This is a genomic window from Sphingobacterium phlebotomi, from assembly GCF_008180195.1.
Taxonomy (GTDB): domain Bacteria; phylum Bacteroidota; class Bacteroidia; order Sphingobacteriales; family Sphingobacteriaceae; genus Sphingobacterium; species Sphingobacterium phlebotomi.
The window spans coordinates 173,015-537,527 of sequence record NZ_VTAV01000002.1 but is presented as its reverse complement, the minus strand read 5'-3'; the positions used below and the strand labels follow the sequence as shown (position 1 = coordinate 537,527).

General features: G+C 41.9%; 319 protein-coding genes and 2 tRNA genes (1 of these 321 only partly in view). 145 read left to right on the top strand and 176 right to left on the bottom strand.

Features of this window, described 5'->3' with window-relative positions:
• Nucleotides 1-165 precede the first annotated feature (165 nt).
• A complete protein-coding gene (locus FXV77_RS06350) occupies nucleotides 166-1,245 on the bottom strand; it encodes a beta-ketoacyl synthase N-terminal-like domain-containing protein (protein WP_222867721.1) in 1,080 nt (359 codons plus the stop codon).
• Nucleotides 1,246-1,274: 29 nt separating this feature from the next.
• A complete protein-coding gene (locus FXV77_RS06345; protein WP_148918351.1) occupies nucleotides 1,275-1,721 on the bottom strand; it encodes an acyl-CoA thioesterase in 447 nt (148 codons plus the stop codon).
• A 94-nt stretch (nucleotides 1,722-1,815) separates the two neighbouring features.
• Here FXV77_RS06345 and FXV77_RS06340 point away from each other — a divergent pair, with 94 nt between their 5' ends.
• Both FXV77_RS06340 and dcd read left to right on the top strand, forming a co-directional pair.
• The gene (locus FXV77_RS06340) at nucleotides 1,816-2,778 is read left to right on the top strand and encodes an isopenicillin N synthase family dioxygenase (RefSeq protein ID WP_148918350.1); all 963 of its coding nucleotides are present in this window, start codon (nucleotides 1,816-1,818) and stop codon (nucleotides 2,776-2,778) included.
• A gap of 12 nt (nucleotides 2,779-2,790) precedes the next feature.
• Nucleotides 2,791-3,327 carry a dCTP deaminase gene (gene dcd, locus FXV77_RS06335; protein ID WP_148918349.1) on the top strand — a complete coding sequence of 179 codons (537 nt, stop codon included), beginning with the start codon at nucleotides 2,791-2,793 and terminating at the stop codon, nucleotides 3,325-3,327.
• A 26-nt stretch (nucleotides 3,328-3,353) separates the two neighbouring features.
• Here dcd and prfB read toward each other — a convergent pair.
• A protein-coding gene (prfB, locus tag FXV77_RS06330) for a peptide chain release factor 2 (protein ID WP_148918348.1) occupies nucleotides 3,354-4,431 on the bottom strand; the annotation gives its coding sequence in 2 pieces (ribosomal slippage) (nucleotides 3,354-4,370 and nucleotides 4,372-4,431; 1,077 coding nt in all).
• A 95-nt stretch (nucleotides 4,432-4,526) separates the two neighbouring features.
• On the opposite strand from prfB, the gene pgi reads away from it, so the two are divergent.
• Nucleotides 4,527-6,173 (top strand): glucose-6-phosphate isomerase, encoded by a 1,647-nt coding sequence (gene pgi, locus FXV77_RS06325; RefSeq protein ID WP_148918347.1) that lies wholly within the window; start codon nucleotides 4,527-4,529, stop codon nucleotides 6,171-6,173.
• Nucleotides 6,174-6,207: 34 nt separating this feature from the next.
• Here the strand turns inward: pgi and FXV77_RS06320 are convergent, their stop codons facing one another.
• The 4 genes from FXV77_RS06320 to FXV77_RS06305 are packed head-to-tail and all read right to left on the bottom strand — an operon-like array spanning nucleotide 6,208 to nucleotide 9,262.
• Nucleotides 6,208-7,347 carry a redoxin domain-containing protein gene (locus tag FXV77_RS06320; RefSeq protein WP_148918346.1) on the bottom strand — a complete coding sequence of 380 codons (1,140 nt, stop codon included), beginning with the start codon at nucleotides 7,345-7,347 and terminating at the stop codon, nucleotides 6,208-6,210.
• A 52-nt stretch (nucleotides 7,348-7,399) separates the two neighbouring features.
• Nucleotides 7,400-8,200, bottom strand: a complete 801-nt coding sequence (locus FXV77_RS06315; protein WP_148918345.1) for a TPM domain-containing protein — start codon at nucleotides 8,198-8,200, stop codon at nucleotides 7,400-7,402.
• Nucleotides 8,201-8,207: 7 nt separating this feature from the next.
• Nucleotides 8,208-8,642: a TPM domain-containing protein gene (locus FXV77_RS06310; protein ID WP_148918344.1), complete on the bottom strand. Its 435-nt coding sequence runs from the start codon at nucleotides 8,640-8,642 to the stop codon at nucleotides 8,208-8,210.
• A gap of 41 nt (nucleotides 8,643-8,683) precedes the next feature.
• A complete protein-coding gene (locus tag FXV77_RS06305; protein WP_148918343.1) occupies nucleotides 8,684-9,262 on the bottom strand; it encodes a LemA family protein in 579 nt (192 codons plus the stop codon).
• Between the two features lie 492 nt (nucleotides 9,263-9,754).
• Between FXV77_RS06305 and FXV77_RS06300 the strand changes: the two genes are divergently transcribed.
• Both FXV77_RS06300 and FXV77_RS06295 read left to right on the top strand, forming a co-directional pair.
• Nucleotides 9,755-11,299: an NAD(P)/FAD-dependent oxidoreductase gene (locus FXV77_RS06300; RefSeq protein ID WP_148918342.1), complete on the top strand. Its 1,545-nt coding sequence runs from the start codon at nucleotides 9,755-9,757 to the stop codon at nucleotides 11,297-11,299.
• A gap of 57 nt (nucleotides 11,300-11,356) precedes the next feature.
• Nucleotides 11,357-11,429 (top strand) — tRNA-Gly (locus FXV77_RS06295).
• A gap of 63 nt (nucleotides 11,430-11,492) precedes the next feature.
• Here FXV77_RS06295 and FXV77_RS06290 read toward each other — a convergent pair.
• Complete coding sequence (locus FXV77_RS06290) at nucleotides 11,493-12,176, bottom strand: energy transducer TonB (RefSeq protein WP_148918341.1); 684 nt, start codon at nucleotides 12,174-12,176, stop codon at nucleotides 11,493-11,495.
• Between the two features lie 174 nt (nucleotides 12,177-12,350).
• On the opposite strand from FXV77_RS06290, the gene FXV77_RS06285 reads away from it, so the two are divergent.
• The gene (locus tag FXV77_RS06285) at nucleotides 12,351-13,166 is read left to right on the top strand and encodes a hypothetical protein (protein ID WP_148918340.1); all 816 of its coding nucleotides are present in this window, start codon (nucleotides 12,351-12,353) and stop codon (nucleotides 13,164-13,166) included.
• A gap of 72 nt (nucleotides 13,167-13,238) precedes the next feature.
• Here the strand turns inward: FXV77_RS06285 and sufD are convergent, their stop codons facing one another.
• From sufD to sufB, 3 genes are read right to left on the bottom strand one after another with little or no spacing between them, the layout of a single operon-like run.
• Nucleotides 13,239-14,543 carry a Fe-S cluster assembly protein SufD gene (gene sufD / locus FXV77_RS06280; RefSeq protein ID WP_246162305.1) on the bottom strand — a complete coding sequence of 435 codons (1,305 nt, stop codon included), beginning with the start codon at nucleotides 14,541-14,543 and terminating at the stop codon, nucleotides 13,239-13,241.
• Nucleotides 14,544-14,591: 48 nt separating this feature from the next.
• Nucleotides 14,592-15,350, bottom strand: a complete 759-nt coding sequence (gene sufC / locus FXV77_RS06275; RefSeq protein ID WP_148918338.1) for a Fe-S cluster assembly ATPase SufC — start codon at nucleotides 15,348-15,350, stop codon at nucleotides 14,592-14,594.
• 28 nt (nucleotides 15,351-15,378) lie between these two features.
• Nucleotides 15,379-16,830: a Fe-S cluster assembly protein SufB gene (gene sufB / locus FXV77_RS06270; protein WP_148918337.1), complete on the bottom strand. Its 1,452-nt coding sequence runs from the start codon at nucleotides 16,828-16,830 to the stop codon at nucleotides 15,379-15,381.
• Nucleotides 16,831-17,161: 331 nt separating this feature from the next.
• Between sufB and FXV77_RS06265 the strand changes: the two genes are divergently transcribed.
• Together FXV77_RS06265 and FXV77_RS06260 are read left to right on the top strand one after the other, a co-directional pair.
• The gene (locus FXV77_RS06265; RefSeq protein WP_105715438.1) at nucleotides 17,162-17,632 is read left to right on the top strand and encodes an Lrp/AsnC family transcriptional regulator; all 471 of its coding nucleotides are present in this window, start codon (nucleotides 17,162-17,164) and stop codon (nucleotides 17,630-17,632) included.
• Nucleotides 17,633-17,651: 19 nt separating this feature from the next.
• Nucleotides 17,652-18,728: a DUF6695 family protein gene (locus FXV77_RS06260; protein WP_148918336.1), complete on the top strand. Its 1,077-nt coding sequence runs from the start codon at nucleotides 17,652-17,654 to the stop codon at nucleotides 18,726-18,728.
• On the opposite strand, the gene ung is transcribed toward FXV77_RS06260, so the two are convergent.
• Nucleotides 18,725-19,396: a uracil-DNA glycosylase gene (gene ung / locus FXV77_RS06255; RefSeq protein WP_148918335.1), complete on the bottom strand. Its 672-nt coding sequence runs from the start codon at nucleotides 19,394-19,396 to the stop codon at nucleotides 18,725-18,727. The two genes, FXV77_RS06260 and ung, sit on opposite strands and share 4 nt — an antisense overlap.
• A 103-nt stretch (nucleotides 19,397-19,499) precedes the next feature.
• Here ung and FXV77_RS06250 point away from each other — a divergent pair, with 103 nt between their 5' ends.
• Nucleotides 19,500-20,039: a tetratricopeptide repeat protein gene (locus FXV77_RS06250; RefSeq protein ID WP_148918334.1), complete on the top strand. Its 540-nt coding sequence runs from the start codon at nucleotides 19,500-19,502 to the stop codon at nucleotides 20,037-20,039.
• Between the two features lie 30 nt (nucleotides 20,040-20,069).
• On the opposite strand, the gene FXV77_RS06245 is transcribed toward FXV77_RS06250, so the two are convergent.
• A complete protein-coding gene (locus tag FXV77_RS06245) occupies nucleotides 20,070-20,537 on the bottom strand; it encodes a hypothetical protein (protein WP_246162303.1) in 468 nt (155 codons plus the stop codon).
• Nucleotides 20,534-21,007, bottom strand: a complete 474-nt coding sequence (locus FXV77_RS06240; protein ID WP_148918333.1) for a DUF4293 domain-containing protein — start codon at nucleotides 21,005-21,007, stop codon at nucleotides 20,534-20,536. The genes FXV77_RS06245 and FXV77_RS06240 overlap by 4 nt, the downstream gene beginning before the upstream one ends.
• 404 nt (nucleotides 21,008-21,411) lie before the next feature.
• Here FXV77_RS06240 and truA point away from each other — a divergent pair, with 404 nt between their 5' ends.
• Complete coding sequence (gene truA / locus FXV77_RS06235; protein WP_148918332.1) at nucleotides 21,412-22,179, top strand: tRNA pseudouridine(38-40) synthase TruA; 768 nt, start codon at nucleotides 21,412-21,414, stop codon at nucleotides 22,177-22,179.
• On the top strand, nucleotides 22,176-23,942 hold the full coding sequence (locus FXV77_RS06230; RefSeq protein ID WP_148918331.1) for an ABC transporter ATP-binding protein: 1,767 nt from the start codon (nucleotides 22,176-22,178) through the stop codon (nucleotides 23,940-23,942). The genes truA and FXV77_RS06230 overlap by 4 nt, the downstream gene beginning before the upstream one ends.
• On the opposite strand, the gene FXV77_RS06225 is transcribed toward FXV77_RS06230, so the two are convergent.
• The gene (locus tag FXV77_RS06225) at nucleotides 23,943-24,515 is read right to left on the bottom strand and encodes an outer membrane beta-barrel protein (RefSeq protein ID WP_148918330.1); all 573 of its coding nucleotides are present in this window, start codon (nucleotides 24,513-24,515) and stop codon (nucleotides 23,943-23,945) included. It lies immediately after the preceding gene.
• Nucleotides 24,508-25,233: a hypothetical protein gene (locus tag FXV77_RS06220; protein WP_148918329.1), complete on the bottom strand. Its 726-nt coding sequence runs from the start codon at nucleotides 25,231-25,233 to the stop codon at nucleotides 24,508-24,510. Before FXV77_RS06220 ends, FXV77_RS06225 begins: the two co-directional genes overlap by 8 nt.
• A 220-nt stretch (nucleotides 25,234-25,453) precedes the next feature.
• Here FXV77_RS06220 and FXV77_RS06215 point away from each other — a divergent pair, with 220 nt between their 5' ends.
• Complete coding sequence (locus FXV77_RS06215; protein ID WP_148918328.1) at nucleotides 25,454-26,170, top strand: hypothetical protein; 717 nt, start codon at nucleotides 25,454-25,456, stop codon at nucleotides 26,168-26,170.
• 53 nt (nucleotides 26,171-26,223) lie between these two features.
• On the opposite strand, the gene FXV77_RS06210 is transcribed toward FXV77_RS06215, so the two are convergent.
• The 9 genes from FXV77_RS06210 to FXV77_RS06170 form a co-directional block, all read right to left on the bottom strand.
• Entirely contained in the window at nucleotides 26,224-28,341 is a 2,118-nt protein-coding gene (locus FXV77_RS06210) for a M3 family metallopeptidase (RefSeq protein ID WP_148918327.1), read from the bottom strand.
• A 40-nt stretch (nucleotides 28,342-28,381) separates the two neighbouring features.
• On the bottom strand, nucleotides 28,382-30,682 hold the full coding sequence (locus FXV77_RS06205) for an alpha-L-rhamnosidase-related protein (RefSeq protein WP_148918326.1): 2,301 nt from the start codon (nucleotides 30,680-30,682) through the stop codon (nucleotides 28,382-28,384).
• A gap of 81 nt (nucleotides 30,683-30,763) precedes the next feature.
• Nucleotides 30,764-31,876: a hypothetical protein gene (locus FXV77_RS06200; protein ID WP_148918325.1), complete on the bottom strand. Its 1,113-nt coding sequence runs from the start codon at nucleotides 31,874-31,876 to the stop codon at nucleotides 30,764-30,766.
• A gap of 17 nt (nucleotides 31,877-31,893) precedes the next feature.
• Complete coding sequence (locus FXV77_RS06195) at nucleotides 31,894-33,252, bottom strand: FAD-dependent oxidoreductase (RefSeq protein ID WP_187444027.1); 1,359 nt, start codon at nucleotides 33,250-33,252, stop codon at nucleotides 31,894-31,896.
• A gap of 31 nt (nucleotides 33,253-33,283) precedes the next feature.
• The gene (locus tag FXV77_RS06190) at nucleotides 33,284-34,708 is read right to left on the bottom strand and encodes a RagB/SusD family nutrient uptake outer membrane protein (protein ID WP_148918323.1); all 1,425 of its coding nucleotides are present in this window, start codon (nucleotides 34,706-34,708) and stop codon (nucleotides 33,284-33,286) included.
• Between the two features lie 43 nt (nucleotides 34,709-34,751).
• Nucleotides 34,752-37,979: a TonB-dependent receptor gene (locus FXV77_RS06185; RefSeq protein WP_148918322.1), complete on the bottom strand. Its 3,228-nt coding sequence runs from the start codon at nucleotides 37,977-37,979 to the stop codon at nucleotides 34,752-34,754.
• Nucleotides 37,980-38,168: 189 nt separating this feature from the next.
• Entirely contained in the window at nucleotides 38,169-39,365 is a 1,197-nt protein-coding gene (locus FXV77_RS06180) for a FecR family protein (RefSeq protein ID WP_148918321.1), read from the bottom strand.
• Nucleotides 39,366-39,420: 55 nt separating this feature from the next.
• Entirely contained in the window at nucleotides 39,421-40,005 is a 585-nt protein-coding gene (locus FXV77_RS06175; RefSeq protein WP_148918320.1) for an RNA polymerase sigma factor, read from the bottom strand.
• Nucleotides 40,006-40,153: 148 nt separating this feature from the next.
• Nucleotides 40,154-42,445 carry an alpha-L-rhamnosidase-related protein gene (locus tag FXV77_RS06170; RefSeq protein WP_148918319.1) on the bottom strand — a complete coding sequence of 764 codons (2,292 nt, stop codon included), beginning with the start codon at nucleotides 42,443-42,445 and terminating at the stop codon, nucleotides 40,154-40,156.
• Nucleotides 42,446-42,564: 119 nt separating this feature from the next.
• On the opposite strand from FXV77_RS06170, the gene uvrA reads away from it, so the two are divergent.
• From uvrA to FXV77_RS06155, 3 genes are all read left to right on the top strand, one after another.
• Nucleotides 42,565-45,390 (top strand): excinuclease ABC subunit UvrA, encoded by a 2,826-nt coding sequence (gene uvrA / locus FXV77_RS06165; RefSeq protein ID WP_148918318.1) that lies wholly within the window; start codon nucleotides 42,565-42,567, stop codon nucleotides 45,388-45,390.
• 87 nt (nucleotides 45,391-45,477) lie between these two features.
• Complete coding sequence (pafA, locus tag FXV77_RS06160; protein ID WP_148918317.1) at nucleotides 45,478-47,115, top strand: alkaline phosphatase PafA; 1,638 nt, start codon at nucleotides 45,478-45,480, stop codon at nucleotides 47,113-47,115.
• A 66-nt stretch (nucleotides 47,116-47,181) separates the two neighbouring features.
• A complete protein-coding gene (locus FXV77_RS06155) occupies nucleotides 47,182-47,640 on the top strand; it encodes an RrF2 family transcriptional regulator (RefSeq protein ID WP_148918316.1) in 459 nt (152 codons plus the stop codon).
• 10 nt (nucleotides 47,641-47,650) lie between these two features.
• Here FXV77_RS06155 and FXV77_RS06150 read toward each other — a convergent pair whose 3' ends face one another.
• From FXV77_RS06150 to FXV77_RS06125, 6 genes are all read right to left on the bottom strand, one after another.
• Complete coding sequence (locus tag FXV77_RS06150; protein WP_317132137.1) at nucleotides 47,651-48,961, bottom strand: UDP-N-acetylmuramoyl-tripeptide--D-alanyl-D-alanine ligase; 1,311 nt, start codon at nucleotides 48,959-48,961, stop codon at nucleotides 47,651-47,653.
• Complete coding sequence (locus FXV77_RS06145) at nucleotides 48,958-51,300, bottom strand: glycoside hydrolase family 95 protein (protein WP_246162300.1); 2,343 nt, start codon at nucleotides 51,298-51,300, stop codon at nucleotides 48,958-48,960. The genes FXV77_RS06150 and FXV77_RS06145 overlap by 4 nt, the downstream gene beginning before the upstream one ends.
• A gap of 6 nt (nucleotides 51,301-51,306) precedes the next feature.
• A complete protein-coding gene (locus tag FXV77_RS06140; protein ID WP_246162298.1) occupies nucleotides 51,307-52,176 on the bottom strand; it encodes an SMP-30/gluconolactonase/LRE family protein in 870 nt (289 codons plus the stop codon).
• A 61-nt stretch (nucleotides 52,177-52,237) separates the two neighbouring features.
• Nucleotides 52,238-54,646, bottom strand: coding sequence for an outer membrane beta-barrel protein (locus FXV77_RS06135; RefSeq protein ID WP_148918315.1), 2,409 nt, complete (start codon nucleotides 54,644-54,646; stop codon nucleotides 52,238-52,240).
• 3 nt (nucleotides 54,647-54,649) lie between these two features.
• Entirely contained in the window at nucleotides 54,650-56,380 is a 1,731-nt protein-coding gene (locus FXV77_RS06130) for a PspC domain-containing protein (protein WP_148918314.1), read from the bottom strand.
• A 30-nt stretch (nucleotides 56,381-56,410) separates the two neighbouring features.
• The gene (locus FXV77_RS06125; RefSeq protein WP_148918313.1) at nucleotides 56,411-56,746 is read right to left on the bottom strand and encodes a PadR family transcriptional regulator; all 336 of its coding nucleotides are present in this window, start codon (nucleotides 56,744-56,746) and stop codon (nucleotides 56,411-56,413) included.
• A 212-nt stretch (nucleotides 56,747-56,958) separates the two neighbouring features.
• On the opposite strand from FXV77_RS06125, the gene FXV77_RS06120 reads away from it, so the two are divergent.
• The gene (locus FXV77_RS06120) at nucleotides 56,959-57,342 is read left to right on the top strand and encodes a VanZ family protein (protein WP_246162296.1); all 384 of its coding nucleotides are present in this window, start codon (nucleotides 56,959-56,961) and stop codon (nucleotides 57,340-57,342) included.
• A gap of 7 nt (nucleotides 57,343-57,349) precedes the next feature.
• Here FXV77_RS06120 and FXV77_RS06115 read toward each other — a convergent pair whose 3' ends face one another.
• From FXV77_RS06115 to miaE, 4 genes are all read right to left on the bottom strand, one after another.
• The gene (locus FXV77_RS06115; protein ID WP_187444026.1) at nucleotides 57,350-58,042 is read right to left on the bottom strand and encodes a ComF family protein; all 693 of its coding nucleotides are present in this window, start codon (nucleotides 58,040-58,042) and stop codon (nucleotides 57,350-57,352) included.
• A gap of 37 nt (nucleotides 58,043-58,079) precedes the next feature.
• Nucleotides 58,080-59,150, bottom strand: a complete 1,071-nt coding sequence (gene rlmN, locus FXV77_RS06110; RefSeq protein WP_148918311.1) for a 23S rRNA (adenine(2503)-C(2))-methyltransferase RlmN — start codon at nucleotides 59,148-59,150, stop codon at nucleotides 58,080-58,082.
• Between the two features lie 19 nt (nucleotides 59,151-59,169).
• The gene (locus FXV77_RS06105; protein WP_317132136.1) at nucleotides 59,170-60,204 is read right to left on the bottom strand and encodes an LLM class flavin-dependent oxidoreductase; all 1,035 of its coding nucleotides are present in this window, start codon (nucleotides 60,202-60,204) and stop codon (nucleotides 59,170-59,172) included.
• Nucleotides 60,205-60,274: 70 nt separating this feature from the next.
• Entirely contained in the window at nucleotides 60,275-60,856 is a 582-nt protein-coding gene (miaE, locus tag FXV77_RS06100; protein WP_148918310.1) for a tRNA-(ms[2]io[6]A)-hydroxylase, read from the bottom strand.
• A gap of 209 nt (nucleotides 60,857-61,065) precedes the next feature.
• On the opposite strand from miaE, the gene FXV77_RS06095 reads away from it, so the two are divergent.
• Nucleotides 61,066-61,245, top strand: coding sequence for a LytTR family DNA-binding domain-containing protein (locus FXV77_RS06095; protein WP_148918309.1), 180 nt, complete (start codon nucleotides 61,066-61,068; stop codon nucleotides 61,243-61,245).
• On the opposite strand, the gene FXV77_RS06090 is transcribed toward FXV77_RS06095, so the two are convergent.
• From FXV77_RS06090 to FXV77_RS06080, 3 genes are all read right to left on the bottom strand, one after another.
• Nucleotides 61,235-61,744, bottom strand: coding sequence for a lipocalin-like domain-containing protein (locus FXV77_RS06090; protein ID WP_187444025.1), 510 nt, complete (start codon nucleotides 61,742-61,744; stop codon nucleotides 61,235-61,237). The two genes, FXV77_RS06095 and FXV77_RS06090, sit on opposite strands and share 11 nt — an antisense overlap.
• A 223-nt stretch (nucleotides 61,745-61,967) precedes the next feature.
• The gene (locus FXV77_RS06085) at nucleotides 61,968-62,618 is read right to left on the bottom strand and encodes a hypothetical protein (RefSeq protein ID WP_148918307.1); all 651 of its coding nucleotides are present in this window, start codon (nucleotides 62,616-62,618) and stop codon (nucleotides 61,968-61,970) included.
• Between the two features lie 14 nt (nucleotides 62,619-62,632).
• Complete coding sequence (locus tag FXV77_RS06080; protein ID WP_148918306.1) at nucleotides 62,633-62,977, bottom strand: LytR/AlgR family response regulator transcription factor; 345 nt, start codon at nucleotides 62,975-62,977, stop codon at nucleotides 62,633-62,635.
• A 223-nt stretch (nucleotides 62,978-63,200) separates the two neighbouring features.
• Here FXV77_RS06080 and FXV77_RS06075 point away from each other — a divergent pair, with 223 nt between their 5' ends.
• Nucleotides 63,201-65,144, top strand: a complete 1,944-nt coding sequence (locus tag FXV77_RS06075) for a tetratricopeptide repeat-containing sensor histidine kinase (protein WP_148918305.1) — start codon at nucleotides 63,201-63,203, stop codon at nucleotides 65,142-65,144.
• Nucleotides 65,145-65,361: 217 nt separating this feature from the next.
• Nucleotides 65,362-65,991: a response regulator gene (locus FXV77_RS06070; RefSeq protein WP_148918304.1), complete on the top strand. Its 630-nt coding sequence runs from the start codon at nucleotides 65,362-65,364 to the stop codon at nucleotides 65,989-65,991.
• On the opposite strand, the gene FXV77_RS06065 is transcribed toward FXV77_RS06070, so the two are convergent.
• Nucleotides 65,988-66,584, bottom strand: a complete 597-nt coding sequence (locus FXV77_RS06065; protein ID WP_148918303.1) for a Crp/Fnr family transcriptional regulator — start codon at nucleotides 66,582-66,584, stop codon at nucleotides 65,988-65,990. The two genes, FXV77_RS06070 and FXV77_RS06065, sit on opposite strands and share 4 nt — an antisense overlap.
• A 138-nt stretch (nucleotides 66,585-66,722) precedes the next feature.
• Here FXV77_RS06065 and FXV77_RS06060 point away from each other — a divergent pair, with 138 nt between their 5' ends.
• Nucleotides 66,723-67,445, top strand: a complete 723-nt coding sequence (locus tag FXV77_RS06060; RefSeq protein ID WP_148918302.1) for a LytR/AlgR family response regulator transcription factor — start codon at nucleotides 66,723-66,725, stop codon at nucleotides 67,443-67,445.
• A gap of 31 nt (nucleotides 67,446-67,476) precedes the next feature.
• Here the strand turns inward: FXV77_RS06060 and FXV77_RS06055 are convergent, their stop codons facing one another.
• Both FXV77_RS06055 and FXV77_RS06050 read right to left on the bottom strand, forming a co-directional pair.
• A complete protein-coding gene (locus FXV77_RS06055; RefSeq protein WP_148918301.1) occupies nucleotides 67,477-68,274 on the bottom strand; it encodes a hypothetical protein in 798 nt (265 codons plus the stop codon).
• 2 nt (nucleotides 68,275-68,276) lie between these two features.
• Nucleotides 68,277-68,975: a carboxypeptidase-like regulatory domain-containing protein gene (locus FXV77_RS06050; RefSeq protein WP_148918300.1), complete on the bottom strand. Its 699-nt coding sequence runs from the start codon at nucleotides 68,973-68,975 to the stop codon at nucleotides 68,277-68,279.
• Between the two features lie 192 nt (nucleotides 68,976-69,167).
• Between FXV77_RS06050 and FXV77_RS06045 the strand changes: the two genes are divergently transcribed.
• Genes FXV77_RS06045 through FXV77_RS06035 form a run of 3 tightly spaced genes read left to right on the top strand, consistent with a single transcriptional unit; the run spans nucleotide 69,168 to nucleotide 74,311 of the window.
• On the top strand, nucleotides 69,168-69,686 hold the full coding sequence (locus FXV77_RS06045) for a porin family protein (RefSeq protein WP_148918299.1): 519 nt from the start codon (nucleotides 69,168-69,170) through the stop codon (nucleotides 69,684-69,686).
• 18 nt (nucleotides 69,687-69,704) lie between these two features.
• Nucleotides 69,705-72,845, top strand: a complete 3,141-nt coding sequence (locus FXV77_RS06040; protein WP_148918298.1) for a SusC/RagA family TonB-linked outer membrane protein — start codon at nucleotides 69,705-69,707, stop codon at nucleotides 72,843-72,845.
• Between the two features lie 11 nt (nucleotides 72,846-72,856).
• Nucleotides 72,857-74,311, top strand: coding sequence for a SusD/RagB family nutrient-binding outer membrane lipoprotein (locus tag FXV77_RS06035; protein WP_148918297.1), 1,455 nt, complete (start codon nucleotides 72,857-72,859; stop codon nucleotides 74,309-74,311).
• Nucleotides 74,312-74,413: 102 nt separating this feature from the next.
• On the opposite strand, the gene FXV77_RS06030 is transcribed toward FXV77_RS06035, so the two are convergent.
• The 5 genes from FXV77_RS06030 to FXV77_RS06010 form a co-directional block, all read right to left on the bottom strand.
• Nucleotides 74,414-75,052, bottom strand: a complete 639-nt coding sequence (locus FXV77_RS06030; protein WP_148918296.1) for a gluconate 2-dehydrogenase subunit 3 family protein — start codon at nucleotides 75,050-75,052, stop codon at nucleotides 74,414-74,416.
• 11 nt (nucleotides 75,053-75,063) lie between these two features.
• The gene (locus tag FXV77_RS06025; protein WP_148918295.1) at nucleotides 75,064-76,800 is read right to left on the bottom strand and encodes a GMC oxidoreductase; all 1,737 of its coding nucleotides are present in this window, start codon (nucleotides 76,798-76,800) and stop codon (nucleotides 75,064-75,066) included.
• Between the two features lie 128 nt (nucleotides 76,801-76,928).
• A complete protein-coding gene (locus FXV77_RS06020) occupies nucleotides 76,929-78,158 on the bottom strand; it encodes a glycosyltransferase (RefSeq protein ID WP_246162294.1) in 1,230 nt (409 codons plus the stop codon).
• A 37-nt stretch (nucleotides 78,159-78,195) separates the two neighbouring features.
• On the bottom strand, nucleotides 78,196-79,443 hold the full coding sequence (locus FXV77_RS06015) for a hypothetical protein (RefSeq protein ID WP_148918294.1): 1,248 nt from the start codon (nucleotides 79,441-79,443) through the stop codon (nucleotides 78,196-78,198).
• Complete coding sequence (locus FXV77_RS06010) at nucleotides 79,421-81,853, bottom strand: DUF2339 domain-containing protein (RefSeq protein WP_148918293.1); 2,433 nt, start codon at nucleotides 81,851-81,853, stop codon at nucleotides 79,421-79,423. Before FXV77_RS06010 ends, FXV77_RS06015 begins: the two co-directional genes overlap by 23 nt.
• Before the next feature lie 223 nt (nucleotides 81,854-82,076).
• Between FXV77_RS06010 and FXV77_RS06005 the strand changes: the two genes are divergently transcribed.
• The gene (locus FXV77_RS06005; protein WP_148918292.1) at nucleotides 82,077-83,117 is read left to right on the top strand and encodes a linear amide C-N hydrolase; all 1,041 of its coding nucleotides are present in this window, start codon (nucleotides 82,077-82,079) and stop codon (nucleotides 83,115-83,117) included.
• Between the two features lie 73 nt (nucleotides 83,118-83,190).
• On the opposite strand, the gene FXV77_RS06000 is transcribed toward FXV77_RS06005, so the two are convergent.
• From FXV77_RS06000 to FXV77_RS05910, 19 genes are all read right to left on the bottom strand, one after another.
• Entirely contained in the window at nucleotides 83,191-84,483 is a 1,293-nt protein-coding gene (locus tag FXV77_RS06000; protein ID WP_148918291.1) for an acetylxylan esterase, read from the bottom strand.
• Between the two features lie 79 nt (nucleotides 84,484-84,562).
• Complete coding sequence (locus FXV77_RS05995) at nucleotides 84,563-86,500, bottom strand: fibrobacter succinogenes major paralogous domain-containing protein (RefSeq protein ID WP_222867719.1); 1,938 nt, start codon at nucleotides 86,498-86,500, stop codon at nucleotides 84,563-84,565.
• Nucleotides 86,501-86,520: 20 nt separating this feature from the next.
• A complete protein-coding gene (locus tag FXV77_RS05990) occupies nucleotides 86,521-87,975 on the bottom strand; it encodes a RagB/SusD family nutrient uptake outer membrane protein (protein ID WP_148918289.1) in 1,455 nt (484 codons plus the stop codon).
• A 22-nt stretch (nucleotides 87,976-87,997) separates the two neighbouring features.
• Complete coding sequence (locus tag FXV77_RS05985; RefSeq protein ID WP_187444024.1) at nucleotides 87,998-91,402, bottom strand: TonB-dependent receptor; 3,405 nt, start codon at nucleotides 91,400-91,402, stop codon at nucleotides 87,998-88,000.
• Nucleotides 91,403-91,599: 197 nt separating this feature from the next.
• Nucleotides 91,600-92,757: a FecR family protein gene (locus FXV77_RS05980; protein ID WP_148918287.1), complete on the bottom strand. Its 1,158-nt coding sequence runs from the start codon at nucleotides 92,755-92,757 to the stop codon at nucleotides 91,600-91,602.
• Between the two features lie 67 nt (nucleotides 92,758-92,824).
• Nucleotides 92,825-93,418 carry an RNA polymerase sigma factor gene (locus FXV77_RS05975; protein ID WP_148918286.1) on the bottom strand — a complete coding sequence of 198 codons (594 nt, stop codon included), beginning with the start codon at nucleotides 93,416-93,418 and terminating at the stop codon, nucleotides 92,825-92,827.
• 122 nt (nucleotides 93,419-93,540) lie between these two features.
• Entirely contained in the window at nucleotides 93,541-94,824 is a 1,284-nt protein-coding gene (locus tag FXV77_RS05970) for a DUF3748 domain-containing protein (protein ID WP_222867718.1), read from the bottom strand.
• A gap of 304 nt (nucleotides 94,825-95,128) precedes the next feature.
• Nucleotides 95,129-96,535 carry a sialate O-acetylesterase gene (locus FXV77_RS05965; RefSeq protein WP_246162292.1) on the bottom strand — a complete coding sequence of 469 codons (1,407 nt, stop codon included), beginning with the start codon at nucleotides 96,533-96,535 and terminating at the stop codon, nucleotides 95,129-95,131.
• 13 nt (nucleotides 96,536-96,548) lie between these two features.
• Complete coding sequence (locus FXV77_RS05960) at nucleotides 96,549-98,597, bottom strand: SUMF1/EgtB/PvdO family nonheme iron enzyme (RefSeq protein ID WP_148918284.1); 2,049 nt, start codon at nucleotides 98,595-98,597, stop codon at nucleotides 96,549-96,551.
• Entirely contained in the window at nucleotides 98,590-100,230 is a 1,641-nt protein-coding gene (locus FXV77_RS05955) for a sialidase family protein (RefSeq protein WP_148918283.1), read from the bottom strand. Before FXV77_RS05955 ends, FXV77_RS05960 begins: the two co-directional genes overlap by 8 nt.
• A gap of 11 nt (nucleotides 100,231-100,241) precedes the next feature.
• On the bottom strand, nucleotides 100,242-100,868 hold the full coding sequence (locus tag FXV77_RS05950) for a hypothetical protein (protein WP_148918282.1): 627 nt from the start codon (nucleotides 100,866-100,868) through the stop codon (nucleotides 100,242-100,244).
• A gap of 79 nt (nucleotides 100,869-100,947) precedes the next feature.
• Nucleotides 100,948-102,267 (bottom strand): DUF5689 domain-containing protein, encoded by a 1,320-nt coding sequence (locus FXV77_RS05945; RefSeq protein WP_148918281.1) that lies wholly within the window; start codon nucleotides 102,265-102,267, stop codon nucleotides 100,948-100,950.
• A 31-nt stretch (nucleotides 102,268-102,298) separates the two neighbouring features.
• Nucleotides 102,299-103,768, bottom strand: a complete 1,470-nt coding sequence (locus tag FXV77_RS05940; RefSeq protein WP_148918280.1) for a SusD/RagB family nutrient-binding outer membrane lipoprotein — start codon at nucleotides 103,766-103,768, stop codon at nucleotides 102,299-102,301.
• 18 nt (nucleotides 103,769-103,786) lie between these two features.
• Complete coding sequence (locus FXV77_RS05935) at nucleotides 103,787-107,323, bottom strand: SusC/RagA family TonB-linked outer membrane protein (RefSeq protein WP_246162290.1); 3,537 nt, start codon at nucleotides 107,321-107,323, stop codon at nucleotides 103,787-103,789.
• Nucleotides 107,324-107,468: 145 nt separating this feature from the next.
• Nucleotides 107,469-108,677, bottom strand: a complete 1,209-nt coding sequence (locus FXV77_RS05930) for a FecR family protein (protein ID WP_148918279.1) — start codon at nucleotides 108,675-108,677, stop codon at nucleotides 107,469-107,471.
• 108 nt (nucleotides 108,678-108,785) lie between these two features.
• Nucleotides 108,786-109,394 (bottom strand): RNA polymerase sigma factor, encoded by a 609-nt coding sequence (locus FXV77_RS05925; protein WP_148918278.1) that lies wholly within the window; start codon nucleotides 109,392-109,394, stop codon nucleotides 108,786-108,788.
• A 402-nt stretch (nucleotides 109,395-109,796) separates the two neighbouring features.
• Nucleotides 109,797-111,269 (bottom strand): RagB/SusD family nutrient uptake outer membrane protein, encoded by a 1,473-nt coding sequence (locus FXV77_RS05920; protein WP_148918277.1) that lies wholly within the window; start codon nucleotides 111,267-111,269, stop codon nucleotides 109,797-109,799.
• A gap of 2 nt (nucleotides 111,270-111,271) precedes the next feature.
• Nucleotides 111,272-114,595, bottom strand: a complete 3,324-nt coding sequence (locus FXV77_RS05915) for a SusC/RagA family TonB-linked outer membrane protein (RefSeq protein ID WP_222867717.1) — start codon at nucleotides 114,593-114,595, stop codon at nucleotides 111,272-111,274.
• 192 nt (nucleotides 114,596-114,787) lie between these two features.
• Nucleotides 114,788-115,972, bottom strand: a complete 1,185-nt coding sequence (locus FXV77_RS05910) for a FecR family protein (RefSeq protein WP_148918276.1) — start codon at nucleotides 115,970-115,972, stop codon at nucleotides 114,788-114,790.
• Between the two features lie 319 nt (nucleotides 115,973-116,291).
• Between FXV77_RS05910 and FXV77_RS05905 the strand changes: the two genes are divergently transcribed.
• Nucleotides 116,292-116,483, top strand: coding sequence for a hypothetical protein (locus tag FXV77_RS05905; protein ID WP_148918275.1), 192 nt, complete (start codon nucleotides 116,292-116,294; stop codon nucleotides 116,481-116,483).
• A gap of 193 nt (nucleotides 116,484-116,676) precedes the next feature.
• On the opposite strand, the gene FXV77_RS05900 is transcribed toward FXV77_RS05905, so the two are convergent.
• From FXV77_RS05900 to FXV77_RS05830, 15 genes are all read right to left on the bottom strand, one after another.
• Complete coding sequence (locus FXV77_RS05900; RefSeq protein ID WP_148918274.1) at nucleotides 116,677-117,240, bottom strand: RNA polymerase sigma-70 factor; 564 nt, start codon at nucleotides 117,238-117,240, stop codon at nucleotides 116,677-116,679.
• Nucleotides 117,241-117,337: 97 nt separating this feature from the next.
• A complete protein-coding gene (locus tag FXV77_RS05895) occupies nucleotides 117,338-119,284 on the bottom strand; it encodes an FG-GAP repeat domain-containing protein (RefSeq protein ID WP_148918273.1) in 1,947 nt (648 codons plus the stop codon).
• 12 nt (nucleotides 119,285-119,296) lie between these two features.
• Nucleotides 119,297-120,709, bottom strand: a complete 1,413-nt coding sequence (locus FXV77_RS05890; RefSeq protein ID WP_246162288.1) for a sialate O-acetylesterase — start codon at nucleotides 120,707-120,709, stop codon at nucleotides 119,297-119,299.
• A 9-nt stretch (nucleotides 120,710-120,718) separates the two neighbouring features.
• Complete coding sequence (locus FXV77_RS05885; protein WP_148918272.1) at nucleotides 120,719-122,485, bottom strand: sialidase family protein; 1,767 nt, start codon at nucleotides 122,483-122,485, stop codon at nucleotides 120,719-120,721.
• Nucleotides 122,486-122,497: 12 nt separating this feature from the next.
• Complete coding sequence (locus tag FXV77_RS05880) at nucleotides 122,498-124,297, bottom strand: sialidase family protein (RefSeq protein ID WP_148918271.1); 1,800 nt, start codon at nucleotides 124,295-124,297, stop codon at nucleotides 122,498-122,500.
• Nucleotides 124,298-124,312: 15 nt separating this feature from the next.
• Nucleotides 124,313-125,299, bottom strand: a complete 987-nt coding sequence (locus tag FXV77_RS05875; protein WP_148918270.1) for a DUF5017 domain-containing protein — start codon at nucleotides 125,297-125,299, stop codon at nucleotides 124,313-124,315.
• A 12-nt stretch (nucleotides 125,300-125,311) separates the two neighbouring features.
• Nucleotides 125,312-126,241, bottom strand: coding sequence for a DUF5017 domain-containing protein (locus FXV77_RS05870; protein ID WP_187444023.1), 930 nt, complete (start codon nucleotides 126,239-126,241; stop codon nucleotides 125,312-125,314).
• 2 nt (nucleotides 126,242-126,243) lie between these two features.
• A complete protein-coding gene (locus tag FXV77_RS05865) occupies nucleotides 126,244-127,845 on the bottom strand; it encodes a RagB/SusD family nutrient uptake outer membrane protein (protein WP_148918268.1) in 1,602 nt (533 codons plus the stop codon).
• 11 nt (nucleotides 127,846-127,856) lie between these two features.
• Entirely contained in the window at nucleotides 127,857-130,988 is a 3,132-nt protein-coding gene (locus FXV77_RS05860; protein ID WP_148918267.1) for a SusC/RagA family TonB-linked outer membrane protein, read from the bottom strand.
• A 3-nt stretch (nucleotides 130,989-130,991) separates the two neighbouring features.
• Nucleotides 130,992-131,636, bottom strand: coding sequence for a hypothetical protein (locus tag FXV77_RS05855; protein WP_148918266.1), 645 nt, complete (start codon nucleotides 131,634-131,636; stop codon nucleotides 130,992-130,994).
• 125 nt (nucleotides 131,637-131,761) lie between these two features.
• Nucleotides 131,762-132,943, bottom strand: a complete 1,182-nt coding sequence (locus tag FXV77_RS05850; protein WP_246162287.1) for a sialidase family protein — start codon at nucleotides 132,941-132,943, stop codon at nucleotides 131,762-131,764.
• 30 nt (nucleotides 132,944-132,973) lie between these two features.
• Nucleotides 132,974-133,906: a dihydrodipicolinate synthase family protein gene (locus FXV77_RS05845; protein WP_148918265.1), complete on the bottom strand. Its 933-nt coding sequence runs from the start codon at nucleotides 133,904-133,906 to the stop codon at nucleotides 132,974-132,976.
• 36 nt (nucleotides 133,907-133,942) lie between these two features.
• Nucleotides 133,943-135,493 carry a sodium:solute symporter gene (locus tag FXV77_RS05840; RefSeq protein ID WP_148918264.1) on the bottom strand — a complete coding sequence of 517 codons (1,551 nt, stop codon included), beginning with the start codon at nucleotides 135,491-135,493 and terminating at the stop codon, nucleotides 133,943-133,945.
• Complete coding sequence (locus FXV77_RS05835; protein ID WP_148918263.1) at nucleotides 135,490-137,136, bottom strand: ribulokinase; 1,647 nt, start codon at nucleotides 137,134-137,136, stop codon at nucleotides 135,490-135,492. The genes FXV77_RS05840 and FXV77_RS05835 overlap by 4 nt, the downstream gene beginning before the upstream one ends.
• A 12-nt stretch (nucleotides 137,137-137,148) precedes the next feature.
• On the bottom strand, nucleotides 137,149-138,756 hold the full coding sequence (locus FXV77_RS05830; protein ID WP_187444022.1) for a fucose isomerase: 1,608 nt from the start codon (nucleotides 138,754-138,756) through the stop codon (nucleotides 137,149-137,151).
• A 145-nt stretch (nucleotides 138,757-138,901) separates the two neighbouring features.
• Here FXV77_RS05830 and FXV77_RS05825 point away from each other — a divergent pair, with 145 nt between their 5' ends.
• Nucleotides 138,902-139,756 carry an AraC family transcriptional regulator gene (locus FXV77_RS05825; RefSeq protein WP_148918262.1) on the top strand — a complete coding sequence of 285 codons (855 nt, stop codon included), beginning with the start codon at nucleotides 138,902-138,904 and terminating at the stop codon, nucleotides 139,754-139,756.
• An 11-nt stretch (nucleotides 139,757-139,767) separates the two neighbouring features.
• Here FXV77_RS05825 and FXV77_RS05820 read toward each other — a convergent pair whose 3' ends face one another.
• Nucleotides 139,768-141,582, bottom strand: a complete 1,815-nt coding sequence (locus FXV77_RS05820) for a hypothetical protein (protein ID WP_148918261.1) — start codon at nucleotides 141,580-141,582, stop codon at nucleotides 139,768-139,770.
• Nucleotides 141,583-141,853: 271 nt separating this feature from the next.
• On the opposite strand from FXV77_RS05820, the gene FXV77_RS05815 reads away from it, so the two are divergent.
• The 5 genes from FXV77_RS05815 (at nucleotide 141,854) to FXV77_RS05795 (ending at nucleotide 146,160) form a co-directional block, all read left to right on the top strand.
• Complete coding sequence (locus tag FXV77_RS05815) at nucleotides 141,854-142,180, top strand: DUF4870 domain-containing protein (RefSeq protein WP_148918260.1); 327 nt, start codon at nucleotides 141,854-141,856, stop codon at nucleotides 142,178-142,180.
• Nucleotides 142,181-142,192: 12 nt separating this feature from the next.
• Nucleotides 142,193-142,741 (top strand): hypothetical protein, encoded by a 549-nt coding sequence (locus FXV77_RS05810; RefSeq protein WP_148918259.1) that lies wholly within the window; start codon nucleotides 142,193-142,195, stop codon nucleotides 142,739-142,741.
• 66 nt (nucleotides 142,742-142,807) lie between these two features.
• Nucleotides 142,808-143,494 carry a hypothetical protein gene (locus tag FXV77_RS05805; RefSeq protein WP_148918258.1) on the top strand — a complete coding sequence of 229 codons (687 nt, stop codon included), beginning with the start codon at nucleotides 142,808-142,810 and terminating at the stop codon, nucleotides 143,492-143,494.
• Nucleotides 143,495-143,541: 47 nt separating this feature from the next.
• Nucleotides 143,542-144,096 (top strand): hypothetical protein, encoded by a 555-nt coding sequence (locus FXV77_RS05800; protein ID WP_148918257.1) that lies wholly within the window; start codon nucleotides 143,542-143,544, stop codon nucleotides 144,094-144,096.
• A gap of 102 nt (nucleotides 144,097-144,198) precedes the next feature.
• Nucleotides 144,199-146,160, top strand: a complete 1,962-nt coding sequence (locus FXV77_RS05795; RefSeq protein ID WP_148918256.1) for a DUF1963 domain-containing protein — start codon at nucleotides 144,199-144,201, stop codon at nucleotides 146,158-146,160.
• Between the two features lie 35 nt (nucleotides 146,161-146,195).
• Here the strand turns inward: FXV77_RS05795 and FXV77_RS05790 are convergent, their stop codons facing one another.
• Both FXV77_RS05790 and FXV77_RS05785 read right to left on the bottom strand, forming a co-directional pair.
• Nucleotides 146,196-147,140 carry an aldo/keto reductase gene (locus FXV77_RS05790; protein ID WP_148918255.1) on the bottom strand — a complete coding sequence of 315 codons (945 nt, stop codon included), beginning with the start codon at nucleotides 147,138-147,140 and terminating at the stop codon, nucleotides 146,196-146,198.
• Between the two features lie 33 nt (nucleotides 147,141-147,173).
• Nucleotides 147,174-147,536 carry a MauE/DoxX family redox-associated membrane protein gene (locus tag FXV77_RS05785; RefSeq protein ID WP_222867716.1) on the bottom strand — a complete coding sequence of 121 codons (363 nt, stop codon included), beginning with the start codon at nucleotides 147,534-147,536 and terminating at the stop codon, nucleotides 147,174-147,176.
• A 123-nt stretch (nucleotides 147,537-147,659) separates the two neighbouring features.
• Here FXV77_RS05785 and FXV77_RS05780 point away from each other — a divergent pair, with 123 nt between their 5' ends.
• Entirely contained in the window at nucleotides 147,660-148,169 is a 510-nt protein-coding gene (locus FXV77_RS05780; RefSeq protein ID WP_148918253.1) for a GNAT family N-acetyltransferase, read from the top strand.
• A gap of 11 nt (nucleotides 148,170-148,180) precedes the next feature.
• Here FXV77_RS05780 and FXV77_RS05775 read toward each other — a convergent pair whose 3' ends face one another.
• From FXV77_RS05775 to FXV77_RS05760, 4 genes are all read right to left on the bottom strand, one after another.
• Nucleotides 148,181-149,212 carry a threonine aldolase family protein gene (locus tag FXV77_RS05775; RefSeq protein WP_148918252.1) on the bottom strand — a complete coding sequence of 344 codons (1,032 nt, stop codon included), beginning with the start codon at nucleotides 149,210-149,212 and terminating at the stop codon, nucleotides 148,181-148,183.
• Nucleotides 149,213-149,644: 432 nt separating this feature from the next.
• Nucleotides 149,645-150,526, bottom strand: a complete 882-nt coding sequence (ygiD, locus tag FXV77_RS05770; protein ID WP_148918251.1) for a 4,5-DOPA-extradiol-dioxygenase — start codon at nucleotides 150,524-150,526, stop codon at nucleotides 149,645-149,647.
• A gap of 41 nt (nucleotides 150,527-150,567) precedes the next feature.
• Entirely contained in the window at nucleotides 150,568-151,101 is a 534-nt protein-coding gene (locus FXV77_RS05765; RefSeq protein WP_148918250.1) for a YceI family protein, read from the bottom strand.
• Between the two features lie 105 nt (nucleotides 151,102-151,206).
• Nucleotides 151,207-152,037, bottom strand: a complete 831-nt coding sequence (locus FXV77_RS05760) for a helix-turn-helix domain-containing protein (RefSeq protein ID WP_148918249.1) — start codon at nucleotides 152,035-152,037, stop codon at nucleotides 151,207-151,209.
• Between the two features lie 605 nt (nucleotides 152,038-152,642).
• Here FXV77_RS05760 and FXV77_RS05755 point away from each other — a divergent pair.
• From FXV77_RS05755 to arsB, 4 genes are all read left to right on the top strand, one after another.
• Complete coding sequence (locus tag FXV77_RS05755; RefSeq protein ID WP_148918248.1) at nucleotides 152,643-152,972, top strand: ArsR/SmtB family transcription factor; 330 nt, start codon at nucleotides 152,643-152,645, stop codon at nucleotides 152,970-152,972.
• A gap of 72 nt (nucleotides 152,973-153,044) precedes the next feature.
• A complete protein-coding gene (locus FXV77_RS05750) occupies nucleotides 153,045-153,509 on the top strand; it encodes a DUF6428 family protein (protein WP_148918247.1) in 465 nt (154 codons plus the stop codon).
• 12 nt (nucleotides 153,510-153,521) lie between these two features.
• A complete protein-coding gene (locus FXV77_RS05745; protein WP_148918246.1) occupies nucleotides 153,522-154,136 on the top strand; it encodes an arsenate-mycothiol transferase ArsC in 615 nt (204 codons plus the stop codon).
• Nucleotides 154,137-154,139: 3 nt separating this feature from the next.
• On the top strand, nucleotides 154,140-155,186 hold the full coding sequence (gene arsB, locus FXV77_RS05740; protein ID WP_148918245.1) for an ACR3 family arsenite efflux transporter: 1,047 nt from the start codon (nucleotides 154,140-154,142) through the stop codon (nucleotides 155,184-155,186).
• A 168-nt stretch (nucleotides 155,187-155,354) separates the two neighbouring features.
• Here the strand turns inward: arsB and FXV77_RS22020 are convergent, their stop codons facing one another.
• Nucleotides 155,355-155,516: a hypothetical protein gene (locus FXV77_RS22020; RefSeq protein WP_187444021.1), complete on the bottom strand. Its 162-nt coding sequence runs from the start codon at nucleotides 155,514-155,516 to the stop codon at nucleotides 155,355-155,357.
• Between the two features lie 198 nt (nucleotides 155,517-155,714).
• On the opposite strand from FXV77_RS22020, the gene nhaA reads away from it, so the two are divergent.
• The 4 genes from nhaA to FXV77_RS05720 are packed head-to-tail and all read left to right on the top strand — an operon-like array spanning nucleotide 155,715 to nucleotide 158,734.
• Entirely contained in the window at nucleotides 155,715-156,893 is a 1,179-nt protein-coding gene (nhaA, locus tag FXV77_RS05735; RefSeq protein WP_148918244.1) for a Na+/H+ antiporter NhaA, read from the top strand.
• Nucleotide 156,894: 1 nt separating this feature from the next.
• Nucleotides 156,895-158,187 (top strand): dicarboxylate/amino acid:cation symporter, encoded by a 1,293-nt coding sequence (locus FXV77_RS05730; protein ID WP_148918243.1) that lies wholly within the window; start codon nucleotides 156,895-156,897, stop codon nucleotides 158,185-158,187.
• A 2-nt stretch (nucleotides 158,188-158,189) separates the two neighbouring features.
• Nucleotides 158,190-158,441 (top strand): hypothetical protein, encoded by a 252-nt coding sequence (locus FXV77_RS05725; RefSeq protein ID WP_148918242.1) that lies wholly within the window; start codon nucleotides 158,190-158,192, stop codon nucleotides 158,439-158,441.
• Nucleotides 158,438-158,734: a hypothetical protein gene (locus FXV77_RS05720; RefSeq protein ID WP_148918241.1), complete on the top strand. Its 297-nt coding sequence runs from the start codon at nucleotides 158,438-158,440 to the stop codon at nucleotides 158,732-158,734. The genes FXV77_RS05725 and FXV77_RS05720 overlap by 4 nt, the downstream gene beginning before the upstream one ends.
• Nucleotides 158,735-158,780: 46 nt before the next feature.
• Here FXV77_RS05720 and FXV77_RS05715 read toward each other — a convergent pair whose 3' ends face one another.
• The gene (locus tag FXV77_RS05715) at nucleotides 158,781-159,626 is read right to left on the bottom strand and encodes a universal stress protein (protein WP_148918240.1); all 846 of its coding nucleotides are present in this window, start codon (nucleotides 159,624-159,626) and stop codon (nucleotides 158,781-158,783) included.
• 131 nt (nucleotides 159,627-159,757) lie between these two features.
• Nucleotides 159,758-161,191, bottom strand: a complete 1,434-nt coding sequence (locus FXV77_RS05710; protein WP_148918239.1) for an alanine/glycine:cation symporter family protein — start codon at nucleotides 161,189-161,191, stop codon at nucleotides 159,758-159,760.
• A 382-nt stretch (nucleotides 161,192-161,573) separates the two neighbouring features.
• Between FXV77_RS05710 and putP the strand changes: the two genes are divergently transcribed.
• The 3 genes from putP (at nucleotide 161,574) to FXV77_RS05695 (ending at nucleotide 165,247) form a co-directional block, all read left to right on the top strand.
• Nucleotides 161,574-163,079, top strand: a complete 1,506-nt coding sequence (gene putP, locus FXV77_RS05705; protein ID WP_148918238.1) for a sodium/proline symporter PutP — start codon at nucleotides 161,574-161,576, stop codon at nucleotides 163,077-163,079.
• A gap of 99 nt (nucleotides 163,080-163,178) precedes the next feature.
• The gene (locus FXV77_RS05700) at nucleotides 163,179-164,561 is read left to right on the top strand and encodes a TrkH family potassium uptake protein (protein ID WP_222867715.1); all 1,383 of its coding nucleotides are present in this window, start codon (nucleotides 163,179-163,181) and stop codon (nucleotides 164,559-164,561) included.
• 8 nt (nucleotides 164,562-164,569) lie between these two features.
• A complete protein-coding gene (locus tag FXV77_RS05695) occupies nucleotides 164,570-165,247 on the top strand; it encodes a potassium channel family protein (protein WP_148918236.1) in 678 nt (225 codons plus the stop codon).
• A 61-nt stretch (nucleotides 165,248-165,308) separates the two neighbouring features.
• Here the strand turns inward: FXV77_RS05695 and FXV77_RS05690 are convergent, their stop codons facing one another.
• The 4 genes from FXV77_RS05690 to FXV77_RS22670 all read right to left on the bottom strand — a co-directional run bounded on the left by FXV77_RS05690 (nucleotide 165,309) and on the right by FXV77_RS22670 (nucleotide 169,372).
• Nucleotides 165,309-166,229: a DUF389 domain-containing protein gene (locus FXV77_RS05690; RefSeq protein ID WP_262713618.1), complete on the bottom strand. Its 921-nt coding sequence runs from the start codon at nucleotides 166,227-166,229 to the stop codon at nucleotides 165,309-165,311.
• Between the two features lie 21 nt (nucleotides 166,230-166,250).
• On the bottom strand, nucleotides 166,251-168,266 hold the full coding sequence (locus FXV77_RS05685) for a BCCT family transporter (protein WP_148918234.1): 2,016 nt from the start codon (nucleotides 168,264-168,266) through the stop codon (nucleotides 166,251-166,253).
• 247 nt (nucleotides 168,267-168,513) lie between these two features.
• Nucleotides 168,514-168,855 (bottom strand): four-helix bundle copper-binding protein, encoded by a 342-nt coding sequence (locus FXV77_RS05680; RefSeq protein WP_148918233.1) that lies wholly within the window; start codon nucleotides 168,853-168,855, stop codon nucleotides 168,514-168,516.
• 400 nt (nucleotides 168,856-169,255) lie between these two features.
• Nucleotides 169,256-169,372 (bottom strand): Mov34/MPN/PAD-1 family protein, encoded by a 117-nt coding sequence (locus FXV77_RS22670; protein ID WP_394344136.1) that lies wholly within the window; start codon nucleotides 169,370-169,372, stop codon nucleotides 169,256-169,258.
• Between the two features lie 48 nt (nucleotides 169,373-169,420).
• Here FXV77_RS22670 and FXV77_RS22665 point away from each other — a divergent pair, with 48 nt between their 5' ends.
• Together FXV77_RS22665 and FXV77_RS22015 are read left to right on the top strand one after the other, a co-directional pair.
• On the top strand, nucleotides 169,421-169,612 hold the full coding sequence (locus FXV77_RS22665; protein ID WP_222867713.1) for a hypothetical protein: 192 nt from the start codon (nucleotides 169,421-169,423) through the stop codon (nucleotides 169,610-169,612).
• An 88-nt stretch (nucleotides 169,613-169,700) separates the two neighbouring features.
• On the top strand, nucleotides 169,701-169,853 hold the full coding sequence (locus FXV77_RS22015; protein ID WP_187444020.1) for a hypothetical protein: 153 nt from the start codon (nucleotides 169,701-169,703) through the stop codon (nucleotides 169,851-169,853).
• Between the two features lie 318 nt (nucleotides 169,854-170,171).
• Here FXV77_RS22015 and FXV77_RS05670 read toward each other — a convergent pair whose 3' ends face one another.
• Nucleotides 170,172-170,444: a type II toxin-antitoxin system YafQ family toxin gene (locus tag FXV77_RS05670; RefSeq protein WP_148918232.1), complete on the bottom strand. Its 273-nt coding sequence runs from the start codon at nucleotides 170,442-170,444 to the stop codon at nucleotides 170,172-170,174.
• Nucleotides 170,444-170,638 carry a hypothetical protein gene (locus FXV77_RS05665; protein ID WP_028297204.1) on the bottom strand — a complete coding sequence of 65 codons (195 nt, stop codon included), beginning with the start codon at nucleotides 170,636-170,638 and terminating at the stop codon, nucleotides 170,444-170,446. Before FXV77_RS05665 ends, FXV77_RS05670 begins: the two co-directional genes overlap by 1 nt.
• Before the next feature lie 110 nt (nucleotides 170,639-170,748).
• On the opposite strand from FXV77_RS05665, the gene FXV77_RS05660 reads away from it, so the two are divergent.
• Entirely contained in the window at nucleotides 170,749-171,108 is a 360-nt protein-coding gene (locus tag FXV77_RS05660; RefSeq protein ID WP_246162280.1) for a hypothetical protein, read from the top strand.
• Nucleotides 171,109-171,155: 47 nt separating this feature from the next.
• Here the strand turns inward: FXV77_RS05660 and FXV77_RS05655 are convergent, their stop codons facing one another.
• On the bottom strand, nucleotides 171,156-171,515 hold the full coding sequence (locus FXV77_RS05655) for a winged helix-turn-helix transcriptional regulator (protein WP_052195972.1): 360 nt from the start codon (nucleotides 171,513-171,515) through the stop codon (nucleotides 171,156-171,158).
• A 111-nt stretch (nucleotides 171,516-171,626) separates the two neighbouring features.
• Between FXV77_RS05655 and FXV77_RS05650 the strand changes: the two genes are divergently transcribed.
• The 7 genes from FXV77_RS05650 (at nucleotide 171,627) to FXV77_RS05620 (ending at nucleotide 177,171) form a co-directional block, all read left to right on the top strand.
• Nucleotides 171,627-171,986, top strand: coding sequence for a DoxX family protein (locus FXV77_RS05650; RefSeq protein ID WP_148918231.1), 360 nt, complete (start codon nucleotides 171,627-171,629; stop codon nucleotides 171,984-171,986).
• Between the two features lie 83 nt (nucleotides 171,987-172,069).
• Nucleotides 172,070-172,678, top strand: coding sequence for an FMN-dependent NADH-azoreductase (locus FXV77_RS05645; RefSeq protein WP_148918230.1), 609 nt, complete (start codon nucleotides 172,070-172,072; stop codon nucleotides 172,676-172,678).
• Nucleotides 172,679-172,705: 27 nt separating this feature from the next.
• Entirely contained in the window at nucleotides 172,706-173,341 is a 636-nt protein-coding gene (locus tag FXV77_RS05640) for a TetR/AcrR family transcriptional regulator (RefSeq protein ID WP_148918229.1), read from the top strand.
• Nucleotides 173,342-173,363: 22 nt separating this feature from the next.
• Nucleotides 173,364-174,443, top strand: coding sequence for a Gfo/Idh/MocA family protein (locus FXV77_RS05635; RefSeq protein ID WP_148918228.1), 1,080 nt, complete (start codon nucleotides 173,364-173,366; stop codon nucleotides 174,441-174,443).
• Nucleotides 174,444-174,498: 55 nt separating this feature from the next.
• The gene (locus tag FXV77_RS05630) at nucleotides 174,499-175,494 is read left to right on the top strand and encodes a YhdH/YhfP family quinone oxidoreductase (protein ID WP_148918227.1); all 996 of its coding nucleotides are present in this window, start codon (nucleotides 174,499-174,501) and stop codon (nucleotides 175,492-175,494) included.
• A gap of 91 nt (nucleotides 175,495-175,585) precedes the next feature.
• Complete coding sequence (locus tag FXV77_RS05625) at nucleotides 175,586-176,491, top strand: 3-hydroxyacyl-CoA dehydrogenase (protein ID WP_148918226.1); 906 nt, start codon at nucleotides 175,586-175,588, stop codon at nucleotides 176,489-176,491.
• Between the two features lie 47 nt (nucleotides 176,492-176,538).
• Nucleotides 176,539-177,171: an NAD(P)H-dependent oxidoreductase gene (locus FXV77_RS05620; protein ID WP_148918225.1), complete on the top strand. Its 633-nt coding sequence runs from the start codon at nucleotides 176,539-176,541 to the stop codon at nucleotides 177,169-177,171.
• A 232-nt stretch (nucleotides 177,172-177,403) separates the two neighbouring features.
• Here the strand turns inward: FXV77_RS05620 and FXV77_RS05615 are convergent, their stop codons facing one another.
• From FXV77_RS05615 to FXV77_RS05580, 8 genes are all read right to left on the bottom strand, one after another.
• Nucleotides 177,404-178,453 carry a hypothetical protein gene (locus FXV77_RS05615; RefSeq protein WP_148918224.1) on the bottom strand — a complete coding sequence of 350 codons (1,050 nt, stop codon included), beginning with the start codon at nucleotides 178,451-178,453 and terminating at the stop codon, nucleotides 177,404-177,406.
• A 16-nt stretch (nucleotides 178,454-178,469) separates the two neighbouring features.
• The gene (locus FXV77_RS05610) at nucleotides 178,470-179,828 is read right to left on the bottom strand and encodes a phage integrase SAM-like domain-containing protein (protein ID WP_148918223.1); all 1,359 of its coding nucleotides are present in this window, start codon (nucleotides 179,826-179,828) and stop codon (nucleotides 178,470-178,472) included.
• A gap of 458 nt (nucleotides 179,829-180,286) precedes the next feature.
• Entirely contained in the window at nucleotides 180,287-180,964 is a 678-nt protein-coding gene (locus FXV77_RS05605; protein WP_148918222.1) for a TlpA family protein disulfide reductase, read from the bottom strand.
• A 46-nt stretch (nucleotides 180,965-181,010) separates the two neighbouring features.
• The gene (locus FXV77_RS05600; RefSeq protein WP_148918221.1) at nucleotides 181,011-182,357 is read right to left on the bottom strand and encodes a RagB/SusD family nutrient uptake outer membrane protein; all 1,347 of its coding nucleotides are present in this window, start codon (nucleotides 182,355-182,357) and stop codon (nucleotides 181,011-181,013) included.
• A gap of 1 nt (nucleotide 182,358) precedes the next feature.
• Nucleotides 182,359-185,889, bottom strand: coding sequence for a SusC/RagA family TonB-linked outer membrane protein (locus FXV77_RS05595; RefSeq protein WP_187444019.1), 3,531 nt, complete (start codon nucleotides 185,887-185,889; stop codon nucleotides 182,359-182,361).
• 288 nt (nucleotides 185,890-186,177) lie between these two features.
• Nucleotides 186,178-187,353 (bottom strand): FecR family protein, encoded by a 1,176-nt coding sequence (locus FXV77_RS05590; RefSeq protein ID WP_148918219.1) that lies wholly within the window; start codon nucleotides 187,351-187,353, stop codon nucleotides 186,178-186,180.
• Between the two features lie 136 nt (nucleotides 187,354-187,489).
• Complete coding sequence (locus FXV77_RS05585) at nucleotides 187,490-188,098, bottom strand: RNA polymerase sigma factor (protein WP_148918218.1); 609 nt, start codon at nucleotides 188,096-188,098, stop codon at nucleotides 187,490-187,492.
• Nucleotides 188,099-188,313: 215 nt separating this feature from the next.
• The gene (locus FXV77_RS05580; protein ID WP_148918217.1) at nucleotides 188,314-189,678 is read right to left on the bottom strand and encodes an IS110 family RNA-guided transposase; all 1,365 of its coding nucleotides are present in this window, start codon (nucleotides 189,676-189,678) and stop codon (nucleotides 188,314-188,316) included.
• Nucleotides 189,679-189,874: 196 nt separating this feature from the next.
• Here FXV77_RS05580 and FXV77_RS05575 point away from each other — a divergent pair, with 196 nt between their 5' ends.
• The gene (locus tag FXV77_RS05575; RefSeq protein WP_148918216.1) at nucleotides 189,875-190,069 is read left to right on the top strand and encodes a hypothetical protein; all 195 of its coding nucleotides are present in this window, start codon (nucleotides 189,875-189,877) and stop codon (nucleotides 190,067-190,069) included.
• A 155-nt stretch (nucleotides 190,070-190,224) separates the two neighbouring features.
• On the opposite strand, the gene FXV77_RS05570 is transcribed toward FXV77_RS05575, so the two are convergent.
• Together FXV77_RS05570 and FXV77_RS05565 are read right to left on the bottom strand one after the other, a co-directional pair.
• Nucleotides 190,225-190,995, bottom strand: a complete 771-nt coding sequence (locus FXV77_RS05570; protein ID WP_148918215.1) for a hypothetical protein — start codon at nucleotides 190,993-190,995, stop codon at nucleotides 190,225-190,227.
• A 97-nt stretch (nucleotides 190,996-191,092) separates the two neighbouring features.
• Nucleotides 191,093-192,088 (bottom strand): hypothetical protein, encoded by a 996-nt coding sequence (locus tag FXV77_RS05565; RefSeq protein WP_187444018.1) that lies wholly within the window; start codon nucleotides 192,086-192,088, stop codon nucleotides 191,093-191,095.
• Between the two features lie 619 nt (nucleotides 192,089-192,707).
• Here FXV77_RS05565 and FXV77_RS05560 point away from each other — a divergent pair.
• From FXV77_RS05560 to FXV77_RS05550, 3 genes are all read left to right on the top strand, one after another.
• Complete coding sequence (locus tag FXV77_RS05560; RefSeq protein ID WP_148918213.1) at nucleotides 192,708-193,694, top strand: hypothetical protein; 987 nt, start codon at nucleotides 192,708-192,710, stop codon at nucleotides 193,692-193,694.
• A 63-nt stretch (nucleotides 193,695-193,757) separates the two neighbouring features.
• On the top strand, nucleotides 193,758-194,588 hold the full coding sequence (locus FXV77_RS05555; RefSeq protein ID WP_148918212.1) for a DUF4249 family protein: 831 nt from the start codon (nucleotides 193,758-193,760) through the stop codon (nucleotides 194,586-194,588).
• Nucleotides 194,588-196,936 (top strand): TonB-dependent receptor plug domain-containing protein, encoded by a 2,349-nt coding sequence (locus FXV77_RS05550; protein ID WP_148918211.1) that lies wholly within the window; start codon nucleotides 194,588-194,590, stop codon nucleotides 196,934-196,936. Before FXV77_RS05555 ends, FXV77_RS05550 begins: the two co-directional genes overlap by 1 nt.
• Before the next feature lie 30 nt (nucleotides 196,937-196,966).
• Here the strand turns inward: FXV77_RS05550 and FXV77_RS05545 are convergent, their stop codons facing one another.
• Both FXV77_RS05545 and FXV77_RS05540 read right to left on the bottom strand, forming a co-directional pair.
• Nucleotides 196,967-197,332 carry a PEGA domain-containing protein gene (locus FXV77_RS05545; protein ID WP_148918210.1) on the bottom strand — a complete coding sequence of 122 codons (366 nt, stop codon included), beginning with the start codon at nucleotides 197,330-197,332 and terminating at the stop codon, nucleotides 196,967-196,969.
• A 43-nt stretch (nucleotides 197,333-197,375) separates the two neighbouring features.
• Nucleotides 197,376-198,146, bottom strand: coding sequence for a TetR/AcrR family transcriptional regulator (locus tag FXV77_RS05540; RefSeq protein WP_148918209.1), 771 nt, complete (start codon nucleotides 198,144-198,146; stop codon nucleotides 197,376-197,378).
• A 387-nt stretch (nucleotides 198,147-198,533) separates the two neighbouring features.
• On the opposite strand from FXV77_RS05540, the gene FXV77_RS05535 reads away from it, so the two are divergent.
• The 17 genes from FXV77_RS05535 to FXV77_RS05460 all read left to right on the top strand — a co-directional run bounded on the left by FXV77_RS05535 (nucleotide 198,534) and on the right by FXV77_RS05460 (nucleotide 213,862).
• Nucleotides 198,534-199,520 carry a DNA cytosine methyltransferase gene (locus FXV77_RS05535; protein ID WP_148918208.1) on the top strand — a complete coding sequence of 329 codons (987 nt, stop codon included), beginning with the start codon at nucleotides 198,534-198,536 and terminating at the stop codon, nucleotides 199,518-199,520.
• Nucleotides 199,504-200,106 carry a hypothetical protein gene (locus FXV77_RS05530; RefSeq protein ID WP_148918207.1) on the top strand — a complete coding sequence of 201 codons (603 nt, stop codon included), beginning with the start codon at nucleotides 199,504-199,506 and terminating at the stop codon, nucleotides 200,104-200,106. The genes FXV77_RS05535 and FXV77_RS05530 overlap by 17 nt, the downstream gene beginning before the upstream one ends.
• Entirely contained in the window at nucleotides 200,090-200,569 is a 480-nt protein-coding gene (locus tag FXV77_RS05525) for a hypothetical protein (RefSeq protein WP_148918206.1), read from the top strand. The genes FXV77_RS05530 and FXV77_RS05525 overlap by 17 nt, the downstream gene beginning before the upstream one ends.
• A gap of 120 nt (nucleotides 200,570-200,689) precedes the next feature.
• Complete coding sequence (locus tag FXV77_RS05520) at nucleotides 200,690-201,298, top strand: hypothetical protein (RefSeq protein ID WP_148918205.1); 609 nt, start codon at nucleotides 200,690-200,692, stop codon at nucleotides 201,296-201,298.
• Nucleotides 201,299-201,364: 66 nt separating this feature from the next.
• Complete coding sequence (locus FXV77_RS05515; protein ID WP_148918204.1) at nucleotides 201,365-201,967, top strand: hypothetical protein; 603 nt, start codon at nucleotides 201,365-201,367, stop codon at nucleotides 201,965-201,967.
• Between the two features lie 269 nt (nucleotides 201,968-202,236).
• Complete coding sequence (locus FXV77_RS05510; RefSeq protein WP_148918203.1) at nucleotides 202,237-202,821, top strand: hypothetical protein; 585 nt, start codon at nucleotides 202,237-202,239, stop codon at nucleotides 202,819-202,821.
• Between the two features lie 6 nt (nucleotides 202,822-202,827).
• Nucleotides 202,828-204,417: a hypothetical protein gene (locus FXV77_RS05505; RefSeq protein ID WP_148918202.1), complete on the top strand. Its 1,590-nt coding sequence runs from the start codon at nucleotides 202,828-202,830 to the stop codon at nucleotides 204,415-204,417.
• Between the two features lie 6 nt (nucleotides 204,418-204,423).
• Entirely contained in the window at nucleotides 204,424-206,013 is a 1,590-nt protein-coding gene (locus tag FXV77_RS05500) for a hypothetical protein (protein WP_148918201.1), read from the top strand.
• Between the two features lie 127 nt (nucleotides 206,014-206,140).
• Nucleotides 206,141-207,718: a hypothetical protein gene (locus FXV77_RS05495; protein WP_148918200.1), complete on the top strand. Its 1,578-nt coding sequence runs from the start codon at nucleotides 206,141-206,143 to the stop codon at nucleotides 207,716-207,718.
• 19 nt (nucleotides 207,719-207,737) lie between these two features.
• A complete protein-coding gene (locus tag FXV77_RS05490; protein ID WP_148918199.1) occupies nucleotides 207,738-208,748 on the top strand; it encodes a hypothetical protein in 1,011 nt (336 codons plus the stop codon).
• Between the two features lie 83 nt (nucleotides 208,749-208,831).
• Nucleotides 208,832-209,323 (top strand): plasmid mobilization protein, encoded by a 492-nt coding sequence (locus FXV77_RS05485; RefSeq protein ID WP_148918198.1) that lies wholly within the window; start codon nucleotides 208,832-208,834, stop codon nucleotides 209,321-209,323.
• Entirely contained in the window at nucleotides 209,308-210,534 is a 1,227-nt protein-coding gene (locus FXV77_RS05480) for a relaxase/mobilization nuclease domain-containing protein (protein ID WP_148918197.1), read from the top strand. The genes FXV77_RS05485 and FXV77_RS05480 overlap by 16 nt, the downstream gene beginning before the upstream one ends.
• A 33-nt stretch (nucleotides 210,535-210,567) precedes the next feature.
• The gene (locus FXV77_RS22615) at nucleotides 210,568-211,203 is read left to right on the top strand and encodes a YWFCY domain-containing protein (RefSeq protein ID WP_317132135.1); all 636 of its coding nucleotides are present in this window, start codon (nucleotides 210,568-210,570) and stop codon (nucleotides 211,201-211,203) included.
• Between the two features lie 230 nt (nucleotides 211,204-211,433).
• The gene (locus FXV77_RS22610) at nucleotides 211,434-212,591 is read left to right on the top strand and encodes a type IV secretory system conjugative DNA transfer family protein (protein WP_317132134.1); all 1,158 of its coding nucleotides are present in this window, start codon (nucleotides 211,434-211,436) and stop codon (nucleotides 212,589-212,591) included.
• 31 nt (nucleotides 212,592-212,622) lie between these two features.
• Nucleotides 212,623-213,156, top strand: a complete 534-nt coding sequence (locus FXV77_RS05470) for a hypothetical protein (protein ID WP_148918196.1) — start codon at nucleotides 212,623-212,625, stop codon at nucleotides 213,154-213,156.
• 123 nt (nucleotides 213,157-213,279) lie between these two features.
• Nucleotides 213,280-213,474, top strand: coding sequence for a hypothetical protein (locus FXV77_RS05465; protein ID WP_148918195.1), 195 nt, complete (start codon nucleotides 213,280-213,282; stop codon nucleotides 213,472-213,474).
• 28 nt (nucleotides 213,475-213,502) lie between these two features.
• Nucleotides 213,503-213,862 (top strand): hypothetical protein, encoded by a 360-nt coding sequence (locus FXV77_RS05460; protein ID WP_148918194.1) that lies wholly within the window; start codon nucleotides 213,503-213,505, stop codon nucleotides 213,860-213,862.
• 20 nt (nucleotides 213,863-213,882) lie between these two features.
• Here the strand turns inward: FXV77_RS05460 and FXV77_RS05455 are convergent, their stop codons facing one another.
• Nucleotides 213,883-214,224: a nuclear transport factor 2 family protein gene (locus tag FXV77_RS05455; RefSeq protein WP_148918193.1), complete on the bottom strand. Its 342-nt coding sequence runs from the start codon at nucleotides 214,222-214,224 to the stop codon at nucleotides 213,883-213,885.
• Nucleotides 214,225-214,378: 154 nt separating this feature from the next.
• A complete protein-coding gene (locus FXV77_RS05450; protein WP_187444016.1) occupies nucleotides 214,379-214,618 on the bottom strand; it encodes a helix-turn-helix domain-containing protein in 240 nt (79 codons plus the stop codon).
• A gap of 95 nt (nucleotides 214,619-214,713) precedes the next feature.
• On the opposite strand from FXV77_RS05450, the gene dinB reads away from it, so the two are divergent.
• The 3 genes from dinB to FXV77_RS05435 are packed head-to-tail and all read left to right on the top strand — an operon-like array spanning nucleotide 214,714 to nucleotide 219,161.
• Nucleotides 214,714-215,874 carry a DNA polymerase IV gene (gene dinB, locus FXV77_RS05445; RefSeq protein WP_148918191.1) on the top strand — a complete coding sequence of 387 codons (1,161 nt, stop codon included), beginning with the start codon at nucleotides 214,714-214,716 and terminating at the stop codon, nucleotides 215,872-215,874.
• Between the two features lies 1 nt (nucleotide 215,875).
• Nucleotides 215,876-218,926: a DNA polymerase III subunit alpha gene (locus FXV77_RS05440; protein WP_148918190.1), complete on the top strand. Its 3,051-nt coding sequence runs from the start codon at nucleotides 215,876-215,878 to the stop codon at nucleotides 218,924-218,926.
• Nucleotides 218,927-218,954: 28 nt separating this feature from the next.
• Nucleotides 218,955-219,161: a DUF6965 family protein gene (locus FXV77_RS05435; RefSeq protein WP_148918189.1), complete on the top strand. Its 207-nt coding sequence runs from the start codon at nucleotides 218,955-218,957 to the stop codon at nucleotides 219,159-219,161.
• A gap of 26 nt (nucleotides 219,162-219,187) precedes the next feature.
• On the opposite strand, the gene FXV77_RS05430 is transcribed toward FXV77_RS05435, so the two are convergent.
• The 5 genes from FXV77_RS05430 to FXV77_RS05410 are packed head-to-tail and all read right to left on the bottom strand — an operon-like array spanning nucleotide 219,188 to nucleotide 220,987.
• Nucleotides 219,188-219,565 (bottom strand): type II toxin-antitoxin system VapC family toxin, encoded by a 378-nt coding sequence (locus FXV77_RS05430; RefSeq protein WP_148918188.1) that lies wholly within the window; start codon nucleotides 219,563-219,565, stop codon nucleotides 219,188-219,190.
• A complete protein-coding gene (locus tag FXV77_RS05425) occupies nucleotides 219,547-219,762 on the bottom strand; it encodes a hypothetical protein (RefSeq protein WP_148918187.1) in 216 nt (71 codons plus the stop codon). Before FXV77_RS05425 ends, FXV77_RS05430 begins: the two co-directional genes overlap by 19 nt.
• Before the next feature lie 46 nt (nucleotides 219,763-219,808).
• Entirely contained in the window at nucleotides 219,809-220,180 is a 372-nt protein-coding gene (locus FXV77_RS05420) for a helix-turn-helix domain-containing protein (RefSeq protein WP_148918186.1), read from the bottom strand.
• Nucleotides 220,181-220,198: 18 nt separating this feature from the next.
• A complete protein-coding gene (locus FXV77_RS05415) occupies nucleotides 220,199-220,591 on the bottom strand; it encodes a helix-turn-helix domain-containing protein (RefSeq protein WP_148918185.1) in 393 nt (130 codons plus the stop codon).
• 15 nt (nucleotides 220,592-220,606) lie between these two features.
• Nucleotides 220,607-220,987 (bottom strand): helix-turn-helix domain-containing protein, encoded by a 381-nt coding sequence (locus FXV77_RS05410; protein ID WP_148918184.1) that lies wholly within the window; start codon nucleotides 220,985-220,987, stop codon nucleotides 220,607-220,609.
• 261 nt (nucleotides 220,988-221,248) lie between these two features.
• Here FXV77_RS05410 and FXV77_RS05405 point away from each other — a divergent pair, with 261 nt between their 5' ends.
• Genes FXV77_RS05405 through FXV77_RS05395 form a run of 3 tightly spaced genes read left to right on the top strand, consistent with a single transcriptional unit; the run spans nucleotide 221,249 to nucleotide 227,071 of the window.
• A complete protein-coding gene (locus FXV77_RS05405) occupies nucleotides 221,249-222,406 on the top strand; it encodes a TlpA family protein disulfide reductase (RefSeq protein WP_148918183.1) in 1,158 nt (385 codons plus the stop codon).
• A gap of 4 nt (nucleotides 222,407-222,410) precedes the next feature.
• Nucleotides 222,411-225,680, top strand: coding sequence for a SusC/RagA family TonB-linked outer membrane protein (locus tag FXV77_RS05400; RefSeq protein WP_148918182.1), 3,270 nt, complete (start codon nucleotides 222,411-222,413; stop codon nucleotides 225,678-225,680).
• 11 nt (nucleotides 225,681-225,691) lie between these two features.
• Entirely contained in the window at nucleotides 225,692-227,071 is a 1,380-nt protein-coding gene (locus FXV77_RS05395) for a RagB/SusD family nutrient uptake outer membrane protein (protein ID WP_148918181.1), read from the top strand.
• 84 nt (nucleotides 227,072-227,155) lie between these two features.
• On the opposite strand, the gene FXV77_RS05390 is transcribed toward FXV77_RS05395, so the two are convergent.
• The 9 genes from FXV77_RS05390 to FXV77_RS05350 all read right to left on the bottom strand — a co-directional run bounded on the left by FXV77_RS05390 (nucleotide 227,156) and on the right by FXV77_RS05350 (nucleotide 235,050).
• The gene (locus tag FXV77_RS05390) at nucleotides 227,156-227,536 is read right to left on the bottom strand and encodes a hypothetical protein (RefSeq protein WP_148918180.1); all 381 of its coding nucleotides are present in this window, start codon (nucleotides 227,534-227,536) and stop codon (nucleotides 227,156-227,158) included.
• A 213-nt stretch (nucleotides 227,537-227,749) separates the two neighbouring features.
• Nucleotides 227,750-227,941: a hypothetical protein gene (locus tag FXV77_RS05385; RefSeq protein ID WP_148918179.1), complete on the bottom strand. Its 192-nt coding sequence runs from the start codon at nucleotides 227,939-227,941 to the stop codon at nucleotides 227,750-227,752.
• A 428-nt stretch (nucleotides 227,942-228,369) separates the two neighbouring features.
• Nucleotides 228,370-228,885 (bottom strand): immunoglobulin-like domain-containing protein, encoded by a 516-nt coding sequence (locus tag FXV77_RS05380; RefSeq protein WP_148918178.1) that lies wholly within the window; start codon nucleotides 228,883-228,885, stop codon nucleotides 228,370-228,372.
• A gap of 76 nt (nucleotides 228,886-228,961) precedes the next feature.
• A complete protein-coding gene (locus FXV77_RS05375) occupies nucleotides 228,962-229,426 on the bottom strand; it encodes an immunoglobulin-like domain-containing protein (RefSeq protein ID WP_148918177.1) in 465 nt (154 codons plus the stop codon).
• Nucleotides 229,427-229,504: 78 nt separating this feature from the next.
• Entirely contained in the window at nucleotides 229,505-230,704 is a 1,200-nt protein-coding gene (locus FXV77_RS05370; protein ID WP_148918176.1) for a chymotrypsin family serine protease, read from the bottom strand.
• 191 nt (nucleotides 230,705-230,895) lie between these two features.
• Entirely contained in the window at nucleotides 230,896-231,888 is a 993-nt protein-coding gene (locus FXV77_RS05365; protein WP_148918175.1) for a helix-turn-helix transcriptional regulator, read from the bottom strand.
• Between the two features lie 370 nt (nucleotides 231,889-232,258).
• On the bottom strand, nucleotides 232,259-232,924 hold the full coding sequence (locus FXV77_RS05360; RefSeq protein WP_148918174.1) for a hypothetical protein: 666 nt from the start codon (nucleotides 232,922-232,924) through the stop codon (nucleotides 232,259-232,261).
• 40 nt (nucleotides 232,925-232,964) lie between these two features.
• The gene (locus FXV77_RS05355) at nucleotides 232,965-233,843 is read right to left on the bottom strand and encodes a hypothetical protein (RefSeq protein WP_148918173.1); all 879 of its coding nucleotides are present in this window, start codon (nucleotides 233,841-233,843) and stop codon (nucleotides 232,965-232,967) included.
• 52 nt (nucleotides 233,844-233,895) lie between these two features.
• Nucleotides 233,896-235,050, bottom strand: coding sequence for a clostripain-related cysteine peptidase (locus FXV77_RS05350; RefSeq protein WP_148918172.1), 1,155 nt, complete (start codon nucleotides 235,048-235,050; stop codon nucleotides 233,896-233,898).
• Nucleotides 235,051-235,772: 722 nt separating this feature from the next.
• Between FXV77_RS05350 and FXV77_RS05345 the strand changes: the two genes are divergently transcribed.
• The 7 genes from FXV77_RS05345 (at nucleotide 235,773) to FXV77_RS05315 (ending at nucleotide 245,962) form a co-directional block, all read left to right on the top strand.
• Complete coding sequence (locus FXV77_RS05345; protein WP_148918171.1) at nucleotides 235,773-236,201, top strand: T9SS type A sorting domain-containing protein; 429 nt, start codon at nucleotides 235,773-235,775, stop codon at nucleotides 236,199-236,201.
• A 16-nt stretch (nucleotides 236,202-236,217) separates the two neighbouring features.
• Nucleotides 236,218-242,394 (top strand): FG-GAP-like repeat-containing protein, encoded by a 6,177-nt coding sequence (locus FXV77_RS05340; RefSeq protein ID WP_148918170.1) that lies wholly within the window; start codon nucleotides 236,218-236,220, stop codon nucleotides 242,392-242,394.
• Between the two features lie 4 nt (nucleotides 242,395-242,398).
• Nucleotides 242,399-242,662: a DUF7683 domain-containing protein gene (locus FXV77_RS05335; protein ID WP_148918169.1), complete on the top strand. Its 264-nt coding sequence runs from the start codon at nucleotides 242,399-242,401 to the stop codon at nucleotides 242,660-242,662.
• Nucleotides 242,663-242,801: 139 nt separating this feature from the next.
• Nucleotides 242,802-243,242 (top strand): hypothetical protein, encoded by a 441-nt coding sequence (locus FXV77_RS05330; protein WP_148918168.1) that lies wholly within the window; start codon nucleotides 242,802-242,804, stop codon nucleotides 243,240-243,242.
• Nucleotides 243,243-243,264: 22 nt separating this feature from the next.
• Nucleotides 243,265-243,900 (top strand): hypothetical protein, encoded by a 636-nt coding sequence (locus tag FXV77_RS05325; protein ID WP_148918167.1) that lies wholly within the window; start codon nucleotides 243,265-243,267, stop codon nucleotides 243,898-243,900.
• A 265-nt stretch (nucleotides 243,901-244,165) separates the two neighbouring features.
• On the top strand, nucleotides 244,166-245,245 hold the full coding sequence (locus FXV77_RS05320) for a sensor histidine kinase (protein WP_148918166.1): 1,080 nt from the start codon (nucleotides 244,166-244,168) through the stop codon (nucleotides 245,243-245,245).
• A 9-nt stretch (nucleotides 245,246-245,254) separates the two neighbouring features.
• Nucleotides 245,255-245,962, top strand: a complete 708-nt coding sequence (locus FXV77_RS05315; protein WP_148918165.1) for a LytR/AlgR family response regulator transcription factor — start codon at nucleotides 245,255-245,257, stop codon at nucleotides 245,960-245,962.
• Here the strand turns inward: FXV77_RS05315 and FXV77_RS05310 are convergent.
• Nucleotides 245,959-249,087, bottom strand: a complete 3,129-nt coding sequence (locus FXV77_RS05310) for a lantibiotic dehydratase (protein WP_148918164.1) — start codon at nucleotides 249,085-249,087, stop codon at nucleotides 245,959-245,961. The two genes, FXV77_RS05315 and FXV77_RS05310, sit on opposite strands and share 4 nt — an antisense overlap.
• Before the next feature lies 1 nt (nucleotide 249,088).
• Nucleotides 249,089-249,475 carry a response regulator gene (locus FXV77_RS05305; protein ID WP_148918163.1) on the bottom strand — a complete coding sequence of 129 codons (387 nt, stop codon included), beginning with the start codon at nucleotides 249,473-249,475 and terminating at the stop codon, nucleotides 249,089-249,091.
• 585 nt (nucleotides 249,476-250,060) lie between these two features.
• Between FXV77_RS05305 and FXV77_RS22660 the strand changes: the two genes are divergently transcribed.
• The 32 genes from FXV77_RS22660 (at nucleotide 250,061) to FXV77_RS05145 (ending at nucleotide 274,140) form a co-directional block, all read left to right on the top strand.
• Nucleotides 250,061-250,468: a LytTR family DNA-binding domain-containing protein gene (locus FXV77_RS22660; RefSeq protein ID WP_148918162.1), complete on the top strand. Its 408-nt coding sequence runs from the start codon at nucleotides 250,061-250,063 to the stop codon at nucleotides 250,466-250,468.
• Between the two features lie 215 nt (nucleotides 250,469-250,683).
• Complete coding sequence (locus FXV77_RS05295; protein WP_187444014.1) at nucleotides 250,684-251,535, top strand: RteC domain-containing protein; 852 nt, start codon at nucleotides 250,684-250,686, stop codon at nucleotides 251,533-251,535.
• A 246-nt stretch (nucleotides 251,536-251,781) separates the two neighbouring features.
• Nucleotides 251,782-252,015 (top strand): hypothetical protein, encoded by a 234-nt coding sequence (locus FXV77_RS05290; protein WP_148918160.1) that lies wholly within the window; start codon nucleotides 251,782-251,784, stop codon nucleotides 252,013-252,015.
• A 12-nt stretch (nucleotides 252,016-252,027) separates the two neighbouring features.
• A complete protein-coding gene (locus tag FXV77_RS05285) occupies nucleotides 252,028-252,870 on the top strand; it encodes an RteC domain-containing protein (RefSeq protein WP_148918159.1) in 843 nt (280 codons plus the stop codon).
• Between the two features lie 161 nt (nucleotides 252,871-253,031).
• Nucleotides 253,032-253,406 (top strand): hypothetical protein, encoded by a 375-nt coding sequence (locus FXV77_RS05280; RefSeq protein WP_148918158.1) that lies wholly within the window; start codon nucleotides 253,032-253,034, stop codon nucleotides 253,404-253,406.
• A gap of 69 nt (nucleotides 253,407-253,475) precedes the next feature.
• Nucleotides 253,476-253,763 (top strand): DUF4134 domain-containing protein, encoded by a 288-nt coding sequence (locus FXV77_RS05275; RefSeq protein ID WP_449448574.1) that lies wholly within the window; start codon nucleotides 253,476-253,478, stop codon nucleotides 253,761-253,763.
• 14 nt (nucleotides 253,764-253,777) lie between these two features.
• On the top strand, nucleotides 253,778-254,173 hold the full coding sequence (locus FXV77_RS05270) for a hypothetical protein (RefSeq protein WP_148918156.1): 396 nt from the start codon (nucleotides 253,778-253,780) through the stop codon (nucleotides 254,171-254,173).
• Nucleotides 254,174-254,175: 2 nt separating this feature from the next.
• Nucleotides 254,176-254,940: a hypothetical protein gene (locus FXV77_RS05265; protein WP_148918155.1), complete on the top strand. Its 765-nt coding sequence runs from the start codon at nucleotides 254,176-254,178 to the stop codon at nucleotides 254,938-254,940.
• A complete protein-coding gene (locus tag FXV77_RS05260; RefSeq protein ID WP_148918154.1) occupies nucleotides 254,937-255,272 on the top strand; it encodes a DUF4133 domain-containing protein in 336 nt (111 codons plus the stop codon). Before FXV77_RS05265 ends, FXV77_RS05260 begins: the two co-directional genes overlap by 4 nt.
• Nucleotides 255,266-257,791, top strand: a complete 2,526-nt coding sequence (locus FXV77_RS05255; protein WP_262713616.1) for a TraG family conjugative transposon ATPase — start codon at nucleotides 255,266-255,268, stop codon at nucleotides 257,789-257,791. The genes FXV77_RS05260 and FXV77_RS05255 overlap by 7 nt, the downstream gene beginning before the upstream one ends.
• A gap of 7 nt (nucleotides 257,792-257,798) precedes the next feature.
• Nucleotides 257,799-258,482 (top strand): conjugal transfer protein TraI, encoded by a 684-nt coding sequence (locus tag FXV77_RS05250; protein WP_222867712.1) that lies wholly within the window; start codon nucleotides 257,799-257,801, stop codon nucleotides 258,480-258,482.
• A 10-nt stretch (nucleotides 258,483-258,492) separates the two neighbouring features.
• Nucleotides 258,493-258,912: a hypothetical protein gene (locus tag FXV77_RS05245; RefSeq protein WP_148918153.1), complete on the top strand. Its 420-nt coding sequence runs from the start codon at nucleotides 258,493-258,495 to the stop codon at nucleotides 258,910-258,912.
• 51 nt (nucleotides 258,913-258,963) lie between these two features.
• Complete coding sequence (locus tag FXV77_RS05240; protein ID WP_148918152.1) at nucleotides 258,964-259,632, top strand: hypothetical protein; 669 nt, start codon at nucleotides 258,964-258,966, stop codon at nucleotides 259,630-259,632.
• A gap of 39 nt (nucleotides 259,633-259,671) precedes the next feature.
• Complete coding sequence (locus FXV77_RS05235; RefSeq protein WP_148918151.1) at nucleotides 259,672-260,511, top strand: hypothetical protein; 840 nt, start codon at nucleotides 259,672-259,674, stop codon at nucleotides 260,509-260,511.
• 11 nt (nucleotides 260,512-260,522) lie between these two features.
• Nucleotides 260,523-261,164, top strand: a complete 642-nt coding sequence (locus FXV77_RS05230; protein WP_148918150.1) for a TerB family tellurite resistance protein — start codon at nucleotides 260,523-260,525, stop codon at nucleotides 261,162-261,164.
• On the top strand, nucleotides 261,151-262,164 hold the full coding sequence (traJ, locus tag FXV77_RS05225; protein ID WP_148918149.1) for a conjugative transposon protein TraJ: 1,014 nt from the start codon (nucleotides 261,151-261,153) through the stop codon (nucleotides 262,162-262,164). The genes FXV77_RS05230 and traJ overlap by 14 nt, the downstream gene beginning before the upstream one ends.
• Nucleotides 262,165-262,235: 71 nt before the next feature.
• Complete coding sequence (traK, locus tag FXV77_RS05220; protein ID WP_246162278.1) at nucleotides 262,236-262,877, top strand: conjugative transposon protein TraK; 642 nt, start codon at nucleotides 262,236-262,238, stop codon at nucleotides 262,875-262,877.
• 14 nt (nucleotides 262,878-262,891) lie between these two features.
• Nucleotides 262,892-263,194: a hypothetical protein gene (locus FXV77_RS05215; RefSeq protein WP_148918148.1), complete on the top strand. Its 303-nt coding sequence runs from the start codon at nucleotides 262,892-262,894 to the stop codon at nucleotides 263,192-263,194.
• 39 nt (nucleotides 263,195-263,233) lie between these two features.
• Nucleotides 263,234-264,514, top strand: coding sequence for a conjugative transposon protein TraM (gene traM, locus FXV77_RS05210; RefSeq protein WP_148918147.1), 1,281 nt, complete (start codon nucleotides 263,234-263,236; stop codon nucleotides 264,512-264,514).
• Nucleotides 264,515-264,529: 15 nt separating this feature from the next.
• Complete coding sequence (traN, locus tag FXV77_RS05205) at nucleotides 264,530-265,363, top strand: conjugative transposon protein TraN (protein ID WP_148918146.1); 834 nt, start codon at nucleotides 264,530-264,532, stop codon at nucleotides 265,361-265,363.
• Between the two features lie 20 nt (nucleotides 265,364-265,383).
• Entirely contained in the window at nucleotides 265,384-265,893 is a 510-nt protein-coding gene (locus tag FXV77_RS05200; RefSeq protein WP_148918145.1) for a hypothetical protein, read from the top strand.
• A gap of 30 nt (nucleotides 265,894-265,923) precedes the next feature.
• Nucleotides 265,924-266,769, top strand: a complete 846-nt coding sequence (locus FXV77_RS05195; protein ID WP_148918144.1) for a hypothetical protein — start codon at nucleotides 265,924-265,926, stop codon at nucleotides 266,767-266,769.
• A 79-nt stretch (nucleotides 266,770-266,848) separates the two neighbouring features.
• On the top strand, nucleotides 266,849-267,814 hold the full coding sequence (locus tag FXV77_RS05190) for a hypothetical protein (RefSeq protein ID WP_148918143.1): 966 nt from the start codon (nucleotides 266,849-266,851) through the stop codon (nucleotides 267,812-267,814).
• Between the two features lie 30 nt (nucleotides 267,815-267,844).
• Nucleotides 267,845-268,792, top strand: coding sequence for a hypothetical protein (locus FXV77_RS05185; protein WP_148918142.1), 948 nt, complete (start codon nucleotides 267,845-267,847; stop codon nucleotides 268,790-268,792).
• A 46-nt stretch (nucleotides 268,793-268,838) separates the two neighbouring features.
• Nucleotides 268,839-269,666: a DNA adenine methylase gene (locus tag FXV77_RS05180; protein ID WP_148918141.1), complete on the top strand. Its 828-nt coding sequence runs from the start codon at nucleotides 268,839-268,841 to the stop codon at nucleotides 269,664-269,666.
• Between the two features lie 42 nt (nucleotides 269,667-269,708).
• Entirely contained in the window at nucleotides 269,709-270,431 is a 723-nt protein-coding gene (locus tag FXV77_RS05175; RefSeq protein WP_148918140.1) for a hypothetical protein, read from the top strand.
• 72 nt (nucleotides 270,432-270,503) lie between these two features.
• Nucleotides 270,504-271,307, top strand: a complete 804-nt coding sequence (locus tag FXV77_RS22410) for a DUF3560 domain-containing protein (RefSeq protein ID WP_246162276.1) — start codon at nucleotides 270,504-270,506, stop codon at nucleotides 271,305-271,307.
• Nucleotides 271,308-271,320: 13 nt separating this feature from the next.
• On the top strand, nucleotides 271,321-271,962 hold the full coding sequence (locus FXV77_RS05165) for a hypothetical protein (protein ID WP_148918139.1): 642 nt from the start codon (nucleotides 271,321-271,323) through the stop codon (nucleotides 271,960-271,962).
• A 17-nt stretch (nucleotides 271,963-271,979) separates the two neighbouring features.
• Entirely contained in the window at nucleotides 271,980-272,288 is a 309-nt protein-coding gene (locus FXV77_RS05160) for a hypothetical protein (protein WP_148918138.1), read from the top strand.
• A complete protein-coding gene (locus FXV77_RS05155; protein ID WP_148918137.1) occupies nucleotides 272,288-272,689 on the top strand; it encodes a hypothetical protein in 402 nt (133 codons plus the stop codon). Before FXV77_RS05160 ends, FXV77_RS05155 begins: the two co-directional genes overlap by 1 nt.
• 87 nt (nucleotides 272,690-272,776) lie before the next feature.
• Nucleotides 272,777-273,616: a hypothetical protein gene (locus FXV77_RS05150; RefSeq protein ID WP_148918136.1), complete on the top strand. Its 840-nt coding sequence runs from the start codon at nucleotides 272,777-272,779 to the stop codon at nucleotides 273,614-273,616.
• A gap of 248 nt (nucleotides 273,617-273,864) precedes the next feature.
• Nucleotides 273,865-274,140 (top strand): helix-turn-helix domain-containing protein, encoded by a 276-nt coding sequence (locus FXV77_RS05145; RefSeq protein WP_148918135.1) that lies wholly within the window; start codon nucleotides 273,865-273,867, stop codon nucleotides 274,138-274,140.
• Between the two features lie 461 nt (nucleotides 274,141-274,601).
• On the opposite strand, the gene FXV77_RS05140 is transcribed toward FXV77_RS05145, so the two are convergent.
• The 4 genes from FXV77_RS05140 to purD form a co-directional block, all read right to left on the bottom strand.
• On the bottom strand, nucleotides 274,602-275,171 hold the full coding sequence (locus FXV77_RS05140) for a hypothetical protein (RefSeq protein ID WP_148918134.1): 570 nt from the start codon (nucleotides 275,169-275,171) through the stop codon (nucleotides 274,602-274,604).
• Nucleotides 275,172-275,448: 277 nt separating this feature from the next.
• On the bottom strand, nucleotides 275,449-276,759 hold the full coding sequence (locus FXV77_RS05135; RefSeq protein WP_148918133.1) for a site-specific integrase: 1,311 nt from the start codon (nucleotides 276,757-276,759) through the stop codon (nucleotides 275,449-275,451).
• Nucleotides 276,760-277,008: 249 nt separating this feature from the next.
• A tRNA-Glu gene (locus tag FXV77_RS05130) sits at nucleotides 277,009-277,080 on the bottom strand.
• Nucleotides 277,081-277,254: 174 nt separating this feature from the next.
• Entirely contained in the window at nucleotides 277,255-278,529 is a 1,275-nt protein-coding gene (gene purD / locus FXV77_RS05125; RefSeq protein WP_148918132.1) for a phosphoribosylamine--glycine ligase, read from the bottom strand.
• Nucleotides 278,530-278,621: 92 nt separating this feature from the next.
• On the opposite strand from purD, the gene FXV77_RS05120 reads away from it, so the two are divergent.
• Nucleotides 278,622-281,276, top strand: coding sequence for a TonB-dependent receptor (locus tag FXV77_RS05120; protein ID WP_148918131.1), 2,655 nt, complete (start codon nucleotides 278,622-278,624; stop codon nucleotides 281,274-281,276).
• Nucleotides 281,277-281,332: 56 nt separating this feature from the next.
• Here the strand turns inward: FXV77_RS05120 and FXV77_RS05115 are convergent, their stop codons facing one another.
• Complete coding sequence (locus FXV77_RS05115; RefSeq protein ID WP_148918130.1) at nucleotides 281,333-281,857, bottom strand: ExbD/TolR family protein; 525 nt, start codon at nucleotides 281,855-281,857, stop codon at nucleotides 281,333-281,335.
• A 93-nt stretch (nucleotides 281,858-281,950) separates the two neighbouring features.
• Here FXV77_RS05115 and FXV77_RS05110 point away from each other — a divergent pair, with 93 nt between their 5' ends.
• From FXV77_RS05110 to FXV77_RS05090, 5 genes are all read left to right on the top strand, one after another.
• Nucleotides 281,951-282,718, top strand: coding sequence for an enoyl-CoA hydratase/isomerase family protein (locus tag FXV77_RS05110; RefSeq protein WP_148918129.1), 768 nt, complete (start codon nucleotides 281,951-281,953; stop codon nucleotides 282,716-282,718).
• A 46-nt stretch (nucleotides 282,719-282,764) separates the two neighbouring features.
• On the top strand, nucleotides 282,765-283,394 hold the full coding sequence (locus tag FXV77_RS05105; RefSeq protein ID WP_148918128.1) for a hypothetical protein: 630 nt from the start codon (nucleotides 282,765-282,767) through the stop codon (nucleotides 283,392-283,394).
• A 48-nt stretch (nucleotides 283,395-283,442) separates the two neighbouring features.
• Nucleotides 283,443-285,179 (top strand): phospho-sugar mutase, encoded by a 1,737-nt coding sequence (locus FXV77_RS05100; protein WP_148918127.1) that lies wholly within the window; start codon nucleotides 283,443-283,445, stop codon nucleotides 285,177-285,179.
• A gap of 2 nt (nucleotides 285,180-285,181) precedes the next feature.
• On the top strand, nucleotides 285,182-285,724 hold the full coding sequence (locus FXV77_RS05095; RefSeq protein ID WP_148918126.1) for an NUDIX hydrolase: 543 nt from the start codon (nucleotides 285,182-285,184) through the stop codon (nucleotides 285,722-285,724).
• A 71-nt stretch (nucleotides 285,725-285,795) separates the two neighbouring features.
• Nucleotides 285,796-287,109 carry a nicotinamide mononucleotide adenylyltransferase gene (locus tag FXV77_RS05090; protein ID WP_148918125.1) on the top strand — a complete coding sequence of 438 codons (1,314 nt, stop codon included), beginning with the start codon at nucleotides 285,796-285,798 and terminating at the stop codon, nucleotides 287,107-287,109.
• Between the two features lie 12 nt (nucleotides 287,110-287,121).
• Here FXV77_RS05090 and FXV77_RS05085 read toward each other — a convergent pair whose 3' ends face one another.
• From FXV77_RS05085 to gcvP, 3 genes are all read right to left on the bottom strand, one after another.
• Nucleotides 287,122-287,943, bottom strand: coding sequence for an N-acetylmuramoyl-L-alanine amidase (locus FXV77_RS05085; RefSeq protein WP_148918124.1), 822 nt, complete (start codon nucleotides 287,941-287,943; stop codon nucleotides 287,122-287,124).
• Nucleotides 287,944-288,017: 74 nt separating this feature from the next.
• The gene (locus tag FXV77_RS05080; RefSeq protein ID WP_148918123.1) at nucleotides 288,018-288,770 is read right to left on the bottom strand and encodes a 3-keto-disaccharide hydrolase; all 753 of its coding nucleotides are present in this window, start codon (nucleotides 288,768-288,770) and stop codon (nucleotides 288,018-288,020) included.
• A gap of 98 nt (nucleotides 288,771-288,868) precedes the next feature.
• Nucleotides 288,869-291,742 (bottom strand): aminomethyl-transferring glycine dehydrogenase, encoded by a 2,874-nt coding sequence (gene gcvP / locus FXV77_RS05075; RefSeq protein ID WP_148918122.1) that lies wholly within the window; start codon nucleotides 291,740-291,742, stop codon nucleotides 288,869-288,871.
• A 672-nt stretch (nucleotides 291,743-292,414) separates the two neighbouring features.
• Here gcvP and FXV77_RS22010 point away from each other — a divergent pair.
• From FXV77_RS22010 to ctlX, 4 genes are all read left to right on the top strand, one after another.
• A complete protein-coding gene (locus FXV77_RS22010) occupies nucleotides 292,415-292,561 on the top strand; it encodes a hypothetical protein (protein ID WP_187444013.1) in 147 nt (48 codons plus the stop codon).
• The gene (locus FXV77_RS05070) at nucleotides 292,543-292,920 is read left to right on the top strand and encodes a DUF423 domain-containing protein (protein ID WP_148918121.1); all 378 of its coding nucleotides are present in this window, start codon (nucleotides 292,543-292,545) and stop codon (nucleotides 292,918-292,920) included. The genes FXV77_RS22010 and FXV77_RS05070 overlap by 19 nt, the downstream gene beginning before the upstream one ends.
• A gap of 168 nt (nucleotides 292,921-293,088) precedes the next feature.
• Entirely contained in the window at nucleotides 293,089-294,003 is a 915-nt protein-coding gene (locus tag FXV77_RS05065; RefSeq protein WP_148918120.1) for a dimethylarginine dimethylaminohydrolase family protein, read from the top strand.
• A gap of 11 nt (nucleotides 294,004-294,014) precedes the next feature.
• Entirely contained in the window at nucleotides 294,015-294,929 is a 915-nt protein-coding gene (ctlX, locus tag FXV77_RS05060) for a citrulline utilization hydrolase CtlX (RefSeq protein ID WP_148918119.1), read from the top strand.
• Here the strand turns inward: ctlX and FXV77_RS05055 are convergent.
• From FXV77_RS05055 to rpmB, 7 genes are all read right to left on the bottom strand, one after another.
• A complete protein-coding gene (locus tag FXV77_RS05055) occupies nucleotides 294,926-295,540 on the bottom strand; it encodes a Crp/Fnr family transcriptional regulator (protein WP_148918118.1) in 615 nt (204 codons plus the stop codon). The two genes, ctlX and FXV77_RS05055, sit on opposite strands and share 4 nt — an antisense overlap.
• An 8-nt stretch (nucleotides 295,541-295,548) precedes the next feature.
• Nucleotides 295,549-297,138, bottom strand: coding sequence for a bacillithiol biosynthesis cysteine-adding enzyme BshC (gene bshC, locus FXV77_RS05050; protein ID WP_148918117.1), 1,590 nt, complete (start codon nucleotides 297,136-297,138; stop codon nucleotides 295,549-295,551).
• 107 nt (nucleotides 297,139-297,245) lie between these two features.
• Nucleotides 297,246-298,580, bottom strand: a complete 1,335-nt coding sequence (gene rimO, locus FXV77_RS05045) for a 30S ribosomal protein S12 methylthiotransferase RimO (protein WP_148918116.1) — start codon at nucleotides 298,578-298,580, stop codon at nucleotides 297,246-297,248.
• A 49-nt stretch (nucleotides 298,581-298,629) separates the two neighbouring features.
• Nucleotides 298,630-299,592, bottom strand: coding sequence for a signal recognition particle-docking protein FtsY (ftsY, locus tag FXV77_RS05040; RefSeq protein WP_148918115.1), 963 nt, complete (start codon nucleotides 299,590-299,592; stop codon nucleotides 298,630-298,632).
• Between the two features lie 113 nt (nucleotides 299,593-299,705).
• Nucleotides 299,706-299,867 carry a DUF4295 domain-containing protein gene (locus tag FXV77_RS05035; protein ID WP_130142179.1) on the bottom strand — a complete coding sequence of 54 codons (162 nt, stop codon included), beginning with the start codon at nucleotides 299,865-299,867 and terminating at the stop codon, nucleotides 299,706-299,708.
• A 39-nt stretch (nucleotides 299,868-299,906) separates the two neighbouring features.
• Entirely contained in the window at nucleotides 299,907-300,089 is a 183-nt protein-coding gene (rpmG, locus tag FXV77_RS05030; protein WP_002998409.1) for a 50S ribosomal protein L33, read from the bottom strand.
• A gap of 66 nt (nucleotides 300,090-300,155) precedes the next feature.
• Complete coding sequence (rpmB, locus tag FXV77_RS05025; RefSeq protein WP_130142180.1) at nucleotides 300,156-300,389, bottom strand: 50S ribosomal protein L28; 234 nt, start codon at nucleotides 300,387-300,389, stop codon at nucleotides 300,156-300,158.
• A 184-nt stretch (nucleotides 300,390-300,573) separates the two neighbouring features.
• Here rpmB and recO point away from each other — a divergent pair, with 184 nt between their 5' ends.
• Both recO and FXV77_RS05015 read left to right on the top strand, forming a co-directional pair.
• Nucleotides 300,574-301,299 carry a DNA repair protein RecO gene (gene recO / locus FXV77_RS05020; RefSeq protein ID WP_148918114.1) on the top strand — a complete coding sequence of 242 codons (726 nt, stop codon included), beginning with the start codon at nucleotides 300,574-300,576 and terminating at the stop codon, nucleotides 301,297-301,299.
• Nucleotides 301,300-301,386: 87 nt separating this feature from the next.
• Nucleotides 301,387-301,833, top strand: a complete 447-nt coding sequence (locus tag FXV77_RS05015) for a DUF805 domain-containing protein (protein ID WP_148918113.1) — start codon at nucleotides 301,387-301,389, stop codon at nucleotides 301,831-301,833.
• A gap of 120 nt (nucleotides 301,834-301,953) precedes the next feature.
• On the opposite strand, the gene FXV77_RS05010 is transcribed toward FXV77_RS05015, so the two are convergent.
• Entirely contained in the window at nucleotides 301,954-302,145 is a 192-nt protein-coding gene (locus tag FXV77_RS05010) for a cold-shock protein (protein ID WP_148918112.1), read from the bottom strand.
• A gap of 150 nt (nucleotides 302,146-302,295) precedes the next feature.
• On the opposite strand from FXV77_RS05010, the gene FXV77_RS05005 reads away from it, so the two are divergent.
• The 5 genes from FXV77_RS05005 to gcvT are packed head-to-tail and all read left to right on the top strand — an operon-like array spanning nucleotide 302,296 to nucleotide 305,716.
• The gene (locus tag FXV77_RS05005; protein WP_148918111.1) at nucleotides 302,296-303,024 is read left to right on the top strand and encodes an SIMPL domain-containing protein; all 729 of its coding nucleotides are present in this window, start codon (nucleotides 302,296-302,298) and stop codon (nucleotides 303,022-303,024) included.
• Nucleotides 303,025-303,040: 16 nt separating this feature from the next.
• On the top strand, nucleotides 303,041-303,523 hold the full coding sequence (locus tag FXV77_RS05000) for a DUF4112 domain-containing protein (protein WP_148918110.1): 483 nt from the start codon (nucleotides 303,041-303,043) through the stop codon (nucleotides 303,521-303,523).
• Between the two features lie 18 nt (nucleotides 303,524-303,541).
• Nucleotides 303,542-303,916: a DUF4359 domain-containing protein gene (locus tag FXV77_RS04995; protein WP_148918109.1), complete on the top strand. Its 375-nt coding sequence runs from the start codon at nucleotides 303,542-303,544 to the stop codon at nucleotides 303,914-303,916.
• The gene (locus FXV77_RS04990; protein WP_148918108.1) at nucleotides 303,916-304,593 is read left to right on the top strand and encodes a pseudouridine synthase; all 678 of its coding nucleotides are present in this window, start codon (nucleotides 303,916-303,918) and stop codon (nucleotides 304,591-304,593) included. The genes FXV77_RS04995 and FXV77_RS04990 overlap by 1 nt, the downstream gene beginning before the upstream one ends.
• A 40-nt stretch (nucleotides 304,594-304,633) precedes the next feature.
• A complete protein-coding gene (gene gcvT, locus FXV77_RS04985) occupies nucleotides 304,634-305,716 on the top strand; it encodes a glycine cleavage system aminomethyltransferase GcvT (protein ID WP_148918107.1) in 1,083 nt (360 codons plus the stop codon).
• 43 nt (nucleotides 305,717-305,759) lie between these two features.
• Here gcvT and FXV77_RS22005 read toward each other — a convergent pair whose 3' ends face one another.
• The 3 genes from FXV77_RS22005 to FXV77_RS04970 all read right to left on the bottom strand — a co-directional run bounded on the left by FXV77_RS22005 (nucleotide 305,760) and on the right by FXV77_RS04970 (nucleotide 308,285).
• A complete protein-coding gene (locus FXV77_RS22005; protein WP_187444012.1) occupies nucleotides 305,760-305,972 on the bottom strand; it encodes a DUF6358 family protein in 213 nt (70 codons plus the stop codon).
• Between the two features lie 326 nt (nucleotides 305,973-306,298).
• Nucleotides 306,299-307,723, bottom strand: a complete 1,425-nt coding sequence (locus FXV77_RS04975) for a Glu/Leu/Phe/Val family dehydrogenase (protein ID WP_148918105.1) — start codon at nucleotides 307,721-307,723, stop codon at nucleotides 306,299-306,301.
• A gap of 247 nt (nucleotides 307,724-307,970) precedes the next feature.
• Complete coding sequence (locus FXV77_RS04970) at nucleotides 307,971-308,285, bottom strand: rhodanese-like domain-containing protein (protein ID WP_148918370.1); 315 nt, start codon at nucleotides 308,283-308,285, stop codon at nucleotides 307,971-307,973.
• Between the two features lie 108 nt (nucleotides 308,286-308,393).
• Between FXV77_RS04970 and FXV77_RS04965 the strand changes: the two genes are divergently transcribed.
• A complete protein-coding gene (locus tag FXV77_RS04965; protein ID WP_148918104.1) occupies nucleotides 308,394-309,701 on the top strand; it encodes a M20/M25/M40 family metallo-hydrolase in 1,308 nt (435 codons plus the stop codon).
• Here the strand turns inward: FXV77_RS04965 and FXV77_RS04960 are convergent.
• The 12 genes from FXV77_RS04960 to FXV77_RS04905 form a co-directional block, all read right to left on the bottom strand.
• On the bottom strand, nucleotides 309,698-310,261 hold the full coding sequence (locus FXV77_RS04960) for a thiamine diphosphokinase (RefSeq protein WP_148918103.1): 564 nt from the start codon (nucleotides 310,259-310,261) through the stop codon (nucleotides 309,698-309,700). The genes FXV77_RS04965 and FXV77_RS04960 overlap by 4 nt on opposite strands.
• Before the next feature lie 3 nt (nucleotides 310,262-310,264).
• Nucleotides 310,265-311,452, bottom strand: coding sequence for a M20 metallopeptidase family protein (locus FXV77_RS04955; protein ID WP_148918369.1), 1,188 nt, complete (start codon nucleotides 311,450-311,452; stop codon nucleotides 310,265-310,267).
• 16 nt (nucleotides 311,453-311,468) lie between these two features.
• Complete coding sequence (locus FXV77_RS04950) at nucleotides 311,469-311,921, bottom strand: SPOR domain-containing protein (protein ID WP_148918102.1); 453 nt, start codon at nucleotides 311,919-311,921, stop codon at nucleotides 311,469-311,471.
• Between the two features lie 14 nt (nucleotides 311,922-311,935).
• Nucleotides 311,936-315,241, bottom strand: a complete 3,306-nt coding sequence (secA, locus tag FXV77_RS04945) for a preprotein translocase subunit SecA (RefSeq protein WP_148918101.1) — start codon at nucleotides 315,239-315,241, stop codon at nucleotides 311,936-311,938.
• A gap of 237 nt (nucleotides 315,242-315,478) precedes the next feature.
• A complete protein-coding gene (locus FXV77_RS04940; RefSeq protein ID WP_148918100.1) occupies nucleotides 315,479-316,354 on the bottom strand; it encodes a 1,4-dihydroxy-6-naphthoate synthase in 876 nt (291 codons plus the stop codon).
• A gap of 65 nt (nucleotides 316,355-316,419) precedes the next feature.
• Nucleotides 316,420-318,063, bottom strand: coding sequence for an L-lactate permease (locus FXV77_RS04935; RefSeq protein WP_148918099.1), 1,644 nt, complete (start codon nucleotides 318,061-318,063; stop codon nucleotides 316,420-316,422).
• 9 nt (nucleotides 318,064-318,072) lie between these two features.
• A complete protein-coding gene (locus tag FXV77_RS04930; protein ID WP_222867711.1) occupies nucleotides 318,073-319,557 on the bottom strand; it encodes a BNR-4 repeat-containing protein in 1,485 nt (494 codons plus the stop codon).
• A gap of 17 nt (nucleotides 319,558-319,574) precedes the next feature.
• Nucleotides 319,575-320,678, bottom strand: coding sequence for a glycoside hydrolase family 88/105 protein (locus FXV77_RS04925; RefSeq protein ID WP_148918098.1), 1,104 nt, complete (start codon nucleotides 320,676-320,678; stop codon nucleotides 319,575-319,577).
• 60 nt (nucleotides 320,679-320,738) lie between these two features.
• Nucleotides 320,739-322,385, bottom strand: coding sequence for a family 43 glycosylhydrolase (locus tag FXV77_RS04920; protein WP_148918097.1), 1,647 nt, complete (start codon nucleotides 322,383-322,385; stop codon nucleotides 320,739-320,741).
• 29 nt (nucleotides 322,386-322,414) lie between these two features.
• Nucleotides 322,415-323,728, bottom strand: a complete 1,314-nt coding sequence (locus FXV77_RS04915; protein WP_187444011.1) for a DUF5000 domain-containing lipoprotein — start codon at nucleotides 323,726-323,728, stop codon at nucleotides 322,415-322,417.
• Between the two features lie 27 nt (nucleotides 323,729-323,755).
• A complete protein-coding gene (locus tag FXV77_RS04910) occupies nucleotides 323,756-325,738 on the bottom strand; it encodes a RagB/SusD family nutrient uptake outer membrane protein (RefSeq protein ID WP_148918095.1) in 1,983 nt (660 codons plus the stop codon).
• 11 nt (nucleotides 325,739-325,749) lie between these two features.
• On the bottom strand, nucleotides 325,750-329,190 hold the full coding sequence (locus tag FXV77_RS04905; protein WP_148918094.1) for a SusC/RagA family TonB-linked outer membrane protein: 3,441 nt from the start codon (nucleotides 329,188-329,190) through the stop codon (nucleotides 325,750-325,752).
• Between the two features lie 324 nt (nucleotides 329,191-329,514).
• Between FXV77_RS04905 and FXV77_RS04900 the strand changes: the two genes are divergently transcribed.
• Nucleotides 329,515-330,693, top strand: a complete 1,179-nt coding sequence (locus FXV77_RS04900; RefSeq protein WP_148918093.1) for a glycoside hydrolase family 88 protein — start codon at nucleotides 329,515-329,517, stop codon at nucleotides 330,691-330,693.
• Between the two features lie 31 nt (nucleotides 330,694-330,724).
• The gene (locus FXV77_RS04895; protein ID WP_148918092.1) at nucleotides 330,725-334,843 is read left to right on the top strand and encodes a hybrid sensor histidine kinase/response regulator transcription factor; all 4,119 of its coding nucleotides are present in this window, start codon (nucleotides 330,725-330,727) and stop codon (nucleotides 334,841-334,843) included.
• A gap of 71 nt (nucleotides 334,844-334,914) precedes the next feature.
• On the opposite strand, the gene FXV77_RS04890 is transcribed toward FXV77_RS04895, so the two are convergent.
• The 7 genes from FXV77_RS04890 to surE all read right to left on the bottom strand — a co-directional run bounded on the left by FXV77_RS04890 (nucleotide 334,915) and on the right by surE (nucleotide 345,730).
• Nucleotides 334,915-337,626 carry a M14 family metallopeptidase gene (locus FXV77_RS04890; RefSeq protein WP_148918091.1) on the bottom strand — a complete coding sequence of 904 codons (2,712 nt, stop codon included), beginning with the start codon at nucleotides 337,624-337,626 and terminating at the stop codon, nucleotides 334,915-334,917.
• A 10-nt stretch (nucleotides 337,627-337,636) separates the two neighbouring features.
• The gene (locus tag FXV77_RS04885) at nucleotides 337,637-339,115 is read right to left on the bottom strand and encodes a RagB/SusD family nutrient uptake outer membrane protein (RefSeq protein WP_187444010.1); all 1,479 of its coding nucleotides are present in this window, start codon (nucleotides 339,113-339,115) and stop codon (nucleotides 337,637-337,639) included.
• Nucleotides 339,116-339,128: 13 nt separating this feature from the next.
• Entirely contained in the window at nucleotides 339,129-342,641 is a 3,513-nt protein-coding gene (locus FXV77_RS04880) for a TonB-dependent receptor (protein WP_148918089.1), read from the bottom strand.
• Nucleotides 342,642-342,706: 65 nt separating this feature from the next.
• Entirely contained in the window at nucleotides 342,707-343,867 is a 1,161-nt protein-coding gene (locus FXV77_RS04875; protein WP_148918088.1) for a FecR family protein, read from the bottom strand.
• Nucleotides 343,868-343,953: 86 nt separating this feature from the next.
• The gene (locus FXV77_RS04870) at nucleotides 343,954-344,571 is read right to left on the bottom strand and encodes an RNA polymerase sigma factor (RefSeq protein WP_187444009.1); all 618 of its coding nucleotides are present in this window, start codon (nucleotides 344,569-344,571) and stop codon (nucleotides 343,954-343,956) included.
• Nucleotides 344,572-344,650: 79 nt separating this feature from the next.
• Nucleotides 344,651-344,923 carry a hypothetical protein gene (locus FXV77_RS04865; RefSeq protein WP_148918086.1) on the bottom strand — a complete coding sequence of 91 codons (273 nt, stop codon included), beginning with the start codon at nucleotides 344,921-344,923 and terminating at the stop codon, nucleotides 344,651-344,653.
• Nucleotides 344,924-344,953: 30 nt separating this feature from the next.
• On the bottom strand, nucleotides 344,954-345,730 hold the full coding sequence (surE, locus tag FXV77_RS04860) for a 5'/3'-nucleotidase SurE (protein WP_148918085.1): 777 nt from the start codon (nucleotides 345,728-345,730) through the stop codon (nucleotides 344,954-344,956).
• A gap of 114 nt (nucleotides 345,731-345,844) precedes the next feature.
• Between surE and gnd the strand changes: the two genes are divergently transcribed.
• Both gnd and FXV77_RS04850 read left to right on the top strand, forming a co-directional pair.
• Complete coding sequence (gnd, locus tag FXV77_RS04855) at nucleotides 345,845-347,299, top strand: decarboxylating NADP(+)-dependent phosphogluconate dehydrogenase (protein ID WP_148918084.1); 1,455 nt, start codon at nucleotides 345,845-345,847, stop codon at nucleotides 347,297-347,299.
• Nucleotides 347,300-347,399: 100 nt separating this feature from the next.
• The gene (locus FXV77_RS04850; RefSeq protein ID WP_187444008.1) at nucleotides 347,400-347,831 is read left to right on the top strand and encodes a Dabb family protein; all 432 of its coding nucleotides are present in this window, start codon (nucleotides 347,400-347,402) and stop codon (nucleotides 347,829-347,831) included.
• Here FXV77_RS04850 and FXV77_RS04845 read toward each other — a convergent pair.
• Nucleotides 347,803-348,156 carry a hypothetical protein gene (locus tag FXV77_RS04845; RefSeq protein WP_148918082.1) on the bottom strand — a complete coding sequence of 118 codons (354 nt, stop codon included), beginning with the start codon at nucleotides 348,154-348,156 and terminating at the stop codon, nucleotides 347,803-347,805. The genes FXV77_RS04850 and FXV77_RS04845 overlap by 29 nt on opposite strands.
• A 148-nt stretch (nucleotides 348,157-348,304) precedes the next feature.
• Between FXV77_RS04845 and kduI the strand changes: the two genes are divergently transcribed.
• The 4 genes from kduI (at nucleotide 348,305) to FXV77_RS04825 (ending at nucleotide 353,536) form a co-directional block, all read left to right on the top strand.
• Nucleotides 348,305-349,156 (top strand): 5-dehydro-4-deoxy-D-glucuronate isomerase, encoded by an 852-nt coding sequence (kduI, locus tag FXV77_RS04840; RefSeq protein WP_148918081.1) that lies wholly within the window; start codon nucleotides 348,305-348,307, stop codon nucleotides 349,154-349,156.
• A 9-nt stretch (nucleotides 349,157-349,165) separates the two neighbouring features.
• The gene (locus FXV77_RS04835; protein WP_148918080.1) at nucleotides 349,166-350,293 is read left to right on the top strand and encodes a DUF4861 family protein; all 1,128 of its coding nucleotides are present in this window, start codon (nucleotides 349,166-349,168) and stop codon (nucleotides 350,291-350,293) included.
• A gap of 17 nt (nucleotides 350,294-350,310) precedes the next feature.
• Nucleotides 350,311-351,075, top strand: a complete 765-nt coding sequence (locus tag FXV77_RS04830) for an SDR family oxidoreductase (RefSeq protein WP_187444028.1) — start codon at nucleotides 350,311-350,313, stop codon at nucleotides 351,073-351,075.
• Between the two features lie 277 nt (nucleotides 351,076-351,352).
• Entirely contained in the window at nucleotides 351,353-353,536 is a 2,184-nt protein-coding gene (locus tag FXV77_RS04825) for an ATP-binding protein (protein ID WP_148918078.1), read from the top strand.
• A 118-nt stretch (nucleotides 353,537-353,654) separates the two neighbouring features.
• Here FXV77_RS04825 and nadD read toward each other — a convergent pair whose 3' ends face one another.
• The 10 genes from nadD to FXV77_RS04775 form a co-directional block, all read right to left on the bottom strand.
• Complete coding sequence (gene nadD / locus FXV77_RS04820; RefSeq protein ID WP_148918077.1) at nucleotides 353,655-354,239, bottom strand: nicotinate (nicotinamide) nucleotide adenylyltransferase; 585 nt, start codon at nucleotides 354,237-354,239, stop codon at nucleotides 353,655-353,657.
• The gene (gene gmk / locus FXV77_RS04815) at nucleotides 354,239-354,808 is read right to left on the bottom strand and encodes a guanylate kinase (RefSeq protein WP_148918076.1); all 570 of its coding nucleotides are present in this window, start codon (nucleotides 354,806-354,808) and stop codon (nucleotides 354,239-354,241) included. The genes nadD and gmk overlap by 1 nt, the downstream gene beginning before the upstream one ends.
• Nucleotides 354,809-354,810: 2 nt before the next feature.
• On the bottom strand, nucleotides 354,811-355,686 hold the full coding sequence (locus tag FXV77_RS04810) for a YicC/YloC family endoribonuclease (RefSeq protein ID WP_148918075.1): 876 nt from the start codon (nucleotides 355,684-355,686) through the stop codon (nucleotides 354,811-354,813).
• A gap of 40 nt (nucleotides 355,687-355,726) precedes the next feature.
• Nucleotides 355,727-356,962 carry an MFS transporter gene (locus FXV77_RS04805; protein ID WP_148918074.1) on the bottom strand — a complete coding sequence of 412 codons (1,236 nt, stop codon included), beginning with the start codon at nucleotides 356,960-356,962 and terminating at the stop codon, nucleotides 355,727-355,729.
• A 5-nt stretch (nucleotides 356,963-356,967) separates the two neighbouring features.
• Nucleotides 356,968-357,972, bottom strand: coding sequence for a galactose oxidase (locus tag FXV77_RS04800; protein ID WP_148918073.1), 1,005 nt, complete (start codon nucleotides 357,970-357,972; stop codon nucleotides 356,968-356,970).
• A gap of 88 nt (nucleotides 357,973-358,060) precedes the next feature.
• Nucleotides 358,061-358,990 carry a dihydrodipicolinate synthase family protein gene (locus FXV77_RS04795; protein ID WP_148918072.1) on the bottom strand — a complete coding sequence of 310 codons (930 nt, stop codon included), beginning with the start codon at nucleotides 358,988-358,990 and terminating at the stop codon, nucleotides 358,061-358,063.
• Between the two features lie 17 nt (nucleotides 358,991-359,007).
• Nucleotides 359,008-360,651: a sialidase family protein gene (locus FXV77_RS04790; protein ID WP_222867710.1), complete on the bottom strand. Its 1,644-nt coding sequence runs from the start codon at nucleotides 360,649-360,651 to the stop codon at nucleotides 359,008-359,010.
• A 112-nt stretch (nucleotides 360,652-360,763) separates the two neighbouring features.
• Nucleotides 360,764-362,236, bottom strand: a complete 1,473-nt coding sequence (locus FXV77_RS04785; RefSeq protein ID WP_222867709.1) for a sulfatase — start codon at nucleotides 362,234-362,236, stop codon at nucleotides 360,764-360,766.
• Nucleotides 362,237-362,268: 32 nt separating this feature from the next.
• Nucleotides 362,269-363,039: a sialate O-acetylesterase gene (locus FXV77_RS04780; RefSeq protein WP_187444007.1), complete on the bottom strand. Its 771-nt coding sequence runs from the start codon at nucleotides 363,037-363,039 to the stop codon at nucleotides 362,269-362,271.
• A 144-nt stretch (nucleotides 363,040-363,183) separates the two neighbouring features.
• Nucleotides 363,184-364,513: the 3' portion of a phosphodiester glycosidase family protein gene (locus FXV77_RS04775; protein ID WP_148918070.1), read on the bottom strand. The gene runs 137 nt beyond the window's last position; 1,330 of the gene's 1,467 nt are visible here — the last part of the coding sequence; its start codon lies off the right edge, out of view — the gene reads right to left on this strand; its stop codon occupies nucleotides 363,184-363,186.

Genomic DNA, 364,513 nt, shown 5'->3' with positions numbered 1-364,513 from the left:
ATTCATATTCTAAAAACGTCTTTTATAGTTATTAAAACGTTTAGTGGAAAAAATTAAACGTTTATATGGTATATGTATACGGTAGTATAAGGTATAAGTTCGTTTTGATATAAGTAAATATCGTAGGCTTACAGCAATCTAACGTTATCCTAAATCTAAAGTACGTTAATAGTCGACTTTCTCTATCATCATCGCGGCATTGCTCCCCCCAAAGCCGGAAGCTGTTTTCAACAAACGCATTAATGGTTGGCGGGTTATCGTCCGGATGATGTTCACCGGTTGCGAAACCCCTAATTCTTCAAAACCCAATGTCGGCAGCAGCACATGCTCCTGCATCGCTTTCAACGCAATAACCGTCTCCAGCAAACCAGACGCGCCTAATGTATGTCCATAATAACCTTTCAAGCTATGCATAGGGATTTCTTGAAGCCCTAATCGATGAAACGCAACCGCTTCCATTTCGTCGTTGTATAACGTGGCTGTTCCGTGGGCAGAGATGAAATCGACATCCATTACATCCATGCGCGCTTCATTCGCCGCCCGCTGTATACTCTGCACCAGCCCTTCTCCCGTCCGGGATGGCCCCGAAATATGATTCGCATCGTTTATGGCTGCTTCTCCTACTATCTTAAAGGCTCCCTTTTCTTTAGAAACGTATACACACGCAGCCGCTTCTCCCAACGACACGCCCGCACGATCTTTATCAAACGGCTTGCACGGAAATGGACTCATGGCTTGGAATGCCTGAAAACCGGACAGCACAAATTCACTAACCACGTCTCCAGCTAAAACCACCGCATCATCGTACTGACCAATCTGTATCAGCCTTTTAGCGACGGCTAAAGCTAACAAGCCAGATACACAGGCGTGGGATACGACTATCGGCTGTGTTTTAAAACCCAATGCTTCCGCCGCTTTTTTTGCCAACACCGATAGCGCAGCATCCGATGTTCTCCCTTCTTCCAAAAACGACACGTTGCCTTTCGTCGTTGAAAACACAAATGCCGTGCGTGAAGTAGGTGCATGTTTTGCCACAATCGGCTTTGCCGTCGTAAACAACATACGCTCCAATAGGGTACTATCTTCCGCCGGTGTTAACAGCTCGATGGCCTCCTCTGGGGCTATTTTCGACGTATAGCTATTTTTTATCCGACCGACGTCATGCTGTACAATACCGCTATTTCCCTTCAGCAACTGCGTCCAGTTCGACACCAGATCTATGCCCAACGGACTGACGCAGTTCATTTCGTGTATATATATCGGATCAAACGTCATTACAACAAGCCTACCTTTCTTTTCCAATCCACTACAAAATCAGGAACGTTTAACGACAGGTTTTGTGTGTTGTCCAAAAAGACCTGGATAGTTTCCCCTTGGCAGACCAGCTGATCTTTACTATTGTAAATCTTAAATCGGAAAATCATCTTTGCGGCGAGCGTATCCACGTATGAAGTTACAATACGTGCGGTATCCCCATAACGCAAGGGCAATTTATGCTCGCAGATAGATTTTACGATGGGTGTCGTATACCCTGCTTTTTGTACAGTCAGATAATCAATACCGTAGGTTTTGCCAAAAGCTTCTCTACCTTGCTCAAAATACAGGATATAATGCCCATGCCATACGATACCTAATGAATCCACTTCGCTAAAGCGCACCGGGATAGTCACCGATTCTGTTAGCTCCGATTCTGCATAAAATTGTTCTCTTCTTTTTACCATATAACTAATGGGCTATCAAAATAAGTATCGGCTCAAAACAGTCATTTCTGTAAAGCAAAGGTATAATTTTCTTATCTTTACCACAAAAAACACCATGGCATTAGTAAACATCCCCCGGTTGGATTTGCTTCAATATACGCAGGGAAGTGCGGAAGAACAGAAACAATTTGTACAAGATATAGGAACGGCATTTAACGAAACGGGATTCGTCACCATCGCAAATCATGGGTTAAGCCAAGAGTTGATTGATGAACTCTATGCGGTTGTCAAAGCTTTTTTTGATCTTCCGGAAGCGGTCAAGCGCAAGTATGAATTTCCGGAACTAGCCGGACAACGGGGGTATACCGCCAAAGGCAAAGAGAAAGCGAAAGACGCTAATACACCAGACTTAAAAGAATTTTGGCAACGGGGACAAACCATCGTAGGCGAGGATTATTCTAAAACTGATTTTCCAGATAACATTATCGTGGAAGAACTGCCTAGATTCAACGAAGTAACAGGAGAAGTCTACAAAAGACTGGAGAATGCCGGACGTGATTTACTTAAAGCCATCGCCTCTTATTTAGATTTGGAAGAAGGCTATTTTGAAAAATTTGTCATCAACGGCAATTCTATTCTGCGGGCTATCCATTATTTCCCTATTGAAAATCCAGACATTATACCGGCTGATGCGGTCCGTGCCGGTGCGCATGAAGATATCAATTTAATTACCTTACTTATCGGAGCCAGCGCTGATGGTCTGGAAGTGTGGACAAAAGACGGCGAATGGTTTCCCATCAAAGCTAAAGGAGAAGATATTGTGGTCAATGTTGGTGATATGTTGCAACGATTAACGAACAATAAACTGAAGTCTACCACCCATCGCGTCGTGAACCCACCAAGAGAACTCATGAAGACATCTCGTTATTCCGTACCTTTCTTCCTACATCCAAAAGCTTCCATGAGCCTAGCTTGTTTGGATTCCTGTATTTCGGAAGATTATCCTAAAGCATATCAAGATTATACTGCCGGTCAATATTTGGATGAGCGTCTACGCGAGATCGGGTTGAAAATGTAATAACAAAAAACAATGATATTATCAGATAAAAGAATTCTAGAAGAAATAGATAAGGGCACGATTGTGATCGAGCCGTTCGATCGGAAATGCCTGGGAACGAACTCCTACGATGTGCATTTGGGGAAGTATCTGGCCACCTATAAAGACGCTATACTGGATGCAAAAAAACACAACGAAATAGCACATTTTGAAATACCGGAAGAAGGGTATATCCTTCAGCCCGGAAAGCTCTATCTGGGCGTTACATTAGAGTACACAGAAACACACGGGCACGTCCCTTTTTTGGAGGGAAAATCCAGCACCGGCCGGTTAGGCATCGACATTCACGCGACGGCGGGTAAGGGTGATGTGGGTTTCTGCAATACATGGACGCTGGAAATATCCGTAGCACAGCCCGTCCGGGTCTATGCCGGCATGCCTGTAGGGCAGCTAATTTATTTCGTTGTAGACGGTGATATCGAAACCTTGTATAACACCAAAGGAAACGCCAAATACAACAATAAAACCATCCGCCCGGTAGAGAGCATGATGTGGAAAAACGCATTTTAAAAGGGAAGCTGCGCACAGCTTCTCTTCTAAAATTCCATTAAATAAGCTTTTAAAAATTCATCGAGTTCGCCATCCAGTACGGCTTGCGTATTAGATGTTTCTACATTTGTCCTTAAATCCTTGATCAACTTATAGGGATGCAATACGTAGTTACGGATCTGCGATCCCCATTCTATCTTTTTCTTGGAGCCTTCAATGGCGGCTGTCGCTTCCTGCCGTTTACGCATCTCGATCTCATAAAGCTGAGATTTCAATAAGCGCAACGCATTTTCTTTATTCTGGAGCTGTGAGCGCGATTCCTGGTTCTTGATAATGATTCCTGTTGGCTTATGGTGTAGGCGGACTGCTGTCTCGACTTTATTGACATTTTGACCTCCGGCACCACCGGAACGGAAAGTATCCCACTCTATTTCGGCATCTTTCACCTCAATCTCGATATTATCATCTACCAACGGATAAACATATACCGAGGCGAAGGATGTATGTCTTTTCGCATTGGAATCAAATGGGGAAATCCGAACCAAACGGTGTACGCCATTTTCTCCTTTCAGGTAGCCATAAGCAAAATTGCCAGATAATTGCAATGTCACTGTCTTAATTCCGGCTACATCGCCTTCCTGGTAATCCTGTTCCACGACTTTGCAGCCGTGTTTTTCACCCCACATGATGTACATGCGCATCAACATAGAAGCCCAGTCGCAAGATTCGGTGCCGCCCGCTCCGGCAGTAATCTGTAAAATAGCGTCAAGCTGGTCTTCTTCAGAGCTGAGCATATTTTTAAATTCCAACTCCTCAACTTGGTAAAGAGCCGATTCATATTGTTCATTCGCCTCTTGCTCACTCGCGTCACCAGATTGAAAAAACTCGTACATGACGCCCACATCTTCTACCGCGGCAGACACGTCGTCGAAATGCTCGGTCCATACTTTCAAACCTTTAATCTCCTGCAAAACTTTCTCCGCCGCTTTGGGATCATCCCAAAAATCCGGGCGCAAGGTAATCGCTGTTCTTTCTGTTATTTCTGATTTCTTCGCATCAATGTCAAAGATGCCTCCTCAGGGACGTTACTCTATCCCTCAAGTCTTGAATTTGTTCTTTGGTCATGCTCAAAAGTAAAATAAAACCTTCATGAATCCTAATTCAGAAAACAAGGCAAAAAAAGTTATCTTTGGTTTCAGTAAAAACAAACTATTACATATATGTTTCCAAACGTAGATTTTACAACAACACAGGCGTACAAATACTTGGCGGACCATTATATCTCGATTAATGAGAAATCCCTAAAGCAATTATTTGCTGAAGATCCGCAGCGCTTCGAGAAGTTCTCCTTACAATTAGAAGATATTCTATTGGACTTTTCAAAGAACCGGATAGATGATGAGACGTTCGCACTTCTCCTACAACTGGCAAGGGAATGCCAACTAAGAGAAGCGATTGACGCCATGTTCTCCGGTGAAAAAATCAACCAAACAGAGGGGCGGCAAGTATTGCACACTGCACTACGTAACCAATCCACTACTCCTGTATTAGTCGATGGTGAAGATGTTATGCCCCAAGTAAGAGCTGTGCAGGCACAAATGAAAGACTTTACCAACAGGATTATCTCCGGGGAATGGAAAGGTTATACCGGTAAAGAAATAACGGATGTCGTCAATATTGGTATCGGTGGGTCAGATTTAGGACCAGTAATGGTAACCGAAGCTTTGAAAGCTTACAAAACAAGGCTGAACATGCACTTTGTATCCAATGTCGATGGAACACATATCGCCGAGACATTAAAAGAATTAAACCCCGAAACGACATTATTTCTTATCGCCTCCAAGACTTTTACAACGCAAGAAACGATGGCAAATGCTAAATCTGCAAAAGATTGGTTCTTGAAAGCGGGTGCTGTAGAATCCGATGTGGCAAAACACTTCGCCGCATTAAGCACAAACGAGCAGGGCGTAGCTGCTTTTGGTATCGACACCAAAAATATGTTTGAATTTTGGGATTGGGTCGGTGGTCGCTATTCGTTATGGTCGGCCATTGGGTTGTCTATTGCTTTGGGTATTGGTTATGATAATTTTGAACAACTGTTGGAAGGCGCCTATGCCGCGGACATACACTTTAAAGAAACAGAGTTTGAACAGAATATTCCGGTCATACTCGCTTTACTGGGTGTGTGGTACAACAATTTCTTTGATGCGGAAAGCCACGCTATTTTACCGTATGATCAATATATGCACCGCTTTGCGGCCTATTTCCAACAAGGCGACATGGAAAGCAACGGAAAATACATCGATAGGAACAGCAACCGCGTAGATTATCAAACAGGTCCGATTATCTGGGGAGAGCCCGGTACAAACGGGCAACACGCGTTCTATCAACTTATCCACCAAGGCACCAAATTAATTCCTTGCGATTTCATTGCGCCCGCTGTTTCACATAATCCCATCGGCAACCACCATCAATTACTGCTATCTAACTTCTTCGCGCAGACGGAGGCTCTCATGAACGGAAAGGCGGAAGAGGAAGTGGTAAGCGAATTGCAGAAAGCGGGAAAAACAGAACCGGAAATTGCAGCATTGAAAAATTTCAAGGTATTTGAAGGCAACCGCCCAACGAACTCCCTCCTTCTTAAGAAAGTTACCCCCTATACACTCGGCTGTTTGATCGCCTTGTATGAACATAAAATCTTTGTTCAGGGTGTTATCTGGAATATATTCAGCTTCGACCAATGGGGTGTGGAGCTTGGAAAACAATTGGCAAATAAGATTCTTCCGGAATTGGAGGATGATGCCACCGTAAACGCACACGATGCATCTACAAATGGCTTAATTAATCAGTATAAAGCCTGGCGTTAAAAAAAGGGGCGGAAAATAAATCCGCCCCCTTTTTTTAATTCAACACTTCGTTCAGCTTTTCCTCCAATGCAGGTCCTCGCAGATTAGATCCGACAATTTTTCCTTCGGGATCTATTAAATAATTCTGCGGAATACCCCGAATGGAGTATAGCGCTACAACCGGTGATTCCCAAAATTGCAGATCGGACACGTGCGGCCATTGTTCCAATTTATCATCGTGAATTGCTTTCATCCAGTCCTCTTTTTTTCCGGGACGATCGAGTGAAACCCCTAAAACAGTGAAGTTCTTGTCCTTAAATTTTTCGAATGCAGCCACCACCGTCGGATTCTCCTGACGACAAGGGCCACACCAGCTTGCCCAGAAGTCTACCAATACATACTTTCCTCTTAAGGACGAGAGGGAGAAGTCGGTTCCTGTTGTATCAGGTAATGTAAATTCCGGAGCCTCAGCACCGACAGCCAGCTTCTCCATGTTGGCAATTTTCTCCGCTAGGCTCTTCCCCAATTCGGTTCCCTTCAAGCTACTTGATAGGGTTTCGTAACCGGGTTTTACAAAAGTAGTCAGATTTTCGGGGGAAGCTTTCTCATCTAAGATGGTTAATGAAACGTAACTATTCGGGTTAGATTTGACGAACTCCTCATTAATCTCTTCTTGTTTTTCGTAAAGCGCGGATGCCCTCGCTTGAAGCCCTTGAAAAAAGGTTTCATCCTGCTTTTGTTCGTCAGACGCTGCTTGATATTCCGCATCTAGCCCTGCAAATTCTTTATTAATTTCCGTTAGCAAATTTTGATATTTTGCATAGTCATCGTTGATTGCATTTCCACCAGCTTTTGCACTTACAAAATCATCTCCTTCAAATTTTATAACCCCTTTAGCGAGATACACCGAATTAATGGGGGGGCGCGTTCCGCTAGCACGTAAATCGCTCATCGTCTGGTCAGTTGCTGCCAAAATCAACATCGCCTGAGTAGGCTGCGATACCGTGCCTTGATACTTAAAAGCACCGTTGGTTACTGTGGAGGAATCCAACACGGTCTGTCCATTATCCCGATATTGAAAAAAAACCTTTGCCTCTTCTTGAATATTTCCTATTTTACCTTGTAAGGTAAAATCCTCTTGAGCAAATACCATCACTGGAACTGCTCCTAAAACTGTTAATAATAATTTTCTCATTGTTGTATAGTAACGCTAATTATCGCAATTTGTTACAGTCTAATATAAATAATTACCAACGTCCGCTGGCTCCACCACCACCAAAACCACCTCCGCCGAAGCCGCCAAAACCACCTCCGCCGCCTCCACCAAAGCCGCCACTTCCTCCACCACCACTTCTTCCCATACCGCTAAGCAATGTCCACCAAAAGATATCCGAGGCTCCTCTACCTGTCATCACGCGCCCACCGCGCCCACCTCCACCGCCTTTTGAAATCAGGGATATAATGACAACCACTATAACAACAATCAAAATAACGGGTATACCTTCGCCCTTTTCTCGTCTATCCTTAGGATCAGCTTTATACTCCCCTTTTGTATAGGCGATTATAGCATTTGTTGCCGCATCGAGTCCTTGATAATATTGCTGTCGACTAAAATTAGGCCTTATTTCATTCTGGATAATCCGATGCGCGATGATATCGGGTAATGCACCTTCCATACCGTAACCTGTTTGGATAGTCACTGTCCGGTCTTCCAATGCGGCTAATAAAATAACGCCGTTGTTATATTTTTTTCCCCCAACACCCCATTTCTGTCCCAACTGCACGGCATAGTCTGCCACATCATATCCCTCTGTCGAGCGAATTAATACGACCGCAATCTGTGTCGATGTAGTGTCTTCAAATGACAGTAATTTTCGTTCCAGTGCTTGTGTTTCACTACGGCTTAATGTACCGGTGTAGTCTGTAACCAGATGGTTCGGAGCTTCTGGCAGGTTTTGCGAAAAAAGCGAAAAAATCGATCCCAATAGCACAAGGAGCACGCTCCCAATCCATTTGATGGTCGGTTTAAACAATTTATATACTTGCATTGGATTTTTAATTTTTTCCAAAATAGATGTCATCTGGAAGTTCATTCACGTCATCAACACCGCGAGGAAAATATTGCTGTAACTGTTCTCCTACGTCGTGTATCCCTTCTATTAGTCCTTGCACAATGTCATTGCGGCGAAAGAAGGAAATCATGAGTTCTTTGGTTTCGTCCCAAAAATTGGCCTCTACCTTGGTATCTAGACCACGATCGCCTATGATGGCAAATTCGTGGTCATCGATGGCCATAAAAATAAGAACGCCATTACGAAGACCTGTTTTTTGCATTTCCAGCTTCTCGAAATAGAAGACGGCCGCATCCATCGCGGAAGCCGCCTTTAATTTTTTATCGATTACCAGTCGAATCTCGCCCGACGTTTTTGCCTCGGCCACACTAATGGCCTGAACAATACGATCCTGTTCTTCCGTTGAAAATATATCCATATCAAGCCCTCCTACTCGTCTTTCCGTTATGATAATATATATTAAAACTCTACCGTAGGTGCCTTGTCGGATCCTTCCGCTGCCTGAAAAGTTCCTTTCGGTTTAAAACCGAATATTCCGGCCATCATATTATTTGGAAAGCTCCTTACCGTCGTATTATAATCTTGAACGGCTTCATTGTATGAACGGCGTTCTACCGAAATACGGTTTTCCGTACCCTCGAGCTGCACTTGCAATTCTTGAAAGTTCGAATTTGCTTTCAAATCCGGATAAGCTTCCACACTGACTAACAATCTGCCGATGGACTGTGACAGCGCATCCTGGGTTTGTTGATAGTTAGCGATTGCTTCTTCTGATAGATTAGACGGGTCAACTGTAACGGAAGTAGCTTTGGCGCGTGCTTCCACCACTGCGGTCAATGTGCCCTCCTCGTGTTCAGCCGCACCTTTTACTGTTGCGACCAAATTAGGGATTAAGTCTGCGCGACGTTGGTAGGCGTTTTCTACCTGTGCCCACTTTCCTTTTACATTCTCATCTTTGGAGACCATGGTATTATATCCACAAGAGCTGAATGACAGCGCTGTAAACAAACCGACGATTGCAATAACTAATCTTTTCATCTGTAAAATATTATTCAAATTTTTATAAAAATACTAATTATCGTTCTTTTTTCCCGTAAAAAAGAACCAAAAAACTCGTCGCGTCGAATCTTTGAGAAGAGGGATAGTACTAAGGATGAGTTTCTACATACCTCAAAAATTCGGATGCGACCATTCAGGTTAAGGAGGGGGATGGTGCAAAATGCGTAAATAAAAGCGATCAATAAGACTCCGTGGTTATGCGGGCTTAACGGCCTAGCATTGTTCCGCGACAAGCTTTACGCAGACTATTCCGTTAAAAACAGAAAGTTGTCCGAGCGTCAGCGAGTTCCTTTCTGTTTAGGAATAGAGAAGTAAAGGTAGCGGAACCTTGCAAGCCTTGACTTTTTTTGCTTCGTTTTTTGTGTCAAGACAAAAACCACGAAGTGCTCATCCATTCCATAAAAATTAGCATTAATGGATAAATGAAGGTAACTTTGTATTGTTTTTGGGATAAAAACCCAACCAGTAGATATGCAGAAAGAAATTGAAATCGCCGTATTTCCCGATCAAATCCATGACACCGACAATCTTATTGCGCTCGGAGCGGAACAATTAAAGGTAGAACACTCACGTATCCGGGGGCATCACGTCCGTAAACGCTCTATTGACGCCAGAGGCCGCAAAGTGGTATATCGTCTTCGGGTCGTTTTCTATATCGACGAGCCTCACCTTCCGGAGGTATTCACCTCCTCTATTAAGCGTGTGGATAATGCGACGCCGGTCATCATTATCGGAGCGGGGCCTGCGGGTCTGTTTGCCGCATACCGATGTTTGGAACGCGGACTTAAACCTCTCGTACTGGAACGCGGAAAACCAGTAAAGGACAGGCGACGGGATTTAGCGAAGATAAACCGGGAGGGTGTAGTGAATCCCGAGTCCAATTACTGTTTTGGCGAAGGTGGAGCGGGCACTTATTCGGACGGCAAATTGTATACACGCTCCAATAAGCGTGGCGACGTCGATAAAGTGCTGCAGATTTTTGTACAACATGGTGCACCACATGATATTTTGGTCGACGCCCGACCCCATATAGGCACAAACAAGCTTCCCCATATTATCGAAGATATGCGTAACACCATCTCGGAACATGGAGGAGAAATAAGATTCGATTGTCGGGTAGATGATATTCTCGCTGATTTCGGAAAGATAAAAGGAGTTCGCACGTCGTCAGGAGACACGATACACGCGCACCACGTCATCGTAGCTACGGGGCATTCTGCCCGTGATATCTTCCATCTTTTTCAGCGGAAAGGCTGGTTGATAGAAGCAAAGCCTTTTGCGCTAGGGGTTCGAATCGAACATCCACAGGAAATTATCGATCAAGCGCAATATCACTGTGCCATACGTCCAGAGAACCTCCCACCCGCTTATTATAGCCTGGTAGAACAGGTGAATCAACGGGGTGTTTTTTCTTTTTGTATGTGTCCAGGTGGAATTATTGCTCCATGTGCTACCGAAGATATGGAGATTGTCGTCAATGGTTGGTCTCCGTCAAAACGGAATAATCCACACGCCAACTCAGGTACTGTCATCCAGATCAATTTAGAAGATGTGCCTAATTCGTTATCTGATCCATTTGCATTGCTGCGATTTCAACAAGAGGTAGAACAACAGGCATTCCATTTAGGAGGAGGCAATCTGGTTGCTCCGGCGCAGCGCATGGTCGATTTTGTGCAACAAAAAGTATCAACAACACTTCCCGAAAACTCCTATAAGCCGGGGGCAAAAAGTGTAGATCTTAATGAAGTATTGCCCCCTTTTGTGCATCAAGCATTACGAGGTGCACTTCCTCTTTTTGGAGAGAAGATGAAGGGCTATTACACCAATGAAGCTATACTCGTGGGGGTTGAATCCCGTACATCCTCCCCCGTCCGGATCCCACGCGATAAAGAAACGATGCAACATCCGGAAATTTCCGGTCTTTATCCATGTGGAGAGGGCGCAGGTTATGCAGGCGGGATCGTCTCCGCAGCAATCGACGGGATTAATTGTGTCGATGCTATTTTGAAATATTAAAATTCAAAAAAGCTATTGACAGATATATACCGAATCGCTATCTTTGTACCACCATCAGCGAAAGTAGCTCAGTTGGTAGAGCACAACCTTGCCAAGGTTGGGGTCGCGAGTTCGAATCTCGTCTTTCGCTCTAAAGAAAAGAGGTTGTTTCCTAAACACGAAACAACCTCTTTTCTTTAGAGCCCTTTTTCCTTTACAAATTTAAGGTGATCGGATTAGACATTTTCCCGTCCCTTTCTACGACAAACTCAACTTGAACAACTCCGGAAACTCTTTTTGCTATAGCTTCTTTCGGAAATTGGTAGTTTCGAGCGACAAACATCCGCAAACGACCAAAGCCGCCAGGATATTCCGGAGTTACCATAAACCTACTAGAGTCATAGGGTGTTTCGACGCCTAATGAATCCTTTGCCACACAGGATAATAATTCCCCGTCTTCGTATACTTCCGTAAAAGTATACTTATCATGCATAAAAGTCCCTGTCCATTCGCCTACCTTTCTATGAGACTTATAATACCCTTTCTCCACATTATCATTCCGATAATCCAAAACAGCGAAGCCGTCGCCATTTTCGAGATGCGTCACACCGGAAGAGTCCTGATAGATCAGAATTAAAGGCTTTTCTATTTTCAAACTCTCCTTCTTATCGATCGATGAAGAATAAAAAAAGGCGGTTTTGATACGGCCGTTTTCATGAAAATAAAATGCCGAATCAATGAGTTCACTATTATCAGCGTAATTTTCTTCCGATTTTAGCGAACCATTTTCAAAAAATTCGTATTTCTTCCCAATGAACCGCTTGCTGCTTTTACTTTTGTAGGTACCTTTTAATTTAAGTCTATTTGTTACGATATAGGTTTCTTCAACAATAGGCACTTGATCAATAAATAAAGATGTTTTATCATAATGGTTTAATTGACTAAGCTAAAATAGCTTTTTTTTATATTATTTTTTCAAAAGAAAGGTAACAAAAGTTCTTCGCGGTGGATATTACAGTAATCCTTACAAAAATCGGATTACTTATTATTTATTCATCTAAAATTAAACGTCATGAAAAAATTAAACTATCTCGTATTATGTTTGTTGACAACAACTATATTGTTGTCTGTTATCAGCAGCTGTTCCAAAGAAGAAAATCAAAAAGAAGAGCCTATTCCCGTAACCAATCTAGCGCCGTTTACACTCCCCGAAAATGCAATCGTCGAAACCGCTGGCAACCAAATCAACTACTCCCTTCCCGATGGATACACAGGCTACGGTGTGGATGAAAAGGGAAATTTCATCCGCTTCAAGAACGGAAGCATCACCTGCACCTGCAAAAGTGGAGACGGTGGCTGTAGCCCCACTACTACGGGTGGGTCATCTGGTTGTTTAATGACGACTTGCGAAAGCTGCGATCTAAACCGTTCTGCACGAACTTCTGGATTAGATGTAATGCTCGAAGAGGTTGTCATCCTCGACATGAGTACGCCCACGAGAAAAGTGATAAGCGTCGAGGATCTAAAGGGTAAAATCATGCTTCCTCCCCAATTTGCAAAACTCGACATCATCCAAAATGAAATCGAAAAAATCGAGAAAGAAGCTGCACGTTATAGCAGTGAAAGCACCAAAATTGCGCCCATCATCCTGTATGGGTATGTCGTGATGCTCGAAGTACCGGAAGCTTACGGATTATCAACCGTGTCCTCCGCTTACTATGTATGCGAATGTACAGAGGGCACAACAGGCTCGTGTAGAAAACAACATTACGGAAGCTACATCATCTGTGAGTCGACCTGCAAAGCCTGTACAATGAGAGCCACACTTCAAGATGCGGACAAAGAATACGCCATGGAAGTATTCAACCACCGTATTTCCTTTTTATAGGAAGTAGGAAGATCAAAAAAGGCGTCTGAATTCGATTCCGACGCCTTTTTTATTATATATATGGAAAACTACTTACTTCTTTTCCAGACCTTTTTCCACTAAGTGTTCTATATATTGACGAACATTCTCGTTAGAGAAACGGGAGGTAACGTCAAAGGCAAACGCATGTACCAATAACACACGGGCTGCTTCCTCACCGATACCGCGGGCACGTAAATAAAACAATGCATCATCGTCAAACTGCCCCATTGTACAACCATGCGAGCATTTCACATCATCTGCAAAAATCTCTAACTGTGGTTTTGTATATACGGTAGACTTATCGCCAATAAGCATGTTGTTATTCTGCTGAAAGGCATTCGTTTTTTGCGCGTCCTCACGAACAAAAATCTTACCATTGAATACCGCTGTAGATTCGTCCTGCGGAATATTCTTATACCATTCGTAAGATTCGCAATGTGGTTTCATATGATCCACAATGGTGTGGTTATCGACAAACTGTTGATCCGCCGTTAGGTTAATGCCATATAAGTGTGATTCCACTTGCTCTGCATCCAGTCGTACATTGATGTTGTTCCGCACAAACGATGCTCCTGGTAAATTGCAGTTATAATTATTATAAAGACTGTACTGCTCTTGATAAACTTCCGTATGCATGATGTAATGGCTCGCTGCATCGGCTACCTGCAGATAATAGTGCTGTACTTTCGCATGCTCCTCTACCACGATTTCTGTCACTTTATTATGCACGTTCTTCGCTGCACCATCCATCGTCATAAAAGACTCAATAATTTCTACCTCCGCGTGAGGTTCTACCACTATCAGGTTACGTGTTTGGGCAAAAAACGCCTCCTCTCCCGTAGCGACATGTACGATATGGATAGGCTTGGAGATCACTTTGTTTCTAGCAACCGATAAATACACACCTGTCGTGTTCAGCGCGGTATTTAATTGCACCATGACGTTGTCCGATTTATCGGCATGCTGTGCATAGTGTTTTTCAAAGTTAGCTTCTGTGTGCGCTTCGTTAATGGATTTTACCACCAAACCAATTTCATCTTCAAGGGAAGAGAACGCTAAAACATACTGCCCGTTAACCAACACAATCCGATGGGCATCCAAGCCAGGGATATCTGCTTTGCGAGTATCCACCGTCTCTACGTCTACCGGTGTATCCAACACATAGGTTGAATTGATTAAAGGATGTATATTGGTATATTTCCACTCTTCGTTCTTAACAGTCGGAAAACCATCCTGTTGAAAACGTCCAAAAGCCTCCTGACGCAGCGTTGTCAAATGCGATGGCTCTTGTATGTCTGACTCTTGAAAAGTCGAAACCAACTGTTGATATAATGAATCTGCAACTATTGTACTCATATTCTTTTTTATCAATCCGCTATCTAAATTATCCATTGATAAATTTTATTAGGCGGTTTGCGTGTCGTATTCTTTTAGCCAATCGTAACCTTTTTCCTCCAATTCCAACGCCAGCTCTTTGGGACCTGTTTTCACAATGCGTCCGTTGTAAAGTACGTGTACGAAGTCCGGTATGATATAATCCAACAAACGTTGGTAATGTGTAATAACCACAAAAGCATTGTTTTCGGAACGTAACTGGTTTACTCCGTTTGCTACCACGCGTAAGGCATCAATATCAAGCCCTGAATCGGTTTCATCTAGGATAGCTAGCTTCGGATTCAACATGGCCAACTGGAATATCTCGTTACGTTTCTTCTCACCACCCGAAAAACCTTCGTTCAACGAACGATTGGCAAGATTGGCGGAGAAATCTACCAGTTTTTGCTTCTCTTTCACCAATTGCAAAAACTCTTTTGCTTCCATTGGTGGCATGCCTTTGTATTCCCGAATATCGTTTACAGCCGTTTTCAAAAAATTGATATTGGACACACCGGGGATTTCGACCGGATATTGAAAAGCCAAGAAAAGACCTTCCCGAGCACGATCTTCCGGAGCCAAATCCAATAAATCAACGCCCTCCAACAATGCTGAGCCTTCCGTAACCTCATAGGCATCACGACCAGCCAATACATTACCTAATGTACTTTTTCCAGCACCATTAGGTCCCATAATCGCGTGAATTTCTCCCGCTTTAACCTCTAAGTCTAATCCCTTTAATATTTGTTTGCCTTCAACAGACGCATGTAAATTCTTAACTGATAACATTTTTTTTAATTTGGAAATTTGAAAATTACTATCCTACCGATCCTTCCAAAGAAATCGCCAATAGTTTTTGTGCTTCTACGGCAAACTCCATCGGTAGCTGATTCAGTACTTCTTTGGCATAACCGTTAACAATTAAACCAACCGCCTTCTCTGGGTCTATTCCTCGCTGGTTTAAGTAGAAAACCTGGTCTTCACCTATCTTTGATGTTGTTGCCTCGTGCTCCAGCATCGCTGTGCGGTTTTTGTTTTCTATGTAAGGGAATGTGTGCGCGCCACAACGATCTCCGATCAATAAAGAATCACATTGGGTAAAATTCCTTGCTTTATCCGCATTCGGACCAATTTTCACCAACCCTCTATAACTGTTATGGCTTAAACCTGCAGAAATACCTTTCGATACAATTTTAGAACGCGTGTTTTTTCCAAGATGCACCATTTTCGTTCCCGTATCAGCAATCTGTTTATTCCGCGTCATAGCGACAGAATAAAATTCTCCGACAGAATTATCACCTTTCAGAATAACACCAGGATATTTCCATGTAATAGCGGAACCTGTTTCCACTTGTGTCCACGAAATCTTCGCATTGTCACCTTTGCATATACCGCGTTTCGTCACAAAGTTATATATACCACCTTTACCATCTTTATCTCCCGGATACCAGTTTTGCACCGTTGAATATTTAATTTCCGCATCACGCTCGGCAATCAGCTCAACCACTGCGGCATGTAATTGGTTCTCATCACGCATCGGCGCTGTACAGCCCTCCAGATAGGACACATACGAACCTTCTTCCGCAACAATCAACGTACGCTCAAACTGTCCGGTGTTTTCCGCATTTATACGAAAATAGGTGGAGAGCTCCATCGGACATCTCACGCCTTTCGGAATGTATACGAAAGAACCGTCCGAAAATACAGCCGAATTTAATGCGGCATAAATATTATCTGTTTGGGGCACAACTGTACCTAGATATTTTTTAACCAAATCCGGATGTTCTTGCACTGCCTCTCCAAAGGAACAAAAAATAACACCTTGCTCTTGCAGTTTCTCCCGAAACGTTGTTTTGACAGAGACAGAATCGAACACTGCATCCACAGCTACCACCCCGGCAAGTATTTTCTGCTCGTCCAACGGGATGCCCAATTTTTCGAATGTCGAAAGTAATTCCGGATCGACCTCATCCAGACTCTCCAGTTGCTTTTTGGGTTTTGGTGCGGCGTAATACGAAATATCCTGAAAATCAACATCCGGATTCTCAAAGTTTTGCCATGTAGGCATCTTCATCGTCAGAAAATGACGTAATGCCTTCAAACGCCATTCCAGCAACCACTCAGGCTCATTTTTCTTTGCGGAAATAAAACGAACGGTATCTTCGCTTAGCCCTTTAGCGGCTATCTCCATTTCAATATCCGTCGTGAACCCGTATTTATATTCTTCGAGCTCCAGCTCTTTTAGTAATTCATCGTCTTTGGTACTCATTTCTTTACCCCTTTTTTAATTCGGCGATTCCTACCTTATTTTGGACTACAAAGATACGATTAAAAGACGACATACACTAAGCTAACGCCTATTCTAACCTACTTTTTAGCAAAAAATGTGACAAACGTCATTTTTATGCATTTAAATGCCTCTCACGCCAGAATTTTTGACATTAACATGATTTGAGATAATATTTAGCAATATCAAAAAGAAAAGAAAATAAATTTTATCTATAACAAATATACCGTTAGAAAGTTTTTTGCCCACCAAATAATATTCCGTACATTTACTTTTCGTAAAATTATAGTATCTACGTTAGCTGATTTTAGAAATGCCATATCAACCAGACAAGACGGACTTAAAAATCTTGAAACTTTTGCAAGAAAACGGGCGAATAACCAACTTGCAGTTAGCTTCCAACATTGGACTATCACCTGCTCCTACATTGGAGCGTGTGCGCAAATTAGAAAACTCGGGATTTATCAAAAGTTATCACGCGTTTGTAGATGAAGAAAAATTAGGACTGGGCATCAAATCGTTCATCCAAATATCGTTAGACTTTCATACACATAATGCTATCCCCGAATTTGTAGAAGCGGTCAAAACCATTCCAGAAGTAACCGAATGTCATCACGTGACAGGCAATTGCGACTTTATGCTAAAGGTCTATGTGAAGGATATCAAGGCATATGAAGCGGTCATTATGGAAAAAATTTCGAAAATCCCGTTTGTCAAAACCTTTCAGACCATGATGATCATGTCGACCAGCAAAAAGGAACCCATCATCCCGTTAGAATATTAACCTAAAAAAGAGGAATTGCATGCAATCAAGTATAACGTATAATGATATTGCCCTTATTTTAACATGGCCTGATGCCACCATCCGCGGAGATGAAAAATGGATGATGTTTTTTAAGAAAATCGGTATCGTAAAAAACTTGAATTTTAAAGTAGGCCATACAGGTATTGTTATAATTAAGCGAGAAACGGGCGAGATGCTCTTCTATGATTTCGGACGTTATATCACACCAAGGGGATATGGTCGGGCGCGGTCCAAATTTTCCGATCCTCGCCTAGAGATAAAGCTCAAGGCAAAATTTAAAAACAATAATATTATCAACCTCGAAGAAATTGTAGAACAGTTCGAGGCATTGAAACCCGCCATGTACGGAGACGGTATTCTTTATTTTTCCATCGCCCATCACATCAACTTCGAGTTTGCAAAAGCATATGGAGACGACTGCGTCCATCAGGGGACTTTTCCATACGGTGCTGTGGCCCGCAACAACAACAATTGTTCACGCTTTATTGCCCGTATGCTAATTCGCTCGTCCAAACAGTATACCTGGCGGCACAGCATTAATTTTCCAGAAACGATTAAAGCCAGCCCCATTAGCAATGTAGTGAATGCAGTCCCAAACCGCATGATTTATTCATTCTCGCCCGAACAAGGGTTAAAACACTTTAGAATGAACCGCTGGCAGTCTTTTGGTTTTTTGTTAAAGAAACTAGGCGACAATGTGATGCAGACAAAAGCAGACCTTTTGCCCAACGACTTGATCATCGGTTGCATGAACTTCAATTCAAAACCGATTGCTGTACCAAAGGATGCGCAATATCTGGGTGGTGTAGGTGATGGTGCCTGGTTCAGTATACAGCCTGCTCCAGAAGACCAAGTCATTATTAAGCGGTTTACGACAAAAGGAGAATTAGAGTATGTCATTCTCGGTGAAGCAATGGAGCCTTTCGATTTATCACAACCTTTTGAGATTACGTACGACAGTCATCTCCTCTTTACCCATATCAAACAGCATGGAAGAAAGATACGTATCCACCATGTACAACGTCTGGCGAATCAAGAATATCAATTTAGTGCACTAAAAGAACGCTTCGCCTAAATTTGCCAATCGATAGGTTGCCTGCCCTTGGACTGTAAATAGGCATTGGCTTGAGAGAAATGCTTACAGCCGAAGAATCCTCGATGCGCCGACAGCGGCGATGGATGAACAGCTTTTAGTATCAGGTGTTTTTTTGGATCAATCAGCATGGATTTCTTTTGCGCATAACTCCCCCATAGCATAAAGACGACATTTTCCAACTTTTGGGATACTAAGTGGATAACCTGATCGGTAAATTCTTCCCAGCCCCTTCTTTGATGGGAGGCTGCTTGATGTGCGCGCACCGTAAGCGTTGCATTTAGCAGTAATACCCCTTGTTCAGCCCACTTCGTTAAGTCACCCGAAGTTGGGTATTGAAAACCCGAAATATCAGATACGAGCTCCGTATAGATATTTTTCAATGAAGGCGGTAATGCCATGCCTTTTGGAACGGAAAATGATAATCCATGTGCTTGTCCATCGTTGTGGTAGGGATCTTGGCCTAATATGACAACCTTAATATTGTCAAAAGGTGTTAGTCTAAATGCATTTAACACGAGGGTCTCAGGTGGAAAGACCTGCGCTTGTCTTCGCTCGTGTTGCACAAACGCTGACAGGCTACGCATATAGTCCTGCCTGAATAAGGGTTTTAAAATGGGCTCCCAACTGGAATCATAACGTTCTGCCATATACAAACCTAAATAAATTTTACAATTTTATCACGCAAACAAGTTGGATAAGCTCCAAAATAACCGGATATTTGCAGATAGTTTAAATTACGCAGATAAATATATGTCAAATATCGTTCGTATTATTCTTAGTAGCTTTCTTTTAATCGGGACAGTAGTACTATTTTGGTTTGGTCATTGGGGATGGGGTATCTTAGGAATTCTTATTACCATTCTGGCTTGGGTTACTGTTTTCTTCAACGAGAATATGCTCATTGCACAATGGTATCTTAGAAAGGAAAACATGGCCAAAGCGGAACAATGGCTGAGGAACATCAAGAATTACGAGAAACAACTTATCAGCGCACAACATGGATATTATCACATGTTATTGGGCATTCTAGAGTCTCAACGTGCACCTCTACAATCGGAAAAATACTTTAAGAAGGCTTTGACATTAGGCTTACACATGAGCCATAATATTGCCTTGGCAAAATTAAGCCTAGCAGGTGTGGCCATGGCAAAACGCAATAAACGCGAAGCAGAAAAACTTTTGGCGGAAGCAAAAAAAGCCGACAAAAATAAACTACTTGCCGATCAGATTAAAATGATGAAAAACCAGATGGGTCTAATGGACAAACAACAATTTAGGTATTCCAGATAGTTTATCACGAACAAAAATAAAAGAGGTTGACTAATGTAAGTCAACCTCTTGTGTTATAAACTTTCCTTCCTCGGTACTCTCTTCAAACACCAGTAATATTTTTGATGCTTTCTTTCCCTGCCAATCGCCAACATGTATAGTTAAAGGTACGGGTTCATCTTCTTCCAATAAATAATGTAAATAGTTTTGTCTATCGGCTAATTGCACCAGTACCCGTCCCATCTTTATCGTTGTAAAGAGATGACTATTGCCTTCACTATCCACAATTTGTGTGGCAAAAGTATTCAGCTTAAATTCCCGAGGATCCATTTGGTAGGAAATGAGAAACAGCTCAATGGACAGTGTATCACCGTTAGCGATGGTTTTCACAGACTTTACATCGGCTTGGATGTCATCCGTTATATTTTTCGCACCCTCCTCCCCTTGTTCCTGTGCCAAAAGTTCACCGGAAACGAATATAAATAAAGGCAAAAAAAGGAAATATGTCCAGTTTTTCATCGCAAACGGTCCGCTGATTTTATCAATTTCTCATCCTTACGGATACCTCCGATAGCCATTCCAAGAAAAATTATAGCAACAGGCAAAAGGAAAAAACCTACGCCAATATTACCGGCTTGCAGCTTTTGGCTGATAACATCTAAGGCCGTATGTGCTGTACTCCACATCCATATTCCCAACAGCACGACCAATACAATCTCCACGATAATAAAAAGAACTTGCCTCTTACGGTTTTTGTACTGAAAAACAATTAACAATGGCGCAATAGTCACGATTCCCGCGTAAATTGCCAACAGGATAGAGCTGGATTCCCGCACGGAATCATTATTATTGGCGGAATATATTCCCGTTACATAGATTTGCTTTCCAAGCCCCACCAAGTCAATAAAGCTCACAAAAGGAAAAACAAAAAGCCCCAATAAGATAACAGAGGCAACTAACAACCATAATGTTTGAATACGTTGAATCATAACTAAACTTTCTTCTAGTTTAACAAAGATAGTTTTATCTTCTTTTTTCCCGTAAAAAAGAAGCAAAAAACTCGCCACTTAAAAATTTTGATGGAGTGGACAGTGCGCCCAACAGAATGATACATATTTCAAAATTTTTGATGTGGCATTAGATGTTAAGGAGTGGACGGTGCATTGCGTGAATAAAATAATCAAAATCACTTTGCGATTACGCGTGCTAAAACGACCTCGTCTTTTTTTGCGGCCATGTTGACGAAGATTATTCCGTTAAAAACAGAATGTTGTCTGAACGAAGTGAGTTTCATTCTGTTTAGGAATAGACAAGTCAAGATAGCAAAAACAGACAAGTCTTGATTTTTTGTTTCTTTTTCATCAAGGAAAAAGAAAAGAAGTAACTTTGTCAAGTGGAAGATACATTACAACGTTTTTTTCTAGAAATTGCCTATGATGGAACAGCATACCATGGCTGGCAAGTACAGGAAAATGCAATTTCGGTACAGCAGAAGCTTCATGAAGCACTCCAGAAAATCTTACGTTACCCGGTAGAAACCATCGGTGCAGGCCGGACCGACACAGGGGTCCATGCGAAACAATTGTTTGTCCATCTGGATATATTAGCGGACAGTATAAAAGATAAGGCCCGTTTTCTGCACTCGCTAAATGCGCTACTTCCGCACGACATCGCGGTATACCGTATTCTTCCCGTGGATCAAGGTGCACATGCCCGTTTCGATGCAACGGAAAGAGCCTATGAATATCATGTCCATTTTTGTAAAAATCCTTTTTTACTACATAAATCCTGGCAACTGCGGGAAATCCCCGACGTAGCGATCATGAATAACGCTGCGGCGTTTTTGGTGGGCACCCAGGATTTCGGTTGTTTTTCAAAAAGCCATACGCAAGTGTATACCAATATATGCTCCGTACTACAGGCATATTGGCAAGAAACGGATGAGGGGCTCGTTTTTCATATTACTGCCAACCGATTTCTGCGGAATATGGTTCGCGCTATCGTAGGAACCTTATTGGATATCGGATTAAAGAAGAAAGCACCGGAATCCATACTAGACATCATCGGCAGCAAAGACCGATCAAAGGCGGGCACCTCGGTGCCAGCGCACGGTCTATATTTAACAAAAGTTGTTTATCCTTATATTGACAAAGCATTTTGAGCGAACAAAAAATAACAGGAAAGACCTACGACACTAAACTCCTTCGGAGAATGGCCCGCTACATGGGCCCCTATAAAGGTATATTCTGGGTTTCCGTCGTATTAACTATTTTATTGGCCGCGGTAGCCCCCGCGCTTCCCATGTTAGTGGAGTATACCTTGGATAAATATATTCTAAAAACCGATGCTTCGGGACTTACCTGGATGCTTATTGCCATGATAGCGCTGCTTATCGTACAGACGGTAATCCGATATTATCATACCTTAGCAACGAACGTGTTAGGTCAAAATGTTATTCGCGATATCCGTATACAAGTATTTAACCATATCATTAATTTACGATTAAAATATTTTGATAATACAGCTATCGGGAAATTGATCACACGTACCATTTCCGATTTAGAAACAATATCCAATATTTTCTCCCAAGGGCTCATCCAAATTATCGGCGATCTGCTACAACTTCTTTTCATCTTCGGAGTTATGTTTTATACCGATTGGGAATTGACCCTAATCGTGCTCATTCCGATGCCCCTCTTAATATGGGCCACTTATATATTTAAGGAATCGATGAAATCGGCTTTCGTAGACGTACGTACTTGGGTATCCAATCTCAATACTTTCTTACAGGAGCACATCAGCGGCATGGCTATTATACAGTATTTCGCACGGGAAAAACAGGAAATGGAGAAGTTTAAGACAGCCAATAGAAACCATCGAGATGCACATATTCGGGCGAATTGGTATTTCTCGATCTTTTTTCCTGTTCTGGAAATTATCCTCGCTATCGCTATCGGTCTTTTGGTGTGGTATGGATCAAAACAGATTCTTGCCAATACGATCTCTCCGGGGGTGGTCGTTGCGTTTCTGATGTATATCAATATGATTTTCCGACCTATTCGAGAGTTGATTGATAAATTCAACACCCTGCAAATGGGGATGGTTTCTGCAGAACGGGTCTTTGATGTGTTGGATACGAACGAATTTACACCAGACCATGGAACTTTTTCACCAGATAGCATTGTAGGTGAAATTGAGTTTGATAACGTGTGGTTTGCGTATAATGAAGAAAAGTGGGTATTGAAAGATGTCAGTTTCTACGTCCGACCTGGGGAAACACTAGCTTTAGTTGGAGCCACGGGTGCCGGAAAATCTTCTACAATTAATATACTGAGTCGTTTCTATGAAATACAGCAGGGTCGTATTTTATTAGATGGCAAAGATATACGACAATATAAACTCCATTCGCTCCGTCAACACATAGCCACTGTTTTACAGGATGTTTTCTTATTTTCCGATACCATTTTCAATAACATCACCCTGTATAATCCGGATATTACCGAGGAAGAAGTCATAGAAGCGGCTAAAAAAGTGGGAGCATACGAATTTATCATGCGATTGCCAGGAGGTTTTGATTATCAAGTACAGGAACGAGGTGCCACGTTATCTTCGGGACAGGCACAGTTAATTTCTTTTATTCGAGCATTGGTACATGATCCCGCTATATTAATACTGGATGAAGCGACGTCATCTATAGACACGGAAACCGAAATGCTCATCCAGACCGCTATCGAAAATATGATGGTCGGCAGAACGGCTATCGTCATCGCACACCGCTTGTCCACCATTCAAAAAGCAGATAAAATTATCGTATTCGATAAAGGGGAAATCAAGGAAATCGGCACGCATAGGGAGCTACTCACCATCGAGGACGGCTATTACAAAAAGCTCTATGACTTACAGTTTAATTCTTTAGGGATATAATCAGAAAATATCCCACCTCACACCGGCTTGATATTGCTGAATCGTAGTGGTCCAGCTACGGTATACATTGGTTGACCGTTCAAATCCGCGATAACGAAAATAGAATTTACCCAGCTCCAGCCCGACCGTATATCCTAGCCGGGTTCCTTCTTTAAAAGCATATTCATTATTGTTTAGACGGTACTTGTCTTCATTCAGAAGCGAGTTGAACTCTATACCTCCCAGCAGCGCAAATCCCGATGTAACATCCAGCCTAAACAACACGGGTAGATCAAAAAAATGAAGAGTTTTGTTTCCTTTATCAATACCGTTGGTTTCATGGACGGTTTCCGAATTTGCCCGCACACGGGTTACGTCGAAGGTCGGTTCTACTTGAATGGCCATATTCGGGCGAAAATGATAGCTTACTGCCGCCCCAACCTGAAAACCTAGACGTTTCGATGAGCGAAAAGAAAGTGCATCTGCGCCCGATAAATTTCCGCCTAATTTTACCCCAAGACCGATTTGTGAAAAACTCTGATTCCCTATGGTTAGAAACAGTAATATTAAAAGAAGACGAAAAAGATTATTCATGATTTGGCATTATATTATATATCGGTGCATTTTTGTTTCCCCGTTTACGCTTATAGATATGGATATTTCGAGGAAATAGAAAAATGAGTAAAAACAATGTCGTAATACCCGCTTCCAATACCTCAGCATTTTTACCCGAAGGGATTAACAAAATCGACATGAAAAGCAACAGACACGCGATAATTTGATACGGTTGGGCTATAGGGATTCCGAAGCGATCAATCAATTTTTTAAATCCATGCTTTTTACGATAAAGAATAGGAAAAACTAAAAGATAAACACCCAAAACAACAGTCAAGAGCTGGGAAAAAATAATCTTGTTCACTTTCTTTCCACTCACGACCATATTATGTAGATTCGTTTCTCCTTGCGCATTATTGTCTTTAAAGAATTCGGGACTTTCCACGTTGAATAAGCGTTGACCCCAGCTGATTTCTTCTCCTGCCACAAATAAAGAAAAAACCGCAATCAAAACCAAGACACTTCGAAAGTGCCACGTCTTATCCCTGCTCACCGTAAAGAATAGGTAGAGGGAATATCCAACCGCACCCAACAGCGGAACAATGGTCCAATTTTCGACAAAACCATCTTCCACAGCATATACATTCTCGTACCAATTAATATCAATATTGGCAATAACTACTCCAGAAGCAATTAACGTCGCTGTAAAAATTAAAAGAAAAATCTCTAACGTAGTTAAGTTTGTGGGTTTCAACATACACAAAGGTATGTAAACATGACATTCTCACCTATTGACTAATGTAAATAAAAAGTCAATAAATCAACAAAAATATCACTTTACATCATAATAGACACATCTATAAGAAAGTAAACAACACAGAAATGTCAAAAACAAAAACTGACTTATTGATTAATAAAGTCAATACGTACATTTACAAAACCAACTTTAATAATCATATAAAATAAATTCACATACAATGATACCGCTAAAAACAACTCCGATTATACGTCAAGGTGTTCGCTTCTTTATTTATGCTTTATCCGCTTTCTTGATAGCGGAACTTATACGATTCGATGCTCAGACAGGCTCTATAGACACGAAGTTTTCAGAAAATTCCTATACCGAATATATGCAGAGTATTTTTTTGCTCATATCGAGTATTTTGCTTTTTGTTATCTATAGGCGACCCCAACCAAGATCCTATCTTGCCCTTTTACTTTTTGCTTTTACCAGCGTATCCTTCATTCGCGAACAGGATGTCTACTTTGAAAATTTAATTGGTCAAACGTCTTGGTTTATACCTGTTCTGGCGATCCTAATCTCAACATTGTATCTCGTTATCCGAAATTGGAAGACTTTTGTTGTGCAGCTTAATCGCTACCGGCATACCTTTTCAGCCGGTCTGCTTACATCCGGTATTATCACCACGTATATATTTTCCCGATTATTTGGCCGTAGGATATTCTGGGAAGCTGTAATGGAAGGACATTATTTCCGAGGGGTGAAAAATGCTGCTGAAGAATGCCTAGAGCTCTACGGTTATTTGTTTATTTTAATTGCCGTTATGGAGTTTTTCATCGCGGAGCGGAAATTACGGAAAGACGATATAACTATCCCCAATACAGCTGTAAAAAACAATATTATACCCTACATACAGGAGCACAATAATCACAAAGAGCCGCTACCATATTAGTTAGCGGCTCTAAGAGAAACTTTTTTATAGAAATCGGCGAATATATCGGCCCGCTAATTCAATCCACGTTTTTTCATCAAATAAACCGGATCAGGGTCTTTACGTCTAAATTGTCTGTACATTTCGGCCGGGTTACCTGTACCGCCTTTTTCCAAGATATGCTCACGGAAAGAAGTAGCTGTAGCCTGGTCGAATAGCCCATTTTCTTTGAACGCTGCAAAAGCATCGGAATCCAATACTTCTGCCCAAATATAGGCATAGTAACCTGCAGAATATCCACCAGAGAAAATATGCTGGAAGTATGTACTTCTGTAGCGCGGAATAATGGCATCAATTAATCCAATTTTTTGCATACCGGCTGCTTCAAACGCATTCACATCGCCCTCGATAGGCTTTGTAGTCGCGTGATAATCTAGATCTAACAAAGAAGCTGCAACATATTCCACTGTTGCAAATCCCTGATCAAAGGTTCCGGCCTGTTCCATTTTTTCAATCAACGGATCTGGAATAGCTTCCCCAGTTTTAAAATGTTTGGCATACGTTTTCAATACCTCCGGATCTGCAGCCCAGTTTTCCATCACCTGCGAGGGTAGTTCTACGAAGTCGCGCGATACGGCCGTACCCGCTAAACTGCGGTATTTTACATTCGATAACAGCCCATGCAAAGCATGTCCAAACTCATGGAATAGCGTAGTGGCTTCATCAAATGTTAATAAAGCAGGCTCATCTCCCACAGGCTTGGTAAAGTTGCAAACAATAGAAATAACGGGAGCTACACGCTCTCCATCTTTTGTACTTTGTGAACGGTAGGACGTCATCCAGGCACCACCTCTTTTCGATTCTCTCGGAAAGAAATCAGCATAAAGTAAGCCTAAATGCTCGTCATCTCTATCTTTTACTTCATATACCTCCACTTCCTCGTGGTAAGTAGGCACGTTACTTAATGCTACAAAACTTAATCCGTACAATTTATTGGCGGTATCAAAAGCACCTTGTCGTACTGCTGCTAAACTGAAATAAGGCTTAATTTCTTCTTCGTTCAACGCATATTTTGCTTTACGGATTTTTTCTTGGTAATATCTCCAGTCATATGGTGCTACTTGAAAATCTCCTCCCGCGGCTTCAATTTCCTTTTGAATGTCGGCTGCTTCAGCTTTTGCTTTTTCTAATGCAGGTGTCCATATTTTATTCAACAAAGCATACACGTTTGTCGGATTTTCTGCCATCGCTTCTTCCAATACATACGCAGCGTGCGAACTATAACCCAATAATTTTGCTTTCTCTAAACGAAGATTTGCCGTTTTAAGCAGGATTTCTTTATTGTCATTATCGTTGCCGTTGTTTCCACGCATTTGGTAGGCATTCCAAATTTCTTTACGCAACTCACGGTTTTCGGCATACTGTAAGAAAGGCATCACCGATGGGTTCTGAAGCGTAAAAACCCATTTTCCTTCTTTCCCCTTGGTTTTAGCTTCATCAGCGGCAGCTTGTTTTAAAGCCGTAGGAAGTCCAGCTAAGTCTTCTTCATTATCCACGACCAATTCGTACGCATTGGTCTCTGCCAACAGATTTTGTCCGAAGTCATTCGTTAACACGGATAATTCGGAATTGATCTTCTTCAGCTTCTCTTTATCACTTTCCGAAAGATTTGCACCGGCGCGGACAAATCCTTTATAGGTTTCTTCCAATAACTTGGCATCTTCTGCATTTAACTGTAAAGAGTCGCGGCTATCATATACGTTCTTCACACGTGCAAAAAGCTTTTCGTTTAAGGAAATCTCGTCGCCATGTGCGGACAATACCGGAGCCATATCTTTCGCGATCGCCTGAATAGAATCATTGGTGTTCGCCGAATTTAGATTAAAGAATATACGCGAAACATTTCCCAATACACTCCCGGCATTTTCCAATGCGACGATGGTGTTTTCAAAAGTAGGATCGTCTGCGGTGTTTATAATCGTATCAATTTCTTCGTTGTGCTGCGTTAAAGCAGCCCTGAATGCGGGTCGAAAATGTTCATCCTTAATTTTGTCGAATGGCGGAACTTGGAATGGTGTATCATAAGTCGACAGTAATGGATTGTTTTCATCTTGGATGTTGTCCGCCTCTTGGCAACCCACGACTACTGCTGCAACGACGATACAAAATGGTAAGAGTTTTAATTTATTCATTCGTGTTGTTTAGTTTTTTAGCAAAGATAGGGATTACGAATTAGATACTTATTTTAATTTCCCACTTTCCTTCGGGAATTATCCATTGTCTATCCGAATTTCCTACCGCTATTTTTCCTTTTTCTATGGATTCGTCCACAGGAATTCCATTGATAAGAATAGATTTATACTTCTCGAAAGGAAGTTCGAAAAGAGCTGTTGTACCCTTAGGAACATTGAACTTTACCGCCATTTGATCAGCAGAGCGGCTGATAGAACTCGCTATCTCGCCCTTGATCGATGGAACCTTGGTTTTGGCATACGACAGATCACCTAAATGGGGCGTCACCGAGAATGTTTTATACCCCGGTTCTAATGGCTTGATGCCACAAGCCTCACTCGACATGATGGTAAGCCCTCCACCACTCCAGGCATGGTTTACGGTACCTCCACCATACCCATCCTTACCGATACCCCAACCTTCGAAAAGCGTGGTAAAGTTAGGATTGTTGACCATTTCGGCAAAACGTTTTTTATGACGGGCATTAGCTAAAACAGGTTGTCTCATCTTGTACATCGCCTCGAACACATATTTCTCCATATAAGGACTCGCATGCTCCTGCTTCGAAAAGACATCCAAAATAAGATCATATCTATCCTTATCAGCAATATCGGCGAGAACTGCCAAAGCGTGTACCCTATCATCTGTCTTGCCGCTGTAGGAGGGATCTCGGTATTCCTTCCCATTCCAGAACCGCTGATTGAAGGCTTGCTTAAACCGTTTCATTTCCTCCCCAATCTGGAGCATATCCCCGTTATAGCCCATTTCATCAGCCATCAGATAACTTCCTTTCAAAGCTAGATAATACCATAGGTTATAGAGCAATAGCATGTCTTTATTCTCCCCCCAATCGCCCCATTGCCATCCCCCTTCCCGCAATAGAACCAAACCATCTTTATCCTTCTCCCAAAGCGAAATATACTTTTGGATAGCCGGATAAAGATCTACGATTGCCTGCTTATCGCCTGTATGCATATAGTACATCCAAATCCCATAATAACCAATACTTGCAAGTGCCTGATCGGGGAGTTCTTTATCCCAATTTCCAGCAGGAATCGGGGAAAACAGAACATCATCCACTTTTTGCCAACCAATTAGCTCATACAGCCACTTTCTGGCCAGCGCGTGAGAAGAAGGAGTCAACGCATAAAAAGCTTCCTGAGCTTCAAGCACCGCATCACCCGTCCATTGCGCCCGTTCACGGTCGGGGCAATCCATATAGGTGTCACGCATGGTTATGTATAGCGTACGAGCAGCTTTTTGCCAAAGCTTATTGAAAAAGGGATCGGAGCATTCGAAAAATCCGGCGAATTCTGTATCGTAGCCCGTTTCGCGATACATTAATTGATTTATCTTGACATGTTCGGGAACGATGAAGTACAATACATGTCCATTGATCCATCCCAGGCTTTCATACTGCTGACGACCATCTTTGGCGACGTATGCTGCACGTATATTTTCGGCCGAACCGTTATAATACAAATAGTTATCTGTAACGATACTGATCGAGTCTCCTTCATTGGCTTCCATGTCAAAATATGGGGTGAACTGCATATTGTATGGCAGCCTGCAGATGACGGTATCTCCATTTCGGACGACGTCCTGGGGATGAAATGTTTTCAGGCCAAAATCTTTCCATAGCGGAATCGGCCGTTTAACGAGATTGTTCCATGGCGCAGACCCGACAATACCTTCCTCCACCGCTGGCTCAAAAGAAGTCACATCTCCCTTGCGGCTAAACCAACCCATATCCGCCACACGGGCATCGTACAGAATGTTGGACTCAGGCAATCTGAAATTAGGTTCCTTACCTGGAGCGGACTGGTATTCAACCAACCGTTTGACTAGCCAGCTTTTGTTACTGTAAAGTTCAAAATTATCGCTCTGCAAATCAAACAGAAGCCCCAGTTTACCACTACTATTGTGCGAAAAACCATGTTTCCCAAAGTACCAGACCTTGACTGCTATAGTATTGCTCCCTTTCTTAAGAGATTTGCTAATATCCACTTCATCATAATAGGTGTCATTTGGATTAGGCCCCCTTTTTAACCCACCCTCGAATACGACAAGTTCGTCATTGACATAAAGCCAATATTTACTGTCCACTGCAATCTTTGCTATCGCTTGTTTGGGCAATCTATCGATGTGAAAATCTTTCCGAAAGCCAGCCCAGATGTTGATCAAACTTGTATCTTGAGACGCTAATCCAATCCACTTGCCTTTCCATTCTTGGGCCACTATTCGGTTAGAAAATAATATAATAGAAAAAAATAGTAGTAAACATATTTGTTTCGTCTTCATACGGGGTTTTTCTTTATCAGATTAATTTTGGCCTATTTTAAGTTCTTTCGGAGCTTGCCCTTCGATTTGAATCTTCGCAAATTAATCATTCGCAGGAATTTCTTGAAGGAATTTCTTAATTTGCTTCACTATATATGGATTGTTATGATCAAGCAATGCGGTTACACGCTGAAGAATTTCCGGTTCTTCCGGAAGGTACTTCCGTAGACACTGCAGTGCGGCATTCAATACGGGACCGTACATTGTTGGCAAGCGGTCAGCGATATCCAGCAAAATCGATCTGTTTAATTTTTCGTATGTGCTGAGTTTCTCCATCACCTTTGGTTTCAATGCCGGTAGTACACAGTCAAATGTCAACCATAACGCCTGTTGGGCAGCGGAATCTTCACCCCAATCCTTTGGTAAAACAGTTAGGGCATGTAATGCAAGGTTATAGGAACTATCGCACACAAAACTAATCACCCTATCTTTCACTTGCGGTGGAACATCTGGCAACATATGCATTCTATCCAAGGCCCAATATCTATCCCAGGCATCGTGGCTCTTCAGTATATCCAGTAGAAAACGAGGATTCAGTGCCGCTTCAGTTGCATGTTCAACATCCTTCCGCGTCTGGCCATAAACCAGGTTCCACATCGTGTGCGTAGTAAAGACTGCCCCTTTTACCACATACTGCAGTACATCCTTGGATGTGGGACGGGTTACACCATCTACCCGTTCAGGAGTAGTGTTCTCCGGAACCAACTTTTGGTAATCGAAGTCGCCAATGGGCGAAAGACTATCGGCCAATATGGTATGCAATTGCTGGTATTCCTGTTCATGGAAAGGTTCATGCTCCGCTTTGCTTAAAAATTCCGCTGGAGGAAGTTCAAAACCAAGGTATCGACCCGTCACATTCCAATACAGGTTTACGCGCAGCAATCGACAAGATTCATCAAAGCAGACTTCCGTATTTATCTTCCGATAATACGATATCGGAGTGCCACGTGCAGTCAACAACTGAAAAAGGGTATCTTTTGGAGTGGAGGCTTCACCGGTATCTATAAGTATTTTATTGACATCAGAAACATTTTGCGGCAGAGTAGGTGGTGCGAAATAACGTGTTGTTTCCTGACTGCGCTGGCCAAAAGTAGAGGTAGTCCCATATAAAAAAAGCAGTACAATAAACGTCGTTTCTAAGAACCGTATGACCATAATTTCACCCTTTCTGACTATCCTCCCGGTACGATGGCGCCATGTTGCATCAATAATTCCGTCAAATCCGACATCGTTACCTCCGCAGGTGTTTTACCCTGCGTGTTTGCCAATACCGCAGCAGCCGCTGCAGCTTGCCCCATACCCATACAGGAAGCTTGGACGCGTAAAGCTGAATTTGCCAAACGATCACTCCCGACACTACGACCAGCGACGATCAAATTCCGGCTCCCTTTCGGAATCAGTGACCTTAACGGTACGGATGCGACCCGCCCCTCTTCAAGGTGTTTAGGAATTACTCCTTGTTCGTCGTGTAGGTCTATAGGATAGTAAGAATAAGAAACCGAATCTTCAAAAACTCTACCGGTGACGTAGTCTTCGTGTGTAATCTGGTAGATGCTATCAATGCGATAAGTCTCACGGACGGCTGTTTCGTTCTGCATATCCAACACCTTTAAACCCGTTAAACCGGGCAACGTCCGAAGAAACTTCAGTGTTCTAAGCAGCGATGCCCGCCCGCTGATGTTTGCAATGCTGTGCGATACAGACGTGGTGGCATCTGCGCTTGCGATGTGCTGCACATTATCACCTGCGTTACGAAGCAAAGATTCAACATTTAGAAACTCTCCTTTAATAAGGTCGCCACGATCGACCGCGGCATTAAATTCATCCTTAATCCGTTTCATATCGAGTTGATCCATGGAATATCCACCAATACGGAACATCAACGTGCCCGGCTGTGTCTCTTTCTCCCGCAGCAAGTTAAATCCCGCCAAGGAGACTGCAAGCGCATTTCCAGTGCAATCAATCAATTGATTGCAAACAATTTCGGTTTGCGTTCCTTTTCCGATCGTAGTTACTTTCCAACCATTCTTATGTGGCACGATTGCTACCGGCGTTTCGTAAAATCGAAGACTCACGCCCGCCTCCACACATTTGTCTTCGATTACCATTGCATAAAGGGGACCATTTAAACGCACTTGATGACGCCAATGTTGGCGACCATGAGGCGTGGAAAAGTCGGGTAATTTATCATCGTTCAACGCGACTGCTTCCTGAATCATTTCCCAGCCTATACCACCGATAACCTGCTTGCCCCAAGCGAAGAAAATACCAGGAAACGCGACCCCACCCGTCGTGGTAGTACCGCCCAACATACTTCCGTTTTCGACCAAAATGGTTTTCTTCCCCGCCCTTCCGGCTTGCACTGCAGCTATCACGCCTGCTGTGCCACCACCGATCACAAGGATATCGGTAGTGAGCATTTCTTTTTTGATTATACGCGGGCCTTGTAGCACCTCCCCTTTGAGCAATCGAGGTGTAGTCAATCCTAAGGAGATTGCTCCCAATGTGGCTATCGCTGATCTTCTTTTCATTTTGTCCATTCCTTTAAAGGTTTCTAGCTTGTTAATATCCCGGGTTCTGATCAGTCACCGGGTCAATTGCATTGTTGTAATTTGTCTCAGAAAGAGGGATCGGCCAAAGTAAATGCTTTTGAACGATCGATTTCCCTTTACCATGTTGAATGCGTTCATCCAGCTTTCCAGTCCGCTTCAGTTCCAACCAACGCTTCCCTTCATATAGGAATTCATATCCCCGTTCCTGTATGACGAGATCCACAAAGGTCTCGCTGTCATAATCGGCAGGGTCGTAATCAACCGTAGCTGGTTCATTCGGTGCATAGCCGTAAGCCCTCCGATGCACTTTGTTCAGTGCTTCCATGGCTGCCGTGCTAACCGTATTTTCCGCTTTTGCAGATGCCTCAGCAAAGATCAGCAAAGCATCCGATAACCGATATATAGGTAGGTCGTTTCCTGCGGTATTCGCATCAAGCGCATCCGGATCCACATACTTTGAACTGACCAGCGTATTAGGCCCCAAGCCGAAGTCGATCTGGTCCCAGAGCTGCTTGCGGATATCGTCGTTATTCCACTCGATATAATTCGCGTTGGTCGCGTCGCCATGAACGGCATAAGCTCCTGTACCATCTGCGGTGAGCAATTTGGTACTGGGGTGGTTGGATATCCACAGTATGTAATTGCCCTGCGAGGGAAGACGTGCATACTTTAGCGCAAAAATCTCCTCGGTGCTACCGGTGATATCCGGTCCAAAAATTCTATACTGGTAGTCTTCAGGTCCACTCACGCTGACTAAACTAAAACCTGCCTGGACAACTTCGCTGGCCAGCTCTGCCGCTTCGCTATAGCGTTCCAATTGCAAGTATACATCCGCTAGTAGTGTTTTAGCGGCCCATTTAGTCGGTCGGCCACTAACCGAAGCGGCTTCCGGCAGCAATATTGTTGCTGTTGTCAGATCATCCAGAATCAACTGATAGACTTGCTCTTCTGTACTACGTGAAAGATCCTTTTCTTCCATTGTTTCCTCCGTACGCAGCGGTACACCGCTCCAATTTCTTACCAACTGAAAATAGGAAAAAGCACGCAGGAATTTTGCCTCGGCAACGTATTTCCCGAACTCCTCCCGCTCCGCTGCGTTCAAGACAACCAGGTTTGCGTTCCTGATCGCTAGGTAGAACCCATCCCAAAAACCTTGGATACGTGTTATATTCGCATCATCCAATCCCTGGTAATTGCTCAGGGGAGCCCAACTGCCACGACCATACATCCAGTCCGAATGACACTCTAACGTAGCAATATAGTTCGGCAGGAGGTCTTTACGCAACGGATTATAAATCGCATTCACCGCGGCTTCCACTTCTTCTGCCGTATTATAGAAATTCTCCTCCGAGATCTGTCTGGGTGTTTCTTCGAGGGCCTTTTCGCACGCTACAAAAAGTGCCAATATACCCAACGTGAATATTAATCTCTTCATCGTATTTAATTTCAATTTTTTCATCCTATAAACTGTAAAAAAGTTAAAATCCGGCACGGATACCGAAGGTAACCGATCTTGCCGACGGGTAGCTATTATGGTCAAGCCGAAAATTTACTTCCGGATCCCACCACGAATAATTGGTCAGCGTAAGTAGATTCTGCCCGCTCACATACACCTGCAGCCGTTGTAATTTAGTAGTATTCCATGCTTGCAACGGAAGATTGTAAGCCAACGATATATTTTTGAGCCGCAAAAATGATCCGTCCTCGATAAATCGGTCCGACACTCTTACCGGTGTCGATCTGCTGATCCGCGGATAGTCAGCATCGGTATTATCGATCGTCCAATGGTTTTCATACACCGTTTTGGGCATATTTAGACCGAAGCCATAGTCCATGGTATTCGTAATAGAGCTCGCATTGAAAATATCATTCCCATGAGTTCCCTGAAGAAAAAACGAAAATTCGAAGTTCTTATAATTCATCACGGAATTAAACCCATACGTAAAATCGGGGTTAGCATCTCCAATATATGTTTTGTCAGCAGATGTGATGTTACCGTCCTGATTGACATCGCGAAAAAGAATATCCCCATTTTCGTTGTAACCATCCTCTATGTAACCCCAAAACTGCCCAACAGGCCGTCCCTCTCTCAATATGCTGGTGGCATCGCTTACAATGACCATACCGATATTATCCCGCAGCACATCTTCGTGGTTGTATAGGCTGATTACTTTGTTTTTATTGAAAGCAATATTGGCGTTTATATTCCACGTAAAACTACCTTCGAAAGGTCTTGCTTCTATACCGAACTCAACGCCTTTGTTTTGTACCTTGCCCACATTACGGATAGTTGTCGTATAGCCCATAGAAGCGGGCAGCCGTACATCACTCAGCAAATCGCGCGTATTCTTTACATAATAATCCGCGGTTAACAAGATCCTATTATTCAGGATGCCAACATCTGCTCCGAGATCAAACTGCTCGGTAGTTTCCCAAGTCAAGTCATTCGGCAGCCGTGTTGAGGGACCGACCGTATTGAAATATTCATCATTAAATATCGTTTTACCTGGGGAAAGTAAGTTAAGGGTCGTATACGGATCAATGGCCTGGCTACCGGTAAGCCCCCAGCTGGTCCGCAGCTTGAGATCCGAAATTCCCGTAATATTATCCATGAAACTCTCATTTGAAATACGCCACGCAAGCGCCGCTGAGGGGAAATTCCCCCATTTGCTTCCCGGTGAATAGCGCGAGGATCCGTCACGACGAAAGCTTACGGTGGCGAGATAACGGTCATCATAACTATAATTGACGCGTCCCAAGAAAGAAATTAATGCCGACTTGATGTACCCTGATCCGGGTACACCTGGCGTGCCCGCTGCGCCCAAATTGTCGCTCCCGTAGATATCAGAAAGAAAATCCGTTCCTCCGGCACTGACGAAGGTATTTGTAAAATTTTGATACGTGATACCCATTACCGCCGCTAGGTTATGTTTATCATTGAACGTCTTGCTATAATTCAATGTGTTTTCGTTCAGCAGACTCATTTCTTGGACGGTGGACACCGTTGCCCGTCCTGGACTGTCAAAGAACAAGGTCGATGTATAACTATCTGATCGGTCATCGCGGTTTTCCAATCCTCCAGCGATCTTCAACAATAGGTCGGGTGTTATCCGATAAGATGCCGCGGCATTGATGAGCGCGACGTTAGCCTTCGTCCCGTCCGTTCTTTCATTAATCCAGTTGATGGGATTGCGCAGATCTGTTGCCAAAAACGGATAAGCTGTATGAAGTATCCTGTACGAACCATCTTCATTATAAGGCGTCAGGGTAGGAGGAGCAGAAATTGCCGCCGCAATCATAGAATTACCCCGGTTCCCCCCGCCATTATCACGTCGCTCTGTCGTCAGACGCGAGAGGACGGTATTCAATTCTACGGAAATCTTATCGTTGACTTTATGATCAATGCTGCTTTGCAACGAATAACGATGGTAATTACTCCCTTTAATGATACCATCCTGGCCAAAGAAACTACCATTTATGGAAAACTGTGTTTTCTCATTTCCCCCAGCTATACCAAGCGCAGCCGTCGTCATCGGCGCCCTCCTAAAAACAAAATCCTGCCAGTCAAAACCTTCCCCAAATCCGCTGATCTCCTCTTCTGTAAAATAAGGTGCCACATTATCGTTTATCGCTTGTGCATTGTAGAACCGTGCGTATTCCGCTGCATTCATAAGATCTAGCTTACGGATGAGTTGCTGCGAACTGTAGCTGGTTTCAAACGACACGTCGGTACGTCCTTCTTTTCCTTTCTTTGTCGTAATGATCACGACACCATTGGCACCACGTGAACCGTATATCGCCGTAGCCGATGCATCCTTTAGAATCTCTATACTTTCTATATCAGCGGTATTGACTATAGAGGGATTGGAGCCGGCTATGGGAAATCCGTCGATGACATACAACGGTTCATTGCTTCCCTGAATGGAATTTCCGCCGCGGACACGAACGGATATACTTGGACCTGGAGCACCCGAACTCTGGCGTATATGTACGCCAGAAGCACGGCCAGAGAGGGCCTGCAACGCGCTGGCGTTCGGAAAAGCATTTACTTCCCGAGCTTTTACCTGCGCTACAGATCCTGTTAAATCTGCCTTCCGTACCGTGCCATACCCCACCACAACGACTTCATCAAGTTCATCCGTTCGATTGTTTAGCACCACATCGACTACCGTTCTGTTTCCAGCACTTATTTCCTGGTCTTCGTATCCGACAAACGAAAAATGCAATATCGCAGCGTCCCCTTCCATACGGAGGGTATAATTGCCTCTTTCATCGGTCATCGTACTGTTAGCCGTTCCTTTTTCCGAAACGGTAACCCCCACCAGCGGTTCGCCGACACGATTCGTGACATTACCCTTCACTATTTTTTCTTGATCTGGCATCAGGTTACCGGTGATCGTCATCGAAGGATCCCCCTTTCGCATCAATATGATGTTCTTGTCCACCAGTTTATATCCTATATGAAACTTTTCCAGCAGTCCGTCAAGGACTTTCTCGACATGTACATCATTCACCTGCAAATCCACCGAAGCATTTGCCGGAATGATAGATTTATCGTAAAAGATATTATATCCGCTTAGTTTCTGGATATCCTTCAAAACAGCAGTTAGTTTTACATTTTTCCTGCTAAGCGTAACTTTTTGACCAAACGTAAATGCGCTAACCTGCAGCGTGCCTACAAACATTAAGATCAAGGATAGTTTCATAACGAACAATCTAGGTTTCAAACGCCTGCAAAACGGCGTGAGTATATCATAATTTTTATACATTTGTATTTAAGATTGGTTGTTTACTATTAATATGTTAAGACATCAATCGACAAGTCCATAAGACTTGGCTAATCAGGGGCGGTCGCAACGCTCCTGATTGTTATTCTCTTCAAATTCTACCGATTTTTATTTCATAACAAAAATCCTCCTTCCATTGATTTCGAATCTTACCGATCCTGTTAGCTCGACCGATTGCAACAATTTCTCCATATCCTCAAACCTGGATATCATACCGGAAAACCGCTTATTTTTTAAATCATCTTTAAACACAACATCCACATCATACCATCTGGCAACACTTTCCATAACCTCCTCGATCGAAGCATCCTCAAATGCAAACGATCCATTCTTCCAGGCGATGACATAAAATGGATCTACATTTGTGATAGCCGTGCTTTTTGATTCCCGCATATAAATTGCTTGCTGGTTGGGCCTTAGAACATGACTTTGTCCATTGTCGAAAGAGACCTTTACAGACCCTTCTACCAACGTCGTTTCAATCGTTTTACCATAGCTGTTCACGTTAAAAGAAGTGCCCAATACTTCTAGCTTTTGCTGATCTGTTTCCACTATAAAGGGAATCCGTTTATCATTTCTATATTGTTTACTCACATCGAAATATGCCTCTCCCTTCAGTTCAACACGACGGACATCTTCCTGAAAATTGATCGGATAACGAAGTGTGGATGAGGCGTTCATCGCTACTTTTGTCCCATCTGATAGCGTTAAATTATACTCTCCTCCCCTTGGCGTAATAATGGTATTATATACGTTACCCTTCACCCTTTGTTCGCCCGTTACTGCGTAAGTAATAGATCCATCTGCTGTCTTATGTACCGAATAGCCCTCCAACTGGATTATCGTATCCTTTTTCAACGCTTCCAAGTCTAATTGAGTTCCATCTGCCAAAACAATCCGGGCTTTATTTCCTCCCGGCTTAATAGTCGAAATCGTATCCTCACTGCTGAGCTTTGCCTCCGTTGGATCTGGCCTATTTATAAAATCTATTGTAAATTTTAAAAACACAAGTATACATGCCGCAGCCACTAGCGTGACTAAACGTCTAATTGTTTTAATCTTTTTGGTGCCTTTAGAAAAATTCCGCTGAAGCCGCTCATCCAACATAATCCGTTGGAATAAATGTTCAACATCTGGAACATCTCCTTTTGTGTCCGGCGACGATTCCATTAAGATATCCCATAGCCATATGAGATCTTCATCTGTTTTCTGCTCTAAAATGTTTTTGAGCAAAATAAGATTATCCTCAGATATGGAATTGTCCATATACTGCTGTATGAGATGAATGAGTTGTCCTTTTTCCAACGTTTATAATTACTGGTTACCTATATAAACGAGTTAGCAAGAAAAAAGGACTAGATCAAAATAAAATTTTTAATAAAAAAAGTAGGAGATAAATATTTCTCACGATTAACTTTACTGTCTTGGATGCCTTAATCAATTGATTTTTAACGGTATACCTGGACACACCAATCTTATCCGCAATCTCCTCGTAAGATAATCCATTGATTTTATTTAGCTCATAGACTTCCCGTTGCCTTTCGGGGAGACGCTCTATGGCACTCGTCCATACGTTGTTTAACTCCGTCGTATCAAGCGTGTGTTCTGTACTTTTACAATCTTCTTTCCAGCTACACTTCAAATGATGGTCAAATTTGGATTTCACCACCTTTTTTCTGAAAATGGAAATCGTTATCCGTTTCGTGATGACAAATAAATAAGGATAAAGGCTCTCGGAATTTTCTATCTTGTCACGGTTTAGAAACAGAGAGACAAACACCTCCTGAACAAGTTCTTCTGCTTCCTCATGATTTTTACTAAATTTATAAGCATAGTTATAAATTGACTTGTGATAAGCATCAAATACCTTGCGGAAGGCCTTGTGATCTCCAGCCTTGAAATCCGCAAATTCATCATCCGATATCGTATTTACAATTTGGGCCATTACCAAAAGATTGCATCGTATTCCTGCAGGTTTATATATATCATAAAATGTACCGTGACAATGAATCTACATTGTCTGATACAACTAGCTATTCAAAAATATCAAAATGTAAACCAGCAACTGTCCTGCACTATCCTGCTTTTATGGCCTAATATACGACTATGATTTCCTTATTTCCGGTACCTAGGTCAGGCAATTTTATCCAATTTTGGCTGAGTTCATATTTGTATTCCTTCCCGTCCACATACAAAACGGGTTTCCCACGGCTATTTTTCAGGGGCAAATAAATTTCAGCAACGGTATTCGCCGGTATCGACAGCTGCGCTTCAAGTCGATTTGCTGATTGTTTGTATGCTGCATCGATATACCCTTTAATAGTGGGAAAACGGATCTTCGCGTATTCGAGGTCGGCCAATTGAGGTTGTATCCTAAATGTATCCCACCCAGGCTCCAGAGGTTCGATTCCCATCAGTTTTCTGGGGATGATATTTGCCGGAACAGCACCCCATGCATGGTTCCAGTCTTGATTAGGTTTGTATTTATCATCCCAGGCTTCTAAGGAAATAGTACTCCCTACCCGTATCATATTATACCAGCTCCGTTCTGTTTCTGCTGTTAGCAGCTGGAAAGCATAATCACCCGCTCCAGCCTCGTAGAGTGCGTCCATGAGAAACTGGCTACCGTAGACACTACAGGCCATTCCTCGTGAATGTATATAAGCAACGACCTCTTTCTTCGATGCTTCGGGTACCAATCCGAAAGCTAAAGCGAACATGTTGCTATGCAAAGCAGAATGATCCGTACCTATTCCATCCCGAACAACTTTTCTCTCCTTATCAAAAAAATATTTTTGATAAGCATTGTACAACTTGTCTGCCTTGGTATTAAAAAAAACAAAATCATCAGCTCTTTCCATCTCCTTGGCGAGTCTGGCCATCAGACGCAGTGCATGATAATAATACGCGTTGACTACCGCATTATAAGGTCTAAACACGAAACCATCCGTTTCCCCCTGTTCCTTTTTTCCGAGGCCGAGGATACCGCTATGAGGCCAATCTACTATATCCCGCAAGGTATCTCTCTGGAGATTGATCGACTTCAACAAATCTGAACTTTGCTTTCCGGTTTTGGTACTGATCAGCCCATTGCTATCTTCCAATCCCGTCAACGTCTTCGCCTTCAACGTTTCGTAATGGGCGCTCACGGATCGTAAATCACCGGTATACAAGTAATCGTTCCAAGCCATCATCACAGACTGCATAATCCACTCGGTCGGCCAGGTGGCGTTGTGAAGCAGGTATTCGTGGGAGGCCCTGGCCATTGTAAATTCATTGTCTACACAGTAATGGCACAATTGATTGATAAGGGCGTCGGCTTCGTAAGGAATTCGTTCCCGGTCACCATCAACGTATATTCCAGCAAAACTTGTAGCCTTAATACTGTATTTACTTAAGTCCCATACTTGGTTGAGGATTTCATTCGATGAATGGAAATAGGATGCATTGTCATTAAAAGGATAATGCACCATAGATCGCTTTACATCAGTATAATGTAGGGGATGGTCATAGCCTTCAATTTCCACGTAACGGAAAGGCAGAACTTCTCCGATATAATCGGGCATCAGGACAGCTGCTTGCCCAGTATTCCTTTGATCTTTCCTGAATTTGATCTGATAGGTATTTGTTCCCTGGGATAAAGGAAGCCTATATTCCTGATAACGTATTGTGCCGCCTGGATTTCTGTCGATTTTCCCTTCTGCTGTAATTTTTTCACCGAACCGGATCAAAATCGTATCGGCGACCGGACTATCAAGATTTAATCTCAACTGACCGAAGGCAGCTTTTTCAAAATCAATAAAGTATTCCTGCTCCCTTTTTATCAGTTTCTTTGGGGTTTGATCCGTTCGCTGCAAAGGGTAAGTCGTTGTTTCGTATCCCTCCACAAATTGGCCTGTGTAGAAACAGGACAGCGGACTAAATTCACTTTCATTTCCCTGTTCGTCCCATACTTTTACTTTCCAATAGTAAAGATTTCCTGGACTTAGGTCATTTCCTCCGTAAACTACCGCTGTCGATTCAGAAGACCGTACTTTCCCGGAATTCCATAAGTTACCCCTATTTTGCTTTATATCGTTGAGATTATCTGCCAACAGCAATTGATAATATTGTTGTCGGGAGGAAGAATTTCTTTCATTCATTATCCATCCGAATAAAGGAACTTTATTCTTGACAACAACAGATTCTCCCTGCTCGAAGGCTTGCAGCGTCCATTCGGGCTGCACCTGATATCCTTGCAGCGATTGATAATCGGATTGCCAGAGCAAATCGCTGTGCGTATCAATAACCTGCAGTTTGTTCAAAGCGTCCTGTCCGTACGCCTGATAGGTTACGCAGGTCAGCAAAAAAACTTTAAAAACTTTTACAATAACATGTTTCTTCATTACCTGTGATAAAATTCAGATTTAAAATCTAAATATGAGAATAATAACTAATATATACCCATCCAAAGGATCGTTTTTCTGCATTACGGAGTCAGACAAAATCCTTACCTTTGTGGGTTATGTCAAAAAAATCGGAACAAAACGCTAAATCGTTTATCCAAATAAAGGGAGCGCGGGTCAACAATCTGAAAAACATCGATGTCGATATCCCTAAAAACAAGCTCGTTGTCATTACAGGAATGTCGGGTTCTGGGAAATCTTCCCTTGCTTTCGATACCCTCTATGCAGAAGGACAGCGACGTTACGTAGAAAGTCTATCTTCTTACGCCAGACAGTTTATGGGACGGATGAATAAACCTGAAGTGGACTATATTAAAGGGATCGCTCCGGCTATCGCCATCGAACAGAAAGTAATTACTTCCAATCCACGCTCTACTGTGGGCACATCTACGGAAATATACGATTACCTTAAACTCCTTTATGCGCGGATTGGCAAAACCTTTTCTCCTGTTTCGGGTAAGCAGGTTACGAAAGATACCATATCATCTATTATCGATGAGTTGATGATCTATCCGGAAGACACCACTATTACTATTTTCTCGGAACTTATACCTATTAATAAGAGAAAGCTAAAAGAAGAGTTATCCCTACTGCTTCAAAAGGGATTTGTTCGGGTCCTTTTTGAGGAAAAGATTCAGAAGATAGAACGTATTATCGAAGATAAAACGATTCAGAATAAAGATTTCAAGCCGGGAGAAGTACAGATTGTCGTAGATCGCATCCGGTTGGATAAACAAGATGAGACAAACAGCCGGATTGCGGACTCGCTACAGACTGCTTTTTTCGAAGGGAAAGGCGAATGTTACGTCGACATCGATGGTGATAGAAAGCATTATTCCGATAAATTCGAACTAGACGGCATCCTATTCGAAGAGCCTACCCCAAATTTCTTTAGCTTCAACAACCCTTATGGTGCCTGCAAACGTTGCGAGGGGTATGGCAAGGTGATCGGGATAGACGCCGATTTAGTCATTCCGGACAAAAGCCGCTCGGTGTATGACGGAGCTATTGCACCATGGCGGGGAGAGAAAATGGGCGAATGGCTAAATCGTCTGGTACGCAATGCCCTCAAGTTTGATTTCCCCATACACCGCGCTTATGATGACCTTACTCCTGCCCAACAGGAGCTATTGTGGACAGGGAACAAATATTTTGGTGGATTGAACCAGTTTTTTGAAGAACTGGAACAACAAACGTATAAGATACAATATCGGGTTATGTTATCTCGTTATCGCGGAAAAACAGATTGTCCTGATTGTAAGGGATCGCGTTTGCGTAAAGATGCAACCTACGTGAAGATCGCGAACAAATCTATTACCGATATCGTTTTATTGCCATTAGAAGAAGCACTGCAATTCTTTAAAGAGCTTAAATTAACGGAACACGAACAGCTGATTGCTAAGAGATTACTTGCCGAGATCGTTAGCCGGCTGCAGTTCCTCTGTGATGTGGGATTAAGTTACCTCACTTTAAACCGTTTGAGCAACACGCTTTCGGGTGGAGAATCGCAGCGCATCAATTTAGCGACATCGTTGGGGAGTTCGTTAGTAGGCTCTATCTATGTGCTGGACGAGCCAAGTATCGGTCTGCATCCCCGCGACACACAGCGGCTGATTGGTGTGTTGAAATCACTTCGCGATGTAGGTAATACAGTGATTGTCGTGGAGCACGAACAAGAAATGATGGAAGCCGCCGATTATCTTATCGACATTGGTCCGGAAGCAGGAATAAATGGTGGTCGGCTCGTTTTCGCTGGAACTTATCCGGAAATCCTTCAAGATAAAAACAGCTTAACAGGACAATACCTAAACGGCAAATTAGCCATCCCCACGCCAAAGACACGACGCAAATGGCGTGATTCCATCATCGTCAAAGGGGCTCGGGAAAATAATTTGAAAGGAATCAACGTAACCTTTCCGTTAAATGTATTTACCGTCGTAACAGGGGTATCCGGATCAGGGAAAACATCCCTTATCAAACGGATTCTTTATCCTGCTTTACAAAAAGCCATCGGTAACTACAGTGGTGAACAAACCGGTATATTTGATGCCCTCGAAGGCGATATAACGCGTATTGAACAAATCGAAATGATCGACCAGAACCCAATTGGTAGATCGTCTCGTTCCAATCCGGTAACGTATGTAAAAGGTTGGGATGAAGTAAGATCAGTCTACGCCAATCTACCTGCAGCAAAAGCATCCGGACTAAAACCTTCCGCCTTCTCTTTCAATGTAGAGGGTGGTCGTTGCGATGTGTGTCAGGGAGATGGTGAGGTCAAAATCGAAATGCAATTCATGGCTGATATTGTACTTCCATGTGAAGCTTGCGGAGGCAAACGTTTCAAACAACATGTGTTGGATGTGGAATACGAAGGTAAATCGGTAGCTGACGTTTTAGACCTTAGTGTGGACGAAGCTATAGAATTCTTTCATGATGTACCTAAAGTCATCGCTAAAATTAAACCTTTACAGGATGTGGGGTTAGGCTACGTAAAACTTGGCCAGCCATCAAGCACCCTATCCGGAGGTGAAGCACAACGTATCAAGCTTGCTTCTTTTTTGATCAAAGGGAACAACAGCAAAAAAACGCTTTTCATTTTTGATGAGCCGACAACAGGACTGCATTTCCACGATATTCACAAACTACTTAAAGCCTTTGATGCACTGATTGCCTTAGGCAACAGCATTCTGGTTATCGAACACAATATGGAGATGATAAAAACAGCTGACTGGGTTATTGACATCGGACCGGAAGGTGGAAACAAAGGAGGGGAGATTGTTTTTGAAGGCACACCCGAAGATCTGGCCGAATGTAACGAATCTTATACTGGGAAGTATCTAAAAAATCATCTACCTTTAATTTCTCATTCTCAAACCGAGATGTAAATAACACTGAACATAGGAACAATCGTTATTTACATGAGCTCTCATCAACAATTGAGAAAAAAATAAATAGACGAAAACTACGGTATTATGTGGAAATTTTTCTTTACGGGTCTTCTTACCGTAACTATTGCACTTCAAGTACATGCACAACCAGCGCGTCCGAAGTTGGTTGTCGGATTAATGGTAGACCAAATGCGGTGGGATTACCTCTACCGGTTTGCCGATCGTTATGGTGATGATGGTTTCAAGCGTCTTTTGAACGAGGGATTTTCGTGTGAAAACACACTGCTTAATTATATTCCGACCCTTACCGCTATAGGGCACAGCTCTGTTTATACCGGCTCTGTTCCTTCTATCCATGGTATCGCCGGAAACGATTGGATCATCCAGGCAACGGGACAACCCATGTACTGTACACAAGATGATAATGTACAAGGTGTGGGCACACAGGCAAAGGAAGGGCAACAGTCACCTCGCAATCTGTTAGCTTCTACCATTACGGATCAACTGAAGCTTGCGACCAACTTTCAGTCCAAAGTTATCGGTATCTCTTTGAAAGATCGTGGCGGGATCTTACCTGCGGGCCATTTTGCGGATGCGGCTTACTGGCTTGAGGGAAAATCCGGCAACTGGATTTCAAGTACATTTTATATGGAAAAACTGCCCCATTGGGTAGAAACGTTTAACAAACAAAAACTAGCGGACAAATATTTAAAGCAAGACTGGAATACGTTATACCCCATCGAAACATACACAAACAGCACCGCCGACGACAGCCCTTATGAGCGAAAATGGCCGGGCGAGGAAGCTCCTACATTCCCTCGTAAAACTTCCATGCTGATGAAAGACGCGGGTTATGAACTCATCAAAACAACGCCACAGGGAAATACATTGACATTGGATTTTGCCAAAGTAGCATTGGAGCAAGAGCAACTGGGCAGTAACCCAACAGGTCATACGGACTTTTTGTGTGTAAGCTTATCGGCAACAGATTACGTGGGGCATCGTTATTCCCTCTCCGCTGTAGAGATTGAAGATACTTATCTTCGCCTCGATAAAGACATCGCCGATTTTATAGCTTATCTCGATGAACATGTAGGCAAAGGTAATTATACGTTTTTCCTTACCGCAGATCATGCTGCCTCCTATAACCCCATGTATTATACAGACCAAAAAGGTAATGCTGGTTATTTATTTACACGCCAGATACAGCGCCATCTGAATAGTGAACTTGATGCAAAATTTGGCAGTGATAAAATCGTACGAAGCCTGATGAATTATCAAGTGCATCTTAACTACACGCTCATAGATTCTCTTCAACTCAATCTTCAAGAGGTCAAAGAAACGATAATCAATTCGCTTAACAAGGAAGAAGGTATCACGTATGTCGTTGATATGGAGGGAAATCAAAATATGTTTATACCTGCTCCACTTCGGGAGAAAATCATCAATGGATATAATCGCAGGCATAGTGGTGCAATCCAGATTATTGCCGACCCACAGTGGTATGCCAGCACGCCGCGCAGTCCAGGAACAACCCACGGGGTTTGGTCAGCGTACGATTCACACATACCACTGATATTCATGGGTTGGGGTATACAGAGCGGCGTGAGTAATAAAGAGGTACATGTCGTCGATATAGCCCCTACTCTTGCTTCGTTACTGCACATCATGGAGCCGAATGGCAATATTGGAAAGCCGATCGTAGAGGTATTAGGACAATAAGTCAACGGCAAATTATTTTTTCCGTATCTTTGCGCTACTATTGATTGATCCATAAAAAGGGAACGCATGCTTTCTAAGAAAACTAAATATGCCATCAAGGCGCTCATGGTGCTGGGACGTAACTACGGAAAAGAACCGATGCAAATTGTAAGGATTGCTGAAGAGGAACGTATTCCGAAAAAGTTCTTGGAACAGATTCTTTTGGAAATGCGTAACGCTGGTATACTATACTCTAAAAAGGGTGCCGGCGGAGGTTACAGTTTAAACAAAGCACCTGAAGACATCTTCCTCTCCCAGGTCATGCGGTTGATTGACGGCCCTATTGCCTTATTACCTTGTGTGAGCCTTAATTTTTATCGCTCCTGTGAGGAATGTGTAGAAGAGCACGCCTGTGGTATTCGCGATACCTTTGTTGAGGTACGAAACGCGATGCTGCAAATTCTCAATGATACGAGTATCGCGCAACTTATTAATAAAGAGAAGCAATTGTCGTTAGACGATGAGGTAGAGGTAGATATCGGATAATTTTTTGTATCTACAGTACCTCCATCAGCTTTTCAAATGCCATTCCACGAGAAGCTTTCAGTAGTACCGTACTGTTAACAATAGGACGTTCGCTGAGAGCTTCTTTCGCATTATCCGTGGTTTCGTAAAATTCCGCTTTTGGACTTTGATACGCATGGAATGCCTCACCTACAAAGATCGTCCGATCTGCACCGATGGCTAAAGCCTTTTCGACCATGCGTCGGTGTTCTTTTGCAGCATCCTCACCCAATTCAAACATATCACCCAATACAATCACTTTATGTTGCGCTTCGATAACCGCCAAATTCGCCAACGCGGCTTCCATACTACTTACGTTTGCATTATAATAATCGGCAATGACGGTATTATGGGCGGTCCTTGAGATTTGAGAGCGGTTATTCGTGGGTGTATACGCCAAAATTCCTTGATTGATATGCGCATCATCTATACCGAAAAAATGCCCTACTGCAATCGCCGCTAAAATATTTTCCGTGTTATACGAACCTGTCAACTGTGTCTGTACCGTATGGTATTCGTCTACATCTCGTATTTTCCAAGAGACACAAAGAAGAGGATTAGCATATTCCAACCTTCCTACGATATCATTTTCCGACGAAAAACCATAGCGAACAGTTTTTGAAATACCGCGTTGCATTTCCATTCCGTGCAGGTATTCATTATCTCCTTGAAGGAACAACACCCCATCCTGCATTTTGAGGAAATCATATAGCTCCCCTTTGGCTTTCTTCACCCCGTCAAACGAGCCAAAGCCTTCCAAATGCGCCTTTCCGACATTGGTGATAAGCCCGTGTGTCGGTGCCGCAATATCGCACAGAAAGGCAATTTCTTGCTGATGGTTTGCACCCATTTCAATAACCGCCATTTCAATGCTGTCATCTATGGAAAGTAGTGTTAGGGGGACACCGATGTGATTATTAAGATTTCCTTTTGTAGCATACGTTTTAAAGCGTTGCGAAAGCACCGCATATAATAACTCTTTGGTCGTGGTTTTTCCATTCGTTCCTGTTATCCCGACAAACGGTATATTCAGTTGGCGACGGTGATACCGAGCCAATTCCTGCAATGTGGCCAACACATCTTCCACTAGAATATAGCGTTCGTCCACTACATATTTTGCTTCGTCCACAACCGCCCAATTGGCACCGCTTTCCAATGCTTGTCCCGCAAATTCATTGGCATTAAACCGTTCTCCTTTTAAGGCGAAAAATATACTGTCAGATGTTATGTTACGTGTATCCGTAGATACCGCATGATGTACTTTATATAATGAATGTAACTGTTCGATTGTCATACTGTTCATATCTTTTTCTTTATCTTCTCCCCATTCACAAAAATATCCACTGTTTCACCCTTTTTCCCATACACTTTATAGCTTGTTACCCAGCCATTTTTCCATTGGATGTCCACGGTATAATTTCCGCGTGCTTTCAATCCTTTCACTTCACCCCTATGCCACGCTTTAGGTAATGCAGGAAGCAAGTGAATATAACCGTCATGCGACTGCATCAGCATTTCAGCAATTCCCGCAGAACCACCGAAGTTACCATCGATCTGAAATGGGGGATGTGCACAGAAAAGGTTCGGATATGTTCCGGCCCCCACACCTTCGTAGGTCGTTTCATCTTTAAAAGCGGGTTTGAGCAACTGCCGAAGAATCTCTAAAGCATGGTCGCCATCATGCAACCGAGCCCAGAACAGCATCTTCCACGCACGAGACCATCCGGTGCCCTCGTCTCCTCTTACGAGGAGTGTTTTCTTTGCTGCCTCTGCCCATTCTGGCGTACTGACCGGCGAAATGAAATGTGCAGGATATAGCCCGTATAGGTGCGATACATGGCGATGTTGAGGTTCAATTTCCGCATAGTCCTCTAACCATTCCATCACCCGTCCTGAGCGGCTGACAATCACCGGAGGCGGTACGTCAAGAAGTTGCTGTTCTAATTCTTTTGCAAAAGGATCTTCCAATTGGAGCACATCATTTGCTTTAATCACAGCTTCATAAAGTTCCCGCACAATCTGGTTGTCTATCGTAGGGCCCATGACAACAGATGCAACCTTGCCGTTTGGCATCTTAAAAGCATTTTCGGGCGAAACTGACGGAGCAGTGACCCACCAACCGTTTTTTGGCTCTTTGATCAACGTCGCATGGTAAAAGGCGGCCGCACCTTTTAAGACAGGGTATATTTCTGCAAGGTAATTTTCATCTTTCGTAAACTGATAATGTTCCCACAGATGGTTACAAAGCCAGCCCGATGCCGTACTCGCGCCCCATGATGCCTGCTCACCGGGAGCTGAATAACCCCAGATATTGGTCATCATATATACCACCCAACCAGGCGCGTTGTAATAGGCTTTCGCTGTCTTCTCTCCTTCTTTCGCAATACGCTTAATTAAATTAATAAAAGGTTTGTGATACGCAGAAAGGTTGTTTACTTCGCCCCCCCAATGATTCATCTGTGCATTGACATTCAAATGGTAATCTCCATTCCAAGGCGTTTGGATTTGATGCGCCCACAAACCCTGCAAATTTGGAGGAAGCGCCTTTTCTTCTTTCGGTGCGGTACTGGATATACTAAGATAACGGCCAAATTGATAATACAAAACGGCCATCGCGTTATCTTGCGTCGGGTCCTCGAAAAACTGTTGGATACGTTGGTCAGTGGGGATGTTCGTTTTGTCCTGGTTATCGTCCAAGCGTAAAGAGACACGATGGAATACTTTCCTAAATTGCTGACGATGTGCTTTCCATAGGCTTTTGTACGTCCATTTTGACGCATCAGTTAACAAATGCTCAACGGCCTCTTCTGGACGGTGACCGTAATAATCTGTTGAGGCTGCAAAAACGATAAGCACTTCATCAGCATTTTTCACGATAATCTGATGATCATACGTCATGTTGTCGCCGCCTTTCGTGATGACTTTTATCTTCCCCGCAAACCGTAATCCTTCCCCTCCTTTTCCGTCAGGCAATGCGCCATGCCACATCATTTCGGTATCGGTCACTTTCATATGGCTTACATTTTCATCTCTGTAAAAATGTGTGGCAAAAGTAATGGCTCCTTTCCTATTTGCGGACAACCGTATCACACCAATGTTCCGATCAAAAGAGGTAAAATATTCTCGCAGATACCGTATACCATTCACCTCGAACGAGGTCGTCGCGGTAGCGTTTGCCAGATCCAACGTACGCTTATACTGCGAAACCTCGCCTGGTATTGTATGTAAAAAGTTGAGGTATCCAAAGTTCTGAAAGCAGCCGTAGGGTACTCCCGCTCCCTTTCCGTGACCCGAGCCTTTTCCTTTCGTTACAAAGTTCTTGTTGACCAACATTTCCGCCTCATCATTCTTCCCTGCGAACAACAGCTTTCGAATACTATCAACACTTTTATATGCATTGTCATTATTCGGTTCTTCCGGGCTTCCCGACCACATGGATATTTCGTTTAATACGATGGACTCGTCCAGAATTTTCCCGTCGGGCATCATACCCACCTGACCATTACCCAAGGGTAGGGTCTCCTCCCAACGGACGGCGGGTTTATCATACCACATCGTCAAATCCTGTGCACACAAATTACAGGCAAAATGAATGAAGATGATAAGGGTTCCTATTTTATGCGAGAATAGTCTATTATTCACCCCCTTTTATTTCTTATCCAACTTGAATGCTTTAACGCTATTGCTGTTAAATGTAGGAATGTATATCGTATTTGTCTCCGGGTGTATACCCAAATCTGCCGTGTTCATCTTTCCTTGCACATCCATCAGCTTCTCAAAAGAGCCATCAGCTTTCACATAATACACCAGACCTCCCCAACAAGTCACAAGAAAATCGCCGTCGTTACCTACTGGTTCTAATCCGTCACCTCCCAACTCAAAACCTTTGGCGATAACGGTACTTTCCTTATTTGCATCGATCTTCCATAACTCCGGCCCTACTAAGGCATAAAGGTTTCCGTTAACAAATTTTAGTCCATTGACATTCGGTGCATCCGCTAAAAATACCGTAGGTTGGTTGTTCTGCATCTGATAGATCGTACCGGTACGCGTGTCGGATACATAGGCTGTACCTGCGTCATCTACCGTAACATCATTCAAAAAGACCGCATCCGGAAACTCAATTTGATGGAGCACATCGCCTGTACCTATATCGATGACTGCAACAGCCGTAATATCTGCCACGTATAATAGGTTCTCATGAACGGCCATCCCTTTCGGAGCGTTCATTCCGGTTACCCAATTTTGATCCTTCACACTTCCATCAAGATTTAATATAGCAACGCCACCTTGTCCATCTTTTTCTGTACCATCCCCGTCAATTAATGATACATATAGCACATTATTCCCTTCATGATAAAGCACAGATTCCGGAACCGGCAAATTTTTTGTTTCCCACAAGTCGGTTAGTTGCCATTGCTGCTCCACTTGATCCTGTTGTTGTTGTTGTCGTTGACCACATGCAGTTGTCAATAGTGTAACCCCAGCCGTTACAGCAAAAAGAAGTAATCGTTTCATAGTATCATTGTTTGTTTAAACCCTTACAAGATAACAATTTTTTAGGAGTTTGGTTTACTATCTACCTTGCACGGCTCGCTTCTTCAGACTCTGCGTCTCTTTTTCTAATTTGCTGTTTCAAATTACCGAATTTATAAGTATAGGTCAACCGAATGGTTTGATTGTCGTTATACTGGCGGATCATGGAGTTGAACTGCCCAAAATCTGTAGAGACATTATTTTGTTGTGTCCGGAATATGTCTGTTCCTGCCAATTTTAGAGCGCTTCGCTCATCTTTGAAATTATAGTTAATACCGATATCTGTTCCCCAACGTGCATGAATTTTATAAACGTTATATAGGAATGAACTATTATAATTAACGGACAGTTCCGCCGAAAACGCTTTGTTCAATTTAAAGTTATTCGTGCTACGTCCTTGAAAGAAAGTAGAGCCTAAGTCTGCGTATTCCCCTGCGACAGGGCCTTTGAAATGCATATAGATCGTTGTCAGATTATTGTTCATCGTCCAAAACTTACCGATTCTTACCGGTGCATTGATATTCAAATAAGATGTAACCGTATTGGCCAAATTCTCCCGTGTAATCCACGCCTGACCGGTCACGGAATCCTGTCCCAAACTTTCTACCATGGCATCGTTGGTCAAATCCGTTCCTAATGTAAAGTTAAACATCTTGTATAGGGTATAATTTAAGGTAAAACCGTTGGTATACTGCGGATTGACATAAGGATTTCCTCTCATAGAGGTAAATTTATCGACATACTCTTCAAAAGGATTCAGGTATCTATAGTTGGGGCGGGCTATCTTTCGTGCATAACTTAGTGCAAAGATATTGTTTTCATTAAGCGTATAGGATACGTTTGCCGAGGGGAACCAATCCAAATAATCACGTTTCACACGTCTCTCCAACGTGATGGAATTTCCGTCTGAGATGGTGTACTCGGTTCTAAGGCCTAGTTTCATCGACCACTGTCCAAACCCGCGGCTAAAGTCGGCATAAGCTGCCGCTATCTGTTCTGTATATACAAAATGGTTAGGACGTCCTGCATAGTCTTGCCATTGTTCATTCACAAAATGCTCAAACTGCAAGTCATTATCCGAGCGCACATTGCTATACTTTACACCCGTCTCCAGCTTACCACCTTTTTTCAATGTTTTCTCAAAATCCATCTTAGCAACATAGATGTCAATATCTACAGGCATACGGCTACGTTCTAGTTCAGGGTCGTACAGCAGGTTTCCGCGAGGATCAGAAGTCCGGTAGTCATAATTGATTGTTGAGTTATCGCGAAAAGCGCTCCAATCCAGATCAAATACCAGTTTAGTGCCCAACGTATCCAGTTGTAGTTCATTGTTAAAGTTAACCGTATACCGATTGTAAGGTTTTATAGCTTTTGAAGAAGCATCTAGTACAGAGTCTATCACGCCTATACGCGGCCCTATATTTGTTAAACTGATATTATCAAAAGTTTCATCATCATTGGCGCCCGAAAACTGTAACAACATCGTATTTCTATCCGACGTTTTTTGCTCTATCCCCACCCTATAATTATGGGTTCTGTTCGTTTCAATAAGGTCGGCATCTTGGTCAAAGACCCGATCCGTTCCATCTGAAGGAATAACCCTTTCCATATCCAAATCAAATTGTTGTCTGTTATGGGTATAACCGTAGGAACCAAAAACAGTCGTATTGTTTTTCTTATAGTTAAGATTCAGCGAAGTGTTTCCTCGCGCATGCTTACCGTGCGCTGCACTTGCCAGAAATGAGCCGTTAAAACCTTCCAGTCTATTTTTCTTCAAAACAATATTGATGGTGCCTACTGCTCCTTCCGCATCTTCTTTTGCACTTCTTATCGTACTAACCTCTACACGCTGAATCTGATCACCGTTCATGGATTTAAGGAAGGTTGCAAGCTGTTCACCACTCATATATGTCTGCCTACCATCAATCGTTACATTGACGCCTTGTTGCCCCATTAATTGGAGATTCGCATCCTTATCCACACTCACGCCAGGAGCACGCTGTACCACTTCAAGCGCATTATTGCCTGCTGCCAGTGTGGAGTTTTCTACGTTCAAGATTAGCTTTCCATCTCGTTGCTGGACGAGCGGTACCTGTCCTTCCACCGTCACCGCATCGATCGTTTGCGATTCAGGTTTTAATATCATATCGTCTACCACAACTGATTGCCCCGCTACTTGTATCGATTTAGATTTGAGCGTTTCATATCCCACGGAAGATACCTGCACTAAAAACGCACCATTGGGTACATTTTTTATGATATATCGTCCATGCTCGTCGGTTATTTCTGTTTTTATGAGGGCACCCACTTTTGCCGTCAATAAGTAAATCGATACATTTGCCAACGGTTCTTGCTGTTCATTAAAAACACGACCGCTCACTTCTCCTTGTTGTGCCTGTGCTGTAAATACAGTAACGAGGAGAAAACATACATTTAAAATAGTACGCATAGATTAGCTTTCTTCTTTTTTGGTATTGATTTTTACGTTGTTGTCTTTTACTTCAATTGTTACATTTGAGCCATCGATACGTATAATCGAATCTTTCTTTATCTCCACATCATCGAGCAAAGCTTTCTTTTTAGACTTCACTTCCTCTTCTTCTTTCGGCTTCGGTGGTTGTGCACATAACAATCCAACGCCAGACATCGTCCACTCGGTGTACTTCTGTTGATTTTCATTAGGATAGTTGTTGCGACATTCCCAATAAGAAATATCTCGAATTTTATGCTCTATTTCTCGTTGGAGTACTACTTTCGCGCCTTGGGGGAGATATACGGTCACGGTCACCTGTTGGTCTCTATCCAAAGCATTTTTCTTCAACAAAAAATGACTGGGGAATAAGAGCGTCTTATCTTCTTGAATAGCTTCATAAGCAATATTATGTGCTCGTTCCGAAGCCAGTTGATACGTTTTTCCTTTGGCCGAATAACTGTACTGTATATAGGGTTGGCTTAGTGAATCTATACTTTCAAAATAGATGCTGATATCACGGTGCAGATAATTCCGTAAGTCCTGACCATCTAGCTGAATATTGAATTTGGATTTTAGAGAGTCTTGTTCGCTAGCATCCAGAACACGAATATCTTTCTCGGTGAAATAGTAGACCTCCTGTGGCTGTATGCTTTTTTGCACATTGATGGTGCTCTTTTCCCGAAAATCTTGTGACGTGGCTATACAATAGTAGATAATCCCGATGATGGACACAATCCAAGCAGCAAACATGGTCAATGATAAGTAGCTGTTTAGTTTGTCCGTTTTAAATAATATCCGCGTAAGCCAAAAAAACAAGGCAAAAAACGGTATAGCAATCGCTAGAAAGCCAAAAGTCAATGCCAGAATAGCATCATTGGTTGCTAGCCCTTTCAACGGCGGAAAGAACATTGGATTTTCAAGTCCAAAAAGGTTCATCATATTAAACATATAAAAGATAAACAACCCTAATAAATTTAAGCCTGCAAAGATAAGCATAACCCATGCAATCATCTTCCCAATCAGACCTAAACAACCACTCAATAGATTTCCCGCTGTACGCGCGCCGCGACCGATGCGCTCACCGGTACCAGAAAAAGTTTCGGAAAAGCTCTTCGCCTCTTGATCAAAGGATTTTTTAAAATTCTGTAAATTTGGTTCTTCACCCCGCATCGCCATTTTGTCGGCACGGGTTTCCGCAATAGGCATCACAATCCAAAGGATGATATAAGCTAAAACACCGGAACCACCGAGCAAGAAGAAAAGCACCAATACAATACGTATCCAAATAGGCTCTATACCAAAGTAATGTGCCAAACCACTACAGACCCCACCCAGCATTTTGTCATCTGGATCGCGCATCAATTTTTTACCGACATATTCTACATGAGGTGCTTGCCCCGCCTGTTGCTCATCACGGAAGTCCTCCTCCACAGTTGTCCCCTCACTTTCTTCAAAATCGCTCACCCGCCCCATCTGCTCAATGACCCGTTGAACATCATCCAAATTGATGACCTCTTTACGACCTGTTTGGATACGCTCATTAAACATTTCCGCAATACGATTTTCAATATCTTCCAGTATCTCTTTGCTTTCAGCGGTATTACCAAAATGCTTTTTAATATCGATCATATATGACCGTAGCGTATCGTAGGCATCTTCCTCAATATGGAAGACAATGCTGTTGATATTTATAATAATTGTCCTATTCATGACCTTGTTAATATATGTAGATGCGTGTTATTAGTCGTTTCGTCCTTGTAGAGATGTTTCCACCGCAAAAACAAGTTCTTTCCATGTTACGTCTAGCCGAGATAGCACAGCGCGTCCTTCATCAGTAATTTGATAATATTTACGAGGAGGCCCAGAGCTTGATTCTTTCCATGTATAACTCAACAACCCATTGTTTTTCAAACGCGTTAGCAACGGATATAACGTCCCTTCTACCACCAGTAATTGGGCTTTTTTTAACTCTCCAATAATATCTGAAGCATAAATCTCCCCTCGGGAAATAATAGAAAGGATACAATATTCGAGTATCCCCTTCCGCATTTGGGTCTGTGTATTTTCTGCTATCATAACAACACAAAGATATAGGTTTTTTATAGTACTATGCAATACATAGTACTATAAAAACACGAAACCACAATACAAACAACTGATTTTCAGTAAATTAATTTTTTATTTTATATTTCAGCAGATCACTTATTCACTATCTATACTTGTCCATAACCTTTTTTTAATATAAAATTGCTTTGAAAGCTCCTCAATTTATACGACTTTTATCCTCCATGTTGAAAAACCTCTTGAACTACATTTGGGCCATCGTTTGGGGCATTTTGATGCTATTACTAATGGGCTTACCTTCAGACGATATCCCCGGGGTCGGATTTTTTGAAGGGTTTGACAAGATGGCACATTGCGGCTTCTTCTTTGTTTTTACGGCATTGCTATTATGGGGCTCTATGTCACAATCCGCTGGCAATCCATCCAAAATGAAAGCAGTCTTTATCTCGTTCTTCGTTGCCAGTATTTTTGCTTTCGGCACAGAAGCTATTCAATATTATCTATCCACTGGACGTCAAGCGGACTGGTGGGATATTTTTGCTGATTACGTTGGGATAGGCATGGCACTTTTTAGCTATATCTTGTTCTATCGGAGACAGGTCTTTTGATATTCTCCTACGCTATCGCCAATACGGCGATGGAAACTTTGCAATGACACTGTTCAGCGAGCGCTCGCGCTGCGGAAGCAATAGTGGCTCCGGTTGTGAAAACATCGTCGACCAATAATATATGCTTACTTTCAAAGACCGAAGGTTTAATACAGAAAAAGGCATCTTCGACATTGTCATGGCGTTCCACACGACTTTTTTTCGTTTGTGTTTCTGTATTTATTATCCGTACGAAATCCACTTGGTTTAAAGGCAACGACATCACGTCAGCGATTCCTTGTGCAATATATTCACTCTGATTATATCCTCGAATCCGCTTTTTCTTTCGATGAAGTGGCAGTGGAACCACCACATCAATATCTGAATAGAATGTAGAAGCAAGCAATTGCTTGCCAAAACATTTCCCAAGATACTTTCCAATACGAAGATCCTTACGATACTTTAATTTATGGATTATGGCCTGTACTAAGGAAGATTTAGAAAATGAAAGATAAGCCGCCCCTGTATAAATAGGGGCTTTACCCAATAGACGTTGGGTTACTTCGTTCTGTTTAAAATGATAATGGTCATTTGTAGGTAAATGGTATCGACAAGTCGTACAAATAAACTCCTCCTGATGCAAAAGAACATTTTCGCAGGAAACGCATAATGGCGGGAATAAGATGGATACAAAACTTTCCCAATAAGACTTGACTTGCATACTGTTTACAATTGGTGTATACAAATCTACCGTTTTTTTAGCTCTCCGCCAATTTGCTTTCTTCTTCTTTAATAGCAAGCTGACCGCAGGCGGCATCGATATCTTTCCCCCGGCTCCGACGGACGTTGGTCACAATATGCTGGTTACGCAGGTATTCCGCAAACTGATCGATTTTATCTGCGTCCGCATTCACGAAATCAGCTAATGCGATAGGGTTATACTCAATGATATTCACTTTACAAGGTACATGCTTACAAAATCTGGCAAGCTCTTTTGCATCCTGCAATTCATCATTGAAATGATGGAACACAATGTATTCAAATGTTACGGGATTGCCGGTTTTTGTATAGTAATATTTTAATGCGTCCGACAACGCTTCCAAAGAGTTCTGCTCATTAATCGGCATGATTTGGTTTCGCTTTTCATCATTCGCCGCATGTAATGATAAAGCTAAATTAAAACGAACCTCATCGTCTCCCAATTTCTTAATCATCTTCGCAATCCCGGCGGTGGATACGGTGATACGCTTTGCCGCCATATTCAATCCGTCGGGAGAAGTAATACGCTCTACTGATTTCATCATACTACCATAGTTCAGCAAAGGTTCGCCCATCCCCATGTAGACGATATTGGTCAACGGTTGACTGTACTTTTCTTCGGCCTGTTTGGCAATTAACACGACCTGATCGTATATTTCATCGGCTTGTAAGTTACGTTTTCGTTCCATATAGCCCGTAGCGCAGAACTTACAGGTCAAGCTGCATCCAACCTGCGAACTTACACATGCTGTCATCCGATCTGGGGTCGGAATGAGAACACCCTCTATTACATTTCCGTCATATAAGGTAAAGCTGCTTTTAATGGTCTTGTCCGAACTTACTTGTGATTCTCGAACCTTAACAGCACGTATCTCGAAGTTATTTTTCAGCGCTTCACGTAACGTTTTACTTAGATTCGTCATCTGGTCGAAATCCGTACATGATTTCGACCATAGCCACTCATATACCTGCTTTGCCCGGAACCCCTGCTCACCCATTGCCGTTAGCTTATCTTTTATTTCTGATAAACTTAAACTTCTGATATCAATTAATTTACTCTGCTGTACCACCGTGCAAAGATAGGGAATTTTATTTCAACGCTTCCTTCACTTTTGGAATGATTTGCGTACCGTACAATTCAATTGCTTTCATCATTTCGTTATGATTTGGACTGCCCACATCCATGTGCGCGGAGAAACGGGTCAAGCCAAACATCTCTATAACATGCAATATATTTTCTACCGATTGGTTCACATCCCCTACTACCAAGTGTCCATGAATAGAACGTCCAAAATCGTATTGTGAACGTTGATAAGGAGGCCAACCTCTCGATGCACCAATTCTATTCATCTGGGCAGCATAAAGAGGATAATATTGGTCCGCCACTTCCTGTCCATTTTCCCCAAAAAATGCATGCATGTGAACGCCTACCTGAAAATTGTCCATGGGATGTCCATTATCCTCCCAAGCTTGTTGATACATCTCAAACAGAGGTTTAAAGTTTTCGATCGCCCCACCTATAATCGCAAACATAACTGGAAGTCCTAGTTTTCCTGCGCGGATTACCGAAGAAGTGGTACCACCAACAGCTACCCAAATCGGCAAAGAACCATGAACAGGCCGTGGAAATATTTCCTGATTTATCAAAGGTTTCCGAAACTTGCCCGACCACGTAACCGTATCCTGCTTATTAAGTCGCAACAGCAACGCTAATTTTTCTTCAAAAAGTTCGGCATAGTCCTTCAAGTCATAACCGAATAGCGGAAAGGACTCTATAAAGGATCCCCGACCGGCCATAATCTCTGCCCGCCCGTTCGATAACAAATCTACCGTCGAAAAATCTTGAAACAATTTAACGGGATCTGCCGAACTGATAACGGAAACAGCACTACCTAATTTGATGTTCTTAGTTACTGTAGCGGCTGCCGCCAATATAATTTCCGGAGAAGAAACGGCATAATCTATACGATGATGCTCACCCATTCCAAAAAAATCCACGCCTACTTCGTCCATCAGTTTGATTTCTTCGATAATCTCCTGCGTGCGTTGCGCTGCAGATTGCATTTTACCTGTTTTGGGATCTATATGTACATCCCCAAACATACCTATTCCTAATTCGATCATAGCTTTTTTCCTTTCTAAACAAAAATAGGGATGTTTTTACTAACGGGCATTGATGTATATCAAGAAAACGTTAACCGTGAATATATTCCTTTTTCCCGTAACTTTGTATAAGTTCCCCTTCAAAGTCCAGCCATTCTTGCCATCTTTTATCTACATCGATATCTGTCGTATATTTACGTGCGAAATTTAGAAAAGTGGTATAGTGATTGGCTTCGGAGACCATCAAATCGTGGTAGAATTTTGCTAATTCTTGATCATCAATATTTTTAGAAAGGACGCGAAAACGTTCACAACTACGGGCTTCGATCATTGCTGCAAATAGTAAGCGGTCGATAAAAGCTTGATTACGGGAACCATCTTTCTTGGAAAATTTCATCAACTGCCCAACATAGTCATCTTTCCTCTCCCTTCCTAACGCATACCCACGAGCTTTAATAATATCAATTACCATCTGGAAATGCTGCATTTCTTCGATAGCAATAGCGGTCAGCTCGTGAACGAGGTCTTCGTATTCCGGGTTTTGTGTGATCAGCGTAATGGCATTGGAGGCCGCCTTTTGCTCACACCAAGCATGATCGGTCAGAATTTCGTCCAAATTAGATTCTGCGATGTTTGCCCAACGGGGGTCTGTCAATAATTTTAAACCTAACATGTTTTAAGAGCTATATGCTTTAGACTGTATGTCCTCCGCAAATTAATGCTCAAAGATAGCGAAAGAAAATGAGTATCATATACCGAAGCACTTCTACTCTCCTGTTGCTTTTATAACTTTGCTATATTGAAAGCTACCATTTATATTTACCTGTCTTGTCCTAAAATAGCTTTACACTAAAATTCCTCAGCTCATTGGGTATCAAAGTTATGGCAGAGAAGTTCAATCCGCAAAAGTTCATTCGTATTCACCGTTCAACAATTGCACATTTGCATCATGTATGCGAGGTATATCGTGATATCGGTAAGACTTTTATAGTCATGAACAATGGTCCTGAGTTTAATGTGGGCAGAAGTTTCTTGCCACTGATCAAAAAGCTTATGGTCTAAGCGTATATACCGCCGTCATATCGTGCCATTGTTCATCGGTGGATTGAAAGCGATAGAGCAATATCAACCTATTTGCCGATGATTCGAGAACCTTAAACTCTTGTATATCGTCTTCGCCCTCGATGATAGTCAATTTCCGATCGGTATCGCTATAGCTCCATCTTCCGCCTTCATCAGAAGACTCTTCATCGCATAATTCGTCACCAAACACACGAATAAACTGGTTATCGCGCTGAAAAAGGAAACCATCGTCCTGTTCGCAGGCATCCAGTAGCGGAAATATATCCGTATCCGGAATCCCATCAAGATTCCAGTCTATCTCGGGAGCAATAGTCAGTCCTTTCATCTGCCAATTTTTGTCGGTAAACGATTCCGATTGTTTCAACGTACTGGCAGGCGCCTGACACGCACCGGAAAATAATAGCGCCAAGGCAACGGCTCCTGCAAATACGGTTTTTGTAGTGTTATTTTTCATTGGAATAATTTGTATGTTCTTCATATGCTCATTTTTTATCAAAAATGTATATCGTGTTCGTTTCATCTATAAAAGAAAGCCCCTACCTACTCCCTACAAGCAGGTAAGTTCTTTCCGTATCAACTAAACTAAACAAAAGCAAAAGTAGTCGTTTGGTCAATTGTAACATCAGAAAATCGATGAACGTCAATATAAGGCGACAAACACCCGAAATTAAGGTTAAATAATGCCAAACGTTATAGGATGGTTAGAAGTTCTTTGATTTCAAAATCCAATCTACGGGAAAATACACCAGTTCATTATTTTCATCGCGCGTATAGCCAACCGCGTCGGCTTTCAGCATACCCGCCAACAGGCTGATGAAAAAATTGGTATAATATCCCGGATGCGAAGAAGCCGTATGATGCACGGTATAGACATCAGTATATGTGGTACCTGCTATTTTCATGCTAACGTTCGCTTCCAGAATTTTGTAGCGTATATTGCCCGATAGTTCATCATCTTCGGGGTCTAAAGATGCCGGCACAAAATAATCCCAATGATCGCCTACTTTACAACCTTTGGTAAGCATCGTCAATTTAGCCGGGCTGTCCGGCCAGTCTGTCACCATCGTAAACATTGTTGCATCGGCAAACCAGTAGTGCTCCATCGCTGGCAAACCCGAATCGACAAAATCGAGCATCACCTTGTAATAATTCTCCTTCGTTTTGTCGGCAATTTTGTAACTTATTTCCGTTTCACCTTCGTCCGTCTTCAGCACGTAATTCCATTGATTGCCCACTTTCATAAATGGAAAAGTTTGCTCTGTCGGCAAAACCGGTTCCTTATCGCTGTCTTTACAAGCCACGAATAAAATTGCTGCGAACAGCCCTAAAAAGAATTTGTTGATGTGTTCCAATTTCTCTTGTTTTTTTAAATTATCAATTGTTTTAGTATTTCAAAATATTGTCGACTAACATTTATTTTGTAACCGTTCTCCAGCAACACACATGTTCGTCCGGCTTTTCGATAAAAACCTTGTACAAAATATAGATTGACTATAAACGAACGATGTATGCGGATGAACTTGGCAGGATCAAAACAGGTTGCAATCTGCCCAATGCCTAAGGAACTGAGGTGTTCGCCCGTATTGGTGAACAACACACAGTAATCACCTGCCGCTTTGACGTAGAGAATATCGGTTGTATACATCTTGACATATCCGTTCCCTTTCGCAATAAACAAAGCATGAGGATAGTTTGCCATTTGTGTTGTCATAAATTTATTAGCTTGACTTCGACAAAATTAGCCTGATCTTTGCCAGAAGAAAACAGGAGAACCCGGTATTTCCATAAACCCAGTAGTATTACGGAAGAGACTTAAACCTTATGAATACGAAATTTCATCGTCGCTATATGCATTCTAACGAAAAATAATACCGTTCATCGGTTTACAATGAAAAATATCCGAATCGTTCCCGAATTTCATCTAAAAAACAGCTATGCGCAACTTTTGTATTGTTTTGTTTTTATGGTTTCTCTTACCCCTATTGGTTCCTGCATCATCCTTGGTGATACGGGATACCACACGCGTTTTTAGGCTAGTAGAATTAGCCTTGGAACAGCATCGAAATGGTTCACCGGATTCGTCGGATTATTATTTTAAACAAGCGGATGCACTGGCCGACAAAATGAATTTTGAAAATGGCAAACTACATGTCGTGGGTAATTACAGCGTTTTTCTATACGGTCAGCTGCGTTATAGTGAGGCATTGCACTATGCTGAAAAAGCACTACAGATTAGCTTACGGCAGCATAACAATCCTAGAGCAGCAGCAGCATACAACACCATTGCTTTACAATATCAAGCACAGGGCAAACTAAAATATGCTGCCCAAAATCTGATGCTCGCCATTGCTATTTCATCGAAAATCAGCCAGCCAGTAGCTAAAGACCTATCCGACCGACGGAAATATCTAAACAACCTAAGTTCGTTGTTTCTCGATCTAAACGATATAGAAAAGGGACGCAGATATGCGCTGCAATCGTTAGAAATTGCCTTGCAACTCAAAGATACAATAGCGGCAGGCAACAGCCTGATCAATGTCATGGTTGCCGAAACCCTATCCGGAAACCTTACTGATGCCGAGAAATATGGCAAACAATACCTAACTATCGGTCGTTCGCATGGTGATATACAGATGCAAATCAAAGCACTCAATAATCTGGCCGATGTATATAGGCGCCAAAAACGTTATCCCATGGCGTTAGACAGCTACAACAAAGCGTTGGCCATACTGCCGGAAACCTTACCCGGCAACAAAGTCTATAGCCTATCAGGCATTTCCACCGTATTCAAAGAAATGGGCGACATCAAAAGAGCCGAAGTCTACTTTGAAAAAGCATTCCTAATTGCCGAACAGGAACTCGGGCGGACGCAGCTTATCGACATGTACCTGGCAGGAGCCGAAATTAAAGAAGCTCTCGGCGACTACCGCAAAGCGTTGACTTTCCGAAAAGAACATGAACGGCTGAATGATTCCTTGCGTAATCAAGAAGCTCAACAGACGATACAGGAACTGGAAGTGCAATACCAAACGGCACAAAACAAGAAAACAATCGCCGAACGAGACCTAAAAATTGTAGAACAAGGTGCGGAATTGGATCGGAAAAACAAATGGATCATTATATACATTGCCCTGATAACCGTATTGGTATTGAGTTTTATTTTCATCAGATTAATCCAAATGCAAAAGCGAAAAACAGCATCGATAGAACAAAAAAGGAAACTCCTCGAAGCACAACTAAAAGGTGAAGAAAAAGAACGTGCGCGAACAGCCAAAGAGCTGCACGATGGCGTAGCCAGCATTCTATCGGCCGCCAAACTGCACATAAACAGTATCCACCAATCCACACCGGTTTACAGTGAACTGAACCAACTCTTAGAAATTGCCGTGCAGGAAATACGCAACATATCTCATAATTTAGCTCCCGAAATGATCTTGCAAGAAGGCTTAGCGTACGCTATCCGGTCGTTTTGCCACAGAATCAACAGATCCGACATCCGAATAGACTGTTACCTCCTCGGTGAAATACCCTCGCTACGCAAAAACAGTCAACTACTCATCTATCGCATTGTGCAGGAGGCCGTTACAAACATTCTAAAACATGCCGAAGCATCCGAAGCTATCATCCAGCTCGTGGGAGAAGATGACCGGCTGTTGATCACCATCGAAGACAACGGTAAAGGTTTTGATTTCAAACAAATTCAGTCACAAGGAATCGGATTCCGCAATTTGCATGCACGCGTTAAAATGCTGCGTGGCGACCTTGACATACGTTCAGTAATCGGAAACGGAACTTCCGTTTTCATCGAAATCGATTGTAGCAAAAATAAGAAAAGTAAACGCGAGAAGACCTCTCGACACATCGCAACATCATCCTAAACAAATATTGCGTAATAATACGGTAGAATGTCTTCAAGAATATACTTTTTTTTTACGTAAGAAATACCCACGATTGACAAAACACAAACACCGATGAAAATAATCTGGGTTCGCCAGCTGACGGATGGCCATTATAAGACAAAATGCGAAGCATTCATGAATACAATTGGATACAAAAACGAATGAATAATTATTCACATATGAAATCGGACAGCATATGATAACAATAGGAATCGCAGACGATCATACGTTGATCATCAACGGAATTATACAAATGTTGCGGTCAGAACCTCGATATGAAATCTTGTTTTCCGCACAAAATGGATCTGCACTGCTGGCGGCCTTAACGCAGCATCAGCCGGATGTGCTGCTACTCGATATTGAACTGCCAGACAACGACGGAATCTCACTGTGCGGGCAAATCAAAGAGCAATATCCGCAGGTGCCCATTATTGCATTGACCAATCATGATGAGATCGTTTATGTACGGAAGATGATACGCAGCGGAGCAAATGGGTATCTGCTGAAAGGTACAGGTAAGGAGCAACTGATACAGGCAATGGAGGCTGTGTTGGCGGGCGAACAATTTATTGACCGGCAGATCGAACAAACTATTTTACAGCAGACCATCAGTGGTAGAAAGGCCGCAGTCAACGTGAAATTGACAAACAGAGAATTGGAGATTCTGTCGTTCATTGCGCACGAATATTCCAATCAGGAGATTGCGGATCGTTTGTTTTTGAGTGTCAGAACTGTAGAATCACATCGGCACAGCCTAAACCAGAAGCTCAATATCAAAACCACAGCAGGATTAGTCAAAGAAGCGTATTTGCGTGGATTGATTTAGCTTTTCTTCCCTATATTTTTGCGGATTCTGCTCAGACTGTCCTGATGAATGTTGAGCAACGAAGCAATATATTTCAATGGTACATGCTGTATAATCCTGGGTTGTGTATCCAGCAAGTGCAGATAACGCTCCTCCGCAGTCATGCAAATAGCATTGACCTGGTTGTCTTGCAGCCACGTCAGCAAACGATCCATCACGGCAAGCTCCATGTTGTAGAGTTTGGGGAGCTGTTTTTTCAGCTCCAGAATAGTGGGTTTATCCCATATCAAAACGTCGATTTCCGTTAGCGACTCGACGGCACAGGTCGAGATTTGCCCACTCTGAATATACAAGGGTGTAGACAGAAAAAATGGAAAAGAAGTCATACCCAACGTATAATCAGTATCATTGTGCACTCGGTATAATCGGGCAATGCCACTGCTCAGAAAATAAAGTGTATCGGTAGTCTTCCCCTGCTCCATCACAATGGTATGTGGCGGAAGAATCCGATGGGAGGTATGCTGCCGGATAATATCAAACTCGACACGCGTGAAATGAATGTCATATTCATCGGCAACACGACAAACCTGTTCAAAATGATCTGGCGAAATCATATTTGTACAAAATTTAGTAGTTAACAAGAGCCTAAGTTAGCAAAAAAACAACTCTCTTCCCTTACTTTCTGACAAATGTCGGATCTAACACGATGTTTATCTCTTTATTTTTGGCGGTGAACAGTAGTAAATTACATCATGAAGAAGAAAACCGTATTGATCGCCGATAAAGACAGAGCTTGTCGCGGACAACTCATCGAAAAGCTAAAACAATTGGAATTTCACGCCGTATTCTGGGAGTGTGAAAATGGTATCGAAGCACGCAAATATATTGATACTTTAATGCCTGATGTGGCATTCATCAATGTGAAATTGCCCGGTATCAACGGCTTTGAAGTGTTGGAAAAAACCATGCACCTCCCCGACGTAATTCTACTGTCTGACTCTCCCGACGCTGCGTGGCGGGCTTTTGAATATGGTGTTTCCGACTATCTCTTGAAGCCGCTTTCAGAGTATCGCCTACTAATGGCTTTGCAACGGTTGCAGCTCGCGCAGAAAGTGGCGGAGTCACTCATGGTAAAAGAAACAGCAAATTTCCCCGTCCGTATTCTGGCGGAAAGAGGAAGCCGGCTCACCAGCATACAGGTAGCTGACATTACCCACCTGAAAGCCGAAAAGGATTACACTTGGATACACACTATCCATAATGAAACTTTCCTGAGCAATTACGGTATCGGCAAGTTTGTGCACAAGTTAGACCCACAATTGTTTATGCGGGTGCATCGTTCGTATATTATCAACGTCAACTATATACAAGAACTGTATAAAGACATCAGCCGGCTGTTTATCACACTTCCCAATAATATCGAAGTCACCGTCAGTCGTCAATATCTCCCAGGGATTAAAGCACTCATGGTTTGAGAAACACGTTCATTCCAATAAATAATATGGCCTACCGATAAGATTTCAATTCCTTTTGTAACTTATCGAGCTCTCCTTTGGTAATACCATGACCATCCGTTATCTTCCATATCAACTCCTGAGTATGATCGTGTATTTTCATCCAGGTTGGTGGTTCATAACCCGGTTCATGTGCTTCCACAGGGTCCCAATGCTGGGTAATTTTTAACCCCGGATAATCTTCCAGCAAATCAACAAGTTTCAACAGATTTGCATCGTTTGTAACCACAAAATCCTGATAATTATTGCGCGAAATAGGATATCGTTGCTCTGCACCCTGATTGTCATACCAAGGCATAGAGCGGTCTTTGTTCAGGCAAGCCATGCCAATGTAAATGGTGGTTGTATCCCTGCCCCCTCCAATTCGTTCTGTTGGTGGTACCGGGATCAGATATTTTCCAATACTCAGTCCGTTTTGCTTATCGTGATCGATACTCGTAACCACTAATCCGGGTGGAAATTCCACTATAATTGGCGGCGTTCCCGGCATCTTGTCATTCACTAGGTTGACATCTACATAAAAAGAATTGGCATGTGCATGCAGCTTGCGGATGTCCGGATTAAATGGATGGTGATTCCGTTCGACAATCCGTACGCCTTCGGGCAAGACAATAGGCGTTCCTGCCGGAATTCCGTCGCTACGCCCTAAACCGGGATGCTCTTTAGAAGATGAGATAACGATGGTTAGGTCATCCTGTGTTATAACAAGATCATCTCCGCCTTGCGAATCGCCACAAGCCGATAACAGCACAATCGATAAAAAGGCGAAAATAAAAGCTATTTTATTCATGATTACTGGTTATATTCTATTTTAAAACAGTTATCGCAATTACCGGCGATTTGCGGTTCGAAGTCAAATATTAGTTCTTCTTTAAACGTCTCCTCTGTATTCCACGGTCGGAGTTTCAGCTTATCGGGGCCGTACTGTGCCGTCACCTTATACCTGCCAATCGGCAAGTCTAGAATCTGATAACCATCTGTCGCCGAGCGAAACAAAACACCACCTTCAGAGCCATCAATCAGCATACCTTGTGGCTCAAACCGAAAGGCTATTTTCGTCACATCCAGATACACCCCCGGAAAATTATCGATGGTTACCACTCCGCCATAATAACCAGACAGCGGCTCCGGCTTGGCACCCGTTAATTGCCAGACAAAGTTTCTTGTTGCCCCCTCCCCTCCAAAACCAATCGCATTGTCCGGATGCAGATAAATCCGGTATTGCCGACCGTTATAAACCGGAGCATGGATAGCAAAAGCATACCACGAACCTGTCGGGATATGTATTTTATACCGGCCATCTGCATCCGTCTTCGTTGACAGATTACTATTAAAGAAGATGCTATTGTCTATGATAATCTGTACCCCCGGAATAGCTGTCCCATCGGCATTCTGAACATATCCCTCTATCATTCCTGCAGACGAATCCTCTTTCTTATCTCCTGAACATGACAGGCTCAAAAGCAAAAAAAACCAAATATATCGTTTCATATCTGCAAAGTTATCCAGGAGTTACATGGTTTTCCCCCGTATTGCTGATGAACAGCGCAAATACGTAGTTCTACGTAGCAATCCGTTACGGCACTACGGGAATGAACGGATTGAAGATATTCCGTATTACTACCGAAGAAACAGGAAATTGTCAACACTAATTTTGATCTCAACATTTAAACAAAATAGAATATGATTGAAAAGATTAAAAACATCACATTGATTCTACTGATATGCATGATGTATGCCATGGATTCCTGTTCACAATCGTTCCCTAAAGGCGAAAAGACAGTCAATATCGGAATCGGAATCGGCGGTGGGATAGGTGTTCCTGTAGGTATAAGCTATGAACAGGCAATAACCGACCGCATCAGTGTCGGCGGTTATCTGGCATACGCCCAGGAAAAAGAGACGTATGGGGGCATAGGCGATTGGAAATACACCTATATTCTGGCCGCAGCAAGAGGATCTTATCATTTTAAAGTAGATTCTGACAAATTCGATCCTTATGGTGGGTTGATGCTTGGTTACAACATCGCCTCTGTAAAATGGGACGGCAGCAGGGCAGAGCCCATATCGTCCTCTGCCGGTGGCGTACTGTGGGGCATACATATAGGTTCGAAGTATTGGTTTACGGAAAAGATCGGTGCTTTTGCTGAACTGGGCTACGGAGCCAGCGTACTGAGTGCCGGTTTGTCTTTCCGCCTGTAAAAAGGATAGAGGTATAACATGGACAAAAAATTACTCCCTTTATTATTTATGATAACCTGCCTAATCGGGGGGGCCTTCGCACAAACCCGACAAATACGCGGTAAAGTAACTTCTGCAGTCGATGGAAATCCGCTATTAGGGGTATCCGTAGCTATCTTTGGCACGTCACAGGTAACGCAGACCGATGGCACAGGAAATTATGCTGTTCAGGTTTCCGGAAACGATCCCATACTGGTATTTTCTTACATGGGATATGCTGGTCAACGGGTACATGTTAGCAATCAGTCGGTGGTCAATGTACAATTGGCTGCTGACTCCGAAACGCTGGATGAAGTCGTTGTAACAGCAATGGGTATCGAGAGACAATCCAAATCGTTGGGCTATAGTGCTTCTATACTCAATGCCGATGAATTAACAAAAGCCAGAGAAACCAATCTTATTAATGCGTTGGCGGGAAAGGCCCCTGGCGTACGTATCAGTTCACAATCGGGAACCGTTGGAGGGTCAAGTAAAATTGTTATCCGTGGCGTAAACTCACTAGATGGCAGCACCCCATTGTGGGTAATCGACGGGACGCCCGTGACCGATGGCACTTCGGCGGGCGGAACTACAGCACGCAATATTGATTTTGGGAATAGAATAGGCGATATTAGTTCGGACGATATTGCGTCACTTACGGTCCTCAAAGGAGCCGCAGCTACAGCCTTGTATGGATCGCGGGCAAAGGATGGCGCGATTATCGTTACGACGAAAAAGGGAACCGGAGGAGGATCTCCATCAGTTACAGTAAGTTCTTCTATGCGATTTGACAACCCCTTGCTTCTTCCGGACTTTCAGAACGATTATGCCCAAGGAAATTTCGACTCCGGTATAGGAGAATATGTATATAATATGCGGTACCTGAACGGATGGGGGCCGAAAATCACTGGTCAAACCGTAAAAGATTTCTTAGGCCGTGATGTTCAACTCCACGCGTATCCCAATAATGTAAAGGACTATTTCAATACCGGATATTCCAATATCAATAATGTAAGTATTGCAGGTGGGACTGAATCATCGGATTATCGATTGGGTTTGACGCATACGGGTGAAAAAGGGATAATCCCGAACAGCGAATTAAAAAGATACAATCTGTCGTTAAATGCGGGAAACCAGTTTTCTGAAAAATTATCATCGCGATTTAGCGGAACATACGCGCGTATAGATGCCGCAGGAAGACCTGCGCAAAGCTCCAACAACCCAAACATTTTGCTGTCTTCAGTCTATTCTATTCCACGTGTGGTTGACATCAACGACCTCAAAAACAATTTTGAAGATCCTCTTACCGGAGAGCAGATTTTTCTCGGTTCATTAAAGGACGGTAACAACCCTTATTGGATTATGAACTACAATACAAATGATAATGTTGTTGATAGATTCTATGGCAGCTATAATCTGACGTACAAACCTGTTGACTGGATAACGATATCCAATAATCTGGGGGGAGATATTACACTTGAAAAAAGAAGCAGTGTGGTTAGAAAAGGTACAGCCAGTGTAGTTAATGGAGCGTTCTACAATACGGAGTTATTCAGCAGACAGATAAACAACGACCTTATCGTCACTGTTAGTCAAGACAATTTGGTGGATGATTTCAAATTTAGTTTGATGTTGGGCAACAACATTAACGACAGACAATCGGAGTCTACACTGATAACAGCCACAAATCTGACAATAGATCAATTATGGAATTACCCGAATGCCGCAAATACGGTTCCATCGAGAGCGTACAGCAAGAGACGTATAGTCGGCGTGTTCGGCGACTTGGGAATGTCATACAAGGATTATCTATTTTTGAACGTGACCGGCCGAAACGACTGGAGCTCTACGCTCCCATTGCATAGCCGTTCTTATTTCTATCCTTCTGCCAGCGGTTCGTTTATCTTCTCGGATGCCTTTGAAGAGGAGCTGCCTGCGTGGTTAAGCTATGGTAAATTAAGAGCCAGCTGGGCGCAGGTCGGGAGTGACATGGACGCCTATCAGTTAGATTACCAATATACTCCGGTTTCACAAGTGTTTTTGCAGTTTCACGGCAATTCAAATATTTTCCCATTTGGACCTATAGAGACTGCATTTACCGGGCCGAGAATATTGCCAAATTATGACTTGGTACCGCAAAGGCAAAACTCGTTTGAAATCGGCGCTGAACTGAGTTTTTTGCAAAACCGGATCGGAGTTGATTTTAATTACTATAACAGTGCTACAAAAGATCAGCTTATCCCCATTGATGTGGCCATATCAACCGGCTATTTCTCAAAATACGTTAACGTAGGTCTGGTGAGAAACAAGGGTATAGAAGTTGCTTTCAACCTGGTGCCCGTAAAGACTATAAATTTTAACTGGGGTATTGATTTTAACTTCTCCAAAAATACCCAGATAGTAGAGGAACTTACAGATGAATTGCCTGAATATAGTGCCGCTTCGGGGTGGAGTGGTTTGCAAATCAAAGCTGAAAAAGGAAAATCTTTCGGACTTTACGGAAAAGCGTTTCAGCGTGACGCAGAGACAGGGAAGTATATTGTAGATGCAGATAACGGACTGCGATTAACAGAAGACAATAAGCGTCTGGGCAACCTTTATCCAGACTGGATGCTGGGAATCAACACCAATTTTAACTATAAATCATTCACCGTAAGTGGTCTGGTTGATATCCGGCATGGAGGTTCATTCTATTCTGGTACTGTTGAGGGATTAAGAACTTCGGGTATGGCCAAAGAAACCGGTGGCGACAGGTCGCAGCCAATTATCGACGATGCGTTGGTTGATAAAGGAAATGGTTTGGTTCAGAATGATGTTCCTGTGGAAAGCCATCAGCTTTTTTGGTCAGAAAATTACAAAGCGGCCAATACCGAGGCCAATATCTTTGATGCTTCTTATATCAAATTACGTGAACTGCGTGTCTCCTACGCCTTGCCAAACCGCCTGTTATCTGGCCAGAAAGTTTTTAAATCTGCGGAAATCGGAGTAGAGGGCAGAAACCTCTGGCTGATCAAGAGTGAAGTGCCTCACGTCGATCCGGAATCCAACTTTTTCGGAGCAGGTAGCGTAGGCGAAGCTGTTGAATTTTATAATGTGCCATCTGCAAGATCGTTTGGAGTAAATGTCCGTTTGACTTTTTAATTAATTTGGAAATGAGATTTATAACGAAAAGAATAGGGTGTTCGTTCATTATAGGAGCGTTACTTCTCTCCAACACCTCCTGTAATGATTATCTGGATATCAATAAAAGTCCGCTGACGGCAACGGAAATCGATCCATCCTTAGTTTTTGGATATGCCGTCACCGCGTGGGATGCGAATAAAAATAGTGGTGATGGCTGGCTTCCGGTCGGACTGATGGCGCAAAACCTCGCCAGTGGCGGAAACTTCGGTTGGGGTCGGGAAAATGTGTATGATATTAGTGTCTATTCCCTTGGAAATACGTGGAAAACCTATTATAGCACCGGGGGCAATAACTTGATGCAAGCCATAAAAATTGCAGAAAGTGCCGATCCTGTACAGAACAACGCAGCTGCACAAAGCAAAATTGTGCTTGCCCAGTTTATATATGAGGCAACGGCCCTGTACGGTGATGTCCCATTCTCTGAAGCCTGGAATCCGGAGGAGTTTCCTTATCCCAAGTATGACAATCAGAAGGATGTTCTTTATGGCATCGTCCGCTTATTGGACGAAGCTATTGCGCAGATAGAGGAAGATAATGTTCTAAAGATCAAAGATTATGATATTTACTATAATGGGGAGATGTCCCAGTGGAAAAAACTTGCTAATTCTATCAAATTCAAGGTCTTTATGTTGATGGTCGATGCAGAGCCTACCGTTGCTGAGCAGATAGGTCAGTTACTGAGCGCTGATAATATGATTTCCTCTACTGCCGACAGTTGGATACACAAGTATTACGAAAGGGAGAACAACGAGAATCCTAAATTTCGATTACTCAAAGATTTTAATAGTGGCGTAAACAATTGGTTTTTCGCGAACACGAATGTACTCAACTATATGCATATTAATGACCCCAGGATTCCCTTGTATTTTGATGCCGGTGAAGCAGCCAATGGTGAATTTATAGCGGTTGGAACAAATTTAGACGCTAGTGAAGAGACTGCTACTATTTCTGCAAAGCTATATAGAGCCGATGCTCCATCTGTAATATTGTCGTATCATGAGTTACTGTTGCTGCAAGCCGAAGCGTATGCTAGAGGATTGGGCGTAACACAAGATTTAACGAAAGCCGACGAACTTTATAAAGAAGGTGTAAAGCAAGCTTGTATATTCTACGGTGCTTCAGTAAGCGACGCCACCAGCTTTGTGTCCGAGGATTTAGAAAGTCTGGTATCTACCACCAATCCATTGAATGAAATACATATACAACAATGGATCGATTTCATGGACAGACCACAAGATGCGTTTATACAGTGGAGAAGATCCGGTCCTGAAGGGCAGGAAGTCCCGATTCTTTCACTTCCCTCTGGAGCTCCTGCCGGTCCGCTTATTCGCAGATGGACATTGTCTCCGGATGAGACAGCCGCGAATCCGAATATTCCTAATCCGCAACCCAGGTATAGCGACAAAATGTGGTTCGATTTGTAACCGTTAACTTTTACAAAGCCCGGCCTGTTTATGGCCGGGCTTATATGGAACACACGCTATACAGTTATTGTAACAATCTGTCTATGAGAATTATAAGCTATACTATCCAAAAAAGTTTTCGGGGTTGAATCCGTGCTCCTTCAAAACGTCTTCCGGAACACCGTTCCACACACCGGGTCTATTCCCCACATAGCCGATATCTTTGACACCCAATTCGGTGGTATAGAATCCTGAGGCTGTCAAGTTACGTATCAAAGAGAAAAATGCCACCCCTTGTTGCATTTCTGGCTTTGCCTTATCAGGATATGCAATCTCGTCGATAAGTTCAATCTGCTGCTCTTCAGTACATTTTATAAACGCATTCCCATATCGTTTTTGGCATTGCACATCCATCCATTTCAACCCACCACGCATGGGGATTTTGTTAGAGGGAAGATCCTTTACGATAAATTCGATAAAGTCCGGCACGCCTGCTTCTGAGGCACTGCCCGATACATCATCCTTTGGAATAATAATATCTGCTAATACCGTAATGGTCGCCATTTCGTGGTCTGTAAAAAACCTTTCTTCTAATAATTTTTGCGTTCGCTCATGTTCCCAATCTTCTACGCCCGGCAACTTATCAGAAGTCTCGTTGGCGATTCTTGCTTCTTTCGCATGTTCTCCATTACAAGCTGTCGCTAAAACACCCGCTCCTGCGGCAAGCAAACCTAATGCTTTAAGAGATTCTCTTCTATTCATGTCTTTTTCGATTAGCCGTTTAACTTTTTCTTCTCTTCCAATATGTATTCTGCTGTCCGCATTGACATTGCTAAGATGGTCCAAGTTAGATTTTTGTCACCTTGTTGCACAAAAGGACCTGCATCCACCACATACAAATTCTTACAATCATGCGCTTGTCCCCATTTATTCAATACAGAAGCTTTCGGATCATTTCCCATACGGGTGGTACCTCCTTCGTGGATAATTACGCCCGGGGCTTCCAAACCATATTTTGTTTCTGGCCCCTGCTCGTCCGACAAAACAATAGCACCCATCTCATGCATGACAGACTTGAATGTCTCTTGCATGTGTTTGGCTTGTTCTACTTCTTCATTCGCCCATTTGTAATGGAAACGCAATACGGGAATACCATATTTATCTACTCGTGTGGGATCTATTTCACAATAGTTATCCTTTCTTGCCAAGGCCGTACCGCGTCCAGCCATTCCGATGGATGCTCCATAAAAGCGGCGATAATCTTGCTTGAGCAATGTGCCGTATCCGCCGCTATCTCGTGATTCTCCATTCTTTCCCGCCACCATTCCAACGGCACCAGGAACCCAGTTCAAGAATCCATACCCCGGCATATTCAAGCCACTGCCATATTCTATATGATAGCCTCTCGGGAAAGTCAGTTTTTTATTGTCTTCCCACCAAGGAGAATAAATATGCACGCTGCCTACGCCATCTTCGTTATAACGTTTCCTGTCAAGTAATTGAGGTAAAAATCCCCAAGCGCTTGATCCTGTCGAGTCGTGTAAATACCTTCCCACCAGACCAGTGCTGTTAGCAAGTCCACCGGGGTGAGTGGATGATTTGGAGTTCAGCATAATGCGTGCACTTTCACAGGCACTCGCACCCAGAATAACCGTTTTTCCTCTGACGGCATATTCTTGTAAGCTCTTCGTATCCACATAAGAAACACCGGTCGCCAATCCCTCATCATTCGTGAGTACTTCGCGAACCATAGCATTGTCTATCACTTTTAGATTTCCAGTCTTCATTGCCGGGATGACCAAGCAGGAAGAGGAAGAAAAATCGCCATAAACCTTGCAAGCCCTTCCACACTGACCACAATAGAAACATGTTCCACGTCCTTTGATCTCTGGAGAAGATTCGGTCAAAACTGCACCTCGTCCGGGAATTACCGGAACACCTGCTTTTTTTGCACCTCGAGCAATGTAAAGTTCACCCAAACGGGGTTTCGGAGGCTTCATAAAGATACCATCCGGCTCATTTCGTATACCTTCTACCGTTCCGTATATACCAATCATACGGTCTACACGATCATAAAATGGTTTAACCTCTTCATACGTAATTGGCCACTCCTCTGTGAGTCCATCCGTTGGCTTGAAATCGTCCGGACCCATCCGTAAAGAAATACGTCCCCAGTGATTGGTTCGACCACCAAGCATACGGGCACGAAACCATTCAAATTCTGTTCCCTTTACCGTTGTATAAGGTTCTCCATCTAATTGCCAACCGCCATAAGCGGCGTCAAAGTCGCCAAACGGACGAGTCGTTCCTGCTCCTCTACGGGGCGACTCCCAAGGCCACCGCAACTGCAATGCGTCTTTTGCAGGATCCCAAAACGGTCCAGCTTCCAACATCAATACCTTAAGTCCAGCATGGGCTAAGATATAACCCGCCATACCACCACCAGCTCCAGAACCCACAACAATAGCGTCATAAACTTCCGGACTTTCTTTTATTTGATAGTCAACCATGTTTCTTTACTCTCTCTTAAATCTAAACGGCAGGAAAGAATACTCCTCTCAGCATTCCGACCGTACAAATACATTAATTTAGTTTAGCCGCAACCAAAGTAAAAAAAAAATCTAATTTGAAAAGAATGTTATTGTACATTCTTATTTTTCTCCTCAATCCAAAGCGACATATATTTGCTGGCGCTATGGTACTGGTTCTGTAAGATCTGCCCAATAAAATTTCTCCGACGATGTGTCTCCAATCCGGCTTTCAATTCATTTATATGCACAAGAAATGGCGTTTCAAACTGTTCTTTACTACTCGTTGCATTTAGGATATTTACCCCTCTTTCCTGCGCCTTGTACCATACCTTCCGATCGCTATACAAAAGAGCCGTTTTCTCTGCAAAGCGATCCAAATCATTTTCAATATACCCATTCCAATGTCCATCAATCGTCATCGATTCTGCTCCTACAGCAGTCGTAACCGATGGCGTTCCCGCCTGCATCGCATCAATAAATTTACCTTTTATACCTGCTCCAAATGGAATGGGGGCAATCAGCACACGATAAGCTTCAAGCGTCTTACGGGCGTCCACCGCCCTTCCTTTTATCAAAAAACTATCTTTGGGCTGATGTAGCTGATAGACCTTTTCACTGGCATAAGCACCGTAAATGTGCAATTCCGTTTGAGGTAGCTGTTTCCTTATTTGAGGCCATATTTGTGCTTTCAGTACCTTAACCGTATGCCAATTAGGCTCATGCAGAAAGTTCCCGATAAATACAAAATCTTTCCGTTTCTCAAAAGGAAGCCATTTATTCGTTGCTGATTTTTCTATTTTCGGTTCTAAGAAAGGGAGATAGTATAAAAGTTCTGCTGGCACGCGGAAAGACGCTAACAAAAGTTCCATTTCGCTCTTCGAAATAATTAAAGACAGGTCACAACGCAATATCGCCGCAATCTCTCGCGTGGTAATATCATTATAATAATCCAATGCTGTATTCCGTTTTACGGCTTCTTGTCGTGCCCGTCGCAGAAAATGCAAATCTTCTGTATCCAATATCGTTAATGCAGACGGACAATATTGCCTTATCCGCCATCCATATTGTTCCTCGCTGACAAAACGGTCAAAAACCACCATATCGGGTTTTAGTGATCTAATAAAGGCATCAAAACGGCTATCATTAAGCTGAATATCTTCTTCCCAAACACCCTCTTGGGAAAGCGGATGGCTATAGGGTGATTTGGCAGCAGCCGAAGCGAAAACCACTTCGGAACCCACACTTCGGAACATCCGAATTAATTGCAGGATACGTGTTCCTGCCGCAGATGACTGGGGCTCTGGCCAAACTAGTCCGATGAAAAGTATGGTGTGCACCAGGCTAAAATACGTATTTTGTTTGAATTGTACTTTTTTAGGATGATTTCTTTTTCATATCCTTCAGCAAACTTGCCCCAAAGTAGAAAATTGCCAATACGCCAGCAATCGATCCCAAAAAAAGTATTAGACGACCCGTGTTGTGCTTCTGTTCGTTAGCGGGTTGTGTTGCCATCTTTTCGATGCCCTGGACGGTTGCCTGCGGAAAATCCGTTGTGAAATCGATCGCTGTCTTACCCAAGTCATAGTTTGGTAATGTCCGGCTGCTGTCGGCATCCAGCACGTATGTCTCTCCTTGTTTTAAATCAGCCAGTATCGTAACCGGCTTTTGAAAAAAAGACAAACTATCTATCGTCAATGGTACATTGTCTTCATTATTGATACGAATATAAAATAGATCCTCTGCTATATCTTCTATCGTAAATTCATTTGTCTGCTGATTATTCAATGTTATATATGCCAGCGGTTGATCGTATGTATGTGTTTTTCGTTTGCGAGTTTCGGTGCGCACGGTATACAATGTCGCCTGACGGTGGTAGTGGGCAGGGGTGGCGATGTGAAATCGGATATAATCTATCGGTGAACGACCGTTTTTACGAATCGCCAGGATTGTTTCTTTGTTTTTGTTGTCCTCTTTCCGATCGAATGAAACATGCTGTAAAGGCTCATAATGTTGGGTAACTTCCTTTGTAACCTGTTCGCCAATGGCCAGTATCTGCACCGGTGCCGAATTTTTATTATCCAGCACTACGCGGATATAGCGGTAGTCCGTCAGTGGGAAGCTACTGCATTTCACTACGGATGTCTGATCGTCACTATACAACTGGGTAAACTTACCGTTATTCACCAAACCAAACCAGGTTTTTTGGTCGTCGCTACCTTCAATAACATAATCCTTGCTGCCGGCCGAGTTGCCGATACGGAAAAGGTAGCCTTGCTTTCTCTCTTTTGCAAGATTGTGGATAACGAACGTCTCCGTACTGTCCGTAGCCGTCTTATCGAACGGCACCGGTTGAAAGGTCGTCGTTTCTTGGATATCTGGCTTTAGCACGAAACCTACCTCGGTGTCCTTCACATCGTACAGGCGCAATCGGCCAATGTCATTGCCTATCCACATCCGAAATTCCTGCGGAATCTGTATTGTTTGCAATCCGTCGACTCCCGCCTCCACGATGGCTTTAACCTGTTGCGCCGATACAAATTGACCACATAGCAGAAGGAAAACGACAACTATGTTATTTTTGTTTAATGTTCGCATATTGCTACCCCGCCTTTTCGTTATCATCTACAATCAGTTTTTTAATTTTTTGATATACAAAAGAGATTATCAATATCAATACACCCAATAGGATAAACGCGATAATTTTTCCAGTTTCGGAAACCATACGAATATCATACAGGAACAGTTTCAGGATGGTAATCCCCAATAGCGAAAGGGCAATAATACGTGCAGTCTTCATATTCCGGCGGATGCCGAAAATCAGGAATGTAAACGACAAGATGCCCCATAAAACGGGAAATACTACCCGAATCACACTGTTCTTCGTTTCATAAAACACGTCCCACCCATCTGTGCCCGACAAAAACGCAATATTCACTTCCGAGCTCAGCAGATACACGACAAATAAGGCAATAAACCAAGGGAGGTACGCGGGGTTGAATACTGTAAACCGACTGTTTGTCGCTTTGTTTTTCACAAAGAACCAGGTTTGATAGAGCAAACACAAGATGCTTATATAATGCAGTGCCATTGCCCAGGGGAACACACGAGCTTCGTAGATGAACATATCTTCTTTTTCCATCAACGGCAGTCTGTAGGCGATGACGATATAGAACAGCATGTTGAAAACGGCGATAGCATTTGCCCACCTGATATTGTCTGCCGACTGCCGGCTGCTGAAATGCAGCAAAGCGGTACTGTACAGCATATGATATAGGTATAGCAAAAAATAAATCGTTCCCGAACTGAAGAAATAGGCGTCGGCCTGGTAGCCGATTTCTATCAGCGGCAATACATATCCCAACAACAACGCCAGGTTGTAAAAGATTTTCCTGTGGGCAATATGATTGAAATTAATTCCGAAAATAACCGTACTGTAATCATTGATCTTAAACAATCGGTAACTAAGCACTAACGAAGCGATAACAATAAGTCCAGTAAGGAACATCATATTATAGCCGGGATGATAAGGCACATCGTTAACCATATAGGTTTGCAGGTCAATTAGGAGACTGATTACCGCAAGCCATTGCACAATAATACCGGCAAGGGTAAACCCTTTCAGATTCGACTGTTTGGTAAGCCAGAACAGCAGCACTGCTTCGCATGCCCAGAACAGAGTAATGTATTTGCCAGAGAACTGCACCGGAATGGTGATGGTCGCTAAGGTCAGCGCCAAGCCGATCAGCACATAGATGATGTTTTTATCGAACTTATATTTTTTGTATATAAGAGTTGCAGACAGCAAATTGAACAGGGCTAGCACAACCGTGAACAGCCCCAGACTTTGTGGGGCGATGATGTCAACAATATAATGCCCGGCGGCGTAGTAGACCGCGGTATTGCTGATAAGCGAGGCGATTTCGTAGTTGGTAAATTTGTTCTTATGCCACACGTTGTTTAGCACAAAGGCTAGCGCAAACATAGCATAAAACACCGAAGCGTAGACCAAAACATGACGCAGGGCGACCGGTTGTGCCATGTCGGCCGCAGCAAGCCAACCGATAAAAATGCCAATGGTTAGCACAAAAGCGACAAAGTTGACGATGAACCAGCGCTTGAAGTAGGAAATCGCCAACATACCACCGTTCAGAATTAACAGGTAGGTAAACAGCACATGGTAATTGCCTTCCCCACTGCTCACCATAAACGGCACAGCAAAACCTCCAATAATAGACAACACAGCAAGCTCTTGTCGGTTGTACAGCACCGAAACAAAAATGCTGAACGCTGTAATGATTACCATCAAGATAAAGGCAGTCGTCTGGCTGAACAATTTATAATCGTGAAACGCAATGGCGATCGTGAAGTAAAACACGGCGATAGCTCCTGCGACCAGCACCGAGCTGAAAGCCTTATATTTAACTCGGAGGCGGTGCGCCACACCAAGCAACAACCCGCCGCAAAGGATACCTATACCCACACGTGCAGGTTCGTTAATCCAATCCTTGTCGATCGCATATTTCACAAAGAAGCTGATACCCAGCACGAGAATAATGATACCGATTTTGTTGATAAGGTTTTCGCCGATAAACTTTTCCAGGTCAGGATTATCACGCTTAAAACGGTCAAACCAGGACAATGTAGGTTCGGCTTTCTCCGGTTCGATATAATGCACTTCTCCCGGCTCAGGCAGTTCATTGTATTCGAATACCGGCGGAATCGGTGGCAGATGGGATTCTTCATGAATGGTGTCGGGGGCGGCTTCGGATACTAGAAACGGTTGCTCCTCCAGTTCCGTATCAGGTAGCACTGGCTGCTCTTCGGTTGTAGCCGGTGCTTCTGGTTCCATGCTATCATCTGCCTGCGATTGTTGAGCCGGCTGACTGTTTCGACTATCTTCTAATAGCGATTTTATGTCCATGAGCTGATCGAATGTCTGCTCCAAACCTTTTCTAAGTCGCGTAATTTCATCTTTCTGACGCAATATCAGTACGATGAGTATCACAAAACCAAGGATATAGATGATTTCCATGCTTTCGGTTTATATATCTATTCCCGAAGATAAGGTTTTGTCTGTGATATTTATACGCTTATTAGATCTTAAGCTCCTGATTTCTTTAAAAAAAGAGCTATCTTCGTCTAAATGCAATTTCTGTAGTGATGTTGCCCGCTGTATTTACCTAGGTAAATTTAGCTACTGTTTGAATCAAACAAAAAAACTATATAGAGGTTAATTGATATAAACTTAGTTCATTATGAAGTATTTTCTCTATTTTATGTTGGCGGCTTTCATATGCCTTCAACAAGAAGCAACAGCATGTACACGGGTGGTGTATAAGGGGCCGAACGGAACCATTATAACAGCACGCAGCATGGACTGGAAAGACGATATTGCCGCCAATATCTGGGTATTTCCCCGCGGGATAGCAAGGAGTGGAGAAGCTGGCCCGCAATCTGTTACCTGGGTTTCCAAATATGGAAGTGTGATTTCGAGTGCATGGGATATCGCAACAACAGACGGCTTAAATGAGAAGGGGCTTGTTGCGAATGTATTATGGCTAGTAGAATCCAGCTATCCCAAATTTGATCCTCAAGGTACAACAAAAGGAGTCGCCATTTCGGCTTGGGCACAATATGTCCTAGACAACTTCGCAACCGTGAGCGATGCGGTAGCAGCATTAAAAGACGAGCCTTTTGTTGTCGTCAGCGACTACGTTCCCGGCACAACAAAATTTACAACGCTCCACCTGTCCATTTCAGATGCCACAGGTGACAATGCCATCTTTGAATATATAGATGGAAAACTTGTCATCCATCATGACCCTTCCTATACGGTAATGACTAACTCTCCGGTTTTCGATCAGCAGCTCGCGTTGAATAACTATTGGCAAGGTGTTCCGGGCACAGCCATGTTGCCTGGTACAAATAGGGCAGCAGATCGGTTTGTTAGGGCTTCTTATTACATAAACGCCATCCCGCAGACAGAAGATACGAGGATAGCGGTTGCCAGCGTATTTAGCGTTATCCGAAATTGCTCCGTACCTTTTGGAATCAGCTCGGAAACCGAACCAAACATATCATCAACACGTTGGAGATCCGTTGCCGACCAAAAGAATAAGGTCTATTATTTCGAAACGGTATTAACTCCCAATACATTTTGGGTCGATCTGACCAAATTCGATCTGCAGGAAGGCGCTAAAACAATGATGTTGGATTTAAAAGGACATGCGACATTCAGCGGTTTATCAAATAGCTCTTTTAAAGAAGCTAAACCTTTCCAATTTATGGGTATTTAATCTCTAAGCAATTTTCGTTTAGATTTATTTTACAGACAGGGCATCTCTAGTAGATGCCCCGTTATATTTTTTCCTATTTCCCCAGCTGTTTTAATATCCATTCCTTAATCTGGTGTTGTTGCTCCGGATATGTCCAATGCCCTGTCTCCTGTACTAAATACAATTCTTTTGGCGCATCGATCACATTATAGGCTGCATAATAAGATGTAGGGGGACAAGTGTCGTCATTATATCCCCAGGTATAAAACCCAGGTACTTTCAAGTTCCGGGCAAAATTAACGACATCATAATAGCTTGACACCTTAATTTTCTCATCCGTTGCATCCGTTCTAAACATGTGAGGCCATCCTCCAGCACGATTATGTAGGTATCCTGTTAGGTCGCTCAGTGCCGGATAAATAGACACCAAACTTTTAACACGGTCGTCCAAAGAAGCCGTAACAATTGCCAATGCGCCTCCTTGACTTCCTCCCCACACCAACAGATTATCTTTATCAAAGGCTGCTAACGAATGCAGGAAATCGATTGCTCTGACACATCCTAGGTAAACCTTATTGTAATAATAGCTATCCCGATTATCGAGATTGAAAAACGGATATCCTCGTAATGCACCATTTCGTAAATCGTCGTATAAACCGGCTTCGTATGTGACCGGAATACCATGTATGCCGATTTGCAACGTAATTATCCCCTTTTCAGCCAAGTCTATAATACCAGCATAGGGACGAACTCCTGCTCCTGGTACAGACAAGACAGCCGGATATTTCCCTTCTTTCTTTGGTTTTGCCAATATACCATAGAGGCGATTGCCCACCATGGCGTTTTGGATATTGACCTGAAATACGTCTACTGTTTCCGTACATCGCTCCGGTAATAATGTCATCTTCGCATCTAACGGGATTTTTGCCGCATTTGCCTTTGCTGTATTCCAAAAGTCTTGAAAATCATCGGGCAACTTCTGTGTAGGCTGGATATCCAATGGGGCATATCCCGCCGTAGCAATACCGCGATATGTATTGCCATTGATTGTCACATTGGCTTCGCAACGTAGAAATCCTGGTGCCGACAATTTTCCTTTTATGATTCCTGAACCGTTTTTTAATTTCAGTTTTCCCTGGTCTGTTGGCTGCATCTTTTCCGGACCGACAGCATAGTTAATCTCTATATCGCTGAGCGGAACCTGATGCTGTAGCACCTGTATCCTGAACGTGGCCTCTTGGTTGGGCTCATATGTCCAGTCCGGCTTGTCCGGCGAAACAAGCACTTGGATAGGTTGCGTCGATCGCGATTGAGAAAAGCCTGTTAAAGAGACAAAAAGACAATAGCTTAGCGTTGTTAAGAACTTAATAAAGTTGATTCTATTCATAATCGATTTATATTATTTTTTGACGGCTCAAGATAAGGAATTAAATAGCACTCATCAAGACAAGAGGTCTACAAAATAACTATCTTGTCTCTCGGAAATTAGTAATACGATGAAATGTTAAATAGTTAGCATCGTGATGATTAGCTGCCCCACCAACACCATCGTCATGAGATGTCCGAGACACTGCAACAATATCATTCCCATCGAACTGCCAATCTACATATTGATATCCATGTAAATCTATATCTGGATGATGAATAATAGTAGAATCAACGCTCCAGTTTTTTAAATCAGCACTAGAACATAACGCCAGTGTATTTCGTATCTTATCCAGCGGACGTATATTGTAATATTCACTGGGCACATAATTAGCTAGTGTCCAATATCTGCCACTCGTTGCATCATACCTAATGGTAAATTTTTTCATGCTCCCGGGCATATCGACGAATCCCGTTGAGGCATTGAAGGTTGATGTTGTTCCGTCATCGCTCACTTCAACGAAAGCAGCCTGTTCACGATTTTGACTAAATGTATGTACACGCAATATGTTCAACATCTTTCCAGATGGCGAGACAACCGCATTTCCTTCCAGCCAACCCCAAAAATATCCATGCAAATATGTCGTGTCATAAGCCATAGGATTACTGACAGTCCAGTTTAAAGAGTCTAACAAATCACTATCGATTGGTGCCGACATCATAAAAGCACGGTATTGCTTCGCAAATACATTCGAGGGACCATATGCATCTTCCATCGTGCGCCAAACCCTCCCCGCATGCTCAATTACCGGTGTGGGTGCTGTATGATATTTTCCACCCAATAACCTACCGCTGTTGTTAGCCGTCGGACTAGACCATGAATTTCCGTTATCTAGAGATTTCCGGATGACGACATGGTTCCCATTCCCGTACCCTCCGGAAACGCCCATAATGTACAACGCATTTTGATGAAGAAACAGACCAGACATAAATTGCCCGCTTAAGTCGGTCACGGTTGACCACGAATTACCTTGATCGGTTGAGCGATAGATTCGGGTAAATGACTGCCCATTCGGCCTTGCTTCTGAATTTGGGCCAAAGAAATCATTCGAGGCGATCAAATCCCCATTAACTAGTTTTATGATACTTGGCGAGCCGATGTAGATACGTTTATATGCAGGAGTGTGTGCTATGACGACACCCGGAACAGGATTTTCTGAAATATCACTCGCCTTTATACACCTTACACTAAAACCGTTCCCACGTATATCCGTATTTGAAGGCAACACACTGTTCTCCCAAAAATGTGTAGCCAAGGCTCTTCCTTCAGAGGACGCCGAACTACTCCAATAATATCCGCGGGTATCCACTCTGAAAAATGTACCATTGACCCCATTTATATGGCCTCCTGCTACCAACTTTAAATTCGAGAGAAAAGCTTGTTCGATATTTGCGATACTTTCTGCATTCACCAGTCTATTCCATTCTGTATTGTATGGAAGTCGCCAACCATTCCCCAATTTTCTACAGGGGTCACATCCATTCGTAGCATTTACAGCATCTACTGATTCGGCCAGCCATTGATCTGAAATTACCCCGCTCCCCCACCATGTATTAGGAGAAGCGTTATAAAAAAATGGGTTGGAATAGGATGTTGGTAGTTCAGATGGATTTGTATAGGGCATGCCTGCCTGTAGATTAGTCGGATTCCGAGATTGATGACCATCTTTCCACCGCCCCCACTGATATAAATCGCCATAAGCGATGGTATCGTTCAGATCCGTAGCCACTTGATAACTTCCTAAATTTTGTTGCAACCAAACCTGATTATCAGCCGCTCGCACAGTTACGTAGGTTATTGTGTCATTACCCTCTAAAAACTTTATCCATCCCGTTTCTCCAATTTCTGAACCGGGCAGTTGTTCCATTAGTTCAGATTCTGGGCTGTTTCCATCAACACCACTAGACCAGACTTTCTTACAAGATAAGTTGCTTATTATCGTTATAAATGCGATAAACAATGATATCACTTTAATCATTTTTTTCATAACTATTCATATTATTCATAACCAGGAGTTTGTTTAATATTTGGATTTGCCGAGAAAGAGTTGACATGAACTGGGAAATAGAGAACATTACCTTGCTTATCCTTTTCTCGTCCCGCTAATGAAGGAACCCTATTAAAAACTTCTCCAAAACGAATCATATCAAACCAAGATTTACATTCTCCCGCAAACTCAATAATTCTTTCTTCCAACAAAATGTTATTTAGCTCTTCTTTATTTGAGACAGAGGTATAAAAATCATCCATTCCATAAGCACGCTTTACTACGCTGTTGATATAGCTTAATGCCTCCACGAATTGCCCTTGCTCTGCTAATATTTCTGCTTTAAACAGATATGCTTCCGCGAGTCTATATATACGTGTATCAGAAGTAAAGACCCGTATATTACCATTCATCTCTCCCATAAACTTATTCGTCCATCGAAAATTGGTTCCGGATATTTCCATATCCTGACTAATGACCTCCGCTCTCGCATCATTTGATGTGCGGTTGCGATATCGCTCATAAAAGAGATTAGAAAATTGCATAGTATGATTAGACCCCACTGGGATGGGGTTATTCTGATATGCTTGTGGAACGAGGCTCCTAGATTGCCCCAATAAACTACCATATTGATTACTGTTCTCCAGAAGATCATAGTAAATCGAGAATATGATTTCGTTATTGTCGTCTTGCGTAAAAATATTCTCATAATTTTCAGCAAGTTGATAAGTATTACTTGACAAAACTTCGTTTATTGCCCGGTCAGCTACCTGTAGCGCGCCATTGCTTTCTCCAAGGACTCTAGCTAGCCAAAGATAAATATCCGCTTTCAACATCATAATTGCTGCTCTCGATGCTTTGCTCTTTTCCGTTGGGGTGTTGTCCGGACTAAGATCATCCGCTAATCCTATATCTTCCTTAATCAATTGGAACACCTCATCGATGCCGGATCTAGTAGGAAATAACTGCTCATGATTATCTGAATCAATAAATGCAGTCACTATGGGCACTTCTCCCCATAATCTGACAAGATTATAATAACACCAAGCCCTCACAAAATAAGCCTGTGATTTAACATCATCTTTTCTGGAAGGTTGAGAGAACGTTATCCGATCCGCATTATGAATAATAGCGTTCGCTAAAGAAATTACCGTATAAAAAGGCTGCCAATTAGCGTCTGTTAAATTAGGTGTGAGCGCATTATCAATAAATGATTGAATTCCTCCGGGCTGTAATCCCCCACTGATATTACCTGTTCTACATTCAAACCAGTACATCCAGTTATGAACGGTAAAAGAGTTTCGCATTCTAAGATAAAGTCCATTTAATGCAGATTCTGCATCGGCTTCACTACTCCAATATGACTCGTTTGAGATACTACTGTCAGGCTTAATATCTAGGTTTTGACATCCCTGCAACATAAAAAAGATAATAGTAATACCTACGCTTCTTATATAAAATCCCATAATTCTAATATTGTTAAAATGATTAAAATCCGATATTTAACCCTACGGTAAAGACACGCGGATTAGGATAGTTATTATCTCCCGCATTTCTATTCCCACCACTGTATTCTGTGATGTAGCCAGGATATGCTGTAAAGTAATGTAAGTTAAGTCCTGAAACATATAAGCTCAGGGAGTTCAAACCATACTTTTGGAGGGAAGTCGAGGGAAATCCATAGGAAAGTTTAACTTCTCTAATGGCTAAATAATTCCCTTTATATACATTTAAATTAGAGGTCCTGTACCAATTCCATTGCCCCAAATTGCTTCCATCTTGTACGTCAAATCTCGGCACCCAAGTATTCGCGGCATCTCCAGGTTCTTTCCATGCATCAAGTATATCTTTCGTAGGAACTATATAGCCGTTTTCTCCATACGCATTCAACATACTAATCTGCCTATCATAAATATGATGGCCTAACGCAAAATCAGTCAATACATAAAGTTCAATACCCTTATAATTTAGCGTAGTGTTAATTCCGCCAGTGGTCGTGGGGATATGATATCCTAGAATAAATTGATCATCTGCTGTGATTCGGTTATCGCCATTTCGGTCTTGCCATTCATAATCCCCAGCAAATTTCTTCCCCTGAGTAGCATTTCTTGTTGTCGGATCCCAGCCTCCAGCCCGGTCATCATGTCGTGCTGCACTAGCCTGCTCGTCGTTGTCAATAAGAAAATCTGTACGGTATCCTACGATTCCGTACAATCTTTCCCCTTCAGCTATGCCCCCAACACCGCCACTACCATCGGTAAATCGGATACCTCCTATACGATTTTCATCTATTCCATTGTCCGGCAATTCTAACACCTTGTTTAGGTTATAGCTAATATTAGCTCCCACTTGCCATTGTATAGCGGGTTTTCTAATCAATTTTATAGTTGCTCCAGCTTCATAACCATAAAATTGCACTTTCCCAACATTTGATTCTATACTCCCAAAACCGCTTGTATTAGGCAACGGTTTACTGAACAACAAGTTATTTGTTATTTTATTATAATAATCAAAATTCATCGAAACCATGCCATCCCGGAATAGCTCTAAATCTAGTCCTAAGTCTATCTGCGCTGAGTTTTCCCAGCGTAACGTACGATTTGGAATAGACGAAGGTGTAGCCGCTGCCCCCCCATGGTATATATTTGATATGGACCACAGTCCTTGATAATCGTACCTTCCGACAGCATTATTTCCTGTTAAACCGTAACTGGCTCTCACCTTCAAAAAACGTAACCAATCGCTTTCTTTAAGAAAGTCCTCCTCGCTAATTACATAACCTGCGGAAACTCCCGGAAAATACCCAACACGTCCATCGTTCGAGAATTTAGAAGATGCATCGATACGTAACGACGCCGAAAGTAAATATTTGGACATGTATCCGTATGAAATCCTCCCGAATGTACTAGAGAGCCTTTCCCGCTCTCGCGAAGAGCTTGCGCCTAGATATTCGGATGACGCATTCAATGTAATGATATCATCACTACTTCCTCCCTGCGCCTGCGCACTATAACCGTACATATTGTAACTCAATGAGGACAGTCCTAATAAAGCGTTCATCTTGTGGTCGCCCCAATTTTTATCGTAATTTAATGTCGCTTCATATTGGCTACTTTGATCGAAATCTCCAAAGTATTCGGCCGGTCGCTGGGAGTTGTACATGTTTGCTTTTTGAAAATATTCTCTATGCGAATAGGTTGGATTATAATATCCATCTACCTTCGCAATCAATCCGTCAATCACTTTCCATTCCAACCCCATTTTTCCAACAAACCGAAGCGTGTTGTTGTTATAAACGATATTATCCAAGATATACAATGGATTATTGAAATTTGCATCCCGTCCGCCGGGTAAAGATCCGTCAGACATTATGCTTCTTAGCGTGGGAGCCATATGAATACTACGCGAGAAAATATTCGCTTGGTTGTGAATCGCATTCGAATAGCTTCTCGTAAAACCTAAATTGGAATACAGGGTCAACTTTTCCGACAGGCTATATGACAAATTGGAGCGAATTGTCAGATTTTCCCAGTCACTCATTTTTACAAACCCCTCATCTTTCGTATAACCAATACTCGACATATATTTCAATTTATCCGTTCCGCCGCTTGCAGTAACATGAGCATTCATCGTATTCCCCCCCTGAAAAACATTGTCTTCAACATCCGTATTTTCAAAGATTAGCATCTTCGTTGGATCTAAAGGATCCGGCATAGATTGCCAGCCTACCGGAACGTCCTCCCCACTTTGCAAATAACGCGTACTAAAGTTACTATGATCATCATTTCCTGTTCCCGCCGGATGCGCTAACGTTAACCACGACCGATAGTCACTCCTTTCGATAGCAGGGCGTACAATATTTAAAAATTCCTCAGCATTCAGTCTAGCGATACGTCGTCCTGCATTTTGATAACCATAAAAAACATTGCCCGTAATTTTAGTCTTCCCCTCTTTACCAGATTTGGTCGTCACCAAAACAATACCATTGGAAGCTCTAGCATCATATATTGCCGTTGAAGCCGCATCCTTTAATACCTCGATTGATTCAACATCTTGAGGTGGGACAGTAGCTAACGAACCAGGCATACCATCAATCAATATTAGTGGACTATTACTTTTATTGATGGAAGAACCACCTCGAATTGTTATCTCTGCTTGTGCTCCAGGAGCTCCAGTCGTATTGTGTACTCGGAGTCCGGTAGCCTTACCTTTCAATGAAGCAGATATCGTATTACCAACTACTTTTGTTAATTCACCTCCAGTGACCTGTGAAATAGCAGTCGTTAGCTCTCGCTTACTTTGCGTACCATATCCAATCACCACCACATCATCAATTTCCTCCTCAACAGGTTGCAAAACTATGTTGATACTGCTCCTCCCTTTAACAGCCTGCCGTTGGGCAGCATATCCAACAAAAGAAAAAGTAAGGATATCATTTGGATCTACGGGGATGCTATAGGCACCATTTTCATTCGTAAATGTGCGCGCCGATTTATTTTGCACGCTAATGTTGACGCCTTGTATCGGTTGGTTATCAGGGGAACGGACTATACCGCTAACTATTATCGACTGAAGAAGCCTCTCTGGTTTTGCAGAAACGTTGTCCTTCTTCTTAACAACGACAAAATTCTTTTCAATTTTGTATGTCAAGGGTTGGTCGGCAAAGCATTTTTCCAGCACGTCCAATAGGGGGCTATTCTTCATGGAAACCGTAACCAATTTACTTCCTTGCAGATCGCTTTCTTTATATAAAAAGCTAATTGCTGTCTGTTTCCTTATTTCTTGAAAAACTTCTTTTAACGTCTTGTTTTCGACCTGTACCGTGACAGTCTGCGCTCGAGCGACCGCCTGCATTTGAACGCATAATATAAAAAAGGCGATAACGATCTTCATCCTTAACAAAAAAATTAGTGAAGTATGGGAAATAAAACTGCAACCAAATGCAGTAAAAAATTTATACATTTGAATTAGGTTTAATTTATTAGCGTTTTCAATTAACTATTAAATTGATGCCTATACTGGACTACCAGTATCACTTAGAAGAGGCGTGGCTGCGCCTCTTTTCTCGTTTTCAGCAATTGTTGTGCATTTTACTTCATAACAATCACCCTCCTTCCCTGTATTTCAAAACGTACATCACCATAAGATTCTAAATAACCTAAAAGTTCTTTTAATGATGCAGACTGTTGGAATGCACCGCCGAACTTCTGATTCGGTATTTCTCCACGATATTCCACATCAATATCATACTTTCTAGATAGGTGCCGCATGATAGATTGTATATCCGCATTTTCAAATAAAATAACACCTTTCCTCCATGCCAACACGTTTTCTAAATCCACAGGAATAATATTGATAGCAGCACGTTGTGGCATAGTAGCGGCCTGTTGACCCGGTTTAAGGATCACCGATTTATCTTGGTGAAGAACCTTCACCCTACCTTCAAAAAGCGTTGTTTTCGTTAATTTTTCGTCGGAATAACTACTCACATTAAAGTGCGTGCCCAAGACTTCAATAGTTTGACTGGCGGTCTTGACAACAAAAGGTTGCTGCTTATTTTCCGCAACTTCAAAGTAGCCTTCTCCTATAAGCTGCACAGGTCTATTCTTACCGGTAAAAGCAGACGGATATCGTAACGACGATACGGCATTGAGCCATACTTTTGTTCCGTCAGGCAATATAATCTGATAAGTCTGACCTCTCGGAATCTCCATCAAATTATATTCCACGTGGTTAGGGTTATTCTTTTTGGTTTCGTAAGAAATCAGTCCGTCATCCGTTTTACGAATAATGACATCCCCATCACTCGACAAGACACCAATTTCTGCATCATCCAAACTTATTTTTTGACCATTGGCCAGCGTCAAAACCGGTCTATCTTTATCCGATTCGGTTTCCATAGGCAAGGAAACTACCGTATCCAGCTGTTTGATTGCAGGACGTGGTACTCTATAAATGTACAAAGCTACACCCAACAAAAACAATATGGATGCGGCAACCGTAAATTTGATAATCTTTTCCTTACGCCTTTTTAGATGTTTTACTTTCTGAACATGCTGTATTTCCGAGTGAATGCGATCGTACATCAATTCTTCATAGGCAATTTTTTGAGGGGTATCCAGGTGCTTCATATAACCTGGCCTTTGTTCAAATTGTCCATAAAAATCTTCTAATGCAAGAATTTCTTCCTCGTTTGCCCTTCCTTCTTGGACTTTGTTTATAAGTTCAGTTAAGCGTTTTTGATCCATATCGGAGACTTGTCTAATAGAAAGTCGTATAGGAAATCAAAAACCGCTATTCAAAATAAACTTTTTTTTAATGCTGATAGAGATAAGCCAACAAAACAACCACTTCCAAATGGTATTCCTTAAAATTGGTACGCAGTATACGAGTAGCTTTGCTGATATGCTTTTCCACCGTACTGACCGAAATACCTAATAGTTCCGCTATTTTTTTATGAGGAAGGTTTTCGACCCGACTTAACAAAAAAACTTCCCGACACTTTTCCGGAATTTCTTTCGTCACGTTATCGATTTTCTCTTTAAGTTCTTTTATCTGCAAAGCCTCTTCGGGTGTAATGGTATCATGATGCAAATTCTTCAAGGCATTATCGATGTATTTTTCGCGTGTAATTTGACGGCGGAATACGTCAAAGACCTTAAACTTCAGGGCGTTTTTAAGGTATGCTTCAATGGAAGTCGCGATATGGAGGTCGCCCCGTCGGACATACAAGCTCACAAAAATATCCTGCACAATTTCTTCGGCTTGCTCAATCGACCCTAATCTTTTGAAAGCTCCATCCAACAAGATATCCCAATAACAACGATACAATTCCTTGAAGGCTTTCTCGTCGCCCATTCGAAGCAATTCAATCAGCTCTTGCTCGCTATGTCTATATCTTAAGGACATTTACAGGTTTATACTTTGTTTGCTAGCGTAAATATCTAAAATAATTTTGAAAACGGAAAAATTTAGGCTGGAGAGACGTAAACAGACAAAAAGTAATAGAGACGCTGCGTGCAGCGTCTCTATTACTTTTTGGTAATAATGACCCGTTTTATTTGTAGATATTCCTCATCTCCCATACGTTCATATTGATTGTACACCACAAAATCTCCATCCGGTGAAAAGGACGGTGCCCCCACCACTCGTAGGTCCTTTAAATCGTTTCGGGTGAGTTGGATACTTTCATTCCGATCCATATCATAGACAAATACATTATTTTCCGCCACAAACGTGATTTTCTTGCTTTCCTTACAAAGATTAAACGGAGAAGATATGGAAAACGGATTATTCGTCACGAAAGACAATTTCCCATCACGCACGTTACATCTTACCACCTGGTTATTTCCTTGTTCGTCCTTCGCCAAGGCATAGATATATTTTCCATCGTGGCTCGAACGAAGCCAATGCCTAAGGTCTGATAAATTTGCTCCGTATGTCAGTCGTTTCTGCCGAATGCCCCGCGGCACTTTCGGGCGCTCTCCCGCTTTCCCAACCGCATCCTTATCTGCCAAAATTTTTTCTTTGTCTATTTCCACTACAAAAATCTCCGTTACCAGTTGACCATTTTCATCTATAGTATTGCCTTGAAAGGCTATGGAATAATCGTCAGATGTTCCATCAGCAGCAGGAGAAAGCCAGCATTCATCAAAAGCTTTATTGATATCATCCGAGCCGGGAGTAGGATTCGCTACCACATCAGAAACAATGGCTGCATAGTATCGACCATTTGAGTTTCCGGGTTTTTCATCAACGAGGATATCGGCTTCTGGTTTTAGCATAACACCAACCACTCTCAAGTCTGGTTCTACCAATTCATCGTTATAAGTAAAGCTGAGCATAGCACCATCAGGACTCCAGCAATGCGAATGTGTTCCCCCACGAAGACTGCCCGGCACATAAGGTGCTGAAACATCTCTTGCATCCGCCGGAAACGCAGATCCTTCTTGCTGGATATCCACTAACATCCCTGTGCGACGAGATATGTCGTAAGGACGTTCCTCGTTTGCATTTGGTAAACCATGGATGAATATAACTTCGTCTTGAACCGGACTGAAAGATACCGCTCCTACACCAGGTCCATAGATTGTCTGGTTCGTTGTTTGGTATAATACCCGCTCTTCGCGTGTTTCGATATTAACCATGCCTATCGTAGCTGTTTCCCCGATTTTTGTATCATCGTTTCTTCCGTCAAACACAATCCATTGTCCATCTTTAGAAAAGACACTATTGTGATGTAACGTATGTCCTTTTGGCGAAGTGGTCAGGTTTACAACAGCTTCGTTTTCTATCGTTTTATTTTTAACATTCATACAACTTTCTAAACAACATAGGGTAAGGATCATTACCGAACCCTTTAACATGTTTCTTATTTGCTTATTTGTTTTAACATCCATACCTGTTTTTCAGTTTTGCCATGACGAGGTGCGGTAATCGGTTATTAAGTCAAAATTAGCGACCTCTCGTTTTACTAGCGTCATACGAGTTGTCAAAGATATCCAATATATTATCTAATATTCGTCGTTAAACATCGCTTAAATTTACCGCTTACGATTTTATACTGTCAAATAAGTCCTTTCAGGTTATTCAAAAACAAACTCTTAGATGTCGCCTATACTACCAATCATCCGTGCGGACAGAAGATGCAGGAAGATCATCCGAATTATAAAAATCACCCTTTACCCACGCTTTAAAAGCATACCGAACTGCTGTGGGCTTGCTTACTTTAGGTGAAGACACCTCTATTGTTGAGCCATAGATTTGGGCGGTGGCTGGATGGAAAACCTTGTCATCACCTGCAACCTCAAAATTTGTCGACGTCTTATTTTTAAAATACAAACCCTCGGAAAAATCGAAAAACAGCGTCGCCTTATTTCCTTGTATCTGCATACTTTTATATACAGGTCCAGACCATTTAACGTCTTTAAAATCATAGCTTCTAGCCAAAGCTAAATAAGATAATCGTTTACTTACAGATGCCTTATCTGATGGATGGACAGTATTTTCGGCTCCTATATCCGTTAGAACGGCCATTCCTGATTTTGGAATATCTTTCAGTGCTTCCAGCTGCGCTTCTCTGACGAATGGGAAAAATGTATATGATTTATCCTTTGGCTGATCAAAAGGCGCTATTTGTACATAATAAAAATCCCAGTCATCTACTGTCCATGCTGTGCGCCATCCCTTCACCATTGTCGGCAACAGTTTTACATATTCATACCAATTTTTACGGTTAGTCTCTCCTTGATACCAGATTACTCCTTTAATGCCATAGCCTACCAATGGACTAATCATGCCGTTATACAAACCGGAAGGGGTATTTTTAGATGCGAGTGCCGTGTTTTCTACCGGCGGGATCCAAACGTTGGGAAAAGAACGCAAATCGTTTGTGGACATCCATGCTTCTATTCTCGTTCCTCCCCAAGCCGACTGAATAATCCCAACCGGCACCTTTAATTTCTCCTGAAGAATCTTAGCGTATCCATAAGCGACAGCACTAAACGTTGCTACCGATGTAGGGCTGGCAGCTTCCCACGTTCCAGAACAATCCTCAAGGGGCATTGCCCAACTTACTTTTTTAACCTTAAATAAACGTATCTGTGGATTATCGGATTGCGCAATGGTTTCGCTCGAGTTTAAAACGGGTTGGTTATTAAATCCTCTTAAAGGCATTTCCATATTAGACTGCCCCGATGCAATCCAGACTTCTCCGATTAAAACATCTGATAATACGAGATTTGTACCATCGTTGATCGTAATCGTATACGGCCCTCCCGCAACCGGTGTCTTTATTTTTGTTTTCCATGTTCCGTCTTCTGAAGATTGTAAGGTGTACTTCTTTTTATCCCATGAAGTAATGATAGTCATATTAACTCCAGAACTTGCTTTGCCCCAAATAAACACACTGCTTTGCTGCTGTAATACCATACCGTCCGAAAATATCGCAGGCAGTGTTACTTTAGCCGATAAGCTCCCTGCGAATAAAAACAGGCCCACCATTATTGAGATCAAATTTTTCATCATTTTCGTTTTTTATTTAGTCCGCATTTTCCATTAACCACGCCAAATTGAATCGGTAGTGGATGTTGCTGCTGATAAGGTGAATAATGCCGTCCGGGGATTGTGTAGCGGCTAGATATCCCATAGGTTCTGCATTGGTCTTACTTGTTTCAAAAAAACCGGTCCAGCCTCCGCCATTAAGATAACGGTGCATCCCGTCTGTCACTAATTTCTTGACGGGCCAGGTTTTCCCTTCATCAAATGAAACTGCGGCAAACAGGCCATACCCCTTATACTCTTTACCTAGACTGTCCTTAAAAAACAATCCGCGTCTATTTTCTTCCTTTTCTCGAGGGTGATGCGTAAAAGAGACTAATAGAATTGCCCCTTCATCCAATCTTCTCAACACCAATCGCTGACCCGCATAGATAGGCAAGAATTCAGACGCAGCATACGTCCAACTTTCTCCCATGTCTTTGGAGATACTGACAGGCATGCGCAGACCAGCGTATTTATCGCCTCCGTCGATATCGTTGCTCCTGCCCAGCGCCATCAAGTCTCCATTTTCTAATTGTACAACTCCTGCATGAATCCCGGCAATGACCGGACCCGTCCCTTGATCCTTAAAAACAGGTTTTTCCATAACGGAAGACGGCTTATACCAGCTTTTTCCATTGTCTTTGCTGATATGAATCGCTGTACCTCCCGACTGTCCCGGGAGAGCATCCGCAGGCTGAACAAGCCATCCCTCTTTTGTTCTGAACATGCCTGCGATGACCTGATTTTGTATATCATGTTCCGCATTTACCAATTGCGGTGTAGACCAAGTGGCGCCATTGTCTGTACTTATCCTCGACACAACCACTAAATTTTTCCATCCTCCCGCAACCTCAACACCGTTTGTGTGGAATATTGTACCTTCTCCATCATAAAATAATGACGATCCTGTAACGTTCCTATCAGGAACCCTAAAAAACTCGGAAGGTTCATCCCACGCTGTATTCCCCGCTCTTAATCTACTGGCAAGAATGACCATTTCTCTGCCTGATTCATCATCTGTAGAAAACCATATAGCCAACAAATCCCCATTGGGACACCACGTTATCGCCGGACAATGGTTATGTAAATAGAAGGGCGTGTTATTATCACATGAAGGTTCTTTCACGTAATAAATAGGTTCCATAAATACCGCAGCCGTCCGAGGTGCTGACCACTTGAATTTTTCTTCCTTCACCTCTAGGGCAAATGCTTTCGGGCTTTCAGCAGGAAGGGGTTTTGTGGATGGCAACTCCCCCTCTACTATTCTAAAACCTACCATCCAGTTTTTATCCTCTGGAATCATGGCCATGCGGTTTGCCGAACGCAGAAAATCCGGTGGCGTATTGTGACTTCCTCCTCTTGTCACCCTAAAAACTCCGGAGGTACGACCGATCGGATCTTTTTGTTTATCGGCAATATAACTGCCGTACCAATCATAGCACCATTCCTCTACATTTCCATGCATATCGTACAAACCCCATTGGTTGGGGGGAAATTGTGCAACCTGCAAAGAAACAGGCTTGGGATCACGGTTAAATTCTTGTACCTTATATAACTCCTTGGGAAATTTTCCCGCCATCGAGAAACCAGATAATGTCCCAGCTCTACAGGCATATTCCCATTCTGCCTCCGTTGGCAAACGGTAGTTTTTCCCTTCTTTTTTGGAAAGCCAATCACAGAAGGCGACAGCATCCTCATAACACACAAAAATAACAGCTTCATCATCTTCTTTGGACAGGCCTTTCTTTCCACGAAATTTCTTGTGAGTAGGATCAAATTGCTCATACTGAACATTGGTAATTTCGGTAGCCGAAATCTTAAACGATTTCGTGATATGTACCACATGGGCGGGGGCTTCGTCGAAGTTTTTTCCTTTCCCATCGGACCCCATATAAAATTGTCCTGGAGGAATAGCAATCATTTCCTGCCCGATACTGTTTATTTCTTTCGAAAGATTTGACAATGTTCCTTCCTGCCCCACAACAACCGAGCAGATCAGACTCAGCATAAAGGAAAGAAATAGATATTTATTTATTAGTTTATTCATCAATTTCTCCATTGATAACCAATGCCGATGTAAGCGCATTGCTTTTTCCTATTCTAAATCCATTATTCGCGGTACCGCTCGTTCCTCCCCACATATACAGTCTGAATACCACCGGGGTGCCCGGAGAGATATGTTGCAATTCGCCTATGCTATGCAGCTCCAGCTGTGGTTGTTGTAGACCATTGTTGTCATTGAATCCGCTGGAGACCACTACGGGCTCTCCTATGGTTTTAAAATCAGAACCGTCCATGCTGTACTTCCATACATAGTTTTTGGGGGCATCGTTTTGAATCCTCAATATAACGCCAACAGAAGAAAGGGCTATTGTCTTTCCCGGTTTTCCCTTCACAGAAAACTCGTAAAAGGCACCTGCACTTTCGGCGGAAGATAAATCTGCATATATCGGAGAGGACGAAGCAAATGAAGCAGTAGCTTTCTGCGGTACAAGTCCCGGGCCACGGCTTAGGATAGACGTTTCCAAGTCGTTATGTACATAAGTAGCACTGCTTGTCGTTTCATCGCCTACAACACCTTCCGTATCAAAATTCCAGGAGACCAACGGTTTGCCTTGAATAAGCTGTGGATCCAAAATCACGTGGCGTATGTTCTTTCGCCGCCATGAATAGACAATATGCACCAAACCATCGTTCGTTTGGATAACTGCTGGATAACTATATCCTCCTTCTTTATCGTTTTCCAGTACTAACAATGGATACCATGTTTCACCATCTTCCGAAATGGCAACATTTAGAGGCGTTCTCGCGGTCTCAGTATGGTTGTAAACCATTAATTGCCGTCCGTCTTGCAGGGTTACCGCGTCGTTCCCCGAATGGGGATTGGGGACATCCAACAGTTTGAAATCACGCCATGTCGTTCCTCCATCGTCAGACCATATGCTGAATACCCGCTTGTCTATCCCGGCACGACCTACCGCCTGCAACTTATTATTTCCATAAAACAAAATACTGGGTTGTATTACCGGTATCGATCCGTCTGTAACGGAAGGCGTTCTTGTCCATGTTTCCCCCCAATCGTCTGAACGCTCGAAATGCAGTCTAGATTGGATACTAGATGGGCTTAATATGCTTGTTTCTCCTATTCTTACCGGTTTATTCTTGATAGGGCCATATATGCCCTCGGGCAAACGTTCCGGAGTGCTCCATGTCTTCCCGTTGTCTGTAGAACGCATCAACATCCCCCACCATTCGGGAGAGGACGGCCCTACTTTATAAAACAGGAGCAAAGGGCCTCCGTCGGGAATCTGATATAATACCGGATTCCAGCAAGGGTATTGTACCTCGGAGCTATCCGGTAATGTGGTCATTCCGGTGATTACTTCCACAGGCGCTGTCCATTGTCCGTTTTCCTCCCTCGATAGCCAGATTCCCACATCAGGTTCTTTTTCTTTCGTTCCGCCAAACCAAGCGGCGACCAATCCTGCAGGTGTTTCTTCGATAGAGGAAGCGTGTAGCTCCGGTGTTGGGGGATCTACACAAATGTCTTCCATTTTGATAATTGCCGAATGGTTTATCTGCCATACTGAATCAGCCGGCACCGCGTCTCCCCGCCATTCAACTTTACAGTTGGCAAAACAAATACAAAAAACGCTAGAGATCAATAAACTTATCTTCATGATTTTATAATTTATTTTTCTTTAACAACTTTTCCTGATACTGAAAGTGCACTTCTTGTCGCACTACTTTTGCCGATACGGAAGCCATTATCCACGGTACTGTCCGTCCCTCCCCATGCATATAGACGAAACGTAATGGTTTGTGAAGAAGGTACATCTTGCAGCGCTTTAACAGTACTCAGATCTAAAGTAGGCTGTGGCAGGCCATTGTTAATGGTCGGTTTAGATTCGATTTCGCCTTGTCCTAGATCAATAAATTGCTCGCCATCTGTACTGTACATCCAACGGTAACTTTTTGGGGCATTTTTCTGGATCCTAAGTATAATGTCCAAGGCATTCAGAGATACTTGGTATCCTTTTTTTGCCTTTACGGCAAACTGGTAATAAGATCCCGCCTTTATGGCATCTTCCTTGGTTAGATTAACCGGAAATGCAGACGCAAAAGAATACGTAGTTCGCTGCGCCTTTATACCAGGACCACGGGATAATACGGAAACTTCTAGATTTGGATCTGTGGTAGTAGATGTACTGACTCTTTCACTACCTTTTACATCGCTCAAAAAATTCCATTCGAGGATTTGGGCTTTAAGGTTGCCGCTCAAACAGATAACAAATAAAATAACTATAAACTTTTTCATTTTTAAAATTGATTTAATGGCTTTTCCATTTGATTATAGGATCGCCGTTTTTTAATAAGATGAATTAAACTAAGCCTATTTACGGCATGCTTTCCTCCACGACTGTTCCCTCTATCGCTAACGCGTGTTGTGCAATGGTGAGACTTTTACCAATTCTGAAGCCATTATTGCTAGATATACTGGTTCCGCCCCATGCATACAACCGAAATATAACGGGTGCATCAGAAGTCAACATTTGTAGATCCGACACGGAGGAAAGATCCAACTGGGGTTGCTGTATCCCATTATTATCTGTAAATCCTGTAGTCCAGGTATATGGTTCTCCTATGTCGTTAAAAGTAATACCCCCGTCTACACTGTACATCCAGATATACGTTCTCGGGGCATTAGTCTGTATCCTGAGGATAATATCCAACGCAGAAAGGCTCACTATTGCATTATCTTTCGGTTTTATACTAAACTCATAATAAGAACCCCCTTCAATAGCCTCTTCTTTATCTGCATTAATAGGGAAAGTACTCGCATAGGAACCGCCGGCAGATTGGGGGGCGATACCTGGCCCTCTACTTAGCGTGGGGATCTCCAGATTGGGATCGGTGATAGTAGCGTTGCTCGTAGCTTCATTACCTACAGCGCCTAATAAGTTCCAAGCGAGAATAACGGTCTTGGCTCTTATATCTTCCATGCTCCGTGGCCAAATGGAAATTTCCGGTTCTGGAGAATTTTCTGCGGTATATAACATAGCAATACCCCTAACAGAGGCTGTTGCAGGAACTTGTACGGATGCATAGTCTGCCGTAGTTTCTGTATGAATCCGTGTTTCAGCTGTTCCATCGCTAAACACTTTGTCTCCGACAAAGAATTCTTCCCCGGTTGGTTCCGGAATAAAATCTCCGGCATAAATCTGTATCAGCGTACTCTCGTATGCAGAAGGATTGTCTGTTAGTTGCTTAATGGAAACTTGCTGCATGTGCGTCGTGTTTTGTTCTGATATTAACGCTATAGCATTTGTCCCGATGCCTCCAATCGTCAACGATCCATGCTCCTTTTTTAATGCGGCTCCTTGGATAGCTACGGAAACAGAATCTCCCGGTTTGTAATCTATTGCTTTTTCGCCCACATATACGTTGATTCCTCTTATCCTTTTCCGCGCTAGATGTTGAATGACGACGGTTCCTTCCGGTACATTGCCAGATGCAGCGTCTGAAATCACCACGCCGTTCATTTGTGTCGCTCCCGCGAGGTTGTCACTATTCAGAATAAGCTCTTCCCCTTTATAAAGCAAGCGCAAATTCTCTATCGATATGACCGGACTTAGCGTTCCCTCGACCCAGTCTTTCTCTTTACATCCCGCCAAACAACAAAGTATGGCTCCGATGATGAATAATATCGTTTTCATCTGTATAAATTTGTTTCTTTAACTCTCTTTATTATGGCTGCTGCCACCACACTTTGGTGTTTATATCGTCCGCCCCTTGCCTGGCAACCGCCTCATCATAGTGGTCTCGGTTGGTTGACTGGAGATATATCGGATAATTTATCCTGACAGGCATTTCACCATTGTTTTGCAATCCCGCTCCCTTGGGCAATTCGGGGTATCCTGTCCGTCGGTATTCAAACCATTGTTCGAAATCCGTAAAGAAAAGGGCATAGTATTTTTGCAGTTGTATTCTTTCAATCTTACTGCTTAGCCCTTCATCTTCATCCCATTTGATATACACACCGTTTAAATAGTTGGGGGGTACGGTATATCCCCAGAACGTTATGCCATTGACAATTCCTGTTTCATAGTGTTCCCGGGCATTTCCATCCGTCCATCCTCTTGCAGCGACCTCGGCCAATATCAACTGAAGTTCTGCATAGTTCATTATATTTCCGAGTAACGGTTCTGTCTTTAAGGCAAGCGGCAATGCTGAACGTGATGTTGGCGCCATGCCGACCGGATACCCACTAGGTATACCGGCATATTCTCCTTGAGATAATGTGGCCCATCTCCCAATCCTTGGATCACCCCAGTCTTTCAGATTGTCAACAAAGAAATTGGTCAGTTTATGCAAATTCCATTCCGCATCCCGCAGTGTATGGAAAGGCGATTGATAGGGTAAAGTTCCTGTCCATCGCAGTACTGCAGATTCGGCATTACTAGAAATCAAAGGATAGTTTGCTGCATTTGTTTGTACGATTTCCTTAATTTTAGTGCTCGCATTTGTTTCCGCCTTACCGGATACCCGAAGCAAAAGACGTAGATATAACGAATTTCCGAGTTTTCGCCAATTCAGCGCAACGCCTCCATATATCGGATCGGAGCCTGCTTGATCCCCCGGCAAATTTGTATTGACTTTCAGATGTTCATTTGCCTGCTCCAGTTTATTAAATATATCGCTGTAAATATCTTGCTGTTTATCAAATTTGGGCATTAGGATACCTTCTTTGCCTTGATTTGCCTCAAAATAAGGTACGTCCCCATACGTATCTGTCAGCAACGAAGCGACCCAAGCCTGACAGATCAACGCTATTCCCATATATGTCTTGTTCGCGTTGTCGCCGTCTACGGCCAGCAGATCTTCTGCACTTTGATACATGTTTTTAAAATTTGTTAGCTGTAGGAACCAATTATTCCAATTATAATCAGCTTCCGACCGCCGTAGGTCATAACGGAATATCCTGCCTTCCACATCGCCCATCAACACATGTACCTGCATCAACTCGTTATTAATCCTTCTAGCCGCCCTGTTCATATTCTTGCTGACGACATCGGTTATTGAAGGAGCAAGCAACGCTTGTGGTAAAGCAAATTCGCTGGAATTGGGATTTTTACTCAGTTCTTTAAATCCTTTTGTACAGGATAATATCGTTAACATGGCGAGGGCAAAAACCCATTGTTTTTTTATCATACTCATAGCTGTTCCATTCAATAGTTAAAAACCAACTGTTAAGTTTATTCCAAATGTGCGCGTTGCCGGGAACTGGGCAGTTTCAAAACCTTTATCTATACTGCCGTTGTTCAACGTGCCAAATTCAGGATCAAAAACCGGCCAAGCCGTAATCATAAACAAATCACGACCGTACAAACCTATTCTCGCTTTTTCCAACCCTAATTTTTGGGCTCTTGCCCTAGAAAAAGTATAATCTAAACGCATCTCTCTTAGTTTGATAAAATCTGTACTGAACATACTTCCTTCAAGATTTTCTCGTCCATAATGACGTGTATAATACGTCCATATATCCTGTGCAATCACGTCATTGGGGCTATATGTTCCGTCCTCATTGGCAATAACTCCCTTTCCGATGACACCATTATATCTCCCAGGAAGAGTCTTTTTGAGTTTTCCATGTTCTGCTAACAACGCATGTGTCAACGAATACGATGAACCACCGTACTGGCCATCTATCAACACATTCAAAGAAAATTGTTTGTATTTAAACTCGTTTCCTATACTAGCCCGCCAACGCGAATTACTGTTTCCCAGATAAATAGGTTCTGAGGTAAGCACAGGATAACCCTCCTCATAAACGATTTGCCCATCAGGAGAACGTTGATATCCCGGTCCGTATATAGCACTCATATTCCCGCCTACACGAGCCTCTATAGAACCTCTTCCAGACATCGTATTTTGTAACCGGAGAGCAAACAAACTATCTGTAAGCCGCTCCACCTTATTATCATTGGCCGCAAAAGTGGCAAACACCTTCCAATTGAGTCCTTTTGGGCTTTTCAGCGGCACACCATTAGCCTGTATCTCAATGCCCCGATTACTGACTAGCCCGCCATTAACAACCATATTATTGTATCCAGAACTCCTGTCTAAAGTGGCCGTAAGAATCTGATCTTTCGTATCTCCTTTATAAACGGTTATATCCAACCCCAAGCGGTTTTTGAAAAATCGTAAATCGGCCCCAAGCTCATAGCTTGTCGTATATTGGGGTTTCAAGAATTCATTGGGTAAAGTTGTCGGGTTGAGCAATCCTCCCGAAAAATTATTGGCAATTAAATAGGCATATGTATTTTGATAGGTTTTCGTGCCACCACTTCCAACGCCGGCGTAAGATGCTCTTAATTTTGCGAAAGAAACATATTGTGGCAATTCAAACATATCCGAGATGACCGCGCTCATATTGACGGATGGATAAAAGAACGAGACATTGTCTGTCGATGTCGGTATTGCCAATACACTATTCCAGTCATTACGGGCCGTAATATCCAAAAACAGGTAATTATTGTATCCAAGCGTAGCTAATCCATACAGACTGTTAATTTTGTATTCACTTCTAAACGGTAGCGCGGTTAATATGTCTCTCGCATTGGCTAAGGTGAACACTTGTGGGTATTGTAAAGCATTCGCTCTTAGTTCGTCTTTCACATATCGATTTTGCAATCGACTACCTCCCCCCGACAGCGAGAAATCAAATTTATCCCCCAATTTCCCGTTATATTTCAAGAGGAATTCGCTATTTACTTCTTGAGCAAAGATGTTCATCGTACGATACATCCCTTGAGGAAATTTCTGCGTATCCATCGGTCTTTGCTCAGAGCGGCTCTCATGCGATAAATCCATCGACGTACGCACCATCAGATTCAGATCTTTGGTAAAATCATACGTGGCCTGTACATTCCCGGTTAGCGAATTACGGTTAAGCTTATTAAGCATTTCATGTACGATAAGATAAGGATTATCGGGCGAAGTACTAAAAGGATAGCTCTGATCTATTCCCTCCAGTCCTGGCATCCAATAGTCTTTCAACCAGTCAAGGTTGCCGTTAGGGACTTGCATAATATTCCAATACATCACCGTTTGGTTATTATAACCTGTTGCTGGTAAATTATCACTACGTTTATTCGTATAGTTTATTTTTGTTGATATTTGTAGCTTATCGGTAGCCTTTTGGCTAGCCGAGAGTGCAACGGTATTTCTTCTATAGCCCGTATTTGGTACAATCCACTTGTTATTTACATCTGTAAACGAGAACCTCACAGCTGTTTTTGCTGTTCCTCCATCAAGTGTAACGGTATTGGTAAATGTTTTCCCGGTTTCGAAGAAGTCTTTCCTGTTGTTTGGATACGGTATCCAAGGTGTTCTTTCTATAGCACCTTTGTGCGTCAGGGGATCATATTGAAAAAACGATTGTCCATCAAATTTTGGTCCCCAGGCAACGCTGGAACTTCTGGTGCTGGAACCATCCGCCGTATTTCCCCAGGAAAAATAGTTTACTCCCTCAGCTCCTGAACCATATTCATACTGATAATCCGGCCAGCGAGAAATTGCTTCCATAGAAGTGTTAGAATTTACGGTAACTCCTATTCCTTTTACACGCGGTTTCCCTGATTTTGTCGTGATGATAATCGCTCCATTTGCACCCCGCTGTCCGTATAGCGCAGCAGCCCCTGGTCCTTTAAGTACACTTACACTTTCTATATCTTCCGGATTGATATCATTTAATCCACTCCCAAAATCTACCGGAGAATCACTTCCTAAATAGGAACCGTCTCCGGTACCAGTCATTTGTCCGCTACTATTGTTGATTACGACCCCGTCTACGACAATCAAAGCATCATTGTCTCCGGTTAGGTTATTTTCCCCTCTTAGTATAATCTTATTTGATCCGGTAGGCCCTGCACCGGAACGGACTAGATTCACTCCAGCCACTTTTCCCGATAACGCATCGGTCCAATTATTGGACAAAGCATCCGTCAGCTGCTCGCCCCCGATTTGCGTAACCGAATAGCCCAAGGCTTTCTCTTGCCTTTCTAGACCCAATGCCGTTACAACAACCTCATCCAACTTGGATTGTTCTTTAATAAGATGAACTTGCAATTGCCGATCTCTCCCCACCTTTTTCTCCTGTGAGCTATACCCCAGATAGGAGAACAGTAAAATCGCATTTTCGCTGGGGACACTAATCCTAAAATTGCCTTTTGTATCCGAAACGGTTTTTATCTGCGTGCCTTTCACGGTTATGCTAGCACCTGCTAAGGGTGTCGGAGGTTGCTGGGTATCATAAATTGTACCGTTTACGACTACAGTATCCGTTTGCACGAGTCCGTTTCTCGCTACCACGTCGCGTTTCTTCTCTAGAATAATCGTCTTTCCTTTGATTGTATAGGACAACATTAAGTCGTCTAGGATATTGTCCAGCGCAGTTTTTAAGGCTGTATTTTGCAAATCAATCGTAATCGGCGTCGTACTTTTTACAATATTTTCATTATAAATAAAATAGTATCCGGTTTGTTTATTTAACACCCGAAAAACTTCCTTCAAGCTAACTTTGTGAGCTTTTAAAGTAACATGCTGAGCGACTGTCTTAGCGCTGAGGTGCATGCTGAATAGTAATAGTATAATACCAGTAAACTTCATAATTAAGAATGTTCGTCGAAATGGAGAGGAAATTCTATTACTTATTACATCGCCCGTCGGTATTTTAGACCGTCGGAGTTTAAAATGTAACACTTCTTTCATACATTTGAGTGTTTGATTATTAATTATTAAAAAGATATGCTGACAGGCAATGGCAGCGGTTTAATTTGATCGAACTTTTTTTCCTTCTCGGCGGCAACCGAGAAGGATTTTTCATTCATAGCACTTTGTCTTTTTACATAGATTTTTATTTTGATTGTTTGACCATTATCTTATTTTCCTGTATATCAAAGTATATGCCGCCGGCACTCTCCAAAATATCGAGGAGTAGCGTTAATGAATCTTTTCGAGACACCATACCGGTCAGCTTCACGGGAGAAATGTTATCGACATATTCAACTTCGACATTATACCACCGTTCGATCTGCCGCATAATATGCGAGAGCTCGGATTGATCGAAAAGGAATATACCGTTTTTCCAGGCGACGATAGATTCTAAATCAACCGCATGAACACGAATAGCATCTATGTCTCGTGTTATTTCCGCCTGCTGTCCCGGACTTAGGCGCAGGGTTTCTTCTTTTCGTTTAACATTAACGGAGCCTGTCAACAACGTAATTTGGCTATTATGCTCGTCGGGATAGGCCATCACGTTAAAAGAGGTTCCCAGAACTTCCACTTCACTTTCAGCGGTTTGTACGGAAAAAGGCTTGGAAGAATCGTGTGCGACTTCAAAATACGCCTCTCCCGAAAGTTTTACCTTACGGCTATTTTTGGAAAAATGGCTTGGAAATTCCAGCGAAGAGGATGCATTCAGCCAAACCTTGGTGCCGTCTGCGAGTATAATTTGGTACTGCCCACCTCTCGGTGTGCTAATGGTATTTATCTGCGCTTCGACATGGCGAGTGGTCGTCGTGGATTCATCAACTTGATATACCACCAGTCCCTCCGAAGTGTTCGATACCGTGACGCCGAACTCTTTCAGGATTTGATCTTGTTTAGCCTCGTCTAGGACTACTTGTTTGCCGTTAAATAAGGTAAGCACCGCTTTATCGGTACCGGGAAGCGGATATTCTGCAGTGGATTCTGCGACCATTTCCTTTGGTGACGTGTTCATATAACGGTAGGACAAAACGGTGATTAAGGTCACAAGAAGAGTCGCTGCTGCCACCTGTGTCCATCGTCCGGCGAACAGTTGTCTATATAACGGTTTCTTTTTCTTTACCTCAATTTTTTCATTTATCTGATCGAAAAGATGGGATAGGTGCTGTCGCTGTGCGGCTATTTCTTCCACACCTATGCCTTTATCCAGTTCTTCTAGAATCATTGCTTTCAGTACCTCCTCATTTTCATCTATATCAAAATAATGATAGAGACGACTCATCTCCTCGGGAGTACAACGGTTCTGAAGGAATCTTTGAAACAGATGTATGATGGTATGTGGTTTCTTTTCCAATCTTTTTTTCTTTCTTTTCTCCTATTACGTTTGAAAAGAAACTTTCATCTGCTCTATAGCATTTTATTTTTTCAGAGAGGAATTGACAAGAAGTATGTGTTTTTTTGCTTAGAAAATAAAGAAACACAAAAGCAGGATATAATACCGCGTGTGTAGTAAGTATTCCTTTAGTGTTTTGGATGCTTTAACAATATGATCATTGATAGTCGAGGTGGAAACTCCCAATATTTTGCTCACTTGATCATAGGTGAGTCCTTCCAGTTTACATAATTGGTAAATCTCTCTTCTTCTGGGCGGAAGCTTTTCAACAGCATTTTCCAATACGGTCTTATCTTCTTTTTGCCCAAGCCATTTTTCAATAGGGGATTCGCTGTTTTCCAACTCTTCGCGGTGCCGTGAGGTAGCGGAAGCCAATGCCCGCTGTCTTGCTTCTTTTCGGAAGTTATCAAAAACAGCATTTTGCGCAATTTGATAAATAAAAGATTTGAAGGATCGGTCCGTATCTATGACAAAACGGTTTTCCCAGATTTTGACGAACACCACCTGTAAGATATCGTCAGCGACATCGCTAGATTTGGTCATTCGCTGTATATTTCCGTATAGTTTACCACTATACCTATCATACAATTCCCGAAACGCATATTGGTCGCTCTGCTTTACTAAGTCTATTAAGGCGTTCTCGGGTAAATCAACATACGATCCGGTATTTTTCTTCATTAGAATAAACTATTTATGAGTAGGCTCCAAGCCATGCATCATCGCTTCGCAAACTTAAAATTCCAATATTACTTCTTTATTAAGAAAAAGTAATTTATATTGAATTAAACTGACTGTTTTTTCTACAGAATAGAATAACGGATATCCCTCTCATGATTGTTTAGATTTATATGTATAGCTTCCACCATCCTCTGCCATTAAAGGCTATTTTATAGAGGAAAAATAAGGAACATAAGATCCTTGGCTGAGTTAAATATAGGACATTTGTCGGCAAAGTTCATCAGAAAACTTATCAGAAATGTCCAATATATTGTCATCTAATGAGGGCAATATATTGGACATTTCTATTTGCAAGACATAGAATTAGCCGATAATAGCTATATAGGCGATTACTCTATTTCATTAAAAATTATCATTCTGTTCAATCGCCGAATCTGAATCGATCACCACCTGTGGAATAGGAAATACGACATGATGTGGTCGTGCATTCTTCCCTCTTCTCACCGCATCGGAAATGAATTTTCCATGCCTAATCATATCCATTCTTCGATGCCCTTCATTATAAAACTCATGCCCCCTTTCTAACAGGATCCGGTCTCTCATCGCATCCTGACTCGCCACATCACTACTTTCCAGATCATCAAGCCCAGCACGCTGCCTGACTAAGTTAACGTACTGCAAAGCTTCTTGACTCGGAAATTGAAGTTCGTTTAACGCTTCCGCACGCGAAAGGTAGATATCTGCCAAGCGAATTTCTGGAATGTCGTTGCCATGAGCCGCCCCAATATGATTCTCATCCGGCCAATATTTGAATGATCGAATGTTATCATTACCCGCCAGCAGAATCTCTTGATCGGAATTATTAATATACTTCGTAATCATCAGATTCTTGCGTTTATCTGCATTTTCAAAGGTGTTATAGAATTCGTCATAAATCCGAAACTCGTTTGGCCAATTTAACCAAGTGCTTCGAAAGGCCAAACCTATCTCCGGGGCCGACTTAAAATTATCGGGGAATGACACATTGCTCCAACTATTTGCCGTAGCTCTGTCTGCCGAAGGCACTGCTGGTCTCACCCAGATATATTCATTATTCTTTTCGCTCTCCACCTTAAAGAGATCCTGATACGTCTCATGAAGGGAGTAATTAAAAGATTCCAAAAATTCAGCTGTCCAGTCATCAGCCTTCTGCCATTGCTTGGTATTCAGGTAAAATTTGATTAGGAACCCCATTGCTGCAGCTTTATGAGCACGGTATCGTTCGGGCTCGTTACCCGGATTAGGCAATGATTCTATAGCACTCAACAATTCCCTTTCCATAAATTCTTTGATTTCATCTTCGGATGCCTTTGCCAAACTTAACTCTTGCGTAGTAGACGTTCTCAACGGCACCGGTCCAAAGAAAAAGTAGAGCTTATAATAGGAAATTGCCCGTAAGAATTTAGCCTCCGCTTCATACAACACTCTATCCTCCGCCGATAAATCAGAGCCTTCTAAGCTTTCCAGAACAATATTCGCATTCCGGATACATTGATAAGGTGAATCCCAGTTCTGAATCAGAAAATCCATCGTTGGATCCCAGTTAAAATCCCGATGGTTTTTTATGGTTGCCTCCACATTATCGCCGCTCTGGTAGAGAATATCTGTAGAGAATTCTTGTGGTCCTAATACATAAATAGAATTATTGCTATTCATATTAGCTGCTTTTGCATATCCTTCATACAATACCGACGTTAGTCCCTCTTTTGTTTTTAGGTAATTTGTTGGAGAAAGCTGAGAAAACACCTCTTCTTCCAGAAAACCTGAACAGGAAGAGAAGCATATTGCAGCGGATAGAATAGCGATAAAATAACTTTTTCTTATATTCCTTTTCATAACTATAGACTTAAATTGACACCAAACATAAACGTACGAGCAGTAGGATAAGCGTTCCAATCAATACGAGCACCACTACCATTTGGATTTATTGACGGATCGTAGCCTGTATATTTTGTAATCATAGCGAGATTCTGTCCGACCAAAAAGAGATTTACCCCTTTCACATATCTCGTATTTGTTAGCGAAAACGTGTATCCAAGCTTCACTGTATTTAGACGGATAAAACTAGCATCCTCTACCGTATAAGAGTTCACTTCTTTCTTTCCTTGTCCGTTCGGGTTAACAAAAGAAGGATATACGGTCGAAGGGTTATCTTCCGTCCACCTATTCAGCATAGGTTCCGCCAATCTATTCCTTTTGAGGTTAGCCGGAAAATACGTATCAACTAAGTTATTGTTCAACATATCTACGCCGAACACACCATCCATAAAAATATTCAAGTTAAAGTTCTTATAATCGATATTATTCGTTAGGGAGGCGGTATATTTTGGAAAAGAATTTCCCAGTACGACACGATCGTCTGCATTCACAACACCATCGCCATTGATATCCCGATATTTGAAATCACCTGCAGCAACCGGATCGTTCGTTACCGAAAAATCGTCTGTAGCTTGCCATATGCCATCGATTTGGTAGCCAAAAAAAGAATACATGGGCAATCCCACCTCGATTACGGAAATATTAGACACGCCACCTGCAGCCCCGGAGTAAATAATTGTATTGGAACCGAGGTCTCTTACCTCATTCTTCAACCAAGCAAAATTCAAGGTACTTTCCCATAATACGGCTCCTGTTGTATTCTGCGAATTCAGCATCAGTTCTACGCCCTTATTTCTCACTGCACCGACATTCGTCATCATGGTCGAAAACCCGGTTGTCCGCGGTACCGCCAAGTTCAACAACATATCTTTGGTATCTTTGTAAAACCAATCGATACTGCCCGATATACGGTTTTGTAAGAATCCGAAATCCAATCCAAAATTCAGCTGTTCTGACGTTTCCCATTTCAAATCCGGATTCGCTATCCGGCTAGGTGTTGTTGTACTGACCTGAATTTCTCCAATAACAGCCTTTTGTCCTGTAGCATAAGTCGACATCGACTGATAGTTACCGATTTCCTGATTTCCGGTTCGCCCCCAGCTACTTCTCAGCTTAAGTGTATTAAAAACATCCATATTTTGGATAAACTCCTCTTGATCCAGTTTCCAACCAAATGCAAACGATGGGAAAACACCAAATCGATTATTTTCTCCAAATCGAGAGGAACCGTCAATCCGTAAAGAAGCCGTCAGTAAGTATTTATCCATTAAATTATAATTGGCTCTACCTAAGTAAGACAACAGGCTATTTCTAGTTCGGGAACTACCGACGATAAATTTAGTCGGATCGGCTAACCCCATGTTATCGGTTTTGGTCGCATCAGAAGAAAATCCACTTCCTTGGGAAGAAGACGAAAGATAGTTAAACTGTTGACCCGTAACACCTAGGATTACATTCAAATCGTGTATATCCATTTTCTTTTTATAACCTACCGTAAACTCACTCAGGTAACTGGTACGCGAACCTTCTAAAATACTGGCAATACCTTCATTAGATCGCCCTTCTATCGTCTGTCTATCGACGTATGTATCCCTTCTTTGATTCGAAATATCAGCACCGATATTCAATTTTGCAGTAAAATCATTCAAAAAATTAATCTCCCCATAAACGGTTCCAAGCGTTCTATACAAATTAGACTGAGAGGTCTTACCATTTGCGATAGCCAATGGGTTATCAATATTCATATCAGGAGAGAGCGTATATATGCCGTTGGCATCGTACACAGGAAGAGTGGGATTATACGCAATTGCCGCATAGATAATACCGGCTCGCTCATTTAAATCCATACCGTTCGCCACATAATTATCCTTTATATAAGAGCTTGTCATGTTGGCTCCAAATTTAAAATTGGAACCTGTATGCTCTAAATTTAACCGAGCACTATAGCGTTTGTTATCTGAATTGATCAACAAACCATCTTGATCATAATAGTTTAGTGAGGTATGGTATTTCGTACGCTCATTGCCTCCTGAAAACGATAAGTTATGGTTCTGAACCGGTGCATTTTTATGATACATCAACCCTAGCCAATCTGTAGAATGCTCGGTATTTTCAACTCGTTGATCGGGTGTGCCACCTCCTGCATCAATAATCCCGTTAATAACATCACGATATTGCCCGGTATTTAGGATGTCTATGTCGCGTTGTACATTCTGAATACCATAATAAACATCATAATCTACTTTTAGGCCGTCTGATTTTCCACGTTTGGTCGTAATCAACACCACACCGTTCGCTCCTCGAGATCCGTAAATAGCTGTTGCCGAAGCATCTTTCAGAACTTCAATAGAAGCAATATCATTGGGATTAATCGCATTTAACGGATTTCTGGCTGATCGCATCCCTGTAAAGTTAGCTCCGGTACCGTTTACAGTCACGGAGTTATCAATAGGGAATCCATCGACAACATATAGTGGAGAATTGCCTGCGTTGATGGAACCCGTCCCTCTGACGTTCACCGAAATTCCTCCTCCCGGCTCACCGCTGCTTTGCACAACCTGAACACCAGCTACCTTGCCTGCTAATAGTTGTTCTGGCGAGGTGTTTACCCCTTTATTGAAATCTTTCTCTCCTAAACTGCTGACAGCTCCTGTAATATCACTTCGTCGAGCGGTACCATATCCGATGACCACCACATCATCGATAGCTTCCTCCATAGGTTGCAACACCACATCTACATGCTCCCGATTTCGGACTGGTTGCAGTTGTGTCGTATAACCAACAAAAGAATAAGAAAGCGTATCCCCCGGGCTGACAGCTATATTGTAATTCCCTTGCGTATCCGTAACGGTACTGGTCGATTTATTTCGCACTCCGATACTGACACCTTGCATTGGTTGGTTGTCAGGGGTGCGTACAGTACCGGAGACACTATGTTGCTGCACCTCTTTTGCTTCTACCCTCCGCTTCTCCGTTTTCGCTCTCGGCACCTCCTTAATGAACACCGTCTTATGCTCCTCATTAAGCACCATATCAACGGCGATTCCGGCAAAACACTTTTCAATGGCTTCTTTTAATGCGACATCCCGTAGGTCAACAGAAACCGTACGGATTTTCTTAGACAAGTTGGCATCTGCCACAAAGTTATAGCCGGTCTGTTTAGAGAACTCGTAAAACACCGTGTTAAGGGGTGCTTTCGTAACTTTCATACTCACTTTCTGTGCAAATGTCATTGCATTTGCCTGAAAGAAAGTCACTATCAGAAGAATAAAACTAAGCTTCATAATGATTAGTTTTTTTAGAAAACAATGAGATAGACCGCATTGCCATACGGTAGTTTTTTTATACATTTGAATTAGGATTTTTTGACGTTATTGACTCTTTGTTGATTAATCCTTTCTAAGCATTTGCTAGTATGGGAACAGGAGTGCTCGCAACACTTCTGTTCTTCATATGAAGGTTCATTTTTAGATTTACTACAGGTTCTTTCTGTGAACGATGATCCTCCTTTCCCCGTTTTTATCTATAATCTCAAATTGAAGGCTGTTCGCCATTTCCAATGTCTTTAATAAATGCTTTACATCCCGCGTCCGCAGATAGTTCCCTTGAAACGCAACATCGGTCATATTCCCCATGTATTCCACCTCGAAACCGTACCACCTAGCAAGCTTCTTCATAATGTCTTTTATATTTTCATTATTAAAAATAAAATACCCTTCTTTCCAAGCCTTCAAATCGGCCACATCAAACTCTTCTACCTTCAGTTGTGCTGTATGCAGACCATTAATTGCCTTTTGACCGGGCTTTAAGAGCACTTCTGCGTCCGTTCCTGTTATAGATACTTTTACCGATCCTTCTATCAACGCTGTTTCCATCGTCTCATCATCCTCGTAAGCATTCACATTAAACTGCGTACCGAGCACTTCCACCTCTTGATTCCCTGCCTTTACGATAAAGGGTATTTTAGTGGAACGGGATAAATGGGGTCTTTTTGATGATGAATAAGCTGGAACAATTTCAAAATGGGCCTGTCCAACGAGCTCCACCCGCCTTTCTTTTTCTGAAAAACGCACGGGATAGCGTAGTTTCGAAGCAGCGCTTAAAAAAACATGACTACCATCGGGCAATACAATCTTATATTGATTTCCTTTAGGCGTTTCAATGGTATTATAAGCAACTTCCGTTGGCCTCTCTCCCTTCCCATTATCGGTGATAGTGTAAACAAGTTGTCCATCAGCAGTTTGGCTTATACTGAAATTATCGTCAGCAACAATTTCTCCAGTATTACCCTCTGCTATCGTAACTTTCTTACCATTAGCTAATGTCAGGATAACGGAATTGGTTTCGGGCAACAAATTATTAGACATAAACTGCTCCTGTTCCCACTTGCTCTTTGAATTCATAAAAAACCAGCCTATTCCTATAAACAACAGTAAACATGCTGCGACAGAGATAGGCAACTTAAATTTTATAATTTTCTTTTCCCGTAAGGAATGCTGGAGTTTTTCCAAACCCAGTCTGTGCTCTTCAACCAAATCTGCAGGTTTCAGATCAGATGGGGGTGTTTTATATTTCAGATACCAGCTCTCCACAATCGCTTTTTCTTCCGGTGTGGCTGTACCCAAATTATACTTCTCTATTAGTTCTTCCGCTCGTTTCATTAAAGTTTATTCCTGGTTAAAACTATTGCTGTTTATAAGTAAGACACGGAAGTAAGGGGGAGGGGGTATAAGGTGTGTAAGATAACTTCAAACGCCTTTTTATCAAACGCTTTATATAAGCCCACTACAACACCGGGAGAGCATGCAATTGAAACGATTGCTTTAGTCGACGCTGGTAAAGATCATTCTCTCTGCTTACATGTGTCCTGTCTGATATAGCAGGATCAATGGCTCAACGCACACCACTTTTGACCCATTGCGCTATACCATAGTGGCATATGAATAGAACAACGCCGTAACGATACACACCAACAAGTTTATGGACATCACCAATGATACGGATTACATCAGCGATGACCCGATGCACCTGTGCTGTCGTCCAGCTGTCATTACCCGTAACTCAGTGTACCAGTCCAATGAACCAAAACACATCACCTCCAGCATATTGGTAAATACATTTGATTCGTTGTTGATGCACAATGAGCCGTTGTTGATGCACAACGGTAAGTAAATACTCACCGCAAAATATCCTTTTATCTATCGGAAACGCCGTTTTTTAAACAAAAATAAAGACAAGGGGGCTAATCGGGTCACAACTATCCGGTATTGGCGGAAAAGTTGACCCAAATAGCCCCCCTTTTAAAAAGAACCTCTCCCTATATTTGAGGCGCTAATTCATTTTTTATAATAAAGATATGGAGTATTTAAAAAAACAACATAAAAATATTTGTTCCTAATTTCACTCTTAATATTCGAAGGGCATTTCTAACTTGTGTGCGGACAGTTTGTGGGCTTATGTCCAATTCGGCAGCTATTTCCTTATGGGATTTCTCCTGAAACCGACTCATTTCAAAAATCAAGCGCATCTGCGGAGGGAGCGACGCCACTTCTTGCTCTATCAGATGAATCAATTCCTTTTCTCGTATCTTTTCCTCCACAAGATCCTGTCCTGAGTCCATAAAATCTTGTAAAGATTGCATATATACATCTTGGACTTTCTTATTTCGAAAAACGTTGAGCACCCGACTTCGAACAGCGGTATACAAATAAGCCGATAAACTGGAGGTAATGGTTAACGTTTCTCGATTCTTCCAAAGATAGATAAACAGTTCATGTACGATATCCCGTACCTCCTCCCTATCTGGCAATCTACGATATGCATGGCTGTATAACACCCCGTGATATCTGTTGTAGATTTGTTCTAACGCCGATTGATCGCCGGTTTTCAGCAAATCAAAAAGTTCCTTATCTGTAATCGATGTATTCAATAGAACATAAGTTTATAACAGGATTAAATGTATCCGTTTTCTAAGAAGATTAAAAATTTATTTTTTTCTAAAGTTGCTAAAGTTCGTTTCTTGTGTGCTAATACGATAGATTTTCTCGATTATAAAATATAATCCGACCTGTTTCTACACCGATCACTAAATTGTGATGATTTCCACCAATATTCCCTACCGACGGTGTACACGAATGCCCGCCGAGCGATATATTTACCCCGTTATGTTTCAATACTTTAGGAAAATCATATGCTGGTTTTTCATTTGTTCCAACGTTTTTTAGAAACAAAACGGTTGATCCTCTTTTGGGCTTCATATTTATTGGTAAGCTGCGAGAAGACGTATCCGGAATGGATTGTTTACCGTATGTGCCGATCAATAAGTCATGAACGCCGTCTTCGTCCCAATCCACAATTTCTATTTTACCGCGACCAACCGTCCCTCCACCAAACTTATTTCCCCGGATAGGCTTATCTGCTATCATTAATTTTCCTCCATCTGCTACGTTGTAAGTATCCAGCTGCCAATAGAGATGTAATTCATCGTCTCTGTCAAAAATAATATAAGCTACTTTATCGCCAAATCTCGCTACACCCGGTTTTACACGCCAAGTACCATATAAATCCATTCCTTCCAAATACAATGGCTTCTCGAATGCCAGAATAGGTTTATCTGCCGTTCCAATATTCTTGTAAAACATAAACTTACCCCGACTGTCACCCGTCAGTATGTCAAGCTTACCATCACCGTCCCAGTCAAACACCGTAGGACTGACGTATCCCCATCTTGCCTCACCAGGCCCTTGTATATCTTCCCGATATCCAGGTTGGATATGAATAATTTCATTATTTGCCTTTAAATATGCAGGATCTCCATATCTCGGATTTTCATTTGTACCCTCGTTTTGAAAATAAAAAATAAACCCCATGGAATTTCCAACAATTAAATCAAGGGCACCATCGTTGTTCCAATCGACTACCTGTGGATTGACCAACGAACCGGCATACAAATCGGGGTTTAATTGCAAAAGATGTTGCGGTTTACCAAATACCAAATTCCCTTTATCGTTAATTTTATTCTGGCTGGCATAGTAATAGATTCCTCCTTCACCTACGGTGAAGATTCCTTGATGGGTATCGTCGTATTTAAAATATCCTACATAAGCATGTACATTGGGGTTGCGCTGAATAATATTATCCGGATCCACCACGTATCTTTTGACATCCAGCTTATTCGTTTTACGGTTCCATTCGTACCCTTGGATATTTCCCAAACGTGTGCCGCTGACAATGTAAAATTTATCTTCGATCTCTGTTCCGACAAAACCCTCAAATGCATAATAGACCTGATCCAATGATGTAAACTGTTCTATCTTTACTTCCTTATCTTCGATCTGGTTCATCACACCTGCCAAAACACCCATTCTAGGGATTTCATAGGGCCAAAAACCTTCTGCATTGTAGGCTATTTTGTGTGGATGTGGTGCGCCATTAGAAAATATACCTTCTTCCCTTCTACCGGCAAGAAAGAGCAATCTTTTATCCGGTAATTCGACTATCCCAAAATCAGAAAACCCCGCACCGACCACATTAATTTCACCTTTTGGTGTGAATGTCATGGAAGATTTATCAAATTCGGCATAACGAATGGTTTTACCATACTTCCAAAAGCCATATATTATTCCATTGCTATGCTGAAATACAACACCTCTCTCTTTGTTTTTACCATCATAAGGGGCATCTATTTCCAACGGATTCTCATAAACAGGGATTCCATCGTCCGAGAATTTCTTGAAAGCATAATAATAAATAACACCCAAACTCCCGTTCGTCCCTTGTAAAAAGAGGTCGATAGGTCTTTCACTCTGTACAGCCGCTAGCCCCATGAGATACCCATTATAAAAAGGAAGAGACATCCTGCCATACCCTTTTTTATCTTCGTTTCGGATGGGTAGGCCACTTTCGAGGAAAGACGTTTGAGAACGGACGCCAAAAGAAATTAAAAAACAAAAAAGTAGAACAATTTTTGACATGACTTTATGTATTTAAATTTCTATACGAAACGGTGCAACGGGCAATCCTTTTTTATTAAACAGATTTCCTATAGCAACATCTGAAAAAGAAAACGTAACAGATCTTGGTTTTTCAACCGTAGCATTTGAAATAATCAACTTGTTTCCTTCGATTTTTGCGTCCGCGACTTTGTAGACATTGTCTTCTCCCGCGATGAACAGCTCTTTAATCGTGTTCCCCTTCACCATCAATCCATTCTCAACGTAATCAAACTCCACAATTACCTCGTTACCTCTGACCGTATGCGACCGATATACAGGAGATTTATAATCTTGCTTCTTTTTCCCGTAAACCTCCACTAGTGCTATATCCGCTAAACGATTCGCCACTTCTCTTTTATAGGGCGGATGAATATTTTTTACATCGGGAACTAAATCAGATACCACAACCATACCTGTTTTTGGCTGTTTCAAGAGTATCGCCTGTTGTTCTCTTAGCAATGCTGCTTTTTGCTCAACATTGGTCGATTGCTTATAGGGATGTGGAGCAATTTGCACATAGTAAAACGGGAACTCCTGCCCCCATTCTTCCCTCCAAGAATCCACCAACACATTCATCAACTTACCGTAATTCTGATAGTTGCTAACATTCGCCTCTCCTTGGTACCAACAGAATCCGGCAATATTAAACCCTTTCAATGGATTTAACATACTATTCCAAGAGGCCCCTATGGTCGTGGGTCGCGAACGGTGAGGAAGATAGGTTTGCGCATCGGCAAGCAGAACTGGATCAGATTCTACCGCTTCTTTAGGTATCCATACCTCTGCATTCGTTCCGCCTATATTGGCACTGATGATTCCAATGGGAACATCCAGTTCTTCGTTTAATTTTTGAGCCAAAAAGTAGCCGATTGCGCTAAATTCTTGCAACCGTTCGTTGGAAGCTTTTTCCCAGGTATTGATAAAGTTCTCTTGAGGTGTGTCCGATCCTGTCCGATTCACATGCAATAGCCTAATATTATTATTTGTAGGTTTAGTAAGCTCATCCAACATTTCTTGGTGTTTATTTTGGGCACCCCATTCCATATTTGATTGCCCGGAACAAAGCCAAACCTCACCAATTAAAATATCTTTCAGCGAAGTCGTCATCCGCCGATTTACGAATTTGATTTCGTAAGGACCTCCGGCTTCGGGTGTTTTCAACGTAGCCGACCATCGGGCATTTCCGTCACAAGTTACCTTAACGGTATCCTTGGACCAACCGGGTAAAATCCAGAGTTGATTTCCTCTTCCTCCCCAACCCCATATTTTAACCTCCGCATTCCGCTGAAGTACCATGTGATCCGAAAATATAGATGGTAGGGCAACCTGACCAACAGCTTGATTAAAAGCTGTGAATAGGATCGCTACCAATAAAAAAGCTGTATTGATTTGTTTGCGCATCATTTATTTAATTTATAGTTTTCTTCCTCCAAACTGTATAGCATGATTAAACTTTAGATAAGCAGGTGTATTTTTCATATTAATTACGTGGCATCGTATCGTCACACCCGTGTTCCCTTGTATATTATTTAACATCCGATATACCTGCAAAAACAAAGCAGGTTCCGGCGCGCTTTCATCGGGCCCGTTTTCCACGGGAATATAGTAATTCGTAATCGGAAAGAATTTTTTTCCATCTATGCTATACTCCCATTTTAACTTGACATCGTTACCATCTGTAACTGGCGTATATCCTAACGTTTCCAATGAAAAGTTCTTCCTTTTAGCACTCAATAGCTTGATATCAAAGTATCTTTCCCATTTCAGTGTCTGCGTAAAGTTTCGGGCCACTCTCTTGGGATCAACAATGTCAAATGTCCCTGGAGACGACTGCTTTAATCCTTTTCCTACGTGAATGCTGAAATCAAAATCCTCATGTACAAAATTAGCTTCAGATAGCTGGCCTACGGGAACATCAATCAGTTGAGGGTGTTCCGTATATTTTTTTAAATCCTCCGGTTCTTCCTCGGCAGAGCTGTTCCTAAAATCTTCCACCCGATGAAATGTAATCATATTGGCATCATGATAACGAAAGCCATACCAAGATGTGCGGCTTGCAAAAATAATATCCCTATCATCGAAAACCCAATCAATATATTGAAAACCAAACGTATCCCATGTCCGTAGATGAGCGCCTTCATTGTATCGTAATATTTTTTTCCTTATTTCCCAATGATGTAAATCTTTGGAACTCATCAATATCAAGACATTTCGTTGATGCCAGTTACCATTATAGGTTTCTTCGGTATCCTTGAACGACGAAATTTTATTCGTAATTGTCCAATATTGCTTTGAGACAGAATCGTATCGGATAGTAAATTTTGTTTCTGCTCCCGGAAAATGGACAAAGTTACGACGCTCGTTTCTAAACTCCATTTTCACGTTTTTGTCGTCAATGTCGATAATCGCCGCAATCTCATTCCGCGTTTTGCCTTCGGCAGCTCCTTCTATTTCATATTCAACCCCCTTCCCTGTCCATGTTTCCAATCGCATAAAATCGACTAGCTTGCCGTCCGGTGTTACAACCAAGTTACCTTCCAACCAATTTGGGCGTTTCGCATTCAACCACTTTTCTTCAAAACGGATGCTATTTGTTCGCTTCCAACTGGAAGCTTTTAATAAATCGGCATCTTCATCTGCGGCGATGGCCAAAGCATGAAAATCTCTTCTGTTTTCGGGATCGAAGGCCTCTTCGTAGGCTCTCCAAATTTTTCCTCGGTGCTTTACGATAGGTACTGGTCCTGTATGGAATAACCCTTGCGCTAAGATCCCCGTATGTTCATCAACAGGTACAGACCATGTTTTACCATTATCCCGCGATTTGTAAATAACAATATCGCCCCAGCCTTTTGTTGTTCCCATGAGATAAACATCGCCTTTATGTTCAAATATATTGGCCCAGATTAAAGGAGAAACCTTAGAAAGCTGTTTCCACGTCTTTCCTTTATTTTTAGATACATGAATACTTGTCCCTCGATCAAAATCATGGGAAATCAAATAGTTTCCATTTGATAATATAACAATCCCGGGAGAGGCAACTTTCTTTTTGATCGGTTCATCCTTGGATTCAAAGACTACCGTACCTGGAAAAGGATTGGAAATCTGTCCAAAACTCAAACCAACATACAGTATATTGCATGCAACCAATAACAAACCAAGTACTGCGTTTTTTATTTTCATTAAAATCCTCTTTTATAAACCTCTACCGCCAAAAGTAATCTCATTATCAAATTGCATATAATGTGTGGGGGTGCTGTTTCCTCGCACAATTACACAACGCAATACCGCACCGGTATCGGCGGGGATATTATTTAGCGCTGTATATATGGGTAGGTACAATGGGGCTGCTAGATTCAGATGTGTCCCATTATCAACAAATACGGTATAGTTGGTTATCGGCAGAAAGGTGCTACCATCTGTACTGTACAACCATTTCAGCCGAAAATTTCGCGTATTGGCGGTAGTCGTAAAATCAATCGTTTCCAACGAAAAGTTTTCTACGCTATCGCTTGTTATAGCGATATCGAAGTAACGATTGGCTGCCACTGCTGCTGCTTCATCCATGGACACAGGACCTCCGTCTGCTAAGGTTATTTTACCATCCGTGATGTCAATCCCGTCCCCTACAGAGATAGCAACATCAAACCCCTCGTATTCCCCGTTCCCATCAGTAAGATCAGCTACAGGTAAATTAAAGAGTGTAGGGTGTTGCGTATATTGTATTAAATCATCCGGTACTTGACCGCTCGTATTTCGGAAGTTCTCTATCCGGTGAAAAGTAATCATGTTCGCGTCGTGAAACCGATGTCCGTACCAAGAGGTGCGGCTTACAAAGACAATATCGGTCCCATCAAACTGCCAATCCACATACTGAAAACCGAAAGCATCCCATGTTTTCAATGGAGCACCCTCGTTCCATCGAAGTACTTTTTGCTTAATTTCCCAGTTCACCAAATCACTTGATTGCATGAGAACCAAAACATTCCGCTGGTGTGTACTCAAATCGTGCGTCCCCGTGGTATTAATAAACGTACTTATTTTATTTGTGATGGTCCAATACTGCTGGGATATAGAATCGTAACGGATGGTAAATTTGCTTTCGGCACCGGGAAAATGGATGTAATTACGGGGTTCGTTGTTGAATTCCGCGGTCATGCTTACCGTATCGATATCCAGAAATGCGGCAATCTCATGCCGCGGCTTACCACTGGCCGGTCCCTCAATCTCGTAGTCTATACCGGCGCCCGGCCACGTCTCCAAACGCATAAAATTGATCAAATTCCCTTCCGGTGTAACAACAATATTTCCCTCTAACCAATTAGGTCGTTTGGCATTTATCCATTCGTGCTCGAAAAAGACACTATTCGTACACTGCCAACTGGATGCCTTTAACAGATCTGCATCCCCATCCGCACACACCGCAAAGGCGTAGAAATCCCGATTGTCTGCTGAATCAAAAATTTCTTCGTAAGCCCGCCATATTTTTCCGTTGTGCTTTACCACCGGAACAGGTGCAGTATGAAACATCCCTTCAAATAACAGCCCATTATTCTCATCGGTAGGCGTAGACCAAGTCTGACCCTCATCTGTAGATTTGTAAATGGCTATATCCCCTCTACCGCCTTTCGATGTCCCCATAAGGTACACATCTTCCTTATGCTCAAACAGTGTCGCAAAGTTAGACGGAGATACCCGGGACTGAAGCTCCCAAGTCGACCCGTTGTTTTTGGAAATATAAATATCCGTTCCGCCATGATAAAAGCAAGAAACCAGGTAATTCCCATTTGGCAAGACCAGGATACTGGGGGATTGAGCCGTATAGGCATTGAGCGGATCTGTCACCTCATAAACCACCTTCCCTGGAAAGGGATTGATTGATTCGATAAAACTTGTATTTTCGTCGGCTACGTCCTGTTGGTTGATAATTTGTTTCTGACAGCTAGAAAGAAGGCTGACAGACCACAAGGCAATGATAAAATAATACTTTTTCATAACGATCTCCTATTGTTATTCTTCAATTTTAACAGTTAGCTTTTTGATAATTTCTGGTTGATCCCCAGCGTCAAGATAAGCGCCTATGAAGACAACCTCATATTCTCCAGGTTTATCATAAACGAATGTATGGTTCGACCAGGTGTTATCATTCATGGGTAATAGAACCGTAGGTTTATCCTTTCCGGCATTAAATTGAGGCAATTCCAAAGGAACGCTGACAGCATACCCCTCCTTGTAGGTACCAGATAAATTATTAAAAATACCATTCCATAAAAGCTGCGTTGAACTGACACTCGGTAAATTACTCCCCTGACTAGCTGCTGCATCATTCAGCAGCCATTGAAAGCCTGTTGCCACTTGTGTGTACAACGTAGAAGACAAACTAGGATTGTCTTCCACAACACCTCTTAAAGTGAAATTCTGAACACGAAATTGTGTCCGCTGTGAGGCCGCATCGGTCGTACAATGCCATGCAAAATAAATTGGTGTGTCTGAGGAAAAAGTATCGCTGATATTAACTTCTCCCGAGAAGGTATTTATCAATCCGGCTTCTTCAGGTAGAGGGCTTAATTCAAATCGATCCGTAATAGGCTTCCAGTTGACCGATTTTACATTTTCATATGTATAGTTCCCATCAAATTCATCCGAATAATACAGTGTTGCACAATCGGGATTATTCCCTGCAGATTTTGCCGACTCAAAGCTAAGCATCGGCATAACATCATAGAAACGATCCTGATCATGGTAATCATAGGCATTCCCAAATGTTCCAGCATAAAAACTAACCATATGCGCATTTCCGGCTAAGATGAATACTACGGTATCCCCTACTTTAAAGGTAGCACCTTGTTCTATTTCCGCCTGGAAGTCTAGCGGTTCCCGTTCTATATGCTCCGATCCATCGTCGTCTACGGGCTTAATATCCTCCGCCTTTTCATTACACGAAATGATTATGCCGCAAAAACACAACAATAAGAAGTACTTCATAACATGTTTCATAGCTGTCGTTTTTTATTCTTCAATGGTTAGCTTTATTTTCCTAACAATCTCTTCCCGTCCTTTGAAATTGACATTGTATGCCACAAACGCCACCTCATATTCACCTGCTTTATCAAAAGCGTAGAAGTATTCCGTCATATTCACATTCTGTATGCTCTTGATAACGGTATGTGCATCAAAACCCAAGTTCATCTGTTCGGGAACAGTCACCGCTGCACTGACAGCATATCCCTCTTTGTGAGGACCAGATAAATTGTTGAATGTACCCGTCCATAAAATCCGGGAAGTATTGATATTCGGGAGAGTAGGATCCTCACTAGCTTCAGGATTTAGAGACCAGTCAAAACCCAACTGTGCTTGTGAATACAGCACGCCTGATATTTCCGGATCTACAGTCGATACGCCGGTTATATTGAAGTCGGACACTTGGAATTGCGTCCTTTGTGAAGCTTCATTCGTCTTGCAGTACCAAGCAAAATACACCGGCTTTCCATCTTCAAATAAGTCGGAGACATCAACTGTACCGGATGCTGAGAATGTGGCCGAAGTGCCCACAATAGGGGGAATATTGAAACGGTCAGAAATATTAATCCAGTTTGTTACCTTTACATTCTCATAATCATAGTTCCCGTTAAACTCAGTCGTGTAAAGCAATTCCGCACAGTCCTCATTATTTCCGGCATACTTCGCTGATCTAAAACTTAATGTCGGTGTGAGATCGTAAACACGTTCTTGATCGTGATAAGCGTAATCATTACCCATCGTGCCTGAATAAAAATTGATCATGTCGGGGTCTCCCTCGATTTGGAATCGTATCATATCGCCCACCCTATACACCTGCTGATCAGTCCGGACGTCAAAGACCGGTGCCTCGACTTCATAAAGATCCTGACACGATGCCATTATCAATGCTACGCTTATGATTATCAAATACCTTTTCATAGTTACCATCCTTGATTTTGAACTAATTTTTTATTAACGCCTAATTCATATGCCGGAATAGGCCACCACTGATCCTTACGTTCGACACTTCTAAAATACCTCCTCGCCCGGACGTAATAGGACGAAGTAAATGTTTGCGGTGTCTCCGCCTCTCTGGTGAGCATATTGTCATAAAACACCCCCCATCGAACGATATCATTCTTTCGCAGCATTTCAAAACACAACTCCCGAGGTCTTTCATCCCTTACTTCCCGCTGGAAAGCTTCGTAGCTTCTATCGGTGAAGTCGGTAGCAGGACTTGCAATTGTTGGATCCAAGCCAAGTCCTCGTCTTCTCACCATATTGAGGTATTCCACGGCGTTGTCATCCGCACCGTTGAAGTATTCGTTATATGCTTCTGCATACATCAATAGCACATCGGAGTACCGCAATAAAGGAAAGTTTTGAGGTGTTTGGGATTGTAATTTGGGCGTTACCGTTTCATACTCCCTTCTAAATTTTCCGCAGAACCTTTGATATTTTGAATCCGTGGGAACCCAGTAGGTAATAGTAGCCACACCATTGGTATTTACATAATAGAAGGGAGCTACGTTCCACTCCTGCCTTAAGTCGCTGGACACATACAATCCATGCAGATAGTCCGTAGAGCGCAATACGCCTATAGAGAGGCCGATAACATCATCTATGACTGGATTTCGAATGCCATTATTTCTACCCACCATACCGGCTGTTGGATAAACGGCAGTACCATCACTATGGAATTCTACTTCAAAAATACTTTCCCGGATATCATATTTATCCTGTGCATAATTGATGAAAATCTGTTCGTATGAAGAGTTTAAAGCATGAAAATCTTCATTGATCACCCGACCGGCATACACCATCGCGTCCTGATATCGCTCCCGCTCATTGTAGGGGTAACCTGCCAAGTAAAGATTGACTCGCGCAAGCATCCCCCATACCGCTGACTTGGAAACCCGTCCTCCTGTACTTACCTCCGCTGCAGGTCGCACTAAATCCGCTGCTTGCTCCATATCGCGGACAATTTGTGCGTACACCTCCCTGCCCGTAGCGCGTTCTTGTTGTAACGCTTCTGCACGCGCGCTTTGTATAGGTTTTAATATTAATGGAACCCCTTGAAACCGGGTAACGAGCATAAAATAATAGTAGCCTCTTAGGAATAGGGTTTGGCCCTTTATATCGTTACGTTTTACTTGATCAATTGCAATTTCGTCGTTATCAATATTAGCCAACAATGTATTCGCCCTGTTGATGCCGGTATAACATGCCCGCCAATAATTTAGGATCTTGGTGTCTGTTGCTTCCGTATTATAATCTCCCACGGAGTTTTCATCCGAGCTATAATCCTCGTAGGCTTCATCCGCTTCCAGTCCCATCCTGCCCAGCATATTATTTCCATATAAATAGCTGTCAGCTAAGTTGGCGTACACACCATTGAGCGCATAATTAAGTTCCGACTCTGTCGTATAATAACCTTCCGCAAGCATCTCATATCCTGACGGCTCCAAATCCAATAGTTTGCTACAGGAGGTCGTTGACATTAAAAATACACTTAGACCGATATATTTTATCTTTTTTAACATAGTATACAATTTTAAAATACAACCTTAGCTCCGAAAGAAATCGTAAAATTTTGTGCATACGCCGAATAATCAAACCCAGGCGTAAGAATAGAATTTCTGGTTGATATCTCCGGATCGAGACCAGAATAGTTTGACCATGTATACAGATTCTGTGCTGCTACACTGAGATCCACGCTAGATACACGGGGAATCCAGTGCTTTGGAAGACGATACGCCAATTGTACTGTTTTTAAACGAATATAGGAACCATCCTCTAACTCTCGTGTAGAATAATAACCAACAGGCCCTCCCCCTCGAACCCTAAAATATTCATTAGAAGGATTGTCAATCGTCCACCGATCCGTATAAGAAGCAAATTGATTCAACCCAGCTCTATTCGACATGTTGCCCTCAAACATGAGTCTGTTGGCATTCATGACGTTGTTCCCGTAATTCCATTGGAAGAACACGTTCAGGTTAAAGTTTTTATAGGTAAAATTATTATTGAAGCCACCATAGTGCTTCGGTAATGTACGGCCAATAACAACTTTATCTTTTTCATCAATGAGCATATCTCCATTCACGTCTCTATACTTAATATCGCCCGGTTGTACCCGTGTTCTATCCTCATAAAGCGAGGCAACCTCATCTTTAAGTATATACGAACCGTTCGATAACTGGTCAAAATCAGATGTCTGATAGACACCGTCCCATACCAATCCATAAAATGACGACACCGGTTTATTTACCTGTGCGATATATAGATTGGCAGAATTCCAGCTTGCTGTAAATGGAACATTGGTAAACATGGTCCTTTCATCGTCCGTAAGTGCCATAATCTTATTTCTATTGAACGATATATTAAATGACGAATTCCATGTGAAGTTTTTCTTAGAGACATTTACTGAATTCACCTCTATTTCAAAACCTCTGTTTTGGATGGAGCCAATATTCTTGTAAATCCGTTGGAATCCGACAGCATAAGGAACATTCGCATTCAATAGCAGATCTTTCGTATCCTTGTTGTAATAATCGAACACAAAATTCAACCGGTTCTTAAACAGAGAAAGTTCGTAACCAATATCAAACTGATAGGTCGATTCCCATTTAAGTTCTTTATTCCCAAATCGGTTCAACACAAGAGCATGTTCCGGAATAGCCCCTCCTGAACCTATCCCATAGCGATCATCAAGGGTAACGGTACTATATGGTGCAAAGTCATTCACCCTATTATTGCCCGTCACTCCCCAACTTACCCTTAATTTGGAGTCACTTACAAAAGAAATATTCTTCATAAATTGCTCTCGTCCCAATCGCCAGGATGCCGCAACAGCCGGAAAATACCCCCATCTATGCTGTGGAGCGAATTTTGACGATCCATCAATCCTAAAGCTACCTGTTAAATAATATTTGCCTCTATAATTGTAGTTAACCCTTCCTAGATAAGATAACAATGCATTCTTAGATGCCGTCGAAATAGGAGATTTGATATTCCCATATTCTAACGCCCGTATGCCCAGCTCTTCATTCGGTATATGTACCGATGTATAGCCATACCTATCTGTATTTTGTCCCTGCACCGTCAATCCGACAAGGGCATCAAACGTATGTTTATTATCCCATTTGTTTTTGTAAGTTAATGTGTTTTCGTTCATCCAATCGGTATAGCTGTTTTCCGAAAAACTACCGTTTACACCGTCAGCGTTATTGGCATGTGGGAATCCGCGATACGTTTTAGAATTGTTGAAGGCTTCGTCTCTATTTTGTCGCCACCGATAACCTCCACGCATATTCAACTGCAAGTTCCAGGGCAAATCGTAATCTAAACCTAAATTACTGGTAAAGAACGTTCTATTCTGTTCTCGAAATTCATTTCGGGTAGAAATTATTGGGTTCATGACCAACAGTGTTTCTCCTCCATCTTCATCATCATCAAAAAGTAATTCTTCTAAATTTCCTGTCGTCGATACAGGCCGATACCCCCAGGTTCGATACATAATGTAGGTCGCATAAGAGTTATTACCAGAGGCTTGTTGATTATTAAGCTGTCCGTAATTTTGGTCTTTTGAATAGCTCACATTTAAATTGACGCGCAACTTATTGCTTAATTCCTGATCAATCCTTGCACGACCTTGATAACGGCTAAATCCGGAATTGATAACGACACCATCTTGGTTAGTCACATTACCAGAGAATGCATATTTCGTACCTCTGCTTCCACCTCTAACTGCTAGATTATGGTTATGCATAAGCGCATTTCGAAACAACATATCCTGCCAATCATGCGTTTGCACATTTTTATAATCCTCTAGCGTTCTATCCTGTCGTGTCAGATACATCTCTTCATTATCGGGATTGAATTCCGTTTGATATTTGACGAACTCATATGCGTCCATCATATCCATGAATTTGGTCGCTCGTTGCATACCAAAATCCAAGTTATATGAAATCTGCGGAACACCTTCTTGTCCTTTTTTTGTCTCGATAATGACGACTCCATTGGCTCCCCTACTTCCATAGATTGATGTAGCGGAAGCATCTTTAAGCACCTGTAGTTCCGCAATCTCTTCGGGATTTATAGAGGAAAGACTGAAGCCTTCGATAGGAAAACCGTCTACAACATAAAGTGGTGAATTATCCTGCGTTATGGAGTTTCCTCCGCGTATAATAATATCTGATTCTTCTCCCGGCTGACCAGACAGCGCATTCACCTGTAATCCGGCTACCCTTCCGGCTAGCGCCTGTGCAATGTTTGGAACCGGTGCTTTATTGATATCTTCTACATTAACCTCAGATAAAGATCCGGTAAAATCTTTCTTATTTACCGTACCGTACCCAATGACAACGACCTCATCGATGTCCCTAGTTTCCTGATTAAGATAGATCTTTCGGGGCAAATTGGTCGCGATATAGTTCTGTTTGGTATATCCTACGAAAGAAAATGAAATAACGTCCCGCACATAGGACATGATGGTAAATTCTCCTCTGTCATTTGTCTTGGCTACTATACTTGGCGTATTCATGTTTTGTATGACGACTCCCTCGAGCACTTCGTTGGTCGTCGAATCGACAACCACCCCGCTGTATTGCCTTCGCTGCCCATAGCCAAAGAGGACTAACAACGTAAACAAGCAGGTTAGTATGCTATATTTATTCCACATCATCGGTTATGATTTAGTGATGGAACCTTCCAGTTTAAGGACAGGACTGTTGTTTTTTGCATCAGATTTCCCAAAACCAACCGATATTTTTCCCTTGTCCTGACTATTGTCATTGCCCCAAACATAGAGTCTAAAGGTAATTTTAGATTTTGCTTTGACATTTTGCAAATCTTTAATTTGACTAAGGTCTAAAGAGGGCTGATTACTCCCGGAGTTACTCAAATTGCTCATTTGAATAGCCGTATCATGCAGGTTTTTGAAATTGGTTCCATCCAAGCTATATGTCCATTGGAAATTTTTAGCGGAGAATTCCTGAATTCTTAATTTCGCTTTTAGACGGGAAATGGATAATACATGCCCTTTTTCAACGCCTATGGTAAACTCGAAATAAGCGTTATTCTCGAAAGCCTCATCAAACGTTCTGATATCTTTAGCCAAATGTCCGCTAAAACCTCTGGCATTTCCCTGTCTACTTTTAACTAATGGACCTTTGCTAAGATCACTCACCGTCATACCTTCTTTGACGAAGGTGGGTGTTACAGATGCTTCTCGGCCGTTGGTTGGAGAGGGACCACCTAAATTCCAAGTCGCCAGCTGCCCGTACGTAAACTGTGCAGCAATACTCCATAAGATGATTAATAAAATTCTCATAGTTTTTAGATTTATAAAAATAAAACATCAAGTTTTGACCGACCTACTAAAATAGAGCGTCTCTAAAAAAATTGGTAGCCTTAAAAATTTTGACTCTTAGAGAGTCTTGGTATAGCTTTTATAAATTATTTCCCCAGCGACCGAAAATCTTCCATTCGGTGAAAGGTTAAAAAATTTGCGTCGTGGTTGTTCTTCGCATCGTCGTTGCCGTCGTTATAGGCTGTTCTGCAGAGAACAATCATGTCATTTCCGTCAAATAACCAATCGACATATTGAAACCCATGTTTTAGCACATCTTCGTGTTCTAAAATTACTTGCACATCTTCCCAATGTATTAGATCTTTAGATTTCCGCAGGGTAAGTACATTCCGGAAACTCGACGGGTTTCTCTTGGGATGTTGTTCGCGAAATTTTTCTGGAATGGGATTGACCAACGTGTAATAGTAATCCGATTCCGGATCATATTTGATGACGAATTTCTTACTCCCTCCATCAAACGGAATAAAGCCTGTTTTAGGGTCGAAAGACAATTTTTTTCCATCGTTGGAAATGTTGACCATCGCTGCTTTTTCGTCATGTGTCGTCTTGTCGTCCACACGGAGGATGTTCCACAGCTGTCCATCTTTTCCGACGACAAAATTACCTTCCAGCCAGCCTGTAAAATTGCCATTCAGGTAAGTCGAGTCATATAATAAGACGCTACTCGTCTGCCATGATTTAGCATCCATCAAATCTGCATCCACAGGAGCAGACATAACCATAGCACCATAGCGCTTGCCCCATACCAACTCCGGCCCGTGAGCTGTTTCCATGGGCCGCCACAACCGACCATTATGTTCGACAACCGGCATAGGCGCCCCATGAAATTCCCCGGTTAGGATAACGCCATTTTGTTTATTGGTTGGTTGGGTCCAAGTCTTACCTCCATTGGTGGACTTACGGATTAATACGGTACCGTGATGTCGGTCAGGGCCTAAAAGATATAAATCTCCTTTGTGCACAAACAGCGAACTCCAAAAGGCACCGTTTACCGTACTTATTTTTTTCCAGGACTTTCCCTTATTGCCCGATCGATAGATCGTCGTTACAGCCTGTTGCCATTCGGAACTCTGTGGACCAAAAAAATCATGGGAGGCTACATAATCACCATTCGGCAATATAGCTAAGCTTGGTGAGCCGATGTATTTCTGTGTACTGGCCGGCTGATAACAGACAACCGTGCCAGGTACATGTGCAAATTTTTGTGCCATCGAATACGTTACGGTACACAGCAACAATAGCAGTGATAAATTCAGTGTTCTCATCATATTGTGTTTATAATTGTACAATAAAACTATTTATGTCATCCGGAGAATATTGATTTCTTGGGCTAACGATTCATAACTTACCAATAGCTGATCAAGCTGCGTGCGTATAGCACTATCCGGCAGTACACTTCCGTTTCTACAAGACAATCCTATATCCAGCCCCCGTTGTCCCAGGATATATTTTGCGCTAGCCGGATAGGTGTCATGCATAACATCCATATTCGTTGCGAAAAATTCTTGTACTTTGGCTACCTCAGCTTGTCTTTCCGTATTCGCGTAGTTGTCGCATAGCCATACCACAAGCTCGGGGAAATAGTTCCCTTGAATACAGGATAAGCCTGCAGATCCAGCTTTTAGCGATTCCACAGCATGTACCATATAGGCATCGTATAGTCCAAAAGCGGGTTCCGTTTGGGTATTGGCGATTTTCTGACGTACATTGACGATATCCAAACAGGTATCTTTATGATATTTAACACGTCCTGTGTTGACCAATTCCCCTAACAATTCAGGCGATATAATACGCTTGTAAGGTACGGGGCATTCGTAAAACCCGACCGGAATATCTCCTGTTAAATTTAGTAATTCGTAGACATTTTTTCTAAACACCTCTTCCGAATCTTCCTCTTTCGCCAATAGACCAGATATTAAAATAATCGCAGAAACACCTGTTTCATATATTTTCTTCACATTTTCTGCCTGTTCCACTATGGTTTCGCCGAAAGAACCCGTTGCCACGATAGGAACACGTCCATTGACACGCTGCACAATATAACCCACGGAATCCACCATTTCTGCTACCGATAGTTGGTACATTTCGCTGGACAGACAGTTGGCAAACAGGCCTCCTGCTCCACTCTCCAAATAAAAATCAATTAACTGACCCAATGCATCATAATCAATAGATAAATCTTCTTTAAACGGCATCAACATCACCGGTACAAATTTTTTGCTGTTATTCATTCTTAAAATATTAATCTGTTTTTTTACTTTCATTCATTACGCTTTACGCCTTAACCGCTGGCTGACATTCCCCACCAAGAGGATTGCCATCGTGCCAACCACGATAATCATGTTTGCATGAAGCATATATCTGAGAAAGGCATACTCCTCCGGGAGTAAGTAAGAGAATGTCATCCATAGAATTACAGCTATTCCTACTCCTGTTGCTAGCATCGCATCGCTATTGCCTACCTTTTTATTGGTAATCCCGAGCAGAAATAACCCGAGCATCCCCCCAGCAAAGATTCCTGACAGGGTCCACCATACATCCAATATGCTCCGCACACCGATCATAGCAATTCCGGCAGACATCCCTATCACACCAAATACACCGGTACCGATCAACAGCAGACGCAGGTTACCTTTGTCCGAAATATTCGGATTTATATAACGTTTATAGATATCCTCCGTAAAAACGGTGGCTGAAGCGTTCATCCCCGAACTAATAGTACTCATGGCCGCAGCTAAAATAGCCGAGACAATTAGTCCTAAAATTCCCACAGGAATGTTGTTTACCATATAATGAGGCAATACTTTATCTCCATAATCTGCCGGCGTCAATGTCTTCACCACGTTGGCGAGATCCCCGGCTGTTACCCCCATTCTCTCCATCGCTGCCTGCTCTTTAACCGTTGTTAACAATTCCGGATTAACGTCATAATATGCATATAAACACGTTCCGATAATGAAAAACAACAAAGAAATCGGTAGATAAAGCCAAGTACATAACCACACAGACTTAGCTGCTTCTTTAGCATTTGGTGCAGCATGATAGCGTTGCACATAGTTTTGATCCATCCCGAAATTCGTAAGGTTCATAAAAAAACCATATAGCAAAATCACCCAAAATGTAGAAGAGGAAAAATCGGTCAGCGAGAATGATCCTAAGCTAAACTTGTCGTCCCGTAGGCCAATATCCACAATCGTAGTTACACCACCCGGAATACCATATACCAAGGTGCCGATCACAATCAGTGCTCCTATTGTCAATAATACCCCTTGAAATACCTCTGTCCATATCACCGCTTCCAATCCACCCAGAATCGTATAGATGATAATACACACGCCCGTCACCAGCATAATCAAGGACATATCCAGCCCTGTCAAGGCTTGAAGGGTAAGCGATATGCCGAAAAATATAGAGCCCATTCTCGCCACTTGGGTTAGCAGAAAGCATATAACAGCGTAGCTCCTCGCCCATGTGCCAAACCTATTCTCTAAATTCGTATAGGCTGAAACTTGTGTATGTTTGCGATAAAACGGCACAAAATATTTTGCTGCTATGAAAGCCGCCATCGGCATAGATAGACTAAAAACAAAAGCATTCCAATTAGATCCATAAGCTTTTCCAGGCACGCCGAGGAAAGTATTAGAACTCAGAAATGTTGCATATAGCGAAATGCCAATAGCCCAGGCTGGAATCTTTCCCGCAGCCTTTGTATAGGCCTCAGAAGTCGTATTCTTTCTCGAAAAATAGACCCCTACCAGCACCATTGCCAGCAAATAAACTGCTATGACAGCTAAATCTATGATGGGTAGGTTTGTCATGATACGAAAAGATTGGTTTTGGTTAAGACTTGATATTTCCGATATCGTTGTTCGTAGATCATCACCCGTTCTTGTTTAGGTGAAAAGGTACATGCCACATCTGCAGCGAGTTGTTGCTGTGCCTCAACGACATCCGGATAGATCCCTGCTGCTACCGCAGCAAAAATAACAGCGCCCAACGCACATGTTTGATCATTGTCAACTACATCTATCGGCGTATCCAATACGTCGGCCAGTATCTGCATGACGAATGGGGATTTAGTTGCTACTCCTCCCGTAGCCAAAACCCGTTGAATGGGCGCTTTACTTTCCTTGAAACGATCCATAATCGCTTTAGAACCGAAAGCAGTAGCTTCGACTAATGCTTTGAAGATATGGGCCGCGGTTGTGGACATGCTAAACCCATGGGCGGAAGCAAGCACCGTAAAGTCCGCGTCAGGGGTACGTCGTCCATTATGATAATCCGTAAATAGCAGATCGTCTTCGGTTAACCGTAATTGTTCCGCAGCCTGCGAAAGGTAAATCAACAGTTTCTCGTTCAAAAGATTCTTTTGTTCTCTTGATAACGCATCCGCCAAAACGGATACTGTTGGTTCCAATAGTAACTTTTTGAACCACTGGTATATATCCCCAAAAGCAGACTGTCCTGCTTCAAAACCTACCGTACCGGGTACGATGGAACCGTCCACTTGACCGCAGATTCCCTGTATTAGAGGAATATCTGCTTGTTTGGGCAAGGTATACATATCGCATGTAGAAGTACCGATTACCTTAACAAACGTGGCAGGTTTAATTCCGGCACCCACCGCACCATGGTGTGCATCAATTCCTCCTACCGCAATTAAGGTATCCTCGGAAAATCCAAACTTGTTCACAAAATACGGAGAAATGCTCCCTAACACCTCGTCAGAGGTAAACGTCTCCCGATACATTTTGTTCACCAGATGATAAAAAGTAGGATCTAAAGAGCAAAGAAATTCAGCAGACGGAAGCCCACCATGTTCTTCTGCCCACATGGCTTTGTGACCTGCGGCGCAACGGTTTCGCTTAACATCCTCCAAGCTGTCCGTCCCCGCTAAATAGGCTGGAATCCAATCAGACTGTTCCATCCAGCTGTACGCACCTTCAAGCACCTGTTTATCATGACGATTGGTGTACAATATTTTTGACCAAAACCATTCGGAAGAATAGATTCCTCCACTGTATGCCGTAAAGTCAACCGGCCATTTCTTTGCCAAAGCATTGATTTCCTCCGCTTCCCTCACCGCAGTATGGTCTTTCCACAGGATAAACATCGCGTGTGGATTATCTCGAAATTCTTCCAGTAAGGACAAGGGTTTACCGCTTTTATCTACGGCGACCGGTGTGGAACCTGTGGTATTGGTACCGATGGCGACAATGCGTTTACGATCATCCTCGGTAAGATTTGCCAAAAGCGCTGCAAAAACTTCGTCAATAGCCTCTATATAATCCAAGGGATGTTGACGGTATTGGTCTTTTGCAGGGTCACAATACAAACCTTGCTCCCAGCGCTTGTAGTAAGATACTGCTTTTGCAATAACCGTGTTTTGAATAAGGTTAACCAACAGTCCTCTGACAGAATCTGTCCCGAAGTCCATCCCTATAACGAGTTTATCCTGCATCTATCCGTTACTTTATATTCCGCAAAAATTAATCTTAATTCCCAACGCTTGAAGTGCTGCCGCTTTAATTTCTGCCGCTCTTCTCACATCAAAATCACCATCTACATAAGCCACCTGTATGTGATTAGCCTTGTGCTTGGCCATCATCTGGTCTCTGCTTACGCCATCCAGCACACCGTGCATAATCGGCCATTGCGGATCTGTGAGTGCCCATCGTCTTTCTGTTTCCTCTTTCGGTAACTCCACGGCTCGTCCGGTACCTATATCACACCACAATTCATCTTGCTCCATATATATTCTGCTCCACACTATTTTGCCCGGACGACTGACACCACGAAGGGTTCCTCCTCCTTTTTTGAAGAACATAGGTGGTTGGCGCATGCTGCTCGCATTGGCATACCCATCAACAAAATGGGAAGCAGGCACCGCCCCGGATATCAAGAAGACCCAGACAAACTCCTCTTTTCCGTCTACAACAAAATTTTCGCCGTAGCGTAAGTCATGCAAAGTATTATCACCGTTCAACCCTAACTGTTTCCAAAGGTGATAAGTAACATATCCGTCGATACCCGCACATTCATCTACTTCATTGAAATGTGGTAAAGCCTCGCCCGGATATAATTCTTTCCCTTTCTCACCATAAACAGGAGGTCGTTCTGTATTGTTTAACAGACCTTCCACCAAATCACTCGCCGCCACTAAGTCCTTCAGGCCCTGTTGGTATTGTATACCGATGGTATCACATCCAAATTCATCCGCCAAACGAAGGGCCGCAATGTACATTTTACACTGTTCCAATGTCTGCTCTTTAGTCAATTCGTTAACTGGATCTGTCCCCCAATCGAATTTCATTCCTTTTTTCAACAGCCAATCCAGAACAGCGTGCGCCTCTTCATCCGAGACGGTCAACATCTTCGCGTATAAGGTCGACTGGCTAAGTCGTTCCTTGAAGATGCCTAATTGATGGATTAGCGCATCGGGCACAATGGCATTGAACATACCCATACAACCTTCGTCAAAGACGCCCATAACCACTTGGTCATGTTGTAATTTTGCGGCGAATCCCGCAGCCAATTCACGATCTGCTGCCGTCATCGATGTCGTCTCAAAAGCCTGTACGTGCGTATAATCATGAATCACTGTACCTGTGTTCAACCAGTCCTGAAGTTTGTTGATAAAAAAATCGTCCGTGAAATCCTTACTCCAGAGAAAACTATATGGTACATTGGCTTTCGTAAGCGATCCCGTCAGGTTCAATGCACCGACTAATCCAGGATAGGTACCATCCCAATTGGTTACAATCAGAATGGGCCCTTCATGGGCAATTAGTCCCGCCAAAACATGATGGCTATACTGCCATACACTTTCAGCAACAATAAGTGGGGCTTTTTTGTCAATTTCTCTAAAGATTTTAATCCCCACATGTTGATAGTCAATAAAACCATGTCCTTTTTCTTCATCGTATGTATGCGCTCGTTTGATCGTCCAGCCTAGCTTCTGCAAGGCGTCATGGAGCTTTTCTTCCATTTGCTGTTGCATCGGCCAACACTTGATATTCGCTGAAGGTCTTAAGTCTCCGCTACACACTAAATAAGCTTGATTATTATTTGTTGTCGTCATGTGATTTATATTTGGTATTACAAAGATGCATTGGAAAACTAGCCATTTCATGGCATAATTTTTCCAAAGTGTCCAACATTTTATCACATTTTTGTAGAAAAAGCATACTTTAGCTAAATTAGATGACACCATTATAAATAATGTGATGAAGGCGAAGTTTCACCAAGTTCCAAAAGCATTCAACAATGCCTTTAGCATAAGGCATGATATATTACCCCATTTCGGCACGATATGGCATTACCATCCCGAGATAGAATTACATTATCTTATCAAAGGGGAAGGTGTACGATTTATTGGCGATCATATCGACCATTTTCGCGAAGATGATATGGTCTTACTAGGTTCTAATCTCCCGCACACTTGGAAATGCAATGAAATAAAACAAGAAAAAAACCATGTGGAAGCGCTCGTGCTACATTTCCATCCGGAATGTTTTGGTAAAGAGTTTTTGACCGTTTCGGAGACGCAGGAAATATTAAAATTGTTACAGCTATCGAAAAATGGACTGATCATCCACGGGGACACGAAAGAGCGAATCAAGGAATTAATGGCAGCTATGCAGCATACAAACGGTCTGGAAAAACTGATTTATCTATTCGCGATATTCCGTATACTCGCTACCAGTGAGGAATATGATACCCTCTCCAACAGCTTTGCATATAGCAAACTGAATAAGATCGACGAGAGTCGGATGGACAAAGTATTCTCCCATACCTTAAAAAATTTCAAAGAGAAAATCGCCATCGAAGATGTAGCAACGCTATGCAATTTAAGCACCACATCTTTCTGTCGATATTTCAAGATGATTACCAACAAATCTTATTTTGATTTCTTAACCGAGGTTCGGCTAAACCACGCTTGTAGGCTTATTATTGATTCTGATCTGACCATGCAACATATTGCCATAGAAAGTGGCTTTGAAAACACCTCTAATTTCTATAGACATTTTAAAAATTTTAAAGATACAACCCCAACAGAATATAGGAAAGGGCTTGTCTAGCTATCATAAATTCAGGGGTGTAGATCTCGTAAAAAAATTTCCAGATCAACATCCTTTCCCAATCCAAATTTCTGCTTTAGTCGATATTTGAACATCCGGACACTCTGGGGTTCTACATGGAGTACCTGTGCTATTTGCTTGGTCGTCATTTGTAAATACATATAAGCACAATATTTCAGGTCCAAAGCGGTGAGTTTCTGAATAGCCCTGTCGCTTAACTGGTTAAAGAACGTTGGGTGCAGTTCCTGTATTTGCATTTTGATGTCCTCGAAATCCGTGCGCATTAGCATCTCTTCTTTTAACAGTTTCTGTATCCCCCCAGCTTCGCCGCCTTGAATCTTCCCTTGGATTTGTTTAAGCATGTCATTTTTATGCTCGATAATCAGTGAATTTGCCAAAGCTTCTTTTTCCAACTGCTGGCGTTTTAGGTCCGATAGCTCCTGCTCAGCGTTTAGGCGAGCTCGCTCCTCTTTCTCAATTTTTAATTCCAACGCCGCCTGATGTTCCGCATCTTCCTTTTCTTTAGCTAGCTTCTTCTCCCTTTCAATAGCATACTTTAGTTTGAAGTGATAGGATGCGAACATAAAGATAAGACCGAACAATAGGGTTACCGCAATGCCTCCATAAAGATAATTCTGTTTCTTACGGAATGCCTCTCTTTCACTCAATAGTTTTAACTGCTGATCTTTTTTTTCGGTTTCGTATTGGACTTCTAATTTCTGGGCATTGAAAAGTTGCTGTTCGTCAAAAGACTTCTTTAGCAGATCCTCTGCCCTTTGTTGGTAGGTCAATGCTTTTCTTACATCGTTGTTCTTTAATGCGATCTCTTTTAGATCCTTATTTACAGCATATTCCAGTTTGTAATGATTTCTATTATCACTTCTCAACAGGCCCAGACCTTTTAATAGGTACTGCTCAGCCTTCTTCAAATCTCCATCCTTCTGCGCAAAACTACTTTTGATGCCAAGGATATTGACTAGCATATCATCCAGAGCTTCCTTCTTTTCCAATTTATGCTCCGCATAATCTAAATATTCAAATGCCTTTTGTTTTTTTACTTCTTCTTCTTCGGTAGAAAACTCCAGATAATAATTGGCGAGGTTAATGCACGTGATCGCAAAGGTATTTCCACTTACTTTGTTGGGATTCTTCTCGTGAAGCGCAAAGGACTTGCTGAGGTAAACAAAGGAACTATCTAGTAAATGTGGCTCCCGTGTTTTCCGATAACGAGCCTGATACATGCTGGAAATACCATTGTCAGCATTTGCCTGAAGACTTACATTTCCAGCCTCAAGTGCATACTTCGCACTCGCCCGGATGTACTTCTCCATCTTTTCTCCATCATCCCATTTGCTATAGGCGCCGTAAAGCAAATAATTAAGACCATATTTTGTGACAGGATCATCTGGGTTACTTTCCACATATTTTAACCCCGTTAGTGCGTTTTGTATTACGGAATCAGGTAAATTCAGCCTATTATTAAAAAACGCTTTAGCTCTATAAGCAATGGCTTTCGATGTGCCTTTTTTTGATTTACCTGCATTTTCAAGACTCAGATCCAAAAACTTCTTACCCATTAAAAGACTGTCCTGAGAAACGTAGTAGCTACTTTTATACGCATACAAATAAGTAAGATCATCCGCAGATTGGGTTGACTGTATAGCGTCTCCCAAAATTACAGGAATTTCCTGTGATCTATTTTGTAACTGCAATTGTTCTACCTTATCCAGTACTTCCTGCGTGGAGGTAAGAATATGCTGTCCTCGGACAATCGAATAACATGCTATCGTAATAGCAACTAACAAAAAATTCTTTAAATCCATCATTTAAATAGCTATAATCCCTAGATAATCGACTTAAACAAAAATACATTAATAATTAACGTTGGCTTTATAAAAAACAACGTATTGAAAATGATCAACAATGAAAAACAAAACAACAATAAACTGAAAAACAGAAACATACAAAAAATGTAGATGATTTGTATATACAAGAAATAGGCCAGTATATGGTTTGTTAAGCGTTATAGGCATAGGATTTGACATTTTATAATGAACTTCATTCTACATTTTTAAAGTTATTATTATTATTATTATTATGAGTTCAAAAACACAATCTATTCTCGCTTATTTGGGTATCTTATGGCTGATAGCCTATTTTGGCGGCAAAGAAAAAAGGGACACCTTAAGTACTTATCATCTCCGACAAGGATTAGGTCTTTTGGTGGTCGCTATTCTAGTAAATTTGATTCTAAACATTATCATTCTGCTTGTGCCCACATTAAGCACGCCCCTTAGTTTGATAAGCGTTATATTTTTAATTTTGATGATATTCGGTATTATCAATGCCGCAAACGAAGTCCGAAAGCCTTTACCTTTAATCGGCAAATTATTTGAAAACCAGTTTCCGTTTTTAGATAAGTAATTCTTCAACGTTATGTCAGAACCAAATTCACTTTACGTAAAAATTAAGATAACGAAAGAAAAATTAGATCAATTCTTTCACGGCAAAACCCCACCTCAATTACCCGATGATAACTGGAATGCATGGTGGGACACCCGCAAAATGTATTCCAAGCAAGCGTTGCAAAATATTCCTATCTACCAAGGGGAAAGCAACCGGCATATATTGGACGAGTTCATCAACGATCAAGATTTTGCCTGTTTCGAACAGTACGACGCGATTTCACAAGACTGGATTTTTGTATCTGTTTTCTTTAGTGAGAACTACACAGAGATATTACCTATGTTAGCTTTCTTAAAAGAGTTAGCGCATTATCAAGATCATGACGACAAGGGAACGGCGATCATATATGATTTTTTATGGGGCGACGGTTCAGTCATGGCTTATTTGGAATTTTCCAATCAGCAAGCTACGCTTAAACCGTATACGAAAATAACAGAAATAGCCCCAACTATGCTCTACATTGCTAATCAAACACTTGAAAAAGCTGTCGATTCCTTCAACCGGAAACTGGAGGGCTAAAATAAAAACTATGCAAACAAAAACCACGGCATTGATAAATAATACGCACCTTGAATAAAATAAATTATGTTTATAGCCATTGATAAAATCGAACAAAGCGCTCACCATACAGACAAACTGCAAAATCCGAAGGCTCCGGGAAACGCTATGGTATTGGGCATTTATCGTAATAAAATACGCACAGCACTTTATATCGTCAATACCAAAAAAACCTATGGTGAATACTGGGATAAAGTAGAAAACAAAAAGATTCCAAAACGCTTATGGACACCGGAGATGAAAGCACTCTATAAGGAGAAAGCATTAGAAGCTCCCCAGCCTCCCTATATATTCAAAATCACGATTATCGGCTGGATATTTGTCCTCCTCATGACCGGTGTATTCGGCATGATTGTTTATAATGAACTGAAACCTCCTTTACCAAAATCAGAAGAATACGTGGCAATGGAAAAAGCGCCCATACAAGACGACATCTATTTTGGCCGTTACGAGATCTATAAAGAAAAAGGAAACCCGTTGGGCATGGAAGGTCGTTTCGGATGGTTCACTGTAGCCCGAGTAGAAGGCGACGTGTATTACCTAGCGCCATCGATGGAGATGAACAAAGGACATAAACCGAAAGAACAGCTAAACAGCACGGATTTTGAAACGGAAAGGTTACTTCCGGTGAAACTAACGGAGCAAACAGGCTATAACATACGTTTCTTATCAGACGATGGCCTGACGGAAATATACATTACGGACAAGAAATAAAAAGAAAAGCTTCAACTCTTAGGATTTTAATCATTTTATAGATTACCATGACGACAGGGAAAATTATGGGTATCATTGCGTTGGTCATTATCGGCGGTATCGGGCTTTTTATCTTCTTTCTCTACGCCACGATAAAAACCAAATCGACTAACATCAGCAAATATCCACCATTTCAGGAATGGGTAAACAAGACGGTTATACTGAACAAAGAAACTACCGTGTTCGAGGAAAAAATCAAAATGAACGCCAATAGTAAATATCCTTACATTCTATTGGATAGCTTGCATCCGCGTTGGGAATATATACAACAACAAGAGGAAATCGGCGACGTAACCAAAATTAAAATATTCCCGGCGGGAACAAAACTGATCTTGGAAAAGGCTGTCCAGTACACCAACGGCGTATCGGGCTCGTCCTACCCCACGATATTCGGAACACTAAAGAGCAACGGAAAGGAATATAAAGTCGGCTATCAATGGGGAGAAATAAACCTTAGCCGATATTTTGATAAGGTACCGGAAAGCTGGCAATTCCACCAGGCTCCCTGGCAACCCGAGAAGGACACTACCTATTACGCCTTGCCAAAAGCGGATTGGTGGTAATAAAAACAATGGAACGATAAAAATGAGAAGTGGAAATATTATTATCTCCAGAAACAACGTTAAGATAGGTATATATTACGTGAACAGTTAACGTTAAAAAAGATGGAACAAACAGTATATCCCCACTTTACCATTGATGGACAGGACTATCTAATAGATACCCAAGAAAGCCAATGGAGCATTGGGAAAATGAGCCACACCCTGGTAACCGATATCATCGTTGAATCCACAGACATCAAGCGAGATAAACAGAAGTTATTATTGAGTGAATACAATGAAGATGGCTGCATAAAGATACATGTCGAGGCATCCGGTATTTTTAATCGGTGGGTACCCACCGGAATGTTTCAATACGAAGCGGATAAAGACGGCGAAACGTACACCTATTTCCGAAAAGATGGTCTGGAATATAGTCTGGATTTTTTTGGCTCGGTAAGCTACGAAGATGGCGCTGTCCGTATTCAAGGCGAACTGCGACCGCCTTACGGCGATAAGCCTATCTTTCCGATAGAGGCTTCCGTTGTATTTGACCCGGCTGTATTAGACTGGCGCGACTATCGTTTTAAGAGTTTAGCGGAGACCGCAGGTGCCGATCCACAACAGGTCCGTCTACTCGAAATTACAAACCCTTCTTTTCGTGAGTTGCCTGGCGAGATATTCCACTTCAGCAACCTGGAACACCTGAGTATTGTTAATAAAAGTAATTATTGGGACAATGTTAAGCTACCGCTGGAAGATTTAACCGAGCAATTTGGGTCGCTGAAAAGATTGAAAAGCCTAAGCATCAATAATGCTTCGATCAAACATCTCCCTGCGTCCCTTACCAATTTAACAGCGCTTGAAAACCTCAACATCAGCTTATGCGAGCTGGAGGAGCTGCCGGAAGCGACTTGGAAGTTACCGCATTTACAGTACCTGATTCTGACCGACAATAAGTTAAAAACCATACCGACGGAGATGCATCTCCCCGCTTTACAGACGTTAAGTGTCGAGAAAAACCAGCTACATAGGCTTCCTGAGACGCTGACCAAGCAGGCGAAAATCCGCCTTATCCGGGCATCGGGCAATCCTTTTGAATCGCTACCAGAAAGCTTTGGCTTTTTCAAAGGTTTGGAACTGACCATGCCAGAGAAAAAAAGATTGTTGGATACATCCTATAAAGGAGCCGATGGAAAAGGAACTATAAAATGGGATGATACGGTGTATGAAGCCCAACAGGATAAAGCACTCATTGCTCCTGTAGAAGATATAATTAAAGAACACAAGTTAGGCAGATACAAAAAAGTGTTGCTGTCGCTGGTGAAAAGGACGGTGGGGTTCAATCAGACACAAGCCGAAGACTATATTGAAATAGGCAACCATCGTTTCGGTGGAAGGCCCGACCTTCCACAGGATATAGCCTTCCCCACATTTCACGATAAGCATGAAAACAAGCAGTTTCATTACGAATTTATTGCACAGATCAATTGCGAGCAGATTGCACATTTACAAGACTATCTTCCGTGCACGGGCAGCTTGTTCTTCTTTTTTAAAAGCATTCAATTATTTGGTTTCGACAATAACGATCTTGCCCACGTTATTTATATAGAAGACAATAGCACTCTTGCATCGGGAAAAAGATTCAAATTACAGGAAGAAGATTTCTTCGAACTCATCGATGGCGAATACGCTCCTTACAAGGCGGAGGCATTCGTTAGCGTCTCCGCTCCCTCTTTTTACGCTCATCATCAGAATACCTATCTGTTTGAAGGGAAAGCCAAATCTTTGGCAGACAAAGAAGATTTGTTAGAGGATTTATACGAAACTTACGAAGAGCCGGTCCGTTTTTTAAAAGAATTTGATCATGCGGTTAATAGCTACGTTTTTACACAGCATGAATCACCCGAATTGCAGGCTGCACTTAGCTTAAAAGGAAATCCGCAAGACTGGATTATCCTTTTACAGGTAAAATCCCGTGGGGATTTTCAATGGGGTGATGCTGGCGACTTGTTCTTCGTTATTCACAAAAGCGACTTAACGAAGAAAGATTTTAGCAACGTGTTTATTACGATGGAAAGTTCTTAGCATTTTGCCCGCGACTTTAAGCCGCGGGCTAAATGTTATTTACTAGCCTCATCCAATATAGCCAGATCCTCGGCATCTAATTTCAGATCTGGCGCAGCAAACAAGGTTTGCAATTGGCTCTCACTGGTCGCGCTGACGATAGGTGCGGTAATTAATGGGTTTGCCAATAACCACGCCAAGGCCACGGTGGCTTGCTTTGCTTCATGCTTTTCGGCAACAGTATCCAGCGCTTTCAAAACAGCTTTCCCTCTATCATCGAAATATTTTTTAACGCTACCGCCTCGGATTGTTTTATGGAAGTCTTCTTCTGTTCTGTATTTTCCTGTCAGAAATCCAGCTGCTAATGACCAATATGGAAAAACACTTAAGTTATGCTGTCCAACTAAAGCCGCATAATCGGTTTCAAAAGTTGTACGTTCTACGAGATTATAATGCGGTTGCAAAGCGACATACTTCGGTAAATCGTTTTTCTCTGCAACTTCAAAACTCTCGGTAAGTCGGGCTGGAGAAAGGTTGGATGCCGCGATGTAGCGGACTTTGCCTGCTTTAATAAGCTCTTCATAAGCGGATAGGGTTTCTTCTATCGGTGTCACCTTATCATCAAAATGGGTATAATATAAATCGATGCTATCCACTCCTAGTCGACGCAACGATTCATCTGCCGACTTTAAGATGTGTTTTTTGCTGATGTCAAACCCGTGTTCCTTGGTTTCCGAGCCCACTTTCGTAGCAAGCACGATCTGGTTTCGATTACCACGACTTTTCAGCCATTTACCAATAATTTCCTCAGATTGCCCTCCAGTTCCATTTAGCCACCAAGCATATGTATCAGCGGTATCGATAAAGTTAAAACCGGCACCTGTAAATTTATCCAATATATCGAAAGATGCTTGTTCATCTAATGTCCACCCTAAGACATTGCCTCCAAAATTGATCGGCGCTATTTCTAAATCGGTATTCTTAATTGCTACTTTGTTCATATTTATATTGCTTATATTAATTCTCTCCCTACGCTATACAACTGTGGTCGTATTACTTCTTTTATTTTCCCAAAACCAATACAACGCAACAGCGTAAATGCCGTGAAACAGTTGCGCTTGTACAGCTCCCCAGTTTTCTATGGTAGAACTCCCCAGAATCAAGATTCCCATCAATGCTAAAGCACCATATAATATATACCGAGTTTGATAACCTAATAATAGTAGTAGGCCTAATACCGCTTCTATAAAAGGCAGTATAAAGCCAAAAGCGAGGATCAATCCACCAGGCAGTATAGAACTTTCCATCGATGATACCATACCTTCTGCGAATGAGGTAAGTTTTGGTAAGCGTACTAGACCATGACCAAGCAAGGATATGGCCAGCGGCAATCTCATAAAGAAAAACGTTGTTTTAAAATCTTTCATGATCGTTCGACGTTGTTATTCCAAACTTAGCGAATATTAAAAGAAGCCATGTTATCTGTTTGTAATAAATAGTGTAAATTCGTGTTGTTGAAAATGGAATATTCTTTTAAACAAGCGCAAAAAGCAGATGCACTCCAGATTTGGGAAATCTTGGCCCGTGCAATACAACGGAGAAAGGAAGACGGAAGTAACCAATGGCAAGATGGTTATCCGAATCCTTCCGTCATCAGAAGCGATATAGAAAGGGGCATCGGGCACGTCTTAGTCGATAGCAATACTATCGTGGGTTATTGTGCGATATTGATAAATGACGAACCGGAGTACACCAAATTGAAAGGGAACTGGTTAACGAATGGAGATTTTGTTGTTTACCATCGGGTGGCTATATCCGAAAAATATCTAGGTCAGGGATTGGCGAAAAAGATGTTAGGGTACGTTGAAGATTTTGCCCGACAACATAACATCCACAGTGTGAAAGCCGATACCAACTTTGACAATGCGGGCATGCTTAACATATTCAGTAAATTGGGTTATACCTATTGTGGAGAGGTAACCTTCCGAGGAACACCCCGAAAAGCTTTTGAAAAAGTTTTAACCGATTAAACTGTCTTAGATTAACTTGTTATTCTTTTCAAGCTATCAATAAATGCATCCACTTTGTTTTCATCCGTCGCCCACGATGTAATAATGCGAACAGCAGACCGCTGTTCATCTATGGTTTTCCATTCGTAGAAATCATATTGTCTCATCAATTCATTCATGACGGTCTTGGGAAGAATGGGGAAAATCTGGTTCGTATGAGGAGGTGTAAGGAAAGGATAGTCTTGTGCTTCCATAGCATTTGCTATTTTCATCGCCATTTCATTGGCGTGTTTTGCCAACGTGAAGTATAAATCATTTCTGAATAGTTCGAGGAATTGGATTCCTAATAAACGTCCTTTAGCCAATAGAGCTCCTTTTTGTTTTAACATGTAATCGAAATCTGCTGCAAGACGGGCTTTATTAAAGATAATCGCCTCGCCCAATAAGGCCCCATTTTTCGTCCCTCCAATATAGAAAACATCGGTATACTGCGAAATATCCGATAAAGTCAAATCATTGTGCTCGGCGGTCAATGCATGCCCGAGTCGTGCTCCGTCCATGAACAAGTATAGATCTTTTGACTGGCAATAAGTCGATAAGGATTCTATTTCCAACCGGGTATAGATGGTACCGATTTCGGTAGAATTGGATATATAAACTAGTTTTGATTTTACAACATGTGGCCTAAGCGCGTACTCCTGCAATATATTTTCAACATCGGTAGGCGTTAATTTACCATCTGAAGTCTCCACGGTGATTACCCTGTGCCCGGTCGCCTCGATAGCTCCTGTTTCATTAGCATAAATATGACCAGTTTTGGCACTAATGGCAGCTTCGTGCGGCCGTAAAAGCGAAGATATAACCAATAGATTCGTTTGTGTTCCGCCGGAGACAAAATAAATCGCAGCGTCGGGGTTGTGTATCTTCTGTCGAAGTCTTTCCTTTGCTTCCATAGTATACTCGTCTTCCCCATACCCCATTTGTTGCACGTAGTTGGTTTCTACAAGCTTATCCAGGATACGAGGATGAGCACCTTCTGCGTAATCGTTTTTGAAACTATACATATCGCTGTTCACTTTATAAAAACAAAAGTAAACAGTATCCAAGGATTTTTATATAACAATAATGCTAAATAGCATGTCATTTTAGAATTCTAAATGAGTGTCGCAAATACTGGGATCTGGGCCTACACAGCGACTTTATAAAACAGCGAGAACAATTTCCCGGATCTATACAAATAAATACACAAGTACTAAATTATTACAGTGAAGCCAATAACTACCTCTATAGGGCCCGACAGCGGTATTTCGATTGGAGGACACAAAGCTAAAATACATGTTCGATGGAGGGTGGAGGCCTCCATTCTACACCAACACCGTAAATGCTTTAAGTATAAATGCTTCCCTTAGCCGACCCGGATTCGCTGGCTAAATTGGATTTCGCAAACGATCGGAATATACATCCCGCTCGATAAGGTATAGAAATTAATTGAAGGGTTAGCCAATCTTCACAGAGGTCATCGTCAGCGAACCTCCAACAGCTTTATCGTTAAATAAAATTGCTTCTTCATTTTTGTCTTTCAACGACAGTGCGTACAGCAAAGGCATATAATGCTCCGGTGTGGGCACGGCTAAATGAAAGGGTTTGCCTTGTTTGTGGTACTGAATCAAGGACTGATGGTCGTCGTTCAATATAAACTGTTTCATTTTTTCATTTGCTTCTATCGCCCAATCAAATCCAAAAGTTTCATTCAGTTGTTTCCAAGCCACCAAACCAAGATTGTGTACCATATTTCCGCTGCCGATGATCAGCACACCTTTCTCGCGAAGCGATTTCAATTCACTTGCCAACTCATAATGGTATTGCGGATTCTGATAATAATCTAGGCTTAGTTGGATGACAGGTATGTCGGCCTGCGGATAGATATGCCTAATCACCGACCAAGCACCGTGGTCAAGACCCCATTTGTCGTCCAGCTCAACATTAGCTTTCTTAATTAACGATTGCATTTCTTTCGCCAAATCAGGGCTTCCTGGGGCGGGGTATTCCACCTCAAACAGTTCTTTGGGAAATCCTCCAAAATCGTGTATGGTAGGGGGATTTTGCATTCCAGTCACAAAAGTCCCCCGTGTTTCCCAATGTGCCGAAACACAAAGAATGGCATTAGGCTTGGGAATTTCTGTAGCAATCTTCCTGAAACTTCCCACAAATTCATTTTCCTCAATAGCATTCATTGGGCTGCCATGGCCTAGAAACAACACAGGCATTTTTACAGTATTGTTCAAAGCCTCTGTCATCTTATTCAATTCCTTGAGTTTCATTGCTGCTCCCGCTAATGGCAGAATCGCCAATTTTTTTAAAAATTCTACCTGATTCATTCAATTCTTTCATGGTTGTTAATGCTTTTTTATAGCATGTTCTAAGATTGTTGTACAAATTGTAATTCACCGCTGATTTTTACCTCTTCACTGACCAATACACCTCCGGATTCAAGAGCTGCGTTCCAGTTCAAGTCCCAGTCTTTGCGATTGATCTTTCCTTCGAAAGAAAATCCGGCCTTCTCGTTTCCCCAAGGATCTTTATTAATGCCTCCAAACTCTACATTAAGTTTGACTTCCTTGGTTTTTCCTTTAATAGTCAAGTCGCCAACAAGTTCAAACTCGTCATCTCCCTTGGGCTTGAATGAAGTGCTCGTAAAAAAGAGATTTTTAAAGTTTTCAGTATGAAAAAAATCGGAGCTTCTTAGATGCTCGTCTCTCTGTTCATTGTTGGTGTTAATCGAAGCGACATCAATATTTACATTAAATTTTGCTTTAGCAATATCTTCACCTTTGACATCTACCAGAAAGCTTTTAAATTCACCTTTGACGTTGGTGATCATCATATGTCTTACTTTAAACCCAAGTTCGCTATGTGTCGAATCTAAAACCCATTTTGTCACTGCTGTTTCCATTTTCTTTATTTTTAAATGTTTATAAATTAATGAATTATATCTTATGCAAAGATACCTTCTATAGCACGCAGGCAGGTAATAGTATTCAGAAAAGGAGTTGTAATTTTAGGAAATGAGCTTTTGCATTTCTGTGCGAAAACTAGAAGGTGTCTGTCCAGTTTTCTTCTTAAACACATTGGTAAAGTAGGCTTTTTCATTGTAGCCCAACTCAAAACCAATCTCCGAAATAGTCTTGTCCGTCGTAGATAACAAGCTTTTGGCTTCAATCAGTTTTCGTGTTTCGATGATTTCCGAGACACTTTGTTGCAGGATTTGATGGCAGATATTATTGAGATTTCGTGCAGACATAAATAGTTTCTCGGCATAATACTCTACACCTACGCTCCGGCGGAAATTCTCTTCCAGAATTCTCAGAAAGTTTTTAAAGGTAATATTTTGAGATTTGAGTTGTTCTTCTTCGTTAGGTTTTAATTTTCGTCGTTCAGACGCTATCATGGTAAAAACCGCTCCAAGAAGTTGCCGGATGATGGCATAATCGGGCAAGTTCTGCTGCATTTCTTCATCCATCATTTCGCAAAGCGTGCTAAGTCGTTCGAAACAAGCGCCAACGGGCAGCTCGATACTGGCATTGTCGTGATAGAGCGAATAAAGCTGAAAGGTGGTTTCTGGGATAAATTCACTTTTGAAGCGGATGGCCCACATTTGACATTTTCCGTCTTTCATAATGGGTTTTACCCGATGTACTTTTCCTCTGGTCACAAAACTCACAAAAGGAGCCCGAAGCACGGTGGACCTGAAATCGATAAAGTGCTCCAATTGTCCTTCTGTACCAATGATAAGTTCTTCAAAATCGTGGTGATGCGGTTCATTTTCCGAAGCAATGATCTTTTTTGCTTCAATGGCATCCACTTGAAATATTTTGAAAGTTTCTGTCATCGCTATAAAATTAGTAAAAATTAAAAATGTAAGAACGATAGAAATTACCCAAATTCAAACTTTCAATAATAAAACGGAGAGCTTTTTCAGATTATTATAAATATAAAAAAAGGAAATGCCAATTTATGTGCATTTCCTTATGTAGCCCGTAGGGGAATAACATCCTTCGGACATCAGTCTCTTTATCAGTATTTTACAAGCCTTCCATCTTCCTACTCACCGAATCGCTCACTGGTTTGACATACGTTTTAGCTGCAATTGCTTTATGGTTTAAAGATAAGGAATTTAGATGGCAAATTCAAGTGTGTATCGAGAAAAAGTTACGTTTTCGAAAAAGAATAACTAGTTTAATTACTTCGTCTGTCAATAGAATTTAGTTGCGGAAAGTGTAACCCTTCCGAAGTTTATGAAGCCCTCCAAATGAGAAAGGTTTACTCGAATAATTAGATGATTGTTAGAAAGTTTACGGGGTACATTACGCCTAAGTAGGTTTTTCTGTTTCTAAAATTTTAATAATTTTCAGATTACAAACAATTGTATGTATAATTTACATTTTGGTATTTGAAAATATTATTGTAATATTGCGATAACAAAAATATTACAGCATGGGGCTTACCAAATCGGAAATATTCACGGGCGAACAAAACAGATTGGCGTCACTGTTTAAGGTTTTGGCACACCCAGCGAGGGTTGCCATACTTCAATATATCATAGACCAGAAAAACTGTATCTGTAATGATCTGGTTGAGGAGTTAGGGTTGGCACAGGCAACCATTTCACAACATTTAAAAGAGTTGAAAAACGTCGGTATCATTCAGGGAACTATTGAGGGAAAATCAGTTTGTTATTGTATTGATGAAAATATTTGGAAAAAAATCCAAGCAGATTTTAATACTTTTTTCAATCAGGAAGTAAAAGTAAACAAATGCTGTTAACGGTATTTTTTTAACATTTAACATCGTTATATTACGATGTATCATTCAATAAATCATTTCAAATTAAAAACAATGAAACTATCAAACATCAAGGAAATCTTACCAACATTGGAGAATGTTGAATTTCAGTTAGAAAACGGAACATTTGTACCCGAACATTTCCACGTTACGGAAATAGGTATCATTACCAAACATTTTATTGATTGTGGCGGAACTATCCGAAATGAAAAAGTTATCAATTTCCAATTATGGAACGCAAATGATTTTGAACACAGATTAAAGCCGACAAAACTATTGAAGATCATTAAACTATCCGAAGAAAAATTGGGTATTGAAGATGCAGAAATAGAAGTGGAATACCAAAGCGAAACTATTGGCAAATACGATTTGGATTTTAACGGAAACCATTTTGTCCTGAAGAACAAACAGACCGCTTGCTTGGCGAGTGATGCCTGCGGTATTCCTGCCGAAAAGCAAAAATTAAAGCTATTAGAATTGAATAACGCTTGCTGTACACCAAATTCGGGTTGTTGCTAAAAACTAATCATTATGTACAAAGATTTAATCGGAACGATTGACAGAATTGTTGCTAATCAGCATACTAGTGAAGAACGCAAAGACGTATTGCAACCATTAGTGGATTTCGTACAGCAAAAGGTAAATAACGAACAGGAAATAAACCTAAATTTCATTTGTACCCACAATTCACGTAGAAGCCATTTAGCACAGGTTTGGGCACAGGCGGCAAGTGCGTATTATCATATCCCGAATGTGCATTGCTATTCGGGTGGTACGGAAGAAACAGCACTATTTCCGAAAGTAGCAGAAACATTGGCTAAACAGGGCTTTTCTGTTTTCAAAATCTCGGAAACGGACAACCCTGTTTATACTATTAAGTACGGTGAAAATGCTTTACCTGTAATCGGTTTCTCAAAGAAATACGATAGTCCTTTCAATCCTGTATCAGCGTTCACAGCCATTATGACCTGTTCGCAGGCAGACGGTGGCTGTCCTTTTATCGCAGGTGCAGAAAAACGAATACCCATCACATTTGAAGATCCGAAGATTTCAGACGGAACAGCAGAGCAGACACAGGTTTATGCAGAAAGAAGTTTGCAGATAGCTACCGAAATGTTCTATGTTTTTTCAATGATTAACAAATAACCGATGCGACCAAAATTAAAATTCCTTGACCGTTACCTTACCTTTTGGATATTCCTTGCTATGGCATTGGGTGTAGGATTGGGCTATTTCTTTCCCAACATTTCTAATGTAACAGACAGCTTGTCCGTAGGTACAACCAATATTCCGTTGGCAATAGGACTGATACTGATGATGTACCCGCCATTGGCAAAAGTTGATTATTCGCTATTGCCCCAAGCATTTAAGGATAAAAAAGTAATCGGTATATCCCTGTTGCTGAATTGGGTAGTCGGTACAGTATTGATGTTTGGGTTAGCCGTTTTGTTTTTACGGAACGACCCCGATTATATGGCAGGGCTGATTTTGATAGGATTGGCAAGGTGTATCGCAATGGTAATCGTGTGGAGTGATTTGGCAAAAGCCAACAGGGAATATACGGCATTATTGGTAGCGTTAAACAGCATCTTTCAGATATTGAGTTACAGTTTTTTGGTTTTCCTTTTTATCAATGTATTACCCAGCAAATTAGGATTAGCCAATTTCAATGTAAACGTGTCTATGAAAGATGTAACCGAAAGCGTTTTGATATACCTGGGTATTCCCTTTGTTGCAGGTTTTGTAAGCCGATACGTTCTTATAAAATCAAACGGTATCGAATGGTATAACAGGAAATTCGTACCCAAAATATCGCCAATTACATTGTATGCTTTGCTGTTTACCATTGTATTGATGTTCAGTCTGAAAGGCGACAAAATATTAGAGTTGCCAATGGACGTGATAAAAATAGCCATACCGTTAATCATCTATTTTGTGTTAATGTTTTTCGTGAGCTTCTTTATTAGCAAATCGTTGAACGTTCCTTATGACAAGAATGCTTCAATAGCGTTTACAGCCACAGGAAACAATTTTGAATTGGCAATAGCTGTAGCCATTGCCGTATTCGGTATTCATTCACCACAGGCGTTTGTGGGCGTAATCGGCCCACTTGTGGAAGTGCCTGTATTGATACTGTTGGTAAGGGCAAGTTTGTGGCTGAAAAAAGTACATTATAAGCCGAAGTCGACAGCATAAAGCGATGTTGTGTTGATATATTTTTTTAGATGCTTATGTCTATATATTGTCACTTAAAGAGTTTCAAAAAGATGGAATAAACTCCATACCGAAAAACGAAATATCAGCACTATATTGTCCAGTTATTGGTAATCTGCTTTCTGATCTAATCATAACATAAGTACCTGTCTATTGCGAAATAAAGAAAACAATCAAGAACGTAAGAACTAATGCCACAAGGCACATGGCAGCCAAACCAAATGTTTCGTGCAGTCCTAATAAATAAAGTATTCCGGCAATTCCCCCCAAGACCAATATAAATATCAAAGCTGTATTTGGCTTCTTCTTCATAACAGTGATTTAAAGTGTCGACAACTTATAGAATTCTGCTAATTTAATGTTTTCAATATAAAGGTCATGGCTATTTGAGAGAAAATTTGATGTAAACACCTAGCAATACGACGGTTTTGGCAATCATATCCGATTTTCCTTTTCTAATCTATTTGGTTATATTATCTTTGAAACTTGTCACCTTTTACGGAACTAGTTATGCTAAAAATCCTCAAAAATTTTACTGATTCACCGACAAGTGGAGGGATAATCCTGTTTATATGTGTGCTTATTTCTTTGACTATTGCCAATTCTCCATTCGGTGCTGCATTTGAAAATATACTGAACACACCGCTGGGGTTTGAGACAGCTTCGGTACATTTACGATATACCACCGCCCTCTGGATCAACGACGGCCTGATGGCTATTTTCTTTCTTTTGGTCGGACTGGAGATAAAAAGAGAGTTGGTGAGTGGGGAACTGTCTACTCCCCGACAGGCCCTTCTCCCGATATTTTGTGCCTTCGGCGGAGCCATTGTACCCGCTGGTATATATTTCGCGGTCAATCAAGGGACGGAAACCGTTAGTGGCTGGGGAATCCCTATGGCAACGGATATCGCCTTTGCTTTGGCAGTGATTGCCATGCTTGGCAAACGAGTACCCGCTTCATTAAAAGTGTTTTTAGCGGCGCTGGCTATTGTGGACGATCTCATCGCCATTCTGGTTATTGCCATTTTCTATTCGGCAGAACTTCACACCATATATCTTGGCTATGCTGCGGCTATATTGGCACTACTCTTCATTTTTAACAGGTTAGGCGTTCGATCCTTGATCTTTTACCTCATTCCCGGCCTTTTTATCTGGTATTTTGTCCACCATTCGGGCATCCACGCGACCATAGCCGGCGTGCTGACCGCGATGACCATCCCATTGGCTACCAAAGGAAAGAAAGAACCGCCTTTGTTGAAACTGGAACATGCCCTTACCACGCCCGTAAACTTTTTGATCGTTCCCCTGTTTGCTTTAGCTAACACAGCCATCCGTTTTGAGGAAGGTATGCTGGAGGGATTGGTCTCTCCTTTGGGGATAGGGATCATTGTAGGGCTTGTGTTGGGTAAGCCTGTCGGTGTTTATCTGATGACCAAACTGGCAATTCTGTTGCGTATAGGTTCTATACCGCAGGGGGCATCCTGGGCACAGATTATCGGTGTAGGACTTTTGGCGGGTATCGGTTTTACCATGTCCATATTTATTGCCCTGCTGTCCTTTTCGGACAACCTGCTTATCGCCGAGGCAAAATTCTCCATATTGGTCGCCTCGCTTCTTTCGGGTATAACGGGATATATCCTGTTAAGCCGAGTCGCAACTCCATCGAACGATAACGAAAAAAAGACGTAGGATGAAGAAGATAGCGTTACACTGGCAGATATTGATCGGTATCTTAGTGGGTATCCTCACGGGGCTATTATGCGTCCAGTTTACCGGCGGAAAAGAATTTGTCATCGACTGGATCAAACCCTTTGGGACGATTTTCATCAATCTGCTGAAACTGATCGCTATTCCGCTGATCATCGTATCGCTGATCAAGGGGGTATCCGATCTCAAGGATACCACCCAACTTTCCGGCCTTGGCCTACGTACCTTTGGTATGTATATCTTGACGACCGTTATCGCAGTCACCATAGGTCTTAGCCTGGTCAACCTCATACAGCCCGGCAGCTTTATTTCTGAAGACACTAGACAGGAAATGTTACGATCTTTCGGAGGTGAAGTTCAGGAGAAGGTAGATGAGGCAGCCGAGGTACAGCAAACCAGAGGCCCTTTACAGGCCCTTATCGATATTGTGCCGGAAAATATTTTCGATTCGATGTCGGTAAACAGCAATATGCTGCAGATCATCTTTTTCAGCCTGCTGGTCGGTGTTGCCATGATATCCCTGCCCTTTGGCGAGATAAAGGCATTCAAAAAGGTACTGGATGCCGGAAACGCCATTGTGCTGAAGATCGTCGATCTGATGATGCTGTTTGCCCCTTATGGTGTGTTCGCGCTTATTGCCACACTCATCGCGGAAGCACCTTCCTTTGATGTATTTAAAGCCTTGGGCATGTACGCTTTTACCGTAGTATTGGGACTATTATTGCTTGTGTATGGTGTCTATTCACTTTTCGTTTATTTCTTCGGCCGCATGAATCCTTTCCGGTTTTTCAAAGCCATCCTTCCGGCACAGCTCCTTGGCTTTTCGACCAGCTCGAGTGCCGCCACCCTACCGGTAACGATGGAATGTGCGGAAGAAAACCTGCATATACGGAAAGATGTTCTGAGCTTTGTTCTGCCCATAGGTGCCACCATCAATATGGACGGCACCTGTCTGTACCAAGGTGTTGCGGCGGTCTTTATTGCCCAGGTGATGGGGCACGACCTCACCACTGCCCAGCAGCTGAGTATCATCGTGACGGCAACCCTGGCCTCCATCGGCGCGGCAGCCGTACCGGGAGCGGGCATCCTGATGCTCGTGATCGTACTGGAATCCATCGGTATCAGTCCTGCCGGAATAGCGCTGATCTTTGCTGTAGACAGGCCATTGGACATGCTCCGTACAGCAACCAATATATCCGGTGATTCCATGGTGGCTCTATTGATGGACAGGTCAGGCACAGGCCCTGCGGAACTTGCGCAAAATGATGGTGCTTAAAAATGGAAGGAAATGGGAATACCAATAAGGATATCCGGACCGAACCAAAGAAACGAACGGCGACCGACGAGATAAAGGAAACCATCTCGTCTGCATACAGGAAATTGGAAGATTGGGTCCGTCCCAAGAAAGGGCAACCCCTCTTCTTGCAGATCGTTATGTTTGTCCTGAAACTGCCCGTTCTTTTGCTCTTACTGTTGCTATCACCGGTGCTGCTGGTCGTGCTGTTGCTCGTTTTTCTGATTGCGCTATGAAATCGGGACAAAAGTCGGTCATCCTTTTTACTATATGTGCATTTCTGTTTATACTCCACCAATACCTGCAGAAAATAGCCGGCATCTCCCTTCCCCTGGTCGATAGCTATCTCGATCCGCTACTATGCATGCCGATCCTGCTGCACCTTATTGTCTGGGAACGGAAGTTATTCCATCGGAGAACTGAATACACCTTATCCCTTTCCCATATCGTAGGATACATTCTGCTGGTGTCGATCCTGTGCGAAATAGTGTTCCCTCTCTGGAACGAAAAGATGACGGCCGATCCGTAGGATATTGCCTGTTACGCAATGGGTGGCTTCATTTACGTGGCCGTTTCTACTCCGTATCTTCGGAAGTCAGCAGGACAGGCGTATGGGGATTGAGGACAATGGCCCTTGCCAGACTTTTGTGCACCAGTTTTTTAAAAAATCCCCGGGAGTCAATAAGGGTAATCAAGGTCATGTCAGCGTCCATACGATCCAAAATTTCGTTAACCGCCTCTATATTTTCGGGGACATGTGCCATTTCCGTAGACAGATCCTTCACCGGCGTTTCCTTTTCCAGCATGGCTTTCCACTGTTCCAAACGCTGTAGTTTATCTTCCGTCGGCGCGTCTTTTCCTTCATGGATATGCACCAGTGTACAGGAAGGACGTATATTGCCGAAAAGCGAATTGAAACTGTTGAGACTCTTGATATCGCCCTGCTGATAGTCCGTGAAAAAGACCACATTTTCCAGTTTAAAAGCATTCGTGTGTTCCGGAACAATCAACAGCGGCCGAGAAACGTCTCTGGCAACATCATACGTATTGCTGCCCAACAAATCCTTCCGCGTGCCCGATGCGCCATGTGCGCCCATAACCACCAGAATGACATTATCCTCTTTGATATAATGGTTGATGGCCTCTATAAAGCTGTTTTTCGCAGTGCCAGTGGTTATCTGTACGTCCGCATGTTTGCCTAACTTGCCGATAAACTCCGCCAGCCCTTTTTCAGCTCCCATCTTTGCGCGATCCTCGTCTGACTGATTGGCCAGGGGGCTCTGGAAAGCAGAGGTAAACGGCCGGTAGGCATGGAAAACATGTACGTGTGCCTGCATCTTCTTGGCCAGCTCTATACTATAACGTGCTGCAATTAGAGCGTTGTTCGAAAAGTCTGTGGGTACCAAAATGGTCTGCTTCATATCTGATTGTTTTATATCCGGTGCCTATACACTTTCATTGTACAGGCTATTCTACCAAAAATACAAAGCCCCGGTGGCTTTGGCAAGTTATTCCGCAGATATCGGGGATAGCCGCACAGTTCAAAGAAAGATTATTTTTTCCGGTTCCAGAAATACATATGGCGGAAATCATATTTTGAACTGTCGAATACAGGGTCTATCCCTTCGCGTCTCTGCGTTTCATAGTCTTTCAGCAATACCAGCACCCTGTTGTGCAGGAAGATAATGGCAATGACGTTCAGCCACGCCATAATACCCACGCCTATATCCCCTAACGTCCACGCAGATTCCGCCGTGGACACACAGCCCATGTATACCGACGCCAGGATAAGTAAACGCAACCCCCATACCGAAAGTTTATTCTTGCTTGCCCCCATGACAAAGCTGACGTTGGTCTCCGCAATATAATAATAGGCCATGATCGTCGTAAAGGCAAAAAAGAAAAGGGCAATCGCCACAAAACTATCGCCTATCATTGGAAAATGTCTTGCTACTGCAAGCTGCGTATATTCAGGTCCCGCCTGGATTTTCTCTCCGAGATTCTGTACGAGAAAGCCCCCCTCGGGGTCAGCGATATTATACTGCCCCGTAAACAGGATCATAAATGCCGTTGCCGTACAGACAAACAAGGTATCTACATACACGGAAAACCCCTGCACTAATCCCTGTTTGATAGGATGGCTCACTGCCGCTGCCGAAGCAGCATGAGGAGCAGTTCCCTGTCCGGCCTCGTTACTATAGATGCCCCGCTTTACGCCCCAAGAAATAGCCATACCGATAATACCGCCAAATGCTGATTCGGTATTAAAGGCTGCATTGAATATTAGGGCAATGACATCGGGTATCTGCCGGAAATTGAGCGCCATAATTACTACGGCCATCAGGATATAGACTCCCGCCATGAACGGTACAACATATTCGGCTACACGGCTGATGCGCTTGACACCTCCTATGATGATAAACGCCAAAAGTGACACCAGGACAATGGCGATGATATGGTGCGAGATACCGAAGGAAGAATGGACGGCCAGCGAGATACTGTTGCTCTGCACGCTTGGCAAAAGAAAGCCGGTGCTGATAATCGTGACAATGGCGAAGGTCCATGCAAAAACTTTGGAGTTGAGCCCTTTCAGTATATAAAATGCGGGGCCGCCGCGATACTGACCGTCTTTCACTTCTTTGTACATCTGTCCGAGGGATGCCTCAATGATGGCGGACGAACTACCGAGAAAGGCAATCGCCCACATCCAGAATACCGCTCCGGGACCGCCCATACCTATAGCTGTTGCTACACCTGCAATATTACCGGTACCCACCCGTCCGGATATCGCCAGGGCAAAGGACTGGAACGAGGAAATTCCCCGTTTTGAACTGTTACCCGAGAACAGGAGCTGCACCATATGCCGAAGATAGCGCAGCTGTGGAAACCGAAAACGTACGGTGAAATAGATTCCTGCGAGAAGGCAGAGAAAAACGAGGGCATCGCTCCAGACGATGTTATAGATCTGGTCTATGAATTGCTGCATCTAATGGTATTTGGTTTCAATCGAGCTAAGGTAGGAAAAAACGGACACTAAAACATGGATTATAGGGCGTATCTATCTGTTTTTTGAATACTATATATTTTGTTTATACTCAATCGATACTACGCTTTCCCGTCATGTCAGGTATAATTTTTTTTATACCTTTACCCGAACCGCTTGCACAAGATGTGGTTTTGGGTAGGAAATGTGATGGGGAGTACAAGGTGGATTATCGAAATTGTTTTGTCATTTCTGGACCGCTGAGGATGGTCAAACATAACCTTTTTTCCTAGCAGACCCCTGTATTTGGTTTTTCCTATCCGTAATGTATACGTTCTTGTGGAAGTAGGTTTTATTTCGCTAACATACAAAAATAACATTGCGCATGAACATTTATGAGTTGATTTCCATTGGTCTATATGTACTGATCATGATTATGATAGGTATTTACGGGTATCGAAAGTCGACGAGTAACTCGGAGGAATTTCTGATTGGTGGACGTAAGATGGGACCATTCGTGACCGCCCTGTCTGCCGGGGCATCGGACATGAGCGGATGGCTCCTGATGGGACTGCCCGGTGCTATGTACATGATGGGGCTTTCAGGTTCATGGCTCGCGATCGGACTTACCACCGGAGCATTTCTGAACTACCTTATCGTAGCGCCACGCTTGCGGGTGTATACCGAAGTTGCAAAAAATGCCATAACGCTGCCCGTTTTCTTTGAAAACCGCTTCCGTGATAAGTCGCAGCTATTGAAGCTGGTCTCCTCCGTCTTTATTCTGGTATTTTTTACACTATATACTTCTGCCGGAATGGTTTCGGGGGGAAGGTTGTTCGAATCGGCTTTTGGGATGGATTACAGTATCGGCCTTTGGGTTACTTCGCTTGTCGTGGTATTCTATACATTCATCGGTGGTTTTATGGCCGTAAGCCTGACGGATGCCGTACAGGGGACCATCATGGTCATCGCGCTATTGCTGATACCGACCGTTGTTATTTTTCAATTTGGTGGTATAGGGGAAACGGTGGACACCATCTATACCAAGGACAGCAACTACATGGACATGCTACGGGGAACTACCGCTATATCCATTGTTTCTCTATTGGCCTGGGGACTGGGGTATTTCGGTCAGCCGCATATCCTCGTCCGTTTTATGGCGATCGATAGCGTAAAGGACATTAAAAAAGCCAGACGTGTGGGCATGACATGGATGATCGGAACCGTTCTGGGCTCCCTGCTCCTCGGTTTTTTCGGGATCGCCTACCTACAGCAGTTTGACACGGATACCATGTTGAAATTTGATGCCTCACAGGAACTGTCCGAAACCATATTCATCTACCTGTCAAAAGCCCTTTTCCATCCGCTCATCGGTGGCTTTTTGCTTTCCGCTATCCTGGCGGCAGTGATGAGCACGATATCTTCGCAGCTTCTGGTGACCTCCAGTTCGATGACAGAGGATATCTATAAAACGTTTTTCAACAAACATGCTACGGCCAAAAATATGCTCATCATGAGCCGTATATCGGTGCTTGTTGTTGCCGTGGTAGCCTTCCTGTTGGCGCTGGATCCACAGGAAAGTATCCTGGGTCTTGTTGGCAATGCATGGGCGGGGTTTGGAGCAGCCTTTGGCCCACTCGTTATCCTTTCATTGCTTTGGAAGCGTACAACAGCAATGGGTGCCCTGAGCGGCATGCTGGTGGGCGGAGCGACGGTACTGTTATGGGTTTATGTACCGCATGCCTATAAAGATGTCTATGAGATCATTCCCGGCTTTTTACTGAGCTTTCTAACCACCGTGGTGGTCTCTTTGGTAACCGGACGTGTCCCAGGGGAGGTCGAAGGAGAATTTGAAGAAGTCCGGGAGATCGTCGGGCGCGAAAACAGATAATAAATGACAGAAAGCCTTTAAATGTGAGGAAAAAAATACGGTTTTCCCTTTTCGGGAATAAAGGAAAAACCCTTAGCTTTACCCCGCATTTTTAAAATAGTGGTGAAAAAACGTTTCTATAATCCGGCCCAGCTGTTCATATCCAGCTTTTTGCTGTTGATCGCAGCCGGCACCTGTCTTTTGAAGCTGCCGCTGGCAGTGAACCAGCCCTTGTCATGGATTGATGCCCTTTTCACCTCAACAAGCGCGGTTTGTGTCACGGGATTGATCGTGGTCGATACGGCAACCCATTTTACGTTCTGGGGACAGCTGATCATCATGCTGCTCATCCAGGCCGGCGGGATAGGCATCCTCTCTTTCGCAGCATTGTTCACCTATTTCCTGAAGGGCGGCAGCACTTACGAAAGCCAGCTGACCGTAGGCGCATATTCGAATACCGAACGGATGTCGGAAGTCTTTGTGCTGCTCCGGCGTATGGTGTGGATCACGTTAGGGATTGAATTGGTCGGAGCTTTGGGGATTTTCTGGAGTTTGGGCGATGGGAACGGGATGCCCCTGGGCAACCGGATATTTTTTTCGTTATTCCACGCCATCTCCTCTTTCTGCAACGCAGGGTTTTCCACGTTGTCCAACGGCCTGATGGAAGGCACCGTTGTACATAACTATAGCCTACAGTTTGTTATATCCCTCATTTATATCTTTGGAGGGCTGGGATTCCCTATTGTGGTAAACGTACTCCAGTATAACAGGCATGTTTATAGAAGGTTGATCGGAAAATGGACATTGAAGGGAAGCTTCCACCGACCTTGGGTACTGAACATCAACAGCAAGATCAACCTGGTTACCACGGGAATTATAACGTTCTTCGCAACTTTGGTAATCTACATAAACGAGTATAGCCACGTCCTTTCTTCCCATCAGGGTATTGGTAAACTGGTCATTGCCTTTTCTACGGCTACTACACCAAGGACTGCGGGATTCAACAGTATAGACTTCGGCGCACTGCAGTTCTCAACGATTATCTTTGTTATGCTGCTGATGTGGATAGGCGCTTCTCCCAACTCCACCGGGGGAGGGATCAAAACAAGTACGATTGCCTTGGCCGTCATGAATGTGTTGAGCCTTGCCAGGGGAAAGGACCGTACCGAGGTTTTCGGACGGGAGATAGGAATTATATCTATAAAAAGAGCTTTTGCAACGATGTTTCTGTCACTGTTTACTATTGGCGTAGCTATTTTTTCAATTTCATTTTTTGAACCAAACCGTCCATTGCTTGAAATTGCATTCGAGTGTTTTTCTGCGTATAGCACCGTAGGGCTGTCCCTTGGCGTAACAAGCGGTTTTGTAACCGGAAGCAAGGTTGTACTGATCATTGTCATGTTCGTGGGGCGGGTAACGATGTTGTCCGTACTGATTGCTTTTATCAAAAAAATAAAATACACACATTACAGGTATGCTCAGGAAGAGCTTACCATCTATTAAGAAATGTTATGAAGTTTATCGTTGTAGGATTGGGAAATTTTGGTGCATCGCTCGCGGAAAAGCTGACGATGCAGGGCAATGAGGTCATCGGTGTCGATCAGCGTATGGAAAAGATCAGCGCGTTGAAGGAGAAAATCACCCATACCATCTGCCTGGACGCGACCGATGAAGCCGCTTTTTCTACCTTGCCGTTGAAGAACACGGATGTAGTAGTGGTGGCGATCGGAGAAGATGAAGGAGCTAATATCATGGTCTCTGCCTTGTGCAAGGAGGCTCAAGTCAAGCGTCTGATCAGCAGGGCCGTCAACCGCCTTCATGAGAAAGTATTGGGCGCACTGGGTATTTCCGAGATTGCCCATCCCGAGGAGGAATCCGCCGAACGCTGGTCAAAGCGTCTCTGTATGACGGGGCTTGTGGATTCTTTCGAACTGAACAGCAACTATTCCATTGTCGAAGTCGTCGTTCCTCAAAAATATGTGGGCAAGTCCATACAGGAGATCGGATTCCGGGAAAAGTATGAACTATTGGTTCTCACGATATTAAAGAGTACCGAACAGCGTACCTCGTTCGGAAAAAACATGGTCACCACCGTGCTACATGGCGTACCGCAGCCCGATACGGTCTTAGAAGAGGGAGATATCCTGGCTATATATGGTTACAATGACCATATCAAAGCTTTTCTTTAATAAAAAAACGCAACCATGATCTACTTTATCACGCGCGATCATTATTATCGAGCCAATAAGTTCACGGCCTTTCTTCGCCAGATGTCTTCCTGATAAATTCTAAACTATCCTGCGGAAACTGGCTTTTCATCCATTGTTGAAGTTTGTTATCCTGCTCTTCGGTCAACATCTCATTTGCGGAATAAATGAACGCGATATATTCTGTAAGACTATCCGTAGTCACATACCTGTTCTGTATGCCGAGGCTATAGTTGTCTACTTCCGGGAAAAGAATGGCCATATTGCTACCTAGCTTATCGTCTATCACATTATACTTGGCTAGCCTGTTGTTCAGTGCTCGGATCGTAAGATCCTTTTCATTTACAGAGGTAGTACGTTGATTAATCTCATTCAGAATAGTAGATTTCAGATCGAGACTATCCTGACGGATGACCAGATCAGTATTCTCTATACCGAAAGTTTTCATAGCTCGTTCCAATGTCGCTATTTCCCTGCTGCTAAAAGTTTTTGTCAGAAAAGCAAGTTCCAGACGCTTCGGCGAAGTGTTTTGTAGGAGCTTTTCATAGATGACCGTATAGCCTTTTTCGGTAAGTTCCTGTTGGATAAAGTCGTGTACCTTATAGGTGTATTTTCTCTCCTGTAGTAACCTATAAGCGAAATAAAGGCTGGGCAGTACCAGTATAAGGGTAATTATCGTTATGCTTTGCGAAATCCGTTTCTCCTTCTGCTTATCCACATAATGCATCTTCGGATAGCGGAGGTACTTAACGATGACAAAAGTAGCCAGACAGATAAATACGCAGTTGATGATGTAGAGATATAAGGCTCCTGCAAAGTATGCCAGTTTACCAGTGGCAAGACCGTAGCCGGCCGTACACAGTGGAGGCATCAGCGCAGTAGCTATAGCTACGCCTGGGATAGGGTTGCCCTTGTCCACACGTGTGATTGCAATAACCCCGACCAGACCTCCGAAAAAAGCGATCAGTACATCATAGGATATTCCCTATCTTAACCTGCGGTTGGCATTACTGCTGATAAACATTTCATTACGTTCTTCAGAAATAATCTCTATAAAACGCTCGTAATGTTTCAGTACATCGGATATCAGTTCATTCTTGGTAAAAAACCGTACATCATATCCCTCGCGGTCGTCGCCAAAATAGGATTTAGGGAAAAACGTTTGGTTTCCTTCTATATCCGGCAGGTTATCTTCATTCAGCAGGTAATCCGATACAATTCTCGATTCTCCTTTCACCCCGTACAAAAAATTATTTACAACATCGTATTTAATCTCTATCTCTATCCTATGGGGATTTTCATAAAAACTAACTTTAGCTTCGACATCATTTCTGGAAAACTCCTCCTGCAAGTCCATAAAGGCATCTCTAACTGTTGTATCAATAAAACTAACAACAGACTTCTTATCACTGAAAGAGACGATCTGTTTCAGACGCTCTTTCCAAAATTCTCCTGACCAAGGTATCGTCGTTGCTGAAAAATCACGTTCGTAATAACTTCTATCAATGGACAGTGCCTTTATTAGGCTGACGATGAAAAGCAGCATGATAACCGAAAACGGCAATGCTGTAATCAATGTCATACTTTGCAAGGCGGTCAGTCCGCCAGCGTTCAATAGCATCAGTGCCAATACGGCAAGCAGGACACCCCAGCCGATGGTCTGCCATTTCGGAGATATCGGGGCGTTTTTTGTCGCTATGCTGTTCATGACGAACATACCGGAATCGGCAGACGTTACAAAGAAGATAATGATAATAGCAATAGTCAAAAAACTGGCGATTTCGGTTAATGGCAGGTATTCCAAGAAACGGAACATCAGGGCATCGGGATTGCCAGCGAGTTGACTCAACGCCCCGTCGGCAACGTTGGCATCAAACCATATCGCACTGTTTCCAAAAACAGTCATCCAGATAAAATTAAACAGAGTAGGGATAATCAAGACTGCCGCTACAAACTCCCGTATCGTTCGTCCCTTTGAAATTTTAGCGATAAATAGCCCGACATAAGGCGACCACGAAATCCACCACGCCCAATACAGTATTGTCCAGTCGTAAAACCACTGTTGCGTGTTCTCTTCGTACACATGTGTGTTGAATGTCAAACTAAAGAATTCATTGATATATGTCCCGATCCCTTCCGTGAAACTTCCTATCAGATATACCGTAGGTCCGAGGATCAAAACAAAAAGTAGGAGTATGACAACACTTACAATATTGATATTGCTCAATATCCTTACGCCTTTGTCCACTCCGCTCACGGCAGATATAATAGAAAGTGAAACCAGTACACCGACAATTAATACCTGGTAAATAAAGCTAGTTCCCGGCAAGATATTTAGTGTTTCCAGACCGGAATTGATCTGCACCACTCCAAAACCCAATGTGGTGGTAATTCCAAAAAAAGTACTGCAAAGTGCGAACACATCAATGGTATTGCCCCATGTTCCTTTGATCTTATCCTTCAAAAGAGGATAAAAACAGCTCCGCAAGGAAAGGGGTAAACGATAACGATAGGCAAAATAGGCTAAAGACAACCCGACAATCCCGTAAATAGCCCACGCGTGGATACCCCAATGGAAGAAAGTATAAAGTTGTGCGTCTTTGGCTCGCTGGACAGCCGTATTTTCTGAAAATACCTCATTTGAGTAATGCTGCATTGGTTCTGCAACACTAAAGTACATCAGTCCTATACCCATTCCGGCGGCAAAAAGCATAGAAATCCACGAAAAGAAAGAATAAGTGGGTTTAGTGTCATTTCTTCCTAGCCGGATATTACCATATTTACTGAACATCAAATAAACTAAGAACAGGACAAAGATGGTTACCGACCAGACATAAACGTAATTAAGGTTTACAAAGATAACATTCTTAACCGTGCTGAGCAGGTTTTCGGTAAGATTCGGATAAATAGCAGATAATAGACAGATACCCACGATGAAGATCAGACTGGGAGCGACGACACCTTTGCTGAGCGTTGTTCTTATTCTTACAGGTTTTTTCATATGGAACTTTAAAATACTTGGCCTTTTGGTAATAGCATTTAATAAATAATCAAAGAAGTTCTGTTCGTAACCCAAATACTATGTTTTAGAAGTACGGAAACGACTAGACAAACCTAATTAAATTCATTTTGATATACAATCAAACCAGCTTTGTATAGAAAACTAATAATTTTTGAGCGCCACGCTATATGATTCGGCTGTTCCTACTATTGGAATTTAAGTGTCGACCCAATTCCCCTCACGGCAGCTAAGCCGCCGACATCTCCTTACATGTTTTGGCGCAGACTCGGCAAACTTCAGCACATTCACGGCAATGTTCCATGCCCATATCCGCATGCTTCTCGCATTCGTCTGCACATCGTTCGCAGATATCTGCACATGTTTTACATAGCTCTGTACTTAACTGTCCATCGATGCTCATAACTTTTACAGCAGCATCACAGATGATAGTGCATTCCAGATTCAATTGGATACATTTTTTAAGATGTTCCAGATCTTTTTCATTTAAACAGGCAGCAGCACACTGGCTACAGAACACGGCACATTCTCCACATACTTCTATACAATTTTGAAATTTTGTCTGTATCATAACGTTAAAGCTTTTGTTGTATATGACGAGAACAGGTGAGACAATTATTTGTTCGGTTTAATTTTATCTTGGAACTGAAGCACATCGTTACGGATAATTGGGATAACCAGTATGATGATCGAAAAGAGCTGGTGCACAACGGTACTTTTCTATTTGTTCTTTTACCGCATAAAAAGTTTTCAATACTATTATCTTAATCTAAGAATTCAGTATTAGGAAAGATTTTATAAGGGTCAACTTCAGGTGGTTAAGTTATTTCTCTAGATCGTCCTATCGCTGTTCTATAAAGCTGTAATATTTCGTAAAATTCTAGGTTATCTATAGTTTCAAATGAGGAAGTTTAAACTCATGGGAACCGTCTTCATCCATCATCCTTAGATATAACTTTTTGTACCCTTAATCAAGAGGAAATAAATTCTGTCATTATTTTATTGTTTTTGAACTGTTGCTTCAGCATCTGCAAATCAGTTCTGGATGGAATGGGGAAGGGTTCAGGATGGGTATGCCACTCACCCAAATAGGTAAGTTGACCATTGCTGTTGTAGAATTCATAGTCCAAGATTATTTGGGCACTGACCTTTCATTGGTCGGGAATTATTATAGTTATGAAGCAGGAGAAGGAGGGATTATAGGTTGTGGAGTTCCCGGGAACTCCTTGTCTGTCCGTACTGTCGATGTATGTTCGGGAAAAGAAGTTTCCCTGACGCAGATTTTTACCGAAAAGAGCATCCTCAAAGCAATGAAATCAGACCAATGAATTAAGAGCATCGAAGAGGAAACGGATATAGACTTTTCCAAACAGGATAGCTTTGAGGAATTTATCGAAGTATTAAATCGACTGGGCGATGTACGGTTTTCTCCTCATGGCCTTGCCATCCTCGAATACAGGGAAGACCAAAATATGGCGGCTGTCAGGCTCGTCGGTGAAGCGTACATGGGATTCAATCACAACAGGCATTACAGGTAGGGTTATGGTTGGAGCCGACAGTAGCTTTTAAAGCCAATCGAAATCAAGATGCTCAGTTTTGGAACAAGCTATAAAACAGCTAGTTAAACTCTTTTCAGTGAGTAGTGAGGTTTGAAAAAATGACTCTCCGAATGACTCACTTTTTTATTGGGAAAAATTGAAAGATCTGTAGATACAGATAAAATAAAAAACGCTGTAAATTAAATATTTACAGCGTTTTAGTGTGTTTTGACTTTTAAGTGTGTAGCCCGTAGGGGGATTAAAAATATTGCTTTATCGTGACAAAAACAGTGATTTTTAATTTTCGGGGGTTCTTTTTGTGGTTCTTTTTAGGCAATCAAAGAGAATCCTAAAATAAGTCGCTGTGTGTGCCTGTTCTTGTTAATGTAATGAGCCTTATGGCGTCGTCCTGTTCCCAAACCAACAGCCAATCGGGCTGGATATGGCATTCCCAAAACCCTTTGTAATTACCCGTCAACTTGTGCGGTTTGTTTTTTGGCGGAAGCGTACCGCTTTCAACCAATTGGGTAACGACTTCATCGAGTAGTCGCATACCCAAACCACGCTTTTTGGCGAGTTTAATATCTTTTTTGAACTTTCCTGTCTGTTCAAGCTGATACATTACGAGTAAAGTTCTTTTCTAAAATCTTCAAGAGTGGTTTTTGTCGCCTTGCCCGATTTAGCTTCCTTTATCGCCTTTTCAGTATCTTTATTATAACGAGGTTCTTCAAGCTCTACAAAAGGAAGTGTTTTAAGGTATTCATAGAATACTTTTGCCTGCTTGCTTCGCTTATCTATTTTTATCGTTATTTCCATATCCACATATTTTAATGATACTACCCCAAAGTTACGAAAAAATAAAATTCTTCGCTATTGGCTGGCGAAAGAAAGAAAACGCCCAATATGATGAAAGCTTTTCACCGTAAATGCCCAAAGCGAGAACAGCCGCGGCCAAGAGCGATGGGGTTTCGCAGGCCACAAATGCGCGGTGGGAACAAGGTATATTTGTCGGTTCTTTTTCGGATAACTTCGATGAACGTATCGAGCAAAAGATATTTCACTCAGAAATCGTGGTAGATAATGAAAAGGTAGCAGCTCAAACCAAAGCCTATCAGCAGATACCGCAAATTCTATCTTTTGTAAATGAGCAGGGCGAGGATAAGATGAAACAGGAAATTGAGGGTAACTACAAACAGATAAAATCAGATATCCTGAACATTGTTATAAGTGAAATGGAACGCATCAAGAATGACCCGAACTTGCAGCATTTGGTGCAGCAGAAATGATATATCGTGGCATGGTTGTTTGCACTTTACCATTGGAAAGGTTAACGCTATTTTCCAATAATCTTTTCCCTATGACTCGTACCCCATTCGCCAAGTGCCGTTATAACGTTATGTAGTGAAAAGCCGTGTTCGGTCAAGGAATATTCTACGGTTGGGGGAAAAGTATCAAAGACTGTTCTAGCTATAAGTTGATTTACCTCCAAGGCCTTCAATTCTTTTGAGAGCACTTTGTCAGTAATACCCTGAACATCCCTCGATATTTCCTTAAATCGCTTATTTCCAAATTTTAGCGATATAATGATGGGTATTTTCCATCTCCCGTTTAAAACTTCTAAAGCGTCTTTAACAGGTAGAATTGCCTTCACGCACTCCTGTTTTTTCTCTTGATTTATTTTATCTGTGATCATAATGTGATGTATTACTATCCCATTGGATAGTGCTATCCAATGGGATAGTAATATCTTTTAGATAGCAAATGTAGGTAACTTTGCATAGTTAAACAAATAATAATTAAAAATATGAGAAAAGACAAAATCATTTATTGGGTGTCCACTTCACTAACAATCCTGACCGGTGCATCCTCTGCCTTTCTTTACTTTACAGATGCTATGGGAGAAGCGTTCAGGCATTTAGGCTTTCCCGACTATTTTAAAGTTGAGCTGGCTATCGGCAAAATTATAGGCATTCCACTTTTACTTATCCCTGCTGTTCCCAGAATAATAAAAGAATGGGCTTATGCCGCTTATGGTATTGTTTTTATGTCGGCAATCATTGCACATACCGTTGTTGACGGCGTTGGAGCGGCGATAACACCATTATTACCACTTATTTTCTTAATCGTATCCTACCGATACTATCATAAATTAAATAGAGCATAAAATATTAGAGCGTTGCACTTATTAGTTGCTAGCGCTTACTAAAGGTAGTCCCACAGAAATCATTATAACTAAAAATAAAGAAAATGAAAAAAATATTGCACATCATTTCAAGCATCCACGGAGAAATATCTTCCAGCAGTCAGTTATCAGACACAATCGTTGAGAACTTAAAAAATGCTTATCCTGACAGCCAGGTTAATAAACTCGACCTGTCGGAGTCACATTTCCCTTATCTTGAAGCCAAACATTTTGAGGCATTTTTTACACCTGCCGAACATCACACTGCAATCCAGCGAGAAGTGTTTGGCCGTTCCGGGCAAGCTATAACTGAATTGAAAGAAGCTGATTTTATCGTAATTGGTTTACCCATATACAATTTAGGTATTCCGGCCAGTTTAAAGGGATGGATCGATTACGTGGCGCGAGTTGGCGAGACATTCAGCTACGTAGATAATGCACCTATAGGTCTCTTAACCGATAAAAAAGTATATCTGGCCATCGCCTCAGGGGGTATATATAGCGAAGAGCCAATGAAGAGCTATGATTTTACAGAACCCTATCTAAGGGCAATGCTGGGATTTATCGGCTTGACAGACCTCACAGCCTTCAGGGTGGAGGGAACAGCTATCCCCGGAGTTAAAGAAACTGCCTTATCTAAAGCACAGGAAACAGTCAGTGAGTTTACTTTCTAAGTATTTTGTAATTCAGCATAGATAATAATGGGCAGCAAAGAAAGGATAGCCAAATTAAAGAGCGAGTTGCGTAAAGACATACTTTGCGCAGCCCTTGCTATTTTAAAAAATGATGGACGCCAATCCCTAAGCCTGCGAAAAATAGCTGACCGCATAGAGTACTCTCCACCAGTAATATATTCTTACTTTAAAAATAAAGAAGCCATTCTAATTGCTCTATGCGAATTATGCTATCAGCAATTTAATGGATGTATCGAGAAAAATTGTAGAAAGCTGACCAACCCGGAAGAAAGGTTGACAGCAATAGTGACCACATGTTGGAACTTTGCGATTGAAGAGAAAGAAATGTATGATTTAATGTGGGAGGTTGGCAGCACTTGCACCGATCCTTTTACACAATTCAAAGAGTTGGGACTATTTCTGAATTTTTTAAGTGAAACGCTGAAAAATCTGTGCGGCAAGAAAGTATGTACAGAAGAATACCTTTTTCATAAAAGCCAGACTGCCATAGCAGTAATGCATGGGCATATTTGCTTGAATTATACGTTGTCAAATGCTGATCCGAAATTAAGGAGTAGAATGCTGAACGAGACTATACTTTACGTAATGAATCTTATAAACGACTATAATCTGACATCGCGTGAACTCAATAATCATTATTGAGAGTGTGAAATAATAAAAGAGAATGAATAAATCGAAAATTCGTATCGGATTTATTGGATTAAATCCAGACAAACAATGGGCTTCAATAGCTCATATACCCGCACTGGGAACGTTGGTTGAAGAATTTGAAATTGTAGGGGTTGCAAACTCTACTTACCAGAGTGCCAAAAAATCAGCAGAAGCATTCCAGATTCCTTTAGCCTTTGAAAATGCCCAGGCGCTGATACTATCAGATGAAATCGACCTCGTGGTCATCACCGTCAAGGTGCCTCATCACTATGAATTGGTTAAGGCTGCATTGGGAGCAGGCAAGCACGTCTATTGTGAACATCCATTGGGCAATGGCCTGGAAGAAACAAAAGCATTGGCTGCATTGGCCGCCCAAAAAAATGTAGTCGCCGTGGTCGGCACTCAACTAGTTGCTGCTCCAGAGTTGCTTTATCTACAGCAACTCATTAATGAGGGATATGTGGGGAGGGTTTTATCTTCTACCTTGAACGGTTCTGTTAATAACTGGGGGGATAACGTAATTTCTCATAATTACTATATTAATGATAAGTCATTTGGAGCGACATTATTTACAGTTCCATTCGCGCACACCTTAGCAGGTGTCATAAAAGTATTGGGAGGTTTTGGGAAATTTAAGGCAGAAATGTACAATAATTTCACCTCTGTAAAAGTAACCGATACAGACGAAATTAAATCTAAAACAACTGAAGACCAGATACTGGTTATTGGTGCATTTAAAAGCGGAGCTGCTTTTTCTGCTCATTATCGCGGCGGTATCAACGCAACCAGCCTAGTATGGGAAATTAATGGAACCGAAGGAGATATACAAGTTACCAGTTCTTCAGGACACGCACAGTTGCTAGGACTCAAAATACTTGGAAAGAAAAGCGACGAAAAAGAATTGAAAAACTTGATTCCACCTGCTGAAATGTACCAGGGTCTACCAGATGATCCTTTGGTTAGAAACGTTGCCGCTATTTACCGGCTTGCAGCTGGTGATATCCGAAACGATACCCGTAACGCCCCTACATTTGAGGATGCAGCAAAATTGCACCAAGTTCTATCTTCAATTGAGAAATCCGCGTCAATTTAAGTAAGTATAACAAAACGAAACTCCGAATGGATATTTCGAAGATAAATAAATCATTATGGCATATCAATTTAAAGGATTATATATTACCGAAGAACAAGGTGAATTTAAAGCGAACTTAACGGAACTTTCTACCGCAGATCTTCCAAATAATGAAGTGCTTATTAAAGTAGCTTTCTCGCCTGTTAATTATAAAGACGTATTGTCTGCATCGGGAAACAAAGGGGTTACCCAAAAGTTCCCGCATGTACCTGGTATAGATGCGGCAGGCGAGGTGGTTTCTTCCCGTAGCAATAAATTTAAAACAGGTGATAAGGTAATTGTCACAGGATACGATCTTGGAATGAATACCTGGGGCGGATTTGGAGAGTACATCAGTGTCCCATCTGGCTGGGTGTTATCCCTTCCAGAACCATTGTCGCTTTTGGACGCAATGGCTTTAGGCACCGCGGGTCTTACGGCAGGACTATCAATATATGAACTTATCAACTCGGGCGTTACACCTGAGAAAGGTAAAATAGCGGTGAGTGGAGCAACGGGTGGTGTCGGAAGTATATCTGTAGCTATATTGTCTAAACTAGGATATGAGGTAGTAGCAATTTCAGGAAAAAAACAGAATGATTTCCTCACAAGAACATTAGGAGCCAATGCGGTTTTTACCAGGCAAGATTTTATAGATAAGTACGATAAAGACATCATGTCAAAGATGGAACTTGCTGGGGGAATTGATGCTGTCGGAGGAAGGATTCTTTCGGGAATGCTTAAGGCCACAAATTATAATGGCACAGTGACCTGTTGCGGTTTGGTAGCTTCGCCAAATATTGAAACAACTATATATCCATTCATTATCAGGAATGTAACACTTGTTGGAATTGATTCGGTTGAACAACCATTAAATCATAAAGAAGCTATATGGAAATTACTAGCAAATGAATGGAAACCCACTGTGCTTAGTCATATCACTAAATTAATTAATCTCGAAGAACTGCCAGCCGCCTTATACGATGTAAGTCAAGGAAACGCAATAGGGAGATATGTTGTGAGCCATGGATAACTAATTTATTTTCTGAGTAAAATAAAAATAGTTGTTGTAATAGGAATTATTAGTTTAAAAAATACAATGTTAAATTTTAAAAGCAAATAGTATGGACATAAAAAATGTCACAGTCTTTGGTGCAGGCGTATTGGGTGCGCAAATAGCGTTTCAAACAGCCTTTCATGGCTATAAGGTCACTTTATATGATATCAAAAAAGAATTCCTTGAAAATGCTCGTAAAAGGTTTGAGAATCTACGTGAATCCTATAAGGTTGATATTGATGCCACGGATGAGGATTTGGATATAGCTTTCAATAATTTAAGTTATACTACAAATCTTGCGGAATCGGTTACAGATGCTGATATTACCATAGAAGCCATACCTGAAAACCTAGAAGTTAAGAAAGAATTCTATGTCAAATTGAGTACTTTGGCACCCCAAAAAACTATTTTTTGCACGAATTCCTCCACATTACTCCCAAGTGATTTTGCTGCTGAAACAGGCAGGCCACAGCAATTTTTAGCACTACACTTTGCCAACCTTGTTTGGAAGTACAACATTGTGGAAATCATGGGCCATGCCGGCACGGATGCCAAAAACATCGAAATCATTCTTGCATTTGCAAAAACAATTGGGATGGTGCCGGTTGTCATTCAAAAAGAAAATCCCGGCTACATCATGAATGCACTATCAGTTCCGTGGCTAATGACTGCATTAGATTTGTTGATAGAAGGGGTCGGAGATGTAGAGAGTATTGATAAGACATGGATACTGACACCAATTGGAAACAGGTCTATCGGACCTTTCGCCCTTTTGGACATCATCGGACTGACGACTGCATATAATGTTATTACCAATAATGCAGAGAAGACCGGTGAAAATACTTGGATCAAAAGAAAAGAATTTATTAGAAAAAATTTTATAGAGCCCAATAAACTCGGAGTGTCCACAGGAGAAGGTTTTTACAAGTATCCAAACCCGAGCTACGAACAGGAAGCTTTTCTAAAACCCTAGAATAATTATTAAAAAATATTCCAACTAACATAATACAAAATTCAAATATGTCTTTAATTGAAAATCTTAATTGGCGATACGCCACAAAAGCTTATGATCCTACGAAAAAGGTAAGCGAAAAAAATTTATATAAGATTCTGGAAGCTGCCCGATTGGCACCCACATCGTCTGGCTTACAGCAATATAGGGTATTGGTCATTTCTAATCAGGAATTGAAAGAAAGATTAAAAGAAGGTTCGTTTAATCCTGAATCCATGAGAGATTGTTCCTATGTTCTTGTATTTGCAGCCTGGGACAACTATACAGATGAACGTATAGATAAGATATACAATCATACGACACGGCAAAGAGGCTTGCCGGACGGACAATTTAAAAGTTATACCGATAAGATAAAAGCCATTTTCGCTTCTCAAACCATCGAGGAAAATTTTGACAATGCTGCCCGTCAGTGCTATATCGGCCTGGCAATGGCATTAGCTCAAGCTGCAGAGCTAAAGATAGACAGTACGCCTGCTGAAGGGTTTGACAATGCTCAGGTAGATAAAACGTTGGAATTGAAAGTGAAAGGTTTAAAAAGTGTGGTTTTAATGTATGTGGGCTATCGTGCAGAACATGATTGGCTGGCTCCAATGAGAAAAGTTCGAAACCCGATGGATGAGTTTGTAACTTTTATTGGATAAGGCAATTGAATAATCCTTCAACTTGATGATCCGCATTAAGCCTAAATGTACCGTTTAGGCTTTTCTATTAATAAATCAAACATCAATATTGCAAACTAAGGGGATGGAAAAATTCTACAATGAAACACATCTTAAATTGGAAACTGCAATTCAAGAAATAGGAAGTGAAGCTGACTGCCCTACAAAAAGTATCGAAGCTGTTATACAGCTCATCATCAAAAGCCTTTCGGATTTAAAGGATTTTATACTTAAGAAAGATTTTAAGAACACGGAAGAGGAAATCTATTTTTTCAAATACCAATTTCAGATAGTTAAGTACCTTATCTTCGTTCTTGGCTTCAAAATCCTTTAGTTTGGCACTTCCCGTCGCATTGAACAGTTTGACATCACGTTCGGCCGTATCCGCCTTGATGGGTTTGCCACCGAGGATTTTCTGTAGAATCTTGCCCATTTGTCCGTATGTTAGGCCGTCGTTCCAAATGGACTTGTCAAGGAACCCCAGCTTGTAAAAGAAGTACATGCGGAGCCTGCCGTTCTCTATGGGGCTGGATGGGTCTATTACCGCATTGTCCGCTTCTTCTTCCTCCTTTCTGTATTCCGACAGTATTCCCTCCAACGTGCGGTTGCGCTCCGTAACGGCGGTTATCTCGTCCTGCTGTTCCTTTACGGTTCGGGCAAGCTCCATGCGCCCAGCATCCTGCACGGCCAAAAGGGCATTTTTTTCCTGTAACTCGGTTTCAAGTTCCTTTAGCCTGCTTTCAAGCTCTCTTATTTTCTCCTGCTCTGCGGAAGTGTAACGGTCGAGTACTTCCCTTATGCCGTGCATGAGGTAGGAACGGATTTGGTCGGGGTCTCCGTCTATGAAATAGGTGTCACGGATATCGTCATCGTCCTGTATGATGTCGAAGATAATGCCGTCCCCACTCAATTGCCGTAACTTCGTTTCGTAACGTTTGAATTTCTCCACGTCAATGCGCACCTTTATCTTGTGCATACCCTGTTCTACGCTCATGACATCCAGTTCGACAAGCAAGGGGTTCAACCGTTCCGCTACCTCTTTCCGAAAGTGCGATATGTAAGGCGCATCGGTGATGGCCTCGACCAAGCGGTGGTAAGTGCCATCGTTGATGCCCTTGAAAAATTCCATCCAAGCGGTGGCAAAGTAATCCCGTCCGCCGATGGCATCCCATTCCAGCCCCGTACCCGTTTGCAGAAAGGTACGTCCGAACCAAGTGAAATCGGCAAGTAGGCTGTTCAGATGTTTTAAGTCGTTTAATTTCATGAGCGTTGTCTTTTGGTTATCCTGCCTTTTCCAGTTCTATTTTTGCGGTCACCGTATCGAGTATGAGCTGTGCGTTTTCCTCGCGGGTCATCTTGATATATTTAAAGAAATTGGTTTCCGTAGTATGCCCCGTTATCTTCATGATGGTGAACGTTGGAAGCCTGTAATGCTTGTACATATTGGTGGCGAACGAACGCCTTGCCGTATGTGTTCCCATAGCATCATAGAAAGGAATGGTCACCTGTACCCGTGTACCGCCCTGCGGTACGGTAATGCTGACAGGCTGGGTAAGTCCGGCCATCTTCCCGATAATCTTGATGTAATCGTTCAGCTTTTGGTTGCTTATCGGCTTTGGATAAAGATAGGTTCCATCTTCTTGGCGGTAGCTTTCCAGTATTTCACGGGTGACGGGCAATATCGGAATCGCAACGAAAACCCCTGTTTTTTCCGTTTCAATGTGGATAAAGTCGCCATGAACCCGTGCTTTCTCCGCTAATACCGAATAGTCTTGAAAGCGTAGTCCGCTCCATGCGCCGAGCAGATAAAGGTCTCTCGCATTCTTTAGACCTGGATGGCCTGTTAGGTCAACGGAATGTATCGCCCCTAACTGTTCTATATCGTTATACACCGCAACGGTTTCCTCCTCCACCTTGATGAATGCCTTTGACTTGTATATTTCATTCGCGTGCCAACCGAGTTCCTTTGCCTCTCCCATGAACAGCTTAACGTGCTTGATGACCTTTCCGAAGTAGTTGAGCGAAAAACTCCTGTCAGTGAACATATAATTCCGCAGGTCATAATAGAAATCCATTGTCACGTTATCGAAGTTCAGCCTTTTCAGCTTCCTATGCTCCACATACTCCTGCAATAGCGTTCGGCTACCCTCGTAGGAGCGTATGGTGTTTTCCCTGTAACGCATCCCTGCACGTTTGCCTTTCAGCACGGTTCGCTTGCCCTCACGGCTAAGTTTTACCTGTCGGTCGAAAAAAGAAAGAAGCGACTGGCTGGGGTCGGATGCCTTTACCGTGGTTGCCCCTGCAAGTAGCCCTATTACCTGTTCCTTAAAGATAGCCTTATCGGGGTAGCTCTGGAATTTGTTCACGAATGTACGGTATTCGGTTTCCACCGTTGCCTTTACGGTTGCAAGTTTTTCGATGATGGCTTTTGCCTCGGCCGAATCAAGCCCTTTTAGTCCGCCGATGGGTCTTTCCTTTTCGGGGTTCCATTTGGCGGGGTGTACCTTTGTTCCCGTGGGTATCTTCACCACGGGCTTGCCGTTGTACTCCACGAAGCACGTTATCGGCGTGGGTTTGGTGGCCCCCGTTTCCCGTAGACGGAAACTGATGCCACATTCGATTTTTACCGTCCTGCTCATAATCCTCTGATTTTAAACCGTTAAACAATAATGCAAGATAACAAATATAGGGCGGACACGCAAGGTGTCGGGGGTTCTTTTCGGGGTTCTTTTTGTCGAATTTGGGTGAATTTCAGCGAACCCTATAAAATGAAAACCGCCTTTAAACGTATTTAAAAGCGGTTTTTGAATCTTCTTGGCTCTCTTTGGAGCCTCTCGGTAGCCCGTAGGGGAATCGAACCCTTCGAACATTAATCTCTTTATCAGCACTTTACAAACATCTAACTTCCCGACTCACCGAATAACTCACTGGTTTGACATACGTTTTAGCTGCAATTGCTATATGGGTTAAAGATAAAGCATTTAGGCGTTAAATTCAAGCCAAAATACCAAAAAAGCCTCCTGTTCGCAAGAACAGGAGGTTACCAAACAAACGATGAAACACTCCCTTGGACAATACTCTTATTTCATTAACATAATCAACAATATATATTGAGAGACCTATCATCCCATACGAATGCCTGCGGAAATTCTACAAATCTATTGTCTAATAAATCTTTAATAGACTCTTCAACAATGAATGCCGGCTTAGTGATTGCAATTACGACACCTTCATTATTAATTATAACAACTCGAGGCATCCATTTTATTTTGAAAACGTCCATATAATATTGGTTATTTATTACCGAATAGAAATTAGGTATTGCGCTTACATATTTGTTTTTAAGAACAAATGGTGCAATAATGTCTTTTGTCTGATTAGTTATTGGAATCAAGGCAATTTGATCACTGAACTTTGAAAGAGTTTCAAATGTTTTTGGTAGCGTAAAAATGCACGTTCCACACCAGGTGCTCCAGAAATCTAAAACTATAAATTTTTTATCCTTATAGTCATTCAGTGTTATGGTTTTCCTTTCTTCTGGATAACCGATAACTTGCAGCGATGCATTCCATAATTCGAGAGGGATGGTGTCGCCAACTTCTAATTGACTTAAATTTGAATAGTCAATTCCCTTTTCCATTGACTGGAATTGGAGGGTTACAGTATTTAATTTCGAGTTATTTGTCTTTTTATCTTTCGACCCAGAATGGGATAAAGATTTTAATACTGGCATACTAGACAGTACTAAAATAAGTATTGTTATTAATTTGGACATATCGTGGTATTTATATTAATCAACTCAATTATATCAAGTTATGTCATTATTGTTCTATACCTGTGGCATCGATAACAGATTGTGGTAATGCAAACCGAAATTCTTTAAGCTGCTCTATAGAAATAGTAATTTCATTACCCCCAATTTTCCTTACCAACCGGTCTACTCTTAATTCTTCACTTGTCAATCTTTTAAGATCAAACCATCTAACCCCTCTAAAAATCAACTCCTTTCTGCGTTCGTCCAAAACAAAATGTAGGAATTCTTCCTTTTCCATTGTTTCTAACCGATGGTCTGTTACAATGTATCTATGTTGTATAAAATGATGCATGTCTTCGATAGCTTCTTCTATTTTGTTCAGCCGGATATTACATTCAGCACTCGTTAACCATACTTCTGCCGTGGTCAGACCGCAGAATTTTTGACTGGATGAACCTTTTCCGTAATCCCCTGTGAACATTTGATATCCGTCGGCATTAATTGTAAAGAATAGTTCTTTTCTCTTATCGCTGGCCGAGTACATCTCGTAAAGTTCCGGCGCAACCCGGGCACGGGATTCTTGAACCATAGTTTGTCCACTTGACTGTGCGTAAAACAAAACCTCCGCGTTATATCTTTCAAAGGGGTATTTGCCCTCTGGGATTGTATTATAATTTAAAAGATCACTCCTAATTTCCAGACATCTCGACGCAAAATGCAGAGATTTATCATAATCCTTGGTCATAAGATAATATTTTGACAGTAATGCATAAACGGATGCTATGGACGGTTGTGTTGGATAGTTTGGCATCCAGCCTTCCAGAAGCTTCTCTGCGGCAAGAAGATCCTTCTCAATCTGGAACATACATTCCTGTTGATCATTTCGATATAGTTCTTCATCAATATCTCCCGATAATCTTAATACTATGCCGGGAACATTTGCGGCGGTTTCCGAATCGAATGATCTTGAAAAGATTTGCAGTAGATCAAAAAAACTCAATGCTCTATAGAATAGAGCCATTCCTTTAACTTGATTTCTTTTTAATTCTGGCATATCTGTAATATCGTCGACATTTTCGAGTACAACGTTAGCGTTCAACACCCGGTTGTATGATCCTGCCCAATAAGTTCCCAGCGTAGGGAGAAACTGCCAAACGTACATAGCCCTGTCTTCATCCCTGTTCAATGCCAGCCACGTGTCGTCTGAAAGAAACAAATTGTCAGAGGCGACCTCACCTATAATGGCACAATAAGAAAGGTTCATATCACTGGTATAGCCCAATAGGGCTTCCAGATCTTGTATGGTAGTCGGAACTGCCAGTTTCTTGTCACTTTTCTCATCCAGAAAATCACTGCATCCTGTCAGCACTGTGCCAACAAGAAGAATCAATAAATTCTTAATATTCATCATCATATTAATATGTTAACCTTAAACCAAAGGACATATACCTTGGCGGAGGTATATTAGATCGATACTGTGGATCTACATCCAGTTTAGTCGCTTTCCAGATCATGCCCACATTATTTATCATTGCGAAAATATTCATGCCTACCTGTTGCGTTCTCAATCGGAGACTCCGATTAAAGTCTAACCGGATGTCGTTTAAACGGATATAGTCACCGCGTTCGACAAGCGGCTCAGAGGCGAGATAGAAGGTGTTTGCGGAGGAATTTAGGGGATACACGAAAGCAGGTACGTGCGTCGATTCTTCATCGCCAGGATTTTGCCACCTGCGGTTGTAATCCTCGTGTCCATTTCCATTGTTTAGCAGGTTGGCATAGCTGAGACCTTTTCGCCTAAAATAGTAATCGAACTGATAGACGATATTGAAAGATAGCGTGAAGTCTTTATATGAGACATTGTTGCGCAAGGCTCCGAAATAGAGTGGCCTCGCCGAACCATGCAATACCAGATCCTCCAATTGGGTCTCGTTACTCAATATGGAACGATAATCCATTGACTTTTCGCCGTCTACAAAACCCATCGGTAATCCCGTTTCATGGTCAAGACCTGCCCATTTATAGGAATATATTCCATATATCATGGCGCCAGGTTCCTCAGAAACTGTCAGTCCGTCGCCGACATATCTTGTGGGACCTGCATACTTTGTATGTGTATCTATGATCCAACTGTTGTTGTAGCCAAAATTTAGATGCGAAGTCCATGTAACCGGACGTCTTATATTGATGGATGATAACTGCACATTGACACCCCTAGTCTCTGTATTGGCTATGTTTCGCGTCGCATTGGACTTGCCCAATGTAGGGTCAATAGGTACGTTGTAGAGTAGGTCGTCGGTAAGCTTATGGAAATAGTCTATACTCCCGGTGATCCTGTTCCCTTTACCGATAGAGAAATCCAGGGCAAGATTCAATTGTTTTACTTTCTCCCATCTGAGGTTGGGGTTTGGAAGAGTGGAAATAAACCCTCCTTGATAGGGGACTCCCCAACTGGAACCATTTGGTGTATAGGACATGGTTACATGCGAACTCAGCGAATTATCTACATTCCCACTGACACCGTAGGTCGCCCTAAGTTTCAGTTGCGTTAACCAATCGACATTGTAGAATTCCTCGCGGTCAAGAACGTAGGCATAACCTACCGACCATAGCGGTGTCCATTTGTTATTTGTTTCTACTCCGAATATGTTGGATGCATCCCTTCTGATACTAGACGATAACATGTGCCTATCCAAAAAAGTATATGTACCGTTAAAGTACAGTGAAACCGAGCGGTCAATAAAGTATCCGTATGGCGATATTGGATAATCAATGGTTCCGAATGAAGCCAGATTGTCAAAAATTGGATACTGTTTCTGATGATCTACCGAAGTATCGAACAGACCACGCTCCTCATCATAACCGTACATTGTAAGTCCCGATGATTCGGCTTTGCTGTCTGTTATATCCATGCCCGCTATGGCTCTTATATGATGGTCCTTATGGATGTTTGTTGATAGATTCAATTGCATACGCCCGTAGTGGCTATTTGTTAATTGGTCGCTAAAAGTTCGGATACCGCCGTACGGGAAATGGTATACTGTTCCGTTGTCCGTCAGTTCGGTACCTCTGTTTATCAGATTGCGCACATAATAATGATCAATATTGTAATTGGTATCGCCTCTGGTTGAATTTCTTGCGTATCTATAATCTACAAGTAACTGCAATATCGGAAGTAATTTATATTTTGCTCTGAGGTCAACCATCAGTTCGTTTCCCGTGTCTTGCTGTACCGGATTTCGAGCTTCGTCCAATGGTCTAAAGTGCCAGTCAAGCAACCTCCCTTCTCCCGCATTTTCAATATACCCCATTTGATAGTCCCAAGGTATGCTAAGCGGGTTTCCGGCCTCATCTGCCACACTGACATAAGGAAACCTGTAACCGCTATCGGAATAATACTCGCTGCCATAAGAACGCTCAGCAGAGCCGATGTTCCACCTTAGACCGATATCCATATTGAATTTATCCGTGAACTTTAACGAGTTGTCCAGTTTCCATGTGAGTCGCTCGTTTCTGTCTCCGATACGGGTTGCGAGCGACTTATCGTAGCCAAGTGACATTCCCATCCTGTAAAGATCATTTCCTCCCGATATCCGGACGTTATGCTGTTGTAGCATGGACTGTCTATACATATACTTCAGCATGCTCGTCCTTACATCTTGGTTCTGATAATGAGATATTGCGTGTTGAAGCTCACCTTCAGTAATCTGATCGTTGTCATACCGGTAAAGCATTTCGACCACGGGGGGCAGTGCCAATTTTGTCCGCGCGTTGTATCGAGAATTAAAGAACCCTTTCTCATATAGATCCATTTCGAGGTCTATCAGATCCTTGCTCGATATCACAGGGTTGGCATAAAGGTCTGGCTTGTCGTGAACCTGGATATTACTCTGCACATCCATTCTAAACTTACCATCTTTTGATGCTCCCTTGGTGGTGATTACCAATACACCATTACCTGCCTTTGCACCCCAGATCGCAGCGGACGCCGCGTCCTTCAAGATGGTGATCGATTCTACGTCGTTGGGATTTATACTATTAATATCTCCTTCGTATGGGAAATTATCCAAAATGATCAGTGGTGAGGAAGCTCCGGTATGTGTACTTCTCAATGTGCTGACACCCTGCAAAAAGAGGTTGTGATTTGGAGCTCGTCCAACTAAGGAAAAGCTTGCGGAAGTAGTGCTTTTGTCAAAATATAAACCCGATGACATGTTTTCGATTCGGCTTAGGATGTCCTGGCCTGTATTTCGATTGATAATATCAGTACCCAAAACCTCGAACGCTCCTGTGGCACTCTTTTGATCGAACTGTTCGTATCCAGTAGATACCACGACTTCTTCTACTTCTGTCGTTAAAGGTTTCAACATAATACTTCCCATTTGAGCCTGCGCAATGATTTTTGAAACACTATAACCCAAATAAGTAATTTCCAATATCGTATCTTCCTTTACATCAGTAAGCAAAAATTCACCATTGTCTTGCGAAGTGGTGAGCACATTAGTTCGCTTTCCCTCTCCATCCAGCACATATACCGTCGCCCCGGCAAGCGGCTCGCCTTTTTCATTGACTACCCGGCCACGGATAGGTTGTTGCTTTTGCTCCAGATCCAAGTGATGGGGTTCACCTTGTGATATGACCTTGATCGGCCGGGGTTTCTCCCGAATCACAATGGTTTTGCGATCCAGTTCGTAGGTCAGTGGTTGATCGGTAAAGAGCTGTTGTAGCACCTGCTGCAATTCGGTGTTTTTTACCTGTATACTTACCGGTTTGGCTTTTTGCAGCTGACTTTCCGTATAGAGAAAATTATAGCCCGTCTGAGCCTTTAGTTCCTTAAAGACAGATTTTAACGAACTGTTGCTGTGATTTATCGTAACCTTTTGCGCAAGGCTACTGGCACTGACATGCATAAGTGCTACTAAGAGAATAAGGGTTGTCAATCGCATAATAAGCCATATCCTACGACATAGATGATGATCTATGCCTATTTTTATTACATAATTTCGATACATTTGTAGAGTTTGGTGAGCAGTACGCTGCTGTCGTCGAAAACTAAAGCGTGCTGCGGTAAAACGTTAGTAAAATAATGTCCAAATGGCAACCAAGTCCTCAAAAAGGCTTGGTTGTTTTTGTTGATATGCTCTGTGTTTATTTGTCTCGTATATTTCTACTCATATTTTTGTGTTTTAGGTTAATGATGACTGTTATTTACTTAAATTTCTCCGCTCGACCATCTATCCGTTAGACTGTACGTAGATGATCCTGTTCTCTATCCTAAACTTGACTGCGCCTGTTTTTTCAAGAAGTTGCAGTACCTCTTCCACGCTTTCGAACCGGGATAGACCACCTCCAAATTTTTCTGTGGTCATCGCTCCCTGATAGACTACGTCGACATTGTACCAACGAGCGATCTTGCGCATGACGGTTTCGATATTATCCCCATCAAACATAAATTCGTTGTTGATCCAAGAGATAACGGGATCGGTATCGACCTCCCGCACCCTTAGATTACCCGACGAAGATAGATTGGACTGTTGCCCCGGACGTAGTGTTTTAATTTCTTTTTGAAACTTGACCTGTATCGATCCTTCCAAAAGGGTAGTCAATACATCGGCTTCGTCCGTATAGCTATTGATGTTGAAGCGGGTACCCAACACTTCGACATCCTGATCGCCACTACGCACGACAAACGGTCGTTCTGCATTTTTGGCTACGTCAAAATAGGCCTCTCCGTCCAATGTTACCCGCCGTGTACCGTATACAGAAAAATTGGTTGCATATCGAATGGACGAAGCCGCATTCAGCCAAACTTGTGTACCATCCGGAAGCTTTACTTTGTAAGTTTCGCCTTTGGCTGTGGACAAGGTGTTGTAGCCGGCAGCGATAGGTTGATCTTCCAGTACCTCATAGACCAACTGCCCATCGGCACTCTTGGAAATACGAACTCCAGCATCTTCTGCCAGCTGCCCGTTATCGGTTTCGGAAAGCCGGATTTTTCGCCCATCGACGAGGGTCAAAGTCGCGCTTTGCGTTCCTGGCACGACGGCTCCTACCTGATTCGTTGTTTTGGTGTCTTCCCGAATGTACAGTCCGATGCCGACAGTGAGTACACAAAGCATTGTAGCGGCAATGCCGATAATCCATCCCCAACGGATGTTACTTTTTGCAGGAGATTGGGCAATCCGGTTATGGAGGTTGGCCCACGATTCATCTAATATGGTCCGCAGACCGGGATCAACCAGTTGATCTTGGTGGAGGGGACTACCAAATGTTTCCTCGATAAGCTCTTTTAACAATGCTCTATCTTGCCCGGACTGGACATGCGCTAAAAAAGCTTTTGCTTCGGTCTCGTTCAACTGACCGTTTACGTAATGCCGAAATGTTTCCCGAAGTGCCTGATGCTGTTCCAATATTGTTGTGGTTTTATAGCTATTACACTTGGCGGAAAGGATTCATCTGCTCTAACGAGAGAATTTTTTTATTTTTTTTTGAAAATGGAGAAGGTTTCTTAAAACGCGTGTACTCCGAAAAGAATCGTTGGCATTACTATATTATCGAGTCTACCAGTAAATAGGCCAAAGTCAGTAGCAGGACATTCCCTCGATCGTTGTATCTCTCCTTGATAAACTTTGTGGCTTTCACGATGTGGTCATTTATGGTGGAAGGGGAGATGCCCAAGAGTTCGCTGACTTCGGAATAGCTTTTCCCTTCGATCTTGCATAGTGTGAATACCTGCCTTCGTTGGGGAGGCAATTGTTCAATAGCTTTGGTTAACCAGATTTCACTTTCTTTATAGCTCAGGTCTTCTTCTATATGGCTGTACTCTACATCAGTATGCTGGCGAATATAGGCATACACCTGTTTCTCTAGATTGTTCCTCCGGATAAAATTGTAAACAGTGTATTTGGCAATCTGATAGAGGTAAGAACGAAAGGATTGGTCTGGGTCAATCAATTCGCGCTTCGTCCACACCTTGAAAAAGACATCTTGCAAGAGTTCTCTGGCATCGCCTTCGGACTTAACCATCTTCAGGACGTTGAGGTAGATGCGGGCACTGTACTTTCGGTAAATTTGCTCAAAAGCAGCCTGGCTCCCCGATTGCAATGCAACCAGAAGCTTGACTTCTTCGCTATGATCCATCTGTTGGTTGTACATCGTGCTCTTGTGTAAAAATACAAAATTCTACCTCAAAGCCTGGCACGATGTATCACGCTATTCTTCAAGTTGTCTCTCCCTTTTCTTACTAATACAATCGGGAATAAACTTTCATCTGCTCGCGATGGAATTTTTTTAATGGAATAAATACAGTTGTCAATCTATTGCAGGACGTAGAGTAAAAATCTGTAAACGTATTTCTGTACAACACGTAATTATACTTTCGGCAAACAACGCTGCATAAGTTGATTCATTTCTTCTTGACTAAGCTTAAGATTGTGAATATTCTTCTGTACCTGCTTCAATCTGTTCTTTCTGAATTTTTCCTGATCGGCAATTATTCTTTTCGATGAATAATGTTCTGCTTTGACGATCATATTCCAGAGTATAGTGGCAATCTTTCGAGCAGTTGCTGTAATAGCTGCTACACGGCCTTTTCTAAAGGCTATTCTTTTGAAAAAAGGTAGAAGATCATGGTCTTTTTGATTACCTATAGAATTTGCTACATGTCTTAGAGCGGTAGCAATGGTATTCTTGCCTTTCTTAACTTTACTGCTTAATATTCGACCACCACTAATTTTATTGTTTGGCACTAACCTAAGCCATGATGCGAAGCTTTTTGCGGTTGGGAATTTATAAATGTCGTCGCCAAGGTTGGTCATAAGACAAAGCACGGTATTATGGCTTACTCCATTTATGGCGAAAAGATCTGTTCTAAAAAATTGATAGGCGGTTCTTGCTATATTAAAAGCTGGCGCATTTTTACTCTTTTTCCTATTGTAACTTCTAAATAACTTTTCCTGTTCCTTTGTTACTGTTCTCTCAGGTGTATATCGAACAAGAAGTTTTTCAATTGCTTCATCACATTCCGTCAATGCTTTGTTAAAATGATGGAAAAGATCCAAGCAGGCTTTAAGCTCAAATAACAACTCTGGTCTCCATGTACCATGTAGTGAATTAGCGATTTCTTCCTTTGCCTTTTTAGTACGAATGTCAACTAAGGTTGACAAATATAAGGGATCCCGTTGCCCTGCCAATATTGCTTCGATGATATTCATCCCGGACCTTCCTGTTATATCGCGCAAAGCGACGTCCAATCTTACATTCATCAATCTGAGTGATTTTTGCATTTTTAATGTATAACGTGCAATCTGCTCTATCAAATGTTGGCGATGATTGTAATAGGTTCTTAATTCCTGCATAATGGCATTCGGTAAAAAGCTTCCCGATAACAAGCCTAAAGAATGTAATTTCTGGATCCAAATTGCATCAATTACGTCGGTCTTCTTACCTTTAACATTTTTGGTTTGGCTTCCTGAAACTAAAATCACCTCAAACCCTGAACTTTGCAAATCACTAAAAAGTGTTTGCCAGTAGCTACCGGTACTTTCCATTGCTACAGTACTAATGTTATGATTACGGAGGTATGCGATCATATCATGATGATCTTTGGTGTAAACACCAAAGGAACATACATTTTCAACATTTTGATCCACAGCAACAACGTGTGTGCGGGATCCTACATCAATACCTGCTGCTCCAGGATTTACAATCTGTAAAGAAATCGTGTTCTTTTTCATAATTTAATGATTTAGAAACTACGGGACACATTCTTTAATTCAAAATTTTCTGTGCGGGATTCCAGTACGGATCACCAAATAATTTTAGGACGAGTCACCGGAGCAAGCGGAAGTTGGGCAAAGCCCTACTTTGCTTGCCGTATGCGCTGCAAAAGGGATTTGAGTGACATGTTACAGGTGGACTATAGATTCTCGCATGGAGACGTTTGCTTCAAAACGCGTATTCCTTAAGCGCGGGCGCCAGATATTACATTGGCGATGTTTACCTTTTGGGTGGTTTGGTGCAGGATACGACTTCGGAAAAATCAAACTACAGGACGGTACGGAACTAGGTGGTGGAAATGCCTATAGTTTATATAAAAGCTTCGGAGCAGATTATCAGTTACCATGACGCATCCGAGATAGAAGCAGGAACGTGTGGTATAGCGACGTCCATTAAACTTGGTGGCACTGTAAGGTATAAACAAAGGAGATAATTAAGGATAAGAAAAGGAGAAGCTGTATTGCTGATTTTGGTCCAGGCATCTTATGCTCCAATGATTTACCCTACCAATCCAGATAATATCTCGCGTTAAGTGCAAGTCCCAATTCTCGGAACTTCCAGTCGGAAACGGCTGGATTTGAATAAGACACGTTTAATCTTGATACTATATCGCTATTCAACGTTATATCAATTCGTACTTTTTTACCTAAGGGCGCAAAAATACCCACGTGTCCGCCTACTTGGAACGGATGTCGATATTCAGGTTTGTAAGAGTGTGAAAAACCTAAGCTGCGTCCTATCTGTCCGTACGGATATTCTCGCTCTGTTAGTCTATCAGTCGTTTGAAAGTATATGTCAGCGCCAAATGTAAGGCCCACAACTTTAAAAGGATTATAGTTGATAGAAATTGGCACGTGCAATGATAAATATTGAAAGCTTTTAGTTTTTCCAAATTCGGGTAAGGACTCTTGTAAAAAATCTGGGAGCTCACCCTTAGACTCTTGCAAGTTTGCTGTTAGACTGAAGCCTGCGCTTCGAAGATTTAATCCAGCATCCCATCCGAAAATTCCATCTTCATTAAAGTCGCCAGATACTCCAATTCCGGCGCTGACCATATAATTTGGATTCTCTTTTACTCGATACGCAATGTAAGCGTCGCCGGCATAGGTGCTAAAATCTAAATCGGCAATACGGCTGCTAAAATTACGCATACTCGTTATTCCTAATCCGGCAGTGGCATACCAATCGATTTTTTTCTGAGAGAACGCTAGTTTCGTAGCAAACAACAAAACGGTAATTAATGAAAACAATATCAGTTTATAATAACTCATCATGGGGTAAACATTGCTGTATATGACAGGCCGCTGAGAGCGTGCAACCTGTCGAAGTTTGTGTTACAATAACTTTGGATTTTAAAAATTGATTCTGTCTTCATAGGGCTGGAATATATTCGTAATCGGTAGGACAAGAATAGGGAACAGGTACACAACAAACCACAGCCCAATATGGATTTGTCCCTCTACTGTGCGCTCTGCCACTAACTCTTATAAAGCTGTCCGGTAGTGTGTAACTTATTGATGGGACGACGTCGGAAAGCTGATCTGTAAGAAACAACTGATATTCGTCATTGAAACCCGGTCGTTTAGATAGATCGATACCGTCTTGCCTATTACCTCTTGCATCAATCAACTCATAATTGACAGTTTTAATATGGTACCTGGTTTTGTATTTATTCCATCCGAATAGAGTTTTCTTATGGCCTTTAGCAACCACTTCAACCTTTGTGCTAGTACCCATTGGTCCAACTGTAGGTAATATAAAAAAATCTATGAAAACTTTTCTCTTTCCTTCTTGCCGCATAGCCGTCATCCAGCTATTATTGCATTTCGCAATTTCTTGACTCGTCACCATAGAACCATCTGACTCTTTTTCCTGAACTCGTTGTGTCTTCGGAAGATCATATACGATTACACCATTTTTAACATCTGAGCTATTTACGTCCGCGGAACCTTTCAATTTTCGTTTATCTCCGCCAACGACTAGCGCAACTTGTCGTTCGGTAATTTTCACGTAAGTATTATGAATGTAATACTCTCCTAGCCGGTTAGCAAGCCGTTGATAAGAAGGTTGTTGAATTAATGGCGTCACAATACTGTCGCGCAATTCCACAACGTCGCCGTATTTATCTTTCCACGCCTGTAGGTCTGATTCTGTTTCAAGTTCATCAAAGGCTTTATAGGCTTCTTCGAGAACAGTCGATAAACTTTTGAACCCGACAGACTTTTCAAATTCTTTAAATTCTACATCGCTCAATTCCATAATCTTTTCAAGTTGCGAAAAAAAGTTCGCGGTATCGGTAAAATGGAGTGCACCTTCCTTGGTCGCCAAGTCAGTAGAAAGGCTTTGAACTGAGGTTGCGATATCCATAAGTTCTAGTTTTTCGTCAAGACTGAATGCCGGATCAGCCGTTTGTTTGCCACAAGAAGAAACTAAAATCATCACTGTCAAAAACAGAGTGAGCGAAAACCAACTGTGAGTTTGTGATTTAGCAATAGAATTCATATTCATGATTGTATATTTAAATATATGACCTTAGACAGAAATTTATTCTGGGTAGATCGGTATTACATAGTTAGTTAAAGTTTCTGTAAAGCAATAAAAATTTCGACGAAATGAGATTTGAGCCATATTAAATAGGGAAATAGCACGATGAGTTTTTGTAGATTTTCCATTTCCCGGAGAATTGCCATCCAATCTGTTTTATGTAAATTGAGTATATCTGTTGAATAATGCATTTATGTTCAATATAACAGGAAACAAAAAAAGGAGGTTCGCTATTCACCGAAATCTAAAATCAGTGAATAATTATGATTAAAAGATATTTCTGTGTCGTTGCGCAGTGAATTAAGCGTGTCGTATGTACTATTTTCAAATGCGAGACAGGAAAAAGAGTTCCTGTCTATAATTGAAAACACCAGCAGACTATTACTTTCGCCGTTACAATCTACAACGGATTGCCACTATTATTTATTTAATTAGCAACATTATGAAACTGAAAAATTCAATCTTTGGACTTGCCTTGATGGGAGTCCTGTTTGTCGGGTGTAACAAACAATCGGACATCGGCTTTGCACCGGAATCAGATGGTCTGACAGAAAGCGAATTATCCACGCTTGCACGTACCTCTGGTTTTACCATTACTGAAAAAGGGTATATCAGATTTGACGATCTAGCGTCTTTTCAAGCGGTCGTAGGTTCGCTTGATAACGAAGAAGATTCTGTAATAGCCGCTTGGGAAAGCAGTATAGGTTTTTCATCCTTGAGGGCGAAGTTCGCGGCCTTAGCTGAGACTGACGAAGAATACCTTAATCCAGTCGAAGGAGTGGATAATTTCGGTGCTGTTATTAATCAGGACGGTGTGTTTGCTATCGGAGATACGATCCATGTCGTCACATACGAAAAAGAATATCTTATTACGGATGGCGATGAATCAAAGATTGCAAATGTGACTTCTCAAAACGCTTCATCCCAAAATGTGGAAACTTTCAATATTGAACGTACTCCATTGAGAGTGGCTGAGATAGACGGTGCGCCCTTCATGTCCGCTTTTGCAACATGGTCCGGGACAAAGGGGGTAACAGAGCCGGAATGTACGGCACCCGGAAGGCGAGAGCGAGTCGTTTTAGAAGCTTTTGCAAATAATTACGCGTCGTATGGAAAAATCGGGGCGCGAATAAAAGGTGAAGCTTATAGAAAAGGGGGGCTTTTCGGAAGTAAAAAATGGAGAGATGACGAGGTTCAATATGGAAAAATGCAAGGCGTAGCTAAATACTATTATGCGGCTCCTGACCCCATAATGAAGTCAATATGGGCAGAAGGATGGGATAAAGAGCAAATCAGAAATATCGTTGACGAATATTATACTACACCTTTCTATTCAAGCTTTGATGCAGAATTCATTGAGGTAACATATACATATCGCAAGAATACTGGATGTCCATTAGTGACAAAAACAATTAAATTTGTGAAATAACTTCAAATTGTAACACAAAATTGAAAGCCTCTTGATTTTTCAAGAGGCTTCTTTTCTAACAGTATGAGAAAGAATTTCCTAGTTACCATTTTAGTCTTTTTTTTCCTCTTCGTCTCTTGTGTAAGAGAAGAAATCATTGATTTATCATCAAGATATCAATCTCAATTGTTTGTGATTGGCTTTTTATCTCCGGATAATAACGTGCAGATATACGTCGGAAGGACAATTCCTTTCGGCAGCAATCAGATTAATCCAGAAGACTTTAAGATATTTGATGCTGAGGTAGAGATAACTGAAGAGGGAGGCGACACGTATCTGTTGAATCCTATAGGAAACGGCGTGCCGGCTTACGGATGTAGCAAAGAGGAGTTTTCAGTCTCCGAAGGAAAAACCTATTTATTAACGGTCAGGCATCACGAGCTTCCCAACGTCTTTGCAAAAACTACAATCCCCCTGAATAAGGCGTTTTGGAAAAACCTCGAATTAAGTCCAGATGAAATGTACTATTATGTCGTTTCAGGCACATGGGAAAAAGCTGAAAATATTGATATTAAACAATATGGAGTGCGTCTTGAAAATCTGGAACCCTATCGTTTAAATAAAGGGACGAACGAAGGTATATTTCCTCAAGGGAACCTTATAACGGTTAAACGTGATGTTTTTATTGCTAATGGAGAAAATAAAGTACGCGCCACATTGCTGACAAGAGATATCCATTACAGTGAGTTCAGCAGAACATCAGATCTTACATGGGATATAACTGAAAATTTTTCGAGCGCAGGTTTTGCGGAAATTATCAGTGGCTTTAAAGGGGTAATCCCACAGCATAGCAATATACAAAATGGAGCTGGCGTCTTTGGAAGCTACCTGTCCGATACACGAACGGTCGAATAATGAAGTATATAAAATTGATTTCTGTCCTAATTGCAGGGTTGATTTGTCAGATTAAATTAGCATCTGGGCAGTCTGATTATCGGTATCTGAATATTGAAGTAAAAAGTGTACTCGGGCCGATCAAATCTGCCGAACTACATTTCTTCAAGCTCCAAAAGACATTTCACGCGCGCGACGGAAAAATATCCGTAAACGTGCCTTCAGATTTTTATATTATCGGTATCTCCGCTCCGAAGTACAAATCAAAAGAGATCTATGTACAGCTTCTACGGGACACGACGATGCAGGTAGTCTTACAATCTATAGATGGTTCATTCGTGATCGAGGAGGTTGATGTTGCAGGAAGGAATTCAAATAAGGTTAAAACTTTTCAGTCCGATATAGAGACAATGGACGCTTCTTCGGTAGAGAGGTTGCCGAGTCTTTTAGGCGAGAAGGACATAATAAGAGCTATACAGTTGTTACCTGGTATAACAGCAAATGTTGAAGGATCGTCAGAAATGAATGTAAGAGGCGGGAGTCCAGACCAGAACTTGATTCTGATGGATGGTGTACCACTTTACAACTCATCTCATCTATTCGGAATGTATTCATCGTTTAACCCCTTGATTGTTTCCGGGGCAACTGTTTATAAAGGAGCATTTCCGTCAAGTTATGGTGGGAAGTTATCTTCGGTAATAGATGTTAAAACCAGAGATCCTCGACTAGATAAAGTTGCGGGCGATATAGATTTAGGCATTACTTCTGTCAAGGGAACTTTAGATATTCCGCTCATTGACGGAAAGTCTTCGATAATGATCGCAGGCCGTCGAACGTTTTATGATCTCCTTTCAAAAACTTTTAGCCAAGGGGAATCTGAACTTGTTAACTTTTACAGCGCAAATCTTTCGTGGAAGTTTAGACCAGATCCGAAAAATAATTTCGGCCTTAATATTTTCGCGGAAGGCGATTATATGGGACTTAAAGAACATGATTGGGGAAGTAGGATTTCGGAAGTCAAAAAAAGCCAAAAAGCAGGATCACTAAGCTGGACACGTATTATTTCGGAGAAAATGACAAACAGCGCCCTGCTTTGGTTTAGTAATTATGCAGCTGATCTTACGGAAGAAAAGAGAATTCCTAATAGCTTATCATATCGGTACCAATTTCAAGCACCAATAAGAGACATAGGTTTCAAGAATACGTTGAGTTGGCAGGTTGACACCGGTTGGAATATCATAGGTGGCATTGAATACGGTTATCACAGCTTTGAGGCCGGGAAATTTCATGGAGATGAAGATGGTGAGAATTTTAACCACCTAAGCTATCGCCGTTTGATAGCACACGAGCTCAGCACATTTTTTTCGGGAAAATGGAAATCGGGACCCTTGCAACTGGAAGCCGGATTAAGAAACAATTTTTATCGCACTGATCGAGAAACATATATTTCTTTGGAACCCAGATTAAACGGTTACTACGGCGTGAGTGAGGAAACTGCGCTAAAATGGGGCTATGCAAGAATGACGCAACCCGTACACCGCTTAATGAACAGCGGATTGGGTATGCCTCTTGATATTTTTATGTCATCATCGGAGTTCACAGCGCCGCAGCAAGCACATATTTTTAGTATCGGTATGGCAAAGAACTATTATTTGGGAAGAGATCTCTATACTTTTTCAGGTGATGCGTTCTATAAAAAGATGAACAAAATCATCTCTTTTAGTGATGGTTACGATACGCGCAGCGTTATCTATAATGCTAATGGTGGAGCCTTTCGTGCGGATAATATCCTTGATGCATTAACAATAGGTGAGGGTAAATCTCTCGGTGTGGAAATCATGGCTGAAAAGAAAACAGGATCTCTTAATGGTTGGCTTAGCTATACATGGAGCAAAACCGACAATCGATATGATGATCTTAATGAGGGGCATTGGTTTTCCGCTCTTCAAGACAGAAGACATGTCCTTAATTTATTCGCTAATATCAATATTACAAGACGTTGGCATTTTAGTTTGACGTATATGTTCCTGTCAGGACAGCCTGTCAATATTCCTGCATATATTTTTCCTTCAATGGAGATCGGAGCGGATAATGGAGTTGTTATTTCCGATACACACTATATGTATGGATATGAAGGCAGAAACAGTTCACGAATGAAGGACTTTCACAAGGTAGATATAAATACGGGCATTAAGTATACTATGGGAAATGCCAAAGGACAGGTTAATATCGGGCTGTATAATGCCTTAAATAGAAGAAATGCAAGCTTCTATTATCTTGGTAAGACACAGGAAGATAAGTCTCCCGTAGTCAAATCGGTTTCAATGTTTCCGTTGATGCCTAGCATCTCATTTCGTTTACAGTTCTAATAACGATATTCAACGTTATTTCGGGAAGCGCTATTGTTTGATCAGGTCCACTTCGTACGCATCCTTTTCAAATTCCCTAAGTGCTCCAGTTGAAATATCAACGATCCAGCCGACCATGCCTAGAGTACTCAGTATCGCAACTGTACTAAACTTCGTTTGCGGTTGGATTTCGACCCTTTTGAATCCGACTTTTTCTATTGCAATAGTTTGCTTGTTGAACCCTTTCCTTAGATTTACCTTTAATGGCGTGACCCCTTGTTCAGTCCCATTGACAATAACTGCAGCATTCGATGGATTGCTAGCAATTGTGATATCCTGTCTTGTGCCTCGTAAGATTGTCGAACAACTTGATAACGTAAAGGTTATTGAAAGTATAATTATTAATTTCTTTTTCATTTTGGTTTGCCACTTTATCTGGATATTTAATTTTCGTACTAAGCTATGATATTTTAAGCTTTTTGTCTACTTGGTCAACTGATTCTTCTTCTTGTTCCTCGCCGTCGAAAAGAAGCGAATTGATGTACTTTAGGGCGCTGCTGATCTCAGCGCGATCATACTCCTTGCTAAGGTCAAATCCGCATATTTTCTTACCGTCAGAACCAGACAACATTGCTAGGTAGTTTATTCCGCCGATCAAAATTGCAAAGACCGCTCGATACCGTGACTCTGACACTGCAATGCTATGTTTAAGCAAAAAGAATAACTCTTCTAAATGATTTTCTCTTTCGTCATACAGATTTTCTACTGCATACGTATTTTCTGACATTTCGTACTCCATGATCTTTCCGTGTACAAGACATTCACTTAGTTGTTCAAATTGTTTCCTTAAATAGAAGCCTAAAATGTTTTCTGTAGAAGTTATTTTCGAGTTTTCAACAGCATCCTTAATCTGTTTGCCGAATCTGATCCATCGATCTTCGCGTTCATGGTAAGCTTCGATCAGTCCATCTATATCCTTGAAATAATAGTAAATCAACTTCTTGTCAACATCGGCGACCTGGGCAACCTTACTAGGTTTCAGTGCTTTATAGCCATCGTTTCTAACAATAGACCTTACTGCATCAATCAATCTGTCTTTAGTTTTTCGGTTTCCTGCCTTTAATTCTTCCATAGTAAATTCCCATTCGTTCGAACAATCGAACATACCTACAAATGGAAAACATCGGTGTTTTACCTGATTCGTAAGTTGTTCACGCAATATCGTAACCATTTGTGGCTTCGTTACTCTAGGTTATCCGCCCAATATTGCCACCATAGTAATTGCTCAAAAATGTTAATCGAACAAATACTCAACCAACGCAAGATAACGCCCTTCGTTTCAATCCAGAAATTTATTCGACGACAGCTGATTTCAACCGGATTAACTTGTAAAATAACACGATTTATTTTTTGGAGCCCAAACCTTGAAGGAATTTCATTTGAGATTAAAAATGGCCTATTTAGTGGGTTCGTATTATTTTATCGTGTGACGACAAGCGATCAAGGCACTACAAAAAGTAGTATCTATTATCAAGGTATGGCCGTAACACTTTAGATATTCACAATTTTGTGATGGAATACCCAATAGACGACCCATTACAACAAAAAAATATTTCTTATGGACTTGTGTTTAAGACATGGGAGTTTGTTTGCGGGTGTAGGAGGTTTTGATCTAGCCGCAGCGTGGATGGGATGGCACAACGTGTTTCATTGCGAAATTAACCCGTTCTGTCAAAAAGTATTAAAGTATCATTTTCCAGAATCGATTTGTTATGAAGACATTAAAGAAGCAGATTTTAGAAAACACAAAGGAGAAATCGATATCCTCACTGGGGGATTTCCATGTCAACCTTTTTCTGTTGCGGGAAAGCGCAAAGGCACAGATGACGACCGCTATCTGTGGCCAGAAATGCTTAGAGCAGTTTGTGATATCCGTCCAGAATGGGTCGTGGCAGAAAATGTTCGCGGATTGCTTAATTGGAATGGAGGCATGGTCTTCGAGGAGGTGTGTTCTAACTTGGAAACTGAAGGATACGAAGTTCTTCCGTTCCTTCTTCCAGCTGCAGGCGTCGGCGCTCCGCATAGAAGAGAACGGATCTGGATTATCGGTAGGGATAAAAAGTCAATTGGAAAGGATTTGCAGGAAGGGTCTTCTTCCCACACCAACAGCTTCGGATGCAACAACGGGGGCGATAATAGGCAAGGACGACCGCATAATGGCCACGGGAGGGCTTCCGAGGAAGATAAACAGGAACGGAAAAGACGGGAGTCTCGGTCTGGCACGGCTTGTCCTTTTACTTCCAACGCCGATACCTTCGATGTACAAAACGGATGGCCTAAAAGAGGAAGGTTTGAAGAAGAGAATCCTGGCAGGACGTCAGGAAGACCTCAACATGCGTATGTACAGGATTACTGGAAGGACTTTCCGTCTGTCTCCCCAGTTTGTCGGCCAGATGATGGGGTTTTCTCGCGATTGGACGGTATCTCCTTTTCAAAGTTCAGAACAGAAAGCATCAAAGGGTTCGGAAATGCAATAGTTCCCCAGATCGCTTATCAGATATTCAAGTCTATTGAGGCATGCTTAAGATATGGGTACAACGCCTAAACATATAAAAAAGGGAGCCAGAGAGGTAACTTCATTGAGCAGTTCTCCTATCTGTAAGGAATTCATAAAGAGCATTCCTCACAAACCGCTTTTAATAGAATTCGCTGTTTTGCTTATCGAAGCGGGAGATTGGGAAAATGAAAGATGTCCGTTGTGGAAAATTCGTTCTTCCGTAGGCAATATTCCTTACATTCAACTTGCAATCAAAACATCAAGAAAAAATAAGGAATCCATGGATTTTCTTCCGACACCAACAGCTTCAGAGGGGCGACGGGGCAGCAGCAGAAAGTTGACCACTGAAAACGAAAAAGTCAAGAATGTTAGTATGAAAGGTGTCAGCTATGGTATAAGTATCAGTCAGCTTGCCGAACAGGGATTTCTTCCAACCCCAACGTCACGACTGTGGAAGGCGGACTGTTCTGTTGATAGGAAAAATGGATATCTAGAGGATTCCATAGCATCCGTTGTAAGTGAGGAAGATAAGCGCGCGAAAATTAATCCGATATTTCTCAGTGCGATGATGGGTTTTCCGCTCGAATGGATACGGCTTCCTTTTCAAAATAAAAAAAATGAAACAGTTATTTAAAAAGGCAGTAAAATATATCGATAGCTTCCCTCAGTTTATGGAGAAGCAGGAATGGAATTCAAAAGTATGTAAATTAACATGGGAAAAAAGGATTACCGCTGAACGTCGCCCCTATCACCAGCTCAGAATTTCAAACACTAACAATTGTCTCCTGCCTACACCAACAACCGGTAGCAATCGAAACAGCCGGAATGCTGTCTTGAAGATTGGTAGATCCCACGAAAATCACGGAGTAGCACTCGGGTTATTCCAGGTAATTGAGATTTCCATAGGTATTTTACCTAAGGAGTTTGACTTTTGGACACAGGTTCCGAACTTTTATAAAAGAAACATCATAACAAGAAAGTTTGATGGACCGTCAAATAATTTTGATTTGAACAGTGCCGAACTTAACCCTCTTTTTGTGCAAGAACTGATGGGTTTCCCTCCCAGTTGGCTTATATCGGTATATTCGGAAATTTAGGAGTAATGCCCCTCCTTAATAAATAAATTTTTAGTGTACACTCCCAAAGTAGCAAATTTCTAATGCTCCAGTTGACAATTTTGTTTCCAAAGATAGTTAGGGCCTACAAAATATTTAGTTATGGAAATAGAAATCAAAAGGATTGCCTACAATCCAAGACTCGACGAGAATTCTTTTGCCGCAAACTTGTTCATAAATGGAGAAAAAGCTGCCACGGTAAACTGCAAGAATAGGATGACGAAATACTATGCTCTGGACGGGAAAGGCTTAGAACTTGTAAAACAAGCAGAAGACTTCATCAAGAAGCTCCCCGGAGAGAAAAAAGTTATAGACGGTAAAGAACAAACCGTAAAACCAACATTGATCGATCATATTGATGGTCTTTTTAACAAGTATCTTAATGACATTAAACTCAAAAAGTTTGACAAAAAAGTAGATCAGATACAGAAGAAAAATATTGTCATTGGAGAATACGGCAGGTATACACGTACCCATCCTGTAAAGGAACTGACCGGACTACTTCTGCAGGATCAAGGTAGAGAGATTCTTAAACAGACGATAACAAACCATGTTATTCCGACGATGTCAGAAAATGAGCAGATTCTCAACAATAATATCTCCGAAACAATTTTGAAAGCTGCAGGTCTGAAGCAGCCGCAGTACCGTAAAGGTGAAACAGACCAGAAGGAGAAAGTATCTAATCAAAAGAAAACTGGAATGAAACCTTAGCATGGGTATCCTCACATTTTCCTTTTGGTTCAAAACTCAAACATGCATTAAAACAAAAAGCAGCGCATGAGAATAGAACTGAAAAAAATAGAGATAAACGAGCGGCTCAGCGACGAAACGTGCTGTTTTAGCGCAGATCTATATATCAACGGGAGAAACGTAGGAATCGCCTATAACAGAGGAAATGGCTGCCCCACCGATTACTATGCGACCACTCCTGAAGGCAAGGAACAGATATTGAAAGCTGAAGACTATTGCAAAACGCTCCCACCGATAAAAAGTGGCGAGCACACGTACGAGATGGACCTTGAGTTTTATATTGATAATCTTCTAAATAGTCATGTAAAACAACAGTCCCAAAAGAAAATGCAAAAGAGGTTCAAGGATCATATTGTTATAGGCAATGATAGGGATGTTGGATATCGGTATGTCAATATCCAGACGCCCATTGAAGCTACCCTTAAATCTGAAAGCGGTAGAGCGTATATTAAAACCGTGCTTGAGACTTTAAAAGAACAGCTTGAAAGTGGAGATCAAGTATTGAATGATAATATACCAACAAACATATTCAAAGCAGCGGGATTTGGAGAAAATCAGTACTTGGACAACGATTTACAGCTAGCTACAAAAGCAAGGAAGCAGAGCAAAAGCATAGGAAAAAAAATGTAGAACAGGGTTGGAAAGGCGCAGTGAAATATGTCCCAGAGAGATAATATAGAAGAATTATATACTCCTGAAATGGTACGTTTTCCGTTCAACTTTGAATTTGATCCAAACTGGCTCCCAAAGCACTAAGGAGCGGAAACCAGAAGAGAAGATCGGTCAAAGCGAAAGAAGAAAAAACGCAATAAAGGAAAAAGTCTATAATGAAATGGAGACCTGACATGAGAGAAGTAAAGGGCAGAGCGGATGATTGATCGGCGAAAACGGGAATGGATATGAAGATAGAGCTAAAAGGAATAAAAGAAGATGACCTGTTGAGTGAAGAGAACAATGCTTTTACGGCCCAGCTGTACATCAACGGCAAGTTGGCAGGGACCGTATCCAATGCGGGGCACGGTGATACGGTTTACAAAGCTACTAAACCCAATGGCAATAAACTGATAAAAAAAGCAGAAGAATATTGCAAAAATATGTCCTCTGAAAAGGAAGACGATCTTGCATCCTGTTTGAACCTCGAGACTTACATAGACAGGTTATTTGGGGATTATATTGATAAGAAATATCAAAAGGAAATACGAGAGTATTTCAACAATAATATCGTCTTTAGTAGCAATCCGCATGCCGGAACGAGATCGATCAAACTTTATATTCCGATCGAACGTCTTCTTATAGACGAGATGGGGAGAAAAGCCCTAATTGACACGCTTTCTGTCGTAAAAGGAAGACTAAGAGTTGACGAGCAAATTTTGAATACCAATATTCCTCAAGCGATATTCATCGCTGCAGGGCTTAAAGAGGATCAGTATGTAAAACCATGTGTATGTAAAAAACAAAAATCTTCTCGGAAGCAAAAACGATAAAGTGGTATGGAAGAGAATGAAAACAAAATAGAATTACTTATTACCTATCTCAAATCTTTGGGATTCGAAGGTGAAAAGCTGGAACGAGATATAAGAGATGCTTGTAAACAGTATCCCACCTCTTTTTCTGTATCCCATCGCATGCGATTCGGCGAAGAACAGATGAGCTATTACTTCTATTTTCTCCTAGACACGCAATTCCATGCCTATAAGCTTGATAATTATACGGCAGTACACCGGGATCCTATAATAATAGAACATAAAGTTATCAATGGAATTGACACCAACAAACTTGAACAGCGTATGCGGGAGATTGATTGGGAAGATCTTTCCCTTCATGTCGTCAACCGGGAGGAATTTGATCACCTTCTCAGTAATACATACCCTTTACTTATGGAAAATCTATCTAGATTGACCGAAGATTATCTTTTTGATGGCCTTGAAATTAGGAATCAGTTAATTTATAAATACTGGCCAGGGAAATTCTGGGATTATGAAGTGCAGGAGCTGGCGGAGGTATATGAGACCGACCAGCAGTTTATCTCAAATGAATTCGGTATACCTAATGCTAGCCTTGCGTATCATACCGTTTCAGGACATCTATACGAACTCCTTGACCAGCTTAGAGCTTATGGATTAGAACGCTTGCCGGGAATTGATCTAAAAAACTATCTCGAACACTGTCTTTCCACTGGCTCCCGCATATTTGACATTACCTGTTCTACGCCGCGGCAAGAAGGAATAATTGATTATGATGTTAGGCTAATAGGATTTGACGGGCCTTTTACACCCGAACCATTAGTAGCAACATTCACTCGGTATCCCGAGTTTTCCCATGGTATATATAATGAAGTGGATACACAGATTCTAGAGGAAGATGCCAAAAGAATAAACTGGGCAGATCCTGACGCCCTTTTTACAGCAGGTGAGCATGGCGACGCCGTTATACGTCCCCCCATTGAGGATATTCTATCAAAAATGCGCAAGCTTTGCGATAGCGGGAATGTGGAGGCTGCCACATATATCGATATGAAATATATTAGCCAAACCAATGAGCTTTACGAATTCATACCAGGGGATATAAATGCTTTGGAAGCTAATTTGCCAAGGGTCTCCGCACGCTTCCCGTTAGATCTTAACTTAGATACAAGAGCGATCTATAATATGATGTGCGGAAGAACCGTCAAGGAAGAAAAACAAGAGAGCATGGATACCTGGCTGCTTTTAAAAAGTGGCAATGAAGAAGACCTTAACGAACTGCATATCCAAAAGGTCAAAGGAATGACCGAAGGAGAGATACAGGATCGGCTGGATATGCTGCCTCTTCGTTCAGCAAATGATTACTCTATCCGTCAATCAATCATGAAAGGAAACGTTCAGAAGGTGGAGTTGCTCGATGGTAAACATATCGTTATAGGTATGGTCTCCGATGCTACGGCATTGGAAGTATATACGGCCGATATGGAACATATTCCGTTCAACTTTAAGTTTGACCCAAACTGGCTTCCAGAGCATATAGAGGGGAATACCAAAAGGAAAGACCAGGCGAAGCGACTAACGAAATCTGTAATGAAGGGAAAGGGATATAAAAAATAAATCAACATGGCAGAAAGAGAAAAGGTTGAAGAATTGATTTCCTACCTCAGTTCGCTTGGATTTGAAGGGGCAATGTTCGAGGCGAATATAAGGCAGGAGTATAAAAAAAAATTGCCCGTATTCACTGTTCGCCACCGAGTGACTCTAGGTGATGAAGCAATACAGTATAATCTGCGTTTCACATACGAAAAAATGTTTGATGCGTATAGATTGGCTAGCTATAAAGCGATATACCGTGACCCGTTGGTGATTGAGCATGGTATGTTCAGCGGTATCGATACAGAGTTATTGGAGGAGAAGATGAAAGTCGTTGATTGGCGGGAATACTTTTCAAACCCTTCAACACAACAGACTGGAACGTTGCCTAATGGCTGCCAGCTTAACGTTGGAGATATGCGTGAAATGCAAAAAATGGTCTTCCAACTGGGAAATCAGTCGGATTATATAGGGCAAGAAATCTCTAAGAAACTCATGTTCAAATATTGGAGCGAAGAATTTTGGCAAGATGAGTGCATTGAACTCCAAAAGGAATATGGGAGGACATTGGATTTCGAGATGACCGAAAACGGCATCGCTAATGCGACCCTTGCCCTAAATATGGTTTCAGGAACGTTCGATGACCTATACCGTCAGCTTGCTCGTACAGGATTAGAGCAATATTTTGATGTTGACCTGAAAAAACTGCTCATGCCCCATCTATCAAAAGACGATGATGGATTTGAACTGACCTGTATGATTAAGATAAAGAGTGGCATCATTAGTTGCCGTATTCCTGTATCAAAACTGGAAGAAGGTTTCAATGCAAATACAAACCACGTGGAATTTATCCGCTACCCGACAGTAAGCTATAATATTTACGACGGTATCTCTACCTACGAACTTGAATCGAAAATGAAAGACGTCGACTGGGAGGATAAGTATGAGTGCACCATGCATCTAAGTGAAAACTGGGAACTTACCACCTATATACAAGACATAAAGGATGATATCGATCGTTTGAGAGCGTATGGGGCGACACACTGGGCTGATTATCTCCAGATCAGGTATTGGTCGCAAACGTTTATGGAAGTATTCATAACAGATGAGACATGGAAAATGGAAGAGTGGACACGCTATCAGCTTCCTTTCAAGATAGATGAGGACATCCGCGCCATTATCAATCTATTGACGGGTAGCCCTGTGCATACGACGGCATTAAAATCTTTCGATGTAGGGTGTGAGGGATGGTTTATGTTGGATTCGCGGAAGGTTACAGAAAAAGGAGTGCGTCAGATATCGCTGGTAAAGGGACTAACCAAATCGAAATTAGAAACCATGTTAAAAATGCTTCCATTGGATGGACAAATGGAAATTGATAAAACTGTGGAAGGAGTTATGCGCGGAGACTGCGTAACAGTGCCTATAGAGAGCATGGACGAGATTCAATCCGTCGTTGTATCTGCCAATCCAAGAGCAAAAAAAATAGATGTACATACAGAAAATGGCAAGAGCATTCCAATCAATTTCTCGCTGGCGCCGGATTGGGATTCTCAAAAGCCTATAAGCGAACAATCTGTAGAGAAGAAAGTTGTACTTGGCAGGGGAAGAAAAATGTAACATCGAAACAAATTAAATGTCTTGGCAGATAGAGAAAAGTTTGAAGAATTAATTTCGTCAGCCGAAAAACGAAAACCACAAAAGAACAAACCGAAAGGTAGAATAGGCAGATCTAATAATGTTTATTATGGACGAGAAGCAGTTAAAGCAGTTGATGGCTGGTCTTGATAGCCGCGGATTTTTAGGAGGTACAGCCGAGCAGGATATTGCGGTGTATGCAGCGTTGGGGCTCCCCCTGTTCTCCGTCAACGTTCAAAGGGATTTTGGGGAGGAACGCATGTTTTTCAAACTCACTTTTGAACTCAAGGAGGACCAAAAGAACTATGAGTTGACAAATATCCACGCTAAGTACCGCAGGCCAATTGTTATAGACCGACAGATGGCCAAAGAGGTAGATATCCCCAAACTTGAAGATAAAATGGCCTCGGTAGAATGGGAAACCTACTGGCGAAAAGTAAAGCTTGGGCTAGATACAACAGATATCGGTGCCAAGATATCAAGCATCTATTCAGGGCTTGCAAGTATACTCAATGGAGAGGTGCAGGACAGGGAGATCGCCTTATTAATCATGTACAAATACTGGCCGGAAGACATGTTTAATTTATTAGCAGGAAACCTTGAATTTGGTAAAGAAGCGTACGAGCGAAGTATGGATTATCGATTGGGAACTTATCCCACATTGACGGCGGAGCAAGCATTCCTGATGATGTCCGAGAGGATCGACTCTTTGGAAAATATGCTCATGGAACTGGAGATACCGGACAAGCTCGCAGAAAATTTGCCCTATATTCTCTATGGGAAACTGAGAGCTGCTCCGGATAATGCAGAGCTTAAGATGGATTTCAACGCGGAAGACTTTCACATTTTACTCACCATCCCTTTGAAAAAGACTGACGGCTGGTATCACCTGCATGATTACACCATCGAAGCAACAGCCTTTCCTCCCATTGCACATGGTATCTTTAACGGTGTAGATTCAGATAAGCTGGATAAAAAGCTTGCATCTATCGATTGGAGGAATGATCCGGATTTGGTATCGCGTTCCGAAGAAAAGGGCGAGCTGGAATTCGATACCGAAGTAGAACAGCTTGAGGAGGAACTTTTTCGCTTGGCCCTTGATCCGGAAGGTAAAATTGTTGCCGATCAACTTCGGGTGAGGCATTTCCTCGGAGCACCTTTTTTCGACAGTACTATCAGTGATGAAGCCTGGGATTGGCTGGCTAGCCTGCCTAAAAAGACAACACAGTTTCCAGTTCATATACTTGTGCCACAGGCAATTCAAATGATGTCAGGCAGACCGGTACTTGCCGCCTCCCAAGAATGGAACAGTCCAGATGATATCTGGCTAAAAGTTAATTACAAAGTGACGGGAACTGGTAATATAGTATCCATTGCCGGAATCTCTGAGAAGGATCTGGATGCTATGGTCCACACGCTTCCCGTAAACCATTATGAGAAAGGTAAAATAGCTACCGGTCTAAAGAACGGAAAACGAGTCTACGCGGTGTCCACTTACGGAACGTTGGTTGGTGTAGAATTATCTACCGACGCTGATAGATTGTACCTATACAATAAGCAGGGCAAATCTATCCCATTTAATTTCAGACTTGATCCAGACTGGAAACCGGTTGACATAGAAGAAAAACGGTTTATAGCTCAGCGGAAGGTGACCGGTACTAATAAAAGAAAAGGAAAGAATCTATAAAACTTCAAATTAATCCAAAATGGAAACAGTAGATTGGAAATATTGCATTGATGTCAAATTTGATAGACCCTCCGTTAAACCATCCGGAATAAAAATGTATTTCAGCGATTTCAAAATTGCTGTAGAACGGATGATGACTTTCGGTGAAATTTTCGATAGAGATGATACTTTGTTTGACCGGCTTGCTAAAAATTTGTCGATCGTAGAGATGAAACTTTTATCAATAAAAGACGGTAGCGTTGAAATGGAGAGTCGTCTCGAGCAGAATGGATTTGCTGAACGAACGCCTGGATTATATTATCATTTTCCTAAAGGGATAACAGATTTTGAGAAAAAATCAGAACTTAGTTTTGCTGGATATAAAGGTTACGATAAACGAAATGCATTTGTCCAGACCTCTTATCCCGACAGTAATAGTACATCATATCATGATATTCTTGCCCATCAGAAGATGCTTGAGAAACAAGAACAAGAAAGAAAAAAGAATCAATATTACGCAGCGATCATTACCAAGAACTTCTTCAAGACAGCGTTCCCCCACCGATTGGAATTTTACCCCGAGCCATTCTCGGAGGTTTATATACATCCCGATCCTAATATCACTTTGGGTAAGCTTTTGGAAATTGATTTTAATCAATTAGACATTAATGTGGCTTATGAAGCAGAACTACAAGATGTTATAACTGACGCAAGAATAATCGGATATTATTCTTTTGACAAAGCTACACTTAAATCATATAGGCATCCCCATGGGGACAGAGATATCAAAACGCCAGGTATATATCTTGATGTGTCTCTAGACAGAGACAACAAAGAATCTCTAGAGTTCCCCAATAAGGTTCTGGAACCGCTCGATCAATATAAGAGAATATTTAAGGTAGGCGAATACGATGAACTGGGTGTAAAGGCGGAGAAAGTTGCCGAACTACTAAGTTTTCTTTCGGATACAAAGCAAACAAACAAGCTAATGAACAGTGATCCGCAGAAAAAAAAACGTGCTAGTTTAAAAAATAAATTCAGAAAGATTTGAATATAAGACGGTTATTGTGAAGCGATAAATTAGACTTCACAGCATGTACACGATGCCTTTTTCGGCATCAGCAAGATGTAGGTTTGTCCGACACGGCCAACCCCATCTTGCCTCCGCTTTCAAGGGCGGAGGGGAAAATCCTCCGGAGTCGGATTTTAAGCGAATGGATAAGTGTGATGGAAGAAAGCGAATACTTAAATAATTATATGAAGCGTATCACGTTCCGACTTACCGGCCCGGAGTGGAAAACACTTGTAAAGTTATTGGAAAAGAGCCGGCATAGAAGCTTGAGTGCACTGCTAAGAGCGATGTTGTTTAAAGGAAAAGTAACGGTCGTTTCACATGATGATTCCCTTGATACCGTTATGGAAAAGCTTTCGGCAATACACACGGAGCTTCATCGGATCGGTGTCAATATAAACCAGGTTACTAATCGGTTTAACGCTGAAAAGCATCCCGAGAAACGATTGCTGCAGGCTTTGGAAGTACAGGAACTTTACAGAAAAACAGGAGAGAAAGTGGAAGAACTGATTAAGATCATTACAAATATTTCTTACAGATGGTTGCCAGAGTAGTGAGTGGAAAAAGTATAAGAGGGATACTTGTCTACAACGAAAGGAAAATAGAAAATGCTGAGGCGTCAGTGCTGATGGCTGCGGGCTTCCCTCGTAGTCCTGAGGAACTGTCGTTCAAAAATAAGCTTGAACGTTTTGAAATACTGACGCGGCAGAATGAACGTACAAAGACAAACGCCCTGCATATTTCGCTTAATTTTTCAAATCGTGATGAGCTAGATGATGAGAAACTGCGTCAGATTGCTATGGACTATATGGACGGTATAGGCTTTGGAAACCAGCCCTTCCTTGTTTATCGTCATTATGATGCCTCACATCCCCATATACACATCGCAACGGTGAATATTGCTGAAGGAGGTGAGCGGATCGAGACACATAATATTGGGAAATACCGTTCGGAGAAAATACGTAAGTCGATAGAAGAACGCTATGATCTTGTCAAAGCCGAAGAACAGAAAAAAGAGATGGCCTATATGCTAAAGCCGATCGATCTCGAACGTATCGTATATGGTAAACAGGAGACGAAATCAGCGATTTCCAGGACAGTTAGAGAGGTTGCCGATAGCTATAAATTTACATCATTTTCCGAGTTTCAGACGGTGCTTAACCAATTTAACGTAATAGCCAACCGTGGAAACCCAGGCAGCAACCTATATAAAAAAGGCGGTCTTACTTATCACCTGTTAGGCGGTTATGGCGAAAAAGTGGGCGTGCCCATCAAAGCAAGTTCCATATATTCATCACCCACGCTTAAAAACTTAGAGAAAAAATATAGTCGTCATAAAATGCAGCGGAAACCTTATGGACAGCGTCTGAAACACCTGATCGATAAAGCAATGAAAAATGAAAATGACATCAGGGGACTACAGAGGGAACTGGTGGAACAGGGAATCCGAATTTTCCTATATGGTAACGAAGCCGGAGATATATATGGAGTAACCTATATAGATAATGCTACACGTACTGTCTACAAAGGTAGCGACCTCGGAAAGGGATATGGTGCAGGGGCATTTCTGAAGCGTACAGGTATTTCCCTGGACGATCTGAGAGATATGGACTTACGGGAAGAGGAAACAGAACCGGCTACATCATTACAAACCCTGCCAGTTATACAGGTGGTCCTCAGTGATAACACAATCGGTCATGGCGAAAAATCCGATCGAGGATATTCCAAAAAATTGCAGAAAACAAGAATACATCAGTTAGAGTAAAGCCAACTGGCAACGGTATTAAAATAGAAGAAAATGAATACAGGAGAGAACGCAGAAGCTTTAAGGAAAATCATCGATTTTATCAGGAAAGTGAGTATAGTTATTTTATGTCTACACTTTTATGTATACTGTTACGATGCATTCGGTCAATGGGGATTGACGCATCTGATTATCGAGCAATTGTTGGGGCATATTTCCAATATGGGGCTATTTAACCATTTCTATGTATCCAAAGTTGCAGCAATACTATTATTGCTGATCTCACTGATCGGTGCAAAAGGGAAAAAGGATGAAAAACTGAAAATGGGCACAGCTCTGCGGCATTTTATTGCTGGTCATATCATTTACTTCCTTACTTTCCTTTTATTGAGGTTGGAAGCATCGACGCAGGTTCTGGCGGGTTTATACATGACAGCCACCTCCATCGGTTATCTGCTAGCTCTGTATGGTGGAAATTTATTGTCAAGGATTATACAGGAGCGGTTGGATAAAGACGTGTTCAATAAACTGCAGGAAACCTTTCCTCAAGAGGAACGGCTATTGCAGAATGAATACTCTGTCAACCTACCCGCAAGGTATAACCTCAAGGGAAAATTAAGATCATCTTGGATTAACATCATAAACCCTTTCCGGGCGTTGCTCATCGCGGGCACGCCCGGATCCAGGTAAGGAGGAGAAGAAAAACCGGAAAAAGTTATTTTGTCGTTAGGCACATCATTAAGCAGCATCTATCAAAGGGTTTCGGAATGTTTGTATACGACTTCAAGTTTCCAGACCTGTCAGTCATTGCCTACAACCACTTCCTTAAATATAAACACTGTTACAAAGTCGAGCCAAAATTTTACGTAATCGATTTTGACACTATATACCATAGGTGTAATCCGTTGGATCCGGAGAGCATGACCGATATCACTGATGCAACAGAAAGCTCACGCACGATAATGTTAGGCCTAAATCGTGAATGGATAAAAAAGGCCGGGGATTTTTTCGTGGAGTCACCAATTAACTTTTTAACAGCCATTATCTGGTTCCTAAGAAAATACAAAGATGGAAAATATTGTACGCTGCCGCATTGCATAGAACTGATGATGGTACCCTACGATCAGTTATTTCCCGTGCTTAGGACTGAAGAGGATTCTATTGGGCCGCTCGTGAACCCTTTTGTCAATGCATACATCAATGGAGCTATGGAACAATTGGAAGGACAGATAGCTTCAGCCAAGATCACTATAGCACGATTGGTTTCTCCCATGCTTTACTATGTAATGAGCGGGAATGATTTTACGTTGGATGTGAATAATCCTAACGATCCCAAAGTTGTGTGCTTGGGAAATAACCCTCAGAAAACACAGGTGTATGGGGCGGTAATCTCTTTATACGTATCACGGATGTTGAAGCTCGTGAACCAGAAAGATAAGTTAAAATGTTCGTTGCTTTTTGATGAGTTCCCAACCATTTATATCGGCGGTGGAGGTGCGGGAAGTGGCATTCAGGGCACGATCGCCACGGCGCGTGGGAATAAGGTTAGTACTGTCCTTGCTGTCCAGGATATATCGCAGATGCGGAATGATTATGGAAAAGAAGTGGCAGATGTTATTTTCAATATCGTGGGGAATATTATTTCTGGCCAGGTGGTGGGTGATACAGCCAAGACATTGAGCGAGCGTTTCGGACGTATTATGCAGGAACGCGAAAGCTTGAGCATAAATGCCAGTGACACATCTGTAAGCAAATCTACGCAATTAGAGTCTGCTGTCCCTGCTTCCACGATCTCAAATTTAAGTTCAGGGGAATTCGTAGGTGCTGTAGCCGATAATCCGGATCAAAAAATCCCTCAGAAAATTTTTCACTGTGAAATCATGAATGATCATGATGGTATCGCAGCGGAAGAGAAAGATTATGTGCCGATTCCTAAGCCAAGAAAAGTTACTCCTGAAGAAATTCAAGATAATTATCAACGTATCAAGGATGAGATAGCATCGCTTATTGATGAGGAAATGGAACGGATATACAATGACCCAGAGCTTGCCCATCTGTTAGTATCAAGGGATGAATGATGCATTTTGAGTATAAGAAAATTTATGAAATATGGGAAGGGAGATTAGAAGGGTTCCCAAAGGATGGGAACATCCACGGAACGGGAATGGGGAGTACAAACCGATGTTCAATAAGCCGTACATCGATGCATTCGAAGAGTGGCTACAAAACCATCAGCTATGGGAAAAAGGTGGGCATCCTGACCAACAAGAGAGCGATGCAGCAAAAGAATGTAGATTTTACGCGGAGTGGGCGGGAAATCCGCCAGATGTAGATTATTACAACCCTAATAAATGGTCAGAGGAAGAGGCTAATTGTTATCAGATGTATGAAATCGTGTCTGAAGGCACACCTTTCAGTCCAGTATTCGATTCATTAAAAGAGCTGGAAGACTGGTTAATTGATACGAAAGTGTATACTCGAAAGGAGGCAAGAGAGTTCTGTGAAACAGGATATGCTTTTACAGGGAGCGGTTATATTTCGGTAGATAGTCCGTTGCTTCGACCGGAAACAAAGGACAAACAAACGGCAGAACAAAAAAACACAAAACCCAAAAAGACGAAAAGCAAAGGCTTAAAACCTTAAACAAAAATTGCTATTTAAAAGATGAAATCATGAGAACAAGTAAAATTTGAAGACGCGCAGGAATCAAAAAATCATGTTAGGGATCAAAAAGAAAAATAAAGATAGTTTGTGTAAATTTATATTATGATGAATAAGTCAGATCATGAGAAAATCAAAAGAGAGTTAAAGCGGCTCGGCTTCGACTCTGACAGAGGGAACAATCTGGAGAAGCGATTATTTCCCCATATACCCATCAGAACAGTATCCAAGCGACGGCGGGATAATGTGATAGCTGAATTGAAGCGCAAAGAGAGAAAAAGAAAAGGTCGGGGGATTTAGGTAATCCGTTATAAAATAATGCATAAAGATGGAGAAGGAAAAGTGGGAAATGCTACGCAAACAAGCCGCAGCAATAGAAAAAGCATTATCCGAACCGCAGAAAGTTTGTAATAAATCCTGTGATCAGTGCTTATTCACGAAGAACAAGATTGTATCTGATCAGCGTAAACACCAGATTCTTGAACAATGTGAACGTGATGAAACGCATTTTATTTGTCATAAAGGAAGCATTGCGGGTCAAAATGTGGTTTGCAATGGCTTCTTTAGAAATAAGACGACCCCATATTTGGAATTGGCCAAAGCGACCAAGAGGATTGTATTCGTTGACCCTAAAACGTTAGAGAAACCTGCTAAGATATCTAAAAAGAAAGGTAAAGGATTAAAGTAAACAGAAAGTCTACGGGAATACTACTTCATCGAATTTGCATCAAAATGCACTAACCATTTTCCGTCTACTTTTACCAGTTGCACGGTTTCCTCTTTATTACCGTCCTTAAAGACCACCCATGCCCTATTATCGGCTACTGAGTCCCGAATTACCTCAAATTTAAAATCGGGGTGAACCGATAGGTTTCCTGTTCCACCAGCAAAATCGAGCATAGTTCCGGTGGACTCCGTCGCATATTTTTTGGCTTCTTCAATTTTGCCCTTGGCCATGTTCTCTGTGAAATCTTTGGCTACCTCTGTATGCGAACGTGAGCAGGAACATAGAAGAAAAACTGTTGCCAAACAAATAAGATACCTTTTCATAATGTGGTAGATTTATTATTATACCTTTTGTTTCAAACTTTAAACCAAACTTACAAAAGATATATAAATACCGCAACCAATTAAGCTTATTACTTATAGTAAAATGCACTTATAGACAATGATTTACATAAAAAAATAGCCAGTTAAAACCTTGTTACAATTCTCTTTCCAACAGGTTGGATCCCTCCTGTAAAATAATATGACGCAGATCAACGGATATCAACTCATCAACGCTTACCCCATAGTACTTTGCGATCTTGACCAAAATCTCAATGGGCGGTTCCGCCATGCCATATTCGTATTTTGAATAACGGGTGCGGGTGATACCCAGATCATTGGCCAGTTGTCGCTGTGACCGCCTGATTTTCGCTCGTAAGCACTTTATATTCTCCACCAAGTACAACATATTGTTCCAAATTTGAACAGCAATTATACTAAAAATATTAGTAATTCAAATTAGTTTTGCTATGATTTAACAAAGGAGGAGCGATGGAAAGGCATATTGTACACATGGATTTAGATTCATTTTTTGTGTCTTGCGAGCGATTGAATAACTCTAAACTAGAGGGAATCCCGGTGATTATTGGCGGAGGAGACCGTGGTGTAGTCGCCTCGTGCAGTTATGAAGCACGATATTATGGCGTACGTTCCGCTATGCCTGTGAAGATGGCACTGCGACTATGCCCAGAGGCAAAAGTAATCAAGGGGGATATGGAAATGTATTCCAAACTTTCACATACTGTAACGGAAATAATCGATGAAAAAGCACCTGTGGTCGAAAAGGCATCGATTGATGAACACTATCTAGATATTTCGGGATTAGACCGTTTTTTTGGAGCTTATAAATGGACAGAAGAACTGGGTGAATATATAACCAAACATACCGGTTTACCCATTAGCTTTGCGCTGTCCGTTAATAAGACCGTCGCTAAAATTGCTACTGGTGAGGCGAAACCAACAGGTAAGAAAGAAGTCAAATCGGAGATGGTACGCCCATTCCTGAATCCACTGTCTATTAAGAAGATCCCAATGTTGGGGGATGCTACATTTCAGTTATTGTCCCGTATTGGCGTCCGCCAGATCTACACGTTGGCCGATATGCCCGTCGAAGTCCTGCAGCAGATGATCGGGAAAAACGGGGTCGCCCTATGGAAAAAGGCAAACGGTATAGATACTTCTCCCGTAGAGCCGTATACGGAACGTAAATCCATCTCGACGGAGCGCACTTTTGCTGCGGATACTATCGATATACTCAAATTGAAAGGCATAATAAACGGTATGGTCGAGAAACTCTGTTTCCAACTTCGATCAGAGCAATGGCTGACTTCTACCGTGGTCGTGAAGATCCGATATGCCAATTTCGATACAGAAACCAAGCAATGCCGTGTATCCTACACTTCTGCGGATCATACTTTATCTAAATGTGTAATGGAACTGTTCGATAAGCTTTACAATCGTCGGATGCGGATTCGTTTGGTAGGGATAAGGTTTACGGATCTTGTACACGGCAATTTGCAGATAAACCTTTTTGAGGATACACAGGAAATGGTGGATTTATACCAAGCAATGGACAGAATTAAGAACAGATTCGGCTACGAGAAAGTAATGCGGGCAGCTGGATTTAAAGCACTGGAACGGGAGAATCTGTAATATGTATCTTAATTGTCATTCCTACCATAGTTTGCGCTATGGTACTATTTCGTTGGAAACACTTGTGGAGCAGGCAAGAGCCATGAACATTACGACACTCGGGCTTACCGATATTAATACCGTCACGGGCATTTACGACTTTACAAAAGTATGCCAAAAAGCTGGTATTAAACCTATTGTCGGGATGGAAATCAGGAACGATAACCGATTGCTGTATGTTACACTAGCAAAAAGACGTTCTGGAATTGGTGAGATTTGCAGGCTATTAACTGCCCATAAATGTGAAGGCGTAGAACTACCAAAGGTTGGCCCTGCGTTTCAGGAAGTTATTACCATCTATCCTATTTCCAATGTCCCCGAGCAATTGAAAGAGAACGAGTACATCGGCATCCGTCCGGATCAGTTAAATATACTTGTCCGTCCAGAATGGGGAAAATGGATAAATACGATGGTAATTCTGCAATCCGTCACCGTTTCCAATAAAGCAGAGCACAACCTACACCGGATTCTGCGTGCCATTGACTGTAATGTCATCCTCTCCAAATTGACTGAGGAAGATTTTTGTCGTGTCGATGAAACCATGAAGCCACTGGAAGAATTGTTGCCAATTTATCGGCAGTATCCGCAAATCATTGCCAATACCGTCAAGGTGCAGGAAATCTGCTGTTTTGAGTTTGACTACAGTACTCCAAAAAATAAAAAGCACTACACCAGAAATAAAGAGGATGACATCAAACTACTCAAAGGATTGGCGTATGCAGGTCTGAAAAAAAGATATGGTGAAAATCATCCCCAAGCCCACGAGCGGGTAGAGAGGGAATTGAAAGTCATCGATGAACTCGGTTTTAGCGGTTATTTTCTGATCACCTGGGATATCATACGTTATAGTAATTCCCTGGGCTTTATGCATATCGGCCGTGGAAGTGGTGCCAATAGCATTATTGCCTACTGCCTCGGGATTACCGACATCTGTCCACTGGAACTCGATCTATATTTTGAACGTTTCCTGAACCTCAATCGTAAGACACCTCCCGATTTCGACATTGATTGGAGCTGGCAGGAACGGGACACCATATTGCAATACATTTTTGATCGATATGGCAAAGAGCATGTAGCATTCTGTGGAACGAATGTAGAGTTTAAATATCGCTCTATTTTCCGTGAAGTCGGTAAAGTGTTTGGACTTCCTAAAGAAGAACTGGATACATTGGCTACTTCGCCAATTGATCAGCACGACGACAACTCCGTTGTGAAACTCGTGCATAAATATGGAAAGATGCTTGAAAAATATCCCAATCAGCGAAGCATGCATTCCTGTGGTATTTTGATCTCTGAGGAACCGATAACAAATTATACAGCACTGGAAATGCCACCTAAAGGTTTTTCGATCGTGCAGTTTGATATGCATATTGCGGAGGATATTGGTTTTGAAAAATTCGATATACTATCGCAAAGAGGCATTGGGCATATTAACGATACTGTAAAGCTCATCAGGAAAAATAGAGGGATCACCCTTGACATAAGAGACACTTCTTTATCCAAAGATGAACCAGTATGCAACGACTATCTTAGTCGAGGCAAAACTATCGGCTGTTTTTATATTGAATCTCCAGCCATGCGTGGGTTACTCCGTAGGCTGAAATGTGATAATTACAGGACGTTGGTGGCAGCTTCGTCAATTATCCGTCCCGGAGTAGCCAAAAGCGGAATGATGAAGGAGTATATTTTCCGACACAACTATCCCGATAAGTTCGAGTATTTTCACGAAGTATTTAAAGAACATCTTGGCGATACCTATGGTATTATGGTTTATCAAGAAGATGTAATAAAAATAGCCATGTATTTTGGAGGATTGAGTGCTGCGGATGGCGACATTCTTCGGCGTGCGATGAGCGGTAAAGGACGATCATTATCTGCATTGCAAAAGGTAAAAGACAATTTCTTTGATTCTTGTGAGAGGAAAGGACATCCAGAAGCCTTGAGTCGTGAAGTATACCGGCAAATTGAATCTTTTGCAGGGTATTCGTTCTGTAAAGCACACTCGGCATCCTATGCGGTAGAAAGCTATCAGAGTCTCTATCTCAAGGTTTATTATCCCTTGGAGTTCATGGTAGCGGTGATCAATAACATGGGCGGTTTTTACCGTACAGAAGTCTATGTACATGAAGCACGGATGTCAGGGGCTAACATTCTTAATCCCTGCGTAAACAAAAGCGAATATGAAACAACCATTTATAGCGAAGATGTCTATTTAGGGTTTATGCATCTGCAAAGTTTGGAAGCAAAGATTGCTCAGCTTATTCCTCATGAGCGTGATTGTAATGGTGAGTATCTTTCTTTGGAAGATTTCATCCGACGAATACCTATCGGTATTGAGGGAGTGCAAATACTTATCTTTATCGGGGCTTTCCGCTTTACGGGGAAAAGCAAAAATGAACTCCTTGTCCAAGCCCGTTTATTATTGGTGAACTTCAAACCCGAAAACCGGAATCTTACCCTTTTGCAGGAACCGGCAAAAGAATATAAGTTACCGGTATTGGAACGTTCCCCTTTCGAGGATGCTTTTGATGAAATCGAACTCCTAGGCTTTCCCATCTCCTGCTCACCCTTTGATTTATTAAAGACAAAATACCGGGGCATTGTTATGGCAAGGGATCTTGTACATGTCCATAAAAGAGAAGTCAAAATGTTAGCGTATTTGATTTCACGCAAACACGTACCAACCAAACGGGGTACGATGTATTTTGGTACGTGGGTAGACGCTAACGGCGATTATTTTGATACAGCACATTTTCCAGATTGCTTGTCGAGGTATCCTTTTCAGGGAGGCGGGTGCTATCTGCTGTTAGGTATTGTGGAAGTGGATTATCACTTTCCGACAATGACAATTACCAAAATGGCTAAAATGCCATTTATTCCAGATCCTCGGTATTCGCATGATAAAGAACGGGAGTTTGACACACACCGGAATCTCAAAGAAGATGTAAGCTTGACACATCGTGATCCCTATCCACAGGAGCACGAAATTGGATTGCCCAGACATCGGATGTGAATAGGTGATAAATTTGATATATTTGCGCATGAGTATTGAAGAATTGAAAAGTGCATTGTTAGGGAAGGAATTCCCGGATGTTGTCGAGCTACAATCGCATCAGAGAGTACTGGATGTACCACAGTTTCTCAAGACCCAATTTATTGAGGTGGAAAATTGGAAAAAAGATTTGGAAAAATGTCCAGCTTATTTACGGCTAATTGCTTTTTATAAAGCAGTAAGTAGCCAACCATAGGATACGCCACTTTTATTACGCGGACATTAGATCTCCCAAGGGTTTATGAGTTTCAACCCCTTGATACCTTTGAAATCTGCGGTATTTCTGGTCAATAGCGTCAGTTTCTTAGCGAGAGCGGTGGCTGCTATGATGGCATCCGGCAGTTTTATTGTATGTTTTTTTCGTAAATCGATACAAGTGTCAATTATGCTTTTATCGATTTCTATGACGTCGGCCAATTTAATAAACTGCTCCGCCATTTTGCTCACGCCCTTAAAGCCGAGATATTCTATATATGTCACAAATGAAATTGTAAAGTTTTCATCTATGATTTTTGCCAAAAACGCTTTGCTTTCCGCTGGAAGACGATCCATTTGAGCATCAATCAACACGTTCGTATCAATTAAATATCCCGTTCCCATTCTTCTCTACTTTTATTTAGATGAGAATGCATCTTCTTGCCTTCTTTCTCAGATATCGTCCCAAAGAAATCCGAAGGCTTTTTGTCCGCCTTTGCAAGTTTATCCTTTATCTCATAAGGTGTTTTTAATTGCTTAGCCAAATACTCAAAAAGAGTAACCTCTTCTTTTGTTTTGGGATGTATAATTATCGTAGCCATACCAGTTGTTGTTTTAATTAAAATTTCGACTTTCTTGAGAAGCTAACTAATTATTTCTAGTGTGTATCTTAGCCTGCAAACGGCTTGCTTCTCTTTTGCTCTTTTCTACTTCATGTTCCAAGTTCTTTATCTGATCAGAAGAACATCCTTGGAACATATTTATTGTGCCTTGGTTCCCTTCATAGTTATTGAACACATTAGTATAAGTGGATTTGTCTTGAAAGTTTAAGACATATTCTGGAGAAACGCCTAAGATTTCAGACAACTGTTGTAGCCTGGTCAGCGTTATATCGGAAACATTGTTTTCTATATTAGCATACGCCTTTGTTGATATGCCTAGTGCTTTTGCAACATCCTCTTGTCGCAGACCTTTTTGCTTTTCCCTAATCTCTTTAATGATGTCACCTACTTTTAACATAACTTCTCTATCTAAAAATTAAACCTTGATATTATTCTGTTTCAACACCTCTTCAAGGAGGGTAATACGCTTTCTTTCGCTTTCAATAAGCTCTTTTTGTAAATCATATATAATTCCTAAAAGACTGTCTCCCATGTTCGATTGATTAATTTTAATAGTTCCTTGATTTCCACTGTTATTGTGTATCGAATTGTAGAAACTCTTTTTGTAATCTTTATATCCCAAAATGTATAAAGGCGTACAACCTAAAACATTTGCTATTTCCTCAAGTCGATTTAGGGTTATGTCCGCAATATCATTTTCGATATTAGCATACGCTCTTGTTGAGATCTTTAACTTTTCGGCAACATGGCTTCTCTTAAGATTTTTCTCAAACTCTCGAATTTCCTTGATGTTGCCGCCTACTCTCATAGCGTTTCTAAATCTTTAAAAATCAAACTCAATGTTATTTTCTAATAGGAGTTTTTCTAGTTTCGGTATACGTTTAACTTGTTCAAAATACAGCTCTTTATAGGCATTTCTTACTTCCTCTTGATCAATAGTCTGAACATTTATGATCTTTCCTTGATTACCATTGTTATTGTTGAAATAATTGCGAATTCCAAATGGAGATTCATCAAGTAACATAAGATCTACAACATTTGTAGAAAGCCTATTAGCAATAGCCTCAACTACACTCCAAAGAACATCGCCTCCGTTTTCTATCTCTAAATATTCTTCTTCGCTTATCCCGATTTCCTCAGCTACAAACTTTGACGAATACCCTTTTCTAGACCGCAAATCTTTAATTTTCTGCCCTATTTTCATATTATTCTCATTTATACCCCAAATATACAAAACTTCCTCTAAAGTAAGTTAAACTTCCTGTGTGGGAAGCCAAAAATATTTCATTTTGTGCTAAAACCTTTTATTTAGCTAACTATATCAAATATACACCATAGTGGGCAAAAAAGGGCTATATAAAAATTTAATAACAGCACCGGAATGAGTGCTGACCGGCCTTTTATGAATATAATGTTAACACAATAAATTTTCTCCCAAAAGCAAATATTTAAAACAAGTAAAGATATGAATTATCTAATGGCATGGGCTGCGCCCAATTTAAGAAGTAATATCCCGATAACCAGGTTATCAAGGATACTCACGATCTGTTTCATGCTGTTTGGAGCCGCCAAGGCTCAATCGCAGTCCGTGTCCGCACGGACTGCTTCTTTAGATGTCACTCCGCTAAAAATCGGGAGCACCATTCCCGAGGAACTTTGGCACCTGCCGTTACAGGTTGTCAACCATCCCGAAGGAAAGGATACGATAACATTGAACGACTATCGAGACAAGAAGCTTATAATACTGGATTTTTGGGCGACTTGGTGCGCATCTTGCATAAAGAACTTCCCAAAAATCAATGAGCTGCAAACGGAATTCATTGATGAGGTTAAAGTTCTAGCTATAACCCATGAAAAAAGGGATATAGTCGAGAGATTCTTCCAGAGGGGATCGGGTAAAAACCACCGATATATAAACTCTGTTTTGCATGATTCAATCTTCAAAAAGCTGTTCCCCCACCACGACATACCACATGTCGTCTGGTTAACATCGAAAGGCGAAGTACTGGATGTCACCGATGCAAAAGAAATGACCAAGGAAAACATTGCAGCAATACTCCAAGACCGAAATTCTAAAATGGTAACAAAAATTACACTGGATAGAGAGAAACCTCTATTCTTATCAGATTATTATGGTGGCAATACGGAGCTAAAGACATATTCAGTCTTCGTGAAAGGACAGCAGAGAGGTCTATCCAGTCAATCCTTTTATCGTATCAAGGATAATGCGGTTAAAGGAAGGTGTAACATAAATTCATCCTTGTTGTCCATGTACGAGTTTGTTGCGGTGCACTTATTTAGTAAAAACGGTGACCGATTTGATACCAAAGAAAGCATCGTCATAGACGTTGCCGAACCAGAAAAAGTTGATTTCCGAATTTATGAGGCCTCACACAAAAAAGCCAATGTTGACGTAAGTGAAGAAGAATGGCAAAAGCACAATCTGTACAGCTACGATATCATTCTACCATTACAGAATCCACGTGACCTTTATCCAGCTATTCTTGAACTGATCAACTCCGCTACCGATTATTACGCGCAAATAGAATCAAGGAGGATTGACGGACAGGATAAAAAGGTGTTTGTCATACGTGACGATGTAAAGGCAACCGTTAAAGACTAAAATAATGAAAAAAGAAAAATTGCGACATTTCAAAAATACACTAATACTTATGGTGTTTCTGTTGACCTCTATAGTCAGCTCTCAAGCCCAACAAAGGATAAGGGGCAAGATAACTAATGCAGACAGTGCAAAACCTCTTGCAGGAGTAAGTATTTATCAAAAGAACGATAAATCTCAAGGATATATTTTCACCGACAGGGACGGGAATTTCGAGTTATTTATCACACAACCTACCGATATTATCAATCTCGGTATATCCCTAATAGGATTTACACCTTTGGATACCGTCATTAATATACAAGAGCTTTCTACAAACAAAAGACTGATCCTTAAATTAAAGGAGGAAAGTACAACAATAGAGAACATTGATGTATTAGTTTCAACCGGTTATCAAGCTTTATCCAAAGAGCGCAGCACTGGTTCCTACACATACATAGACAACAACAAATTCAACCAGCAGATAAGTACAGACGTGCTGAGCAGATTGGAAGCTACTGCAAATGGGCTGATGTTCGATCGCGGAACAAGTTCCAGTCCCCGAATAAGTATAAGGGGATTAAGCACGTTACAAAGTAATATGACGGAACCGCTGATAGTTCTTGACAACTTTCCGTATGATGGCGATCTTGACAATATCAACCCTAATGATGTCGAAAGTATTACCATCTTAAAAGATGCGGCGGCAGCCTCTATATGGGGAGCAAAAGCGGCCAATGGAGTGATTGTAATCACTACAAAAAAAGGTAAACAGAATCAACCTTTACAGGTAGACTTCTCTGCAAATTCGTCTATAGTGAACAAACCGAACCTTTTTTATACGCGCGCAATATCGTCTTCGGACTTTATTGATGTTGAGCATATGCTGTATACAAACGGTTTCTACAATAATGATATCAACTCGAACAGCAGACCTGCACTCTCTCCGGTGGTTGAACTACTAATCAAGCGAGAAACGGCAAGCGCGGCAGAAATTGCCCAGATCGACTCGGAAATAAATGCATTGCGGAATCACGATGTAAGAAATGATTTTGATAAATATATCTACCAACGGGGGATAAAGCAGCAATATAACTTAAACCTAAGGGGCGGTTCACAGATTATGGGCTGGAGCCTTGCGGCGGGTTACGATAACAATACGGACAACCTCGATGCCGGATATAAAAGGGTAAACCTCCGGTTCCAGAACCAGATTTCCCCTATCAAGAACTTGAATATCACTTCGGGACTGACTTTTACCCAAAGTAAGAGTGCCTCCGGAAGACAGGGCATCGGTGAAGTAACAGCAAGGAGCGGAGGGCTTTATCCTTATGCTAGATTTGCGAACGAAGATGGAAAACCTTTAGCGATAGTGAAGGATTGGCGATATCCATATATAGAAACATTCGGTGATGGCAGGCTTTTGGACTGGCGGTATTATCCTTTGGAAGATTACAAATCTATCGAAGGAACTAATGATCTGGCCGACCTTCTTGCAAATATTGGCGTGAACTATAGACTTCCCAACGGCTTTAATATTGATCTCAAATACCAATACGAACGTCAGAACACTGAAAACCGGAACAACCAGGGAGTGGATAGTTACTTTGCGCGTAACTATATAAATGGACGTGCCGAAATCGATGGGACGGGTAACATAATCTTTAGGGTTCCACCCGGCGGGATAGTGGATTACACAGACACTAAACTGTCCGCCCACAATCTGCGTGGACAATTGAACTATGACAAAATTTTTGGAAAGCATTCCATCACTGCAATTCTTGGAGGCGAAATCCGTGAAACGATGCCGATAAGCCACAGTAGTAGGACTTATGGCTTCGACGAAAATACCTACACCTCCGGCAGGGTGGATTATACGGTACAATACCCCCATTCGATAACCGGGGCGAGGACTTTTATAGAAGACAGAACCTTCGCGAGCCATAAGAACATCCGGTTCGCTTCATTCTACGCAAATGCAGCCTATACCTATAACAAGCGTTATACAGTATCTGCAAGCGCAAGAAGGGACGCCTCCAATCTATTTGGATTTAAAACCAATGACCGATGGAATCCATTATGGTCTGCTGGCTTCAGTTGGTCGGTTTCCGAAGAAGGCTTTTATGGACAAACCTTAATGAAGGACTACCTACCCTATCTTAAATTTAGGCTCAGTTATGGCTATAGCGGAAATATCCATCCATCACTCGCATCTGCTACCACCATACAATATTATGGCAACTCGCCATATACCATGTTGCCCTACGCGAGATTTGACAACTACGCAAATCCGAAACTTAAATGGGAGACTACCGGTATGTTCAATGCAGGATTGGATTTCCGATCAAAAAATAACCGTATCCAAGGTTCCATCGAGTATTACCGGAAACGTTCGACAGATCTTTTTTCAGCCGTCCCGATAGATTACACGTCTGGGATAGGAACGATGGCTGTAAAAAATGTAGCAAGTATGAAAGGTTACGGTTGGGATATCTCATTGAACAGTATCAATATTAATAAAGGTTTCAAATGGGAAACCGAAGTTAACTTCAGTACAAATAAAGATGAAGTTATAGATTATTATCGGTATTCTGAACGTGCAAGTACCGTTTTTACCAGTGTTACCCCTTCGATCAGTGGTATCAAAGGAAAGCCTGTTTATCCTATGCTTTCTTACAAATGGGCAGGTCTTGATCCCACAAACGGAATGGCAAGGGGGTATCTTGACGGTGAGATCAGTTCCGATTACCGAAACTTAACCGGCGAAAATACCACAGTGGACGATCTAGTATATCATGGATCAGCAATACCCACCATGTTTGGTTCCATAGGCAATACCTTTACATGGAAAGGGTTTTCCGCTTCTGTCAGGATCATGTACAAATTCGATTATTATTTTAGGAAAGCGACGATCAGCTATAACAGTCTATATCGAAATTGGCAGGGGCATTCCGATTATTCGAGCAGGTGGCAAAGCCCGGGTGACGAATTGATAACGGACATACCGGCGGTGATCTATCCTGCCTCCACGCAAGCTGAAAACTTCTATAGGTATACAGAACCCTTTGTGCTCAAAGGCGATCATATCCGGCTACAGTATATTAATTTTTCTTACCGTCTGGATCAAGCGTCATGGAAGCAATTACCCTTCAGCAGCCTTCAACTCTTTGTAAATGCAAGTAACCTTGGGATTTTATGGAAAGCAAATAAAGAAGGTCTTGACCCGGATTATGGTTATAGCACTAATATGCTTATACCACCAAATACGTATAGTTTAGGAATTAGGATTAACATGTAAAGTAAGTTCGTATGAAAAAGAGAAATAACATTTTGATAATATACTTGAGGTCTGTACCTCTCATTATAATTATTCTTTTAATATCGGGATGCGAAAAGTTTCTCGATGAAAAACCGGACAGGAGCTTGGCTATCCCATCAACACTTAAAGACCTGCAGGCATTGCTGGACTATCATGCAGCATTTACCAATGATTCGAATGCCGGAGAGATAAGCTCAGATGACTTCTATGTAACACAAGCTGATTGGGCTTCGCTATCATCAGAGGCGCATCGGCGCGCCTATACATGGGAGGGAACACATCTGTTTGAGACGGGTTCGATTGACTGGAGTATCTTTTCCACAGCCGTATACCATAGCAACAGCGTCTTGGAAGGCTTACAAAATATTGAACGGGATGAAACTAATGCCAGCGAATATGATCATATCATGGGACAGGCATTGCTTTTTCGGGCTAAAAACATTCTAGGGGCTACTTTTATATGGTGTTTAGCCTATGATGAAGCTACGGCCTCGACGGACTTGGGGCTACCCCTACGTCAAAACACGGATTTTAATGAAATATCAGTACGCTCATCTCTACAGGAGACCTATGACCAGGTTATTGCAGATCTGAAAAAATCCATTCAACTTTTACCGACAACTCCGATTAGCTACATTCGCGCCTCACGTCCTGCGGCTTATGCCTGCTTATCCCGAGCATATCTATCGATGAGGAGATATGAAGAAGCTGGACGCTACGCAGATTCATGCCTGCAGATATTCAATGATCTTATCGATTATAATACATTGACCAACAGTACGGCAACATATCCTTTTGTTGAACTGAACAAAGAAGTGATCTTACAATCATTGGCGTCGCCGGGTCAAATACTAAACCTGACTAGGGGGAGAATTGTCGATGAATTGTACGAGTCTTATGCAGAAAATGACCTTCGGAAGACACTCTTTTTCACGACTAATACAGACAACTCGCATGGTTTCAAGGGTCGCTATTCGGGAAGTGTTGATCTATTTTTAGGCTTAGCCACAGATGAAATGTATCTGACCCGGGCGGAATGTTTCGCAAGGGAAGAAAAAATCGATGAAGCCTTGGCAGATTTAAATACACTTTTAATCACAAGATGGGAGACTGGAACATTTTCTCCACTCTCGGCATCAAACGCGACAAATGCCTTAAATATTATCTTGGAGGAGCGACGAAAGCAGTTGGTGTTTAGAGGGCTAAGATGGATGGATTTAAAACGGCTTAATAAAGAAGAAGCCAACATTACATTAAAAAGAACCATGAATGGCAAGGAGCAAATACTGTATCCGAACGACCTACGGTATGCTTTACCTATACCGGAAGACATTATTGAATTGACCGGAATGCCTCAAAATTTTAGGTAATAGTGTTTACAAAAAAATCATAGACCCATCAAAGTATTGAGAAGGTCTATGATTTATTTCACATTTAAAAGATAACGCTGCAAACTATTCTTCTAGCTTTCTGGAATCTGCAGCAGGCGCGACAGCAGATGGATTGTTCTGGTGTGTTGCCCTTAAATAGGTAACCAGTTCATCGGTATCAGCGATATCCTCATCTGTTACAGTGTATGCGCAGGGCAAGGGGCGTGCAGCAGAAGAACAAGACGATTCTCCTGGATCTGCGCTTTGCCATTTGTCCTCTTCAAAGACTTCACTGAGTGATGTCCCTATAAAGTGCCATGTTGTTGCCAGTATAGTCTTTTCTGGTTTATCCTTTTCAGCTTTTTTTTCTTCATTGTTTTCTGAAGCGTTCGCGGTAACGAAGAATGCTAGCATTAATGCTATAAGCGAACTGGTGCGTAACCAGTTATTTTTTAAAATTGCCATAGGCAAAATATGCACTTGAAGATGAGTGCGAACTTTAGTTTACAATCTTGTTTGTTAATATTTCGCATACTGATTTTGCCTCACAAGCATGCAGTTGAGGGATCTTGGTTATTGGCCAGTTAGCGTCCTTGAAGCCAAAAGGCCGAGCTACGCCTAAATAGAGCAAACCTACATGGATAATAAAATCTGTTAACGACTCTCTGCTGGGCTAAGCTAATACAACCAAGTGATGCGAAACAGACTCGACATTTTCTGACAAGCTTCGGCATCAAGGAAATTTGCAAGAACAGGGCATAAAGCCATATCCCTATGGGATAGTACAGCTTTCCCATATTTTTGAAAAACGCTGTCATCTTTCTTGCTGTGGCTTTCATGTTCATTGCTTCCATTTTTAACTTGGATCATTTACCTACTGTTCAGCAGGACGGCCTAGGCCCCACTTGCCCAATGGGTTTGTTTGCACTTTAACGATGTAACCCTCGCCCCTATGTCCCGACATCCGGATGACGATCCCAGCGTATTGGCGGATATGAATAGATAGGTCTCACTGCCTGGTTCTATCTTGTCGGAACTCTACCATCGGGAAAATGGCTGAATGCCCAATACGCAACCCATGTCTTTATGTTGCTTAAACTTTTAAAAATCTAAAAGGAGTAACACTTGTACTTCTATCTTTCAAAGATAATGACAGATCATTCTTAGAGTATCTCCCATTTTCCGGAGAAAAACCACAAATTTGCCGATTTTAACAGAAAACGGGAGATAAATAACTATACAGTTAGCCTGTGAGCACAGATTTTGAGAAGAAAAAATGGAAACATTTATAACAGATGTTATTCCACGCTAAACTCTGCAGTCAGTTTTATCTTTTGTTTATCATTCGGCTTCGTCTTCACATATTTTACAATCCGATACTTTCCCACTTGCCCATTTGTTAATATTTTTGATAGCATTAAAGGGAATGTCTGACTTTGGTCTGGATTTAATCCAAGGGCAATATCCTCGATGGCCATCTCAAAAGGTATTTCTTTCCATTCATTATCACGGAAGTGCTCAAGATCAAATCCCTGTCCATAGCTTATAGCATGACTGGATTCATTAATAACACTATATTCTCCCGTCATGGTTTGATCAGCTAATTGGAAAGTTTTGGGTGTTACTTCCAATTTAAGTCCGATATCGTCTTGCTCCAATAGTTGAATTTTACTTATTCCCATGTCCGATTTGATAGGGGTATCTGCGAGAATCTCGCCTGCTTTGTTATTGTTATGGCCGTGACATCCTGTAACGGTAAATACAAATATTGCTATCTTAAAGCTTATGGATAGTATGACAAGTGTTTTTTTCATAGGGAAATTCTTATAGAAAAAACAAAGCGAATAAAGAGTTATAGTTTCTATGATACAAGGCAATAAATAATATTTATTATTCAATTTTAAATTCTGCCGTTAGTATAACTTTTTTATCTCGCTCGTTTTCTGACCAAACCTCCTTACAAAGTCTGTATTTGCCTCTTTGAATATCTGTTTGATGATAGAGCGTAGATATAACAATAGAATCTTCAAAACTCTGACTTATAGGAACAATTCTTAAAACCGACGGAATCACCAACTCTTCTTTAAAAGAAAACTCCCTCCAGCTTTCGTCCTCAAACCTTTCGACCCAAAAATCTAAACCGCAATGTATCTCTTTCTCAGAGTTGTTCGTGATCCGATAATGAATACGTTTAATACTGTCAACGAGGCTAAGGACGTTAGGCTTAACGTTAAACAAAATATCACTTCCCTGGCTGCCAACAGATTTATCGTGATTAGTGGATTCTCTCATCACTTGGCAAGATTGAAAGAGTAATAATAAAATAAAAGTAGCAATCAAATTTTGTTTTTTCATAACCATTGTATGCGACATATCGGATAAAACAGTCTAAATATAACATAAAAATTGTCAGCTTTATTTGCTTCGAGATATTTAATATCGTGATAATCCAAATGCAGACAATACCTCATCGGCCTTCGCATAATATGATGTTGAACCGCTGGTTGTATTCGCGAAATGAAGCCCAACTGTAGGTCGAATATTGCCAGCGTCAATGCTATACACAATACCTCCGCTGTCTCCAACAGCGGCAGCATACGACGTACTTACTATATTCGTCAGCGTTATGCCACCTTGAACGGTCACCGAAGTAGAACTTGATATAACTTGGCCAAAAGTAAGTCCCGTAGCCTGTCCAATTTTGTAAACAGTAGCACTACCCAGAAGTTCATCTGTACTCGTTGATAATACGTTCGATGATCCACATAAGATGTTGGTTGGAACGTAATTGTTGGGAAACGTAATTGGAATGAACGCAGCATCAATCGACCCGCTTACTTGCGAAGCACTACAAGTGCCTATTATAGTGGGAATATCCCCCGCCCGAGCACCTTCGCCGACAGGTATCACATGTCCTGCGGTGACCATGCCTACTTGTGAATCTGAATTACGTCTAGCTCTAAATCCGAAAGATCCGACTGAAGTTCCAGCTCTAACTTCGCACCCCGGATATAAATCGACATTTAATACAATTTCTCCCTCGGATTGAACAAATTTAATCGCGGGGCTATTAACCACCGAATTTTGAAATTCTTGTATTTTATTATCGTTGAATTCCTTCAGCTCTACTACAATACAGTTTTCCGCATCTCGCAGTCCGAAAACATTGAAATTACTACTGATAGATGGATTTTTCTCATTTAAGACAAACTCATTGAGTTCGTCCATAAGTTGTCGAAGATAAGAGAACGAAAAATCTGCTTTCTTATATTCAACGTCTCCTTCGCCAACCATTGAGACCACTCTTTTTTTCGCTCCTTCAAAATCACCATAAATATAGATCGCCAACGTACCTTTCTTCGTGATGTAGGCACCGCCATAATAATCCGGAAAGTCGGGTACTTCCCTCCCTTTGGCAGTACGAGTTTTACCGAATGATTTTAGAAGCTGTTTATATTTGGCTTTGGCTTCCCATTCACTGGAATTGTCCTGTTCCATTTGATCGACATTTACAATGTTTGCCTCTGTCAATCCGTCGGTAGTACTTAAATCTCGGTCTAAACCGTTATTGGAACAAGCATTAAAAGACAAAAGTGCAATTGCGGTTAAACTTGTTATTAGGAAATTTTTCATAACGCCATGTATTTAGTTAAAAAATATTTATTGGCAGTTTGCCTGTACCAAAGTTATTGTTCAGAGTAATGAAAAGTATCTCCCATTTTCCAAAGAAAAGCACAACTTTTTGTGTTTTTATCCGAAAATGGGAGATAAATACACAAAAACGGTTCTAAAAGCGTGTTGGGATCGAAAATTTCTGATTAGTATTAATGTATACGATGTTGTGCCCTGTATTCAAGAGGCGAGGTGTCAAAATACGCATTAAAGATCTTGAAGAAATGGGATCTATTAGAGTAGCCAACTTTAAAACCTAGGGCGGAAACGGGGACGTCTGTTTCTTTTAGAAGCTGGGCTGCTTTTGCCATACGAAGATCCCGCACATGCTTAAGTAAGGATTTTCCAAACAAGAGTTTTGCGTATTCTTCAACCCTAGTTTTACTTTCACCAAGATGCTCAGAAACCAAAGCAATAGAGATACGGTTTTCAAACATATAATTAGCGTCAACATACATAAAGAAAAGATTCGCTGTTTCGGTAACTAACTGCCCTTTAATATAGTTATCGTTTTCTAATTGAGTATTATAGAACTCGATAAGCTTTGTAACGTGATTTGCAAGTTCCAATTTGTGCAGGAAGTTGTCGGAACAGAGCATTCGCATAGAGTCCCAAAGGTCAGCAATTGGCTGAGCAAACCTGCACATAGGTAAGGTCAACACTTCATCATTTCGCTGTTGAATGCAATTCACAAGTGGTTCTAATCTAGGGAACGGTCTTTTTGCGGATTTAAACCAATCGCTATCTATACAAACTATCATCATCGTATGCTTGCCAGCACTCGCATGGAGCGTGAAATCTGCACTAGGACTATAGGTCATGTACAAAACACCCCTCATAGCGTATGACACTAAAGTTTTCGCTTTTTGGAACTTTACAAAACCCTCAATCATAATAGCAAAGAATATGGAAGGTTCATTAACCGAGAACCTTATGGAAGTTCCTGTCAGACACTCCATTTCCAACAGCTGCATATGGTTACCAATAAAGTCGATTTCCTGAAGGGACATATTATAATCTTTGTGTTTTATGACATCCCACGGCAATCCTCTCAACGGATAATTATTAAAATATGGACATTCGGTTAAACCAAATAATTCTTCAACTAACGCGCCTTCATGGTGGATAGTTATAGGATTTGCCATGATCAGCTCCTTTCTTGTAAAATCCTTTAAGGGGCAAAGTATAGTCAAATCTTATGCATATATGAAAAATATTCGACGAACTGCGATTTGACCTCGATATTATTAGGTTTGACGACGATAACAAATGTCAAGATGATAAAAAAGTGAACTGTTAAATTCGGATTCAGTTAATTCAAATTGGTCAGGTCGGGAAGGATGTCAAACAGTCGACCATAGATCGTTTGGAGGAATCAATACAATACATATTGAAAAGCAGGAAAGACAATCAACTTGTCAATCCTGCTCCAACGGTAACATCAATTGTTGTTTAGTAATGAGTTCCGCTTTAAAAACTATTATGTATACTGATTTATTCGATAACCTAACTTCATTACCGTCCTATCCCTAACAGAAGTTGAACATACACATTACTGATACGATCAGATGGAACATTGTCGGCATCTGCACCTTGTATTTTCCAAGAACTGGATTTAAGGCCATGTCTATAGCCAATTCTTAAAAATGGGTCTATTCTACTGCTTGTCACTTTCTTTAATGAAATTCCCACATCCAGCGCAGTACCTTTGTGTTCTAACCTAGTCTGATTTGGCGTGGATATTAAAAAATCATTAAATTCACCTTGTAAACCTTCCTTTACAACATTATTAGATAATTGTTGATAGCCTAGTCCCAGCTCGGGGCTAAAAATGATATTACCCGAGCGGATTCTATTGCTAGAAAAGTAACCCCGCCAATAGCTCTGGTGACCGGATCTATCGCCAAATCCAGAAGTACCGGCAGAGATGGAGGTTCCCAGCATAACAGGATTAAAATCATAAGCCACTCCGATTCCCCCGCTAAGCATGACCGGCTTAGTCTTGTCCAGACCTAAATCCTTTAATCTGGCGTTGAGATTCGAGAAATTATTAATTTCGGCACCTGCTGAGACGGTAAATTCAAATGGAAGTTTTACTCTTTCTTCCTGTTGCGCCAATATCGGTACTTCGCTTAAATAATAGCAGAGTGCTATAAATATCAATATAATGTGTTTTTTCATCGTGGGTGTTCTAGGAGGTATATTAAACTATTATTAACTTTTACTCTTCGTTAACAAGTTCACCAGACGGTAAAACTACTACATCCCATTCGCTTGGGACTAAGATACCTCGTACTGTCGTCTGCGCAAATGGAATATCCTCGTTCACCGTTGCTAATTCACTAGCAAATGCAGAGAAGGCCAGCCCACCAACCAACGCGCCACCGACGGTTCCGGCTGGATACCCTAGATAGGCTGTACCAATTACTGCTCCACTAACCGCTCCTCTCGCGTCACTCTTCACAAATCTCCATAATCTACTGAAGGGACCTTTAGTAGGCACCAGATTGTCCGAGTCAAGCTCCTCAGACCAGTATAAATAAGAATCCAACAATGTTTCTGATGCAGAGATCAGAATTGTCTTTTCTTCATTGGTGAGATTTTGAAAAGCAGTGGTGCTCTCTATAGCGTTTATCTGTGACTGAAGATCTTGATATGACGAACCTTCTAAATCAACAATTTGATTGGCAAGGATATAGAAATTTTGACTGTATGAAAGGTTGTCTTCACTGAGCGTTTTTGTAGGCAGCTGATCTAGATTAAAACCAGGCACTGCATTAGTCATAAAGGCAAGCTCTGCCAAGTTATTTTCTTCGGCAAACAGGGCTATATCAGCGCTAACTTCTACTGCGATAGCCTCGGGTGTTGCAACGGGTAGCACTGGATCGCCCGGTTGAACAGGTTCGCCGGGTGCCTCGACATCATGACTCTTTGTTCTTAGTTTATTCTCTTTTATTCGTGCAAGCCCTTTACTGTGCAACGAAATGACCTGTCTGATTTCTTCTCTGTTGATAGATTCATGTGTTGTTTCTACTGTTTCATTTTTGCACGAAGAAAATACAAAAATGGATGCTGTCAAAATTAAAAGTGAATTTTTCATAATTATAAAATTTATTATTAGAAATAATTTTCGATATAGTAAAGAAGCTGATTCAGTCTGTGAACAGCTTATCCCATCCCGTTTGCTGCGACCAGGCCAAAGAGGCATAATAGGGTTTTAGAACGTCGCCGCTTTCCGGCAGATACACACTTAAACCACAAAAATCTTCTATTGGATTGCCAAAGAAACTGTCTGTGCTGGCACTGAAGACAACGGCATTGCTTATACTTTCTTTTAGATCAATGTAATCCAGTTGATGATAGTTATGAGAAAGGAAACTTATAAAATCATAAGCGCTTATTTCCGTTTTAGGATCAAAGTTAAGTTTTTGGATATCTGATTTATTGTAATCTGGGACAGGAGGTTTATTGCTAAGAAGCTTTGCTGTTTGTAAAGCCACATCATCTAATAAATCCGTTTTTATGAGGGATATTGTTGCGGAAGATCTAATTCCCGGCTGTTTCCTATAATAGTCGATAAACTTCTGAGCTATGGATTGCAGTCCGGTAGAACCTAGAAAAAAATCGTTCGATATAGTCTCGTAAGGAAAACCCGTACTCAAGACTTCGCTCGGAGAAGCTAATATATATCTTGCCTTCGATTTAAGTTGAAAACAGACCTCGATACTTGCCATCGAACACGCATCGAACATTAAGAAATCGAAATCTTCGGGGAGTGCGCTACTTAAATCTTTGATGTCCATTTCTACCCCACTATCGACGCCAAATGACTTCGTTGTCACCGATAAATTTTGAGGCGGTTGCCAAGACGAAGCATGGGACCACAGGACCAAGCTGTATGATTTAGCTGGAGCCAGTTGGCGCGATTCGTGAATCACTTGTTTGAGGAAATGCGGATCTGCGGAATTTGTATTGTTATAAATCTTTAAGGTGTCGAGAGTTAAATTGCCGCCAATATTTGGTTTAATAGCCAACATATAGGATACATTGGGTGACATTTTTGCATAAATGAGCAGCTTACCTCCCACTTCTTTTGTAAAGCCTTTTTGGAGGAGGTTTATGCTTTTGATTGCTTCGCTTCGTAAATCGTTGTTAGCAGATATATAAACAAGAGTCATATGCTCAGCATATTCCTCCAAAGGATCTATATCCTCCTTCTTGTTACAACTGCTTATTCCAATTGCGAACAAAATTAAAAGGAAGAGAAGATTATATTCGTTGTTGATAGCTCTTTTCATAACATTCATAGCTGGTGGTAATTCTTTTGTTATTTTAGCAGAGCAAAGGCTTCAATCTGTAAGGTGAGGAATATCTACTAATAGAGTTGAGTTCAATATTTAATTTCTGGCTTCAAAAATGCTTTCCTAAAACAAACGCCAAGGTAAAGAAATATGTATATTACCCATTGTTTTTTCGACCAAATGCGATTCGACCTTGATTAAGTCCGCTTTTAACCCGATATCCTAAAGTTCAGAAAACAACAAGTCTATTCTCAAGCCGGGGGAAAAGATTGAGTAGTGCGATTCTTTCCAGCAGCACGATTTCTGATTCAAAACCGACAACACACCTATAGTTATTATATTAATCTATCTCAAAATCCGCTACGCTTGGAAATAATGGTTTGCGCTTTTTAAAATATCGTGTCGAAAGACCATTTAGTCGAGGTCATTTTGTATTTCGTCGAAAATAGTTGGTTTTTACTTCACGTGAGGCTAACTTCAGCAATAAATTATTCTATTATTGGAATAATTTATCAGTTCTTTTGGATCTTATTTTTTTATTCGTAGATCTGGATACTTTTTAGCCTGGCTCCAGATCATCATTTTTTTGCGTCAATCCATATCTTAAGTGTCTTTTCTCCTTTTAAGTATTTTAATAGAAGGATCAATCCAAAAATTAAGAACTAACTGTTTGTGATAGCTTAATCAAAATATATAGCTAATAATGACACTAACTAATAAATTAAGATATGAAAAAGATAATGTTTATTTGTTTCGGGATCCTTTCGACCCTCACCGCTAAGGGACAACAGAATCTGTCTTACTCCTATGATGCTGCAGGGAATCGAACAAACAGGACGATTATAGTTGGCACACAGAACTCTTCCCAGGATACACAACAGAAGGTTTCCAGAGTTTATGTGGACTCCCTCGCCGGGAAAGAACTTTCCGTCCATGTTGATAATCAGGATACTTTGCTCAATCTCTCCATTAAGGGACACGACCCCTCTTCCGGCGAAGAGTATTCACTTCTAGACAGGGAGGGCAAGACGCTGATCATGGGACAGCTCTCCAATCAAGCTACGCCTATAAAGCTCAAGGAGTTGGCAAGTGGTACGTATACACTCCATATTTTTGTAAATCGCCAATCTTCAACATGGAAGTTGGTTAAATTATGACTAATACCTAAATGTTATGAAAGCATTATCATCAATATTCCTACTTCTGCTGGCGGGCATCTATGCTCTTTTTGCACAGGAAAATACTTTGGACACGGTAAAACGAAACGTTCCGGATCTTGAAAAATGGACGGAAGAACAGATTATCCAGTGGGAGGATTCTTTGCGAAAGGTACATTATCCCGAGCCTACCATAGGATCTATACCAGAGGAGGAAGTCCAGGTGCTACATGCAGCTCCAAAGGCTAAAGCTGCCCCCGTAACATTCAACAATAATCATGTTCCGGATTCTTATCCTGTCGACACGACCAAAGATGTAGGTGAGATCCCCATGTCGTCATCCTCGACGCCCACGGGAGCCAAGATGTACAGCGTACCCATCGAAATTTCGCCGGGGAGACAGGGCTTCCAGCCGCAACTTTCCGTTACCTACAATAGTCTGGGCGGAAACGGAACACTGGGTATGGGTTGGAGTATCGGTGGGCTTTCATCCATTACACGCTCAATGCGCAGCAAGTATTACGATAACCAAGCCTATGGCGTGAACCTCTCCAAAGCTGATGCATTCGTACTGGACGGTACGCGCCTGATCAAGCTCTCGGAGACATCAACACAGATACGCTACGAAACGGAACAGGGACTGATCAAGGTAACCGCTTTTTTAAGTGGTAATGTCATCCAGTATTTTGAGGTCAGCTATCCGGATGGCAATAAAGGTATTTTTGGCTATACGACCAACACTACCGACCGGCTAAACTATCCGCTTACCAGTTTTACCGACTTGCGTGGAAATACGATGACGTATGCGTACACCCTTTCAAACAATTATTATTATATCAATAGTATTACATATCCTGGTGCCTCCGTCACCTTCCAGTACATGACTACCCGGCCAGATCCGGTGGTGAGTTATGAAGGAGGGTTGAAAATAACAAACAACCGGTTGCTACAGCGGGTAACATGCCGATCGGGCAGTACTACTTTCCGCACGTATGATTTCACTTACCAGACCCAGATACGTCAGAATGTATCCACGCTGACGGAGATCGGGAGTACGGCTTCGGGAAATTCCCTGAACCCTTTGCGGTTTTATTACGGCGAGAACGTGACCGCTTACACCTATACCAAAGCGGAGACACAGCTTACAGAATGGTACAACTTTACGCAACCGGGGGAATTGATCGTGAACAAGGGCAAGTTCGACTACGGTACGGACGACGATGGTCTCATTTCACTTCCCAATAAAGATCCATACTATCAGCACTACCGCCATAAGACCTGGCTCAGGCACTCGCAGAACACATATGTTAACCATTACACTGGAACAGAGAAGATATTCCTATATGCCGGACTGAACGACATCCACGCCGCGCCGATGCCCAATCTCACTACGGAGGCAGGTTTCACAGATATACTCTGTGCTAATATCGACGGTAAATATGAAGAAGAGGTTATCAAGGTAAACAATACCCGAGATGGGAATAACGATCGCCTGCAATTCAAGGTGTATTCCGTCAATCTATATACCGGATTGGCACTCAAATATACTCGTGTATTCAATTTTCCGACCGTGCTGACCGATGCTGACGGCGGGAAGAGCATACATCCGAAATTCCATTTCACGGGCGATTTCAACGGTGATGGCAAGATGGAAGTACTCTCGGTATCCAACAACCACCCGTTCGGTTGGACGAATGTATCCGGACGCGTCTATCTGTTCGATCTGGAAACAGGCGTTAAGCGGTATGAAGGAACTCCATTTACCTTTTATAAGGAGTTTTGGGGTGTCCAGCAACCTGATCCGGGGGTGGCAGCACAAAATTCCGACCGGCTGTATGCTTTTGACTACGATGGCGATGGCAAAACCGACATCTGCCTGATCAACGATAGTGGAACACATATCTACACATTTGATATTAATGGTTCGACTTACTCTGTAAGGCATGTGGCTACATATACGGTATTGAAAAAGTCAAATCTGGTAGGTAGGCAGTTGCTCCTCGGCGAGTTCAACGGCGATGGAAAGCCCGACTTCCTGTTGACACCACCAAACAACGGATCTGATTGGGCCATCTACTACTCTAGAGGCAATGGTCAGTTCGAACGGATAGCTGTTTCGATAACAACGAAAGGCAGCAGCGATGAAATTTTAGTACAGGATGTAAACAGTGACGGACTGACCGATGTCATTAAAAAAACGGGGGCATCGGGTTTTTTTACCTATCTCACAAAACCCGGAGTGGGCTTTCCGCTCGAAAACTATTCCTCGTTTGTATATAGCGGTGCCAAGCTAGTTCCCACCAATATTAATAGCCGTAACTATTTTCATCAGATGGTCGCTCTGAAGAACGGGAGAGTTACCCGGTTTTCCTATCCCCGAAACGACACCAAAGAGAAGCAGCTCACCGGTGCGATCAACAGCTTTGGCGTGGTCGAGAAAAACTATTATCTAATGCTTAACGAGGCATACGGCTATTACAGCGTGGGCAGTGGCGCGGTATACCCGTTTGAAAACTTTGACGGGCCATTCTCCGTCATGGTGAACGAGGAGCGGTATGTAAACGGGCAACGCGACGAGTACCGGGGCTACTATTACGAAAACGCCGTTATCCATAAGGAGGGGCTTGGCTTCCGAGGCTTCGGCAGGATAACCACATCCGACTATCTCCGGGGACGCTCGTATATTCAAGAATATGATCCCTATAATTTCGGTATCCTAAAAGTTGATGACTCGCCTGCAAATAGAACCATCAACACCTGGTCGGTCAGCGTAGAGTCTAACAAGATCGCAAAGATAAGGCTGACCAACCAGTCTGTTCTGAACAGGCTCACCAACCAGACGGTAACCTCCACGTATTTGCATGATACCTATGGTAATGTGACCAAAGCGACCGTGAATTATGGCGGAGGGCTTAACACGGTTACCGACCAGACCTATTACAATTCCGTCACGGGAAGTATTTACCTGATAGGGCAGCCGCTGGTCAAGACAGTAACCAACACGCGCGGCGGATCGTCCTGGATTGACAAGGAAACATTCACCTACAACACGGTACGGCTTCCCGCGACCAGGATTACACATACGGGAACTGCCGGTAACCAGAAGACCGGTGAAACCAGATGGACGTACGACTCCTTGGGTAATGTACTTTCTGAACTATCAGCACCCTATAACGTCACCGAGTTTTTGGGGAATACTTACACCTACGATGCTGCGGGACGGTATGTAGCTACCGTGACCAACGCCCTGTCGCAGACGATGACCTACTCCAATTACGACCCTTATGGAAATCCGCGGACGATCAGAAACTATAAGAACCAGGCTACGACCAGGACCTTTACTGTATGGGGTGGCGCAGCAACTGCAAGATATCCCGATGCGACGACCGACACAACAACGCTCGCCTGGGGCGGTGTAGGCTTGTATATCGTGAACAACAAGTCGACTGGAAATCCTGCTACGGTAACTCAATACGATGCGCTGAACCGCGAGGTACGCACCGGCAACCAACGGTTTGACGGGCAGTGGCAGTATACGGAGACGGAATATGATACCTTTGGTCGCATTAGCAGGACATCGCTCCCGTCCCGGGGTACGTCTGCCGCGCATTGGAACACGTATGCCTATGATAATTACGACCGCCCAACGATGCTCACGGCAGCCTCCGGCAAAACTACATCATGGAGTTACTCCGGATTGAGTAGCACCGAGACGAAAAACGATATCGCTACTACCAGGACTACGGATGCTACCGGCGTTCTGATAAGTGTGTCCGACCCCGGCGGTACCATTACCTATCTGCCGCGGCCGGATGGACAGCCATTATCAATCACCGCACCGGGCGCCGTGACAACGTCATTTGAATATGATGCCTTCGGCAGACAGACAAAGCTGATCGATCCAAGTGCCGGACAGCAGACATTCGCGTATGTCTATACGGCTTCTGGCGTGCTGACCCAGACGGAAACCAATCCAAAGGGAACGAATATATCTGTTTTTGATAAGTACGGGCGTATTACCAGCTTGCAGCGGCAGGGAGAGTTTACCACCACATTTGCTTATAATACCAATGGACAGTTAGTCAATGAGACTTCAACAAACGGTACATCTAAAACCTATACCTATGATACATACGACCGGATCCTGACCGAAAGAGATACCGTTCCTGATAACAAATGGCTGCAAAAAAGATATACATATAGTAGCGGGCGTGTTTCGTCCATACAATATATTGCACAAAGTGGGACAATCGGTACCGAAAATTTCGTGCATGCCCACGGCCATAATACGGAGATCAAGCTGAACGGTACGACTTCCGTTTGGAAACTGACCGAGGAGAATGACTTGGGACAGTTTACCAAAGGCACTACGGGTACCATGGATCGTATCTACAGTTACACGGCGTACGGGATGCCTACGGGCAGGACGGCGGGCAGCATACAGAACTTTGCCTACAGTTTTGATGTGCAAAAGGGTAACCTACTGAGCCGGACGGATAACATACATAGCAAAACGGAGGCTTTTTCATACGACAACCTCAACCGGTTGAGTAGTGCTGCCGGCAAAGTGATTACGTATGCACCCAACGGCAATATCACTCGTATTCAAGGTGTCGGCACCATGAACTACGATAATATCGATAAGCCCTATCAGGTTACGATGCTAAATCCGGAGGGTACGGCTGTTCCGCTACGCGAGCAGAACGTAGCGTATACGGCTTTCCAGCGTCCATCGAGTATCGAGGAGAATGGCGTGATAGCATCGTTCGTTTACAATGCAGACGGTGACAGGGTGAAGATGCACGTGGTGAACGGTACCACCCCTGTCTTGACACGCTACTACATTGGCGGGCAGTACGAGCTGGACGCCACGTCCAATATAGAAAGGCTCTATCTGGGCGGTGATGCCTATTCCGCCCCTGCAGTCTATGTAAAAGAGGCAGGCAGCTGGAAAATTTATTATATTTGTAGGGACTACCTCGGTAGTATCACGCATATCGCCAATGCGGACGGTTCTTTGAAACAGGAGTTGAGCTATGATGCCTGGGGACGGCTTAGAAATCCTGCAACGCAGGTGGCCTTTGCCTCTGGAAGTGAACCAACGTTGTTCCTCGGTCGTGGCTACACGGGGCATGAACACCTAGCCTGGTTCGGGTTGGTGAACATGAACGCACGGCTGTACGATCCGGCTCTCGGACGCTTTTTAAGCCCCGATCCTTACGTGCAGATGCCGGATTTTACCCAGAACTTCAACCGGTATAGCTATGCGCTGAACAATCCGCTGATTTATGTAGACCCAAATGGAGAGTTTGTCTGGTTTATTCCGGCTCTGATTGCAGTAGGTAAAGCTATCTTGGTAGGTGCTGGTATTGGTGCTACAGCTTATACGGCAGGTGTAGCATTTAGTGACGGTGGTTTTCAGAATTGGAACTGGGGAGATTTCGGAAAATCGGTGGGCGTAGGTGCCGCCTCAGGGGTTGTTTCGTTTGGAATAGGATCCGCGGCCGCAGCTATAGGAGGCTTCGGCGGTAGTGCAGTGCAATTAGCTGGACATGCAGCGTGGGGCGGCGTTAACTCCACATTAAATGGTGGTGATTTTTGGAGCGGAGCGTTGGCTGGAGCGGCAAGCAATGTTGTAGGTCTTGCAACGTCGAATTTTGGCCCCATTGGTCAGATTGCTGCTTCATCCGCTTTTGGAGGTTTGAGTGCGGAATTATCTGGCGGTGATTTTTGGCGGGGAGCTGCTGTAGGCGGAATAGTGGCAGCGGCAAATCATTTGATGCACGATCCCCCTCAAAAGAAACGCGATACCAGACATCATAAAGAAACTCCAAAAAAATTAGATGGATTTCCAGATGCAAAGAGAGTTCCCAACAAAGGAAGAGCCAGATGGAAAACATCGGATGGAAAGATTTTGGAATGGGATAAACAACATGGAGATGTAGAAGTTTATAATAAGAAAGGCAAACACTTAGGTTCTGCTCGACCTAACACAGGGGAAATGTACAAACCCCCGGTACCCGGACGAAGGATAGATCCAATAGTATCTGTAGGAGTGGGAGTGGGTGCATCTTTAATGTATGGAACTTATAGGTTGCTGAACACAACATTTAGTAGGTTTACTCCCTTTATTATGAATATAACAATAATGTCGGCAGAGCCTTATCAAAATCAGCAACCACCAATGCTATAATCTAATGAAACTAGAAAGAGTAATTGAAGTATATCGAAAAAAAGACGAATGTCATATAAATAGCTATGTGATTAACCTAGATGCTGAAGGCATATTAGAGGTGTTGGATGATCTAATTTTAAATGAAGATGATTGGCCCGAGGAAATCTACGACCCATATTACCTTACCGAAAGTCAGGTGGAGCGATTAAAGCCATTTTTAACGGAACCTTTACACACTGATTTCGAAAACAATTTGTATGAACTGATGTGCTATGGAGTAGAGTGAATAAGGGTCTATTATAGACACTCGCATTTTATTAAATAAACGTAACCGACAAATACGAAGCACTCAAAATGTATGGTGGGGAAGTGATGTCAAATATGGCCGCAATCAATGGTCGTTCTTTGTTGAGAAACGCTACGAGGTGATTGATTTTAAGACCTACAAAGTCGGATCCAATAACTTGAATGACTGTGTCCCCACAACACTGGCAGAACTCGATAAACATTTTGGAGGTAATACTTCTTATGATGAATATGCAAAGCGAGTTAATTATGTAAAGGACGAGGGAACTACTATGATTCTCAAAGAATATGATGGAGTTATAAACAATAATGTGCTAGCAACTCGTTTCAATGCTGAACAGCTTACTGATCCGACTGCGATGCATTCAATAAAAAACTCCGGTAATATTATTACAATCCATGCAAAACTTGGAAATACAATGTATCACGCTGATAATATCCGTTCGATTAAATTTTTCCAATCGAAAGTAATAATTCAGCTAAGAATAGGAACTTATAAATATACCGACCTTGTGAAAGATAATTACCTTAAAACTTGGTCGGTGAGCGGAATCAAGTAAATCGAGATATAAATAAAATATTATGCGAAAATTAAAAATTATATTATCGTTGTCATGTATCTTGTCATTTCAGTATTTGATTGCACAATCAAACCTTGCATTGATCGAAGAGAAGTATAAGCAGTTGGATTCTTTATCTTATTTAAACAGCGTAAAGGAAGCTATTCGACGATCTTCAACATATTTATTTGAAGAACCTACAGAGGATACTGTTAATAGGATTAATGATAAAATTAAAAACGGAATAAACGGATATAATATAAAGTTTGTTCTTCGTGTTGATTTAGATACATCAAGGCTTAACTCCAATAATTATTTACTCCTGGACGATTCTAAATACCCCTTCGATATTTATTGCTATGACGACAAGTTTAATCCCAGGTTCTTTGTTTATTTTAACAAGGATGAGTTAGACAATTTCGGCAATGCCTATCAAACAATTGAGTTAAAATATGCAAAAAAGTTAAAGGCTGCAATTAAACGAATCCTGAAAAAAAAACCGAAACATATTCTATTTAGTTATTTTTTGCCAAATTCAATTTTATACATCAAAGATCAGGAGCTATATGTTTATAGAGTGCTACAAAGCAAGGAATATAAAATCGATGACTATGTGGCAAAATTTAAAGATTCGAAATTTTTTTATTTTAAGCAATAATGTAAGTTTATATCGACGTTAGATAAAGATCACCTCGAAAGATTTGAGGTGATCTTTTCAGCTCTATATATTTAAAACAATAATAATTATGCGAGAATTGAAAATTATAGTTTCAATAACACTCCTTTGATTTTCAGACACTCTGGGAGGTCGAAATGCATTTATTATTCCCCAACGGTCAATTACTAAATAATACTTCGATTTTTGTATTATAGTATTTTTCCTATTTTTACTTTAAAAGCGTCTGCTGAAAAATGGGGGATTTATGAAAAATGAGTCAAATTGGTTAAGTTGGTACACTCCAAAGGTGCGTGTACTCTGTCATATTGTATTTTGGCTTTTGATGTCGATTCTTTATTATGCTAATTATAACAGAACCGGACTAAACTCAACCTGGATTTTTGTGCTTAAGGAGCTTCTTGTTACGGGTAGTTTATTCTACTGCGCTTCATGGATAATCCCGCGGTGGATAGCTAAAGGTAAGCTATATCTTATTATTTTATTTTTTGTGTTTGCATATATTTGGTGGTTGGGATGGACCTATATTTTATGCTATGGGATAGATGTTTTCTTTAACGAATCACATGAAAACGTCAACAATTATATTAGGTTTGTCGTGGACGGTGGATTTTTAGGACTTTTTAAGTTTGAGAAATCGTCCGCACTGTTTATGGATTTTATATTTGTCGTATCGATACCTCTAACCACAAAATTTACCAAAGTATTTACGGATGGCTACTTAAAGATGGTTAAGTTGGAACGTGATAATTTAGCAATGGAGTTAGACTTTCTAAAGTCCCAAGTTTCACCCCATTTTCTTTTTAACATCCTAAATAGTATTTACCGCATGTCTGAGGTAAATGACCCTAATGCTCCGAGAACTGTCCTCCAGCTTTCCGATTTAATGAGATATGTTCTCTATCAAGCTCGAAACGGAGAAATATTGTTATCTAAAGAACTCGAATTCATTAGTAACTATGTTGATCTAGCAAAAGTGAGATATGGCGATAAGGTTCCAATCAAAACAAGTATACCGCGTGTAAATGATCCCTATAAGATAGTTCCATTATTATTGATACCATTCGTGGAAAACGCCTTCAAACATGGGCCTGATCGTAGCCGCAACGGTGCCTGGGTAGAAATAACGTTGATAGTAAGCAATCATAAATTAGTATTAACTGTAAAAAATGGTATTAATAACTCTTCGGAAAAGCCTCAGTATGGAGGAGTGGGTTTACGCAACGTGAAGAGAAGACTGGATCTTCATTATCCAAACCGACACAAACTGGAAATCGTCGAAACAAATAACAGCTACACCATTGAACTGACTATAGATTTTAAATAACGAAAAGATATGATAAATTGTATTGTAATTGAGGATGAACCATTAGCGCAGGAAGCAATTGTTAGTGATATTAGAAAAATACATAATGTAAACATTTTGGGAGTTTTCGATAACGCATTAGATGCGCTTCCAGCCATTCAGACAGGGAAGGTGGATCTCGTTTTCAGTGATATCCAAATGCCCGAAATCGACGGAGTCTCATTTCTGAAAAGTCTGAAAAAGCCACCTATGTTCGTTTTTGTTACGGGTAACCCACAGTATGCTCTTGAAAGTTTCGAACTGGATGTCGTCGATTATATAAGGAAACCTTTTAATCTAGATCGGATACTTAAAGCAGTCAATAAAGCAAATGCCCTGATGGAATCCAGGAAAACAAACGTGCCCGACAGAAATTTTCTTATCGTAAAGGATCGGTCGTCTCTTATCATAGTGCAATACAATGAAGTCTACTTTATTAAAAGTGATAAAGATTATATCAAGATATTTACAGCGGAAAAGGACTATGTGATGTATAAGAGTCTTGGCGAAATAGAAGAGTCCCTTTCGTCCGCGAGACAGTTCCTCCGGGTTCAAAAATCACATATAGTCAACCTGGATTTTGCCAGTTCCGTTGAGGGGAGCTACATAAAAATGAGAGGGAGTATTAAAGATATTCCAGTAGGAGGACAATATAGAGCTGAATTATACAGACGACTTGGAGTAAAAAACTCGGACTAAGCCTTCTTAAAACTTTTGGTAACAGAGATAGATAACTGTCTTTTTTTTTCGCGATTCAAGATCGAGGTGTATTGTTTAGCCAGCAAGTAATAGATAATCATTTCGTGTTCCCGCGGATGCGCCAAAAATAACCTATTGATAAACATATGGGAAAGTGACGGCAAAAGGTCGGACGTAGAGTAACCGTCGATCTTTGATCGAACCGAAGTTGTCAATTTTTTTATTGCTGTTAGACGACGATTAAGTATGGAATGGATCGGGTTATCGTTCGCCTCCGAAAAGAATGGATCGATTCGGGAACGATGCTCCCGATATTTTCTATCCAGCTTATATTTGAGATTGCTATACCCGTTAAACTCATTAAGAAAAGCATTTTTTAACTTGGTGACTAAAGTTAATTTTTCCTGTATTTTTAACCCGAAAGCACTAAGTAGGTGATCCACTCCTAACATACCTGAAAGCCACCGCAAATGACTGTCATCATTTTTAAATAATGGCAGTAAAGCGAGTACGCTCTCGCTATCTACCTGAAAAATAGATTCGCAAACTTCCATATTCTCTTCTCCATATCGTTCAAGTTCACGTTCATAGGTGTCAAAAACGACTCTATGCACTTGCCTACTCTGTAGCAACGGGTCGAAATATGTGTTAATCAAATTTGCTAATGTTTGAAAAGGCATTCTATCATTAGTGTTACTTAGAAGAAATCGAAGACGGAGATGCGGATCTGGATCGTTGTATCTAATAAAGAACCATTTAACAATTATACCGTCTTTTTTTAGTCGCGTGACGAGATCTGATATACAATTCTGGAGCAGTCTTTCAGCTCCTACAAGTCCACTGTATATTTTTATAAATGCCCACTCACTGCTTGGTAGAAAAGACCGCTTTATTTTGAATTCAAAGAATGGTTTCAAATAGTCTGTTTTTACATCGCCAATAACCTTAAATGGGATGATGATCTCATTGCTGTACGGCTCCCCAAGACTTCCCTTTAAGACAGTATTGTATTCGCTCCACAAGTATTCTTGCAATACGACTTCGGTCTTCAATAATTTTTTGAAGACAATCTCCGCACCAATTGGGCTTCTTAGATCAATTACCAACTCATTGTCGCCTTCTGAAAGCGAAACAATATCTGGGATACTATACCTTTCCTTTAGATGTGAAATTATTTTGTTGCAGTCAGACCCTTTGCCGTAATTGGAAACTTTCGGGAGCCTCCATCTTGCTCGGGATAAGATAATATGCTTATAGCTAACACGCGGTGTAAAAGGGAGATTGGACAATTCGCCCCAGTCCCAGCTAAGGTTTAACGCGCCGTATTGGGATTGGAGATCGCATAGAAAGCGGTAAACGACCATGCCGTGGTGGAAGTTATGCGCGCTGCTCAACCGCGGGATAACTTGTTTGTTTAGTCGCTTGGAGCGTAAAATAACTTTTCCGTTATTAACGGAGACCATGAGATCATCAAGAGATATGATATAACTGTCCTCGACGCTCCCTTTACCGACTATAGGTATTTCATATTTGAAAAAGTTCGGCCTTGCAAGAATGTTTCCTGCCCTGCCCTTGGGCAGATACACAATTTCGGCTATAACACAATCCGGTCTCTGGCTCTCTTCCCACGCCGCGCATTCCTTCAACATTGCTTCCAATTTTGGATCTAGATGGCAGAATCTCGTCATCAGTGGGATGGCAGAAACTCCTCCGGCAGAGAGTAAGTTAAAACGAAAATTATCGTTGCTCTCTCGGTTCCCGTCATTGAATAGGTTCCCGAGAGCATAAAAACCCGACGGCAAAATTTCTTGTTCTCCTATTTCGGAACGTAGTTTTTCTAAGTCGTTACGTTCGAGCTCAATATGGGGAGTTACCCCGGAATTTAAGTTCCAATGATGTTTGACAACAGACTGGAAGGCATGTCTTATTTTTTCTTGTTTGCTTCTTTTTTTTCGAGTTCCCAGATCTCCTAGCAACGGCGTGTGTTCGGTGCTATAAATCGGGTTTGATCCATATCCCACTCCTCGTTCGTGATCGATAACTTCAAGTAATGCGACTTCTCGCTGTCCATATCGGATTAAAAATTTTTGGTAAAAAGACTCAAGCTCTGATGGCCGCTTAAGGTTGTTAATGACAGACAGTTCTTCCAATTCTGTTGACAGCGTATCCATAATTTTGTTACCGATCTTATTGCTTGACATCTCTAGACTTAAATCAACTTGAACAAGATGGCTAGTAGTTTCCTGCTTTATTTTGCGGAACTCTCTTACGGCTGGATACGATAGGTCATCTAATCTTGGAACGGTGCTGTTGTCTACGGAATCGCTCAAACTACGCCAGACAGGTTGAAATAGTGCTTTTTTACCGGTTTTTAAACGTGAAATCAAAAGCTTAGAGTCGACGTTGCCGGTAAAAGATTCCAATTCTGAGATAAGCAGTTTTGCCTCAATCAATTCCAAAATGTAGCGAGAAGCACCCTCAGAACGTATTCCCAAAGCTGATACATGTTCAACCAGTGCAGAAAATTTCATTCCAGTTCTAGAGCAATCCAATACTTGCTTTAATAGTGGGTTTTTTGCTACCCTTGCCCAGCTATAACTGCGGTTGCTTCCAAAATCTTTAAACTCAATATAATGATATCTTTCCGGCGTCTCATAAACTGTGGTATTTGTATAATAAAAAAGGTCCGCATGCGTTGTTTCTTCCGCCAAAACCAATCCATGGAGATAGGCTACAAATTCCATGTCTAAACGGCAGCAACTCCCAAACTTACCAGAGAGCTGTAATTGCGTTGAACCGTCTGTCACCGCTCCCAAAGCTACTCCAGCAAATTTTCCTAAAGGGGTAGATCGCCCAGACATCCGGTTAATGTATTTATATAATGCGATCAACAGCCTGTCTTTTTCTGGCGTATAGTCCTCTTCTGCTCGAGCGACTACTTGTTCAAAGAGCGTATCGCTGGCAAGATAAATAGCATCAAGGAATTGTGGATCTTTTAAAAATTCTCTTATAAAATTCCATACATCGGCTTTAGATCCAAATCCGTTCATTTCATGAAGGATATCGGATGTTAAACGGGGTGCCCGTAAAAGGAAGAAATTATAAGCTTTGAATCTACATCCCATATCATCTACTTAGACGGCTCAATAGCACTTCATCAACACATCGCTCAAAACTTTCAAAGGATACAGGCTTCGGGAGTTCAAAAATCTTTCCTTTTGGAAGTTCGCCATGATAATGAGTTAGTGGTACACCCGAAACGATAACGATACTGGCGGTCTGCGGAAGCATACCGAAATGAAACCCAGTTGATTTACCTATCGGGAGTACCAAGTCAAGAAAGATGATGGCAGGGAAATATGCGGCCACTAGCGGCTGTATTTCTGACATTTCAGATGCAATTGCCACCAATTCAAGCTCATGCCTCCGCCCAATGTAATCTTGCATCATTTCGATGGATAAAGCTTCATCTTCAACCAACAGACATGAAATACGTTTAGTCCTATCAAGCATTATTACTACATTTAGCTAGTCCCTGCATGGTGAATTTCGTATCCAGTTAACCCCTGACTGTCTAGTTGTATGTCATTGACGTCATTATGGTCAATGCACTGGCGTCCTCCATCTGGTCATAGAATGAAACCTCAGAATGATCCGCACTGAAATCAATTTCCTTCTCAAGTTTGAGGAACTGCTCGATTTGATTTTTACTTAAATTTTCCATAATAAAATGATTAATTTTTTAATAAAACTTTTCGCTAAACTGGCTGAAGAAAAGGACTCAAAAAAATATTTTCGACCAAATGAGATATGACCACTACCAAGGGCTATTTTTACACGATTTCCCATTTTTATACAAATTATATTATTGATAATCTGATTGTTATGTCTTTTTGGAACATATCGTTCAATAGTGCTACGATGTCGAGGTAAAACTGCATTTGGTCGAAAAAAATTGTGAATTAGATAGAAAGTATTTAATATACAACCTCAAAAGGGTCACGATCAACTGACTTAAACTTTAAATTGGTATTGTTGATTCATTTAAGGTTTGCAGAACATTACGTTCTGTGAAAAAAATCTTAGAGAGGGCAAGCTTTGGGTATTGAAAGACTGTTCATAAAAGAAATAGAAACTGGATATACTGTCTGTCTAGATAACTGTAAAAATGGAAAAAGGCTTAAGGTTATCTGCGGAAAGAGTATTTTCTTGCTTGAGCCGATACATATCGCTGTTGCGTATATCGTCAATGGTTGGGTGGTGATTAAAGACACCTCGAATAAAGAACTACTAACAGTTTACACTTTAAATGAGCTAGAAATCATTTTGAACAAGGATTGTTTTTTTAGGATAAACCGTCAATTAATAGCGGCAAGGTCATCTTGTATAAGTTACACTCCTATTGGATTTGGAAAGTTGGAAGTGGGCTTGAAAGTTAACGTTCCTGTTAAAACTGTAGTGAGTCAAACTAAGGCTAAAACTTTTAGGAAATGGGTTTCGTACTGACGAGCTATTCGAAATGCTAGACAATAAATGAAAAAGTAAATCCTACATCCAATAGGGGGTATTCTATTTCAATCTTGCGTTCTTACGACAAGCCGAAAAGTTCAAATAATGATTCAAACTTAAAATATTATAATTCATCGCTTTTACACGTAGAAGAATTAACATTTAGAGGTGTTTTGCTCCAGTTTTTGATGTCGAATTGGAAAAAACATCAAATGAAAAATTTTGTAGAACTCTTAAACAGAGAAATGCAGTTGCGGATTCAAGAGGTAGCAACTTCTGGGATCACAGGGTTTGAATACTTTAGCACATGTTATAAAGTAGTTAAAAGGGACTTGATTCGCCTGAAAGATTTCATCTCACATTACAAATTCAAAAATCAAGATGAGGAAATAGCTTTTTTCAAGGAGATAAAGCCCCAGTTCGAATCCAAACTTTTTTATTTTGTCGAACTTGTTCAAATAGAGTTACATAAGCCACTCGCAATTGACAAGAAGGAATCGATTAAATATTATAAAAGCATTCATAAACATTATCAACGGCTAATTCAGTGGAATGTTGGATTTCTTCAATATATACGCTCAGGTCTTACAACCAATGACAATATATTGTTTGTAAGATCAACGGATTATGACACAATCTTTCACACGGAATTATTTGATCACGAAGACAAATTTACAACACCTGCAAGTACAGAACTTGCTAAGATCGTTGCTTACGAAGAGGTAATAAGGGATTTGGCAGAACGAATTAAACATCTTAAATCTGGAAATGGCAAACAATTCCCGATACCGAATCATAGTCTTGTCTGGACAGGGACAAAAGTCGCATTGATAGAACTAGCTTATTCATTGCAGGCTAGCACATCAATAAATATGGGACAGGCAGATATCAAACAGGTCGTTTCTGCATTGGAATACATTTTCAATATTGATGTGGGAAACTACTACAGAGTTTTCCAAAACATCCGCATTCGACAGAGTGGAAGGACGCTTTTTCTTGATGAACTCAAGGCTAAGCTAATTGCCAAAATGGATGATAACGACGAAAAGGGCGTCAAAACGTAATAAAAAACACACCCTTTTTGTGTCTTGTAAAAGTGATAGACATTCCCATTATTACGCGCGCTTAACGCGTTTTTGTCTGCAATGTTGGGTGGAAATAAAGTATTTATACGATGAGGATCATCTAAATGCTTTGTATATCATAGTTATATCCAGTGGCAATAACGGTAAAACATCCCTCCAATCTTTGAAAAGAAAAATGGGCAAATAGGTATAAAGAGCCCAAGCATAAACCTATGGAAATTTGATATGGAAAAGTGTTGGACGATATTATCCATTGTATCGGTTGTAAGCTACCTTGTTTATATGGTAAGATCCCGCTGGAATAGCTTTTTGGAGAACTTGAATGAACGTAGTATGGACCAGGAGAATGAAATGGAGACCAGCCGACAAGGGAAACGGAAAAAAGCAAATGCAAGCCTCATCAAATCACCCGATAGGAATAAAAGGTCTCCCCGGCCTTTTGAAGATATGAAAAACTAAAATAATACAGCTATGAAAAAATTCACAGAGACATTGTACAGAGAAATGACCGAGGCAATGAGACAGGCCTCGATGGATAGTGATTCACTATTGTCTAAAGCAGAAAAAAGTTATCGTATCGCAGAATCCTCGATCCTTCGCCTTAGAGATTTTGTTTCAGATTATACGTTTGAGGACAAACCGGAGGAAATCCATTTTTTTAAATCGGTAAAACCGCGGTTTCATAAGGAACTTATTTATTGGGCGGAGATATTGCATATTGAGGCCAATAGACCGATTCCTAAAAGTCGCGAACACAAACGCTATAACAATCGGTTACTGGAAGGGATTGATCAGTTTCTCAAAAGAAACAGATACCTGCAAACCTACTATAAGCTGTACCGCACGGATGAAGACGAATTACTATTCTTACGTGATACAGATTATGGGCCTTTTTTGCCGGACGGCCATATTGATGCTGATCGGATATTTTCGACAACCGCTAGCTCTGCATTGGCAAGAATCCTGGCAATGCAAGAGGTGGCCCAGTGGCTTATTTCAGAACAATCAAATAGCGGCCAGCAACCAAAACATAGTCAAGCCCGGAAACTAACTTGGACAGGCTCAAAGGCCCAGCTTATCGAACTGGTATATGCACTGGAAAGCTATGGGATATTCAATAATGGAAAAACCAATGTTAAGGAGATAATGGAGTATTTCCAACAGTGCTTCAACGTTGACAAGGTAAGTAATTACTATGGTTATTTTCAGAATATGCGAATCCGCAAAAAAGATAGAACCCCCTTCTTAAATGGCCTTGTAGAACATACCATAAGACGCATGGACGAGAGCGACGAATTTCCGCGTTTTAGTTAATCCTCAAAAAAAGGTAGGAAATATTTTTAGTGCCCACTATTAAAGTATCAAAAATCGTTCGCTAGCATCGACAATTTTGCTTCTGAAATCACAGGAGAAACAAAAATAATAAGACGATGTTGGAGCAAATTTCATGGAGCACATATTTCACGGTACTTGCCGTGGCAGTTCCAATTTATTACGTAGTGGTTATCCTATTATACTATAGAGGCGATCTCAAGGGTATCCTGAACAAAAGGGCCAAAGCCACCCATGAACCATTGGAAACGGAGGAAAGCGACGAGGAAAACGGCATCCAGGATCTTGAGGAAATGATAAACAAAATTAAGGGCAGCCTTGAAGCGTTGGGCATGCCGGCCAGTAAAGAGGATATCTTGGAAAAACTCAGACAAATACTGGTAAACTATGACGGGTTGCGAAAGCCCGGGTTTAGGGTTGCCCTTACCAATTTTATCATCAAACAGGCAAATGTGCTATGCGGAGTGAGATTCAGTGAAGATGATTTGGAGAAAGAGTGGAAGGATCTCTCCCGCTAATTTGATGGTATACACAGGTCATACAACAGGAAGGAAAAGAGCAGAATGGAGAATATGTCGAGAAGAATAATGTTGACCGGCACCTTACTAGCTATCGCTATTATGGTACATGCGCAGGGAGGAAGCGGAGAAACCGGAATTACAAATGCAACACAGGAAGTCAGGCGCTATTTTACGGTAGGTGTAGACCTCGTATATGCGATCGGGGCAATCATTGGACTTGTCGGAGCGGTGAAAGTCTATAATAAATGGACCAACGGTGAACCTGATACGGCGAAAGTTGCCAGCGCCTGGTTTGGCGCCTGTATATTCCTCGTTGTTGTAGCGACAGTGCTTCGAGGATTTTTCGGAGGATAAAAAACGAAAATAAAATGAGTAGAAAACTGACAACAATCGATGTTAAAGGGACTTTTTTTCTGGTAGATGCACTGAAAGAGAGGCTCTGCCAACGTGACGATACGCAGAACAAGATCCCTTTCCATGTTTTTGAAAGAGATGGAGACGGCTACAGAATATTATTTGATACTGTGTTGAAAAACATCCCGGAAAGCAAAGAAGCCGTTCTCGCAGAACCAGCTAGGTATTGGTGGGTGATTCTACCCGCGCTTATGGAGCTTGACCCAGAGGGAATTGCCCTGCGATACGACATTCCGCTGGAAATACTCTGCCCGGATCAGAAAGATACTATTCCAAAAGAGATAAAGGCCGTAATAAAGCCGCTTGAAATTAATTCAAAGCAACAGGATCGAAAATCTAAAAGTCAATAAGTATGCAAGGGGAATTGCCAATGTACGAAATCAAGGGCCATCCATTTATTGTGGAGGTTGAGTACGGTCTTTTAAGATCCGTCCATGATAATATGAATTTTATAGAATTCACGGACATGAGTGATGAGGGAACTCACTATGAAATAGGTTTTAGTCGCCTATTTGGAATCGCAGATATTTATGGGGACAACCCCAGTACAGCTATTGAAAAGGTGCCACCTATGGTAGAGCTGGATCCGGAGCGTGTTGCCAAAATGTACAACCTGAAGGTTTCGGACCTGCCCAAAAAAGACCGTGACCTAAGGACAAGTATGGAATGGTATATCCGCCGAAAAAGAGGGGAACAACCTACCATCAATATTTATGGCCACACCTACTTCGTAAATGTTAATCATTGGATCTTGGAACCAAAGGATCTTAGGAATGATTTACTTCGCTTTCGCGATTTACGGGCAGATCCTACGAACACATACTATTACGGCATGTTGGATACGAAAACAATGTCCCTGATCAAATATGATGATGACCTGATCAAGGAAATTCCCCAAAACGCGGTGATGATAAAGATTCCAAATGAGAAGATATTAGACCCCTTTATGAGGCTACGGAGCATGGGATGGGAAGATCATCTTGAAAAGATCGGAAAATTTCCAATACGGTATAATTTCGAAGCAAGAGTGCTACCGTGGAGAGATACTCCAATCCCTCAGCTTATACGCCAAAAGAAAAAGTTGCATAGAAAACATAAAAGATCATTGAAAGTGTGAAAAAGGACACGACATATATCATCAATAAAGGGATAAACAGATCGATTGAATTTCGGGGACTAAAGGCGCAATATATTTACATCCTAGCCATCGGAATGGTGATCTTGCTTATTGGTTTTGTCGTCTGTTATATCGCGGGGGTGCCTGTTTACCTATGCCTGCCGATAGTATTGTTGCTTGGATTGGGTCTGTTTGTTGGGGTCTATCGGCTCAGCAATAGGTACGGTGTGCACGGACTAATGAAAGAACTTGCTTACCGTCAGGTACCCTCCGCGATTATTTACCTTTCACGAAAAGTATTCTGGAAAGATCTAAAACAAACAAAATGGTAATTATCATGGTATTGGCAGGAGTTGTCCTGGCAGCAGTAATATTACAGAGTAAGACACCGTCGCAGAGCGGAACAAATCTGGAAGACATGCTTCCCATATGGAAAGTCGAAAATGACTGTGTGCTTTCCAAGAAAGGAGATGTTACACTAGCCTTTAAACTTACTTTACCTGAAATCTTTACACTAAGTAGGGAAGAGTATGATGCTCTTCACCATATTTGGCTTAAGGCTATCAAGGTACTACCGACAGGAACCATAATGCATAAGCAGGATTGGTTCGTAAAAGCAAAGTATCAAGCGGATTTTGAAGGCGAAGCAAATTTTCTTAAAAGAAGCGAACTATATTTCCATGAACGTCCTTACCTAGCCCACGAATGCTACCTGATGCTTACACTTAAGGCGCAGGATCGAAAGCCACAGAGTTCGGCAACGTCCACTCTCTTGCGCAAGGGAATCCTACCGCAGAGAGTAAACGACGAAAAGTATTTAAGAAAATTGCTGGATTCGGTCGGACAATTTAGGAGCATTCTATCTGACAGTTCTTTTATTACTCTGGAACAGCTAAAAGAAGAAGAACTGATCGGGACAAAGGAAAAGCGTGGATTCATTGAGAAATACATAGGTTTAGCGGATCAAAACGAAAGTATTCAACAAAAGGATATCGTCTTTAAACCGGACATGACAATAGGCAAAAGCCATGTCGAGATGTATTCGATGTCTGACGTGGAGGATATGCCTACAACGTGCTCTCCAACGCAACATTTCGATAAGTATTCCACAGATAAAACAAAGTTTGCCGTAGGATTTGCTACGCCGGTGGGCCATCTGTTACCTGTGAACCACATCTATAATCAATATATGGTCGTTGAGGATACTTCCAAGACGTTGAAGAAAATGGAAGCGAAGCAGCGGAGACTACAGTCGCTAGCGACATACAGCAGAGAGAACGCAATATCGATGGAGGCTACACAGGATTTTCTCAATGAAGCTATATCCGAATCCAGAACACCTATAAAAGCTCACTTCAATTTGATCTGCTGGACGGATAGTAAAGATGAACTTAATGATATACGGAACCAGACGGCATCTGCCCTGGCAAAAATGGATATCGTCCCCCACCTGGAAACCTCAGGTGCACCACAATTGTGGTGGGCTGGCATCCCCGGTAATGCCGCCGAAATTCCTGAGAACGAGTGTTTCGAAACATTTGCTGAGCAGGCAGCCTGTTTTCTGAATATGGAAACAACATACCGATCTTCAAAAAGTCCTTTCGGTATTCGGCTGGGGGACCGTCTTTCTGGACTGCCTCTACACGTCGATATCAGCGATGAGCCTATGAAGGGCATCATTACAAATCGCAATAAGCTCGTGGCGGGGAGCTCAGGCTCGGGGAAATCCATGTTTATGAACCACCTGCTCCATAGCTACGTTTTACAGAATGCCCATTGTGTTGTGATAGACGTAGGACATTCCTATACAGGGTTGTGCGAACTCCTTGGAGGATACTATTTCACGTACAGTGAGGATAATCCAATAAAGTTTAATCCCTTCTTTTTGGCGGAGGGCGAAATTCTGGATACAGAAAAAAAAGAGAGTATTAAAACATTGTTAGTGGCACTTTGGAAACAAAATGATGAAACATTTCGTCGCAGCGAATATGTAGCCATTTCCAACGCTCTTCAATCGTACTATAAGTTTTTACAGGTATATAAGGAGATCTTCGCCTGCTTTGATACTTTTTATGAATTCCTTCAGCGGGAATTCGTCAAGGAGCTGAAAGAGGATAATGTAAAGGACAGGGATTTCGATATGAACAATTTTCTATATGTCCTTCGGCCCTTTTACAAGGGTGGGGAATTTGATTATCTGCTAAATGCCAAGGAAAATTTGGATATGCTTAACCAACGTTTTGTAGTCATAGAATTGGATAATATTAAGGATCATCCTATCCTTTTCCCCATTGTAACGTTGATCACGATGTCATTGTTCATTTCAAAGATGAGAAAACTTAAGGGCGTCCGAAAAGTAATTGTGATTGAAGAAGCGTGGAAAGCGATTGCACAGGGCGGTATGGCAGAATTCATGAAATACCTCTACAAAACCGTCCGGAAACATTTTGGTGAAGCGATAACGGTCACGCAGGAAATCGATGATATTATTGGTAATCCTGTCGTCCGGGACGCAATCATCAACAACGCGGACTGTAAAATCATCCTTGACATGAAAAAATTTCAGAACAAGTTCGATGGTATCCAGCAAGCATTGGGGATGACCGACAAGGGCCGGGATCTCGTTCTGTCAATAAACCGCGCAAACGATCCCAATTATAGATATCGAGAGGTCTATATCGAACTAGGGAACCAGCTGATGACGGTTTATCGCTATGAGCCGTCTCCATTGGAATACTATGCGTATTCCACAGAACAAACAGAGAAAGTAAAGGTACAGGAATATGCCAAAAAATATGGCAGTATATTAAAGGGACTTGTGGCCCTCACATCGGAACTAAAGGAGAATTAAGAAATAAATGATGGGAAAGTACTTGAAAATATGTGGTATCTGGCTTTGTATAGCCGCAATGGTATTTGTACCCTCCAAGCCCGCCCAAGCTGGAATTTATGAAATTATCAAAGCCGGCATTACGAAGGTAATAAAGGCGGTGGACCTACAGATACAACGTCTTCAGAACAAGACTATATGGCTCCAGAATGCCCAGAAGGAACTAGAAAATACAATGTCAAAGCTGAAACTTGGCGAGATATCCGAGTGGACGGAAAAACAACGCGAACAGTATGATATCTATTTTAGGGAATTGTGGAGGGTAAAAAATGCAATCTCTAACTACAAGAAAATCCGTGAGATTGTGCGTCTCCAACTCGATGTAGCTGATGAATACAAGCACGCCTGGAACCTGCTCCAAAGAGACCGGAACTTTAATCCGAAGGAACTGGATTATATGTACGGTGTGTACTCGGGCTTGCTTCGCGAGAGCTTAAAGAATGTTGATCAGCTAATGCTTGTAGCTAGTTCTTTGCGTACACAGATGAGTGATGGTAAGCGACTGGAAATGATAAATAAGATCGGCGATGATATGCAGATAGTATTAACTGATATCAGAAAATTCAATGACCGGAATTTTAAGTTGAGCGTTTCAAGAACAAACGACGCGAACGACGCCGACAGGTTAAGAAGATTATATGGGCTGGATTAACTGAACTATCATGGAACAAAGAATTAAAAGAGAAGAAGCTATTAAGAAGCTGCGAGCACTGTTTCGACAGAAGGGATACAGTTCCAATTTTAGCATCGGTTCGCATAATTCAGTACTGCTAGCGGACTTGGATAAATGTCTAAAGACATTTTTGCAAGGATACGATGCAGGGAAATATCAAGATGGCTCATTTGAACTAAAGACAGGCATGCCGTATGATTCAAAAATCTACTGCCATTTTTATTTAAAGTTTGACGAACAACAAGGCTTCAAGATCGAAAAGATGCAGGTCTCCAGCACCAGAACACACAAGATGCAGACATACGAAATCCACAACAACAGCGAAATTCTAGGTAGTCAGGCAGTTTACTCATTATTCCCTAAGCCTAAACCTTGGGAAGATATTATGAAAGGGAAATTTAGGCTTTGATCAATAAGTGAGTTACCTACTGAAACTAATTGCAGAGAAAAGGATAATTAGATGAGAGAGATAGATAATTTTATAAAAGTGAGCATCGTGCTGTTAGTATTGATTCTGTTTCACGCGCCAACCTTGCACGCGCAGACTTTTAAAGAATGGTTCAGACAGAAGAAAACACAGCGGGAATACCTTGCTCAGCAGATATCGGCTCTATGGGCATACGGAGCTCAATTGGAAGAGGGATATAATCTGGTTAAGGATGGCACGGGCGCAATCAGTCGATTTGCTGGTGGTGAATTCAACCTCCACAATGATTTCTTCGATCACCTGAAACAGGTTAACCCCGAACTGCTGAAAAGTAGCCAAGCGGAATCAATCATCAAGCTGCATAGTGAGATGGAACGGCAACGCCACAATACCTGGAGGAGAATAGGTGGTTCAGGTCTGCTCACCATCAGCGAAAAAGAAAATGTAAGAAAGCTGCTTGATGCACTTGCCCGCAGCTCAGACAATGGGCTTTATGAAATGGAATTAGTGGTTACTCCCGGCATTTTGGAACTTACAGACGATGAGCGTATAGATCGTATCGATAAAATCTACAAAAGTTCGCAAGAACTGTATCAGGTTCATCGAAATAATCTGCCTTTACTCGTAGGGATGTTGGAGAAAAAGCAACGGGAAACAACTAGCATGGATATGCTTAGGGAGATGCACGGATTAAGAAGGTAAGTGGAAAACGTAAAGAAAGGATAATGTGAAGGGAGGTAGATGATGACAAAAGTGATATCCTTAGGACTCGGAGTTCAGAGCACGGCTCTATATTACATGGCAAGTATGAAAGAGATGCCAACGGCTAATGTCGCTATATTTTCAGACACGGGACGCGAAAGCACCGCTACTTATTCGTATCTGGAGTATCTCAAAAATTGGCAAAAACAGAATAATGGGATCAAGATCGCAGTGGTAAAAGATAAAAACCTGTATCAAGATCTTATCTATAAATCTAATTCTACGAGGTTTGCATCAATCCCTGCGTTTACTTCCAGTGCTACGGGCAAAGTTGGAATGCTTCGGAGACAATGTACGGGGGACTACAAAATCCGGCAGGTCGATGATTATATACGGGATCATGTATATAAACTTCCCAAGAGAGCGAGACGACCGCAGACGGATGTCTGCATCGGCATCACATTAGATGAAGCTGAACGGATGAGCATACCGAGAGAGCGTTGGAAGGTCAATGTATACCCTTTTTTAGGGCTCAAAGTGGACAGTTGGGGCAACGTAGAACGGATCCCCTGGGCAGTCCCTCGGGACAGAAAGAACATAATGGAGTGGTATAAACAGAAAAATCTTCCCATACCTCCCAAATCCGCCTGTGTTTTTTGTCCATATCAATCTGACCATACCTGGGCAATGCGCAAACTGCATGCACCAGAAGATTTTGCGGCAGCCGTACGTGTAGACGAAGCCATCCGAAATAGTACCCAGCAGGGGATAAAAAATCCTGTTTACCTACATCGTTCCTGTGTCCCACTGAGCGAGGTGGAATTCAACATAACTGAAACAGTCGAATGGGGAGAATGCTCCGGCACCTGCCATACTTAAATACTATCGAAATGAAAAGTTTATTAAGAAAGATCGTGTTACTAAGCATATCGACATGCTGCCTGCAGCTACACCTCGTTTCCGCCCAATCGGCGGAGGTACAGCAGTTGCTATTGAACGTAGAAAAATTGGCGCAGTTCAAAGCTATCCTTTCGGATATGAAAAAGGGTTACGACGTTGTCTTTAACGGGTACAATACGATTAAAGATATATCAGAGGGCAACTTTAACCTGCATAAAAACTTTCTTGATGGGTTGATGGCTGTAAACCCAGAAATCGCCAAATACCGTAAAGTAGCTGACATTCTGCGCTACCAGAGCGACCTGCTTCGGGAATATCGACAAGCCTATAACTGGTTTGCTGCCGGAGGCAGATTCTCGACCCGGGAAATTGATTATGTATCGAAAGTTTACAAAAATCTGCTTGACCAAAGCCTGGACAATCTGGACGAACTGACAATGGTACTGACCGCTAGCCAGCTGCGGATGAGTGACCAGGAACGGCTGGAGGCAATAGACCGGCTGTATCTAGACATGCAGAATAAAATAGTATTCCTTAGAGATTTCATTAGACGGGCAAATGCTGTTGACATAAACAGAGAAAAAGGACTGAATGAACAGGAAATGTTAAAGAGACTTTATGAAACGAAATAGCACAAAAAGGACGGCAGTATTAGCAACGATGTTGCTGGTCGTATGCGTTGTTCCACAGGTAGCCTGCGCGCAGGCTGGAGATTACATTTATGGTTTCAACCGTATCCTCGACGATCTCTTTGAGGAAATGATGCCCTTGGGCAGCAGATTGATTGATACCGGAAGGGCACTGGCAGGATTTGGGGCTCTTTGGTACATCTCCATCAGGGTCTGGAGGCACATAGCAAATGCTGAACCCATTGATTTTTTTCCTTTACTACGGCCGTTCGGAATCGGTATAGCAATCTTATTATTTCCACATCTTATTGCGCTGATGAATGGGGTACTCAAACCTATAGAACAGGGTACACGGGCAATGGCTATTGATAGCCACCATGCGATCATGCATCATATTGACCAAAGGGAAAAGGAGATTAAGGAAACTCCGTCCGAGACAATTTTTCCGGGAGAGAACCCTGATATCGAGAAATATGAAGAAAGCACGCCTAGTGGAGATAACCGCCTGTTCTCAGGACTTAAAAATGCCTTTAGCTGGTTCAGCATAAAAAATGCAATATCGCTTTGGTTCAGCGAAGGACTACATATCCTTTATGCCGCTGCCAGTCTCTGCATCAATGTTATCAGAACATTTTACCTGGTCGTTCTGGCTATCATAGGGCCACTGAGTCTCGGACTGAGTGTTTTTGATGGATTTGAGAACACGCTTGTTAACTGGTTTGCGCGCTATATACATGTTTACATGTGGCTTCCGGTAGCCAACATATTCGGTGCAATCTGTTCCAAAATACTTGAAAATATGATACTGCAGGATCAGGGATTCATGAGTTCAACCGCTTATCTAGTATTCATGGTTATTGCAATAATCGGATATACAACGGTGCCGACAGTCGCGGGTTACATCGTCCAGCCAGGAGGAAATGATACGCTTCTGCATAAAGTCAACAATGCTACCCGAGCAGCAGGTAAGGCTGCTATGATGGCTGCTGGCAAGATTTTATAGTAGAATAAGTTTAGGGAGGATTAAAAAGTGTTCTGATTGAGTAGGATATCGAAACACAGTTCGAATAAATAGTGAAAAAGAAAGAGAGGATACTAGTGTTTAAGCAATTTAACAATATCGAAACATCGTTTAGGCATGTCAAATTATTTACGTTCGTTATAATTGCCGCTTGCGTGGTGGTCTGCTGCTTCACAATACATCGAAGCTACCTTAAGATCAGTGAAGCGGAAGGTAGAATTTACATCTTAGCCAATGAAAAAGCGTTTGAGGCTTCCGCCGAAGACCGGAATGACAACCTACCTGTCGAAGCACGAAGCCACATCCGATCGTTCCATAGTTATTTTTTTACCCTAGATCCCGACAACGAAGTCATTAAACGCAATATCGGCAGGGCTTTGTATCTGGCGGATGGATCGGCAAGAAAGCAATACGACGATTTACAGGAAAGTAACTTTTACGCTAATATAATTTCGGGCAATATAAGCCAGACAGTTGCGGCGGACAGTATTATCGTAGAGTTCCAGGAAATTCCTTTTCGATTCCGGTATCACGGTAAACAAAAAATTATCAGGCCAACTGCCATCGTTACCAGAACACTTATTACGGAAGGGCAACTGAGGATCGTGGCGAGATCTGATAACAATCCCCACGGCTTTCTTATTGAACGGTGGAATATAATCGAAAACACAGATCTTGATTCTAAAAGGCGATAAACATAGGAGTACTCATGAAAGCACAAGAAAAGCACGAAAATCTGACAGAACGTATGGTCAAGGCAATCGCTGGTATACTCGTTAAAACAAAGCTGCAAATCGCCAAGCGATTAGCCCAATGGGAACAGAAATGTTCTGATTTGCAGAAAAAGTTCTTGTTCTTCCTTTTTCTAGCCTGCGGGATATGCTATTGCACTGCAATACTCGTCGATGCGTGGTCGTCCAATGATATGACAGATACCAGTGTCATGGGGATTGGTGAGCCATATAAACCGCCCCACCTTGTACCTCCTGTTGATACACTGGACATTAAGTAAAGATAAAAATTATTAAAGGGATAAAATCAAATACTAGAAATGGAAACAAAATCGGAAAACTATCAGAAAAGGAGGAAATTCCTTATTGCCCTCCCTCTGCTTGTACTACCATTCATGACATTTGCCTTTTGGGCTTTGGGTGGAGGAAAGGGAAGTCAGGACAATGAGAATCAGCAACACCTTGGAATCAATACAGAGTTGCCGGAAGCGCGGCTCGAAGACAATGCACTTGACAAAATGAGCCTTTATCGCGACGTAGAACCAGAGAACGATGGCGAAATTGATGAAGGTGTAGACCCGGATTCAATGGATGAAGAGCTGGATGAATTCATGTCAGAAGAAGAATTTGAAAGCTATGCTTTCCGGGAAGATCATGTGGACAGTGAGCGTGAATTGCGTAGACGTATAGCTGAGCTCGAACGAACGATAGCTTTACAGGAAACCAGCACGAATGAACCCATCAGCGAATTGTATGCGGAGAGGGAAAGTATCGACTCGGATGCTTCCCTCAAAAGATTAGAAGCTATGATGCAGCGAATGGAAGAACCATCACTTCCTGATCCCGAGTTGGAGGTACTGGATGGAATGCTTGAAAAGATAATGGATATACAGCATCCGGATAGGGTTCAGGAAAGAATAAGAAGCCAATCAGAACAGCAGAGAGGAATTGTTTTTCCCGTGAACGGAAAAACGCGAAAAAATGCGGTTTCCATTGTCCACCGGACTTCTGAAAGTGGTCTCAACAGAGTAGATACGTCTTTAGTACTATCACATGAGGAAGAGAATGTACGCAACGGCTTCTTCACGCTAACAGTGCATGGATTGAATGATCCAATAGGTATAGGAGAAACGACAGGAATAACTGCGGTTGTCCATGAGACGAAAACCGTCATATCCGGTTCCAACCTTAAACTTAGGCTAACAGACGATATCTATGTAAACGGAATCCGCATACCTGCGGGGAATTTTCTGACCGGAATATGTGACCTCCGTAATGAACGGTTGCAGGTGAAAGTCTCGGGGATACAGTATGGAAACTACCAACTTCCTGTGTCCCTTACCGTATACGACAGTGACGGTGTTGAGGGGATCAACATTCCTGGGGCGATAAGTCGTGATGCAGCCAAGGAAGGGTCACAGCGGGCCGTACAGAGCATGCAATTTATGAGTATGGATCCCTCATTGCTAACCCAAGCTACCGGAGCAGGCATTGAAGCAGCAAAAGGTCTTTTCTCCAAGAAGGTAAGGCTGATAAGTGGAACTGTAAAGGCAGGTCACCCTGTCCTTCTTTTCGATGAGCAAGCAAACCGAAACAATTAAAAAAATATATAAGACATGAAACACTTAATAACTTTACTTACACTGGTCTGTGCCTGCTTTCTAAACGTATCTGGGCAGGATGCAGTTTCGGTAAAAGCCAGATACATAATAGACAATAATACGTTAGACATTACCTGGCACAAAACGACTGTACTGATATTCCCTGCTGCGATAAAAAGTGCGGATCGAGGGGACAGCTATATACTTGCGGAGCAACCTGAAGGCGTGGAGAATATATTGAAAGTAAAAGCTGGAAAACGTTTCTTTCAGGAAAGCAACCTCCACGTAGTCACAACCGACGGAAAAGTCTATGCTTTTACGGTAAACTACGCAGATTATCCCAGTACGTTCACGATAGATGTGGGTAGGCATCCTCCACATTCCCCGGTAACTTTTGAAGGCGTATCACTTAACAGTAGGGATATAGAACTGGCTGTTGCCACTATAAAAGGTATTGAGCCATTTGTACGACGCGTTAAGAGTTCTAGGCATGGAATGGAGTTACGGCTCGAAGGGATCTTTATTAAGGGTGATGTACTCTTCCTCCGTTACAACTTAAAAAATAAAACGCAAATAAGATACGATAGCACTCCTCCTAGATTTTTTATAAGGGATAAGAAACGAGCAAAACGTACCGCTGTACAGGACACGGAAGTTGAGCCGTTGACCGTCCATTATAATGGGGCTCCTGAAGCTGATGACGGCCAGACAATAACTGTAGCCTTTGAAAAATTTACCATCGCCGAAAGCAAGAATTTTGTAACCGAGTTCCGCGAACATGGAGGCGATAGAACGCTTGACTGTCGTTTTGACCAGAAAAAGCTGCTACAGGCTAAAACAATCGACTAGATCATAAAGATAAGGGAAAGATGGATTACAGATTAAAGACAAGAGAAAGACTACCGACGTTGATGGATACTTTGTCTGCATGGAATGAGACCGAGAATATGTTCACACAGGTTTTTGGCGAAAATGCCCTTGAGGACAGGGATTTTAAAAAGATGAAACTTCGGGAGTATGATAAAATCTGGCATAAATACAACGGCAAAGTGCAAACGAAAGACGACAGGGCATTGATGGTGATGTTGCGGTTCCAGTGTAAAAAACTACGAAAGACCTTATACCGCGGTCTGCTGCCACGATTACTGAGCCGGATCTCGTCTTATGTGAGGCATCTATTCTCTGATTCTGTAAGCACTGTCCCAAAAGCTCTTTCTGACGCCTATCGGTATGCCAAGAGCCCGCTCAATGTTGATCCGTCCAGCAGTGAGCGGCAATCACAGAGTAAGTCCGTTCATCAAAAATATAAACATAACGGGCAGCATTTGGGTCGGCGTAAAGAGCAAAACCGTAAACGCGGAAACGGCACCCGTATTTAATATAGAATTTAAACTTTAAATTTTTTAATCATGGAACAGGAAAATTTTGATTATCACAAAAGCCAATTGGAAAGAAGAGGTTGGGAACATCTTGTACCTCAGCTTGAGGAAAAGATGAAATCCGGTGAGCCAGAGTTCTCGCTTTTAACTGAAGGTGAAATCGAGGGAGAAAAAGTTGGTTATGAATTAACATTTCGTAAACACCCCGAGCACGATCATTACTTCTTCAACCACATTATTGCCTCTTTGAATCGGGATGGAGAAGAATTAAAAGCATCTTTTAAGGAATCTTGGAAACTATCACCGGAGGAGATGTACCGGATCACTGCTTATGGAAGCAAGGTTGCGGTATACAAAGAGGGAATTTTGAACAAAGCAAAAGAACGCTTTAATGCCTATATCACAGTCAACGCAGATGAGCCGCTTAATGAAAAAGGGGAATTGAACATCAATACTTATCATGATAAATATTATCAAAATCACCCTTTCGACATTGAAGATGAACTGACAAAAATCGCCAAATCTGTTAACGGCATCACTCCGGAAAACTTAAAGGAGATCAAGGAGGAACTTATCTCGGGGGTTTTTGTTCCGGTGATTCTTCCAACAGAGGATGGCGAAATCGAGGTTTATCTGACTTTAAATGCTAAGAGAGGAAAAGTCGAATGCGTCGACACAGACTTGGAACCCGTGGATTTATTAGAACAAGGTGAAAAGCAAAAGCAAAAAACCGAAAAAGTAACGGAACCTTCTAAGGAGACAGAATCCCAAGATATTCAGGAATCCAAATCGCAGGGGAACGAAAAAAAAAAGCCCTGGGAAAACCGGGTGACCCCGAAGTGGAATAAAGCTAAGCAAGGAAAAGCCGTCCGCTAAATAGTGAGAAGCACTACGTTGTGGAGAAAGTTTGCAAAAAAAAGGAAAATCAAATCATTGAACTTTTAGACTATCAAATATGGATGTTGAACAACATAAGGAACGTTTTCTGTCAGTTATGGAAGTGCTGGGGTTTGATGACCCTTTCTTAGAGCAATACTATGATCTATTTGTAAATGAAGGAATGGATAATTATCAATTTGCGAAGCTTTTCGATTTTGAGGAAGGGAGGATGCTATGCAAATTAGTACTTATTGCCGATGAACATAGCCTCCCTTACTTCAAAGGGGTTCATGCTGTCTTACTGAAGACCCATCCGATTTCCCATGGAGTGTTTAACGGAATTGACACTCTTGAGTTGGAAAATCAAATGAAGGTCATCGACTGGAATTCCCAATTGGATGAGTTGCCAAAGATATTTGGAAAGATTACAGAATTGAAGATTTCAGGCAATAAATTCGCCAAAGATGTCGCCGAAAGACTGGAAGTCCGTTATTGGTCGGAAACCGCTGTAGCTAAACATATTAAATTAAACAGCATCCAGGATAAGTTTGCTAGATTCCACTTATTCGATTTCGATGATCCTTTGGGTGTACTTCCGGTACGATACGTCTATAACCTACTTTGCGGTCGTGCCTTGATGGGACTGGACCTTTCACGTCTAGATCCGCTCGCTAGATCCTACTTTTCCTTGCAGCCAAAGCCTCCGTTAGGGTATAGATCGCCTGATAAAAGTTTCACCGAGGTTAACCATCCCGAATTTGATCTTAAGACCGAACTTGGGAAATATCCCCTAAAGGATATGCAAAGCCTACCGCAATCATCTCAGCTCATGTACGACTTGACGCGTGGTAATATTGCAGAAGGAACGCTGCTGATATCCGGTAACGATTACCCCGTTAGGATAGCTCTAGGCGGTAAGACATTAGCTCTTCATGTTGTCGATAAGCGCAATAACCTTACACCTATTGACAGGTTTATCCAAAAGGTCTTGGCTTGGGAAGTTGCCCATATAAAAAGGAAGGGAAAGAACAATGGTATCTGATCTATACCTGTTAATTTAAAATACAACAATATGATTCAGGAAAGAGAATTAAATGGAATTCTAAAATACGCCGAAGAACTTGGGCTTATGCCCCCAGGCGTGGCAGAAATTTTGAAAAGTAAAGATAATAGAATCCATATCTTGGGTATACACCGTGAACCGGAGGAGATTCTTACGTATGCCTTCGATATCGACAAAAATGATAATCTTAATGTTTACCAACTTAATGGCTATCACGCGACCCTTCTTAAAGTCGGAGACATCTCGCATGAAAAAATAAATGGCGTCGATACCGCAAAGCTTGAAGAGTTAATGCGAAAGATTGACTGGACGAATATAATGCCGGTTGACCTTCGTCATGACAACCGAATAGTGGAATGTTTAAGTCAGCTAGCTAGGATAAGCTTGAGTCAAGATGAGGAGAGGTTGAAAATTTCCGAACTGCTCACGTTAAAGTATTTAGCGGGCACACCGTGGGGAAAGCTGTTTGAGTATAGTGAGCGAAGAAAACAATATGAAAAAAGTGTATTCGTCGAGATCCATGGGAACAGTCAGGATCTGAGCGTTATTGATTCGTATCATATAATCTACGGACGTGGGATAGCAAAACCTGCGATGCCAACGCAGAAGACCGGAGAGATTTGTTGGCTGACTATGGAGGATTCTAAAGTCGTAAAATTACAGGACTTCAATATTGCAGATATTCTATCCAAGCTTCCATTTGCTGAGCGAAGAACAGTACTTCAGACAGCGGAAGATATTGCGAAGTTGAGCAATGGCGAACAGGTAGAAGGAAAGTTCAAAATTGATGGACACATTTTCGCTGCGTATTATGAGGCAGATCCTATTAACACAGATATAGCAGTTCGCGACCTGCGTCAGAATAAATTGGATTTGAAAAAGCTAGCTGAATCTCCTCAGGAATTGAAGGAGCTGGTCAAACAGACTAAGAAAACGAGAAAGGGATTAGGATTGTAAGATGCATCCTAATGGAGTGAAACAATGTGATGACTGATAAGCGGGTATGGAAAATAGAAAAAAACTAAGGCCACCTTTAACATATTACGGCGGCAAACAAACATTAGCTCCTTTTATCGAAACACTGATTCCGGAACATGGATTATATGGCGAACCTTTCTTTGGAGGAGGAGCCGTGTTCTTTCTCAAGCCAAAATCAAAAGTGGAAGTAATCAATGATACGAATTCAGAGCTGATGAACTTTTATCGAGTAGCGAAAACTAGATTTAAAGACTTAAAAGAGCTTATTCAGCAATCGCTAATAAGCAGGGAATTACATCGGCAGGCCGTCATCATCTATAATAATCCTAATTTATTTGACGAGGTTCGTCGTGCCTGGGCGGTCTGGATTATGTGCATTATGGGGTTTTCGTCAAAATTGGAAGGACCGTTTGGTTATGACAAACGTGACGGGAGTCAAGCAAAAAGATTGTCCCTTAAGAAGGAGATGTTTACTGAGGAATTGCTAGAACGACTAGAGAATGTTCAGATTGAAAGTGCGGATGCACTTTACGTTATAAAGAGTAGGGATCACAAAGAAGCATTTTTCTACTGTGACCCACCATATATCGGTTCCAATATGGGACATTACAAAGGCTATACAGAAGCTGATTTCAGAAGTCTGTTGGAAACATTAGCCTCGATTGAGGGTAAATTTCTGCTATCATCCTACCCATCTGATATTTTGACGGAGTTTATCGAACGAAATGGTTGGATATCCATGCAAAAAGAACTAACAGTCACAGTCAATATTAAAAGCGGTAACGATAAAAAGAAGCTCGAAGTACTAACAGCTAATTACCCAATTGAAGAAGGGAACGGTTTTTCTAACTGACACCTTCTTAAAAAATTAGCTATATAAAACAATAATTCGAAAATGAAATCAATGGATAATGAGCGATCTATAGCGAAAATTGAAGGACACATTTTTTATTTGGAAGAGAAAGGCTTACGAAATAGTGAAGCGCCATATAATCTCTTGCCATATAATCAAATGGACGGTGTAAAACTTCAAATTTCCGGACAGAATGTGGGTCGATTTATGTACGATTCGATCAATAGATGTTTTGCGGATACCTCAAGTTACAAACAACACCTCCCGGAAACGCTAAAGTACATGGAAATCCCAAATATGTTTACTATGGTTCGCGATAAATCTGTCGAAGATATTGTTCTCAATATCGCCGAATCTAAACCGAAAGGGATGTACAGCGAGGATGGCTTTTTAAAGTTAAGGACTATGCCTATCACAAAAATCTTTGGCACCAGCTTTATCGTGGATGTGCTCAATTTGTGTCTTATGGAAGCTTTAAATACGGGTAATAAGATAAGCTTCGATAATCTTAATGTGCTGGAGGAAAATGGCAAAATATTCTTTGAATATAACGTGGCGACCAAAAACATTGCATTACCTACCGACAACCCGGATTCTGTTGCAATAGTATTTCTTCCCCCGCTAAAGGAACTTGATCCTTTTGCATGGGCAATAATGACAGATGAAGAGGAGATCGAAAATACAAAAGAGGTAACTGTTGATAGGATACATAAAGATAAGCCGCCCAAGACGAATAAATCAGCAAAAAGAAATGGAATTAGGTAAAACAAGCTGATATATAGCTTCTTCTGTATCAAATTATAATGGACTATAAATACAAATCAACTAATCTACAAGATGATGGAGACAGATAATTATTTTGTTATAAATAAGGAAACAGAAAAGCTCAATATATATACAACCAAGCAATTCTATAAGTCGCTGGAGAGCGACAAGCAGAAAGTGTTCAAAAAGTATTGTCTTTGGAGCAGTAGACAGGAATGTTGGGTCTCAAAAGCGAAGGTGGCGAATTGTGTATATCTAAAAGCAATGTTATTAGAAATAGGTTTTGTGCAGGGGGACGCCATAGGCGAGCGACTGCCTTTTGAAGAGCAGGTACGGATAGAAAAGCAGAAGGCATCCATGAGAGCAGAAAGAGCAGAGATACGCGCTCAGAAAGCGAAGAAACGCTCGGACTCTCTTTACAATACCGCCTCAGATATGGCAAGCGTAATCCCAATGGGACAACCCATTCTCATCGGCCACCATAGCGAGAAGCGGGATCGCAATTACCGAGAACGGATTCACAATACGATGGGAAAATCGATTAGGGAACAACAAAAAGCTGATTATTACAAAGAGAAAGTAGAGATTGCAGAACGAACTGCCAAAGGCACGAAATACAAAAACCCTCGTTATCTAACGAACAGGATTAAGGAGTGTTTGGCTGCTATCAGAAGGTTGGAGCGATATCTAAAAGGTAAAATTTATATGCATTCGCCGGAACGTCCGATCAGCGAAAAGGAAAGGACTTTGTACACGGAACATATTGTTCGAGTACAGGACAAATTAGAGTTCTTTGTTCAGTGCATGAAAAAAATCAATCCAGATTACGAGTTACCTAAATCAAGTCAAAAAGCGGGATCTAAAATCAGAAAGTAAAAATAAATTATCAGTGGGCGAATATATTAAATATAGAGGTCGGGAAGTGAAAATAGGGACGCTGGATAATATGTATTACACAAGTTATCAAAAATTTGTCGTGGCAATGGAAGCTGGTCTTCTACGAACGGGCACTGGCAGTAGTCTACCAAGTGTATACATGGAGATCGAGCAGGGCTTCAGATTTAGGTTCCCATTTCCAGATGAAGACAAACTTGACTTTGGGAAAATAATTGAGCCGCATGACCGCGGTATTCCTATTCAGATACCTGCTGAAGAAATAAATGGCCCTGCAACAGATCCGAAGCCTAAAGATATTGATCTTGATATTGTGCAGCAGAAACCGATTATTAGAGAGTCTGATGGAAAATTCTGTCTTGCATTAGTTTTACGTAATCCTGTTACGAATGAATGGTTTGGGATCGAAAGCAATCAAATTATCCGGACATTCATTGAGAACCTTATCAGAAATAAAATTATAAATGAACATGATAATAAAAAGAAAAACTTCTACAGGGCTGTAGCGATCAGGATCCTCAAAGGATATCCTTTGTCTGTTTTGTCGGAATATAAAAGTGCGGTGCTTAAAGCAAATGATATCCAAAGTTTGCAATATTCCGATAAGCAAAACAGAAGATTGAATAAAGGCATTTAGTATAAAATACAAAAATTATGGCAGAACTGAAAAAACGGATTTTGACGCTGGACAGTGGCAAGACAATCAAGCTTTGGGGCAACAGTTTAGCAATAGGCAAGAGTTTGGAGATTGCTGAAGCTTATGCTCCCAATATATTTTTCTACGCAGTTACGCAAAATGGTGATAAGGCAACTCCTGTTGTGTCAAATCCGCATGGATTAACAAGAGACGAACTATTGGAACTAGCCGATTACAGTATTCGTCTCTGGATGGATTTTAAAGACGCAATAAGAAAGCATGGAATTAATAATGTTAAAGTTTTTATTAAAGAGGGAATTATCTGATGCAGGGAAATGAAATAAAAAGAAGAGTGGTCATGATAGATCCAAGGAAAACATTGAATAAATTATTATACGCTGGTGAAATTGCGAGGGTCGAATTTATTTCGAATTGCAGTAAGGAGATTGCTATCGTCCATTTTGATGAACGGGGGATCTACAATGCATATAATATTAAGGATTTACTTGTTATATATCCTGAAAGATTACTCTTCGAGAATATTTGTAAGAATTTCGGCAAGCTGGACGATAATGATATGAGAGAAATTTTTGCAGTAGTTACTAATTATCAGAAGAGGTACTATGAGGATTCTTTTAGAATAGGTTTGAAGAATAAACAAATTGCTCCTTTGTGTATTACAGACCTTGGGAGTATATTGAGACCGGCGGAGTTGTTGTCTCTATAAAGTGACTTAACAAACAATGTACTCTCCCTCTACCTGTACTTTGAGCACGTATCCTGAACAAAAGCCATATTGCAATACGGTAGAACCATGAAAACAAAAAACGACTTTATTAAAGGCCATTTCGTCCACGTACCAAATGACCTAACGACGGATCCTTTTGATATGAGAGGTGAAATAGGACTGGTCGATCACACGAATTATAAAGAGCAAATCTCAACTGTCCTTTTTAGGGATGGAACAGTAGGTGAATATCAATTAAGTGCACTGGAAATCCTTTACCCTTTAAATGCACTACTGTATAGATTCCAAATGCGTTACGCAGAAATGAAGTATAACGAAATTGAGACGGTTAAACGAATTATTGAAAGTTCTAGACAAAACCATCACGACTGGGCGCTGAGAATTGCCTGTTTCGACGAAGTAATAAAAGGTTTATGTGTTACAGATTGTGAGACATTTCATGAGATGAACCTTGACATAGATCGGCATCTTGGCATTGCTAAAAGAATGCCGAAAGAGGAAAAAAGTACATTGCTGGGACGGGCGGTGCGTATTTCGGAATTTGGAAATTATAGGCCGGGCGAGTTGGGGATTACAGTTAGTGTGGATACAAATTCTAGCAAGGCCACAATACTACTAAAAGATGCCGGTCTATGGACTTACAATTTTGAATGTCTTCAAACCCTATATCCGTTAAATGTGCTCGTCTCTAGATATCAGAAAAGACAGCGAGAACTGACAAAAGCTGAACGGAAATCCGTAAGAAATATTATCAGTTGTATTATGACGAAGAAGCATTTGTGGGCTCTGGAAATCGCCATTTCCAAGTCTGTTATTTCTGACATTTGTCTCACAGATTTAAAGAATTTGCATAGCCTCCGCAGGGATATTGCTGAAAAATTAAGCTTCAGAAAAAATAGCCTATGAAAAAGGAACATAAACTTGTAGGTCGAACTGTTAGAATTCCTATCGAGAATCATGATAGAAGCGGAGAAAGTAAACTAGTTTCGGTTTCCCTTTCTTTGTATAAATGCAACCCAAATGTAATGTGAGAAGGAGAAGATATTAGAAAGAATAGTTTTGGAGAAAGTTATAGCCATACGAGTGGAAACCGGCGTACGTGTCCACTAAAGAAAACGTCGCAACCTTAGAATCAAAGACAAAAATTTAGCGCTATGAAAGTGGAAATTATAACAAAAGAAGATCTTCTATTACTAAAGGCTGAAATAGTATCGGAAATTAAGGAACTGTTGATAGAGAATACAAATAGGAATGATGAACGACAATGGCTTCGTAGCGGCGAGGTTCGAAAGATGCTCAATATATCTCCCGGAACGTTGCAAAATCTCCGAATTAATGGGGCATTGCCATATAAGAAGCTGGGAGGAATTATTTATTACCGAAGGAAAGATATTGAAAGCCGGATTAATGGGGGTTTGACTGATGAATAAGCATACGGGAATGTCTGGGAGCCTTTTTCTCAGATATTTTAAAAAGCTCGCTTGTGATAAAAGGCTGTTGCCGACACACATAGGACTGATCATGGCTCTGTATTATTTTCATAATCCAATTTCTCCCTTAAGCTTTTTTCATGCTAGCCGAAGTAAGTTGATGCGGTTTTCCCGCATAAAATCGATTGCAACCTATCACAAGTGCCTCTCTGAACTGGTAATGTATAGTTATGTGGAATATATTCCGTCATGGCACCCGAAAAATGCGAGCAGGTTTCGTTTTATATTCGTGGAATGACTGGAAAAATATTCTGAGGAGGAACGATACCGATACGACAAGGGGACCGGAAAGTAGATAGTCATTACCATGACAAGGGGAACTATTTTATAAATGTTCCCCTTGTCAATTCTAAAAGCCCTTAATTATTGATACAGTTCCATGTTTTATTATTTGCAATGCTTTAGAAACCAAACTTGTAACGTGCCGCAACAGTAGTCTTTAGCGCTCCTGCCCCAGAGGCACTCCCTACAAATTCCAGATAACTGTTGTTTTTTAAAGGGATCTGATAGCCCGCGTAGTAATGTTGATAAAAGCCGTAACGGGTATTTGCTGCCGAACGGACCCCATCGTCCATTTTTACCCAGTTCCGTTCATGAGCTAGCCCGAAAGAAGCTCCGACAAAGAACCGTCCGAAATAATGCCTTGCACCCAGCGATGCAGAATACATCTCCTGCCCCCAATAATCAGCTTTGTTACCGGCAACACCGGGAATGTCTACATGCCAGGTAGAAGACTCGTCGCTCCTAGTGAAATCATAGTTCAAATTGGCTACAAAACCCCACCGTTGGTACGGTCGGTATTCGTAGCCAATTCCCCCGCCGAAGACCGGTCCTTTTGTGTCAAGGTTATAACCTCCCAAAACTCCGACGTCGAGAAAATGGGGCCTCGGTGTTGAAGGAAAATTTTGAGCGCGTGATGTGGTTGCCAAAGCTACTAAGGCGACCACCATGGTCAATATGTATCTGTTCATATTTGGAATAATTGCCACAAACATATTGAAAGGGGACGTATGAGGGAAGGGCTTTAACACTTTTAACTTTCTTTACATTATTTAACTTATTTTGAAAAACATCACTCACCAAATAGGCAAGTGTGGTATGATAGACCTGTGTATTATTAACGCCGCTTGAGGCTACACCCCGTTTCGGCTCTCACGGCCGAGCAGTTTAACAGTTATGTTAGCCATACAAGGGGGAGCAGTCAAAACAAGCCCACTCTCTTTGGCCATCCATTACCGGTAACTAATATTATCCGGCTTTATTACCATTTAAACATGGCTGTAGCGAAACAGCCGGCATTTTTCCAAACGAAACCTTTGGCATTAATGCATCATATATCGGTTTTTTGTTATCCAGTGTTTCCTCCAGTCTGCCCATATCACGACCTATCCGTGTATCTAGTAGTTTGGCGTAATGCTGAGTAGTCTTGATATCCGTGTGACCGAGCATCTTGGATACAGTCTCGATAGGAACATCATTGGACAAGGTAACTGTTGTGGCAAAGGTATGCCTTGCCATGTGGAAAGTCAGCTTTTTGGTGATGCCAGATAAGTCAGCTATCTCCTTGAGGTAACTGTTCATCTTCTGGTTACTTAGGACAGGGAGAAGCTTACCTTTTGAAACAGAGGGTGGATAATCACTGTACCGTGAAAGGATTTCCAGTGCCTTTGGCAGGAGGGGGATGTTCGAAGCTGTCTCCGTCTTCTCGCGGTTGGTGAATATCCAGAGCTTTCCTCCGAAACCTTTTCCGATGTCATCATTGGAAAGCTTTTTAACATCGGCGTAAGACAGTCCCGTGTAGCAGCAGAACACGAAGATGTCACGTACATGTGCAAGTCTAGGAACGGTGAACAGCTTGCGCTCTATACGCTCCAGCTCATGCTCGGTGAGAAATTCTTTTTCTTTCGCTTTGGCAGAATTCTTATAGAGTGCAAAAGGGTCTTCTGTAATCCATTTGTGCGCCATGCAAAGCTTGACGATCTTCCGTAGGTGTTTGATGTACTTGGCAGCAGATACTTCCGAACAGCCGAGGGCCGAACGGAGGAAAAATTCATACCCGGCAACAAAACTATGGTCCATCTTTCGCACATCGATATCCTTTAGGTTAAGATGTTCTGTCAGGTACAATTCGATATGGGCAAGGGAAGTGGTGTATCCCTTGAGTGTATTGGGCTTAAAACCTTTTCCCAATAGTGCTTTAATCTGCTCGTTGTGTTCAAGAAAAACAGTCAGCAATGTTTTTCGCTGAATATCCCTTCCGAGATATTTCATTTTAATGGATTCCGCGGTTATGTCCTCGCCACGTTTGCTCATTTGGAGATGGATGTCCGCTACTTTATGTTCCATCGTATCAAGATAGGCGTTCAGTGTTTTAACGTCTTCTTTGGTTCCCTTGGCACGATTGGCCTTCGATATCCACTTTGTGGGATCGCACTCCCGTCCGGTGGATACCTCTTTCAGTATTCCGTCCACCGTAATACGCATGTAGATCGGCTTGGGGCCGCTTACGTAATTTTTTGGTTTCTTCAGGTAGAAGAGCAAAGAATAATTTGTACTCATGATACTATCATTTAAGTGAAACAAAATTAGCCTTGCAGCCTAACGAAATCAAGATGTTCATTTTTTGAACAGGCTGTAAATCAGAGTTTTAAACCTGTTTCAGTGAGTAGGGTAGTTTAAAAAAATGACTCACCGAATGACTCACTTTTTTATTGGGAAAAATTGAAAGATTTGTAGATACCGATAAAATAAAAAACGCTGTAAACATTTAATTTACAGCGTTTTAGTATGTTTTGACTTTAAGGTCTGTAGCCCGTAGGGGAATCGAACCCCTGTTTCAAGAATGAAAATCTTGCGTCCTAACCCCTAGACGAACGGGCCATTGTTTTTGGTGATGCAAATATAAGAGCAATATTCAAATCACCAAAACATTTTTGACTCCTATTTTATAATACATTGAATCTGAAAAGGTTATTTTTACGAAAAAATATACCTCAAAATACCAGATTCATGATATTTTCGGGCCTACTGTAATGACCCTAAACAAGATGTATTTTATATCAAGTCGAAACCAATATCTTTTCGGAAGTACTTACGTTCAAAAAAGATTCTTCCGGCATCAGCTGTGGCTTGTTGCAGCGCATCAAATAAGTTATCTTGAAGTGTCGTTACAGCGATAACACGCCCTCCCGCGGTAACAACCTTTCCATCTACTTCTTTCGTTCCTGCGTGAAAAACAAGAGAATCTTCTACATTTTCGAGATTCGTAATTTCCTTACCCGATTCATAATCTCCCGGATAGCCTCCCGAGACCAACACGACCGTTACAGCAGTTTTGGGGCTAACCGTATAATTTCGAGAACCTAAATCATTTTTTGCTACACCTTCCAGTAAATCTACCAAATCAGACTCAATCCTCGGCAATACAGATTCCGTTTCAGGATCGCCCATACGGACATTGTATTCGATAACATAAGGCTCTCCATCCACATTCATCAAACCAATAAAAATAAAACCCTTATATGGAATCTCATCTTTCTTCAACCCTTCAATTGTCGGCTTAATAATCCGTTCCTCCACTTTGGAAAGAAAAGTTTCGTCCGCAAAAGGAACGGGAGATATCGATCCCATGCCGCCAGTATTTAACCCTGTATCACCTTCGCCGATACGTTTATAATCTTTAGCTGAAGGTAATACCTTATAAGAATCGCCGTCGGTAAGTACGAATACGGAGAGTTCAATCCCTTTTAAAAACTCCTCGATGACGACTACTGAGCTAGCATCACCAAATTTCGCATCAGCAATCATCGCCTTTAGCTCCGCTTTAGCATCTTCCTGCGTTTCGCAAATCAAAACCCCTTTTCCAGCAGCCAAGCCATCGGCTTTCAAAACAATAGGTAATTTCTGCGTTTCCAAATAAGCCAATCCCTCTTCCAGATTAGATTTATCAAAAGACTTATAAGCTGCTGTCGGAACTTGATGACGCAACATAAATTCCTTTGAAAAATCTTTAGAACCCTCGAGCTGCGCACCTTTTTGTTGAGGACCAATGATAGGTATATGCTTAACATCTTCGCGGTTTAAAAAATAATCGTGAATACCTTTTACTAATGGTTCCTCGGGTCCCACTAGAATCATATCGACCGCATTTTCAATAGCAAAAGACGCTATTCCATCAAAATCCGTGACTTTCAAGTTTACATTTTGTCCGTATTGGCTCGTCCCCGCATTTCCAGGAGCGATAAATAGTTGATTCAATTTTGGACTTTTCGATAATTTGTACGCAAAGGCAGATTCCCTGCCGCCGGAACCAATAATTAAGATATTCATATCAACAAAGATACCGATGTTGATTAATAATCAACAAAAATTAATGACGTATACTGATTTTTTTCGTATTTTGACTCCAAATTTCACCTGTTATGAACATGAAAAGACTTCTTTTATTGTGCTTTTTTACGCTAGCAACAGTCGGTATAAAAGCACAAGATTTACAAGGTCTTCTGGCTAAAATAAACGCATATCATGACTCCCGGCCTATCGAAAAGTTATATCTCCACATCGATAAATATACGTATACGGCAGGAGAGACCATCTGGTTCAAAGCCTATACTACGGTGGGAATAGACAATTTACTATCTAACATTAGTAACATCGCCTATGTAGAGCTTATCAGCCCAAAAGAAGAAGTTGTATCAAGCATACGAATCCCCATATTAACGGGGCTTGGCATGGGTGATATTACATTGACTGATACATTGGTTGAAGGAACATATCGTATCAGAGCTTATACCAATTGGATGCGCAATGATAGCACTATTTATTTTTTTAACGAGAATATACAGGTTAGCAACGGTAGGTTAGACAACGTCCTTTCCCGTTCTTATCTCGACAAGGACAACTATACCGTCCAATTGCAGGATGTCCAAGGTGACCCATTGGCAGAGGAGACCATACGGTATGAAATTATTTCCAAGAGTGGCAAAAATCTAAAAAGAGGTCGTGTTAAAACCAACGACCAAGGGCAGTTAGAGATTCCTTTTAAAGATGATTACGCCGAAGCCAAACTCTCCATTAGTTTTGCAAATAAAGCAAAAGCGCAGGTAGAAAAAATCTTCAAGTTGCCAAAAGCAACGATTTTAGAGAATAGCATACAATTTTTCCCAGAAGGGGGAAACCTATTAGCCAACAGCATTAATAAAATAGCCGTCAAAACACTAAAACCCGACGGACTCGGTATCGAAAGTCGAACCACTATCCTAACAACGGCGGGCGACACTACGGCCATCATCGAAACCAATATTTTAGGGATGGGCTCCGTCCCCTTATTTATCCAGAATACCCAACCTTTGGTTGCTTTTACGACATTTGAAGACGGAACCACTATAAAATCCGAACTTCCTACCCCTGTTTCTTCCGGCTATAATATCCAAATGAATAATGGAAATGGCGATAAACTGTTTGCACAAGTTGGTGTAAGCGCTGACAAACAAGATGGTAATGAGATCTATTTTTTAGCCCAGTATATGGGAAATGTATACTACGCATCGAAACAACCCGCCTCCAAATCAGAACTTATCTTTTCTGTGCCAAAAACCGATTTACCCAACGGCATATTAACCATCAGTATCCTAAATAATAAACTGGAACCACTCATAGAAAGGCCTGTCTTTGTCTACAATGAAAAGAAAACACTCCCCTTAATAACGAATACCGATACGCCAACAAGTACCAAAAGAAAAAAAATAACCGTATCACTTGAAACAGGAGATTCATCAGATAGTATACGAACCGCTGTCCTATCAGCCTCAGTGGTCAATGCCTCCAAATTAAAAAATAACCCTAAAATAGCGCCCAACATTCTCTCGTCGCTCTTATTGAGCGCCGATATTATGGGATACATCGAAAACCCCGGCTATTATTTTGACGGTGAAATAAAAACCAGCGATATAGACCATCTACTTCTAACGCAAGGTTGGCGGAAAATAGATATAACAGCTCCCTTAGACGTTAGCGAACCTACTTTTTCTCCTGAAAAAAGTATATCCATTAAGGGACAGGCACGAAAACTCGGTCGAAAGGCGCCTGCTTCAAAAGCGAACATGGTCTTAGTACCTACCCACAATTTTATGGAATTTATCGACACAGTAGCTAATGAAGAAGGTTATTTCGAATTCAGTAATTTATTTTTCCCAGATAGCATTAAATTCCTAATAACCGCGAAAGACGAAAAAGGAAAGAATAACATCGACATTATTGTTCCCGAAGAAACGTCGCCTACCATAGGCCCTAACAAAAATGCTCCCGGCGAACAGAATAACGTAAATTCCATCTTCGTAGACGAACTTATTCACAGCAAGAAATATTTCTCGGGATTGGAAGCACAAGGTCTTATGGAAAAATCGATCGCTATCCAAGAAGTTATTGTAACAGCTCAGCGACCACGACATAAAGCCTCTGAACGTTCCGCAAACCTGAATGGTCCGGGTAATGCCGATCAAGTAATTTCAGCAGAGGATTTGGAAACGTGCACGACGTTAGAAATGTGTCTAAATGGACGTTTAATGGGCGTAATGTTTCGAAATGGCATTCCATACACCACACGCGGGGGCGGTGAAATGCAAGTTATACTAGATGGAATGTATGTTGAAAACGATATGTTATCGATGATCAACCCCATGGATGTGCAAAGTGTAGAGGTATTACGCAATGTAAATTATACTGCCATCTATGGTTCTTACGGAGGGAATGGTCTTATCATCATTACCTCAAAATCGGGGGCTGATGCTATGCGAAGCAACTATACCCCCAAAGGTATCGCAACAGTGCAACCAAAAGGTTTCCATATCCATAAAACATTTTACAAGCCCGCTTATGAACCCGATTCCAAAACAATACTTAATCAAGATTTACGGACCACTATCCACTGGGAACCCAATATTATAACGGATGAAAATGGCAAAGCAGCTTTTGATTTTTACACTTCCGACGAAGCTGGCGAATACCTTATAATCATAGAAGGGTTGGATTTTAACGGAAGATTGGGAAGAAAAACGTTAACCGTTAACGTTAAATAAGAACAGCATTATAACGATCTGCAATAAGGAAATATACTTATTGCAGATCATTAGGGTTACATCATCCTTTTTTCAACATCATTAATCTTCGTGATCATATAGCGACCAATTGCTGCACGTTGTACCGCATCAACTGCGTCCACAAGATTTCGCGCTATCGATCCGTCACCCGGCTTAATTAACACAATAATATCCTTACCATTTGTAGCTTGTTTTACTTCAACAGCCATCTTCACCAGTAGCTCCCCCAACCCCAACTTTCCGTACGCCACCTTTTTCGCGCTACTTATAGGTGATTCCGCAGTGCCGCGATAGTACGTCAGTTCGTTGCCCTCTCCTAAAAGAAGATTCAACACCCGATCTTCACTCAGCAAAATCGGTTCCGTTATAGGGCCTTTATCCGGCATGGCGATATCCAGTTGATTGGGTGTATTCAGGGAGGTAGTGAGCATAAAAAAGGTAATCAAGAGGAACGCTAAGTCAACCATTGCTGTCAAATCTACTTTAGGCATGGGTCTGTTTCGAATACTCCTACGTTCTTTCTTGCCTTCTACTTTTTGATTGTTCGTTAATTCTGCCATAATGTATTATTTTAAAAAGTGAGACTTGGTTATTTATTTATAATATTGATGGTTTTTTGCTTATTTTTCCATAAAATAGCACAAAAGAATATTATGGGCGAATTCATCAAGGCACAGACAAACGAACATATCACTTACTTGGGGCTTGACCGAGGGAAATCCAACGCTATGCATTTAGAAATGATGCAGGAACTAACAAGTGAATTGAGACGTGCAAAAGAAGATCCTGCTGTGGAAGCCATTATTCTACACGGCAAAGAAGGGTTCTTTTCTGCAGGACTTGATCTCATCACCCTGTACGAATACAATGAAGAGCAGATAAAAAGCCTGTGGGAAACGTTTATCGATCTCCTATATACGCTTGCCTCTTTCCCTAAACCAGCCATTGCTTCTGTTACAGGGCATGCACCTGCCGGAGGATGTGTTCTGGCCATCTGTTGTGATTATCGTATTATGGCAGAAGGAGAGTTTATTATCGGGTTAAATGAAGTTCCGGTCGGCCTGATTGCACCCCCAAGCATCTTCGACCTCTATAGTCTATGGTTAGGGCAAGCCCAGGCTTATCGATATCTTTTAGATGGAAAACTTCTCTCTCCTGCAGAGGGGTTACAAAGCGGTCTTATCGATGAGGTTGTTTCGGCCGACCGCATCCATACCGCAGCTGCTCGAAAAGCAAAATCATGGACACAATTCGAACGCCAAGCTTGGGGAACAACAAAATTGAATATGCGCAAAAATCTGCTTCAACAACTCAACGAAAACAAAACGGAAGTGGTACAGCAAATGTTAACACAATGGTGGAAACCTTCAACACGGCATATATTAAAAACTATCATCGAGAATCTCACTAAATCTATATAGAAACATCTTCTGTAGATGTTCTATGCTTAACAAACAAAATATAACAATGAAGAACATTTCTATTTTTATATGCTGTTATGTCATTTTAATGGCTTCCTGTACCTCTTCCAACAAAAAAACCGAAGAGACGAAAGATTCTATTAATACGCCGACGGCTGTGTTTCCAGAGGATACACAAGGGATTAGTGAAGTCATCACCCGTTTTACGAGAGCATATCTCAGTCAGGATAATGAAAAAGCGAATGCCCTCATAAACGCTGATTTGGGCTTATACGTGATTTATCGTCCGGGAGCGGCCGATACTTATGAAAGAATCGATAGCATCAATTTCAGCAGACCGATACCCGAATATTTCCCGTATGCTGCTTTCGAGAATGACTATGCCCTCACATTTGAGAAACTTCCTATTTTCGATTGTGGAGAAGAAAAATGGGATAAGTTGGGTTTTTTCTGTGATACGACTTCTCAGGCAAATCAGCTAACAACGATAGCAACCTTTGACCATGAGTTTAATGGCATCAGCGACGACGAACTCGCGGAAATAAAACAATTGGAAAAAGACACCTTTCGTGTTATCTTAACCAAAGACGAAAGTCTGATTTTCCACGTTAAAAAATATCAGGATAAATGGTATGTATTTGTACTTGATCGTGCTTATGGCGGTTGTGATGCATAAAAATGATTTTTAAACCAAACGAACTTAAATTTTAGATAATTTTACCATATGAACAATATAGACATCGAAACAGGAAATCGTATTCAGCAATGGCTTGGCGCAGAATATGATAGTGATACTGTTGCGCAGGTACAGAAACTTGTGGACAACAACGAAGAAACAGAATTAATAGATGCTTTTTACAAAGAGCTAGAGTTCGGAACAGGAGGTTTACGCGGTATTATGGGCGTTGGGTCAAACCGAATCAATAAATATACGATTGGGAAAGCCACACAAGGTTTAGCAAATTATTTAAAAAAACAATTTCCAAACCAGGTAATCAAAGTGGCGGTAAGTTACGACTGTAGAAATAATTCGCAACAATTGGGTCATTTGGTAGCAGATGTTTTCTCGGCAAACGGTATTCATGTATACCTATTTAAAGAGCTTCGCCCTACCCCTATGCTTTCCTTTGCTGTTCGGCATTTTGGATGTCAAGGTGGTGTTATGTTGACCGCTTCACACAATCCAAAGGAGTACAACGGATACAAGGCCTACTGGAACGATGGTGGACAACTGGTGGCACCGCATGATAAAAATGTAATCCATGAGGTCAACGCCATACAATCCGTGAACGACATTAAATTTGAACGTGATCATCATAATATTACCCTCGTGGATGAAGATTTTGATAAGCTGTATATCGACGAGAATAAAAAACTAAGTATACACCCGGAAGCGGTATCCGCTCAAAAAGATCTAAAAATAGTCTTCTCCCCTATTCACGGGACAGGCATAATCGTGCCTAAGATGCTTTCTGCATGGGGTTTTACGAATGTGCAGGTCGTAGAAGAACAAATCAAATCGGACGGAAACTTTCCGACAGTCATCTATCCGAACCCCGAAGAGGAAGAGGCTATGACGATGGCAAAACAAAAGGGGCAGGCATTAGACGCCGATGTCGTCATGGCGACCGACCCTGATGCAGATCGTGTTGGCTTAGCGGTGAAGAACCACAAAGGTGAGATGCAGTTATTAAACGGGAATCAGATTGGTAGCTTACTTATCTATTACGTGCTATCGTCTAAAAAAGCAAAGGGCGAATTAGGCGACAACGATTTTATCGTGAAAACCATCGTAACATCCAATCTCATGACCGACATTGGCAATAGCTTCGGTGTGAAGCATTATGAAACGCTGACCGGCTTTAAATTCATTGGCGAAGTTATGACGAAACTGGAGGGAAAAGAAAACTATCTGGTTGGCGGCGAAGAAAGTTATGGTTTCCTAGTTGGCGATTTAGTTCGAGACAAAGATGCAGTAAATGCCTGTGCCTTTATTGCGGAGATGGCTGCATATTTTAAAACGCAGGGAAAAACGGTCTTCGATGTATTATTGGAGCTTTACGAAAACTATGGCTTCTATCAAGAAAAACTGATCTCGCTTACCAAGAAAGGAAAAGCAGGTGCCGACGAAATCAAACAGATGATGGCGGATTTACGTGCTAACCCTCCACAATCATTAGGTGGAATAAAGGTTAAAGAAATCCGTGATTATTCCACTGGCGTCGCACATGCATTGGCAGATGGGACGAAAACAACCATAGATTTGCCGAAATCAGATGTACTTCAATTCATCACTACCGCCGGCGACGTAATTTCTGCCAGACCATCGGGTACTGAACCTAAAATTAAGTTCTATTGCTCGGTAAAAGAGAATCTCGATTCCAGGGATGCCTACGAGCAAGTACTAGCAAAACTGGAAGATAAAGTAAAACGCATTATGGCCGACATCGTGAAAGACTGATCATGGAGAAGTGGACTTTATTAGATTCAAAGTATATTATCCAGCGCCCTTGGGCAACTTTGCGTGTTGATAAACTGCAACTCCCAAACGGGAATATTAAAGACGAGTATTATGTCTTGGAATACCCCACTTGGGTCAATATGGTAGCCTTTACGGAAGACAATCAGCTACTCTTTGTCAGACAGTATAGACATGGGGCCAGCAAGATCTTAGTAGAGCTACCTGCCGGCGTAGTCGACGAAGGCGAAGAACCCGAAGAGGCAGCACGCCGCGAACTTCTGGAAGAAACAGGCTATACTTTTAACTCCATCGAATATATTTGCGAATTATACGCCAATCCGGCAACGAGTGGAAATTTGACCCATACGTACGTATTGAAAGGAGGAAAGAAAATTCAGGAGCAACAGTTGGATAGCTCGGAAGATATCGAAGTTGTGATTATGGGAATAGAAGAGGCTAAACGGTTTCTCTTTGATAATAAGATAGGCCAGGCATTGCACGCTTCTGCACTATTTTACTCTTTTCAAAAATTGGGTTTGCTTTAGCAAAACCCAATTTTATTTTTAAAACAAGCTTCTAAACCGAATAATCTTCAAGATTTTTATACCTTTGCAATATGGCAAGAGAGATTTTTGAAACCAAGCGAAAAGCATTAAAAATTAACCTCAATCCCGATATTTATGGCACCTTTGCTGAAATCGGTGCAGGGCAGGAAGTCGCCCGCAACTTTTTTGGCGCCGGAGCCGCTTCGGGAACCATTGCAAAAACAATGTCGGCTTACGACATGGCATTTAGTGATGCCATATACGGCGTGGAGGAATCCGGTCGTTATGTGAGTCGTACCCGTTTAAGGAAGATGCTGACACACGAGTTTGATTTACTGACGGAACGCCTGCAAGGCGAAAAGTACAAATCAAAAAAATTCTTTGCTTTTGCCGATACGGTTACCACACTCAATTTCACCAAAACCAACGATCCACATGGGTGGATCGGCATACGTTTTCAACATGAGGTAGGTGGTCCGGTCAACGATATCATTATTCACATACGTCTGTTGGACAGTGATTCACGTCTACAGACCAAAGTGCTGGGTATCTTAGGTGTCAATCTCATTTTTGCAGCGTATTACTATGCGGAGGATCCACAAACGATGATTGAATCATTGGTGGATAACCTTTCTATCGGATCGGTAGAAATTGACCTCGTTAAGGTTTCCGGACCTGTTTTTGAACATGCTAACGAAAGATTGCTCAATCTTTATCTCATTGCCAAGGGTTTTGCACAAGCCGCCATTTTCAGGCCCGATGCGCATGCTGCACAGATCAAAGATTACCTGTATAAAAAGAACATCATCATTCTACGTACCAAGTACCGCCAGAAATCAAACCCGAACTTTGACCTCTTCAATCTTGCGGTGGAACAGTTCAAAAAAAATACAAGAGGAACAGCAGAAGATACGGTCGTTTTAATCGAGGTATTGATGGGCAACGTGCTTGATGAGGAAAACCGAATCACGAATGAAGACCTCCGATATTTCGCAGAGCGTGCCGAATACCTCTGCTCGACAGGCAACAACATTATGGTCTCCAATTTCCGACGCAACAATCATTTGGCTGAATTTATCCAAACATTCAAGCCTAAGCATGTCGGTATTGCGACCAATACGTCCAACTTGAAAAATATCTTCAATACCGACAATTACAATAAGGATTTGTACACGAACGAGCTACTTTCATACATATCCGGCATGTTCAGTAAGGATGTGAAAATATATGCTTATCCTTACCTGGATAAGAACACAAATGAAATTATCACGACCCAGAACATGCCCGTAGCCGAAGAAGCCAAACCGCTATTTGACTTCTTGGTGCAGAACAAATACATTATCGATATTGAGAACTACGATGAGAAATTTGTGAAAACCGTATAGCTCGTGAAAGTATTAGAGGTATTTTTTAAAAATAGAATACAGAATTTTCAATTCTTCTGCATTTAAAACCGCAGTAGTCGTCTCTTCTTGAATATAATGAACCTTAAATGCTTTAATAGCAGCGTCTAAATTTGTTATATTATATCCGATAATCCGTAACGCTAATTTAGGGTCAAAACCTTCCGGTGGCGTTTCCAGATGATCGTCATACCAGAATCCAAATCCTTGATCTGCCAATTTTTTCCATGGAAAACGAGAGGGATCTATCTTCCTACCGGGCGAAACATCCATGTGTCCAATAAAATTTGCCTGCGGAATTTTGTATGTTTCTTTCAGATAATGCAATAAACTAATCAAGGCGTTAATTTGAACATCCGGCCAAGGATCTGTCGTTCCGTTATTATCCAACTCTATACCAATAGATGACGAGTTGAGGTCTGTATCATTTCCCCATCTGCTTATACCAGCATGATGCCCCCGATATAAATCATTCACCATCTGTATAACTTTTCCGTCGCGCCCAATCACATAATGAGAACTGACACCTACCGTTTGATTATGGAACGTTCTGACGGTTTGTTCTGTAGAATTTTGTGCTGTATGGTGAAGAACAACATAATTCGGTTTTCGAACACCGAAATTAACCGAAGCTATCCATTCCTTTTCCCGAACACTAACCTTTTCCAATTGGCCCGTTACGGGTGCTTCTTTATATAATTCCGCAAATTCCTTTGCCTTCTCATTATAAATTTTTTCCGTCGCCGCATATTTCCCTCCGCCACAGGACGACAGCAAAATGGCGCAGCCAAATAGAAAGATATAGATGTTCTTCATTATTTATCAATATATTTTAGTGACCTGAGCCTCCTACATTATACATCACTACAAAGCAATAAATGCTCCAATTCCTAAAGCTCCTCTACGATGTGCTCTGGCAGGATGTATCCATTGTCCAATTCGATAATCTGTAGATTCCTGAACGCTATTTGAGCTCCTTCCGATTCGAGGCATAAATATCCCTTTCTTTTAGACGATTCACGTATACCGTTTACAAATTTCCCGTTAACAGCGAGTTTAATAGTTCCGTCAACACAAACTACAGTATATTTGTTCCATTCACCAACACCCAAACACCTGTTCTCAATCGATTTACTCCGCACTCCTCTGGGGTTATCCGGCACGGTAGTCACTTTTCCTGCCCCGAAAAGTTCACCGTGTACGTAAGCAATGGGTGGCGTTTCCCCATTACGCTTATGCTGATTTACCCAATCCAGCTCCAACATCTGTACCTCTACCCCGCTTGGTAGCCTATTATGTTCCTCCGGTTGTGCATCACACCACACAAAGATTCCTGAGTTTCCTCCTTTCTCCATGTGACGCCACTCTACATGCATAATAAAATTTTGATACATCTTTTCCGAGCGCACCACACCAATCGGCAAACCTTTACACACAAGCTTATCCCCGTCGCGATACCAAGTTGTATCGGTCGTATTAACGTCAATCCATTTTAACGTCTCTGCTTCCGGCACGTCGTTTATCATGGTATTAAAATTCTTCCGTTCTCCAAACTCAAAAAGAGTTTCTTGGGCATTAGAAACTATTCCCCCGCTTAGAATAAACAGTCCAACAAAAGCTATTATCCTCGATATCGCCATCATAAAAGATTAAGTTTTCCCTAAAATAAAAAAACTCCTGCAATTATAAAATCGCAGGAGTCCTTCAGACCTCCTCATTTTCGACAAGCAGGAAGACTATTTTACGCTTCCGCGTATTCTTCGATAGACGGACATGAACAGATTAATGTTCTATCCCCTTGTGAATCATTTACCCGTCCTACCGATGGCCAGAACTTATTCGCTTTTAAATAAGGAAGTGGATAAGCTGCCGTTTGGCGCGTATAGGGCCTATTCCATTCATCGGCAGAAACAACCTCTGCTGTATGTGGGGCATGTTTCAATACATTGTCCTTTTGATCAACCTCACCTGCTTCTACAGCAGCAATTTCAGAGCGGATGGCAACCAACGCATCGCAAAAACGATCTAGTTCGGCCTTGGACTCGGATTCGGTAGGTTCTACCATCAATGTGCCTGCCACGGGAAAAGATACCGTAGGTGCATGGAAACCATAGTCCATTAAACGTTTAGCGATATCACCCACTTCGATGCCTACACTCTTGAATGCCCGACAATCCAATATCATTTCATGCGCACAACGGCCATTCGTTCCTGCATATAGTACAGGATAATGGTTTTCTAAACGTGCTTTGATGTAATTTGCGTTCAAGATCGCTGTTTTGGTTGCATCCGTCAGCCCTTCTCCTCCCATCATCGCAATATAAGCATACGAAATGGTCAAGATGGAAGCCGATCCAAAGGGAGCTGCTGATACGGCCGAAATACCTTGTTCACCAGATATTTCTATAACCTCGTGATTTGGCAGGAAGGGCACCAGATGTGCCGCCACACCAATTGGCCCCATACCCGGTCCACCGCCACCATGCGGAATACAGAAGGTCTTATGTAAGTTTAAGTGACATACATCTGCTCCGATAAAACCGGGACTGGTCAAACCTACCTGTGCGTTCATATTTGCACCGTCCATATATACCTGTCCGCCGTTTTGGTGAATAATTTCACATATTTCGATAATCGATTCCTCGAAAACCCCATGGGTTGAAGGGTAAGTTACCATCAAGGAATTTAAGTTTGCAGCGTGTTCTTCTGCTTTTGCCCGAAGATCCGCTACGTCGATATTACCATACGCATCACATTTGACAACAACCACTTTCAATCCCGCCATAGATGCTGACGCAGGATTTGTTCCATGTGCTGAAGCAGGAATCAAACAAACATTGCGATGCCCCTCACCGCGACTTTCATGATAGGCACGTATTACCATCAGTCCTGCATATTCACCTTGTGCTCCCGAATTTGGCTGAAATGACATCTTCGCAAATCCGGTGATCTCGGACAACCAATCGTTCAACTCGTTGATAAGTTGCATATAGCCGGATGTCTGATCGACAGGAGCAAATGGATGCAAGCCGCCAAAATGTGCCCATGTCAGCGGCAACATCTCGGTAGTTGCATTTAGTTTCATGGTACAAGAGCCCAACGGAATCATGGAGTGACACAACGATAGATCTTTAGCCTCCAATGATTTGATATACCTAAGCATTTCACTCTCGGAGTGATAGCTATTAAAAATCGGATGGGTAAGATAAGGAGAGGTACGAACCGCTTCCGATGGAATAGAAGACTCCAATTGATCGACCAAGTTGCGTAGATCAACATCGTTCCAAGATTTTCCTTTGATTTTGGCAAACACTTTTACAATGGTTTCGATGTCCTCAAAAGCTGTGGTTTCATCTAAGGAAATGCCAACTATTCCTTCATGGTAAAAGAAATTCAGTTCATTGTTGAGGGCTTCTGCCTTCAACGCACCAACATGGTCAACAACTGCGACACGTAAAGTATCAAAATACGTTTCATTGATTTGATCGTAACCAAGATCCTGCAATGCCTTATCCAGCAGTTTGGTTAAGTCATTGATACGCGTTGCTATATCTTTTATGCCTTGAGGGCCATGGTACACCGCATAGAACGATGCCATAATCGCCAACAGCGCTTGTGCTGTACAAATATTAGAAGAGGCCTTGTCACGACGAATATGTTGCTCCCTTGTTTGCAATGCCATACGCAGCGCATAATTGCCACTAGCATCGGAAGTAACACCGATAATACGTCCGGGAATATTCCGCTTATACGCTTCTTTTGTAGCAAAAAACGCGGCATGTGGTCCGCCGAATCCCATCGGTACACCGAAACGCTGTGAGTTCCCGACAACAACATCGGCTCCCCATTCTCCCGGAGGAGTCAGCAATGCCAACGACATTAAGTCGGCTATGACACATATGGTCATGTTTTTATCGTGAGCTGTTTCGGTAAAACTAGCATAATCCGTAATCGTACCATCCGCGGCTGGATACTGAATAAGTGCCGCGAATATATCTTCAGTCAAGTTTTCTTCTTCCAGATCGGCCACACGGATTTCCACACCAAACGGTACGGCTCTGGTTTGAAGTACATCCAATGTCTGCGGGTAGATATTAGGGGTTACCAGGAATACATTTGCTGCTTTATTTTTACGTGCACTGTATAGCATAAACATCGCCTCCGCAGCAGCGGTAGCTTCGTCTAGCAGGGAAGCATTCGCAATTTCAAGGCCAGTCAGGTCAGCAATCGCTGTTTGGAAATTTAACAGGGCTTGTAGACGCCCTTGGGCAATCTCTGCTTGATAAGGTGTATATTGTGTATACCATCCTGGATTTTCCAGTACGTTTCGCTGAATAACGGCAGGAACAGCCACGTCATAATATCCTTGCCCGATATAGGATTTGAATACTTTATTTTTATCTGCGATTCGCTGGATTTTGGCTAAATATGCCTTTTCGCTCCATGCCGCAGGCAACGCTAGTGGTTTCTTTAACCTAATCTGACGAGGGACTGTCTGTTCAATAAGCTCATCTAGTGATTGTAGTCCTAAATAGCCTAACATTTCCTGTGCCTCTTCCGCTCTCGGGCCGTTGTGGCGGTCCTGAAATTTTTCTTGATAAAATACGTTGCTCATGTCGCGATTAACTTTTCTGTTGCATCGTCCTAAACCATCTTATGCAGACCTTTTTAGAAAGATATTTTCCGATATTTTGAGACCGCAAAGATACGGTTTTATCATTGAAATTAATAGGAACCAAGAGTCGAGTATAGCGCTGTATGTTCATTATAGTTTACGGTATTTTTTTTATACACAACTATATTTAAAGAAAATCAAAATAAAAACAGTTTTCTTTTTATAATTACTAATTTTTCTACAAGAAACTTATCAATAATATATTTCGATATGAAAATTGCAAAATGATTTAAAATCAGTGCTTCAATATTTCAATTGCTTTTTGTAGCACCTCGTCTTTGATGTACCTTAAAATAGATGGGCAGTTAAGGTGGAAAGATCGTTTGTCAAACCAGTGAGCAATTCGATGATTTGGGAAAGGAAAAAATGTGACCTTATGATAAATAGATTGACATACGAAGATTGTCATTCCCCTACGGAGAATACAAAAAAGCTTCAAGAGAATTTGAGGCTTTGTATATGGTTCATTTAAAGTTGACGACACTTGAGCAACATCCAAATAATGCCGTGAGCAACATTAAGCTTAAAAAGGCTCCACCGGAAGCGGTATCTTGTTGAAAATACCGCTTCTTCTTGCTATTTTTAACTACGTTTTTACAAAAAACAGATTATATGAAGAATCGCTTTCTTTTATTTTCCCTACAGACGGAGTCTTCCTTGGCATCTTATAGTCAATATGTGGAGGAACCAAACAAGGAGGTCGAGCAGCTTACAACAGATATTCCCTTTATTAATATGCTATGGAAAAAATTGTCTTGATAAGTGGTGCGTCGTTGGGTATTATAGCTATTGTACTGGGCGCTTTTGGAGCCCACGCTTTCAAACAAATCTTGCCCGAAGATAAAATGGCGTCATTTGAGGTCGGCGTGCGGTATCAAATGTATGCCGCCTTATATCTGTTGATTATCGGATCCTTATTGGATTTCGACTCAACGAGTGAAAAATGGGCATACTACGGGGTCTTTTACGGAGCTGTTCTGTTTTCCGGCAGCATCTATCTACTTTCTTTCAAAGAATATTGGAAAGCAGACGGTTTACGATTTTTAGGCCCGATTACCCCATTGGGCGGGCTATTTATGATTTCCGGTTGGCTTGGTTTATTAATCAGTTTTCTATAAAATTTCGTTGATCTTCCGTTAAAAGGAATTAATCTAAAAACAGCTTTTATTCCCAATTTATTAACCTTTCTACAAGAAACTTATCAATAATATATTTCGATACAAAAATTAGTCTCCGCAGCGTAAATTGCTTAACTTTAGGACAGTAGTAAATAAAAAGCAACCTTTATGATAAAACTCCAGGTGACAAACGAAACGGGAAGATTAAGGGCTGTTGTATTAGGCATTGCGAACCAAAACGGGCCAGCTCCGAAAGCAGAAGAGGCTTACGATCCGAAGTCTCTGGAACATATATTAGCAGGTACTTATCCCGTAGAGTCGGATATGGTTTTTGAGATATCTGCCTTTCATGATGTATTGGAGCGATATGGGGTAAAAGTATATAGACCCGAGTTGATACCCGATTTAAACCAAATATTCTCGCGCGATATCGGCTTTGTTATAGACCACTATTTTATAAAGGCAAACATCCTTCCCGACCGTGCCGAAGAGTGGCGAGCAATGGAGCATATTGTCAAACAAATCATACCAGAGGATCTCATTGAAGCGCCGGAGGAAATACATATTGAAGGCGGGGATGTCATCCTATGGAATGAATATCTTTTTGTGGGAACATACACGGGTGATGATTATCCTTCTTTAAATACAGCCAGAACGAACACGAAAGGAGTGCAATTTTTGAAGGATACGTTTCCCAACAAAATTGTGAAAGAATTTGATCTTATCAAATCGATGACCAATCCACGGGAAAATGCCCTCCACTTGGATTGCTGCTTTCAACCTGTAGGCAGGGATAAGGCTATCATTTATCCGGGCGGTTTTCGGAATCCAACGGACTATCTTTATCTCCGCAAACTCTTCGGAGGAGAAAACATCTTCAACATAACAGCAGACGAAATGTATGAAATGTACAGCAACGTATTTTCTATTTCAGAAGATGTCGTAGTGACCGAACGACGGTTCGATCGTCTCAATCACTGGCTCAGGGATCAAGGATTTCATGTGGAAGAAGTTCCTTATCACGAAATTGGTAAGCAGGAGGGGCTCTTGCGATGCTCTACCCTTCCCTTATATAGGGATTAAGCCATGGCGCCATGTTACAAACAACAGATACGTTACTTTTAGTTCGACCTTTTCGATTTCGTAAGAACGAAGAGACAGCCGTAAACAATTATTTTCAAGAGGATATCGCAGATCCTGATCTGGTTGCACAAGCGCAAACTGAGTTTGATAATTTTGTAAACGCGCTCAACGCGCATGAAATAAATACGCTTGTCATACAAGATGAAGGAAAGTATGATACGCCAGATAGTATTTTCCCGAACAACTGTATTTCATTTCATAAACGAACAGCAGTTCAGTACCCCATGTTTGCGGAAAACAGACGGCGGGAACGTAGGTTGCATTACCTGGACGCACTGCACCGATGGGGCTTGACGTTTGACGATATTATAGATTATACCGATTTTGAGAAAGAAAACCGCTTTTTAGAGGGAACAGGCAGCCTAATCCTAGATCGCATAAACCGGATTGCCTATTGTGCATTATCTCCCCGTGCCGACGCAGGTATTGCGCATCAATTTTGTCTTGACCTGGGGTATGAAATCTTTATTTTTGAAGCCAATCAAACGGTAACCGGGTTACGCAAACCCATCTACCACACCAATGTGATGATGTCCGTAGGAACACAGTTTGCCGTCGTGTGCACCGAGAGCATCGACAATCGGTATGAAAAAATGAATTTGATTAAACGGTTAGAAGAAACTGGAAAAAAGATAGTAGATATATCGGAGAACCAAGTGAATTCTTTCGCAGGGAATATCCTGGAAGTACGGTCTATTAAGGGAGAACCTTTTATTGTAATGAGCTCACAAGCATATCGCTGTTTTACAACAGAACAGTTAAGTTTATTGCGTTCTTGGGGAGAGATTATACACAGCCCGTTGGATACCATTGAAAGAGGTGGTGGTGGCAGTGCGCGATGTATGCTTGCCGAGGTATTTTACTAATCTCTTTTCTTACTCCCCGACTCCATTAACAATTCACGACGTACGCGGCTAAGACTCTCCGGCGTAATACCTAGGTACGACGCAATCATCCATTGTGGAACCCGCTGCAACAAACTCGGATACGTCTCCATAAACAGCAGATAACGTTCTTTCGCCGTCATCGCCAATAAGGAATTTATGCGTTGCTGCTGCATGTAAATATTCCGCTGTAGCGAGCTCTCCATAAAGCAGGCAAATGCGGCACTTTGCAAAGACGCCTTTTCCATAAATTCCTGTTGGACAAAGACGATAATAGACGGCTCTATCGCCTTGATATAAAAATCGGAAGGCTTATTAAAATATTGACCTGCCCGATCCGATACTATCCAGTTTTCCGGTGCAAATTGCAGGATATGTTCACCTCCTTTTTCATCCAAAGAAAAGGACTGCAACAGGCCTGATTCTACAAAAAACGTATAACGGCTCACTTCCCCTTCCCGAAGTAGATAATGATGGTGAGCCACTTCCCTAAACGAGAAGTAGGGTTCTAATTCTTCAAAAACCTCTTCGGTGAGCTCGGCTTTCTCCGTATAATACTTGTAAAAATTACTTTCTCTCCAATTGAACTCCATAAACGCTATTAATATATAATCGTAAATTTAAAATCCAGTGGGTTGAAGTATTTATCAAGATCTCGAATAAGATCATCCCCATGTTTCAAATACAAGGAAGCAAAGTTTTCCGTCCGTTCCTGTAATCCCCCGCCGGGAAACAGTTTATCTTTCACGCGTTCTATCTGTATAAGCGCATCTTCATGATTGTGCTTATCAGCTTTCAGCAGCTTCTTTTCCAAATTATTAATCGCTTTTTTCAAGCGTGCTTTTACCGCCTCCGTACTTGGACCCAAGCTCGGATCAATTTTATGTGCCCGCAATTTAATCTTTCCGAAGATGGCATTAAATTCCATCCACTCGTCACGCAAGTTTAACCGATGTTTCGTCTGCCGACGAACATAGTCATTCTTTAATACATCGGTTGGTTTAAAGATACTTTTGAATGTCAAATCTAACCGAAAAATCTTTCCCGCAATTTGATCATCTGTAATCATGGCAGAATTACGTGGAACGAGAATCGGAAAAGGAATTTGATAGTGATCAAAGTTAGCTTTCAATTGCAGCCAATACACAATCTCGGCCCCTCCGCCAATATACGCCAAATTTGGAAGGATAAGCTCCTGATACAAGGGGCGCATTACGACATTCGGACTAAATCGTTCAGGATGTTGTGCTATTTCTGCCCTTAACTCCTCTTCCGAAAAATAAAGATCACGGTGCAATACTTCAAACCTGCCATCTTCCGTCCGCACAATGCGCTCGCGAGATTCATCCGTTAAGTAAAAAAAGTTGATTTCCCGTGCGTGCACCTGGGTATGGTAGCCTAACTTCTCCAGCTGTCTAGATGTGTTTTCAATGGTTTTAAAACTATTCTCTTCAAAAATATCGGAAGCGATTATGGGTGCAAAAACCTTTTTTAACGCTTTAGCATCTGCATCCATAATGACCAATCCATACGGTTTGAACAGCTCATTTACCATATGCCGCGTAGCCGCTGCAAGAGACTGATTTTGAAGGTAAGCATGCTCCACGATCGTTTTTAATTTCTCCGCGTTGGCCGATAGCCCAAACGTCCCACAATATTGTTTTACGGTGTCGGCAATATCATCTGTGGACATCCGTCCCGTAGCAGAGACGGCTGGTGTGTCCCATATGATTCTCTTACCGAATACTTTCGTGTTATTGATTTCTGCAAAATCATGGTCCTCTGTTGCCATCCAATAGACGGGCACAAACGAATATTCCGGATACGCTTCTTTTAAATCTTTGGCCAACCGTATGGCTGTAACAATCTTAAAAATAAAATAAAGTGGACCTGTAAATATATTGAGTTGATGCCCTGTCGTGACTGTAAATGTCTTTTTATCTTCCAGCAACGTGATGTTAGCTTCCACTTCTGGAGATTGGGCCAAAAGCGATCCGTATTGCTTCCGAAGTTCTTTTGTTAATAATTCTCTATGAGAAAAACTTTTTTTTTCGGCTATCTGTTTCTTAAATCCTTCCAGTGTAGGTCTTTGCCCATAAAAAGACGCCAACTGTTCATCGTTGGCGAGGTATGCTAGAAGTGTTTGCGAAAAACTACCGGTATCACTATAATCAATGTATGTTGCTTTCATGTAATGTTATCTCTCCCGTAAAGTGTACTAATCGGGCTGACAATTTACATATTTTGCACGAAGCTACCACGGGGATACCTAAATTATAGCAAACGTTTGACGAAAGGCTATTTAATCACTTGTCCGTATAAATCAAAATCCTCCGCGCGGGTTACCCTTACTTGCACAAAATCACCGATACGTGCGTAATCTGTTTTCGCATCCAGCACCACTTCGTTATCCACTTCCGGTGAATCATATTCCGTACGGCCAATGAAGTAATCACCATCCACACGATCAATAAGCACTTTAAATGTTTGTCCGATTTTTTCCTGATTAATTTCGTACGAAATCCCCTGTTGTACCTCCATGATTTGCTCCACACGCGATTCTTTCTCCTCTTGCGGTACATCATCTACTAAGGTATGGGCATGTGTTTTTTCTTCGTGCGAATACGTAAAACAACCCAAACGGTCAAATCGGGTTTCTTCTACCCACTCCAACATTTCATTGAAATCTCGCTCAGTCTCTCCCGGATAACCGCATATTAAGGTTGTACGTAAGGCAATGTCGGGCACTTTATCCCGAATTTGATTGACCAGGTCAATTTGTTTCTGTTTGGTCGTTCCACGACGCATCGATTTCAACATAGCATCGGAAATGTGCTGTAAAGGCATATCCAGATAGTTACAGATATTCGAGCGCTCATTCATCGCATCCAAAATATCCATTGGAAAACCTGATGGATAAGCATACTGCAGGCGAATCCATTCTATGCCCTCTACATCAGATAAATGGCGTAACAAATCCGCCAGATTACGTTTTCCATAAATATCCAACCCGTAGTAGGTCAGGTCCTGCGCGATGAGGATCAGTTCTTTCGTTCCATTGGAAGCTAAAAACCTCGCCTCTTTCACTAAATCGTCAATAGATTTAGATACATGCTTACCACGCATCAACGGGATAGCGCAAAACGAGCAAGGACGGTTACAACCTTCTGCGATTTTGAAATAAGAAAAATGAGCCGGCGTGGACAACAGGCGCTCTCCTAATAGCTCATGTCGATAGTCTGCTCCAATTGTCGTCAGCAATTCTGGCAGGTCATTTGTTCCGAAATAGGCGTCAACGTTCGAAATTTCAGATTGAAGTTCTGGTTTGTACCGTTCGGATAAACAGCCCGTCACGATAACTTTGTTTATCTTTCCTTCCTCCTTTAATGCCGAATATTGTAAAATAGTATCAATAGATTCTTGCTTTGCATTGTCAATAAAACCACAGGTATTAATGACAACAATATCATTTGTCTGTATATTGGAAGCTTCATGCACAACTTCCATTTGGTTGCCTTTCAGCTGCCCCATTAACACTTCAGAATCGTGGATATTCTTGGAGCATCCCAACGTCACGACATTCACCCTCGGCCGACTCACCTGAGGAGCAACCTTTCTATTTTTTGTTTTCATTTCTATTCATTAAGATTACACGGATGCATAGCGTTTGTGTAATCAAAAATTATTTAAACAACGAATCGACGAAATCCTTTTTATTAAATAATTGCAAATCGCCAATTTTCTCCCCCACACCAATATATTTTACCGGAATCTTGAACTGGTCTGAAATACCGATGACTACGCCACCTTTTGCCGTACCATCTAGTTTTGTCAACGCTAAAGCATTGACGTCAGTCGCTTGTGTAAATTGGGTCGCTTGTTCAATGGCATTTTGCCCCGTTGAAGCATCTAGTACCAATAAGATTTCATGCGGAGCATCCGGCACAACCTTTTGCATCACATTCTTGATTTTGGTCAGCTCATTCATCAGGCCAACTTTGTTGTGCAAGCGTCCAGCTGTATCAATAATGGCTACATCATCGCCATTAGCTACAGCCGATTTAACCGTATCGTATGCAACCGAAGCAGGATCCGAACCCATCGGCTGGGCTACAACACGCACATCAACACGTTCACCCCACAATTTAATCTGATCTACAGCAGCAGCACGGAAGGTATCGGCAGCGCCCAATACAACCTTATTTCCCGCTTCTTTCAGCTGGTGGGCAAGCTTACCGATAGTGGTGGTCTTTCCTACACCGTTTACGCCTACGACCATAATCACATAAGGTTTGTGCACACCATATTCAAATGTTTCAAAGTCGTCACTGTTATTTTCCGCCAACAGTGCTTGTATCTCTTCTTTGAGTAAGCGATTTAAGTCTTCCGTGCCCACGTATTTATCGCGCGCAACACGTTGTTGGATACGTTCGACAATCTTCAAGGTTGTCGTTACGCCAACATCCGACATCACGAGCACCTCTTCGAGATTATCTAAAACTTCATCATCGATGGTCGATTTACCGACAACGGCTTTGGTTATCTTTGAGAAAAACCCTTCTTTGGTTTTTTCCAAACCTTTATCTAAAGCTTCTTGTGCCTCTACTGTTTCCTGCTTCTTTTTAAAAAAATCAAATAATCCCATGGAATAAAAAAAAGTAATAGGTAAATATACTAAAAAAGCCCTTTCGGTACATACCAAAACGGCTTCTCTTGTCTTTTAAAGAAAACTTTAAAAAGGAATAGCTGCTGCGCAACTTATTTTGCAGCTTCTGCTACAAACTCTTTTACCTTGTCGTTGTGAACCATACCTTCTTTGAAGGTATAAGCTCCCGTTTTGGCAGACTTAGTAGTTACGACAACCTTGGTAAATTCTTTACCGCCTCCTTTTTGTAACGATGCAACCGATTTCTTTGCCATTGTCTTATATTTTTAAGTGAGCTAATGCTCTAACGTTAATTACTTGATTTCTTTGTGAACAGTTACTTTTCTAAGCACAGGATTGAATTTTTTCAATTCTAGACGCTCTGTCGTATTTTTCTTGTTCTTTGTTGTGATATAGCGAGACATTCCCGGAAGACCACTTTCTTTGTGCTCAGTACACTCTAAGATTACTTGTACCCTATTTCCCTTTTTTGCCATTGTTTTACTTTATTTTAATCCCGAGGGATTAGATTTCATGAATATTTTGATAACAGGCGGTAATGATTAAATAGATCCTTTTTTGATAAATTTATCGATTACTGCTGTAATTCCTTTTTTGTTAATCGTCTTGATTGCTGAAGTAGATACTTTTAGCGTAATCCAACGATCTTCTTCTGGGATGTAAAAACGTTTAGTTTGTAAATTAGGATAAAACTTACGTTTAGTTTTAACGTTTGAGTGTGAAACGTTATTCCCTGTTAATGCCGCCTTGCCTGTTAAATCACAAATTCTTGACATGATATTTGATTTTTAATGTTGTTTCTCCAATCGCTCTTTTCACAAAGAGTTTGCAAATATCCATATTTCTTTTTTGAATTGCAAGCAATTAGAAGAATAATTTTTAGTTTTCCACAATTCACATTACGTTTTTCTGGTAAGGGTAACTTTTCCTTTTGTATATTTGTTTTTTTTTGGATACGACATGCTTCATAAAACGCAAGGAATCGCCCTCAAGACTACCAGCTATGCAGACAACAGTATTGTAGTTCATATTTTTACAGAAACGTTCGGCATGCAGTCTTACCTCATAAACGGAGCAAGGAAGCCCAAAGCGCGGATTCCAGCAAACCTCTTCCAACCTTTACACCTCCTGGACCTCGTTGTTTATTATAAGGAGAACAATGGGCTGCAACGTATCAAGGAAGCACACCCATACCCCCTATTAAAGGAAATACCTCTCGACATCACGAAAGGATCAATAGCGATATTTTTGAACGAAATACTATATAAGGTGCTTCGTCACCAATCGCCAGACGCTTTTCTCTTTAACTTCATACAGCAATCGATTATATGGCTGGATGAAACGGATCAACGTTTATCAAATTTTCATTTGATTTTCCTTATTAAGCTAAGCCGATTCCTTGGTTTTTTGCCGCTGCATCATCCTAATCAGAAATACCCATACTTTAATCTTTTGGAGGGTGTATTTGGTAACAATCTTCCCGCACACGGCCATGTATTACAGGAACCGCATACTTCCATTTTTATCCAATTGTTACAAACTGATTTCGAAGAATCACACCGCATCAAGATGAGAAAGGATGATAGAAAGTATCTTCTAGAAAAAGTATTAGAGTTCTATAGATTGCATACAGAGAACTTCGGCCAAGTAAATTCCTTGTACATTTTGGAAGAAATATTTAACTAAATGTTTCTATGTAACATTTTTATTGCTATTTTTAAGACAGCAAAAATAAAATTTGTTTACTTATTTACTTTACTTAAATCTACTGTTATGGACTGGTTTCTGAAAACATTAAAAGAAAACTATGCTAATTTCGATGGCCGGGCACGCAGAAAAGAATTCTGGATGTTCGTTTTATTTGTTTGGTTAATCTATGTTGCGCTCAGTATAGTAGGCGGTATCCTTTCGTATATCAGCTCTATTTTGGGCGGATTGGTATACGGTATTATGGGACTTGTCTCCCTTGGATTTCTTATTCCCAATCTAGCGGTGGCTGTCCGCCGCCTTCACGATACAGGGAGCCCTACATGGCACATTGTATTTGCCTTTATCCCGCTTGTCAACTTATATTTCCTTTATCTGATGATCAAAGAAGGCGACAAAGGTCCGAATGAATTTGGTCCAGATCCGAAAGAAAGTGGTGACGGCCCTAATCCATTTAGCAACTTCCCACCAACACCAGAAAGCAATCCATTTACGAACAATCCTAACACATAAATAAAAAAGCCAGACACAAAAAAAATAGCGTCTGGCTTTTTGCTATAATAAATACAAAAAAAGAAGCTGTTTCCCTCTTCGGAAAACAGCTCTTCACAATAAATATATTTGAAATCTAAATTAGATAAGCTTTACATTTACCGCATTGAGACCTTTACGGCCTTGTTCAACTTCGTAAGATACATGATCGTTCTCACGAACTTTGTCTACTAGTCCTGACACGTGAACAAAAATTTCACTCTCGCCAGAGTTAGGAACAATGAAACCGAAACCTTTGGCTTCATTAAAGAATTTTACTACACCTTCTTGCATTATTGTATTATATTATTAATGTATTGTCTCTAAAGGTATAAAATAATTTTTAATGTCTCTTTAATTTTTTTCAATTTTAAACGAAAAGCAGCTTGAACCGTCAAACAATACGCATGCAATTTTGTATTAGTAACAGTAAAAATAAAGAAAATGAAAAAAATAATCGGTTTAATTTTAGCAGTCTGTATGTTATCCATGTCCAACGCACAAACAAACAATTTCGAATCCAGTAGAAGAGTCTCCACGAGAGGTTATGCTGAAAAAGAGGTAACGCCTGATATTGTTTATATTTCCGTTTCATTAAAGGAATACTTTGTCGATGGTAACATCAAAAATAAAGTCACTATCGAAACACTGGAAAAGCAACTTTATGATGCTGCATTGGCTATCGGGGTTAAAAAAGAAGATTTCAACATCCAAAACATTTATAGCTATAATTATGACAGTTCGAAGAAAAAAGAAAACAAGCAGTTGCTACAGGCAAAACAATATAGGATCAAAGTGTCTAATCTCAACGGGCTGAACACCATGTTGGATCAAGTGGATCCTAAAGGTATACAAAGCACTTCGATAAACGGTTACGATCACTCTCAAAAGCGCCAAATTGAGAAAGAGTTGAAAGTTGCAGCAGTACAGGATGCTCGTGCCAATGCAGAGATCATCGCTACGGCTACTGGAGACAAAATTGGAAAAGTACTTGCCATTAATGACAACAGTTCGTTTGGCTGGAACGATATTTTGCCAACGCCACGTATGTACGCCATGTCAGCAAAAGCAGAAATGGGAGATGCTGCTTCGGCACAAGGAGAAAGCCTTGATATCAACGTACGCCCGATTAAGCTCACCTGTAACATCGATGGTATCTTCGAGCTTTTATAAAGCCTGCAACGTTAATATGAACAATAAGTTATCGTTCGACAAAGACAAAAGAATACGAGAACTAAGATGGGTGGAGCGGGTCTCCACCCTATTAGATAACAAATTCAATATAGGTGGGTTTCGTTTCGGGCTTGACCCTTTACTGAATTTTTTTCCTATCCTTGGGCAAACGATCACCTTTGCAACATCCGTTTTGTTAGTTCTGGTGATGTTCCGAAACGGCGTAAGTTCTAAAGCGGCAACCAAAATGCTGCTAAATACCATATTCGATGCTGTTATCGGTTCTATTCCTATTTTGGGGAACATCCTCGATTTCTTTTACAAAGCCAATCAGCGCAACATCAAAATATTAAGGGAGCATTATAACGAGGGTAAGCATCAAGGAAGCGCGAAGGGGATATTGACTGTTCTATTTCTCATGCTGCTTGCCCTGTGTATATTACTTTTTTATCTCTTATGGGTCTTTGGTGAGTGGATAATAGGAATCATTGCGCACTAATCGCTATTTTTGTACTTTATGATGAGCAAAACAAGAATATTTGCCCTAAGCATGATTGTACTCATGCTTATTGCTTTTTTCAGCAATCCAAAACAGGAGCAGCACGAAAAGATAGTAAGAGAAAAAGCGATAATGCTTCTTAAACAACAAGCGGGAAAACAAAACGAACAGGCAGTGGATTTTGGTATACAGCTTTTTGGAAATACCTTGATCGACCAATTCATGCAAAACCATGTAAAAGTCGAAAACTACTACCTTTTTTCCCTGACGAAAATTGGTGTGGGCCACCACGAAAGCACAATCGGGGGTGGAGCGTTTGGCACGATCTGGCTTAGCCCCAAGATAGATGAAAAAGCTGCCGAAATAGCCAAAATGATAAAAGAGGGGCTATAATGCTGGATATTCTATACCAAGATGAAGATTTAATTGCCATTAATAAACCACATGGTTTATTGGTGCATAGGTCCTCCATTGCTGCGGATGCCTCCGAATTTGCATTACAGCTCCTGCGAGATCAGATACAACAAACCGTATATCCAGCCCATCGTTTAGATCGCAAGACCGGTGGCATCCTGATCTTCGCTCGAAACAAGGAAATGGACTTGCTTATACAACAACTCTTTGCCGACAGAGATGTAACAAAAATATATTGGGCTATTGTGCGAGGTTATACCGATGACGATGGAAAAATTGATTACCCTCTCCGCAAGGAAAACGGCATCTTACAAGATGCCACTACGCACTACCGAACCTTATCCCGTACGGAGATTAATCTCCCTTTTGGAAAGCATCCTACTTCTAGATACTCATTAGTGGAAGTAAGACCCGAAACGGGTAGGATGCACCAAATCCGCAAACACCTCGCCCATATTTTCCATCCCATCCTAGCCGATAGACCTTACGGCTGCAATAAACAAAACAAACTTTGGAAAGAGCAATTTGCCATGGACACGATGATGCTCCATGCACGGAAATTAACCTTTAAACACCCACGGACCCGAGAAGAAATTAATATCGAAGCACCTCTGCTGCCGGAATTCATCCGTGTAAGACAAATTTTAGCACTATAGATAGTCTTTTTTACCTAAATTTGGGGAAATTTAGAACACTATGATTAGAAATGTTGCGTTAGCTGAGCACCATATAGCTCTTGGTGCTAAAATGGTACCTTTTGCGGGATTCAATATGCCAGTTCAATATTCAGGAATCAACGATGAGCATGAAACTGTTCGTAAGGCAGTGGGTGTCTTTGATGTGAGCCACATGGGCGAATTTATCCTGAAAGGCGAAAAAGCGATGGATTTGATTCAAAAAATATCATCAAATGATGTTTCTAAGCTATACGACGGCAAGATACAATATGCTTATATACCAAACGAAACAGGCGGAATTGTAGACGATTTTCTAACCTACCGCATTGATGAACAGACTTATTTGTTAGTTGTAAATGCATCCAATACAGAAAAAGATTGGAACTGGATCAACGCATACAACACATATGGCGTGGAAATGAAAGACATTTCTGATAAGACTTCGTTACTTGCGGTTCAAGGGCCTAAAGCCGCCGAAGCCTTACAATCGCTGACCGATATTGAACTAGCAGAGATGGAATACTATACGTTTAAAAAAGGTACATTCGCCGGCGTAGCTAACGTACTGGTATCAGCTACAGGTTATACTGGTGCTGGTGGATTTGAAATCTACGTGGCTAACGAAGATGCTAAGAACGTATGGGATGCAATCTTTGAAGCGGGTGCGGCATATGGCATCAAACCTATCGGTCTTGGCGCGCGCGATACACTGCGTTTAGAAATGGGTTTTTGCTTGTATGGAAACGATATTGATGATAACACATCCCCTTTCGCCGCAGGCCTAGGTTGGGTGACAAAATTCACCAGTGATTTTGTGAACTGTGAGAACTTAAAAGCCGAAAAAGAAAGCGGTGTTTCTCAGAAATTAATAGGTTTTGAAATGCTGGAACGAGGTATTCCTCGTCATGATTATCAAATTGTTGATGCAGAAGGTAATAAAATCGGGCGTGTAACCTCTGGTACACAATCGCCAACGTTGAAAAAGTCGATTGGTTTAGGTTACGTAGACACAGCCTTTGCTAAAGAAGGAACGGACATATATATATCCATCCGAAATCAAGCGATAAAAGCCGTCGTTAAAAAACCTCCTTTTGTGAAATAGAGATTTTATTATAACATTTATAGAGACGCAACGTGTTGCGTCTCTATTTTTTTCTTTTTGGTTGTTGTTTTCCCTCCCGAACACTTTTCTTCACGACCTTTAATAAGACCATTTTTAGGTAAATCAACACCACGAGCAAAGCTATGGAGATGAATAAAAAAAGATGGTTTCCGGATTGAAAGGACATGATGCCACTGTATACCAAAAAAGCAATGGCCAGATTCAAAACTATATTAAAGATAAAATATTTCGTCATATTTATTTTTTAGTAGGCTTTCCGACAACCTTTTCACGGATGAAGAAAAAATAAGCTATCCCAGCTATGATATTACCAAAGATGATAAAAATAATTAACAATAGCCGCTCCATATTGGTCAACTTTGCGGAGAGCATAATTTCCCGCAAAACCAAAAAGATCCACACCAAGGACAACAGCAACGCAATGCTTATCAAGATGTAAGCTAAAGAAAAGTTCAACATCCACAATATGAACGCTAGAATGTAGAAACCTAAGCTAAAATAAAATGATTGCTGAGTTTGGTGGATAAGATTCTTCATCCAACAAAAATACGAAATCTACGATTACGGGAAAATTCCCAATTCTTCATAAGCCACTCCGATCTTATCGATAGCGCAGATAAAAGCAGCTGTCCGTAAATCCTCCACCCCTTCCCGATTCTTATAAATGTCTCGAATCTCCCGATAAGAACCGATCATCGTATCTTCCAATCCAGAATGTACCAAATCTATTTCATCCGGTCCTCGCAAAATCGTTTTACGTTCCAGATCAGATACGCGTTTTCCTGTCGTAGATTCGATAATATCAATCAGTTCATTATACATATTTTCTTCGAACCGTTTTTCCAAACGACCGTAGCGTACATGACTTAAATTTTTTAACCACTCGAAATACGATACCGTAACTCCTCCGGCATTCAGATAAATATCTGGGATGACCAAAATTCCCTTATTATTCAAGATCACATCCGCTTCAGAGGTCAACGGTCCATTGGCTGCTTCCCCAATAATTTTCGCTTGTATCCTGTCTGCATTATCTTTATGGATCACACTTTCTAATGCGGCCGGAATCAGAATATCACAAGGTTGTTCCAATCCTTCTGCAGGATCTGAGAAATTAATAGCGCCCGGGTAATTAAGAATACCTCCTGTCGCTTGCCTATGAGCTTGTACTTGGTCGACGTCTAATCCATTTTCATCATAAATAGCGCCGTTATATTCAATTAAGCCAACAAGTTTTGCTCCTGCTTCTTGAAAATACTTTGCGGCATGATATCCTACATTTCCTAACCCCTGCACAATAATACGTTTACCGGCAATACCTGTAGTAAGCTCGAGTTTTTCCATATCCTCCTGAAAAGAGCATGCTTCACGAACACCAAAAAACACACCTAGACCAGTTGCTTCTGTTCGCCCTCGAACACCTCCTTGCGAGACCGGTTTTCCAGTAACACAAGCCTGTGCGTCTATATTATTAGGGTTAAGCGAAGAATAGGTGTCTACAATCCAGCTCATTTCACGAGCTCCGGTTCCATAATCGGGGGCGGGAACATCGATCCCCGGACCAATAAAATTTTTCTTACACAATTCGGATGTATATCGTCGTGTTATCTTTTCCAGCTCAAAATCGGAATATTTACGTGAGTCAATTTTTATCCCGCCTTTTCCCCCACCAAAAGGAACGTTTACAATAGCACATTTGTATGTCATCAACGCTGCCAATGCCATGACCTCTTCCTGGTCCACCTCCATACTAAACCGAATCCCCCCTTTACATGGAAGCTTATGATGCGAATGCTGTACCCGATAAGCTTCAATGACTTCAATACTCTCACCGATCTTAACCGGAAATTTCACCCGAAGGATCGAATTACATGCTTTAATTTGGGCAAGAATACCGTGATCAAATCGCGTAAATTGAGCGGCTTTGTCAAAATTCCGCTGAACACTTTCAAAGAAACTGTTGTTTGCTGTATTGGTTATTCCCATAACACTATTATTTATATATTTATGTTGGTTTTGCTTTATGCATTAAAATTAACAAACTTTAATCGAGTTAAGCATAAAATACACACAGCAACAAATATTTACGTTTTTTTTGTTGAAATATGATTTTTGTTTTTCATTACATAAAAAACAACGATATCTGCTAAGAGTTTTGCTTAAAAAAGGGAGATTTTTTGAAAAATAAAAAGGAGACAAAGCGCCTCCTTTAAACAATCGTTCAATATGGATATTAATAAACATCCATTTCCGGATCAATTTCTTCTTTCCATGCCAATATCCCCCCTGCCAAGTTGGATAAATTATCAAACCCCTGCTGTTCTAGCAACATAACGGCTTGAGCACTGCGTTTGCCACTGCGGCATTGAATAATAACAGGCTTATCTTTCGAAACCTTGTCTGCCTCGATTACAATCCCTGCTAACGGGATATTTAAGCCATTTAGATTAGAAACTTCATATTCAAAAGGCTCGCGCACATCAATAAGTTGGAAATCCTCATTGCGATCTATCATTTCTTTGAGTTCCTGAACTGTAACTTCTTTCATATTTTCTTGCTTTTCTTTTATCAAATATACTATTTTTAGAAACACGTAGTTGGATTCTATTATCAGTAGACTGCAAATTTTATACCTAACTACACTTAATATTGTACTATGAACAAAAAACTTTTACGATGGCCTCTTCCCCTTTTCCTACAACTATCCCTGTGTGCTTTTGTAACAGCACAAGTCGTGGAAACCACAGATGTGGAACGAATTATCTCCACATTAGCCGCCGATGATATGCGCGGAAGAGCAGCATTAAGCCCCGATATAGCTCGTGCGGCGGATTTTATTGCAGCAGAATTCCGGCAAGCTGATTTGCAGCCCTATGCCGAAGACAACTATCGTCAGACATTTGAAGTAACGAAAGTCTTTACGGAAACGGAGTCCATCAAAATCAATGGGAAAGCATTGGAAGCAGATGAGTTTATCGTCTTAAACAGTAACCCTACCCTATCTTGGAATCAAGATTCGGAAATCGAAGTTATGGAAATCCGTGCAGGAGATGATTTCTCTGAACGTTTCCGCGATATCGTGCGAAACAATCCAAACCACAACATGGTCTGGGTAGATCCATCATTTGCACCGATGCTCGCCCGTTTCAAAAAAATATTTTCACGTGAAAACGTCATTCCAAAACAAGCAAGTACAACCGATGGTCCTAGTAAAGTGTTTGCCGTTAAGCAAGAGAACACAAAGAGTTTTGAAGTAGAAGCAAAAACCGCACACGAAGATTTTCCGCTGTTCAACGTTGCCGCCGTCATTCCCGGAAGATCTAAAGCAGATGAATTTGTAGTTTTCTCCGCCCATTACGATCATATAGGTATCCTTGAACCAGTGGGAAAAGACTCCATAGCCAATGGCGCGGATGACGATGCTTCCGGCACGACTGCCATGATTGCCTTGGCTAAACATTTCAAAAAGAAGGACATCAATGAGCGTACCTTGATTTTTGTTGCCTTCACAGCAGAAGAGATCGGTATGTTTGGCTCTAAATACTTCTCCAATAATATTGATGCAGATAAAGTGGTTGCGATGATTAATATAGAAATGATTGGCAAGGACTCGAAATTTGGACCGAGCACCTTATATGTTACGGGTTACCATCACTCCAATCTCGCGGAACTGATGCAAGAAAATCTGAAAGGAACAGCTTTTACTTTCCATCCCGACCCCTATCCGCAACAAAACCTATTTTATAGAAGCGACAATGCTGTATTAGCAGCTTTGGGTGTTCCGGCACACACTTTCTCTACTTCACAGATTGATAAAGATGATTACTACCATACCGTGAAAGATGAGCTCTCAACATTGGATATTCGGAATATAAAATCCAGCATCGAAGCCATTGCTCAAGGTGTTGTCGGAATCGTTACAGGAGAGCAAACACCTTCGCGTGTAGAGAAATTGAAAGACTAAATCTCTTCGCCTATACAAACATATTCATCTGCATTAAACTCCAGATAAATAAAACCGTCCTGTTCTGTTACAAATTCATTAGGGTTCATATGCCTGAGTCCGACGACCGATTTTAGCCGGTTTTCCGGAGCGAAAACACGCGTGCCTGCTTCTTTCCATTTTTCGTAGCGGTGGCGAACATACACCCATCGCCTACCATGAGACAATACAACGATATTAATCAACGTACAATACGTTTCTAATGCCTCATCAAGCGCATTGCATATGATATTAACGGCTTTGTGGTTGCGCTGAATAAGATAATCCAGCGCGTCAGGTATAAATCCCTTTTTTATTGGAAACGTCTGGATTTGCTCTTGCGGGTATACTCTTTCTTGCAGACTGAATACGACATCCACTTTAATATCTGCAGCTAAAAAGAAATCTATGGTATCATCATTAGCGATTATAGTAGGACTCCATTCCAACAGCTGCCCTATATATTCTTCATCGAGTGCCTCATAAGAGGCTACGATCATAGCTGGCTCTTGATTTTCTCTAACAATATGATGTGAAGACATTTTTTACTTCTCTCCAAGTTGCCGCAATGTGATATACGCCATCAAGCCAATACTCACTTTCAACGCATTTTCATCAATATCAAAAGTCGGGGTGTGCACAGCTGACGAAATTCCGGCAGCTTTATTTCCTGTTCCCAACCGATAAAAGCAAGCGTTGGTTTCTTGTGAATAATAAGAAAAATCTTCCGCAGCTGGCCAGATATCTAATTCAACAACGTTTTCTTCTCCTAAATATTCTACCGCAAAAGCACGGGAAGATGTTGTCAACTTTTCCTCGTTAATCAAGAAAGGATAACCTTTTCGTACTTCGAAATCACAAGTTGCTCCCATACTTTCCGCAATACCTGTTGCCATCTTGACCATATGTTCATGAGCTTCCGCTCGCCACTTTTCGTCAAACGTGCGGAATGTTCCTTCCAAATATACCTCATCAGGAATAACGTTGGTAGCACCGTTACCAACGATCTTTCCCCAAGATAAAACCGTTGGTATTCTTGGATCGGCATTCCGGCTAACTATCTGCTGGAGAGCCGTAATAATTTGTGCCGTAATGGCGATTGGATCTATATTTTGATGTGGATGTGCACCATGTCCGCCCCTGCCTTTTACTGTCATGAAAAGTTCATCACAGGATGCCATGTATTTTCCGGTGCGGAAACCTACTTTACCTGTTTCGATAAAGGGCATCACATGCTGCCCGATGATCCCTGTAGGTGCGGGGTTCTCCAGTACGCCTTCTTTAATCATAATAGAAGCTCCACCAGGGAGGCGTTCTTCCCCAGGTTGAAAAATAAGTTTTATGGTACCTCCGAATTCGCTTTTTAAGGATTGCAATATGGACGCAACACCTAGCAGCGAAGAGGTATGCACATCGTGCCCACAAGCGTGCATAACACCGGGGTTTTCCGATCCGTAGCTACGGCCATCTACTTCTTGTATAGGAAGGGCATCCATATCCGCCCGGAGCGCCAATACCTGTGCAGAAGGCCTTTCTCCATGAATCAGTCCGACCACGCCCGTATTTGCCATGCGCTCATAAGGTATTCCCAAATGTTCTAATTGCCGTTTAACAAAAGCAGATGTTTCGTATTCTTCAAACGATAATTCGGGATATTGATGCAAATGGCGTCTAAACCCAACCGTCTCTTCAAAGAAGTCGTCGGCAAGCTGTTTTATCTTTTCTTTCAACATGGACATGGTCTTCTCCTTATTCGTACGCCCAAACGTCTTCGGTGAAGACGAAAACATTGCTATATTGGGTGCGTAATTCCCGCATAAAATTTGTGGCTTCGGATCGACTTCTAAAATCGCCTACTTTAACCCTATAGTTTGGTTCGTCGTAGGTTACATAGCTTCCTATATCTTTATAGGACGTTTGGAACTTAGATTGTACAGCATAGGCATCGCCTCTGCTCGATCCAGAAAATATTTGTACACGAAATCCGCGTACTTTGACCCGCTTGCCGCTTTTTTTGTCGACCACTTTCGATCCCAAGCTAACCATGCGGGCAGTAGTAGGATTGATACCGTTTTCCGCCCTGAATTCCTGCAACAAGTTAATCAAAGAATCCTTATCCACTTCAACGATTCCTGATTGTGCTTTGCTAAGTTGCGCCAATCCAATGAGTATAAAACCAAATATCAATCCTTTATATAACATTTTCCGTCGTATTTTTAACCGTTTTTTCCGTGACAGTTTTTATATTTTTTACCCGAGCCACAAGGACATTCGTCATTTCTACCCACGGTTTGCGTTTTGCGTATAGGTTGTGTTACCTGCTGCTCCCGCGTATCTTTATCTTCTTCAGAAACTCCTGTCGGTGACGTCAGCTCTGCTTTAGTTGCTTTAACCTGTGCGGGCTGTGGCTGTACCGGACGTGCTTCGCGCACATTTTGCGGTTCTTGTTGCTGTCCAGGAATTTCTCCTTTAAACAAGAAGCTTACTATCTCTTTATTCATGGAAGCAAGCATGCTTTTGAATAAATTGTATGCTTCCATTTTGTAGATAATAATAGGATCTTTTTGCTCGTAGACAGCATTTTGTACAGATTGCTTTAAGTCATCCATTTCACGTAAATGCTCTTTCCAAGCTTCGTCAATCAATGCTAAAACAATTCCTTTTTCAAAAGATCTGAAAACTTCTTTCCCATTAGACTCTACCGCCTTCTGTAAATTTGTCGCAACTTGTATGCCACGAATACCATCGGAAAACGGTATAACGACATTTTCTATCATTCCTCCACGTTCAGCCAAAACATTCGTCAATACGGGAAGCGTTTGCTCCGCGATTTGCTGTCCTTTGTTTTGATAATGTGCGATAACCTGTTGGAATAGTTTGTCCGTCAATGCTGCTACGCCACTTTGCGTAAACTCCTCCTCCGCGATTTCGGGATTTAAGGCAAACAAGCGGATAACTTCAATTTGGAATTCTTCGTAGGTTCCGCCCTCTTTCGCTTCGGAAACGATATCTTCTACAACATCATAAATCGTATTGTTCAGATCGACGTCCAAACGTTCTCCGAATAGTGCGTTCTTACGCTTCGAGTAAATTACAGTACGCTGGGAGTTCATCACGTCGTCGTACTCCAACAATCGCTTACGAATACCAAAGTTGTTCTCCTCCACTTTACGTTGCGCTCTTTCAATAGATTTCGTCAACATACTGTGTTGCATCACTTCACCTTCTTCCACACCCATTTTCACCATGATGTTGGAAATCCGTTCAGAAGCGAATAGACGCATCAAGTTATCTTCCAAAGACACGAAGAATTGTGATGAACCAGGGTCTCCTTGACGGCCGGCACGTCCGCGTAACTGACGGTCTACACGACGCGATTCATGTCGTTCTGTACCAATAATCGCCAGTCCTCCAGCTTTGATAACCTCATCCGTTAATTTGATATCCGTACCACGACCCGCCATGTTGGTAGCAATCGTTACTTGTCCGGGACGTCCTGCTTCCGCAACAATATCCGCCTCCTTTTGGTGAAGCTTCGCGTTCAATACATTATGTTTGATGCCACGTAATTTCAACATCCGACTCAGCAATTCCGAAATCTCTACGGAGGTTGTTCCCACCAATACCGGTCTTCCTGCCTCTGTTAGTAACTGAATCTCCTGTGCTACGGCATTGTATTTTTCTCTTGCCGTACGATAAATCAGATCTTGACGGTCATCCCGCTGCGTAGGTCGGTTTGTCGGAATTTCCACTACATCTAGCTTATAAATCTGCCAAAGCTCACCTGCTTCTGTAGATGCCGTACCCGTCATCCCTGCAAGCTTATGGTACATCCGGAAGTAGTTCTGCAAGGTAATTGTAGCATACGTTTGTGTTGCATCTTCTACTTTTACATTTTCCTTTGCCTCGATTGCCTGGTGTAAACCATCGGAATAACGACGCCCCTCCATAATACGGCCCGTCTGTTCATCCACAATCTTCACTTTACCTTCATCCACGATATACTGGTCGTCTATTTCAAATAAGGTATAGGCTTTAAGCAATTGATTTATAGAATGGATACGCTCTGATTTAATAGAGTAATCCCGCAATAATTCTTCCTTTTTCTGTGCTTTTTCTTCTAATGATAAGTCTGATTTCTCGATATCTGCTATTTCGGACCCCACATCTGGCATGATGAAGAAATTTGGATCTTCCCCAGAAGCGGTGATCAATTCAATACCTTTTTCGCTCAGCTCTACTTGATTGTTTTTTTCATCGATCACGAAGAACAACTCTGCGTCCACCTTAGGCATGTTGCGGCTTTGTTCCGCCATGTAGTGGTTTTCTACCTTCTGCAACAGCTGTCTGTGATTCCCTTCTGATAGATATTTAATCAAGGCTTTGTTTTTAGGCAATCCGCGATAAGCACGCAATAACGCCATTCCTCCACCCTCGACATCAGCATCGCCGTTGGCAATGGCTTTCTTTGCCTCGTTAAAAACCGTATTTACATATGCTTTTTGCGCATTTACCAGTCGTTCAATACGCGGTTTTAGTTGATAAAATTCATGCTGATCGCCGCGAGGGATCGGACCGGAGATAATTAACGGGGTCCTTGCATCATCAATCAAAACGGAGTCCACCTCATCAATCATGGCATAATGTAGTTTACGCTGTACCATGGAATCCGGTGTCTGTGTCATATTGTCGCGCAAATAGTCGAAACCGAACTCATTATTTGTTCCGTACACAATATCTGACAAATATGCTTTTCTTCTTTGTGGCGAGTTGGGTTGATGTTTATCAATACAGTCTACGCTCAATCCATGGAACTCAAATAATGGTCCATTCCATTCGGAGTCACGACGTGCTAGATAGTCGTTGACTGTCACAATATGTACCCCCTGCCCGGATAATGCGTTTAAGTAAGTCGGTAATGTACCTACCAACGTTTTACCCTCACCTGTAGACATCTCGGAAATCTTACCTTGATGCAATACGACACCACCGATAAGCTGTACATCATAATGCACCATATTCCAAGTGACTTCGCTGCCTGCTGCAATCCAAGTGTTTTTCCATACCGCTTTATCACCTTCTACAACCACATTCGGTTTGAGTGCTGCGCGATCGCGGTCAAAATCGGTTGCCGTTACTTCGATTTCTTTATTTTCTGTAAACCGCCGAGCGGTTTCTTTTACCACGGCAAAAGCTTCCGGTAGGATTTCCAACAGCACTTCTTCCAACTTCTTATCTCTATCCTTAGATAGCTTGTCTACCTTCTCATAGAGCGCTGTCTTTTCACCCATATCTACGTCATCCTTGTCAGCTTCTGCTTTTAGGGACGCAACTTCCTCGTCTATATCGGCTAAATATGCTTTGATTCGGTTTTTAAAATCGGCTGTTTTCGCCCGCAATTCATCATGGCTTAACGACGATAACTTCTCGTACTCCTCTTTGATCTTATCTACAATGGGCTGTATGGATTTGATATCTCGTTCTGACTTACTGCCAAATAATTTACTTAAAAATTTTAACATAATATTTTTATCTCCGTATATCGCTGTGCAATAATGACTCCAACACAATGTTTACAGACATTTTGACACTAACCGGGCAAATTTAATTATTACAGATGATAACTAACAGGATTCCAGTTTATTTTTTTGTAAAACGTATGTTGTTCTATTTGCGTTATACTTCTATGAGGGATTAAGACGGTTTATCGTCTCCGTAACATATCTTATTGGGTGAGTATCAATTGAAAAGAGGATGTTTTATACAGTCAGAAAAAGCCTTCTATCCGAAGCCGGAATAAGTTTTAGCTCCTGTGCTTTATCAAACATTTGTTGAATAGCGCTGCGTCCCTCATTCCCTAAATGCTCGGAATATTTATTTACATACAGATCAATGTGCTTATACATCACTTCCTCCTCCATCTCTTGTGCATGCGAACGGATGTAATCCAAGCCTGATTTCGGATTTTCAAAGGCAAATTGTATGCTTTCGCGAATCAGACGGTTGATTTTAAGCTTAAGTTCTTCATTCAGATTCCGTTTAATGACAATCCCTCCTAATGGTATCGGGCTGTTCGTCGTTTTTTCCCAAAAATCACCCAGATCCACGACTTTTTGAAGCCCTTTCGCTTGATAAGTAAATCTATTTTCATGAATGATCAGTCCTAAGTCGATCGCACCATCCAATAGTGATTGCTCGATATCGGAGAAAACCAACTCCACTTTGTTCTGCAAAGCAGGGAAAGCCAACCCCAACAGAAAATTGGCGGTTGTATATTTTCCAGGAATACCGATTTTTAACTTGCTTTCCGCAGCATTTAGTTCTTCCTCGTTTTCTAACGCGCTCTTTAATCGAGTAGCTAGTTCTGGATCTTTCGCAATGAGCAATGGTCCAACACCCGATCCCAACGCACTACCAGCATCCAACAATTCGTAATCATTTACCGCATACGCAAAAGCATGGTAGCTCAGCTTAGTTATATCCAATTCACCCTGGAAAGCCATTTGGTTCAACGTTTCAACATCATGGTATTGTACATCGAACTCCAAATCCCCCGCGTTGATTTTATGATGGATCAAGGCATCAAAAATAAACGTGTCGTTCGGGCAGGGTGAAAAGCCTAGGGTAAGTTTCATTTTTGCTGTTTTTTTAAGCAAAAATAAGAAATTATATCTTACCTATTATTTATTTGCTTTATCTATTACAGTATCAAGATTAGTCCTAATAGGCCAGCTACCAAAACATAATATAGCGTTGGAATAATGGTCTTCCTTAAAATAACCCCCTCTTTCCCCATTAAGCCCACTACTGCAGATGCAGCTACCACATTGTGTATAGCGATCATGTTACCTGCGGCTGCTCCTACCGCTTGTAAGGAAACAATAATCACATTTGATATCCCAAGTTTCGTGGCAATACTATTCTGAAACTCAGCGAGCATCAAATTGCTTACCGTATTGCTTCCGGCTATAAAAGCTCCTATTGCACCAATTGATGGGGCAACCAAGGGCCAAAGACTCCCAACCTTCTCCGCTGTCCAATGTGCCAATGCAACCGGCATACTATCGATCCCCAAATTGTTCATCCCTGAATTGATGTAAATCCGAACCATCGGAATGGTGAAAGCAAGCACAAACGCCGCCATAAGGGCTGTTGAGAACGACTCCGAAAAAGCTTTTTTAAACTTCGGCACCCTCATTTTATGAAGGAGAAAGGCAAAAAGTGATGCTAGGATCAGAACGGTTCCCGGAAGATACAACGGGGTGGATGTCGCGGCTATCTCCGTTCCGTAAATACCCGTCCAACTGATCTTAAAATCCTGCAGCAAGCTGCCAATTCCTAATTCCTGCTTTCTTGTAATAATCAGCAGCAGGGAAACAAGCACATAAGGCAACCAGGCTTTGACGATATTCATTTTTCCTTCAGACAAATCCTCCTTCTCCATATCCAATGTTCCGGACCAAGATGGTAGCCAACTTTTTCTTTCCGGAAAATCCCAGGTGTCTGAAGGAAGGAGAAACTTATATCTTACAGCAGTGATCACGATCGCCAATCCAATCATAGCACCTAGAAGAGACGGAAATTCAGGGCCTAGAAATGTCGCCGTTAATGCATACGGCACGGTAAATGCAAGACCTGAAAACACAGCAAACGGACCGATTGTCCAACATTTTTTCCGATCCTCTTTTTTCCCAAAAACAACGATAACGACGATAATCATTATCCAAGGGATAAACGTCCCAATTAGAGCATGAATAATCCCTATCTGGGCAGTCGCTTCCTGTAAAAAAAACATTTTATCGGCTTGATCGGTAAATCCACTGGTTAGGCCGTTGTTCAGTCCTATTAATACTGGCGTTCCTATAGCGCCAAACGTCACGGCGGTACTCTGTACCATTAAGCCAATAATTACTGCCGACAAAGCAGGGAAACCCAGTGCTACCAACAAAGGGGCCACGATAGCCGCCGGTGTACCAAATCCCGAGGCCCCCTCTATAAAAGAACCAAATAACCAGGCAATAACTATGATCTGCACTCTTTTGTCGGCACTTATTTTGGTAAAGAAATATCGAATACTGGCCAAAGCTCCTGAATATTTAAGTACCGTCAGCAACAGCAATGCACCAAAGATGATATATAACACATCAAATGTCACAAATAGCCCCTCTATCGTAGAGGCGACAATATATTGAAAATCCATATCCCAAAATTGAAAGGCGATAAAGACTGTCAACAAGAAAACAGCGGGCATAGTATATTTTGCCGGCAATCTAAAACCGATCAGAAGAACCAATGCTAAAAGAATAGGGGCGAAAGCCAATAAAGCTTGAAGGGTTAAACTCATTGTATATGTTTATAACTTCTCTGGTTTTACAAAAGGTGTATCTACTCTTTCCGGCAGCCTATAGACATTTCCCTCCTTATCAGAAAAATAAAACCTAGACTCAGATGGTTGTCTTCCGTGACCATCTGCCCAAAACGCGTAAAAGTCTGGGTGCACGTTCACCGGTCTACGCGCATAGGTATGGTTATATTTGCTTTCGGCTGTCAACTGTTTGACTCTTTTCCATTTTTTCCCTTTGTTTGAAGACTGCCATAGCACCATCTCTCCCCCAGTATTGAAATCCTGCGGGCCGACTGTCGTAGGGGCAACGATAGACCATTTGTCTTTTTCTATATAGATAGAGCCCATATCATAATTATTACCGGCGGATGAAAAACTACGGATATTCCATTTTTTTCCTGTCCAATGAGCCGTGTGCCATTTTCTCGGACCATCCTCCGGTCCCGGCATCGGCCCACTCGTCGTGATATACAGGATCACCGGGTTGCCTTTATGATCAAAATTCACATCGCAGATATACACCGAACGCTTCTCCGCGTCGTAATCGTGTACCAAAGCGTTGTTCTCCACTACCGTTAACGGCAAATTAGCAGGCTTTCCATCTACTGTCTGCCATGTTTTGCCGAAGTCTTTGGTCTGTAGATAATAGACGTTCGTCCGAAAATCTAGACCGCCACGTACCCGGCGTTGCGGGTGGTAGTTAAAGGCCGTTCCCACCTGATGGCTCTGTTGGCCACTTGTTTGATATTGTCCTTCCCCAAGCTTTGACAAATCCTCCCATTCAGACCATGCTATTCCGTCCGGGCTGCTCATATATTTGATTACGCGTCCGCCTTGCTTTTCGTAACTCGTAAATAATCCCAAAAAGCCATTTTCTTTCGTGTAATATACCTGTAAGTAGGAAAAATTGTCCATCGGTACTTTCTTTCCATTGACGACTTTCGTCGCGGCTACTCGCTCAAATGCGGCGATATCATACGGTTTCACACTTTTGTGGATAAAAGAGGGTCTTCCTTTGCCATGTGATGTGGAGAAGATCCAGATATATCCATCTTTATCTACTTGCAGAACAGGGTTATCGTGCGCGTCGTTTGTTGCCTTGTCCACGACCATCACAGGTCGCGCCACTTCACCGGTCTTGTGGTCGAAATAAGACACCGTATGAATCAGTGTTTTTCCTCGCTCATCTGTACCGCCATAGCAAAAAAATGTTTTGTCTGCTTCCGGAGCATATACCGAAAACGGATAGTGATTGGATGGATAAGTACCCAGACCGCCGCTGTATTTGTACTTGTAGTCATTCTTTACCGCCCCACGCTGACCTGCTCCCGCTATCATGTACCAGATACCGTTAAAACCGTTTGCAGGCTTATTGAGGAGTTTCGCTTTGTCGTAAACTTTGTTATCTTGGGGATTATTTTGTGCCATTCCCGCCACTGAAAAAAACAGAAGGGCTATAGCTAATCCGATATGGACATTATATTTATTCTTCATATTACTTATATCAAAATTCATCGCTTCAACTTAATCACTTCACTACCTGCCAGTAAGAACGCACCGGTTCCATACACTTCCCAGCTATCTTGGCTAAAGTTCTTCTCCGGTGTTGCCCCAATAGGCTGTACCCAACCCACACGTCCTTCCTCATTCACACACTCCGTCAGTGCTAACCAAGCTTTTTCTACTACCGGCAAAAACTTTTCCCTATCCAATACATCATTGTTGATCCCCCACGCCAACGCATAGCAGAAAAATCCAGATCCACTCACTTCTCCTCCCGGATATGATTCCGGATCTAACATACTGGCTCGCCATAAACCGTCCGTTTGCTGTAAAGATGCCACACGGTGCGCCATCTCCACCAGTAATTCCTCGTAAAACGCCCGGTTCTGATAGTCCTTTGGCAATTCTTCCAGAATCCGGACCAATCCACCCATCACCCAACCATTACCACGCGACCAAAATATCTTTTGACCATTGGCTTCCCGTCGGCCTGAGCCATCGGGTTTAATGACATAATGGAGATCCCGGGCAAAAAGTTTTTCTTCTTTATTGTATAGCAGGTCATAGCATTTTTTGAAATATTCATCGTTCGCCTCCAAATACTTTTTGTCTCCTGTAAGCATACTTAACTTAACCAATGTCGGTGGCCCCATAAACAAGGCGTCACACCACCACCATTTAATGACATCTACCTTTCCTTTTGTGGGATACGGGTTTGCTAATAGTTTATCTACGACATCAATAGTGGGCTGGATCATTTCTGGCTTCCGTTCCACTTTATATAAATCCAGATAAGTTTGGTTAACGACGATATCATCCGCATGGTACCAGCGACGGAATGGTCTCCAATCTTGCGCGCTGGCGATATCCCGCATAGCATTGTAAACTTTTTTGGAGCCGGTGGTTTGCCATGTTGCAACCACGCCCGCATAAAAAGCACCATTGGTCCAGTCCTTGGGGTCATGTTTAGGATGGCGAAGCTGCCAGTCGGTAGCCTTCAACATCACGTTCTCAATATACTTTTTACCAAATATCTTTTTGTTTGTACCCTGGGCAAATATCGTCCCTGTAACCACCAACAACAGCAATACGGATAAGATTCTCTTCGTCATAACTTTTTTCTTCACCATAAATTTAAATTAAACAACATCTATACTTATTATTACGCTTCATTAAAACACCGGTTTCAACATACTCTCGAACGACGGATATCCATTATTGACCACGGGCCAACCTTCAGCATCCCAGTGGATCTTATCCAGCATGAGCACGCGTTGATTGACACCATTGACCATCGGGTTATTAACATCAATGGCGTGGTATAACATCCAGTCATCACCATTACTATCCGTCACGATCGGCGCGTTATGCCCCGGCCCCGCATATTGCGCATTCCGCTGCAAGACTAGTGTTCCATTTCCTCTGCTGGCAATATCATTCCCATTTTTATCCAGGTACGGGCCAAGCAAGTTCGTAGAACGTGCTACCAAGACGCGGTATGTACTGTTCGCACCGTCACAACAACCTCCCTTGGATCCGAAGAAGTAATAATATCCATTTTTCTCGAAAATATTGACCGCTTCCCAGTCTCCGGCGGCAATTTTGAACTTTTGGGACATATCTTTCACACTTCTTCCATTTTCGCTTAGCTCGACAGCATAGGTCCCCTGTTTTGGAGTGCCGTCAAAGCTCCCCCAAAACAGATACTTCTTGCCACCGTCTTCATAATAGAAAGGGTCGATGGAGTTGGGCACATCGATTTCGGACGACAGGAACATTTTCCCGTAATCAGAGAATGGACCTGCCGGATAATCCGCCACGGCCACGCCGATACCCGGATCGGGGTCATCCCATATCGACATCGAATAATACAGGTGATATTTGCCGTTGACATAAGCAATATCAGGTGCCCAGATCCCTCCCGATGGTTTCCATGCGGGTTTGTTGGAAAACGCATTGCCGACAAATGTCCAGTTTACCAAATCCTGCGAGCGCACAATAGGAACAAGACGGTTCGCGCCATTTGGCCACCGATCCTCTGTGCCGTAAGCATAAAAGAACCCCGTCAATGGATCCCGGATGACACTAGGGTCCGCTAAGATTGGTGTAAAGACCGGGTTTGTATATTCCAGCTCAGCCTGGTTGGCGAAGATGTTGACATTTTCGCTGGCGGAATAAAACAGATCAGGAGAAAGTGCCTGCGGTTTATAAATACTTCGGTGCGTAAATTCTTCTCCTGCGAAATCCTCGATAGTCAGTTCAAAAGAGCCTTCTTCGAGTATAATCGTTTTTTCCTGTCCGTCCGCAGACGATGTATAGGTCACTTCTTCGCCATCATACCCTCTCACACCCTCCATCGGCCGGAACCGAATCAGCAGTGCATTCCCCGTGAGTGCCATGTGGTTGACACTGCGAAGTATTAATCCACTTTCATAGACGTTCCCATGGGCCATTCCGACGACTTCGGTCTTCACCGATTGATTGTTCTTTTCGTCATACGTACGGAAATCAAACACATAGTTGCCTTCCTCCAGACCCTCAATCAGCACAAGTGTATCTTTTTCGGAGCTAATGGGCACTTCCTGGCGCCCACTTCCGGACGACCAGTAAATCACCACCTTGGTTACCCTCGGGTCGTTGATGGGGCGCCAGGTTAACAACACCCTTTCCCTTCCCGCATATGCCCGGACCGAGTCTGCTTTTTGCATATACGTAATCGGCCCATCTTTCAGGAATTCTCTATAGGTGCTGTCCATCTTGTTACAGCTTAATACGATCAATGCCCAAAAGATCAATACAACACTACAATATCTCTTCATAACGTTAAAGTTTTATTATCAAACATCAATTAATCTGTCACCGGATTCCCGAAAAACTGAAACTGCACGGAAGACCAATACGGTTGGTTTCCCCATGTGGAGAAGACCCGATACCGGATATACCGGTAAGTTTCTATCCCCTCCGGCATGTCAAAATTCTCTCCCCTTGTCGTCACCAGTCGATCTTCCGGCGTGCTATTTGCGTCACCAGGGATGGGGCTGCCGGAGGGCCGGAAGGATTCAAAGGCGCCGATTCGCGTCCATGACGCCCACGATCCGTCTGGATTGGGATCCTTACTGCCCCATAGCTCAAACCGCTTCACATGGGTAGAAGAAAAGGTATGGGCGGGGGGGTTGCTGCTGTTTCGCACCTGCCGCGGCCAATACACAAACCTGCTGAGCTCGTATTCCCGCCCAAGGTCGATAGTGATACTGTTTGGCAACCCTGCCGTGGTATTGGAAAAGAAGAAGTATGTTCCGGCGAAAGGCTGTGTGGTGGTTCCGCTCCAGAGGGCATGAATATTGCCTACACCAGCTCCTGCTCCCGTGTGATAAGGTTGTACTGGCTGCGGTCTATTCAGAAGATCATACGTGATATCCCCTGGCAGCGGATGGTTTGCAAATCGTGTTCTGTCTGCCATTTCTTCATAAACCGGAGTGGCCACAACCTCCAACGTATCCGATACGTTTTGCCACCGATCCCGGCAAACGACACCAAAGGTTGTCTCTACACTTTCCAATCCCCTGACATAGAATATACCCTCTTCTAAACTGGTGTATAAGGTTTCTAACTCCTGCCATCTATCGCCGTCGTTCAACTTCAAAAATGTAATCTGCAAATTCGCTTTTGTCGGATTGCCGTATGTTGATCGCACACCGCCAAATACGGGCTGTACATCCAAGGTCTCCGCTACTTTTCGATAAGGAGGTGTTGTGGGGAAAACCGTCACTTCTACAGGCTCGGATCTTACCTCCGAAAAACTTACCGAATAAAGAGCAACTTTATATTCTCCCTCCTCCGGGAAACCATCCAGTTCCAGTTCACTGGTATAGAAAGACCCTTTTTTCCGCGTTTCATTCCCTTTGATGGTATATACCGCTTCGATATAATTGACATTGTCGTCATTGGGCACGGCATATTTGACGATGGCACCACCACTAATATTTTCAACACCTCTTACCGCTACGGGTTGTGGAACGCCATCTCCCTTGCCGATAGGGCTGTTCATGTCGGCATCACCACAGGAAAACAAAACCGCAACCGAAAACAAAAGTGCCATATGTCGTATCAAAAAAGCATATCCTTTTCTATGCCTGCTTTTGATCTCATAATAAGTTTTCATATACATATATGTTTTAAAATTCTATAATCAATATCCAAAATTCTGAATGAGGTTCTCATTTTTACGCAGCTCGTTAAGCGCAATCGGCCAGAAATAATCTTTCATGCTAAACAAGGGTTGGTACCAATTCACTGGAACATAATACTCTTCTTCGGTGGAACCGTATACATACCAGCCGGTGATGGGTTTATTAAGCTCTTCGTATGCTGTTTTCCAACGACGCAGATCCCAATAGCCCTTTCCTTCAAACGCCAGTTCTAACGTACGTTCCCGCTGTATGATTTCTCTTCGGCCCTCCAAGGTATTGGGCTTGTCGGGTCTGCTCGAATATAAGCTCCACGACCATTCTACCCCTTCCAGTCCGGCTCTTTCCCGTATTCTATCGACATACTCCAATACTTCTTCTTTGCTTCCTCCCGCCTCATTCAACGCTTCGGCGTAGAGCAGGTACAGATCTGCCAGACGCATGACCGGCCAAGCATAATAAACAGCTGTCGCGCTGGTGCCCGTGGATACGGTTGTCTGGTAATTATTCAGTTTCTTTGCCGAATACCCCGTCAGATTATGGCTATTCGCTCGAAAGCTACCGGCACTGCCTGAATAGCGCATCTCTGCGACAAGGGGATTATCCTCGTCCAGAAACCCTGAACCGAACCATATCCCTCCATCGAAAACTAAATCTGCATAAAACCGGGGTTCCCGATCGAAATTCAATCCCACCGTAGTATATCCCTGACTGATATTAATACGGTCATTTGCCCCTGCGGTCCGAAGATTGTACATCCCCGCACTATTGTACGTAATATCTTCTTCAATCGGCACGCCATTTTTGGTATAGAATTTCTGAACAAATTTCAGTGGCACATTCATCCGTGCCGTGAAACTGGTATTAGTTGAAGTAGATACCAATCCCCTCGGCCAGTTATGTCCGGCAATAGCCGACTGTCCATTAGACGATGATGTACCGCCTACCCAGCAATTTGTATTGGGCCAGATCACTTCACGGTTCCAGTTTTCGTTTACCGCGCCGCTGATGCTCAGTTTAGTCCGCGTGATATCCGATATGGGTATCGTTAACGCTCCTTCAAAGGTGTACAGTGAACGTCCCTGCAGTTCCAGCATATCAATAGCCTGCTTACTTGTTGCCGCCGCTTTCTCCCACCGAGCTCTTTTCTCTTCATCTGTTTTATTAGGGTTAAATATGGCGATACCACGATTATCGACAATGCTCGCATAATCGGTATTGCCGTTGAATAGCGGACTGGCTGCCGTTACCTGTACATATGCTTTGAAGGCCAACACAATTCCCTTATTAATGCGCCCTAGTTCTTGTGCTTCATTGGTCGTGTACTCGGGTAAATATTCATTCGCCAAAGCTTCATCGAATAAACTTTCAATATATTCAAAACATTCATCCAATGTATTCCGATATACTTTAGTTTCCTCAATGCTCGCGCCGACCGGAAGGTTTTGATCCATGATATAGATGGGTCCGTAATTCCGAACCAACCAAAAATGGTAGTATGCCTTCAAAAACGTTACTTCGCTCTTCCATTTTTCTTTTTCATCCGCTGCCATGTCAGGCACGCGGTCTATATTTTCCAGAAAAATGTTGCAATCACTAATACCCTGGTATAGGGATCGCCCCGGTGCGTTTAAATTGGTATATCCTATCCAGGCATCGGCGTAAGGTGCATTGGCATTCTGGTTGCCATATTGGATGTTGGCGCCTATACCACCTAGTGAGCCATTGGTGCTCACTTCATTGGTCGCAGCAAAGAACTCTTCCCCCGCCGTAAACGATGGGTTGGATGCAACATTACCTTGCGACGGCATATAGGAATAACACGTAAACAGATATTTCTCCGCGGAAATCCGTGTCGTAAATGCATTATCAATGGTAGCTATTCCGTCTGGAACGATATCCAGATACTTTCTGCAAGACCCGGTGATTGTTATCAGAACGATAATTACGATAACGTAATGAATTTTAGATAATATTTTTTTCATTGTCAATAGCTTTAAAGTGAAACATTAATCCCTACGTTTATGACACGCTGTATGGGGTAGTTCAATGCGTTTCCACCCTGCTCCACATCCCATAGATTAAATTTGCTCAACGTAAACAGATTCAACCCGTTAAAGTAAATACGTGCCGATTTGAGCCCGGCCCTAGACGATATACTTTCGGGAAGCTTGTATCCGATCTCGGCCGATTTCAATCGTAGAAAAGAGCCGTCCCGCATAAACCATGTACTGACCTGCCGATTATTCTCCACACTCGATGTGGAAAGTCTCGGCCAGAGGGCATAGATATCTCTGGTATCTTCGTTCCAATAACTATCTGCAATAAATTGCGTCAATTGATTATGGCCAATAAGACCACTATTCGTATTATTTACAAAAAACGGAGAGTTATCCCCATAACTTATCCAGAGGGATTCGTTGCCAAGTCCTTGAAAAAACACCGATAGATCGAAGTTTTTGTAACCATAGGACGCGCCAAACCCATAGATAATTTCAGGCACCGTAGGATAACCAATCGGCACCTGATCCAAGTCTGTAATAACCCCGTCACCATTTACATCCCGATATTTTATATCGCCGGCTCCATAGATGCCGAACTGTGTCGGGGAATTGGCCACCTCGTTCTCATCGATAAAGAGACGCTCTGCGAGATAACCCCATCGTTGATTAATGGCATAACCGACACGGGATTGCCACGGTTCATTCGGAAAATACAGCTCATCGTAGGTTTTGTAGCGGTTCCGGGCAAAGGTAAAATTGCCCATCAATTGCAGCCATGAATTATTGAACGATTTGTTGTACGCCAATTGTCCATCTACTCCATACGCTCTCGCTTCGCCGACATTTGAACTTGGCGTTACCCACAGCCCCATCGTGGCCGGGATATTGGACCTCGTCATCAAGATATCGGTTCGATTTTCGAAAAAGTACTCTCCGATTAACTTGAGGCCGTTCGTAAATTCCAGTTCGGCACCAAAATTTGCCTTTCGAGATTTTTCCCAGAGAATATTGGGGTCACCGTATCGACCAACGGAAATTCCGGAATTACTATAGCCTCGTTGAAGGCCAAAACGTTGTGTCAAGTTCGTGTTGTCCATGTTTATATTCGATAGATATAAAAATCTTTGACGACTGATATTGTCATTCCCGACGACACCATACGTAGCTCTTAATTTAAGCATGGAGATGGTATTGTTCAGTTTCGAACCGACAAACCAAGGTTCGTTAGAAATATTCCATGCTACACCTGCCGACGGGAAGAAGCCAAATTGGTGGTCGGGATGGAACCGCTCCGAACCATTGTAACCAAAGTTGAACTCTGCGATATACCGGTCGTCATAACCATAGGTCGCCCGCCCAGATAAACCCACGTTTCTGTAGGGCAATGATCCCTGTACATCATTGGCCCCCAACGAGACATTGTTACGTAACATGTAGACCAACAAACCGCCTACACTGTGCTTATCATTAAACGTGCGGTTATAATTGAGTGCCCCTTCAAAATAGAAGTTTGCCCTAGGAAAACCAATATCATCATCACCGATTGAACTAGCATACCCCAAGTAATCCGTACCTTCGTCAGGATTGAGGTTATAGATCGAGTAAGTATCATCCAGGCGGTTATAAGAACTCAGCCCATACCAAAATGGATCATAGTACCGGGAAATGGAATGGGAGGCAATGCGAAGTACATTGACCATTGCTCTTACACGCAATCCCTCGGTCAGAAAATTTAACCGTTGATTGATCTGAAACTGAGCAGAAAGGTTTGATCGGCCTCGTTCCTGATAGCCTTTTACGAGTTCGGCGTAAGGATTGATATAATAAGACCCGCCCGGCGACAACTCATTTCCAAACAAGATATGGTTGGTAAATTGGTGCTGCTCATCCACCGGGTAATACGCCGGAAATAACACAGGGTTACTACGCTTAATCAAATCATACATTTGCGAACCAGTATACACCGGCCCATTATAATCCGTAAAGGTTCCGCTGAATCTCGTTGTAATTTCCATCGTGTTGATCGGCCTGATGACGACATTAGACCGCAGGGTAAAGACGTTGTTGCTAATTCCACTATTGAAATTATTACGGCGATCCGTTTTTAGAATACCACTATCATGTGTGTACGCTCCGGTGATGTAGTATGTCGCCAATTGGCTTCCCCCACTGACGCTCATATTCGCGCGTCGCGTTAGCGCATAGTCTTGCAACAGTTCCTTATGCCAATCCGTCGCTGGGAACATAAATGACCCGGACCCAACTACTGTGTTGTCAATCTTATCGGGTGAATATAATAAATCCGCGAGCGGCTCCCGGGTCACAATGGCTTCATTGTGCAACCGCATATACGTAATAGGGTCGGCAAATTCCAGGTTTCGGGTCGGCGCCGATATCGACTGCTCAAAACGGACACTCGTGTTTATTTTACCGACTTGTCCTTGCTTGGTCGTCACGAGAATAACGCCATTAGCACCTCTTGCACCATAGAGCGCTGTCGCTGCCGCATCTTTCATCACCGAAAAACTCTCAATATCATCGGGTTGCAGATGTGACAAATCCGTAGCGGTCAATTCGATGTTGTCAATCAATATCAGTGGGCTGGTATTCGATCCAAAGGTGGTGATACCGCGGACAAAAAAAGAAGCATTGTCGGCGCCTGGCTCCCCGGTACGCTGGAAAGCAATCATTCCAGCCACCCTGCCGGCCAAGGCCGTCGTCAAGTTGCTCGAAGGAATTTTTAAATCCTCTGGTTTGACCGTTGTCACCGCGCCCACGAGCTCTGCTCGTCTTGTCTGTCCTCCAAAGGCCGTCACCACAACATCCTCGACCATGGACATCGCCGAGTATAGCACAATATCTATAACAGGTCGATCCTGCACGGTTATATCGGTATTTTGATAGCCAACGGCTGAAAACTGTACCGTAGAACCCTTTGGCACGGAAAGAATGTACATTCCGTTAGCGTCCGTAGCAGTAGAAATAGAAGAACTACCTTTTACAGCAACGGAAACCCCGCTAATTTTTTGTGCGGTTGAGTCCGTTACCGTTCCCCGTATTTCGATATTCCCTACACCGGGTTCTTTCTTCACGTCGGTAGCCGTTAAGCTATATAATGTAACGTTTAGCCGATTGATACCTTTTACGGGGATTTCCAACGGTTCGAATCCTTCTTTAGAAAAGACTAAGATATCATCAACAGAGACAACAATGGCAAATGCACCTTTTTCATCGGTTGTTTTTGCCGGGTTTTGGGAGTCTTTGATAAAAACCGTGACACCAGACATAGCCCTGCCCTCCGCATCACTAACGGAACCATTGACATGCTGTTGAAGGACTTCCACCAACTCTTTATTCATGCTAGCATAACCTTGAAGCTGATACGAGAGTAGGAATACCAGCAATAGCATCATAATTCTGAATTTATCATTCATTTTTTATTTGTTTTAGTTTATATTTATTAGTTTATAAAAGCAGGCATGCACGAGATGCTGCTTTTTGGTTTTATAATTGTTTGAACGTAATAGCTTTGATAATTGTGTCGTTACAAATATCTTAAAATAGCATTTGTTGTAAAGGGGGCAGAATGTCTTAATTACGGGGGTATTTTTTTATCGCAATTGTAAGTGTACAGTTCGTAAAGCCGACATTTTGCACCTTGCAATCCGACGTTTACCCCCCGCTCCATACGGTGCAAATCGTTTTAATTTGTGTGTTTGCTAACGACGGTTTTAGCCTTGAAATAAACACGCATCATCATGAACATTATCAAGTCGGCATTACTTCTATTTTCACTAACATTTTTTAGTTGCAGCTCAAGTAACAATAGCAAGACATTATTGAATAAAAGTGAGCAGCAACTTATAGCGCTACGAGCCGCCGCTTTGCAAGAACATAAAAACCCCCGAACCCTAAACAAAAACGGACAAATACATTGGATCGGGTCTTCTTATGACTGGACAGCAGGCTTTTGGCCGGGAACCTGCTGGATGCTGTATGAAGTTTCCAACGATAAAAAATGGAAAGAAGCAGCGGAAGCTTCACAACAACTGTTTAAACATCATAAGGACTTGACGACTGACCATGATCTCGGTTTCATTTTTAACAGCTCTTATGGCAAAGCCTACAGAATAACCCACGAGGAGCAATACAAACAAATATTAATAGATGCTGCCAACGCGCTGATTACACGTTTTAATAGCTCAGTGGGATGTCTACAAAGCTGGGATGTGCATGACGGGTGGCAATCCGAAAGAGGATGGCGGTTTCCGGTCATCATCGACAATTTAATGAATTTGGAAATGTTGTTTGAAGTCTCTCATCTTACAGGAGACGATAGCTATAAAAATATAGCCATCACCCATGCCAACACCACGATGGCTAATCATTTTCACGATGATTTCAGTTCTTTTCATGTTGTAGATTACAATCCTGACACGGGGGAAGTCGTCCGTAAAGTAACAGCGCAAGGCTTTTCTGACGAAAGTGCCTGGGCACGTGGACAAGCCTGGGCTTTATATGGATATACCATGTGCTACCGTTATACAAGAGATGAAAAATACCTTGATTTTGCAGAGAACATTGCAGCCTTTATACTAAATCACCCTAACTATCCCGAAGACGGTATTCCCTATTGGGATTTTAATGCCCCCAATATTCCGAATGAAATCAGAGATGCTTCATCAGGAGCAATTATAGCATCCGCGCTTTTGGAATTAAATACGTATACCGGTGATAAATATTTAAAATCTGCGCTTCATATTATCGAATCCCTCTCTAACGATATCTATACCGCAAAAACAGGTGAGAACGGAAATTTTGTTTTAAAACACAGTGTGGGCAGCATTCCGCATGGCAACGAAATAGATGTTCCGCTAAACTATGCTGATTATTATTATATAGAAGCGTTGATTCGACTTGGACAAAGAGGGGTATAATTGTTATTTTTGGTTCACAATCGCGCAATGAATGAACGTTTATTTCTTTTTTTTTCTTTTTTTGGGGGGAGCTTTTTTACAAACTGCAACAGCGCAAGAACCAAACAAAATCCCCGAAGACCTGAAATTCAAGCGTTTCACTTCTTCTGAGGGTTTATCCCAAAGGTCCGTAGCAGACATTATACAGGATAAGGACGGGTATATCTGGTTTGGAACAAGAGACGGCCTCAACAAATTTGACGGTAATAAATTCGTCGTATACCGGCATGATTTATCCGACACCAACAGTCTAAGCAACAGCTATATACATTCCATTTATGAAGATAGCAACGGAACGCTATGGATTGGAACCGAACGGGGTTTAAACAAATATAATGCCGCTACCGAAAGCTTTACCCGTTATTCGCTTTCTAACTCATCCCATTCGGTAATTGACAATTTAGTACGTGGAATCATACAAATAAATAGTCATTTGCTTTGGGTCGCCACCGATAACGGCATTGTTCAAGTAAATATCTATACCCATGAAATGGAACGAATCCAAAAACAAACCGGCGGAGCGAATTCTATCAGCGACAATAATATCCGCTTTTTTCTAAAGGACAACGAGGGGAATATCTGGATTTGCAATAACAAGTACATTGACGTCTATAACACCAATAGTGGCATTTTCAAACGACACAACTATCCACAGAAAGCCGATAACAATAGCCGTATACATCCCAATGACCTGCCGGCCTTGTTTATAGATAAAAAAAATACGCTTTGGCTCGGCTATGAACAAGGCCTTGCGCGATATGACCGCTCCACCGAAAGTTTTATAGATTTTGAATTTCAGCATGAAAGAGCGATCACAAGCTCCACCCGCACGATAAGCGAAGATCATTTTGGAAACCTTTGGATAGGGAGCTATGCCGGACTTTATATTTTAAGTGCCGACCGCAAGGAATTAAAGCATATTGTACACGATCCGGACAACGCTACAAGCTTAAGCCAAAACTCGATCTATCGGATTATCCGTGATTCGCGCGGTGACATGTGGATGGGCACTTGGGCCGGCAGCGTCAACTATTATAACCAAGACAACAGTGTTTTCAAAAACTTCTATTCGGGCAATACTAACAATAAACTAAACTATAAAGTAGTAAGTGGAATGGCGGAAGATGTTAACGGAAACTTATGGATAGGTACCGAGGGGGGGGGTCTAAATTTCTACGACAGAAACACGAAAAAATTCACTTATTATAAACATAACCCGCATGATCCAAATAGTCTGAGTGCCAACAATATAAAATCGGTCGTGATAGACCGTAACGGTTATATCTGGATCGGTATGCACGATGGTGGATTAAATTTTATAAACCCTAAACAAAAACCGCTTAAATTTCAGAAAATAGATTTCCCTCCAAATCAGAACATCTCTTTGAAAGCTTATAGAATCCTCACCGTTTTTGAAGACTATAACGGGAATATTTGGATTGGTACGCTCACAGGGGGATTAATCTTTTATGATACCACAAAAAAGATACTAACGAAAATTAACAATGCTCCCACCACCGTGATGAGTATCGCCCAGACCCACGGTCCTGAAATATTGCTTATCGGCGGAAACAACGGACTAGAAACTATTCATGTTCATACAAAACAGAAACACAGCATACAAATAAAGGAGCGCTCACGAAATGAACCTCCTCTCTATATAAACTGCGTGTTCGTGGATACATCCGGCCATTACTGGATCGGAACCGAAGGCCAAGGTTTGTATATATATGATCCCAAAACCAAGAAAACAAAAGTTTATACGACGAAAGAAGGACTGCCAAATAACGTTGTCTACGGCATCCTATCCGACAGCGGGGGCAAAATATGGGTAAGTACCAATAACGGAATCAGCCAGATAGAAATAGCATCTAACACCATAAAGAACTATAACCAATCGGACGGCCTGCAAGGAAACGAGTTCAACTATGGCTCTTTTTTTAAAACTAGCAAAAATGAGCTGTTCTTTGGCGGAACAAACGGGTTGACGTATTTCGATCCAAAGGATCTTCGAAGAAATACGTTTGTTCCTCCGATTGACATTACCAATATCGACGTCAACAATACTTTTTTTACGAAGATTACCGATTCGGTTACCAACATTACCCTCGCCTATAATGAAAATAATTTCAGTATAGATTTTACCTCACTAAGCTATATGCGCCCCGAGAATAACGAGTTTGCTTATAAATTAGAAGGAAATGACGAAAACTGGAACTATACCGGAAACCAGCGAAGAGCGATATATACGAATATTAAACAAGGGGACTATGTTTTTAAGGTTATTGGTGCGAATAACGATGGGATATGGAATGAACATGGTGCAACACTACATATACGCGTGCTCCCCGCTCCTTGGAAAACATGGTGGGCTTATCTACTTTATTTTGTTTTATGTGGCAGTTTATTTCTATACATTCGAAAATTAATTCTTCTTCGAATAAGGGAACGAAAAGAAAAAGAGCGTTTAGAAGAGACGAATCAATTAAAACTTCAATTGTTCACCGATATATCGCACGACTTTCGTACGCCGTTAACGTTGATTATCAGCCCACTTGAAAAGATGCTGGACAAAAAGCTAGGCGATTCCTATATTCAACGGCAGCATGATATCATGTTGAAAAATGCGAGGATGCTATTGCAATTAGTCAATCAAATATTGGATTTTAGAAAAAGTGAATCCGGGAAGCTGTCTCTCCGGGCCACAAAAAACAACATTGTCCCTTTAATAGAAGATGTTAAAAAATCCTTTGATACATTAGCTGAGAAAAAAAATATCCAATACCGACTAATTAGTCGTAATGACGATATTCAAGTATGGTTTGATAAACCGAAACTAAAGAATATACTGTTTAATTTATTATCCAATGCTTTTAAGTTTAGTCATGACAATAGCGACGTAACGATTTATGTCTCTACTACAACCAAAAAGGTACATGCTCGCCTGATAAACTACGTAAAAATAAGTATCGTCAATTTCGGTCCCGTTATTCCTCAGGAGCATTTAAAGCTTATTTTTGAGCAGTTTTATCAACTAGACAGTATGCAGCAGCATGGGGGTTCAGGTATAGGACTGGCTTTGACGAAGAGGCTGGTCGAGCAACACAAGGGGAAGATTATGGCGAACAGCTCTGAAACCAAAGGAACCCGTTTTAGCGTATTATTAAGATTGGGGAACGAACATCTGGAAAAAGACGAATATATAGAAGATATTGACATCTTAGAATCAAATGAGGAAAACTTTTTCTATATGGATGAAGAAGATAACGACTATATCCAACAGCAGGAAGAAACGGAAGACAACCTGTCGTCCGTAGCATCTGTTCATGAAAAAAAGCAAAGCCTCTTGGTTGTGGAAGACAATCTGGATCTTCAGAAGTTTATAAAGGAAATATTCAACGGCAAATACCATGTTTTTGTTGCAGAAAATGGAGAAGAGGCTATTGCAATTGCCCATCAAGAGGCTATTGATTTAATCATCAGTGATGTACAAATGCCTATTAAGGACGGTTTTGAACTCTGTCATTATATTAAAACGACGCTGCTCACCAGCCATATCCCCGTGCTATTGCTCACCGCCAAAACATCATCTGTCCATCAAGAAAAAGGATATCGCACCGGGGCAGATGTCTATATCACAAAACCCTTTAACGCAGAAATTTTAGCCCTTAGGGTAGACAATCTATTAAAAACAAGAGCCAATTTAGTCCGCAAATTTAAACAGGATACCATCTTAGAACCCAAAAAGCTAACGATATCATCCCCCGACGAACTCTTTTTGGAAAAAGCCATTTCCGTTGTTGACCAGCATATAAGTAATCCTAACTTCAACGTTAGCGCATTCATCGATCAGATGAATATGAGCCGCACGGTTATCTATACGAAACTCAAAGCACTTACCGGTCAAAATCTATCTACCTTCATACGCATTGTACGGCTTAAGAAGGCGGGTACACTGATTACCCAAACACAAATGAATGTCTCACAAGTTGCCTATGAAGTAGGCTTTAATGATCTAAAGTATTTCCGGGAGAGCTTTAAAGAATTGTATAAAGTAACCCCTTCAGAATACAAAAGACAACAGCAGGAGAAGAAAAATAAGCGACAATAAAGATGTCGGTAGGACAAGGTGAAAAGCCTAACGTAAGCTTCCTGTTACGTTAGGCATTCGCTAGTTTATAGCTATTGATAAAGCTGATTAAATAACATTTTGAATGTACCATGTGATTGTCCCCGATTAGTCACCTCTGGCCCGATTGCGACTATCTTTCCTTTGCCTAGCAAGGCGACCAGACCTAGATGGGTGTCTTTTAGGTATTCCTGACCATGCGCCCAACCGCTTAATAGAGGTTTGTCGGTTGTAAACTTACCTAAAGAATAAAGCTTATCGGTAGCTTGGAATTGAAATACGGGACTGTTATTGAAAACAATTTTAGCATCTTTCTTCATACCATAATTTTCTGCTTTATCTGTATCAATTTCTGCAGCCAAAATACTGGTTGGTATAAAGTATTTCGTGTTGGATACCGGCTCTATTTTTCCATCTTTGTTTTCTTCCATCAATGGATTATCGATACCGATCCCTAACGCATATACCCAACCGCTGGACGTACCAACAGTGACTATTTTACCCCCATTGTTTACATATTCTTTTAAAATAGGGATAGAGGTTTCCTTTGTCAGATCGCCCATCCAGCGATGATATTTTTCAGGTACCAGATCCTTTTCAATTTGTTTTCCCCTTCTGGGGATGCCGTTATCCTTTCCTACCGGAATGCCTGGGCCAATAAACAGGAGTACATCATATTTAGCGATTACATGCTCATCGACGTCCTGCGGATAAAACAATTCGTATTCATACTCGTATTGTTCTAAAAGCCAACGTACCCAACCGGATGGCATAGAACCGCCATAATAATCGAATAAACCGATTTTTAAGCCATTTACCGGTGTAATGCTAGCGGGTTTCTTCGCTAGCGCGGTTATCCTTAAACCATAGTCGGTAGCCATGCCGTCTAATACCGGTTTAGCTTTTGCGTCTACATAGAAATCCTGCGTATTTTCGTCTCGAAATACGTTTATGCCGCTTTTTAAGAGTTTATTCACAGCAATGAAAGCATCATTTGCTTTGGCACTGATGGTATAACCTGCTTTTCCTTTTTCAACCGAGATACTTGGTGGCGTCATCAATACACCATATTCCGTTTTTTCCAAAGGAACAGGAATATCCTCGAATATACGATCATATTCTACGCCCATTTGCATAGCTAACGTCCAACCGGCGGCATCGTATGGTCGTATCGGAGGACCTCCCGGATACTGCACATCGTGGGGATGATCTTGCGGTTCGAACATATCAATAATATGCGGTCGGAAAGCTTGGTTAGCCTTCACGACAATGGTATTTGCCGGATAATCCTTACCTCCGTAGCTGAAACCTGCTTTACTTTGGTGCACATAAACACCCCCCTTTATTAAGGTATTGACAAATTTTACAGCTGTCGCGAAATCCGGTTGATCTGCCGAGATGATATACGCTCTGGGGTCACGGTTTTCCGGATTCTTGTAAATGGCATCGTAATACTTTTGCGGAATGACTTTAGAACGATAATATTGGGTGGGCTCCGCCTCTTCTTCTGTTCCACTGGCCACTGCCTCATCATAGGCTTTTTCCAGTTGTTCCGCATATTTCGGGTACATGGTCCAGTTATCTTTATTTCCCCTTTCTATGGAGTTCTTACCCATTTTGTAAAAATTATACAGCAATTGATCGCCATTCCGGGCCGCATAATCCAATATAGCATAGTTCATCGAAACAGAATAATCAATAGATTGTTTAAAGTGCCATTTTTGCGGACCAATAGGGTTTGGCAAACCATTTCTAGGCACCAGTCGCTGTGCGACAGCAGGTACTTCGGTAGGCGTAGGGCTGCCATGTGTTTCTGTCAAGATACCGATCATATTCCGGAAATAAGGCGAAGTACGTCCTCCACCATTCCACCAGGTAGAGAATCCGGATTGATCCATACGGACATATCCTGGTTTTCCTTCTATATTCAATCTATCAATCATGGCAAAGCCAACGCCATCGATTCCGGTGATCAATAAGGGGTCAAAAATATGGTTAAATGGATCACGGTAGGGCGGGCCAGCTACAATTGTACCATCCGGTGAGGTTTGGTGGTGATTGTACATAATCTGCGGCAACCAGTCTACATACAGCAGTTTGGCCATATTGGTTGATTCAATCATATTAAACATAAAGAAATCCCGGTTATTGTCATGCCCCACGTATTTTTGGTACAACCGGGGAATCGACATATTTCGTTTTTCTTTATCTTCGTATTGCATATACCAGTTGGACAGCAGATCATGTCCATCCGGGTTAACATGAAACATCAGTACGATAACTTTATCCAGGAAATTTAGGATCTCGTCATCCTGGCTGCTGCTCAGCTGATAAAAGGTTTCGATTAATTGATGCGTTCCAACTGTTTCGCTGGAATGCATTCCGCCATCGATCCAAACAATAGGTTTCCCTTCTTTGGATAACGTTTTCGCTTCTTCATCGGTTAGGTTTTCCGCACGACCTAAGCGTTGGGAAATGGCGCGGTATTTTTCGATATTTTTCAGATTTTCCGGCGAGGATACCACAAGTAAGTATTGTTGTCTGCCTTCTTCTGTCTTTCCGGCTTCTTGTATCAGTACCCGGTCGGATTGTGCAGCGACCTTTTTGAAGTAACTTTCCGTTTGCTCATAATTCGTAAGCATATAATCATCACCGATATGGAAGCCATAGTGCTCTTTTGGCGAAGTAATCTGTTGCGACTGTCCTATTTGTAAATGCGATACAAATAAGGCGACAAGTATGGTTTTCAGATGTTTAAGTGTCATAATATCTATTTTATAAACCTTGATTGTAAATAGTTTCTGATGTAGGCAACGGCCATATATAGTTAGGTGCAGATGGTTGTACTTCCGCTACGGGCGAGCTTCCGGCAGGACGCTTGGCCGGAATAGGTTCTAATCTTCGGACAAGATCAATATTCCGGATACCCTCTCCCAGAAATTCAATATTTCGCTCCTGATCTATTAAATCTAATAATTCCGCTTGACTTGTAGGAGCAAATGTCGTCGTTTCATCCGATCTGTTACGTACCGCATGCAGCAAATCAACAGCACGGGTATCCGCACTTCCAGTAGTTTCGTAAGCAAGTGCTTCTGCCAGATTGAGCATAACCTGTGCGTAACGGATGACCGGAATATAATCCGCAAATGGTGATCCCATATCAAATTTAGTACACCATAATCGCCCGGTAGCGGATCCCGTGGTTGTGCGAAATATAAACTGCCGTCTATCATCTGTATCTTTCCAACCTGGATTGGCCACAATACCGGATTCGAGCAAATAATAATTTCCGGTACCTGCGGCTCGAAATCCAGTAGCATTTACCCCATCGGGCAAGAAGCTGTTTCCCAGAGAGGATCCCGGTACATCGGTAGCGCTGAATGGCATCGAAAAAATAGACTCATTCGATGTATATGGAGCTCTAAAAACGTTCAAGACATTGCTTTCCAATTGATTGGAAACACCCGAAGGAGCACGATAAGGTGCTGATACAGGAACAAGTTTATCAGCTTCCGCGATCACTGCCGGATAATCGCCCATCGCTAGATAAACATTTGTTTTCATCGCTATCGCGGTATTCCTGTGCGCCCGCGTTGTATTCAATATAGCAGAAGGGTACGAATCTGGCAAATTTTGTTCTGCGAATTCCAGCTCACCCAATACAAATTCATAAATCTGTGCAACGGTAGACCGGGGCATATTGTAATCTTTTAAGCCGGTATTAGCTTCTAAGCGTAAAGGAAGCCCCGGACTTGCTCCGCTATCTTTTAAATAGGGTTGCGCATACATTTGGAGAAGATAATAGTACGTGATGCTACGTAGAAATCGTGCTTCTGCGACATAGTTTTGATAGGTCGTCGCCCCCAAAAGCTCTTCTCCATTTATAGCCAATCTATCCAAGAACAGATTACAGGCATTAATGATTTGATACCCCTCTACCCATACGTCATCGACTTCACTCGCACTGGCATCCACCAACATTTGATAGGTCAATGCCGCCCGTGTGGGATTCAATGTAGCTGAAACGAAATTGCCGGCTCGGGCCTCAGAAAAATAAATATAATTAGACCCCCAAAAGCCGGTGCCCTTGAAGGAACCGTACAATCCATTGATTTGGTTGTTAACACGATCAACCGTTTCAAAAGCAGTAACATCGGATATTAAAGTGGGCGGTTCCAGATTTAATTTGCTGTCGTAGTCGCAACTATGCATTGCAAAAAGCAATAGCGGTATGGTATAAAAACTCTTTTTCATGATGCTATTAATTTTAAAAAGAAACTTGTAAGCCAAAAGTGAATGTTCGGGCATTTGGGGCTACATTTTTATCAAATCCTTGCGATGTCGTGGCGTTCCCAGCACTGGTAACTTCCGGATCGGCTCCCGGATAGGGCGTAAACAAAAGGGCATTTTGTATACTCCCGTATACCCGGATTCTGTCAATCTGCGCTTTCTGCGTAAATCCTGTGGGCAAGGTATAACCTAGGGCAATATTTTGTAGCCGCAGGAAGTCTGACTTGAACACGTTGGCTGTAATAGGGACAGAATAGCCCCATGAAGTAATATCACCATCTTGTAAACGAGGAACATCGGTAATGTCACCCGGATTTTGCCACCTGTCTAACACTTTGACAATGTTGTTTTGAAAGCGGTGGTCCATGTGTTGAGATTGTGTACCCCAATAGTTGTATCCACCAATCTGAAATCTCCACAGCATGTCCAAATCAAAGCCCTTGTAAGAGAACCTATTGGAAAAACCTCCGAAGAATTTGGGTTGTGTGGCTTTGTAGGCGACCGCATCCGTGGCAACATTGACAGCTGGCGCCATACTGCCATCCGCATATTCCCATTGGTAGCCTCCCGGAGGTGCAATTTGCTGGAAGAAAACCTGTCTGTCTTCTCCATCCAAAAAGATACGACGTCCTGTTTGGGAATCAACTCCATCAGTGCGTATAGCATAGATGACACCTATTGGGCCGCCTACCTCTGTGATGGAGGTCATGCCCGCAGACCCACCTATAGCATCTGTAATCAACGAGTTTATTCCATCCGCAAGGGATAACACCTTGTTTGTATTGTTTGAAACGTTAAGACTCAAATTCCAGGTGAAGTTTTCATTTCGGATAGGCGTTGTGGTAAAAGTAAATTCCACCCCCCTATTGTACATTTCACCTACATTAGCGAGAATTTGGTTACGGTTTGCTGTTATTTGGCTAGGAATTCCTGCGGATGATGGCGTTGGAACGCCAAAAATTAGACCATCGATCCGGTTGTCATAATAAGCTATATCAAAGTTAAATTTATTGGCCGCGGTGAAGGATAATCCCAAATCCATCTTCTTACTTGTTTCCCATCTTAAATCTTCATTGCCCGCAGTAGAATAGTAAAGGCCCGGAGCTACACCATATAGTGAAGCAGCATAGGTCGTTAAGCTGGCGTAATCACCTATGCCCGTCAGGTTTCCTACCTTACCATAGCTGGCCTTTAATTTCAGGTTTTGTATAATCTGCGCAAAGGAGCTGTTTGCATAGAAATCTTCTTTAAAGACATCCCAGCCTGCGCCTATACCCCAAAATGTGCCGGACTTGTTGTTTCTGCCCAGAACAGAAGATTGGTCATACCGGAGATTTCCGGAAAGGAAATACTTCTCTTGAAGGCTGTACTGCGCTCTGGAGAAGAGAGATACTAAGAAATTTTCCGCAATATTATCATTGGTATTTGTCAACGATAGTTCAGAAAACCCGCCTTGCACATTTCGGTAGAAATCATCCGATTGGTTGTCCCGTATAAGACCGAATCCATCTCGTTCGGTACGTTGTTCCTCATGCCCTAGCAATACATTGATCGTATGCCCTTCAGCAAGTGTCGGGTTGAGGGTAAGTGTGTTGGTCCAAGTACTCATCTGCCGACTAGCATTGACGGCTGTGGCTCTACCGTTTCTACTCTGTCCTTCATTTGTTAACGGTGAAAAATAGCGATATGTCTTACTTTCCATGTTATTGATCGCGTATACTGTACGGAAGGTAATCCATGGTAAGGGATTGATATCCAAAGAAACATTCCCCTGCAGAAAGTGGTTTCCGGTGTAGTCGTCGTTTTCAGATAAGGATAATACCGGGTTGGTATATCCCATACGTGGGGTAGCCGTCAAATGGCCTTCATTGTCCATAATTCCGATATTGGGACCGACGACATTATAGGTTCCGTCGTTGTTAAACGGAGCAACGATAGGTGCGCTGATAAAGCCTAGACGATACGAATTGGAATTGGACGCAACACTATTGACCCCAGTACCAAGAGACATAACTGCGCGGGTTTTATTGGTGGTATAGTTCATTTTAGAACCGACTTTCAGCCAATCGTTTACCTGATGGTCCAAGTTGTAACTGATATTTTTCCGATCGAAGTCATTTTTTTGCACGATGCCTCCCTGTTCCGTTAAACCGGCACTAAAGAAATATCGGGTAGCTTCGGAAGCGCCACTTATATTTATACTGTGGTTGTTAACTGTGCCTGTACGGAAAATATAGTCATACCACCGTGTGTCAATTCTATTGCCATTGGCATCTAAGGAATAGTCATAATAGTTCGTAACGGGGTCGTAGGTTCCAGCATTTACTAATCCTTCATTTTTTATTTCCAGATACTGTTCGGCATTAAGGACTTCCGCCAGACGAACGGCTTTGTTCATACCAAAATAGGCATCGTAATTTACTTTAGCTTTACCTCTTTTTCCAGATTTTGTGGTAACGAAAACCACGCCATTGGCAGCTCGGGAACCATATATGCTGGTCGCCGCCGCATCTTTTGCGATGTCGATACTTTCTATATCAGCGGGGTTTATTGCTGCGAGCGGATTATTGGAGGCATTACCCCCTACTTCAACATCTTCGGTATACATTGGGATACCATCCACAACAATGAGCGGATAGGAACTTAACGACAGGGAATTTGTACCTCGAATCCGAAAAACAGGCGCTTGATTGACAATTCCCGCGTTGGCTGTCATATTGACACCGGCAGCCTGTCCACCCAACGCGCCCTCAAAACTCAAGGTAGGTTTTTGGGCAATGTCCTCTCCCTTTACCGAAGCAATAGAGCCGGTATTTTCACTACGTTTTACAGTACCATATCCGATAACAACAACTTCATCTAGATTTCTCTCCTCCTCTTTTAAGACAATATTTATTTCCGTTCGTTCTCCAACAGTTACTTCCTGGCGATCATATCCGATATAGGAAAAAACCAGGATATTGGCCCTATTGGGTACATTCAGCTTATACATGCCCTGGTTATCGGTATTGGTTGCTATGCCCGCACCTTTCACATGGATACTGACCCCCTGCAAAGGCAACCCTTGCTGGTCTGTAACCATACCATGAATGTTGATTTCCTGCACGTTCTGCACCATCGGCACAGCGATTGGCTTTCGTTTAACGACGACGAAGTTATTTTGGGCCTCGTAAACCAACGGCTGGCCAGCAAAACAGCTTTGTAATACCCCTTCCAGCGGCTTGTTTTCAAAAGAGGCATTCACCCGTCGACTGTCTTTGAGATCTTCTTCTTTATACAGAAAGCCTACTCCGGTTTGTTTCCGGAGCTGTTCAAATACATCTTTCAGGTGTGCGTTTTTAAAATTTGCGGTTACCGATTGTGCCAGCGTACTGGCCTGTAGCTGAAATCCGAGCATCATAACAGCTACAATGGTTTTCAAAATGAGCAAGGATGTCCTCGAGATATAAGGAACCTTCCTGCGAACAGTTGCAAAACAATTGTTATACATTTAAAATCAGGTTTAAGTTAAATAGTAAATAGAGCGCTTCTTCTGCTTTTAGGTTGCCATAATGTTTATTTCATAACCGTTACCCTCCTTCCTTCTCGTTTAAAATGAATATCTCCGTATGATTCTAAATACTGCAGTAATTCTTCCAGTGTCGCGGATTCCTGAAATGCACCACCAAATCTTTGGTTTGGAATAACGCCCTTATAGGTTACCTCAATATCATACTGCCGGGCTAAATGCCGCATGATATACTGAATATTGACATTCTCAAACAAAAAGTAACCGCCCTTCCAAGCCAGTATATGTTCCATATTTACTTCGGTCACCGCTATATTGGGCTTATTATCCACGGTGGAAGCTTGTTGTCCGGGTTTCAATATCACCGACCGGCCATCGTGGACAATTTTTACGCTCCCCTCCACCAATGCTGTCCCGGTTGATTTTTCATCGGCGTAGCTCTTTACGTTGAAATGTGTTCCCAGCACTTCTATCGTCTGATGAGCTGCGCGGACTGTAAAAGGTTTTTCTGCATTTTTGGCAACCTCAAAATAGGCTTCGCCGACAAGCTCCACCTCTCTTTTGTCGTTAGGAAAGGAAGAGGGATAACGAAGAGAAGAGGTAGCATTAAGCCACACTTTCGTACCGTCGGGCAAGTGAATCTGGTATCTTTTACCTTTGGGTATCTCCACGAGGTTAAGGGCATATTCTCCAGGGGCACCGGGCTTGTCATCGTAAACTAGGGTCCCATCTTCGGTTTTACGGATTAACACACCGTTCTCATCGGATAAAACCCCAACGCCCATCTCTGCCAGACTGATTTTCTTTCCATTTGCTAATGTCAGCGTTGGTTCATCCTGTAAGGATATTTGCGCTTTGGATACCGTAGTTTGTTTTTGTTGTACAATGACGTTCGTATCGTTTGTCCTGGTATAAAAATATAACGATACGCCAATGCATAACAGTAGCGAGGCAGCTACACCGACCCAAGAAAATAGCCGTTTTTTATCTTTTAACGTGGTTAGTTTTTTGTTTTCCTCTATATAGCTATATATCTGATCAAATAGACGTTCGCTATATGCCGTCTTTTGGGAAGCATCTAAATATTGTAAGAAACCTTCTTTTTCGTCAAACTGATCATAGAAAAGTTCCAACTCACGAATTTCTTCCGCCGTTGCAACTCCTTTTTGTAATTTACTGATTAAATTTACGAGATATTCTGCATCCATAGCACGACTTTTATATATTTTCTCATATATAAGTCGTATCTAATGACAAAAACCGCTATAAAAAAATTAATTTTTTTAAAAAAAGCCTAATAAATACATAAAATAAGTGCAATTACTTCAAAATAATACCTTCCAAAATCTTTTTTTAGAATATTTGTGGCTTTATTTATATGTTTTTCGACCGTACTAACAGAAATACCGAGTTTTTTAGCAATCATTCTATTGGAAATATGCTCAACTCTACTCATTAGATACACTTCTCTGCATTTTTCGGGAATATTTTGTATTGTTTTGTCGATTCTTTCTTTCAATTCCTTTATCTGTAGCGCTTCTTCGGGGCTAATCGTGCGCTCATGCAAACCTTTAAGAAGATTTTCCACGTACTTGTTATGGGAGGCTTGATGCCGAAAGAAATCGAAAATCTTAAATTTTAGTGCATTTTTAAGGTAGCCTTCAAACGAAGATTCTATAACAAGATTTTCCCGCTTTACAAAGAGATTGACAAAAATATCCTGTACCAATTCCTCCGCCTGCTCAATGGACCCTAGCCGCTTAAAAGCTGTATCCAACAATACATCCCAATACCGGTCATAAAGCTCTTTAAAAGCTGATCCATCGCCCGAACGTAATAAGTTCGATAGTTCTTGGTCCGTATGTTTGAAATATACCGTCTTTGCCAAGCCATATGTAGTTAGTTCATTCAAACTTACATAAATTCATTTTTATATGCAATATGAATGCGTTCGGATATGCAAAGGTGGGACTTGGTTATGTTGTTTAAATTTATGCGAAAGAAAACACAAGCTCCCGCATGACTACTATCAAGACAATCATGGCTAAAAATGTCGTCAATACAACCCCATTGGCTGTAGCTTCCTTTCCGTTGCGATACAAGAAGCGCACTGCGATAAGATTTATTGTGGCAGCAATGACATACAAAGCAATAGGCTTGTGCACGAATAAAGATGTTTGAATGTTCGTAAAAGTCGTTGCAACATGAGCCAAAAGAGGAAAAATAACGCCCAACGCTGTCCCTAGTGCAAAGTTATTTTTCACTTTCTGCTCCTCCCAATTTCTTTTTTTCTATTACACATCAAAACTCCAGGAATTTAATTCCGTAATGGCATGATGAGCTGTCATGTCAAACTGAGTAGGCACAATGGAAACGTAGCCATTGCTCAACGCATAAGCATCGGTATCCTCTCCTCTGTCTAACAACTGAAATTTACCCGTCATCCAAAAATATTGTCTATCATAGGGATCCAATCGCTCGTCAAACTCCTCAAACCATTTGGCAGTGGCTTGTCTACATATTTTTATTCCCTTTAATTCTTTGCTGATATGCGGAAAGTTAACATTCAATAAGGTGGCTTTTTGCAAACCATTCTCCAGCACCTGTTGGGCTATAGCCCGTATATAAGGCCGACAATGGGAAAAATCGGCATGATGGGAAAAGTCATCCAACGAGAACCCAATCGAAGGAATATCCTCTATAGCTCCTTCTACAGCGGCAGACATCGTCCCCGAATATAACACGTTGATAGAATAATTCAACCCATGGTTGATGCCCGAGACACATAAATCCGGTTTCTTGCCTTTAAAAATTTTGTTGACCGCCAACTTAACACAGTCGACAGGCGTTCCAGAGCATTTATACATTTCTACCCCGTCGTATAAATCGATTTTATCCAAACGGAGCGGCTTGCCAATTGTAATCGCGTGTCCCATTCCCGATTGCGGACTGTCGGGAGCAACGACCACAACGTTGCCTATTTTCTGCATTTCCTCCAGCAACACCTTAATGCCCGGTGCTGTAATGCCATCGTCATTGACGACCAAGATCGTCGGTTTCCTTTTTGCCATAGGGCTAAAATAAGGTTTATGTTCTTTTTTTTACTTAGTTTATAAAAAATTCGTTATTTTTCTATTTGTTCTTGTATACGTAAAGTATAACTTTGGAAGTCAATTAAATCAGATATGCAACAAAAATCAGATATAGGCGTCATTGGTATCGCCGTTATGGGAGAAAACCTTATCTTAAATATGGAAAGCAAAGGTTTTCATGTCTCTGCTTACAACCGTACAGTAGACAAGGTAGAGCGCTTTGTCAACGGTCGCGCAAAGGGTAAAAACATCTATGGAGCTACTTCCATTGAGGATTTATTACAGTCGTTAAAAAGTCCGCGGAAGGTGATGTTAATGGTAAAAGCCGGTAAACCTGTTGATGACTTCATTGAGCTGTTGATTCCACATCTGGATGAAGGCGATATCATTATCGACGGGGGAAACTCCCATTTTCCGGATACCGAACGACGAACCAAATATGTAGAAAGCAAAGGTCTGTATTACATCGGAACCGGTGTGTCAGGCGGCGAAGAAGGGGCATTGTTGGGACCATCGATCATGCCGGGCGGTTCTTCGGCGGCATGGCCTGCTGTAAAGCCAATTTTTCAATCGATTGCCGCAAAAGTTGCCGATGGCTCTCCATGCTGCGACTGGGTAGGTTCCGGCGGCGCAGGACATTTTGTGAAAATGGTACACAACGGCATCGAGTATGGCGATATGCAGTTGATCAACGAAACCTACCACATTATGAAAGATGTGCTGGGTATGAACGCCGACGAGATGCATGAGGTGTTCAAGGAGTGGAATGAAGGTGAGCTGGATAGTTACCTGATTGAGATTACCCGTGACATCTTAGCATTTAAGGATGAAGACGGCGAGCCTCTAGTGGACAAGATTCTTGATACCGCCGGACAAAAAGGTACCGGTAAATGGACAGGAACGGTAGCGCTTGATTTGGGTATACCGCTTACACTTATTGCTGAGTCGGTATTTGCACGTTGTTTATCGGCATTGAAAGATGAACGCGTAGCAGCCTCTAAGGTGTTACAAGGACCTAAACCATCTTTCGATGGCGATCGCCAAGCGTTCATCAACGATCTACGCGACGCGTTATATGCGGCGAAAGTTATCTCCTACGCACAGGGATATCAAATGATGGCTGCGGCTGCCAAGGAATTTGGCTGGGAACTGAATTACGGTAGCATTGCGCTTATGTGGCGCGAGGGATGTATCATTCGTTCTGCTTTCTTAAGCAAAATCAAAGAAGCCTTTGATAAAAATCCGGCATTGCAGAACTTGATTCTGGATGATTTCTTCAAAGATAAAATTCAAACAGCTCAACATGGCTGGCGTCGGGTAGTTGCTACGGCGGTTACCAACGGTATTCCGGTTCCTTGCCTCAGTGCCGGATTGATCTACTACGATGGCTATCGTTGCGAGCGCTTGCCGGCAAATCTGTTACAAGCGCAGCGTGACTATTTCGGTGCGCATACATACGAGCGCCTCGACAAGCCACGTGGGGAGTTTTTCCATACCAACTGGACAGGTCGTGGAGGGGAGACGTCTTCCACAACGTACGACGTATAAGTTTAAAATATTTGTTTAGATTTTTCATTTCATGCGCTGGGGGTTTCCTCAGCGCATTTTTTTAAATATAAACCCGTATCTTTCGTTAAAAATCATGACCATGGAAAGAAGAAACTTTTTAAAATCAGTGACTGCCGCCGGTTTAACCGGCACGTTGCTTACATCCTGTGCCTCCTCGTTAGAAGATGGTGCAAAGTCTGCTAACACAATCGCAAAGGGTACCATTTTACATAGTGTATATTTTTGGTTGAAAGCGGATATTTCTGAGGAGGAAGAACAAGATTTTTTAAATTTTTTCGCGGAACTCCACAAAGTGCCTGGTGTGCAAACCTTGCAATATGGAAAACCAGCGCCTACCAATCCGCGCGCAGTTGTTGACAACTCCTTTCAGTACAACTTGCTCGTTACCTTCCAGGACATGGACGATATTAACACCTACGAAACACACCCTACACATCTTGCCGCAGCGGAACAATACAGTAAATATTGGGTAAAAGTGGAGGTTAGGGATATTGTAATTTCTTTTCCTTAAGCCATTTGGCAGAAAAAACAACGGCAGTCAAGATAGCTAACGAAATAACTATAGAAATAAACCGGTTGTAAAAGCCATCTGGAGGTAACACACCATACACCAAATGTTCTAAAAGTCCACCCGAAAAGATAACGACCAGAAATAGGGGGTAATTTTTAGGGCCTGAGAGGAAATCGATTCCGTCCCTTCGGACAGCAAACCACAATAATACGAGCGGAACTAATTTTATGAGAACGAGTGGAAAGCTAAAATTGTATGTTTTAAACCCTAGGTAAATCACTAAAGTAACAACTATCCATATGATACGTATCAGCGGAACTTTCATAAGATGTGTTTAATTTCGACTGTCTAAGATAGGAAAACGTTGACGTCTGGCAATATTATCATTATGTAAACGTTTCCGAAGATACGTTCCTTTAATCGCATTATAACGCTTATCTTAGACCTTTTATCAGTTTAATCATTATAATACTATGGCAAAGCACACCATTTTCGAGAGTCGATATGCGATTGGACCCAATGAAACAAAATCATTGGATACCAAAGGACTTCGCGAAAACTTTCTGATTGAAACCGTTTTCGCACCGAATAAAATCCATTTTGTATATACCCACTACGACCGTTATATGGCCGGTGGCGCAATGCCTGTCGACGGACGCTTGCTACTGGAAACGATAGATGATCTCTTAAAGGAGCCCTATTTTCTTTCCAGACGAGAGCTAGGCGTTATCAATGTAGGTGGAGATGGAAAGGTAGAAGTAGACGGCACGGTATATGAAATTGGCCACAAGGAAGCTTTATACGTAGGAAAAGGTGCGAAAGAAGTCTTTTTCAGTAGCAATGATGATTCCAATCCGGCAAAGTTCTATTTAAACTCAACACCTGCACACCACACGTACCCAACAAAGCGTGTGACGAAGGCAGAAGCCAACAAAATCGAACTCGGCGCGACGGAAACAGCAAACCACCGCGTTATCAACCAGATGCTTTTACACAAGGTATTGGATACCTGCCAGTTGCAAATGGGTATGACAGAACTCCAACCAGGTTCTGTATGGAATACAATGCCATCTCATACACACGACCGCCGTATGGAAGTATACTTTTATTTTGAAGTACCAGAAGGGCAGGCGGTTTCTCATTTTATGGGTCCTACGGATGAAACCCGGCATATCTGGATGAAAAACGAACAAGCCGTTATTTCTCCACCATGGTCTATCCACTCTGGAGCGGGAACAAGCAATTATACGTTTATCTGGGGGATGGCAGGAGAGAACCTAGACTACGATGACATGGATAAGTGTGCTATAACAGATTTAAAATAGGTTAAAATCATGCAGAAAACAACTTGGTTTATCCTGGCTTGTGCCTTATTGGGCACAAGCTGTGCCCAGCAACAAAAAAGTATTGTGGTAAGCAATCCGACCGATATAGCGCGCGAAGAGCTCGTCAGTATTCCTTACGCTGAGTTTACCAGGCATTTCCAGGTAGACTCTATCTTTTCAGTCAAGTTGGCGGAATCCGAAATAGAACTTCCGTATCAGCTTGAAAAAAGAGGAAATACAGTGCCCGAAAATGTACTCATCTGGGTACCGGTAGATGCGAAGGGAGAAATTACACTATCCGTAACCAAGCAGGATACGAAACCAGCGTTTAAAACACAGACCTATGCTCGTTTTGTACCGGAGCGTTTTGACGATTTCGCCTGGGAGAACAATGTGCTTGCCTTTCGTATGTATGGCAAAGCGTTAGAGGGCCGACCGGACGACGCGCAGGGTGCAGATGTATGGGCCAAGCGCACCGAGGAGTTAGTCATTGATAAATGGTATAAGGAGAATGACTATCATACGGATCACGGCGAAGGACTAGACTATTATGCTGTCGGACAAACGCTTGGCGCGGGAGATATCGCGCCTTACTTTGATAATAAGATACACTTTACCAAGCACTATCGGGAATATCAAATACTGGACAACGGACCACTTCGGACGACATTCAAGCTTAGCTTTGAACCAGAGGAACTAAACGGCCAGACCATTTCCTTGACTAAAACGATATCGCTCGATGCCGGCCAACACTTCAACAAAGTGATTATAGATCTTGAAAACCAGCAGTCGGAAAGCACGCCTGTTGTCATTGGTTTAGCAAGACGAGGCGAAAGCGAATCACAATACGACTATAACGAATCAAACCGTAGTCTGGCTTATTGGGAACCAGATATCCAGGGGCATGGCCAAACCGGAACGGCACTAATATTGCCTGAAGACCCGCTGACGTTTATCGATAATGACAGTACACAGTTTTTGCTAAGTACAGATATTCAGCAAAATAAACCTTTTGTATATTATAATGGTGCAGCCTGGAACAAAGGAGGACAAGTGACATCAGCCGATGAATGGAAAGGTTTCGTCCAAAAACAAGTAGAAAAAATAAATACCCCTTTAGTTGTCAAACTAAAATAAAAACGTAAAAAATGTCTATTTTAAATACATTCGATTTATCCGGAAAAGTAGCCTTAGTGACCGGATGCAAACGCGGAATTGGAAAAGCTTTAGCAGAGGCACTGGCTGAAGCAGGTGCCGATATTATAGGTGTTTCTGCCACATTGGAGTTAGAAAACTCAAAAGTCGCCCAATCTGTAGAAGCTATTGGACGCAAATTTTATGCTTATCAATGCGATTTTTCTAATCGCGAATCTCTTTATCAATTTATCCACCAGGTTAAGAAAGATCATCCGGTTATAGACATTTTGTTTAATAATGCCGGCAATATCTTGCGCAAACCTGCTGCGGAACACCCTGATGAATACTGGGACGAAATCATTGAGATTAACCAAAATGCCCAATTTATACTTACCCGTGAAATCGGAAAAGATATGATCGCACGCGGTTCCGGAAAAATTGTTTTCACCGCATCGTTATTAACATTCCAAGGTGGCATTAATGTGCCGGGTTATGCGGCATCCAAAGGTGCTATTGGTTCGCTGACGAAAGCTTTCGCGAACGAATGGGCGTCTAAAGGGGTGAATGTAAACGCTATTGCTCCTGGCTATATTGCAACAGACAATACAGAAGCACTACGTGACGATCCGGAACGCTCCGCTTCCATCCTCGGGCGTATTCCTGCGGGTCGCTGGGGAGAGTCGGAAGACTTCAAAGGCCCTGCGGTATTCTTGGCTTCCAAAGCTTCGGATTATGTGCACGGCACGATTCTAACCGTAGATGGCGGTTGGATGGGGAGATAGTAAATATAGGCCCGGTTTAAACCGGGCCTATATTTATTAGCGTTTTACAACATACATCATTTCAACCTTTAATACACCTGCCCGGAGCGCTTTGATCAGTCGCTAAAGCGATATAGAGCTTTTAAAAAATCAACTCAAAAAAATTTAGTAATTTTGTGTGCGTTTCAATCCGTTTTTGTTTTTCTATAGGACTTATTGCAACCAAAAGAATAATATATAATACACGTGCTTATTACACGTTGGTTTGTCGACGACTATTAGAAAGGAAGGGAATCGTATGCAGCATATCGACTGTCACGAGGAAAGAATACATCTATGTGGGAAGATCCAATTTTTTGGATACCTATTTGTATTTGACAAAAATGAAGAATGTATCGCAGCTAGTGAAAATGTGCAGGAACGCTGGCTTTGCTCTGCACAAGAATTCATCGGGAGAAGTATCACAGACATCTTGGATTTTCTTCTACCAAAATACAGTATACGTTTTCAGCATTTTAGGCCTGAAATTGCAGATCTCATATTCAATCGCTTTGTAGAGAAGGTAGCGCTGGATGAACAAGATTACTACGTTAGCATTTATCGATATGGAGAAAAGTTATATCTAGAAATAGAGCAAAGCAATGGTTTTAACCTAAAGCAAACGAAACTGTATTATTACGCTAAGCACCTTGAGCGTGAGGATAGTGACGTATGGAAATCTCTTACACAACTGATTAAGGAGATTATCCAATTTGACCGGGTCATGATTTATCGTTTTAAGGAGGATAAAAGTGGCCAGGTAATAGCAGAATCTATCCGTGATAATCTAGATTCGCTTTTGGGGTATCGCTATCCGGAATTTGATATTCCACAGCAAGCCCGCGCATTGTACAAAGAATTTTTGGCTCGCCATACGGCCGATACCGAAAGCGCTGTCAGTCCATTGATACAATCGACAGAAGAAGAGATCGATCTTACGCCTTGTAGTGTTAGGGCACTATCGCCTATACATCTCCAATATTTACGCAATGCAAAAATTCAGGCAAGTGCGAGCTTTTCCATTATCGTGGAAGGGGAACTCTGGGGCTTGGTAGCTTGCCAAAACGTCTTGCCGAGGCATGTCGATCTCGCGCAAAGACATGCTTGCATCTTTTTGACGCAGTACGCAGTCAATTATTATCTAGCTGTTTGTAGGAAACAGGAATCGCAATATATAGCGCTAACGAGTCAGCTGGAAGCAGAATTGAAAGAGAGATTGTGGTTAAGTAATGACTTACTGGCTACATTTAGCAAGTTTGCACATCAATTAATACACAAGCTGACAGCAGACGGTATGTGGATTGGAAACGGAGAAGAACAGCTTTCGTTTGGTGAAGTGCCGGCAGCACAGCATATAACCGTAATCCGACATTTGCTGGAACAGCAGCAAGAGCATGTATTTGCTACGCATAACTGCGTATATCTGGAAAATACACAAAACGAAGAACAACTATTTCCGGGTGTAATTAAGGTTGATCTTATCCCAAATTCATCCTGGACGTTACTATTTTTCCGCAAAGAACATCTAATAGAAGAAGTATGGGCAGGTAAACCCGAAAAAATCATACAGTATGACCCGGTTAGCAATCAGAAGTTTCCTTCTCCGCGCACTTCTTTTGAAGCGTGGAAAAAAATCAACCAAGGCGCATCAATCAGGTGGGAGCAACGGGAAATTCAGTTTATAGAACGTATCGTTATTTTAGTGCAACAGGTTATGGCTAAAAGGGCTGGAGAGATACAGCGATTAAACGAAGAGCTCGTCAATGCAAACAATACCTTAGAGACCTATAGCTATACATTGACACATGATCTTAAAAATCCGTTGTCTGCTATTCGGCTTTCCGCACAAATGATTCAAATGAAATCTGATCTAAGCGGGGAATTTTTGAAGCGGTGCAGTACCAACATTTTGGACGCCGTACAGTTGATGTCGGAAATGATGGAAAAGATACACGAAGAATTTGCGAGCTCAAGTTCCGTCATATTAAAGCCTTATCTAATTGACCCAACAGCGCATATACTATCTATTGTGGAAACAGCAAAGCAGGAACATGATGTGCACCACTTACAGTTTGAACTTGGCAAAATTTACCCTGTTTTAGCCGAAAGGACGCTGCTATTTCAGTTATTCTTAAATTTAATCGGTAACGCGATAAAATATAGCGGAAAGGAACAACAACCTTACGTAAAGGTATATAGCCAGATTGACCCTACCCATATATCCTACTTTATTGAAGACAATGGTATCGGGATGGATTTGAAAGATGATAGCGATATTTATGAGATTTTCCGGCGTATGCCAAATTCGACCGGTTACGAAGGGTCGGGGGTTGGTTTGTCTATTGTGAAAAGGATTGTCACTAGACTAAATGCGCGTATTACCGTAGAAAGTGAGCTCGGCAAAGGTACGTTGTTTCGGGTGGATTTTGTTCGACATCAATAGCAAAACTACGCACTCATATCGTACTATAAACTAAATACCTTTAGCATTTTTTCCTGTTTTACGGTGAGAACAGCTTAACCTTGTGCGGGAAACCAAATTACATTGACATTGTATCGAGTTATGTAGTATAAAGCCCCTTTTTATCAATAAATTCAATTACTTTGTCCGGTACATAAAACTGTATACTCCTTCCTGCTTTTACGGCTTGGCGTACAAAAGTTGAGGATAGCTCCATCACGGGGGTTTCTGTTATGGTAATGGATGGATGTTTTTTTAGCTCACCTCCATCGTAATCTGGTCTTGGGTAAACGATAATACGGTAATCGCGAAGAATAATATCCGCATTTTTCCACTTGTGAAAGCTGGCGAGATTATCTTCCCCCATAATCAAGAAAAATTCTCCCTTGGGATACTTTTCTGCCAAATGGATCAATGTATCGATGGTATACGAAGGTTGGGGTAGAGAAAATTCAATATCAGATACCCGTAACTTTTCCACCCCTTCAATAGCCAAGTTGACCATTTCCAAGCGGTCGTACATATTTCCCAAATTCTTCTTGTCCTTAAAAGGGTTTTGGGGTGATACCACAAACCACACTTCATCGAGCTCGGTATAATTGGCAATATAGTTGGCAATAATCAGGTGCCCAGTATGTATGGGATTGAACGAGCCAAAGAATAAGCCAATCTTTTTATTTGTCATTACCTACTTAAAAAATCCAAAACCAACTCTTCGGCTTCTTTACACGCCGTTTCCAAGTCAAAATTGTTCAGCACCACATCAAACTTACTAGCATAACTCAGCTCTAACTCTGCTTTGGCAAAGCGTTCTTGCAATTTCTCTTCAGAGTCTGTTCCGCGACCTCTCAAACGTTCTTTCAGCACTTCCAACGACGGTGGGTTCACAAAGATGGCCAAAGCCTCTTCCGGATATTTAGATTTTAGACGAAGACCGCCCACCACATCGATATCAAAGATAACTGATTTTCCCAACGACCAAATCCGTTCTACCTCTTTTCTTAACGTACCATAAAAGGTTCCGGCGTATACTTCTTCAAATTCAATGAGTTCCTGTTTAGCTACTTTATGCAGAAAATCCTCTTTGGAGATGAAATAGTAGTCTTTTCCGTCTATTTCTCCCGTCCGAGGCTCACGTGTACTAGCAGAAATAGAAAACACAATCTTATCTTCGTGATTGGACAATAATCGTCTAACGATGGTCGTTTTTCCAGCGCCGGAAGGAGCCGAGAATATAATCAGTTTTCCACTCATTGTTATAACACGTTAAGTAGTTGTTCTTTTACCTTTTCCAATTCTTCTTTCATCCGAACAACAATCTGTTGGATATTGGCGTCATTCGCTTTGGATCCTAAAGTATTGATTTCCCGACCCATTTCCTGTGAAATAAAGCCTAATTTTTTTCCGTTGGAATCGCTTGCATTTAAGGCTTGGATAAAATAATTACAATGACTTCTCAAACGAACCTTTTCTTCCGTAATATCCAGTTTATCGATATAATAAATAATCTCCTGTTCAAAACGGTTCATGTCTATATTCTCCTTCCCAACCGCTTCATCCAGATAATGGCTCAAACGCTCCCGGATTAACGGAATACGATTCCCTTCGACTTCTTCCACTTGCGATAGGTAGGAAAGAATTAAATGCACACGGTTTTCCAGATCCCTCTTCAACACGTTGCCCTCATCCTCCCGAAATTTGGTAAAATGTGCTATTGCGGTATAAAAGGCTCCCATCAGTACTTTTCCCTCTTCTTCATCTACCGCATCTTCGTTCGCATTTACAACCTCCGGCATGGTTAGCGCCATTTCAAACAGGGAAGCATTCGCCTCCCCTATTTCCTGTGCTATTTCCTGCAATTGCTTATAATATTGTTTTAAGAGTGCTGCGTTAATGGTTGAAGCTTTTGCTGTTTGGTCTACATACTCAACCGATACGGTAATATTTACCTTGCCTCGTTCAATCAATTTACTGGCTTCGGTGCGAAGTGTTAGTTCTCGGTCCGAAACAACCTTCGGTAAACGTAGGCTAAGTTCCAGAAACTTGGAGTTCAGGGATTTCAGTTCCACGGTATATTTGACCCTTCCATTTTCATGGCTGCCCATACCATACCCTGTCATAGATTTTATCATATGCAAAGGTAGAAAAAAACGACCTCTGATTCTATGTTTTTTAGCTCCTTTGTTTAATTTTTACAAGCGACAGTGTTAAAGAAACCAACAATAACACTACTGCTATGATTTTATAGGTTATTGAAAGGTTTACATTTGCATCTTTCAACGCCCCCCCTATATATACCATTAGCCCGCCCACTATGGTACTTAAGAAGTTTAAGAAGCCATATGCTGTGGCAATATACCGCTGGTCAACCACTTGCCTAAGCATGGGCATTAAATTAGCGTCATTAAAACCTCTCGCCAACCCAAACACAATCATAGCGACTATCGCCAGTAAAAAGAGATTCGTCGAAGCCATGATAAACAAAAACGGTGCTCCGACACAGAAGCCGATTATCATTACGTTTAATCTACCTTTTGGGTTCTTTTGCACCCATCGATCGGCAATAATTCCACCCACTATCACGCCGACAAAAGATCCTATCTGTATATAGCCTGTAGCAGAAATTCCTGCAGTTCCTAAATCCAAATTGAATTGATCTTTCAAAAACGTCGGCAACCAACCGTTGACCAACCAATTGGCCATACCCAATATTGCGAAATAAATCAATATAATGTAGAAAGAAGCCAGTCTAAACAAAGAAGAAAGCACCTCTCTGATCGAGTAGGAAGAAGAAACCTCTGTTATGGGCTGCGAAATACGTTTCGGCTCCTCTTCCTCTTTTTTTACATCTTTCAAAAAATAGATCAGTACAAAAGAATAAATAATTCCAAACAGGCCAAAAACATGGAATCCGGATCGCCATCCCCAGTACTCCGCAATAAATCCGCCCAAGCCACCAAGCGCTAACCCGGTATACAAACCACACATGTGCAGACCAGTGGCCAATGATCTGGTTTTTCCACTGTGATAATCGGTGATTAAAGCGAGCGCTGCGGGTATATAGCAGGCTTCGCTTACACCCATCAGCAATCGCGTAGCCAACATCTCCGGAAATGAGGACGCATAGCCGGTCCACAAGGTTACCAATGACCAAATGGCGACAGACAGAACAATCACTTTTTTTCGTGAATATTTATCTGCCAAAAAGCCGCCAAAAGGACTTACAAAACCATAAGACCATAAAAATACCGACGTCAACAAACCAAATTGCGCATCCGTCAGATCAAAATCTGCTACAATAGGATCGCGCATCGATGTAATTAGTATTCTATCAAAGTAATTTAGGAAAGCAACCACCCATAATAATGCGACGAGTAGCCACGCATAACCTTTTGTTTTCGTATTCATAAGATTTAGTCTTGCTTAATAGTGCCCCATAATACCTGAGGCGTACGGATTCCCGGTCTGATCTCTCCCGAGGGTAATATTATTCCACCAGCCCAATATGCTGTGCCTGTCGTAACTGGAACCCAAGTTTTTTCGTGCTGTTGTTTTTCTGAAATAATGATCTTATCCGCACTATAATGCCACAAATCCATCCCAAAATCATAGGTTAGTATGCGATTAGAAAAACCAGGATGATTATGCTTTAAGTCCTGATTGGCTAGGGCGCCATTATCGCCTCCGAAGACAAAAAGGTTGTTGGATTTGCAATCAAACCAAGCTGGACTTGGAGCCGCAGCTACCGATTCGGGCAGGTCAGCGATCCTTGACCATCGCATATTATCGTCCAATACATAGGCATCCTGCAGATATTGTCTTTTGCCATCCTGCAAACTTACACCCGATAGTACCACTAAGTTACCTTTCCCTTCTGCGACTACAGATAGCATACGGCCTTCACCGGGAATGGGTGGACAGACTTCCCATCCTTTATCCGTTGCGGTTAGATCCATACGCCAACATACTGATTCTGCCGTTGGCGAATCTGGGAACTTTATCCCCCCAACGATATACCATAAACTGCCTATCCTTACACTCGAACAATTTGCTAATTGAAAAGGTAATTTTGGCAAATCTTCGATATGCCATCGGTTTTCTTGCCATGTGAGTTTAAATGCTGAAGAAAGATGTCCCTCCTCATTGCTACCGCCAGCAATAAATACACTGTTCTGAAAGGAGGTTACTGCTCCGTATCCCATTGGAATAGGCAAGTGTCCAAGCGAGGTCCAGTTTCCTTGCTTATCTGTAAGTGCAAATATCTTATTCGTCCATGTTTTCTTACCACCATCCCAGGGTGCTCTTCCGTCCGGAAAATTCGCTCCGCCCATGACCAGCAGGAAATCATCGGTTGTCGCAATATATGCCCCTGCAAATCCCATTGTATCCGGAATTGGAGTTAGCACGTTCCATTTCATTTTTGTAGCAGCTGTCTGTGCAGGTAAAAGAGTTGAGCTTAGCATAAATAGTATAAAGATAAAATATTTTATATTCATTGCCCACTCATTAACAGGACTTTACAAAGGAACAAGACTTCACACGGGAGAGAAAAGCAGTATCGGACAGATCTGCATACAGGTTTTGTTCCTGCTCTTTACTAAGGGCCACCAACGGCAGTCTTGGTATACCTAGATCCAGTCCTAGCTTTTTCATAATTGCACGTTGTGTCGGGATAGGCCCATACTTTACCAGTAATTGTACCATTTGTACAGCCTCAAAATGAAGTTTTTCGGCTTCATCCAGTTTCCCTTCTTCAAAATAAGCTACAACTTGCGCATATAGCTTGGCTGCATAATTGTATGTACTGCCGATAGCGCCTTTGGCTCCCACGGCAAGGGCGGGCAGAAGAAGCTCGTCGTAACCAAATAAAATATCAAATTTACCCGATTTATAGTGTAGACAAGCCTGGTATTCCTGCATCGTCGCTGCCGTATACTTGATACCCGCCAGATTGGGTATTTTTTGTTCTGCCAGTTGCAAAAACTGAATCATATCGATCTGTATACCCGTCAACGCAGGAATATGGTAATAAAAGAAGGGTAATTTAGGTGCCGCTGATGCTATCTCAGCCATGCAATCGACCAGGTTGGCTACCGAACTTGGTTTAAAGTAAAAAGCAGAAACAGATGATATATAATCCGCACCGTGTTCTTGTGCATGTGCCGCCAGACGTTTAGCCTCCGTGATGGAACTATGGCCTACATGTACAAAAACGAGTATTCTGCCTGCCACGCAGGCTATATATTTCTCGGTAATTGCCATCCGTTCTTCCGTAGTTAAATTCGGTCCTTCACCGTTCGTTCCACAGACAAATACACCACTGACCTGCTGTTCAATCAAGTATTCCACATAAGGAGGAATGGCATCCAAATCAATATTTCCATCCTTTTTATAAGCAGCAAACGTCGCCGCAATTAATCCTTTAACTTTATTCATTTTTATGTTTTATAATTTTATAACAAATCTTTTAGCGCGATACGCTGAAATACCAAGTCAGCTTGACTGCTTTCGTAGAGAACTCCAACAGTATGCTCATCGACGGAAGTAATGCAGGAGTATCCCCTACCTTTTCCTTCGTCGAGCAACAGTTTCCTTTCCCATGTGTCGGCGTTGTCCTTGCTCACTTTTAGCGTGATATTGACGCGGTCGTATTTGGAATCCGGATTACAAAAAACGATTATCGATTTAGACGTTCCGTTCTCTGTATAATGATGTTTGTGGATACTAGCCATGCATGTTGGCTCAATCAGTGCACTATGCGAAGTGGGGTGCTCAATCCATGTTTTGCCCATATCGACTGTCGTCGCTATGGCTCGCCCATTATCTGGTCCTTTATTGGTCGCGTTGAAATTAGAGCGCATATTTAGCATAATGTGTCCGTCTTCTAATTCTACCGCCATACATTCCGTTGTCGAGCGGGGCAGCGCCGGATTAGATGTTGTCCACGTCTTGCCCTGATCGTTGCTATAGGTAATATTAGAAAACGCCTTTCCGGTTTTATCTCTTCCTTGCGTTGGCATTACGAGGGTGCCATCCTTCATCGTAAAACCGCTACCTGGAGCAGGAGCCCATAACCACCATTCTTCTCTTTTACACATTGTTGTCAGATTAACTGGCTGCGACCAAGTTTTACCATTATCCTGGCTTTTTACCATCAAGAATTGGGAAGTTTGCTTGATATCAAATCCAGGCTGCGACCCCTTGGTTTTCCATTGGTGGTTCCAAATTTCTTTATCATTTTTTTTACCCGGATACCAAGTTCCGGTTTCATCAATTACGCCATGCATCCATAATCCGGCTACGTAAATATCTCCGGTTTTCTCGTCCAACAGAATATTGGGATCAGAAACGCCGTTGAACTTTTGGGGCAACCCTCCATATTCGCCCATGTCAATAGCAATTTCTATAGGTAACCATGTATTTCCTTTGTCTTCACTCCTTGAAACACCGATATCCATATGACCCTGTAAATCCCTGCCGGATTCGTACCGGGCGTCATATACAGAAATCAAGGAGCCATCTTTGGCTGTAAGAATCCCCGGGATGCGACTCGTATGCACTCCCTCCTGCTTGTGTCTTCTTACCGCTACACCCAAGCGATGTACGGACGACCTAATGCTATCTATATTCGTCAATTGTTGCTTGTCTATTTGAAATTTCTCAATTTCAAGCATAAAGGGGAGTTCCATATGCTTGATCGGTCTTACCTTTACCGTTATCCAAAGGAAATTTGTACCTTTTCCTAATTTGGTATGGAAAGACAGGCTATTCTTACCTGATTCGGCTTTCACTTTTCTTAAAGCCGTGTAGTTCTTTACATTGTTCTGCTTTAATAATGTGGAATCATCTGCAGTGTACCATACACCAATTTCTTCAATAACTTCAGATGCCCTTTTATCCAATTCCAGAACAATCTCACCTTTTGATAGTACCGATTTCGTTTTACTATCAATTTGGAATCTTTTGACCACATTAATTTCTTGATCGGCTAATATGGGAAGGCAATAGTTTTTTACCGCTAATTGGATTTGTGCAGTACTTACTAATGTCCACATCGACAACAAAAGTGCAACAGCTAATATTCTAAAAACTTTCATTAAAATTAGAAATAGGTTTATAAATAAATCATTAAAAACTAGTACTTATGTAGTACATATAAAAGTAATAAAAAAATGTGATATTCCTAGAAAATTATATTTTTATATTTAATCAGTGCTTATGAGCAATCGTGCTTGGTTTAGCTTTAGACCAGCCGTCGTGGAGTTTTTGTTTTAGTTCGTTAATCAAAATAGCATTCGAAGGCAGATCCGCTATATTATTTAGTTCTGAAGGGTCTACTTGGTGATCATATAGTTCGATTGCGCTAATTTCATCTGTTTTAAAATCACGCCATTCTACGTAACGATAACGATCTGTTCTCATCGCATAACCCATTAAATTCGGGATTCCTTTGTATATCCAGGGTCTGGGGAACTGGCTAAATACAGCACTTTTCCAAGATTGGTCGGGATTGGTTAGTAAAGGGACTAAACTAGTTCCCTCAAGATTATCTGGAATTTGGAAGCCGGCCAGATCAGCCAAAGTTGGATATAAATCCACCAATTCAACTAGGCCGTTAGACATTATACCTTGCTTTTTCCCAGGAGCAGCGATTACTAAGGGAACTCTGGTGTCTAGTTCATAATTTGTTGACTTTGCCCATAGCCCCTTCTCTCCCAAATGAAATCCATGATCACTCCACAATACGATAATGGTATTTTTTGTTAAATTCAAACGATCTAACTCGTCCAGCACCTTTCCAATTTGGGCATCAGTATAGCTAATTGCAGCATAATAACCGTGTAATAATTCCCTCGTTTTATCGTCTGTAATTACATTATCGACGCCTATGTCGGTGTAACCTCTAAGTTCCTGATTTTTATGTCTGGCATAGGAGGGTATATTTCTTGGCGTATTTTTCTCAACAGGCAAGGTGATATTGTCACGATCATATATATCCCAATACTTTTTTGGTGCACTAAAAGGTAAATGTGGGCGGCGGAATCCTACCGCCAAAAAGAAGGGCTTATCTTTAATTTTTCTTAAAACCTCTAAAGCTTGATTTGCGACCTGCCCATCAACGTAAGCATTATCAGGCACGTCTGCAATCTCTGATGCTGCTGCTTTAGCCGACTTTTTCTGAAGATTTGAAGGCAGAAGATATTTTCCTTGTTTCGTGGTGACGGCGAGTATTTCTGGTACAGACCAAGAAAGAGAATCCTGTGCTGATGCAGGATCGTGATATATTTTGCCAATACTTTGCGTATGATAACCATTATTTTTAAAATATTGAGGCAGAGTAACTACATCTGGAATAGTGTTGCGAAAATGCGTCCTTAAGTCCCAAACCTTTGTTGTATTCGGTCTTCTTCCGGTCATTAAAGAAGTCCGTGAAGGGGAACATACAGCTTGTTGGCAGTAGGCCCGGTTGAATAAAGCGCCTGTTTTTGCCAGTTTATCTATATTGGGGCTCTGCACAGTTTCATGACCGTAACAGCCCAACTCGGGGCGCAAATCGTCTACCGCGATAAAGAGGATATTGGGTTTCTGTTTATGTTCGCTCAACTTCTTGTTTACGGTGCAACCACCTATGGCTAATGCCATTGTGGAAACAATCAAAATAATATATTTATGATTTTTCATCCCTCTATGTTTACTAAAATAATTTTCTTCTCTTATTTATTTTGTTGCAGGTGGATCATTTGAGCCGCAAATCGTTTACCAAGTTCCGTTGCCGAAGCTGCATCAAAATGTGTGTTATCCCCTTTATGTGTCAGCCCATCAGAACTGGCCAACGCGGTATTCGGGACTATCCCGGGCAATAGTTGTAACTTATCATTTACTAATTTATAATTGTCGCGATAGCGTCCGAGCTCGCCTGCTACGAAAGGCAAATTCTCATCCCCGGCAACTATTCGCAAGCGTCCGATGAGCGATTCAAGCTTGTCCAGATAATCGGAAGACCTTTCAGGGGAACTGTTCGCTTCTCCCTGATGCCAGATGATTCCTTTTATTACCCCGCTCTTCATTGCTGTATTTAACCGGGTGACGGCGTCATCGTAGGGATGTTTTTTTGTCACAGGATCCATTTCTGAGGGCACCCAAGACGTTATAGCGGTACCACCCACAGCGCAGGGAATCAAACCGATTTTAACCGACGGATTTGCTTTCGCCATTTCAATCCCAAAGGTAAGTCCGGGACCTACTGCAGCCATTTTAGGCTTGTCGAAATGTAACGGGTGGGACGCAATCACCCATTCGTTGTCCTTATTGAGCATAAGTACCTTGGGATCAGAAAGGTTCTTATATTCGACGTCCAAGAGACCACGACCGGCCATATTTGACTGACCAATAAGTAGATACAGATGAAAATTTGAATCAATGGAATCCGGATCAGGGTTCGAGCTGTAGCGATTTTGATCTGGTTTTGCACTTAATACGGACACGACTATGAGTAAAGTAAAAAGCAGAGTTCTGCACGGAATTTTTAGAAGATTCATTGATTGTTCTTTTAGTAGTTATATGTGCTTAGTTATTTTAATTAATACAAATTAATTTTCATTCATTTCTTTATGTATTCGTGGATTTCATTACTTCACATAAATCACGCTCCTGACGGGTCTTTGCCATGTGCCGCCAGTAGGATAGTTGACACGACCATTGTCTCCCTGATTCTTAACAAACATCGTCGATGAACCACCACCATCTAAGTTCATGGCATTAATAGCACCCAAGGCCTGCAAGATTTTCGCCAACTGTAGCGTAGTCACACCCGTAACACCTCCCCCTGTATCTACAACCACCATAAAAACACGTTTACCATCTGCCGTTACGCCCACCCCTGTCCTTGCAGTCTGCGAATTATTATGCCCAGTCGACATATCCAGTGCTTCTATGACACCAGAAGTAATCAGCATCGGGCCACACACCATGATGTTCTCCGCCTCCGAAACAGGGATGGCCGCAGCCACTAAATTCAGATCCTTACCGCTCTCCGTAAATTTCTTCACCGTAGCCACATTGTTATGTATGAGAAGCGCTGAATTTGTATAGAGTTGGCTGACATCCAAGTGTCCATTCTGAACGGTAGTACCATCAATCCTAATATAGGGGTCCTTGTTGGTTGAATTGCCATATGGAAAATACCCCGCATTCACCCCGGCTACAGCATTGTCGTTATTACACATGGTCACCGTATTGATCTCGGTTGGTGAGAAACCGATCCCTAAGGTATTGGCCTCACTAAGTGTAACATCCAATATATATACCCTTCGCAGGGTTGCTCCAAACAAATCGAACTCACCTGTTTTGTAAGTTAGCCCCGGTTTTATCGTATGTGTGATCCAGTTATAGGTTGCGATCTTATTTTGGTCGATATCGACAGCAATACGCTTGGCATTCGAGACCATATCGAACTTAGTAACCGTAACATCTGCGGTAGCCGCGCTACCTAAATCAGGAGCAGTCACTGTTAAGGAGGTCTTCGTCGCCACCATAACCGTTGCCTCTATCGTTCCAAACTTAACAATATTATCTTCTATATTTGGGCTAAAGTCATTCCCGTTAATGACAACTGTAGAACCATAAAAACAGGTCGTGGTCGTAGTGGTTATTAAGGGAGGTGCAGTATCGTTATATGTAAACGTTTCTATATTCGAACGCTTATTATTAACGGATACAACCACGTTTAGGGCAACATTATTGAAGCCCGAAGGGGCTTTAGCGGTGAGCTCAGTGCTTGATCTTTTGGTTATTTCTGCAACCTTTAAACCAAAAATAACATCCACCTTATCGCCATTGTTACCGAAATTTTCCCCAAGAATAAGCACCTCTGTTCCTTCCGTCCCGGCATTCGGGGACAACGATGTTATAGAAGGTGTTAAGGATGTTACAGAAGGGGGTATAGGGCTATTCGGATCG

Coding starts and splice junctions, on each gene's coding strand:
- FXV77_RS06350 (WP_222867721.1), bottom strand. CDS start 1,245: ATGAACTGCGTCAGTCCGTTGGGCATAGATCTGGTGTCGAACTGGACG.
- FXV77_RS06345 (WP_148918351.1), bottom strand. CDS start 1,721: ATGGTAAAAAGAAGAGAACAATTTTATGCAGAATCGGAGCTAACAGAA.
- FXV77_RS06340 (WP_148918350.1), top strand. CDS start 1,816: ATGGCATTAGTAAACATCCCCCGGTTGGATTTGCTTCAATATACGCAG.
- dcd (WP_148918349.1), top strand. CDS start 2,791: ATGATATTATCAGATAAAAGAATTCTAGAAGAAATAGATAAGGGCACG.
- pgi (WP_148918347.1), top strand. CDS start 4,527: ATGTTTCCAAACGTAGATTTTACAACAACACAGGCGTACAAATACTTG.
- FXV77_RS06320 (WP_148918346.1), bottom strand. CDS start 7,347: ATGAGAAAATTATTATTAACAGTTTTAGGAGCAGTTCCAGTGATGGTA.
- FXV77_RS06315 (WP_148918345.1), bottom strand. CDS start 8,200: ATGCAAGTATATAAATTGTTTAAACCGACCATCAAATGGATTGGGAGC.
- FXV77_RS06310 (WP_148918344.1), bottom strand. CDS start 8,642: ATGGATATATTTTCAACGGAAGAACAGGATCGTATTGTTCAGGCCATT.
- FXV77_RS06305 (WP_148918343.1), bottom strand. CDS start 9,262: ATGAAAAGATTAGTTATTGCAATCGTCGGTTTGTTTACAGCGCTGTCA.
- FXV77_RS06300 (WP_148918342.1), top strand. CDS start 9,755: ATGCAGAAAGAAATTGAAATCGCCGTATTTCCCGATCAAATCCATGAC.
- FXV77_RS06285 (WP_148918340.1), top strand. CDS start 12,351: ATGAAAAAATTAAACTATCTCGTATTATGTTTGTTGACAACAACTATA.
- sufD (WP_246162305.1), bottom strand. CDS start 14,543: ATGAGTACAATAGTTGCAGATTCATTATATCAACAGTTGGTTTCGACT.
- sufC (WP_148918338.1), bottom strand. CDS start 15,350: ATGTTATCAGTTAAGAATTTACATGCGTCTGTTGAAGGCAAACAAATA.
- sufB (WP_148918337.1), bottom strand. CDS start 16,830: ATGAGTACCAAAGACGATGAATTACTAAAAGAGCTGGAGCTCGAAGAA.
- FXV77_RS06265 (WP_105715438.1), top strand. CDS start 17,162: ATGCCATATCAACCAGACAAGACGGACTTAAAAATCTTGAAACTTTTG.
- FXV77_RS06260 (WP_148918336.1), top strand. CDS start 17,652: ATGCAATCAAGTATAACGTATAATGATATTGCCCTTATTTTAACATGG.
- ung (WP_148918335.1), bottom strand. CDS start 19,396: ATGGCAGAACGTTATGATTCCAGTTGGGAGCCCATTTTAAAACCCTTA.
- FXV77_RS06250 (WP_148918334.1), top strand. CDS start 19,500: ATGTCAAATATCGTTCGTATTATTCTTAGTAGCTTTCTTTTAATCGGG.
- FXV77_RS06245 (WP_246162303.1), bottom strand. CDS start 20,537: ATGAAAAACTGGACATATTTCCTTTTTTTGCCTTTATTTATATTCGTT.
- FXV77_RS06240 (WP_148918333.1), bottom strand. CDS start 21,007: ATGATTCAACGTATTCAAACATTATGGTTGTTAGTTGCCTCTGTTATC.
- FXV77_RS06225 (WP_148918330.1), bottom strand. CDS start 24,515: ATGAATAATCTTTTTCGTCTTCTTTTAATATTACTGTTTCTAACCATA.
- FXV77_RS06220 (WP_148918329.1), bottom strand. CDS start 25,233: ATGTTGAAACCCACAAACTTAACTACGTTAGAGATTTTTCTTTTAATT.
- FXV77_RS06215 (WP_148918328.1), top strand. CDS start 25,454: ATGATACCGCTAAAAACAACTCCGATTATACGTCAAGGTGTTCGCTTC.
- FXV77_RS06210 (WP_148918327.1), bottom strand. CDS start 28,341: ATGAATAAATTAAAACTCTTACCATTTTGTATCGTCGTTGCAGCAGTA.
- FXV77_RS06205 (WP_148918326.1), bottom strand. CDS start 30,682: ATGAAGACGAAACAAATATGTTTACTACTATTTTTTTCTATTATATTA.
- FXV77_RS06200 (WP_148918325.1), bottom strand. CDS start 31,876: ATGGTCATACGGTTCTTAGAAACGACGTTTATTGTACTGCTTTTTTTA.
- FXV77_RS06195 (WP_187444027.1), bottom strand. CDS start 33,252: ATGAAAAGAAGATCAGCGATAGCCACATTGGGAGCAATCTCCTTAGGA.
- FXV77_RS06190 (WP_148918323.1), bottom strand. CDS start 34,708: ATGAAGAGATTAATATTCACGTTGGGTATATTGGCACTTTTTGTAGCG.
- FXV77_RS06185 (WP_148918322.1), bottom strand. CDS start 37,979: ATGAAACTATCCTTGATCTTAATGTTTGTAGGCACGCTGCAGGTTAGC.
- FXV77_RS06175 (WP_148918320.1), bottom strand. CDS start 40,005: ATGGCCCAAATTGTAAATACGATATCGGATGATGAATTTGCGGATTTC.
- FXV77_RS06170 (WP_148918319.1), bottom strand. CDS start 42,445: ATGAAGAAACATGTTATTGTAAAAGTTTTTAAAGTTTTTTTGCTGACC.
- uvrA (WP_148918318.1), top strand. CDS start 42,565: ATGTCAAAAAAATCGGAACAAAACGCTAAATCGTTTATCCAAATAAAG.
- pafA (WP_148918317.1), top strand. CDS start 45,478: ATGTGGAAATTTTTCTTTACGGGTCTTCTTACCGTAACTATTGCACTT.
- FXV77_RS06155 (WP_148918316.1), top strand. CDS start 47,182: ATGCTTTCTAAGAAAACTAAATATGCCATCAAGGCGCTCATGGTGCTG.
- FXV77_RS06150 (WP_317132137.1), bottom strand. CDS start 48,961: ATGAACAGTATGACAATCGAACAGTTACATTCATTATATAAAGTACAT.
- FXV77_RS06140 (WP_246162298.1), bottom strand. CDS start 52,176: ATGAAACGATTACTTCTTTTTGCTGTAACGGCTGGGGTTACACTATTG.
- FXV77_RS06135 (WP_148918315.1), bottom strand. CDS start 54,646: ATGCGTACTATTTTAAATGTATGTTTTCTCCTCGTTACTGTATTTACA.
- FXV77_RS06130 (WP_148918314.1), bottom strand. CDS start 56,380: ATGAATAGGACAATTATTATAAATATCAACAGCATTGTCTTCCATATT.
- FXV77_RS06125 (WP_148918313.1), bottom strand. CDS start 56,746: ATGATAGCAGAAAATACACAGACCCAAATGCGGAAGGGGATACTCGAA.
- FXV77_RS06120 (WP_246162296.1), top strand. CDS start 56,959: ATGTTGAAAAACCTCTTGAACTACATTTGGGCCATCGTTTGGGGCATT.
- FXV77_RS06115 (WP_187444026.1), bottom strand. CDS start 58,042: ATGCAAGTCAAGTCTTATTGGGAAAGTTTTGTATCCATCTTATTCCCG.
- FXV77_RS06105 (WP_317132136.1), bottom strand. CDS start 60,204: ATGATCGAATTAGGAATAGGTATGTTTGGGGATGTACATATAGATCCC.
- miaE (WP_148918310.1), bottom strand. CDS start 60,856: ATGTTAGGTTTAAAATTATTGACAGACCCCCGTTGGGCAAACATCGCA.
- FXV77_RS06095 (WP_148918309.1), top strand. CDS start 61,066: ATGGCAGAGAAGTTCAATCCGCAAAAGTTCATTCGTATTCACCGTTCA.
- FXV77_RS06090 (WP_187444025.1), bottom strand. CDS start 61,744: ATGAAGAACATACAAATTATTCCAATGAAAAATAACACTACAAAAACC.
- FXV77_RS06080 (WP_148918306.1), bottom strand. CDS start 62,977: ATGACAACACAAATGGCAAACTATCCTCATGCTTTGTTTATTGCGAAA.
- FXV77_RS06075 (WP_148918305.1), top strand. CDS start 63,201: ATGCGCAACTTTTGTATTGTTTTGTTTTTATGGTTTCTCTTACCCCTA.
- FXV77_RS06070 (WP_148918304.1), top strand. CDS start 65,362: ATGATAACAATAGGAATCGCAGACGATCATACGTTGATCATCAACGGA.
- FXV77_RS06065 (WP_148918303.1), bottom strand. CDS start 66,584: ATGATTTCGCCAGATCATTTTGAACAGGTTTGTCGTGTTGCCGATGAA.
- FXV77_RS06060 (WP_148918302.1), top strand. CDS start 66,723: ATGAAGAAGAAAACCGTATTGATCGCCGATAAAGACAGAGCTTGTCGC.
- FXV77_RS06055 (WP_148918301.1), bottom strand. CDS start 68,274: ATGAATAAAATAGCTTTTATTTTCGCCTTTTTATCGATTGTGCTGTTA.
- FXV77_RS06050 (WP_148918300.1), bottom strand. CDS start 68,975: ATGAAACGATATATTTGGTTTTTTTTGCTTTTGAGCCTGTCATGTTCA.
- FXV77_RS06045 (WP_148918299.1), top strand. CDS start 69,168: ATGATTGAAAAGATTAAAAACATCACATTGATTCTACTGATATGCATG.
- FXV77_RS06040 (WP_148918298.1), top strand. CDS start 69,705: ATGGACAAAAAATTACTCCCTTTATTATTTATGATAACCTGCCTAATC.
- FXV77_RS06035 (WP_148918297.1), top strand. CDS start 72,857: ATGAGATTTATAACGAAAAGAATAGGGTGTTCGTTCATTATAGGAGCG.
- FXV77_RS06030 (WP_148918296.1), bottom strand. CDS start 75,052: ATGAATAGAAGAGAATCTCTTAAAGCATTAGGTTTGCTTGCCGCAGGA.
- FXV77_RS06025 (WP_148918295.1), bottom strand. CDS start 76,800: ATGGTTGACTATCAAATAAAAGAAAGTCCGGAAGTTTATGACGCTATT.
- FXV77_RS06015 (WP_148918294.1), bottom strand. CDS start 79,443: ATGATAACGAAAAGGCGGGGTAGCAATATGCGAACATTAAACAAAAAT.
- FXV77_RS06010 (WP_148918293.1), bottom strand. CDS start 81,853: ATGGAAATCATCTATATCCTTGGTTTTGTGATACTCATCGTACTGATA.
- FXV77_RS06005 (WP_148918292.1), top strand. CDS start 82,077: ATGAAGTATTTTCTCTATTTTATGTTGGCGGCTTTCATATGCCTTCAA.
- FXV77_RS06000 (WP_148918291.1), bottom strand. CDS start 84,483: ATGAATAGAATCAACTTTATTAAGTTCTTAACAACGCTAAGCTATTGT.
- FXV77_RS05995 (WP_222867719.1), bottom strand. CDS start 86,500: ATGATTAAAGTGATATCATTGTTTATCGCATTTATAACGATAATAAGC.
- FXV77_RS05990 (WP_148918289.1), bottom strand. CDS start 87,975: ATGGGATTTTATATAAGAAGCGTAGGTATTACTATTATCTTTTTTATG.
- FXV77_RS05985 (WP_187444024.1), bottom strand. CDS start 91,402: ATGAAGATCGTTATCGCCTTTTTTATATTATGCGTTCAAATGCAGGCG.
- FXV77_RS05980 (WP_148918287.1), bottom strand. CDS start 92,757: ATGGATCAAAAACGCTTAACTGAACTTATAAACAAAGTCCAAGAAGGA.
- FXV77_RS05975 (WP_148918286.1), bottom strand. CDS start 93,418: ATGTCCTTAAGATATAGACATAGCGAGCAAGAGCTGATTGAATTGCTT.
- FXV77_RS05970 (WP_222867718.1), bottom strand. CDS start 94,824: ATGAATGTTAAAAATAAAACGATAGAAAACGAAGCTGTTGTAAACCTG.
- FXV77_RS05965 (WP_246162292.1), bottom strand. CDS start 96,535: ATGATGAAAAATTTGATCTCAATAATGGTGGGCCTGTTTTTATTCGCA.
- FXV77_RS05960 (WP_148918284.1), bottom strand. CDS start 98,597: ATGAATAAACTAATAAATAAATATCTATTTCTTTCCTTTATGCTGAGT.
- FXV77_RS05955 (WP_148918283.1), bottom strand. CDS start 100,230: ATGAAGATAAGTTTATTGATCTCTAGCGTTTTTTGTATTTGTTTTGCC.
- FXV77_RS05950 (WP_148918282.1), bottom strand. CDS start 100,868: ATGAAAAAGTTTATAGTTATTTTATTTGTTATCTGTTTGAGCGGCAAC.
- FXV77_RS05945 (WP_148918281.1), bottom strand. CDS start 102,267: ATGAAAACGATATTATTCATCATCGGAGCCATACTTTGTTGTTTGGCG.
- FXV77_RS05940 (WP_148918280.1), bottom strand. CDS start 103,768: ATGAGTATGATAAAAAAACAATGGGTTTTTGCCCTCGCCATGTTAACG.
- FXV77_RS05935 (WP_246162290.1), bottom strand. CDS start 107,323: ATGAAAGAAGTGTTACATTTTAAACTCCGACGGTCTAAAATACCGACG.
- FXV77_RS05925 (WP_148918278.1), bottom strand. CDS start 109,394: ATGAAGAAAAATACCGGATCGTATGTTGATTTACCCGAGAACGCCTTA.
- FXV77_RS05920 (WP_148918277.1), bottom strand. CDS start 111,269: ATGAAAAGGAATATAAGAAAAAGTTATTTTATCGCTATTCTATCCGCT.
- FXV77_RS05915 (WP_222867717.1), bottom strand. CDS start 114,595: ATGAAGCTTAGTTTTATTCTTCTGATAGTGACTTTCTTTCAGGCAAAT.
- FXV77_RS05910 (WP_148918276.1), bottom strand. CDS start 115,972: ATGAAACGAGCGGAAGAACTAATAGAGAAGTATAATTTGGGTACAGCC.
- FXV77_RS05905 (WP_148918275.1), top strand. CDS start 116,292: ATGGACATCACCAATGATACGGATTACATCAGCGATGACCCGATGCAC.
- FXV77_RS05895 (WP_148918273.1), bottom strand. CDS start 119,284: ATGTCAAAAATTGTTCTACTTTTTTGTTTTTTAATTTCTTTTGGCGTC.
- FXV77_RS05890 (WP_246162288.1), bottom strand. CDS start 120,709: ATGATGCGCAAACAAATCAATACAGCTTTTTTATTGGTAGCGATCCTA.
- FXV77_RS05885 (WP_148918272.1), bottom strand. CDS start 122,485: ATGAAAATAAAAAACGCAGTACTTGGTTTGTTATTGGTTGCATGCAAT.
- FXV77_RS05880 (WP_148918271.1), bottom strand. CDS start 124,297: ATGAAAAAGTATTATTTTATCATTGCCTTGTGGTCTGTCAGCCTTCTT.
- FXV77_RS05875 (WP_148918270.1), bottom strand. CDS start 125,299: ATGAAACATGTTATGAAGTACTTCTTATTGTTGTGTTTTTGCGGCATA.
- FXV77_RS05870 (WP_187444023.1), bottom strand. CDS start 126,241: ATGAAAAGGTATTTGATAATCATAAGCGTAGCATTGATAATGGCATCG.
- FXV77_RS05865 (WP_148918268.1), bottom strand. CDS start 127,845: ATGTTAAAAAAGATAAAATATATCGGTCTAAGTGTATTTTTAATGTCA.
- FXV77_RS05860 (WP_148918267.1), bottom strand. CDS start 130,988: ATGATGTGGAATAAATATAGCATACTAACCTGCTTGTTTACGTTGTTA.
- FXV77_RS05855 (WP_148918266.1), bottom strand. CDS start 131,636: ATGAGAATTTTATTAATCATCTTATGGAGTATTGCTGCACAGTTTACG.
- FXV77_RS05850 (WP_246162287.1), bottom strand. CDS start 132,943: ATGATGAGAACACTGAATTTATCACTGCTATTGTTGCTGTGTACCGTA.
- FXV77_RS05845 (WP_148918265.1), bottom strand. CDS start 133,906: ATGAATAACAGCAAAAAATTTGTACCGGTGATGTTGATGCCGTTTAAA.
- FXV77_RS05840 (WP_148918264.1), bottom strand. CDS start 135,493: ATGACAAACCTACCCATCATAGATTTAGCTGTCATAGCAGTTTATTTG.
- FXV77_RS05835 (WP_148918263.1), bottom strand. CDS start 137,136: ATGCAGGATAAACTCGTTATAGGGATGGACTTCGGGACAGATTCTGTC.
- FXV77_RS05830 (WP_187444022.1), bottom strand. CDS start 138,756: ATGACGACAACAAATAATAATCAAGCTTATTTAGTGTGTAGCGGAGAC.
- FXV77_RS05825 (WP_148918262.1), top strand. CDS start 138,902: ATGAAGGCGAAGTTTCACCAAGTTCCAAAAGCATTCAACAATGCCTTT.
- FXV77_RS05820 (WP_148918261.1), bottom strand. CDS start 141,582: ATGATGGATTTAAAGAATTTTTTGTTAGTTGCTATTACGATAGCATGT.
- FXV77_RS05815 (WP_148918260.1), top strand. CDS start 141,854: ATGAGTTCAAAAACACAATCTATTCTCGCTTATTTGGGTATCTTATGG.
- FXV77_RS05810 (WP_148918259.1), top strand. CDS start 142,193: ATGTCAGAACCAAATTCACTTTACGTAAAAATTAAGATAACGAAAGAA.
- FXV77_RS05805 (WP_148918258.1), top strand. CDS start 142,808: ATGTTTATAGCCATTGATAAAATCGAACAAAGCGCTCACCATACAGAC.
- FXV77_RS05800 (WP_148918257.1), top strand. CDS start 143,542: ATGACGACAGGGAAAATTATGGGTATCATTGCGTTGGTCATTATCGGC.
- FXV77_RS05795 (WP_148918256.1), top strand. CDS start 144,199: ATGGAACAAACAGTATATCCCCACTTTACCATTGATGGACAGGACTAT.
- FXV77_RS05790 (WP_148918255.1), bottom strand. CDS start 147,140: ATGAACAAAGTAGCAATTAAGAATACCGATTTAGAAATAGCGCCGATC.
- FXV77_RS05785 (WP_222867716.1), bottom strand. CDS start 147,536: ATGAGATTGCCGCTGGCCATATCCTTGCTTGGTCATGGTCTAGTACGC.
- FXV77_RS05780 (WP_148918253.1), top strand. CDS start 147,660: ATGGAATATTCTTTTAAACAAGCGCAAAAAGCAGATGCACTCCAGATT.
- FXV77_RS05775 (WP_148918252.1), bottom strand. CDS start 149,212: ATGTATAGTTTCAAAAACGATTACGCAGAAGGTGCTCATCCTCGTATC.
- ygiD (WP_148918251.1), bottom strand. CDS start 150,526: ATGAATCAGGTAGAATTTTTAAAAAAATTGGCGATTCTGCCATTAGCG.
- FXV77_RS05765 (WP_148918250.1), bottom strand. CDS start 151,101: ATGGAAACAGCAGTGACAAAATGGGTTTTAGATTCGACACATAGCGAA.
- FXV77_RS05760 (WP_148918249.1), bottom strand. CDS start 152,037: ATGACAGAAACTTTCAAAATATTTCAAGTGGATGCCATTGAAGCAAAA.
- FXV77_RS05755 (WP_148918248.1), top strand. CDS start 152,643: ATGGGGCTTACCAAATCGGAAATATTCACGGGCGAACAAAACAGATTG.
- FXV77_RS05750 (WP_148918247.1), top strand. CDS start 153,045: ATGAAACTATCAAACATCAAGGAAATCTTACCAACATTGGAGAATGTT.
- FXV77_RS05745 (WP_148918246.1), top strand. CDS start 153,522: ATGTACAAAGATTTAATCGGAACGATTGACAGAATTGTTGCTAATCAG.
- arsB (WP_148918245.1), top strand. CDS start 154,140: ATGCGACCAAAATTAAAATTCCTTGACCGTTACCTTACCTTTTGGATA.
- FXV77_RS22020 (WP_187444021.1), bottom strand. CDS start 155,516: ATGAAGAAGAAGCCAAATACAGCTTTGATATTTATATTGGTCTTGGGG.
- nhaA (WP_148918244.1), top strand. CDS start 155,715: ATGCTAAAAATCCTCAAAAATTTTACTGATTCACCGACAAGTGGAGGG.
- FXV77_RS05730 (WP_148918243.1), top strand. CDS start 156,895: ATGAAGAAGATAGCGTTACACTGGCAGATATTGATCGGTATCTTAGTG.
- FXV77_RS05725 (WP_148918242.1), top strand. CDS start 158,190: ATGGAAGGAAATGGGAATACCAATAAGGATATCCGGACCGAACCAAAG.
- FXV77_RS05720 (WP_148918241.1), top strand. CDS start 158,438: ATGAAATCGGGACAAAAGTCGGTCATCCTTTTTACTATATGTGCATTT.
- FXV77_RS05715 (WP_148918240.1), bottom strand. CDS start 159,626: ATGAAGCAGACCATTTTGGTACCCACAGACTTTTCGAACAACGCTCTA.
- FXV77_RS05710 (WP_148918239.1), bottom strand. CDS start 161,191: ATGCAGCAATTCATAGACCAGATCTATAACATCGTCTGGAGCGATGCC.
- putP (WP_148918238.1), top strand. CDS start 161,574: ATGAACATTTATGAGTTGATTTCCATTGGTCTATATGTACTGATCATG.
- FXV77_RS05695 (WP_148918236.1), top strand. CDS start 164,570: ATGAAGTTTATCGTTGTAGGATTGGGAAATTTTGGTGCATCGCTCGCG.
- FXV77_RS05685 (WP_148918234.1), bottom strand. CDS start 168,266: ATGAAAAAACCTGTAAGAATAAGAACAACGCTCAGCAAAGGTGTCGTC.
- FXV77_RS05680 (WP_148918233.1), bottom strand. CDS start 168,855: ATGATACAGACAAAATTTCAAAATTGTATAGAAGTATGTGGAGAATGT.
- FXV77_RS22015 (WP_187444020.1), top strand. CDS start 169,701: ATGTACGGTTTTCTCCTCATGGCCTTGCCATCCTCGAATACAGGGAAG.
- FXV77_RS05670 (WP_148918232.1), bottom strand. CDS start 170,444: ATGTATCAGCTTGAACAGACAGGAAAGTTCAAAAAAGATATTAAACTC.
- FXV77_RS05665 (WP_028297204.1), bottom strand. CDS start 170,638: ATGGAAATAACGATAAAAATAGATAAGCGAAGCAAGCAGGCAAAAGTA.
- FXV77_RS05660 (WP_246162280.1), top strand. CDS start 170,749: ATGCCCAAAGCGAGAACAGCCGCGGCCAAGAGCGATGGGGTTTCGCAG.
- FXV77_RS05655 (WP_052195972.1), bottom strand. CDS start 171,515: ATGATCACAGATAAAATAAATCAAGAGAAAAAACAGGAGTGCGTGAAG.
- FXV77_RS05650 (WP_148918231.1), top strand. CDS start 171,627: ATGAGAAAAGACAAAATCATTTATTGGGTGTCCACTTCACTAACAATC.
- FXV77_RS05645 (WP_148918230.1), top strand. CDS start 172,070: ATGAAAAAAATATTGCACATCATTTCAAGCATCCACGGAGAAATATCT.
- FXV77_RS05640 (WP_148918229.1), top strand. CDS start 172,706: ATGGGCAGCAAAGAAAGGATAGCCAAATTAAAGAGCGAGTTGCGTAAA.
- FXV77_RS05635 (WP_148918228.1), top strand. CDS start 173,364: ATGAATAAATCGAAAATTCGTATCGGATTTATTGGATTAAATCCAGAC.
- FXV77_RS05630 (WP_148918227.1), top strand. CDS start 174,499: ATGGCATATCAATTTAAAGGATTATATATTACCGAAGAACAAGGTGAA.
- FXV77_RS05625 (WP_148918226.1), top strand. CDS start 175,586: ATGGACATAAAAAATGTCACAGTCTTTGGTGCAGGCGTATTGGGTGCG.
- FXV77_RS05620 (WP_148918225.1), top strand. CDS start 176,539: ATGTCTTTAATTGAAAATCTTAATTGGCGATACGCCACAAAAGCTTAT.
- FXV77_RS05615 (WP_148918224.1), bottom strand. CDS start 178,453: ATGAAATTAAACGACTTAAAACATCTGAACAGCCTACTTGCCGATTTC.
- FXV77_RS05610 (WP_148918223.1), bottom strand. CDS start 179,828: ATGAGCAGGACGGTAAAAATCGAATGTGGCATCAGTTTCCGTCTACGG.
- FXV77_RS05605 (WP_148918222.1), bottom strand. CDS start 180,964: ATGTCCAAATTAATAACAATACTTATTTTAGTACTGTCTAGTATGCCA.
- FXV77_RS05600 (WP_148918221.1), bottom strand. CDS start 182,357: ATGATGATGAATATTAAGAATTTATTGATTCTTCTTGTTGGCACAGTG.
- FXV77_RS05595 (WP_187444019.1), bottom strand. CDS start 185,889: ATGCGATTGACAACCCTTATTCTCTTAGTAGCACTTATGCATGTCAGT.
- FXV77_RS05585 (WP_148918218.1), bottom strand. CDS start 188,098: ATGTACAACCAACAGATGGATCATAGCGAAGAAGTCAAGCTTCTGGTT.
- FXV77_RS05580 (WP_148918217.1), bottom strand. CDS start 189,678: ATGAAAAAGAACACGATTTCTTTACAGATTGTAAATCCTGGAGCAGCA.
- FXV77_RS05575 (WP_148918216.1), top strand. CDS start 189,875: ATGGAGACGTTTGCTTCAAAACGCGTATTCCTTAAGCGCGGGCGCCAG.
- FXV77_RS05570 (WP_148918215.1), bottom strand. CDS start 190,995: ATGATGAGTTATTATAAACTGATATTGTTTTCATTAATTACCGTTTTG.
- FXV77_RS05565 (WP_187444018.1), bottom strand. CDS start 192,088: ATGGATATCGCAACCTCAGTTCAAAGCCTTTCTACTGACTTGGCGACC.
- FXV77_RS05560 (WP_148918213.1), top strand. CDS start 192,708: ATGAAACTGAAAAATTCAATCTTTGGACTTGCCTTGATGGGAGTCCTG.
- FXV77_RS05555 (WP_148918212.1), top strand. CDS start 193,758: ATGAGAAAGAATTTCCTAGTTACCATTTTAGTCTTTTTTTTCCTCTTC.
- FXV77_RS05550 (WP_148918211.1), top strand. CDS start 194,588: ATGAAGTATATAAAATTGATTTCTGTCCTAATTGCAGGGTTGATTTGT.
- FXV77_RS05545 (WP_148918210.1), bottom strand. CDS start 197,332: ATGAAAAAGAAATTAATAATTATACTTTCAATAACCTTTACGTTATCA.
- FXV77_RS05540 (WP_148918209.1), bottom strand. CDS start 198,146: ATGGTTACGATATTGCGTGAACAACTTACGAATCAGGTAAAACACCGA.
- FXV77_RS05535 (WP_148918208.1), top strand. CDS start 198,534: ATGGACTTGTGTTTAAGACATGGGAGTTTGTTTGCGGGTGTAGGAGGT.
- FXV77_RS05530 (WP_148918207.1), top strand. CDS start 199,504: ATGGGTACAACGCCTAAACATATAAAAAAGGGAGCCAGAGAGGTAACT.
- FXV77_RS05525 (WP_148918206.1), top strand. CDS start 200,090: ATGAAACAGTTATTTAAAAAGGCAGTAAAATATATCGATAGCTTCCCT.
- FXV77_RS05520 (WP_148918205.1), top strand. CDS start 200,690: ATGGAAATAGAAATCAAAAGGATTGCCTACAATCCAAGACTCGACGAG.
- FXV77_RS05515 (WP_148918204.1), top strand. CDS start 201,365: ATGAGAATAGAACTGAAAAAAATAGAGATAAACGAGCGGCTCAGCGAC.
- FXV77_RS05510 (WP_148918203.1), top strand. CDS start 202,237: ATGAAGATAGAGCTAAAAGGAATAAAAGAAGATGACCTGTTGAGTGAA.
- FXV77_RS05505 (WP_148918202.1), top strand. CDS start 202,828: ATGGAAGAGAATGAAAACAAAATAGAATTACTTATTACCTATCTCAAA.
- FXV77_RS05500 (WP_148918201.1), top strand. CDS start 204,424: ATGGCAGAAAGAGAAAAGGTTGAAGAATTGATTTCCTACCTCAGTTCG.
- FXV77_RS05495 (WP_148918200.1), top strand. CDS start 206,141: ATGGACGAGAAGCAGTTAAAGCAGTTGATGGCTGGTCTTGATAGCCGC.
- FXV77_RS05490 (WP_148918199.1), top strand. CDS start 207,738: ATGGAAACAGTAGATTGGAAATATTGCATTGATGTCAAATTTGATAGA.
- FXV77_RS05480 (WP_148918197.1), top strand. CDS start 209,308: ATGGTTGCCAGAGTAGTGAGTGGAAAAAGTATAAGAGGGATACTTGTC.
- FXV77_RS22615 (WP_317132135.1), top strand. CDS start 210,568: ATGAATACAGGAGAGAACGCAGAAGCTTTAAGGAAAATCATCGATTTT.
- FXV77_RS22610 (WP_317132134.1), top strand. CDS start 211,434: ATGACCGATATCACTGATGCAACAGAAAGCTCACGCACGATAATGTTA.
- FXV77_RS05470 (WP_148918196.1), top strand. CDS start 212,623: ATGGGAAGGGAGATTAGAAGGGTTCCCAAAGGATGGGAACATCCACGG.
- FXV77_RS05465 (WP_148918195.1), top strand. CDS start 213,280: ATGATGAATAAGTCAGATCATGAGAAAATCAAAAGAGAGTTAAAGCGG.
- FXV77_RS05460 (WP_148918194.1), top strand. CDS start 213,503: ATGGAGAAGGAAAAGTGGGAAATGCTACGCAAACAAGCCGCAGCAATA.
- FXV77_RS05455 (WP_148918193.1), bottom strand. CDS start 214,224: ATGAAAAGGTATCTTATTTGTTTGGCAACAGTTTTTCTTCTATGTTCC.
- dinB (WP_148918191.1), top strand. CDS start 214,714: ATGGAAAGGCATATTGTACACATGGATTTAGATTCATTTTTTGTGTCT.
- FXV77_RS05440 (WP_148918190.1), top strand. CDS start 215,876: ATGTATCTTAATTGTCATTCCTACCATAGTTTGCGCTATGGTACTATT.
- FXV77_RS05435 (WP_148918189.1), top strand. CDS start 218,955: ATGAGTATTGAAGAATTGAAAAGTGCATTGTTAGGGAAGGAATTCCCG.
- FXV77_RS05430 (WP_148918188.1), bottom strand. CDS start 219,565: ATGGGAACGGGATATTTAATTGATACGAACGTGTTGATTGATGCTCAA.
- FXV77_RS05425 (WP_148918187.1), bottom strand. CDS start 219,762: ATGGCTACGATAATTATACATCCCAAAACAAAAGAAGAGGTTACTCTT.
- FXV77_RS05420 (WP_148918186.1), bottom strand. CDS start 220,180: ATGTTAAAAGTAGGTGACATCATTAAAGAGATTAGGGAAAAGCAAAAA.
- FXV77_RS05415 (WP_148918185.1), bottom strand. CDS start 220,591: ATGAGAGTAGGCGGCAACATCAAGGAAATTCGAGAGTTTGAGAAAAAT.
- FXV77_RS05410 (WP_148918184.1), bottom strand. CDS start 220,987: ATGAAAATAGGGCAGAAAATTAAAGATTTGCGGTCTAGAAAAGGGTAT.
- FXV77_RS05405 (WP_148918183.1), top strand. CDS start 221,249: ATGAATTATCTAATGGCATGGGCTGCGCCCAATTTAAGAAGTAATATC.
- FXV77_RS05400 (WP_148918182.1), top strand. CDS start 222,411: ATGAAAAAAGAAAAATTGCGACATTTCAAAAATACACTAATACTTATG.
- FXV77_RS05395 (WP_148918181.1), top strand. CDS start 225,692: ATGAAAAAGAGAAATAACATTTTGATAATATACTTGAGGTCTGTACCT.
- FXV77_RS05390 (WP_148918180.1), bottom strand. CDS start 227,536: ATGGCAATTTTAAAAAATAACTGGTTACGCACCAGTTCGCTTATAGCA.
- FXV77_RS05385 (WP_148918179.1), bottom strand. CDS start 227,941: ATGATCCAAGTTAAAAATGGAAGCAATGAACATGAAAGCCACAGCAAG.
- FXV77_RS05380 (WP_148918178.1), bottom strand. CDS start 228,885: ATGAAAAAAACACTTGTCATACTATCCATAAGCTTTAAGATAGCAATA.
- FXV77_RS05375 (WP_148918177.1), bottom strand. CDS start 229,426: ATGAAAAAACAAAATTTGATTGCTACTTTTATTTTATTATTACTCTTT.
- FXV77_RS05370 (WP_148918176.1), bottom strand. CDS start 230,704: ATGAAAAATTTCCTAATAACAAGTTTAACCGCAATTGCACTTTTGTCT.
- FXV77_RS05365 (WP_148918175.1), bottom strand. CDS start 231,888: ATGGCAAATCCTATAACTATCCACCATGAAGGCGCGTTAGTTGAAGAA.
- FXV77_RS05360 (WP_148918174.1), bottom strand. CDS start 232,924: ATGAAAAAACACATTATATTGATATTTATAGCACTCTGCTATTATTTA.
- FXV77_RS05355 (WP_148918173.1), bottom strand. CDS start 233,843: ATGAAAAATTCACTTTTAATTTTGACAGCATCCATTTTTGTATTTTCT.
- FXV77_RS05350 (WP_148918172.1), bottom strand. CDS start 235,050: ATGAATGTTATGAAAAGAGCTATCAACAACGAATATAATCTTCTCTTC.
- FXV77_RS05345 (WP_148918171.1), top strand. CDS start 235,773: ATGAAAAAGATAATGTTTATTTGTTTCGGGATCCTTTCGACCCTCACC.
- FXV77_RS05340 (WP_148918170.1), top strand. CDS start 236,218: ATGAAAGCATTATCATCAATATTCCTACTTCTGCTGGCGGGCATCTAT.
- FXV77_RS05335 (WP_148918169.1), top strand. CDS start 242,399: ATGAAACTAGAAAGAGTAATTGAAGTATATCGAAAAAAAGACGAATGT.
- FXV77_RS05325 (WP_148918167.1), top strand. CDS start 243,265: ATGCGAAAATTAAAAATTATATTATCGTTGTCATGTATCTTGTCATTT.
- FXV77_RS05320 (WP_148918166.1), top strand. CDS start 244,166: ATGAAAAATGAGTCAAATTGGTTAAGTTGGTACACTCCAAAGGTGCGT.
- FXV77_RS05315 (WP_148918165.1), top strand. CDS start 245,255: ATGATAAATTGTATTGTAATTGAGGATGAACCATTAGCGCAGGAAGCA.
- FXV77_RS05310 (WP_148918164.1), bottom strand. CDS start 249,087: ATGGGATGTAGATTCAAAGCTTATAATTTCTTCCTTTTACGGGCACCC.
- FXV77_RS05305 (WP_148918163.1), bottom strand. CDS start 249,475: ATGCTTGATAGGACTAAACGTATTTCATGTCTGTTGGTTGAAGATGAA.
- FXV77_RS05295 (WP_187444014.1), top strand. CDS start 250,684: ATGAAAAATTTTGTAGAACTCTTAAACAGAGAAATGCAGTTGCGGATT.
- FXV77_RS05290 (WP_148918160.1), top strand. CDS start 251,782: ATGGAAAAGTGTTGGACGATATTATCCATTGTATCGGTTGTAAGCTAC.
- FXV77_RS05285 (WP_148918159.1), top strand. CDS start 252,028: ATGAAAAAATTCACAGAGACATTGTACAGAGAAATGACCGAGGCAATG.
- FXV77_RS05275 (WP_449448574.1), top strand. CDS start 253,476: ATGTTGACCGGCACCTTACTAGCTATCGCTATTATGGTACATGCGCAG.
- FXV77_RS05270 (WP_148918156.1), top strand. CDS start 253,778: ATGAGTAGAAAACTGACAACAATCGATGTTAAAGGGACTTTTTTTCTG.
- FXV77_RS05265 (WP_148918155.1), top strand. CDS start 254,176: ATGCAAGGGGAATTGCCAATGTACGAAATCAAGGGCCATCCATTTATT.
- FXV77_RS05255 (WP_262713616.1), top strand. CDS start 255,266: ATGGTAATTATCATGGTATTGGCAGGAGTTGTCCTGGCAGCAGTAATA.
- FXV77_RS05250 (WP_222867712.1), top strand. CDS start 257,799: ATGATGGGAAAGTACTTGAAAATATGTGGTATCTGGCTTTGTATAGCC.
- FXV77_RS05245 (WP_148918153.1), top strand. CDS start 258,493: ATGGAACAAAGAATTAAAAGAGAAGAAGCTATTAAGAAGCTGCGAGCA.
- FXV77_RS05240 (WP_148918152.1), top strand. CDS start 258,964: ATGAGAGAGATAGATAATTTTATAAAAGTGAGCATCGTGCTGTTAGTA.
- FXV77_RS05235 (WP_148918151.1), top strand. CDS start 259,672: ATGATGACAAAAGTGATATCCTTAGGACTCGGAGTTCAGAGCACGGCT.
- FXV77_RS05230 (WP_148918150.1), top strand. CDS start 260,523: ATGAAAAGTTTATTAAGAAAGATCGTGTTACTAAGCATATCGACATGC.
- traJ (WP_148918149.1), top strand. CDS start 261,151: ATGAAACGAAATAGCACAAAAAGGACGGCAGTATTAGCAACGATGTTG.
- FXV77_RS05215 (WP_148918148.1), top strand. CDS start 262,892: ATGAAAGCACAAGAAAAGCACGAAAATCTGACAGAACGTATGGTCAAG.
- traM (WP_148918147.1), top strand. CDS start 263,234: ATGGAAACAAAATCGGAAAACTATCAGAAAAGGAGGAAATTCCTTATT.
- traN (WP_148918146.1), top strand. CDS start 264,530: ATGAAACACTTAATAACTTTACTTACACTGGTCTGTGCCTGCTTTCTA.
- FXV77_RS05200 (WP_148918145.1), top strand. CDS start 265,384: ATGGATTACAGATTAAAGACAAGAGAAAGACTACCGACGTTGATGGAT.
- FXV77_RS05195 (WP_148918144.1), top strand. CDS start 265,924: ATGGAACAGGAAAATTTTGATTATCACAAAAGCCAATTGGAAAGAAGA.
- FXV77_RS05190 (WP_148918143.1), top strand. CDS start 266,849: ATGGATGTTGAACAACATAAGGAACGTTTTCTGTCAGTTATGGAAGTG.
- FXV77_RS05185 (WP_148918142.1), top strand. CDS start 267,845: ATGATTCAGGAAAGAGAATTAAATGGAATTCTAAAATACGCCGAAGAA.
- FXV77_RS05180 (WP_148918141.1), top strand. CDS start 268,839: ATGGAAAATAGAAAAAAACTAAGGCCACCTTTAACATATTACGGCGGC.
- FXV77_RS05175 (WP_148918140.1), top strand. CDS start 269,709: ATGAAATCAATGGATAATGAGCGATCTATAGCGAAAATTGAAGGACAC.
- FXV77_RS22410 (WP_246162276.1), top strand. CDS start 270,504: ATGATGGAGACAGATAATTATTTTGTTATAAATAAGGAAACAGAAAAG.
- FXV77_RS05160 (WP_148918138.1), top strand. CDS start 271,980: ATGGCAGAACTGAAAAAACGGATTTTGACGCTGGACAGTGGCAAGACA.
- FXV77_RS05155 (WP_148918137.1), top strand. CDS start 272,288: ATGCAGGGAAATGAAATAAAAAGAAGAGTGGTCATGATAGATCCAAGG.
- FXV77_RS05150 (WP_148918136.1), top strand. CDS start 272,777: ATGAAAACAAAAAACGACTTTATTAAAGGCCATTTCGTCCACGTACCA.
- FXV77_RS05145 (WP_148918135.1), top strand. CDS start 273,865: ATGAAAGTGGAAATTATAACAAAAGAAGATCTTCTATTACTAAAGGCT.
- FXV77_RS05140 (WP_148918134.1), bottom strand. CDS start 275,171: ATGAACAGATACATATTGACCATGGTGGTCGCCTTAGTAGCTTTGGCA.
- FXV77_RS05135 (WP_148918133.1), bottom strand. CDS start 276,759: ATGAGTACAAATTATTCTTTGCTCTTCTACCTGAAGAAACCAAAAAAT.
- purD (WP_148918132.1), bottom strand. CDS start 278,529: ATGAATATCTTAATTATTGGTTCCGGCGGCAGGGAATCTGCCTTTGCG.
- FXV77_RS05120 (WP_148918131.1), top strand. CDS start 278,622: ATGAACATGAAAAGACTTCTTTTATTGTGCTTTTTTACGCTAGCAACA.
- FXV77_RS05115 (WP_148918130.1), bottom strand. CDS start 281,857: ATGGCAGAATTAACGAACAATCAAAAAGTAGAAGGCAAGAAAGAACGT.
- FXV77_RS05110 (WP_148918129.1), top strand. CDS start 281,951: ATGGGCGAATTCATCAAGGCACAGACAAACGAACATATCACTTACTTG.
- FXV77_RS05105 (WP_148918128.1), top strand. CDS start 282,765: ATGAAGAACATTTCTATTTTTATATGCTGTTATGTCATTTTAATGGCT.
- FXV77_RS05100 (WP_148918127.1), top strand. CDS start 283,443: ATGAACAATATAGACATCGAAACAGGAAATCGTATTCAGCAATGGCTT.
- FXV77_RS05095 (WP_148918126.1), top strand. CDS start 285,182: ATGGAGAAGTGGACTTTATTAGATTCAAAGTATATTATCCAGCGCCCT.
- FXV77_RS05090 (WP_148918125.1), top strand. CDS start 285,796: ATGGCAAGAGAGATTTTTGAAACCAAGCGAAAAGCATTAAAAATTAAC.
- FXV77_RS05085 (WP_148918124.1), bottom strand. CDS start 287,943: ATGAAGAACATCTATATCTTTCTATTTGGCTGCGCCATTTTGCTGTCG.
- FXV77_RS05080 (WP_148918123.1), bottom strand. CDS start 288,770: ATGATGGCGATATCGAGGATAATAGCTTTTGTTGGACTGTTTATTCTA.
- gcvP (WP_148918122.1), bottom strand. CDS start 291,742: ATGAGCAACGTATTTTATCAAGAAAAATTTCAGGACCGCCACAACGGC.
- FXV77_RS22010 (WP_187444013.1), top strand. CDS start 292,415: ATGAAGAATCGCTTTCTTTTATTTTCCCTACAGACGGAGTCTTCCTTG.
- FXV77_RS05070 (WP_148918121.1), top strand. CDS start 292,543: ATGGAAAAAATTGTCTTGATAAGTGGTGCGTCGTTGGGTATTATAGCT.
- FXV77_RS05065 (WP_148918120.1), top strand. CDS start 293,089: ATGATAAAACTCCAGGTGACAAACGAAACGGGAAGATTAAGGGCTGTT.
- ctlX (WP_148918119.1), top strand. CDS start 294,015: ATGTTACAAACAACAGATACGTTACTTTTAGTTCGACCTTTTCGATTT.
- FXV77_RS05055 (WP_148918118.1), bottom strand. CDS start 295,540: ATGGAGTTCAATTGGAGAGAAAGTAATTTTTACAAGTATTATACGGAG.
- bshC (WP_148918117.1), bottom strand. CDS start 297,138: ATGAAAGCAACATACATTGATTATAGTGATACCGGTAGTTTTTCGCAA.
- rimO (WP_148918116.1), bottom strand. CDS start 298,580: ATGAAAACAAAAAATAGAAAGGTTGCTCCTCAGGTGAGTCGGCCGAGG.
- ftsY (WP_148918115.1), bottom strand. CDS start 299,592: ATGGGATTATTTGATTTTTTTAAAAAGAAGCAGGAAACAGTAGAGGCA.
- FXV77_RS05035 (WP_130142179.1), bottom strand. CDS start 299,867: ATGGCAAAGAAATCGGTTGCATCGTTACAAAAAGGAGGCGGTAAAGAA.
- rpmG (WP_002998409.1), bottom strand. CDS start 300,089: ATGGCAAAAAAGGGAAATAGGGTACAAGTAATCTTAGAGTGTACTGAG.
- rpmB (WP_130142180.1), bottom strand. CDS start 300,389: ATGTCAAGAATTTGTGATTTAACAGGCAAGGCGGCATTAACAGGGAAT.
- recO (WP_148918114.1), top strand. CDS start 300,574: ATGCTTCATAAAACGCAAGGAATCGCCCTCAAGACTACCAGCTATGCA.
- FXV77_RS05015 (WP_148918113.1), top strand. CDS start 301,387: ATGGACTGGTTTCTGAAAACATTAAAAGAAAACTATGCTAATTTCGAT.
- FXV77_RS05010 (WP_148918112.1), bottom strand. CDS start 302,145: ATGCAAGAAGGTGTAGTAAAATTCTTTAATGAAGCCAAAGGTTTCGGT.
- FXV77_RS05005 (WP_148918111.1), top strand. CDS start 302,296: ATGAAAAAAATAATCGGTTTAATTTTAGCAGTCTGTATGTTATCCATG.
- FXV77_RS05000 (WP_148918110.1), top strand. CDS start 303,041: ATGAACAATAAGTTATCGTTCGACAAAGACAAAAGAATACGAGAACTA.
- FXV77_RS04995 (WP_148918109.1), top strand. CDS start 303,542: ATGATGAGCAAAACAAGAATATTTGCCCTAAGCATGATTGTACTCATG.
- FXV77_RS04990 (WP_148918108.1), top strand. CDS start 303,916: ATGCTGGATATTCTATACCAAGATGAAGATTTAATTGCCATTAATAAA.
- gcvT (WP_148918107.1), top strand. CDS start 304,634: ATGATTAGAAATGTTGCGTTAGCTGAGCACCATATAGCTCTTGGTGCT.
- FXV77_RS22005 (WP_187444012.1), bottom strand. CDS start 305,972: ATGACGAAATATTTTATCTTTAATATAGTTTTGAATCTGGCCATTGCT.
- FXV77_RS04975 (WP_148918105.1), bottom strand. CDS start 307,723: ATGGGAATAACCAATACAGCAAACAACAGTTTCTTTGAAAGTGTTCAG.
- FXV77_RS04970 (WP_148918370.1), bottom strand. CDS start 308,285: ATGAAAGAAGTTACAGTTCAGGAACTCAAAGAAATGATAGATCGCAAT.
- FXV77_RS04965 (WP_148918104.1), top strand. CDS start 308,394: ATGAACAAAAAACTTTTACGATGGCCTCTTCCCCTTTTCCTACAACTA.
- FXV77_RS04960 (WP_148918103.1), bottom strand. CDS start 310,261: ATGTCTTCACATCATATTGTTAGAGAAAATCAAGAGCCAGCTATGATC.
- FXV77_RS04955 (WP_148918369.1), bottom strand. CDS start 311,452: ATGTTGAAAGAAAAGATAAAACAGCTTGCCGACGACTTCTTTGAAGAG.
- FXV77_RS04950 (WP_148918102.1), bottom strand. CDS start 311,921: ATGTTATATAAAGGATTGATATTTGGTTTTATACTCATTGGATTGGCG.
- secA (WP_148918101.1), bottom strand. CDS start 315,241: ATGTTAAAATTTTTAAGTAAATTATTTGGCAGTAAGTCAGAACGAGAT.
- FXV77_RS04940 (WP_148918100.1), bottom strand. CDS start 316,354: ATGAAACTTACCCTAGGCTTTTCACCCTGCCCGAACGACACGTTTATT.
- FXV77_RS04935 (WP_148918099.1), bottom strand. CDS start 318,063: ATGAGTTTAACCCTTCAAGCTTTATTGGCTTTCGCCCCTATTCTTTTA.
- FXV77_RS04930 (WP_222867711.1), bottom strand. CDS start 319,557: ATGAAGAATAAATATAATGTCCATATCGGATTAGCTATAGCCCTTCTG.
- FXV77_RS04925 (WP_148918098.1), bottom strand. CDS start 320,678: ATGACGAAGAGAATCTTATCCGTATTGCTGTTGTTGGTGGTTACAGGG.
- FXV77_RS04920 (WP_148918097.1), bottom strand. CDS start 322,385: ATGAAGAGATATTGTAGTGTTGTATTGATCTTTTGGGCATTGATCGTA.
- FXV77_RS04915 (WP_187444011.1), bottom strand. CDS start 323,728: ATGAAAACTTATTATGAGATCAAAAGCAGGCATAGAAAAGGATATGCT.
- FXV77_RS04910 (WP_148918095.1), bottom strand. CDS start 325,738: ATGAAAAAAATATTATCTAAAATTCATTACGTTATCGTAATTATCGTT.
- FXV77_RS04905 (WP_148918094.1), bottom strand. CDS start 329,190: ATGAATGATAAATTCAGAATTATGATGCTATTGCTGGTATTCCTACTC.
- FXV77_RS04900 (WP_148918093.1), top strand. CDS start 329,515: ATGAACATTATCAAGTCGGCATTACTTCTATTTTCACTAACATTTTTT.
- FXV77_RS04895 (WP_148918092.1), top strand. CDS start 330,725: ATGAACGTTTATTTCTTTTTTTTTCTTTTTTTGGGGGGAGCTTTTTTA.
- FXV77_RS04890 (WP_148918091.1), bottom strand. CDS start 337,626: ATGACACTTAAACATCTGAAAACCATACTTGTCGCCTTATTTGTATCG.
- FXV77_RS04885 (WP_187444010.1), bottom strand. CDS start 339,115: ATGAAAAAGAGTTTTTATACCATACCGCTATTGCTTTTTGCAATGCAT.
- FXV77_RS04880 (WP_148918089.1), bottom strand. CDS start 342,641: ATGTATAACAATTGTTTTGCAACTGTTCGCAGGAAGGTTCCTTATATC.
- FXV77_RS04875 (WP_148918088.1), bottom strand. CDS start 343,867: ATGGATGCAGAATATCTCGTAAATTTAATCAGTAAATTACAAAAAGGA.
- surE (WP_148918085.1), bottom strand. CDS start 345,730: ATGGCAAAAAGGAAACCGACGATCTTGGTCGTCAATGACGATGGCATT.
- gnd (WP_148918084.1), top strand. CDS start 345,845: ATGCAACAAAAATCAGATATAGGCGTCATTGGTATCGCCGTTATGGGA.
- FXV77_RS04850 (WP_187444008.1), top strand. CDS start 347,400: ATGGAAAGAAGAAACTTTTTAAAATCAGTGACTGCCGCCGGTTTAACC.
- FXV77_RS04845 (WP_148918082.1), bottom strand. CDS start 348,156: ATGAAAGTTCCGCTGATACGTATCATATGGATAGTTGTTACTTTAGTG.
- kduI (WP_148918081.1), top strand. CDS start 348,305: ATGGCAAAGCACACCATTTTCGAGAGTCGATATGCGATTGGACCCAAT.
- FXV77_RS04835 (WP_148918080.1), top strand. CDS start 349,166: ATGCAGAAAACAACTTGGTTTATCCTGGCTTGTGCCTTATTGGGCACA.
- FXV77_RS04825 (WP_148918078.1), top strand. CDS start 351,353: ATGCAGCATATCGACTGTCACGAGGAAAGAATACATCTATGTGGGAAG.
- nadD (WP_148918077.1), bottom strand. CDS start 354,239: ATGACAAATAAAAAGATTGGCTTATTCTTTGGCTCGTTCAATCCCATA.
- gmk (WP_148918076.1), bottom strand. CDS start 354,808: ATGAGTGGAAAACTGATTATATTCTCGGCTCCTTCCGGCGCTGGAAAA.
- FXV77_RS04810 (WP_148918075.1), bottom strand. CDS start 355,686: ATGATAAAATCTATGACAGGGTATGGTATGGGCAGCCATGAAAATGGA.
- FXV77_RS04805 (WP_148918074.1), bottom strand. CDS start 356,962: ATGAATACGAAAACAAAAGGTTATGCGTGGCTACTCGTCGCATTATTA.
- FXV77_RS04800 (WP_148918073.1), bottom strand. CDS start 357,972: ATGAAATGGAACGTGCTAACTCCAATTCCGGATACAATGGGATTTGCA.
- FXV77_RS04795 (WP_148918072.1), bottom strand. CDS start 358,990: ATGAATAAAGTTAAAGGATTAATTGCGGCGACGTTTGCTGCTTATAAA.
- FXV77_RS04790 (WP_222867710.1), bottom strand. CDS start 360,651: ATGAAAGTTTTTAGAATATTAGCTGTTGCACTTTTGTTGTCGATGTGG.
- FXV77_RS04785 (WP_222867709.1), bottom strand. CDS start 362,236: ATGAAAAATCATAAATATATTATTTTGATTGTTTCCACAATGGCATTA.